337 protein-coding genes, 1 tRNA gene, 3 rRNA genes, 16 pseudogenes and 2 riboswitches (2 of these 359 only partly in view) are annotated in these 461,373 nt (G+C 71.1%); of the genes and pseudogenes, 229 read left to right on the top strand and 128 right to left on the bottom strand.

The window, feature by feature from the left end:
• From OHT61_RS23860 to eccE, 7 genes are all read right to left on the bottom strand, one after another.
• Positions 1-66 carry the beginning of an ABC transporter ATP-binding protein gene (locus OHT61_RS23860; RefSeq protein ID WP_329041020.1) on the bottom strand. Its footprint begins 996 nt before the window's first position, so 66 of the gene's 1,062 nt are visible here — the first part of the coding sequence; its start codon is at positions 64-66; its stop codon lies beyond the left edge, outside the window.
• Entirely contained in the window at positions 63-983 is a 921-nt protein-coding gene (locus OHT61_RS23865; protein ID WP_329041022.1) for an ABC transporter permease, read from the bottom strand. The genes OHT61_RS23860 and OHT61_RS23865 overlap by 4 nt, the downstream gene beginning before the upstream one ends.
• Positions 980-2,071 (bottom strand): ABC transporter permease, encoded by a 1,092-nt coding sequence (locus tag OHT61_RS23870; RefSeq protein WP_329041023.1) that lies wholly within the window; start codon positions 2,069-2,071, stop codon positions 980-982. The genes OHT61_RS23865 and OHT61_RS23870 overlap by 4 nt, the downstream gene beginning before the upstream one ends.
• Positions 2,072-2,074: 3 nt before the next feature.
• Positions 2,075-3,949 (bottom strand): ABC transporter substrate-binding protein, encoded by a 1,875-nt coding sequence (locus OHT61_RS23875; RefSeq protein ID WP_329041026.1) that lies wholly within the window; start codon positions 3,947-3,949, stop codon positions 2,075-2,077.
• 198 nt (positions 3,950-4,147) lie between these two features.
• Positions 4,148-7,315: an SCO5717 family growth-regulating ATPase gene (locus tag OHT61_RS23880; RefSeq protein WP_329041028.1), complete on the bottom strand. Its 3,168-nt coding sequence runs from the start codon at positions 7,313-7,315 to the stop codon at positions 4,148-4,150.
• A 342-nt stretch (positions 7,316-7,657) separates the two neighbouring features.
• Positions 7,658-8,380: a hypothetical protein gene (locus tag OHT61_RS23885; protein ID WP_329041030.1), complete on the bottom strand. Its 723-nt coding sequence runs from the start codon at positions 8,378-8,380 to the stop codon at positions 7,658-7,660.
• Positions 8,380-9,729, bottom strand: a complete 1,350-nt coding sequence (gene eccE, locus OHT61_RS23890; protein WP_443049627.1) for a type VII secretion protein EccE — start codon at positions 9,727-9,729, stop codon at positions 8,380-8,382. Before eccE ends, OHT61_RS23885 begins: the two co-directional genes overlap by 1 nt.
• 226 nt (positions 9,730-9,955) lie before the next feature.
• On the opposite strand from eccE, the gene eccB (OHT61_RS23895) reads away from it, so the two are divergent.
• The 4 genes from eccB (OHT61_RS23895) to OHT61_RS23910 all read left to right on the top strand — a co-directional run bounded on the left by eccB (OHT61_RS23895) (position 9,956) and on the right by OHT61_RS23910 (position 13,702).
• Positions 9,956-11,500, top strand: a complete 1,545-nt coding sequence (gene eccB / locus OHT61_RS23895; RefSeq protein WP_329041033.1) for a type VII secretion protein EccB — start codon at positions 9,956-9,958, stop codon at positions 11,498-11,500.
• A gap of 41 nt (positions 11,501-11,541) precedes the next feature.
• A complete protein-coding gene (gene mycP / locus OHT61_RS23900; RefSeq protein ID WP_329041034.1) occupies positions 11,542-12,777 on the top strand; it encodes a type VII secretion-associated serine protease mycosin in 1,236 nt (411 codons plus the stop codon).
• 211 nt (positions 12,778-12,988) lie between these two features.
• On the top strand, positions 12,989-13,342 hold the full coding sequence (locus tag OHT61_RS23905; protein WP_327113892.1) for a hypothetical protein: 354 nt from the start codon (positions 12,989-12,991) through the stop codon (positions 13,340-13,342).
• A 54-nt stretch (positions 13,343-13,396) separates the two neighbouring features.
• Positions 13,397-13,702, top strand: a complete 306-nt coding sequence (locus tag OHT61_RS23910; protein ID WP_329041035.1) for a WXG100 family type VII secretion target — start codon at positions 13,397-13,399, stop codon at positions 13,700-13,702.
• A gap of 78 nt (positions 13,703-13,780) precedes the next feature.
• Here OHT61_RS23910 and OHT61_RS23915 read toward each other — a convergent pair whose 3' ends face one another.
• A complete protein-coding gene (locus tag OHT61_RS23915) occupies positions 13,781-14,014 on the bottom strand; it encodes a DUF397 domain-containing protein (RefSeq protein ID WP_329041037.1) in 234 nt (77 codons plus the stop codon).
• Positions 14,015-14,229: 215 nt separating this feature from the next.
• On the bottom strand, positions 14,230-18,186 hold the full coding sequence (gene eccCa / locus OHT61_RS23920) for a type VII secretion protein EccCa (protein WP_329041039.1): 3,957 nt from the start codon (positions 18,184-18,186) through the stop codon (positions 14,230-14,232).
• 184 nt (positions 18,187-18,370) lie between these two features.
• Between eccCa (OHT61_RS23920) and eccD (OHT61_RS23925) the strand changes: the two genes are divergently transcribed.
• The 6 genes from eccD (OHT61_RS23925) to OHT61_RS23950 all read left to right on the top strand — a co-directional run bounded on the left by eccD (OHT61_RS23925) (position 18,371) and on the right by OHT61_RS23950 (position 25,423).
• Positions 18,371-19,852 carry a type VII secretion integral membrane protein EccD gene (eccD, locus tag OHT61_RS23925; RefSeq protein ID WP_329041041.1) on the top strand — a complete coding sequence of 494 codons (1,482 nt, stop codon included), beginning with the start codon at positions 18,371-18,373 and terminating at the stop codon, positions 19,850-19,852.
• Between the two features lie 176 nt (positions 19,853-20,028).
• Positions 20,029-20,319, top strand: coding sequence for a 30S ribosomal protein S15 (rpsO, locus tag OHT61_RS23930; protein WP_003965855.1), 291 nt, complete (start codon positions 20,029-20,031; stop codon positions 20,317-20,319).
• A gap of 272 nt (positions 20,320-20,591) precedes the next feature.
• The gene (locus OHT61_RS23935; protein WP_329043378.1) at positions 20,592-22,805 is read left to right on the top strand and encodes a polyribonucleotide nucleotidyltransferase; all 2,214 of its coding nucleotides are present in this window, start codon (positions 20,592-20,594) and stop codon (positions 22,803-22,805) included.
• Positions 22,802-24,181 carry a M16 family metallopeptidase gene (locus OHT61_RS23940; RefSeq protein WP_329041043.1) on the top strand — a complete coding sequence of 460 codons (1,380 nt, stop codon included), beginning with the start codon at positions 22,802-22,804 and terminating at the stop codon, positions 24,179-24,181. The genes OHT61_RS23935 and OHT61_RS23940 overlap by 4 nt, the downstream gene beginning before the upstream one ends.
• A 22-nt stretch (positions 24,182-24,203) precedes the next feature.
• The gene (gene dapB, locus OHT61_RS23945) at positions 24,204-24,956 is read left to right on the top strand and encodes a 4-hydroxy-tetrahydrodipicolinate reductase (RefSeq protein ID WP_329041044.1); all 753 of its coding nucleotides are present in this window, start codon (positions 24,204-24,206) and stop codon (positions 24,954-24,956) included.
• Between the two features lie 14 nt (positions 24,957-24,970).
• A complete protein-coding gene (locus OHT61_RS23950; RefSeq protein WP_329041046.1) occupies positions 24,971-25,423 on the top strand; it encodes a hypothetical protein in 453 nt (150 codons plus the stop codon).
• A 42-nt stretch (positions 25,424-25,465) separates the two neighbouring features.
• On the opposite strand, the gene OHT61_RS23955 is transcribed toward OHT61_RS23950, so the two are convergent.
• Together OHT61_RS23955 and OHT61_RS23960 are read right to left on the bottom strand one after the other, a co-directional pair.
• Positions 25,466-26,017, bottom strand: coding sequence for a hypothetical protein (locus tag OHT61_RS23955; protein WP_329041048.1), 552 nt, complete (start codon positions 26,015-26,017; stop codon positions 25,466-25,468).
• A 93-nt stretch (positions 26,018-26,110) separates the two neighbouring features.
• The gene (locus OHT61_RS23960; protein WP_329041050.1) at positions 26,111-26,350 is read right to left on the bottom strand and encodes a hypothetical protein; all 240 of its coding nucleotides are present in this window, start codon (positions 26,348-26,350) and stop codon (positions 26,111-26,113) included.
• A gap of 175 nt (positions 26,351-26,525) precedes the next feature.
• Here OHT61_RS23960 and thyX point away from each other — a divergent pair, with 175 nt between their 5' ends.
• The 7 genes from thyX (at position 26,526) to OHT61_RS23995 (ending at position 36,283) form a co-directional block, all read left to right on the top strand.
• A complete protein-coding gene (thyX, locus tag OHT61_RS23965; protein WP_329041052.1) occupies positions 26,526-27,263 on the top strand; it encodes an FAD-dependent thymidylate synthase in 738 nt (245 codons plus the stop codon).
• Positions 27,264-27,415: 152 nt separating this feature from the next.
• The gene (gene dapA, locus OHT61_RS23970; RefSeq protein ID WP_329041054.1) at positions 27,416-28,315 is read left to right on the top strand and encodes a 4-hydroxy-tetrahydrodipicolinate synthase; all 900 of its coding nucleotides are present in this window, start codon (positions 27,416-27,418) and stop codon (positions 28,313-28,315) included.
• A 130-nt stretch (positions 28,316-28,445) separates the two neighbouring features.
• On the top strand, positions 28,446-30,131 hold the full coding sequence (locus OHT61_RS23975; RefSeq protein WP_329041056.1) for a ribonuclease J: 1,686 nt from the start codon (positions 28,446-28,448) through the stop codon (positions 30,129-30,131).
• A 636-nt stretch (positions 30,132-30,767) separates the two neighbouring features.
• Positions 30,768-32,293: ribosomal RNA gene (locus OHT61_RS23980) — 16S ribosomal RNA — on the top strand.
• Between the two features lie 299 nt (positions 32,294-32,592).
• Positions 32,593-35,718 (top strand): 23S ribosomal RNA (locus OHT61_RS23985).
• 79 nt (positions 35,719-35,797) lie between these two features.
• Positions 35,798-35,914, top strand: a 5S ribosomal RNA gene (gene rrf / locus OHT61_RS23990).
• The 16S, 23S and 5S rRNA genes sit together here with 1 tRNA gene alongside, the layout of an rRNA operon.
• Before the next feature lie 296 nt (positions 35,915-36,210).
• Positions 36,211-36,283 (top strand) — tRNA-Thr (locus tag OHT61_RS23995).
• 66 nt (positions 36,284-36,349) lie between these two features.
• Here the strand turns inward: OHT61_RS23995 and OHT61_RS24000 are convergent.
• Complete coding sequence (locus OHT61_RS24000; protein WP_329041058.1) at positions 36,350-36,835, bottom strand: hypothetical protein; 486 nt, start codon at positions 36,833-36,835, stop codon at positions 36,350-36,352.
• A gap of 71 nt (positions 36,836-36,906) precedes the next feature.
• Between OHT61_RS24000 and OHT61_RS24005 the strand changes: the two genes are divergently transcribed.
• Entirely contained in the window at positions 36,907-37,440 is a 534-nt protein-coding gene (locus OHT61_RS24005; RefSeq protein WP_329041059.1) for a DinB family protein, read from the top strand.
• 94 nt (positions 37,441-37,534) lie between these two features.
• On the opposite strand, the gene OHT61_RS24010 is transcribed toward OHT61_RS24005, so the two are convergent.
• Positions 37,535-40,162, bottom strand: coding sequence for a SpoIIE family protein phosphatase (locus OHT61_RS24010; RefSeq protein WP_329041060.1), 2,628 nt, complete (start codon positions 40,160-40,162; stop codon positions 37,535-37,537).
• A 402-nt stretch (positions 40,163-40,564) separates the two neighbouring features.
• On the opposite strand from OHT61_RS24010, the gene OHT61_RS24015 reads away from it, so the two are divergent.
• The 11 genes from OHT61_RS24015 (at position 40,565) to OHT61_RS24065 (ending at position 55,758) form a co-directional block, all read left to right on the top strand.
• Positions 40,565-45,997, top strand: a complete 5,433-nt coding sequence (locus tag OHT61_RS24015; RefSeq protein ID WP_329041062.1) for a HAMP domain-containing protein — start codon at positions 40,565-40,567, stop codon at positions 45,995-45,997.
• 240 nt (positions 45,998-46,237) lie between these two features.
• Positions 46,238-46,918 (top strand): response regulator, encoded by a 681-nt coding sequence (locus tag OHT61_RS24020; RefSeq protein WP_329041064.1) that lies wholly within the window; start codon positions 46,238-46,240, stop codon positions 46,916-46,918.
• Positions 46,919-47,027: 109 nt separating this feature from the next.
• Complete coding sequence (locus tag OHT61_RS24025; protein ID WP_329041066.1) at positions 47,028-49,799, top strand: DNA translocase FtsK; 2,772 nt, start codon at positions 47,028-47,030, stop codon at positions 49,797-49,799.
• Between the two features lie 213 nt (positions 49,800-50,012).
• Positions 50,013-50,813, top strand: coding sequence for a helix-turn-helix domain-containing protein (locus tag OHT61_RS24030; protein WP_329041067.1), 801 nt, complete (start codon positions 50,013-50,015; stop codon positions 50,811-50,813).
• Between the two features lie 185 nt (positions 50,814-50,998).
• Positions 50,999-52,477, top strand: coding sequence for a 30S ribosomal protein S12 methylthiotransferase RimO (rimO, locus tag OHT61_RS24035; RefSeq protein WP_329041068.1), 1,479 nt, complete (start codon positions 50,999-51,001; stop codon positions 52,475-52,477).
• A complete protein-coding gene (pgsA, locus tag OHT61_RS24040) occupies positions 52,474-53,274 on the top strand; it encodes a CDP-diacylglycerol--glycerol-3-phosphate 3-phosphatidyltransferase (protein WP_329041070.1) in 801 nt (266 codons plus the stop codon). Before rimO ends, pgsA begins: the two co-directional genes overlap by 4 nt.
• Complete coding sequence (locus tag OHT61_RS24045) at positions 53,271-53,783, top strand: CinA family protein (protein WP_329041071.1); 513 nt, start codon at positions 53,271-53,273, stop codon at positions 53,781-53,783. The genes pgsA and OHT61_RS24045 overlap by 4 nt, the downstream gene beginning before the upstream one ends.
• Positions 53,784-53,892: 109 nt before the next feature.
• On the top strand, positions 53,893-54,267 hold the full coding sequence (locus OHT61_RS24050) for a helix-turn-helix domain-containing protein (RefSeq protein ID WP_327113845.1): 375 nt from the start codon (positions 53,893-53,895) through the stop codon (positions 54,265-54,267).
• A 216-nt stretch (positions 54,268-54,483) separates the two neighbouring features.
• Positions 54,484-54,954 (top strand): Dps family protein, encoded by a 471-nt coding sequence (locus OHT61_RS24055; RefSeq protein ID WP_329041072.1) that lies wholly within the window; start codon positions 54,484-54,486, stop codon positions 54,952-54,954.
• A 43-nt stretch (positions 54,955-54,997) separates the two neighbouring features.
• Positions 54,998-55,168, top strand: a complete 171-nt coding sequence (locus tag OHT61_RS24060) for a CsbD family protein (RefSeq protein WP_399835879.1) — start codon at positions 54,998-55,000, stop codon at positions 55,166-55,168.
• 296 nt (positions 55,169-55,464) lie between these two features.
• Complete coding sequence (locus tag OHT61_RS24065; RefSeq protein WP_329041075.1) at positions 55,465-55,758, top strand: hypothetical protein; 294 nt, start codon at positions 55,465-55,467, stop codon at positions 55,756-55,758.
• Here OHT61_RS24065 and OHT61_RS24070 read toward each other — a convergent pair.
• Together OHT61_RS24070 and OHT61_RS24075 are read right to left on the bottom strand one after the other, a co-directional pair.
• Positions 55,755-56,561 (bottom strand): Fpg/Nei family DNA glycosylase, encoded by an 807-nt coding sequence (locus OHT61_RS24070; RefSeq protein WP_329041076.1) that lies wholly within the window; start codon positions 56,559-56,561, stop codon positions 55,755-55,757. The genes OHT61_RS24065 and OHT61_RS24070 overlap by 4 nt on opposite strands.
• 66 nt (positions 56,562-56,627) lie before the next feature.
• Entirely contained in the window at positions 56,628-61,328 is a 4,701-nt protein-coding gene (locus tag OHT61_RS24075; protein WP_329041077.1) for an Lhr family ATP-dependent helicase, read from the bottom strand.
• A 101-nt stretch (positions 61,329-61,429) separates the two neighbouring features.
• Here OHT61_RS24075 and OHT61_RS24080 point away from each other — a divergent pair, with 101 nt between their 5' ends.
• From OHT61_RS24080 to OHT61_RS24090, 3 genes are read left to right on the top strand one after another with little or no spacing between them, the layout of a single operon-like run.
• Entirely contained in the window at positions 61,430-62,293 is an 864-nt protein-coding gene (locus OHT61_RS24080; protein WP_329041079.1) for an AraC family transcriptional regulator, read from the top strand.
• Between the two features lie 10 nt (positions 62,294-62,303).
• Positions 62,304-63,086: an AzlC family ABC transporter permease gene (locus OHT61_RS24085; RefSeq protein ID WP_329041080.1), complete on the top strand. Its 783-nt coding sequence runs from the start codon at positions 62,304-62,306 to the stop codon at positions 63,084-63,086.
• The gene (locus OHT61_RS24090; RefSeq protein WP_329041083.1) at positions 63,083-63,388 is read left to right on the top strand and encodes an AzlD domain-containing protein; all 306 of its coding nucleotides are present in this window, start codon (positions 63,083-63,085) and stop codon (positions 63,386-63,388) included. The genes OHT61_RS24085 and OHT61_RS24090 overlap by 4 nt, the downstream gene beginning before the upstream one ends.
• A 10-nt stretch (positions 63,389-63,398) precedes the next feature.
• Here the strand turns inward: OHT61_RS24090 and OHT61_RS24095 are convergent, their stop codons facing one another.
• Entirely contained in the window at positions 63,399-64,313 is a 915-nt protein-coding gene (locus tag OHT61_RS24095) for a hypothetical protein (protein WP_329041085.1), read from the bottom strand.
• An 80-nt stretch (positions 64,314-64,393) separates the two neighbouring features.
• On the opposite strand from OHT61_RS24095, the gene OHT61_RS24100 reads away from it, so the two are divergent.
• The 4 genes from OHT61_RS24100 (at position 64,394) to recX (ending at position 68,171) form a co-directional block, all read left to right on the top strand.
• Complete coding sequence (locus tag OHT61_RS24100) at positions 64,394-64,588, top strand: DUF3046 domain-containing protein (protein ID WP_327113828.1); 195 nt, start codon at positions 64,394-64,396, stop codon at positions 64,586-64,588.
• Positions 64,589-64,903: 315 nt separating this feature from the next.
• Positions 64,904-66,025 (top strand): AI-2E family transporter, encoded by a 1,122-nt coding sequence (locus tag OHT61_RS24105; RefSeq protein WP_329043379.1) that lies wholly within the window; start codon positions 64,904-64,906, stop codon positions 66,023-66,025.
• A 325-nt stretch (positions 66,026-66,350) separates the two neighbouring features.
• Positions 66,351-67,481 carry a recombinase RecA gene (gene recA, locus OHT61_RS24110; protein ID WP_329041087.1) on the top strand — a complete coding sequence of 377 codons (1,131 nt, stop codon included), beginning with the start codon at positions 66,351-66,353 and terminating at the stop codon, positions 67,479-67,481.
• A gap of 3 nt (positions 67,482-67,484) precedes the next feature.
• Complete coding sequence (gene recX, locus OHT61_RS24115; protein ID WP_329041089.1) at positions 67,485-68,171, top strand: recombination regulator RecX; 687 nt, start codon at positions 67,485-67,487, stop codon at positions 68,169-68,171.
• Positions 68,172-68,706: 535 nt separating this feature from the next.
• Here the strand turns inward: recX and OHT61_RS24120 are convergent.
• The 9 genes from OHT61_RS24120 to OHT61_RS24155 all read right to left on the bottom strand — a co-directional run bounded on the left by OHT61_RS24120 (position 68,707) and on the right by OHT61_RS24155 (position 76,346).
• Complete coding sequence (locus OHT61_RS24120) at positions 68,707-69,612, bottom strand: DUF6197 family protein (protein ID WP_329041090.1); 906 nt, start codon at positions 69,610-69,612, stop codon at positions 68,707-68,709.
• 184 nt (positions 69,613-69,796) lie between these two features.
• Complete coding sequence (locus OHT61_RS24125) at positions 69,797-70,243, bottom strand: rhodanese-like domain-containing protein (protein ID WP_329041091.1); 447 nt, start codon at positions 70,241-70,243, stop codon at positions 69,797-69,799.
• Positions 70,240-70,944, bottom strand: coding sequence for a cysteine dioxygenase (locus OHT61_RS24130; protein ID WP_443049628.1), 705 nt, complete (start codon positions 70,942-70,944; stop codon positions 70,240-70,242). Before OHT61_RS24130 ends, OHT61_RS24125 begins: the two co-directional genes overlap by 4 nt.
• A gap of 100 nt (positions 70,945-71,044) precedes the next feature.
• Positions 71,045-71,131 carry a putative leader peptide gene (locus OHT61_RS32545; protein ID WP_311605579.1) on the bottom strand — a complete coding sequence of 29 codons (87 nt, stop codon included), beginning with the start codon at positions 71,129-71,131 and terminating at the stop codon, positions 71,045-71,047.
• Between the two features lie 32 nt (positions 71,132-71,163).
• Positions 71,164-72,798 carry an FAD-dependent monooxygenase gene (locus OHT61_RS24135; protein ID WP_329041094.1) on the bottom strand — a complete coding sequence of 545 codons (1,635 nt, stop codon included), beginning with the start codon at positions 72,796-72,798 and terminating at the stop codon, positions 71,164-71,166.
• Between the two features lie 185 nt (positions 72,799-72,983).
• Positions 72,984-73,898: an amino acid ABC transporter permease gene (locus tag OHT61_RS24140; protein WP_329041095.1), complete on the bottom strand. Its 915-nt coding sequence runs from the start codon at positions 73,896-73,898 to the stop codon at positions 72,984-72,986.
• Entirely contained in the window at positions 73,895-74,563 is a 669-nt protein-coding gene (locus OHT61_RS24145; RefSeq protein WP_329041096.1) for an amino acid ABC transporter permease, read from the bottom strand. Before OHT61_RS24145 ends, OHT61_RS24140 begins: the two co-directional genes overlap by 4 nt.
• A 98-nt stretch (positions 74,564-74,661) precedes the next feature.
• The gene (locus OHT61_RS24150) at positions 74,662-75,498 is read right to left on the bottom strand and encodes a glutamate ABC transporter substrate-binding protein (protein WP_329041098.1); all 837 of its coding nucleotides are present in this window, start codon (positions 75,496-75,498) and stop codon (positions 74,662-74,664) included.
• Positions 75,499-75,560: 62 nt separating this feature from the next.
• Positions 75,561-76,346: an amino acid ABC transporter ATP-binding protein gene (locus tag OHT61_RS24155; RefSeq protein ID WP_327113807.1), complete on the bottom strand. Its 786-nt coding sequence runs from the start codon at positions 76,344-76,346 to the stop codon at positions 75,561-75,563.
• Positions 76,347-76,700: 354 nt separating this feature from the next.
• Between OHT61_RS24155 and OHT61_RS24160 the strand changes: the two genes are divergently transcribed.
• Entirely contained in the window at positions 76,701-77,393 is a 693-nt protein-coding gene (locus OHT61_RS24160) for a response regulator transcription factor (RefSeq protein ID WP_329041100.1), read from the top strand.
• A gap of 14 nt (positions 77,394-77,407) precedes the next feature.
• Positions 77,408-78,814 (top strand): sensor histidine kinase, encoded by a 1,407-nt coding sequence (locus OHT61_RS24165; protein WP_329041101.1) that lies wholly within the window; start codon positions 77,408-77,410, stop codon positions 78,812-78,814.
• Positions 78,815-79,078: 264 nt separating this feature from the next.
• Here the strand turns inward: OHT61_RS24165 and OHT61_RS24170 are convergent, their stop codons facing one another.
• Complete coding sequence (locus OHT61_RS24170; protein WP_329041102.1) at positions 79,079-80,077, bottom strand: TAXI family TRAP transporter solute-binding subunit; 999 nt, start codon at positions 80,075-80,077, stop codon at positions 79,079-79,081.
• A 97-nt stretch (positions 80,078-80,174) separates the two neighbouring features.
• Between OHT61_RS24170 and miaB the strand changes: the two genes are divergently transcribed.
• Both miaB and OHT61_RS24180 read left to right on the top strand, forming a co-directional pair.
• Positions 80,175-81,689, top strand: coding sequence for a tRNA (N6-isopentenyl adenosine(37)-C2)-methylthiotransferase MiaB (miaB, locus tag OHT61_RS24175; RefSeq protein WP_329041104.1), 1,515 nt, complete (start codon positions 80,175-80,177; stop codon positions 81,687-81,689).
• 14 nt (positions 81,690-81,703) lie between these two features.
• The gene (locus tag OHT61_RS24180; protein WP_329041105.1) at positions 81,704-82,423 is read left to right on the top strand and encodes a class III extradiol dioxygenase subunit B-like domain-containing protein; all 720 of its coding nucleotides are present in this window, start codon (positions 81,704-81,706) and stop codon (positions 82,421-82,423) included.
• 69 nt (positions 82,424-82,492) lie between these two features.
• Here OHT61_RS24180 and OHT61_RS24185 read toward each other — a convergent pair whose 3' ends face one another.
• Positions 82,493-82,750 (bottom strand): antitoxin, encoded by a 258-nt coding sequence (locus OHT61_RS24185; protein ID WP_327113795.1) that lies wholly within the window; start codon positions 82,748-82,750, stop codon positions 82,493-82,495.
• A 174-nt stretch (positions 82,751-82,924) separates the two neighbouring features.
• On the opposite strand from OHT61_RS24185, the gene miaA reads away from it, so the two are divergent.
• The 10 genes from miaA to hflX all read left to right on the top strand — a co-directional run bounded on the left by miaA (position 82,925) and on the right by hflX (position 95,849).
• A complete protein-coding gene (gene miaA / locus OHT61_RS24190) occupies positions 82,925-83,863 on the top strand; it encodes a tRNA (adenosine(37)-N6)-dimethylallyltransferase MiaA (RefSeq protein WP_329041108.1) in 939 nt (312 codons plus the stop codon).
• Between the two features lie 718 nt (positions 83,864-84,581).
• Positions 84,582-86,216 carry an AMP-binding protein gene (locus tag OHT61_RS24195; RefSeq protein WP_329041109.1) on the top strand — a complete coding sequence of 545 codons (1,635 nt, stop codon included), beginning with the start codon at positions 84,582-84,584 and terminating at the stop codon, positions 86,214-86,216.
• 228 nt (positions 86,217-86,444) lie between these two features.
• A complete protein-coding gene (locus OHT61_RS24200) occupies positions 86,445-86,702 on the top strand; it encodes an acyl carrier protein (protein ID WP_329041110.1) in 258 nt (85 codons plus the stop codon).
• A gap of 76 nt (positions 86,703-86,778) precedes the next feature.
• Positions 86,779-87,654 carry an acyl-ACP desaturase gene (locus OHT61_RS24205; protein ID WP_329041111.1) on the top strand — a complete coding sequence of 292 codons (876 nt, stop codon included), beginning with the start codon at positions 86,779-86,781 and terminating at the stop codon, positions 87,652-87,654.
• 247 nt (positions 87,655-87,901) lie between these two features.
• Positions 87,902-88,699 carry a thioesterase II family protein gene (locus OHT61_RS24210; RefSeq protein ID WP_329041113.1) on the top strand — a complete coding sequence of 266 codons (798 nt, stop codon included), beginning with the start codon at positions 87,902-87,904 and terminating at the stop codon, positions 88,697-88,699.
• Positions 88,700-88,944: 245 nt separating this feature from the next.
• Positions 88,945-89,382 carry a hypothetical protein gene (locus OHT61_RS24215; RefSeq protein WP_329043380.1) on the top strand — a complete coding sequence of 146 codons (438 nt, stop codon included), beginning with the start codon at positions 88,945-88,947 and terminating at the stop codon, positions 89,380-89,382.
• A 64-nt stretch (positions 89,383-89,446) separates the two neighbouring features.
• Positions 89,447-90,319 (top strand): diaminopimelate epimerase, encoded by an 873-nt coding sequence (gene dapF / locus OHT61_RS24220; protein WP_329041114.1) that lies wholly within the window; start codon positions 89,447-89,449, stop codon positions 90,317-90,319.
• Between the two features lie 141 nt (positions 90,320-90,460).
• On the top strand, positions 90,461-92,605 hold the full coding sequence (locus tag OHT61_RS24225; protein WP_329041116.1) for a RelA/SpoT family protein: 2,145 nt from the start codon (positions 90,461-90,463) through the stop codon (positions 92,603-92,605).
• Between the two features lie 99 nt (positions 92,606-92,704).
• The gene (locus OHT61_RS24230) at positions 92,705-94,195 is read left to right on the top strand and encodes a M1 family metallopeptidase (RefSeq protein WP_329041117.1); all 1,491 of its coding nucleotides are present in this window, start codon (positions 92,705-92,707) and stop codon (positions 94,193-94,195) included.
• Positions 94,196-94,328: 133 nt separating this feature from the next.
• On the top strand, positions 94,329-95,849 hold the full coding sequence (gene hflX, locus OHT61_RS24235) for a GTPase HflX (protein WP_329041118.1): 1,521 nt from the start codon (positions 94,329-94,331) through the stop codon (positions 95,847-95,849).
• A 167-nt stretch (positions 95,850-96,016) separates the two neighbouring features.
• Here hflX and OHT61_RS24240 read toward each other — a convergent pair whose 3' ends face one another.
• Entirely contained in the window at positions 96,017-97,228 is a 1,212-nt protein-coding gene (locus OHT61_RS24240; protein ID WP_329043382.1) for a trypsin-like serine peptidase, read from the bottom strand.
• A 352-nt stretch (positions 97,229-97,580) separates the two neighbouring features.
• Here OHT61_RS24240 and OHT61_RS24245 point away from each other — a divergent pair, with 352 nt between their 5' ends.
• The 5 genes from OHT61_RS24245 to OHT61_RS24265 are packed head-to-tail and all read left to right on the top strand — an operon-like array spanning position 97,581 to position 105,586.
• Entirely contained in the window at positions 97,581-98,972 is a 1,392-nt protein-coding gene (locus OHT61_RS24245; RefSeq protein WP_329041120.1) for a diaminobutyrate--2-oxoglutarate transaminase family protein, read from the top strand.
• Between the two features lie 28 nt (positions 98,973-99,000).
• The gene (locus OHT61_RS24250) at positions 99,001-100,926 is read left to right on the top strand and encodes an IucA/IucC family protein (protein WP_329041121.1); all 1,926 of its coding nucleotides are present in this window, start codon (positions 99,001-99,003) and stop codon (positions 100,924-100,926) included.
• 41 nt (positions 100,927-100,967) lie between these two features.
• Positions 100,968-101,663 (top strand): GNAT family N-acetyltransferase, encoded by a 696-nt coding sequence (locus OHT61_RS24255; protein WP_329041122.1) that lies wholly within the window; start codon positions 100,968-100,970, stop codon positions 101,661-101,663.
• A 60-nt stretch (positions 101,664-101,723) separates the two neighbouring features.
• Positions 101,724-103,568 carry an IucA/IucC family protein gene (locus OHT61_RS24260; RefSeq protein WP_329041123.1) on the top strand — a complete coding sequence of 615 codons (1,845 nt, stop codon included), beginning with the start codon at positions 101,724-101,726 and terminating at the stop codon, positions 103,566-103,568.
• Between the two features lie 50 nt (positions 103,569-103,618).
• Positions 103,619-105,586, top strand: a complete 1,968-nt coding sequence (locus OHT61_RS24265; RefSeq protein WP_329041124.1) for an ATP-dependent DNA helicase — start codon at positions 103,619-103,621, stop codon at positions 105,584-105,586.
• A 344-nt stretch (positions 105,587-105,930) separates the two neighbouring features.
• On the opposite strand, the gene lexA is transcribed toward OHT61_RS24265, so the two are convergent.
• Positions 105,931-106,728 carry a transcriptional repressor LexA gene (gene lexA, locus OHT61_RS24270; RefSeq protein WP_329041125.1) on the bottom strand — a complete coding sequence of 266 codons (798 nt, stop codon included), beginning with the start codon at positions 106,726-106,728 and terminating at the stop codon, positions 105,931-105,933.
• 554 nt (positions 106,729-107,282) lie between these two features.
• Between lexA and nrdR the strand changes: the two genes are divergently transcribed.
• Together nrdR and OHT61_RS24280 are read left to right on the top strand one after the other, a co-directional pair.
• Positions 107,283-107,798 (top strand): transcriptional regulator NrdR, encoded by a 516-nt coding sequence (gene nrdR, locus OHT61_RS24275; RefSeq protein WP_329041126.1) that lies wholly within the window; start codon positions 107,283-107,285, stop codon positions 107,796-107,798.
• A 147-nt stretch (positions 107,799-107,945) separates the two neighbouring features.
• Positions 107,946-110,855: a vitamin B12-dependent ribonucleotide reductase gene (locus OHT61_RS24280; RefSeq protein ID WP_329041129.1), complete on the top strand. Its 2,910-nt coding sequence runs from the start codon at positions 107,946-107,948 to the stop codon at positions 110,853-110,855.
• Between the two features lie 219 nt (positions 110,856-111,074).
• Here OHT61_RS24280 and OHT61_RS24285 read toward each other — a convergent pair whose 3' ends face one another.
• Complete coding sequence (locus OHT61_RS24285; RefSeq protein ID WP_329041130.1) at positions 111,075-111,608, bottom strand: TerD family protein; 534 nt, start codon at positions 111,606-111,608, stop codon at positions 111,075-111,077.
• A gap of 203 nt (positions 111,609-111,811) precedes the next feature.
• On the opposite strand from OHT61_RS24285, the gene OHT61_RS24290 reads away from it, so the two are divergent.
• From OHT61_RS24290 to OHT61_RS24315, 6 genes are all read left to right on the top strand, one after another.
• Complete coding sequence (locus OHT61_RS24290; protein ID WP_329041131.1) at positions 111,812-112,417, top strand: YdbC family protein; 606 nt, start codon at positions 111,812-111,814, stop codon at positions 112,415-112,417.
• A 221-nt stretch (positions 112,418-112,638) separates the two neighbouring features.
• Complete coding sequence (locus tag OHT61_RS24295) at positions 112,639-113,298, top strand: histidine phosphatase family protein (RefSeq protein ID WP_329041132.1); 660 nt, start codon at positions 112,639-112,641, stop codon at positions 113,296-113,298.
• Positions 113,299-113,310: 12 nt separating this feature from the next.
• Positions 113,311-114,225: an ADP-ribosylglycohydrolase family protein gene (locus OHT61_RS24300; RefSeq protein WP_329041134.1), complete on the top strand. Its 915-nt coding sequence runs from the start codon at positions 113,311-113,313 to the stop codon at positions 114,223-114,225.
• A gap of 220 nt (positions 114,226-114,445) precedes the next feature.
• Positions 114,446-116,374, top strand: coding sequence for a DUF4153 domain-containing protein (locus OHT61_RS24305; RefSeq protein ID WP_443049524.1), 1,929 nt, complete (start codon positions 114,446-114,448; stop codon positions 116,372-116,374).
• A gap of 680 nt (positions 116,375-117,054) precedes the next feature.
• Positions 117,055-117,765 (top strand): ribonuclease HII, encoded by a 711-nt coding sequence (locus OHT61_RS24310; RefSeq protein WP_329041137.1) that lies wholly within the window; start codon positions 117,055-117,057, stop codon positions 117,763-117,765.
• Between the two features lie 55 nt (positions 117,766-117,820).
• Positions 117,821-118,456: a hypothetical protein gene (locus OHT61_RS24315; protein WP_329043383.1), complete on the top strand. Its 636-nt coding sequence runs from the start codon at positions 117,821-117,823 to the stop codon at positions 118,454-118,456.
• A gap of 58 nt (positions 118,457-118,514) precedes the next feature.
• On the opposite strand, the gene OHT61_RS24320 is transcribed toward OHT61_RS24315, so the two are convergent.
• Entirely contained in the window at positions 118,515-119,147 is a 633-nt protein-coding gene (locus tag OHT61_RS24320) for a hypothetical protein (protein WP_329041138.1), read from the bottom strand.
• A 286-nt stretch (positions 119,148-119,433) separates the two neighbouring features.
• A complete protein-coding gene (locus tag OHT61_RS24325) occupies positions 119,434-121,605 on the bottom strand; it encodes a RecQ family ATP-dependent DNA helicase (protein WP_329041140.1) in 2,172 nt (723 codons plus the stop codon).
• A gap of 111 nt (positions 121,606-121,716) precedes the next feature.
• Here OHT61_RS24325 and OHT61_RS24330 point away from each other — a divergent pair, with 111 nt between their 5' ends.
• From OHT61_RS24330 to OHT61_RS24355, 6 genes are all read left to right on the top strand, one after another.
• Positions 121,717-123,171 carry a DUF4192 domain-containing protein gene (locus OHT61_RS24330; protein WP_329041141.1) on the top strand — a complete coding sequence of 485 codons (1,455 nt, stop codon included), beginning with the start codon at positions 121,717-121,719 and terminating at the stop codon, positions 123,169-123,171.
• A 144-nt stretch (positions 123,172-123,315) separates the two neighbouring features.
• Entirely contained in the window at positions 123,316-124,080 is a 765-nt protein-coding gene (locus tag OHT61_RS24335) for an NUDIX hydrolase (RefSeq protein WP_329041142.1), read from the top strand.
• 146 nt (positions 124,081-124,226) lie between these two features.
• Positions 124,227-125,987, top strand: coding sequence for an ABC transporter ATP-binding protein (locus OHT61_RS24340; protein WP_329041143.1), 1,761 nt, complete (start codon positions 124,227-124,229; stop codon positions 125,985-125,987).
• Between the two features lie 159 nt (positions 125,988-126,146).
• Entirely contained in the window at positions 126,147-127,028 is an 882-nt protein-coding gene (locus OHT61_RS24345; RefSeq protein WP_329041144.1) for a FadR/GntR family transcriptional regulator, read from the top strand.
• Between the two features lie 323 nt (positions 127,029-127,351).
• Positions 127,352-128,899, top strand: a complete 1,548-nt coding sequence (locus tag OHT61_RS24350; protein WP_329041146.1) for an RNA polymerase sigma factor — start codon at positions 127,352-127,354, stop codon at positions 128,897-128,899.
• 158 nt (positions 128,900-129,057) lie between these two features.
• Positions 129,058-129,888, top strand: a complete 831-nt coding sequence (locus tag OHT61_RS24355; protein WP_329041147.1) for a S1 family peptidase — start codon at positions 129,058-129,060, stop codon at positions 129,886-129,888.
• Between the two features lie 124 nt (positions 129,889-130,012).
• On the opposite strand, the gene OHT61_RS24360 is transcribed toward OHT61_RS24355, so the two are convergent.
• Entirely contained in the window at positions 130,013-130,246 is a 234-nt protein-coding gene (locus OHT61_RS24360; RefSeq protein WP_327113740.1) for a DUF7455 domain-containing protein, read from the bottom strand.
• A 432-nt stretch (positions 130,247-130,678) separates the two neighbouring features.
• Here OHT61_RS24360 and OHT61_RS24365 point away from each other — a divergent pair, with 432 nt between their 5' ends.
• The 6 genes from OHT61_RS24365 (at position 130,679) to OHT61_RS24390 (ending at position 137,463) form a co-directional block, all read left to right on the top strand.
• A complete protein-coding gene (locus OHT61_RS24365; RefSeq protein WP_329041149.1) occupies positions 130,679-132,805 on the top strand; it encodes a DNA gyrase/topoisomerase IV subunit B in 2,127 nt (708 codons plus the stop codon).
• Between the two features lie 122 nt (positions 132,806-132,927).
• The gene (locus OHT61_RS24370) at positions 132,928-133,467 is read left to right on the top strand and encodes a DUF1453 domain-containing protein (protein WP_329041151.1); all 540 of its coding nucleotides are present in this window, start codon (positions 132,928-132,930) and stop codon (positions 133,465-133,467) included.
• Positions 133,464-134,627 carry a sensor histidine kinase gene (locus tag OHT61_RS24375; RefSeq protein ID WP_329041152.1) on the top strand — a complete coding sequence of 388 codons (1,164 nt, stop codon included), beginning with the start codon at positions 133,464-133,466 and terminating at the stop codon, positions 134,625-134,627. Before OHT61_RS24370 ends, OHT61_RS24375 begins: the two co-directional genes overlap by 4 nt.
• On the top strand, positions 134,624-135,301 hold the full coding sequence (locus OHT61_RS24380; protein ID WP_329041154.1) for a response regulator transcription factor: 678 nt from the start codon (positions 134,624-134,626) through the stop codon (positions 135,299-135,301). Before OHT61_RS24375 ends, OHT61_RS24380 begins: the two co-directional genes overlap by 4 nt.
• Positions 135,302-135,397: 96 nt before the next feature.
• On the top strand, positions 135,398-135,874 hold the full coding sequence (locus OHT61_RS24385; protein ID WP_329041155.1) for a DUF485 domain-containing protein: 477 nt from the start codon (positions 135,398-135,400) through the stop codon (positions 135,872-135,874).
• The gene (locus tag OHT61_RS24390) at positions 135,871-137,463 is read left to right on the top strand and encodes a solute symporter family protein (protein WP_329041156.1); all 1,593 of its coding nucleotides are present in this window, start codon (positions 135,871-135,873) and stop codon (positions 137,461-137,463) included. The genes OHT61_RS24385 and OHT61_RS24390 overlap by 4 nt, the downstream gene beginning before the upstream one ends.
• A gap of 461 nt (positions 137,464-137,924) precedes the next feature.
• Here the strand turns inward: OHT61_RS24390 and OHT61_RS24395 are convergent, their stop codons facing one another.
• Positions 137,925-138,602: a response regulator gene (locus tag OHT61_RS24395; protein ID WP_329041158.1), complete on the bottom strand. Its 678-nt coding sequence runs from the start codon at positions 138,600-138,602 to the stop codon at positions 137,925-137,927.
• Positions 138,599-140,335 carry a sensor histidine kinase gene (locus OHT61_RS24400; protein ID WP_329041159.1) on the bottom strand — a complete coding sequence of 579 codons (1,737 nt, stop codon included), beginning with the start codon at positions 140,333-140,335 and terminating at the stop codon, positions 138,599-138,601. Before OHT61_RS24400 ends, OHT61_RS24395 begins: the two co-directional genes overlap by 4 nt.
• Before the next feature lie 381 nt (positions 140,336-140,716).
• On the opposite strand from OHT61_RS24400, the gene OHT61_RS24405 reads away from it, so the two are divergent.
• Positions 140,717-141,724, top strand: a complete 1,008-nt coding sequence (locus OHT61_RS24405; protein ID WP_329041161.1) for a LacI family DNA-binding transcriptional regulator — start codon at positions 140,717-140,719, stop codon at positions 141,722-141,724.
• Between the two features lie 262 nt (positions 141,725-141,986).
• On the opposite strand, the gene OHT61_RS24410 is transcribed toward OHT61_RS24405, so the two are convergent.
• Positions 141,987-143,516: a citrate/2-methylcitrate synthase gene (locus OHT61_RS24410; protein ID WP_329041162.1), complete on the bottom strand. Its 1,530-nt coding sequence runs from the start codon at positions 143,514-143,516 to the stop codon at positions 141,987-141,989.
• A gap of 146 nt (positions 143,517-143,662) precedes the next feature.
• Between OHT61_RS24410 and OHT61_RS24415 the strand changes: the two genes are divergently transcribed.
• A complete protein-coding gene (locus tag OHT61_RS24415) occupies positions 143,663-144,850 on the top strand; it encodes a citrate/2-methylcitrate synthase (protein WP_329041164.1) in 1,188 nt (395 codons plus the stop codon).
• Positions 144,847-146,130: a CobW family GTP-binding protein gene (locus tag OHT61_RS24420; protein WP_329041166.1), complete on the top strand. Its 1,284-nt coding sequence runs from the start codon at positions 144,847-144,849 to the stop codon at positions 146,128-146,130. The genes OHT61_RS24415 and OHT61_RS24420 overlap by 4 nt, the downstream gene beginning before the upstream one ends.
• 28 nt (positions 146,131-146,158) lie before the next feature.
• On the opposite strand, the gene OHT61_RS24425 is transcribed toward OHT61_RS24420, so the two are convergent.
• Positions 146,159-148,609 (bottom strand): DNA gyrase/topoisomerase IV subunit A, encoded by a 2,451-nt coding sequence (locus OHT61_RS24425; RefSeq protein WP_329041169.1) that lies wholly within the window; start codon positions 148,607-148,609, stop codon positions 146,159-146,161.
• A gap of 247 nt (positions 148,610-148,856) precedes the next feature.
• On the opposite strand from OHT61_RS24425, the gene OHT61_RS24430 reads away from it, so the two are divergent.
• The 4 genes from OHT61_RS24430 to OHT61_RS24445 all read left to right on the top strand — a co-directional run bounded on the left by OHT61_RS24430 (position 148,857) and on the right by OHT61_RS24445 (position 153,673).
• On the top strand, positions 148,857-150,218 hold the full coding sequence (locus OHT61_RS24430; protein ID WP_329041170.1) for a M16 family metallopeptidase: 1,362 nt from the start codon (positions 148,857-148,859) through the stop codon (positions 150,216-150,218).
• Positions 150,219-150,244: 26 nt separating this feature from the next.
• Positions 150,245-151,627 carry a M16 family metallopeptidase gene (locus OHT61_RS24435; protein WP_329043384.1) on the top strand — a complete coding sequence of 461 codons (1,383 nt, stop codon included), beginning with the start codon at positions 150,245-150,247 and terminating at the stop codon, positions 151,625-151,627.
• Positions 151,628-151,817: 190 nt separating this feature from the next.
• Positions 151,818-151,986, top strand: a riboswitch (cyclic di-AMP (ydaO/yuaA leader).
• A 14-nt stretch (positions 151,987-152,000) separates the two neighbouring features.
• The gene (locus tag OHT61_RS24440; protein WP_329041171.1) at positions 152,001-152,759 is read left to right on the top strand and encodes a M23 family metallopeptidase; all 759 of its coding nucleotides are present in this window, start codon (positions 152,001-152,003) and stop codon (positions 152,757-152,759) included.
• Positions 152,760-152,971: 212 nt separating this feature from the next.
• Positions 152,972-153,673 carry a GntR family transcriptional regulator gene (locus OHT61_RS24445; protein WP_329041172.1) on the top strand — a complete coding sequence of 234 codons (702 nt, stop codon included), beginning with the start codon at positions 152,972-152,974 and terminating at the stop codon, positions 153,671-153,673.
• Positions 153,674-153,862: 189 nt separating this feature from the next.
• Here OHT61_RS24445 and OHT61_RS24450 read toward each other — a convergent pair whose 3' ends face one another.
• Positions 153,863-154,144 carry an HPr family phosphocarrier protein gene (locus OHT61_RS24450; RefSeq protein ID WP_018520603.1) on the bottom strand — a complete coding sequence of 94 codons (282 nt, stop codon included), beginning with the start codon at positions 154,142-154,144 and terminating at the stop codon, positions 153,863-153,865.
• A 163-nt stretch (positions 154,145-154,307) separates the two neighbouring features.
• On the opposite strand from OHT61_RS24450, the gene OHT61_RS24455 reads away from it, so the two are divergent.
• The 5 genes from OHT61_RS24455 (at position 154,308) to OHT61_RS24475 (ending at position 160,267) form a co-directional block, all read left to right on the top strand.
• Positions 154,308-157,169 carry a bifunctional acetate--CoA ligase family protein/GNAT family N-acetyltransferase gene (locus tag OHT61_RS24455; protein WP_329041173.1) on the top strand — a complete coding sequence of 954 codons (2,862 nt, stop codon included), beginning with the start codon at positions 154,308-154,310 and terminating at the stop codon, positions 157,167-157,169.
• Positions 157,170-157,227: 58 nt separating this feature from the next.
• A complete protein-coding gene (locus OHT61_RS24460; protein WP_327113707.1) occupies positions 157,228-157,824 on the top strand; it encodes a DUF5998 family protein in 597 nt (198 codons plus the stop codon).
• Entirely contained in the window at positions 157,824-159,011 is a 1,188-nt protein-coding gene (locus tag OHT61_RS24465) for an alkaline phosphatase family protein (RefSeq protein WP_329041176.1), read from the top strand. Before OHT61_RS24460 ends, OHT61_RS24465 begins: the two co-directional genes overlap by 1 nt.
• A gap of 48 nt (positions 159,012-159,059) precedes the next feature.
• On the top strand, positions 159,060-159,710 hold the full coding sequence (locus tag OHT61_RS24470; RefSeq protein WP_327113703.1) for a thymidine kinase: 651 nt from the start codon (positions 159,060-159,062) through the stop codon (positions 159,708-159,710).
• A gap of 113 nt (positions 159,711-159,823) precedes the next feature.
• Positions 159,824-160,267 (top strand): SRPBCC family protein, encoded by a 444-nt coding sequence (locus OHT61_RS24475; RefSeq protein WP_329041179.1) that lies wholly within the window; start codon positions 159,824-159,826, stop codon positions 160,265-160,267.
• Between the two features lie 81 nt (positions 160,268-160,348).
• Here OHT61_RS24475 and OHT61_RS24480 read toward each other — a convergent pair whose 3' ends face one another.
• Complete coding sequence (locus tag OHT61_RS24480; RefSeq protein WP_329041180.1) at positions 160,349-160,702, bottom strand: hypothetical protein; 354 nt, start codon at positions 160,700-160,702, stop codon at positions 160,349-160,351.
• A 166-nt stretch (positions 160,703-160,868) separates the two neighbouring features.
• On the opposite strand from OHT61_RS24480, the pseudogene OHT61_RS24485 reads away from it, so the two are divergent.
• The 3 genes and pseudogenes from OHT61_RS24485 to OHT61_RS24495 all read left to right on the top strand — a co-directional run.
• Positions 160,869-161,686, top strand: a pseudogene (locus OHT61_RS24485) (ABC transporter ATP-binding protein); the annotation flags it as partial.
• A 385-nt stretch (positions 161,687-162,071) separates the two neighbouring features.
• On the top strand, positions 162,072-163,304 hold the full coding sequence (locus OHT61_RS24490) for an esterase/lipase family protein (protein ID WP_329041181.1): 1,233 nt from the start codon (positions 162,072-162,074) through the stop codon (positions 163,302-163,304).
• Between the two features lie 273 nt (positions 163,305-163,577).
• Positions 163,578-164,091 (top strand): annotated as a pseudogene (locus tag OHT61_RS24495) (ATP-binding cassette domain-containing protein); the annotation flags it as partial.
• A gap of 135 nt (positions 164,092-164,226) precedes the next feature.
• On the opposite strand, the gene OHT61_RS24500 reads toward OHT61_RS24495, so the two are convergent.
• Positions 164,227-165,003: a VOC family protein gene (locus tag OHT61_RS24500; RefSeq protein ID WP_329041183.1), complete on the bottom strand. Its 777-nt coding sequence runs from the start codon at positions 165,001-165,003 to the stop codon at positions 164,227-164,229.
• Positions 165,004-165,242: 239 nt separating this feature from the next.
• Between OHT61_RS24500 and OHT61_RS24505 the strand changes: the two genes are divergently transcribed.
• On the top strand, positions 165,243-166,070 hold the full coding sequence (locus OHT61_RS24505; protein WP_329041184.1) for a sulfurtransferase: 828 nt from the start codon (positions 165,243-165,245) through the stop codon (positions 166,068-166,070).
• Positions 166,071-166,153: 83 nt separating this feature from the next.
• Here OHT61_RS24505 and sepH read toward each other — a convergent pair whose 3' ends face one another.
• Positions 166,154-167,215, bottom strand: a complete 1,062-nt coding sequence (sepH, locus tag OHT61_RS24510) for a septation protein SepH (RefSeq protein ID WP_329041185.1) — start codon at positions 167,213-167,215, stop codon at positions 166,154-166,156.
• A gap of 496 nt (positions 167,216-167,711) precedes the next feature.
• On the opposite strand from sepH, the gene OHT61_RS24515 reads away from it, so the two are divergent.
• Positions 167,712-168,680 carry a hypothetical protein gene (locus tag OHT61_RS24515; RefSeq protein ID WP_329041187.1) on the top strand — a complete coding sequence of 323 codons (969 nt, stop codon included), beginning with the start codon at positions 167,712-167,714 and terminating at the stop codon, positions 168,678-168,680.
• A 24-nt stretch (positions 168,681-168,704) separates the two neighbouring features.
• Here the strand turns inward: OHT61_RS24515 and OHT61_RS24520 are convergent, their stop codons facing one another.
• Together OHT61_RS24520 and OHT61_RS24525 are read right to left on the bottom strand one after the other, a co-directional pair.
• Entirely contained in the window at positions 168,705-170,024 is a 1,320-nt protein-coding gene (locus OHT61_RS24520) for a D-arabinono-1,4-lactone oxidase (protein WP_329041188.1), read from the bottom strand.
• Positions 169,984-171,228 carry an MFS transporter gene (locus OHT61_RS24525; RefSeq protein ID WP_329041190.1) on the bottom strand — a complete coding sequence of 415 codons (1,245 nt, stop codon included), beginning with the start codon at positions 171,226-171,228 and terminating at the stop codon, positions 169,984-169,986. The genes OHT61_RS24520 and OHT61_RS24525 overlap by 41 nt, the downstream gene beginning before the upstream one ends.
• A 126-nt stretch (positions 171,229-171,354) precedes the next feature.
• On the opposite strand from OHT61_RS24525, the gene OHT61_RS24530 reads away from it, so the two are divergent.
• A complete protein-coding gene (locus tag OHT61_RS24530) occupies positions 171,355-172,479 on the top strand; it encodes a ferrochelatase (protein ID WP_329041191.1) in 1,125 nt (374 codons plus the stop codon).
• Positions 172,480-172,542: 63 nt separating this feature from the next.
• The gene (locus OHT61_RS24535) at positions 172,543-173,343 is read left to right on the top strand and encodes an inositol monophosphatase family protein (RefSeq protein WP_329041193.1); all 801 of its coding nucleotides are present in this window, start codon (positions 172,543-172,545) and stop codon (positions 173,341-173,343) included.
• Between the two features lie 101 nt (positions 173,344-173,444).
• Here OHT61_RS24535 and OHT61_RS24540 read toward each other — a convergent pair whose 3' ends face one another.
• The gene (locus OHT61_RS24540) at positions 173,445-173,618 is read right to left on the bottom strand and encodes a hypothetical protein (protein WP_327113681.1); all 174 of its coding nucleotides are present in this window, start codon (positions 173,616-173,618) and stop codon (positions 173,445-173,447) included.
• Between the two features lie 362 nt (positions 173,619-173,980).
• On the opposite strand from OHT61_RS24540, the gene OHT61_RS24545 reads away from it, so the two are divergent.
• The 4 genes from OHT61_RS24545 (at position 173,981) to OHT61_RS24560 (ending at position 177,555) form a co-directional block, all read left to right on the top strand.
• On the top strand, positions 173,981-174,634 hold the full coding sequence (locus OHT61_RS24545; protein WP_327113679.1) for a response regulator transcription factor: 654 nt from the start codon (positions 173,981-173,983) through the stop codon (positions 174,632-174,634).
• A 7-nt stretch (positions 174,635-174,641) separates the two neighbouring features.
• Entirely contained in the window at positions 174,642-175,886 is a 1,245-nt protein-coding gene (locus tag OHT61_RS24550) for a sensor histidine kinase (protein WP_329041196.1), read from the top strand.
• 404 nt (positions 175,887-176,290) lie between these two features.
• Complete coding sequence (locus OHT61_RS24555) at positions 176,291-176,587, top strand: DUF4193 domain-containing protein (protein WP_003965732.1); 297 nt, start codon at positions 176,291-176,293, stop codon at positions 176,585-176,587.
• A gap of 11 nt (positions 176,588-176,598) precedes the next feature.
• Entirely contained in the window at positions 176,599-177,555 is a 957-nt protein-coding gene (locus tag OHT61_RS24560) for a hypothetical protein (RefSeq protein WP_329041198.1), read from the top strand.
• A 10-nt stretch (positions 177,556-177,565) separates the two neighbouring features.
• Here OHT61_RS24560 and OHT61_RS24565 read toward each other — a convergent pair whose 3' ends face one another.
• Complete coding sequence (locus tag OHT61_RS24565) at positions 177,566-178,021, bottom strand: DUF3093 domain-containing protein (protein ID WP_329041200.1); 456 nt, start codon at positions 178,019-178,021, stop codon at positions 177,566-177,568.
• Positions 178,022-178,121: 100 nt separating this feature from the next.
• Here OHT61_RS24565 and OHT61_RS24570 point away from each other — a divergent pair, with 100 nt between their 5' ends.
• The 8 genes from OHT61_RS24570 to OHT61_RS24605 all read left to right on the top strand — a co-directional run bounded on the left by OHT61_RS24570 (position 178,122) and on the right by OHT61_RS24605 (position 185,698).
• Positions 178,122-178,664 carry a PaaI family thioesterase gene (locus OHT61_RS24570; RefSeq protein WP_443049629.1) on the top strand — a complete coding sequence of 181 codons (543 nt, stop codon included), beginning with the start codon at positions 178,122-178,124 and terminating at the stop codon, positions 178,662-178,664.
• Positions 178,664-179,191 (top strand): dUTP diphosphatase, encoded by a 528-nt coding sequence (dut, locus tag OHT61_RS24575; RefSeq protein WP_329041204.1) that lies wholly within the window; start codon positions 178,664-178,666, stop codon positions 179,189-179,191. The genes OHT61_RS24570 and dut overlap by 1 nt, the downstream gene beginning before the upstream one ends.
• 1 nt (position 179,192) lies before the next feature.
• A complete protein-coding gene (locus OHT61_RS24580) occupies positions 179,193-179,957 on the top strand; it encodes a DUF3710 domain-containing protein (RefSeq protein ID WP_329041205.1) in 765 nt (254 codons plus the stop codon).
• Positions 179,958-180,105: 148 nt separating this feature from the next.
• A complete protein-coding gene (locus OHT61_RS24585; RefSeq protein WP_329041206.1) occupies positions 180,106-180,840 on the top strand; it encodes an ABC transporter ATP-binding protein in 735 nt (244 codons plus the stop codon).
• Between the two features lie 168 nt (positions 180,841-181,008).
• Positions 181,009-183,552, top strand: a complete 2,544-nt coding sequence (locus tag OHT61_RS24590; RefSeq protein WP_329041208.1) for a DUF4118 domain-containing protein — start codon at positions 181,009-181,011, stop codon at positions 183,550-183,552.
• 73 nt (positions 183,553-183,625) lie between these two features.
• Positions 183,626-184,333 (top strand): response regulator, encoded by a 708-nt coding sequence (locus OHT61_RS24595; RefSeq protein WP_329041209.1) that lies wholly within the window; start codon positions 183,626-183,628, stop codon positions 184,331-184,333.
• 168 nt (positions 184,334-184,501) lie between these two features.
• Positions 184,502-184,918 (top strand): OB-fold nucleic acid binding domain-containing protein, encoded by a 417-nt coding sequence (locus tag OHT61_RS24600; RefSeq protein WP_329041210.1) that lies wholly within the window; start codon positions 184,502-184,504, stop codon positions 184,916-184,918.
• Positions 184,919-184,921: 3 nt separating this feature from the next.
• Complete coding sequence (locus tag OHT61_RS24605) at positions 184,922-185,698, top strand: DUF3159 domain-containing protein (RefSeq protein WP_329041211.1); 777 nt, start codon at positions 184,922-184,924, stop codon at positions 185,696-185,698.
• 84 nt (positions 185,699-185,782) lie between these two features.
• Here the strand turns inward: OHT61_RS24605 and OHT61_RS24610 are convergent, their stop codons facing one another.
• Complete coding sequence (locus OHT61_RS24610) at positions 185,783-186,460, bottom strand: potassium channel family protein (RefSeq protein ID WP_329041213.1); 678 nt, start codon at positions 186,458-186,460, stop codon at positions 185,783-185,785.
• On the bottom strand, positions 186,460-187,128 hold the full coding sequence (locus tag OHT61_RS24615) for a potassium channel family protein (RefSeq protein ID WP_329041214.1): 669 nt from the start codon (positions 187,126-187,128) through the stop codon (positions 186,460-186,462). Before OHT61_RS24615 ends, OHT61_RS24610 begins: the two co-directional genes overlap by 1 nt.
• A 346-nt stretch (positions 187,129-187,474) precedes the next feature.
• On the opposite strand from OHT61_RS24615, the gene OHT61_RS24620 reads away from it, so the two are divergent.
• A complete protein-coding gene (locus OHT61_RS24620; protein ID WP_329041215.1) occupies positions 187,475-189,523 on the top strand; it encodes an APC family permease in 2,049 nt (682 codons plus the stop codon).
• Between the two features lie 294 nt (positions 189,524-189,817).
• The gene (locus OHT61_RS24625; protein WP_329041217.1) at positions 189,818-191,176 is read left to right on the top strand and encodes a class I SAM-dependent RNA methyltransferase; all 1,359 of its coding nucleotides are present in this window, start codon (positions 189,818-189,820) and stop codon (positions 191,174-191,176) included.
• A 486-nt stretch (positions 191,177-191,662) separates the two neighbouring features.
• On the opposite strand, the pseudogene OHT61_RS24630 reads toward OHT61_RS24625, so the two are convergent.
• Positions 191,663-192,546 (bottom strand): annotated as a pseudogene (locus OHT61_RS24630) (IS256 family transposase); the annotation flags it as partial.
• On the opposite strand from OHT61_RS24630, the gene OHT61_RS24635 reads away from it, so the two are divergent.
• From OHT61_RS24635 to OHT61_RS24645, 3 genes are read left to right on the top strand one after another with little or no spacing between them, the layout of a single operon-like run.
• The gene (locus OHT61_RS24635; RefSeq protein ID WP_329043461.1) at positions 192,533-192,760 is read left to right on the top strand and encodes a hypothetical protein; all 228 of its coding nucleotides are present in this window, start codon (positions 192,533-192,535) and stop codon (positions 192,758-192,760) included. The pseudogene OHT61_RS24630 and the gene OHT61_RS24635 sit on opposite strands and share 14 nt — an antisense overlap.
• Before the next feature lie 13 nt (positions 192,761-192,773).
• On the top strand, positions 192,774-193,523 hold the full coding sequence (locus OHT61_RS24640; RefSeq protein ID WP_329041219.1) for a hypothetical protein: 750 nt from the start codon (positions 192,774-192,776) through the stop codon (positions 193,521-193,523).
• Between the two features lie 43 nt (positions 193,524-193,566).
• Positions 193,567-193,920: a hypothetical protein gene (locus OHT61_RS24645; protein WP_329041220.1), complete on the top strand. Its 354-nt coding sequence runs from the start codon at positions 193,567-193,569 to the stop codon at positions 193,918-193,920.
• A gap of 879 nt (positions 193,921-194,799) precedes the next feature.
• Here the strand turns inward: OHT61_RS24645 and OHT61_RS24650 are convergent.
• From OHT61_RS24650 to OHT61_RS32550, 3 genes and pseudogenes are all read right to left on the bottom strand, one after another.
• Positions 194,800-195,240: a hypothetical protein gene (locus OHT61_RS24650; RefSeq protein WP_329041222.1), complete on the bottom strand. Its 441-nt coding sequence runs from the start codon at positions 195,238-195,240 to the stop codon at positions 194,800-194,802.
• A gap of 199 nt (positions 195,241-195,439) precedes the next feature.
• Positions 195,440-196,009: a hypothetical protein gene (locus OHT61_RS24655; protein WP_329041223.1), complete on the bottom strand. Its 570-nt coding sequence runs from the start codon at positions 196,007-196,009 to the stop codon at positions 195,440-195,442.
• 205 nt (positions 196,010-196,214) lie between these two features.
• Positions 196,215-196,397, bottom strand: a pseudogene (locus OHT61_RS32550) (RNase A-like domain-containing protein); the annotation flags it as partial.
• Positions 196,398-196,802: 405 nt separating this feature from the next.
• Between OHT61_RS32550 and OHT61_RS24660 the strand changes: the two are divergent.
• Entirely contained in the window at positions 196,803-198,977 is a 2,175-nt protein-coding gene (locus OHT61_RS24660) for a hypothetical protein (protein ID WP_329041224.1), read from the top strand.
• Between the two features lie 279 nt (positions 198,978-199,256).
• On the opposite strand, the gene OHT61_RS24665 is transcribed toward OHT61_RS24660, so the two are convergent.
• Entirely contained in the window at positions 199,257-200,291 is a 1,035-nt protein-coding gene (locus OHT61_RS24665) for a zinc-dependent alcohol dehydrogenase family protein (protein WP_329041225.1), read from the bottom strand.
• 534 nt (positions 200,292-200,825) lie between these two features.
• Here OHT61_RS24665 and OHT61_RS24670 point away from each other — a divergent pair.
• Positions 200,826-201,437 carry a dihydrofolate reductase family protein gene (locus OHT61_RS24670; RefSeq protein ID WP_329041227.1) on the top strand — a complete coding sequence of 204 codons (612 nt, stop codon included), beginning with the start codon at positions 200,826-200,828 and terminating at the stop codon, positions 201,435-201,437.
• Between the two features lie 98 nt (positions 201,438-201,535).
• On the opposite strand, the gene OHT61_RS24675 is transcribed toward OHT61_RS24670, so the two are convergent.
• Together OHT61_RS24675 and OHT61_RS24680 are read right to left on the bottom strand one after the other, a co-directional pair.
• Positions 201,536-203,470, bottom strand: coding sequence for a beta-N-acetylglucosaminidase domain-containing protein (locus tag OHT61_RS24675; protein WP_329041230.1), 1,935 nt, complete (start codon positions 203,468-203,470; stop codon positions 201,536-201,538).
• A 377-nt stretch (positions 203,471-203,847) separates the two neighbouring features.
• A complete protein-coding gene (locus OHT61_RS24680) occupies positions 203,848-204,861 on the bottom strand; it encodes a methyltransferase (protein WP_329041232.1) in 1,014 nt (337 codons plus the stop codon).
• 197 nt (positions 204,862-205,058) lie between these two features.
• Here OHT61_RS24680 and OHT61_RS24685 point away from each other — a divergent pair, with 197 nt between their 5' ends.
• Both OHT61_RS24685 and OHT61_RS24690 read left to right on the top strand, forming a co-directional pair.
• Positions 205,059-206,075: a hypothetical protein gene (locus OHT61_RS24685; RefSeq protein WP_329041234.1), complete on the top strand. Its 1,017-nt coding sequence runs from the start codon at positions 205,059-205,061 to the stop codon at positions 206,073-206,075.
• A 135-nt stretch (positions 206,076-206,210) separates the two neighbouring features.
• Positions 206,211-207,653, top strand: coding sequence for an FAD-binding oxidoreductase (locus tag OHT61_RS24690; RefSeq protein WP_329041235.1), 1,443 nt, complete (start codon positions 206,211-206,213; stop codon positions 207,651-207,653).
• Positions 207,654-207,810: 157 nt separating this feature from the next.
• Here the strand turns inward: OHT61_RS24690 and OHT61_RS24695 are convergent, their stop codons facing one another.
• The gene (locus OHT61_RS24695) at positions 207,811-208,920 is read right to left on the bottom strand and encodes a mannose-binding protein (protein ID WP_329041236.1); all 1,110 of its coding nucleotides are present in this window, start codon (positions 208,918-208,920) and stop codon (positions 207,811-207,813) included.
• 557 nt (positions 208,921-209,477) lie between these two features.
• Here OHT61_RS24695 and OHT61_RS32555 point away from each other — a divergent pair.
• The 4 genes from OHT61_RS32555 (at position 209,478) to OHT61_RS24715 (ending at position 216,370) form a co-directional block, all read left to right on the top strand.
• Positions 209,478-210,314 carry a type VII secretion system-associated protein gene (locus tag OHT61_RS32555; RefSeq protein WP_443049525.1) on the top strand — a complete coding sequence of 279 codons (837 nt, stop codon included), beginning with the start codon at positions 209,478-209,480 and terminating at the stop codon, positions 210,312-210,314.
• Complete coding sequence (locus OHT61_RS24705) at positions 210,311-211,684, top strand: ricin-type beta-trefoil lectin domain protein (RefSeq protein ID WP_329041239.1); 1,374 nt, start codon at positions 210,311-210,313, stop codon at positions 211,682-211,684. Before OHT61_RS32555 ends, OHT61_RS24705 begins: the two co-directional genes overlap by 4 nt.
• A 145-nt stretch (positions 211,685-211,829) precedes the next feature.
• Positions 211,830-215,141 (top strand): right-handed parallel beta-helix repeat-containing protein, encoded by a 3,312-nt coding sequence (locus OHT61_RS24710; RefSeq protein ID WP_329041240.1) that lies wholly within the window; start codon positions 211,830-211,832, stop codon positions 215,139-215,141.
• Positions 215,138-216,370 (top strand): S8 family serine peptidase, encoded by a 1,233-nt coding sequence (locus OHT61_RS24715; RefSeq protein ID WP_329041241.1) that lies wholly within the window; start codon positions 215,138-215,140, stop codon positions 216,368-216,370. The genes OHT61_RS24710 and OHT61_RS24715 overlap by 4 nt, the downstream gene beginning before the upstream one ends.
• An 85-nt stretch (positions 216,371-216,455) precedes the next feature.
• Here OHT61_RS24715 and eccCa (OHT61_RS24720) read toward each other — a convergent pair whose 3' ends face one another.
• The gene (gene eccCa / locus OHT61_RS24720) at positions 216,456-220,475 is read right to left on the bottom strand and encodes a type VII secretion protein EccCa (protein WP_329041243.1); all 4,020 of its coding nucleotides are present in this window, start codon (positions 220,473-220,475) and stop codon (positions 216,456-216,458) included.
• Between the two features lie 450 nt (positions 220,476-220,925).
• Between eccCa (OHT61_RS24720) and eccD (OHT61_RS24725) the strand changes: the two genes are divergently transcribed.
• From eccD (OHT61_RS24725) to OHT61_RS24770, 10 genes are all read left to right on the top strand, one after another.
• Positions 220,926-222,332: a type VII secretion integral membrane protein EccD gene (gene eccD / locus OHT61_RS24725; protein WP_329041245.1), complete on the top strand. Its 1,407-nt coding sequence runs from the start codon at positions 220,926-220,928 to the stop codon at positions 222,330-222,332.
• A 46-nt stretch (positions 222,333-222,378) separates the two neighbouring features.
• Positions 222,379-223,983 (top strand): type VII secretion protein EccB, encoded by a 1,605-nt coding sequence (gene eccB, locus OHT61_RS24730; RefSeq protein WP_329041247.1) that lies wholly within the window; start codon positions 222,379-222,381, stop codon positions 223,981-223,983.
• Positions 223,984-224,455: 472 nt separating this feature from the next.
• Positions 224,456-224,791: a hypothetical protein gene (locus OHT61_RS24735; protein ID WP_327113586.1), complete on the top strand. Its 336-nt coding sequence runs from the start codon at positions 224,456-224,458 to the stop codon at positions 224,789-224,791.
• 89 nt (positions 224,792-224,880) lie between these two features.
• A complete protein-coding gene (locus OHT61_RS24740) occupies positions 224,881-225,189 on the top strand; it encodes a WXG100 family type VII secretion target (protein ID WP_329041248.1) in 309 nt (102 codons plus the stop codon).
• Between the two features lie 155 nt (positions 225,190-225,344).
• Entirely contained in the window at positions 225,345-225,809 is a 465-nt protein-coding gene (locus OHT61_RS24745; RefSeq protein WP_329041249.1) for a type VII secretion system-associated protein, read from the top strand.
• Between the two features lie 149 nt (positions 225,810-225,958).
• On the top strand, positions 225,959-229,327 hold the full coding sequence (locus tag OHT61_RS24750) for an AAWKG family protein (RefSeq protein ID WP_329041250.1): 3,369 nt from the start codon (positions 225,959-225,961) through the stop codon (positions 229,325-229,327).
• A gap of 181 nt (positions 229,328-229,508) precedes the next feature.
• A complete protein-coding gene (locus OHT61_RS24755; RefSeq protein WP_329041251.1) occupies positions 229,509-229,964 on the top strand; it encodes a YbaB/EbfC family nucleoid-associated protein in 456 nt (151 codons plus the stop codon).
• Between the two features lie 3 nt (positions 229,965-229,967).
• Complete coding sequence (locus tag OHT61_RS24760) at positions 229,968-230,339, top strand: hypothetical protein (RefSeq protein ID WP_329041252.1); 372 nt, start codon at positions 229,968-229,970, stop codon at positions 230,337-230,339.
• A gap of 84 nt (positions 230,340-230,423) precedes the next feature.
• On the top strand, positions 230,424-256,124 hold the full coding sequence (locus tag OHT61_RS24765) for a lonely Cys domain-containing protein (protein ID WP_329041254.1): 25,701 nt from the start codon (positions 230,424-230,426) through the stop codon (positions 256,122-256,124).
• Entirely contained in the window at positions 256,117-256,815 is a 699-nt protein-coding gene (locus OHT61_RS24770; protein ID WP_329041256.1) for a type VII secretion system-associated protein, read from the top strand. Before OHT61_RS24765 ends, OHT61_RS24770 begins: the two co-directional genes overlap by 8 nt.
• Before the next feature lie 173 nt (positions 256,816-256,988).
• Here OHT61_RS24770 and OHT61_RS24775 read toward each other — a convergent pair whose 3' ends face one another.
• The 10 genes from OHT61_RS24775 to epsC form a co-directional block, all read right to left on the bottom strand.
• Positions 256,989-257,567, bottom strand: coding sequence for a flavin reductase family protein (locus OHT61_RS24775; RefSeq protein ID WP_329041257.1), 579 nt, complete (start codon positions 257,565-257,567; stop codon positions 256,989-256,991).
• Positions 257,564-259,039, bottom strand: coding sequence for a dihydroorotase (locus OHT61_RS24780; protein WP_329041258.1), 1,476 nt, complete (start codon positions 259,037-259,039; stop codon positions 257,564-257,566). Before OHT61_RS24780 ends, OHT61_RS24775 begins: the two co-directional genes overlap by 4 nt.
• Positions 259,027-260,274: an acyl-CoA dehydrogenase family protein gene (locus tag OHT61_RS24785; protein ID WP_329041259.1), complete on the bottom strand. Its 1,248-nt coding sequence runs from the start codon at positions 260,272-260,274 to the stop codon at positions 259,027-259,029. Before OHT61_RS24785 ends, OHT61_RS24780 begins: the two co-directional genes overlap by 13 nt.
• On the bottom strand, positions 260,253-261,356 hold the full coding sequence (locus tag OHT61_RS24790) for a PrpF domain-containing protein (RefSeq protein ID WP_329041261.1): 1,104 nt from the start codon (positions 261,354-261,356) through the stop codon (positions 260,253-260,255). The genes OHT61_RS24785 and OHT61_RS24790 overlap by 22 nt, the downstream gene beginning before the upstream one ends.
• Complete coding sequence (gene asnB / locus OHT61_RS24795; RefSeq protein WP_329041263.1) at positions 261,353-263,209, bottom strand: asparagine synthase (glutamine-hydrolyzing); 1,857 nt, start codon at positions 263,207-263,209, stop codon at positions 261,353-261,355. The genes OHT61_RS24790 and asnB overlap by 4 nt, the downstream gene beginning before the upstream one ends.
• 8 nt (positions 263,210-263,217) lie before the next feature.
• Positions 263,218-264,105 carry a cupin domain-containing protein gene (locus OHT61_RS24800; RefSeq protein ID WP_329041266.1) on the bottom strand — a complete coding sequence of 296 codons (888 nt, stop codon included), beginning with the start codon at positions 264,103-264,105 and terminating at the stop codon, positions 263,218-263,220.
• A gap of 274 nt (positions 264,106-264,379) precedes the next feature.
• On the bottom strand, positions 264,380-265,330 hold the full coding sequence (locus OHT61_RS24805) for a DMT family transporter (protein WP_329041268.1): 951 nt from the start codon (positions 265,328-265,330) through the stop codon (positions 264,380-264,382).
• A 62-nt stretch (positions 265,331-265,392) separates the two neighbouring features.
• Complete coding sequence (locus OHT61_RS24810) at positions 265,393-265,941, bottom strand: cupin domain-containing protein (protein WP_329041269.1); 549 nt, start codon at positions 265,939-265,941, stop codon at positions 265,393-265,395.
• Positions 265,942-265,943: 2 nt separating this feature from the next.
• Complete coding sequence (locus OHT61_RS24815; RefSeq protein ID WP_329041270.1) at positions 265,944-266,927, bottom strand: PLP-dependent cysteine synthase family protein; 984 nt, start codon at positions 266,925-266,927, stop codon at positions 265,944-265,946.
• A gap of 73 nt (positions 266,928-267,000) precedes the next feature.
• Positions 267,001-267,711 carry a serine O-acetyltransferase EpsC gene (gene epsC / locus OHT61_RS24820; protein ID WP_329041271.1) on the bottom strand — a complete coding sequence of 237 codons (711 nt, stop codon included), beginning with the start codon at positions 267,709-267,711 and terminating at the stop codon, positions 267,001-267,003.
• A gap of 272 nt (positions 267,712-267,983) precedes the next feature.
• Here epsC and OHT61_RS24825 point away from each other — a divergent pair, with 272 nt between their 5' ends.
• The 3 genes from OHT61_RS24825 to OHT61_RS24835 all read left to right on the top strand — a co-directional run bounded on the left by OHT61_RS24825 (position 267,984) and on the right by OHT61_RS24835 (position 269,953).
• Positions 267,984-268,223, top strand: a complete 240-nt coding sequence (locus tag OHT61_RS24825; protein WP_329041272.1) for a tautomerase family protein — start codon at positions 267,984-267,986, stop codon at positions 268,221-268,223.
• Positions 268,220-269,179: a hypothetical protein gene (locus OHT61_RS24830; RefSeq protein ID WP_329041274.1), complete on the top strand. Its 960-nt coding sequence runs from the start codon at positions 268,220-268,222 to the stop codon at positions 269,177-269,179. The genes OHT61_RS24825 and OHT61_RS24830 overlap by 4 nt, the downstream gene beginning before the upstream one ends.
• Positions 269,180-269,446: 267 nt before the next feature.
• Entirely contained in the window at positions 269,447-269,953 is a 507-nt protein-coding gene (locus OHT61_RS24835) for a hypothetical protein (protein ID WP_329041275.1), read from the top strand.
• 184 nt (positions 269,954-270,137) lie between these two features.
• On the opposite strand, the gene OHT61_RS24840 is transcribed toward OHT61_RS24835, so the two are convergent.
• Positions 270,138-273,179, bottom strand: a complete 3,042-nt coding sequence (locus OHT61_RS24840; protein WP_329041276.1) for an AfsR/SARP family transcriptional regulator — start codon at positions 273,177-273,179, stop codon at positions 270,138-270,140.
• Positions 273,180-273,698: 519 nt separating this feature from the next.
• On the opposite strand from OHT61_RS24840, the gene OHT61_RS24845 reads away from it, so the two are divergent.
• On the top strand, positions 273,699-274,646 hold the full coding sequence (locus OHT61_RS24845) for a sugar kinase (RefSeq protein WP_329041277.1): 948 nt from the start codon (positions 273,699-273,701) through the stop codon (positions 274,644-274,646).
• Positions 274,643-275,269 (top strand): bifunctional 4-hydroxy-2-oxoglutarate aldolase/2-dehydro-3-deoxy-phosphogluconate aldolase, encoded by a 627-nt coding sequence (locus OHT61_RS24850; RefSeq protein WP_329041279.1) that lies wholly within the window; start codon positions 274,643-274,645, stop codon positions 275,267-275,269. Before OHT61_RS24845 ends, OHT61_RS24850 begins: the two co-directional genes overlap by 4 nt.
• A 166-nt stretch (positions 275,270-275,435) precedes the next feature.
• Here OHT61_RS24850 and OHT61_RS24855 read toward each other — a convergent pair whose 3' ends face one another.
• Positions 275,436-276,836, bottom strand: a complete 1,401-nt coding sequence (locus tag OHT61_RS24855) for a lipase family protein (protein ID WP_329041281.1) — start codon at positions 276,834-276,836, stop codon at positions 275,436-275,438.
• A gap of 359 nt (positions 276,837-277,195) precedes the next feature.
• Here OHT61_RS24855 and OHT61_RS24860 point away from each other — a divergent pair, with 359 nt between their 5' ends.
• Both OHT61_RS24860 and OHT61_RS24865 read left to right on the top strand, forming a co-directional pair.
• Positions 277,196-277,810, top strand: coding sequence for a TetR/AcrR family transcriptional regulator (locus OHT61_RS24860; protein ID WP_329041282.1), 615 nt, complete (start codon positions 277,196-277,198; stop codon positions 277,808-277,810).
• Positions 277,811-278,385: 575 nt separating this feature from the next.
• A complete protein-coding gene (locus tag OHT61_RS24865) occupies positions 278,386-279,939 on the top strand; it encodes a pectate lyase family protein (protein ID WP_329041283.1) in 1,554 nt (517 codons plus the stop codon).
• A 75-nt stretch (positions 279,940-280,014) separates the two neighbouring features.
• Here OHT61_RS24865 and OHT61_RS24870 read toward each other — a convergent pair whose 3' ends face one another.
• Positions 280,015-280,620, bottom strand: coding sequence for a hypothetical protein (locus OHT61_RS24870; RefSeq protein WP_329041284.1), 606 nt, complete (start codon positions 280,618-280,620; stop codon positions 280,015-280,017).
• A gap of 152 nt (positions 280,621-280,772) precedes the next feature.
• Between OHT61_RS24870 and OHT61_RS24875 the strand changes: the two genes are divergently transcribed.
• Positions 280,773-281,996 (top strand): cysteine desulfurase-like protein, encoded by a 1,224-nt coding sequence (locus OHT61_RS24875; protein ID WP_329041285.1) that lies wholly within the window; start codon positions 280,773-280,775, stop codon positions 281,994-281,996.
• 84 nt (positions 281,997-282,080) lie between these two features.
• On the opposite strand, the gene OHT61_RS24880 is transcribed toward OHT61_RS24875, so the two are convergent.
• A complete protein-coding gene (locus tag OHT61_RS24880) occupies positions 282,081-282,869 on the bottom strand; it encodes an IclR family transcriptional regulator (RefSeq protein ID WP_329041286.1) in 789 nt (262 codons plus the stop codon).
• A gap of 122 nt (positions 282,870-282,991) precedes the next feature.
• Between OHT61_RS24880 and OHT61_RS24885 the strand changes: the two genes are divergently transcribed.
• The 3 genes from OHT61_RS24885 to OHT61_RS24895 all read left to right on the top strand — a co-directional run bounded on the left by OHT61_RS24885 (position 282,992) and on the right by OHT61_RS24895 (position 286,794).
• Positions 282,992-283,969, top strand: a complete 978-nt coding sequence (locus OHT61_RS24885; protein ID WP_329041287.1) for a 5-dehydro-4-deoxyglucarate dehydratase — start codon at positions 282,992-282,994, stop codon at positions 283,967-283,969.
• A 114-nt stretch (positions 283,970-284,083) separates the two neighbouring features.
• Positions 284,084-285,421, top strand: a complete 1,338-nt coding sequence (locus OHT61_RS24890) for a gluconate:H+ symporter (RefSeq protein ID WP_329041288.1) — start codon at positions 284,084-284,086, stop codon at positions 285,419-285,421.
• Positions 285,422-285,465: 44 nt separating this feature from the next.
• A complete protein-coding gene (locus OHT61_RS24895; protein WP_329041290.1) occupies positions 285,466-286,794 on the top strand; it encodes an enolase C-terminal domain-like protein in 1,329 nt (442 codons plus the stop codon).
• A 185-nt stretch (positions 286,795-286,979) separates the two neighbouring features.
• On the opposite strand, the gene OHT61_RS24900 is transcribed toward OHT61_RS24895, so the two are convergent.
• Complete coding sequence (locus tag OHT61_RS24900; protein ID WP_329041291.1) at positions 286,980-287,930, bottom strand: hypothetical protein; 951 nt, start codon at positions 287,928-287,930, stop codon at positions 286,980-286,982.
• Between the two features lie 193 nt (positions 287,931-288,123).
• Between OHT61_RS24900 and OHT61_RS24905 the strand changes: the two genes are divergently transcribed.
• From OHT61_RS24905 to OHT61_RS24915, 3 genes are all read left to right on the top strand, one after another.
• Positions 288,124-290,394: a heavy metal translocating P-type ATPase gene (locus OHT61_RS24905; RefSeq protein ID WP_329041292.1), complete on the top strand. Its 2,271-nt coding sequence runs from the start codon at positions 288,124-288,126 to the stop codon at positions 290,392-290,394.
• 84 nt (positions 290,395-290,478) lie between these two features.
• The gene (locus OHT61_RS24910; RefSeq protein WP_329041293.1) at positions 290,479-290,931 is read left to right on the top strand and encodes a flavodoxin family protein; all 453 of its coding nucleotides are present in this window, start codon (positions 290,479-290,481) and stop codon (positions 290,929-290,931) included.
• Between the two features lie 177 nt (positions 290,932-291,108).
• A complete protein-coding gene (locus OHT61_RS24915; protein ID WP_329041294.1) occupies positions 291,109-291,747 on the top strand; it encodes a TetR/AcrR family transcriptional regulator in 639 nt (212 codons plus the stop codon).
• A 185-nt stretch (positions 291,748-291,932) separates the two neighbouring features.
• Here OHT61_RS24915 and OHT61_RS24920 read toward each other — a convergent pair whose 3' ends face one another.
• A complete protein-coding gene (locus OHT61_RS24920) occupies positions 291,933-292,163 on the bottom strand; it encodes a hypothetical protein (RefSeq protein ID WP_329041295.1) in 231 nt (76 codons plus the stop codon).
• 356 nt (positions 292,164-292,519) lie between these two features.
• A riboswitch (cyclic di-AMP (ydaO/yuaA leader) is annotated at positions 292,520-292,707 on the top strand.
• A gap of 2 nt (positions 292,708-292,709) precedes the next feature.
• Between OHT61_RS24920 and OHT61_RS24925 the strand changes: the two genes are divergently transcribed.
• Both OHT61_RS24925 and OHT61_RS24930 read left to right on the top strand, forming a co-directional pair.
• A complete protein-coding gene (locus OHT61_RS24925) occupies positions 292,710-293,561 on the top strand; it encodes a LysM peptidoglycan-binding domain-containing protein (protein ID WP_329041296.1) in 852 nt (283 codons plus the stop codon).
• Between the two features lie 224 nt (positions 293,562-293,785).
• Positions 293,786-294,391 carry a hypothetical protein gene (locus OHT61_RS24930; RefSeq protein ID WP_329041298.1) on the top strand — a complete coding sequence of 202 codons (606 nt, stop codon included), beginning with the start codon at positions 293,786-293,788 and terminating at the stop codon, positions 294,389-294,391.
• 72 nt (positions 294,392-294,463) lie between these two features.
• On the opposite strand, the gene OHT61_RS24935 is transcribed toward OHT61_RS24930, so the two are convergent.
• Complete coding sequence (locus tag OHT61_RS24935) at positions 294,464-295,357, bottom strand: SIS domain-containing protein (protein WP_329041299.1); 894 nt, start codon at positions 295,355-295,357, stop codon at positions 294,464-294,466.
• Positions 295,358-295,762: 405 nt separating this feature from the next.
• Here OHT61_RS24935 and OHT61_RS24940 point away from each other — a divergent pair, with 405 nt between their 5' ends.
• The 12 genes from OHT61_RS24940 (at position 295,763) to mmuM (ending at position 305,745) form a co-directional block, all read left to right on the top strand.
• On the top strand, positions 295,763-296,755 hold the full coding sequence (locus OHT61_RS24940; RefSeq protein ID WP_329041300.1) for an MBL fold metallo-hydrolase: 993 nt from the start codon (positions 295,763-295,765) through the stop codon (positions 296,753-296,755).
• Positions 296,756-296,791: 36 nt separating this feature from the next.
• A complete protein-coding gene (locus OHT61_RS24945; RefSeq protein ID WP_329041301.1) occupies positions 296,792-298,288 on the top strand; it encodes an ATP-binding protein in 1,497 nt (498 codons plus the stop codon).
• Positions 298,285-298,707, top strand: a complete 423-nt coding sequence (locus OHT61_RS24950; RefSeq protein ID WP_329041302.1) for a roadblock/LC7 domain-containing protein — start codon at positions 298,285-298,287, stop codon at positions 298,705-298,707. Before OHT61_RS24945 ends, OHT61_RS24950 begins: the two co-directional genes overlap by 4 nt.
• Complete coding sequence (locus OHT61_RS24955; RefSeq protein WP_329041303.1) at positions 298,704-299,057, top strand: DUF742 domain-containing protein; 354 nt, start codon at positions 298,704-298,706, stop codon at positions 299,055-299,057. The genes OHT61_RS24950 and OHT61_RS24955 overlap by 4 nt, the downstream gene beginning before the upstream one ends.
• Positions 299,035-299,649, top strand: coding sequence for a GTP-binding protein (locus OHT61_RS24960; RefSeq protein ID WP_329041304.1), 615 nt, complete (start codon positions 299,035-299,037; stop codon positions 299,647-299,649). The genes OHT61_RS24955 and OHT61_RS24960 overlap by 23 nt, the downstream gene beginning before the upstream one ends.
• Positions 299,646-300,953 carry a cytochrome P450 gene (locus OHT61_RS24965; RefSeq protein ID WP_329041305.1) on the top strand — a complete coding sequence of 436 codons (1,308 nt, stop codon included), beginning with the start codon at positions 299,646-299,648 and terminating at the stop codon, positions 300,951-300,953. The genes OHT61_RS24960 and OHT61_RS24965 overlap by 4 nt, the downstream gene beginning before the upstream one ends.
• A 75-nt stretch (positions 300,954-301,028) precedes the next feature.
• Positions 301,029-301,445, top strand: a complete 417-nt coding sequence (locus tag OHT61_RS24970) for a cell division protein SepF (RefSeq protein WP_329041306.1) — start codon at positions 301,029-301,031, stop codon at positions 301,443-301,445.
• Positions 301,446-301,500: 55 nt separating this feature from the next.
• Entirely contained in the window at positions 301,501-302,673 is a 1,173-nt protein-coding gene (locus tag OHT61_RS24975; protein WP_329041307.1) for an ATP-binding protein, read from the top strand.
• Positions 302,670-303,029, top strand: coding sequence for a nucleotide pyrophosphohydrolase (locus OHT61_RS24980; RefSeq protein ID WP_329041308.1), 360 nt, complete (start codon positions 302,670-302,672; stop codon positions 303,027-303,029). The genes OHT61_RS24975 and OHT61_RS24980 overlap by 4 nt, the downstream gene beginning before the upstream one ends.
• Before the next feature lie 174 nt (positions 303,030-303,203).
• Entirely contained in the window at positions 303,204-303,728 is a 525-nt protein-coding gene (locus OHT61_RS24985) for a DUF6099 family protein (protein WP_329041309.1), read from the top strand.
• Positions 303,729-303,814: 86 nt separating this feature from the next.
• Entirely contained in the window at positions 303,815-304,738 is a 924-nt protein-coding gene (locus tag OHT61_RS24990) for an LLM class F420-dependent oxidoreductase (RefSeq protein WP_329041310.1), read from the top strand.
• 74 nt (positions 304,739-304,812) lie between these two features.
• Positions 304,813-305,745: a homocysteine S-methyltransferase gene (gene mmuM, locus OHT61_RS24995; RefSeq protein WP_329041311.1), complete on the top strand. Its 933-nt coding sequence runs from the start codon at positions 304,813-304,815 to the stop codon at positions 305,743-305,745.
• A gap of 239 nt (positions 305,746-305,984) precedes the next feature.
• Here the strand turns inward: mmuM and OHT61_RS25000 are convergent, their stop codons facing one another.
• A complete protein-coding gene (locus OHT61_RS25000) occupies positions 305,985-306,173 on the bottom strand; it encodes a hypothetical protein (RefSeq protein ID WP_329041312.1) in 189 nt (62 codons plus the stop codon).
• Between the two features lie 143 nt (positions 306,174-306,316).
• On the opposite strand from OHT61_RS25000, the gene OHT61_RS25005 reads away from it, so the two are divergent.
• The 3 genes from OHT61_RS25005 (at position 306,317) to OHT61_RS25015 (ending at position 311,615) form a co-directional block, all read left to right on the top strand.
• A complete protein-coding gene (locus OHT61_RS25005; protein WP_329041314.1) occupies positions 306,317-306,841 on the top strand; it encodes a DUF5959 family protein in 525 nt (174 codons plus the stop codon).
• Positions 306,842-307,440: 599 nt separating this feature from the next.
• Positions 307,441-309,036, top strand: coding sequence for a 3' terminal RNA ribose 2'-O-methyltransferase Hen1 (locus OHT61_RS25010; protein ID WP_329041315.1), 1,596 nt, complete (start codon positions 307,441-307,443; stop codon positions 309,034-309,036).
• Positions 309,033-311,615, top strand: coding sequence for a polynucleotide kinase-phosphatase (locus OHT61_RS25015; RefSeq protein WP_329041316.1), 2,583 nt, complete (start codon positions 309,033-309,035; stop codon positions 311,613-311,615). The genes OHT61_RS25010 and OHT61_RS25015 overlap by 4 nt, the downstream gene beginning before the upstream one ends.
• Before the next feature lie 60 nt (positions 311,616-311,675).
• On the opposite strand, the gene OHT61_RS25020 is transcribed toward OHT61_RS25015, so the two are convergent.
• The gene (locus OHT61_RS25020) at positions 311,676-312,011 is read right to left on the bottom strand and encodes a nuclear transport factor 2 family protein (protein WP_329041317.1); all 336 of its coding nucleotides are present in this window, start codon (positions 312,009-312,011) and stop codon (positions 311,676-311,678) included.
• 387 nt (positions 312,012-312,398) lie between these two features.
• On the opposite strand from OHT61_RS25020, the gene OHT61_RS25025 reads away from it, so the two are divergent.
• From OHT61_RS25025 to OHT61_RS25035, 3 genes are all read left to right on the top strand, one after another.
• Positions 312,399-313,631, top strand: a complete 1,233-nt coding sequence (locus OHT61_RS25025) for an arginine deiminase (protein WP_329041318.1) — start codon at positions 312,399-312,401, stop codon at positions 313,629-313,631.
• Positions 313,632-313,767: 136 nt separating this feature from the next.
• Positions 313,768-314,784: an ornithine carbamoyltransferase gene (gene argF, locus OHT61_RS25030; protein WP_329041320.1), complete on the top strand. Its 1,017-nt coding sequence runs from the start codon at positions 313,768-313,770 to the stop codon at positions 314,782-314,784.
• A gap of 175 nt (positions 314,785-314,959) precedes the next feature.
• Positions 314,960-316,438, top strand: a complete 1,479-nt coding sequence (locus tag OHT61_RS25035; protein WP_329041321.1) for an amino acid permease — start codon at positions 314,960-314,962, stop codon at positions 316,436-316,438.
• Here the strand turns inward: OHT61_RS25035 and OHT61_RS25040 are convergent.
• Positions 316,386-316,844 (bottom strand): ATP-binding protein, encoded by a 459-nt coding sequence (locus OHT61_RS25040; protein ID WP_329041322.1) that lies wholly within the window; start codon positions 316,842-316,844, stop codon positions 316,386-316,388. The genes OHT61_RS25035 and OHT61_RS25040 overlap by 53 nt on opposite strands.
• 310 nt (positions 316,845-317,154) lie before the next feature.
• Between OHT61_RS25040 and OHT61_RS25045 the strand changes: the two genes are divergently transcribed.
• Together OHT61_RS25045 and OHT61_RS25050 are read left to right on the top strand one after the other, a co-directional pair.
• Positions 317,155-317,982 carry an enoyl-CoA hydratase family protein gene (locus OHT61_RS25045; protein ID WP_329041324.1) on the top strand — a complete coding sequence of 276 codons (828 nt, stop codon included), beginning with the start codon at positions 317,155-317,157 and terminating at the stop codon, positions 317,980-317,982.
• A gap of 4 nt (positions 317,983-317,986) precedes the next feature.
• On the top strand, positions 317,987-320,314 hold the full coding sequence (locus OHT61_RS25050) for a bifunctional salicylyl-CoA 5-hydroxylase/oxidoreductase (protein ID WP_329041326.1): 2,328 nt from the start codon (positions 317,987-317,989) through the stop codon (positions 320,312-320,314).
• A 24-nt stretch (positions 320,315-320,338) separates the two neighbouring features.
• Here the strand turns inward: OHT61_RS25050 and OHT61_RS25055 are convergent, their stop codons facing one another.
• From OHT61_RS25055 to OHT61_RS25065, 3 genes are read right to left on the bottom strand one after another with little or no spacing between them, the layout of a single operon-like run.
• Positions 320,339-321,160, bottom strand: coding sequence for a GNAT family N-acetyltransferase (locus OHT61_RS25055; protein WP_329041328.1), 822 nt, complete (start codon positions 321,158-321,160; stop codon positions 320,339-320,341).
• A 54-nt stretch (positions 321,161-321,214) separates the two neighbouring features.
• Positions 321,215-322,033, bottom strand: a complete 819-nt coding sequence (locus tag OHT61_RS25060; protein ID WP_329041329.1) for a PaaX family transcriptional regulator — start codon at positions 322,031-322,033, stop codon at positions 321,215-321,217.
• A 4-nt stretch (positions 322,034-322,037) separates the two neighbouring features.
• Positions 322,038-323,657: an AMP-binding protein gene (locus OHT61_RS25065; protein WP_329041330.1), complete on the bottom strand. Its 1,620-nt coding sequence runs from the start codon at positions 323,655-323,657 to the stop codon at positions 322,038-322,040.
• A 93-nt stretch (positions 323,658-323,750) separates the two neighbouring features.
• Between OHT61_RS25065 and OHT61_RS25070 the strand changes: the two genes are divergently transcribed.
• The 10 genes from OHT61_RS25070 (at position 323,751) to OHT61_RS25115 (ending at position 333,532) form a co-directional block, all read left to right on the top strand.
• Positions 323,751-324,884, top strand: a complete 1,134-nt coding sequence (locus tag OHT61_RS25070; RefSeq protein ID WP_329041331.1) for an acyl-CoA dehydrogenase family protein — start codon at positions 323,751-323,753, stop codon at positions 324,882-324,884.
• Positions 324,881-325,282: a RidA family protein gene (locus tag OHT61_RS25075; protein WP_329041332.1), complete on the top strand. Its 402-nt coding sequence runs from the start codon at positions 324,881-324,883 to the stop codon at positions 325,280-325,282. Before OHT61_RS25070 ends, OHT61_RS25075 begins: the two co-directional genes overlap by 4 nt.
• A 154-nt stretch (positions 325,283-325,436) precedes the next feature.
• Complete coding sequence (locus OHT61_RS25080; RefSeq protein ID WP_329041333.1) at positions 325,437-325,880, top strand: (4Fe-4S)-binding protein; 444 nt, start codon at positions 325,437-325,439, stop codon at positions 325,878-325,880.
• Between the two features lie 113 nt (positions 325,881-325,993).
• Positions 325,994-328,891 (top strand): Na+/H+ antiporter subunit A, encoded by a 2,898-nt coding sequence (locus tag OHT61_RS25085; RefSeq protein ID WP_329041334.1) that lies wholly within the window; start codon positions 325,994-325,996, stop codon positions 328,889-328,891.
• Positions 328,888-329,661: a Na(+)/H(+) antiporter subunit C gene (locus tag OHT61_RS25090; protein ID WP_329041335.1), complete on the top strand. Its 774-nt coding sequence runs from the start codon at positions 328,888-328,890 to the stop codon at positions 329,659-329,661. The genes OHT61_RS25085 and OHT61_RS25090 overlap by 4 nt, the downstream gene beginning before the upstream one ends.
• On the top strand, positions 329,658-331,313 hold the full coding sequence (locus OHT61_RS25095) for a Na+/H+ antiporter subunit D (protein WP_329041336.1): 1,656 nt from the start codon (positions 329,658-329,660) through the stop codon (positions 331,311-331,313). Before OHT61_RS25090 ends, OHT61_RS25095 begins: the two co-directional genes overlap by 4 nt.
• Positions 331,310-331,954 (top strand): Na+/H+ antiporter subunit E, encoded by a 645-nt coding sequence (locus tag OHT61_RS25100; protein ID WP_329041337.1) that lies wholly within the window; start codon positions 331,310-331,312, stop codon positions 331,952-331,954. The genes OHT61_RS25095 and OHT61_RS25100 overlap by 4 nt, the downstream gene beginning before the upstream one ends.
• The gene (locus OHT61_RS25105; RefSeq protein ID WP_329041338.1) at positions 331,951-332,283 is read left to right on the top strand and encodes a monovalent cation/H+ antiporter complex subunit F; all 333 of its coding nucleotides are present in this window, start codon (positions 331,951-331,953) and stop codon (positions 332,281-332,283) included. Before OHT61_RS25100 ends, OHT61_RS25105 begins: the two co-directional genes overlap by 4 nt.
• Positions 332,280-332,675: a monovalent cation/H(+) antiporter subunit G gene (gene mnhG / locus OHT61_RS25110; RefSeq protein ID WP_329041339.1), complete on the top strand. Its 396-nt coding sequence runs from the start codon at positions 332,280-332,282 to the stop codon at positions 332,673-332,675. Before OHT61_RS25105 ends, mnhG begins: the two co-directional genes overlap by 4 nt.
• 125 nt (positions 332,676-332,800) lie before the next feature.
• Entirely contained in the window at positions 332,801-333,532 is a 732-nt protein-coding gene (locus tag OHT61_RS25115) for a CDP-alcohol phosphatidyltransferase family protein (protein ID WP_329041340.1), read from the top strand.
• Here OHT61_RS25115 and OHT61_RS25120 read toward each other — a convergent pair.
• Positions 333,501-333,950, bottom strand: coding sequence for an adenylyltransferase/cytidyltransferase family protein (locus tag OHT61_RS25120; RefSeq protein WP_329041341.1), 450 nt, complete (start codon positions 333,948-333,950; stop codon positions 333,501-333,503). The genes OHT61_RS25115 and OHT61_RS25120 overlap by 32 nt on opposite strands.
• A gap of 118 nt (positions 333,951-334,068) precedes the next feature.
• Between OHT61_RS25120 and OHT61_RS25125 the strand changes: the two genes are divergently transcribed.
• The 3 genes from OHT61_RS25125 to OHT61_RS25135 are packed head-to-tail and all read left to right on the top strand — an operon-like array spanning position 334,069 to position 338,311.
• A complete protein-coding gene (locus tag OHT61_RS25125) occupies positions 334,069-335,391 on the top strand; it encodes a glycosyltransferase (protein ID WP_329041343.1) in 1,323 nt (440 codons plus the stop codon).
• The gene (locus OHT61_RS25130) at positions 335,388-337,070 is read left to right on the top strand and encodes a lipopolysaccharide biosynthesis protein (RefSeq protein ID WP_329041344.1); all 1,683 of its coding nucleotides are present in this window, start codon (positions 335,388-335,390) and stop codon (positions 337,068-337,070) included. The genes OHT61_RS25125 and OHT61_RS25130 overlap by 4 nt, the downstream gene beginning before the upstream one ends.
• Positions 337,067-338,311, top strand: a complete 1,245-nt coding sequence (locus OHT61_RS25135; protein ID WP_329041346.1) for a hypothetical protein — start codon at positions 337,067-337,069, stop codon at positions 338,309-338,311. The genes OHT61_RS25130 and OHT61_RS25135 overlap by 4 nt, the downstream gene beginning before the upstream one ends.
• Here the strand turns inward: OHT61_RS25135 and OHT61_RS25140 are convergent.
• Positions 338,280-339,815 carry a hypothetical protein gene (locus tag OHT61_RS25140; protein WP_329041347.1) on the bottom strand — a complete coding sequence of 512 codons (1,536 nt, stop codon included), beginning with the start codon at positions 339,813-339,815 and terminating at the stop codon, positions 338,280-338,282. The two genes, OHT61_RS25135 and OHT61_RS25140, sit on opposite strands and share 32 nt — an antisense overlap.
• A gap of 107 nt (positions 339,816-339,922) precedes the next feature.
• Between OHT61_RS25140 and OHT61_RS25145 the strand changes: the two genes are divergently transcribed.
• Positions 339,923-341,083, top strand: a complete 1,161-nt coding sequence (locus tag OHT61_RS25145) for a glycosyltransferase (protein ID WP_329041348.1) — start codon at positions 339,923-339,925, stop codon at positions 341,081-341,083.
• A 4-nt stretch (positions 341,084-341,087) separates the two neighbouring features.
• Here OHT61_RS25145 and OHT61_RS25150 read toward each other — a convergent pair whose 3' ends face one another.
• Genes OHT61_RS25150 through gmd form a run of 5 tightly spaced genes read right to left on the bottom strand, consistent with a single transcriptional unit; the run spans position 341,088 to position 348,652 of the window.
• Positions 341,088-341,915: a glycosyltransferase family 2 protein gene (locus OHT61_RS25150; RefSeq protein WP_329041349.1), complete on the bottom strand. Its 828-nt coding sequence runs from the start codon at positions 341,913-341,915 to the stop codon at positions 341,088-341,090.
• Positions 341,912-342,613, bottom strand: coding sequence for a hypothetical protein (locus OHT61_RS25155; RefSeq protein WP_329041350.1), 702 nt, complete (start codon positions 342,611-342,613; stop codon positions 341,912-341,914). The genes OHT61_RS25150 and OHT61_RS25155 overlap by 4 nt, the downstream gene beginning before the upstream one ends.
• Positions 342,610-344,865 (bottom strand): LamG domain-containing protein, encoded by a 2,256-nt coding sequence (locus tag OHT61_RS25160; RefSeq protein WP_329041351.1) that lies wholly within the window; start codon positions 344,863-344,865, stop codon positions 342,610-342,612. Before OHT61_RS25160 ends, OHT61_RS25155 begins: the two co-directional genes overlap by 4 nt.
• Positions 344,862-347,642: a DNRLRE domain-containing protein gene (locus OHT61_RS25165; RefSeq protein ID WP_329041353.1), complete on the bottom strand. Its 2,781-nt coding sequence runs from the start codon at positions 347,640-347,642 to the stop codon at positions 344,862-344,864. The genes OHT61_RS25160 and OHT61_RS25165 overlap by 4 nt, the downstream gene beginning before the upstream one ends.
• The gene (gene gmd, locus OHT61_RS25170; RefSeq protein ID WP_329041354.1) at positions 347,639-348,652 is read right to left on the bottom strand and encodes a GDP-mannose 4,6-dehydratase; all 1,014 of its coding nucleotides are present in this window, start codon (positions 348,650-348,652) and stop codon (positions 347,639-347,641) included. Before gmd ends, OHT61_RS25165 begins: the two co-directional genes overlap by 4 nt.
• Positions 348,653-348,767: 115 nt before the next feature.
• Here gmd and OHT61_RS25175 point away from each other — a divergent pair, with 115 nt between their 5' ends.
• A complete protein-coding gene (locus tag OHT61_RS25175) occupies positions 348,768-349,751 on the top strand; it encodes a GDP-L-fucose synthase family protein (RefSeq protein WP_329041356.1) in 984 nt (327 codons plus the stop codon).
• Between the two features lie 72 nt (positions 349,752-349,823).
• Here OHT61_RS25175 and OHT61_RS25180 read toward each other — a convergent pair whose 3' ends face one another.
• The gene (locus OHT61_RS25180; protein WP_329041357.1) at positions 349,824-351,368 is read right to left on the bottom strand and encodes a sugar transferase; all 1,545 of its coding nucleotides are present in this window, start codon (positions 351,366-351,368) and stop codon (positions 349,824-349,826) included.
• 233 nt (positions 351,369-351,601) lie between these two features.
• On the opposite strand from OHT61_RS25180, the gene OHT61_RS25185 reads away from it, so the two are divergent.
• A complete protein-coding gene (locus OHT61_RS25185) occupies positions 351,602-351,979 on the top strand; it encodes an ankyrin repeat domain-containing protein (protein ID WP_329041358.1) in 378 nt (125 codons plus the stop codon).
• Between the two features lie 81 nt (positions 351,980-352,060).
• On the opposite strand, the gene OHT61_RS25190 is transcribed toward OHT61_RS25185, so the two are convergent.
• Together OHT61_RS25190 and OHT61_RS25195 are read right to left on the bottom strand one after the other, a co-directional pair.
• Positions 352,061-353,533, bottom strand: coding sequence for a catalase (locus OHT61_RS25190; protein WP_329043385.1), 1,473 nt, complete (start codon positions 353,531-353,533; stop codon positions 352,061-352,063).
• Positions 353,526-354,005 (bottom strand): Fur family transcriptional regulator, encoded by a 480-nt coding sequence (locus tag OHT61_RS25195; protein WP_329041360.1) that lies wholly within the window; start codon positions 354,003-354,005, stop codon positions 353,526-353,528. Before OHT61_RS25195 ends, OHT61_RS25190 begins: the two co-directional genes overlap by 8 nt.
• Before the next feature lie 307 nt (positions 354,006-354,312).
• Between OHT61_RS25195 and OHT61_RS25200 the strand changes: the two genes are divergently transcribed.
• From OHT61_RS25200 to OHT61_RS25250, 11 genes and pseudogenes are all read left to right on the top strand, one after another.
• Positions 354,313-354,822: a methylated-DNA--[protein]-cysteine S-methyltransferase gene (locus tag OHT61_RS25200; protein WP_329043386.1), complete on the top strand. Its 510-nt coding sequence runs from the start codon at positions 354,313-354,315 to the stop codon at positions 354,820-354,822.
• A 92-nt stretch (positions 354,823-354,914) separates the two neighbouring features.
• A complete protein-coding gene (locus OHT61_RS25205; RefSeq protein WP_329041361.1) occupies positions 354,915-355,469 on the top strand; it encodes a hypothetical protein in 555 nt (184 codons plus the stop codon).
• Entirely contained in the window at positions 355,466-356,140 is a 675-nt protein-coding gene (locus tag OHT61_RS25210) for an alpha-ketoglutarate-dependent dioxygenase AlkB family protein (RefSeq protein WP_329041362.1), read from the top strand. The genes OHT61_RS25205 and OHT61_RS25210 overlap by 4 nt, the downstream gene beginning before the upstream one ends.
• A 112-nt stretch (positions 356,141-356,252) precedes the next feature.
• A complete protein-coding gene (locus OHT61_RS25215; RefSeq protein WP_329041363.1) occupies positions 356,253-356,756 on the top strand; it encodes a hypothetical protein in 504 nt (167 codons plus the stop codon).
• Positions 356,756-358,147, top strand: coding sequence for a hypothetical protein (locus tag OHT61_RS25220; RefSeq protein ID WP_329041365.1), 1,392 nt, complete (start codon positions 356,756-356,758; stop codon positions 358,145-358,147). Before OHT61_RS25215 ends, OHT61_RS25220 begins: the two co-directional genes overlap by 1 nt.
• The gene (locus OHT61_RS25225) at positions 358,144-359,574 is read left to right on the top strand and encodes a vWA domain-containing protein (RefSeq protein WP_329041366.1); all 1,431 of its coding nucleotides are present in this window, start codon (positions 358,144-358,146) and stop codon (positions 359,572-359,574) included. Before OHT61_RS25220 ends, OHT61_RS25225 begins: the two co-directional genes overlap by 4 nt.
• A gap of 95 nt (positions 359,575-359,669) precedes the next feature.
• Positions 359,670-360,782, top strand: coding sequence for an ATP-binding protein (locus OHT61_RS25230; RefSeq protein WP_329041367.1), 1,113 nt, complete (start codon positions 359,670-359,672; stop codon positions 360,780-360,782).
• Between the two features lie 77 nt (positions 360,783-360,859).
• The gene (locus tag OHT61_RS25235) at positions 360,860-363,673 is read left to right on the top strand and encodes a hypothetical protein (protein ID WP_443049528.1); all 2,814 of its coding nucleotides are present in this window, start codon (positions 360,860-360,862) and stop codon (positions 363,671-363,673) included.
• A 185-nt stretch (positions 363,674-363,858) separates the two neighbouring features.
• Positions 363,859-366,528 carry a LuxR C-terminal-related transcriptional regulator gene (locus OHT61_RS25240; protein ID WP_329041368.1) on the top strand — a complete coding sequence of 890 codons (2,670 nt, stop codon included), beginning with the start codon at positions 363,859-363,861 and terminating at the stop codon, positions 366,526-366,528.
• A gap of 274 nt (positions 366,529-366,802) precedes the next feature.
• On the top strand, positions 366,803-368,545 hold the full coding sequence (locus OHT61_RS25245) for a S8 family serine peptidase (protein ID WP_329041370.1): 1,743 nt from the start codon (positions 366,803-366,805) through the stop codon (positions 368,543-368,545).
• 139 nt (positions 368,546-368,684) lie between these two features.
• Positions 368,685-369,161 (top strand): annotated as a pseudogene (locus tag OHT61_RS25250) (ATP-binding protein); the annotation flags it as partial.
• Between the two features lie 157 nt (positions 369,162-369,318).
• Here the strand turns inward: OHT61_RS25250 and OHT61_RS25255 are convergent.
• The 6 genes from OHT61_RS25255 to OHT61_RS25280 all read right to left on the bottom strand — a co-directional run bounded on the left by OHT61_RS25255 (position 369,319) and on the right by OHT61_RS25280 (position 375,958).
• Entirely contained in the window at positions 369,319-370,962 is a 1,644-nt protein-coding gene (locus tag OHT61_RS25255; protein WP_329041371.1) for an HAL/PAL/TAL family ammonia-lyase, read from the bottom strand.
• A 105-nt stretch (positions 370,963-371,067) separates the two neighbouring features.
• Positions 371,068-372,270, bottom strand: a complete 1,203-nt coding sequence (locus tag OHT61_RS25260; RefSeq protein WP_329041373.1) for an FAD-dependent oxidoreductase — start codon at positions 372,268-372,270, stop codon at positions 371,068-371,070.
• Positions 372,258-373,838 (bottom strand): beta-ketoacyl-[acyl-carrier-protein] synthase family protein, encoded by a 1,581-nt coding sequence (locus tag OHT61_RS25265; RefSeq protein WP_329041374.1) that lies wholly within the window; start codon positions 373,836-373,838, stop codon positions 372,258-372,260. Before OHT61_RS25265 ends, OHT61_RS25260 begins: the two co-directional genes overlap by 13 nt.
• Positions 373,835-374,890 (bottom strand): class I adenylate-forming enzyme family protein, encoded by a 1,056-nt coding sequence (locus OHT61_RS25270; protein WP_329041375.1) that lies wholly within the window; start codon positions 374,888-374,890, stop codon positions 373,835-373,837. Before OHT61_RS25270 ends, OHT61_RS25265 begins: the two co-directional genes overlap by 4 nt.
• Positions 374,887-375,159: a hypothetical protein gene (locus OHT61_RS25275; protein WP_329041376.1), complete on the bottom strand. Its 273-nt coding sequence runs from the start codon at positions 375,157-375,159 to the stop codon at positions 374,887-374,889. The genes OHT61_RS25270 and OHT61_RS25275 overlap by 4 nt, the downstream gene beginning before the upstream one ends.
• A gap of 22 nt (positions 375,160-375,181) precedes the next feature.
• The gene (locus tag OHT61_RS25280) at positions 375,182-375,958 is read right to left on the bottom strand and encodes an SDR family NAD(P)-dependent oxidoreductase (protein ID WP_329041377.1); all 777 of its coding nucleotides are present in this window, start codon (positions 375,956-375,958) and stop codon (positions 375,182-375,184) included.
• 334 nt (positions 375,959-376,292) lie between these two features.
• Here OHT61_RS25280 and OHT61_RS25285 point away from each other — a divergent pair, with 334 nt between their 5' ends.
• The 8 genes and pseudogenes from OHT61_RS25285 to OHT61_RS25320 all read left to right on the top strand — a co-directional run bounded on the left by OHT61_RS25285 (position 376,293) and on the right by OHT61_RS25320 (position 384,372).
• Complete coding sequence (locus tag OHT61_RS25285; RefSeq protein ID WP_329041378.1) at positions 376,293-377,453, top strand: cytochrome P450; 1,161 nt, start codon at positions 376,293-376,295, stop codon at positions 377,451-377,453.
• A gap of 122 nt (positions 377,454-377,575) precedes the next feature.
• Positions 377,576-378,727, top strand: a complete 1,152-nt coding sequence (locus OHT61_RS25290; RefSeq protein ID WP_329041380.1) for a macrolide family glycosyltransferase — start codon at positions 377,576-377,578, stop codon at positions 378,725-378,727.
• 823 nt (positions 378,728-379,550) lie between these two features.
• Positions 379,551-380,291 (top strand): annotated as a pseudogene (locus OHT61_RS25295) (arginine deiminase family protein); the annotation flags it as partial.
• A 561-nt stretch (positions 380,292-380,852) separates the two neighbouring features.
• A pseudogene (locus OHT61_RS25300) lies at positions 380,853-381,122 on the top strand (site-specific integrase); the annotation flags it as partial.
• 331 nt (positions 381,123-381,453) lie between these two features.
• Positions 381,454-382,581, top strand: a complete 1,128-nt coding sequence (locus OHT61_RS25305; protein WP_329041381.1) for an ABC transporter permease — start codon at positions 381,454-381,456, stop codon at positions 382,579-382,581.
• On the top strand, positions 382,578-383,294 hold the full coding sequence (locus OHT61_RS25310; RefSeq protein ID WP_329041383.1) for an ABC transporter ATP-binding protein: 717 nt from the start codon (positions 382,578-382,580) through the stop codon (positions 383,292-383,294). The genes OHT61_RS25305 and OHT61_RS25310 overlap by 4 nt, the downstream gene beginning before the upstream one ends.
• A 62-nt stretch (positions 383,295-383,356) precedes the next feature.
• Positions 383,357-383,968 (top strand): TetR/AcrR family transcriptional regulator, encoded by a 612-nt coding sequence (locus OHT61_RS25315; protein ID WP_329041384.1) that lies wholly within the window; start codon positions 383,357-383,359, stop codon positions 383,966-383,968.
• A 50-nt stretch (positions 383,969-384,018) separates the two neighbouring features.
• On the top strand, positions 384,019-384,372 hold the full coding sequence (locus tag OHT61_RS25320) for a transposase (protein WP_443049529.1): 354 nt from the start codon (positions 384,019-384,021) through the stop codon (positions 384,370-384,372).
• 246 nt (positions 384,373-384,618) lie between these two features.
• Here the strand turns inward: OHT61_RS25320 and OHT61_RS32560 are convergent.
• The 5 genes and pseudogenes from OHT61_RS32560 to OHT61_RS25335 all read right to left on the bottom strand — a co-directional run.
• Positions 384,619-384,768 (bottom strand): annotated as a pseudogene (locus tag OHT61_RS32560) (universal stress protein); the annotation flags it as partial.
• Positions 384,769-384,784: 16 nt separating this feature from the next.
• A pseudogene (locus tag OHT61_RS32565) lies at positions 384,785-385,024 on the bottom strand (universal stress protein); the annotation flags it as partial.
• Positions 385,025-385,112: 88 nt separating this feature from the next.
• A complete protein-coding gene (locus OHT61_RS25325) occupies positions 385,113-387,086 on the bottom strand; it encodes an APC family permease (protein WP_329043388.1) in 1,974 nt (657 codons plus the stop codon).
• A gap of 114 nt (positions 387,087-387,200) precedes the next feature.
• Positions 387,201-387,605 carry a transposase family protein gene (locus OHT61_RS25330; protein WP_329041386.1) on the bottom strand — a complete coding sequence of 135 codons (405 nt, stop codon included), beginning with the start codon at positions 387,603-387,605 and terminating at the stop codon, positions 387,201-387,203.
• A gap of 44 nt (positions 387,606-387,649) precedes the next feature.
• Positions 387,650-389,356 carry an IS1182 family transposase gene (locus OHT61_RS25335; RefSeq protein ID WP_329041387.1) on the bottom strand — a complete coding sequence of 569 codons (1,707 nt, stop codon included), beginning with the start codon at positions 389,354-389,356 and terminating at the stop codon, positions 387,650-387,652.
• 484 nt (positions 389,357-389,840) lie between these two features.
• Between OHT61_RS25335 and OHT61_RS25340 the strand changes: the two genes are divergently transcribed.
• A complete protein-coding gene (locus tag OHT61_RS25340; protein ID WP_329041388.1) occupies positions 389,841-391,025 on the top strand; it encodes a PP2C family protein-serine/threonine phosphatase in 1,185 nt (394 codons plus the stop codon).
• A gap of 55 nt (positions 391,026-391,080) precedes the next feature.
• On the opposite strand, the pseudogene OHT61_RS25345 reads toward OHT61_RS25340, so the two are convergent.
• Together OHT61_RS25345 and OHT61_RS25350 are read right to left on the bottom strand one after the other, a co-directional pair.
• Positions 391,081-391,256 (bottom strand): annotated as a pseudogene (locus OHT61_RS25345) (metal-sensitive transcriptional regulator); the annotation flags it as partial.
• 24 nt (positions 391,257-391,280) lie between these two features.
• Positions 391,281-391,743 (bottom strand): annotated as a pseudogene (locus tag OHT61_RS25350) (transposase); the annotation flags it as partial.
• Between the two features lie 11 nt (positions 391,744-391,754).
• On the opposite strand from OHT61_RS25350, the gene OHT61_RS25355 reads away from it, so the two are divergent.
• The 3 genes and pseudogenes from OHT61_RS25355 (at position 391,755) to OHT61_RS25365 (ending at position 394,270) form a co-directional block, all read left to right on the top strand.
• Positions 391,755-392,120 (top strand): rhodanese-like domain-containing protein, encoded by a 366-nt coding sequence (locus tag OHT61_RS25355; RefSeq protein WP_329041389.1) that lies wholly within the window; start codon positions 391,755-391,757, stop codon positions 392,118-392,120.
• On the top strand, positions 392,117-392,857 hold the full coding sequence (locus tag OHT61_RS25360) for a sulfite exporter TauE/SafE family protein (protein ID WP_329041391.1): 741 nt from the start codon (positions 392,117-392,119) through the stop codon (positions 392,855-392,857). Before OHT61_RS25355 ends, OHT61_RS25360 begins: the two co-directional genes overlap by 4 nt.
• A gap of 533 nt (positions 392,858-393,390) precedes the next feature.
• Positions 393,391-394,270: pseudogene (locus OHT61_RS25365) on the top strand (IS5 family transposase).
• 52 nt (positions 394,271-394,322) lie between these two features.
• Here the strand turns inward: OHT61_RS25365 and OHT61_RS25370 are convergent.
• On the bottom strand, positions 394,323-394,829 hold the full coding sequence (locus OHT61_RS25370) for a DinB family protein (RefSeq protein WP_329041392.1): 507 nt from the start codon (positions 394,827-394,829) through the stop codon (positions 394,323-394,325).
• A gap of 129 nt (positions 394,830-394,958) precedes the next feature.
• On the opposite strand from OHT61_RS25370, the pseudogene OHT61_RS25375 reads away from it, so the two are divergent.
• Positions 394,959-395,538: pseudogene (locus OHT61_RS25375) on the top strand (helix-turn-helix domain-containing protein); the annotation flags it as partial.
• An 865-nt stretch (positions 395,539-396,403) separates the two neighbouring features.
• Here OHT61_RS25375 and OHT61_RS32570 read toward each other — a convergent pair.
• A pseudogene (locus OHT61_RS32570) lies at positions 396,404-396,787 on the bottom strand (IS5 family transposase); the annotation flags it as partial.
• A 40-nt stretch (positions 396,788-396,827) separates the two neighbouring features.
• Between OHT61_RS32570 and OHT61_RS25385 the strand changes: the two are divergent.
• Positions 396,828-398,387: pseudogene (locus OHT61_RS25385) on the top strand (polymorphic toxin-type HINT domain-containing protein); the annotation flags it as partial.
• Complete coding sequence (locus OHT61_RS25390; protein WP_329041395.1) at positions 398,387-398,833, top strand: Imm1 family immunity protein; 447 nt, start codon at positions 398,387-398,389, stop codon at positions 398,831-398,833. The pseudogene OHT61_RS25385 and the gene OHT61_RS25390, both read left to right, overlap by 1 nt.
• A gap of 448 nt (positions 398,834-399,281) precedes the next feature.
• On the opposite strand, the gene OHT61_RS25395 is transcribed toward OHT61_RS25390, so the two are convergent.
• The 4 genes from OHT61_RS25395 to OHT61_RS25410 form a co-directional block, all read right to left on the bottom strand.
• Complete coding sequence (locus tag OHT61_RS25395; RefSeq protein ID WP_329033879.1) at positions 399,282-400,034, bottom strand: transposase family protein; 753 nt, start codon at positions 400,032-400,034, stop codon at positions 399,282-399,284.
• A 686-nt stretch (positions 400,035-400,720) separates the two neighbouring features.
• Complete coding sequence (locus OHT61_RS25400; RefSeq protein WP_329041396.1) at positions 400,721-402,250, bottom strand: helix-turn-helix domain-containing protein; 1,530 nt, start codon at positions 402,248-402,250, stop codon at positions 400,721-400,723.
• 151 nt (positions 402,251-402,401) lie between these two features.
• Positions 402,402-402,602: a DUF4236 domain-containing protein gene (locus tag OHT61_RS25405; RefSeq protein ID WP_327113347.1), complete on the bottom strand. Its 201-nt coding sequence runs from the start codon at positions 402,600-402,602 to the stop codon at positions 402,402-402,404.
• Positions 402,603-402,794: 192 nt separating this feature from the next.
• Positions 402,795-403,460, bottom strand: a complete 666-nt coding sequence (locus OHT61_RS25410; protein ID WP_329041397.1) for a GNAT family N-acetyltransferase — start codon at positions 403,458-403,460, stop codon at positions 402,795-402,797.
• A gap of 398 nt (positions 403,461-403,858) precedes the next feature.
• Between OHT61_RS25410 and acnA the strand changes: the two genes are divergently transcribed.
• Positions 403,859-406,573 (top strand): aconitate hydratase AcnA, encoded by a 2,715-nt coding sequence (acnA, locus tag OHT61_RS25415; RefSeq protein WP_329041398.1) that lies wholly within the window; start codon positions 403,859-403,861, stop codon positions 406,571-406,573.
• Between the two features lie 69 nt (positions 406,574-406,642).
• On the top strand, positions 406,643-407,872 hold the full coding sequence (locus OHT61_RS25420) for an ROK family protein (RefSeq protein WP_329041399.1): 1,230 nt from the start codon (positions 406,643-406,645) through the stop codon (positions 407,870-407,872).
• A 43-nt stretch (positions 407,873-407,915) separates the two neighbouring features.
• Here OHT61_RS25420 and OHT61_RS25425 read toward each other — a convergent pair whose 3' ends face one another.
• From OHT61_RS25425 to xylA, 8 genes are all read right to left on the bottom strand, one after another.
• Complete coding sequence (locus OHT61_RS25425) at positions 407,916-408,530, bottom strand: hypothetical protein (protein ID WP_329041400.1); 615 nt, start codon at positions 408,528-408,530, stop codon at positions 407,916-407,918.
• A gap of 72 nt (positions 408,531-408,602) precedes the next feature.
• Complete coding sequence (locus tag OHT61_RS25430; protein WP_329041401.1) at positions 408,603-409,460, bottom strand: haloalkane dehalogenase; 858 nt, start codon at positions 409,458-409,460, stop codon at positions 408,603-408,605.
• A 14-nt stretch (positions 409,461-409,474) separates the two neighbouring features.
• Positions 409,475-409,936 carry a MarR family winged helix-turn-helix transcriptional regulator gene (locus OHT61_RS25435; RefSeq protein ID WP_329041402.1) on the bottom strand — a complete coding sequence of 154 codons (462 nt, stop codon included), beginning with the start codon at positions 409,934-409,936 and terminating at the stop codon, positions 409,475-409,477.
• Positions 409,937-410,060: 124 nt separating this feature from the next.
• Entirely contained in the window at positions 410,061-411,440 is a 1,380-nt protein-coding gene (locus OHT61_RS25440) for a GH1 family beta-glucosidase (RefSeq protein ID WP_329041404.1), read from the bottom strand.
• 8 nt (positions 411,441-411,448) lie between these two features.
• Positions 411,449-412,306, bottom strand: a complete 858-nt coding sequence (locus tag OHT61_RS25445; protein WP_329041405.1) for a carbohydrate ABC transporter permease — start codon at positions 412,304-412,306, stop codon at positions 411,449-411,451.
• A 5-nt stretch (positions 412,307-412,311) separates the two neighbouring features.
• A complete protein-coding gene (locus OHT61_RS25450; protein WP_329041407.1) occupies positions 412,312-413,283 on the bottom strand; it encodes a carbohydrate ABC transporter permease in 972 nt (323 codons plus the stop codon).
• A gap of 11 nt (positions 413,284-413,294) precedes the next feature.
• A complete protein-coding gene (locus tag OHT61_RS25455; RefSeq protein ID WP_329041408.1) occupies positions 413,295-414,557 on the bottom strand; it encodes an ABC transporter substrate-binding protein in 1,263 nt (420 codons plus the stop codon).
• A gap of 142 nt (positions 414,558-414,699) precedes the next feature.
• Entirely contained in the window at positions 414,700-415,869 is a 1,170-nt protein-coding gene (gene xylA, locus OHT61_RS25460; protein WP_329041409.1) for a xylose isomerase, read from the bottom strand.
• Between the two features lie 331 nt (positions 415,870-416,200).
• Between xylA and yicI the strand changes: the two genes are divergently transcribed.
• Positions 416,201-418,429 (top strand): alpha-xylosidase, encoded by a 2,229-nt coding sequence (gene yicI / locus OHT61_RS25465; RefSeq protein ID WP_329041410.1) that lies wholly within the window; start codon positions 416,201-416,203, stop codon positions 418,427-418,429.
• An 84-nt stretch (positions 418,430-418,513) separates the two neighbouring features.
• On the opposite strand, the pseudogene OHT61_RS25470 reads toward yicI, so the two are convergent.
• Positions 418,514-419,179: pseudogene (locus OHT61_RS25470) on the bottom strand (Scr1 family TA system antitoxin-like transcriptional regulator); the annotation flags it as partial.
• Here OHT61_RS25470 and OHT61_RS25475 point away from each other — a divergent pair.
• Positions 419,178-419,804 carry a histidine phosphatase family protein gene (locus OHT61_RS25475; protein ID WP_329041412.1) on the top strand — a complete coding sequence of 209 codons (627 nt, stop codon included), beginning with the start codon at positions 419,178-419,180 and terminating at the stop codon, positions 419,802-419,804. The pseudogene OHT61_RS25470 and the gene OHT61_RS25475 overlap by 2 nt on opposite strands.
• A gap of 68 nt (positions 419,805-419,872) precedes the next feature.
• Here the strand turns inward: OHT61_RS25475 and OHT61_RS25480 are convergent, their stop codons facing one another.
• The 4 genes from OHT61_RS25480 to OHT61_RS25495 form a co-directional block, all read right to left on the bottom strand.
• Positions 419,873-420,586 carry a VOC family protein gene (locus OHT61_RS25480; protein WP_329041414.1) on the bottom strand — a complete coding sequence of 238 codons (714 nt, stop codon included), beginning with the start codon at positions 420,584-420,586 and terminating at the stop codon, positions 419,873-419,875.
• A 242-nt stretch (positions 420,587-420,828) separates the two neighbouring features.
• The gene (locus OHT61_RS25485; protein ID WP_329041415.1) at positions 420,829-421,479 is read right to left on the bottom strand and encodes a class F sortase; all 651 of its coding nucleotides are present in this window, start codon (positions 421,477-421,479) and stop codon (positions 420,829-420,831) included.
• A 52-nt stretch (positions 421,480-421,531) separates the two neighbouring features.
• Positions 421,532-422,287 (bottom strand): hypothetical protein, encoded by a 756-nt coding sequence (locus OHT61_RS25490; protein ID WP_329041416.1) that lies wholly within the window; start codon positions 422,285-422,287, stop codon positions 421,532-421,534.
• 342 nt (positions 422,288-422,629) lie between these two features.
• A complete protein-coding gene (locus OHT61_RS25495) occupies positions 422,630-426,478 on the bottom strand; it encodes a GH92 family glycosyl hydrolase (protein WP_329041417.1) in 3,849 nt (1,282 codons plus the stop codon).
• 495 nt (positions 426,479-426,973) lie between these two features.
• Between OHT61_RS25495 and ngcE the strand changes: the two genes are divergently transcribed.
• The 12 genes from ngcE (at position 426,974) to OHT61_RS25555 (ending at position 443,427) form a co-directional block, all read left to right on the top strand.
• Positions 426,974-428,422 (top strand): N-acetylglucosamine/diacetylchitobiose ABC transporter substrate-binding protein, encoded by a 1,449-nt coding sequence (gene ngcE / locus OHT61_RS25500; protein ID WP_329041418.1) that lies wholly within the window; start codon positions 426,974-426,976, stop codon positions 428,420-428,422.
• 50 nt (positions 428,423-428,472) lie between these two features.
• The gene (locus tag OHT61_RS25505; RefSeq protein ID WP_329041419.1) at positions 428,473-429,396 is read left to right on the top strand and encodes a carbohydrate ABC transporter permease; all 924 of its coding nucleotides are present in this window, start codon (positions 428,473-428,475) and stop codon (positions 429,394-429,396) included.
• Between the two features lie 97 nt (positions 429,397-429,493).
• Positions 429,494-430,411, top strand: a complete 918-nt coding sequence (locus tag OHT61_RS25510; RefSeq protein ID WP_329041421.1) for a carbohydrate ABC transporter permease — start codon at positions 429,494-429,496, stop codon at positions 430,409-430,411.
• A gap of 501 nt (positions 430,412-430,912) precedes the next feature.
• Positions 430,913-433,171 carry a glycoside hydrolase domain-containing protein gene (locus tag OHT61_RS25515; RefSeq protein ID WP_329041422.1) on the top strand — a complete coding sequence of 753 codons (2,259 nt, stop codon included), beginning with the start codon at positions 430,913-430,915 and terminating at the stop codon, positions 433,169-433,171.
• 6 nt (positions 433,172-433,177) lie between these two features.
• Positions 433,178-433,669 (top strand): hypothetical protein, encoded by a 492-nt coding sequence (locus tag OHT61_RS25520; RefSeq protein WP_329041423.1) that lies wholly within the window; start codon positions 433,178-433,180, stop codon positions 433,667-433,669.
• Positions 433,666-434,427 carry a hypothetical protein gene (locus tag OHT61_RS25525; RefSeq protein ID WP_329041424.1) on the top strand — a complete coding sequence of 254 codons (762 nt, stop codon included), beginning with the start codon at positions 433,666-433,668 and terminating at the stop codon, positions 434,425-434,427. The genes OHT61_RS25520 and OHT61_RS25525 overlap by 4 nt, the downstream gene beginning before the upstream one ends.
• A 578-nt stretch (positions 434,428-435,005) precedes the next feature.
• A complete protein-coding gene (locus tag OHT61_RS25530) occupies positions 435,006-436,205 on the top strand; it encodes an ROK family transcriptional regulator (protein WP_329041425.1) in 1,200 nt (399 codons plus the stop codon).
• A 119-nt stretch (positions 436,206-436,324) separates the two neighbouring features.
• Positions 436,325-437,434: a sugar ABC transporter substrate-binding protein gene (locus tag OHT61_RS25535; RefSeq protein ID WP_329041426.1), complete on the top strand. Its 1,110-nt coding sequence runs from the start codon at positions 436,325-436,327 to the stop codon at positions 437,432-437,434.
• Positions 437,435-437,629: 195 nt separating this feature from the next.
• Complete coding sequence (locus OHT61_RS25540) at positions 437,630-438,418, top strand: ATP-binding cassette domain-containing protein (RefSeq protein ID WP_124275349.1); 789 nt, start codon at positions 437,630-437,632, stop codon at positions 438,416-438,418.
• Positions 438,415-439,692 (top strand): sugar ABC transporter permease, encoded by a 1,278-nt coding sequence (locus OHT61_RS25545; RefSeq protein WP_329041428.1) that lies wholly within the window; start codon positions 438,415-438,417, stop codon positions 439,690-439,692. Before OHT61_RS25540 ends, OHT61_RS25545 begins: the two co-directional genes overlap by 4 nt.
• Positions 439,693-439,865: 173 nt before the next feature.
• On the top strand, positions 439,866-441,779 hold the full coding sequence (dxs, locus tag OHT61_RS25550) for a 1-deoxy-D-xylulose-5-phosphate synthase (protein WP_329041429.1): 1,914 nt from the start codon (positions 439,866-439,868) through the stop codon (positions 441,777-441,779).
• A 145-nt stretch (positions 441,780-441,924) separates the two neighbouring features.
• Positions 441,925-443,427 carry an amino acid permease gene (locus OHT61_RS25555; RefSeq protein ID WP_329041430.1) on the top strand — a complete coding sequence of 501 codons (1,503 nt, stop codon included), beginning with the start codon at positions 441,925-441,927 and terminating at the stop codon, positions 443,425-443,427.
• A 4-nt stretch (positions 443,428-443,431) separates the two neighbouring features.
• On the opposite strand, the gene OHT61_RS25560 is transcribed toward OHT61_RS25555, so the two are convergent.
• Both OHT61_RS25560 and OHT61_RS25565 read right to left on the bottom strand, forming a co-directional pair.
• Positions 443,432-443,845, bottom strand: a complete 414-nt coding sequence (locus tag OHT61_RS25560) for an NTP pyrophosphohydrolase (RefSeq protein WP_329041431.1) — start codon at positions 443,843-443,845, stop codon at positions 443,432-443,434.
• A 20-nt stretch (positions 443,846-443,865) separates the two neighbouring features.
• Entirely contained in the window at positions 443,866-444,972 is a 1,107-nt protein-coding gene (locus OHT61_RS25565) for an LCP family protein (RefSeq protein WP_329041432.1), read from the bottom strand.
• A gap of 338 nt (positions 444,973-445,310) precedes the next feature.
• Between OHT61_RS25565 and OHT61_RS25570 the strand changes: the two genes are divergently transcribed.
• The 5 genes from OHT61_RS25570 (at position 445,311) to OHT61_RS25590 (ending at position 454,549) form a co-directional block, all read left to right on the top strand.
• Positions 445,311-446,423, top strand: a complete 1,113-nt coding sequence (locus OHT61_RS25570) for a hypothetical protein (protein WP_329041434.1) — start codon at positions 445,311-445,313, stop codon at positions 446,421-446,423.
• A gap of 604 nt (positions 446,424-447,027) precedes the next feature.
• Entirely contained in the window at positions 447,028-448,779 is a 1,752-nt protein-coding gene (locus OHT61_RS25575; protein ID WP_329041436.1) for a stealth family protein, read from the top strand.
• Positions 448,780-448,829: 50 nt separating this feature from the next.
• Positions 448,830-450,500, top strand: a complete 1,671-nt coding sequence (locus tag OHT61_RS25580) for a stealth family protein (RefSeq protein WP_329041437.1) — start codon at positions 448,830-448,832, stop codon at positions 450,498-450,500.
• Positions 450,501-450,503: 3 nt separating this feature from the next.
• Positions 450,504-452,507, top strand: coding sequence for a glycosyltransferase (locus tag OHT61_RS25585; RefSeq protein ID WP_329041438.1), 2,004 nt, complete (start codon positions 450,504-450,506; stop codon positions 452,505-452,507).
• A 41-nt stretch (positions 452,508-452,548) separates the two neighbouring features.
• On the top strand, positions 452,549-454,549 hold the full coding sequence (locus tag OHT61_RS25590; RefSeq protein ID WP_329041439.1) for a glycosyltransferase: 2,001 nt from the start codon (positions 452,549-452,551) through the stop codon (positions 454,547-454,549).
• An 89-nt stretch (positions 454,550-454,638) separates the two neighbouring features.
• On the opposite strand, the gene OHT61_RS25595 is transcribed toward OHT61_RS25590, so the two are convergent.
• From OHT61_RS25595 to OHT61_RS25615, 5 genes are all read right to left on the bottom strand, one after another.
• Positions 454,639-456,768 (bottom strand): 3-hydroxyacyl-CoA dehydrogenase NAD-binding domain-containing protein, encoded by a 2,130-nt coding sequence (locus OHT61_RS25595; protein WP_329041442.1) that lies wholly within the window; start codon positions 456,766-456,768, stop codon positions 454,639-454,641.
• Positions 456,765-457,994 (bottom strand): thiolase family protein, encoded by a 1,230-nt coding sequence (locus OHT61_RS25600; protein ID WP_329041443.1) that lies wholly within the window; start codon positions 457,992-457,994, stop codon positions 456,765-456,767. Before OHT61_RS25600 ends, OHT61_RS25595 begins: the two co-directional genes overlap by 4 nt.
• A gap of 264 nt (positions 457,995-458,258) precedes the next feature.
• Positions 458,259-459,536: a ribonuclease D gene (locus OHT61_RS25605; protein ID WP_329041444.1), complete on the bottom strand. Its 1,278-nt coding sequence runs from the start codon at positions 459,534-459,536 to the stop codon at positions 458,259-458,261.
• A 117-nt stretch (positions 459,537-459,653) separates the two neighbouring features.
• Positions 459,654-460,316 (bottom strand): helix-turn-helix transcriptional regulator, encoded by a 663-nt coding sequence (locus OHT61_RS25610; RefSeq protein ID WP_033300087.1) that lies wholly within the window; start codon positions 460,314-460,316, stop codon positions 459,654-459,656.
• Positions 460,317-460,535: 219 nt separating this feature from the next.
• Entirely contained in the window at positions 460,536-461,195 is a 660-nt protein-coding gene (locus tag OHT61_RS25615; protein WP_329041445.1) for a DUF3000 domain-containing protein, read from the bottom strand.
• Positions 461,196-461,287: 92 nt separating this feature from the next.
• On the opposite strand from OHT61_RS25615, the gene hemE reads away from it, so the two are divergent.
• Positions 461,288-461,373 carry the beginning of a uroporphyrinogen decarboxylase gene (gene hemE / locus OHT61_RS25620; protein WP_443049531.1) on the top strand. It continues 1,024 nt past the right edge of the window, so only the first 86 of its 1,110 coding nucleotides appear in the window; it begins with the start codon at positions 461,288-461,290; its stop codon lies beyond the right edge, outside the window.

The raw sequence follows: 461,373 nt of genomic DNA on the forward strand, positions 1-461,373 counted from the left end.
GCGGACGTCGAGCAACGGCTGCCCGGTCTCCGGCCTCTCGACGCTCTCTGTCTTCACAGCGGTCAACGGGACACCCCCAGCTTGGGGTTGAGCACGGACTCGATGGTGCGGCCGCACAGCGTGAACGCGAGGGCGACGACCGCGATGGCGAGTCCGGGCGGAGCGAGGTACCACCAGTTCCCGGAGCTGACCGCTCCGGCCTCACGGGCGTCCTGGAGCAGCCCGCCCCAGGAGACGATCGTCGGATCGCCGAGCCCGAGGAAGGCGAGGGTCGCCTCCGTGAGGATGGCGGTGGAGATCACGAGCGTGGTCTGCGCGAGCACGAGGGGCATCACGTTCGGCAGTACGTGCCGGGACATGATGTGGCCGTGCCCGCCGCCGAGCGCCTTGGACCGCTCGATGTACGGACGGGACTCCACGGACAGGGTCTGCGCCCGCACGAGCCGTGCCGTCGTCGGCCAGGTCGTGACGCCGATCGCGAGGATCGTCGTCCAGAGCGACCGCGAGAGGACGGTGGCCAGTGCGATGGCGAGCACCAGCGTCGGCATCACGAGGAACCAGTCGGTGATCCGCATGACGACGTTGCCGTACCACCCCTTGAAGTGGCCCGCGGTGATGCCCACCAGGGTCCCGATGGCGACCGAGAGGAAGGCGGCGAGCAGACCCACCGTCAGGGAGACCCGCGTTCCCCATACGAGCAGGGCGAGCAGGCTGCGGCCGAACTGGTCCGTGCCGAGGGGGAACTCGGCGCTCGGTGACTCCAGGGGGCCGCCGGGGGCGTCGGTGACGCTCTGCGAGTCCGCGCCGACCAGCAGCGGGGCCGCCAGGGCGATCAGGGCGATCAGGGCGAGCACGGTGAGGCCGGCCAGCCCCGCCCGGTGCGTGCGGTACTGCTGCCAGAAGCGGGCCGCCGCCTGCCGCCTGCGGGCCCACGTCAGGGCGCGGGGGCCGATGGCCGGAGCGGCGTCGGTCGTGGTCGTCATCGGCCCACCCGGGGATCGAGGAGCGGATAGAGCACATCGGCGAGCGTGTTCATCAGGATCACCGAGGCGGCGAAGACGAAGAACAGCGCCTGCACGAGTGGCAGGTCGGGCACGCTGAGCGCCTGGTAGAAGAGGCCTCCCAGGCCCGGCCAGGAGAACACCGTCTCCACCAGGATGGCGCCCGCCACCGTGTTGCCCAGGTTGACGAAGAGCAGCGTCACCGTCGGCAGCATGGCGTTCGGCACGGCGTGGCGGCGGCGTACGAGGTCGTCGCGCAGCCCCTTCGCCCTCGCCGTCGTCAGGTAGTCGCTGCCCATCTCGTCGAGCAGCGAGGAGCGCATCACCAGGAGGGTGCGCGCGTACTCGACGGCCACGAGGGTGAGGACCGGCAGCACCAGGTGGTGGGCGACGTCGACGACGTACGCGAAGCCGGTCTCGCTGCCGGACTCCATGCCACCGGTCGGGAACATGCCGGGGATCGGCCCGATGCCCACCGACAGGGTGATGATCAGGAGCAGACCGAGCCAGAACGAGGGCACCGAGTACAGCGTCAGGGCGAAGGCGGTGTGGAAGCGGTCGCCCGCCGAGCCGTTGCGCCAGGCGGACCTGGCACCCAGCCAGATGCCGATCGCGGTGTAGATCACGAAGGCGGTGCCGGTGAGCAGCAGCGTCGCGGGCAGTGCCTCGCTGATCTTGTCCATGACCGGGGCGTGGAACTGGTACGAGGTACCGAAGTCCCCGGTCAGGGCCTTGCCGCAGTACTCGGTGAACTGCTGCCAGAGCGGCAGGTCCAGGCCGAATTCCTTGCGCATCGCGGCGATCTGCTCGGTCGACACCTGCCGGCCGCCGGTCATCTGCTTGACCGGGTCGCCGGGGATCAGACGGAACAGGAAGAAGCTGGTGACGAGCACGGCGAACAGCGAGACGGCCGCACCGGCCAGCTTGCCCGCCGCGTAGCGGAGATAAGCGGTCGTGCTGCGGGCGCGGGGACTGCGGGCCGACGGCCCGGCCGGAGCCGGACCGTCGGTCTGTGCAGCATCCAAGCCCGCCGCGCCCTTCAGGAGCGCGGGAGTGCTTTCTGTGCTCATGGACTATTCACGGTCTTCCGCGGTGGAACGACGACGCATGGCGAACAGGAGCCCGCCACCGGCGAGGACGACTGCGGCGACACCGACACCGATGAGGACTCCGGTGGAGCTGCCGCTGCCGCCGGACGAGTCGCCCGAGGCACCGGTGGCCGGGACCGCCGACCACCAGCTCCAGTAGCCGTCCTGACCGAAGATGTTGCCCGCGTCCGACGGCATCGTCGTGATGGACTTGATCTGGTCGGTCCGGTAGGCCTCGACGGCATTCGGGTACGCCATGACGTTCATGTACCCCGTGTCGTACAGCCGCGACTCCATCTGCTTGACGAGGTCGGCCCGTTTGGCGGGGTCGTATTCGGCCAGCTGCTTCGCGTAGAGGTCGTCGTACTGCTTGTCGCAGATGAAGTTGTCGGTCGCGGCGGATTCCTTCGCCTTGGCCGGCAGCGCCGCGCAGGTGTGGATCGACATGACGAAGTCGGGGTCCGGGTTGACGGACCAGCCGTCGAAGGCGAGGTCGTACTCACCCGCGTACCAGGGGTCCGAGACGTTGTCGCGGCAGTCGACCTTCAGTCCGACGCCGAGGTCGCCCCACCACTCCTGGAGGTACTTGCCGATCGCCTTGTCGTTCGGGTCCGTGGCGTGGCACAGGATGCGGAAGTCGAGCGGCTTGCCGTCCTTGCCGGCCCGCTTGCCGTCGCTGTTCTTCTTGTAGCCCGCCTCGTCGAGGAGCGCCGCCGCCTTGGCGGGGTCGAAGGCGTGCTTCTGACCGGCCGCCGGCTTCCAGAAGTACGAGCCGTAGCGGGGCGGGATGTAGCCCTCGCCCTCTATGGCGTGGCCCTGGAAGACCTTGTCGATGATGGTGGTGCGGTCCACGGCCATGAAGAGCGCCTGCCGGACCTTCTGGTCCAGCAGGGCCGCGTGCCCGTCGCCGAACTTCTTGCCGTCCTTGGTGCGTGCGCCCGGGTTGGTGGCCAGGGCGTAGAAGCGCCGGCCGGGGGCGTCGTTCACCTTGATGTTCTCGGCCGACTTCAGGGACGCGGCCTGGGCCGGCGTCAGGCTCGGGCTGCCGGCGACGAAGGAGACTTCACCCTTTCGGAGGGCGGCGACGGCGGCGTCCTGGTCCTTGTAGTAGCGGAAGACCAGCTCGTCGAACTTCGGCGCACCGCGCCAGAAGTCCTTGTTGGCCTTCAGCTTCACATAGCTGTCGACCTTGTAGTCCGTCAGGATGAACGGACCGTTCCCCACGATCGGGAACTTCGTGTCGTTGTTGAACTTGGAGAAGTCGCCGACCTTCTCCCACACGTGCTTGGGCACGATCGGCACGTCGAGCGCCGTCATCGTCGCCTGAGGCTGCTTCAGCTCGATGACCAGCTTGTCCGGGCTGGGAGCCGTGACCTTCCTGAAGTTGGAGACGAAGCTGCCGTTCGAGGTCGCCGCGCCCTCGTCGGTCATCATCGTGTTGAAGGTCCACGCCGCGTCCTCGGCGGTGGCCTTCTCGCCGTCCGACCACTTCGAGTCGGACCGGATCGTGTACGTCCACGTCAGCTTGTCGGCCGAAGGCTCCCACGCGGTGGCCAGCCCGGGGATCGTGTGGTTGTCCTTGGCGTCGTAGTTCGTCAGGAAGTCGTACATCAGCCGGTGGATGCTCGTGGAGAGCAGCCGCTGCGCGAGGAACGGGCTCAGGGAGTCCACGCTCTGCGCGACCGCGACCGTGAGCGTCGACGTGCCGTCGGCGGCGTGCGCCTCCTGCGGGGCGGGGGCGAGCGGGTTGCCGGGCACGACCGAGCCGGCGGCCAGGGCCAGGGCGGCCGCGCCGGAGGCGAGAAGGACGCGCAGGCGGCCGCGTGGGCGGGACGGGTGTGGAGGGACTCTTGTGACCATAGGACGTGGACCTCGCGTCATGACTCGCATGGTGAAGGCGGGCAGATCTCTGGTTCGCCAGCTGGTGAAGCGAAGGTTTATCAGCGGCGGTCGAGTCGCGTCAACGGTCGTCCAAACAGCGTGTGGGCTGCGGGAATGCGATGAGGGCCCGCACCGGGTGAACGGTGCGAGCCCTCATTGGTTTAGACCTCTACTGCCTTACTGCTGAGGCGCCGAAGGCGGCTGCGGAGGGTACTGCTGACGCCCCGTCGGCGGAACCGGGCCTTGCAGTTCGGGCTGGCCCGGCTGATGTGCCTGGCCATCGTGGTGTGCGGGGGCCGCAGGTGCGCCGGCGGGCGCCGCTCCCGGCTGCCCCTGGGGCGGGGGCGGTTGCTGCTGCCACACGCCGGGGTGGCCGCCCGGAGCGGGGTGCGGCGGGTAGGGCTGCGGGGGCACGGCGGCCTGCGGCGGCTGCTGCCCGTGCTGCGGCTGTCCCCCGTACGGCTGCTGCGCCGGATACGGCTGACCGGGGTACGGCTGAGGCGGGTACGGCTGCCCCGGATGCTGCGGACCGGGGTAGGGGCCGCCCGGCTGCTGCTGCGGCGCGTACGGCTGCTGACCGGGGTCCTGCTGACCGGGTGTCTGCTGCCCCGGCATCGGAGGCGCGTACTGCGGCGGCGGGCTGCTGCCGTCGGACGTCCACAGGCCCTGCTGCCGCTGGGCGCGCTGGAAGTCCTCCGCCACGAGCGCGGACAGGTTGAAGTACGCCTCGCGGGTCTTCGGGCGCATCATGTCGAGGTCGACCTCGGCGCCCGCCGACAGGTGCTCGTCGAACGGCACGACCACCACACCGCGGCAGCGCGTCTCGAAGTGCTGCACGATGTCGTCGACCTTGATCATCTTGCCGGTCTCCCGCACACCGGAGATGACGGTCAGGGAGCGCTGCACCAGGTCCGCGTATCCGTGCGCCGACAGCCAGTCCAGCGTGGTGGACGCGCTCGACGCGCCGTCGACGGACGGCGTCGAGATGATGATGAGCTGGTCGGCGAGGTCGAGCACTCCGCGCATGGCGCTGTAGAGCAGGCCCGTGCCCGAGTCGGTGAGGATGATCGGGTACTGCTTGCCCAGGACGTCGATCGCCCGGCGGTAGTCCTCGTCGTTGAAAGCCGTGGAGACCGCGGGGTCCACGTCGTTGGCGATGATCTCCAGACCGGAGGGCGCCTGCGAGGTGAAACGGCGGATGTCCATGTACGAGTTCAGGTACGGGATCGCCTGCACCAGATCGCGGATCGTCGCCCCGGTCTCGCGGCGCACCCGGCGGCCCAGCGTGCCGGCGTCCGGGTTGGCGTCGATGGCGAGGATCTTGTCCTGCCGCTCGGTGGCCAGCGTCGAGCCGAGCGCGGTGGTCGTCGTGGTCTTGCCGACGCCCCCCTTGAGGCTGATGACGGCGATCCGGTAGCAGGAGAGGACCGGCGTGCGGATCAGGTCCAGCTTGCGCTGCCGCTCGATCTCCTCCTTCTTGCCGCCCAGCTTGAAGCGCGAGGCACCGGAGGGCGTACGGCTGCTCTTCGCCTTCTGCTTGCCCCGGACGAGCCGGTCCGACGAGAGTTCCACCGCGGCCGTGTAACCGAGCGGGGCGCCGGGGACGGAACGCTCACGCTGGTCGTGGGTGACCGCGGTCGGCCACGCGGAGCCGGTACGGGGGTCGACGGGCGCCGGGGGCTGGTAGGCCTCGGGCTGCTGCTGCTGCTGCTGCTGTGCGGCCGGGGCGGGGAGGTTCGGGGTGCCCTGGGCCGGCTGGTGCGGGATCTGCGCGGGAAGCGGCTGCTGTCCCGGTGCGGGGAGCCGGGGCGGCTGCGGTGCCTGCGGCGCGGGGAAGCCGTAACCGCCCTGCGGGGGCGCGGCGGGCTGCTGGGCGCCCTGGGGGAAGCCGTAACCGCCGTGCTGCGGCGCGGCCGGGGGCAGTTGCGGTGCGCCCTGGGCCGGGGCGGGCGGCGGCGGTGCCTGGTGAGCCGGGAAACCGTAACCGGCCTGCGGCGCGGCCGGGGGGAGCTGGGGTGCGCCCTGGGCAGGGGGCGGCGGCGGGGGTGCCTGCGGGAAGCCGTAACCACTGTGCGGGGCGGGCGCGGCCGGCGGCCGGGCATCCTGCGGGAAGCCGTAACCGCCCTGCGGCGCGGGCGCCCCGGGGTGGGCCGGAGGCTGCGGCGGTGCCGTGGGCGTGGGCTGGGCAGGCGGGGCGGCCGCTGCCGGTGTCTGCGGGAACCCGTACCCTCCCGGCGTCTCGCCGGGCCGCGCGGCGGGCGGCTGCTGGGCGGGCCACTGCCCCGCGGGCTGCGGCGCGTTCGGCTGCGGCGCGGCGGGCTGGAAGGCGGGCGGCAGGGGTGGCAGCGCACCCTGCGCGGGCGCCCCCGGGGACCACGGGGCCGGTACGTCCGACGGCACGGCGTCCTGAGGTGCGTCGGCGGACCCGGCCGCACTCACGGGTGCCGAGGGGGCCACGCCGGGCGCCGGCGCCGGTGGTGTGTCCTGCGGCGCGGTGTCCGACACCGCGTCCGCGGGCTCGTCGTCCGGCTGCGTGTCCTGCGCTCGCGCGCCGTCCGGCTGGGCGTCGTCCGGCTTCGCGCCGTCCGCGGACGCGTCGGTCGCCCCGGTGGGCTCGTCGGCCCCGGCGTCCTTCTCCGTGTCCGGTGCGGCGCTGTCGCGGGCCTCGCCCGTCGGCGGTGCCACAGCGACGGCGTCGTCCGGGGACGGTTCGGCATCGGAAGGCCCGGCGGACGAGGACGGACCCTCAGGTACGTCCGCGACGGCCGGGGCGGCCGCCTCCGGCGTCGCCGGCGAGGGCGCGAGAGGTGCGTCGGCCGTACCGGCGGGCTCGGCGGCGTCGTCCCCCGCACCGGGACGGGACACGGCCGACTCGGCCTCCGCGGCGGCCTCACGCTCCGCGATCTCCCGCTTCAGCGCGGCGGGGGAGAAGCGCATGGTGGCGCCGCTCTCCACGTCGCCGCCCCCGAACGCGCCGGACGGCCCGCTCCCCGCGGGCGGCTCCGCCGAGGCGGAGACCGGAGCCGTCGGCCCGGCGGGTGCCTGCGCGGGCCGCGCCTGAGGCGCCGGCTGGGCCGGAATCCCGGGCTGCACCGGGGGCCAGCCCGGTTCGAATCCCCCGGAGGCCGGCAGGCCCGGCACGGAGACCGGCGCGCCGTTCGGCGGAGGCGGCGCGAGGTGCGACCCCGCCCCGCCCGACGTGTCCCCCGACGCGTTCTGCGTGTACCAGGCGGGCGGGGTGTAGTCGATGGTGAACTCACCCGTCATCTCTGCGGGCTCCGCGTCGGACGACTCGTCGACGGGCGTGTTCCATCCCCCGCGGATCTCGTCCCGATCGCCGTTCACTTTGCCTCCTGGTGTGGTCGAGCACCCTTGTGCCGTGGTGGGTGGGGGCGACCGTTCCCGTGGTGCGATCCGCCCGGCTCTCCCCCTTGCGACGCGCAGTGCCTGCCCGCAGGTTCCTCTGCCGCGTTCCCACCACCCTAATCGCCACAGGGCGCACTACGGCAGGCCGTACCGCAAGGGATGAACCGTCCAGCAGGTCACGTCACGCCACAAGTGAACCAAGTGTGAAGGAGCAGCCGCGGGCAAGTGGTCGAAAACGCACATCTGCCCGCGAAATGGGGGCTGTTCCGCGCACACGCCGCAGGGGCGTCCGTCGGGGGGGACGGCGGATCCGGCCGCCGCTCAGTCCATCCGCCGGGCGCCGCCCAGCAGTCCGGACTCGGCGTCGGTGGCCTGGGTCATCACGAACTGCCGGTCCCGGTCCGAACACCACAGGGTGACGCCGTCGGCGAGGGTGGACAGCGCCTGGGTCTCGGCGGCGGACAGGTTCAGGATCCGTCCGATCTGCGCGGCCTCGTCCGGGGACACGCGCTGCACACCCACGAGCGCGGACTTGTCCATCAGCCGCGGGGCCACCGGGCTCAGATAGGGCAGCAGGGTCACCACGGACTGCCAGGGCCCGGCCACCACACGCCCGCGCGGCGGACGCATCCCGCAGTCCCGCACCACGACCACCGGGGAGCCGGCCGACGCGCCCTGCGGCGGCACCCGTCCCACGTCGTGCAGCGAGATGCACGGCTGCCCGCCGCCCGCCGCCTGCGCGAGGCCCGTCCACGCCTGCGCACGTCCGGTCTCCACGGCGATCCGCGCGCCCGTCGCCGCCGACCGCAGGGCGAGCACCTGCGCGGTCCACAGCCCGCCGATGAGCGTGACCTCGTACGGTGTGGGCCGGTTGACGCCCAGCACGGCAGGGCGGCCCTCAGCGTCCACACCGATGACCGTGCCGTCGTCCCCGACGGGCACGGCGAGCGCGGCCAGTTCGTCGTACGACACCGTGTGCCGGCCCCGCCGGGGGCCGATGAGACCGAAACCCAGCCGGGACCTGGAGCGCGTGCCTGCGGACATCAGCGGGTACCCCCGAGCGGCAGAGTGGCGAGCACGCCGGGCAGCTGCTCGCGGTCCAGCCTGACCAGCGACGCCTTGACACCGCGTGCGGTGCGCTCCAGTTCGTGCCGGGCGGCGAGGAGTTCCTCGTCGCTGCGCCCGGTGATGCGCAGGTGCCCCGTGACCGAGACCGCCGAGCGGTCGCCGTGTCCCAGGGTCAGGCTGAACGTCGTCGCGAGCGCGGGGATGGAGGTGAGCAGGGCGACCAGCTGCGGCATCGACGCTCCGCCGCCGCCGAGGTTCGGCCAGCGGCTCACCCAGTAGCTGGTGTGCCACCGGTCGTCGCAGCGCCAGGTGCGCGAGGTCTCCTCCGTGCGGCGGCCCGGTGTCTCCGAGCGGCCGGCCTGCGCCATGGCCAGCGGACTCACGCACGCCGACGTCGCGATCGCCGACGTCAGCTCCTGCTCCGTCAGGACCGTGGCCCGGAAACCCGCGCCCGTCAGCCGGCTGGCCAGTTGGTCGGCCGCGCGCACCGCGCACTTCTGCGCGCCCGTGAGGCCGCCGCCCCGTGCCTCCACGGCCTCCGGGCAGAGCTCGGGGTCGAGCTTCAGCGCGATCCAGGTGATCCGCACCGCGGGCGATCCCGTCCGGGCCTGCAACGGCGCGTAGTTGCGCGCGGCGACCGACTGCGACGGCAGGTGCGGAGCCGGAGCGGGCTGGGTGTGCTGCACGATCTGCGCCGACTCCAGCCGGATGCCGTCGACCTCCAGTACCTCCCGCACGAGGGTCAGGGGCAGCGGGCGCGCCGAGCGGTCGGGTCGCAGCGCGGTGCCGTCCGACTCCACCTGGACCACGGCGGAGAGGTAGGTGCCGTCGCCGATCATGCCGACCGGGCGCCGGTCGCGGTCGCTGAACGAGTAGGTGCGCAGAGCCGGTTCGGCCTCCACGGCGGGGGCCAGTCCGGGTTCCGTGCCCGCCGGGAGCGTGATCGAGGCCGCACGCCGGGTGCGGGCGCGCAGCGCGAGGACGGTGCCCAGCCACTCCGGCAGCGAACGCCGGTGGCGGCGGACCACGGCGAGCAGCACGAGGACCGTCGCGAGGACACCGGCGGGCATGAGCAGCAGGGCATCGGTCACCCAGGCCGCCACGAGCAGCGCCGCCGCGATTTCGATCAGTACGAGTTGTTGCAATCGGAACGAACCGATCTGTCCGGCACGTCCGTTCAGCCGCGGGACCACTCCACCGCCGGGCGTCCGGGGGCCGACGGGGGAGGTGCCTGGACCGTCGCCGGAGGCTCCCCGGCGGCCCGCTCCTGGCCCTCCGGACGGCCGGGTGTCCCCGGCCGGACGTGTCCGCGTCGTGGAAGCCATCATTCCGGCATTCCCCCGTTCATAAGGCCCCAACTCCACCCGGTCGCCCCGCTCCCGCCGGGGCTTCGGCGGCTGGATCACCCTACCCGCCCCCTCGGAGCGCGCGGTCAGCAGGCATAGTAGGGGCCGGTCCGGCACCGGGGCCCGGTATCCGGGTCCGGCACAGGAGGCGGGAACACCCGCGCCCCCGGGCCGCGCGGGGAGACACGGGGAGACGCACACACTCATGGCATCACGGCGGGACGAGCTCAACGCGTACACCTTTGCGAAGAAGCGCACGGTGGCCGCATTCCTGCAACCCTCGCCCACTGGTTCCGAGGAGGGCGCCCCCCGGCCCCTGCGAGCGGTCGTCCCGAGCCTGATCGTGGGTGCGCTGGTGATGGCCGGCTTCGGGGCCTGGGGGATGTTCAAGCCCACCGCGCCCAAGGGCTGGGACAAGCCGTACGCCAAGGTGATCGTCGGCAAGAAGTCCACCACCCGTTACGTCGTCCTGGAGACGGGGGAGGGCAAGCAGAGGAAGACCCTGCTGCACCCCGTGCTGAACCTCGCCTCCGCCCGGCTCCTCCTCAGGCCCCAGCAGTTCGACGTCGTCCAGGTCAGCGACGACATCCTCGACGCGGGCAAGCCCCCGCGCGGCCCGATCCTCGGCATCCCGTACGCCCCCGACCGGCTGCCGGACGAGAAGGACGCGGGCACGGCCAAGCGGTGGGCGGTCTGCGAACAGCCGGGCGGCAAGGGCAACACCGTGCAGAAGGCGGCCTTCGTCTTCGCGCAGCGGGACGACGGGCTGACCGACGGCGCGGACCGGCTCGACGGCGGCCAGGTGCTGTACGTCCAGGGCCAGGACGGGACCCGCTACGTCGTCGACGCGAGCGGCATCCGGTACCGCATCGACGAGACCGCGGCCGAGCGCGGCCTCCTGACCAGGGCCCTCGTCGGCAGCAGGCAGCCGCAGGCGGTGACCGACGACTGGCTGGCCACGCTCCACGAGGGCAGTCCGGTCGTCTTCCCGCAGATCCCCGGCACGGTCGGCGAGCCCGCGCACATCCAGGGCCAGCTGTCCCCGGAGGAGGACAGGATCGGCATGGTGCTGCGGACCACGACGGGCGAGGGCACGGCCCACTACGTCGTCCTCGACGGCAAGGTCCAGCCGGTCTCCGAGTTCACCGCCTGGCTGCTGGCCAACTCACCCCTGACCGCGTCGCTCGACATGAACGGCAAGGCGCGGGAGGTCGGCCTGCAGGACTTCGTCCCCGACGCGCGGCCCTTCGCGGGCCAGGCGGCCCACTGGCCCGCCCAGCGCGCGCACCGGGTCAACTCGGCGACGGGAGAGGGCGGTCGGGACACCGTGTGCAGCGTGCTGCGCAAGGTCGACGACAAGGGCCGCACGACACTGAGCACCTGGGCGGGAACCGCCTACCCGGCCGCCATCAACGCCGGAGGCACCAGTACCTACGTCACCCCCGGCAGCGGCCTGCTCTACACACAGGTCCGCGGGGAGCAGACCAAGCCCGACGGATCGCTCTTCCTGGTGACCGACACCGGACTGCGCTACGCCGTCCAGGCGAACGGCGACAGCGACGCCGAGCGCTCCGACATCGGCACCGGCGGCCAGAAGACCCAGGACGGCAGGCCCGAGGCCAGCCAGGCACAGGTCAGGCTCGGCTACGAGAAGGTGACCCCCTCACTCGTGCCGATCGCCTGGTCGGAGTTCCTGTCCAAGGGGCCCAGGCTCGACACCAACAGCGCACGCCAGCCCCAGGGCTCCTAGCCGCGAACCGTACGAACGCGGGATCCGGGGGAGAGGAACAGATGTTGTACCGGAAGACGGCAGTGCTGACGGCGGCCATCGCCGCGCTGGCGGCGCCCCATGCCGCGTACGCCACCGGAGGTCCGGCGGACCGCACCGGGCCGGTCCTGGACGGCAGCGGCGAATGCACCTTCCCGATGAAGGAGCAGTTCGCCGGCCGGCCCTGGTCGTTGCAGCGCGTCCTGCTCGACGAACTGTGGCAGGACACCAAGGGCGAAGGCGTGCGGGTCGCCGTCATCGACACCGGGGTCGACGACTCCAACCCGCAGCTCAAGGACGCGGTGGACGCCTCGGCGGGCCGCAACCTCCTCAAGGGCGGCAGCAGCGACGGCACCACGGACGAGGTCGGCCACGGCACCAAGGTCGCCGGCATCATCGCCGCCCGCCCGCGCAGGGGCACGGGGTTCGTCGGACTGGCCCCCGGAGCCACCATCATCCCGATCCGCCAGAACGACGAGAAGAACAGCGGCAAGGACACCACGATGGCCACCGCGATCGACCACGCGATCGCCAAGGGCGCCGAGGTCATCAACATCTCCCAGGACACCACCAAGCCCCTCACCGAGGACTCCGCGCTGGGCAGGGCCGTGGCCAGGGCGCTCGCCCGGAACATCGTCGTCGTCGCCTCGGCGGGCAACGACGGCATGGACGGCAGGATGAAGGAGACCTACCCGGCCGCCTTCCCCGGCGTCCTCGCCGTCGCCTCCTCCGACCGCAACAACGAACGCGCCGCGTTCTCGCAGGCGGGCGAGTTCGTCGGCGTGGCCGCGCCGGGCGTCGACATCGTCTCCACGGTCCCCGGCAACGGCCAGTGCACGGACAACGGAACCAGTTTCTCCGCGCCGTACGTGGCCGGCGTCGCGGCCCTCCTCGTCGCCAAGTACCCCGACTGGTCGCCGGCCGAGATCGTCGCCCGCATCGAGCAGACCGCCGAACGCTCCGTGACCGGTCACGACCCTTACGTCGGATGGGGTGTGGTGGATCCGGTGCAGGCGCTCGCCGGTGACGAGGACGACGTCCCGTCGGCCTCGGCCCACCCCGATCCCGCGCCGCCCGAGGCCCCCGCCCCCCGGGCCGCGCACCTGTCGATGACCGAGACCTCCCAGGAACGCAGCGAGCGTTACGCCACCTACGCCCTGGCCGTGGCGGCCGTCCTGGTGTGCGTCGTGGCCGGTACGGCCACGGTCGTCCGGGATGTCCGGCGCCGGCGCGGTCCGCGGCGAGAGGGCCGTCCGTGAAGTAGATCTCCAACCGGAAAGCGCAGTTGGGGAGAGATGGCCGAGTGGCTAGGGTGGTAGCGGACTTCACGTGTGTGACGGGGGAACGAGAAGTGGCTGAGTCCGATTCCGGCGTGCGCCTGCGCCGCCGGCAGCTTCCGGGACCCCGTGCAGCGACAAGCCCGGCCGCGACCTGCGGACGGGCCCGGGAACTGAGAGAGAGGACCTCCGGATGAGCAGCCCCACCGGTTCTGGGTTCGGACTTGCCGACGATCCGATCGTCCAGGCCAAGAACAAGATCATCGAGACCGCGCAGGCGGTGTCCAAGCAGTCCCGTGAACTGGCCGACATCCTCGCCACGGTCAGCGCCGGGTGGACCGGCGTCGGCGCAGGCGGATTCACATCCGCACAGATCGTCATCAACGAGGACCACGACGACATCCGCCGGCTCCTCAACGTGCTCCTCGACGGTGTGGGCCAGACGAAGAACCTCTCCAACGCGAACGACGACGAGGTCCGCGCGGCCTTCAACGCCGTGAAGGAGCCCGCCTCCTCGTCGAACACCTCCGGACTCAACAACCTCTGAGCCGGGCCGCCGCAGCACCACCTTCGTACACGTCGACATCCGAGGAGCAGACAGATGGCCGGAGATCCGAACACCAAGGTCAGGTACGAGAGCGTCCAGGAGATGGCGAACCGCCTGCGCGTCGTCTCGCGCAACATCATCAAGGACCTCGAGGAGATGGACGCCGCCCTCAAGGTCGTCACCGACACCTGGGACGGTGACGCCCACGCCGGCTACGTCGGCCTGCAGAAGCAGTACAAGGGCAAGGCCGACCACATGAAGGACCGGCTGGAGCACGTCGCCAAGATCATCGAGAACGGCAAGGACAGCTACCGCTCCACGGACGTCAAGGCCTCGCGCCTGTTCACCGAGGCGTACTGACCCGGGCCGGTCCGGATCACCGGAAGAGGGGCACGCCCGACGGGCCGTGCCCCTCTTCCGTTCGCCCCGTCACCCCGTCTACTTCAGGTCGAACTCGCCGTCCCGCGCGCCCAGCACGAAGGCGCGCCACTCGGCCTCCGTGTAGCGCAGGACCGTCCCCGGGTCGAGCGAGGACCGCATCGCCACGCCTCCGCCCGGCAGATGCGCGATCTCGACCCGCTCCTCCGCCTCCTCCGTCCCGGGGGCGCTCAGCCACTCGACCCCCGAGATGTCGAGTGCGTACAGCTCGTCCTTCTCCTGCTGGGTGCCCATCACACGCCTTTCCCTGTTCCGCGACGGAGCGCGTTCCCGCGGGCCGTTCCCTTGCGTGACCCGCGCACCGATTATCCCCGGACGGCGGATCGCCAGGGCAAGGTGGCGAATTCGTCTGTGCGGCGGCCCGCCGTCGGCTATGGGCCTTCCCGCACGTGACAAAGGACCCCCGCGTCCGCGCGGGGGTCCTCCTTCACCGTGTCCGGCCGTCCTGCTCAGTGCTGCTCGGGCAGCCGGCCCGTCTGCACGAGCGGTGTCCCGCGCCGGCGCGACGCGAAGTAGCCGCGTCCGGGCGGCATCGCGTGACCGCGCACCGAACCGATCAGGTCGCCCTCCGAGGGGTCGCCCGACAGCACCACGCCCTGCGCGCCCAGCTCCTTGATGCGCTGCATGAAGCCCTCGTACATCGCGCGCGAGGCCCCGGCGGAGCTCCGCGCGATGATGAACCTGACCCCCGTGTCACGGGCGAACGGCAGGTACTCCGCGAGCGGCGCGAGCGGATTGCCCGCGTTGGTGGCGACCAGGTCGTAGTCGTCGACGATGATGAAGATCTGCGGCCCGGACCACCAGCTGCGGTCCCGCAACTGCTGCGGCGTCACGTCGGTCGGCGGCTGACGGCGGGCGAACACCCCTGCCAGGGCCTCCATGTGCATCTGCATGGCACTCGCCATCGGCGCGTACTCCAGCAGATGGGCCTCCGGCAGCGCGCCGAGCAGCGCCCGGCGGTAGTCGCCGACCACGATCTTCGCCTCGTCGGGGGAGTAGCGCTCCCCGATCTGCTTGGCGATCAGCCGCAGCAGGTTGGTCTTGCCGGACTCGCTCTCCCCGAAGACCAGGAAGAACGGATCCGTCTCGAAGTCGAGGAAGACCGGCTCCAGTGAGGTCTCGTCGATCCCGATGGCGATACCCCGCTCGGGGAACTCGAAGCCCTTGGGCAGCTGGTCGGCCGGGAGCTTGCGCGGCAGGAGGCGTACGGACGGGGCCACCGGGCCCGCCCAGTTCGACGCCACCGCCGTGACGAAGGCCGCCGTGCCCTCGGACAGGTCCTCCGCGCCGCTGACGGAGTCGATGCGCGGCAGCGCGCCCATGAAGTGCAGCTTCTGCGGGACCTGGCCGCGCCCTGGCACCCCGGCCGGGACGTTCGCCGCGACCTTGCGGTCGAACTCGGAGTCCATGACGTCGCCGAGCCGCAGTTCGAGCCGCCCCAGGATCTGGTCCTTCAGCGCCGCCCGCACCTCCATGTAGCGGGCCGCGGTGAGGACCACGTGGATCCCGTAGCCGAGGCCGCGCGCCGCGATCTCGGTGACGACCTGCTCCAGGCCCTCGTACTCGTTGCGGAAACCGCCCCACCCGTCGATCACCAGGAACACGTCGCCCCAGGCCTCGCCGGGGAGCTCGCCCTGGGCACGCTTGCGCCGGTAGGTGGCGATCGAGTCGATGGAGTGGGCGCGGAAGAACTCCTCACGCCGGTTGAGCACACCGCCGACCTCCGCGACCGTCCGGCGCACCCGCTCCGGGTCCAGCCGCGAGGCCATCCCGCCGACATGCGGCAGGCCGGCCAGCGAGACGAGACCGCCACCGCCGAAGTCCAGTCCGTAGAACTGCACTTCATGGGGCGTGTGGGTGAGGGCGAACGAGGAGATCAGGGTCCGCACCATCGTGGACTTGCCGGACTGCGGACCGCCCACGACCAGCATGTGCCCGGCCGCGCCGGAGAAGTCCCGGTACAGCACCTCGCGGCGCTGCTCGAACGGCTTGTCGATCAGGCCGAGCGGCACGGTCAGCCCGCCGGGCCGGGTGTACTCGGTCGCGGTGAACCCGCGCTCCTCCGTCGGCGCCAGGCCCGGCAGCAGCTGGTCCAGCGTCGGCGCCCGGTCCAGCGGGGGCAGCCACACCTGGTGGGCCGGCACGCCCTGCCCCTCCAGCCGGCGCACGACCACGTCCAGCACCGTGTCGGCGAGCGCGTCGTCGTCCGCGCGGGCGCGGGCGGCGAGGTGGGCCGGGTCGGGCGCCGCGTACACGACCGGCACCGGAGCGGCGCTGAAAACCGTGGGCCTGCGCTCGACCGGCAGCTGCCCCACCGGCAGGTCGGGACCGCCCGTGCGGTAGGTCCCCGAGACGTAGGCCGCCTTGAAGCGGGTCATCTCGTCCGTACCGAACTTGAGGTAGCCCGACCCCGGCACCGACGGCAGGTGGTACGCGTCCGGCACACCCAGCGCCGTGCGCGACTCCGCCGCCGAGAAGGTCCGCAGACCGATCCGGTACGAGAGATACGTGTCCAGCCCGCGCAGCTTGCCCTCCTCCAGGCGTTGGGAAGCCAGCAGCAGATGCACCCCGAGCGAACGGCCGATACGGCCGATCTGGATGAACATCTCGATGAAGTCCGGCTTGGCCGTCAGGAGTTCGGAGAACTCGTCGATCACCAGCACCAGGGAGGCCAGCGGTTCCAGCGCCGCACCCGCCGCCCGCGCCTTCTCGTAGTCGTGGATGTTCGCGTAGTTGCCCGCCGACCGCAGCAGCTCCTGCCGGCGCTGCAGCTCACCGCGGATCGCGTCACCCATGCGGTCGACGAGGGTCAGGTCGTCGGCCAGGTTGGTGATGACCGCGGCGACGTGCGGCATCTGCGACATCCCGGCGAACGTGGCACCGCCCTTGAAGTCCGCGAGCACGAAGTTCAGCGTCTCCGACGAATGCGTGACCGCGAGACCCAGCACCAGCGTCCGCAGCAGCTCCGACTTGCCGGAACCCGTCGCGCCCACACACAGCCCGTGCGGGCCCATGCCCTCCTGTGCGGCCTCCTTCAGGTCCAGCATCACCGGCTGCCCGTCCTCACCGACACCGATCGGCACCCGCAGCCGCTCCGACACCGAGCGCGGCCGCCAGGTGCGCGCCACGTCGACCGAGGCCGCGTCACCGAGGTTCAGCAGATCGGTGAAGTCCAGGTCGGCGAGCAGCGGTTCGTCGTCGTCGCCCCCGCCCATGCGCAGCGGCGCGAGCTGCCTGGCCAGCGCCTCGGCGGCCTGCGGCGACATGCTGTCCGGCACGCCCTCGTACGCCAGTCCGGCACCCGACTCCAGTCGCAGCAGCCCCGGACGCACCACCACGGACAGCCCGCCGCGCGGCTCGTCGAGCTCGCCGGGCACCACCTCGACGATGGTCACTCCCTGCAGGCCCTCGGCGGCCGCGAACAGCGAGTCCGGCGGCACCATCCCCCCGTCGAGCACCACCACGACGTGAGGCTGGTCCAGCACCGGCCGGTTCTCCCGGCCGAAACGCGGACGGCCGTCCAGCCTGTTCGCGAGGAGGCTCTCCAGCTCGCCCAGATCGTCGCCGAACAGCCGCTTCGTCCCGGCCCCGTCGACCTGTCCGGGAACCTGCGTGTGCGGCAGCCACTTGGTCCAGTCCCAGCGCCCCACCGCACCCGGCGCCGCCACCACGGCGACCACCAGGTCCTCGGGGGAGTGCAGCGTCACCAGCTGCGCCACGAGGGAACGCGCCGTCGACTGCGCCGACTCCGGGTGCCCCGACACCGTCACGTGGTAGAAGGCCCGCATCGAGACCGCCATCGGCAGCCCGTCCAACGACCCGTGCACCGCCAGGAACCGCTGCATCGCGCCGGCGCACATCGGCTCCAGCTCGTCCACCGGAGCGGTGTCCGGGGCGATCAGCGGGGTCGACAGCTGCTGAGCCCCGAGGCCGACCCGGACCTGGGCGAAGTCCTTGTCCCCGACGCGTCGTTCCCACACCCGGCTGCCCTCGGCCACCACCGACCACAACTGCTCCGGCGCCGGGTGCAGATAGAGCTGCACGTCCCGCTGGACGCGAGCGGTGCGGCGTACCGTCCGCCGCGTCTGGGCGAGGTACTTCAGGTAGTCACGACGGACATCGCCCATTTGCCCTTGCGTACCGCGACGGTGCCGGACGATCTGGGCGGCGACCATGCCGACCGTCGAGACCAGCATCAGGACACCCATGATCCGCATGAACGGAGGTGCCTGCGGTGAGAAGAAGAAGACCACCGACGAGCCCATGCCGAGCACCGGCAGGACCTGCATCAGCATGCCCTCCTGCTGCCCGCGGGGCAGTTCGGGAGGAGCCTCCAACGTCAACTCGTCGGCGGGTACTTCCGGCGGCAGAGACCGCGGAGGTCGTTTCACGACGATCTGGCTCACCGGAACATCAATCCCTCAATACGGACGGGCGGAAGGCCGGCCGGTCCGCACCGACGCCCCCGTGGCTGCGACTGCCGCGGACTCGGATCCGCGCGACGGTGATCCTACGTGCAGCCCGTCTCCACCCCTCCCGGTAGGGTGGCGCGCGCACTGTGCGCAACCGCGAATCAGGGGGACCAGACACGTGAGTACGACAGCAGCGACGGGTTTCTGCCGCGTCACCGTCGTGGCACCCGACAGCCGGATCGACGTCGCGCTCCCCGAGGACATCGCCGTCGCCGACGTCTACCCCGAGATACTGCGTCTCACGGGCCAGACCCAGGCGGCCGGCACACCCACCGGCTACCACCTCGTACGCCGTGACGGCAGCGTCCTCGACGGTGCCCGCACCCTCGCCGCGCAGCAGGTCCTCGACGGTGAACTCCTCAGCCTGCGGCCCTTCGCACAGTCGCTCCCGCCCGCCGTCTTCGACGACGTCTCCGACGCGGTCGCCTCCGCCGTCACCCGTGACCGCCACCTGTGGAGCGACGAACTCCTGCGCGGCGCGGGCCTGGTGGGCGGTGTCCTGCTGCTCGTCCTGATGGGCTTCGTGCTCTGGTTCGCCGACCCCGTACGCCACGACATGCACAGCCTGCCGGGCATCATCGCCGGATCCGCCGGCCTGCTGCTGACCGCCTTCGCGGGCGTACGCGCGCGGGTCTACGCGGACCGGGCCACGGCGGTCGCCCTGGGGCTCGGCGCCCTGCCCCTCGTCCTCATCGCGGGCTCCGGCGTCATCGGCGCCGACGCGGGCCAGGGCCCCGGCCGGCTGCAGTTCCTGCTCGGCTGCGTCGCCGTCCTGATCGCCTCCGTCGTCCTGGTCGCCCTCACCCCCAGCGGCGACGCCCCGTTCGTGGCGGCGACCTTCCTCGCCACCGTCGGCACCCTCGCCACCTTCGGCGCGATCCTCACCGAGGCCACCGCCACCGGGACCGCCGCGGTCTGCGCCCCCGTGGCACTCGGCCTGGTCGCCTTCCTGCCCGGCCTCTCCGCACGCTTCGCCCGGCTGCCCATCGGCTACGCCTCACCGCGGACCGCCCCCGCCGGCTACGACGAGCCCTTCGCCGAGCCGGGCGGCGCTCCCGACAGCCAGGGCGGACCCGTCGACGCCGACCGCATCGCCGCCCAGGCGCGCCGCGGCCACGAGATGCTCCTCGGCCTGGTCGGCGGCTGCTCCGCGGTCGTGGTCGGGTCCGCAGCGGTCCTCGGCTTCTCGGACAGCGTCTGGGGCCAGGTGCTCGCCCTCGCCGCGGGGCTCGCCATGCTGCTGCGCGCCCGTCTCTTCCGCTACACCTCACAGGTCGCCTGCGTCCTGGTGGCCGGCATCGGCGCCGTTGCCCTGCTGGTCCTCGGCCTCTCGCTCAACCCGCCGGCCGGCCTGCTGTACGACCTGGTGCGCTACGGCGACCGGGGCTCCCTGGACATCCGTACGATCTGGCTGTCCGCCGCCGTCGCCGCGGGCGCGGCCCTGCTCACCGCGATCGGCCTGATCATCCCGCGCAAGGGCCTCTCGCCCTTCTGGGGCCGGCTCCTCGACCTCACGGAGAGCGCCCTGCTGCTCTCCCTGGTCCCGCTCTGCCTCGCGGTGCTCGACGTCTTCGCCCGCGCCAGGGCCATGACCAGCTGAGGCCCGTCCGAGGCACTCGCCGCGACTGGTACTCTGACTGGTGGCCGTTTGTGTACGCGCCTCCGGGTCACCCTGGGGGCTGCGCTCATCGGACCTTCGCCTCCGAGTCACGGAAGCTCCCCTGAGATCAAGACCAGGGGCACTCGTGGGCGCATCGAACACCAAGAGGAGTACGCGTGCCGCTCGACGCCGCTACGAAGAAGCAGATCATGTCCGAGTTCGCCCAGAAGGAGGGTGACACCGGATCCCCCGAGGTCCAGGTCGCCATGCTCTCCCGCCGGATCTCGGACCTGACGGAGCACCTCAAGACGCACAAGCACGACCACCACTCCCGTCGTGGTCTGCTGATCCTGGTCGGCCAGCGTCGCCGCCTCCTGCAGTACCTCGCCAAGAAGGACATCCAGCGCTTCCGTGCGCTCGTCGACCGCCTCGGCATCCGCCGCGGTGCGGCCGGCGGCGCCAAGTAAGGACGCTGTGAGAGGGAGCGGTTCCCCCATTCCAGGGGGCCGCTCCCTTTGCTGTACGTGCGGGACCGGGGTCAGGCTCAGTAACCTGGACGCACGACAAGAGAACGAGGGGAAGCGCCCCGCAGCCGCCGCCGGTCCTCGGTAGTGGCCCCCGGGACAACGCCCGGGAGCTTCGATCGAAGACCGGCCCGCACACAGGGGAGCGCTTCTCCGCACCGTCCTCCGCCACACGGGCGGCAGGACGAAAGACGACGAGTATGGAGAAATCACTAGTGGAGAACGAGACCCACTACGCCGAAGCCGTGATCGACAACGGCACCTTCGGCACCCGCACCATCCGCTTCGAGACGGGCCGCCTGGCCAAGCAGGCCGCAGGCTCCGCCGTCGCGTACCTGGACGACGACACCATGGTGCTGTCGGCCACCACCGCTTCCAAGCGGCCCAAGGACCAGCTCGACTTCTTCCCCCTCACGGTGGACGTCGAGGAGCGGCAGTACGCGGCCGGCAAGATCCCCGGCTCCTTCTTCCGCCGTGAGGGCCGGCCCTCCGAGGACGCGATCCTCACGTGCCGCCTGATCGACCGCCCGCTGCGCCCCTCCTTCAAGAAGGGCCTGCGCAACGAGATCCAGATCGTCGAGACGATCATGGCGCTCAACCCCGACCACCTGTACGACGTGGTCGCGATCAACGCCGCCTCCGCCTCCACGATCCTGGCGGGCCTGCCCTTCTCCGGCCCGATCGGTGCCACCCGTGTCGCCCTGATCAAGGGCCAGTGGGTCGCGTTCCCGACGCACACCGAGCTCGAGGACGCCGTCTTCGACATGGTCGTCGCCGGTCGCGTCCTCGAGGACGGCGACGTCGCGATCATGATGGTCGAGGCCGAGGCCACCGAGAAGACCATCGAGCTCGTCAAGGACGGCGCCGAGGCGCCGACCGAGGAGGTCGTCGCCGCCGGTCTGGAAGCCGCGAAGCCCTTCATCAAGACGCTCTGCAAGGCCCAGTCCGACCTCGCCGCCAAGGCCGCCAAGCCCACCGGCGAGTTCCCGGTCTTCCTCGACTACCAGGACGACGTCCTGGAGGCGCTCACCAAGGCCGTGCGCACCGAGCTCGCCAAGGCGCTCACCATCGCCGGCAAGCAGGACCGCGAGGCCGAGCTGGACCGCATCAAGGAGATCGCGGGCGAGAAGCTCCTCCCGGCCTTCGAGGGTCGCGAGAAGGAGATCTCGGGTGCCTACCGCGCGCTGACCAAGAAGCTGGTCCGCGAGCGCGTCATCAAGGACAAGGTCCGCATCGACGGCCGCGGCGTCACGGACATCCGTACGCTCGCCGCCGAGGTCGAGGCCATCCCGCGCGTGCACGGCTCGGCGCTGTTCGAGCGTGGCGAGACCCAGATCCTGGGCGTCACCACCCTCAACATGCTCCGCATGGAGCAGCAGCTGGACACCCTCTCCCCGGTGACCCGCAAGCGCTACATGCACAACTACAACTTCCCGCCGTACTCCGTCGGCGAGACCGGCCGCGTGGGCTCGCCCAAGCGCCGCGAGATCGGCCACGGCGCGCTCGCCGAGCGCGCCATCGTGCCGGTGCTGCCGTCGCGCGAGGACTTCCCCTACGCGATCCGCCAGGTCTCCGAGGCGCTGGGCTCCAACGGCTCGACGTCCATGGGCTCGGTCTGCGCCTCCACCATGTCCCTGCTGAACGCCGGTGTGCCCCTCAAGGCCGCCGTCGCCGGTATCGCCATGGGCCTGATCTCCGAGGAGATCGACGGCAAGACCCACTACGTCGCCCTCACCGACATCCTCGGTGCGGAGGACGCCTTCGGCGACATGGACTTCAAGGTCGCCGGCACCAAGCAGTTCGTGACCGCGCTCCAGCTCGACACCAAGCTCGACGGCATCCCCGCCTCGGTCCTGGCCGCCGCGCTGAAGCAGGCCCGTGACGCGCGTCTGCACATCCTGGACGTCATGAACGAGGCCATCGACGTCCCGGACGAGATGTCCCCGAACGCCCCGCGGATCATCACCGTCAAGATCCCGGTGGACAAGATCGGTGAGGTCATCGGCCCCAAGGGCAAGATGATCAACCAGATCCAGGAGGACACCGGCGCCGACATCACGATCGAGGACGACGGCACCATCTACATCGGTGCCCAGCAGGGCTCGCAGGCCGAGGCCGCCCGCGCCACGATCAACGCGATCGCCAACCCGACCATGCCGGAGGTCGGCGAGCGTTACCTGGGTACGGTCGTCAAGACCACCACCTTCGGTGCGTTCGTCTCCCTGATGCCCGGCAAGGACGGCCTGCTGCACATCTCGCAGATCCGCAAGCTCGCCGGTGGCAAGCGCGTGGAGAACGTCGAGGACGTGCTCGGCGTCGGCGCCAAGGTCCAGGTCGAGATCGCGGAGATCGACTCCCGCGGCAAGCTCTCCCTGATCCCGGTCGTCGAGGGTGAAGAGGACGAGACGAAGGACGACACCGACAAGTGACGTCCCGTAGTTCCGTGACGACGGCCCGCCCCTCCTCGGAGGGGCGGGCCGTCGCCCGTACCCAAACGCTTCTCAAGGGCAGCAACGGCATCGGCACGGTCCGCCGCACGGTCCTCCCGGGCGGCCTCCGGGTCGTCACCGAGACCCTGCCCTCCGTCCGCTCCGCCACCTTCGGGATCTGGGCCAACGTCGGTTCGCGCGACGAGACGCCCACCCTGAACGGCGCGACGCACTACCTCGAACACCTCCTCTTCAAGGGCACGGCCAAGCGCAGCGCCCTGGACATCTCCTCCGCGATCGACGCGGTCGGCGGCGAGATGAACGCCTTCACGGCGAAGGAGTACACCTGCTACTACGCGCGGGTCCTGGACACCGACCTGCCGCTGGCCATCGACGTGGTCTGCGACATGCTGACCGGCTCGCTGATCACCCCCGAGGACGTCGACGCCGAGCGCGGTGTCGTCCTCGAGGAGATCGCGATGACCGAGGACGACCCGGGTGACTGCGTGCACGATCTGTTCGCGCACACCATGCTCGGCGACACCCCGCTGGGACGTCCGGTCCTCGGCACCGTCGACACGATCAACGCGCTGAACCGCGGCCAGATCGCCCGCTTCTACAAGAAGCACTACGACCCCACGCACCTGGTGGTCGCCGCGGCGGGCAACGTGGACCACGCCACCGTCGTACGCCAGGTCCGGAAGGCCTTCGAGCGCGCCGGCGCCCTGACCCGCACCGACGCAGTGCCCACGGCACCGCGCGAGGGCTCCCGCACGCTGCGCGCGGCCGGCAAGGTCGAGCTGCTCAACCGCAAGACCGAGCAGGCCCACGTCGTCCTCGGCATGCCCGGCCTGGCCAGGACCGACGAGCGCCGCTGGGCGCTCGGGGTCCTGAACACCGCGCTCGGCGGCGGCATGAGCTCGCGCCTCTTCCAGGAGGTGCGCGAGAAGCGCGGCCTGGCCTACAGCGTGTACTCGTACACCTCGGGTTTCGCCGACTGCGGCCTCTTCGGCGTGTACGCGGGCTGCCGGCCCAGCCAGGTCCACGACGTACTGAAGATCTGCCGCGACGAGCTCGACCGCGCGGCGACGGAAGGTCTCGGCGACGACGAGATCGCCCGTGCCATCGGCCAGCTCGCGGGTTCCACCGTCCTGGGGCTGGAGGACACCGGTGCGCTCATGAACCGCATCGGCAAGAGCGAGCTCTGCTGGGGCGAACAGATGTCCGTCGATGACATGCTGGCAAAGATCGCGGCGGTCACCCCCGACGAGGTCAGGGCCGTCGCGGCCGACGTCCTCGGACAGCAGCCGTCGCTCTCGGTGATCGGCCCGCTGAAGGACAAGCAGGCAGACCGCCTCCAGGAAGCGGTCTCCTAACCACCCGTAAGGAAATGAACAGATGAGCAAGCTGCGCGTGGCCGTTCTCGGCGCCAAGGGACGCATCGGGTCCGAGGCCGTGCGAGCCGTCGAAGCCGCCGACGACATGGAACTGGTGGCCGCCCTGGGCCGTGGTGACAAGCTGGAGAGCCTCACCGAGAGCGGTGCCCAGGCCGTCGTCGAGCTCACCACACCCGCGTCGGTGATGGAGAACCTCGACTTCTGCGTCCGGCACGGCATCCACGCGGTGGTCGGCACCACCGGCTGGACCGACGAACGGCTCGCGCAGCTGAACACCTGGCTCTCCGGGTCCCCGGAGACCGGTGTGCTCATCGCGCCGAACTTCTCCATCGGCGCCGTCCTCACGATGAGGTTCGCGGAGCAGGCCGCCCGCTACTTCGAGTCCGTCGAGGTCATCGAGCTGCACCACCCGAACAAGGCGGACGCCCCTTCCGGCACCGCCACCCGCACCGCCCAGCTCATCGCCGCGGCCCGCGAGAAGGCCGGCGTGGCACCGCAGCCCGACGCGACGGCCACCGCGCTGGACGGTGCGCGCGGCGCCGACGTCGACGGGGTGCCGGTCCACTCCGTCCGCCTCCGCGGCCTCCTCGCCCACCAGGAGGTCCTGCTGGGCGGCGAGGGCGAGACCCTCACCCTGCGGCACGACTCGCTCCACCACAGCAGCTTCATGCCGGGCATCCTGCTCGGCACCCGCCGCGTGGTGACCACTCCCGGCCTCACCTTCGGCCTGGAACACTTCCTCGACCTGAACTGACTGGGCCCACCCCCATGCGCGCAAAGCTCACCTACGCCGTCACCGCCGCCGTCATGGTCTTCTACTTCGTCCTGGCCGGCAGCCGCGGCGTCCTGCTCATCCGGCACGGCACGCTGCTCACGGTCACCTTCGGCGTCGCCGTGCTGATCCTGCCGGTGATCGGTGTCTGGTTCCTCTGGAAGAACACCCAGTTCGTCCGCAGGGCCAACGCCCTGGCCGCCGAGCTGGACGCCGAGGGGGGTCTGCCCGTCGACGAGCTGGTGCGCACCCCCTCGGGGCGCATCGACCGCGACTCGGCCGACGCCGTGTTCGCCCGGCGCCGCGAGGAGACCGAGGACAGCCCCGGCGACTGGCGCTGCTGGTTCCGTCTCGCCGTGGCGTACCAGGACGCCAGGGACACCCCTCGCGCGCGCAAGGCGATGCAGCGCGCGATCGCCCTGCACGCGAACAAGCCGGTACGCGCCTGATCGGCGCCGTACCGGCTTGTCGTGGGTGCGAACCGACCGGTGTCAGCCGGTGCGGTACTCGTCGCTCCAGGCCTCGACCGTGTCGGTGGCCCGCTCGAAGGCCTCGGCACGCGCCAGGAAGTCCGCGTTGTGGTCCGTCAGCAGGGGCATCGGCGTCTCGCTGCCCCGGCGCACCACGATCAGGGCCTGGCCCTGGACGGTGCGCGGGAAGCCGAGCCACCGCACCGGCTGCTGGACCGTACGGACGACCGAGGCGTCGCTCCACGCGATCGTGGTCGTACGGAGGAAAGCCACCCGCCGTACGCCGTGGCGGCTCACCCACGCGCCCACGCGCAGCAGCCGCAGCGCGCTCACGATGGCCGCGCCGGCGAGCACGAAGCACACGCTCGCGCCGGACAGCGATCCGGTCACCGTGATGATCACGCCGGCGAGCAGCACGAAGGACGCGAGAAGCAGCAGGGTGGCCGCCGCCGCGACCCGCCACGGGCCGGGACGGTAGGGCCGCCGCCAGCTGTCATGGTCGTCGAACGGCAGTGCGATGTCCTCTGCGTCCGCGTCGAATGCGCGGTCGGCCGTCAGGAAGGGCAGGGGCACGACTGATCCTCACTCACAAGCACGCTCGATTGCTGTGCCCGGTGAGGCTACCGAGAGGCCCCCCGGCCGACCACCCCAGGGGGCCCGTACGGGTCAGCGGTGCTGCGACGCCTCGGACGTCCGGCTGTGCGGAGGGGTGCCGTCGGTGTCCAGCGCGGGCAGTCCGAAGAGCAGCGACCCGGCGAACCCGGCGATCAGGGTCAGCCCGACGAGTGAACGACTCGCCAGCTGCGAGGCGCTCGGACGCCGGCGGGGAGGAGGTGTGACGTTACTGCGGAACCGGTCGGCCTCGGCTACGAACGAGAACGGGACGGATTCACGCCGGCGGAACATGAGGAAACTCTCCTTGAACTCTGTGACGGGTGCTGCTGATGAGTCAGACGTACGGGAGGCCTGATCGGTGCCACGAATCGCCGAACGCGTGCGGGAATTCCCGCCGACGGCGGCCCGCCCGGCGCCCCGTAGAGTGGTTGCCGCCCGAGCGACGCGATGAAAAGGACCCCCGCCGGTGACCGACACCCCCGAGCCCACCAAGGCCCACTTCCGCAGCGACGTCACCGTTGACCTGGTGAAATCCGCCGCAAGCGACTCCGACGTGCTGTTCGCGGCCCGTGTGTCGACGGCCGGTGAGCAGTCCCTGGAAGAGGTCACGAAAGACCCCGAGCGCTCCAAGGGTCTCATCAACTACCTCATGCGGGACCGGCACGGCAGCCCGTTCGAGCACAACTCGATGACCTTCTTCATCAGCGCCCCGATCTTCGTGTTCCGTGAGTTCATGCGGCACCGCGTGGGCTGGTCCTACAACGAGGAATCGGGCCGCTACAGGGAGCTCGAGCCGGTCTTCTACGTCCCGGGCGAGTCCCGCAAGCTCATCCAGCAGGGCCGTCCCGGCAAGTACGAGTTCGTCGAGGGGACGCCGGAGCAGCACGCGCTCACCAGCCGGGCCATGGAGGACTCCTACCGCCAGGCGTACGACGCCTACCAGGAGATGCTCGCCGCCGGTGTCGCCCGCGAGGTCGCCCGCGCGGTGCTGCCCGTCGGCCTGTTCTCGACGATGTACGCCACCTGCAACGCCCGCTCGCTGATGCACTTCCTCGGACTGCGGACCCAGCACGAACTGGCCAAGGTCCCGTCCTTCCCGCAGCGCGAGATCGAGATGGTCGGCGAACAGATGGAGCAGCACTGGCAGACCCTCATGCCGCTCACTCATGCCGCGTTCAACAAAAACGGACGTGTAGCTCCGTAAGCGGTGTCCGTATTGCGACGTTTCGTGAAGTTCATCTAGGCTGATCAAACGGACCCGGCACTGCTTGAACCCCCGAGCAGGCAGTGCCGGGCTCCTCTTCCCCGTCCCCCCGAGGGGGCGCGGCGCTCCGACCAACGAGTAGCGTGTTACCCATGGCTCCGATCTCCACTCCGCAGACCCCCTTCGGGCGGGTCCTCACCGCTATGGTCACGCCCTTCACGGCGGACGGCGCACTCGACATCGACGGCGCCCAGCGGCTCGCCGCCCACCTGGTGGACGCAGGCAACGACGGCCTGATCATCAACGGCACCACGGGCGAGTCCCCGACCACCAGCGACGCGGAGAAAGACCAGCTCGTGAGGGCTGTCCTCGAAGCCGTCGGGGACCGGGCCCACGTCGTCGCGGGGGTCGGCACCAACGACACCCGGCACAGCATCGAGCTGGCCCTGGCAGCCGAGCGGGCAGGCGCCCACGGTCTCCTCGCGGTCACCCCGTACTACAACAAGCCGCCGCAGGAGGGCCTCCTCCGGCACTTCAACGTCATCGCCGACTCCACCGGACTCCCGGTGATGCTGTACGACATTCCCGGCCGCAGCGGTGTGCCGATCGACACAGAGACACTCGTCCGGCTCGCCGAGCACCCCCGGATCGTCGCGAACAAGGACGCCAAGGGCGACCTCGGCCGCTCCAGCTGGGCCATCGCCCAGTCCGGACTCGCCTGGTACTCCGGCGACGACATGCTCAACCTGCCGCTCCTCTCGGTCGGCGCCTGCGGATTCGTGTCCGTCGTCGGCCACGTCGTCACCCCCGAGCTGCGCGCGCTCATCGAGGCCCACCTCGGCGGCGACGTGCAGAAGGCCACCGAGATCCACCAGAAGCTGCTCCCCGTCTTCACCGGCATGTTCCGCACCCAGGGCGTGATCACCACGAAGGCGGCGCTCACCCTGCAGGGCCTGCCCGCAGGGCCGCTGCGCCTCCCGCTCGTGGAACTCTCCGAGCAGGAGACGGCCCAGCTCAAGATCGATCTGGCAGCCGGCGGGGTACAGCTCTGACCACGGACTTCACAACTGAATAAGCGGGGAGACCCGCGACGGAAACACCACCTGACAACAGCAAGTGCACGAATGACATGCGCGCCACGTGCCCTCAGCGGTACGTGGCGCGCGTGGTAAGGAGAGTCTTTTGAGTCATCCGCATCCCGAACTCGGTACCCCGCCGAAGCTCCCGAAGGGCGGCCTCCGCGTCACCCCGCTCGGTGGCCTGGGCGAAATCGGCCGCAACATGACGGTCTTCGAATACGGCGGCCGCCTGCTCATCGTCGACTGCGGCGTGCTCTTCCCGGAGGAGGAGCAGCCCGGCATCGACCTGATCCTTCCGGACTTCACCACGATCCGGGACCGCCTGGACGACATCGAGGGCATCGTCCTCACGCACGGCCACGAGGACCACATCGGTGGCGTGCCCTACCTGCTCCGCCTGAAGCCGGACATCCCGCTGATCGGCTCGAAGCTGACCCTCGCCCTCATCGAGGCCAAGCTCCAGGAGCACCGGATCCGTCCGTACACCCTGGAGGTGGCGGAGGGACAGCGCGAGCGCCTCGGCGTGTTCGACTGCGAGTTCATCGCCGTCAACCACTCCATCCCGGACGCTCTGGCCGTCGCCATCCGGACCCCCGCCGGCCTGGCCGTCGCGACCGGTGACTTCAAGATGGACCAGCTCCCGCTGGACGGCCGGCTCACCGACCTGCACGCCTTCGCGAGGCTGAGCGAGGAGGGCATCGATCTGCTGCTCTCCGACTCGACCAACGCCGAGGTCCCCGGATTCGTGCCGCCCGAGCGGGACATCTCCAACGTGCTGCGGACGGTGTTCGCCAACGCCCAGAAGCGCATCATCGTGGCCAGCTTCGCCAGCCACGTGCACCGCATCCAGCAGATCCTGGACGCCGCCCACGAGTACGGCCGCAGGGTCGCCTTCGTCGGCCGTTCCATGGTCCGCAACATGGGCATCGCCCGTGACCTGGGCTACCTGAAGGTTCCCGCGGGCCTCGTCGTCGACGTGAAGACGCTCGACGACCTGCCGGACGACGAGGTCGTGCTCGTCTGCACCGGTTCCCAGGGTGAGCCCATGGCCGCGCTCTCGCGCATGGCCAACCGGGACCACCAGATCCGGATCGTCCCGGGCGACACCGTGATCCTGGCGTCGTCCCTGATCCCGGGCAACGAGAACGCGGTGTACCGCGTGATCAACGGCCTGACCCGCTGGGGCGCGAACGTCGTCCACAAGGGCAACGCCAAGGTCCACGTCTCGGGCCACGCCTCGGCCGGCGAGCTGCTGTACTTCTACAACATCTGCAAGCCGAAGAACCTGATGCCGGTGCACGGCGAATGGCGCCACCTGAGGGCCAACGCCGAACTCGGTGCGCTGACCGGCGTGCCGAAGGACCACATCGTCATCGCCGAGGACGGTGTCGTCGTCGACCTCGTCGACGGCAAGGCGAAGATCGTCGGCAAGGTCCAGGCCGGCTACGTGTACGTCGACGGTCTCTCCGTCGGCGACGTCACGGAGACGTCCCTCAAGGACCGCCGCATCCTCGGCGACGAGGGGATCATCTCGGTCTTCATCGTGGTGGACAGCTCGTCCGGCAAGATCGTGGGCGGCCCGCACATCCAGGCCCGCGGTTCCGGCATCGACGACTCCGCCTTCAGCGCGGTGGTGCCGAAGGTCGCGGAGGCCCTCAACAAGTCGGCCCAGGACGGGGTGATGGAGCCGCACCAGCTCCAGCAGCTGGTCCGCCGCACCGTCGGCAAGTGGGTGTCGGACACCTATCGCCGGCGCCCGATGATCCTTCCGGTCGTCGTCGAGGTCTGACCGTAGGAGGCCGCCACCTGCGGCCGACCTGGAGCGGGCCGCCCCGATTTGCATCGGGGCGGCCCGCTCCAGTACGTTTGCCATTCCGCCCGAACGGGAAGCACCCCGCGCACGTCTGTGCGAGGGAGCCCTTCGAGGAGGCGGGGAATTCCGACTCAGAACTTCTGATAAAGTCGGGATCGCCGAAAGGCAAAGACCACTCCACAGGTCGCCGGAATCAAATTCGGACCGGAAACGGAACGAAAAAGAGTCTGGTAAAGTTGGAACCGCCGGAAAGGGAATCGCGAAAGCGAGGAACTGGAAAGCGAAAAGCAGTATCCCGCTTCGACCGGGAAATCGGACACGAAAGAGTCTGATAGAGTCGGAAACGCAAGAACGAAGGGAAGCGCCCGGAGGGCCCCGGTGAAACGGGACCGAAGGAAGCGTCCGTTCCTTGAGAACTCAACAGCGTGCCAAAAGTCAACGCCAGATATGTTGATACCCCGGCCTGCATCACGCAGGTTGGTGGTTCCTTTGAAAAGTCCTGCCGGGTCTTCGGATCGGGTAGGCAACAACAGCGAGGACGCTGTGAACAGCCGGTCATATTCCGACCTGGTTGTTCCGCTCTCGTGTTGTGATCCCGATTACGGGAAAACATTCACGGAGAGTTTGATCCTGGCTCAGGACGAACGCTGGCGGCGTGCTTAACACATGCAAGTCGAACGATGAAGCCTTTCGGGGTGGATTAGTGGCGAACGGGTGAGTAACACGTGGGCAATCTGCCCTTCACTCTGGGACAAGCCCTGGAAACGGGGTCTAATACCGGATAACACTCTGTCCCTCATGGGACGGGGTTAAAAGCTCCGGCGGTGAAGGATGAGCCCGCGGCCTATCAGCTTGTTGGTGGGGTAATGGCCTACCAAGGCGACGACGGGTAGCCGGCCTGAGAGGGCGACCGGCCACACTGGGACTGAGACACGGCCCAGACTCCTACGGGAGGCAGCAGTGGGGAATATTGCACAATGGGCGAAAGCCTGATGCAGCGACGCCGCGTGAGGGATGACGGCCTTCGGGTTGTAAACCTCTTTCAGCAGGGAAGAAGCGAAAGTGACGGTACCTGCAGAAGAAGCGCCGGCTAACTACGTGCCAGCAGCCGCGGTAATACGTAGGGCGCAAGCGTTGTCCGGAATTATTGGGCGTAAAGAGCTCGTAGGCGGCTTGTCACGTCGGATGTGAAAGCTCGGGGCTTAACCCCGAGTCTGCATTCGATACGGGCTAGCTAGAGTGTGGTAGGGGAGATCGGAATTCCTGGTGTAGCGGTGAAATGCGCAGATATCAGGAGGAACACCGGTGGCGAAGGCGGATCTCTGGGCCATTACTGACGCTGAGGAGCGAAAGCGTGGGGAGCGAACAGGATTAGATACCCTGGTAGTCCACGCCGTAAACGTTGGGAACTAGGTGTTGGCGACATTCCACGTCGTCGGTGCCGCAGCTAACGCATTAAGTTCCCCGCCTGGGGAGTACGGCCGCAAGGCTAAAACTCAAAGGAATTGACGGGGGCCCGCACAAGCAGCGGAGCATGTGGCTTAATTCGACGCAACGCGAAGAACCTTACCAAGGCTTGACATATACCGGAAAGCATCAGAGATGGTGCCCCCCTTGTGGTCGGTATACAGGTGGTGCATGGCTGTCGTCAGCTCGTGTCGTGAGATGTTGGGTTAAGTCCCGCAACGAGCGCAACCCTTGTTCTGTGTTGCCAGCATGCCCTTCGGGGTGATGGGGACTCACAGGAGACTGCCGGGGTCAACTCGGAGGAAGGTGGGGACGACGTCAAGTCATCATGCCCCTTATGTCTTGGGCTGCACACGTGCTACAATGGCCGGTACAATGAGCTGCGATGCCGCGAGGCGGAGCGAATCTCAAAAAGCCGGTCTCAGTTCGGATTGGGGTCTGCAACTCGACCCCATGAAGTCGGAGTTGCTAGTAATCGCAGATCAGCATTGCTGCGGTGAATACGTTCCCGGGCCTTGTACACACCGCCCGTCACGTCACGAAAGTCGGTAACACCCGAAGCCGGTGGCCCAACCCCTTGTGGGAGGGAGCTGTCGAAGGTGGGACTGGCGATTGGGACGAAGTCGTAACAAGGTAGCCGTACCGGAAGGTGCGGCTGGATCACCTCCTTTCTAAGGAGCACTTCTTGTCGGCTTCGGCTGACCAGAGGCCAGTACATCGGCGAATGTTCGATGCTGGTTGCTCATGGGTGGAACGTTGACTATTCGGCACGATCGGCAAGTTTTTGTGAGTACTGCTTCGGCGTGGAAAACAGGAACGGGTTGGTCGGGTCGGGCACGCTGTTGGGTATCTGAAGGTACGGCCGTCATGGTCGCCTTCGGTTGCCGGCCCCAGTGCACTCACCTGTAAGGGTGGGGTGATGGGTGGCTGGTCGTTGTTTGAGAACTGCACAGTGGACGCGAGCATCTGTGGCCAAGTTTTTAAGGGCGCACGGTGGATGCCTTGGCACCAGGAACCGATGAAGGACGTGGGAGGCCACGATAGTCCCCGGGGAGCTGTCAACCAAGCTTTGATCCGGGGGTTTCCGAATGGGGAAACCCGGCAGTCGTCATGGGCTGTCACCCGCTGCTGAACACATAGGCAGTGTGGAGGGAACGCGGGGAAGTGAAACATCTCAGTACCCGCAGGAAGAGAAAACAACCGTGATTCCGGGAGTAGTGGCGAGCGAAACTGGATGAGGCCAAACCGTATGCGTGTGATACCCGGCAGGGGTTGCGCATGCGGGGTTGTGGGAGTTCTCTTGATCAATCTGCCGGTTGGTCGACGAGTCAGAAACCGTTGGTGTAGGCGAAGGACATGCGAAAGGTCCGGCGTAGAGGGTAAGACCCCCGTAGCTGAAACATCAACGGCTCGTTTGAGAACCACCCAAGTAGCACGGGGCCCGAGAAATCCCGTGTGAATCTGGCGGGACCACCCGCTAAGCCTAAATATTCCCTGGTGACCGATAGCGGATAGTACCGTGAGGGAATGGTGAAAAGTACCGCGGGAGCGGAGTGAAATAGTACCTGAAACCGTGTGCCTACAAGCCGTGGGAGCGTCGCGCATCGAGCTTGCTCGGTGCGTCGTGACTGCGTGCCTTTTGAAGAATGAGCCTGCGAGTTAGCGGTGTGTAGCGAGGTTAACCCGTGTGGGGAAGCCGTAGCGAAAGCGAGTCCGAATAGGGCGATTGAGTTGCACGCTCTAGACCCGAAGCGGAGTGATCTAGCCATGGGCAGGTTGAAGCGGAGGTAAGACTTCGTGGAGGACCGAACCCACCAGGGTTGAAAACCTGGGGGATGACCTGTGGTTAGGGGTGAAAGGCCAATCAAACTCCGTGATAGCTGGTTCTCCCCGAAATGCATTTAGGTGCAGCGTCGTGTGTTTCTTGCCGGAGGTAGAGCACTGGATAGGCGATGGGCCCTACCGGGTTACTGACCTTAGCCAAACTCCGAATGCCGGTAAGTGAGAGCACGGCAGTGAGACTGTGGGGGATAAGCTCCATGGTCGAGAGGGAAACAGCCCAGAGCATCGACTAAGGCCCCTAAGCGTACGCTAAGTGGGAAAGGATGTGGAGTCGCAGAGACAACCAGGAGGTTGGCTTAGAAGCAGCCACCCTTGAAAGAGTGCGTAATAGCTCACTGGTCAAGTGATTCCGCGCCGACAATGTAGCGGGGCTCAAGCGTACCGCCGAAGTCGTGTCATTCACACATATAGGGCCAACGCCTGTGTGGATGGGTAGGGGAGCGTCGTGTGCCGGGTGAAGCAGCCGCGGAAGCGAGTTGTGGACGGTTCACGAGTGAGAATGCAGGCATGAGTAGCGATACACACGTGAGAAACGTGTGCGCCGATTGACTAAGGGTTCCTGGGTCAAGCTGATCTGCCCAGGGTAAGTCGGGACCTAAGGCGAGGCCGACAGGCGTAGTCGATGGACAACCGGTTGATATTCCGGTACCCGCTTTGAAACGCCCAATACTGAATCAGGCGATGCTAAGTCCGTGAAGCCGGCCCGATCTCTTCGGAGTTGAGGGTAGTGGTGGAGCCGACGAACCAGACTTGTACTAGGTAAGCGATGGGGTGACGCAGGAAGGTAGTCCAACCCGGGCGATGGTTGTTCCCGGGGTAAGGGTGTAGGCCGTGTGGTAGGTAAATCCGTCACACATTAAGGCTGAGACCTGATGCCGAGCCGATTGTGGTGAAGTGGATGATCCTATGCTGTCGAGAAAAGCCTCTAGCGAGTTTCATGGCGGCCCGTACCCTAAACCGACTCAGGTAGTCAGGTAGAGAATACCGAGGCGTTCGGGTGAACTATGGTTAAGGAACTCGGCAAAATGCCCCCGTAACTTCGGGAGAAGGGGGGCCATCACTGGTGATCCGATTTACTCGGTGAGCTGGGGGTGGCCGCAGAGACCAGCGAGAAGCGACTGTTTACTAAAAACACAGGTCCGTGCGAAGCCGTAAGGCGATGTATACGGACTGACGCCTGCCCGGTGCTGGAACGTTAAGGGGACCGGTTAGTGCACTTTCGGGTGTGCGAAGCTGAGAACTTAAGCGCCAGTAAACGGCGGTGGTAACTATAACCATCCTAAGGTAGCGAAATTCCTTGTCGGGTAAGTTCCGACCTGCACGAATGGCGTAACGACTTCTCGACTGTCTCAACCATAGGCCCGGTGAAATTGCACTACGAGTAAAGATGCTCGTTTCGCGCAGCAGGACGGAAAGACCCCGGGACCTTTACTATAGTTTGATATTGGTGTTCGGTTCGGCTTGTGTAGGATAGGTGGGAGACTTTGAAGCAGCCACGCCAGTGGTTGTGGAGTCGCCGTTGAAATACCACTCTGGTCGTGCTGGATGTCTAACCTGGGTCCGTGATCCGGATCAGGGACAGTGTCTGATGGGTAGTTTAACTGGGGCGGTTGCCTCCTAAAGAGTAACGGAGGCGCCCAAAGGTTCCCTCAGCCTGGTTGGCAATCAGGTGTTGAGTGTAAGTGCACAAGGGAGCTTGACTGTGAGACCGACGGGTCGAGCAGGGACGAAAGTCGGGACTAGTGATCCGGCAGTGGCTTGTGGAAGCGCTGTCGCTCAACGGATAAAAGGTACCCCGGGGATAACAGGCTGATCTTCCCCAAGAGTCCATATCGACGGGATGGTTTGGCACCTCGATGTCGGCTCGTCGCATCCTGGGGCTGGAGTCGGTCCCAAGGGTTGGGCTGTTCGCCCATTAAAGCGGTACGCGAGCTGGGTTTAGAACGTCGTGAGACAGTTCGGTCCCTATCCGCTGTGCGCGTAGGAATATTGAGAAGGGCTGTCCCTAGTACGAGAGGACCGGGACGGACGAACCTCTGGTGTGCCAGTTGTCCTGCCAAGGGCATGGCTGGTTGGCTACGTTCGGAAAGGATAACCGCTGAAAGCATCTAAGCGGGAAGCCTGCTTCAAGATGAGTATTCCCACCACCTTGAGTGGTTAAGGCTCCCAGTAGACGACTGGGTTGATAGGCCAGATGTGGAAGCCCGGTAACGGGTGGAGCTGACTGGTACTAATAGGCCGAGGGCTTGTCCTCAGTTGCTCGCGTCCACTGTGTTAGTTCTGAAATAACGAACGGCCGTGTTGTGTTCCGGTGTTGGTTAATTTCATAGTGTTTCGGTGGTCATTGCGTTAGGGAAACGCCCGGTTACATTCCGAACCCGGAAGCTAAGCCTTTCAGCGCCGATGGTACTGCAGGGGGGACCCTGTGGGAGAGTAGGACGCCGCCGAACAATTATTCCGGGAAAGCCCCGTGCCCTTGTGGCACGGGGCTTTTCTGCGTTCCCGGCCGGTTTCATCGCTGGAGCCGGCCCGTGGGCCCAGCGATCCCCTGTGTCCCTGTCTCCGGTGTCGCCTACTGGGTGAGGAGTCCTGGCCCGCCCCTGAACCGAGCGGTCCGCCGCAGCTTCGGAGGCACCGCCCCCGTGGTCAACGCCCAGCGATCCGCCGCCGACAGACGCCACGTCAGGACGGTTATGAGCACCCCCTCGTTCGGGGTATGCTTTACCTCGTTGCCGCAAGGCAGCAGGCCCCAATAGCTCAGTCGGTAGAGCGTCTCCATGGTAAGGAGAAGGTCTGCGGTTCGATTCCGCATTGGGGCTCAGCAAGGAAAAGGCCCCCGCCGTCGGCGGGGGCCTTTTTGTGTATCCAGGAGCAGAGAGGTGCCGCTATGTGGCCGCCCCAGGCTTTTCGGCGGGCATGAGTGACAGCACGTCGTGCTCAGTGGTCCCATCAGGTCTCCGCCCGAAGGAGGCCGCAAGGACCGCTGGGAGGTCCGTTTCGGCGACCCGGCCGCGTACCTCCCGCAGAACCTCGACGAACTCGTGGTCGCTGATGCCGCCCTGGAACTCCTGACGCAGAGCATGCACGACCTCGACGAGTTCAGGTCGCAGCCGCATCCAGGCGCGGGAAGTCCGTATCTCCGTCTCGACGTGGTCCATGAACCAGCGGATGACCGAGTAGGGGATGTCCAGGTGCTCTCCCGCAGTGTCGAAGCACACCGTGGGTTCCCGCGCCGGATCCTCGTCCGGGACGATCGCGATGACCAGGGTCCGGCCGGTGGCAGCGAGGTCCAGCTCCAGGTACCAGGAGTCGTCGGGCACGGAGTACATCGTGGTGAGCGAGAAGGCGCCGCAGGGCGAGGGTATGGCCATCCTGGCAGCCTGCCAGGCCCCAGCCGGCCACCCGGCTTGAACCCGCCCGCCACGAAGGGCAGTGTGGGCTCATGGCATGGACCGCACCGCCCGTTGTCCGGACCGTGGAGCTCGGAACCCTGGGCACCCTCCCCGAACGCCGGATGCTGGAGGGCTGGCTGCAGTGGCACCGGGAGACGCTCCTGGCCAAGTGCGCGGGGCTCGCGTCCGGGGAACTGTCCAGGACGACCGTGAAGCCGTCCGCGCTCACCCTCCTCGGCCTCGTCCGTCATATGGCGGAGATCGAGCGCTGGTGGTTCCGGAGGAGTGTCGCGGGCGAGGCTCTCGGCGACGTCTTCACGGATCCGGAGGACGGCGACGAGGGGTTCGACGGAGTCGAAGTGGCGGATGCCGCCCAGGCGTTCGCACGCTTCCGGACCGAACTGCGCCTGTGCGACCGGGCGGCCGCCGGGCGCGACCTCGACGAGACGTTCGTGTCGCCCCGGGGAGTCCCTCTCAGCCTGCGCTGGGTCTACGTGCTGATGATCCAGGAGTACGCCCGGCACAACGGCCACGCGGACTTCCTCAGGGAGCGGACGGACGGGACCACGGGGGACGCCGGCTGAGCGCAGCGGACCGGCGGGCCGCTCGACGGCGTGCGGGCGTCGGCTCGGGCCCGCGACGCGTCGCGGATGCCGCCGAGCCCCCCACACGCCGGCACTAGAAGTTCTGCGGCTCCGGGACACGCATGGCCAGGATGGCCATGTCGTCGGAGGCCGGTTCCGCGGCGAAGCGTTCGACCGCCCGCAGGATGCGTCCGGCCACCGCCCCCGCCGTCAGGCCCGTACACGTGGCGAGGACCTCGGCCAAGCCGTCGTCGCCGAGCATGCGCGTCCCCTCACGGCGTTCGGTGACCCCGTCCGTCACGCACAGGAGCACGTCGCCGGGAGCGAGTGTGACCTCCTCCTCGTAGAGGTCGAGGTCCTCGATGACCCCCAGCAGCGGCTGCGGTTCGGCCGCCGCCTCCACGGAGCCGTCCTGCCGCAGGCGCAGGGGGAGCGGATGGCCTGCACAAACGACCTTCAGGAGGGCGCTGCCGTCCTCCTGGGGCCACAGCTCGCCGTACAGCAGCGTGAGGAAGCGGCTGCGGGCGCCCTCGTCCAGGATGGCCGCGTTCAGCCGCTGCAGGACCGCCGGCCCTCCGAAGCCCTCGCGGGCGAGCAGGCGCAGGGCGTGCCGGGCGAGCCCCGTGACGGCCGCGGCCTCCGGACCCGTGCCGCAGACGTCGCCGATGGCGAACCCGTAGGCGCCGTCGCGGATGGGGAAGACGTCGTAGAAGTCGCCGCCGACCTCGTTGCCCTCACCGGCGGCCCGGTAGATGACCTCGATCTCGACATTGGGCACGTCGGGCAGGCCGGGCGGCAGGAGGCTGCGCTGGAGGGACTGGCTGATGGCCATGCGCTCCGAGTACAGGCGGGCGTTGTCGAGGGCCAGAGCGGCCCGTCTGGACAGGTCCTCGGCCAGTTCGAGGATCTCCTGGCGGAAGTGCTCGTCGGACGGTTTGCCGAGTGTCAGCATGCCGATGACGCGGTTGCGCGCCACCAGCGGCAGTACCACGGTCTCGCCTCCGACGGCCGCGGCCGTCGCCAGGGTGGTGCGGGCTGCCGCGCCCATGCTCAGCGGGGCGTCCCGGCCGAGCGTGCGCTTGGACGTACGCAGCGCGGCCGCGTGACCGGCCTCCGTGGGCGCCGGCCAGATGCGGGCCCCGGGGGCGGGGACGGGATCCGGCGGGCTGATCGAGGACAACAGCGCCTTCAGGCCGTCGATGAGCTCCTCGTCCTCGTGCAGGACGTACGAGAGGTAGGGCTCCGACGACTGGTCCGCGATGGTGTAGACCGCGCACCAGGTGGCCAGGGTGGGGACCGTCATCTGGGCCATCAGCGCCAGCGTCTGGTCCCTGTCGAGGGTGCCGGCGAGGAGGTCGGAGGCCTCGACGAGGAAGGACAGCGAACCGCGGCGCAGGCGTTCGAGCTCACCGAGCCGTGCCGACTCGACGGCGAGAGCGATGCGGTCGGCGGCGAACTGCAGTCGCAGTGCCTCCTCGTTCGAATACCGCCCCGGTGCCTCCGCCGAGACGCCCAGGGAGCCGGTGAGGCGGCCCTCGACCTTGAGAGGCACCGTGACCACCGAACGCATCCCGGTGTCGCTCAGCAGGGGGACGGCGCCCGGCACGACCGTGAGGTCCTCGTGGACGGCGGGCATGCGCGCGGAGCCGTAACGCCCCGTGCCCGCCTCCACGGGGACCCGTGCGAAGCGCTGGCGGGCGGAGGGCAGGCCCGTGGTCGCGCGGACCTCCAGCTCCGTCTCGTCGTCGGTGGCGAGCAGCAGGAACGCGGCGTCGGCGTCCAGCATGTCGCGGGCCCGCTCGACGGTGCGCTGCAGCAGGCCGTCGAGGTCGTCGGGGGCGGGGGAGCCGATGAAGATCTCGAAGGGGTCCGTGCTGCGGTTCTCGGCAGAGGTGTCGGAGACGGGCGCGCGCACCGGGGTCTGGAGCACGGCCCGCTCGTAGTCGCGTACCAGGAGGCAGACGGTCGACGGCTCACCCTGCGCGTCACGCACTCTGAGGTGCGAGGCGTACACCGGGATGACCCGGCCGTCCGCGCCGCGGATGCCGTAGCTGCCCTCCCACCGGGAGAGGCGCAGCGCGTCGGCGATGCCCGTGCTCGTGCCCGGGGTGTGCGGCCACGCCACGAAGTCGGTGAGCTGCTTGCCCTCGACCTGCTCCGCCGCGTGCCCGAAGAGGAAGGAGGCGTCCTCGTTCCACGAGGCGATGGCACCCGCGCCGTCGGTCTGGACGACGGCCACCCGCACCCGCTGTTCCGCGACGGGAAGGAGCGCGGTCGGCAGGACCGGGCTGGCCGAGCGGATGCCCACGGGACGTTCGGGAAGGTCGAGCTGGAACCAGACGTGCTTGTGCGTCGGGGTGTACTCGACGCCCCAGCGGGTGGCGAGAGCGGCGCAGAGCAGCAGGCCGCGGCCGCCCTCCCGGTCCGGGCTGCCGAAGTCCAGGCCGAGGCTCTGGAGCGGTACCTCGCGTTCCGGGTAGTGGTCGGAGACCTCGACGCGTACGCCGTCCTCGGTACGCAGGCAGAGCACGTCGGCCGCGGTCCCCGCGTGCACGACGGCATTGGTCACGAGTTCGCTCGTGAGCACGACGGCGTCGTCGACGACGTCCGTGTATCCCCACCCCTGGAGGGTGTCGCGTACGAACGCGCGGGCGGTCGCGACCGAGCGACCGACCGGATCGAAGGTGGCAGCCGCCCGCGCGGTGATCACAGCACTCCCCATTTGGTGTCTCGTCGCTTCCCCGAGTCCTGTGCCCGTTTCTCGCCGCTTCGATTCGCCTGCCAGGCTAGACGCTCGCCCGGTGTCCCGTGTACACGAGGGCGGACTTCGGTGCGCGGACCGCCCGCCGGGTGTGCGCCGGGCGCACGATTCCGGCTCTCCCCGTGAGGGAAGTGGGACGACCGTGGAACTTTCTCCGCACTCGGGTTTCGGCCTGGTACGTTTCAACGATTTGACGGCCCCATGGTCACCCGTCGACGGTGTGCTGTGGCGGTGAGCCAAAGTGGAACTGGGCAAGCTTCCGAAAACGGCCCTAGCGATACGGTCAACCCCTGCGGGAGGGACACGGTGGAGTCTGGCGTGGCGGCGCGGGGTTCAGGAACGCGCACAAAAGGCGGGCAGCCCGTGAAAAAGCAGCGCAATGGAACCGTCGACGTGGACGCGGCAGCTCTGAACAGACTGCTCGCCGCCCTCGTGGCGATGCGTGACGGCAACTTCCGCAGGCGGCTCACCGTCTCCGGTGACGGTGTGCTCACGGAGATCGCGGCGGTCTTCAACGAGGTGGCCGACCGCAATCTGCACCTGACGGGCGAGCTCGCCAGGGTGCGGCGTGTGGTCGGACGGGAGGGCAAGCTCACCGAGCGCCTGGAGACCGGGGCCTGCGAGGGCTCGTGGGCGGCGGCCATCGACGCGTCCAACGAGCTCGTCGACGATCTGGCGCGACCCGTGTCCGAGGTCGGGCGGGTGCTCTCCGCGGTCGCGGACGGTGATCTCGACCAGCGGATGGAGCTGCGCACCCATGCGGCCGACGAGACGGTGCGCCCGCTGCGCGGTGAGTTCCTGAAGGTCGCCCGTACGGTCAACAACCTCGTCGACCAGCTCTCCGCGTTCACCGAGCAGGTGACCCGGGTCGCCGTCGAGGTCGGGACCGAGGGCAAGCTCGGCGGTCAGGCCCAGGTGCGCGGCATGTCCGGGTCGTGGAAAGACCTCACCGACTCCGTGAACACCATGGCGTACCGCCTGACGGCCCAGGTGCGTGACATCGCCCTGGTGACGACGGCGGTCGCCAAGGGCGATCTCTCGCGCAAGGTCACCGTCCACGTGGCCGGTGAGATGCTCCAGCTCAAGAACACCGTCAACACGATGGTCGACCAGCTGTCGTCGTTCTCCTCGGAGGTGACCCGGGTCGCCCGCGAGGTGGGTACCGAGGGCGAGCTGGGCGGGCAGGCGACCGTGCCGGGGGTTGCGGGGGTCTGGAAGGACCTGACCGACTCCGTCAACACGATGGCCGGCAACCTGACGTCCCAGGTGCGCGGTATCGCCGAGGTGACGACGGCCGTCGCCAACGGAGACCTGACGCAGAAGGTCACGGTCAGCGCCCGTGGCGAGGTCGCGCAGCTCGCCGAGACGATCAACCAGATGACCGAGACGCTGCGCACCTTCGCCGACGAGGTGACGCGCGTCGCGAGCGAGGTCGGCGGCGAGGGCCTGCTCGGCGGGCAGGCGCAGGTGCCCGGTGCCGCCGGGACGTGGAAGGACCTCACCGACTCGGTCAACACCGTCTTCCGGAACCTGACGACCCAGGTGCGCGACATCGCGCAGGTGACCACCGCGGTGGCCAGCGGAGACATGACGCAGAAGGTCACGGTCGACGTGGCCGGCGAGATGCTGGAGCTGAAGAACACCGTCAACACGATGGTGGACCAGCTCCAGGCCTTCGGTTCGGAGGTCACCCGGGTGGCTCGGGAGGTCGGCGTCGAGGGCCGGCTCGGCGGGCAGGCCGAGGTCCCCGGGGCCGCCGGGACGTGGAAGGACCTCACCGACTCGGTGAACACCGCCTTCCGCAACCTCACCGGCCAGGTGCGCGACATCGCGCAGGTGACGACGGCGGTCGCCAACGGCGACCTGTCGCAGAAGGTCACGGTCGACGTGGCCGGCGAGATGCTGGAGCTGAAGAACACCGTCAACACGATGGTGGCGCAGCTGTCCAACTTCGCCGACCAGGTGACCCGGATGGCGCGCGACGTGGGCACGGAGGGCCGGCTGGGGGGCCAGGCGCGTGTCGACGGTGTGTCCGGGACGTGGAAGGAGCTCACCGACTCCGTCAACTTCATGGCCGGCAACCTCACCTCCCAGGTGCGTCAGATCGCCCAGGTGACGACGGCCGTGGCGCGGGGCGACCTGTCGCAGAAGATCGACGTGGACGCCCGGGGCGAGATCCTGGAGCTGAAGAACACCATCAACACGATGGTCGACCAGCTGTCGGCGTTCGCCGACCAGGTGACCCGGGTGGCCCGCGAGGTGGGCACGGACGGCCGTCTCGGCGGCCAGGCGCAGGTGCCCGGGGTGGCCGGTGTGTGGCGCGACCTGACGGACTCGGTGAACGGCATGGCCGGGAACCTCACCGCCCAGGTGCGCAACATCGCCCAGGTCGCCACGGCCGTGGCGCGGGGCGACCTGTCGCAGAAGATCGACGTGGACGCCCGGGGCGAGATCCTGGAGCTGAAGAACACCCTCAACACGATGGTCGACCAGCTCTCGAACTTCGCGGAGCAGGTGACCCGGGTGGCCCGCGAGGTGGGTACGGAGGGCATCCTCGGCGGGCAGGCGGAGGTCCAGGGGGTCTCCGGCACGTGGAAGGACCTCACGCAGTCCGTCAACGGCATGGCGAACAACCTGACCCTCCAGGTGCGCAACATCGCCGAAGTGACGACGGCGGTCGCGAAGGGGGATCTCTCCAAGAAGATCACCGTCGACGCCAAGGGCGAGATCCTCGAACTGGTGACGACGGTCAACACGATGGTCGACCAGCTGCTCAACTTCGCCGACGAGGTGACGAGGGTCGCCCGCGAGGTGGGCACCGAGGGCATCCTCGGCGGGCAGGCGCGGGTGCGGGGTGCGACGGGCATCTGGAAGGACCTCAGCGACAACGTCAACCTGATGGCCAACAACCTCACCAGCCAGGTGCGGAACATCTCCCGGGTCTCGTCGGCCGTGGCCAACGGCGACCTGACGAAGAAGGTGACGGTCGAAGCGAGGGGCGAGGTCGCGGAGCTCGCCGACACCGTCAACACGATGGTGACGACCCTGTCGTCGTTCGCCGACGAGGTCACCCGGGTGGCGCGCGAGGTGGGCACCGAGGGCGAACTCGGCGGCCAGGCACGTGTCCCGGGAGTCTCGGGTACGTGGAAGGACCTCACCGAATCGGTGAACTCCATGGCCTCCAACCTGACCGGTCAGGTGCGCCAGATCGCCACGGTCACCACGGCCATCGCCAAGGGCGATCTCACCAAGAAGATCGACATCGACGCGCGCGGTGAGATCCAGGAGCTGAAGAACACCATCAACACGATGGTCGACCAGCTCTCCTCCTTCGCCGAGCAGGTCACCCGGGTCGCCCGGGAAGTGGGTACCGAGGGGCAGCTGGGCGGGCAGGCCCGCGTCCGCGACGTCGACGGGACCTGGCGCGACCTCACCGAGTCGGTGAACGAGATGGCCGGGAACCTGACCCGTCAGGTGCGTGCCATCGCGGCCGTCGCCACCGCGGTGACCCGCGGCGATCTGAACCTCAAGATCGACGTGGACGCCGCAGGTGAGATCCAGGTGCTGCAGGACAACATCAACACGATGATCGCCAACCTGCGGGACACGACCCTGGCCAACAAGGAGCAGGACTGGCTCAAGGGCAACCTGGCGCGCATCTCCGGCCTGATGCAGGGCCGCCGTGACCTGGACGACGTCGCCTCCCTCATCATGAGCGAGCTGACCCCGGTCGTCTCGGCCCAGCACGGTGCCTTCTTCCTCGCCATGACCACCGGCGAGGCGGACGAGGTCGGATCCGACAGCGGCAGGGAGAACTCGTACGAGCTCCGCATGCGCGGCAGTTACGGCTACTCGGCGGGCTCCATGCCCACCTCCTTCCGGCCGGGCGAGACGCTGATCGGTACGGCGGCCGAGGAGAAGCGGACGATCCAGGTCGACAACGTGCCCCCTGGGTACCTGAAGATCTCCTCCGGCCTGGGCGAGGCACCGCCCGCGCACGTGATCGTGCTGCCGGTGCTCTTCGAGGGCCAGGTGCTCGGCGTCATCGAGCTGGCCTCCTTCCAGCCGTTCACGCACATCCAGCGGGACTTCCTCAACCAGCTCGCCGAGATGATCGCCACGAGCGTCAACACCATCAGCGTCAACACGAAGACGGAGAAGCTCCTCGAACAGTCCCAGGAGCTCACCGAACAGCTCCGGGACCGGTCCCAGGAGCTGGAGAACCGGCAGAAGGCACTCCAGGCGTCCAACGCCGAACTGGAGGAGAAGGCCGAGCTGCTGGCCCAGCAGAACCGCGACATCGAGGTGAAGAACACCGAGATCGAGGAGGCGCGGCAGGTCCTGGAGGAGCGCGCCGAACAGCTCGCCGTGTCCATGCGCTACAAGTCCGAGTTCCTCGCGAACATGTCGCACGAGCTGCGCACACCGCTCAACTCGCTGCTCATCCTGGCCAAGCTGCTCGCGGACAACGCCGAGGGCAACCTCTCGCCGAAGCAGGTGGAGTTCGCCGAGACGATCCACGGGGCGGGTTCCGACCTGCTCCAGCTGATCAACGACATCCTCGACCTGTCCAAGGTCGAGGCGGGCAAGATGGACGTCAGCCCGACCCGGATCGCACTGGTCCAGCTGGTCGACTACGTCGAGGCGACGTTCCGGCCGCTCACCGCGGAGAAGGGACTCGACTTCTCCGTACGGGTCTCGCCGGAGCTGCCCGCCACGCTGCACACGGACGAGCAGCGGCTGCTGCAGGTCCTGCGCAACCTCCTGTCGAACGCGGTCAAGTTCACCGACAGCGGGGCCGTCGAGCTGGTGATCAGGCCGGCCGGCACCGACGTGCCGGACATCATCCGGGAACACCTGCTGGAGGCCGGCTCCCTGCGGGACGCCGACGGCGACCTGATCGCCTTCTCCGTGACGGACACCGGGATCGGTATCGCGTCGAGCAAGATGCTGGTGATCTTCGAGGCGTTCAAGCAGGCGGACGGCACGACCAGCCGGAAGTACGGGGGCACGGGGCTCGGCCTCTCCATCAGCCGTGAGATCGCCCGTCTGCTGGGCGGTGAGATCCACGCGGCGAGCGAACCCGGCCGGGGATCGACCTTCACGCTCTACCTTCCGCTGCACGCCGCCGAGTTGCCCCCCCAGGGCTACCCGCAGACGGTGCCCGGGACCGTCGAGGCGCGCGAGGGATCCACCGGCGGAGTCCTGCGGCTCGAGGCGTCGCAGCCCGGGCGAACCGAGCAGCCTCTCGGCGATCCCGCCAACTCCGCCGGGATGTTCCGGCGCAGGCGCAAGGCCCTCGGAGGCGCGTCGCAGCGCCCCGCCCTGGCGAACGGCAGGACCGGCGAGGAGGGCACGACGCCGGAGGAGTGGGTCCAGGGCCCGCAGGAGAACCAGGAGCCGCGCAGGACGTTCCGGTTCCAGGGGGAGAAGGTGCTGATCGTCGACGACGACATCCGCAACGTCTTCGCCCTGACCAGCGTGCTGGAGCAGCACGGACTCTCGGTGCTGTACGCGGAGAACGGACGCGAGGGGATCGAGGTCCTGGAGCAGCACGACGACGTGACGATCGTGCTGATGGACATCATGATGCCCGAGATGGACGGTTACGCGACCACGACGGCGATCCGCCGCATGCCCCAGTTCGCCGGCCTGCCGATCGTCGCGCTGACCGCCAAGGCGATGAAGGGCGACCGGGAGAAGGCGATCGACTGCGGGGCGTCGGACTACGTGACCAAGCCGGTGGATTCCGACCACCTGCTGTCGGTGATGGAGACGTGGATGCGCGGCGAGTGACGTGACCGGGGGCTCCCCGGTATCCGCGACCGGCACCTTCCCGGGGGGTGTGAGTGTGCGGATTCCGGGGAACCTTCTGGTCTTCGACCGCGTTTTCGCTGTGTGCACAGTGACATCGTGGTGACAGGGTGTGGTGATGGGTGGGGTGCAGCTACCATGACCGGCACAAGGACGGGCGGCGTAAGAGAGTCGTCCTCTGGGGCGGAACCCGGTGCGATGCCGGGGCGAGGAGGGCGGGCCATGGTGCAGAAGGCCAAGATCCTCCTGGTCGATGACCGGCCGGAGAATCTGCTGGCGCTGGAGGCCATCCTCTCTGCGCTCGATCAGACACTGGTGAGGGCATCGTCAGGGGAGGAAGCGCTCAAGGCGCTGCTCACGGACGATTTCGCGGTCATTCTGCTGGACGTGCAGATGCCCGGGATGGACGGGTTCGAGACGGCCGCGCACATCAAGCGCAGGGAGCGGACCCGGGACATCCCGATCATCTTCCTGACGGCGATCAACCACGGTCCGCACCACACCTTCCGGGGTTACGCGGCGGGTGCGGTGGACTACATCTCGAAGCCGTTCGACCCCTGGGTGCTCCGCGCCAAGGTCTCGGTCTTCGTCGAGCTCTACATGAAGAACTGCCAGCTGCGCGAGCAGGCTGCGCTGCTGCGGCTCCAGCTCGAGGGCGGCGCGCACCAGGGCGCCGACGAGAAGGAGCCCGCCGGTCTCCTCGCCGAGCTCTCCGCGCGGCTCGCCGCCGTCGAGGAGCAGGCCGAGGCGCTCTCCAAGCAGTTGGACGACGAGTCGGCGGACGCCGCCGCCGTGGCGACCGCGGCCCACCTGGAGCGCAAGCTCACGGGGCTGCGCCGGGCGCTGGACGCCCTCGAACCGGGCACGGGCGGGTCCACCGCCGCGCTGCCCACCCAGAGCTGACCTGCGACTGTTGACGGCACGTCAGCAGAGCGCCTGCGCAGGGCGACACGGACGGGTGAAGCGGTAGGCACACGTGTCCACAGGCGTCGACACCGGTAACCTCAGTCACATGGCCTCACGTACGTCCGGCAAGGGTTCCCTGGGCACGGCGGGCACCGCGAAGCGCGCCGGCCGTACCCAGGGACCGGCGAAGAAAGCCGCGCCAGCCAAGAAGGCGGCGGCGAAGAAGACGGTGCCCGCGAAGAAGGCCCCCGCCCGCAAGGCGGCGGTGAAGAGGCCCGCGCCCAAGCCCGCACCGTCGCCCACCGGTGGGCTGTACCGGCTCGTCCGCGCGCTCTGGCTCGGCACGGCCCACGGCGTGGGAGCGGTCTTCCGTTCCATAGGGCGCGGTGCGAAGGGACTTGACCCCGCCCACCGCAAGGACGGCCTCGCCCTCCTGCTCCTCGGTCTCGCCCTCGTCGTGGCCGCGGGTACCTGGTCCCACCTCAAGGGCCCCGTCGGCGACCTGGTCGAGATGCTCGTCACCGGGGCGTTCGGGCGCCTGGACCTGCTGGTGCCGATACTGCTGGGCGCCGTCGCGGTGCGCCTCATCCTCTATCCCGAGAAGCCCGAGGCCAACGGCCGCATCGTGATCGGGCTCTCGGCCCTCGTCGTGGGCGTGCTCGGCCAGGTCCACATCGCCTGCGGTTCGCCGGGCCGCGAGGACGGCACGGCCGCGATGCAGGATGCGGGCGGGCTGATCGGCTGGGGCGCCTCGCAGCCGCTCGTCTTCACCATGGGCGAGGTCCTCGCGGTCCCGCTGCTGCTCCTCCTGACGGTCTTCGGCCTCCTCGTCGTCACCGCCACCCCCGTCAACGCCATCCCGCGGCGGCTGCGGCAGCTCGGCGAGCGGCTCGGCATCCTCGACCCTGTGTACGTGCCCGGCGATGAGGACGCGAGCGACGACGAGCGGTACGACGAGCAGTGGCGCGACGGCCTGCCCGAGCGCACGCGGAAAGCGGCGCGCGGCCCGGAGGGCGACGGCGCGTACGACCCGGACGACGCCGAGGGGCAGGCCCTGGCCAAGCGGCGCCGTCCGCGCCGGCACTCGGCCCAGCCCGCCATGAACCGCGACATGGACGCCGTCGACGTGGCGGCCGCAGCCGCGGCGGCCCTGGACGGGGCCGTGCTCAACGGCATGCCGCCCTCCCCGGTCGTGGCCGACCTGACGCAGGGCGTCTTCGCCGACCGCGAGCGGACCGGGACGCCCGTTCCCGGAGCCCGGTCCGCCGAGAAGACGGCCGCCGACGGCGAGGGCGCGCGGAAGCCGGGCCAGGCCGGCGGAGCCGTCCCCGACCTGACCAAGCCCGCTCCCGAACGCACCGAGGCGCTGCCCGCGCGTGCCGAGCAGCTCCAGCTCTCCGGCGACATCACCTACTCCCTGCCCTCGCTCGACCTCCTGGAGCGCGGCGGTCCCGGCAAGACGCGGAGCGCCGCCAACGACGCCGTCGTCGCCTCGCTGACCAACGTCTTCACGGAGTTCAAGGTCGACGCGGCCGTCACCGGCTTCACGCGCGGCCCGACGGTGACCCGCTACGAGGTGGAACTCGGCCCCGCCGTCAAGGTCGAGCGGATCACCGCCCTCACCAAGAACATCGCCTACGCGGTCGCCAGCCCGGACGTACGGATCATCTCGCCGATCCCCGGCAAGTCCGCCGTGGGCATCGAGATCCCCAACTCCGACCGGGAGATGGTCAATCTCGGCGACGTCCTGCGCCTCGCGGACGCCGCCGAGGACGACCACCCCATGCTCGTCGCGCTCGGCAAGAACGTCGAGGGCGGCTACGAGATGGCCAATCTGGCGAAGATGCCGCACGTCCTGGTGGCCGGTGCGACGGGTTCCGGAAAGTCCTCGTGCATCAACTGCCTGATCACCTCGGTCATGGTCCGGGCGACGCCGGAGGACGTCCGGATGGTGCTCGTGGACCCCAAGCGGGTCGAGCTCACCGCCTACGAGGGCATTCCGCACCTCATCACGCCCATCATCACGAACCCGAAGAAGGCAGCCGAGGCGCTGCAGTGGGTCGTGCGGGAGATGGACCTGCGCTACGACGACCTCGCGGCGTACGGCTACCGGCACATCGACGACTTCAACCACGCCGTGCGCACCGGCAAGGCCAAGGCGCCGGAGGGGAGCGAGCGCGAGCTGTCGCCCTATCCGTACCTGCTGGTCATCGTCGACGAGCTCGCCGACCTCATGATGGTCGCCCCGCGCGACGTCGAGGACTCCATCGTCCGCATCACCCAGCTGGCCCGCGCCGCCGGCATCCATCTGGTGCTCGCCACGCAGCGTCCCTCCGTCGACGTCGTCACCGGTCTGATCAAGGCGAACGTGCCCTCGCGGCTCGCCTTCGCCACCTCGTCGCTCGCCGACAGCCGGGTCATCCTCGACCAGCCCGGCGCGGAGAAGCTCATCGGAAAGGGTGACGGGCTGTTCCTGCCCATGGGGGCGAACAAGCCGACCCGGATGCAGGGCGCCTTCGTCACCGAGGACGAGGTCGCGGCGGTCGTGCAGCACTGCAAGGATCAGATGGCGCCGGTCTTCCGTGACGACGTCACGGTCGGCACGAAGCAGAAGAAGGAGATCGACGAGGACATCGGCGACGACCTCGACCTGCTCTGCCAGGCGGCCGAACTGGTCGTCTCCACGCAGTTCGGCTCGACCTCGATGCTCCAGCGCAAGCTCCGGGTCGGCTTCGCCAAGGCCGGCCGGCTGATGGACCTCATGGAGTCACGCAACATCGTGGGTCCCAGCGAGGGTTCCAAGGCCCGCGATGTCATGGTGAAGCCGGACGAACTCGACGGGGTGTTGGCCGTCATTCGTGGGGAAACCGCTTCGTAAGAGTTTTGCGGGCAACCGTTTCGCCCCGTCGTACGTCAAGTTGAAGAAGGGAGCAGAGGGATGATCCATCCCGCGCTCCACCCCCTGCCCTGCCCAAGGGGCTGCCCGGCGAACCCGATGGCGTACAAAGCCGTCCCTCCCGGTTGCCCCACCCTTTCGTACCACCCCTAGACTGGACATCCAGCAGGTGGCTCACGCTCGAAAGGCGCCCCCGTGTCCATCGGCAACTCTCCCGAAGACGACCGGCCTTCGATCGGTCGCGCGCTTCATCAGGCTCGTATCGCCGCAGGTCTGACGGTCGAGGAAGTCAGCAGCTCCACCCGGGTGCGCATCCCCATCGTGCACGCGATCGAGGAGGACGACTTCTCGCGCAGCGGCGGCGACGTCTACGCACGCGGCCACATCCGTATGCTCGCCCGCGCCGTCGGGCTGGACCCCGATCCGATGATCGAGCAGTTCGACGCCGAACACGGTGGCCGCCCCGCGCCCACCCCCGCGGCGCCCCTGTTCGAGGCGGAGCGGATCCGGTCCGAACCCCGTCGGCCCAACTGGACCGCGGCCATGGTGGCCGCGATCGTCGCCGTGATCGGATTCGTCGGCTTCACCCTCTTCAGCGGTGACGACGAGGGGCCGGGCGCGGCACAGGTCGCCGAGGGCTCGACCCCCGACAAGACCACTCCCAAGCCCACCCCGTCCAAGCCCGCCGATCCCAAGCCCGCCCCCTCCGAAAGCGCCATCGCCGCCGCTCCGCGCGACAAGGTGACGGTCAAGCTGAGCGCCACCGAGGGCAAGAGCTGGATCTCGGCCAAGGACCACAACGGACGCCTGCTGTTCGACGGGCTGCTGCTCGAGGGCGACTCCAAGACCTTCCAGGACAAGGAGCGGGTCGACCTCGTCCTCGGTGACGCCGGCGCGATCGAGCTCTTCGTCAACGGCAAGAAGGTCGAGGACCAGTTCGAACAGGGGCAGGTCGAACGGCTTTCCTACACCAAGGGTGACCCCGAGGTCGGCTGATCTCCCCACCCCGCTTCAACACATCGGTGGGTGTCCGGCAACCGTGCCGGACACCCACCGATGTGCGTTCGCCCCATGAGCGACTGCGCGTCACACACGGTTCGGGCCGTCCCCGCAACCGTCACTGGGCGTAGCGGGAACCCTGCACGGCAGGGCGAGTGCCGGGACAAAGTAGTCTTGAGCCCATGCCCGAACGCCGTACCGTCGCCCTTGTCACTCTCGGCTGCGCCCGTAACGAGGTGGACTCGGAGGAGCTTGCAGGCCGCTTGGCAGCGGACGGCTGGGAGCTCGTCGAGAACGCCACGGACGCCGATGTCGCCGTCGTCAACACCTGTGGATTCGTCGAAGCCGCCAAGAAGGACTCCGTCGACGCCCTCCTCGAAGCCAATGATCTGAAGGATCACGGCAGAACCCAGGCCGTCGTGGCCGTCGGCTGCATGGCCGAGCGCTACGGCAAGGACCTCGCCGAGGCGCTGCCGGAGGCCGACGGGGTGCTCGGCTTCGACGACTACGCCGACATCTCCGACCGCCTCCAGACCATCCTCAACGGCGGGATCCACGCCTCCCACACCCCGCGCGACCGGCGCAAGCTGCTGCCGATCAGCCCGGCGGAACGGCAGGACAGCGCCGTCGCGCTGCCCGGACACGCCCAGGAGGTCGCGCCGGCCCCCGCCGACCTGCCGGAGGGGGTGGCCCCCGTCTCCGGGCCGCGCGCCCCGCTGCGCCGCAGGCTGGGCACCAGCCCCGTCGCCTCCGTGAAGCTCGCGTCGGGCTGCGACCGGCGCTGCACGTTCTGCGCGATCCCCTCCTTCCGCGGTTCCTTCATCTCCCGTCGCCCCTCGGACGTCCTGGGGGAGACGCGCTGGCTCGCCGAGCAGGGCGTCAAGGAGGTCATGCTCGTCTCCGAGAACAACACCTCGTACGGCAAGGACCTCGGTGACATCAGGCTCCTGGAGAGCCTCCTGCCCGAGCTCGCCGACGTCGACGGGATCGAGCGGATCCGCGTCAGCTACCTGCAGCCCGCGGAGATGCGGCCGGGACTGATCGACGTACTCACCTCCACGCCCAAGGTCGCTCCCTACTTCGACCTCTCCTTCCAGCACTCCGCCCCCGGGGTGCTGCGCGCGATGCGGCGGTTCGGCGACACGGACCGGTTCCTCGAACTGCTGGACACCATCCGGAGCAAGGCACCCCAGGCGGGAGCCCGGTCCAACTTCATCGTCGGCTTCCCGGGCGAGACCGAGGCCGATCTCGCCGAGCTGGAACGCTTCCTCACCGGCGCACGCCTGGATGCCATCGGCGTCTTCGGTTACTCCGACGAGGAGGGCACCGAGGCCGTCGGTTACGAGAACAAGCTGCACGCGGACGTCATCGCGGAGCGCCTGGCGCACATCTCGCAGCTGGCCGAGGAACTGACCTCGCAGCGGGCCGAGGAGCGGGTCGGCGAGACCCTCCAGGTGCTCGTCGAGTCGGTCGAGTCGGAGGAGGACGGGCCGGTCGCCGTGGGCCGCGCGGCCCATCAGGCACCTGAAACGGACGGCCAGGTCGTCTTCACCGCACGCGAAGGGCTCGTGCCGGGCCGTATGGTCGAAGCGAAGGCAGTCGGCAGCGAGGGAGTGGACCTCGTGGCCGAACACCACGAGCTCGTGGAGGCAGCCAGATGACCCAAGCCCCGGCATCCGCGGCAGGCGGCTCCGGCGCGACGCCGGCGCACCGCGGCGGCAAGCTGGGCGCGGCGGCCGTCAACCAGGCCGGCCTGTGGAACATCGCGAACATCCTCACCATGGTGCGGCTGCTGCTCGTGCCGGGGTTCGTCGTGCTCCTCCTGCACGACGGCGGATTCGACCCGGCCTGGCGCTCGTTCGCCTGGGCCGCATTCGCCATCGCGATGATCACCGACGTCTTCGACGGCCATCTGGCCCGCACGTACAACCTGGTCACCGACTTCGGGAAGATCGCCGACCCGATCGCGGACAAGGCGATCATGGGTGCGGCGCTGATCAGCCTGTCGTGGCTGGGCGACCTGCCGTGGTGGATCACGGCCGTGATCCTCTTCCGCGAGCTGGGGATCACCCTCATGCGCTTCTGGGTCATCCGGCACTCGGTGATCCCTGCCAGCCGGGGCGGGAAGATGAAGACCCTCGCCCAGGGCATCGCCGTGGGGATGTACGTCCTGGCGCTCACCGGTCCCCTCGCCACCCTGCGCTTCTGGGTGATGATGGCCGCCGTGGTGCTGACGGTCGTCACCGGTCTCGACTACGTGCGCCAGGCATTCGTGCTGCGCAGGCTGGGCCTGGCGGCGGAACACGCGGCAGCCGCGGAGGCCGTAGCGGCGGCCGCGGACGGCGCCGGCCGGGGCGTCTGCGCCACGGACGAACCGGCTGCCGGAGCCACCGCCGTCGTGGAGCCGCTCGGTGAGCCCGTCGTGGGCGGCCGAGGCGCCGCCGAGGCCGACCGGTGACCTCAGACGCGGCACGGGTGCTGCGGCGGCTCGGGGAGCGCGGTGAGACGCTCGGCGTCGCCGAGTCCCTCACCGGAGGTCTGGTGGCCGCGGAGCTCACCTCGGTGCCCGGGGCCTCGCGGAGCTTCCGCGGGTCCGTGACGGCGTACGCCACGCCCCTGAAGCGTGACGTGCTGGGCGTGGACGGGGCGCTCCTCGACGAGCGGGGTGCGGTGGACCCGGACGTCGCGCGGGCCATGGCCGTCGGTGTGCGCCGGATCCTGGGTGCGGACTGGGGCATCGCGACCACGGGCGTCGCCGGCCCCGAGCCCCAGGACGGCAAGCCGGTGGGGACCGTCTTCCTGGCCGTCGCCGGGCCGGAGGGCGTGCCGAAAGTGGCCGCACTGAGGTTGAACGGCGGCCGGGCGGACATCCGTAGAGAGAGTGTGCGGACCCTGCTCGAGCTGCTCTCCGGCGAACTCGGCGAAAATGCGAGGGCACAGGATACGGAACAGATCGGGGGGAATTGATGTTTGCAGCCCTGAGTGAACACGACATCGCTCCCCGCACGGCCGCAGCGCGAGGCGGTACGGTGGGGCGTGAAGGATGCGGCTACGCGGTCCGAGGAGGGAGCCACCGATGATTCTGCTCCGTCGCCTGCTTGGTGACGTGCTGCGTCGGCAGCGCCAGCGCCAAGGCCGTACTCTGCGCGAAGTCTCCTCGTCCGCCCGAGTCTCGCTCGGCTATCTCTCCGAGGTGGAGCGGGGGCAGAAGGAGGCATCCTCCGAACTGCTCTCCGCCATTTGCGACGCGCTGGACGTACGGATGTCCGAGCTCATGCGTGAAGTGAGCGATGAACTGTCGTTGGCCGAGCTCGCCGAATCGGCGGCGGCCACCGATGCGATGGCTGTGCCGGTACGCCCGATGCTGAACGCCGTCTCCGTCGCCGGAGTACCGGCGGGACGGGTGACGATCAAGGCACCGGCGGAAGCGGTGGACGTCGTCGCCGCCTGACCGGCGCGATTCACGTAAGCGAAAGGCCCCGGCCGACCCCTCGCGGGTCGGCCGGGGCCTTTCGTGTGCCGGGGGTGTGTGGTGCCTTTCGCGGGGCAGGTGCTCGATGAGCCCGGAAGGCGGCTTTCGGGACCGACTACCAAAATGACCGTTTCGTGCCATATGTGACATCGTGGACGGGTGGTATGTCGAACAGCTATCTGAACGGAGAAGTGGATGTCTGTCGTGAAGAGCGCCCTGTCCGAAGGTGACCGCAAGGTCGTCGGCGACGCACTGCAGGGTGCGCTGGTGGACCTCGTCGACCTCTCCCTCGTGGCCAAGCAGGTCCACTGGAACGTGGTCGGCCCGCGATTCCGTTCCGTGCACCTCCAGCTCGACGAGGTCGTGGACACGGCCCGGCAGCACTCGGACACGGTGGCGGAGCGCGCCTCCGCGGTCGGCGTCAACCCCGACGGCCGCTCCCGGACCCTCGCCAAGACCACCGCCATCGACGCCGTCCCGGAAGGGTGGATCAAGGACGGGGACGCGGTTCGCGTGCTCGTCGACGCCCTGCGGGTCGTCATCGACCGCATGCGGGAGCGCATCGAGGCGACCGACGGGCCCGACCCCGTCAGCCAGGACATCCTGATCACGCTCACAGCGGATCTCGAGAAGCACGCGTGGATGTTCCAGGCCGAGAGCGCCTGACCCCGAACCCGAGGAAGGAATCGCCGTGACGGACAAGAAGGCAATGGACAAGCTCAAGGGCAAGGCCAAGGAGACCACCGGGAAGCTCACCGGTGACCGCCGCAAGGAGGCCGAGGGCAAGTCCGACCAGGCCAAGGCCAAGGCGGAAGGCGCCCTGGGCGGGGTGGGGGAGCGCGCCAAGGGCGTGAAGGACTCCCTGGGCGACGACAAGTAGCGGAGAACGCCCGCGCGGTCGTGCCCCGCGGTGTGCCCCCGAGGAACGCAGGTTCCCGGGGGCACCGGCACGTCCGGGACCCGGGGGCACCGGCACGTCCGGGGGTGCGTCCGGGCGGGGCGGGCCGCGGGATGCAGGCGGCGCCGAGGCGGGAGAGACTTCGGGAGAGGGCCGGGTTCGCCGCTCCCCACGACGTGGGACAGCGCGCGAACGGGCTGTCCGCACGCCCCGCATGTCTGCGACGCGCCCTCCCGAAGCGGATCGAGCCGTACTAGCGTCGGCCGGAGGAGGCAGCCATGGTGCGGCGATGGGTGCCCGTGCTCGCCCTCGGCGGCATGTGGTGGTGGGCGGTCCTGCGCCTTCTCCTCGAACCGGAGCACGCCGGACTGGTGGAGGGCGCCGTCGCGGCCGGTGGATGGGGGCTCAGCCTCCTGCCCGTGCACGTGACCGCCACGGCACGGACGCACAGGACTTCCGACGGGCCGGGGACCTCGCGGCCGGACCGGTACCCCGACGAGCTGCGGACCTGTATATCCGCCCCGCCTCCGACCGCCGGGCGTCCCGGCGGACCGGACGGCGGGCCTTCCTAAGCCGTGGGCCCCGGCTGGCACCGCGGGCACCAGTAGACCGGCCGGTCGTCGCGCTCCGCCCTCCTGATGGGCGTCCGGCAGCGCAGACAGGGGCGGTCGCCCCGCCCGTAGACGAAGAGGCGTTCACGCACCCTGCCGCGCGACACGGCGGCGACGGCGCCCGTCGTGGTCCGTGTGGGCCGGTCGCGATTGGCTTCCAGGAGTTGCTTGGCCGTGCTGACGAGGCGCGTGGCCAGTGGCGGCGGGATCTCACCCATCGGGAGCCACGGCGTCACACGGGCCATGAAGCAGAGCTCACACATGTAGACGTTGCCGATGCCCGCGAGATTGCGCTGGTCCAGCAGAGCCTCGCCCACGGGACGTGCCGGGTCCGCGAGCAGATTGCGCAGGGCGGCGTCCGGGTCCCAGCCGGGCCCCAGCAGATCAGGACCCAGATGGCCGACGACCTGCTCCTCGTCCTCGGTCCGCAGCAGTTCCAGCACGGGCAGCCGGTAGCCGACGGCCGTGTGGTCCGCCGTCGCCAGCACGGCGCGGATCTGGAAGGCCGGGCCACCGCGCCAGCGCTCGCCGGGACCGTAGACGCGCCAGGAGCCGTCCATGCGCAGATGGCTGTGGAGCGTGAAGCCCTCCTCGATCCGGGTGAGCAGGTGCTTGCCCCGCGATACGACGCCCAGGACCCTGCGGCCCGTCAGGTCGGACGTGGCGAAACGGGGGACCCGCAGATCGAACCGGGTCAGCACATCACCCGCCAGCGCGGTGTCGAGACGCCGCGCGGCCTGCAGGACCGTGTCACCTTCGGGCATGACTCCATCATGCGGCTTCGCCGGCGCGCACGGCCCGGTCTGCGCCGCCCGGCCGCCGTCAGGCCGTCACGCCCGCAGGCGCAGCCCTCGCGGCGTGGCCAGGAAGCCGGCGGCCTCCAGGGTGCGGCCCAGCGGTGACGTGAGGGAGGACGCTCCGTTGGTCCGCTCCACCGTCACCGTGCCGAGCGTCCCCGCGCGGGCCGCCGAGGCGAGTGCCTCGGCAGCCGCGCGGAGCGCGGGGTCTGCCGGATCGACGGGCCAGGCGAGGAGGGACTTGCCGCCGCGTTCCATGTACAGCGTCAGCTCTCCGTCGACGAGGACGACCAGCGCTCCGGCCTTGCGGCCCGGCTTGTGACCGGCACCGTCCGGCGATTCGGGCCAGGGCAGGGCTGCGCCGTACGCGTTCGCCGGATCGGCCGCGGCCAGGACCAGGGCGCGTGGGGCCGTACCCGGATCGGCACGCTCGCGCGCCGTCGACGCGGCCCTGAGCCGGTCCACGGCGCCGTCCATCGCGAACTGGGCGGCGCCCAGCCCCTCGACGACGTACCCGCGGCGGGCCTGCCCGCTGTCCTCGAACGCGGCGAGGATGCGGTAGACCGCCGAGAACCCGCCCTCGACGCCTTCAGCCTGGACGGCACCCCGGGTCACCACGCCATGGCGGTCCAGGAGCGTCCGGGCCAGGGCGTGCGCGCGATGCGTCGGTTCGGGTTCGGACGGGGGCAGGAGCGACCATCGCCCCGACACGGTCGGCGGCCCGGTACGGGAAGCGGGGCGGGCCGCGGCGGTCAGCGACCCGTAACGCCCGCGCGGCACATTGCGCTTCGCCCGGTGTGCGGTGGAACCCGCCGTGCGGCCGGAACCCAGGAGCGACCGCAGGGGGGCCAGGGTGTCGTTGGTGAGGCGCCCCGACCAGACCAGGTCCCAGAGGGCGTCGGCCAGTTGCGGATCGGTGCACTCCGGATGGGTGGTGGCACGGATCTGGTCGGCGATCTGCCGGAAGAAGAGCCCGTATCCGCCGGAGAGGACGGTGAGCACGGACTCGTGAAGCGCGGTCTGCTCCAACGGGTGGGGAGGCGGCAGGAGCAGGGGCGCACTGTCGGCGAGGTAGAGCGACAGCCAGCCGTCCTTGCCGGGGAGGGCGCCCGCTCCCGCCCACACGACCTCGCCGGTGGTGGTGAGTTCGTCGAGCAGGGCCGGGTGATAGCCCGGGACCCGGCTCGGCAGGACCAGCTTCTCCAGGGCGGATGCGGGGACAGGGGCACCCTGCAACTGTTCGATGGCGCGGGCCAGTCCGTCGATTCCGCGCAGGCTGTTGTCGCCGATGTGCTGCCACTGCGGAAGGAAACCGGCCAGCGCCGCGGGGGGAACCGGCTCCAACTCCTGGCGGAGCGCGGCCAGCGAGCGCCGGCGCAGCCTCCGCAGGACCGTCGCGTCGCACCACTCCTGGCCGATGCCCGCGGGATGGAACTCCCCCTGGACGACCCTGCCGGACGCGGCGAGCCGTTGAAGTGCCCCGTCCGTGACCGCGGTGCCCAGGCCGAAGCGCTGCGCCGCCTGCGTGGCGGTGAACGGGCCGTGCGTGCGGGCGTACCGGGCGAGGAGGTCGCCGAGCGGGTCCTTGACCGGCTCCGTGAACGCCTCCGGTACGCCCACGGGCAGCGCGGTGCCGAGCGCGTCGCGCAGCCGCCCCGCGTCCTCGACGGCCGCCCAGTGGGGAGCACCGCCGATACGGACCCGGATGGCCCGCCTGGCCGTCTCCAGCGCCGGTGCCCACGTCGGTTCCGCACCGCGCTCGGCGAGTTCGGCCTCCGTGAGCGGACCGAGGACGCGCAGGAGATCGGCGACACCCTCGGCATCCTTGATCTTCCTGTCGTCCGTCAGCCACTGCAGCTCACGCTCCAGCTCGCCGAGGACGTCGGCGTCGAGCAGCTCGCGCAGTTCTGCCTGGCCGAGGAGTTCGGCCAGCAGGTGGGAGTCCAGGGAGAGGGCCGCCGCGCGGCGCTCGGCGAGGGGCGAGTCGCCCTCGTACAGGAACTGCGCGACGTAGCCGAAGAGGAGGGAGCGGGCGAACGGGGACGGCTCGGGGGTGGTCACTTCGACCAGGCGGACGCGCCTGGCCTCCAGGTCACCCATCAGCTCCGTCAGTCCCGGGACGTCGAAGACGTCCTGAAGGCACTCGCGGACCGCTTCGAGGACGATCGGGAACGAGCCGAACTCCGAGGCCACCTGGAGCAGCTGCGACGCGCGCTGGCGCTGCTGCCACAGCGGAGTGCGTTTGCCGGGACTGCGCCGGGGGAGCAGCAGCGCACGCGCGGCGCACTCCCGGAACCGTGAGGCGAACAGGGCCGACCCACCGACCTGGTCCGTCACGAGCCGGCTGATCTCGCCCTTGTCGAAGACCACGTCGGCCGCGGCGACGGGGGGCTGGTCGCTGTCGTACCCCCCGCCGGGGAAGGCCGGGCCCTGATCACGGGCGCCGCTCCCCTCACTCCCGCCGGACTGGGCGGGGTCGAAGTCGAGGAGGTCGAGGCCCATCAGATCCGCGTCGGGCAGCCGCAGGACGATGCCGTCGTCCGCGTGCATCACCTGCGCGTCCATGCCGTAGCGCTCGGAGAGCCGGGCGGACAGGGCGAGCGCCCAGGGGGCGTGCACCTGGGCGCCGAACGGCGAGTGCACGACGATCCGCCAGTCGCCCAGCTCGTCCCGGAACCTCTCGACGAGGACGGTCCTGTCATCCGGGACATGACCGCAGGCACGGCGCTGCTCGTCCAGGTACGCCAGGATGTTGTCCGCCGCCCACGCGTCGAGCCCCGCGGCGAGCAGCCGGAGCCTCGCGTCCTCAGCCGGCAGCGCGCCGATCTCCCGGAGGAACGCGCCCAGCGCGCGGCCCAGTTCGAGCGGACGGCCCAGCTGGTCGCCCTTCCAGAACGGCAGCCGCCCGGGGACTCCGGGGGCCGGCGACACCAGCACCCGGTCCCGGGTGATGTCCTCGATCCGCCAGGACGTGGTGCCCAGCGTGAAGACGTCGCCGACCCGGGACTCGTAGACCATCTCCTCGTCGAGCTCGCCGACGCGTCCACCGCCCTTCTTCGGGTCGGCGCCCGCGAGGAAGACGCCGAAGAGGCCCCGGTCGGGGATCGTGCCGCCCGAGGTGACGGCCAGCCGCTGTGCACCGGGCCGGCCCGTGACCGTCCCCGCGACGCGGTCCCAGACGACCCGGGGACGCAGCTCGGCGAAGGCGTCGGAGGGGTAACGCCCGGCGAGCATGTCGAGCACCGCGGTGAACGCGGACTCGGGGAGTGAGGCGAAAGGGGCGGCCCGGCGGGCGAGGGCCAGCAGGTCGTCGGCCTGCCAGCTGTCGAGCGCCACCATGGCGACGATCTGCTGAGCGAGCACGTCCAGTGGGTTGGACGGGATCCGGAGGGCCTCGATGGCCCCTTCGCGCATGCGCTCCGTGACCACCGCGGCCTGCACGAGATCACCGCGGTACTTCGGGAAGACCACGCCGGTGGACACCGCTCCGACCTGGTGACCGGCCCGCCCCACGCGCTGCAGGCCGGAGGCCACGGACGGCGGCGACTCGACCTGGATCACCAGATCGACCGCGCCCATGTCGATGCCCAGCTCCAGGCTCGAGGTGGCGACCACCGCGGGCAGTCTGCCCGCCTTCAGGTCCTCCTCCACCTGGGAACGCTGCTCCTTCGACACCGAGCCGTGGTGCGCGCGGGCGAGCAGGGCGGGGGCACCTCTGGCCGCACCCGACTGGGCCATGATCTCGGCGGGGGAGTGGGCCTCGGGCAACGCCCCGACGCTGTCCGGCTCCTCGAAGGCGGTGCCCGTCGCGCGCTCGTAGGCGATCTCGTTGAGCCGGTTGCACAGGCGCTCGGCCAGCCGCCGGGAGTTGGCGAAGACGATCGTGGAGCGGTGCGCCTGGACGAGGTCGGCGATCCGCTCCTCGACGTGCGGCCAGATGGACGGCTTCTCGGCCTGCCCGCCCTCGTCCCCCGTGGCGGGAGAGCCGCCCAGCTCGCCGAGATCCTCCACCGGGACCACGACGGACAGGTCGAACTCCTTGGCGGACGGCGGCTGGACGATCTCCACCTTCCGCTGCGGCGACAGGAACCGCGCGACCTCGTCGACCGGCCGGACCGTCGCCGACAGCCCGATCCGCCGCGCGGGTCTCGGCAGCAGCTCGTCCAGTCGCTCCAGGGACACGGCCATGTGCGCCCCGCGCTTGGTCCCCGCCACGGCGTGGACCTCGTCGACGATCACCGTCTCGATTCCGGCGAGCGCCTCGCGGGCCGAGGAGGTGAGCATCAGGAACAGCGATTCCGGCGTGGTGATCAGGATGTCCGGAGGCCTCGTGGCCATCGAGCGCCGCTCGGCGGGAGGAGTGTCGCCGGAGCGGATCCCCACCCGCACCTCCGGCTCGGGCAGGCCCAGGCGCACGGACTCCTGCCGGATCCCCGTCAGCGGGGAGCGCAGATTGCGCTCCACGTCCACCGCGAGGGCCTTCATCGGCGACACGTAGAGCACCCGGCAGCGCTTCTTGGCGTCCGCGGGCGGCGGGACGGCCGCCAGCCGGTCCAGGGAGGCGAGGAAGGCGGCGAGCGTCTTGCCCGAACCGGTCGGGGCGACCACCAGCACGTCCGAGCCCTCGCCGATCGCCCGCCAGGCACCCTCCTGCGCGGCGGTGGGCGCGTCGAAAGCACCCGCGAACCAGCCACGGGTCGCGGGCGAGAACGAATCGAGTGCGGAACCGGCCATGCCCCCCATCGTGCACCCCGGCACCGACAACGGCCGGTGGACGTGCCCGCCGTCTCCGTCCGGGACCGCCTCCCACCGCCGGGACCTGCGAGAATACGGACATGACGGAGGCCGGCACGACGCGGGAGTGGGCGAGGCACTGGCAGTGCGCGGAACTGCCGGACCTCGATCTGCTGCGTGCCAGATACGTCCGCCACACCTTTCCGCGCCACAGCCACGAGGGCTTCGTCCTCGCAGCCGTCACCAGCGGTGTCGAGGACGTCGGGCTCCCCGGCGGCAGTCTGCGCGCGGGACCCGGCACCGTGATCATGATCAATCCGGAGGTGCCGCACACCGCGCGCGCCGGAGTGGCCGAGGGGTGGGTGTACGCCACGCTCTACCCCTCCGCGCAGGTCGTCGACGACATCGCCGCCGACGCGACCGGCCGGCGCGGGACGGTCCGCTTCGCGGAGGCCGGCGTGCGCGACCCGCAGGCCGCCCGGCTCATCGCCGACGTGCACCGGGCCGCCGAGGAGGGCAACGCGCTGGCCGCCGACAGTGTCCTGCGCGTGCTCGTCGCCGGACTGCTCGACCGGCACGGCAGAGCGCCGCAGACCGGAGTGCCGCACTCCGCCGGTTCCCGGGACGCCGCCCGCGCCCGCGCCGTGCTGGAGGAGCGGATGGAGCGGCCGCCGACCCTCGAGGCACTCGCCGCGGAACTGGGCACCAGCCCCTTCGCACTCCTGCGGGCCTTCAAGAAGCGGTACGGAATGCCCCCGCACACCTGGCTCACCGACGCGAGGGTGCGCCGAGCCCGGCGCATGCTCGACGCCGGGACCCCGCCGGCGGACGCCGCGGTCGCGGTCGGCTTCACCGATCAGCCGCACCTCAACCGGCACTTCACCCGGATCGTCGGCGTACCCCCAGGGGCCTACCGGCGCGAGCGCGCAAGAACGTACAAGACCGGCGGGGACCCCGGCCCGTAGCGTCCCGGGCGTGGCAGAACAGACAGCACCCCCGCAGAACACCGGCGCCGGCGAACCACCCGGCGAGGCCGGGACCAAGCCCGACGCCGCGGTCGTCCGGGACGCACTCGGCGTGGGCATAGCCGTGGGTCTCTCCGGATTCGCCTTCGGCGTGACCTCGGCGGGCTCCGGACTGACCCTCCTCCAGACCTGCGCCCTGAGCCTCCTGGTCTTCACCGGCGCCTCGCAGTTCGCCCTCGTGGGCGCCCTCGCGGCGGGCGGGAACCCGTACACCGCAGCGGCCGGGGCGTTCTTCCTGGGCATCCGCAACGCCTTCTACGGGCTGCGGCTGTCCCAGCTCCTCGCCGTCCCGAGGATGCTGCGCCCGTTCGCCGCCCAGTGGGTCATCGACGAGACGACCGCGGTCACCCTGGGGCAGCCGACCCGGAGGGCCGCGCGCATCGGGTTCACCGTCACCGGGCTCAGCCTCTATGTCCTGTGGAACCTGACCACGCTCGTCGGCGCGCTCGGTGCCGAGGCGCTGGGCGACACCGACGCCTGGGGCCTGGACGCGGCGAGTCCCGCCGTGTTCCTCGCCCTGCTCGCCCCGATGCTCAGGAGCACCACGGAGCGCGTGACGGCGGGCCTCGCGGTCCTGCTGGTCCTCGGCCTCCTGCCGGTGCTCCCGGCGGGCGTGCCCGTCCTCATGGCCGCCCTCGCGGCCCCCGCGGTCCTCTTCCTGAAGGGCCGCGGGCACGACACCCGGGGCGGCCTCGCCGCCGATGACACGACGACGCCCCGGGAGGGCCGATGAACATCTGGATCGCCGTCGGGCTCACCGCTGCCGGCTGCTACCTCGCGAAGCTCCTGGGCCTGCTCGTCCCCGCCGGAGTGCTGGAACGCCCACTGGTGCAGCGACTGGCGGCACTCCTGCCGGTGGCACTGCTCGCGGCCCTCACCGCCCAGCAGACCTTCGGCGACGGCCAGGCTCTCGTCCTGGACGCCCGGGCGGCGGGCCTCGCCGCAGCCGCTCTGGCCCTCGTCCTGCGGGCGCCCTTCCTGGTCGTCGTCGGCGCCGCCGTCGTGGTCACCGCGGCCGGTCGCGCCCTCCTCTGAGGCGTGACCGTCAACTCAGGGCGCGCCCGTACGCCCGCAGCGTCCGCAGCGCCCTGAGCGTCACGAGGGGGCGGCCCTCCAGGGCGGTACCGGGGGCCCACTGCCGCCAGTGGACCGGCCAGCCCCCGTCCTCCTGCTGCTCCGCCGCCAGGTGGTCCAGCGCGCTCTCCACCTCGTCGGCGGTGAACCAGCGCCGGGCGAGGGACCCCGGGGTGCGGGCGTAGTCGTACGGGAAGTGGTGCTCTCCCGGGGCGTAGCCGGGGGAGACCGGGTACTCGGACCTCCGGCCCGGATCGAGCACCACCAGCCGCTGCTCGCGCACCAGCCGGCCCAGGCGCTCGGCGGCGGCCTCGGCGCGCGCCCGGTCCGGCACGCCGTCCAGGAAGGCGACGGCCGCCTCGATCTCGTACGGGTGGGACCGCTCCAGCGACTCCACGGCGGCCCAGCAGAAGTCCGTGGCCCGGAAGAGCCAGGCGTGCCAGACCTGATTGCGGTGCAGCAGTCCGACCACGGGGCCCGTCGCGAGCAGTTCGGCGGGCGGATCGTCGACCACGGGGATGAAGGGTGCGGCGGGATAGCCCCGCTGCGCGGGAAGCAGCGCGGGCAGCGCACCCTCCTTGGTCGACACATCGGTCAGATACCGGCAGATCCGCTCCACGCGCAGACCGCCGCAGCGGTCGATGGAATCGAGGACGCTCAGCGCGTGAGCCGTGTGCAGCGGCTGGCTCACCGGCCCCCTGAGGTCGGGTTCGAGCGCGTGGGCGTAGCCACCGTCCTCGTTCCTGTAGGCGGCGAGTGCCGTCTCGACCGCGTCCGCGCTCCCTTCGAGGAAAAGGTGCGCGAACCGCCGCTGCTCCAGGACGCGCGCGGTGAGCCAGATGAACTGCTCGGCTTGGGCGAGGGGGCTTGCTCCGGTTCCAGCCATGGACCCGACCGTAGGGGCGAACCGCCGACGGCAGGGCCCGCCCGGCCCGTCTGCACTCTCAGGAGCGGGATACTGAGGGCATGCGGTTGACGATTTTCTGGGAACGGATGGCGGACCACTTCGGCGAGGCCTACGCCGAGTCCTTCGCGCGCGACCATGTCATGGCCGAGCTCGGGGGCCGCACGGTGCACGAGGCCCTGGCCGCCGGCTGGGAGACGAAGGACGTCTGGCGAGGGGTCTGCTCCGCGGTGGGCATCCCCGCCGACAAGCGCTGACGCGCCGGCCGGTCTCGCACCGGCGTTCCCGTCGGCGCCCCGCCGGGCAGGCATCTTCACTCCGGGCGGGCGTATCCCGGACAGGCGCAGAAGGCACGGACGGGCTCCCGCCGGCGGGCCCCGTACCCGGCCCGCGGGGGCGGGCGCGTCACCGGCGCCGGCAGGCGGCCCGAGCGACCTGTTGTCAGCGCGGTGCGCGAGACTTGTCCCGTGGCACCGACAGACGAGACCGCCCAGACCCAGACCGCCCGGACCCAGCCGCCCCCCTCGCAGGACCCGCCGCCCGGTGCGCCGACAGGGGCCGGCCCCGTCCGCATGCCCGGATGGCTCCCACGTGCCATGGTCATGGCACTGGCTCTCTACGGGTGCTTCCGGCTGGGCAGCTGGGCGTTCGACCAGCTCATCGGGCTGCTCATCAACATCGTCATCGCCTTCTTCCTGGCGCTGGCGATCGAGCCCGCCATCAGCCGCATGGCGGGGCGCGGGATGCGCCGGGGGCTCGCGACCCTCCTGGTCTTCCTGGGCGTCCTGACAGCGGGCATCGGATTCGTGGTCCTGCTGGGCTCCATGCTCGCGGGCCAGATCGTCGACATGGTCGACGAGTTCCCGAAGTACCTCGACTCGGTGATCAACTGGGTGAACCAGACCTTCCGCACCGAGCTCTCGCGGGTCGAGGTGCAGGACAGCCTGCTGCATTCCGACTGGCTGCAGAAGTACGTGCAGAACAGTGCGACCGGAGTGCTCGACGTCTCCACCACCGTGCTCGGCGGACTGTTCCGGCTGCTGACGATCTTCCTGTTCTCCTTCTACTTCGCCGCGGACGGGCCCCGCCTCAGGCGTGCGCTGTGCTCCGTGCTCCCGCCCTCGCGGCAGGCGGAGGTGCTGCGCGCCTGGGAGATCGCGGTCGACAAGACCGGCGGCTACATATACTCGCGCGGACTGATGGCGTTGATCTCCGGGGCTGCGCACTACGTCCTGCTGGTCGTCCTCGGAGTGCCCTACGCTCCCGCGCTCGCCGTCTGGGTCGGCCTCGTCTCGCAGTTCATCCCCACGATCGGCACGTATCTCGCGGGTGCGCTGCCCATGCTGATCGCCTTCACCGTGGATCCCTGGTACGCGCTGTGGGTCCTCGGCTTCGTCGTCGTCTACCAGCAGTTCGAGAACTACGTCCTGCAGCCCAAGCTCACCTCCAGGACCGTCGACATCCACCCGGCCGTCGCCTTCGGATCGGTGATCGCGGGAACGGCGCTGATGGGCGCGGTCGGTGCGCTGATCGCCATTCCGGCCGTCGCGACGCTGCAGGCGTTCCTCGGCGCGTATGTGAAGCGCTACGACCTGACCGACGACCCGAGGATGCACGGCGGCCACCGCCTGCGCCGTGGCGTGCCGCTCCTGGAGAGGCTGCGGAGCGCGGTGAGGGGCCCGGACGCGGGGTGAGGCGCTCTGTGCCCTGCGGGCGGTGATCCAGCCCGTCCGCAGGGTGGATCTCCCCGATGCGCCACCGCGTCCCGTCCGCTCATGTCTTGGACAATGGACGTGTCCGCCGTGGACCGTTCCGGGCGTCTCCGCTCGGTCGTGGCGGTCGGCGCGGTGCGCTTGACACCGAAATCGAACATCCATTCTTATGGAATTCCGGCCGGGTTTTCCCGGGCCCGACCGTGGAGTTGTCCACAGGCCGGGAGGACGTCGAGGCCCATTGTCAGTGGCAGGGGTTAGCGTCTGTGACGTGAAGCGATCGACTCAAGCAAATCGGGTGGAACCCATGGCAGGAACCGACCGCGAGAAGGCGCTGGACGCCGCACTCGCACAGATTGAACGGCAATTCGGCAAGGGCGCGGTGATGCGCCTCGGCGAGCGGCCGAACGAGCCGATCGAGGTGATCCCCACCGGGTCCACCGCGCTCGACGTCGCGCTCGGCGTCGGCGGGCTGCCCCGCGGCCGCGTGGTGGAGGTGTACGGACCGGAGTCCTCCGGAAAGACGACGCTGACGCTGCACGCCGTGGCGAACGCGCAGCGGCTCGGCGGCTCGGTGGCGTTCATCGACGCGGAGCACGCCCTCGACCCGGAATACGCGAAGAAGCTCGGCGTCGACATCGACAGCCTCATCCTCTCGCAGCCGGACAACGGCGAGCAGGCGCTGGAGATCGTGGACATGCTGGTCCGCTCCGGTGCGCTGGACCTGATCGTCATCGACTCCGTCGCGGCCCTGGTGCCCCGTGCCGAGATCGAGGGCGAGATGGGCGACTCGCACGTGGGCCTGCAGGCCCGTCTGATGAGCCAGGCACTCCGCAAGATCACCAGTGCGCTCAACCAGTCCAAGACCACAGCGATCTTCATCAACCAGCTCCGCGAGAAGATCGGGGTCATGTTCGGCTCCCCGGAGACCACGACCGGTGGCCGGGCTCTGAAGTTCTACGCCTCGGTGCGTCTGGACATCCGCCGCATCGAGACCCTGAAGGACGGCACCGACGCAGTGGGTAACCGCACCCGCGTCAAGGTCGTCAAGAACAAGGTCGCGCCGCCGTTCAAGCAGGCCGAGTTCGACATCCTCTACGGCCAGGGCATCAGCCGTGAGGGCGGCCTGATCGACATGGGCGTGGAACACGGCTTCGTCCGCAAGGCCGGCGCCTGGTACACGTACGAGGGCGACCAGCTCGGCCAGGGCAAGGAGAACGCCCGCAACTTCCTCAAGGACAACCCTGATCTCGCCAACGAGATCGAGAAGAAGATCCTCGAGAAGCTGGGCGTCGGCGTCCGTCCGGACGAGTCGTCCGCGGAGCCCGCGGCCGATGCCGCGGCCGCCACGGGTTCCCCTGCCGACGCGGCTGCCAAGTCGGTCCCGGCTCCCGCGACCAAGGCCAAGCCCGTGAAGGCCACGGCGGCCAAGAGCTAGGCGATGACGCGTCGCACGGAATGGCCGGGTGCCGAAGCAGACGCGGGTCCCGGCCCCGAGTACGCCGCTGACGTCTCCGGGGTCCCCGCGGAGCCCGGTCGGGGGGCCGGGTTCGGCGAGGGGGCGGGACGGCGTTCCCGTTCCAGAGACGGCGGTTCCCCCTCCTCGTCGAGGGCCGAGAAGGGGGAACCGCGCGACCCGGTCGAGCAGGCACGCAACATCTGTCTGAGGTTGCTGACCGGGACTCCGCGCACGCGTAAGCAGCTCGCCGACGCCCTGCGCAAGCGGGAGATCCCCGACGAGGCGGCGGAGGAAGTGCTGTCGCGGTTCGAGGACGTGGGGCTGATCAACGACGCGGCGTTCGCGGACGCCTGGGTCGAGTCCCGGCATCACGGCAGAGGGCTCGGCCGCCGTGCCCTCGTGAGGGAGCTGCGTACCAAGGGGGTGGACGCAGCGCTGATCGAGGAGGCGGTCGGGCAACTCGACTCCGATCAGGAGGAGGAGACCGCCAGGGCCCTAGTTGCGCGGAAACTGCGCTCCACCAGGGGGCTGGAGCGGGACAAGCGGATTCGTAGGCTTGCGGGCATGCTCGCGCGCAAGGGATACGGCGAGGGGATGGCCCTGCGCGTGGTGCGCCAGGCGTTGGAGGCCGAGGGGGAGGACACCGAAGGGCTGGACGAGCCCTTCTGAGCGGGGCGGGGCGGGCGACCGTCGGGCCGGTCGGCTGGCGTACGGACTGAACGCTGAAGGTTGAACGGGCCCGGGGGAACAGGTGCGAACCGGGGCGGCACGGGCCGTCGGCCGCAGCGGGGGTGTGGCCGGGGCGGGCGCCCGAAACCCCGTACGTACGGGGTTCGGACGCGGGGCCTGGCCGGGGATGGGCGTACGGACCGGGACGTACGGACCGGTCGTACGGGCCAGTCGTACGGTCCGGATGCGGGGCATGACGCTGGGGCCCTACGCGGCGCGAGATCGTCACCGCGTGCGGGGCAGGCGGGCACGGCCCGATGACTCGTGCCTGCGGCGGTGACGGAGGGGGTCACCGCCGCAGGACTGAGTGTTCGGTTCCGAGGCGTCGGCTTCGAGGCGTCGGCTTCGAGGTGCCGGCTTCCAGGCACCGGCTTTAGGCACCGGCTTACAGGCGCCGATACCGGGTGGCCCGGCTCGGACGCGGTGCTCACCCGAGATCCGGGTCGTTGCAGGAGGAGGTGAGGGCCCGGAGGCGTCATTCTCCTGCCAGTGAGGCCCGCCGGATGGTCGCGTCGATCAGCGCGAGGGCATCGTCGACGGTGCGGCCGGGGTGCCGGTTCCAGGGGCCGATCAGATCGGTCCAGCCCTGTGAGCGCAGCTCGGTGATCATCCAGGCGCCGGCACGGTCGACGGTACGGAGGGAGCCGTAGCCGAGCCGGTGTGCTGTCAGCATGGCCCCGCAGACGCAGCGCGCACCACGTGCGTTGCGCAGGCGGTACGGGGTGTTCTGCCAGCCCCATTCCGTCAGGATCTGGCGTGCGTGGCCGAGGTGGGACGAGGGGCGTACGTCGGGCTGCCCGATCCGGCGCCAGGCGTGCAGGCGGTCGGGCAGCACCGCACCGACGCGCCCGGGAAGCCTGCGCTCGCCGGCGGACGGTGTGACCGGTGCGGGCAGCGTCCGCAGGGACTCCTCGATCAACTGCTCGACGGGTACGGACAGAAGATTCCGCCACTCGACAGGACGGGCGGGCCGCGCCCCGTCGTGGGGTGCGCCGTGCGGTACGGGCGCCGGGCGAGTGTGTACGGGGGCAACGCGAACCGCCCCGGACACCGTGTGAGCGGCCTCCGCTTCCAGGACCGCATGTGCGCCCACCGGGACCGCGCAAGCGGCCTTCGGGTGTACACGCGTGGTCGTCGGGGCCCCGGGCGCTGCCACCGGGACCTCACGCGCGGCCTCTGCTTCGCTCAGCGCGCACGCGGCGTCGGCTCCGGGCAGCCCGTGCCCGGAAGTCCGTGGCTGACCCGTGAGCTCGGAGGCCGGGCTCACGGCCTCGGGAGTCGTGACCTCCCAGCCCATGACGATGCGCTGCCACGCATCCGTGTCATGGAGCCGGGAGGCCTGTGCGTCGAGCTGATCCGGGGTGAGTTGAGCGGTATCCATCAACGCGACATCTCCGTACATTCCGGTCCTCAGTGATGAGGTGAATGTCGGTCGCGCGCGTTGTCAGCTCCACCGGAAAAGCAGCGTTCGGGTGTGTCGGGGAGGCATTCGGGCCTTTTCGGCAGCCGGGGGGCCGGGGCGCAACGCCCCTGGCCCCCCGGTGCGCGAGCCCCTAGGAGCCGGATCAGGGGGCGGCGGGATGTCCCGGGGTGAGCGCGGCATCTGCCGTGACGGGGAGCCCTGACGCGCGCCATGCCTGGAAGCCGCCGATGAGGTCCGTGGCCCGGTGCAGTCCCAGTTGGCGCAGGGAGGCGACGGCGAGGCTCGACGCGTACCCCTCGTTGCAGATGATCACGATGCGGAGGTCGTGGCCGACCGCCTCCGGGGTGCGGTGGCTGCCCCGGGGATCGAGCCGCCACTCGAGTTCGTTCCGCTCGATGACCAGGGCGCCGGGGATCAGGCCGTCCTGCTCGCGCAGGGCCGCGTAGCGGATGTCGACCAGCAGCGCGCCCTCCTCGGCCGCGGCCGAGGCTTCTTCGGGGCTGATCCGGGTGTAGCCCGCCCGGACCCGGTCCACCAGTTCGTCGATGCCGAGCGGCTCCGGCGGACGTACCTGCTCGTCGGCGCTCACTGCCAGTCCTCCGGGCGCTCGGTCTGCTCGAGTCGGAGCACGGCGCCCGTACGGCTGAACCGCCGGATCCGTGGCAGGGGCGGGTAGTACGCGTGCACGGAAACGGCGTGCTCGTGTTCGGACTCGTTCAGCACCTCGTGCACGTGGTGCCTGCCGAAGGCCCTGCCCTGGCCGGTGGCCAGCCGGCGTGTCCGGTCGATGTCCTCACTGAGTTCGAGGGTCTTCCAGCCCTCGGTGGGGAGACGAGCGGCGAGCGAGTGCTCCCTGAGCGCCCCCGCTGCCACGGTGAAGGCTCCGGTGGACTCGGCGTGGTCGTGCCAGCCGGTGCCGGTGCCGGGTGGCCAGCCGATCAGCCATGCCTCGCTGCCACCGGGCCCCTCCAGGCGCAGCCAGGTGCGTCCCTCGGGGTCGAGGGGGAGCGAGGAGACGAGCGCGGTGTCCTCCGCGGTCCGGCGGACGAAGGCGAGCAGTTCCGCGACAGTCGGTGTCGGGGGCCGCACGTCGGCGGCGGGGGGCACGGAACCGCTCGCGCCGGGAGGGTTTCCTGCGGGGGCCGGGGCGTCGCCGCCGTACGGCGCCGGCGTTACGGCCGGGCCGCGCGACCCGACGGGTGACGCGGGCGGACGAGGGCTGTCGGTGACGACGGCGGGCGTGGGCGGGCGAGCGCCATCGGGGTCGACGGCGGGCGTGGGCGTGGGCAGGGAGGAAGAAGAGGATGCAGACACGAGGGACCGTCCTGAGAAGTTCGCGAGGAGGCACGGCCACGCGCCGAAGACGGCGCGGGGTGCCGGGGCAGGCGATTCAGCAGGAGGGGCGACACACGCAGCCCGCGTAGCGGACCAGGTCCATATGGACCCTCCGCCACAGGCGCACATCGGTGTCGGTCATGATCTGGAGTACACCATGTGGGCCTGCGACGGTCAATCGACGTCCGCGGTCCGGTCGGAGCTCGCCGTGGTGCGCGCCCTGTCGCCGTGCGCCGTGCCCGCGCCACCCCCGCGCGCCGTGTCGGCGGCCGCGTACAGCTCTGCCGCGCGTACACCGTTGAAGGCGGCCACGAGATGTCCGTCCGGCCTGACCAGCAGCACCGTGTGGGCCGTCGCCCCCGGGTAGCTCTCGGTCACCAGCAACTCCGCCTTGGCCGGGAGGGCGTTCACCGCGTCGACGAGCCGGGGCATGACCCCGGCCGTGAGCCAGTGCCGCCGGTCCCACACCCCAGTGCCCGGTGCGACGAGGATAACCAGCAGATGCCCCTGCCCCAGCCGCTCGCGCAGCCGCACCGCCGTCCCGTCGGGCGCGGTCACCCGCACGTCGGCGACCGGCGCTCCTGGAGCCGTGCCCACCGGGGCGTGCGCTTCGGCGGGTTGGGGCGCAAGGGGGGAGTGCGTGTACGAGGGCGGCGCGCCCAGCGGCCCGCACCCCAGGTGGCCGTCGGCGAGCAGTGTGTCGTGCCCGCGTGCGCCGCCTTGCACGAGCGTACGGAGGCCGGCACCGCCGCGCAGTATCGGCAGCGACTGGTCGGCGGCCCGCAACCGCGCGGCGACCGCCGCCCTGCGCTCGGCCTGGTAACTGTCGAGCAGCACCTCGGATGCACCCTGGTGCCATGCCTGCGCCAGTTTCCAGGCCAGGTTCTCGGCGTCCCGCAGCCCCTCGTCCAGCCCCTGGGTGCCGAGGGCGCCCAGCAGATGTGCGGCGTCCCCGGCGAGGAAGGCGCGCCCGGACCGCCAGCGCCTGGCCAGCCGGTGGTGCAGCGTGTAGACGCCGGTGTCCAGCAGGTCGTAGGCCGGTGTCTCGCCGCACCAGCCTTCGAGCGTGTCGCGGATCCGGAGGATCAGGGCGTCGGGGGTGACCAGCTCGCCGCGCGGGGGGAGGAGCCAGTCCAGCCGCCACACCCCGCCGGGCAGCGGCCGGGCGGTGACCTCGGTACCGCCCGAGCGCCAGGGTGGCGACCGGTGCAGCACGGCCTCGCCCGGCCAGGGCAGTTCGGCGCGCAGCGCGGCGACCGCGTGCCGCTCGACCGCCGTACGGCCGGGGAACCGGATGTCGAGGAGCTTGCGCACCGTGGACCTGGCGCCGTCGCAGCCGACCAGGTAACTCCCGCGCCACCAGGTCGAACCGGGCTCCCTGGTGTGCACGGTGACGCCGTCCGCGTCCTGCTCCAGAGTGTCGATCCGGCTGAACGGCACCATCTCCACCAGGTCGTGCGCGGCGGCCGCCGCGCGCAGTCCTGCGGTGAGGGCGTGCTGGGGCAGATGGACGGGGGAGGGCAGCGGCACGGTGCCCTGCTCGTCACCCAGGGGCACGGCCCGTACCAGTTGCTTGCGCCGTACCGAGCGCCAGCCCGCCCAGCGGAGCCCCTCGTCACGGAGCGCGGAGCAGCCGAGCCGTTCCACCAGGTCCGCGGTGTCCTCGCGCAGCACCACGGTGCGGGCGGGGCGGGGTTCGTCCTTGCCGGGGCCCTCGTCGAGCAGGACGGACGGGACGCCCTGGGCCGCGAGGGCGAGCGACAGCGCCAGGCCGACCGGCCCGGCGCCGACGACGATCACCGGGTCCACGGTGTGATCCCTCCGGCGCCGGTCGTCGGGGTCGAGGGGGAGGAGGGTGCGGCGGGGGCTGTTCGGGGCGGGATCACAGAACGTATGCAACCTACTGCCGGTGCTTGCGTCAAGTGACCAGGGGACGTGGCGGGGGGCGCGGCGTGTGCGCCGGCGCCCCCCGTGGTTCCGTCGTCGACGGGCCGTCAGTTCCCGCGCCCGTCCTCGAGGACGAGCGGCGCTTCGCCGATGGTCCTCAGGTCCCCGTCGGGGCCGGCGGCGACCACCGGGCCCGTGCTCTTCTTCCCGCGCCGGAGCCTGCGCTCCAGCCAGCTCGCGAACGAGGTGAGGGCGAAGTTCAGCGCGATGTAGATCAGCGCGATGATCGTGAAACACGCGATGGTGTTCGCACCGTAGTTCGCGCTCATGGGGCGGACCGAGGCCAGCAGCTCGGGGAAGGTGAGCACAGCCCCGCCGAGTGCGGTGTCCTTCACGATGACGACGATCTGGCTGACGATCGCGGGCAGCATCGCGGTGACCGACTGCGGGAGCAGCACGTACCGCATCGTCTGGCCCTTGCGCATGCCGATCGCCTTCGCGGCGTCCGTCTGCCCGTGCGGGAGGGAGAGGATCCCGGCCCGTACGATCTCGGCGAGCACCGAGGCGTTGTAGAGCACCAGACCCGTGACGACCGCGTACAGCAGGCGCTGGTCGGTGGCGAAGTCGGCGAACTCCGCGTAGGCGGCGTTCGCGGTGATCATCAGGATCAGTACGGGGATGGCGCGGAAGAACTCCACGACGATGCCGGAGGGCATGCGCACCCAGCGGTGGTCGGAGAGCCGGCCGATGCCGAACAGCGCGCCGAGCGGCAGAGCGATCAGGAGGGCGAAGAACGCGGCCTTGATCGTGTTCTGGAAGCCCGGCCAGATGTACGTCTCCCACGGCTGGGGGCTCGTGAAGAACGGCTCCCACTTGATCCAGTCGAGCTGGTGCTTCTCGTCGAGGCTGGTGTACACCCACCAGGCCACCGCGGCGAGGACCGCCAGGAAGACGACGGTGTAGAGGACGTTGCGCCGCTTGGCGCGCGGTCCCTGCGCGTCGAAGAGGACGGAGGTCGTCATCGCTTCACCGCCACCTTCTTGCTCACCCAGCCGAGCAGCAGCCCGGTCGGGAGGGTGAGGCAGACGAATCCGAACGCGAAGACGGCGGATATGAGGATCAGTTGGGCTTCTGCTTCGATCATCGACTTCATCAGCGTCGCCGCTTCGAGGACGCCGATCGCCGCCGCGACCGTGGTGTTCTTGGTCAGCGCGATCAGCACGTTGGCCAGCGGGTTCACGACCGAGCGGAAGGCCTGCGGGAGGATGATCAGCCGCAGCACCTGGACGAAGCTCAGACCCAGCGCACGCGCGGCCTCGGCCTGTCCGGCCGGCACGGTGTTGATGCCCGACCGCAGCGCCTCGCACACGAAGGCGGCGGTGTAGAGGGCCAGCGCGAGCACGGCGAGCCGGAAGTTGATGACCTCGAAGTTGCCGCCGCCTCCGAGCTCGACCTGCAGGGTCTGGAAGAGACCGAGCGAGGCGAAGACGATGATGACGGTCAGCGGAATGTTGCGGACGATGTTCACATAGGCGGTACCGAAACCGCGCATCAGGGGGACCGGGCCGACCCGCATACCGGCCAGCAGCGTTCCCCATATGAGGGAACCGAGGGCGGAGTAGACGGTGAGTTTCACCGTCACCCAGAAGGCCCCCAGTAGGTCGTAACCTTCAAGAAAGTCGAACACGATCTCCCGTGCTTCCACGTGTGGGGAGGGCTCGGTGCGCCGCCTCGCCGGCGGCGCACCTCGTCAGCCCGGCTTCGGACCGTCCGGAGAGTGGAGCCCTACTTGACGACGTCGCCGATCTTCGGCGCGGGGTCGTTCTTGTAGTTGGCGGGGCCGAAGTTGGCCTCGACCGCCTTGTCCCAGGCGCCGTCCGAGACCATCTTGGTGAGCGCGGCGTCGATCTTCTTCTTGAGGTCGGCGTCGCCCTTCTTCAGGCCGATGCCGTAGTTCTCGTTGGTCATCTTGAAGCCGGCGAGCTTGAACTTGCCCTTGTGGACGTCCTGCGCGGCGTATCCGGCGAGGATGGAGTCGTCCGTGGTCAGCGCGTCGACGGCCTTGTTCTCCAGGCCGGTGAGGCACTCGGAGTAGCCGCCGTAGTTCTGCAGCTGCGCCTTCGGGGCCAGCTTCTCCTTGACGTTCTTCGCGGAGGTCGAACCGGTGACCGAGCAGAGCTTCTTGTTGTTGAGGTCCGCGGGCGACTTGATGGAGTCGTCGTCGGCGCGGACGAGGACGTCCTGGTGCGCGAGGAGGTACGGGCCCGCGAAGTCGACCTTCTGCAGGCGCTCGTCGTTGATCGAGTACGTGGCGGCGATGAACTTCACGTCGCCGCGCTCGATCGCGGTCTCGCGGTCGGCGCTCTTCGTCTCGACGAACTCGATGTTCTTGGCGTCGTAGCCGAGCTCCTTGGCGACGTACGTGGCGACGTCGACGTCGAAGCCGGCGAACTTGCCGTCCGGCGTCTTCAGACCGAGACCGGGCTGGTCGATCTTGATGCCGATCGTGATCTTGCCGCCGCCGCCCGCGGCGTCGTCCTTGTCGTCGGAACCGCAGGCGGTGGCGGTGACTGCGAGAGCGAGCACGGCGGCGGAGGCGGCGGTGACCTTGCGAAGCTGCATGATGGGATTCCTCGTGTTGACGCGATGTGGGTGTTCAGCCGGCACTGGACCAGCCGTGCGGATCAGTGGTGAAGGATCTTCGAAAGGAAGTCCTTGGCCCGGTCGCTGCGCGGGTTGCTGAAGAACTGGTCCGGCGTGGCCTCTTCGACGATCTTTCCGTCGGCCATGAAGACGACCCGGTTGGCGGCGGAACGGGCGAAGCCCATCTCGTGGGTGACGACGACCATCGTCATGCCCTCCCGGGCCAGCTGCTGCATGACCTCCAGGACCTCGTTGATCATCTCCGGGTCGAGCGCCGACGTGGGCTCGTCGAAGAGCATGACCTTGGGGTCCATGGCCAGCGCGCGGGCGATCGCGACGCGCTGCTGCTGGCCTCCGGAGAGCTGCGCCGGGTACTTGTCGGCCTGTACGCCTACACCGACGCGGTCGAGCAGCGCCCGGGCCTTCTCCTCGGCGAGCTTCTTCTCCGTCCTGCGGACCTTGGTCTGGCCCAGCATCACGTTCTCGAGCACCGTCTTGTGCGCGAAGAGATTGAACGACTGGAAGACCATGCCGACATCGGCACGCAGCCTGGCGAGCTCCTTGCCCTCCTGGGGCAGCGGCTTGCCGTCGATCGAGATCGCGCCCGAGTCGATCGTCTCCAAGCGGTTGATCGTGCGGCACAGCGTGGACTTCCCGGACCCGGAGGGCCCGATGACTACGACGACCTCGCCGCTGGCGATGGTCAGGTCGATGTCCTGGAGCACATGCAGCGCGCCGAAGTGCTTGTTGACGTTGCTCAGTACGACAAGGTCGTCCCCCGCAGGTGCGGCATCCTCGGCGGCCTTGGTCACTGACACTCCGCTCATCGGCTTCTTGCTCCGTCCTCCTCGGTTAGGGAAGGACCCTAGTGACGCAGTGCGACGAACGTCATTACATCTGAGCGGAAATTGAGCATAACGATCCGGCCTCAGCTGGACACTCCGCGTGAACGGGACACCACGGCGCGCTCGTCGTCGTACCGGGTGGGTAACGGAAACCCGCTGGTAACCGGGAGGGTCTTGACTGGCACACCCGTCATCGGAGTGGATGCCCTGATGCGGGATGGCGTGAATCGTCGCCGTACGCGAAGGTTCACCGGGCGGAACGTCCGCCGGTCATCACGGAAAGTTTCTGCCGTCCCGGAAACGGGGACCCGGAAACGTGAACGGAGGGGAGGGGTCTTGAGGCTTTTGCTCGTCGAGGACGACGACCACGTCGCGGCGGCCCTGTCGGCCGTTCTCGCACGCCACGGCTTCCGGGTCGTGCACGCCCGCAGCGGCGAGGAGGCGCTGCAGGCACTGCTGCCCGCAGAGAAGGAGCCCTTCGGGGTCGTGCTCCTCGACCTCGGGCTGCCCGACCAGGACGGCTACGAGGTCTGCGGGAAGATCCGCAAGCGGTCCGCGATCCCGGTGATCATGGTGACCGCGCGTTCCGACATCCGTTCGCGCATCCACGGCCTCAACCTCGGCGCGGACGACTACGTCGTGAAGCCGTACGACACCGGCGAACTCCTCGCCCGTATCCATGCCGTCGCCCGGCGCAGGACGGCCGGCGAGGACACCGGCCCCACCCCGCTCGCCGCCCTGGTGCTCGGCCCCGTCCGCATCGAGCTGCCCACCCGCAGGGTCGGCGTCGACGACCGTGAAGTCCAGCTCACCCGCAAGGAGTTCGACCTGCTCGCGCTGCTCGCGCAGCGGCCGGGTGTCGTCTTCCGCCGGGAGCAGATCATCAGCGAGGTGTGGCGGACCAGCTGGGAGGGGACCGGGCGCACGCTGGAGGTCCACGTGGCGTCGCTGCGCTCCAAGCTGGGGCTCCCCGCCCTGATCGAGACCGTGCGGGGCGTCGGCTACCGGCTCGTGCCGCCGTCGGTCTGAGGACGTCCCGCCCGGTGCGCACCCGCCTGCTCCCCCTGCTCATCGTCCTCATGGCCGCCGTCCTGCTCGCCCTGGGATTCCCGCTCGCCGTGCGGGTGGCCGCCGCCGAGCAGCAGCGCGTCGTCATCGACCGCATCGACGACACCGCGCGCTTCGCCGCCCTCGCCCAGTTCGTCAGCGAGCCCGTCGAGGGCTCCGACGAGCGGCGGCGGATCCTGCGGACCGAACTCAGGGCCTACGACTCGGTGTACGGGATCAGGGCCGGCGTCTTCTACCGCGACGACAGGGCTCTGGCCAAGGCGCCGTCCCGCTGGACCCTGCCCGCCGAGGGTGAGGGCCGCGACGCCTTCCAGGAGGCCCTGCTCGGCCGGCGTTCCCACGACCCCGCACAGGTCTGGCCGTGGCAGCGGGGCAGGCTCGCCGTCGCCTCTCCGGTGGTCAGGGACGGGGACGTGGTCGCCGTCGTCGTCACCGATTCCCCCACCGGCGACATGCGTTCACGGACTCTGCGCGGCTGGCTGCTCATCGCCCTCGGCGAGGCCGTGGCCATGCTGGTGGCCGTGGGGGCGGCCTTCCGGCTCACCGGATGGGTGCTGCTGCCGGTACGGACCCTGGACGCCGCCACCCATGACATCGCCAGCGGCAGGATGCGGTCCCGCGTCGTCGCGTCCGGCGGCCCCCCGGAACTCAGGCGCCTGGCACGGTCGTTCAACGAGATGGCCGACAACGTCGAGGACGTGCTCGAACAACAGCGCGCCTTCGTCGCCGACGCCTCCCACCAACTGCGCAACCCGCTGGCCGCACTGCTCCTGCGCATCGAACTCCTCGCACTCGAACTCCCCGAGGGCAACGAGGAGATCGCCTCGGTGCGCACGGAGGGCAAGCGCCTGGCCAACGTCCTGGACGACCTGCTGGACCTGGCGCTCGCCGAGCACGCGGAGGCGGACCTCCGGCTCACGGACATCGGTGCGCTCACCGGCGAACGCGTCGCCGCCTGGCGCCCCCTCGCCGAGGAACAGGGAGTCACGCTGACCCTGGACGGCGCCCCCGCGGTCACCGGCTGGGCCGACCCCATCGCCCTGTCGAGCGCCCTCGACGCCGTCATCGACAACGCGCTGAAGTTCACACCCGAGGGCGAGGAGGTCCGGGTCACGGCGGGCACCGACGGGACCGGCGCGACCGTCACCGTCGCCGACCGGGGGCCCGGGCTGACCGAGCAGGAGATGGAGCGCGTCGGCGACCGCTTCTGGCGCAGCGGACGGCATCAGAACATCAAGGGGTCCGGTCTCGGCCTCTCCATCTCCCGCGCCCTGCTCGCGGCGGGCGGCGGCACGATCGGCTACGCCCCGCACGAGCCGCACGGCCTGCTGGTGACGCTCACCGTGCCACGCGACGCCCCGCACGACGCCCAGCGGGTCTGAGCCCGCACGACGTCCAGCGGGTCTGAGCCCGCACGACGCCCAGCGGGTCTGAGCCCGCACGACGTCCCGGCACACCTGACCCCGGACGACGTCCCTCGCGGGCGCCGGCGACCGATCCCGCACGCCGACCGGAGCCCGTGCGTCCGTGCCGCGCGCTGAGGCGCCCCGGCCCTGAGGTGTCCGCGCGCTGGGGCGTCCGCGCCCCGAGGCGCCCCGGCCCTGGGGCGTCCGCGCCCTGAGGCGCCTCCGCCCCGCGTGCAGACGTCAGGGCTTGGCGGAGCGGTAGTACCGCCTGGCCCCTTCGTGCAGGGCCAGCGGATCGGTGTAGATCGCCGTCCGCAGGTCCACCAGCTGCGCCGCGTGCACCTCGCGTCCGATCCGGTCCCGGCTGTCGATCACGGTCCGGGTGAACGCCTCGGTCATGAGCGGGTCCGTGCGGTCCGTGGTGATCAGCAGGTTGGCCACCGCCACCGTCTGGACGGCCTGCCCCTGCTGAGCGTGGTCGTAGGCGTCGGCCGGCATGACCGCGGACCTGTAGTGGCGGGTGGATCCGCCCGCCGCCTGGAGCTTGCTGATCAGGGGCGCCTCCAGCGGTACCAGCCTGATGTCGAACTCCTGCGACAGCTCCTCCACCGCACCGGTCGGCAGCCCGCCCGACCAGAAGAAGGCGTCGAGCTCCCCGTCGGTCAGCCGCTTCGGCATCGTGTCGATTCCGGCCTCGACCGGGGTGATGTCCTCGGACGGGTCGACGCCCGCCGCGGTCATGAGCCGGTCGGCGACGAGGAGCACGCCCGAGCCCTTCTGCCCGACGCCGACCCGCTTGCCCCGCAGGTCCGAGACCTTCTCGATGTCCGAGCCCCGGGGCACGACCAGCTGCACGTAGTCGTCGTACAACCGGACACACCCGCGCAGCCGTTCGCCGCCGGGCCTGCCGCTCTGCAGGTAGGTGGCCACCGCGTCGACGGTGGCGATCGTGAAGTCGGCCTTGCCCGTGGCGACCCGCTCGATGTTCTGCTGCGAGCCCTCGCTGTTCTGCAGCCGTATCGACACCTTGGGCATGTCCTTGGCCAGCGCGCCCTCGAGCCGCTGCCCGTAGCGCTGGTAGACCCCGCTCCGTACGCCGGTGGAGAAGGTGAGCGAGCCGCTGGGCTCCCCGTCGCCGAGCGGGAGGACCCACCACAGCAGCAGCCCGAGCGCGACGGTCGCGGCGGCGCCCCCCTGGAGGGTGCGGCGCCGGGCGGCCCGGGACAGTGCGTGGAACATGGCGCGATCCTGCCAGGAGGTCCCCCGTCCTGGCCAGGCCGGACGGAGCGGGACCTCCGGCGGAGGGGGAGGTCCGGCCAGCGCCTACCCTTGTTCCATGACCAGCGGCAACCGGAGCGAAGCAGTGGACGTCCAGAAGAGCTACGAGGTACGCACCTACGGGTGCCAGATGAACGTCCACGACTCCGAGCGCCTGTCGGGGCTCCTGGAGGGCGCCGGCTACGTGCGCGCGCCCGAGGGCTCCGACGGCGACGCCGACGTCGTCGTCTTCAACACCTGCGCCGTGCGGGAGAACGCCGACAACAAGCTCTACGGCAACCTCGGCCGCCTCGCCCCGATGAAGACGAAGCGCCCCGGGATGCAGATCGCCGTCGGCGGCTGCCTGGCGCAGAAGGACCGCGACACCATCGTGGAGCGGGCCCCCTGGGTCGACGTGGTCTTCGGCACGCATAACATCGGCAAGCTGCCGGTGCTCCTGGAGCGTGCCCGGATCCAGGAGGAGGCGCAGGTCGAGATCGCCGAGTCCCTGGAGGCGTTCCCCTCGACGCTGCCCACCCGGCGCGAGTCCGCCTACGCGGCCTGGGTGTCGATCTCCGTCGGCTGCAACAACACCTGCACCTTCTGTATCGTCCCGGCGCTGCGCGGCAAGGAGAAGGACCGCCGGACCGGCGACATCCTGGCGGAGATCGAGGCGCTCGTCGCCGAGGGCGTCAGCGAGATCACCCTGCTCGGCCAGAACGTCAACGCCTACGGCTCCGACATCGGCGACCGTGAGGCCTTCTCCAAGCTGCTGAGGGCCTGCGGCAGGATCGAGGGGCTGGAGCGCGTCCGCTTCACCTCGCCCCACCCGCGCGACTTCACCGACGACGTGATCGCCGCCATGGCCGAGACCCCGAACGTCATGCCCCAGCTGCACATGCCGATGCAGTCCGGGTCGGACACGATCCTGAAGGCGATGCGCCGCTCGTACCGCCAGGAACGCTTCCTCGGGATCATCGAGAAGGTGCGCGCCGCGATGCCGGACGCCGCCATCTCCACCGACATCATCGTGGGCTTCCCGGGCGAGACCGAGGAGGACTTCGAGCAGACGATGCACGCCGTGCGCGAGGCCCGCTTCGCCAACGCCTTCACCTTCCAGTACTCCAAGCGCCCCGGGACCCCCGCCGCCGACATGGAGGGGCAGATCCCCAAGGAGGTCGTCCAGGAGCGTTACATGCGCCTGTCGGCCCTCCAGGAGGAGATCTCCTGGAACGAGAACAAGAAGCAGGTCGGCCGCACCCTGGACGTCATGGTCGCGGAGGGCGAGGGCCGCAAGGACGGTGCCACGCAGCGTCTCTCCGGCCGCGCCCCCGACAACCGCCTGGTCCACTTCACCAAGCCGTCGCAGGACGTGCGCCCCGGCGACGTGGTGACCGTCGAGATCACCTACGCCGCGCCGCACCACCTGCTCGCCGAGGGCGCCCCCCTGGCCGTCCGGCGCACCCGGTCGGGCGACGCCTGGGAGAGGCGCACCGCCGCTCCCGCCGCCCAGCCCGCCGGAGTGATGCTCGGCCTGCCCGGCGTCGGCGTGCCCGCCCCGCTGCCCGCGGCCCAGGGATGCGCCGTCGACTGAGTACGCTGACCGGCATGCTTGTCGCCGCTGCCGTCTGTCCCTGCCCGCCGCTGCTCGTTCCCGAGGTGGCCGCGGGTGCCGGGCCCGAGCTCGACGCCGCGCGGGACGCGTGCGTCGACGCACTGGGCGTGCTCGCCGCGGCGAGGCCGGACCTGCTGATCGTGACCGGGCCCGCCGAAGCGGACGGCCTGGGCCCCTTTCCGTCCGGTTCGGCCGGTACCTTCGCGGGCTTCGGGGTGGACCTGACCGTGCGGCTGGGTGAGGCGCCCGCGGCCTCCGCCGCCCCGGCGCAGCGGCTGCCGGCGCCCCTCGCGGTCGGGGCGTGGCTCCTGGAGCGCGCGGGGTGGGCCGGCGCACCGGTCGAGGGGCTGGGGGTCGGCGAGCAGTTGTCGGCCGACCGCTGCCTGCGAGCCGGGGCGGAGCTCGCGGACCGCGCGGAGCGGGTGGCCCTGCTGGTCATGGGCGACGGCAGCGCCTGCCGGACGGTCAAGGCGCCGGGTTACCTGGACGAGCGGGCCGAGGCCTTCGACGCGAGGGCCGGGAAGGCCCTGGGGTCGGCGGACGTCGCCGCGCTCGGTGCGCTGGACGCGACGCTGGCACACGAGCTGAAGGTGTCCGGCCGGGCCCCCTGGCAGGTGCTCGCGGGCGCGGCCGACGGGGCGGGACTGTCCGGCCACCTGCTGTACGAGGACGCGCCGTACGGCGTGGGATATGTCGTAGCCGCCTGGTCGTGACGCCGGGCACGACGCGCCGAGGGCCGCGGGGCCACAAGGCCCCGCGGCCCTCGGTCCGCCGTCGGTGCGTCAGGCCGCCGGCGGTGCGGGCGGTGTCGTCGGCGGGGTGCCGCCACCGTCCTTCTGCCCGAGCCGGTCGACCGCGTCCTTCGCCTTCTGCGTGCCGGACACGATCTTGTCGCTGTACTTGCCCTTGGTCTTCTGATCGACCGTGCGGGCGGCCCTGTCGAGGCCCTGGTCGATCTTGCCCCCGTGCTGCTGCGCGAGGTCGCCGACCTTCTCCTTGGCCGGGGCCAGCTTGGCCTTCAGGTTGTCCAGGAAACCCATGGGTCACCTTCCGTGCTGGAGGACTGTGGTCACATTTTACTCGTCAGCGGGCAAACACGCGTGACTCGCCGTGACCGGACGCACCGCGGACCACCCGGGTACCGGCTCGTGCCCGGTACCCGGACCCATCCCCGGGCGGTCCGGGGAGGCCGTGGAGTTTGGGAGGATGTCCCGGTGAGAAGACCAGCTCCCGCTCCCCGCGTCATCACCGTCGTCGGCCCCACGGCGGCCGGCAAATCCGATCTGGGTGTCTTCCTCGCCCAGCAGCTCGGTGGCGAGGTGGTCAACGCCGACTCCATGCAGCTCTACCGGGGCATGGACATCGGCACGGCGAAGCTGACCGTCCAGGAGCGCGACGGCGTCCCCCACCACCTGCTGGACGTCTGGGACGTCACCGAGGCCGCGAGCGTGGCCGAATACCAGCGTCTCGCCCGAGCCGAGATCGACCGGCTCCTCGCGGCCGGCCGCACCCCGGTCCTGGTCGGCGGTTCCGGTCTCTACGTGAAGGGCGCGATCGACGCCTTGGAGTTCCCCGGCACGGACCCCGAGGTGCGGGCCGGACTCGAGCAGGAGCTGACGGAACACGGCTCCGGCGCCCTGCACGCCCGGCTGGCCGCGGCCGACCCGGCGGCGGCCCACGCCATCCTCCCCGGCAACGGGCGGCGGATCGTCCGCGCGCTCGAGGTCATCGAGATCACGGGCAAACCCTTCACCGCCAACCTCCCGGGCGACGAGGCGGTGTACGACGCGATCCAGATCGGTGTGGACGTCGGGCGCCCCGAACTCGACGGACGTATCACCTCCCGGGTGGACCGGATGTGGGAGGCCGGGCTGGTCGACGAGGTGCGCGCGCTGGAAGCCCTCGGGCTGCGCGGGGGACGCACGGCATCCCGTGCGCTCGGCTACCAGCAGGTGCTCGCGGCGCTCGCGGGGGAGTGCGACGAGGAGGAGGCGCGCAACGAGACCGTGCGCGCCACCAAGCGATTCGCCCGCCGTCAGGACTCGTGGTTCCGGCGCGACCCGCGCGTCACGTGGTTGAACGGCGCCGAAGAACACCGGGAAGAGCTTCCGCGACGAGCGATGTCATTGGTCGAACGGATGATCGAAGCCTGATGGCGCGACGAGGAATCACCGGCCTGGCCTGATCTTCGGCCCGACGGGTGCGGGTGGGGGGTGCCGGCCGCCGCGACTGCCCCGGTCCGCGCTCGGCAGGGGCCGGCGGACCTGGCGCTTCGGCGGGCCGGGGCGCGTCCCGGGAGCGGCCGGGGGTGACAGGCGCCGACGAACGGTCCGGAGTGACCGGCACGGCGACTCGGTACCCATGACGTCCAATGCCCGCAGCCCGAAGCGGTTGTGACTGGATGTCAGATCCACGCCGACATCCTCGATACAAGACGATTGCACCCGCTATTGATCGTCCGAATCTCAATCGATCGCTCGCTGGGCCTGGTTGTGTCGCGCGCTTCCCGTGTGGGGGGCGACGTCGACCGGTCGGTCAAGTGGCTACATACGGTGTCCGGCGTCCGACGACGGCGGGCAAGTCAAGCTGTGTCAGGCTGATCTGACGATTCGTCTCTTCCCTCGCCGCATCGCATACGCAACCGTGGTTACTTGAGACGGCAATCAATAGTATGGTCCGGACGTGGCAGGCGGCTGAGTGGACGACGTCCCGACGTCCGGGGCGCACGTCCTCGGCGCATGCCGAAGTCGCCCTCGGGCATTTCGGATGGCGGAACTTCGGGGGGCGTTGCCCTGCCCGCCCCGACCCGAGCTGAACCGTGCCGAATCAGGCCGCGTCGTACGAGCTGCCCGGCACCCGTAAGGAACAATCGTGACATTCACTGCGGCCACACTGGCCGAAGCTCTGCGTGACTGCGTGGAGAAGTGGCCCGAGAGACAGCTGGCCTTTCCCGAACTGGAACGGCAGCTGACGGTCCGACAACTCGCCTGGAACGCCCAGCGGTTCGCCGCCGAGCTCCTGCGGGCCGGTGTGGGCACAGGCGACGTGGTGGGCTTGCTGTCCGCAACCGGACCCCAGGTCCTCACAGGTGTCCTCGCAGTCACCTGCGCCGGGGCGGCGGTCAGTCTGCTGCCGATCCCGCCGATGATGCGAGACCTCGAATCCGCCGCTCGGCACGTGACCGGGTTCGTGGACTCCGCCGGGATGAGATACCTGCTGGTGGACGCGTCCCAGGAGGAGCTGGGCGACCTCGTGCGAGCCGCCCGCCCTGGCGTCACCGTGCTGCGTCTCCCGACGGACGAGGTGGCTGCCGAAGGTCCGGCGTCCGGACTCCCCGACGTGTCGCCGGACGACATCGCCATCATCCAGTACACCTCGGGCAGTACCGCCCAGCCCAAGGGTGTGGTGCTGCGGCACCGCACCGTGGCGGCGGGACTGCGTTCCATAGGTGTCGCCGCGGACATCACGCCGGACGACGTGTTCATCCAGTGGGTCCCGCACTTCCATGACATGGGGCTGTTCGGCTGGCTGGCCTATCTGACACACGGAGCGGCCACCCATACCTTCAGTCCCGGGGGCTTCATCCGGCGCCCCGCGAGGTTCCTGGAGTACTTCGCGGCGCATCGAGGCACGGTGACCTGCGGGCCCGATTTCGGCTACAACCTGATGATCCAGGCCATGGACGACAAGGCTGTAGCCGAGCTGGACCTGAGCAGCTGGCGATTCGCGTTCAACGGCTCCGAGCCCGTCTCGGCGGCGACGGTCGCGGCCTTCATCGAACGTCTGAAGCCGGCGGGAGTCCGCCCCGAGACGATGTTCCCGGTGTACGGGATGGCCGAGGCCACCTTGGCGGTCACCTTCCCCGAACCGGGTGAGGCCCCCCGGATCCTGCACGTCGACCGCACCCTCCTGGCCGGTGAGGAAGAGGTGCGCCTGGTGGACCCGGCCGACCCCGAGGCCAAGCCGGTGGTGGCGGTGGGCAGCCCTGTCGAGGGCCTGGAACTGCGCCTGCGCACACGGTCCGGTGAGCCCGCCGCCGACGGACAGCTCGCGGAGATCCAGATCCGAGGACAAGGGGTCACCGAGGGCTACTACCGCTCCCCGAGCGCGACCGAGGCGCTCTTCGACGGCGGGTGGCTGAAGACCGGCGACCTCGGGTTCCGTCACCTCGACCGGCTCTACGTGGCCGGCCGGATCAAAGACATGATCATCGTCAAGGGCAAGAACTTCTTCGCCCAGGACGTTGAGGCCGTCGTGTGCGACCTCCCCGGGATCTACCGGGGCCGCTGCGTAGCCGTGCCCGACGACGCGGAGCACCTGACCGTGGTGGCGGAGACGAAGCAAGCGCACGAGGAACTGGCGGAGGAGATCCGGCTGCGGGTGGCCGCGGAACTCGGCCTGTCCGCGATCCGCGTGCATCTTGTGCGGCCCGGCAGGCTTCCCCGCACCACGAGTGGCAAGTGGCGGCGCAACGAGGTGCGACAGCTGGTCGCTTCCGCGACCTGACCGGGCGGCAGGGGTGCTCACCCGTAGGTGCCCGGAACCACGGGACCCGACGGGGCGCCGAGGCGGCACACGACGGATAAGGCGTCGCTGCGCACACGCCCCGCTCCGGTGGCCCTCCGGCGAGGTGTACCGGAGAGCAAGCCTGGCCCGAATCGCGTTCCTTCGACAGGAGAAACGTTTCGTCTGGCCGACCGCAACCACGTATCGATCACAAACGAAAGGGTTGGAATGATGAGGAACCGGGACGAGATCCTGGCGCTGGTGGCGGCACAGCTCGCCACCGTGCTGCCGCTCACCGGGCGCGTGCTGCAGGAGTCGGACGTGCTGCGCGAGCTGCCCGAGATCGACTCGCTGAACCTGGTACGCGTCGCCGCCGGCCTGGAGAAGGAATGCGGCGTGCAGTTCGACGACGCGACGGTCTTCGGCGCGAAGACCGTCGGCGACCTCGTGGACGGCATCTCGGCCGCGCTCACGGCCAAGTCGTAGCAATCGCTGCCGCGGGCCGCCGCCCGGGCGGCCCGCGCTATGCCAGGGCACTTCACCGAATGAGGACATCAAGCACATGTTGACGGACAACGCGACGGCTGAACGCGGCGCCGTGGAAGCCGAGATCACCGAGTCGGAGATCGAGGTCATTCGCCGGTCTGCGGTGACCACCGTACGGCGGACAGCCGAGCACCCCTGGTCGCTGTCGGACGTGAACTGGTCCGAGGTCAGACCGGAGGAACTCACTGATGACGACCACTCGATCGTGCGGTTCATCACGTATGTAGAGGACCACATCCCCGCGTTCCTGAGCTTCAACCTGACGGCATTCCCCACGACGGGTGATATGAGCACGGCGACGTATCACCGGAACCGGGAGTACGCGCGCTTCCTGTTCGCCTGGGCGAACGACGAGGAAAAGCACGCGTCGGCCCTGAGCGAGTACCAGCTGGTGTCGGAGATGGCGGACGAGAAGAGTCTGGCCGCCGACCTCGCCGAGGTCGGGCGGCAGCCCTTCTCCATGGACTACGAGGACCCGCTGGAGGCATTCCTCTACCTCTTCATGCAGGAGAAGGCCACCCAGCTCTTCTACCAGCACTACCGGGCCGCGCTGAGCGAGCCGGTACTGCAGCAGTTGCTGCGCCTCATGGCCAGGGACGAGGCCCGGCACTTCGCGTTCTACTCGCGGGTGATCGAGGAGTCCCTGGGAAGAGCGGGGTCCAAGACCCTTTCACGGGCCAAGGACGTCCTGTCGACCTTCCAGATGCCGCTCGACGGCGTCTACGACGGCTACTGGCGGCTCGCGTTGAAGGTCGTCGACAGGGTGGGCCACGACCACACCGAGGCCTACGAGGCACTGGACAAGCTCGTGCGCCGATTCGTCAACACGATCGGCACTCCCGAGGTCGACGACTTCGGACGCTTCGTCAAGACGGTTCAGAAGATGCCGTAGCCACCGCGAGCCGTGTCACCGGACGGCAGGGCCGGCCGGTGACGGGGCCACCCGGCCGGTGAGACCTCGTCACCGGGACGACCACCGCAGCGGCCCCGTTGACATCACCGTGCTCACCGGCGCCAGGCGACGCGCGGCCGGGCCACACCGATGGACCGGCTGCAGCGCGCCCTCCCATACGGCGACGCCGGCTCACCTCTCATGCACACCGACCCCGGAACGGGGCCATCGAGCGGGGAACACCGCCTTGAACGGCAGCAAGACGCACGACGACACCGAGGTCCGGCTGTTCGCCTTCCACCACGCCGGGGGATCGAGCAGCCTCTACCGGGCATGGCCCCGCTTCCTCCCGCCCGGCTGGGACCTGCGGGCGCTCGACGCGCCCGGACACGGCTCACTCATGGGACAGCCGCCCCTCGACGACCTGGGACACCTCGTAGGGCACTTCCTCGAGGCCGTCCGGCCCGGACTGGACGTCCCCTACGCCTTCTTCGGACACAGCATGGGCGCCATCGTCGCCTTCGAGCTGACACGCCGGCTGATCGAGGAGGGACTCGAACCGCCGGTCTGGCTCGGTGTCTCCTCCTGCCGAGCGCCGAGCGAACCGAGCGGCGTGCAGCGTCACGCCGCCGGCGACGAGGAACTACGCAGCCACATAGCCGAGTTGGGTGGGAGCTCGGAGCACCTGCTCGGCGACCCGGTGCTGTGGCGGATCTTCGGCCCGCTCATCAGGACCGACCTGCGACTGGTGGAGACCTGGCGGTCGGACGCCACCGGCCCGCTGGACGTACCGTTGTCGGTGTTCGGCGGACGCCACGACGAGTTCGCGCCGCCGGATCGGCTGACCCCCTGGGCGGACCGGACGACCGCGTATCTGGGGACGCGACTGTTCGACGGGGGGCATTTCCACTTCAGCGCCGGCCCGGAGCCTCTGCTGGCGGACGTCGTACGCGATGTGCGCACCGCCCTGGGCCCCGCCGCGTCGGCACCGGCGGGGCCTGGAGAAGCCGCCCGAACCCCGCGCACGCCTGTTCGACGTGATTGAGGCGGTTCCTCCACCGGGCTGGTCGCGGCCGGTCAATCCGGCGCTGACCTGGGGCTATTGCTGACCCCTCGTTGACTCGCCGACCAGCGGCAGGCTTTTGACCTGCGTAAACCCTGGAGCAGGGCTATAACAGCCTGATCACGTGATGGCATCGGGACGCCCCGCCCGTCATTTCGGCGCCCTGGAGCGTGCCATCATCGAGCATCGATCGACCAGTGGAGTCCGAGTTGGGAGGGCGCGTGGCGATGGAAGCCGGCCCCCGCGACACAGACCAGGATGTACCGGGTACGCAGCACGGCACAGGGAGCCTGAGCCCTGACGGGCCCGACGAACACGACGTGGCCCCCGAGGTCGAGGTCGAGCTCCGCCCGGCCCGCAGGCTGCGGATCTGGCAGCTCGCGCCGATCGTGGCACTCGCGGCGGTCGGATCCCTCATGTTCGCCTTCCCCCTCGCCTTCGAGTTCGGCGGCGGTGGTGCCGTGGTGGCGATGCTGGGGCTGCTGATCAGCTGCTGCGCCGCGGGCTGGGGCATGATGGCGGCACGCCGCGTCGGGCACACCTGGCCAGGCCTGACTCCTCGGGGCCCGGCAGCGCGCCCCGACTGGCGGGCGATCACGCTGTACGTCGCTCTCTGCGCGGCGCTGGTCGCCCTGGCGGTCTGGCGCGTGGCCCGCCTCCGCTGAAGTCACCCCGTGGCCGGTCGACCCGGACCGGCGGCCGGCCGCCGCGGCCTCGTACAGTTGATGCGTGAGCACATCGCAGATCGCCTTCCTCAAGGGCCACGGCACCGAGAACGACTTCGTGATCGTTCCCGATCCCGACAACGCCCTGGACCTGCCGGTTTCCCTCGTCGCCCGGCTGTGCGACCGCCGGGCGGGCATCGGCGGCGACGGGCTGCTGCACGTCGTGCGCTCCGCCGCGCACCCCGACGCCGAGGGCATGGCGGAGCAGGCGGAGTGGTTCATGGACTACCGCAACGCCGACGGATCGGTCGCCGAGATGTGCGGCAACGGCGTCCGCGTCTTCGCCCGCTACCTCCAGCGCGCGGGTCTCGCCTCCGAAGGGGATCTCGCCGTCGCGACGCGGGGCGGGGTCAAGCGGGTGCACATCGCCAAGGACGGTGACGTCACGGTTTCCATGGGAAGCGCGCTGCTCCCCGGTGAGGGCGTCACGGTCACGGTGGACGGCCGCAGCTGGGAGGCCCGCAACGTGAACATGGGCAATCCGCACGCCGTCGCGTTCGTCGAGGACCTGGACCACGCCGGGAACCTGTACTCCGTACCGCCGTTCAGCCCGCAGTCCGTCTACCCGGACGGGGTCAACATCGAGTTCGTCGCGGACCGCGGACCGCGGCACGTCGCGATGCGCGTCCACGAGCGCGGCTCCGGCGAGACACGCTCCTGCGGTACGGGCGCCTGCGCCGTCGCGGTCGCCGCCGCGCGCAGGGACGGCGTGGACCCGTCGCTGACGGGGGCCCCTGCCACGTACACCGTGGACCTCCCCGGCGGGACCCTGGTGATCACCGAACATCCCGACGGCGGGATCGACATGACGGGCCCCGCGGTCATCGTCGCCGAGGGCGTGATCGACACCGCGTGGCTCGAAACGATGATCGGTTAGAGCTTCGCTCGAATGGGTGATCCGTTTCACGCTGGGCGAGAGCTGGACTGCGCCACGTGGTGGGGTCGATAGCATCAAGCACCGGCCCGGGGGTGCATCCGCACCCCTTGCCCGCCGGTCGACGTTCGCCGGAGGTGCCCCATGAGCGCAGAGGCCGCCAATCCAGGTGCTCCCCTTCGCAAGCGCGGTCGTGCGCGGATCGACCTGCGCCGGCTGGGGCGGGTCGCCCTGCTCGGGCCCGTCTCCCGCGACCGTCTTCCCGACGCCATCGGGCACGTGGCGGAGGCGCACCGCGCGCACCATCCGGACGCCGACCTGGCCATCCTGCGCAAGGCCTACGTGCTCGCCGAGTCCTCGCACCGCGGCCAGATGCGCAAGAGCGGTGAGCCCTACATCACCCACCCGCTCGCGGTCACCCTGATCCTGGCCGAACTCGGCGCCGAGACCACGACCCTGACGGCGTCCCTGCTGCACGACACGGTCGAGGACACCGAGGTGACGCTCGATCAGGTGCGGCAGGAGTTCGGCGACGAGGTCTGCTACCTGGTCGACGGCGTCACCAAGCTCGAGAAGGTCGACTACGGCGCCGCGGCCGAGCCCGAGACCTTCCGCAAGATGCTCGTGGCCACCGGCAACGACGTCCGCGTCATGTCGATCAAACTCGCCGACCGGCTGCACAACATGCGCACCCTCGGTGTCATGCGCCCCGAGAAGCAGGTCAGGATCGCCAAGGTCACCCACGAGGTGCTCATCCCGCTCGCGGAACGCCTGGGCGTGCAGGCGCTCAAGACGGAGCTGGAGGACCTCGTCTTCGCGATCCTCCATCCCGCCGAGTACGAGAGCACCCGTGCCCTCATCACGGCGTGGGAGGGGGCGCAGGACCCGCTGACGGAGATCGCCGACGGCGTCCGCTCGACCCTGCGGGACGCGGGGGTCAGCGCCGAAGTACTCATCAGACCCCGGCACTTCGTGTCGGTGCACCGGGTGAGGGAGAAACGCGGGGAGATGCGCGGCACCGACTTCGGCCGGCTGCTGGTGCTGGTCGGCGAGGACGCCGACTGCTACGCGGTCCTCGGTGAACTGCACACCTGCTTCACGCCGGTGATCTCCGAGTTCAAGGACTTCATCGCGGCCCCCAAGTTCAACCTCTACCAGTCGTTGCACACCGCGGTCGTCGGCGCCGAGGGAGCCGTCGCCGAGGTCCTCATCCGCACCCACCGGATGCACAAGGTCGCCGAGGCGGGGGTCGTCGCCCTCGGCAACCCGTACACCCAGGACGGCGCCGGCGGCGCGCACCAGGCGGAGCCCGCCGACGGGGAGCGCGCCGACCCGACGCGCCCGGGCTGGCTCTCCCGACTCCTGGACTGGCAGGAGTCGGCGACCGACTCCGACCAGTTCTGGACCACGCTCCGCGCCGACCTGGCCCAGGACAAGGAGATCACGGTCTTCCGCAGCGACGGAGGCACCCTGGGGCTGCCCGCGGGCGCCAGCTGTGTGGACGCCGCATACGCGCAGTACGGCGAGGAGGCGCACGGCTGTATCGGCGCCCGGGTCAACGGGCGTCTGGCCACGCTCAGCACCGTGCTGAACGACGGCGACACCGTGCAGCTGCTGATCGCCCAGGACGGCTCCTCCGGTCCGTCGCCCGAGTGGCTCGACCACGTGCGCACCCCGGGCGCCCGAATCGCGATCACGGCGTGGCTGGACACCCATCCGGACGGTGCCCAGGGCCCCCACAAGAGCCCCGACGCGCCGAGACCGCAGGCGCAGCCCGCCGACGACGCGGGCAACAGCAGGGGCAAGGCGCCCGGAGGCGACCCGAGCGTGCTCGTCGACAGGCCGGGCGCACCGGTCCGGCTCGCGGGCTGCTGCACACCCGTGCCGCCCGACGCCATCGTCGGATTCACCGTGCGGGGCGGCGCCGTCACCGTGCACCGGGACGAGTGTCCGGCGGTCGGCCGTATGCGCGCGCTCGGCAGGCCGGCCGTCGGGGCCCGCTGGAACGACCCGGGGGAGTGGAGCCGCGGCGCGGACTACCGGGTCACCCTCGTCGCCGAGTCGTTCGGACGGCCCCGGCTGCTCGCCGACCTCACCGAGGCGATCGCGGCGGCGGACGCGGCCATCGTCGCGGCCACCGTCGAGCCGCCCAGCGAACAGCGCGTCCGGCACACCTACACCCTGCAGCTGCCCGACGCGGCGGGCCTGCCGGGCCTCATGCGCGCGATGCGCGACGTGCCCGGTGTGTACGACGTGAGCCGCGCGCAGCAGCCCGCCGCAGCCGGCTGACCGCGCGGCGGCCGCCACCCTGCCGGGTGCCGCGACCCGTTCGGGTGGTGCGGCGCGCGGCACCCCCGCCCGCACGGTACGCGCTGATAGCCGTAGTCCATGCCGCTCCCCTCGCGCCGACTGCGCGCCGCTCTGCTGGCCACCGCCTCGCTCACCCTCGTCGCCGCCACCCTGCCCGCACCCGAACCGCTGGGCATCGGCGACCGGCTGTTCCCGTATCTGGGCAACCCCGGTTACGACGTCCTCTCGTACGACATCTCGCTCACCTACAAGGGCGCCAACACCAAGCCCCTCGAAGCGGTCACGACCATCGACGCCCGCACCACCGCGCCGCTGGAGCGCCTCAACCTCGACTTCGCGCGGGGCACCGTCCGCTCCGTCGAGGTCGACGGGCTGAACGCCGGCTTCGCCACCGCGCGGGAGGACCTGATCGTACGGGCGCCCGTACGGCTGCCCTCCGGAGCGCACGTGCGGATCACCGTCCGGCACACGAGCGATCCCGCGGGCGAGAAGGCGAACGGCGGCTGGGTCCCGACCGCGGACGGCCTCGCCATGGCGAACCAGGCCGATGCCGCACACCGGGTCTTCCCGGGCAACGACCACCCCGCCGACAAGGCGTACTTCACCTTCCGGGTGACCGCACCCGACGACCTCACCGTCGTGGCGGGCGGCCTGCCCGCCGGCAAGCGGCACCACGGGGGCGCCACGACCTGGACGTACCGCACCCGGCACCCCATGGCGACCGAACTCGCCCAGGTGTCCATCGGCCGCTCCGCCGTCCTGCGGCGCACCGGGCCGAACGGGCTCCCCGTGCGTGACGTGGTGCCCGCGGCCGACCGCGCGAAGCTGGAGCCGTGGCTGAAGAAGACGCCCGGGCAGCTGGCCTGGATGGAGAAGCAGGTCGGCCCGTATCCGTTCGAGACCTACGGGCTCCTCGTCGCCGACACCGAGATGGGGTTCGAGCTGGAGACGCAGACCCTCTCGCTCTTCGAACGCTCCCTGTTCACCGGCACCGGCTACCCGGAGTGGTACGTCGACTCCGTCATGGTCCACGAACTCGCCCACCAGTGGTTCGGCAACAGCGTCTCTCCCCGTTCCTGGTCGGACCTGTGGCTCAACGAGGGACACGCCACCTGGTACGAGGCGCGGTACGCCGAGGAGCACGCGGGCAAGACGCTGGAGCGGCGGATGAAGGACGCCTACGCGCGCTCCGACGCCTGGCGCGCCGCGGGCGGCCCCCCGGCCCACCCCGACGTCCCGACCCCGGACCACAAGATCAGCCTGTTCAGGCCCGTCGTCTACGACGGCAGCGCCCTCATCCTGTACGCCCTGCGGGAGGAGATCGGCAGGACCGCGTTCGACCGTCTGGAGCGGACCTGGGTCCGGGAGCACCGGGACGGATCGGCGACCACCCGCCAGTTCACCGACCTGGCGTCGGCGACCGCCGGCCGGGACCTCACGGCGTTCTTCGACGGCTGGCTGTACGGGAGGAAGACCCCGCCGATGCCGGGCCACCCGGACTGGCGCAGCCGGACGCCCCGGAGCGCGGCGGACGGGCAGAGCCCGGCGAGGGCACCGAAACCCGAGTGACGGGCCGAGCGCGGACATGCCAGTATCGACGGGTCGGCACGGCGGCCGGCCGGCGGGTACCCCGGGCGGGAATCTTCCGGCGGCGTCACGCGTTGTGACTGGCGTAACGGACTTCCATCGACGTAAGGATCCAATGACCTCCTCTTCTTCCCTTCCCCAGGACGCGCAGGACGCGCAGAGCGCCACGGAATCCGTATCCGAGAGCCTCAACGAGGGCCTTCGGGCCGACGCCCTGATGGAAGAGGACGTCGCCTGGAGCCACGAGATCGACGGAGAGCGGGACGGCGAGCAGCTCGACCGTTCCGAGCGTGCGGCGCTGCGCCGTGTGGCCGGCCTCTCCACCGAGCTCGAGGACGTCACCGAGGTCGAGTACCGGCAGCTCCGCCTGGAGCGTGTCGTGCTCGTCGGTGTCTGGACCTCGGGCACGGTCCATGACGCGGAGATCTCCCTCGCGGAGCTCGCCGCGCTCGCGGAGACGGCGGGAGCGCAGGTGCTCGACGCCGTCTTCCAGCGCCGGGACAAGCCGGACCCGGCCACCTACATCGGATCGGGCAAGGCGCTGGAACTGCGCGACATCGTGCTCGAGTCCGGCGCCGACACCGTCGTGTGCGACGGTGAGCTCAGCCCGGGCCAGCTGATCCACCTCGAGGACGTCGTCAAGGTGAAGGTGGTCGACCGGACCGCTCTGATCCTCGACATCTTCGCCCAGCACGCCAAGTCCCGTGAGGGCAAGGCGCAGGTCTCCCTGGCGCAGATGCAGTACATGCTGCCGCGCCTGCGCGGCTGGGGTCAGTCGCTGTCCCGTCAGATGGGCGGCGGCGGTTCCAGCGGCGGTGGCGGCATGGCCACGCGTGGTCCCGGTGAGACCAAGATCGAGACGGACCGGCGCCGTATCCGCGAGAAGATGGCGAAGATGCGCCGGGAGATCGCGGAGATGAAGACCGGCCGCGAGATCAAGCGCCAGGAGCGCAAGCGCAACAAGGTGCCCTCCGTCGCGATCGCCGGTTACACCAACGCGGGCAAGTCCTCGCTGCTCAACCGGCTCACCGGTGCCGGGGTCCTGGTGGAGAACGCCCTGTTCGCCACCCTGGACCCGACGGTGCGCCGGGCCGAGACGCCGAGCGGCCGGATCTACACCCTGGCCGACACCGTCGGGTTCGTGCGCCACCTTCCCCACCACCTCGTGGAGGCGTTCCGGTCCACGATGGAGGAGGTCGGTGAGTCCGACCTGATCCTCCACGTGGTGGACGGCGCCCACCCGGTGCCCGAGGAGCAGCTCGCCGCCGTGCGCGAGGTGATCCGGGAGGTCGGCGCGGTCGACGTGCCCGAGATCGTCGTGATCAACAAGGCGGACGCGGCGGACCCGCTGGTCCTGCAGCGCCTCATGCGTGCCGAGAAGCACGCGATCGCCGTGTCGGCACGCACCGGTGCCGGCATCGACGAACTCCTCGCGCTCATCGACGCCGAGCTGCCGAGGCCGTCCGTCGAGATCGAGGCGCTCGTCCCCTACATCCAGGGTGCGCTCGTCTCCCGGGTGCACGCCGAGGGCGAGGTGATCTCCGAGGAGCACACCCCGGAGGGCACGCTGCTCAAGGCGCGGGTCCACGAGGAACTCGCCGCCGACCTGGGCATGTTCGCGCCGGTCGCCCACTGACACATCCGCGATGACGTACGAGGGCCGGGCTCCCGGAGAGGAGCCCGGCCCTCGTACGTCCGGCGGGGGCACCCCGCACATCGCACCCGCCGGGGCGTCGTCGCGCGGCCGTGCCACCCACCTGGCCCCGGACGGCGAGCGCCGTCCGGGGCCAGGTGACGCGGTGACTACCGCCCCGCGTACTTCTTGCTGACGGAGTCGTAGACGCCCTTGGCCTCCTGGCCGAGGCGGGGTCCGGCCAGCCAGCCCGCCGTCACGGGGCCGATCGAGGTGTTGGAGACCAGGGCCGGCTTGCCGTCCTGGCCCTTCGCGATCCAGCCGCCGCCGGACGAACCGCCCGTCATCGTGCAGCCGATGCGGTACATCGTCGGCTGGTCCTGGAAGACCGCGAGGCGGCCGGGCCGGTCGGTGCACCGCAGCGCGCTCTGGCCGTCGAACGGCGGGGCCGCCGGATAGCCGGTGGCCGTCATGCTGTCGATCTCCGGGACCGCCGGGGCGTCGAAGTCGACCGGCAGGGCCGAACCGACGGTCTCCTCCAGGGACTTGCCCGTGGAACCCTTCTCCGGTGCGACCTGCAGGACCGCGAAGTCGTAGGGAGCGCCCTGGCCGCCGGTCGAGGCGCCCTGGTCGATCCACTGCTCGGAGGTCTGCGCCCACTGGCCCCACCACACGCCGTACGGAGCCACCTGCTCCCTGGACGCGTTCTCCAGGCCGGCTCCCGTGAGACCGCTGTCGTTGTACGACGGGACGAAGGCGATGTTGCGGTACCAGCCGCCGTTCTTGCCCGCGTGGACGCAGTGGCCCGCGGTCCACACCATGTTGGACCTGCCGGGGCGGGCGGGGTCCTGCACCACGGTCGCCGAGCACACCATCGAGCCCTCGGGCCCGTCGAAGAGGAGCTTGCCCGACGCCGGGGCGTTGTCGTGGTACGGCGTCGCCAGGTGTGCGGCCCGCACCGGGACGGGGGTCGGGTCCGTCACGCCCGCGTCGCCGGAGATGTCGTTGGCGACGGGATTCTCCGGGGGCTTGTCCGCCTCCCGCATCCGGTCCGGGTTCCAGAGGTCCTCGATGACCGGGTTGACGTAGTCCTTGGCCTCACGCAGCCAGGTGTCCTTGTCCCAGTTCCTCCACTCGCCGCCCCGCCACTTGTCGAGGTCGATCCCGTGTTCCTTGAGACGGTCCTTCAGGTCGTCCGGGATGGTGATCTTCCCGTCGGCGGTCCGTGCGGCGGACGCGCTCGGTTCGCCGGAGGCGCCGTCGTCCTCGGGACCGCAGGCGGCCGCGGTGAAGGTCAGGGCAGCGGCGAGGGCGGCTGCGGCGAACACCCGGGGGGCGCGACGTGCGCTCCCCCCGCGGCGTGCGGTGTCGATCGGGCGCATGGGTCGCATCTGGTGATCCCCCTGGGACTTCGTCACTGACTTCGTTACCGCACCGCGGACTTTCGGGCGGGGCGGGTCACGGTGTCCCGCGTAATCGCGCCGGCCCACCGAGGACGCCGGAGCAGGGCCCCGTCCGGAGTGCGGCACCCACTATGCCGGTGCCGTCGGGGACGGCACCGGGCAGGTCCACGGTTCCCCGCGCGCAAGGATCTTCCGATTTACCCGTGATCTCCCGCGTCCGGCGTCGTTGGTACGTACGGGGGACACAGGGACGGCGTTCATCGGCGCGGTCCGCTCCCGGGGGACCGCACCGAGGTGCAACGCAACTGTTACCGCAGGAGGACCGACAGCCGTGGCCGTGACCCAACCAGCTCCGGTGGTACCTCCCGTCACGTACGACGGGATCCTGAGGCGGCAGGCGCAGCGCGAGTCGGCGGCACGCACCTACGCACGGTCCCTGCCGATCGTGCCGGTCCGGGCCAGGGGAATGACCATCGAGGGGGCGGACGGGCGGCGTTATCTCGACTGCCTCTCCGGAGCGGGCACGCTGGCACTCGGCCACAACCACCCCGTGGTCCTCGAGGCGATCAGAAAGGTCATCGACTCCGGCGCACCTCTGCACGTGCTCGATCTCGCCACCCCGGTGAAGGACGCGTTCACGACCGAGCTGTTCGCCACGCTGCCCCGGGAACTGGCCGATGACGCGCGGATCCAGTTCTGCGGTCCAGCGGGGACGGACGCGGTCGAGGCGGCGTTCAAGCTGGTGCGGGCGGCGAGCGGGCGCAGCGGACTCCTCGCCTTCACCGGCGCCTACCACGGCATGACGGCAGGAGCGCTGGGCGCGTCGGGCGGCGCCCCCGACGTGCGGGTGACCCGACTGCCCTTCCCGCACACCTACCGCTGCCCGTTCGGTGTCGGCGGGGAACGGGGCGCGGACATCGCCGCGCGCTGGACCGAGTACCTCCTGGACGATCCCAAGGGAGGGGTGCCCGCTCCGGCGGCCATGATCCTGGAGCCCGTCCAGGGCGAGGGCGGAGTCAATCCGGCGCCGGACGGCTGGCTGCGGCGGATGCGGGAGATCACCCGGGACCGCTCCATCGCCCTGATCGCCGACGAGGTGCAGACGGGGGTCGGCAGGACCGGCGCCTTCTGGGCCGTCGAGCACAGCGGGGTCGTGCCCGACGTGATGGTCATGTCGAAGGCCATCGGCGGCTCGCTGCCGCTCGCGGTGATCGTCTACCGCTCGGGCCTCGACCTCTGGCAGCCCGGCGCGCACGCCGGCACCTTCCGGGGCAACCAGCTGGCCATGGCGGCGGGCACCGCCACCCTCGCGTACGTACGCGAGAACGGGCTCGCCGAGCGGGCCGGGACCCTCGGCGCGCGCATGCTGGCCCGCCTCCAGGCCCTGGGGGCGGACCATCCGAGCATCGGTGACGTACGGGGCCGCGGGCTGATGATCGGGATCGAACTGGTCGACCCCGAGGCCGAGCCGCTCACCGTCACCGCGGAGAGCGGCTCCGCCCCGCCGCCCGACCCCGCTCTCGCGGCGGCCGTCCAGCAGGAGTGCCTGCGCCGCGGACTCATCGTCGAACTCGGCGGGCGCCACGGCGCGGTGGTGCGGCTGCTCCCCCCGCTCACCCTCACCGACGAGCAGGCGGCCGCGGTCGTCGACCGCCTCGCCGACGCGCTGAGCGCCGCTGAGCGCTCCCCGAACCGCCGGGCCGCTGCCGGGCCGACCCGCTGACCCCGGACCCCTCACAAGAAAGACCGCCGTGAACCCCACCCCTGCGCCCGAGGCCGACGGCCCCTTCACCCGCGAGCAGCGAGGACACGAACTGCCGGAGGGCCCGCTCGCCGTCGAGTCGACGACCGTGCCGCGACAGAAGGCGGGTCCGCACGGGATCCCGCGCGCGGGAGCGGACACCCCGGCGGGTGCCCTCCCGGCGGACCGCTCCTGCCAGGGCGGTACGCCCGAGCACCCGGACCCGCTGGACCACCCGGACCCGCTCCGGGCCGCCGACTCGGCGGGCACGGAGAACCTGCTGCGCTGCTGGACCAGGGAGAACGACCTTCCCCGGCCGCTGGGGGCCACCCTGCGCGTCCCCCTCCCCGCGAGCGGTACGGCCCTGCTCGTCCCGGTCCTCCACTGGTCCCGCACCGGCTGGCACCGCTTCGGCACACCCGTCCTGGAGAACGCGCCCGCCGGCACCCCGGGGGTGGACGCCGTCACTGTGGCCGCACTCCTCGGGCGCGAGAGCGAGCGCAGCGCCGGGGTCGACCTGGTGGCCAGGGTCGCCGACTCCGTGCGGCACACGGCCACCTTCATCGCGGAGCGACGGCGTACACCCGCCGCGTCGTCCGAGGCCGGCCCTTTCCTCGCCGGCGAGCAGTCACTCGTCCTCGGCCACCCCCTGCACCCCACACCGAAGAGCCGCGAAGGCCTCTCCGAGTCCGAAGCGGTCCTCTACTCACCCGAGCTGCGCGGCTCCTTCCCGCTCCACTGGATGGCCGCCGACGACTCCGTACTGGCCACGGACTCGTCCTGGACGAAGGCCGGACGGCCGGTGACCGCCCCGTCGCTCCTCGCCCCCCACGCCGAGGGCCTGCGCCTCCCCGAAGGCACCACCGCCCTGCCGCTCCACCCGTGGCAGGCCGCGGAACTCATGCGGCGCCCCGAGGTCACCGCCCTCTGCGAGAAGGGGCTCCTGCACGACCTCGGTCCGCACGGCGCCCGCTGGCACCCCACGTCCTCGGTGCGCACCGTGTACCGCCCGGGATCCGACCTCATGCTGAAGCTCTCCCTCGGCGTACGCATCACCAACTCCCGCCGGGAGAACCTCCGCAAGGAGCTCCACCGGGGAGCCGAGGTCCACCGGCTGCTGCGCACCGGGCTGGCCGACCTGTGGCACGCCGCCCACCCCGGCTTCGACATCGTCAGGGACCCCGCCTGGCTCGCCGTGGACGGCCCGGACGGCACCCCCGTCCCCGGTCTCGACGTGATGCTGCGCCACAACCCCTTCGGTCCGTCCGACGACGCGGTGTGCATCGCGGGACTCACCTCACCCCGGCCCGGCCCCGGGCGTCCGGGCACGCACTCACGCCTCGCCGACACGGTCTCCTCACTGGCCGTGCGTACCGGCCGGACCACCGGGGCGGTCTGCGCCGAGTGGTTCCTGCGCTACCTCGACCGGGTGGTCCTCCCCGTCCTCTGGCTGGACGGCCACGCAGGGGTCGCCCTGGAGGCCCATCAGCAGAACACGATCGTGCTTCTCGACGAGGACGGCTGGCCGGTCGGCGGCAGGTACCGGGACAACCAGGGCTACTACTTCCGTGAGTCCCACCGCGACGCGCTGGAAGCCAGGCTGCCCGGCATCGGGGCCGTCAGCGACACCTTCGTCTCCGACGCCGTCACGGACGAACGCCTCGCCTACTACCTGGGCATCAACAACGTGTTCGGGCTGATCGGAGCCTTCGGCGCGCAGCGGCTCGCCGACGAGCGGCTGCTCCTCGCCGCGTTCCGGCGGTTCCTCGAGAGCACCACGACGCTCGGCTCACCCCTGCCGGCCTACCTGCTCGGCACCCGGCAACTGCGCTGCAAGGCCAACCTGCTCACGAGGATGCACGGCCTCGACGAACTGGTCGGGCCCGTCGACACCCAGTCCGTCTACGTCACCATCGCCAACCCCCTCCAAAACTGAGAGACATGACCTGCTGAAACGCACGAGAGGAGAGCGTCACCGTGCACCACGCCGAAGCGCACACCGGAGACGGCACCGAGGACACCCTCGAACTGCGGCTCACCGAAGAGCTGCTCGGACTGATCGGTGACGTCTCCCCGCAGACGGACGGACGGGCCGACGCCGCCTCCCTCGTGGGCAGCCCGGACGCGTGGAGCCCGGCCGCCACGGCCGCCGGACGGTTCCGGCTCGTCACCGTGGAGCCGCGGCGCGACCTTTCCGTCATCAGCCGCTGGATGAACGATCCGGCGGTCGCCGCCTTCTGGGAACTGGCGGGCCCGGAATCCGTCACCGACGCCCATCTCCGGCGCCAGCTCGAAGGCGACGGCCGCAGCATCCCCTGTCTGGGAGTGCTGGACGGCACCCCCATGAGCTACTGGGAGATCTACCGGGCGGACCTGGACCCGCTGGCCCGCCACTATCCCTCCCGCCCCCATGACACGGGCGTCCACCTCCTCATCGGCGGTGTGGGCAACCGCGGACGGGGCATCGGCTCCGTACTGCTCAGGGCCGTCTCCGACCTCGTGCTCGACAACCGCCCGCTCTGCGCCCGCGTGGTCGCGGAGCCGGACCTGCGCAACACCCCGTCCGTCGCCGCCTTCCTGAGTGCCGGTTTCCGCTTCTGCGCGGAAGTGGATCTCCCCGACAAGCCGGCCGCACTCATGATCCGCGACCGGACCCACCGTGATCAGCTGTGAACCACTCGCCGCACCGCACAGCCCGCTCGAACCCCATCGGTCCCACCCGGAGGAGTCCCCGTGCCGACATATCCCGCGAGCCCGCACCCGGCGGCGCCCCACACACCGCTCGACACCCCAGAACTCGACCGGACGCGCTGGGAGCGGGTGGCGGCGGCGCTCCTGGCCAAGATGCTCGGTGAGTTCGCCTACGAGGAGGTCGTCCGGCCCACACCGCAGGAGCACGCGGGCCGGCAGAGCAGCGGCACCTACACCCTGACTCTCGACGACGGCGGAACCCTGTCCTTCCACGCCCGGCGGGGCGCCTACGGCAGCTGGCGGGTCGACCCCGCGACGATCCGCGAGGTGAAGGCCGGCGGAGCCGCGGGCACGCCCTTCCGGGACCCGCTGGGCTTTCTCGCGCGAGGCCGGCACCTCCTCGGTCTCGACGGTGCCACCCTCGCCCACCTCATCCGTGAGCTGACGGCCACGCTCGTCGCCGACGCCCGCATCGACCGGACCGCGCTCCGTGCGGCCCAGCTGGCCGAACTTCCGTACGCCGAGCTGGAAGGACACCAGACCGGGCACCCCTGGCTCGTCGCGAACAAGGGCCGCCTCGGCTTCTCCGCCGCGGACGCCGCGCGCTTCACGCCCGAGGCGCGCTCGGCCACCACGCTGCCCTGGATCGCCGTCAGCTCGCACATAGCGCAATACCGGGGCGTCGGACGCCTCGCGGCCCCGGACGTCCTCTACGGCCAGGAACTGGACCCTGAGGTCAGGGACTCCTTCGCCACGATTCTGCGCGGCCGCGGCCTGGACCCCGGGGACTACCTGTTCCTGCCCGTGCATCCGTGGCAGTGGGACGAATGGATCGTCCCGCTCTTCGCGCCGGCCATCGCGGAGGGTGCCGTGGTGCCGCTGCACGCCGACGACGACCTCCGCCTGCCGCAGCAGTCCATCCGCACCTTCACCAACGTCGGCCGGCCCGACCGCCACACGGTCAAGCTGCCGCTCTCGATCCTCAACACCCTCGTCTGGCGGGGCCTGCCCACGGAACGCACCCTCGCCGCCCCGGCCGTCACCGCCTGGGTCCAGGGGTTGTGCGAGGGCGACCCTTTCCTCCGCGACACCTGCCGGGTCGTCCTGCTCGGAGAGGTGGCCTCCGTGACCGTGGAGCATCCGCTCTACGACCGCCTCCCCGAGTCGCCGTACCAGTTCAAGGAGATCCTCGGCGCGATCTGGCGCGAGCCCCTGCAGCCACGGCTGGCGGCCGGGGAGCGCGGCCGCACGCTGGCCTCGCTGCTGCTCACCGACCCGGACGGCCGCGCGTTCACCGCCGAACTCGTCGCCCGCTCGGGGCTGACCCCGGTGGCCTGGCTCACCCGGCTGTTCGCCGCGCTGCTGCCTCCGCTGCTGCACTTCCTCTACCGCTACGGCACGGTGTTCTCCCCGCACGGCGAGAACGCCATCGTGGTCTTCGACGAGAACGACGTACCCGTACGCCTGGCCATCAAGGACTTCGTCGACGACGTGAACGTCAGCGCGCGGCGGCTGCCCGAACTCGACACGATGCCGCCGCACGTCCGGGAGATCCTGCTCACCGAGGAACCCGCCTTCCTCACCCAGTTCATCCACTCGGGTCTCCTCGTGGGCGTCTTCCGCTTCCTGTCCCCGCTCTGCGAGGAACAACTCGACGTTCCGGAGGACGAATTCTGGTCACTCGTCCGGGCCGAGATCCTGCGGCACCATGCCCGCTTCCCCGAGCTCAAGGAGCGCTTCGAGATCTTCGACATGCTGACGCCGACGATCGAGCGGCTGTGCCTCAACCGCAACCGTCTGCATCTGGACGGCTACCGGGACCGGCCGCAGCGCCCGCACGCCGCGGTGCACGGGATCGTCGACAACCCGCTCCACCCGTCCGCGTGAGTCCGGGAGTGAGCGCCGTTGTCGGTGGCGCGCCGTAGGGTGGACGCGCTATGACGAAGCCATCTCTCCCCGAGCTCCTCCACGCCGCCGTCGCCGCCGTCGGCGGTACGGAACGGCCCGGCCAGGTCTCCATGGCCGAGGCCGTGGCCGAGGCGGTCGACGACAACGCCCACCTGCTCGTCCAGGCCGGTACCGGCACGGGCAAGTCCCTCGGCTACCTCGTGCCGGCGCTGGCCCACGGCGAGCGTGTCGTGGTGGCCACGGCGACGCTGGCCCTCCAGCGCCAGCTGGTGGAGCGGGACCTTCCGCGTACGGTCGACGCACTGCATCCGCTGCTGCGCCGCCGCCCCCAGTTCGCGATGCTCAAGGGCCGGTCGAACTACCTCTGCCTGCACCGGCTCCACGAGGGCGTGCCCCAGGACGAGGAGGAGGGCCTCTTCGACCAGTTCGAGGCGGCAGCGCCGTCGAGCAAGCTCGGTCAGGACCTGCTGCGGCTGCGCGACTGGGCGGACGAGACGGAGAGCGGGGACCGGGACGACCTGACGCCAGGTGTCTCGGACCGGGCCTGGGCGCAGATCTCGGTCTCCTCACGGGAGTGCCTGGGTGCGACGAAGTGTGCGTACGGTGCCGAGTGCTTCGCGGAGAGCGCCCGTGAGCGGGCCAAGCTCGCCGACGTCGTCGTCACCAACCACGCCCTCCTCGCCATCGACGCCATCGAGGGTGCCCCCGTACTCCCGAAGCACGAGGTGCTGATCGTCGACGAGGCCCACGAGCTCGTCTCGCGGGTCACGGGCGTGGCCACCGGTGAACTCACCCCGGGGCAGGTCAACCGTGCGGTGCGCCGCGCGGCCAAGCTGGTCAACGAGAAGGCGGCCGACGCCCTGCTGACCGCCTCCGAGGGATTCGAGCGCGTCATGGAACTGGCGCTCCCGGGACGTCTGGAAGAGGTGCCGGAGGATCTCGGCTACGCCCTGATGGCCCTGCGTGACGCCGCGCGTACGGTGATCTCCGCCCTCGGCGGCACCCGGGACAAGTCCGTCCAGGACGAGGACGCGGTGCGCAAGCAGGCCATGGCGTCGGTCGAGTCGATCCACGGCGTCGCGGAGCGCATCACCCAGGGCTCCGAGTGGGACGTCGTCTGGTACGAGCGCCACGACCGATTCGGTGCATCCGTGCGTGTCGCGCCGCTGTCGGTGTCCGGGCTGCTGCGCGAGAAGCTCTTCGCGGACCGCTCGGTGATCCTGACGTCGGCCACGCTCAAGCTCGGCGGCGACTTCAACGGGGTCGGGGCATCGCTGGGACTCGCGCCCGAGGGGACCGCGGGCGAGGACATCCCCCAGTGGAAGGGACTCGACGTCGGTTCGCCGTTCGACTACCCGAAGCAGGGCATCCTGTACGTCGCGCGCCATCTGGCCACGCCCGGGCGGGAGGGCTCCCGCACCGACATGCTCGACGAACTGGCCGAGCTGGTGGAGGCCGCGGGTGGCCGGACGCTGGGCCTGTTCTCGTCGATGCGGGCCGCGCAGGCCGCGGCCGAGGAACTGCGTGGCCGGCAGGACAAGCCGATCCTGCTCCAGGGCGAGGAGACGCTCGGAGAGCTGATCAAGAACTTCGCCGCGGATCCCGAGACCTGTCTCTTCGGGACGCTCTCGCTCTGGCAGGGAGTCGATGTGCCCGGTCCGAGCTGCCAGCTCGTGATCATGGACCGGATTCCGTTCCCGCGTCCGGACGATCCGCTGATGAGCGCGCGGCAGAAGGCGGTGGAAGAAGCCGGCGGCAACGGCTTCATGGCGGTGGCGGCGACCCATGCCGCCCTGCTGATGGCCCAGGGTGCGGGGCGTCTGGTGCGCGCCATGGGGGACAAGGGCGTGGTCGCGGTGCTCGACCCCCGTCTGGCCAACGCCCGGTACGGGAGCTACCTCCGGGCCTCGCTGCCTGACTTCTGGTACACGACGGACCGTAATCAGGCCCGGCGCTCGCTGGCCGCGATCGACGCCGCTGCGAGGACGGCGGAGTGAGAGCTGGGTGAGGACCGGGCCAGGACTGCACGGGCGAGGACTGCGGGAGCGAGGGCTGGGGGTGAGCGGGTCGACCGCCCTCACCTGACCAGCGACGCGCGTCGGTGCTCAGCCCCTTCGGATCGGCAACCATGACCGGGTGCGGGCAGCTCGACCTGCGTAGGGAGACATCACCCGGGTGTGCGCCACCTCTTCTCGCACGGTGGCGAAGAGGTCCGCGCGCATGGGCGCACACCCCCTGCTGGGCGCTTCTCCTGCCGTACACGGTCATGCGCTGCGTCCGGACGTGCCAGGGCCCCGGGATCGGCGCAGGGATCCCGGGGCCCGATCCGGACCAGCGGGCCTCACACCCGCCGCAGTACCGCCACGACCTTGCCCAGGATCGTCGCCTCGTCGCCGGGGATGGGCTGGTAGGCCGAGTTGTGCGGGAGCAGCCACACATGGCCGTCCTCGCGCTTGAAGCGCTTGACGGTGGCCTCGCCGTCGAGCATGGCCGCCACGATGTCGCCGTTCTCCGCCACGGGCTGACGTCGGACCGTTACCCAGTCACCGTCCATGATCGCCGCTTCGATCATCGAGTCGCCGACGACCTTCAGCACGAAGAGCTCACCGTCACCGACGAGCTGGCGGGGGAGCGGGAAGACGTCCTCGACGGACTCCTCGGCCAGGATCGGCCCACCCGCCGCGATCCGGCCGACCAGCGGCACGTAGGACGCGGCCGGCTTGCCGGTGGTGTCGGTGGGCTGGTTGCTGGGCTGGTCCGAGCCCCGGACCTCGTAGGCGCGCGGCCTGTGGGGGTCGCGGCGCAGGAAGCCCTTGCGCTCCAGTGCCATCAGCTGGTGGGCGACCGACGACGTGCTGGACAGGCCCACCGCCTGGCCGATCTCCCGCATCGACGGGGGATAGCCCCGCCGCTGCACGGAATCCCGGATCACCTCGATCACACGCCGCTGCCGGTCCGTGAGCCCGGAACTGTCCGCCCGGATCCCGGGTGGGCGGCCGGGCAAGGAGCGTGCGGGCCGCGAGGGCTCGGGCCCCTCCGTGTTCATGACTGCGTCATTCATGGCATGCACCGGCTCAAGTCGGCTCTGGGAGCGGTGGTCCTGGGCAGTGATGGCGGCACTGTCTGCGGTGGTGGTCACGTCGGCCCCTCTCGAATGGTCTCCCTAGTTAGGCAACGGTAGTAGCTTTCGAAAGGTTGCGCCAAACACACGTTCGAGTGAAAAACAAATAAAGGGCTGCCCTGTGCCTACCGAGAGGTGTATGAGCTGACTCGACGAGCCGGGGCCGAGTCGCGGCTCAGGGGGTCCACGCTAGCGGTCCAGCGGGCCGGCAGGGCGTCCGGGGGTGCGGCCGGGGGTGTCCGCGGGGCGTGGCGGTGCGGGTCCCGTACCGGGCTCCAGGTGCTTTCCGCCGCCCTCCGTGGCACGCCCCGCAGCCCCGGCCGCCGGGCGGTTCCCGTACCCTCGTGCCGGGTCGTAGGCTGCCTGCCGACCACTGGGGGCGCGCGACACGCGCTCGGCGTGGGAGTGAAGCCAAACCCAAGATGTAGTGGTTGGATTGTCATCGCCGCCCACAAGTAGTGGTCCCCGGTCCGACCGGGTCGAGTTCATCGCCTATGCTTGGGGCTGTCATCGAGGGCCCGTGACGGGCCCCCGAGGCCATTCAGTCGTGCCGTGAGGGAGGGTTGGGAGACATGCACTGCCCCTTCTGCAGGCACCCCGACAGCCGGGTCGTCGACAGCCGTACGACGGACGACGGGACGTCGATCCGACGGCGCCGCCAGTGCCCCGACTGCTCCCGTCGCTTCACGACGGTGGAGACCTGTTCGCTGATGGTGGTGAAGCGCAGCGGGGTGACCGAGCCCTTCAGCCGCACCAAGGTCATTTCGGGCGTCCGCAAGGCGTGCCAGGGCCGCCCCGTCACCGAGGACGCGCTGGCGAAGCTCGGCCAGCGGGTCGAGGAGGCGGTACGGGCCACGGGCAGCGCCGAGCTGACGACGCACGACGTGGGTCTGGCCATACTCGGCCCGCTGCAGGAGCTCGACCTCGTCGCGTATCTGCGTTTCGCGTCCGTGTACCGGGCGTTCGACTCCCTCGAGGACTTCGAGGCCGCCATCGCGGAACTCCGCGAGGAGCGGCCCCCCGCGGCGCAGTGCGGGAGCGGTGGGACCCCCGGGGTCCCCGTGCCCGCAGCTGTCGCCGCCGACTGATCACCGAGCCGGGCCGGGCAACCGGCGACCGGCGGCACCAGACCTGTTCCGGGGCGCTGTGCGTGGCGTCCGGAGCATCAGACACAGACTGTGCCCTGGGAAGAACTGGGCACTTCAGGGCGTTTTTGCCCACATATGGGAGGCGGCATGACAGAGACGGCGAGCGGCCCGGCACGAGGTTCCCGCACCAAGGGAGCCAAGTCGACTGCGACCAAGCAGGGCCTGCGCATCGAGCGCATCCACACGACCCCCGGCGTGCACCCGTACGACGAGGTCGCGTGGGAGCGCCGTGACGTCGTCATGACCAACTGGCGCGACGGTTCGATCAACTTCGAGCAGCGTGGCGTCGAGTTCCCCGACTTCTGGTCGGTGAACGCGGTCAACATCGTCACCAGCAAGTACTTCCGGGGGGCTGTCGGCACGCCGCAGCGCGAGACCGGTCTGCGCCAGCTGATCGACCGGATCGTGAAGACGTACCGGAAGGCCGGCGAGGACTACAACTACTTCACCTCCCCCGCCGACGCCGAGATCTTCGAGCACGAGCTGGCCTACGCCCTCCTGCACCAGATCTTCAGCTTCAACTCCCCGGTCTGGTTCAACGTCGGGACGCCGCAGCCCCAGCAGGTGTCCGCCTGCTTCATCCTGGCCGTCGACGACTCCATGGAGTCCATCCTCGACTGGTACAAGGAAGAGGGGATGATCTTCAAGGGCGGCTCCGGTGCCGGCCTGAACCTCTCCCGTATCCGTTCCTCCAAGGAACTCCTCTCCTCGGGCGGCAACGCCTCGGGCCCGGTCTCCTTCATGCGGGGCGCCGACGCGTCCGCGGGCACCATCAAGTCCGGTGGCGCCACGCGCCGCGCGGCCAAGATGGTCATCCTCGACGTCGACCACCCCGACATCGAGAACTTCATCGAGACCAAGGTGAAGGAGGAGGAGAAGATCCGCGCCCTGCGTGACGCGGGTTTCGACATGGATCTGGGCGGGGACGACATCACGTCCGTCCAGTACCAGAACGCCAACAACTCGGTCCGCGTGAACGACGAGTTCATGAAGGCCGTCGAGTCGGGCGGCAAGTTCGGCCTGCGCGCCCGCATGACCGGCGACGTCATCGAAGAGGTCGAGGCCAAGTCCCTCTTCCGCAAGATGGCGGAGGCCGCCTGGGCCTGCGCAGACCCCGGCATCCAGTACGACGACACCATCAACAAGTGGCACACCTGCCCGGAGTCCGGCCGCATCAACGGCTCGAACCCCTGCAGCGAGTACATGCACCTGGACAACACCTCGTGCAACCTGGCCTCGCTGAACCTGATGAAGTTCCTGAAGGACGACGGCAACGGCCGCCAGTCCTTCGAGGTCGAGCGCTTCGCCAAGGTCGTCGAGCTGGTCATCACCGCGATGGACATCTCGATCTGCTTCGCGGACTTCCCGACGCAGAAGATCGGCGAGAACACCCGGGCCTTCCGCCAGCTGGGCATCGGCTACGCCAACCTGGGCGCCCTCCTGATGGCGACCGGCCACGCGTACGACAGCGACGGCGGCCGCGCGCTCGCCGGCGCCATCACCTCGCTGATGACGGGCACGTCTTACCGCCGTTCCGCCGAGCTCGCCGCCGTCGTCGGCGCGTACGACGGTTACGCCCGCAACGCCGAGCCGCACCAGCGCGTCATGAAGCAGCACGCCGACGCCAACGCCGTGGCCGTCCACGTGGACGACCTCGACTCGCCGGTCTGGGCCGCCGCGACGGAGGCCTGGCAGGACGTGATCCGCCTGGGCGCCAAGAACGGCTTCCGCAACGCGCAGGCCTCGGTCATCGCCCCGACCGGCACCATCGGCCTCGCGATGTCCTGCGACACCACCGGCCTCGAGCCCGACCTCGCGCTGGTCAAGTTCAAGAAGCTGGTCGGCGGCGGTTCGATGCAGATCGTCAACGGCACCGTCCCGCAGGCCCTGCGCCGTCTCGGCTACCAGCCGGAGCAGATCGAGGCGATCGTCGCCCACATCGGCGAGCACGGCAACGTGATCGACGCCCCCGGTCTCAAGACCGAGCACTACGAGGTCTTCGACTGCGCCATGGGCGAGCGTTCCATCTCGGCCATGGGCCACGTGCGGATGATGGCGGCGATCCAGCCGTGGATCTCCGGTGCGCTGTCCAAGACGGTCAACCTGCCGGAGACGGCCACCGTCGAGGACGTCGAGGAGGTCTACTTCGAGGCGTGGAAGATGGGCGTCAAGGCGCTCGCGATCTACCGCGACAACTGCAAGGTCGGCCAGCCCCTCTCCGCGAAGACCAAGGAGAAGGAGAAGGCCGAGGTCACGGCGAAGACCGAGGACACGATCCGTGCCGCGGTCGAGAAGGTCGTCGAGTACCGCCCGGTCCGCAAGCGTCTGCCCAAGGGCCGTCCCGGGATCACCACCAGCTTCACGGTGGGTGGCGCCGAGGGTTACATGACCGCCAACTCCTACCCGGACGACGGTCTCGGCGAGGTCTTCCTGAAGATGTCCAAGCAGGGTTCGACCCTCGCGGGCATGATGGACGCCTTCTCGATCGCCGTCTCGGTCGGTCTGCAGTACGGCGTGCCGCTGGAGACCTACGTCTCCAAGTTCACGAACATGCGCTTCGAGCCGGCCGGCATGACGGACGACCCGGACGTGCGGATGGCGCAGTCGATCGTCGACTACATCTTCCGCCGCCTGGCGCTCGACTTCCTGCCGTTCGAGACGCGCTCCGCGCTGGGGATCCACTCGGCCGAGGAGCGTCAGCGTCATCTCGACACCGGTTCGTACGAGCCCGAGTTCGGGGACGACGAACTCGATGTCGAGGGTCTCGCCCAGTCAGCTCCCGTGCACGTCGAGCCGCTGAAGGTGGTGGCGTCCTCCCAGGAGAACGTCGCGGAGAAGCCCGCCCCCAGGGCGGCCCACACCTCGGCCGAACTGGTCGAGATGCAGCTCGGTATCAGCGCGGACGCCCCGCTCTGCTTCTCGTGCGGTACGAAGATGCAGCGCGCCGGGTCCTGCTACATCTGCGAGGGCTGCGGCTCGACCAGCGGTTGCAGCTGACGTCGCTCACCCTGTGACGCCGCTCATCCCGTGACGGGGTGAGCCAAGGATGGGGGCGGTGGAGCCGGATTCCCGGCGCCACCGCCCCCATCTCGCTCTCGCTGCTCCACGCCGACGAGATCGCGGAGACCGGGCGTGCGCGCGTCGTGGGCACGGGCCACCACAGGGCTCCAGTGGTGTCGCGAGAGAGCGCGACGGGTGTCCGGCCCGCACGCGGGATCACCGTTCCGAGCGGTTGCCCATCACCGCGGCGAACGAACCGGGATCGCCGTCGAACCCGCGCACAGCCGGTATGAACCCCCAGGATCCCGACGCGTCACGGACGAACTCCGCGACGACGGCCGCGGTGGCGGAGGCCACCGCGGAGAAGTCGTCCTCGGCCAGACTGGTGTATCCCTCACGGATCTGTACGGCCGTGTTCCCTATGTGGCCGAAGGTCTTGTGGCCGTCGCGCTGCTGGATGGCCACGCCGACGACGACCCGGGCGTAGGCGGCCGACAGCCGGTCCAGTTCGAGCGTCATGACTTCGTCGAAGCCGTAGCCCTGGCCCGTGCGGCTGTCCCGGTTCAGGGTGATGGTGCCGTCGGGCGACCGGCTGTCGAAGTGCACGAGGTACACGGGGCTGCCGTACGGCGCTTCCGTTCCGTACGTGGCCGCGATGATGTCGAGGTCGTTGGCGGGCTCGCCGGTCTCGCTCGGGTCCCACTTGACCCGCACCTCGACCTTTTCGATGTCCTTGTTGGGGGTGCTCATCGGACGTGTCTCCTCGCGTCTGGGCCGACGGGCCGCTTGCACCCTCAGATCATGTCCGTAACTGTCCGTGAATCCAACCGCGTTGGAATCGGGCGTCGCATTCGCGCCAGGGCGTGGCCGGGTATGCGCGTCGTGGGCCGTGCCCGGCCCCCGGTCGGTCGGGAGCGTGACCCGCGCCACGCCCGGCGCCGTAGGATGGTGCGGTGCTGGTCAAGTGGATTCGCTGCACCGTGGTCGATCGCCAGGGTTTCGAGCGCGGGCAGCGGAAGTGGGCGGGGCTGCTCGGCGAGCCGGGATTCCGCGCACAGAGCGGCGGCTGGAGCCGCGGCCGGCCCGATGTCGCGCACGTGTTCGCGTTCTGGGAGAACCGTGTCTTCTACGACGCCTTCATGGCCCGGGAACACGACCGGCTCGCCGCCTCCCAGTCCGGCACGTACAAGGACATACAGGTGAAGCTCTTCGAGTACCGCTTCGACGTGAAGACCGGATTCGAGCCCCACTTCACCGACGCGGACGTCGTCAGGGTGGCGCACAGCCAGGTGCACGAGGACCGGGCCGAACACTTCGCCCTCATGCAGCAGAAGGTCTGGAACCCGGCCGTCGCGGGTTCTCCCGGAATGCTGCGCGGCGTGTTCGGGGAGGCGCCGGGATCCGAGTTCCTGGTGCTGTCGATGTGGCAGTCGGGCTCCGAACGCGGCAAGTACCGGCCGGAGGGAGCCGCCCGCCTCGCGGCGCGCGCCGACACGGAGGGGGACGTGCGGGCGCTCACCGGGGACGTGGTGCAGCTCGAACCCTCGTGGACGGTCTGATCACGCCGATCACGCGGTGATGACGGTCCGGGGCGTGCGGTGACCGGCGGTCGCGCGGCGACGCCCCGCATCACACGGCGACGGGCCGCATCACACGGCGACGGTCCGCACCACACGGCGACGGGCTGATCACGCTCCCACCCTGCGTCTCGTTGGTCACATATGCCCTATGGATCCCTCGTCGCCGCCCGATCGCGCCGACGGGGATCTAGGGTCGTCACATGGCACGACCGCAACGCATCGTTCTCGTCCGGCACGGGGAGTCGGAGGGCAACGCCGACGACACGGTCTACGAACGCGAACCCGACCACGCGCTGAAACTCACGGCCAAAGGGCAGAAGCAGGCGCGCGAGACAGGTGTGCAGCTCAGGGAGATGTTCGGTGACGAGCGCGTCAGCGTGTACGTCTCCCCCTACCGGCGCACCCACGAGACGTTCAGATCCTTCGGCCTCGACCCGGAGCACATCCGGGTCAGGGAGGAGCCACGGCTACGCGAGCAGGACTGGGGCAACTGGCAGGACCGCGACGACGTCAGGCTGCAGAAGGCCTACCGGGACGCCTACGGGCACTTCTTCTACCGCTTCGCGCAGGGCGAGTCCGGAGCCGACGTCTACGACCGGGTCGACGCCTTCCTGGAGAGCCTCCACCGCAGCTTCGAGGAAGCCGACCATCCCCCGAACGTCCTGCTGGTCACCCACGGCCTGACCATGAGGCTGTTCTGCATGCGCTGGTTCCACTGGTCGGTCGCCGAGTTCGAGTCGCTGTCCAATCCGGGCAACGGCGAGTCCCGGACCCTGCTCCTCGGCCCCGACGGCCGCTACGCGCTCGACCGGCCCTTCGAGCAGTGGCGCACCCCCGAGCCGTACGGCATCACCGGATAAGGTGACCTCGCGATGACCGCTGACTCCGCTTCCGACGGGCGTTTCGAACGCGCCCTGGCCAGCCTGCGTGGACTGGCCGTGGGCGACGCCCTCGGCTCCCAGTTCTTCGTCCCGGCCAACTACCCCCTGCTCAAGAACCGGACCCTGCCGCCCGGCGCCTGGCAGTGGACCGACGACACCGAGATGGCCTGTTCCGTGCTCGCGGTGCTGTCCGCGCACGGGCGGATCGACCAGGACACCCTCGCCGGGTCCTTCGCCGCGCACCACGACTTCGACCGGGGCTACGGGCCCGCGGTCAACCGGCTGCTCAGGCTCGTGAGGGAGGGGGGCGACTGGCGCGAACTCGCCTCGGCGCTCTTCAACGGCCAGGGCTCCTGGGGCAACGGTTCGGCCATGCGGATCGCGCCGCTCGGCGCCTGGTACGCGGACGACCCGGAGCAGGCCACCCATCAGGCCGAGATCTCGTCGTACACCACCCACCAGCACCGCGAAGCGGTCGTGGGCGCGATGGCCGTCGCGGCCGCAGCCGCCCTCGTGGCCGCACCCGGGGGCCCGCCGACCCCCGAGGCGCTGCTCGACGGCGTCGTCGCCCTGATTCCGCGCAGCGCGGTGGGGGCGGGGCTCCGCCGGGCGCGCGACATGCTCGACTACCGGGACGCGGGGACGGTCGCGGCGGTGCTGGGCAACGGCCGCCGCACCAGCGCCCACGACACCGTGCCGTTCGCCCTCTGGTCCGCGGCACGCAGTCTCGGTGACTTCGAGGAAGCCTTCTGGGTGACGGCGCAGGCGGGCGGGGATGTCGACACCACCTGTGCCATCGCGGGCGGGATCGTCGCCTCGAACCCGGCGGGCGCCCCGCCGTCCGACTGGCTGGCCCGCACGGAGGAACTGCCCGGCTGGGTGCCCCTCGCACCCGTACGCGGCTGACGTTCCGCCCTTCCGTCGCCTTCCGGGCCCCTCGTGGGGCAGGCGGGCGTGTCACGGTCCTGCCACAGCGGTGTCCCGGCACGGCCGAACGGCTCGGGTGGCCCTTAACCTTTCGGCCACGCCGTCTCCCGTCGATCTTGGGGAACGTGCGCCAGGAGACGCCGGGGCCGACGCGCCGCAACATGGTCGTGCGAGCGGACCCCGGTGGGGGAGGGGTCCCATGTCAGATCAGCCGTCCGATCAGCCACCCGAGGCGTCCCGCCGAGCCGGTGCGTCACAGGAGTCCGACGACGCGCGCGCAGAAGCGTCCGCGTCCGCCGTCGGAACACCCGCATCGGGCTCCGGCCCGGAGCCGGGGGGTGAGGACACTTCCGCGGACGCCCGTGCCGGTGGGGGTGCCCGTCACGATGAAGTCCGTGTGAGTCCGGGCGCGGCGAAGTCAGCCACGGGGCCGTCCGCGGGAGCGACCCCCGCATCCGTGCCGCCCCAGAGCACCGGCCCCGCCCCACGACGGTCCGCGGACGCGGTGTCTGCGCCCGCGCCACCCCGGAGCACCGGCCCGGACGTACCGGAGGTGCCCGCATACCTCCGGGCGCCGGCCGGCCCGGACGTCTGGCAGCGGCCCGGAGGGCGGCCCGCGCCCGGTCCGCTGTCCCGCCTCCGGCCGGGACCTCCGCAGCCGATCCAGCCCGCGGCACTGTGGTCGGTTCTCGCCACGGGTCTGCTGAGCGCCCTGCTGCTCGGCGACGGCCTCGGGCTGAACCTGCTGCTGGTGTCGGTGCCCGCGGCTCTGGCCGCGTTCTTCGCGGCACGGACCGCGGGACGGAGGCTGCGGCCCTGGACGGCCGTCTGGGCGGTCGGCGGCCTCGCGCTCCTGGCGATACCGGCCCTCCGTGACGCCGGCTGGCCGGTGTTCCTCGCCGTCGTGTCGGCCCTCGCCCTCGGTTCCCTCGCGCTGCACGGCAGCCGCAGCTGGCCGGGCGTACTCCTCGGCTCGCTCGGGTTGTTCCCCGCCGTCGCGGGCGGCCTGCGGTGGGGCTGGCGAGGGGTACGCGACCGCGCGGACGACTCCCGCGGCCGCGTGCGCACGGTCGTCCGCAGCACCGTGGTGGCCGTCGTCCTGCTGCTCGTGTTCGGCGCGCTCTTCGCCTCCGCGGACGCCGCCTTCGCCGATCTGCTGGGCGCGCTGACCCCGGACATCTCCGTCGGGGACAGCCCGTGGCGCGTCTTCCTGTTCGCGCTGGGCCTCGTAGGAGCTCTCGCCGCCGCGTACAGCGCGGCCGCACCGGTGCGCTGGGACGGCATGACCGTCCGGCCGGGCAAGGCCAGGAACAGGGTGGAGTGGGCGCTTCCGCTGATCCTGCTCGACCTGCTGTTCGCGGCTTTCATCACGCTCCAGCTGGTCGTGCTTCTCGGCGGGTACGACAAGGTCGCGGAGAAGACGGGTCTCCTGCCGGCCGAATACGCCCGCCAGGGGTTCTGGCAGCTTCTCTGGGCCACCGTCCTGACGCTGATCGTCATCGCCCTGGCCCTGCGCTGGGCGCCGCGAGGCGGCCCCCGGGACCGCACGCTGGTCCGCAGCGTCCTCGGAGTGCTGTGCGCGCTCACCCTCGTCGTCGTGGCTTCCGCGCTGCGCCGCATGGACCTGTACGTGGATGCCTTCGGGCTCACCCGGCTGCGCATCTCCGTCGCCGCCGTGGAGCTCTGGCTCGGAGTGGTGCTGATCCTCATCATCGCCGCGGGGGTCTTCGGAGCCCGGCTCCTGCCGCGTGCCGTCGCGGCGAGTGCCGCCGTCGGTGTACTCGCCTTCGGCCTGCTTTCGCCCGACGGGCTGATCGCCGAGCAGAACGTCGCGCGGTACGGCAGCCACGGGTCGATCGACATCCAGTACCTCAAGGGGCTTTCGGCCGATGCCGTACCTGCCCTCGACACCCTCCCCGAGCCTTTGCGGTCCTGTGCGCTGGAATCCTTCCGCCGCGACTTCGCCGTGTCGAGGGCGTCGTGGTACGCCACCAGTTGGGGCGAGGCGAGGGCGCGGGACATCCTTGAGGACCACCCGGTGAAGGACGTCGGCCTCCAGTGCTACGACGTCGGCAGGGAAGCCGACGAGCGTGACGGCCGCGAGGAGGACTCCTACGATCCGTACTGAGCGATCTCGCGGGTGCTGCACCACGGGTGCTGCACCACTTCCCGAACCCGGCCCGGCGGTCGAGCGCCCGGTCCACCGGTGGAGGGCGGGCCGGGCCCGGGCCGCTCTTCGGGCGCTCGTCCGCGGGGCGTAACGTCGCGCCGCGGATGCCACGGGCGGCCCGCATGGACGGCACGCATGGACGGCACGCACGGATGGCACGCAAGGATGGCGCGGACGGTATGCATGGGCGGCATGTGCGGGCCGCCCGCGAGGCCACGCGTCGGGCCGGTGCGCGGGGCGCAGCCGCAGGCCGCCCGGCCGACGGCCGTCCAGGGCCTGAGTAGGGTTCCCCCTGCTCAAGGCTGCAGCCGCTGTTCTGGATCACCGGCACCCGGTGCTCGCCGGGTGGGGGACTGCGGTGCCGGGGTCCCGCGCCGACGACGCACGGGAGGGCTTCACAGACGACCGGCGGGCAGCCTCACAAGCCCGGCCCCACGTCCGGGCCGGTCTTTCCAACACCGTTCCTGCGCAGTTCCGTCGGCCTCCGGGAGCGGGCGCCGCGCACCGGTCCGTGGCACGCACGCACCGTGCGGTGCGGCGACCGGCCGGTCCTCGACGGCGAACGGGCGCGGGCGGTCCCGCCCGACGACGCCCCGGGGTGTTCTTGCTCCGCGTATCGGCGTACGCTTGCAGGCGCCATGCCGTACGAACCACCCACGCACACCGTCGAGCGCTCACTGCGCGCTACCTCCGGTGCCAGGATTGTCGCCGGAGTCGACGAGGTCGGACGCGGAGCGTGGGCCGGCCCCGTCACCGTGTGCGCGGCCGTCACCGGCCTCCGCAGGCCCCCCGAAGGCCTCACCGACTCCAAACTGCTCACGCCCAAGCGCCGGGCGGAACTCGCCCCGCTGCTCGAGAGCTGGGTCACGGCCCACGGGGTGGGGCACGCCTCACCCCTGGAGATCGACGACCTCGGCATGACCGCCGCGCTCCGTCTGGCCGCTGTGAGGGCACTGGACGCACTGCCGGTGCGGCCGGATGCCGTGATCCTCGACGGGAAACACGACTACCTCGGGCACCCCTGGAAGGTCCGGACGGTGATCAAGGGCGACCAGTCCTGCATCGCCGTCGCCGCCGCCTCGGTGATAGCGAAGGTCAGGCGGGACACGATGATGGCCCAACTGGGGGCGGACGCGGGGCTGTACACCGACTTCGCCTTCGGGGCGAACGCGGGTTACCCGTCGCCCGTGCACCGGGCCGCGCTCGAGGAGCTGGGGCCCACGCCCCACCACCGTCTGAGCTGGTCCTACCTCGACGCCCTTCCCAGGTGGCAGCACCTGAAGAAGGTCCGGTTCTCCGCCGAGGCGGCCGCACTCGAAAGCGGGGGCCAGCTCGGCTTCGACTTCTGACCGCGTCAGCGCGTTTACCCGCCGACGCCCGCCGCGTCGGCTGTCACAGACAACCATTCATTTTCCCGAGGAGCCTCAGATTCCCGAGAGCGCCCAGAGTCCCCGCGTCGCATCGGCCGCAGGCCGCGTCGCGCCGACCCCCCGACCCGTACCCGGTCCGCGTTCCGCGGCCACGCCCCGTCCCGGAAGCCCGGGGCGTGGCCCCGCGCGCCCCGCGCCCCCGGCGCCGCGCCCGCATCCCGCACCAGCTCCGGCGTCCGCCGCCGCTCCTGCCGCGCAGGAGGGGCCACAGGACCGTGCCGCAGCTCAGTTCCAGCTGATCCCCGCCCCGGTGGGCGGCGCGGTCGACGCCGCCGACGAGGCCGTCGACCTGCTGCTCGACTCCGGTCGCGCGCCCGGCGACATCCTGGTCCTGACGACCGGGGAGCAGCACCCCTGGGCCGCGCACGAACTCTCCTTCGGAGAGGCCGCGTACTGGGCCCAGCACGACGCCGGCGACGACGTGTTCTTCGCCGGTACCGCGCACGCGGGCCGCTACGCGCCCCGTCCGGTGATCGTCGTCGCCGTCAACGGTGACCTCGACGACGCCTCGGTCTCGGCCCTGTCCGACGCGCGGGAGCGCGCCGGCGTGCTGTTGATCGTGTGCGGAGAACCGCAGAGCATCAACGCCGCGCTGGGCGCAGGCGTCTGACCCGCCGGAACGTGGGTCCCGTCCGTCCGCCCCGGACGCTCGGGGCCCACGTCCCGTTTTACCGGGCGGCGCTGCGGCGCAGTGCCTCCGCCGCCCCGCCGCCCGTGCGCAGGGGCACGGGATCCATGTCGGCCGAGGCGTCCGCGAGTGCGGACGGCCCGGACAGTGAAGACGGTCTGCGGCCGCCGCGGCCCTCACCCAGCACCTGCCAGCCCCCGTGGGTCAGGGTGATGTAGGCGCCGCAGCGCAGACCGTGCAGGGTGCAGGCGTCGCGCAGCCCCCACATCCATGCCCCGTCCTCCTCCGTCCACCGCTCGTCGCCCTCACGGCAGTAGAGCAGGACAGCGGTGCGCACAGGGGTACGGCGGCGCAGGTCGTGCGGGATCACCCGCCGCAGGTGGGACAGCAAGGCGTTGCGGAACTCCCAGCCGTCCGCGGCCGTGGTGGTACGCCGCACGAACGACGCGCTGGCCGTGAGCCGTTCCTCGTGGTCGAGTACCGCGACGACCGCGGTCGCCGGAGTCGGGCTGTGCCGTGCGTGGAGGCCGCTGACGACCTCGCGCGGGCTGCGCAGCAGCGGTATGCCGGCCGAAGCCCACTCGGCCGGTTCGAGCATTCTGGCGACGTGGTTGACGGAGCCGGCGGACGCCGACAGTGAAGTGGCTGCGGACGGAGCGAATCCGAAGGTCACGGTCCTCCCTTCGCTACGCGCCCACGATGCGGGCAGGGTCGAGTGGGGGCGCGCCGCGGCACAGCCCTTTCGGGCCCGCGAAAAGACCGTGCGGGGAGCGACTCCAATTCTTCCTGTCGTATCGGCAGGCGGCAACGAGCAATTGACTCGGCTGACGGGTATAGGTCGGAATGACACAGATATCCCTGCCCGCTCCGCGGTGGATCAAGCCAGCGGCCGGGCATGGACCGCGGGTCAGGCCGGAACACCACACCGGCTGTCGGGCCGGTGGGGACGACGGCGGACGTCAGCCCTGAACGGCGAGGACCAGCGGGAACACCCCCTCAGCTCCGGCCCGGCGGAGCAGCCGCCCGGCCACGGCCAGGGTCCATCCGGTGTCGGAGACATCGTCGACGAGCAGGACGGGGCCTCTTGCGGACGCGAGGGCTTCCGCCAGCGCGGGCTCCACCACGAGGGCCTCGTGCAGCGCCTTCACCCGCTGCGCGCTGTTGGTCTGGGAGATCCGCAGGTCCTCGCTGCCCGGTGCGTAGGTGACGGTGCCCAGCAACGGCATGCGGCCTACCTCGGCGATGCGACTGCCGAGGGACTGGACGAGCTGTGGCCTCCGGCGGGAGGCGACCGTCACGACGCCGACCGGCCGCGGGGCGGCGTCCGGCGCCCCGGAAGCCCAGCCGCCGGGCCCCTTCGCCCAGTCGGTGATGACCGTGACGACCGCGGCCGACACGTCGTCGGGGACCGGGACGTCCTGCGCTTGCGCCGCGAGCATCGGGCGGAGCCTGTTGCCCCAGCCGATGTCGGAGAGCCGGCCGAGTGCCCGCCCCGGCAGGACCGTCTCGCCCGCCGGAATGCGGCCCTTGAGATCGACGCCCACCGCCGAGAGGCCCGTCGGCCACATCTTGCGCGGCTCCACCTCCACACCGGGCCTGCCGAGTTCGCCGCGCGCGCCGTCCAGAGCCGCGGTGGACACCTTGTCGTCGAACCTGGCCCCCGCGCAGTTGTCGCAACGGCCGCAGGCGGTGGCCTCCTCGTCGTCCAGCTGGCGTCGCAGGAACTCCATGCGGCACCCGGTCCCCGAGGCGTAGTCACGCATGGCCTGTTGTTCGGCGGCCCGCTGCCGCGCGACCCAGGCGTACCGCTCGGAGTCGTAGATCCACGGCTCGCCGGTGGAGATCCAGCCCCCCTTGACCCGCTTCACGGCGCCGTCGACGTCCAGGACCTTGAGCATCGTCTCCAGGCGGGTGCGCCGCAGGTCGACGAGCGGTTCCATGGCGGGCAGCGAGAGCGGCCGGCCGGCCTGCGCCAGGACGTCGAGGGTCCGGCGAACCTGCTCCTCGGGAGGGAACGCGACGGAGGCGAAGTACTGCCAGATCGCTTCGTCCTCCTTGCCCGGGAGCAGCAGCACCTCGGCGTGCTCGACACCACGTCCCGCACGTCCCACCTGCTGGTAGTAGGCGATGGGGGAGGAAGGCGACCCGACGTGCACGACGAAGCCGAGGTCGGGTTTGTCGAAACCCATTCCGAGCGCAGAGGTGGCGACCAACGCCTTGACCCGGTTGGCCAGCAGATCGTCCTCGGCCTGCTGCCGGTCGGCGTTCTCGGTCCTCCCGGTGTACGAGGTCACCGGGTGTCCGCACTGGCGGAGATAAGCGGTGATCTCCTCGGCGGCGGCGACCGTCAGGGTGTAGATGATGCCCGACCCGGGCAGTTCCCCGAGGTGGTCCCCCAGCCAGGCCAGACGGTGCGCGGCGTTGGGCAGTTCGAGCACACCGAGGCTGAGGCTCTCCCTGTCCAGGGGGCCGCGAAGCACCAGCGCGTCCGTGCCCGCGCCGGTCCCGAGCTGCTCGGCGACGTCCGCGGTCACGCGCGCGTTGGCGGTGGCCGTCGTGGCGAGCACGGGAACCCCCGCCGGCAGATCGGCGAGCATGGTCCGCAGCCGGCGGTAGTCCGGCCGGAAGTCGTGGCCCCAGTCGGAGATGCAGTGCGCCTCGTCGACGACCAGCAGGCCGGTCGCGGCGGCGAGCCGCGGCAGCACCTGGTCCCGGAAGTCGGGGTTGTTCAGCCGCTCGGGGCTGACCAGCAGCACGTCCACCTGGCCCGCGGCCACCTCGGCCTGGACCGTGTCCCACTCCTCGGTGTTCGACGAGTTGATCGTGCGGGCGCTGATGCCCGCCCTGGCGGCCGCCGCCACCTGGTTGCGCATGAGGGCGAGCAGAGGGGAGACGATCACGGTCGGTCCGCTGCCCTGCGCGCGCAGCAGGGAGGTCGCGACGAAGTAGACCGCGGACTTGCCCCATCCCGTCCGCTGCACGACCAGGGCTCTGCGCTTGTCGGCGACGAGGGCCTCGATCGCCCGCCACTGGTCCTCACGCAGCCGCGCCGTGCCGGTGGCGTCCCCGACCAGGCGGGCGAGTACGGAATCGGCCGAGGCCCTGAGATCTGCGCGGTCTGCGTTGGTCATGCCCCCATGCAACCCGATGCCTACGACAATGCGCGAACGCTGGTGCGATGCCTGTGGACAAAGTTATCCACAGGGGTCGCGGAAATCGGCGGCCCGCGGGACGGTCGTGGCATGAACGACAACCACGAATCCAGCGGTCCGTCCGACGTGCAGGAGATCACCCTGCGCAGTCCCGCGGAACTCGCCGACGCCCTTCCGTACCTGATGGGATTCCATCCGAACGACAGCGTGGTCATGGTCGCCCTGCACGGCGGGCGGGGCCGTTTCGGGGGCCGGTTGCGGCTGGGCATCCCGCACGATCCGCAGGAGTGGGCGCCGGTGGCCGCCCAGCTCGCGCAGAGCCTCATCGCGGGAAGCGAGAAGCGGGACTCCCGTCCGGACGCCATCGTCGTCTTCCTCTGCCAGGACCCGGCCGGGGGAGAGGCCGCTCCCGAGGTCATGGAGCGGCTCAGGCCGCTGGCGCAGAGCCTGCGCACCGCCTGCGGCGCGCTCGATGTCCCCGTGCTCGAGGCGCTGTGCATCTCGGACGGCCGCTACTGGTCCTACTGCTGCCCCGACCGCCGCTGCTGCCCGGCCGAGGGCAATCCGCTGGCACTTCCGGGGACCACGGTCATGGCCGCGGCAGCCGCGTACGCCGGCATCCAGGTCCGAGGGTCGCTGCGCGACATGGAGTCCGGGCTCACGCCCTGGCGGACTACGGCCGCGGCGGAGCAGGAGCGCGCGCTGGACTCGGCCGGTGCCGTGATGGTGGCCCGGATCCTCGACGCCGACGGGCGGGGTGAGGTGGCACGGGAGACCCTGTCGCTCGCGCGCCGGCTCATGGACCGCCTGTGCGGTGTGCCGGCCGGGAATCCCGCGAACGCGGACGACAGGGACGACCGCCTGATCGGCCCGGACGAAGCGGCGGCCCTCATCCTCGGTCTGCAGGACCGTGAGACGAGGGACCGGGCCGCCGAGTGGATGGAGGGCGGCGATGCGCAGAGCGCGCTGAGGCTGTGGAGGGCGCTCGCCCGTCGCTGCGTGGGCCCGTACGTCGAGCATTCCGCCGCTCCGCTCTCTCTGGCGGGCTGGGTCTCGTGGTCCACGGGTGACGAGGCGTCCGCCAGGGTGGCCCTCGGGCTCGCGCTGCGGGCGGACCCCGACTACACCTTCGCGCAGCTGCTGCATCAGGCGTGCAACCAGGGTCTGGATCCGGAGACGCTTCGCCGTTGTCTGCGCGGTGAGCGGGAGCTGCGGGACGGTGACGTCGCGAAGAGCACCCCGGACCCGGACGCCACACGGCCTCCTGGATCCCGCCCGGAACGCGAGCGCAGGTGTGCCGCGGTTCCGAAGCAGGGGCCAAAGCCCTCGTGCGCTCCCGCTCCGTCCGAGAAGCGCGATCCCGCGTGCCCCCCTGCCCCGCAGCAGGGACGGGTCCGGGACGGCAGGCGCCCATCGGGCTCCGGCCCTCGGCCGAACGCGTCGGGCAGGGGACCCCGGCCCGACGGGTCGGGAGGCCGACGCGCGGTCCGCGACGCCCGGAGGGGCGGCAGGTACGGCACCGAGAGCGCCGCGGACGGGGGCTGAGACGGCGTTGCCGGGAGTGACGGTGACCGGCCCCGGCGCGCGGATGCCACCCCGGGCGGGGGACGCGCACGGCACCCGCATCCGGGAACGAACCAACATCGCGAAGGGAGTGTTTATCGTCAGGGAGACGACTATGATTTCGGTATGCCGCCCTACGACCCGTCGACGTTCCCGCCCTTCGCCGTCACCGTCGATCTGGTTGTCCTCACGGTGCGCCGGCACGCTTTGTGCGCCTTGGTGGTCCGCCGTGGCGAATCGCCCTTCCAGGGCAGGTGGGCACTGCCGGGCGGGTTCGTCCGTACCGACGAGGATCTCGGAGCGGCGGCCGCGCGTGAGCTCGTCGAGGAGACGGGACTCTGCGCACACGACCCGGCCGCACCCGCCGTCGGTAACGGCGCCCACCTCGAACAGCTCGCGACCTACGGCGATCCCGGGCGTGACCCCCGGATGCGGGTCGTCAGCGTCGCCCATCTCGCGCTCGCGCCGGATCTGCCCGCACCACGTGCGGGGGGCGATGCGAACAGTGCGCGCTGGGCCCCTGTGGCCGACCTCCTCGGCGCCGGGAGCGTGTTCGGCGCCGACGACGAGCAGTCCGCGACACTGGCCTTCGACCATGCGCGGATCCTCGACGACGGTGTGGAGCGAGCCCGCTCGAAGATCGAGTATTCGTCGCTCGCCACCGCGTTCTGCCCGCCCGAGTTCACGGTGGGCGAGCTGCGGCGGGTGTACGAGGCCGTGTGGGGTGTGGTTCTGGACCCTCGCAACTTTCACCGCAAGGTCACCGGTACACCCGGCTTCCTGGTTCCGTCCGGAGGGACGACGACGCGTCAGGGCGGGCGCCCTGCACAACTGTTCAGGTCGGGTGCGGCCACGGTGCTCAACCCTCCGATGCTGAGGCCGGAGGTCTGACCGCGCCACGGGTCCACGCGTCCGCCGAGCGGGCCGCGCGGAACGCCCACCAAAACATTGATGCACCAAAAGTCTGAAATGTCGCGTTATCTTGCTGGGGTACCCCACCCTGCCGCCGAGCGGTCTCACCCTCAGCGAGAGAAGCGATGCTCCAGGCCATCGGACTCACCAGTGCCCCCCGCCGCGACAACCCTCCCGTCGTGGACGACCTGACCTTCGAAGCCCCACCCGGCCGTGTCACCGCCCTGCTCGGTGCTCCCGGGTCCGGGAAGTCCACCGCTCTCCGTCTGATGCTCGAACTCCAAGCGGGGCGTGGCGTCACCTACTTCAGGGGCCGGCCGCTGCATCGCATCGGCCATCCCGCCCGCGAGGTCGGGGTACTCCTCGGAGACGTACCGGGGCACCCGGTACGCACGGCACGCGGGCAGCTCCGCATGCTCTGTGCCGCAGCCGGAGTTCCGGCCTCCCGTGCCGACGAACTGCTCGAGGTGGTCGGGCTCGCGGGACTGGGCGACCAGCGCATCGGCACTCTCTCGGCCGGGATGGACCGTCGCCTCGGCCTCGCCTCGGCCCTGCTCGGCGACCCGCACACCCTTGTACTGGACGAGCCGTCCAAAGGTCTCTCGCCACGTGAAAGGAGCTGGCTCCACGGGCTGCTGCGCGCGCACGCGGCCGAAGGGGGCACGGTGCTGCACACGACGAGTGATCCCAAGGAGGCCGCCCGGGCCGCCGACCGGGTCGTCACCATCGACGACGGCCGGCTCGTCGCGGATCAGGACGTCGCGGATTTCTCCCGCACCCGTCTCCGTCCACGTGTCGCCGTACGGACCCCCCACGCGGCGAGGCTGGCGGCGGCGATGAGCAGGGAGGCGCGGGCCTCCCGGCGTTCGGTCGAGGTCGTGGCCGAGGGAGGCAGCCGGCTGTCGGTGTACGGCAGCAGTTGCGCGGAGGTCGGGGACGCGGCGTACCGGCACGGCGTCCCCGTGCACCAACTCGCCGACGAGACCGGTGACGCGGGCCCCGTCGCGGTCCCCGGACAGGGGCGGCCCGGGGGAGCGCCGAGGATCGTTCCCCCCGGGCCCGCCTCGGCGGTGGCGATCTCGGAACTGCCCCCTCCGATCCCGGTGCGGCCGGCGCGCGGTCCGCTGCGGCCCCTGCGCTACGAACTGCGGCGCCTCTTCGGAGTCAGGACCACCGTCATGATCATGGCTGCCGCGCTCGTGGTCTCGGCGGGTCTCTCCGTGGTGCTGGCCCGGTCCGGAAAGGCGCCTCTCTCCGATCTGCTCGTCGCGTGGCCGCCTCTGCTCCCCCTTCCCCCGGCGGCCTTCGCTGCAGGGCTGCTCGGCGCGCTGTCCTTCGGTGACGAGTTCCGTTACCCGGCGCTCGCCGCGGGGCGCGGCACGGTGCCGCGCCGTCTCGGCCTCCTGACGGCCAAGCTGGCGGTCTCCGCGGGGACGGCGCTCCTGCTCGCCCTGCTCGCCGTACTGGGCAACGCGGAGGTCCTGAGGCTCGCCTACGGGGGAGACTTGGTGTCCGTCCCCGTCAATGCGCCTCGCATGGCGGCTAGTTGGGCGGGGCTCTCGATCGGCTGCGCCTGGGCCGGACTGCTGGCCGCGGGCGTCTTCAGGCTCACCGGGGCAGGCGTCGCCGCGGTTCTCGCGGTACCGGTCCTGGTCGTGCCGCTGGTGCAGAAGCTCCTCGCAGGCCCGTCCGCACGTTCGATCGCGGGACTTCCGGGGCGTCTGCGCGAACTGGCCTGGCTGCAGTGGCCGTACGAAGCCGACCGTTGGGTCATGGCGGCTGTGAGGGTTGTGGCGCAACCCGTGGGCTTGGCGCTCACACTCTCGTTGTCGGCTCTGATCTGCGCATATGTGTTCACCGGCCTGCGTGGGAAGGCTCGTTGGTGATCGCTGCGCGGCCATCGGAGACCTCTCAGCTGCAACTCCGCTGAAAATGCTCGATTTCTACCGATAACGCGTCAATTGAGAGGTGGGTGCCGATCACCCTTTCGTGTGCTTTTCAGCAAAGACCTCAAGGGGTGGCTGAGCGGCGCCGACAAAGGATGCGTGAGTACCCTTGCGCATACCATGATGACCGCCGCCCGCTCCGCCGACTCCGGCCTGGCCGGCTCGGGCGAAATCGACCGCTACCCGTACACGGAGGCGCCGCCCGGCGAACGTGCCGCCTTGCGTTCCTGGGGCGGTACCGATTCCGAACTGGGGCGGGTGGGCCGCCGCGGCGCCGCCAGCCGCGGCCGCGGGCTGCACGGTCAACTGGTCCAGCAGCTCGGCCAGATGATCGTTTCGGGTGATCTCGGCGCCGACAGGCCTCTTGTCCCCGAGGAGATCGGGCAGCGTTTCGAGGTCTCCCGCACCGTCGTCAGGGAATCCCTGCGCGTGCTCGAGGCCAAGGGGCTGGTGAGCGCCCGGCCCAACGTGGGCACGCGGGTCCGGCCGGTGAGTGACTGGAATCTGCTGGATCCGGACATCATCGAATGGCGTGCGTTCGGGCCGCAGCGCGAAGACCAGCGCCGTGAACTGGACGACCTCCGGTGGACCATCGAGCCACTCGCCGCCCGGCTGGCGGCCGGACATGGCCGCGAGGACATCCAGCAGCGCCTGAGCGACATGATCGAGATCATGGGGCACGCGATGGGTCAGGGTGACGCCATCACCTTCTCCCGGGCCGATGCGGAGTTCCACTCCCTTCTCATCCAGGCGGCGGGCAACCGCATGCTCGAACACCTCTCCGGCATCGTGTCGGCGGCGCTGCATGTGTCCGGCGGGCCGGTCACGGGTTGTGACAGGCCCGCCGAGTCGTCGATCGGTCATCACGCGCGCATCGCCGAGGCTCTGGCGTCGGGTGACGGCGCCGGGGCGGAGACCGCGATGCGTCAGCTGCTGGTCGGGCACCAGGAGCGGGTGGTTCCCGCGCCCCGCGAGCACTGAATCGCCTGGGCCGGGGTATGGGGTCCGTGTGCCGCCGCGTCGCTGCGGCTCGGCGGCACAGTTATACGGAGATATGACCTCTGGCTCGGTTTGTCGCGAATGAGGTGTGACTGGGGCCACGCGAATTGGGCGTAACACTCCTCGAAACAGTGCGATGACCTAAGAGGTGACCGCCGCGGAAGGAATACAGCAGCCACGTAGTGCGCTGTGCAGTTCTGAGGCCAAGCCCGCGCCGTCGGCGACATCCCCAGCCGCCGGTCGTCGGTTCCAGCCCTCTTCGGGGCCGGACCGGAAGCCGTTTCCATCGTTCCGAGAGGTTGTTCGTGTCGGCCAGCACATCCCGTACGCTCCCGCCGGAGATCGCCGAGTCCGAGTCTGTGATGGCGCTCATCGAGCGGGGAAAGGCTGATGGGCAGATCGCCGGCGACGACGTGCGTCGGGCCTTCGAGGCTGACCAGATTCCGCCAACCCAGTGGAAGAACGTTCTGCGCAGCCTCAACCAGATCCTCGAGGAAGAGGGTGTGACGCTGATGGTCAGTGCCGCGGAGTCGCCTAAGCGCGCCCGCAAGAGCGTCGCAGCGAAGAGCCCGGTCAAGCGCACCGCCGCCAAGACAGTCGCCGCCAAGACGACCGTGACACGGACCGTCGCGGCGTCCGCCGCCCCGGCGGCCGAGAGCGCGGACGTCGCAGCGGATGACGCTGCCGTTGCCGCTCCTGCGAAGAAGACGGCAGCCAAGAAGACGGTTGCCAAGAAGACCGCCACCAAGAAGACCGCGGCGAAGAAGACCGCCGCGAAGAAGTCCGGCAAGCAGGACGACGAACTGCTCGACGGCGATGAGGCGGCCGAGGAAGTCAAGGCCGGCAAGGGTGAGGAAGAGGAGGGCGAGGGCGAGAACAAGGGCTTCGTCCTCTCCGACGACGACGAGGACGACGCGCCTGCGCAGCAGGTCGCCGTCGCCGGCGCCACGGCCGACCCGGTCAAGGACTACCTGAAGCAGATCGGGAAGGTCCCCCTCCTCAACGCCGAGCAGGAGGTCGAGCTCGCCAAGCGCATCGAGGCCGGCCTGTTCGCCGAGGACAAGCTCGCCAACTCCGACAAGCTCGCACCGAAGCTGAAGCGTGAGCTGGAGATCATCGCCGAGGACGGCCGCCGGGCCAAGAACCACCTGCTGGAGGCCAACCTCCGTCTCGTGGTCTCGCTGGCCAAGCGCTACACGGGCCGCGGCATGCTCTTCCTGGACCTCATCCAGGAGGGCAACCTCGGCCTGATCCGCGCGGTGGAGAAGTTCGACTACACCAAGGGCTACAAGTTCTCCACGTACGCCACCTGGTGGATCCGTCAGGCGATCACCCGGGCCATGGCCGACCAGGCCCGCACCATCCGTATCCCGGTGCACATGGTCGAGGTCATCAACAAGCTCGCACGCGTGCAGCGCCAGATGCTCCAGGACCTGGGCCGCGAGCCCACGCCGGAGGAGCTGGCCAAGGAACTCGACATGACCCCTGAGAAGGTCATCGAGGTCCAGAAGTACGGTCGTGAGCCGATTTCCCTCCACACCCCGCTGGGTGAGGACGGGGACAGCGAGTTCGGTGACCTGATCGAGGACTCCGAGGCCGTCGTGCCGGCCGACGCGGTGAGCTTCACGCTGCTCCAGGAGCAGCTGCACTCCGTGCTCGACACGCTCTCCGAGCGTGAGGCCGGTGTCGTGTCGATGCGCTTCGGTCTCACCGACGGCCAGCCGAAGACCCTGGACGAGATCGGAAAGGTCTACGGGGTGACGCGCGAGCGCATCCGGCAGATCGAGTCGAAGACGATGTCGAAGCTTCGCCACCCGTCGCGCTCGCAGGTGCTGCGGGACTACCTCGACTAGGCCGCGTCGAGTACGGACGAGGGCCGGGGCCCGGAACCAGGACTGGTTCCGGGCCCCGGCCCTCGTCCGTGTGCGGCCTGTGTGGGTGTCCGCGTGCGGCTCGCGGGGATGGGCATCACGCTGAGTGGACACTGATCACCTCGGCGTAAGGAGTCTTCATGCCCCGCGTCCTCGCCCGTGTCCTGCCCGCGGCCTGCACCCTGGCGATAGCCACCGCCGTCATACCGCTCGGCCCCCCGCCCGAAGCGGTGGCCGACAGCATCATCATCGGTGGCAAGCCGGCCGCGGTCGCGGACAGCCCGTGGGTGGTGGCCCTGTCGAGCCGTGCCCGATTCGGGGGAACCCGTGCGGGCCAGTTCTGCGGGGGTGTGGTGATCGCACCCACGCAGGTCATGACCGCGGCCCACTGCCTGCGGCAGGACGTCCTCGGGGCGGATGTCTCCGACGTCGGCGATCTGCGGATCATCGCCGGACGGGACGAACTGGGCGGATCGGGTGGTCAGGAGATCCCGGTGCGGTCCGCATGGGCCAATCCGGCGTACGACCCCCGTACGAACGCCGGCGACCTCGCGGTGGTCACTCTGGCCCGGGCGCTCCCGGCGAGCAGCGTCATCCCGATGGCGCGAGCGGGGAGTGCGGCATACGAGCCCGGTACGGCCGCGCAGGTGTACGGCTGGGGCGACACGACGGGATACGGCACCTACGCGGCCAGGCTGCGCGTCGCTTCGGTGCGGGTGCTGCCGGACGGCGACTGTGCCCGGGCCTACCCCGGCGGCACAAGGGGCACGTACGACGCCTCATCGATGCTCTGCGCCGGTGAAACCACCGGGGGGCGGGACGCGTGCCAGGGGGACAGTGGAGGGCCGCTGGTGGCCCGTGGGCGCCTTGTCGGGCTCGTCTCCTGGGGGAGTGGCTGCGGGAGCCCTGGAAGCCCCGGTGTGTACACCCGTGTCTCGTCGGCGATCCGGTGGATGGCCGGCCGGAGCTGACCGGTCCGACGGCCGGAGCCGGCCGATGGCGTCGCGGCACATGAGAACGGGCGGCCTCCCTGCTGGGAGGCCGCCCGTCGGCCGGTCCTGGACCGAACCCATGGCTCGTCGTGGATGCGAGGTGTCAGTGTTGTTCCTCGTCGGCGGAACTGGCCTGCACGGCAGTGAGCCGGTCCGTCTCATCCTGTATTTCCGCGGCGATCTTCTTGAGTTCCGGCTCGAACTTGCGACCGTGGTGGGCGCAGAAGAGCAGTTCACCGCCGCTGATCAGGACGACGCGCAGATATGCCTGGGCGCCGCAACGGTCACAGCGGTCTGCTGCGGTCAGCGGGCTCGCGGGGGTCAGAACAGTAGTCACGTCGCCTCTTCTCTAGCTCGACGAGCTGTCGTACCAGGGTCAACATCCAACCAGGCCGAAAACGTTCCCGCTCGTGGCATTTCTTCGAAACTTCTTCTCGGGATGGCTGTCTGTCGCCGGTTGGCGGCGAATGTGCCGTATTGCGTAGCGCTACGGTTTCGCGTTGCTTGTGTGGGCCGGTCCGCCGGCTGGCGTGCCGGTTGTTCATGAGGACGTGCCCGGAGCCTAAATGGTTCATGCCTCGAAGGGAACGTGATGTGCGCGTCACTCCGACGAGTGATCGAACGTCTATGCGAGGCTGGACTAGCATAAGGATTCCCCGTGGGTGGCGTTACAACCGCTCTACCAGGCCTCGGTAGGCTCTCAGCGGCTACCGAGGCCGAGCCCGACCCCACCGGGCCCCCGAATGAAATTCAGCGAGGAGCGAACCGCGTGACCGCCGATTCCGTGCCGTCCACTGCGCTGCTGACCGGAGCAGGCGGCGCAGACAGGGACAGCTCCAACTACACCGCGCGGCACCTTCTCGTCCTCGAAGGGCTCGAAGCTGTTCGCAAGCGCCCCGGAATGTACATCGGGTCCACGGACAGCCGCGGACTCATGCACTGCCTCTGGGAGATCATCGACAACTCGGTGGACGAGGCCCTGGGCGGCTACTGCGACTCCATCGAGGTCATTCTCCACGACGACGCCTCCGTCGAGGTGCGCGACAACGGCCGCGGGATTCCCGTGGACGTCGAGCCGAAGACGGGCCTCTCCGGCATCGAGGTCGTCATGACCAAGCTGCACGCCGGTGGCAAGTTCGGCGGCGGCTCCTACGCGGCCTCGGGCGGCCTGCACGGCGTGGGCGCATCCGTCGTGAACGCGCTCTCCGCCCGGCTCGACGTCGAGGTCGACCGCAACAGCGCGACCCACTCCATCAGTTTCCGGCGCGGGGTCCCGGGCATGTTCACCGAGCAGGGCCCCGACAGCCCCTTCGACCCCTCCAACGGCCTCCGCAAGGGCAAGCGGGTGCCCAAGGCGCGTACCGGCACCCGTGTGCGGTACTGGGCCGACCGCCAGATCTTCCTCAAGGACGCCAAGCTCAACCTCGAGACGCTGTACCAGCGGGCACGCCAGACCGCCTTCCTCGTCCCCGGCCTCACCATCGTCGTACGCGACGAGCGGGGCATCGACGGTGAGGGCAAGACGGAGGAGACCTTCCGCTTCGACGGCGGGATCAGCGAGTTCTGCGAGTACCTGGCCCAGGACAAGGCCGTCTGCGACGTGCAGCGGCTGAGCGGGACGGGCACGTTCAAGGAGACCGTGCCCGTGCTCGACGACCGGGGGCACATGACCGCGACGGAGGTCACCCGCGAACTGGGTGTGGACATCGCCCTCCGCTGGGGAACCGGCTACGAAACCAACGTGAAGTCGTTCGTCAACATCATCGCCACCCCCAAGGGCGGCACCCATGTGTCCGGCTTCGAACGCTCACTGACACGGACGGTCAACGAGGCGCTGCGCTCCGCCAAGCTGCTCCGCGTCGCCGAGGACGACGTCGTCAAGGACGACGCCCTCGAAGGCCTCACGGCGGTCGTGACCGTGCGTCTCGCGGAACCGCAGTTCGAGGGCCAGACCAAGGAGGTACTGGGCACCTCCGCGGCCAACCGCATCGTCGCCAACGTCGTCGCCAAGGAGCTCAAGGCCTTCCTGACGTCCACGAAGCGGGACGCCAAGGCCCAGGCCAGGGCGGTCCTGGACAAGGCCGTGGCCGCGGCACGCACACGCATCGCCGCCCGCCAGCACAAGGACGCGCAGCGCCGCAAGACGGCGCTCGAGTCGTCGTCGCTGCCGGCGAAGCTCGCCGACTGCCGCAGCGACGACGTGGAGCGCAGCGAGCTCTTCATCGTCGAGGGCGACTCGGCGCTCGGCACCGCGAAGCTGGCCCGCAACAGCGAGTTCCAGGCCCTGCTGCCCATCCGAGGAAAGATCCTCAACGTCCAGAAGTCGTCCGTCTCGGACATGCTCAAGAACGCCGAGTGCGGTGCCATCATCCAGGTCATAGGAGCTGGATCCGGCCGTACGTTCGACATCGACGCCGCGCGCTACGGCAAGGTGATCATGATGACGGACGCCGACGTCGACGGATCGCACATCCGCACCCTGCTGCTCACGCTCTTCCAGCGCTACATGCGGCCCATGGTCGAGGCGGGGCGGGTCTTCGCGGCGGTGCCGCCGCTGCACCGGATCGAGCTGGTCCAGCCCAAGAAGGGCCAGGACAAGTACATCTACACGTACTCCGACAACGAACTCCGCCAGACGCTGCTGGAACTGCAGCGGAAGAACGTCCGGATCAAGGAATCGATCCAGCGGTACAAGGGTCTCGGCGAGATGGACGCGGACCAGCTCGCGGAGACCACGATGGACCCGCGCCACCGCACTCTGCGGCGCATCAACATCGGGGATCTGGAATCGTCCGAGCAGGTCTTCGACCTGCTGATGGGCAACGAGGTCGCGCCGCGCAAGGAGTTCATCACGAGCTCGGCGGCCACGCTGGACCGCTCGCGCATCGACGTCTGACCTTCTCCACCCGTGGGTGGAGATTACTTCTCCACCCACGGTCAACCCCTGGGCCGATCCCATGATCACCGAGCCTCCGTAGCGTCGAAGACAACACTTCTTCACATCTCCCGGAGGCAGCCGTGTCAGGGCTCTTCGACATTCTGGTGATCTGCGCGGTCGTCGCGCTTCTCGTCGTGCGCCAGTTCTCCGCGCAGCGAGTCGGTGACGAGAGGCGCTGGTGGCTGCTGCCGGCCGTTCTGACGCTCGTCGCCCTGAAGAACGACGGTGTTCTCGACCCTCGTCACGAAGCCATGTCCGGTGCCATGCTCGGTGCGGGTCTGCTGGTGGGGCTGGTCACGGGCGCGGGATGGGGCTGGACCGCCCGGCTGTGGCAGGAGCCCGACGCGTCGGTCTGGAGCCAGGGGACCAAGGCCACCTTCTTCGTATGGGCCGCGGGAATGGGCCTGCGCGTCTCTCTGGCTGCCGTCACCCTCGCCCTCGGCATACATCAGGGCACGGCGGCCCTTCTCGTGTCGCTGGCGGCGATGCTGCTCGCCCGTAGTGGCGTGCTGGTCCTGCGGGCCCGGGAACTGCGCGAGCAGTACGGTGTCGCAGTCGGTGTCGCTGCGGGCGTCATGCCGCCGACGCCCGCGCAGAGCATGGGGAAGGGCCGCGCGTGATGCGGAGTACGTGGACGAGCTGGCCGTCGAGAGAAGCTCTCACCCGTGCGCCTCAGGCTCGCAGCCGGGTAGCGATCGCGCGGTTCGTGTGGAGCGCGGTGCTGATCGGTCTGCTCTGGTCCGCCTTCTCGGACGGCCGGTTCGCGCTCTGGCAGATCGCGATCGGTCTGGTGCTGACAGCCGGCTGTGCCATGGCCGCCAGAGCGTATTTCCGTACCACCAGGGAGCATCGGCTGTGGCCGTCTCTCGGCCTGCTGGTGTTGCTGGTGGCGGTGGCGTTCGGTGCTCTGGAGGCCGGTGCGGGCGCGCTCGCGGTGGCGCTGTGGTGCGGCTGCGCCGTGATCGCACTGGAACGCCTCCCGCTGTCGGCCGGGGTACCCCTGACAGCGGTGGCGCTCGTCGCCTATGCCGTCGTGAAACAGGACGGCTGGATGACCACCGCCATCACCACGGGCAGCCTCTGCCTGGGCGGGTACGTGCTGCGACTCGACGCCGAGGCCCGTGGCAGTTCCCAGCGGCTCCTCGCCCAGGAGCGGGCCGCCCGCGAAGCTGAGGCAGGGACGGCGGCGCTGGCGGAGAGATCCAGGATCGCCCGCGAGATCCACGACGTACTCGCCCACAGCCTCTCCGCGCAACTGGTGCATCTGGAGGCGGCCAGGCTGCTGATCGAGCGGGAGCCTGCCGGGCCGTTCCGTGATCAGGTGCTGGAGAGGGTGGTGGCCGCGCGGGCCATGGCGCGTGAGGGCCTTGCCGAGACGCGTCAGGCGCTTTCCGCGCTGCGCGGGGAGATGACTCCGGTGGAGGAGTTCCTGAGACAACTGGTAGCCGGCGAGCCGGCCGAGCTATCCGTGGCGGGGGAGCGCAGGGAACTGTCCGCAGAGGCGTCGCAGACGGTTCGCAGGGTCGCCCAGGAGGCGGTGACGAACACCCGGAAGCACGCCCCAGGGGCCGCCGTGTTCGTTCGCCTTGAGTACGGGCCGGAGTCCGTGGCACTGGAGGTTCGGGACGCCGGGGGCAACCGTCCCGGCGCGGAGCTCGCTGACAGTGGGTCCGGCTACGGTCTTCTCGGGATGAGAGAGCGCGCCGAACTGCTCGGCGGCACCCTGGAGGCAAGACCGGACGAGGAGGGATTCGTGGTGAGTCTGCGGGTGCCCGCGTGACCGCGCGGGTGGTGGTCGCCGACGACCAGTCGGTGGTCCGCGAGGGCATTGTCATGCTGCTGGGACTGCTGCCGGGTATCGAGGTCGTGGGAGCGGCCAAGGACGGGGAGGAAGCACTCGCCCTCGTCGAGGAGAAGGCGCCCGACGTGGTCCTGATGGATCTCCGCATGCCGAGATGCGATGGGGTCGAGGCGACTCGTCGGATCCGGCGTGAGCATCCGCGTACCCAGGTGGTCGTCCTCACGACCTTCGCCGACGACGACTCGCTGTTCACGGCTCTGCAGGCGGGTGCTCGCGGCTATCTGACCAAGGACGCCCGTGGCGAGGAGATCGCGCAGGCCATCTCGGCGGTGCTGTCGGGTGAGGCGGGGCTGTCACCGAAGGTGCAGCGCAGGCTGCTCGAGCGGGTCACCGCGCAGGCAGTCCTGTCGGGTTCCCCCGCCCCGGCCGAACTGCCCGACGGGATCACGCCCCGCGAGGCCGAGGTGCTGATCCTCATCGCGGACGGACTCTCCAACGCGGAGATCGCCCGCACGCTCCACATCTCGCGCGCCACGGTGAAGACGCACATCAACAACCTCTTCGCCAAGACGGGAGCGCGCGACAGGACAGGAGCCGTGCGCTATGCCTACGGAAGGGGGATCGCACACCCGCCCGGGACTTCCGTCACCTGAAATGGTGAAGCACCACGAATGAAGTGCCCGGGATCTTCCCGATCTGCCCATTCTTGGCTACGCGGCCGAAAAGGCACGTGGACAAGGGAGTTGTCGGTGGAGAAGGAAGCTGGGCCGGACGCCGCAGGACTGCGGCTCGACGACCCGTGGTACGAGGCGCCGGCTGCCGGGTGGGGCGAGCCGGACGGCGCGGGAGGCAGCGCGGCCGGGGACGGCTGGTCCCATGCGGGGGCACGACAGGAGTACAGCGCGGCCGACATCTATCTGGAAGTGCAGAACAGTCCGGCCTTTCGCGAAGTGCGTCGCCGTTACAGGCGGTTCGTCGTTCCGGCGGCTGCCGCGTTCCTGCTCTGGTACCTCGCGTACGTCATCGCGGCCACCACGGCTCATGGCCTGATGGCGCGCCCTGTGGCCGGGGTGCTCAACGTGGCGATGCTGGCAGGTCTGGGGCAGTTCCTGACGACCTTCCTCCTCACCTGGGCGTATGCGCGTCACGCGCGGTTGCACCGTGACCGGGCGGCGTTGGAACTGCGTTGGGAGACCCAGGAGATGACAAGAGGGATCAGCCGGTGAGCGGGAACCACCAGACGCTGGCACTGCTGCTGTTCAGCGTGTTCATCGCCGTCACGCTCGGCATCACGACCTGGGTGAGCCGGAACCGGCAGGGCTCCGCGGAGGAGTTCTACGCCGGGGGCCGACTGTTCTCACCCATGGAGAACGGGTTCGCCATCGCAGGGGACTACATGTCCGCCGCGTCCTTCCTCGGCATCTCCGGACTGATCGCGCTCTTCGGCTACGACGGCATGCTCTATTCGGTGGGCTTCCTCGTGGCCTGGCTGGTCGTGCTGCTCCTGGTCGCGGAACTCGTGCGCAACTGCGGGCGTTTCACGCTCGCGGACGTGGTCGCCGCCCGCATGGCGGAGCGCCCCGTGCGTACGGCGGTGGGGACGTCGTCCGTCACCGTCTCGGTGCTGTACCTCGTGGCGCAGATGGTGGGCGCGGGAAGCCTCGTCGCGCTGCTTCTGGGGGGCACGAGCGACACCGCCCGGTCCTGGACGGTGGTCGGCGTCGGAGCACTCATGGTGATCTACGTGTCCCTCGGCGGTATGCGTGCGACGACCTGGATCCAGATCGTCAAGGCCGTCCTGCTCATGGCCGGGGCCGTCGCTCTCACGGTCCTCGTCCTCCTGCACTTCCGAGGGGACTTCAACGCCCTCCTCACCACCGCCGCCGACCGCAGTGGTCACGGCAAGGACTTCCTCGCGCCGGGGCTCAGGTACGGAGGCAGTTGGACCGCGCGCTTCGACTTCATCAGCCTCGGCCTGGCACTCGTCCTCGGAACGGCCGGTCTGCCGCACATCCTGTCGCGCTTCTACACGGTGCCGACGGCGCGCGCGGCCCGTCGATCCGTCGTCTGGTCCATCGGACTGATCGGCAGCTTCTACCTGATGACGATCGTCCTGGGCTTCGGAGCTGCCGCGCTCGTGGGTTCGGCCGATGTGCGTGCGTCGAACGCCTCCGGCAACACGGCGGTTCCGCTGCTGGCGCTCGTCCTGGGAGGCGGGGAGGGCTCGACGGGAGGCACGGTGCTCTTCGCCGTGGTGGCCGCGATCGCCTTCGCCACGATTCTGGCCGTCGTCGCGGGTATCACCCTCGCTTCCTCCGCCTCCGTCGCCCATGATCTCTACGCCTCCTTCCGGCGGCCGGGCGCCAAGCAGCGCAGTGAGGTCGCCGTGGCAAGGGTGGCGGCGGCCGGCGTCGGGGTGGTGGCCATCGCACTCGGTCTCCTCGCGCAGAACCTGAACGTCGCCTTCCTCGTGGGGCTTGCCTTCGCGGTCGCCGCTTCGGCCAACCTCCCGGCGTTGCTCTACTCGCTGTTCTGGCGGAACTTCACCACCCGGGGAGCGGTCTGGGCGGTGTACGGAGGTCTGGTCCCCGCGATCCTGCTCGTGCTGCTCTCGCCGGTCGTCAGCGGAGGGCCCACGTCGCTCTTCCCCGGTATGGACTTCGCGGTGTTCCCGTTGGAGAACCCTGGACTGGTGTCCATCCCGGCCGGATTCCTGGCGGGCTGGATCGGCACCATCACCTCCCCCGAACCTCCGGACACGGCGAAGCACGCGGAGACGGAGGTCCGGGCGCTCACCGGGGCGGGGGCGGCGTAGACCTCGCCTGGTGCGACGTGGTGCTCAGGTCCGGCCGGCCTATGCCCGGCCTGCTCTGACCGCGTCCTACGTGTTCACCGACCGCGGCCGCTCGCATCGGCCGCTCGCATCGGCCGGTGGGAGCGGGGCCGCTTCTTCGTCCCGTGACGCGGACGCTGCGCCGGGGCGCTGTCGGTACGAGGGGCCCCGAGCCGCAGCAGCCGCCCACGTGACCGGCCTGTGGGCGGACAGGGCGCCGGTAATGTCCCTGTTTCACCGTGCACCGTTGACCGGGGCCCTCCTCCTCACCCGGTGTGCGCAGCCCGGCCGGGCTGCGCACACCGGCTGTGCCGTCCGTTGGGCCACGCGCTCGGCCGGACTGCCGGGAGCGGCCGCGCAGACCTCGGGCGTCCGTCGTGCCGACGCGTCCGTCGTGCCGACGTGGCCTGCGCGGCCGACGCGTCCGGCGGGCGAGGCGGGGCTCAGTCGTCCGCGGCCCACGTGTACCGGTGCTCGGGGCGGCCTGTCTCGCCGTACCGCAGGGACAGCCTGACCCGCCCGGTGCGTTCCAGCAGTTTGAGGTAGCGCTGGGCTGTCTGCCTGCTCAGGCCTGCGCTGTCCGCGATCTCCTGAGCGGAGAGAGGTCCGTCGGCCGAGCGGAGGGACTGGCGGACGAGCTCGGCGGTCGTCGGTGAATGTCCCTTCGGCAGGCCTGGTTCGCCCGGGGCCCACAGAGCGCCGAACAAGCGGTCCACCTCGGTCTGCCCGGCCTCGCCGCCGCTCTCGAAGGTGTGGCGCAGCGCGGCGTACGCCTCCAGTTTGGTGCGGAGCCCGGCGTACGCGAACGGTTTCACCAGATATTGGAGGGCACCGTGGCGCATGGCCGCCTGGACGGTGGCGACGTCGCGGGCCGCCGTCACCATGATGACGTCGGACTGGTGGCCCCGCTCGCGCAACTCCCGCACCACGGCGAGGCCGTTGCGGTCCGGAAGGTAGTGGTCGAGCAGGATGAGGTCGGGGGGCGTTTCCCCGACGCGTGCGAGGGCCTCGGCCGCGGAATGCGCCACGGCGGCCACGTGGAAGCCGGGCACCTTGGCGGTATAGGCCGCGTTGACGCGGGCCACCCGTTTGTCGTCGTCCACGACGAGGACCTCGATCACAGGGCTTCCCCGCTGTTCGCGGACGGCGCGTGGGCCGACGGGCCGTCCGGGCGGACACCCGGCCGTTCCCGTCCGGCCGTTGCTTCCTCCGGACCGGGTTCCGATCCTGTCGGCGTTTCGCGGAGTGCCTCGGGGAGGACGACGGTGAACACCGCGCCTCCGCCTTCGTCCGACCTCGCCACGGAGACGCTGCCGCCCTGTCGCTCAGCGAAGCGGCGTACGAGGGGCAGTCCGAGTCCGCGCTTGCCGTGGGCCGGAACCTCCTTGGTCGACCAGCCCTCGGTGAAGATGGAGTCCCGGTCCTCCGCGGCCACACCCGGCCCGCTGTCGTGCACCCGCAGTACCGCCGTACGCCCCTCGGCATGCAGGCCGACATCGATCCGGGCGTCGGCGGACCCCGCGGCCGCGTCCAAGGCGTTGTCCACGAGATTGCCGAGGGCGGTGACCAGACCGCGCGGATCCACCAGCCGGTCCGGCAGCAGTGACCCCGGCACCATCCGCAGGGCCACACCCCGCTCCGCGGCGACGGCGGCCTTGCCGACCAGGAGCGAGGCCAGCAGAGAGTCGTGCACCTTCTCGGTGACCTGTTCGGCCGTGGCCCTGTGGACGCCGACGACCTCCGTGACGAAATCCATCGCGTCCTCGTGCATCTCCAGCTCCAGGAGCCCCAGGAGGGTGTGCAGACGGTTCGCGTGCTCGTGGTCCTGAGCGCGGAGCGCGTCGATCAGGCCGTGGGTGGAGTCGAGTTCACGGCCGAGGTGCTCCAGCTCGGTACGGTCGCGCAGGGTGGCGACGGCGCCGCCGTCGTCGGTCGGCATCCGGTTGGCGAGGAGCACACGGCTGCCGCGTACGGTCACCAGATCGTCGCCGACGACCTTCCCCGCCAGCACGTCGGCCGTCCGGCCCGGACCGAGGGCTTCTTCGGGCGTCCTGCCGGTGGCGTCCGGGCCGAGGCCGAGCAGACGTTCGGCCTCGTCGTTGAGGAGCCTGATGTGCCCGGTTCGGTCCAGCGCGACGACGCCCTCACGGATGCTGTGCAGCATGGCTTCGCGTTCCGTCAGCAGCGCGGAGATGTCGGAGAACGCCAGATCGTGGGTCTGCCGTTGGAGGCGGCGGGAGATCAGATACGCCGCCAGGGCGCCCACGGCCAGTGCCCCGCCCGCGTAGGCCAGGAGCACGGGGATCACGGAGAGCAGCCGGGCGCGGACGCTGTCGTACGCGATGCCGACCGAGACGGCCCCGATGACTCGGTCCGATCCGTCGCGCAGCGGCACCTTGCCGCGGGCGGACCGGCCGAGCGTGCCGTTGTCGATCTCCATCACGGACCTGCCGGCGAGCGCGGTGCTGGGGTCGGTCGAGACGACGCCACCGATGCGGGAGGTGTCGGTGTGGGACCAGCGCACTCCGTGTACGTCCATGATCACGACGTACTCGGCGCCGGTCGATCGCCGGATCCTTTCGGCCGCGACCTGGACGGGACCATGCGGACTCGCCCCGGTGGTGAGCAGGGACTCGGCGATCTGCGGCTGCGCCGCCGTGCTCTGCGCGATGGCCAGGGCGCGTCGCATGGCCTGATCGTCGAGTTGCGCACTGAGCGGCGCCAGAAAGAGCCCGGTGGCGAGAACGGCGACGCCGGTGATGACAGCCAGCTGCATCAGGAGGACCTGTGAGAAGACCCGCCTCGGCCGGCCGAACCGGCGCGGTCCCCGCGAGGTGGTCGGTGGGGCGCTCATCGTACGAACGGTAGAGGCCCGATGCGGTCTTCCCGAAATCTGCGCGGTCCGGTCTTGTTACGACTACGACCGATCGACGACGAGGATCAATCCGACGGCAGGGGTTCATGCCCGACGCCGGTCGGCCCGCGTCCGGCCGAGGCCGACCGCCCCGGGCCGAGGCCCACCGCCCCCCGGCCGAGGCCGACCGCCCCCCGGCGCGATCCCGGGCGGGGCGTCCGCGGCCCCCGTGCCCGTGGACCGTGGCGACGGCACATCGGGCCGGTTCGTCCGAACACCGGCGTATCTGAGCCCTTGCCTTCGGGAGTCGCGTCTGTGAGCGTTCTATGGGCATCCGACTCCACGCAATCTGTTTGCGCTTCTTGCGCTAATCTTGCGTTCATGACGCGACGACTTGCTCAGGTTGCCAAGAAAGTAGGGGTCAGCGAGGCCACGGTCAGCCGGGTGCTGAACGGCAAACCGGGCGTCTCCGACGCCACACGGCAAGCCGTCCTCTCCGCCCTCGACGTCCTCGGATACGAACGCCCCACGCAGCTCCGCGGCGAGCGGGCTCGACTGGTCGGACTGGTACTGCCGGAACTGCAGAACCCGATCTTCCCGGCCTTCGCCGAAGTGGTCGGGGGTGCGCTCGCCCAGCAAGGGCTGACGCCCGTCCTCTGCACACAGACCAAGGGGGGCGTCTCCGAGGCCGACTACGTCGAGCTGCTGCTCCAGCAGCAGGTGTCGGGAGTCGTGTTCGCCGGTGGGCTCTACGCCCAGGCCGACGCTCCCCACGATCACTACAAGGTGCTCGCGGACCGCAAGATCCCCGTCGTACTGATCAATGCGGCCATAGCTCGCCTCGGATTCCCCGCGGTCTCGTGCGACGATTCCGTGGCCATCGAACAGGCGTGGCGCCACCTCGTCTCCCTGGGACACGAGAAGATCGGGTTCGTCCTCGGTCCGGCCGACCACGTGCCCTCCCAGCGCAAACTGGCCGCCGCCAGAGCGCTGGCCGAGCAGTCCGGGGTCACGGTGCCGGACGAGTGGGTGGCGCGGGCCATGTTCTCGCTCGAAGGCGGCCAGGCCGCGGCGATGCGGCTGCTCGACCACGGCGTCACCGGCATCATCTGTGCCAGCGACCCGCTCGCTCTCGGAGCGGTGCGGGCGGCGCGTCGCCGCGGGCTCTCCGTTCCCGGGGACGTCTCCGTCGTGGGGTACGACGATTCGGCGTTCATGAACTGCACCGAGCCGCCCCTGACCACGGTGCGGCAGCCGATCGAGGCCATGGGGCGGGCGGCCGTCGAGTTGCTCTCGGTGCAGATCGCGGGGCGTACGGTGCCGTCGGACGAGCTGCTGTTCGAGCCGGAACTGGTGGTGCGGGGTTCCACCACCCGCCCGCCCCGGTAGCTCGGTCGCACGCGGGGAGAATTGCCTTCGGCTGTAGCTAATTTGCAGCGTCGGCATGCTCTCCGGCTCGGTACGCCTCCGCCTCGGCACCCGCGCCTCAGTTCGGCACCCACGCCCGGCGTCGGCACCCGCGCCTTGAGTTCGGCACGCACGCACGAGCCTCGGCGGCGGCGCGCCCAGCGACCGCAGGTGCGCGCCCCGGCGTGTGCGGCGCAGCGCCGGCAAGCAGCCGTGCTTGCCGCGAGGGTCTCGCGAGCTGCGCCTACGCGCCGCCGCCCGGTGCGGTCGGAAGTGGCCGGGGCGGGCGGGGCCCGCAGTACTGCCCGCTGGGCCTCAGGCGCAGGGGCCGCTCCGCGTACTCCTCCATGGCGTGGGCGATCCAGCCGACCGTGCGGGACACCGCGAACACCGTCTCGCCCGCTTCCCCGGCCATGCCGGAGGAGACCGAGAGCACGGCGAGTGCCAGGTCGATGTTGGCGTGCAGGGGGGTGTGGCGTGCGGTGGTGGTGACCACGTCGCGGGCGGCCACGAGTGCGGACTCCGCCTGAGGCACGTCCTCCAGCAGCGAGAGGAGCAGCCGCGCCCGCGGGTCCTCTCCTGCGTAGAGCTTGTGGCCCAGTCCCGGGACCGGGCGCCCCGCCCGAAGGTGGTCGGCGACCACCGGCGTCGCGCTGCCCCGGTCCACGACCTCGGCCAGCATGCGGTGTGCCAGCCCGCTCGCCGCGCCGTGCAGGGGGCCTTCGAGGACGCCGAGGCCGGCGGAGACCACGGCGTACGGGTGCGCGTGCGTCGACGCCGCGACCCGTGCGGCCAGGGTCGAAGCCGCCAGATCGTGGTCGGCCAGCAGCCCGAGCGCGGTATCCAGTACGCGCAGCGAGGCCGCGTCCACGGGCCGGGCCGAGAGCTTCGGCCACAGTCGGCGGGCCAGCGATTCACGCGTACCACCGGCCTCGTCGGCGGCCCCTTCCCGCTCCGCCTCCGGAGCACCGGCCACGTCCTCGAATCCGGGACCGGCTGCGGACGCACGTGCGGCGGGGGCGCCGGGCAGGGCCCCGACCAGGGTGGGGACCAGGTTGCGCGCGCAGTCGAGGACCCCCTGGGCGGTGAGGTCGAAACGCAAGGGGTCGGCAGCTGCCGCAGCGGCGACGGCAGCCCGCAGCCTGTCCGTGGAACTGCTGTGCCGAGGCAACGCGGCAGCCGTGCGGCGGGCGGCGGCGAGTGGGTCGGGGGCCGCGTCGAAGCGGATACCCGGGCGCAGCTCACCGGTCCAGATCCACTCGGCGACCTCCTCGAAGCCGTAGTGGCGGGCGAGTTCCGTCGCGTCGACGCCGCGGAAGAAGTAGCGGTCGGGCTCGATGAGGGTGAGGCCGGTACGGAAGACCAGGTCCCCGGGGGCTGTTGCGTCGGCGGGATCTCTCCGCCCCGTCCGGCGGGCCAGTGCCTCCACCTGTTCGGCGTCGAGCGTGCTGCCGCGTCCGCCGGGAGTGCGCCTGCTGGTGAGCTGCCCCCGGCTCACGTAGGCGTAGACCGTCTCGGGCTTCACCCCCAGCAGGTCCGCCGCCTCCCGGGTGGTGAGCCTGCGGCTCGGGCCCGACGCTCCGGTGTCCGGACCATCGGCCGGGCTCCCGGTTTCTGAGCCGTCGGTCGACAACGCAACCTCCCGGTCCCGGTCGGTCTCCTGGTCCCGGTCGGTCTTCGGGTCGCTGTCGGCCCTCCGGTCCCGGTAGGCCCTCCGGTTCCCGCCGGCCTCCCGACCGTCCGGCGCGGCTCTCTGGACTGGCTCATGCGTCATGTCCTCACCGTACCCATATCCATGCCTCGTCCACATCGCGTCGGACGTAGTCACACACATGCATTGATTCAATCAATATTGACGACCGTCCATCAAGGTTGGACAGTGGAATCAACGTCCGGCTCCCCAGAGGAATGAGTTCTGCCATGCCTGCCACCCGCACGGAAACAACCCCGCTCGACGTGCCCCGGGGGCTCGCCGGTGTGATCGTCACCGACACCGCGCTGGGCGACGTACGAGGGCGCGAGGGCTTCTACCACTACCGTCACTACTCGGCGATCGAGCTTGCGCGGACCCGCAGCTTCGAGGACGTCTGGTACCTGATGTTCCACGGCGAGCTCCCCGGCCCGGCCGCCCGCGAGGAGTTCGCCGCACGCGCGGCGGGCCTGCGCCGCCTGCCCGCAGAGGTACGGGAGGCGCTGCCGTCCATCGCCCGTGCCGGAGCGGTCTCCGGCCCGCTCGCCGGGCTTCGTACCGCGCTGTCGCTCCTCGGCGCCACCGCCGGTTTCCGTCCGGTGTACGACATCGACGCGGACCGTCGACTGGACGACGCGCTCGCCGTGTGTGCCGTGGTCCCCACCGTGCTGACCGCTCTGTACCGTCTCGGCCTCGGCCTCGAACCCGTCGACCCCCGGGACGACCTCCCCTTCTCGGCGAACTACCTGTACATGCTCACCGGTGAGGAGCCGGACGCCGCTCGGGCCTCGGCGATCGAGCGCTATCTCATCTCCACGGTCGACCACGGTTTCAACGCCTCCACGTTCACCGCGAGGGTGATCGCCTCCACGGGCGCCGACGTCGCCGCCTGTCTCGTCGGAGCGGTGGGCGCGCTCTCCGGGCCGCTGCACGGCGGCGCGCCCAGCCGGGCACTGGACACTCTGGACGCCATCGGCAGCCCCGACCGCATCGACGGGTGGATCAGGGAACGGGTTCTCGCGGGGGAGCGGATCATGGGCTTCGGGCACCCCGTCTACCGCACCGAGGACCCGCGTTCACGCATGCTGCGCTCGATCGCCCAGGAGTTCGGAGGTCCGCTGGCCGACTTCGCCGTCGAGGTCGAGCAGCGGGTCGAGGCGATTCTCGCCGAGCTCAAGCCCGGGCGGGAGCTGCACACCAACGTGGAGTTCTACGCCGGTGTCGTCATGGAGCTCTGCGGGCTTCCCCGCGCGATGTTCACCCCCACCTTCTGTGCCGCGCGCATGGTCGGCTGGAGCGCCAATATCCTGGAGCAGGCGCAGGACCCGAAGATCATCCGACCGGCGGCCCGCTACGTCGGAACCCCGCCGCCGCGCCCCGTGCCCGCGATCCGGCCGACCCAGGAAGGCACCAGTTGACCCCGCCCCACGCCTCGCAGATCCCGGTCCTCGTCCTGGCGGGATTTCTCGGTTCCGGCAAGACGACGCTGCTCAACCATCTGCTCCGCAACAGGTCGGGCAACCGGATCGGCGTGATCGTCAACGACTTCGGTTCGATCGAGATCGACGCCATGACCGTCGCCGGCCAGGTGGGGTCGACGGTCTCCCTGGGCAACGGATGCCTGTGCTGCGCCGTCGACGCGAGCGAGCTCGACACCTACCTGGAGACGCTCACCCGGCCGAGTGCCCGGCTCGACGTGATCGTCATCGAGGCGAGCGGCCTCGCCGAGCCCCAGGAACTCGTGCGGATGCTGCTGGCGAGCGACAACCCCCGCATCAGGTACGGGGGACTGGTCGAGGTCGTCGACGCCGCCGAATTCCGGGCGACCAGGGAGCGCCACCCCGAGATCGACCGCCATCTCGCCGTCGCCGATCTGATCGTGCTGAACAAGACGGACCGGGTGACGGAAGCGGACCTGAGCGAGGTACGGGGTGCCGTCGGCGAGGCCGGCGGCGCGGCGGCGGTGATCAGCGCCGCATACGGGAGAATCGACCCCGAACTCCTCTTCGACCCCGCCCTCGCGCCGGACGGGGACGACCTCGCGCGGCAGCTGAGCTTCGAGGATCTGCTTCCCGAGACGGACCGTACGCACGAGGCCCATCTGCACGCGGCGTACGAGAGCGTCTCCTTCACCACCGACATGCCGCTCAGCCCGCGCAGGTTCATGGAGTTCCTCGACTCCCGGCCCGCCGGGCTCTACCGCATCAAGGGCTTCGCCGACTTCGGCGCCGGCGACCGGGACAACCGGTACGCCCTGCATGCGGTGGGCCGGTTCCTGCGCTTCGTCCCGCAGGGGTGGGCCCGGCAGGAGCCCCGGCGGACCCAACTGGTGCTGATCGGTTCCGGCATCGACGCCGAGGCGCTCCGCAAGCAGCTCGAAGAGTGCCGCGCGGAGCAGCGGGACATCCCCGACGGGCAGGGACAGGACATCCCCGACGGGCAGGGACGGGACATCCCCGACGGGCAGGGACGGGACATCCCCGACGGGCAGGGACGGGACATCCCCGACGGGCAGGGAAGGAACGCCGGGACGGCGACCCGCGAGCAGCTGGACGCCGATGCCGAGGCCGACGGCGCGTGGCAGGAGATCGACCCCACCGGCCGGCGGCAGAGCGCCGGGACCGGCGCCGACGAACTCGAACGCAGCATGTGGGGCGTCCTGCGATACGTGGGGCAGCCGGACGACGGGGCTCGATGACGCGGCGGCCCCGCCGTCCTGCCGGGTCCTACAGCGGTCCGGCGATCACCGCGACGGGGCTGGTGGACGGTGTTCCGGAACCGTCACGGCGCGGGTCCGGGGCGGGCAGCTCGGCCGGTGTGCCGTTCTTCTGCGCCGCCCGTGCCGGTGTCCCCCCGGCCCAGGCGAAGACCAGGACGTCCTCCCCCTTCAGGAAGCGCTGGCAGCGCACCCCGCCGGTGGCCCTGCCCTTGCGCGGATACTGGTCGAACGGGGTGAGCTTCCAGGTCAGCTCCGAGTCGTCCAGCGTGCCGTGCGAACCGGCGACCGTGAACACCACGGCGTCCGCGGCGGGATCGACGGCGGCGAACGACAGGACCGAGGAGCCCGCGGCGAGCTTGATGCCGGCCATGCCACCCGCCGCCCGGCCCTGCGGCCGGACCTGAGCGGCCGGATAGCGCAGCAACTGCGCGTCGGACGTGATGAAGACCAGGTCCTCCTCGCCCGTACGCAGCTGGGAGGCACCGACGATACGGTCACCGTCCCGCAGCGAGATGACCTCCAACTCGTCCTTGTTGGCCGGGTAGTCGGGCACCACTCGCTTCACCACCCCCTGCAGGGTGCCGATGGCGAGACCCGGCGCCTCCTCGTCCAGGGTGGTGAGGCAGATCAGGCTCTCGTCCGCCTCCAGGGTCAGGAACTCCGAGATCTGCGCGCCGCCCGACAGGTTGGGCGCCGCATGCGTGTCCGGCAGCTGGGGCAGGTCGATCACCGACAGGCGGAGCAGCCGTCCGCCGGACGTCACCGCGCCCACGTCGCCGCGTGCCGTCGCGCGGACGGCGGAGACGATCACGTCGTGCTTCGCCCTCCTCGCGTCCTCGGCCTGGACGATCGGCTCGGCGTTCGCCGTACGGGCCAGCAGGCCGGTCGAGGACAGGAGCACCTGGCAGGGGTCGTCGGCGACCTCCAGCGGCACCGAGGCGACCTGCGAGCCCGACGACTCCAGTAGCACGGTGCGCCGGTCGGTGCCGAACTTCTTGGCCACCGCCGCCAGTTCGGCGGACACGAGCTTGCGCAGCTCGGCGTCCGACTCCAGGATCGCCGTCAGTTCGGCGATCTCCTGGTTCAGACGGTCGCGCTCGGTCTCCAGCTCGATCCGGTCGAATCGGGTCAGCCGGCGCAGCGGGGTGTCCAGGATGTACTGCGTCTGGATCTCGCTCAGCGAGAAGCGCTCCATCAGGCGCTCCTTCGCCTGCCCCGAGTTGTCGCTGTCCCGGATGAGGCGGATGACCTCGTCGATGTCGAGCAGGGCGACGAGGAGGCCCTCGACCAGGTGGAGCCTGTTGCGCCGCTTGGTCCGGCGGAACTCGCTGCGCCGGCGCACCACGTCGAACCGGTGGTCGAGGTAGACCTCCAGGAGCTCCTTGAGCCCCAGGGTCAGCGGCTGCCCGTCGACGAGTGCGACGTTGTTGATGCCGAAGGACTCCTCCATCGGCGTCAGCTTGTAGAGCTGCTCCAGTACGGCCTCGGGCACGAAGCCGTTCTTGACCTCGATCACCAGACGGAGCCCGTGCGCACGGTCCGTGAGGTCCTTGACGTCGGCGATGCCCTGGAGCTTCTTCGAACCGACCAGGTCCTTGATCTTGGCGATCACCTTCTCCGGGCCGACGGTGAAGGGAAGTTCGGTGACCACGAGGCCCTTGCGGCGCGCCGTGACGTTCTCTATGGCGACCGTGGCGCGGATCTTGAACGTGCCGCGCCCGGAGGCGTACGCGTCCTTGATGCCGCCGAGGCCCACGATCCGGCCGCCGGTCGGCAGGTCGGGTCCGGGGACGAAACGCATCAGCGTCTCGAGGTCCGCGCCCGGGTGCCGGATCAGGTGGCGCGCGGCGGCCACGACCTCGCCCAGGTTGTGCGGGGGCATGTTGGTGGCCATGCCGACCGCGATCCCGGAAGCACCGTTGACCAGGAGGTTCGGGTACGCCGCCGGGAGGACGACCGGCTCCTGCTCCTGGCCGTCGTAGTTCGACTGGAAGTCGACGGTGTCCTCGTCGATCGACTCCGTCATCAGGGACGTGGCGTCGGCCATCCGGCACTCGGTGTACCGCATGGCGGCCGGCGGGTCGTCGTTGCCCAGGGAGCCGAAGTTGCCGTGCCCGTCGACGAGGGGCAGGCGCATCGAGAACGGCTGTGCCATGCGCACCAGTGCGTCATAGATCGACGCGTCGCCGTGCGGGTGCAGTTTGCCCATCACCTCGCCCACGACCCGTGCGCACTTCACGTACCCACGGTCGGGGCGCAGTCCCATCTCGTTCATCTGGGACACGATGCGGCGGTGCACGGGCTTCATGCCGTCCCGGGCATCCGGCAGAGCCCTGGAGTAGATCACCGAGTACGCGTACTCGAGGAAGGAGCCCTGCATTTCGTCGACGACGTCGATGTCGAGGATCTTCTCCTCGAAGTCGTCCGGCGGCGGGGTTTTGGTGCTGCGGCGGGCCATCGCGGCTGCGACTCCTTCACAGATTCTGTCGGGCAACCTCAGGTTCTGACGCCGACCATTGTGGACCGCCGCACCGACAACGCCGACCTCGACCCGTCCGAAGCGCTCTCCGGGGGCCCCGCGAAGCCCCTCTTCACGGCAGGATCTACGACAACATTCACCCGGCGGGAACTTCGCCAGGTGCCCGTGCGCTTGCTTACAGTGGCAGGTCCGGCAGGAAAATCCTGTACCGATCGAAGGGACGTACATGCCCATGGGTCACACGGCCACAGCCCAGGCCGGTTCCGGCGGCTTGACGGCGACCGAGCACCGGCTGGCCAACGGCCTGCGCGTGGTGCTCTCCGAAGACCATCTGACCCCGGTAGCCGCGGTCTGCCTCTGGTACGACGTCGGTTCCCGCCACGAGGTGGCGGGCCGCACCGGCCTCGCCCACCTCTTCGAGCACCTGATGTTCCAGGGCTCGGGCCAGGTCAAGGGGAACGGACACTTCGAGCTGGTGCAGGGAGCCGGCGGTTCCCTCAACGGCACCACCAGCTTCGAGCGCACCAACTACTTCGAGACGATGCCCACGCACCAGCTGGAGCTGGCCCTGTGGCTCGAGGCCGACCGGATGGGCTCGCTGCTCGCCGCGCTCGACGAGGAGTCCATGGAGAACCAGCGGGACGTGGTGAAGAACGAGCGCCGCCAGCGCTACGACAACGTCCCGTACGGCACCGCGTTCGAGAAGCTCACCGCGCTCGCGTACCCGGAGGGCCACCCGTACCACCACACGCCGATCGGTTCCATGGCCGACCTGGACGCGGCGACGCTGGAGGACGCGCAGGCGTTCTTCCGCACCTACTACGCGCCGAACAACGCCGTGCTCTCCGTCGTCGGGGACATCGACCCCGAGCAGACGCTCGCCTGGATCGAGAAGTACTTCGGATCCATCCCGTCCCACGACGGCAAGCAGCCCCCGCGCGACGGCACGCTGCCGGACATCATCGGCGGACAACTGCGGGAGGTGGTCCACGAGGAGGTGCCGGCACGCGCGCTGATGGCGGCCTACCGGCTGCCCCACGACGGCACCCGTGCGTGCGACGCCGCGGACCTGGCGCTGACCGTGCTCGGCGGCGGCGAGTCGTCCCGCCTGCACAACCGCCTGGTCCGCCGCGACCGTACGGCCGTGGCCGCGGGATTCGGGCTGCTCCGGCTCTCCGGCGCGCCGTCGCTGGGGTGGCTGGACGTGAAGACGTCCGGAGGCGTCGAGGTCCCGCGGATCGAGGAGGCGGTCGACGAGGAGCTGGCCCGCTTCGCCGAGGAGGGCCCCACCCCCGAGGAAATGGAACGCGCGCAGGCACAGTTGGAGCGCGAGTGGCTCGACCGGCTCGGCACGGTCTCCGGACGGGCCGACGAACTGTGCCGGTTCGCCGTCCTGTTCGGCGACCCGCAGCTCGCCCTGACCGCGGTCGGCCGCGTGCTCGACGTGACCGCCGACGAGGTCAAGGCCGCCGCCCGGGCCCATCTGCGGCCCGACAACCGTGCCGTCCTGGTCTACGAGCCGGTCGAACCGGCCGAGGACACCGAGGGTACCGACGGCACCGACGCGCACGAGGGGGCCGACAAGTGACCGACGCCGCCGTGACTGGAGTAGCGATGGAGTACCACCCGCAGCCGACCGCCGGCGAGGCCAGGCCCTGGGCCTTCCCCGCGCCCGAACGGGGCGCCCTGCCCAACGGCCTGACCGTGCTGCGCTGCCACCGGCCGGGCCAGCAGGTGGTGGCCGTGGAGATCTTCCTCGACGCGCCGCTGGACGCGGAGCCCGAGGGCCTCGACGGTGTGGCCACGATCATGGCCCGCGCGCTGTCCGAGGGCACGGACAAGCGTTCCGCCGAGGAGTTCGCGGCCGAGCTGGAGCGCTGCGGCGCCACGCTCGACGCACACGCCGACCACCCCGGCCTCAGGGTGTCCCTGGAGGTCCCGGCCTCCCGGCTCGTCAAGGCGCTCGGACTGGTCGCCGAGGCGCTGAGGGCCCCGGCCTTCGCGGAGAGCGAGATCGAGCGTCTGGTGGGCAACCGGCTCGACGAGATCCCGCACGAGCAGGCCAACCCCGCCCGGCGGGCGGCGAAGCAGCTCTCCAAGGAGCTCTTCCCGGCGACGGCCCGTATGTCGCGTCCACGCCAGGGGACCGAGGAGACGGTGCGGCGCATCGACGCGGCGGCCGTCCGCGCCTTCTACGACGCCCACGTCCGTCCGTCCACCGCGACGGCGGTCGTCGTCGGCGACCTCACCGGCATCGACCTGGACGCGCTGCTCGCCGACACCGTCGGCGACTGGTCGGGCGACTCGGTCCCCGCGCGCCCGGTTCCCCCGATCACCGCGGACGACACCGGCCGCGTCGTCATCGTGGACCGCCCCGGGGCCGTGCAGACCCAGCTCCTCATCGGGCGGATCGGCGCCGACCGGCACGACAGCGTCTGGCCCGCCCAGGTCCTCGGCACGTACTGCCTGGGGGGCACCCTGACCTCCCGGCTGGACCGCGTGCTGCGCGAGGAGAAGGGCTACACCTACGGCGTCCGGGCGTTCGGCCAGGTGCTGCGTTCGACGGCACCCGGTTCGTCGTCCGGCCCCACCGGCGCGGCGATGCTGGCCATCAGCGGCTCCGTGGACACGGAGTCGACCGGGCCGGCGCTCGACGACCTGTGGAAGGTCCTGCGCACCCTGGCGGCCGAGGGGCTCACCGACGCCGAGCGCGAGACCGCCGTGCAGAACCTCGTGGGCGTGGCCCCGTTGAAGTACGAGACGGCTGCCTCCGTCGCGGGAACCCTGGCCGACCAGCTGGAGCAGCACCTCCCGGACGACTACCAGGCCACGCTGTACGCGCGCCTGGCCGAGACGGGCACGGTCGAGGCGACGGCCGCGGTGGTCAACGCCTTCCCCGTCGACCGTCTGGTCACCGTGCTGGTCGGGGACGCCGCGCAGATCGCGGACCCCGTCAGGGCGCTGGGCATCGGCGAGGTGTCGATCGTCAGCGGCTGACGATCCGGCACATTCAGGACCCCGGCGGGCATCCCCGCCGGGGTCCTGTCTTTTGTCTGATTTATCAAGGGACGTGCGCGTTCATCCTGTGGGATGTCCGACAAAAGACCCTTTCGGTTTGGAGCGGGTGAGGCGCCCGTCCTAGCGTCGGCTCGGCTGTCCGCCGGACCCGAGCCGCGACCGCGGCACCGGACAGCCATCGCCGAGTCCCCGTCAGGCGCGAGCCTGGGGAGCCGGGGACCCACCAAGTCCCTGGGGTGAATCGGATCCCCGCGTCTCACGCGAGACGGGAGGGGTCCGTAGGAGACCTTCCTGCTCCGAACCCGTCAGCTAACCCGGTAGGCGAGAAGGAAGGAAAGGAACCAGCCACTTCATGGCGTTCATCCGTGCCACCGGGAAGCACCGTGCCCCGAGCCGCCTGACGCGTTCGAGCGCCCGGGCCGCCGGTATCGCGGCCCTGGCCACCACCGGTGTCATAGGCGCGACGGCCTCCCCGGCACTCGCCGCGGACTCCGAGGTCACCGCCGGCAGCACCGGTCTGGTCCAGACGGTCGCCCTCGACACGAGTCTCGCCGCGCAGATCGAGGCCCAGGCGGAGGCCCAGCAGCACCAGGCCGCCGTTGCGAAGGCGAAGGCCGAGGCCGAGCGCAAGGCGGAGGCCCGCGCCAAGGAGGTCCGCGAGGAGAAGGCGCGCGCCGCACGCGCCGCCGAGCGCGCCCGCCTCAACGCCTTCCACCTGCCGGTCGCCGGTTCGCACGTCACCACCGGCTACAAGACCGGCGGCGCGCTCTGGTCCTCCGGCACCCACTCCGGCGTGGACTTCCAGGCCGCGTCCGGCACCCCCGTCGTCGCCGTCGGCGCCGGCACGGTCGTCGAGGCCGGCTGGGGCGGCGCCTACGGCAACAACATCGTGCTGCGGATGAAGGACGGCACCTACACCCAGTACGGCCACCTCTCCTCCATCGGCGTCAAGGTCGGCCAGAGCGTCGCCTCGGGCGAGCGGATCGCCTTCTCCGGTTCGACCGGCAACTCCACCGGACCGCATCTGCACTTCGAGGCCCGCACCACCCCCGAGTACGGCTCGGACATGGACCCCGTCGCCTACCTCCGCGCCCACGGCGTCCAGGTCTGACCCAGGCCCGCCCGCACGCACCGCTCCGACGAAGGCCCCGGCATCGCGCCGGGGCCTTCGCCGTCCCCCGGGGAGCCGTGCGGAACTTCCTTCCGGCCAAAAGATATCCATGGATTCCACCCCGCCATCGGAAATTCCGGCCGGTTGCAATAGAGTCACAGAACAGGCGTCGATCGGCCGCGTTTCGCGGGGATTAAGGCGGAGGTTCGGACATGCGCATTCCCGCGCATTCGGTATGCACGGCGATCCGCGACGACATCGTCTCCGGTGTCTTCGAGCGTGGAAGCCGCCTCACCGAGGAGGTGCTCGCGCGTCGCTACGGCGTCTCCCGTGTCCCCGTGCGCGAGGCGCTGCGCACCCTGGAGTCCGAGGGGTTCGTCGTCACCCGCCGGCACGCCGGCGCCTGTGTCGCCGAACCCACGGAGCAGGAGGCGGCCGACCTGCTGGAGATCCGGATGCTGCTGGAGCCGCTGGGTGCCGCGCGCGCGGCACAGCGCCGTACCGACGCGCACCTGAAGGTGCTCCGGGGCCTGGTCAGGCTGGGGCAGGAGAGGGCGCGGCGGGGCGAGGGGGAGGATCTGCGCTCGCTCGGGGGCTGGTTCCACGAGACGCTCGCCCAGGCGTCGGGCAGCCCCGCCCTGATCGCGCTGCTCACCCAGCTGAGGCACAAGATCGCCTGGATGTACGCCGTCGAGCAGCCCGCCAGGCCCGCGGAGTCCTGGGCCGAGCACGGCGCCCTCGTCGACGCGGTGGCGCGCGGGGACGCGGAACGGGCCAGGGCGCTCGCCGTCCAGCACGCCGAGCGGGTCACGGCGGCCCACCGGCTGCGCCGCACCGCCACATCCGGCCGTGCGGCCGGAACCAGGGTGAGGACTTCGCAACACCGCGTAAACACCGCGGGAGCCCGTCATTAACAATGACGCCGTATACAAAGAGAGCGACGGCCGGAGGGCTTTATTTCCGCTGCCCTGATCTCCTTTCCGATGACGTTCCCGGCGGTTGCGGTAATGGAAAAGCGAAGGTTCGGGAAACAGAAAAGCCGCGGCCCCCGTGGGGGTGCCGCGGCTTTTCGCAGAGCGAATTCCGGACGGGAGCGGCCGGGGTCAGACGGTCTCCGGGAGCTCCTCGAGCCCTTCGGCGACCAGCTTCGCCAGGCGGTCCAGGGCGGCCTCGGCGTTGTCCGCCTCGGACGCGAGCACGATCTCCTCGCCGCCCTGCGCGCCCAGACCGAGCACCGCGAGCATGGAGGCGGCGTTGACGGGGTTGCCGTCAGCCTTGGCGATCGTCACGGGGACGCCGGAGGCCGTGGCGGCACGGACGAAGATGGAAGCGGGGCGGGCGTGCAGGCCCTCGGCCCAACCGACGTTGACGCGGCGCTCAGCCATGGTTCTGCCCTTCAGGTGTAATGAGTTGTCTAGACCAGTCTCTCATGTGGTGCGCCCTGCTGTGCCCGGTCCCGGAGCGGGCCGGACGGCCGCCCGCGGGCTCACTCAGCGTGCCCCCGCCGTGAACCCGCCGCGACCGCTGCGGCGGTCGTACGCTTTGCCCATGGAGCCCACCCCGGAGCAGAGTCCGCATCACGCGTACCCCGACCACTGGGAGGCGGACGTGGTGCTCCGCGACGGTGGCACCGCCTGCATCCGGCCCATCACCACCGACGATGCCGAGCGGCTGGTCAGCTTCTACGAGCAGGTCTCCGACGAGTCGAAGTACTACCGCTTCTTCGCCCCGTACCCCCGGCTCTCGGCGAGCGACGTGCACCGCTTCACCCATCACGATTACGTCGACCGGGTGGGACTGGCCGTCACCGTCGGCGGCGACTTCATCGCCACCGTCCGCTTCGACCGCATCGACGAGCGGGGCCTGCCCGCCTCCGCCCCCGCGGACGAGGCCGAGGTCGCCTTCCTCGTCCAGGACGCCCACCAGGGCCGCGGAGTGGCGTCGGCGCTCCTGGAGCACATCGCCGCGGTGGCCCGGGAACGGGGGATCCGCCGCTTCGCCGCCGAGGTGCTGCCCGCCAACAACAAGATGATCAAGGTGTTCCGCGATGCCGGGTTCACCCAGCAGCGCAGCTTCGAGGACGGCTCGGTGCACCTCACCCTCGACCTGGAGCCCACGGCCGAGTCCCTCGCCGTCCAGCGCGCACGGGAACAGCGGGCCGAGGCGCGCTCCGTGCAGCGCCTGCTCGCCCCCGGCTCCGTCGCGGTGGTCGGCGTCGGCCGCGCGGAGGGCGGGGTCGGCCGCACCGTCCTGCGCAACCTCCTGGGCTCGGACTTCACCGGACGCACCTACGCGGTGAACACCTCCTTCGCCGCCGGCCTGGCCACGGTCGACGGCGTGCCCGCGCACCGCTCCGTGGGCGAGATCGGCGAGCCCGTCGACCTCGCGGTCGTGGCGGTCCCCGCCGACCGGGTGCCGGAAGCCGTCGCCGACTGCGGTGAGCACGGGGTCCAGGGCGTCGTCGTCCTCTCCGCAGGCTACGGCGAGCGCGGCGCCGACGGGCGGGAACGGCAGCGCGAACTGGTCCGCCAGGCACGGTCGTACGGCATGCGGATCATCGGGCCGAACGCCTTCGGCATCATCAACACCTCCGACGCCGTCCGCCTCAACGCCTCCCTCGCCCCCGAATCGCCCCAGTCCGGGCGCATCGGCCTCTTCACCCAGTCCGGCGCCATCGGCATCGCGCTCCTGTCCGGTCTCCACCGCCGCGGCGCGGGACTGTCGTCCTTCATCTCCGCGGGCAACCGGGCCGACGTCTCCGGCAACGACTTCCTGCAGTACTGGTTCGAGGACCAGGACACCGATGTCGCCCTGCTGTACCTCGAATCACTCGGCAACCCGCGCAAGTTCACCCGGCTCGCCCGCCGGACCGCCGCGGTCAAGCCCGTGGTCGTGGTCAAGGGCGCCCGGCACAGCGGTACCAACCCGCCGGGCCACGCCGTGCCCGTCAGCCGTATCCCCGACGCGACCGTCTCCGCACTGATGCGCCAGGCCGGTGTGATCCGGGTCGACACCGTGACCGAGATGGTCGACGTGGGTCTGCTCCTCGCCGGGCAGCCCCTGCCGGACGGCCCCAGGGTGGCGATCCTGGGCAACTCCGAATCCCTCGGGCTCCTCACGTACGACGCGTGCCTGGCGGAAGGGCTGCGTCCGCGCCCGCCCCGCGACCTCACCACAGCCGCGAGCCCCCAGGACTTCCGGGACGCCCTCGCGGAGGCCCTGGCCGACCCGGGCTGCGACGGGGTGATCGTGACCGCCATCCCCTGGGTGGGGGAGAACGGCGAGGCGCAGACCGGTGAGGGGGAGGTGCTGGGTGCCGCGCTGCGCGACGCGGCGGCCGACGGCCCGGCCAAGCCGGTCGCCGTCGTGCACGTGGAGATGGGCGGCCTGGCCCAGGCGCTCGCCGACGCGGCCGGTACGGCCGCACCGCCCCCGCCCCGGCGGCCCGCCGCCCCGGCCGGAGCCGAACCACGCGGCCCCGCACCGGCGGCGCCCGCACCTGCGCCCGACGAGGCCCGGCACACCCCCCGCGCCGGACGGATCCCCGCCTACCCGGCGGCCGAGCGGGCCGTGCGCGCCCTCGCCGAAGCGGTGAAGTACGCGCAGTGGCGCCGCCAGGCAGCGTCCCCCGGCAAGGTGCCGGAATTCCTCGACGACACCATCGACGCACCGGGCACCGCCGCGCTCATCGACGCGCTGCTCGGGACGGACCCCGACCCGCGCGGGCGTCCCCTCACCCACGACGAGTCCCAGGAGCTCCTGGCCGGCTACGGCGTCCCCGTGCGTCCCACGCTTCCGGCCCCCGACGCCGGCGCCGCCGTCGCCGCGGCCGGGCGGCTGGGCTACCCGGTCGCCCTCAAGACCACGGCACCCCATCTGCGCCACCGCGCCGACCTGGGCGGCGTCCGGCTCGACCTCGTCGACGAGGAGGCCCTGCGCCGCGCCTACGACGAACTGACGTCCCTGCTCGGCAGTCCCGCCGAACTCCGCCCCGTCGTCCAGGCCATGGCACCCCGGGGCGTCGACACCGTCGTACGGGCCTCGATCGACGCTGCCGCCGGGGCCGTCCTCTCCTTCGGCCTGGCCGGCGCGCCCTCCGAGCTGCTGGGCGACACCGCCCACCGCCTGGTGCCCGTGACCGACCGCGACGCGGCCGAACTCATCCGGTCCATCAAGGCGGCGCCGGTGCTGTTCGGCTGGCGGGGCTCCGCACCGGCGGACACCGCGGCGCTCGAGGAGCTCCTGCTGCGGGTGTCGCGGCTGGTGGACGACCACCCCGAGGTGGTCTCGGTCGCCCTGGAACCGGTCGTCGTCGCCACGAGCGGCCTGAGCGTGCTCGGCGCGAGCGTCCGTCTCGCGCCGCCGCCCGCGCGCAGCGACATCGGTCCCCGGCGCCTCCCCAGCTACTGACCCGGGCGGCCCGCTCACGCGTCCCCGGCAGCCACCTGCCCCCCGTAGGATGGTCGGCATGGCAAAGACCGGTACGACGACCCAGGGGCTGCGCACGGCGATCGAGCGCAGCGGCTACTACCCGGCCCTCGTGGCCGAGGCGGTGGAGGCCGCCGTCGGCGGGGAGCCGGTCGCGTCGTACCTGGTGCACCAGGAGACCACGTTCGACTCCAACGAGGTCCGCCGGCACGTCACGGTCCTCGTCCTGACGGACACCCGTTTCATCGTCAGCCACACCGACGAGCAGGCGGCCGACAACAGCTCCCCGACGCCGTACGCCACGACGTCGACCGAGTCCGTCAAGCTCGACAGGATCTCGTCCGTCGTGGTCAGCCGCGTCGTCGCCGACCCCGAGAAGTACGTGCCCGGCACGCTGCCGCGCGAGGTCGTGCTCACCATCGGCTGGGGCGCCGTCTCCCGGATCGACCTGGAGCCGGCCGCCTGCGGCGACCCCAACTGCGAGGCGGACCACGGCTACACGGGCAGTTCCACCGCCGACGACCTGAGCCTGCGGGTCAGCGAGGCCGGCGACGGCCCGGACACCGTGCGCCAGACCCTCGCCTTCGCCCAGGCGCTCTCCGAGGCCACGGCCGTGACCGCGGCGACCGGCCGCTGATGGCCCAGCCGGCCTGGCAGGACCCCGTCCTGCTCGCTCCCGAGTCAGCACCGGCGCCGGAGTACGGCAGCGGTTCGCTCGCCGACCTGCTGCCGACCCTCGCCGCCGGACAGGGCGTACCCGGCTTCGAGGCGTCGATCCCCGAGCTCACCCCGGCCGACCGGAACTGCGTCTTCCTGATCGACGGCCTCGGCTGGGAGCAGATCACGGCGCACCCCGACGAAGCGCCCTTCCTGCACTCCCTCCTCCCCACCTCCCGGGGCGGTACCGGCCGGCCGATCACCGCGGGCTTCCCGTCCACCACGGCGACCTCGCTCGCCTCCGTCGGCACGGGCCTGCCCCCTGGGGAGCACGGCCTTCCCGGCTACACCGTGCGGAACCCCGAGACCGGCGCGCTGATGAACCAGCTCCGCTGGAGGCCCTGGACCGAGCCCAAGGTCTGGCAGCCCCACCCCACCGTCTTCCAGCGGGCCGACGCCGCGGGGGTGCGCACGGCGCAGGTCTCCGCGCCGAACTTCGAGCAGACCCCGCTGACCAAGGTCGCGCTCAGCGGCGGTTCCTTCCTCGGCCGGCTCACCGGCGAGGACCGCATGGACCTCGCCGCCGAGCGGCTCGCCGCGGGCGACAGGTCGCTCGTCTACACGTACTACAGCGAGGTCGACGGCCAGGGCCACCGCTTCGGCGTCGACTCCGACGCCTGGCGCGGCCAGCTGATGTACGTCGACGGGCTCGCCCGGCGCCTCGCCGAGCAGCTCCCGCCCCGCTCGGCGCTCTACGTCACGGCCGACCACGGCATGATCGACATCCCGTTCGACGAACAGTCCCGGATCGACTTCGACGAGGACTGGGAACTCGGCGCGGGCGTCGCCCTGCTGGGCGGTGAGGGCCGTGCACGCCATGTGTACGCCGTGCCCGGGGCCGAGGCCGATGTGCTGACCGTGTGGCGCGAGGTGCTCGGCGAGCAGTTCTGGGTGGCGAGCCGCGACGAGGCCGTCGCCGCCGGCTGGTTCGGCCCTCGGATCGACGAGCGTGTGTACGGCAGGATCGGCGACGTCGTGGCCGCCGCCCACGACGACGTGGTGATCACCGCCTCCGTCAACGAACCCCACGAGTCGGTGATGGTGGGGATGCACGGCTCGCTGACCCCCGTGGAACAGCTGGTCCCGCTCCTCGAAGTACGCTCGTAACCCTGTTTCCCGTACCGCACACGCACCCCGAAAGGCGCGCACCCCCTCATGCCCGAGCTCGTGTTCTTCTCCGGAACGATGGACTGCGGAAAGAGCACCCTGGCCCTCCAGATCAGTCACAACCGGTCGGCCCGCGGTCTGCAAGGGGTGATCTTCACCCGCGACGACCGGGCGGGGGAGGGGAAGCTCTCCTCGCGGCTGGGCCTCGTGACGGACGCGGTCGAGGCGGCCCCGGGCATGGACCTGTACGGCTACCTCGTGGGGCGCATGTCGAGGGGCGACAAGGTCGACCACGTGATCGTGGACGAGGCGCAGTTCATGGCGCCCGAGCAGATCGACCAACTGGCCCGGGTCGTGGACGACCTGGGCCTGGACGTCTTCGCGTTCGGCATCACCACGGACTTCCGCACCAAGCTCTTCCCCGGCTCGCAGCGCCTGATCGAACTGGCCGACCGCATAGAGACACTCCAGGTCGAGGCCATGTGCTGGTGCGGCGCGCGCGCCACGCACAACGCCAGGACCGTGGACGGTGCGATGGTCGTCGAGGGGGAGCAGGTCGTCGTCGGCGACGTCGACCGGCCGGCCGGAGAGGTCGGCTACGAGGTCCTCTGCCGTCGCCACCACCGCCGCCACATGACGAGCGCCGCCGCCTACGCGGGAGCGCTCTCGCCGGACGTCCTGCCGGTCAACCACGGCTGAGCCCGGCCCGGTCCGACGCACCCGCAGCGGGAGCGCCGGGGATCATGCGTGGGGCGACGACGAGCGGGTACCCGGGTGCGGAAGCCGCAATCGAGTCCGAAAAGGGTGATGACATGTCCTCCTCCCTCGTCGAAACCGTCGACATCAAGGCCCCGGTCGCCGTTACCTGGGCTCTGTGGAGCGATGTGACGCAGTGGCCGAAGTTCCTGAGCCACGTCCAGCGCGTCGACCCGATGGACGAGCGCCGTTTCTCCTGGCAGCTGTCGCTGCCGGGCGCCGACAAGGGCTTCGTCGCGGAGCTCACCGAGGTCGTCCCGCAGGACCGCATCGCCTGGAAGACGATCGAGGGCGTGCACCACGCGGGAGTGGTCACGTTCCACCGGATCGACGAGCGCACCAGCCGGGTGGCCCTGCAGATCGAGTACGACCCCAAGGGGTTCGTGGAGCACCTGGGCGCGCTGACGAACCTGGACTCGGCTCTCGCCAACTACGACCTGGGCGAGTTCCAGAAGCTCGCCGAGGCGACGGCGGCGGGAGACGGCCCCCGGGGCCTGTGACCCGAAGCTCACCGCAACGTGAACCGCCCGTGCGCACCCAGGAGGTGCGCACGGGCGGTTCACGTCGTCGGTGACGGGGCGTCAGTGCCGGGCCGGTGCCGGGGAGTCGTGCGAGCGGCCGGCGGACCCGGGACCGGCATCGGTGCCACCGCCCGTGTCCGCGTCCTTGTCCGTGTCCCCGTCGGCGGGCACGGTCTCCCCGTACGCGACGGCGGCCTCCCGGCGGCGCGCCTCCGCGGCCTCGCGCGCGGTGCGCAGCGGCGACTGCGTCCACTCCGCGAACCACCACACGGCCGCGACCAGGGAAGCCCACAGCAGCCCGCCCAGGGCCGCGCTCGGCCAGGGGGCGTCCTCGGCCACCCGCTCGACCCCGGTCAGTGCCACCCAGCCGCTGAGCAGCACGGTCAGAATTCGTACGCGCCTGTGCCTGAACATTCCTCGCGGCTACCCGGGCCGGGGACGATCACGCCGCACGTTCCCGGAAACCACCCTTTCGCGGGGAGTGCGGCCCACCGAGGCGGCTGCGCGCACCGGTCTCCCGGCCGTCCTCGTGGGTGGAACGGGGCTTGCCGGCGACCCGGGGAGCGGGTGGGATGCTCGCATGAAGGAGGCGCTCGCGACGCTCTCCGCCGAACCCCTGGCACCCTTCGACCACCGCTACCGCGGCGAGAACCCGGTCCGCACCCTCGGCCACCTCTTCCGCCCCGACCGCGGCCGGGGCGTCCTGGCCGCTGCTGTCCTCGTCGTGAAGCGCAGCCCCATCCGGCTGCTGCCGCTGATCACCGCCAGCGTGCTCGACGTCGTCGTCCAGCACGGTCCCGAGCCGGGCATCCGGCAGTCCACCGGCGCCCTGCTGTTCATCCTCGTCAGCAACTACCCCCTGCACCAGTGGTACGTGCGCCTCCTCGGCGGCAGCATCCGGCGCATGGGCACGACGCTCCGCTAGGCGCTCTGCCGGCGTATGCAGCAACTCTCCTCCCGGGTGGGCGAGATGACCACCCTCATCCCCATCACCCGGGCGCACGGCCCGGAACGGACCGCCCTCGGCCGGGTCGACGGCTCCCTGCGCAGGTCTTCGCGGCCGGTCTGCGCCTGGACATGATCAACGGCCGCTTCGACTCGCTCGCCTGGGTCGTCCTCAACACACCGGGCGGGCTCTGCCTGTCCGGCTCGGCACTGGTGGCGTACCACGGCTGGATGCCGGTCACGGCAGGGGACGTGGTCATGCTCAGCGCCTTCTTCACCGTCCTGACGGTCTCGGTGGCGACCCTGCTCGGCCTGGCGCCCGTCCACACCAACGGGCTGGAGTCGGTGCGTTCGGCGGGGGAGGTGCTCCACGCGCCCGATCTGGAGGGCAACGCGGGCAAGCGGCGGGTCGAGGACGTCGTCGGACGCGTCGACTTCGAGGACGTGGGATTCCGAGCTGCCTGACGTGCGTTGGGCGCAACCTCCGGGGAGCGCGGGGCTGGCCGCCCGGGGTGCAATCGATCGCGTGATCCGGACAGTTACGGCACACGACTCGAAACGCTACTAAGTAGCTGAATGATCAGATTTCACACTGTCTTAAATTTTTTGGCCCGATATGCAGCGGTTCTGTGTAGTGGACGCTTCGATCTCGTCCGGTCCGCGGCCGCGCGCCCCCACGCCTGGAGATCGTGACTGGCTGTTTTTGAGGTTGTACGGAGAGTGACAAACGTGTTGTCGTTGCCGTGCCGGGAACGGAGCGACGCCACAAGGCCCGGCCCCGGCCTGCAATCCGTAAGGAGGGGCTCCGCCCCCCACGCGGTCTTACGAAGGGAATGTCATGAGTACCACCGAGGAGCAGGCCGCCGAGGCCTTCCAGTCGTGTTCCCCGATCGTCCTGGCGCCCGGCCCACGCACGACCGACCGCATCCCGCCGCCGCCCACCGACGTCTGGGACCTCCCTCACGGCACCGCCTGGGTCTACCACGGCGAGGGCAACAGCGGGCTCACCCGCCCGGTCCTGATGGCGGACGGGTTCAGCACGGGCCCCAGCGACCTCAGCTTCACCTGGGAGCAGCTGGAGTACGGGCCGTTTCCGCTCCTGAGTGAGCTCCGCCGCCGGGGCCGCGACGTGGTTCTCGTCGGCTACCACGAGCGCAGCGCGTCGATCCTGGAGAACGCGGAGGCGGTGATGGCGGCCGTCACCGAGGCTATCGACCGCCGTGTCGGCGACCATCCGCTGGCCGTCGGCGGCTTCAGCATGGGCGGCCTCGTCACTCGTTATGCCCTGGCCAAGATGGAGACGGAAGGCATCGAGCACGAGGCCCAGCTCTATTACTCCTGGGACAGCCCGCACACCGGCGCCTGGATCCCCATCGCCCTCCAGGCGTTCGCGCACTACACCAAGAAGCTCGACCCCCGCTTCTCGGACCAGATCAACAGCCCGGCCGCCCAGGAACTGCTCTGGCAGCACATCGCGGACTGGCAGGACAAGCCCGCGACCAGTGAGCGGCGCCTGGCGTTCCTGCGCGCCCTGGAGGAAGTCGGCAACTGGCCCCGGTCCAGGCAGACCCGGCTGATCGCCCTCGCCAACGGTCCCGGCGACGGCGCCAGCAACGGCGTAGCCCCCGGCGCCGAAGCCCTCACCGGCAAGGGACTGGCCGTCACCGGCACCGAGCTGCACACCCAGTCCCCGGGCGACGACCAACTGGTCGCCAAACTCCGGGTGGTCACCCTCCCCACCCGCGAGATCCGAACCAGCGGTCTGCCCGACATCGACGGCGCGCCCGGCGGCACCCTCCACGGCTTCGGTATCCTCGCCGACACGCTGAACGACCTCCCGCCCGCGCTGGGCTTCGGTGTCGTCAACCCGATCCGCGAGCACTGCTTCGTTCCGGCCGTCAGCGCCGTCTCCCTGAGGGAGCCGGCCACGCACGACGACCTCTACACCCCGATCAGCGAGGAGGACCTGGAGGAGACGCCCTTCCATGGGGTCAAACTCGCCTCGCAGAGCGACACGCACACCCTGATCACCGAGGAACTCTCCACCTGGCTCCTGGACCAGCTGCCGTAACGGCTCGCGAGCTTCGACTCAGCCGCCCACCGGTGCCTTGGCACCGGTGGGGCGTTCGATTTCTGCAGGTACTCAGGTGCCTCCGAAGTGGTGAACATCTGCTGTCCGTTCTCGGCTCTGGCCCAACTTCTGTGATGGGGCGCCGTCGCCACTCGTACGCACGTCGGTTCGACCCTCTTATCTGCTGGTTTCCTGCGCTTGCCGAGCCGACGCAGTGATCAGAGGTTGGCCACCACGGAATGTGTGCCAGAGGCCGTTCAGGTGAACAGAGCCAACCTGCGGAGCTACCGGCGCTTCGTGTCGGTGGTGCCGCAGGAGTCGATCCTCTTCGAGGGCAGCATCCGCGACAACGTCACCCACGGCATGGGCGACACGGACGAGAAGTCCCTGACGCGCGCTCTCCGGGACGCCAGCGCCCTGGAGTTCGTCAACGGCCTTCCGAACGGCCTGGACTCGGTCGTCGGGGAGCGCGGCGCCCGGCTGTCGGGCGGTCAGAAGCGGCGGCTCGCCATCGCCAGGGCGCTGATCAGGGATCCCAGGGTGCTGGTCCCGGACGAGGGCGACCCCCGCGCTCGACAACCGTTCCGAGGCCGTCGTCCAGGAGGCACTCACCCGCCTCGTGCGCGGCCGGACCGTCTTCGTCGTCGCCCACCGGCTGTCCACGATCCAGGGGGCCGACCGCATCGTGGTCATGCGGGGCGGCCGGATCGCCGAGGTGGGAACGCACGAGCACCTGCTGGGCCGGGACGGCGTGTACGCCGGACTCCAGCCCGCGCGCCCGAGCTGAGACGCCCGCCCCGCGCCCGCGCGGGCTGCGCGGAACGGCGTTGCCCGGGCTCGTCGCCTCCTGCCCGTCGGGCGAGAGGCGGCGGGCCCCGCGTCGCCCGCCCTGCGCGCCGGGGACGGCCGCCGGCCCGTCCGCTCAGTCCTCCGGCGGCCTGACGACGGTGAACACCGCTCCCTCGGGGTCGGCCACCGTGGCCAGCCGCCCGCTCGGCGTGTCCCTCGGCGCGTGCAGGACCCGTCCGCCGAGTCCGGTCACGCGGGCCGCGGCCTCGTCGGTGTCGGCGACCTGGAAGTACGTCATCCAGTGGGGCCCCCGGTCGCGGGGCAGCCCGTGGCCGACGCCGTGCAGCGCCGCGACCGGGCGTCCCCGCAGATGGAGCGTCTGGTAGTCGAAGTCGGCCGAGACGACGGCCTCGGTCTCGAAGCCGAACACAGCCTGGTAGAACTTGGCGACCGACGCGGTCTCGCGGGTCACCAGCTCGTTCCACACGGGGGTTCCGGGGGTGCCCGCGAGCGCCGTCCCGAGGTGCTCGGCGGCCTGCCAGACGCCGAACACCGCTCCGCCCGGATCCGATGCGAGCGCCATGCGGCCCGCACTGCCCGCGACGATGGGTCCGACCGCCACCGTGCCACCGCACGAACGGATGGCCTCGGCCGTCACGTCCGCGTCCTTCGTGGCGAAGTAGGTGGTCCAGGCGATCGGGAGATGACGGTCCGGGGGCAGCTGCCCGATTCCCGCGACCTCCTTGCCGTGCAGGAGCGCCCGGACGTAAGGCCCCAGTTGCTCCGGACCCGGCCGGAACTCCCAGCCGAACAGCTGGCTGTAGAAGTCCTGGGTCGCGGACAGGCCGTGCACGATCAGACTCACCCAGCACGGTGCTCCGGGAACGCGCCGGGTGGCAGCCTCGGTCATCTTCGTCTCTCTCCTCGTACCATCGGGGTCGCCGTACGGGAGGACGGGCTCTGCACGGCGTCCAGCGGTACGGATACGGGTGCGTACGCTCCGTGCAGATGCTCGCACCACTGGGCCTCCGAGGCACTCCGGCCGCGCCGCGATTCGCGGCTTCCGCTCGCCGTGTTGACCGTTTTGACGGGATACATCCGCATAGGTGTGGCGGCGTCGAGGGCGGCCACTGCGCGAGGATGGCAGGCATGAAGCCCCTCATCACCGCATCCGAATACCTGAGCGAGTCGGCCGGGTCGCGCCCGCCCGTCCTCCTCGACGTCCGCTGGCAGCTCGGCGGACCGCACGGCCTCGCCGCCTACGAGGCGGGGCACATCCCAGGCGCGGTGTTCGTCGACCTCGACGCCGAGCTGGCCGGCCCGGCGGGCAGCGGCGGCCGCCATCCCCTGCCCGACCCGGAGGAGTTCGGGGCCGTCATGCGGCGCGCGGGCGTGGGGAGCGAGACCCCCGTGGTGGTGTACGACGGCGGCCAGGGCTGGGCGGCCGCCCGTGCCTGGTGGCTGCTGCGCTGGACCGGCCACCCCGACGTCCGCGTCCTGGACGGAGGGCTCGCCGCGTGGACGGGCGAGCTCACCACGGCGCTCCCCAAGCCCGCCGAGGGCGACTTCCGGCCCGCGCCGGGTGCGCTCGGCCTGCTGGACGCCGACGGCGCCGCCGGTCTCGCCCGCTCCGGGCTGCTGCTCGATGCCCGGGCGGCGGAGCGCTACCGCGGCGACGTCGAGCCCATCGACCGTGTCGGCGGGCACATCCCGGGCGCGGTCTCCGCCCCGACCACCCAGAACGTCGACGAGGACGGACGGTTCCTGCCGGCCCGGTCGCTGGCCTCCCGGTTCGCGGACCTGGGCGCGGACGGCGCCACCGAGATCGGCGTCTACTGCGGCTCCGGTGTCTCGGGCGCGCACCAGGTGCTGGCCCTGGAGATCGCCGGGCACCGCGCCGCCCTCTACGCCGGCTCCTGGTCGGAATGGTCCGCCAACGAGACCCGGCCGGTCGCCACGGGACCGGACCCCCTCTGACGCCGCCGACCGCCCCGAGAAGTGGGGGCTCGTGCGTCGCCGCGCACGGGCCGCCACCACACCACGGGCGTCCGGACCGGTTCTCAGTCCTGCTTCTTCCGGCGTGTGCCGAAGACGATCTCGTCCCAGCTCGGTACCGCCGCCCGGCGTCCGGGGCGTACCCCGTCGGCCTCGGCCTGGCGGTCGGTGGTGCCGGTCAGCCGGTCCCGGTGCCCGGCCACCGCACGCGGCATCAGCACATCGGCGTACGCGGAACCGGCGCCCGCCGCTGCCGCCGCCGGAGGCTCGTCCGCCTCGGGCTCCTGCTGCGGCGCGGGTTCGAGTGCGGGCGGCTCGGGCTGCGACGGACGCTCCGGCACGACCATGTCCCCGCGGAAGCTCGGCACCGCCTCCAGGAGGCTGGTCAGCGAGTCGCGCTCGCCCGCGGTGACGCTGCCGAGCCGCTCGTCCGGGTCCGGCACCGAGGGCGCGGGGCGCTCGATCTGCCGGTCCAGGGCGCGGTCCAGCGGCCGGTCGCGCGGCAGGCGGGCGATCCGGGGCACGAACGGGAAGCTGGGCTCGGGGGCCGCCGCGTCGTCGGTCTCGCCGATCAGCGAGCGGGCCTCCTCGTCCACGGCCTGGACCAGCCGCCGGGGCGGGTCGTAGGTCCAGCTCGCGGAATGCGGTTCGCCGGCGACGCGGTACACCAGGAGGACCTCCCAGGTGCCGTCGTCGCGGCGCCAGGAGTCCCACTGCACGGTCTCCCGGTCGGCGCCGCGCAGCAGCAGCCGCTCCTGCACCGCGTCACCGAGCTGGGGTCCGGTGTTCTCGCCGGGGCGCCGCACGGCCGTCTTGCGGGCCCGCTCGGCCATGAAGGCGCGCTCCGCGAGCACGGGGCCCTCGAAGCGGCGCACCCGGTCGACCGGGATGCCGGCGAACTGGGCGACCTCCTCGGCGGAGGCACCGGCGCGTATCCGCGCCTGGATGTCGCGGGGGCGGAGATGGCTCTCCACCTCGATCTCGATCTGGCCCAGGCGTGCGCGGTCGTTGCGCACGGCGGCACGCAGCCGCTCATCGATCGGAAGCGTGTACTCCGTGCTGTCCGCAGCCTTGAGCACCAGTCGTGTGCCGTCGTTCGAGACGGCCACGACACGCAGTTCGGGCATGGGAACCTCCCGGGTGGTGCCTGCCGACGTCACGTGCGTCGCTGCTTCCGCTAGTCGAGTGTGACCTGCCCGGGTTCAGCCTGCCACAACCTTGCCAAGTTACCCGGCGTGTCGGGCCTTGGCCCTGGAACGCCGCGATGGCACGGTTACCTGTTTGCGACACGGAGCGACCGGTTCGTCGCTCTGTGTTGCAGGCGCCCGTGCGATGCCGCGGCGCCGCCGGTTCGAGTGCCGATTTCGGCTCCCTCCCGAAGGTCCGGCCACCCATGCGGGAGTCCGGCCCCAGGGCTCGTCACAGTACTCCATTCGGGCCACGTGGGTGGACCGGCGCGCCGCCGAAGTTCTCGTCGGACACAGGAGTCGGGTTACCCCGTTCTCGGCCGTATGCCCGCGATGCGTGGGCTGCTTCACAGAAACTCCAGAATCGGAACTATCCGGTTCGCTCATATGTCCCTTCCTGGTGCAAGGTGGGGTAGTTGTCGAGCAGGGGCTGATCATGGTTCAGAAGCCGCAGAGTGATGCGGAACGTAAGGAAAGGCGCATAGATCTGAGCCTGCCGCAGGTCGCCGGCAGCGCGGTCGCGGCGGTCGCCGCGGCGGTCATGGCCTCGCAGCTGGGCGTCTACGGAACCATCGCGGGCGCCGGAGTGATGAGCGTGGTGGCCACCTGCGGAGGGTCGGTCTTCCAGCACTTCTTCCGCCGCACCGGCGAACAGATCCGCGAAGTCACGGTCCAGGTGAAGCATCCGGCGGGCCGTCAGGTGACGGTGCGCACCAAGGAGACGTCCCCCGCGTCGCAGTGGCCGCAGGACGAGGCGACCACGGTCCTGCGCTCCGTGACGGAGGCGGAGTCCGAGGCCGAGCGCACCCGGCTGCTCCGCCGGGTGCCCGGCGACGGCGTCCCGGTGACCGGCGTGGTCCGCCCGGGGACGCCTCCCGGCGGCAGGGACGCGGACGACGCGTACTCCGACGCCCGTACCCACGGGACCCGCGTCCGGGGCTGGAAGCGTTCGGCCCTCGCGGCGACCGGTGTGTTCGTGCTCTCGATGGCCGGCATCACGGTGTACGAGGCGGCGTCCGGGCACGGTCTCGGCGGCAACGGGGGGACGACCGTCGGCTCGGTCGTCCGGGGTGGGCACGGCGGCGGGGCGAAGTCGCCCGAACCGTCCGGCACCGGGCAGGACGACGGCGGGGACGACGTCCGCCACCCGGACAGGGGCGACGCGACGACGCACGGCACGGACCCCCGCGACGGGCAGAGCGCGTCGCCCGGTACATCCGGCGGCGACGGCAGGACCGAGGAACCGTCCCCCACGCCTTCGGCGTCCTCGGACCCCGCCACTCCGGAGAGCACGCCGTCCGCCCCCACCGACGGAGGCACCCCCTCCGCACCCACCACGACCGGTGCCGGCGATGCCGCGGGTCCGCAGGACGAGGCGGCGTCCGGGACGGACACCGGCCGGTGAGCCCGCGCCGCCGCGCCCGGCACGTCAGTCGCCGAGCACCCGGCGCAGGTAGTCGTTCGCGAACAGCCGCCCCGGGTCGAGCCGGTCGCGCAGCGCGGTGAACTCACCGAAGCGCGGATAGGCGCCCGCCAGGTACGCCGCGTCCCGGGTGTGGATCTTGCCCCAGTGCGGGCGGCCGTCGTAGCCGGTCATGATCCTCTCGACGGCGGTGAAGTAGGAGTGGTAGGGCGTGCCCCGGTACAGGTGCACCGCGATGTACGCGCTGTCCCGGCCCGAGGCCGTGGACAGCGCGATGTCGTCCGCGGGCGCCGTGCGGACCTCCACCGGGAAGCTGATGCGCAGCGGCGAGCGGTCGACCATGGCCTTGAGCTCCCGCAGCGCCTCGACGGCCGCCTCGCGCGGCAGGGCGTACTCCATCTCGACGAAGCGCACCCGGCGGGGACTGGTGAACACCTTGTACGGGATGTCGGTGTAGGTGCGGGCCGACAGCGCGCGGCTGGAGATCTTCGCGAGGGCGGGGATGATCCGGGGGACCGCCCGGCCCACCGTGCACGCGACCTGGAAGATCCCGTTGGAGAGCAGCTCGTCCTCGACCCAGCCCCTGACCCGTCCGGGCGGAGCGGCGGGACCGGCGCTGCGGTTGTTGCGCTTGGTGTTGCAGTTGCCGGTGTGCGGGAACCAGTAGAACTCGAAGTGCTCGTTCTCGGTGACGAGCTGATCGAAGTCGGCCGTGACCCGGTCGAAGGTCATCGGTTCCTCGCGGGCGGTCAGCAGGAAGACCGGCTCGACCGCGAAGGTGAGCGCCGTGACCACGCCGAGTGCGCCCAGGCCGACCCTGGCCGCCGCGAAGACGTCGGGGTGTTCGGCGGCCGAGCAGCGGAGCAGCGTGCCGTCCGCCGTCAGCAGTTCGAGCGCGCGGATCTGCGCCGAGACCGACGCCGAGTCGCGACCGGTGCCGTGGGTCCCCGTCGCGGTGGCCCCGGCGACCGTCTGCTCCATGATGTCGCCCATGTTCGTGAGGGAGAGCCCCTCACGGGCGAGCGCGGCGTTGAGGCGCTTCAGCGGGGTGCCGGCCTCGACCGTCACCGTCATCGCCTCGCGGTCGATGTCCCGGATACCCGTGAGCAGGTCCGGGCGTATCAGGACCCCGTCCGTGGCCGCTGCCGCGGTGAACGAGTGGCCGGTGCCCGCCGGCTTCACGGTCAGACCGTCCTCGGACGCCCTGCGGAGGACGTCGGCCAGCTCGTCGACGGAGGCGGGGGACTCCACGCGCGCCGGCCGGGCGGTGACAGTGCCCGCCCAGTTACGCCACGTGCTCGCCGTCCGTGCGTAGGTGTCGGTCATCTTCCCCGCGCCCTCCCGTAGGAACCGGCTCCGCGAGCCGGCGATACCCCAGGAACGCCACCGCGGCCGCGAGCGCCCCCGACACGACGGGCACCACATACCCCGCCTCGGCCCCCGAGGCGTCGACCACCCAGCCTGCGGCGGAGGAGCCGAGAGCCACCCCGACCGCGAGTCCCGTGCTGGTCCAGGTCATGCCCTCGGTCAGCTGTGTGCGCGGTACGTGCTGCTCGACGAGGGCCATCGTCGTGACCATCGTCGGAGCGATGGCGAGGCCCGCGGCGAAGAGCGCCACGGCCAGGAACGGCAGGCTCCCGGCCAGTTGGAGGGGGATCATACTCACGGCCATCGCGCACACCCCCACCAGCCACCGGGTCGCCGGCCTCCCCTTGACGTGGACCAGGCCGAAGACCGCCCCGGCGAGGCAGGAACCCAGGGCGTAGACCGCGAGGACGAGACTGGCCGCCGCCTTGTGGCCGCTCTCGTCCGCGAAGGCCACGGTCACCACGTCCACCGCCCCGAAGATCGCGCCGGTGGCGACGAACGTGAGCACGAGCACCTGGAGCCCCGGTGAGCGGAGCGCCGAGCCGCCGGTGTGGTGCTCCTTCGGATGCGGTACGGGCTCGGTGCCGCGCTGCGCCGTCAACCAGAACACGCCCACCACCAGGAACCCGGCGGCCAGCAGCGGGCCCGCCTCCGGGAACCAGGCCGTCGACAGGCCGATGGAGATGATCGGGCCGAAGATGAAGCACACCTCGTCGACGATCGACTCCCACGAGTACGCCGCGTGCAGTTGCCGCTCGGACCCCCGGTAGATCTCGGCCCAGCGGGACCGGACCATCGATCCCACGCTCGGGACGCAGCCCGCACCGGCGGCGAAGACGAAGAGCGTCCAGTCCGGGAGCCGCTGCTGCGCGCAGATCAGCAGCCCCGCGACGGAGGCGACGGCCAGCAGGGTGGCGGGGCGCAGGACACGGCGCTGCCCGTAGCGGTCGACCAGCCTGGACACCTGCGGCCCCATGGCCGCCGCCGCCAGGGCCAGCGTCGCGGAGAGCGCGCCCGCCAGGCCATAGCGCCCGGTGAGCTGGGACACCATGGTGACGACGCCGATCCCCATCATCGCCAGGGGCATCCGGCCGAGGAATCCGGCGGCCGAGAAGGCCGGGCTCCCCGGGGCGGAGAAGATGGCGCGGTAGGGGCTGGGCAAGGGGTGCTCCGATGAAGCCTGTCAGGTGTGCAGATGCCTGACACAGCTTACGGGCGGCCACCCGGCACCCGGTACCGGCCGATGTCGGGTGCCACCGCGCCGGTGCCGGGTGGCAGGATCGGGTCCATGTCCGATCTGCGTGATCCAGCCCCGTACGACGCCCTGCTGCTGCTCTCCTTCGGCGGTCCCGAAGGCCCCGACGACGTGGTCCCGTTCCTCGCGAACGTGACGCGCGGCCGGGGCATCCCCGAGGAGCGCCTCAGGGAAGTCGGCAAGCACTACTTCCTCTTCGGCGGCGTGAGCCCGATCAACGCGCAGAACAGGGCGCTGCTCGACGGCCTGCGCAAGGACTTCGCGGACCACGGCGTGGAGATCCCCGTGTACTGGGGCAACCGCAACTGGGCGCCGTACCTCACCGACACCCTCCGGGAGATGGTCACCGACGGGCACCGGCGCATCGCCGTGCTCGCCACCAGCGCGTACGCCTCGTACTCCGGCTGCCGCCAGTACCGCGAGAACCTGGCCGAGTCGCTGGCCGCCCTGGAGGCCGAGGGGCTCACGGTGCCCCGGGTCGACAAGCTGCGGCACTACTTCAACCACCCCGGCTTCGTGCGGCCCATGGTGGACGGCGTGCTCGCCTCGCTGGCCGACCTCCCCGAGGACGTCCGGGCGGGGGCGCACCTGGCCTTCACCACGCACTCCATCCCGACCTCCGCGGCCGACGCCTCGGGGCCCGCGGAGACCCACGGCGACGGCGGCTCCTACGTCGCGGAGCACCTGGACGTCGCCCGGCTGATCGTCGACGCCGTGCGCGAGGAGACGGGCGTCGATCACCCGTGGCAGCTCGTCTACCAGTCCCGCAGCGGCGCCCCGCACATCCCGTGGCTGGAGCCCGACATCTGCGACCACCTGGAGGCCCTCCACGGCGACGGGGTCCCGGCGGTCGTCATGGCACCGATCGGTTTCGTCTCGGACCACATGGAGGTGCTGTACGACCTCGACACCGAGGCGGCGGCGAAGGCCGCCGAACTCGGGCTGCCGGTCCGCAGGTCGGCGACGGTCGGCGCCGACCCCCGGTTCGCCGCGGCCGTGCGCGAACTCCTCCTGGAGCGGGCCGCCACCGAGCAGGGCCGCCCGGCCGAGCGGTGCGCCCTGGGCGCGCTCGGCCCCTCGCACGACCTCTGCCCCGTCGGGTGCTGTCCGGCCAGGGCCCCCAAGCCGGCCGCTGCCGGCGCCGACAGCCCGTACTGACCGCCTGCCCGCACCGGGGGCCGCCGACGGCGCCCCCGCCCGCGCCACCACGTCTGGAGCGTTGTGAACGACCCCCTCCTGTCCGAACTGCTCGACCTCGCCCTCGAAGCGGGACGCCGGGCCGGGGCCCTGCTCCGTGACGGCCGTCCCGCCGACCTGGGGGTGGCCGCGACCAAGTCCAGCCCCATCGACGTCGTCACCGAGATGGACATCCGGGCGGAGAAGCTGATCACCGGCTACCTCTCCGAGCACCGCCCCGCCGACGGCTTCCTCGGCGAGGAGGGCGCCAGCGCCGAGGGCACCAGCGGCATCCGCTGGGTCATCGACCCCCTCGACGGCACGGTGAACTACCTCTACGGCCTGCCGACGTGGTCCGTGTCCATCGCCGCCGAGCGCGACGGCGAGCGGGTCGTCGGCGTCGTGGAGGCCCCGATGCGCCGCGAGACGTTCCACGCGGTCCTCGGCCGGGGCGCGTACGGCAACGGCGAGGCGCTGCGCTGCCGCCCCACGGCCCCCCTCGACCAGTCCCTGGTGTCCACCGGCTTCAACTACGTCACCGAGGTCCGCACCCACCAGGCCGCCGTCGCCCAGCGGCTGATCCCCAGGCTGCGGGACATCCGGCGCGGCGGATCGGCGGCCATCGAGCTCTGCGACGTCGCCGCCGGCCGCCTCGACGGCTACTACGAGCGAGGGCTGCACCCATGGGACGTTGCGGCCGGCGACCTCATCGCCCGGGAGGCCGGCGCGCTCACCGGAGGCCGGCCCGGCCGGCCCGCGGACGGGGACCTGACCGTCGCGGCGACACCCGGGGTCTTCGGGCCGCTGCAGGACCTCCTCGAGGAACTCGGCGCCTGGCACGACTGACACACGGTCCCCGGACGCCCCTGGAGGCGCACCGGAGACCGCCCGGAACGACGGGAGGGCCCGGGCGGCCGTGACGGCTGCCCGGGCCCTCCCGTAGCGGCTCAGACGCTTGTGGCGCCGATTTCCACGCCGTGCTCGGCGGCCAGGCGGTGCAGGTCGTCGAGCTCTCCCTGCTCGACGTCCGCGAGGAAGTCGTCGCCCGTCTCGCGAGCCATCGTGAGGTCGGACTCGGTGGTCTTGATTCGTTGCAGCAGACCTGCGGTGAAAGCGTCCATGGAGCGCCCCCTCATCGTGGGTCGGTGGCACGGGGGTGTGCCCGGTGGTCCCCCGGCGCCGAGGCCGGGGTGCGGGTGATCACGCAGTCCCTCTGGAAGCAGGACGGGCTGTGGTACGCCACATACATGGCGTGATCGCGGGTGTGAGGTCGTCCTCCCCCCGCCCGCCGTTCGAGAAACCTCAACTGCCCGGGAAATCCGATCCATTCCCCGCGGGGGCGGCCCCGGCGCGTCGTCTTACCGCCGGTTTATGGGTGTTGAAGGCAGGATGGACACGCACAGTCGGTGCCGCTGACGTGCAGCGAGCGGCCGTATCGAAGGCCGCTCGCCGTATTTCCGGAGATCTAGGGAAGGACTGCGCCGTGCGCGTACTCGTCGTCGAGGACGAGCAGCTGCTCGCCGATGCGGTGGCCACCGGACTGCGCCGGGAGGCCATGGCCGTCGACGTCGTCTACGACGGAGCGGCCGCCCTCGAGCGGGTCGGGGTCAACGACTACGACGTCGTCGTGCTGGACCGGGACCTCCCGCTCGTGCACGGCGACGACGTCTGCCGCAAGATCGTCGAGCTCGGCATGCCCACCCGCGTGCTCATGCTCACCGCGTCCGGCGACGTCAGCGACCGGGTCGAGGGCCTGGAGCTCGGCGCGGACGACTACCTCCCCAAGCCGTTCGCCTTCAGCGAGCTGACCGCCCGCGTGCGCGCCCTGGGGCGCCGTACGACGGTCGCCCTGCCGCCCGTCCTGGAGCGGGCGGGCATCAAGCTCGACCCCAACCGCCGCGAGGTCTTCCGGGACGACCAGGAGATCCAGCTCGCGCCGAAGGAGTTCGCCGTCCTCGAGGTCCTGATGCGCAGCGAGGGCGCGGTCGTGTCGGCCGAACAGCTGCTCGAGAAGGCCTGGGACGAGAACACCGACCCGTTCACGAACGTGGTGCGCGTGACCGTCATGACCCTGCGCCGCAAGCTCGGTGAGCCCGCGGTCATCGTGACCGTCCCCGGCTCCGGCTACCGGATCTGAGGGCGTGATGGCAGCGTCCCCGGGCCCTGTCGCGGCGCCCCCGAAACCGACCTGGGAGCCGAAGCAGCAGGAGACCACCTACCCGTGGCTCCGCCCGACCATCCGGATACGGCTCACGCTCCTGTACGGCGGCATGTTCCTGATCGCGGGCATCCTGCTGCTCTCGATCATCTACATGCTGGCCGCGCAGGCCCTGCACGACGCGGGCGGCGGGCTCGTCTTCCAGGTCTCCGGCACGAACGTCCGGATCTCCAGCGACACCTGTCCGCAGCTCGGCTCCGCGCTGAACAACAGCCAGCTCAACGAGGCGATCAAGGACTGCACCGCGTCGCAGCGGCAGCACGCCCTGGACAGCCTCCTGAACAGGGCGCTCCTCGCCCTCGTCGGCCTCAGCATCATCGCCTTCGCGTTCGGTTACGCCATGGCGGGGCGGGTCCTGTCCCCGCTGGGCCGGATCACCCGTACCGCCCGGAGGGTCGCCGGCACGGACCTGACCCGCCGGATCGAGCTGGACGGCCCGGACGACGAGCTGAAGGAGCTCGCGGACACCTTCGACGAGATGCTCGACCGCCTGGAGCGGGCCTTCACGGCGCAGCAGCGGTTCGTCGGGAACGCCTCGCACGAGCTGCGCACGCCCCTCGCCATCAACCGCACCCTCCTGGAGGTCCACCTCTCGGACCCCGGGGCGCCCATGGAGCTCCAGCAGCTCGGCAAGACGCTCCTGGCCACCAACGAGCGCAGCGAGCAGCTGGTGGAGGGCCTGCTCCTGCTCGCGCGCAGCGACAACCAGATCGTGGAGCGCAAGCCGGTGGACCTGGCCGAGGTGGCCGACCGGGCCATCGACCAGGCCAGGGCGGAGGCGGCTGACAAGGGCGTGGAGATCCGGGGCGAGCGCGTGCCGGCGGTCGTCCAGGGCAACGGCGTACTCCTGGAGCGCATCGCCCTGAACCTGGTGCAGAACGCCGTGCGCTACAACATCGCGGAGGGCGGCTGGGTGGAGGTCACCACCGAACTCCAGCACGGTCAGGCGGTCCTCCTCGTCACGAACACCGGGCCCGTCGTGCCGGCGTACGAGATCGACAACCTCTTCGAACCGTTCAGGCGGCTGCGCACGGAGCGGACCGGCAGCGACAAGGGCGTCGGTCTCGGCCTGTCGATCGCGCGATCCGTCGCGCGGGCGCACGGAGGCCGTATCATCGCGGAGCCCCGCGAGGGCGGTGGTCTCGTGATGCGCGTCACCCTGCCGGTCTGAGAAGCTTCACGGCGTGAGGCCGGATTGGATCGCTCTGTTCGCTTTGGGCGGAATTTTCGAACTCTCCTACCGTTCTGTCCCTGTGTGATCGATCACAGGGGCATGTTCGGGCACTTCTACTCTCCGTGATCACAACTCTCCCCGAAAGCTTGGAAACGTCCGGGTTTCCGGGGGGTGATATCACGGGAAGTACACGGGGTGGCGCCCGTGAACTGCAGGAATCGGACCGTGTACGGTCCCCATCGCCACCCAAGCTGATCGCTCACGGGAGATCCGGTTGGGTGTCGATTGAGTAACAGACCTTGATGTGAGGCAAAATCTCCGCCTCAGGTCGGGCACAAGTCCGGCCTCTCACGCGTTACGTGCGCTGAGACACCGCAGACACCCATGAGGGGGAGAGCGACATGGCAACGGATTACGACACCCCACGGAAGACCGACGACGACGTCGATCAGGACAGCCTCGAGGAGCTCAAGGCTCGTCGGAGCGACAAGACGGCATCCGCCGTCGACGTGGACGAGTTCGACGCGGCAGAGGGACTGGAGCTGCCCGGCGCAGACCTGTCCAACGAAGAGCTGGCCGTGCGGGTTCTGCCCAAGCAGGCCGATGAGTTCACCTGCATGAGCTGCTTCCTCGTGCACCACAGGAGCCAGCTGGCGCGCGAGAAGAACGGTCAGCCCATCTGCCGCGACTGCGACTGAGGGTTCCGGCCGTGGCAGGCGACACACCGTTCCGGAAGCGGCGCTTGCGGCGCACGAAGTCGTCGGAGGCGCAACAGGGCGGCACAGGCCCGGCGGAGGGCGTCAGCCCCGCCGCCGAGCACCAGGCCGCCCTGCCGCCCTCCCCTGGCACACCCGAGGGCGAGCGGGGCCGTCCGGCCTCGCTCGAAGCAGCGCGGCAGGCGGGTCCGGACCACGGACCCGGGCAGGACGGACACGAGCCGTCGCCGGAGGAGTCCGGCCGCCTGAGATCAGTGAAACGGGGCGTTCTGAGGAGCCGGGCGAGCGCCCGGGCCGCGGTCGGCATGGTCGCCGACCGGATCATCGACACGGCCCCCCGCATCCCCGTGCGGGACCTCGCCACCCTGCGCAGACACTTCCCGGGACTCGGTCCCGAAGAGCTCGCCGACAAGCTCGTCGCGGGTGCGTGCAACGCCACCGCGACCGTCGGCGCGGGTATCGGGGCGGCGGCGATGATGCCCGTCCCGCCCGCCATGCTGGCCGAACTGGCCGCGGAGATCACCGGCGTCGCCGCCGTCGAGATGAAGCTCGTCGCCGAACTCCACGAGGTCTACGGCAGGCGCCCCCCGGGCAACCTCGGGCAGCGCAGCACCGCCTACCTCACGGCCTGGACCGAGGAGCGCGGCATCGACGTCTCGCGCCCCACCACACTCAACGCCGCCCTCGGCGGCCAGATGAAGCGCGAACTGCGCCAGCAGATCATGAAGCGCACGGTGCGCGACCTGCCCAACCTCATCCCGTTCATGATCGGAGCCGTCGTCGGCGCGATGATGAACCGGAGGGACACCAGGAAGCTCGCCGACCGCGTCAGGGACGACCTGAGGCGCCACCAGGTGCCCTGGGACCGCCTCCCCGAGCTCCCGCCGCTGGAACAGCCCGCGCGGCCCGCAGAGGAGCTGCCCGAGGGTCTGGACGGCCCCGGACGCTGACCGGCCGGTGTCAGGCGGGCACCGGCGCGAGGGCCGCCACCAGGGCCTGCGGCTCCCGGGTCGACAGGTAGACGTACGGAGTCGGGTCGGCCGGGTCCGTGACCTTCACCCGGACCGCCGTGGGGATGTAGCTGCGCAGCAGCATGAACGCGCGCGTGTCCGCCTTGTACGAGCGCCAGGCGCGCGCCTCCTCGCCGTCCAGGACCTCGGCGTCACCGAGTGCCCCGAGCGGGATCCGGGCGTCGCCCGCGACGAGTGCGCCCGCCACGACCCGGATGCGTGCCGAGCCGTACGAACTCACGCCGGCGCACGCCGCCGCCGTCCCTCCCACCAGGCCGCCGAGCATCGGCAGGGCGCCCAGGGGCAGGAGCATCAGGGCACAGGCGACGCCGATCCCGAAGGCGATGAGCCACCACGAACGGGGCGCGGTGAGACGTTCGTCGAAGGGGGGTGCGGAAGGCTGCATGAAACCTAGCTTGGCACGGCGCGACCCCCGGTCGGCCGCGCGGGTAAGGTCTGCGCCTGTGAGTGGAACATCTGCACGTCTGACACCCCCGGCCGCGGCGGTGAAGCCGGTCCGTCATCCCGACGCCCCCGCGCCCGGTGAGCTCCTCGGCTCGCACTACGAACACTGTTTCGGCTGCGGAACCGGGCAGCCGCACGGTCTGCACCTCCAGGCGCGGGCCGGGGAGGGCGTGAGCGTCACCGCCGAGTTCACCGTGAGGCCGGCCCACCAGGGCGCCCCGGGACTCGCGCACGGCGGAGTGCTGGCCACGGCGATGGACGAGACCCTCGGCGCGCTGAGCTGGCTGCTCCGGGTGATCGCGGTGACCGGACGGCTGGAGACCGACTACCTCCTGCCGGTGCCGGTGGGCACGGAGCTCTTCCTCGAGGCCGAGGTGACCGCCGTGCACAGCCGCAAGAACTACTGCCGTGCGACCGCGCGGATCGGCGGCCCCGAGGGGCCCGTCGCCGTCCGCGCCGAGGCGCTCTTCGTCGAGGTCAAGGTCGAGCACTTCACCGAGAACGGACGGCCCGAGGAGATCCGGGCGGCGATGGCCGACCCGGACCAGATCAGGCGCGCGCGTGCCTTCGAGGTGAACCCCTGATGCGTACCCCCGTCGACGTACTGATCCGCCGGGTCGACCCCGACGTCCCGATTCCCGCGTACGGACACCCGGGCGACGCCGGAGCCGATCTGGTGACCACCGAGGCCGCCGAGCTGGCCCCGGGCGAGCGGACCGTGCTCCCCACCGGGGTGTCGATCGCGCTGCCCGACGGCTACGCCGCCTTCGTGCACCCCCGCTCCGGCCTCGCGGCCCGCTGCGGACTGGCCCTCGTGAACGCCCCGGGGACGGTCGATGCCGGGTACCGTGGGGAGATCAAGGTCATCGTGGTCAATCTCGATCCGCGCGAGACCGTGAGGTTCGAACGGTTCGACCGGATTGCCCAACTGGTCGTCCAGCAGGTCGAGAAGGTGCGCTTCCACGAGGTGACGGAGCTCCCCGGCTCGGCGCGGGCCGAGGGGGGCTTCGGATCCACCGGCGGTCACGCCGCGGTGGACGGCGTCACGGGCGGTAACACCCAGGGTGGGAACAGCTACGCTTCGGTCGTATCCGACCGGGAAGGACGTTGACGTGTTCGGACGTCGCAAGAACAGTGGTTCCGCCGAGGACACGGCGGACGAAGCGCGCGAGGCCGAGCAGGTCGCCGACGAGCTCGACGGCTCCGCGAGCGGCGCGCGCCGCACGAACCTTCCGCCCGCACCCCGGCCGGACGGGCCGTGGGACATCTCCGAGGTCTCCCAGCCCGGCGAGGGCCGGGTCGACCTGGGCGGCGTCTTCGTGCCCGGCGTCGAGGGCATGGAGCTGCGCGTGGAGGTCGCCGGTGACGCCATCGTCGCGGCCACCGTCGTGCTGCGCGACAGCGCGATCCAGCTGCAGGCCTTCGCCGCTCCGAAAAAGGAGGGCATCTGGGGCGAGGTGCGCGACGAGATCGCGTCCGGCATCACCCAGCAGGGCGGGATCATCGACGAGGTCGAGGGCCCGCTGGGCTGGGAACTGCGTGCCCAGGTGCCCGTGCAGCTCCCGGACGGGAAGAACGGCGTGCAGCTGGTGCGCTTCGTCGGGATCGACGGACCGCGCTGGTTCCTGCGCGGCGTGATCTCCGGCCAGGGCGCCGTGCAGCCGGAGGCCGCGGGACTGCTGGAGACGATCTTCCGCGACACCGTCGTCGTCCGCGGCGACGGCCCGATGGCCCCCCGCGACCCGATCGTCCTCAAGCTCCCCAACGACGCCCAGATGGTGCCCGAGGGTGTGCAGCAGGAGGAGCAGGAGAGCTCCAAGTTCTCCGGCGGGATGGGCAACCTCCAGCGCGGACCCGAGATCACCGAGGTGCGCTGACCACGCCGCACGGCACGTCGAGGCCGGTGGGCCGCACCCGGGACCGGGTGCGGCCCACCGGCCTCTTCGTTGCCTCTCCGGGGCCCGCACGGACATACTGGCGCTGCCGGAGAGCGGCACACACGGCGGCACACGCACGGGGAGAGCGATGACACGGAGCACCGGCGCACAGGGCGGAACGACCCTGGCCGACAGCGCCACGGACGGCCCGATGGTGCGGATCGAGGACCTGCACCGCTCGTACGGGACCGGCGCCGCCGCCGTGCACGCCCTGCGAGGGGTCTCGTTCGAGATACCCCGCGGTGAGCTCGTCGCCCTCAAGGGCCGCTCCGGCTCCGGCAAGACCACCCTGCTCAACCTCGTCGGCGGTCTCGACACCCCCGACGCAGGCCGGATCACCGTCGCCGGCACCGACCTCTCGGAGCTCGGCGAGGACGGACTGCTGGAACTGCGCAGGGACCGGATCGGCTTCATCTTCCAGTCCTTCGGCCTGATCCCCATCCTGACCGCCGCCGAGAACGTCGGCGTACCCATGCGGCTGCGGAAGACGGACCCCGCCGAACGCGAGGAACGCGTCGCCCTGCTGCTCTCGCTGGTGGGCCTCGGCGACCACGCCCAGCAGCGCCCCGGGGAGCTCTCCGGCGGCCAGCAGCAGCGCGTCGCCATCGCGCGCGCCCTCGCCAACCGGCCCGCGCTGCTGATCGCGGACGAACCCACCGGGCAGCTCGACGCGGAGACCGGCCTCGCCGTCATGCAGCTCCTGAGGGCCGTGGTCCGCAGCGAGGGCGTCACCGTGCTCGTGGCCACCCACGACCCCCAGCTGCTCGGATTCGCCGACCGGGTCCTGGAGCTCAGCGACGGGCACATCGTCGAGCACGCGTGACCCCGGGCGAGACCGCGCCGTCCGCCGCAGGTCACGGGCCCCGCATCAGAATCCCGTCAATACGGACCCCGCCCACGGGGTCCCGCCCCGTATGCCGGGATTTCTCGGGGTAGCTTCGACAGCGGCTCCCGCATCGGCGGAAGCCGCTGCAGAGAAGACAATGGGGCCATGGCACGCGGCAAGCTTCGGATCTACCTGGGTGCGGCACCCGGTGTGGGCAAGACCTACGCGATGCTGTCCGAGGCCCACCGGAGGGTGGAGCGGGGAACGGACTGCGTCGTGGCGTTCGTGGAGCACCACGACCGGCCGCGCACCGAGGTGCTGCTCCACGGACTGGAGCAGATCCGGCGCCGTGACATCGAGCACCGCTCGGCCGTCTTCTCCGAGATGGACGTGGACGCCGTCCTGGAGCGGGCCCCGGCCGTCGCGCTCGTGGACGAACTCGCCCACACCAACGTGCCCGGCTCCCGCAACGCCAAGCGCTGGCAGGACGTCGAGGAACTGCTCAAGGCCGGCATCGACGTCGTCTCCACCGTCAACATCCAGCACCTGGAGTCCCTCGGCGACGTCGTCGAGTCGATAACCGGTGTGCGCCAGCAGGAGACCATCCCAGACGAGGTCGCCCGCAGGGCCGACCAGATCGAACTCGTCGACATGTCGCCCCAGGCGCTGCGCCGGAGGATGGCCCACGGCAACATCTACCAGTCCGACAAGGTCGACGCGGCCCTGTCCAACTACTTCCGGCCCGGCAACCTCACCGCCCTGCGCGAACTGGCGCTCCTGTGGGTCGCCGACCGGGTCGACGAATACCTCCAGCAGTACCGCGGCGAGCACGACATCAGCGCCCCCTGGCAGGCCCGCGAACGCATCGTCGTCGGACTCACCGGCGGCCCCGAGGGGCGCACGCTCATCCGCCGCGCCTCCCGCATGGCCGCCAAGGGCTCGGGCAGCGAGATCCTGGCGGTCTACATCGCGCGCAGCGACGGACTCACCTCCGCCTCGCCCAAGGAGCTGGCCGTCCAGCGCACCCTCGTGGAGGACCTGGGCGGCACCTTCCACCACGTCATCGGCGACGACATACCCACGGCGCTCCTCGCCTTCGCCCGGGGCGTCAACGCCACCCAGATCGTCCTCGGCTCCAGCCGACGCAAGACCTGGCAGTACGTCTACGGCCCCGGAGTGGGCGCGACCGTCGCCCGCGAGTCCGGCCCCGACCTGGACGTCCACATCGTCACGCACGAGGAGGTCGCCAAGGGCCGCGGACTGCCCATCGCACGCGGCGCCCGCCTCAGCCGCGCCCGGATCGTCTCGGGCTGGATCGCGGGCGTCGGTGGACCGGCCCTCCTGACCCTGCTGCTGCACGGACTGGAGAACGGACCGGGGCTCGCCAACGACGTCCTGCTCTTCCTGTTCCTGACGGTCGCCGCCGCACTGCTCGGCGGACTGGCCCCGGCGCTCGCCTCGGCCGCCGCCGGCTCCCTGCTGCTGAACTACTGGTTCACGCCGCCCACGCACACCCTGACCGTCCAGGACCCCGAGAACTTCGTCGCCATCGTGATCTTCTTCGCGGTGGCGGTCGCGGTGGCCTCCGTCGTGGACCTGGCCGCACGCCGCACCCACCAGGCCGCCAGACTGCGCGCCGAGTCGGAGATCCTGTCCGCCCTGGCCGGGAGCGTCCTGCGGGGCGAGACCGCCCTCGACGCCCTGCTCGAACGCGTCCGCGAGACCTTCGCCATGGAATCCGTCGCCCTCCTGGAACGCAGCAGCGACGTCGACCCCTGGACCACCGCCGGATCCGTCGGCCCCGCGCCCGTCACCCGGCCCGACGACGCCGACGTCGACATGCCCGTCGGCGACGACATGGCCCTCGCCCTCTCCGGCCGCGTGCTGCCGGCGGAGGACCGCCGCGTCCTCGGCGCCTTCGCGGCGCAGGCCGCCGTCGTCCTGGACCGGCAGCGGCTGGTCGGCGAGGCGGAGGCCGCCAGGAGGCTGGCCGAGGGCAACCGCATCAGGACCGCCCTGCTCGCCGCCGTCAGCCACGACCTGCGCACCCCCCTGGCGGCCATCAAGGCCGCCGTGAGCTCCCTGCGCTCCGACGACGTGGCCTGGTCCGACGCCGACGAGGCGGAGTTCCTGGCGGCCATCGAGGACGGCGCGGACCGCCTGGACCACCTGGTCGGCAACCTGCTCGACATGTCCCGTCTCCAGACCGGCACCGTCACCCCGCTCATCCGCGAGATCGACCTCGACGAGGTGGTCCCCATGGCGCTCGGCGGCGTACCCGAGGGGAGCGTCGACCTGGACATCCCGGAGACGCTGCCCATGGTCGCCGTCGATCCGGGACTGCTGGAGCGGGCCGTCGCCAACATCGTCGAGAACGCCGTGAAGTACAGCACCGGCCGCGAACGCGTCGCCGTCGCCGCCAGTTCCCACGGCGAGCGCGTCGAGCTGCGGGTCGCCGACCGCGGCCGCGGAGTTCCGGACGAGGCCAAGGAACGCATCTTCGAACCCTTCCAGCGGTACGGTGACGCTCCCCGCGGCGCCGGGGTGGGTCTCGGTCTCGCGGTCGCCCGCGGCTTCGTGGAGTCCATGGGCGGCACGCTGGACGCCGAGGACACCCCCGGCGGAGGGCTCACCATGGTCCTCACCCTCACCGCCGCACCGGGCCAGGTGGGCGCCGGCCCCGCGCCGCCCGCGCGGGTGGTCTCATGAGCCCCGGCACCCCGAACTCCACGGGGCGCGCCGCCCCCACCCCGTACACGTACTCCGGAAAGGCAGGTCAGCGATGACAAGGGTGCTCGTGGTCGACGACGAGCCGCAGATCGTGCGCGCCCTCGTGATCAACCTCAAGGCACGCAAGTACGAGGTCGACGCGGCGCCGGACGGAGCCACCGCCCTGCAGCTCGCCGCGGCCCGTCACCCCGACGTGGTCGTGCTCGACCTCGGGCTGCCGGACATGGACGGCGTAGAGGTCATCAGGGGACTCCGCGGCTGGACCAGGGTCCCGATCCTCGTGCTCTCCGCCCGCCACACCTCCGACGAGAAGGTCGAGGCCCTGGACGCGGGGGCCGACGACTACGTCACCAAGCCGTTCGGCATGGACGAGCTCCTGGCCCGGCTGCGCGCCGCCGTACGCAGGGCGGAACCGGTCGGTCCGGAGGGCGGCGACGACCTGGTGGTCGTCGAGACCGAGGGATTCACCGTCGACCTGGCGGCGAAGAAGGTCCACCGCGAGGGCCGGGACGTGCGGCTCACCCCCACGGAATGGCACCTGCTGGAGGTCCTCGTGCGCAACGCGGGGCGCCTCGTCAGCCAGAAGCAGCTGCTCCAGGAGGTCTGGGGGCCGTCGTACGGCACCGAGACCAACTACCTCCGCGTCTACATGGCGCAGCTGCGCCGCAAGCTGGAGGCGGACCCCTCGCACCCCAGACATTTCGTGACGGAACCGGGCATGGGCTACCGCTTCGAGCGCGGCCGGTCCGTACCGGAGTAGCGGTTCCCGGACGTACGGGTAGGCGAGGCTCCGCACGGCCGGCCTGCCCCCGGGGAGAGCGGGCGATGCCACTCACGGGTGTCGTTCTCCGTCGCGCACGCGTTCACTCGTACGGGTGAGGCCACCGCGGCCCGGCCGCCACCACGGCAGACCGGTACCCTTCGGGGTATGAGCGCTGTTCCCCGATTCGAGAAGCACGGCAGGACGGAAAAGCCGTCCGGCCGCTTCCGACGCATGCTCGACCGGCTGTCCAGCTCCCAGGAGGACCTCGAGTGCGAGGAACTCCGGGAGGACTCGCACGCCTCGGGCTGCACGCGCATCTCCGACTGCTCGGACCGCCAGATCGTCAAGGTGACTGGTACCTTGCGGACGGTCACCCTGCGTCCGCGGGCCGGAGTGCCCGCCCTGGAGGCGGAGCTCTTCGACGGGACCGCACCGCTCGACGTGGTCTGGCTCGGCCGGCGTTCCATCGTCGGCATCGAGCCGGGCCGCAGGCTCATCGCGTCGGGTCGCGTGGCCATGAGCCACGGACGCCGGGTGCTGTTCAACCCCAAATACGAACTCCGACCGCTCGGCAAGGAGTAGCCGGTGACGTCTCTCGACAAGCCGACGTCCGACACGGACCAGCCCCACCGCACCGACCAGCAGGACGCCGACGCGAAGGCGGTCACGGAAGCCGCGCTCTTCGAGGCGTTCGGCGGCGTCCGCGGCATGGTGGAGACAGTCCTGCCCGGGCTGCTCTTCGTCACGATCTTCACCATCAACAAGGACCTCAAGGCGTCCGCGATCGCCGCACTGGCGGTCTCCCTGGTCCTCGTCGTCGTACGCCTGGTCCGTCGGGACACCGTCAAGCACGCCTTCAGCGGCGTCTTCGGTGTCGCCTTCGGTGTCGTGTTCGCGATGATGACGGGCAACGCCAAGGACTTCTACCTCCCCGGCATGATCTACACGCTCGGGCTGGCCCTCGCCTACCTCGTCACGTCCGTCGCGGGGGTGCCGCTGATCGGACTGATCCTGGGCCCGGTCTTCAAGGAGAACCTCTCCTGGCGCACCCGGAACCCGGGCCGCAAGAAGGCGTACACCAAGGCCAGTTACGCCTGGGGGCTCATCCTCCTCGCCAAGTGCGCGATCCTCTTCCCGCTCTACTGGTGGGCCGACACCACCGAGCTCGGCTGGGTGCTCGTCGCGCTGAAGATCCCGCCGTTCCTGCTCGCCGTCTATCTGACGTGGGTGTTCCTCGCCAAGGCGCCGCCGCCCATCGACGTGTTCGCCGAGATGGAGGCGGAGGAGCAGGCCGAGAAGGACCGCAAGGCCGCCGCCGCACAGACCTCCCAGGCCTCGGAGGCCCGCAACTCCGAGTACTGACGGGCGCGCCCGCTCACATGCGTGGGGCCCCGGACCGCGTCACGGTCCGGGGCCCCACGCATGTGCCGCCGCTGTCCTCGTGCCTCAGTCCTCGTCGGGATCGCGGCGGACCGACAGCAGGTCCTCCAGCTGCTCCTCGCGCGCCTGCGCCGCCACGAACAGGAGCTCGTCGCCGGCCTCCAGGGTCTCCTCGGGGCTCGGCGTCAGCACGCGGGTACCCCGGATGATCGTGACAAGCGAGGTGTCCTGGGGCCAGTCGACGTCCCCGACCCTGGTGCCGGCCAGGGCCGACTCCGGGGGCAGGGTCAGCTCGACCAGGTTGGCGTCGCCGTGGCTGAAGCGCAGCAGCCGCACCAGATCACCGACGCTCACCGCCTCCTCGACCAGCGCCGACATCAGACGCGGCGTGGAGACCGCGACGTCGACGCCCCAGGACTCGTTGAACAGCCACTCGTTCTTCGGGTTGTTCACCCGGGCGACGACCCTCGGGACGCCGTACTCGGTCTTCGCGAGCAGGGACACGACCAGGTTGACCTTGTCGTCGCCCGTCGCCGCGATCACGACGTTGCACCGCTGGAGCGCCGCCTCGTCGAGGGACGTGATCTCACAGGCGTCCGCGAGCAGCCACTCGGCCATCGGGACCCGCTCGACCGAGATGGCGGTGGGCGCCTTGTCGATCAGCAGTACCTCGTGGCCGTTCTCCAGGAGCTCCGCCGCGATGGAACGTCCCACCGCGCCGGCCCCGGCAATCGACACGCGCATCAGTGACCGCCCTCCTCGGGACCCTCGGCGAAGGCCTCCTCGACCTTCGCGATCTCGTCCGTACGCATCATCACGTGGACGAGGTCGCCCTCCTGCAGAACGGTCTGCGACGACGGCAGTATGGCCTCGCCCAGCCGGGTGAGGAACGCGACGCGGACGCCCGTCTCCTCCTGCAGCGTGCTGATCTTGTGACCGATCCACGACTGCGTCGTGTGCACCTCCGCGAGCTGCACACCACCGCTCGGGTCGCGCCACAGCGGCTCCGCTCCCGACGGCAGAAGCCGCCGCAGCATCTGGTCGGCCGTCCAGCGGACCGTCGCGACCGTGGGGATGCCCAGCCGCTGGTAGACCTCGGCGCGCTTCGGGTCGTAGATGCGCGCGGCGACGTTCTCGATGCCGAACATCTCGCGCGCCACACGGGCCGCGATGATGTTGGAGTTGTCGCCGCTGCTGACCGCGGCGAACGCCCCGGCCTCCTCGATACCCGCCTCGCGAAGGGTGTCCTGGTCGAAGCCGACGCCGCTGACCCGCCGGCCGCCGAACCCCGCACCGAGACGGCGGAACGCCGTGGGGTCCTGGTCGATCACCGCGACCGTGTGCCCCTGCTGCTCCAGGGTCTGCGCGAGAGCGGCTCCGACACGCCCGCAGCCCATGATGACGATGTGCACCTTGCGCCTACCTCGCCGTCCTGGTCATCCGGATGACCTGCGAAAACACCCTGCTCACACTTCTCTCTCAGCTTGCGGGGGCAAACAACGGGGCAACCACCTTCGGCGTCGCCCGTGCACGAGCTTATGCGGCGCGGTCCCCACCGCCTCATCCGAGTGTGCGTATCCCGGAGTCCGATCGGCGAAGGGAGGCCGTGACGGGGGCGCACCACCGGTCTCCGGCGCAAGGATTCCGTTAAGGATTCCATGGACTTTTCCGGTGAGGGCGGCTAATCATGAAGGTTTTCGGGGCATCGAGGGGGTGGTGCTTCGGCGGCGTGTCTCGCCAGCGCTTACGATCCTCAGCGTGTCCAAACTGACCGACGTGCCCAAACGGATCCTGATCGGCCGGGCGCTGCGCAGCGACAAGCTGGGGGAGACCCTCCTCCCCAAGCGCATCGCGCTCCCCGTCTTCGCGTCCGACCCGCTGTCCTCCGTCGCGTACGCACCCGGAGAAGTCCTCCTGGTGCTGTCCATCGCGGGCGTGTCGGCGTACCACTTCAGCCCGTGGATCGCGGTCGCCGTCGTGGTCCTGATGTTCACGGTCGTCGCCTCGTACCGGCAGAACGTCCGCGCCTACCCGAGCGGCGGCGGCGACTACGAGGTCGCCAACACCAACCTCGGGCCCAAGGCCGGACTGACCGTCGCGAGCGCGCTGCTCGTCGACTACGTCCTCACGGTCGCCGTGTCGATCTCCTCGGGCGTCGAGAACCTCGGTTCCGCGATCCCCTTCGTGATCGAGCACAAGACGTTCTGCGCCATCGGGGCCATCGTCCTGCTCACCCTGATGAACCTGCGCGGGGTCAGGGAGTCCGGCAAGCTCTTCGCCATCCCGACGTACCTGTTCGTGGCGGGCGTCTTCATCATGATCATCTGGGGTGCGTTCCGGGGGCTGGCCCTCGGCGACACCATGCACGCGCCCACCTCGGACTACACGATCAAGCCCGAGCACCAGGGGCTCGCCGGCTTCGCACTCGTCTTCCTGCTGCTGCGCGCCTTCTCCTCGGGCTGCGCGGCCCTCACCGGCGTCGAGGCGATCAGCAACGGCGTCCCGGCCTTCCGCAAGCCCAAGAGCAAGAACGCCGCGACGACCCTCGCGGCGATGGGCCTCCTGGCCGTCACCATGTTCTGCGGCATCATCGGCCTCGCCATGGCCACCGATGTGAAGCTCGCCGAGAACCCGGCGAAGGACCTGATCCACAACGGCTCACCGGTCGGCGCGGGCTTCACCCAGGACCCCGTCATCTCCCAGGTCGCGGCGGCGGTCTTCGGCGAGGGCACCTTCTTCTTCGTCTTCCTCGCGGCGGCCACCGCCCTCGTGCTCTTCCTCGCAGCCAACACCGCCTACAACGGCTTCCCGCTGCTCGGCTCGATCCTCGCCCAGGACCGCTACCTGCCGCGCCAGCTCCACACCCGCGGCGACCGCCTGGCCTTCTCCAACGGCATCGTGCTGCTGGCCGGAGCCGCGATCCTGCTGGTCTGGATCTACGGGGCGGACTCGACCCGGCTCATCCAGCTCTACATCGTCGGCGTCTTCGTCTCCTTCACCCTCAGCCAGACCGGCATGGTCCGGCACTGGAACCGCCACCTGCGCACCGAGACGGACGCGGCGACGCGCCGCCACATGATCCGCTCCCGGGCGATCAACACCTTCGGCGCGTTCTTCACCGGCCTGGTCCTAGTCGTCGTGCTGGCCACCAAGTTCACCCACGGAGCGTGGGTCGCGCTGCTCGGCATGGTCATCTTCTTCGGCACGATGACGGCGATCCGCAAGCACTACGACCGCGTCGCCGAGGAGATCTCCGCCGACGAGGCTCCCTCCGACGACACCATCAGGCCCTCGCGGGTCCACTCCATCGTCCTGGTCTCCAAGCTCCACCGGCCCACGCTGCGCGCCCTGGCCTACGCCAAGCTGGTGCGCTCCGACCAGTTGGAGGCGCTGTCCATCAGCGTCGACCACGACGAGACGAAGGCGCTGAAGGCGGACTGGGAACGCCGGGGCATCGACATCCCGCTCAAGATCCTCGACTCGCCGTACCGCGAGGTGACCCGGCCGGTCATCGACTACGTCAAGAGCCTGCGCAAGGACCGGCCGCGCGACGTGATCAGCGTCTACATCCCCGAATACGTGGTCGGCCACTGGTACGAGCACCTGCTCCACAACCAGAGCGCGCTGCGGCTGAAGGGCCGGCTGCTGTTCACACCGGGCGTGATGGTGACCTCGGTGCCGTACCAGCTGGAGTCCTCCGAGGCCGCGAAGCTGCGTGCCAGGAAGCGCGCGGACTGGACGGCACCCGGCTCGGTCCGGCGCGGACCGGTGGAACGGCGGCACAAGGAGCACAGCAGCAAGGGGTGAGCCGGGCGGCGGGGCGGTGCCGTGCCGGACCGCGCGTTCCGAGCTGGCCGGTGTCCGGGGGAGCACCCGGGGGATGTCCGGGGATGTCCGGGGGACGGTGTGTCCTGAGCGCCCGGCTCCCAGGGGGAGGCGGTGTGCGGTGAACGGCCGGCTCCGGGCGGACCGTGTGTGGTGAACGGCCGGCTCCGGCCCACGTAGACTGGTGGGCTGTTGTCCGGCCGTCGCCGTTTCCCGCATCCGGACCCCGGACCTTCACCTCGTACCACTCTTCCCGATCTCTGGAGCCACCCCCTCATGCAGAACGAATCCACGTCCTCGCAGCCCGGGGAGCAGCAGGCCGGAGAGTCCCTGATCGGCCGGGAGTACGAGGTCGAGGTCGGCCCCGTCGCCCACGGCGGTCACTGCATCGCCCGCACCGACGAGGGCCAGGTCCTCTTCGTGCGCCACACCCTGCCCGGCGAGAAGGTCATCGCCCGGATCACCGAGGGCGACAGCGACTCCCGCTTCCTGCGCGCCGACGCGGTCACGGTCGTCGAGGCGTCCAAGGACCGGGTCGAGGCCCCCTGCCCCTACGCCGGCCCCGGCAAGTGCGGCGGCTGCGACTGGCAGCACGCCAAGCCCGGCGCACAGCGCCGTCTCAAGGGCGAGGTCATCGCCGAGCAGCTCCAGCGCCTCGCGGGCCTCACACCCGAGGAGGCCGGCTGGGACGGCACGGTCATGCCGGCCGAGGGCGACAAGCTCCCGCCGGGCCAGGTCCCGGCCTGGCGCACGCGGGTGCAGTACGCCGTCGACGCCGACGGCCTCGTCGGACTCCGCAAGCACCGCTCGCACGAGGTCCAGCCGGTCGACCACTGCATGATCGCCGCCCCCGGCGTCTCCGAGCTCGGCATCGAGAAGCAGGACTGGCCGCAGATGGCGACGGTCGAGGCCATCTCCGCCACCGGCTCCCACGACCGCCAGGTCATCCTGACCCCGCGCGAGGGCGGCCGGCTCCCGCTGGTCGAGCTGGACAAGCCCGTGTCCGTGATGCGGGTGGACGAGAAGGACGGCGGCGTCCACCGCGTCCACGGCCGCGCCTTCGTGCGCGAGCGGGCCGACGACCGTACGTACCGCGTCGGCTCCGGCGGATTCTGGCAGGTGCACCCGCAGGCGGCCGACACCCTGGTGCGCGCGGTCATGCAGGGCCTGCTGCCCCGCAAGAACGACACGGCCCTGGACCTCTACTGCGGCGTCGGCCTGTTCGCCGGCGCCATCGGGCAGCGGATCGGCGAGAAGGGCGCGGTGCTCGGCATCGAGTCCGGCAAGCGCGCGGTCGAGGACGCCCGCCACAACCTCAAGGACCTGGACCGGGTCCGCATCGAGCACGGCAAGGTCGACCAGGTCCTGCCGCGCACGGGCATCACGGAGTGCGACCTGATCGTCCTGGACCCGCCGCGCGCCGGCGCCGGCAAGGCCACGGTCAAGCAACTGGTCGCCCTCGGCGCCCGCCGCATCGCGTACGTGGCGTGCGACCCGGCGGCGCTGGCGCGTGACATCGCGTACTTCCGGGAGGGCGGGTACAAGGTGCGGACGCTGCGGGCGTTCGACCTGTTCCCGATGACGCATCATGTGGAATGCGTGGCGATTCTGGAGCCTGCGGACAAGGGCGCCTGACCTGCGGTTTTATGCTTCGGGTGGTTCGCTCGACCTGTTTCTTCCGTGCAGCGGGTCGAGCGAACAGATCGCTCCTTGAAGGGTGCCTGACCTGCGAATTCATCAGGAAGTCGCTCGCAGCTGCGACGCTCTCGGGAGCGTGTTCGGAGATTCTTGACGCCGTATGACGCTCGAATCGGGAGTATTACCCTCATGGACCTCTCCGGCTGGGTGGGCAGGACCACCTCGATGTACAGGTCATGTCCAAGCGTCTTTCGGCCCGGTTCCCCGTTTCCTGACGTTCGACGAGGTGAGGCTCGGGCACGCGCGCGCCCGGGCCTCACTCCTGCTCAGGTCAGGCCGGAACCGGGTGGTAGCCGCGGACCAGGCCCCGTGCTGCGGCAACTCCACGAAGTGCGGGTGGCCCTGCGACTCGTGCAGCGATTCCCTCGTAGGTGTATAGGCGAAGCCGCAGGTGTTGGTGAGGGCGCCGACCGAGTCGTAGACGAAGTCTTCGGCGGCTGCATAGCGAAAGGAGTTCCGCAGCAGGTGGACCACGCAGGTCTGCACAATGGTGCGGGGCCAGACGGTCTCGACGGCGTCGGGAAGGCCCTTGAGCTCGTCGCAGGCGAGCATGAGGACGTCGTTCACGCCGCGGTTCTTGATCGCGGTGAGGATATGCATCCAGTGCTTGGCGCCCTCGCTGCCGTCACCGGCCCACCAGCCCGAGGACGTCCCGCCGGCCCTCGGCCGTGACCGCCAGTGCCACATAGATGGGCCGGTTGACGACCGCACCGTCGCGGATCTTCACCAGGATCGCGTCGATGAGCACCACCGGATAGACCGCGTCCAGGGGCCGGTTCTGCCATTCGGCCATGCCCTCGATGACCTTGTCCGTGATCGTGGAGATCGTCTGACCGGATACGACGGCGCCATAGACCTCGGCCAGGTGGGCCTGGACCCCGCCGGTCGTCAGACCCTACGCCTCAAGGGAGACGACCATCTCGTCCACGCCGGACAGACGCTTTTGCCGCTTCTTGACGATCTTCGGTTCAAAACTGCCCTCCCGGTCCAGGGGCACGGTTATCTCCACCGGGCCGACATCGGTCAGCAGGGTCTTGGACCGGGTGCCGTTACGTGAGTTGCCGCCGTTCTTCCCCGCCGGATCGTGCTTGTCATAGCCGAGGTGGTCGGCGATCTCGCCCTCGAGTGCGGACTGCAGGAGCCGCTTCGTCAGCTGCTGGAGCAGCCGACCTCTCGCCGGTCAGCTGCATGCCCTCGGCCTGAGCCCGGCCCACCAGCTCGTCAATCAGCCGGTCGTCCACAGACTTCGCCGGCACCGCCTCGGACGGCTCTACGGACTCGGCCTCTGTCACGTTGCTGCTGGTCATCGATGCATCTTCCATGATCAGGAGTTACACCGAACGTTTTACAGTCCCGGCAATCACGGCGTACGGAGAGTCGGGTATCAAGGGCGACTCCGGCGCGCAGGCGCTCGGTGGCAAACCGATGGATCCCGGCGGGCCGGTTACCCATGAGGACATCGTGGAGGGCAGGATTCCAACCGATGGCAGCTACTTGGCCCCAGCACAGCAAATCACATGAGGCAGGAATGGCCATGAAATTGTCGTTCGACGGGGGCTGGTGTGCGACGGTGACGGACGATCCGCTGCACATCACCCCTCGCTTCACGGGCGACTCCCTGGATGTGGCTCAGTACGTGGACGTGAAGGAGCGTGAGCGGTTTCTCTCGCACACCTTCGGTAGTCAGGACTGGCTGTGGGACGCCCCCGACGTCCTCCGGTTCGATCCGGACAGCCGGGAACTGGCCGTGACCGAATTCCGGATGCCGTATGTGTCCGCGAACGCCGAGACCGTGCCTCACGTTCCCGTCATGCCCGAGGTTCGCCCGGGCGGGCTCCGTGCGGACGAGGTCCGGGACTTCCGCCACGAGATGTGTACGGTGCTGTGTCGGGCTCCCGGCGATGCCGTGCTGGCCTGCTTTCGTGACCTCGATGTCCTCGATAGACCCCTGGATGCCTGTGTCGGCATCGCACCCGACGTGGCGCTTCTCGTCCAGGACGGTACCGTCGTCGGCTGGAGCATTACCGACCCCGCGCGGTACCTCACCGCTGCGCACACCGCTCCCGACTCGGGTTCGCCTTCTGCGGCCACGCGTCGTCTGCTCACTGAATGCCTGGACCTGGTCACCTCGCCGTTGGTCGACGACGTGGTGGACGGTGAACCGGCCGCGCTGACCCGCCTCCGAGCCGCCGACGAGACCCTCCGAGCCCAGCACGAAGACCGGCACCGGGCTGACGCCCTGCTCGCCTTGATCGCCACTTACGTGGACGATTACGCAATGTGAAGGTGAACCGGCCAGCGGTGGATGGTTCGTACGGTGACGAGCGATGAGACTCGCCCTCCACGGCGACGGGAGTGCGACGGTGAAGGGCAATCCCCTATTCATCTGTCCGCGCTTCGACTTCCGGGACTTTCTCGTACGCGTAGCGAAGTATTCGAACGTGGAGGAACGCGTCGCGGTCCTTTTGGACACCTTCGGCAGTGTGCCGTGGCTCTGGGACACGCCTGACGAGCTCCGGTTCGATTGCAAGGACCGGGAGTTGGTCGGCGCCGAGTTCCAGGTCGCCGGTGAGGCCGCCGACCCCGAGGACTCCGCCCACCTGTCTGCGGCGCCCGCCGTCCACCCGGGCGGACTTCGCGCCGAAAGGACCGGAACCGGGCTGACGCGCTCCTCGCTTTGATCGGCGAACTGGTCGAGGAGTACGGGAGCCGGTGACGGTCGACTGCCAGGCATGCGGGGCGTTGTCCGAGCTTGCCGTGCCGTGTTGCGTGCGGGTGGCCCTGTCCGGTCGCTGGTGGGCGAGCGCAGCTGCGGACGGGGGCTCCACGACACGGCGGCCATGAGGCTCATTTGACGCTCCATGCCCTGAAAGCCCATCTGGAGAGCCGGGGAAACCTATCTGACCTGCCGTACCTCTCACATCGGCTATCGTTGACGTCTTCCCGATGACGCACCCTGTGGAGCGCGTAGCGATTCTGGAGCCCGCCGAAAGGGTGCCTGACCTGCAGTTCCCCGGGGTTCTCAGGCATGGCCCAATGCGCTCGACATGTTTCCCCCTGGACACGACGTGAAGTGCGCGGCATTCCAGGAAGACTGCTCTGACCTGCGGTTTCGATCAAGAGTGCAGGCGGCAAGAAGTCTGCGGCGGCCTTCGTCGGGAATGGTGCGCGACGGGCTTGACGCTCATCTGACGTTCGTTCTTATGGTGCGTCAGGTGAGCCTCGAACCGACGGCGTAACACCGGGCGTCGCCTCATCAGGGAGGGCTGCGGGCACCGGTCGGTCCGGACCTTCAGGCGGGGTCTCGCGAGGGCTCGGTCCTTCGATGCTCGCGCCTTCCTGCGGCTGTGGCGCGCCCATCCCTCGACCGTCCAGCCGGATCAGACGCCGGACAGCGTCACCGCCAGTGACCGGAACCAGGCGCCGTGGGAGAACGGCTCCGGCGGGCCCACCTCCATGCCGGGTTCGGCGGAGGCAGGAAAGGAAGCGGAAGGGTTCAGGACCAGGGCATCCTCTCAAACGCCTGGTCGGAGCCTGGGCTCGTAGGGGTGATGAGCGGTTCAGTAGTCGGAGAAGTTCCAGAACATGCCGACCTCGGTGTCCGAGACGACGATCAGACCGTAGTCCTCCGAGTTCACGCTCAGCGGGCTGTACGCCCAGCTCGTCGATGTGAAGTCGAGCGTCCCGCGCACGTGGCCAGGCTTGTTGATGTTGGTGTGATAGCTGGCGTCGTCCCCGTAACGCGCGAGGATCGTCTTCGTCATTGCCCGGAGTTCCTCCTCGCCCTCTGCGAAGCGCCTCAGGTTGGACAGGGTGCAGCGGTCGTCCGTGAGGGCAAGGAGCAAGTTCTCGGCGCTGGCCCGGTTGATCTCCTGGAGGCGCCTCGCGATGTACTCCGGCGGATGAGCGACGAAGGGGTAGGTGGGAGATGCCTCACGCTCCGGGTTCTGAGCCTCGTCGTCGAGACCGGCCCAGCCACGAGGATCCGGAACCCGCGCCATCAGCGCGATGACATCCAGGACCCAGTCCTCGTGGCGGCGTACGGGTATGCGTCCTCGTACAGGTGGCGTATAGCGGCTTCCCAGGACTTCTGGTCGACGGGCATGCGGCGCCGGCCTTTCTCACAGGCGACAGGGCGGCCTTCGGGCCGGGCTGCGTCGCGTATAGCGCCGTTATGGTCAACGGCCCGTGTACGTTTTGTCAGTTCGCATTGAACGACCAGAAGACCCCGACTTCGTCCGCGCTCACAGCGATCAGTCCGAGATCCATCACGTAATCGGTGAAGGCCCTCCCGCCGGCGAGATCGCCGGCGAGGAAGTCCGGCGCGGTGGAGGTCCGGGCCAGGTCGGAGGACGTACGGAAAGCTGCGTCGGCACCAAACCGGCTGAGCACCATCCGGGCGTCAGCCAGCACATGGTCGTGGTCGGCGCGCGTCCGGACCGGGCAGCCCTCGAAGAACCACTCCTGAGTCAGAGAGGCGAGCAGCTCGGCGGCGGCGGAGGCCGTGACGGGATGCGTCCACTCGTGCACCTGCTCGGCCGTCAGCGGAAGAAAGGGGAAGGAGGGACGCACGTTCTCGCGTCCCTCCTTGTCGATCTGCCACTCCAGTGTCTGCCATCCTCGCGGGTCGGTGACCGACCGGTCCATGACGGCCAGGATGTCCCGCCCCCAGTCGTTGTCCCTTCGGGGCCCGGTCATCGCGAAGGTGTACACGTCGTCGAGGAGCCGTTCCAGCGTGGCTTCCCAGACAGCGCTGTCGATGGGGGTCATCCAGCTTCCGGTCAGTCGGTCACGGGGCGGGCATGGACGTAAGGATGATATTGGGCGGATCGAGTCTGGGATCGTACTTCGGGATCGTATTCACATTCTTCACGTCGATCGCCTGCGCGTTGAGCCCATGGCCCTTGTACCCGGTCCCCGGGATGGAATGGCCCGACCAGTCCGGAACGGGCGTGGATTGCTGGTCACATATCGGCTACTGACCTCTCCGTTGGGGGCCGGGCTCGTTGAAAGCCTGGGTCTTCCCCTCCGCAGGATTGGTGGCCAGCCAGGCGTCGATCTGGGACCGCTTCGTCCGCAGGTTGTGTTCCGTCAGCCGCTGCGCGGCGGCCATGGTGCCGAAGGACGACGAACTGCCGATCGTTGCTTTGCGTTGCCCGGCTAGCTGTTGTTGTCGTCGGCTTGGTCGCGCAGGCGTTCAGCGAGTTGCTCGTCGGTCTTGACGACATGCTCTTTCCACGGCGTGGTCCCCCCGGGAACTCGTCGCTCGCAAGGTCGAAGGCGCGATCGCTGTTGGAGCCCGCTTCGGTCCACCGCCGCTCATGTGTGAACTCGTCCAGGACCCGAGTGCCGAAACCGTGCGCACAGGGCGATCCGGTCTTCCGTTTCCTGACGTTCGACGAGGTGCGGGGAGGGGCCGGGCACGCGCGTGCCCGCTTCCTCGCGTCGTCCCGCACAAGGGCCCGCGTGGCGCGCACCGCCGGTATGGGGCGCCTGCAGGTCGCCGTCCGAGTCGGGCGGAACTCAAGTGCGTACGCCTGTTCCCCTCTGTCATCATTCCCGCATGATCCACCCCCTCGAGCATCTGGTCGTCCGGCACACCCACCGCCTCCCCGTTCCCGACGGGCCTGCCGGCGAAGCCGCCGTCGCTGCGCGGCAGTTCGACGCCGCACTGATGTCCGTGGGGTTCAAACTGTCGGCGCCGCTCCTCGACCGGCTGGCGGCGCTGCCCGAGGGGGCGGTGGTCGATGCCGCCGTGCGGACGCTGGCGTGTGTGCGTGCGATGGTCGGCGACCACGTGCAGCACAACCCGTACTTCGTCGACTTCCCGGCGAACGTGCCGGACACCCTGGACTTCTGGATGCAGTGCATCCGCGAGGCGCTTGCCGACGACAAGTCCCGCGAGGCCGTGCTCGAACAGCTGAGCACCGGCACGGTGGATCTCCTCACGTTGCCCTCGTACGGCCGTTACCAGCACACCTATGCCGAAATGCTCAGCCGTCACGATGAGTTGATCGCGGTGGCCGGTGACCGGATGACGGTGCTGCACCTCGGCCGGGACGCACAGGACGAGGTCGGGGAGCTGTACCTGAGGCTCGCGGGCAGCCGGACCCCGCTGGGTGACGACCATCTCCGTGATCTCGGTGCCCTCGCCGAGCACTGCGTGGACGAGGCCCAGCCCGTGGAGATTCCGGTCCGGGAGAACCGTGCGGTAATCAACAAGGCACGTTTGAGGGCAGGTTCGGGCCTGCTCGTCGATACCGTCACCGACGTGCTGCGTCTTGTCTGCGCGCTGTCGGACGGTGACGTGTCCCTGCGGGAGCCCACCAGGTTCGCGAAGCTGTCGCGGCCCACGCGTCGGGCGCTGCTCGCGGGTCTGGACGGGATCGTCGCCGCGGCACCCGCGAAGCTCGCCGATGTGGCCGCGCACCGGGAGGCGTGGAAGCGGCTCGGTGAGCGGCTGCACCCGCACGAATACCCGCAGTGGCCGAACGCCGGCGAGGTGTTCGCGGTCGCCCGGGGCGAGCGGCGGGTGCGGTCGTTCGCGAGCCGCACCGAGGAACTGCTCGGCAAGGGCGACGTGGTGGGTGCGGTCGAGCTCCTGAAGTCCGCACCCGGTGTGCTGCTGCGCTCCGTGGACCGGCTGGCACGCATGGCGGACGCGGGCGAAGAGCGCGCGGCCGTCCTCGCCGCCGTCGAGAAGGCCGTCCCGCAGGCGGCCGGACGGGTCCTGCTCTCGGTGCGTCAGCATCTGGCGAACCGGGGCGACCGGCTTGAACAGAGCGGTATACGGCGGGTGTTCATCAACGGGTCCGGCCGCGCCTGGGTCACCGCGGACACCCGCCCCGCGCTGCCGACCGCCGCCAAGGAGCGTCTGAACGCGCTGCTCGACGCGGAGATCACGCGGCGGGTGTCGCTGGACGGGCCGGTGCTCGTCGATCCGGACGTGCTCGATGTCGCGCTCCCGCTCAGCGGCAAGGCGGTCTCGTCCGGGCTCGGCGTGCTGCCGCGCGGTTCGGTGTCGCCGGTCGACGGTGAGCTGCTGCGGTTCTTCGTGTACTGGAAGCAGACCAGCCTCACCACCGACTACGACCTGTCCGCCGTGATCCTGGACGAACAGTACGAACAGGTCACCTGGCTCTCGTACACCCAGCTGACGGATGTCGAGGGCAGGCATTCCGGGGACATCACCGAAGCACCCGACGGGGCCTCGGAGTTCATCGAGCTGCGACTCGGCGCCGTGCGCGGCAGCTTCATCGTGCCGCAGGTACTGCTGTTCTCCGGGGAGGGCTTCATGGACGTCGAGGAGTCGTTCTTCGGGTTCATGCTGCGTGAAGGTGAGCAGCGGGGGCGGCCCTTCGAGCCGCGGACCGTGCGCATGAAGTCGGATCTGCGGGGGCCCAGCCGGGTGGCTCTGCCGCTGGTGTTCCGGCGCGGCGAGGACGGCCGGTGGCGGGCCCACTGGCTGCACCTCTACCTGAAAGGCTTCCCGAAGGCCAACCGCGTCGAGGAGACCGCACCGACGGTGGAGGCACTGCTGCGCGGCATCGTCGAGCGGCAGCAGCTGACCGTGCGCTGGCTGCTCGGGATGACGGACGGCGCCGACGTCACGGTCTGGGACGGCGGAGACGTGCCGCGGGGCCCGGTCACGTACATCGGGATGCAGCGCCCTGAGGGGCTGCACCCCGATTCGCGGATCCTCACCCCGGAGAATCTGCGCGACGTGATCCCTGAGTGACTGGTAGCGTTCACCGCGGTGAGGCCATGAAGGGGCTTCCTTCTCATACCTTTCCTGTAGAAATAGCCTCTTCGCTTTCCTCACCGCCGACTTCGGGCCCCCGGCATTCCGTGCCGGGGGCTTCGTCGTACGCCGTCCTTCGGCCTCGCTGCCCGCGATCCCGGAGCGGCGCCGGACGGAGTATCCAGCCGGCGGCGACGACCAGCGCCGGCCGTCAGGGCGGCCGGTGTGCCGCCGACCGGTCCCGCAGGGATCGCGTCCGTTCGCACGGCAGGTCCGTCACGGCCGGATGAGTACCTTCAGGGCCTCGCGGTCGTTCATCGCCCGGTAGCCGTCCGCGATGTCCTCCAGGCCGATCGTGCGGTCGAAGACCCGGCCGGGCCGGATCGAGCCGTTGAGGATGTGCGGCATCAGCTCCTCGATGTAGGCGCGGGCCGGGGCCACGCCGCCGGTCAGGGTGATGTTGCGCAGGAAGTCGGGGAAGCCGAAGGGGACGTCGGTGAACTGCGGGGCGCCGACCCGGCTGATCGTGCCGCCGGCGCGGACGACCCCGAAGCTCTGGACGATCGCGTCCTTCAGCCCGACGCATTCGAGGACCTTGTGCGTGCCCTCGCCGTCGGTCAGGTCACGCACGCGGGCCACACCCTCCTTGCCGCGCTCCGCGACCACATCCGTGGCGCCGAAGTCCCGTCCGAGGTCGGTGCGCACGGTGTGGCGGCCCATCAGGACGATCCGCTCGGCGCCCAGCAGCCCGGCCGAGATCACGGCGGACAGCCCGACCGCGCCGTCCCCGATGACGGTGACCGTGTCGCCGGGCCCGACACCGGCGGTGCGGGCCGCGTGGTAGCCGGTGCTCAGCACGTCGGACAGGGTCAGGAGGTCCGGAAGCAGCTCGGAGTCCTCACCGACCGGCAGCTTGACCAGGGTGCCGTCGGCGTACGGGACCCTGGCGGCCTGGCCCTGACCGCCGTCCACGCCGTTCACACCCCAGGTCCCGCCGTGCACGCACGAGGTCTGCAGGCCCTCGCGACAGTAGGCGCAGGTGTTGTCCGAGTAGACGAACGGAGCCACCACCACGTCGCCGGGCTCGACGGTGCGCACCTCGGATCCGGTCGCCTCGACGACGCCGAGGAACTCGTGGCCCATGTGCCGGGGATTGTTCGTGTGCGGAGCCGACTTGTACGGCCACAGGTCGCTGCCGCAGACGCAGGACAGCACGATCCGTACGACCGCGTCCGTGGGGTTCTTGATCTCCGGGTCGGTGACGTCCTCGACGCGTACGTCCTCGGCCGCGTACAGCAGGGTGGCGCGCATGGGCGGAACTCCTCGTGTGGGGGGTGACCGGTGGCGGGGCGGCCGATGGCGGTTCGGCCGGCCGTCTCGTCCTTCCTCGGCCGCCCGGCTTCGCGGCGAGGACTCGTACACCGCTACCCGCCGGGGGAGGGCGGCTCCCGGCTGTTACGCCGTGCGGGTGTGCAGGGCTGGTGGGAGCGCTACGAGGTGACCGGGCCTGGAGGCCGTCACCGCAGCCCCTCAGCATCCCCGGGGCGGGAGGATCACGCTTGCCCTCCGGGGCATGTCGCGCGAAGGAACCCCCGGTCAGCGGGGCGGGCGTGTGCTCCGGTGAGCCCGGGACCCGGCGAGGACGCCATGCTTCTGCTCGACCCGACCGTGCGCCTGATGCCGGGCCGAGCGTCTCGACACGCGGGGGAGCCGGTGATCCTCCGGCCCTCACGCGACGGCGTGACCGATCATTCCCCGCACGAGGCACGCTAAGTAGGGGCAGTCTGCGAGATTCGGGCAGGCGCGGGACGGACGCCGCCCCGCCCGAGAAAGAAGTGGTGAGCGATGAAGCTGGTACTGCAGGAGTTCCTGTCACTGGACGGTGTCTCCCAGGGGCCCGGATCCCCCGACGAGGACACCAGCGACGGGTTCACCCGGGGCGGCTGGTTCGTGCCGCACCTGGACGAGGCCTTCGAACGCCTGGCCACCAGGTGGCTCGGCCGGGCGGACGCCTTCCTGTTCGGCCGCCGTACGTACGAGAACTTCGCCCGGGACTGGCCGGAGATGACCGACCATCCGAGCGCCGGCATCCTCAACGGTTCGCCGAAGTACGTGGCCTCACGAACCCTCACGAAGGCCGGGTGGGACCCGACCACGATCCTGGCCGGGGACGTCCCCTCCCAGGTTGCCGAGCTGAAGCGGCGGCCGGGCCGGGAGATCCAGATCCACGGCAGCGCCCGGCTCGGCCAGGCCCTCCTGGCAGCCGGTCTGGTGGACGAGCTTCGGCTCACGGTCGCCCCGGTGGTCGTGGGCAGCGGACGACGCCTCTTCCCGGACGGCGGCACCCCGGCCGGCCTGCGGCTGCTGGACCACGAGACGACACCGGGTGGAATCGCGGTGTACGTGTACGAGCCGACGGGCCTGCCGGAGTACGGGACGTACGGGGCCGGGGCGTAGGCGCCGGCGCACCGCGCCGCCCGGCCCCTCGAATCGCCCGGGCGAGGGCAACCCCGCCGCCGGCCCCGGGCGCCGGTTCCCGGCACCCGGGGCCCGTGTCACATCGTCGGCGCCTGCTCGATGAACGTGTCCAGCACCCCGTCGGCCACCTTGATCTTTCCCTGGGGCCGGGTCGTGCCCGGGATGGTGGTGACCGCGGCCGCCCGCTTCGCCAGGTCGGCCGCCTCGGCGAAGGCGGCCTGCCCGCTGCCCGAGTCCGACCGTGCCCGCAGGCCGTCCAGGGTGGCGTTCAGCGAGCCGCCCCACAGGTCGAGGGCGTCCAGCCAGGGCTTCGTCTGCGCCAGGAAGGCCGGGTCCCGCACGCCGGCCCGGATCTGCTCGGCGGCCCCGGACAGCACGTCGGCGTACGCACCCAGCTCCCGCAGCGCGGCGTGGCGGCGGATACGGGATCCGCTCTTCCATGCCGCCGTGAAGTCGGCCAGCCGCGCCGCCAGTCCGGGCGCCTGCGGCTGCCAGTCCGTGTCACCGAAGGTCGGCGCGAGGTGCTCGGTGTCGAAGAAGGCCAGCAGGGCCCGGGTGGTGGCGGCGTCCCCGTCCGCGAGGTAGGCCGCGGCGGCCCGCCAGGTGCGTACGGGGTCGTAGTCCTCGTCGTTCCAGGCGAACGACGCGCCGCCGAAGAGAGCGACCTTGCTCGGCGCGGCCTGGTTCATCGGGTTGAGCACGATGCCGCTCAACGCCTTGTGCAGTCCGGCCTCCCGCTTGTCGTACGGGGCCATCAGCAGGCGTCCCGCCGTCTGCCCGTAGTCGTTGACCGGGTAGTTGTCCCAGAGGAACACCTTGCGTCCCCAGACCGTCGAGGCTGCCTCGGCGTCCGCCACGCTGATCGAAGGCGGAACGACGTCCGTGCCCGTCCACTGCACGACGACCTTCGGGTCCAGTCGCTCGCGCAGCACGGACTTGTAGGCGGAGTCGGCCGTGTCGGAGTACTCCGTGGGCACGAACTGGAGCGGGGCGGCGTCCGGGTGGCCGTCGATGAAGTCGTGCTGCACGGCGTTGAGCAGGTCGGCCTGAGCCTGCCCCGCGCTGCCCCTGCCCGGAGCGCCGTACTTCTCCTGGTCGGCCGGGCAGTTCCACTTGGTGTAGCTGATGTCGTCCAGCGCCACGTAGAAGGCACGGGCGCCCTGCTCGTAGAGGCTGCCCAGCTTCTCCTTCAGCGCTTCCACGTCACCGGGATCGCTGTAGCAGACGGACAGGCCGGGGGAGAGGGCGTAGGTGAAGTCCACGTGGTGGGCGGTGGCCTGTTCGATCAGTTCACGCAGGTCGGCGAGCTTGTCGGCAGGGTAGGGCTCGCGCCACTCCTCCCTCAGGTAGGCGTCGTCCTTCGGTGTGTAGATGTAGGTGTTCGCCTTGATGTCGCCGTAGAAGGCGAGTTGGTCGAGCCGGTCGGTGTGTGACCAGGGTGCGCCGTAGAAGCCTTCGATGCTGCCGCGCAGGGGCATGGCCGGGTGGTCGGTGATCGACACGGCAGCCACGGAGTGCTTCCCGGTCACCAGCTGCCGCAGCGTCTGCGCGGCGTAGTAGACGCCGTCCCCGTCGTTGCCGGCGAGCACGATCGTGTCGCCGCGGGAGGCGAGGGAGTAGCCCTCCGCGACCAGGGTGCCGGGTATGGTCCCGCCCGCGCCGTGCAGGGCGTCGGCCACGGCCGGGTCCTTCACGGAACCGGCTACTACGGTCAGCTTCGCTCCACGGGGGTGCGGCGCGGGGGCGGCCCTCCCCGTGGCGCCCGTGTCGATGTGGCGGGCCCCCGCCGCGGTCAGTGCCTGCCTGATGACATCGATGCTGGAGGCGTCGACGTCGTCACCGAGGGCGAGGCGTACGTTCGCCGGGACGCGGATGTCCCGGCCCGCGGGCTTCATGCTGCGGGGGGTGGGGGTGACGACGGGTGGTGCCGTCGACGCGGCGGCGCCGGCCGCGGAAGGCGCCGTGGCGTCCCGCGCCTCGGCCGCCTGGGCGGGAGCGGAGAGAGTGCCCATGGCCAGAAGTGCGGCGGAGCTGAGAAGCGAGAGCCGGGGAACGCGAGGAAGACGGTACGGATGACTTTCGGGCGTACGGGTCACTGCACCTCCACGGAAGCGGACTATCACATTCAGGTGGTGGAGTGGTCTAAACCACCACTCCTCGACTCCGGTGTCAAGGTCGAGGCCCCAGAAAGTGACACCGGCGTCCTGGCGAGGTGACCGGCATTCCCCTGCCGATCACCCGGAACCGCCGGAACGAGGCCGCGATGACATGTGACCCGTTGTGGGGAGTTCGCGCGGAGGGTACCGGCGGGGCCGGGAGGGGAAGTGGCCTCCGCGCGCGGGTGTCTGCACTTGGCGACATCCCCGACGGCGCGCCGCGCAGGGTGATTTCAGCCGGGCTTGTGCGCCACCAGGGCCGCGTTCGCGCCCGCCGCGTGCAGGGGGAGGACCTGCATCGGGCCGAAGCCGGCCTCCGACAGCCGGTCCGCGTACTCCGTGTACGTCCAGTTGTTCCCCGACCGCGTTTCCACGAGCATGTTCAGGCCCATCAGTGCCGCCGATGCGGGCCCCGACTCGTCGTCGTCCAGGACCAGTTCGCAGATCACCACGGCTCCGCCCGGGGGAAGCGCCGAGTAGCACTTCTCCAGCAGGCGCTGCCCGGTCTCCGCGTCCCAGTCGTGGAGGATCATGCTGAGCAGGATCACGTCGTGCCCGCCCGGGAGTTCGGCGTCACGCAGGAAGTCGCCGCCCCGCGCCTCGATCACGTCCGTCATCCCGAGCTCCACGGCCTTCGCCCCCGCCATCGCCGCCACCTGTGGCAGGTCGAGCACCGTGGCCCGTAGGTGCGGATAGCGACGGCACAGGCCCACCGGAAACGCTCCGGCGCCACCGCCCACGTCCAGCAGCCGCTCGTGCCTGGTGAAGTCGTATGCCTCGGCCAGGGCTGCGGCGGTGAACGAGGACAGGGTGAACATCGCCCCCCAGAAGCCCTCCAGGATCGCCGGATCGGCGGTGACGAACGCCGACTCCTGCGCGTCGGGGTCCCAGGTGGTGGGGCGGTCGGTGCGCAGGGCCTCCGTCAGGCGGTCCCAGCCCGGATAGCCGTAGCGGTCCGAGTAGCGCACGAATCCGCCGAAGTAGTGCGGACGGCCTTCCACCAAAAACTCCGTCGCCGTCCGCGAGTTGCGGTAGAGCGCCTCGCCCGCTCCGAGGTGCTCGCGTTCCAGCAGTTCCAGGGCGGTGCAGCACGCCAGGAGCATGCGGGCCGGGCGGGGGCGCAGGCCCAGTTCCGATCCGATGCGCTCGGCGCCGGCCTCGCCGAGCCGTTCGAGCAGCGTGAAGAGGCCGAGCTCCACCCCGGCCGCCAGCACCTTGAACCGCCAGAAGCCCGTGGTCAGTTCCATCAGGCCCACCGGCGTGGGCCCGCCCGGCCGTGGTCCCCGCAACCCGGTGAAGCCTGGCGGAATTGCCTCATCCGTTGTGACTGTCCGTGTCATCGCGCCGTTCCTCTTGTTCTGCGTTCTGAACCTACCCATGCCAACACATATAGTAGTTGCTTGATTGCTATACGTTATTTCCTCAGGTCAAGGAGCTTCTTTTGATGTCTTTCGTGGGCGTCGGCGATCCCGTCGTCCTGGTGATGCCCCTCCCCGTCGAACTCCCCGACACCCTCCTCCCCCTGGTCGAGCGGCTCACGGAGATGACGGAGGGTTGTCGCGCGGACTACACCGCTGCCATGGGGGTCGAGCCGGAGGCGGCCGACGTCCGTGCCGGGCTTGCCGCGCGCTTGGCCGCGCAGGCCGGAGAGGTCGGCACGGCGACGGCCGAGCGGCCCGCCGGGAGTTGCGTGCACGATGCCTTCTTCTCGGTACGCCGTGGCACGGGTGACAGCACCGCCGTGCTCGCCGGTGCGATCCTGCTCAGCGATCTGCTCGTGCAGGAAGATCTCGCCGTGAGCGGCAGCACCCTGGACGCCGATCCCGACAGCCTGCTCCTGGGGGTCACCAGCTATCTCACCGGTACGGCGGCCCCGGTGGCGAAGCCCGGCTCCTGGCGGACCGCGCATCCGGTCGATGCGGCGAACCAGCGCTGGCTCGTGGGCCACCAGCGGTTCTTCGTGATGCTGCAACTGCTCACCCTGGCCCTGCGCGGCCTGGACACCGAGGGGGCGACCCCCGAGCAGGAGCAGGAGGCCGTCCGCAGCTTCGGCCGGCTGTGCCGCAGCGCCGCGGTTTCCATGCGCTACGCCGCCGACTTCCCGCCCGAGCTCTACGAGGAGGTCCGGGAGACCATGTCGCCGCCCGCGGTCAATGCCGGCTTCAGCGGTCTGCAGACGCGCGACCACCACGAACTGGTCGCATCCATGCGCCGTCTCAAGCGGGACGGCGGACTCGACCGGCTCACCCCCGCCTCCCGCACGGCTGTCCACGCCGCGGTCCAGCACCTGTACGAGGCCCACGTATGGGTGTGCGACCGGTTCGGAGGGGCCGTCGAGCCCAGCCTGCTGATGGCGCAAGCAGCTCATGCCGCGGGGGAGAGGGCCGAGAGCGGAGTCGTCGCGGCGCAGCGCCTGGCCAGGCAGCGGCTCGGCCACCTCACTCCGTCCGGCAGCGCCTGACTCTCCTCGACTCCCTTGAGGAAACGCTCCGCCACCCGGTCCGCCCGCAAGGGACCGGACTGCTCGCAGACTCCGGGGAAGCACTCCGTCACCCCTTAGCCGTCCCTCGGACCCGTACCGCCAGGAGGCACCGCAATGATCTCGCCGTCCGACGTCTCCCCGCACGGCCGGTCGCGTACCGCGGGGGTCGTCACCCCCGCGTACGGGAGTTCCGAAGCCGGGCCGGCGGGTCTGCCGGACTCCGGGCGGTTCCGGCCCCGGCGCGTCGCCGGGGCCGTGCGTCCGGGCGCGGCGGACGAGGTGGCGTGTCTGGTACGGGCGGCAGCTGCCGCCCGTACACCGCTGCACCCGGTTTCCACCGGCCGCAACTGGGGTCTGGGGTCGGCGCTCCCGGTCGACGACGACGCGCTGCTCCTCGATCTGTCAGGGCTCGACCGGATCAGGGACGTCGACATCCGCCGCGGCTTCGCCGTCGTCGAACCTGGCGTCACCCAGGGGGCCCTGACCGGACGCCTGGCGGGTACGGACCGGATGCTCAACCTCACGGGTGCGTCCCGGCACACCAGTGTCATCGGGAACATCCTGGAACGCGGGGTCGGCCTGCACCGGCCGCGTGCCGAGGACCTGGCCGGGCTGGAGCTCGTCCTGGCGGACGGCGAACTCGCGCGCACGGGCTGGTGGCCGTCCCCGGGCGGTCCCGCCGTGGTCCAGCCGCACGGCCGCGGCCCCTCCCTCAACCACCTCTTCACGCAGGCCTCGTGGGCTGTCGTCACCGCCGCCGTGGTGCGTCTGCTGCCACGGCCTCGCACCGTCAGGATCCTGCCCGCCGTCTTCCCGCCGGGTCGCCTCGCCGAGGCCGTCGACACCCTGCGCGCGTGGACGGCGGGCGGGCTGGTCCCCGCGACCACCAAGATCTACGACCCGGTCGCCGCCCGCACCTACGGCATCCGTGAGGCCACCGGACCGGACGGCGCCTGCCTGGCCCACCTGGCCCTCACCGGTGACGCCGACGTCACGGCCGCGCTGGCCGGCGTGCTCACCGCCCGCCTGCGGCAGGACTCCTGCCCGCTGTCGGAAGGCCCGGAGCGGGCCGCCGACGCCGAGGTCCACGCGGCGTACGCGGGGGAGCACGACCCGGGGGACGCGCTCTTCCGCCGCAAGACGGGCGGCTGCTGTGCCCGTTGCGTCGACCGCTCGCGCGGTCTGCTGATGTTCCTGCCGGTGGTGCCCTTCGAGGGTGGTGCCGTGGAAACGGCCGCCACTCTGATCGACGCGGCGCGTGAGGAGGGAACGGCCAGGCCCGGCATCATGATGAACGTGCTGGACGCCGACACGATCGACCACGTGGTCACCCTTCGCTTCGATCCCGCCGACCCCCTCTCCACCGCCGCGGCACACCGCACCCTGGACCGGATGCACGTCTCCTTCGCGGCACACGGCTGGCCGCCGTACCGCCCGGACATCGACCATCCCCCGGCCGCCGCCACCGACCCCGTGCTCCACCGGCGCCTCGTCGGCGCGCTCGACCCGCACGGGGTCTTCGCCCGGGGGAGGTTCGCGCCGCCGCCGGACCGGTAGGCCGGCCCCATCCGGCGCACAACTGGTCGCCAGGTCCGCGCAAGGGGCCGGACCGTGTCCGGCCGGGGTGAACGGGCTGCCGGACCCGGCCTGCGCCGCGACCGTAAGGCCCCGGCCCAGGTGTGGGTCAGGTCGGCCAGAGGCCGGCCCGGGCGTGTCAGGTCGACCAGAGAACGGTGCCGTTGGCCACGACGACCACTCTGGCGTCCGGGCGGAGCACCAGCTGGGCGCCCGGGTGGTCGTGGGTCTTGGAGGCCCAGATCGGGCGGTCGTCGCCGTTGTGGATGACGAGGTTGCCGTCGGGCTGGAAGATCGCCCGGTGGTTCGGTCCGAAGGTCATGGACGCCCAGATCGGTTTGCCCTCCTCGTTGAGGACCACGAGATTGCCGTCGGTCTGCATCACCATCTTGATGCGGTTGGTCGTCCAGGCCTGGTTGACCCCGATGACGCTCGGAGCCGAGATGGTCGCCGTGGTCCAGTCCGGCTTCGGCGGCGCCGGCTTCGGCTTGGGCTTCTTGGCGGGCGTGCTGCTCGCCTTCGGCTTCGGTGCGGACGTCACCGGTTTGGGGGCGACCGGTACGGGGGCTTCGGCCTTCTTCGGCTTCTCCTTGGCCGGGGACGGGCTGGGCTTCCCGGCCACGTAGTCCTCGAGTGCCGCCGGCGCGGAGTTCGGGTTGAGGACCGTGTCCGCGCTGCCCGCCGTCGGAACCTTGGCGTCGTCGCGGTCGTCGTCGTTCGCGGTCCCGACCAGCAGGAGGGGTATGGCGATCAGCGCGGCGCCGAGGAAGGCCGCTCCCGCGAGGACCGGCGTGCGGGGCCGGCTGCGGTCCGCGGCGGTGGCCGTCATGGTGCCCGGGGCCGTCGCCGCCGCCAGCGCCACGCCCTCCTCGGGTGCTTCGCCCGTTGCGGATGCGGATGCGGATGAGGAGGCCGGCGTGGTCGCGGGGGTGGCGGGCTCCGCCTCCGGAGAGCCGGCCGCCGAGGCGTTGGCCGGCTCCGGTGGGGTGGTCCCCGAAGGAGTGGCGGGCTCCGGCTCCGAGGCGGGGGCAGAGCCGGACGTCTCCGCCCGGGGAGCGGCTGCCGGGTCGGATGCCTTCGCCTCGGGCGGGGCGGCCGGGCCGGGCTTCTCCGCCTCGGACACCGTGGTTCCGCCGGGCGTCCGCGCACCGGGTTCCGAGGTCCGCGGCGGTGGCGAGCCCGCCTCCTGCGCGTCCGGGTCCGCGGCTGCCGCCGTTTTCGCGCCGGGGGTGGGGTGCTGGGGGGACATGCGGTGACTCCTCATCGGGGCGGGGCTGGCGGTGGGCAGCGGTCGGGCCGGATGAACGTCGGGGGCCTCGCGGGCACGCACGTCCCCCGAGCCGCAGCGGGCCGGTCCGCACGCGTTGTCGGACGCGCCCGCGCCGGTCCGGTCGCCGTCGGTCCGGTGCCCTGCCGGGCCGCGAGGTGTTCCCGTACGCCCCGGCCCGGACGTCCCCGCCGTGAGGCCGTGCGTGTCGGAGGGGCCGATGGCGTACCCAACGTAGCCCGTCGTGGGACCGTGCCCGTCTCCTCGGGCAGATCGCGTCCGTCGCTTTGTCCTCCGGTGCCTCACTGGTCCCGGAAAGTTCTCGCTTCGGTCAGCAATCGGGCGCACATGCAGGTCATACGGTCAGTACTCAACCCGCAACGGTCGAGACCGGTGTGACATCCTGTTGGCTCCACGGCCCGAGCAAGGGCGGCGCGTCCGAGGGCCGTTGGCAGCCGATGATGCGTACATCCCTATGAGTTCAGGTGGAGATGCGGCCCGGAGAACGCCAAGACAGCGGTATTGGCGGCCCGTTCGTCATGCCGGAGGCTGTCGGCTCGGCCACGGAACCCGAAGCATCCGTACCCGGCGCTCCGGCGGCCGATGACGGAGACCTCAGCCGGATACCCGAAGCGGTGATGGCCGCTGCCCGCCGGGCGCCGGGCCACTGGATCGGCGTGGTGGATCCGGAGTGGGCCGGGGAACGAACGCCGCCGGAGTGGGCGGTGCTGGGGGAGTGGCAGTCGGACGAGTCCGGGGGCGTGGGCGAGTACCGCGCCAACCCGGCCTACCGGCCCTCGGCCCGGGTCCTCGGCTGGCCGGAGCCCACCGATCCGGTCGACGCGGCGGCGCAACGTGCCGCCACCGGCTACGGCCCGGTGGAGGACGCCCTCGCGGCGCTCGCGGAGGCGGAGGTGAGTGTGCTGCGAGGGACGGACGGTGAGCCGCTCGCGGCAGCCGGGCGCGACGGGCACCCGGTGATCCTCCTGTTCACCTCGCCCGCACACGAGTTCATGTCCGCGGAACTGCGCCATGACAGGCTGCCGGTAAGGGAATTGACCCGCTCACCGAGAGGTCCCGGCGCCATGCTGATGGTCAACGCGGGGGCCGCCGCGCCCCTTCTCGTCCCGATGGAGAGTCTCATCGGACACCCGGACGCCCCGGACGCCCCGGACGCCTCGGACTTCCTGGACGCCTCGGACTTCCCGGACGCCGGACGCGGGCCCGCCGGTGACCCGGCCGGGGCTGCCGCCGAGGCGTCTCCCGCCTCCGAAGACGCCGTGGACCGCACCGGTGTTCCGGACGCGGCTCCTGCCGCGGGCCGGGCCGACAGCTCATCCGAACCCTGGCCCCACACCACAGGGAGGACCCCGTGACACGTACGACCCCGCAGGTCCCCGCCTCCTCCGGTTCCCGCCCGGAGTCCGTATCCGAGGCGGCGGGGGAGCCGGCCGTCCCCGCGGCCTCCGAACCGGCGAGCCCCGGGACGGCCGGCACCGACACTCCGGAAGCCGGCCCGCGGACGCCCGCGGCCCTGGGCACCGAGCCCGCGCCGGAGGAGGCCGGCGGCTCCGCGAGTACGTCGGGCGCGGCCGGGGACTCCGCCGCCACGACTCCGAAGACGCCCGCGGAGGGGCAGGCCGCTGCGCCGCAGGCGGGTACCGCGGGCGCCGGCGTGCGGGCCGGTACCGCGGAGACGTCGTCGCAGGCCGGGTCCGCCGACCCGGACCTGCCGCGGTCCGAACCCGAGCCCGAGTCCGAGTCCGGATCCAGGGCTGAACCCGAACCCGAGCCCGAGTCCGAGTCCGAGTCCGGATCCAGGGCCGAACCCGAACCCGATGCCGCTGCCGCCGCGCAGAGCCGGCTGCCGGGCCTGGTGCGGACCATGACCACCACCGCGATCGGGCAGCCGCAGCAGCAGTCCGGGCCGGTGGGCAGGCCGGGCAAGGCGGTGCTGGCCGGGGCCGCCGTCGCCGGGGCACTCCTGGTTTCCGTGCCGTTCCTGGTCCTTGCCGGGAACGACGACGACGGCCCCGGGAAGCAGTCGGTCGCAGCGGCGGGGACGGTGCTCGACGGGAGCGGGCAGGAAGCCCCGGGCGACTTCGCCGTGACGCCGCCCGAGAGCGGTGCGCCGGACGAGGACAAGCAGAAGGCCGGCAAGGCGGACGCCCCGGACAAGCCGGTGCACCACGCCCCGCCTTCCGCCGAGGACACGGACGACGACCCGCCGAAGAAGGCGGCCGGATCCGGGAGCCGGCCCAAGAGCGAGCCGAAGAAGCCGAGTGGTGAGAAGCAGTCCGGCGAGACGAAGCAGTCCGGTGGTGCGAAGAGCGGGCCCGCGAAGGCTCCCGCCGTCACCTTCAGCGGCCCCGTCTCCTTTCGCAGCCACCTCTCGGGCCGCTGCATCGACGTACCCAACCACGACTTCAGTGACGGCAAGGCGCTGCACGTGTGGGACTGCAACAACGCCCCGGCGCAGAAGTGGCGGTTCGCCTCCGACGGCACCATCCGCATCCAGGACAAGTGCCTGGACGTGGCCAACGCGAACTTCAGCGACGGCACGCCCATCCAGATCGCCTGGTGCAACGGCAACGCCGCCCAGCAGTTCGCCCTGAACGGCAGCCACGACCTGGTCAACACCGTCGTCGGCATGTGCGTCGACATCGCGGGCGCCAACCGCAACAGCGGGGCGGCCCTGCAACTGCTGAAATGCTCGGGCAACGACGCCCAGAAGTGGAGCACCTGACCCCGCCCCGCCCGGTCCCGGGGGCACCGCTCCCGGACCCGCATGCCGCGCAACGAGGCATGATGACCACGTCGGCTCGCCGACACGCGCCCCCGGCCCACGGGGGCGCCCGCTGAAGACGCCGCCGTAGCAAGGAGGTTGGTGCGTGTCGCGCCAGGTACTGTCGGTCGGCCCCGGGGACCGCTACACGACGATCGGTGAGGCACTCGCCGCTGCCCGCACGGGGGCGCTCATCAGTGTCCGGCCCGGGACGTACGCGGAGAACCTCGTGATCCACACCCGGGTCACCCTCACGGCCGCCGAAGGCCGGGGCACCGTGGAGATACGCCCGCGAACGGGCAGCGTGGTCGCGCTGCGCGCCGACGCCGTGATGCTCTCGGAGCTGACGCTGCGCGGTGGTGACGCCGAACTGCCCGCCGTGGACGTGCGGCGCGGCCAGGCCGCGTTCGACGGCTGCGAGATAGTCGGCGCCGCGTGGACCGCGATGCTGGCCGGTGGGACGGGTTCGCTCGCCCTGCGCAACTGCCGGGTGAGCAACCCGCAGGGCGCCGGCATCGTGGTGACGTCCACCACCCCCACCACCGTCGAGTCCTGCACGCTCGAACACCTGGGTACGAGCGGACTGGTGCTCGCCGAACAGGGTGAGGCACGCGTCCGCGACTGCACCGTGCGCGATGCCCGGGGCAACGGCCTGCTCGCCAACGGCGAGACCCGCGGGAGCGTCGAGGACTGCGACATCTCCTCCACGGACAAGCCCTCCATCGCCCTGGAGGAGAACTCCGCCGTCTCCGTGGTCCGCACGGTCGTCCACGACACCAGCACCGGCGTCCATTTGAGCAGCAAGGGACGTACGACGCTGGAGGACGTCCGCGTCACCGGCGCGTCCGGGAACGGCTTCGCCCTCGCCGGGGGCACCGATCCGGTGCTGCGCCGCTGCCGCGTCTCGCGTGTCCGCGGCCACGGGGTGCTCGTCACCGACCGGGCACGCGGAACGTTCGAGGACTGCTGGGTGGACGGCGCACAGGGTGCCGCGCTGCGCGTCGCCGGGGCCGCGTCGCCGGCGCTGACGGGCCTGACGGTCCGCGACTGCGACGGGCCCGGTCTGCTCCTGGAGGAGGACTCCGCGCCCGAGCTGGACCGCCTGGAGGTCATCGGCGGTTCGCCCGCGGTCGCGCTCCTCGGCGGGGCCAACCCGCTGCTGCGCCGCGCCCGGCTCGTGGAGCCCTCCGGTGACGGCATCCACGCCGCCAAGGAGGCCCGGGGCCGCGCCGAGGACTGCGAGATCGTCCGTCCGAAGGGCGCGGGTGTCCGGGTGGCCTCGGGCAGCACCCTCTACCTGGCAGGTGGCGGGGCGTCCGACGCCGCGACCAGCGGCCTGGTCGTGGAGGACGGGGGCAACGTCACCGTCCGCGACTTTCGCATCGAGGTGTCCGGTGAGGAGGGCGTCGTCGTGGCCGGCGGTGGCGAACTGACCGCCAACCGCACCACGGTCCACGCCCCGAAGGGCCACGGCTACCTCCTCCGCGAGGGCGCGCTCGCCTCGCTCAGCGGCTGCGAGGTCACCGGTGGTGCCCAGGACGGCTTCCGGGTGGAGTCGACGGCGCCGGTCTCGCTCGTCAACTGCTTCGCCCGCGAGAACGAGGGCGGCGGGCTGGTGCAGACGGCGCCCGGCGAACGGCTCGCCGTGGAGAACCTGAGCAGCACCGGCAACGGCAAGCGGGACGCCTGGGGCACCGGAAGCGCGGAGAACACCGATCCGGCCGGTTCCGGGGCCGCGGACGGACCGCGGCCGGACCGCGCCGACGGCCCGCTCGGCGCCCTGAACGCGCTGATCGGACTGGAGAACGTCAAGCAGCAGGTGGGCACTCTGGTCAACCTCACCCAGCTGGCCCAGCGCCGTGAGCAACTCGGCATGCCCGCACCGCCGATGAGCAGACACCTGGTCTTCGCCGGTCCGCCCGGCACCGGCAAGACCACCGTCGCCCGCCTCTACGGGGCGATCCTGGCCGAGCTGGGTTCGCTGCGCAGCGGGCACCTGGTGGAGGTCTCGCGGGCCGATCTCGTCGCTCAGGTCGTCGGAGGCACCGCCATCAAGACCACCGAGACCTTCCGACGCGCGCTGGGTGGGGTGCTGTTCGTCGACGAGGCGTACACGCTCACCGCGGACAGCGGGAACGGCGGCGCGGACTTCGGCCGCGAGGCGGTGGACACCCTGCTGAAGCTGATGGAGGACCACCGCGACGAGGTGGTCGTCGTCGCCGCCGGATACTCCCGCGAGATGGAGTCCTTCCTCGGGTCCAACCCCGGCCTCGCCAGTCGCTTCTCACGGACCGTCGAGTTCGAGAACTACTCCGTGCCCGACCTCGTGGCGATCATGGAGAGCATGTGCGCCCAGCACCAGTACGAGCTGGGAGAGGGTACGGCGGCGGCGCTGGCCGCGCACTTCGGGGCGATGCCGCGGGACGCCGGTTTCGGCAACGGCCGTGCAGCACGGGGGGTGTTCGAGGAGATGGTGGACCGGCAGGCGATGCGGCTGGCCGCCCAGGCACAGGTCGGTGAGCGTGACCTGCGCCTGCTGCTGCCGGAGGACGTGTCCGCCACGGCCGCCGCGGCGGCAGCCGACACCGCCGTACCGGACGACGACCCGCTGACCCGCCTCGGCGACATGATCGGGCTCGCCGGGGTGAAGCGGGAGGTGGCCGATCTGGTCAACCTCATCACCACCGCCCGGCACCGGGCCGCGGCGGGGCTGCCGGTGCCCACGCTCAGCAACCACCTGGTCTTCACCGGTCCCCCCGGCACCGGCAAGACCACCGTCGCCCGCCTCTACGGCGAGGTCCTGACCCAGCTCGGCGTCCTCCAGCGAGGGCAGCTGGTCGAGGCCGCGCGCGCCGACCTCGTGGGCCGTTACATCGGCCACACGGCCCAGCTCACCCGTGAGGTCTTCGAACGCGCCCGCGGTGGCGTGCTGTTCATCGACGAGGCCTACACCCTCACCCCGCGCGGAGGCGGCGCGGACTTCGGCCAGGAGGCGGTGGACACCCTGCTGAAGCTGATGGAGGACCACCGCGACGAGGTGGTCGTCATCGTCGCCGGATACACCGACGAGATGGAACGCTTCCTCGACTCCAACCCGGGCCTCTCCTCACGCTTCCCGCGCCGCATCGCCTTCGCCGACTACTCCTCCGAGGAACTGGTCACGATCGTGCGCGCCCAGGCCGCGGCCATGGGCTACGACTGCGGGCCGGGCACCGGCCCGCTCCTCAAGGAGTACTTCGACTCGCTGCCCCGGGACCGTTCCTTCGGCAACGCCCGCGCGGCCCGCCAGATCGTGGAGTCGATGGTCACACGGCAGGCCGGGCGGCTCAGTTCGGTGGCCGTCCCCACCCTGGAGGACCTGCGCGTCCTCCTGCCCGAGGACGTCACCGCCGCGGCACCGAAGGTGGCGCCCCGATGAGTCCGAGCCCTCGCGGTGTCGCCCGCCTGCTGTCCGGCGCCGGTCTCGCCGCGGCCCTGGTGCTGCCGGTGGCCTGCCCGGCCGTGGCGCAGCCCCTCCAGCGGGTCCCGGCGGCCGACGGGAAGAAGGGGCAGGAGCTGCCCGGGATGCCGTCGGTACTCGACGCCGACGGGCAGGCGGCCTGCACCCCGGCCTCGCGCGCGGAGGCGAAGAAGCAGGACTGGTCGCGCCAGCGCCTGGACCTGGACCGCCTGCACGGACAGAGCACGGGCGCGGGGACGACCGTCGCCCTGATCGACACCGGGGTGGCCACGGCCGCCGCCGGCCTGAGCGGCCGGGTCACCGCGCAGGGAGCGGCCGGTGACGACTGCGTCGGGCACGGCACCTTCCTGGCCGGGCTGATAGCCGGGACCGGCGGGGACAGCCCCCGCCTGGCCGGGGTCGCGCCGGCCGCGAAGATCCTCGCCCTGCGAGGCACGGACCCGCGCGGCCGGGCGAGCGCGAGCCTCGTCACGGAGGCGGTACGCGAGGCGACGGCCGCCCGGGCCGACGTCATCGCCGTCGCGGTGGCGCTGCCGCGCCGGGACGCAGGACTGACCCGGGCGGTCGCCGACGCGCGCCGCGCGGGCGCGGTCGTGGTGGCCGCGGCCACTCCGGACCCGCCGTCCAGGGGTTCCGCCGACGAGATCCCCGTGCGTACGTACTGGCCGGCCGGTGAACCCGGGGTGCTCTCGGTCGCCGACATGCTTCCCGGCGGTCTCCGCCCGGACGGCTCCCTGCGCACGTCCGGCATCGACCTGGCCGCCCCCGGTGCGGGCGTGGTCTCCGGCGGTCCGCGCGGCGACGGCCACTACCTCGGTGACGGCGCCTCGGTGGCCGCCGCGTACGCGGCCGGGGCCGTCGCCGCGGTCCGCGCGGCCTACCCGGGCGAGGCGCCCGACGACGTCGTCCGCCGCCTGACGGCGACCGCGTACCCCGCGGACATCCCGCAGTTGGACCCGTACGCCGCCGTCACCACGATCCTCGGCGAGCCCGGTGCGCGCGGCGCCGGGCGCCCCGCGGAGCCGGTGGCGCTGCGTGACACCTCCTCGGCCGATCGTGCGACGAGCCGCGCGACCCTGTTCGTCCTCCTCGGCTCGGCCGGGGTCCTCGCCGCCCTCTGGGCGGGCTTCGCCTTCTCCCGCGCCCGTGCGCGCGGCTGGCGCCCGGCAGGCGCGGGCGGACCCTGAACGCGCTGAGCCGACCGTACGACGGCGGGCTCCGTCCCCGAGGTGCTGCCTCGGGGACGGAGCCCGCCCTCGTACCGTCCCGGTCCTACTGCGCCCGGCTCTCCTCCACCAGCGCGGTCTGCATCAGGCGCGGCTTGCGGCGCGCGATGTGCAGGGCCCGGCCGGGCGGAAGGTTGAGGGGCTTCGCGTTGCCGAAGAGGCGGCCTTCCGTGGGCGGGCAGGACAGAAGCACGGCAGGGTTGTTGGCCTCGTCCAGACGGCGGATCAGACCGTCGCTGAGTCCGCGGCCCGCGCCCATGGCGCTGCGGGCCACGACCAGGTGGAGGCCCATCTCGAAGCCGAGGGTGACGTTCTCGAAGAGCGGCTCGAAGGGGCTCTGGAAGGAGTTGCCGGAGACCATGTCGTAGTCGTCGACCAGGATGAACAGCCGCGGACCGGTCCACCAGTCGCACGCGCGCATGCGGGAGGGGGCGATGTCCGCGCCCGGCACGCGGGTCTTCAGCGCGCGGGACGCGCCGTCGATCGTCTCCTTGAGGCTGTCCAGCGAGATCACGTGCCCCAGCCGGTACTCCTCGGGCACGGCGTCCACCAGGGTGCGGCGGTAGTCCACCGCGATGATCTTCGCCTCCTCGGGCGTGTACCGGTCCGTGATGCCCTTGCTGATGGCGCGCAGCAGATTGGTCTTGCCGCTCTCGGTGTCGCCGACCACGATCAGGTGCGGGGTACGGCTGAAGTCGTGCCACACCGGTTCCAGGGCGTCCTGGTCGATGCCGAGCGCCAGGCGCATGCCGCCGCCCTCGGTGGGCTCGGGCGCCGGGAGGTCCGCCAGCGGCATCCGGTGCGGCAGCATCCGCACCTGCGGGGCCGGTGCGCCCTGCCAGTGCCGGGAGATCTCGGCGACCAGATGGGCGACACCCTCGCCGAGGTCGTCCAGGGAACCGCTGCCGTCCAGCCGGGGCAGACCGGCGAGGAAGTGCATCTTGCTGTCGGCGGTGATGCCCCGGCCGCCGCTGCGCGGCACCGAACGGGCCTTGCGGGTGTCGATCTCGGAGTCCATCGGGTCACCCATCCGCAGTTCGAGGCGGGTGGCGGCCTGGTCCCGGACCTGGGCGGAGAGCTCCACCCACCGGGTGGTCGTGATGATGAGGTGGATGCCGTAGTTGAGGCCCCGCGCGGCGAGTTCGTTGAACTTCGGGATGAGGTCGTCGTAGTCCTGGCGGACCGTGGACCAGCCGTCGACGACCATGAACACGTCCCCGAACGGTTCGTCGGGGAACTCCCCGGCGGCCCGGCGGCGGCGGTAGGACTGCATGGAGTCGAGGGTGTGGTCCACGAAGAACTGCTCGCGCCGGGCGAGCAGCGTCATCACCTCGGCGACGGCCCGGTGCACCCGCTCCGGGTTGAGCCGCGCCGCGACCCCGCCGACGTGCGGGAGGGCGGCGAGCTGCGAGAGCCCGCCACCGCCGAAGTCGAGGCAGTAGAACTGGACTTCGCCGGGTGTGTGGGTGAGGGCGAGAGCGGCGATCAGGGTCCGGGCCAGGGTGGACTTGCCGCTCTGGGAGCCGCCCGCGACGGCGACGTGGCCGCCGGCTCCCGAGAGGTCCACGACCAGCGGGTCACGGCGCTGCTCGAACGGCTTGTCCACGAGGCCGACGGGAACCCGCAGTCTGCCCGTGCCGTGCCATCCGGCGGCCGTGAGCCCGCGCTCGGGGTCGGCGGCGATGCCGGGAAGCAGAGCGTCCAGCGGGGAGGGCTCGTCGAGGGGCGGCAGCCACACCTGGTGCGCGGCGGGGCCGGAGTCCCGCAGCCGGTCGAGGGCCACGTCGAGCAGGGCCTCCTCCTCGCCCGCCTCCTCGGTCTCGGGCTCGGGCTCGGGCGCCGGGTCCAGTGTCCGCGGCACCACCCAGCCGCTGGTCCACGGCACCACCTGACTGGCGACCCTGGCCCGGACCACCGCGCCGGTCCTGCGGCGGTAGGTACCGGACGAGTACGCGGCACGGAACCGGGTCAGCGCCTCCACGCCGGACTTCAGGTAGCCGCTGCCGGGCTGGGCCGGCAACTCGTAGGCGTCCGGTACGCCGAGGACGCCCCGGCTCTCCATGGCGGAGAAGGTGCGCAGGCCGATGCGGTACGAGAGGTGGCTCTCCAGTTGGTGCATGCGGCCCTCGTCCAGGCGCTGCGAGGCGAGCAGCAGGTGCACTCCGAGTGAGCGGCCGAGCCGGCCGATCATCACGAACAGGTCCATGAACTCACGGTGCGCGGAGAGGAGTTCACTGAACTCGTCGACCACCACGAAGAGGCTTGGCAGCGGGGTGAGGTCCGCACCGGCGGCGCGGGCGCGCTCGTACTCCAGGGCTGAGGTGTAGTTACCGGCGGAGCGCAACAGCTCCTGGCGGCGTATGAGTTCACCGTGGAGCGCGTCCTGCATGCGTTCGACGAGGGCGACCTCGTCGGCGAGGTTGGTGATGACGGCCGAGGTGTGCGGAAGTTCCTCCAGGCCGAGGAAGGTGGCGCCACCCTTGAAGTCGACCAGGATGAAGTTGAGCGTTTCGGAGGAGTTGGTGAGGGCGAGGCCGAGCACGAGGGTCCGCAGGAGCTCGCTCTTGCCCGAGCCGGTGGCCCCGATCAGCATGCCGTGCGGCCCCATGCCGCCCTGCGCGGACTCCTTGATGTCGAGGTCGACGGGCCGGCCGTCCGCGCCGACCGCGATCGGCACCCGCAGCCGGGTGGAGCCCGTGTGCCGGTTGAAGAGGGTGTGCGGGTCGTGCCGGTGCAGGTCGGGGATGCCGAGGAGCGTCGTCAGCTCGACGTCGGCGTCCAGGGGCTGCGCGATGTCGGTGCCCAGGCTCATCCGGCGGGGGGTGAGCAGCCGGGCGAGCGACTCGGCGCCCACCGGGCCGAGCCGGTCCGGCCTGCCGAGCGGCACGGAACGCTCCTTGCGGCTGCGGTCGGTGCGCACCAGGCTCACCCGGTCGGGCCCGGCCGTCAGCCGCAGCGTGTTGCGGCCCGGCCGCCAGCGCAGCGCCCCGGACACGTCCAGGGCCAGCGCGTTGCGGTAGCCGTGACCCTCCCAGCGGTGCCCCTCGGGCACGGTGACGCCGTCCAGGACGACGATCGTGTACGGCTCGTCCCGGCCGGGGCGGGCATCCGGGTCGAAGGCCGGACGTTCGGCGAACTCCACGCCGAGCAGGTCGTCCAGCTCGGTCAGGTCGGCGGTGATCCGGCGGGCCTGGCCCGCACCGTCCTCCTCGTGCGGATCCAGCACGTGCGGCAGCCACTTCGCCCACTCCCAGTCGGGCCGCCGCTCGTCGCTCACGCACAGGGCGATCCACAACTCCTCGGGTGCGTGGAACACCGCGAGCTGACCGATGACGGCGCGTACCAGGGCGCGTACCGCCTCGGCCCCGGCCTCCGGGACCGCCGCGCCGCCCTCCCCGGTCGCCGGGACGGCCGAAGGGGCGGCAGCGCCGTCGCCGTCGCCGGGCGTCTCCTCGGGGCGCAGGAGGATGCGGGCCGAGGACCTCAGGTAGAGGCCGAGGGGCTGCTCGGGAATGGTGGAGTAGGCGCGGATGAAGCGGCGCAGGGCATGGGCGCAGAGCGGTTCGAGATCCTCCACCGGGCGGGTGGAGACCGGGTCCAGCGTGAGCGCGAGCTGCTGCTCGCCCACCGCGAGCCGGACCTCGCCGAAGTCCTCGTCGGCCGGGCGGCGTTCCCAGAGCCGCGAAGTGCGTGCCAGCGAGCGCAGGGAGTGCGGCTCCGGGTGGCGCCAGGCCAGCGCCCGCTGCTGCTCGGCGATCGTGGTGCGGACCCGCTTACGGGTCTGCGCCAGGTAACGGAGGTAGTCGCGGCGCTCACCCCTGAGACGCTGCTTGCGCTCGCTGGAGCGGCGCATCAGCTGCCCCAGCAGCATGGCGCCGGCCGACAGTGCCATGACGCCCATCGCCAGATACATGAAGACGCCGTTGCCACCCCCGGGCCGCAGGAACATCAGCATCATCGACACCGACATCAGGGCCATCGGCAGATATGTCCATATCGCCGAAGTGTCGGGCACCGTCTCGGCGAGGACGGGTGGTTCCTGGAGGGTCAATTGCCCCTCGGGCATCTCCGGTCCGCGCCTGCGGGCCGGCCGGCGAAACAGCACCACACTCAAGGAACAGAACCTCCGGTTTCACAGCCTTCCGGTCCGTACCGAATGCAGGAGGACCCGGTAGCGGAAAAGGCCGCAGCGCGCTGATTCCCGGGTCCACGCGTGACGCGGTGAACGCCGGGTGAATGATTCGAGCCGACGGCGGCGGACGGCCAACTCCCTTGACGGGCAATTGCATACGGGATAGGACGCCGGTCCGCAGTACGACACGGTGGTCGTAGGCAGTAGTCTGCATTCACCGAACGCGACCTGTCCACGCGGGAGTGCTGGACGCCGGACATCGGACCCGATTCCGTTGCCCGTCAGCCCTGTTCCCGCCGTGCGGACCTTCCGTACTGTTCGCACGTCCCCCGGTCCGGGGGAGTCCTCCTGTCAAAGCCTCCACGGAAGACGAGAGTTCAGCCGATGACCGACAGTGCGGTGGCCGAATCGTGCCGCCTGACCGTGCGTGCGCCGAGCGTCACCATTGATCTGGCCGTGCCCGCCGACGTCCCGGTCGCCGACCTGCTGCCCACGCTCCTGCGTTACGTCGGCGAGGAGGCCGAAGAGGCCGGACTCGACCACGCGGGCTGGGTGCTCCAGCGGCTCGGTGACGCCCCGCTCGACGAGGAGAGCACCCTGGCCCGCGCCGGGCTCGCCGACGGCGCCGTGCTCTACCTCCGCCCGCACACCGAGGCGCTGCCCGAGGCGCGGCTCGACGACCTGGTCGACGGGATAGCCGACACCGCCGCCCGGCGGCTCCACACCTGGCACCCCGGGGCCGCCCGCGGGCTGCTCGTGGGCACCGTGGTCGCGACCGTGGCCGCCGCTCTCCTCCTCGTCTTCCGGCCCGGGGTGGCCGGCTCGGGCTCCACCCGGGCGGCCTGCGCCGCGGTGGCCGGGCTGCTGCTGCTCGCGGGCGCGGGCTCCGCCAGCCGCGCGGTGGGCGACCGGTTGTCCGCGACCGCCCTCGGCCTGATGGTCGCCCCCTGCCTGGCCCTGGCCGGCTGGGTGCTCCCCGGCGGCGACATCACCGGACCGGACGCGGCGCAGGTCGTGGGAGCCCGGCTGCTCGCGGCGGGCGCCGCCGGCGCGGGCGGTGCGGTCATCGCGCTCGCCGCGACGGCTGTGGGCGCCCCGGCCCTGCTGGCCACCGCGGTGGTCTCGGTGGCCTCCGCGATCGCCGGAGCCCTGATGGGATACACCGGCCTGGGTGTGCCCGCCGCAGTGGCGATCGTGGCCACGGTGGTCGCGCTCGCCGCCGGGACGGTCGCCCCCTTCGCCTTCAAGCTGGCCGGGATGCGGCTTCCGTCGCTGCCCTCGTCCGCCGGGCAGCTCCAGGAGGGCATCGACCCGTACTCGGGTGACGAGGTGGCCGAGCGCACCGAACTGGCCGGGCGCTGGGTCACCGCGCTCTTCGCGGCCACCGGGGTCATCGCCGCCGCCGCACTGGTCGTGCTCGCCCAGCACCCGAACCTGCCCGAGGTGCTGACCGCACTGGTCCTGAGCCTCCTGCTGCTCCTGCACTGCCGGGGCCTGGTGCACATCGGCCAGCGGCTGACGCTCGCCGTCCCGGGCATCTGGGGCCTGCTGCTGCTCGCCCGCGCCTGGGCCGTCGACAGCGACGGCACCGGACGCATGGTCGTCTTCGCGGTGCTGCTCGCCGCCGCCGCCGGACTCGTGACCGCCTCGTGGACGGTGCCCGGCCGACGGGTGCTGCCGTACTGGGGCCGGGCGGCGGAACTCGCGCACACCGGCTTCGCCGTCGCGCTGCTCCCGCTCAGCCTCTGGGTGACGGGCCTGTTCGGCTGGCTGCGCGGCCTGTTCGGCTGAGAGCAGCCGTACGACCCGTACATCGGACACGAGTTGAGGAGAGGCCGTGCAGTCCAAGCGCGACCAGGTTCAGGCGCACAGCTTCATGATGGGCAGGCTGAGTTCAGGTCTGCTGACGGCCGACCCGGACGCCCCCGAGAGCCCGCTCGGGCGCACCACCCGGGGTGTGGTGTTCGGCGTCCTGGTGACCGTCCTGATCGGCGCCGGTGCCACCGTGTTCGGTCTGCTGCGCCCGGGCGGCAACGACGGCTGGCGGGACGGCGAGCACCTGGTGGTCAACCGTGACACGGGCGCCCGCTACCTCTGGACCGGCACCGACGGCGTGCTCCATCCCGTACGCAACTACGCCTCCGCTCGGCTTATCGGCGGCTCCGACCTGGCGACCGTCGACGTGGCAACCGCCTCGCTGCGGGACGTGCCCGTGGGCCCGCCGGCGGGCATACCCGGCGCACCCGACGCGGTGCCCGGACCGGGTGAACTCGACGACGGCGCCTGGCACATGTGCGTGACCGGGCCCGGCGGTCCGCTCCCCAGCACGTCCGGTGGGGTGACCGGAAGCGGTGTGGAGGAGCCCGGTGCCACCACGGTGGTCGCGGGGGCTCCGCTCGGCGCCCAGGGCATCGGCGGCGGCCGGGGCGTGCTGGTCGTCGGACCCGAGGACACCGAGTACCTGGTCTGGCGGGGCAGCAGGCTGCCGCTCGACCGCGATTCCGACGCCCGCAACGCCCTGGGCTACGGCTCGGAGCAGCCGATGCCCGTCTCGGCGGCCTTCCTCGACGCGCTGGCCCCCGGCCCCGCTCTGAAGCCACCCTCCGTGCCCGGGCGAGGTACGCGAGGGCCCGACCTGGGTGGCGAAGCCACCCGGATCGGCCAGCTTTTCGAGGTGAGCGTGCCCGGCGGCGGCAGCACGTACCACCTGCTGCAGAAGGACGGGCTCGTGCCGCTGACGCGTCTCGGCGCCGCTCTGGTGCTGGGTGACCCCGCCACGCAGAAGGACGCCTACGAGGGGCGCTCGCCCGAGGTACGGGCGGTCGGAGCGGACGCGCTGCGCACCCACCGGGCGAAGGACTCCGCGCCCGCCGCTTCCGCGGAGCTCCCGGACAGCCCGCCCGCCCCGCAGTCCGCCCCGCGCGGTACGGCGCTCTGCGCGCAGGTGGACGGCGGCGACGGCGGCACCCGGATCAAGTCCGTGCTGGTGCCGCTGAGCCGCCTCGCGCCGGTCGTGGTGTCGGAGGGCACCGCCCAGCCGCTCGCACCGGCGTGCGTCCGGACGGACGCCACGGTCGTACGGCCGGGACGAGGCGCCCTCGTACGCGCCCTGAACGCCAGCGGCGCGGCGCACGCCGGCACCACCTATCTGGTCGCGGAGAACGGCGTCAAGTACCGCGTTCCGGCCAAAGATGCTCTGGCCGCCCTCGGCTACGGCGCAGGGGACATCGGCTCGGTACCCGCACCGATGCTGGCCGCGCTCCCGACCGGCGCCGACCTGGACCCGGGCGCCGCGTCGGGCGCCTCCGATCCCCGGGTGACGGCTCCGCGCTGCGGCACCGGCGAGGCGCAGGCGGAGCGCGCGCCGGAGGGCGCGGCGGAAGCCGCGGCCGCAGCGGCGGGCGAGCCGGGGACCGCCGCGGTGTCCGGCTCCTCGTCCTGACCGTGGCCCTTACCCGGCACATACCGCATAGGCCGCCGAAGAAAGAGAGCCGACGAAAGAGATAGGGCCGGGGAGAAATTTTCCCACGCGTGCGGCGGCCCGTCCGATCCGTCATGTGCCGATCGCGAAGAGAAACCTCAGAGAAAGCTCAGATTTCCACCGGGGCGCACCCGCGGAAATGCCGGGAATGCGCGCGCGCCGCCGGAAACGGGCTGCTTCGATGCCCGTTTGCCTTCTCCTGCCGCCCGTTCGCCGACCGTTTTGCGCCCGGGGGTGCGATGGCTCGCCCGGCCACGGGACCGGTGTGTTCATCCCGTCGCAACATTGCGACAACTCCCGCGCCGTACAAGGATTCTGACGAACCGCCCTATGCTCAAATCTTGCCCAACACACGTTGCGCGGAACGCGGGGTTCTCTTTAGCCTCAGCGGGCAACGCCGCAACGAGACCGGCCTCGACGAAGGGAGCGCGACATGGCGGACAGCGCCGCAAGGAAAGCGGACTATGCCAAGGGCTTGGGAGGTGTCTCCTCCCTGGAGTCGGCCCGCAGCGCGGTGGAGAAGATCCAGAACAACGTGGGTGAGATCGCCGCGCGTTCGGGTGTCGGCGGGGACGAGGGACAGGCCCTGCTGAAGCTCTTCCGCAGCTGGAACGCGGAGGCGCAGAAGGTCGTCATCCAGATCAGCAAGATGGTCGACGCGCTCCAGGAGAACGTGACCTCGGCCGACCGTCTGGCCAAGGAGAACCAGGACCTCACCGAGGTGCTCAACAGCAAGACCAGCCAGGGTGTCTTCGAAGCACTGCGCTGACCCGCCCCTGCGGCACCGGCCTCCTCAGGGACGGCCGGCATCCGTGACCTCGCCGGGCCCCGCGGCCCGGCCACCCGAGAGGAGATGTCATGGCTGACGGCATCATCGATGTGCAGTACGCCACGGTCCGGCACGCGATCGAGGAGCTGAAGGACCAGACCCAGCAGATCATCACGACCCTCAACAACCTCGAGGACGAGCTGAGGCCGCTCGTGACCTCGTGGGAGGGTGACGACCAGCAGATGTACCGCGGGGTCCAGGCGGAGTGGGACCAGGCCACCAAGAACATGGCCCTCCTCCTCGGCGACAGCGGCGAGCTGGTGCAGAGCATCCACGACAACCACTCCCGTGACGAGCGCAAGAGCGCCGACAACTGGGGGAACGTGCGGGCCCGTTAGGTCCCGGCCGGGGCCCGTCTCCACACATCCGGAGGGCGGGCCCCGGCTTCGTGCGCGCCCTGGCGCGCATCCGCCGGCCGCACCGGCGTCCGTACGGGGCGCAGGGCCGGCCGCTTCGCTCCCCCGCCCGGCACCGAACCGCAGGAGGACGTCCCATGGCCGGTGAGAAGGCCGACGTCAAGCACTTCGACCTCAAGCAGATGGAGTACTTCCGGGACAACGAGGTGCAGCCGGTGTACTCCGCCGCGAAGAAGCACAAGGAGGACGGCGACGGCGCCCACATCCGTCCGCTCGGCCACCTCGTCGACGGTCACACCACCCCGGACAACCTGGCCCAGGACAAGCAGCTCCTGCGCATCGGCAGGATGGTCACCGAACCCCTCGTCTCGGGGCCGAAGCTGATCGAGGGCATACGCACGGCGGCCGTGGCCGTCGACAAGCTGCTGGGCGACCAGATGGACCTCTTCAAGGAGCTGAAGGAAGCGCTCACCGAGACCATCGAAGAGGCCAACAAGACCAAGAACAAGAACCTCGACGCCATCGACGCGCAGACGCTGCTGCAGACCTTCGACGAGGTCGACACCCTCACCAGCGGCTCCACGGGCGAAGAGACCACCTGACCGCCGCCTCCGCCTCCCGATCCCGTGTCATGCCCGGGCCCCCGCGCCTCGTCGGCCCGGCGGGGCGGGCGTGAGGTCCGCACGGCCGCGCGCCAGCCCGCGGGGCCCGTGCGCCGACCCGGACGACATCCGACCAGAAAGGGCCTCCGGTGGCCGATCGGTACGATCCCAACTCCGGCGCCAACCTCGACAAGTTCGACAGCGCCGGCGACCCCTCGACCGATACCTGGGCCACCCTGGTCACCCACATCACGGGATATCCGGTGCCGGACCGCAGCACCGTCTTCGACACGCTCCGGTCCGACCACGGCGGCAAGCTGTTCCGGATGGACATCAAGGAGCGCAGCCTCAGCCTGCTCGTCAAGGACTCCGGGTTCCTGACGAACAAGGGCGAGGACTACGACATCTGGTTCTTCGACAGCGGCAAGAAGCGTTCCATCATGCAGGCCCGGATCGTCTTCGAGGGCCGTGTGAAGGCCGGTGAGGAGATCATCTTCGCCGGGCCCGGCTCCGACAACGTCCACGACGCTCAGGTCCGCGAGGGCAACGAGTTCACGGACTACAACAAGGACAAGATGAGCACCATCCCGCTGGCCCGGTACATGAACGGGCCGCGGGCGGCACTGCTCGGACTGCTGGGCGGCAGCACGCAGGACGCCCGGTTCAGCAGCCTGGGCGTCCCCGGAGCCGACGTGGTGGACCTGAACTCCTTCAACACCACGGGGGACTCCTTCGACTTCGCCGCCAAGTTCTTCAAGGACCACGCTGTGGTGCTGAAGGACTGGGAGGACCGCTTCGGCCGGGACGACGCCAGCTGGAAGGGCGAGGCGGCGGAGGTCTTCCGCAGCCTTGTCAAGAAGATCCGCGAGAACTACGACAGCTACGTCGAGACCTTCAACTCCAGTGTCGGCACCGGGGACGAGACCGGCACCGGCAATACGGTGTACTCGCGAGCCCTGTCCCTGGGCCGCACCTACCTGGAGGACTCGGCGACCAAACTGCTGGACGCCTGGCTGGCATGGGCCAAGTCCGCGTACTACGACCCGCACCAGGTGCTGCGCTACGTCCTGGACGAACTCGCGCAGTGGGTGGACGCCAACAACGTGGCCAAGACGGACATCAAGTCGTACACGAACCGCTACACCACGACCGTCAGCCACAGTCCGCAGGGCGGCTTCTCCCAGGTGCACCCGGAGTACGGCGACCTCAGCGACATCGCGAACTGGGCGAAGGTCGGCGACAAGGCGGTCAAGATCTGGTCCCAGGGCGTGGACGAGTACCTGGGCAAGCCCGCCGCCCAGGTGCAGTCGGCCCTGAACAACCACTTCCTCGATCTGGGCGAGGACTTCTCCGACAACGTCCCGAAGCCGAAGTCGACGAGCACGGCCTCGGAGGAGTACGAGAAGAAGAAGCTCAAGGAGGAGCAGGACGAGATCAACCGGCAGAACGAGGAGAACCGGAAGTACCAGGATGAGCTTCGCGCTGAGCAGGAGCGGCAGCGCGAGGAGGACAGGAAGTACCAGGACGAACTCCGTGAGGAGCAGAACCGGCAGCGGGAGGAGGACAAGAAGTACCAGGACGAACTCCGTGAGGAGCAGAACCGGCAGCGCGACGAGGACAAGAAGTACCAGGACGAGCTCCGCGAGGAGCAGCGCAAGGAGCAGGACGAGGCCAAGCGCCTCCAGGACGACCTGCGCAACGAGCAGAACCAGCAGCGCGACGAGGACAAGAAGTACCAGGACGAGCTCCGCGAGGAGCAGCGCAAGGAGCAGGAAGAGGCCAAGCGCGAGGCCGAGGAACAGCAGAAGGCAGTGCAGGAGAGCCTCGGCGGGCTGAACGACCCGAACGGGCCCGGAGCGCAGGACATCGACTCACTGCTGAACGGCAACATCCCGGTCACGGAGAGCACGGGCAACCTGGGAGACCTGAACGGGGACCAGCAGGGCGGTCCTGCCCCGGTCGCGCAGAACCTCGGCAGCCTCGGCGGGATCAACGGTGGCCCGGGCGGGACGAACAAGGCCGCCGACGACGCCAACGCGGCCATCAGCCAGAACCTGGGCAACCTCGGGGACCTGAACAGCGGCGCGGGCGGCTCCCTCGACACCCCGACCGGGGGCAGCACCCAGCTCACCGACGCCGGGCTCACCACGGACTTCCCCGACGGCTCCTCCAGCACCTTCGACCCGGACAGCGGGCTGGTGACCACCACGCACCCCGACGGCAGCGTCACCACGCAGGACCTCGGAGACGGCGCGCGGCTGACCAATCCGGACGGCTCCGTCACCTCCCTCGGTGACGACGGCCGGCTGACCACGACCTTCCCCGACGGGACGACCCAGGTCGTCGACCCGGCCACCGGTCAGGTCACCTCCACGGCGCCCGACGGCACCACCACCACGCAGAACCTCGGCAGTCTCGGGAACCTCAACGGCCAGAACGGCCCCGGCGACCTGGGGGACCTCGGCGACATCAACTCGGACGTGACGACGGAGTCGCTCGGCGATCTGGGGAATCTGAACGCCGACCGGTCCGCCCTGGAGACGCCCACCGGCGGTGAGACCGCACTCGACGACGGCGACTTCACCACCACCTTCCCGAACGGCGGCGAGGGTGTCTTCGACCCGGACACCGGGATGTTCACCTCGACGAGCCCGGACGGGTCCACGGTGACGACCGACCTCACCCACGGGGCGACGGTGACCAATCCGGACGGCTCCGTCACCTCACTGGACGACGGCCGGCTGTCCACGACGTTCCCCGACGGCAGCAAGCAGGTCATCGACCCCGACACCGGCATCGCCACCGTCACCGACCCGCAGGGAAGGACCGAGACGGTGGACCTGCACGACCTCAACACGCGGGGTGGAAACAGCACGTCGGACTTCCTCGACGATCTCCGCGACCTGGGTGGCTCCGGCGGCCCGAACGGATCCGCCGGACTCGGCGCTCTCGACGGCGTGGGCGGCGGCGGACCCGCCTCCCGGGATGTGCCGTTCTCCGAACTGGGGGTCGGTGGAGGCCAGGTGGGCGCAGGCGCGTCCGTCCACGGTTCTTTCGGGGCGGACTCGGCCTCCCTGGGGGGAGGCGGCTCGGTGGCCCCGCTCTCGGACGGCGTCACGGGCGGCGCGGGCACCTCGCAGATTCCCGCTGCCGCCGGGCCGGGCGCCCCGGGAGCCCCGGGCACGCCCGGCAGCCCGGGTATGCCCATGGGTGGCGGAATGGGCGGTATGGGAGGCGGCGGCGACAAGGGCAACGGCGAGCGCGTACGCGCCGTGCTGGTCGACGCGGCCGAGGAGAGCGAACGCCGCAACCGGCGCAGGCGCAGCCCGTGGAACCGCCAGGAGGACAGCGACACCTTCCTGACGCCGGCGTCCCGGGTGGCGACGACCGGCGGCGACTCCCGCGAGGAGGAGGCGGAGCCGGGCCGCAGGGCCACCACGTCCGCCGACTACCTGGAGGAGGACGCCGACGTGTGGGGCACCGAGGAGGGCGGCACGCCGGCCGTGATCGGTCGATGACGGGCCGTCAGGTGGTGCTTGTGCGGGGTGGGGAGACGCACACCACCCGGCCCCGGCTTCCACTCCGCGCCCCGCACCAGGCAAGATCGGTACGGCAGTTGCCCGGATCGCGAGCAGTGCCGGGCGCGCCGGCCGGGCGCCCGGGTGCACGGAGTGGACGACGGAGAAGGGCGGGGCGGGCGTGACGGAGCCGCTGGAGAAGCGACTGGAGAAGGCCATGGCCGAACTCCAGGCAGCGCAGGAGGCCGTGGCGCGCACCGAACGCGAGCTGCGGACGGCGTCGTTCGCCGCGCTCTCCTCCGACCGTGCGGTCCGTGCCACCGCGGGTCCGCAGGGCGAGCTGACCGGGATCGACTTCCTGGAGAACAAGTACCGCGACATGTCCCCGCAGGAACTGGCCGCCAGCGTCCTGGAGGCCGCGAGCGCGGCACGCCTGAAGATGAACAGGCACGTCATGAAGGCGATGGCGCCCTTCACCGAGCCCAGCAGCGACGTGCCGGAGCTCAAGGGCTTCGAGCTGGACTGGGAGCGCATCTTCGGGCCCGAGGTGCTGCGCGGGGACGACGACGATCCCGCACGCGGTGGCCGTGCGGCCCCGGCCTGGCGGGACGCACTCGGCGAAGAGGGAGGGGACTGACCCATGGGACAGCGCTACTACGTCGACCCGCAGCGCATCGAGGCTCTGGCGAGGCAGCTGGAGGAGATCGGCACCCTGACCAGGAGCATGACCGAGGAGTTCCTGGACGAGCTGGCCCCCACGGTCAACTGGCCGGGAACAGAAGGCGAGTTCGCCGAGAAGGCCAAGCCCCAGGAGCAGAAGGAGCGGCAGACCACCAAGGAGACCATGATGGCCATCCGCGAGGCGCTGGTGGGCATCACGGACGCCACGGTCAGCCAGGTGCGGATGATGAAGGACACCCGCGACCACAACATCGAGGAAGTCGAGAAGGGCACCAACCGCATCGACACCCACGGACTCGACGGCGGCCCGGGCGGGCATGGCCGCCGCTGATCCCCGCACCGCCGGCCGCTCCCGCACCACCACGCCGGGAGCGGCCGTACCGTCCTGCCTCCACGGCCTCCAGGACGGCCCCCGATGAGCATCCAGGTCTCGCCCGAGGTCAATGCGATGATCTTCATCCTCACCGGGGAGAGGCTCATGGACGCCGACGAGGACCTCGCCTACGAGAGTCGTCGGCCGTACGCCGGGCTGGGCCGCAAGCTGGACAGACTGTCCTCGCTGATCGACAAGTCGATCCACGACATCGGCGAGTCCATGCCCGACGACCTCGCCAAGTCGTACGGCAAGGCGATGGGCATGCTCATCGACGACGGCGGCAAGAACTACCTGCGCGACTTCTCCGACCAGCTCGACAAGATCGCGGAAGGCCGCCGCAAGACCTCCATGGACATCATGGAGTCCAAGTGGCAGGTCATCGCCGAGATCATCCGGCTGCTCATCGAGATCGCCATCTACCTCGCGATGTCCTTCTTCACCGGCGGTGCGTCGGCCAGCCAGATCATGATGGCCAAGCTGCGCAGCCGGTTCTTCATCCTCACCACCCTCAGCCACCTCCTCCAGCGGCTGCACCTCGCGCCGTCGCTGACCGAGGCGTTCGCCGAGGCGTTCACGACGTTCGCCGTGCGGCTGGCGATGATGAACTTCGCGCCGGACGGCCGGCGACCCGACGGCTTCGACTGGAACGACATCCTCAAGTCCGCCGCCTTCGGCGCCGCGGCCGGCTTCTTCACGAGCATCTTCGACAGCTTCGCGAAGAACATCGTCAAGAGCTTCGACAACAACTTCCTGAAGAACGGCCCCGATCTCGGCTTCAAGAACAACCCGAACCTGAAGAACCCCCCGAACATCGATCTCAAGAACACCGGTCCCGGGCCCAGGCCGAATCCCGGCCCCACCCCGAACCCCGACCGTGACCGCCCCGGTCCGAACGCGAACGGCCCCGGCCCCGGTCCCTCGGCCAATCCGCCGGTGACCTTCCGGAACGATCCGCTCTCCTTCCGGAACAACCTCAACCTCTGGCGGAACAACCAGATCCTGCGCAACAACGCCGACCGGCCCGGCGCGGTGGCGGGCCACTACGGCATCAAGGGGACGGCCGACTTCCTCGCCGCCGGCTCGGGCGAGGCGCTCGCGGAGATCCTGATCAAGGGCGCCTTCGACGGCGACTGGTCCACCAGCTGGTCCACCTTCGTCGGCGCGGGCGTCAGCAGCCAGGTCGAGAGCACGCTCACCGACACCGCCTTGAACAGCGGTGCCGAACTGCGCCACGTCATCGACAAGTTGCGCAACCAGCCCCCCACCGTCTCCGGCGGTGGCTCCGGCACGCGCGATTCCGAGGGGGCCCCGCAGCCGGGTGGCGCCGACCGGGCGGGCGGCTCCTCGGACACGGACACCACCGGTGGCGCGGGTTCCGTGCTCACGTCCGCCCCGCCTGCCACGGCTACCGGCGGGCCGCAGGGCGCCACGGGTGACCGGCCGCCGCCGTACGCCCCGCAGGACCCGCCGCCGTACACCAGCGTGGACCCGCCCGCGTACACACCCGGCCCCCTTCCCGCGACCGCCACGGAGAACGCACTGTGGCAGCAGGTTCACCACGGTCCGGCCGACGTCCGCGAGCAGGCGCTGCGCGACCTCGCCACGCTGCGTGGGGCGACACCGCCCAGCGGCACCGAGATCGGTGTCCGCGACGGCCTGCACTCCGGCCTGGCGCAGCTGCCGGAGGTCCGTGTCGTGCCTTCCGGGAGCGGTCCGGCCGCCCAGGTCGACGCCGACGAGGTCCGCCGCGCCCTCGACGGCTTCGGCACCCCGGTCACGGTCGAGACGCCGATCGCGGTGGGGGGCCACGGCGGCGGTTCCGTCGCACCCGGGGCGGAAACCGGAGGAACGGCCGGGCAGGGCCTGACCCCTGCCCCTGCCCCTGCGCCGGTGCAGGGGTCAGGTGCTCCCGTCGGCACGGGCGGATCCGCGAACCCTTCCGCGACCAACACCGGGACCAACACCGGGGGCGCGACCAACACCGGTACCGGCACCGGCACCGGCACCGGCACCGGCACCGGCACAGGGACAGGCACCGGTACCGGGACCGGCGGCGCGCGGCCGGGTGGTGTGGCCCAGACCGGCGGGGCACCGTCTTCGTCCGCCACCCCGCCCCAGGACGCGCGCACGCCTGACGGGACGGCTCAGCCCGGCGGGGAGCGGACGAACGCCGACGAATCCGCCCGGTCCACAGAGTCACCCGACACCGCCCATGCGCAGGAGTCCGCAGATCTGACCGGGGCGGACCCGGCATCGGACAGCGGCGGGCTGCCCGGCCCGGCCGACGGCGCCGCTCCCGCCCAGGAGACGGACGCCGACGGCGTACCCGCGCCTGAGACGGGCGAGGTTCCGGCCTCAGGCGCTGTTGCGGCCCCTGCCCCGGCTTCCCACGCGACCAGCACAACGGACACCGACGTCGTCGCGGCCGCTCCGCCGAAGGTGGGCACCGTCGGTTCGTTCTCCGGCACCGGCGATGCGAAGACCGCCGGCGGCGCGCCGGACGCCGGTGGCACAGCCGGCCCGAAGGCCGTCCCCCCGGGAGCCGCCGGCCCCGGCGCCACCCAGGAAGTTCCGCTGACGATCGTCGTCTCCTCCGTGCCACCGCCCGGGCAGGGCGGGCCGGAGGCGGCCGGGCTGCTCGACGGCGCCGGTACCGACCGGGCGGTCGTGCTCGGACCCGCCGTCGCGCCGGACGGGGGAGGCCGCCCGGCACGCGCGGCTGTCGAGCTCACCCGCGAGGGGCCCGGAGCGCCGGTCCACGTCCGCCCGCTCGCGGTCCCGCCCCCCGCTGTGACGGCGGACGGTGCCACGGGCGCCGATTTCCCCGGCGCGGACGTGCTGTTGCCGCTGGCCGACGCCCTCGGTCCGGTGCCGCGCCCCGCCACCCAGAGCATCGGGACGACCGGAAACGGCCAGGCCGACCACTCCCCGGCAGGTCCCCCGACCGCACTCCAGGAGAAGACGGCCCGGCCGCTGAGGAGCGGCGAAACCGGCCCCGCCTCAGGCGTGTTCGCCCCGGACAAGATCGCCACCCTGTCCCGCCCCGGCGCCGACACGGTCACCGAGCTGTACCTGGAGTCGGGCGAGGACGGCCATGAGGAGACCGCGACCGTCACCGCCGGCCGCGCCTCCGGTACGGGCACGGGGCGCGGCGCCGGACCGGGCGGAACCCCGCCCCCGCCGGCGGAGAGCCTCTCAGCGACGGCGACGGCGACGGCGACGGCGACGGCCGCGACCCCGACCCCGGCCGTCCTGCCGCGTGCCCGGATCGTCGTACGTCCCACGACGAGCGGTCCGGACGGTGGCGGCACGACGGGAACCCCGGAGATCACGGGTGAACCGGCCGTGGTCACCCTGGACGGGCACACCGTGCCGCTCGCCCAGGTGCGACGGCTGGTTCCGGACGGGGCCGCGCGGCCCGCACCGGGACGGGCCGTCCGGACGCTGACCATCTCCCAGAGCCCGGCCGAGGACGGCACCGCACGGGACACCGGGCGAAGGGCGCTGCTGGGACAGGACACGTTCCGCGGTGTACGCACCGTCTCCGCGCCCGTGTCCGCACCCGCCGCCTCCCCGGCCCGGCCGGAGACGGAGCCCTTCGGAGGGACCGAGGCGCAACCGCCCCTCCGCCGCACCGTGTTCACCGGCCCGCCGGCCCCGCTCCCCGGCGCGGGCACCGAAGAGGGCGCCGACTTCCTCGTGGTCCACGGCACGTCCCGCACCGTCACGCTCGGCACCGACGACGCGGCGCGGCCCGGTGTGAAGGTCAGCGGTGTCCAGCTCGGTGTGGCGCTCACGGCATGGGCGCAGGACGGCGACCAGGACCGCCCGCTGGTCCTGTTCTCCTGCGAGACCGGACGGCAGCCGGAGATCGCGGGCCTGCCGGTGGCGCAGCACGTGGCGAACCGGACGGGACGGCGGGTGTACGCGCCGACCACCGAGGTGGGCACCGCCCGTGACCGCGACGGTGACGTCCGGGCCGTCCTCACCGAGGGTCCGGACGGCCCGGGGCGCTGGCGGCTGTTCACCCCCGAGCCGAGCGGCGCCGTCCTCGACGGGCTGGCGCGCGACGCGGGTCTGCACGTAGGTCCGGGCCCCGCAGACGTCTTCGCCCGCGCCCGCACCCTCCAGCAGATACGTACGCTGCGTGACGCGCTCGGCCCGGACGCCGAACAGCGGCCGGAGAACCGGGAGCTGCTCGCAGGACTGGCCTACGTGGACGGCCTGCGCTGGCAGACCGCCGACGGCGCGGCACGGTACGGCGACGGCCGCATGACGCCGGACCTGCTGCGCAGGATGGTCGCCGACTGGCACGCGGCCGGCGGCGCCGCACCGGACGCCCCAGCGGCCCCGGCCGGCACCGAACAGGCGGGCGAGCCCAGCGCCGAGCAGTACACCGCGTTCCTGCGCGCCGCCGCCGGACTGCGCGAGGGCGTGGGGCCCGGCACCACGCTCGACGAACTGCTGCCCGCGCCGGCGCCCGCGCTGCCTCCGGACACCCAGGTCTCCGAGGAGCACGCGCGCGGCCTCGCCGTCGCGCCCTCGGCACGGATCGCCTGGTCGCTGTCGAGCACCCCGCTGCCGCTGTCGGAGCTGGGCCTCGGCCCCGAGGACACCGCGGAACTGACGCGCCGCCTCCAGAACCCCTCGTCCGCGGCCGGCGCCCCCGCACCTCGGACGACGCCCGTTCCCGGCCAGGCGGAGAGCATCGCCGAGGACATGACGCTCCTCAGCAGGACCACGCCCGGTACCGCGGATCCCCTGCACGCCGACGGGCTGTCCTTCCGGCGTCTGAACACTCCGGGCGGTGGCGACTGCCTCTTCCGGTCGCTGCTCGACAGCGCGCGCAGCCGTGACGTGCCGCCCGCGTGGGCCGCGCGGAACATCGCCGGCCTGCGCCGTGCGCTGCGGGACAGGATCACCGGCTCCGAACTCGGCGACTTCGTGGGCGTGGCGATCCCCGACCCGGTGTTCGCCGTGGTGGACGACCTGCGCATGCGCGCGCTCGCCGGGGTGCGGGACTCCGCCGAGCGGACCCGGATCACCCGGCTCTGGAACCGGATCGCCGACGATGTCGTGACCGCAGGCGATACCGCCGAGTGGCAGCGGATCCTGAAGGAGAGCGACTACCCGCACCTCGCACGGGTGGCGCCCACACCGGCCGACGCCCGGCGGCTCGGCGCCAGAGGGCTGGTCGCCTCCGCGGCCGAACTCTCCGCGCTGTGGGCCTCTCCCTTCGCCGACCTGCTGCCGGAGGCGCTGGCACACACCCTCGACCTGGACCTGCGGCTCGTCCAGCCCGACCAGCAGTCCGTGGGGAACACCTTCGTCCACACCCTCAACCCCGGCGGGCGGAGCGGCACCCTCCACCTGGGCTACAACGGCACGGACCACTTCGACGCCCTCGTTCCCGCCTCGGTCCCGCCGCCACCCCCGCGGGACGCGGACACCACCGCGGACCCGGTCACCTCTCCGGAGCGGGACGACGCGCCCGCCTTCGGGGAGTGGCTGCGCAGCATGGGCGGCATCACCGACCTCGACGGCACGGACGACAGCACGGACGACGGTACCGACGACGGGGATGACGACGCCCCCGACCGGGGCGACCGGGTACCTCTGGAGACCCAGCTCGAACGGCACCGCCCGGCGCGGCTCGTGACCGGCCACGACGCCCGGCCGCCTGGCCCCGCCCCGCGTACCGTCACGTTCGACGACGGCAGCCGGATACCCCGGACGCTCATCGACCCGGACGCCGACCCGGGCGACGGCGTCCCCGAGAGCCGGACGGACGGTGCGAGGCCGAGCCGCACGACGGGGCTGTTCACCGGAGTGGGCAGGACCACCCTGCGCTCACCCGAGCAGGTGGCCGAGGAGATCCTGGGCGGCCTCCCGCCCAAGCTGCGCGCCCAGTTCGACGAGGCGGACCTGCTGAGGCTGCTGACCGAGCAGCCCGGCGCCTTCACCGCCCCGCGCGGCGCGCGCTTCGTCGGCCGGGAGAAGTCGGGGGTCGGCCACGAGATGACGGTCGAGGCCGTCCCGTACCACCGCTGGGAGCGGTTCTCCGACGTGGACGGCGGCACCGTACGCCTGGACACCATGCGGCGGGGGCAGGCGGGCACGGGCGGCGGCCGCAGCGTCGGCTTCGGGCGGCGCATCGCGGGCGGTCTGAGCATGGGGCCGCCCCTCAACTGGCTGCTCAAGCTCGGCTTCTCGCTCGGCTGGACCCGCAGGACCGACTACGCGCAGGGCACCCAGGCGTACAACCAGTCCGAGTGGCGCGCCCACGAGGGTTCCCACCTGCACCTGGACGACGTGTACTACCGGGTGCGGGTCGAGCGTGTCACCGAGGCGCCCGCGCCCGCCGCCCCGCCGGTGCCCACCGCGGACGGAGGCACCGGCACGACCCGTCCGGCACGCGGCTGGCAGCGCTCGCGGGTGCACACCGCGGACTTCGCCATGCGCGACGGGCTGAGCTGGCGGCTGCCGGACGACCTGACCGTGCCCTACCAGGGGCCCCGCCGGGCACCGAGGACGCTCACCTTCCCGGACGGCGCCGAGTCGCGGATGACCGACACCACCGGACTGCACCTCACGGATCCGCCCGAGGACATCGCCCTCGCCATGTCCGGCGCACGGCCCGGGAGTTCTGCGCACCGCACCCTGGTCTCGTACGTCCGTCCCGGAAGGCTCCTCGCCCTGTTCGGCCGGTTCGCGGGGCCGGTCACCGGGCCGGAGCTGACCCGGGGAAGCGGGCAGCATCCGCTGGGGCACCTGATCGTGGAGCGGTCCGTACCGCACCGGGCCACACTGGTCGCGGAGTCCGTCAAGGCGGAGGTGCGCGACCTCACGCAGACCACGTACCAGAACGAGCGCGGGCACGTCCGCGACACCCGGCTGGGGTTCCAGGTCACCTCCGGGCCGAACTACACCCTCGCCGGAGCGGAGACGGACGTACGCCTCCAGGGCGGTCCGCTGGTCAGGGCGGACATCGCCACCGGGCGGGGTCACTACCTCGGCGCCGACGCCGCACGGAAGACCACCGGCCGCGTCCGCAACCACCCGATGGCCCTCTACCGGGTGGAGCGCACGCTGATGGTGCGCAAACCCGGTGAACCACCGTCGTCCGCCCGACCGGTCAGGGTGGTCACACTGGACTGGATCTCCACCCAGGACGCGCGCCGCCTCGCGGGCTGGGACAGCCGTACGCCCGGCCGGACGGGACCCCACCCCGACGCCGAGCCGCCCGTGCCGTGGTACCTCACCCGCGAGGACCCGGTCCACCTGAGCGGGCAGGTCCGCGCCGAGGGCTTCCGTCCCGGCCGCCCGCAGCCCGGGGTGCAGCAGGCGCAGACCCGGCCGGGGCAGACCCAGCCGCCGACGCCCGCCCCGCAGGACCCCATGAGGGCCTTCGGGGACGCCGTCGTGGACACGCTGCACCGCTCGTACCCCTCGCTGTTCGTCCCGCCGTTCATGCTGCGGCACCCCCGGCTGGCCACGTTCTGGTACGGCGACGGGCGGATGCGGACCGCGCTGCACAACGACCGCCAGATCCGGGAGGCCCTGAACCGGCCCAGCCTGGCGCAGAGCCTGGACGACCTGACCACCACCGGAGTGCCGGTCACACTCACCGAGGACGGCAAGGTGCGCCGCGGCCACCACACCCTGATCCTCAGGGCGCGCCTCACCGACCGGCGCTTCGAGTCCACGATGAGTGAGCGCTCACTGCGCAACGCGGTCATCGGCACCGAGGTCTCGGGCCAGGGGCAGCAGGCATCCATCACCCTCTCCGGCGGGGTCGAACTGGGCATCTCGCCGCGCGACCACGACAAGGCACCCGACGCCGGACTGCCCCGACAGGCCGGCAGTGTCGCCGTCGGCGCCCGGCACGCCAGGACCGATCAGAAGGCCACGAGGAACACGGTCGCGGTCACCCACGACCACCTGATGTTCCAGACCGGTGCCGACCTGTACAGCTACCAGGTGGAGCTGGGGGCCACCTTCGAGGGACACCGCCGCCCGCGCGGCTGGGCACGGCTCGTGTCCGTCGGCCTGCTGGGTGCCGGTGTCTTCGTCAGCAAGGTGGAGGAACGCCCCCTGTTCACCCGGGGCACCGAGACCGTCGGCCGGGTCGAGCTGGCCGTGCCGGCGGCACACGGCTCCGAACGCCACGCCCCCGTCGACCCGCCGGCCACCGGCCCGGCGCCCGCACCGGTGGCGGCGGCCGCACCACGGCAGCTGTCCTCCACCGAGGCCGACCAACTGCTGGACGGCACCCGCCCGCTGCCGAAGTCCGAGTCCGCCGACCGGCGGCTCACCGCCCAGCTGCTCAGCGCCCCGCACGTGGTCCTGAGCACCGAGGGCGGCCCGCAGCGCCAACGGCTCATGCAGGACACCGCCGAACGGGCCTCGGGCACCTCCTGGCACGTCAGCGCGCCCGGCGCCCCGGTGCGCACCGCCCTGCGCAGGGCGGTGGCGAACCTCGGCATCACCGGCCAACTCGGCCAGTACCTGGGCCCGTTCGGTTCCCGGATCACCGGACTCAACGGGGCAGGACCGTTCCGTACGCACTACCTCAAGGCGGCCGTCCGCGGTGAGCTGAGCAACTTCCGGGTCAGGAGCGACCCGAAGCCGGCGAGCCTGGAGGCCACCGTCGGCAACGAGCACCGGATCAACGGCAGCGCGAGCACGGTCTCCCGCACCACCCTGGGCCTCCAGGGTGCCGACACACCGCTCCAGCAGGCACCGGGCGGTCCCGCGGTGGTCGGCTCCTACTCGACCGCCCTGCAGTACGCGTGGGGCAAGGGCCGCGGCGTCTCGCAGACCCTCACCCGGGGGCGCAACACCACCCTCGCCTTCGCCGGGCGCATGTACCTCGTGGTCGCCGACACCGTCGAGACCGTTGCCGTGCGCGACCGCTGGACCGCCGCCATGGGAGTGGTGGGCACCGGCGCCGGGGCCCGCATCGGTTCCGCGGCCGGCCGGCTCTCCGAGCGCCTCGGCAACAGCCTCGCCCCCCGCCGGGCCGCCGCCGCGCTCCAGCGCATCCGTGACGCGGTGATGTTCCACCTGCCGATGCAGGACGTCATCGAGGCCGGGCTCGCCCCGGACGGCCTGGGCACCACCACCCCGCGCAACCTCGGCGGGGGCTACCGGGTGCCCCCCTTCCTGCGCCGGCGCCGCTTCCCCACCCACCCCGGCGGCGGACTCGACGCCGCCCGCGCGGCGCAGCGGCTGATGGGGCAACTGGAGAGGATCGGGGTGTCCTCGCACGACCGGGAACAGGTCCTGCAGCGACTCTCCCCGGACTTCCTCGCCGCCCACCACCACGAGCTGACCACCGACGGCATGGCCCTGCCGGTCCGCTACCGCACCTGGTCCAGCCCCTTCCACCTGCCCGTCGGCGGCAGCCCGGGACAGGTCGGGTTCAAGCTGACCGCCGTCACCACCACCGTCGACAGGCTGCGCACCGGTTACGAGCTGGAGGACTACCGCACCACCGCCCGCGACGACGCCGCGGGAACCTCCCAGGACCGCGGCGCCGACGTGACGCTCAGCGGGGGCCAGCGCGCGGCGGACAGCGGCATCCTGGTGGCGAACCCCTCGCTCCAGGGAACCGCCGCCAAGCAGCGGGCGAGCACCCGGACGGAGACCGCCGGCACCACCGCCATGCCGAACATCGCCACCACCCAGGCGCACGCCGAGATCGTCACCGGCTACACGCTGACCATCACCATGACGGACGTGGCCGGTGACGCGCTCGCCCCCGGCGTCGTGGACGTACCCGTCGGCAGCCTGCACGAATTCCTCCCGGCGAGCCTGCTCACCCCGGAGGGCGCCGGAGCCGACGGCGCGCTCACCGAGCAGGACGTGCCGGAACCACCGCGTGCGGCGCGGATACTGACCGCCGATCAGGCACGTCCGGAGGGCATAGCCGCGTGGAGGTCCGCCGCCGGGAGCGCCGATCCCGACGTGCTGCCCTTCGACGACCGCATCGGATCCGGCATCCTCGCCGTCGACATCCGGGGCGCGGCCAACGTGAAGGACGCCCTGACCCTCGCCACCGCCCGCGCCCACGGCCTCGGCGACGGCGACCTCGGTGAACGGCACACCGGCGGTGTCCTCGACGCACGCGTGCGCCTGGCCCACCTCACCCCGCTCACCGGGCTGGGCACCGCACCGGCCCAGGCGCAGCAGGAGGCCACCACGCAGGGCGGTCTCACGGCCGGTTTCCGCGAGGCGCTCGGCGCGAACGGAGCGCCGCTGCCCACCCAGTCGTCCGCCCACCTCTTCGGCCAGTTCCACACGGCCGACTCCCGTCTGTACGCGAGGATGCACCGCCGCGGTGCCCGGCTCCTCGCCGTCGAGAACAAGCCGCGCATGGAGGCCATGCAGCGGTCGAAGACCTCCGACGCGGTGGAAGCCGGAATCACCGACAACGTCGAGGGAGCGGTGGGCACCGCCCCGCTTGCGGGCAACAGCAACGCGGGCGTCACCAACCCGGGTGTCACGGTCCCGATCGGCGGCACGAACGACGGGACGGTGCTCAAGGGCACCGCGGACACCACCCTCGGCACCCACCTCAAGGTCGTCACCGACCGGAGCATGCTCTTCGCGCTCCCGGTGAGCTGGCTGTCGGTCGCCGAGGTCGACCACCGGATCACGGACAGCCGCCCGTTCCTCGCGCTCGGCAAGGCCAAGCGCGGGCCGCGCGCCGTGGAGGCCGAGACCACCGCGCTGGTCTGGCTCCGCGAGGACATCGCCCGCGACTACGGCCTCCTGGACGACACCACGTTCACCGACGAGGTCCTCGCCGCCTGGGACGGCCAGGCCAAGGCGGCCGCCGACCTCGCGACCGCCGAGAAGGGCTACTACGACGCCAGGGCCCGGGCCCGGGAGACGTGGCTGGACCTGAGCGCGGCGGAACAGGCGGCGCTGGGGGCGGACGACCCCCACCGGCCGGCCGAACTGCCCCAGGACCTCGCGCAGTCCCCTGCCGTCGCCGCCTGGCGGAGCGCCCGCGACGAGGTGCGCGCCTGGGAGCAGCGCACCGACGCGGCCGCCGTGGACCACCACCGGCTGCACCTCGCCGCCTCCCGCCTCACGGCCCACCACCAGGGCTCGGCCGCCGTCCCGGTGAAGGACGGACCGCAGGACTACACCGCACCGGCCTGGCGCTCCGAGGCACCCGAGCCGTACCGGATCGCCGACGGCACCGGAAGCGCCCCGCGCACCCTCTCCACCCCGGACGGCGCCGCCGTGCGCGAGGTGTACGACATGCCGCACGACGGTGCGTCGTTCTTCCACTCGCTGCTCGCCGCCGCCCGGCACCGGGGGCGGCTCGCGCACCTGCTCGGGACCGGCCTCGCCGAGCGTTTCGCGGCCGCCCCCGGCGATCCGGCGGTCACGGCCGAGGCCGTCGGCGCGGCCCGCGACCGTCTCGCCTGGGCGCTGGGCGAGGACGGCAACGAGGACCTGCTCGACGCCCTGGCACTGGACGCCCTCGACACCTTCACTCAGGCCGAACTCGATACCGCCGGGATACGGCTGACCGCCGCCCAGCAGGCCGAGTTCGACGCGTTCGGCCGCCTCCCGCAGACCCTGTGGCTGACCCCCGCACAGCGGGTCGCGCTGGCCACCGCCGCCCTCTCCCGCCCGTTCGCGAACGAGCCTCCCCGGGACGGCGCGGACGACGAAACCGCGTCGCCCGGGCGCCGGGCCGGCGACCACGGGGGCGCCGACCTGCTGCCCGCCCTGGCCGCCCGCGTCATGGGCACCCCGCTGACCGTCGTCACCGGCGAGGGCCGCGCCCAGCTGTTCCTGCCGCACGGCACCGACCCCGCCGCCGTCGACCGGGCCACCGACCCCGTCCTGTTCGCGGCGGGCGGCTTCTTCCACGCCGCCCTGCCCCAGGGCAGCCCCGCACCGGTCACGGCGCCGCTGCCGGCCGCCTCCGCCTCCGGCACGGACGGCACCCGGCCCGCCGGGCAGCCGGCCGCGCACCGCAGCCACGCCACCCCGCCCTGGATGCCGCCCCCGGACAGCACCGCCCCGCGCCACCGTCTCGACCGGGACGGCGTCCTGACCGCGCCCGACGGCGCCACCTACACCCAGGGCACCCCCTCCGGCCGCGGCAACGGCTTCTTCGGCGCGCTGTCCACGGCCCTGCGCGGTGCGGCCGAACTGCCCGGCACGGAGCGGCGGGAAGCGGCCAGGCTGCGCAGCCGGGCCGATCGGACGCCCGCCCAGCTGATGCGGCTGAACGGCCTGCCGGGCACCGCCGCCGACCGCGACCCGCTCTTCGCGCCGCCGCCGATGAACATCCGGCCGGGGGCGCCGCAGCCGAGCGCCGACGCCCGCGCCGGCCACCTGCGCCGCTACCTCGCCACCGCCCCCTGGGGGCCGGGAGCCGACCGCGCCGTCGCCGAGTGGGCGGCCGCCGCGACGGGGACGACCGTCACCCTCATCGAGGAGAACGGCGTCACCCACACCTACCCGGGCCCGGCCGGCGAGCAGTCCCCGCACATCCGGCTCCGCCGCCGCGGCGGCGACTTCGTCCCGGTGACCCCGCGCACACCGGCACCCGGTCCGGGGGAGCACGGAACGCCGAAGACAGCGGTCACGCCCGAGGTGAGGGAGGAGCCGAAGACCGGGCAGAAGGCGCCGGGGGACAAGGCCGCACTCCCCGGTGGGACCACGACGGGTCCGGACACGTCCGGGGTGCCCGCCGGCACCGGCCTGCCTGGCATGCCGGGTGAGGAGGAGGCGTACGAACTGAGCACGCTCTCCGGCGCGGACGCGCTCGCACAGTTCCGGTTCACCGACGACACCAGCGGATCCGACAGCGAGGACGACGACGCCGGCGGATCCGACAGCGAGGACGGCGACTCCGAGGAGACCGCGCACGAGCGGTGGCTCGACCTCCTCTTCGGCATGGCCGCCCGGGCCGGCCACCCGCCCGAGATGCTGGTCGGCACGGCCCTGTCCTTGCGGGAACTCGCCCAGCGGCACCCGCAGCCGCCCGGCACCGGGGACCCCCTGCACGCACTCGCCCGGCGGGTGCTGAACCTGGGTCCGGACGCCGAGGTGGGCGAGCGGCACCTGCTGGTCCTCGGGTCACTGGCGCTCAGCGCGTCCCCGGCCCGACTCGCCGACGAGGGCGCCCTGGCCGCGTATCTGAGAAGCCATGACGCGGCTCTGCGCCGCGGCACCCGGCTGGTATCCGGGCAGGGCACCGGGCGGAACTGGACCGGTACCGGCGACGCGCCGGCGCTGGACTCGTACGCCGTGGAGGGCGAGGACGGGCTGCTGAGCACCTGGTCCGCGCCCTGGTCCGACCCGTATGTCGTCCTCGCCCAGGCGGACGGGGACTCCGTACGCCTGAACACGCCCCGAGGCGTCCTCACCCTGGACGATCCCGGTGAGTTCGCCCGGCTCCTGGCGCGGGACCCGGCGAGGCCGCCGGGAGCGGACGTCGTCCTGGCCTTCCCCCACGACGACATCGAGTCCCTGGCGCAGCACGTCGCGGACCTGACCGGCGTGAGGGTCTGGTACTCGGAACACGCTCCCCGTCCGTCCACCGACTGGCGCACCGGAACCGACCACCTCATGCTCGGCCCGGTGCCCGACGGCGTCGGCAGGACGTGGGAATCCGTCCGTCCGGGCGGACACGCCGACAGCGACAGCGACGGCGAGGACGTCGCGGACATCGTCGGCATGTACCGGGACGGCGCCGACGCGCGCCGGGCCGAGCCCCTCACGACGAGGGACTACGGGGTCGTCGACACACGGGGCACGGGCGTGCTCTTCCGCAGGCCGGGCACGCTCCGGGGCAACTGGCAGACACCGAGGGCGCTCCAGGGCACGGAGGACGCCCCCGAACTCGCCATGTCCGTACAGGACCACCACGAGACGCTCGTCTCCCAGCGGCCCGCCCTGCGGATCTCCTCGGACCGCACCCTCGCGGTCGAGGACGGCGCCTACGGGCAGCAGATCTTCGCGACGGCCGAGGCCGTCGCCCGCGCGTCGGCCAAGCTGTCGCGCGCCGGCGCGGCGGTGCGGCTGCGCGCCGACCAGGACCTGAGCGTCATCCTGCCCACCGCCGACGGGGGCAGCAGACGGCTGTTCCTCGTGACGCCCGTGTTCCTCACCGGTTCGGGCCGCTCGACGGAGGAGATCTGCAGGGACTTCGCCGACATGCTGGCCGACTCGTCCCGTACGTCGCACATGGTCTTCCGCACGCCCGGGACCGGCCCGGTGGTCACCGCCCCGGTCAACGCCTCCGACGGCGCGGAGGTCACCGGGACCCACCACCTCGCACAGGCCCTGGGCGGTGTCGCGGACGGCGACGACGACCCGGCCACGGCGGACCCGCAGTGGGCGGCGTCCCTCGTACGGCAGGACGACCGGCCCACCGGCGGCGACGGAGGGCCCCTGCCCGGCCGCTCGTACGGCAGCGCGCTCAGCCTCGCCCAGCAGAGCGACCCGCGGCGTGACGCCCTGTCGGACGCCGCGAGCCGCATCGGGGTCAACGAGCACGCCTGGGCCGACATCGGGGAGGGATACGTCGTCCAGTCCGTCGCCGCGCCCGGCGAACACGGCCAGCCCAGCCTGGAGACCAACTACGCGAAACCGCAGACCGAGTCAGCCGGGGCGCACTTCGGCTACCACTTCCTCACCGTGGTCCTGGCCAGCGAGGACGGCAGTCACCAGATCTCCCTGGAGAACCACGCCCGGGCCTCCCAGCGCAACCACCGGCACCGCCGGGCCGTCCAGGCGAACCTGCGCAACCACGACGTGGACGAGCTGCGGGACATGGCGTCACGGCTGCGGCAGGAGATCGGGCGTCTGGAGGAGGAGGGCGGCGAACACCTCGCGGAACTGCGCGGCCACCTGGACCTGACCCTCGCTCTCGTCAGGGCCAAGCAGGCGCAGACGGAGGCCCAGGCCGCCGTCGCGGGATCACCGGAGCGGGCCGCCGCCGAGCGGACACTGGAGGGCGCCACCCGCGCCGCCGCACTCCGCATCGGCCAGCTGGAAGCGGTCGTCCCGGGCAAGCACCAGTGGTACATGCGGATGTACTCGCAGCGGCCGGGCGAGTCCGCGCACGACACCAACGCCCAACTGCTGGCCGACGGCCCCTCCGCCGAGGCCAACCCGCTGACCGCCGTCGTGCTCCGCGGCCAGCAGGCACTGCCGGTGTCCGTCGCCTTCGGCAAGGGCGTCCAGCAGACCCCCGAGGGTGCGAAGCACTCCATCCGGCACCTGGCCAAGGTGGTGGCGAGGGCGGCGCTGTGGAACGCGGCCAACGGACTGCCGCTGCCCGACATCCGGGTCGTCGGCCGGCGTGCCGGGCGCTTCACCGGAAGGGACCTCGCGAAGGTGCGGGCCGAAGCGGTCGCGGCCTCGTTCCGGCAGGAACTGGCCGACGCGCTCGCGGCGCTGCAGGACGGCACCCCGCACCCCCACGTCGGCGCCGAACGGTTCACCGTCGAGCCCGTCGCGGTGTCCGGGCGCGGAGCGTCCACCGGCGACCCGGGCGACGGCACCGTCGACATCACGGTCGAGGACCACCGTGGTGGTCAGCGGCAGATCGCCACGCGCGGTCCCCGCGTCGGATCGCAGCCGGGCGGTCTGCCGGGCGGCTCGCGCGAGGACGGCCTCGACCCGGTGGCGGAGCAGTGGCCGATCGGGCACTCGATCACCGTCATGCGGCCCCGTCGCGGTGGTGTCGACATGGCGTCCGTGGTGCCCGTCACCGCTGTGCCCGGGACCGTCGAGCCGGAGGCTGGAATCCCGGCGGACACCGCCGCGGCCGGGACCGGCGGCAAGGGCAAGGCGCCCGCTTCCACGGCCCCGCACGACGGGCCAGCGGCCCCGGGTCCCGGGCCGGACCGGTGGTTCGGCTACGCGCGGTCCGCCGAGTCCCGCTCGGAGCCGTTCCGTTACGACGTCGCCGACACCGGGCACATCAGGCTCCCCGACGGCGAGGTGATCCCGCCGACGGGCTGGACGCGCTTCGGGCACGACTTCGTCCACGGGGCGACGGGCACGATCCTGCGGGGCGACAGCGGCTGGATCGGCCGTGTGGCCAACATGGACACCCTCGCTCCCCTGATGGCCGATCTGGACCAGGACTCCGCGCCCCACCGGATCGTGGCCGACTCCTCGGCTCTCTACCTGGTCCCGGATGGCGAGGGCGACTTCGCCCTCCGCATCCCGCTGCGGGAGCCCACCGGCCCCGCCGCCCCGGTGGACGCCTCCTCCACCTCGCCCGGCGGCCAGGCGTCCACCGTCCCCGGCGGCCAGGCGTCCCCCGTCCCCGGCGGCCCGTTGTCCACCGTCCCCGGCGACCCGTCGTCCGCCACCCCGCAGCCCGAGCCGCATCCCACCGCCGGGAGGGCGCCCGCGCCCCGCGCCCGCCTGGACGACCGGCCGCGGTTCGTCGTGCGGTCGGCCTTCGACGTGCGGCGCTTCACCCACGGCGGCGGGATGGTCACCGACCTCACCGTCCGGCTCGCCTTCGCCGACGGTGACGCCGGGCACGACACCGACGCCGTCATGGCACGGGTGCTCCAGGGCGTGCGGGAGTTCTTCAACGAGCCGGGTCACGAACTGCCCAACGGCGACCGGCTGCACGTCACCGTCGAGCGGGTCGCCTCCGACGGCAGTCCCCATCTGACGGTCGACCTCGTCGGCCGCGACCGGCCGATGAACCAGCGCGCGTGGTGGGCCGACGCCGACCCGGTGGAGTTCGCGCACGAACTCGCGCACCAGCTCTTCCTGCGGGACGAGGCCCGCGACGCCGGCAACCCGCACCGGCTCGACGCGCCGGGCAGCCTGCTCGGCGCGTTCCGCGAGCCGGCCCCCGACGGATACGCGCAGAGCGGGCTGCGCTCGCGTCACCTCCAGTTGTGGGCCGCGGTGGCCGGCGACATCGAGCCGCACATCCCGCCCGAGGGGGCGAGCTGGGCCGACGCGCGGAGGAACGCGACGCCGGAGCGCCGCGAACCCGTGTGGGTCGACCCGGTGTCGCTCCCCGCCGCCTCCCCGCAGACCGGCCCCGACGGCTCGGTGCCGCCGCCGCTGCCTCCCGGCGAGGCGCTGCCCCCACTCGCGGAGGTGTCCGACGAGTCGGAGTCCGACGAGGATTCCGACGACGAGGCCGAGACCCCGGGCTGGGCCGAACCGGGCTGGCTGGACCTGCTGTTCGGCTCCCTGCGCGGCAGCGTCCCGCGCGACCGGCTCAGGGAGACCTCGGAGGCGGTGTACGCCCTCGTCCTGGCCGAGGCGGGAGCCCGGCCGACGCAGCAGGCGCTGCGCGACGGCCTGATCCGCGTCACCCGTCAGGTCCTCCACATGGGAAGCCGGGCCAGGCCGGGCGCCGCGGACGTCCAGCTGCTCGGCTCGTTGGCGCTCGACGCCTCCTCGGACGACCTGGACACCACCGACGACCTCGCCCTGTACTTCATCGAGCGGCAGATCGAGACCGGGCGGGGCGCCCTCGACGAGCCGACCCTGCTGCGCGACGGCACGGGGAACCCCGTCGGGCGCGACTTCACCGGACCGGGGCGGCCCGCCCCCGAGACCGCGTCGTACGCCGTCCGGGGGCGGGGCCGGGTCGTCCCCAGGCCCGCTCCCTGGCACAACCCGTACGTGGTCGTCGCGAAGGCGGCCGGCCACGCCGTCGAGATCGCCATGCAGGGGCGGACCTTCCGGGTGGACAGCGCCTACGAGCTGGCGATGCTCATCTCGTACGACCCCAGGCGCCCCCGCGGCGCCGACATCGTCCTGGCGCTCCCCGCGGAGTACGCCGCGACGGTCGCTTCCCTCGTCGCCGGTACCACCGGCCGCCGGGTGTGGCACCCCGAGGCGCCGGTCGTCCTCGACACCCATCCGGTCACGGGGACCCGCCACCTGATCCTCGAACTCGGGGACGACACAGGCGCGGGCTGGGCCTCGACCGACCCGGCCGCCGACGACGGACTCCCCGGCGCCCGCGACCTCAGCAGCGGGAGCGACACCGACAGCGTGGCCGGGGAGGACGACCGGGACGGCGGCGACGGGTCCGGCAGCGACGGGTCCAGCAGCGACGGGGACGCGGAGTTCGACCGGCTCGCCGACCAGGCCGTCCTGGAACGGCAGATCGAGGCGCGCCGCCCCCGGCAGCTGACGACCCGCGACTACGGAGTCATCGACCGGCGCGGCACCGGCGTCCTGTTCACCCCGCCGCTCCCGCGGTCCGTCGGTGAGGTCCGGGCCGGTGAGGGCAGCGGCCCCGACACGCTCCCGCTGGTCCTGCCGCGCCAGGACCAGGCACGCGTGCTCATGGCCGACCGGCCGCCGCTGCACATCTCCGAGGACCGGACGCTGGCGACGCTCGCCGCCGGAGACGGCGCGACCGGGCGCAGCCGGCAGGCGTACGCCACGCGCGCGGCGATCGAACGCTCGTCGGCACGGCTGGCCGCGGCCGGAGCAGGGATACGCCTGAAGGCCGACGAATCGGTGGGAGTGCTGCTGCCGAAGGAGGACGGTTCGTACGGCGAGCCGCTCTTCCGGGTGGAGCCCGAGTTCCTGACGCCGTCCGGCGGTCCGGAGCACGCCTTCACCCGCGACTTCGCCCGCATGGTGGCCGGTTCGGCGACCGCACCCCTGTCGCACATCGCCTTCCGCGGCCCCGGCGGCGCCGTCACCACGGCACCGGTGAACGGGATGCACGGCCGCGAGGTCACCGGAACCCACCACCTGGCCCGCGCCCTCGTGGACGTGTCCCGGGGCACGGGAGCCCCCTCCGCCGTCACCCCCGCCTGGGCGGCCCGCAGGACGGGGCTGGACGGCCGCTTCACCGGTGGTGTGGTGGGCGCCCCCACCCCGGGCGAGGAGTACGGCCGCGCCCTGAGCCACGAGCCGCCGGACAACCCGCTGCGGCCCCGGCTGGCCGCCGCCGCACGGCGTATCGGGGTCAACGAGTACGCGTGGGCGGGAGTCGGAGAGGGCTACCTCATCCAGTCGATCAGCACCACGAACGACGGCGGCGCCCAGCTGTTCACGCACAACCACGCCAAACCCGGCGACCCGGTGGGCCCGCACGCCCCCTACCACTTCGCGCAGGTCGTGCTGGCGGGCGAGGACGGCACCCACCAGATCACGCTGGAGAACGAGACCCACTCGCGGAGCGAGATCACGGCCGAGGCTCTGGACGACGTCATCGACGAGAACCTCGACCGCTACGGCGAGGACGAGCTCACCGCGCTGGCCGCCGGAGCCGAGGAACGTCTCGGCGCGGCGCGGCGCGACGGTGCGGACGAGGCGGAGACCGCCCGCCTGGAGGGCTTCGCGAAGGCCGCGAGGTCCCTGGCCGACGTCCACCAGGCACAGCAGCTGCCCTGGTACTTCGACGAGGACCGCCCCGAACACGCCCTGGCGCTGCGTGAGGTGGCGAACGCGCGCTCCAGGGCCAGGGAGCTGATCAGGGCCGCCGCCCCGGTGATGGAGAACAAGGACCTGTGGTTCTTCCGGGCGTACAGCAAGCGGCCGGGTGAGTCGGCGCACGAGACGAACGCGGCCCTGCTCTCGGATGATTCACCGGCCGTCGCCAACCCGCTGACGACGGTGGTGCTGCACGGCCACACGCCACGCGGCCACCAGCGGACCGTCCGCTTCGCGGAGAAGGAGCACGGTCTGCCCGCCGACGCTGACGACGCGATCGACGGCCTGGCCCGGGCGCTGGCACGCGCGGGGCTGTGGAACCGCGCCCACGGGCTGCCGATGCCCTCGATCACCGTCACCGGGCACGGCAACCGCTCGCAGGCGAGCGGCCGGGCGCGGGCCGACGCGGTCGCCAAGGCGCTCGGGGCGCGGCTCGGCCAGGTCCTGACCGCGTTCCAGAGCGGTACGCCCGGTCCGCACGTCGGCGTGCGGGACTTCGGCCTCACCAAGTCCGCGAAGCGGGTGCGCAGCGCCACCGACCCGGACCGTGGACGCGTCGTGACGATCGACGTCGACGACCACCGGCTGGTCCCGCCGTCACCCTCCGGCAGCAGCACGCCCGACGCCGGACACCAGCCGCCCGGAGAGCCCGCCACACGGCCGGCGACGGGCGGACCGGCGACCACCGAGCCGGTGACGTCCGGATCCGGGACGTCCCGGCACGGGACGACCACCGAGCCGTCGGAGGTCCGGCCCGACAGCCCCGCGACCGCTTCCGGGCGCAGGGGTTCCCGTCCGCCGGGGCGGTCCGCGCAGCCGAGCCCGGAGCGCAGGAACAGCGACGCACCGCCGTGGGTCCTGGCCCGCATCCGCTACGCCGAGGAGTCGGTCGCCTTCGACCGGCGGCTGGGCGAGTACCTGGCCGGGAACGAGGCGGTGACCGCCGAGTTCCGCAAGATGGCGGCCGCCGCGTGGGCGGCCACCCGCCAGCGGTACCCCCGTGCGCTGGCGACGTTCGGCGACACCAGCAAGTTCAAGGCGGGGGTCGTCGGCACGTCACGCGAGGCGCTCCAGCGGGTGGTGCGGAGCGGGAACCTGCGGGAACTCGTGGCGTTCCTCTACGAGGGCATCTCCAACGACCTCGTGCCGGAGATGCTCGGTGGCGCCGAGGAGCAGCACCCGGAGATCGCCGCGGAACGCCCGAGCAGGCGCCAGCAGCAGGCCTACGCCGACTTCATGCGGCGCGCCACGGAGATCCAGGCGTCGGACGGCCTGACCGCGGCGGAGAAGGAGGCCGCGGTGCGGGAACTGCAGGCCTCGGTGGTGACCCGGACGCGTCCGGACGCCGCGCGTCCGCCGCTGAGCGAGGCGGAGCGCAGGTTCGCGGTCGACGACGCGGGCCTGACCTGGATGCCGGCGACGTCGGTGTACGACATCGCCATGAGCGAGGCCTTCCAGGGGAGTTCCGAGGACTCGGGCGGTCTCGTGGCCACGGGCACCGCCGGATCGACGTACCGCTTCATGCTCCACGCCGCCCGGATGCGCGACCAGTGGGGTCTCGACCTGGATCTCGGTCTGATCCGGGCGGGGATGATGGCCATCTCGCTGACCGTGGGCCACCACACCGTCCACGAGGTCATGCGGGGCGCGCAGCTGGCGCTGGACGACGTCCCCGGGCACGACCCGTCCCTGGACTACACGGACAACTGGGGCCGCTACTGGGACATCTACCCGCTCGACGAGCAGGAGTTGCGGGACAACGTCGCCCGGGACGGGCTCTTCCCGGACGAGCACGCCCAGGCCCTGCTGGACGGGCTCCGGGGCCGGCCCGGCACGGGCACCGGTGCGACGGGGGCCGGTACGACCGGGACTGCTACGGCGGGGGCCGGTGCGGGCGCACGCGCACTCCCGCACCGCCCGCTGCCGCAGGCACCTGCCGCTCCCCGCTCTCCCGCCACCGCCACCGGCTCGGGCACAGCCGCCGCGGACCTCGCCGCCGCGTGGGAGGTGCACACGCGGGCGCTGGCCGGCCTCGGCGACGCCACCGCCGCAGCCGGCGCGCGGGAGCGGGCCGACGGGGACGGGAAGCGGGCCGCCCGGGGGCGTGCCGACGAGGCGCGCCGACGGCTGGAGGACGCCGAGGCCCGGCTCCTGGTCCTGGGCGTCCCGCCCCGCGCGCTCGGCGACGCCCGCGGGACCGGGCCCCAGGACGCGGCTCCGGTCGTGCCGGGGGACGCGGCCCATCGCCGGTGGATCGCGGGGCAGGTGACCGAGGACGACCTGCCGCCCTCGCCCGAGGCGCCCGGCCCGGGGGAGACCGTCGGCACGGCGGACCTGGATGCCGCGGGTGTCACCCTCACCCACGGGCAGCGGACCGAGATGGTGCTGCGCGGCGACGGCAGGCTGCCCGCCGGTGCACTGACCCCGCTGGACCTGGCCAGGGTGCGCATGTCGGGTGCCGGTCCGACGACCGGCACCCTGGACACGGTCGCCTCGCGCGCGGCGCGCAGGCTGTGGTCGCAGGCGTACACCGCGTTCGCCGGCACGGCACCCCAGGGCGTGGACGAGACCGCCCTCACCCGGGCCTGGGCGGATGCCGTCCTGCTGGTGCTTCCGGCCGAGCCGCACCCGGTGCTCGCCGACTCCCGGTACGCCGGCGAGGGGTTCCGCAGCGCGGTGCGCCGGGTCGCCGGCCACCTGCTGGACGCGGGCACCGGCAGCGGGCCCGCGGCGGAGTCCGCCGCCGAGCTGGCCGACACCCTCCGGTCCGGCCTCGGTCTGCGGCGCCGCTGGACCGGAGCCGCCGTCGACACCACCGCGGGGGATGCGCCCGTCGCGCAGTCCGGCACGGAGGCGGACATGCCGGACGTCGGCATGTCGTACCTGGACGGCCTCGACCTGGACGCCACCGGCTGGGACGACTTCGACTTCGATTTCGACATGACCGGTGCCGATGCGGCCGACGTCGACATGACCGGCCTTGACCTCGCCGACTCCGGCATGACCGGCCTGGACCCGGCCGACTTCGACATGACCGGCCTGGACATGACGGCCCTGGACACCGGCGACGGGCAGCCGGTGTTCGTCGCACCGGTGGCCGCCTCGTCGGCCGGGCCGCTCGCCGTACTGCCCCGGCTGAGCCTCGTGGAGTTCGGCCGGGGGGAGACCGGTGCCTCGGACGAAGCGCGGGAGAGCGTGGAAAGGCTGGCCCTCCGTGTGGCGCAGGCAGGTCTGCGCAACCGCCGTGCGCGGGTGCCGCTGCCCAGGATCGGCATCGCGGGCTACGGCGCCGACGCACGCGGGACCGGGACCGCGCAGGACCGGGAGCGGGATGCCCGCGAGAGGGGCGACGCACGGGCGCGGACCGCCCACGAGCTGTTCGTCCGCCTGCTGGACCAGGCACTCGGCACGCTCCAGCAGAACCTGCCGGCCGGACAGCGTCCCCTGACCGCACGGGACTTCGCGATCGCCTCGCGCGGCCGGGCACGGGTACCCGGCCGCAGTGTCACCGTGGGCCCGTCCGGGCAGGTGGACCGGGCGGACCTGGGCCGCCAGGCCACGATCGCCGTCACCATGCCCGGGCACGCGGCGGCGGTGGAGACCCTGGACGCGCTGCGCGGCCAGGACCGGGCACTGCGCGCCGGGGCGTTCGACGTGGACGCGGTCATCCGGCGGGTCCTCCACCTCGGACCGCACGTGCTCGTCGACCCTGAGATGCGCCGCGACTTCCTCACGATGACCGGACGGGCCCTCGCGGCCGGGAGGGCGGGCGGCCTCGCCGCGCTCACCGCGTTCTCCCTGGAGGAACAGGGCCTGATCGCGGCGGACCGCACCCGGTACGTCTCCGTGGGCGGACACCGGGTACCGGGCCTGAACTGGACCGGAACCGACACCGCCGAACTGGACACCCTGTTCGTCGACAACGTGGTGCCCGACCAGGCCGGCGGGTTCAGTTCCACGCACGACCCGGACGTCTCGCCCTGGCCGTGGGACGCGACCCCGTACGCCGTCCTCGCCGACGGGCGGCACGACAGGGTGACGGCCCGGCTGCCCGACGGGACGACGCAGGACCTCGACGCCGACGAGTTCACCGAACTCGTCGCGGCCGACCTGGCCGGGCAGAACCTGCCCGCCGGTGCGCCGATCGTGCTGGGCGTCCCGTACGCCGGCGACCGGTACCTGGAACTGCCGAGGAAGCTCGCCGAGCGCACCGGCCGCACCGTCTGGGTGCACAGCGGTCTCGCGCGGCGCCACCCGGACCCCGCCGCGAGCAGCACCCTCGCCGTGGTCCGTCAGGACGGGCTGCCGCACGGTTCCTGGGTGCCCGTCCGCCCCGGTCTGGCGCCCGACGCGGACGACGGCGCACCGGACTGGCACCGCGAGGTGCTGACCCAGCCCATCGTCAGCGCGCTGACCGGACGGCAGATCGGCCGCAGCCTCCACGAGCCCGGCGAACTCGCCGAGGCACGGGAGGACAACTTCGGCCGCCTCGACCAGACGACGCTGTTCGTCCACTACAACCCCGCCACGGGCACGTACTCCGCCAAACTGCCCCTGGCGGACCCCGGGCCGAAGGACAAGGCCTACCACCTGGCGGGCCACGGGCTCCCCGGCAGCCTGATGATGCCGCTGGCCGACGGCGGTTCGAGGACGGCCGGCCGTCGCGAGGCGGGGGAGTGGCTGCGGCGGCGCAAGAGCCTGTCGAGCCTGCCCGCCGACCACTGGATCGACATGGTCGTCTGCTACTCCTCGGCCCCCCGGGACGGCATCACGCAGGACCTCTCGCAGGCGGGCCACTCCTTCCCCGTGCCGTTCACCGCCGATCCCCTCGGCGACGACGCGATCTCCCTCGGACAGCACCTCGCGAACGTGACCGGGCGCAGGGTGCGCCTGTCCTACGCCCTCCAGGGGGCGTTCCGGTACCAGGACGACCCCGTGCGGGTGCTGTTCACCGACGCGCGCGGACGCCGCTGGTGGTGGGAGACCAGCCGTCCCGAACCCGGCGAGGCCGAACTGGACCGGCTCGCGCGGACCGCCGGCTTCGAGGGCGAGCCGTCGCCCCACAGCCGAGCCGAGATGCTGCGCCTGGTGCGTGCCCTGCGTCTGCTGTTCGGGCCCGACGTCGAGGACGCCGACGACTTCGCGACCCTGATCCGCGGGGCGGGCGCGATCGACAACATGTGGCACGCCGATCCGGCCCTCGGCGCGACCGGTCCGTTCTCGCCCGACCTGCTGCGCCGGGTCGTCGCAGCGCACCCGGAGGCCGCCGCCGGGGTCGACCGGCAGGTCACCCGCCGGGTGCTGGCCGCCGCCGCGCGGGAGTGGCAGTCCGGATCCGCCCTGCCCGTCAGCGGGTTCGCGGACCTGCCGGTGCTGCTGTCGGCGGCCCGGTGGCTCCAGGACACCGCGGCGGTGGACGCGGCCGCGCCTCCCGGGCCGGAGCTCTCCGGGCCGAGGCGGGCGCGGATGTTCTGGGCGCGGGTCAAGGCGGAGGAGACGCTGCCCGCGGCCGGCCCGGACGCGGACGCGCGTACCAGGAGGGTGCTGCACCTCGATCCCGCCGTCGAGGTCGACGACTCGCTGCGGGGCGAGGCGCTGACGTTGCTCACCCGCGGGTTCGCGGCGGGCCGGGACATGGCGGACCCGGACGTGGCGGCCGCTTACCACTTGGAGGTGCGCGGTGCGTTCGACGCGCCCGTGCCGCCCACGAGCATGGGCACCACCATGGGCGGCGGCCGTGACTGGAAGGACGGCTCGGCCTTCCTGCCGGAGCTGGGCAGGTTCCGGGCGCCGGAGGGAGTCGCCGACGCGCCGTGGGCAGGGCAGGACGCCTCCGGCAAGGACAGGCCCGTCCCCCATCTGGTGAGGGCGTCCGTCGACCTCCAGGACAGCGACCACCTCGACGTGACCTTCGGCGGGGCGTCCTACCGGGTCCCGGCCGCAGAGTTCGCCGAACTGCTGGCAGCGGACATCGAGTTGCGGCGCAAGGACCTCTCCACCCCGGTGCTCCTCGTGCTCGACGGCCTCGGCGGCCCCGCGTCCGAGGTCGCGGACCTCGTCGCCCAGCGGCTCGGCCGCAGCGTGTGGTGGAGCCCGTTCCCGGTGGAACTCTCCGGGACGGACGACGCGGGGGCCCCGGTACCCACACTGGTCGACTCCCTGGCGACCCTGACCAGCCCGACGGCCGCCGACTGGCGTGAGGCACGGCCCGTCGACCCGGCCGGGTCCCAGGAGGGCCCGCGCCCCGTCGAGCCGCCGCTGCCCGCGCCCGGCACCGGCTTCGGTACACCCACCAAGCGAGGACACGATGACTGACCCCGGCGCCGACGGACCCGTCCCGCCCGCACCGCCCGCGGAATTCGTCCGGGCCGCCCGGCTCGCCCCAGGCCACTGGCTCTACCTCGGTGATCCCGCGTGGCAGGGGGAGGGGACACCGCCGGACTGGGCCGTGGTGGGGCAGTGGCGCTCCGACTCCGCGGGGGACATCGTCGAGTGGCAGGACAACGAGGGCTACCGGCCGTCGCCCGGAGCGAGGGGATGGCCCGAGCCCGCCGACGAGGTGGACCGCGCCGTCCAGCTCGCCGCCACCGGTTACGGACCCGCGGAGGGGGTCACCGCAGCGCTGGCCGGCGCCGAGGTCGCGGTCCTGGTCACCGCGGACGGCGAGCCGGTGAGCGCGTCCGCCCCCGACGGCACCGCGGTCGTCCCGGTCTACACCTCCCCGCGCCATCTCGGGGCCACCGGGCTGGGATACGTGATGCTGCCGGTGGCCGGGCTGCTCGCACGCCTGCCCGCCGGCCACAGCCTGTTCCTCAACAGCTCCGCCCCCGCCGGCATGGTGCTGGCCGCGGACGGGCTCGCGGAGGCCCTGCGGAAGGCGGCGGCAGTAGGCCAGGAGGAGCCCGGAGGCTTTGAGGAGCCGGGAGACCGTCAGGGGCCGGGAGAGGCGGCGGGGTCCGGGGAACCGGCGAGGTCCGGGGACCCGGCGGTGGCGCCGCCGTCCTGACCCCCGCGCGTCCCCCGGTCCCGCGCGTCCCCCGGTCCCGCGTCCACCCCGACGGGCCGGCGGCCCGGCCGGGGGTCCGGCCGGGCCGCCGCCCGTCCTGCGCCTTCCTCGCGTCCGTGCACACACCTCGCGGCGGCGCCGCCGCGAGCGCGGACGTCACCGCGCCCGCCCGCTCAGCGTGCCTCCGCCGGCCGTGCGTGGGCGAAGCCCCTGTGGTGCCAGACCAGGCCGCCGGCCGGGCGGCCCTGGCAGTCGGCGACCGCGACCCGGCCGACCAGGATCGTGTGGTCGCCGGCCTCGATCAGGTCGTGCCGCGCGCAGGTCAGCCGCAGCGCACTGTCGGCGAGTTGCGGTGCGTGGCGGGAGGCAGGTCCGGCGGCGAGCGGCACGCCGTCGAAGCGCTCCCCGGTGGGGCCCGCGAACTTCTTCGCCAGGGCCTGGTCCTCGGGCCCGAGCAGATGGACGGTGAAGGCGCCCGCGCCGGTCAGCACGTCGTGGGTGCGCGAGCCCCGGTCCAGGCAGACCAGCAGCAGGGGCGGGTCCAGGGACAGCGAGGACACCGCACTGGCCGTCAGTCCCCGCGGGCTGCCCGTGTCGTCGTAGCACGTCACGACGGTGACGGGGGCGGCGAGCGAGGCCATGGCCGCACGGAACTCGTCGGCGGGTACGTCGCGGGACAGGACCGAAGCGGCCGCCTCGTGCTCCCATCCGGACGGTGCCCCGGATTCCGTGCGCAGGGTCGTGACACTCATCGGGACGCCCCTTCCAGCTCACGCTCGGCCACCGTCGTGGGCGCGGATTCGGGCCGGGGCCGCTCCGGTCCCGGCAGCCAGCGGCCGAGCGGTTCGCCCACCGTCCCCCTCTCCAGGTCCCAGGCGACGCGTCCGCCGGTCACCACCGTCGTGAACCGCCCGGTGAACATCCAGCCCTCGTAGGCCGACCAGCCGCACAGGGACTGCACGTGTTTCGCGGACAACTGCCAGCGCGCGTCCGGGTCGAGGAGCGCGAGGTCGGCGTCCGCGCCGACCGCCAGGCGGCCCTTTCCGGCCAGCCCGAACAGGTCGGCCGGCCCCGTGCCCATCAGCCGGGCCAGGTGCGCGGCCGCCGCGTCGGCCCCGATGCCCCGGGCGAGCATGCCCGTCCACACGGACACGGCGAGCTCCTGGACGCCGGGCAGACCGGGCGGTGCCTCGGCCGGCGGACGGTTCTTCTCCTCGACGGTGTGCGGTGCGTGGTCGCTGCCGACGGTGGCCGCCTCTCCGCTGAGCACCGCCTGCCACAGGCGTTCCCGGTCGCGCGGGGCGCGGATCGCGGGGGACAGCCGGGTGCGCGGACCGCGCCGGGCCGTGTCGTGGTCGGTGAACGACAGGTGGTGGCCGGTGACTTCGAAGGAGATCGGCAGGCCCTCGCCCGCCGCGGCCGCCAGCATGTCGGTCTCCTCCGCCGACGACACGTGCAGCACGTGCACCTTCGTGCCGTACGTGCGGGCCAGGTGCACGACCTTGGCGACGGCCACGATCGCCCCGGAGCGCGGGCGGTGCGGCTCGTAGGCGTCGTACGAGTGGGGGTCCCCGCCGCGGGAGTCCAGCAGGTCGAAGACGTGCTGGTCCTCGGCGTGCAGCACGAGGCGTACGCCACCGCGGGCCGCCGCCGCGAAGGCCGCCTCCAGCTGGTGTGCCTCGCGGAAGACCACGGGCGCGGTGTGGTGCCCGGCCATGAACGCCTTCGCCGAGGTCGCCACCGCCGGGTCCAGGGAGGCGAGGACCTCCGGGTGGTCCGGGTCGGCCCCCATGTGGAAGCGGTGGTCCACGAAGGAGCGACCCGCTATCAGGGCGGCCTTGGCGCGCAGGGCGGCCGTGTCGAGGGACGGCGGGCGGGTGTTGGGCATGTCCATCACCGTGGTGACCCCGCCCGCGAGCGCCGCCCGGCTGCCGTTCTCCCATGTCTCCTTGTGCTCGAGGCCGGGAGTGCGGAAGTGCACGTGCGAGTCGATGAGGCCCGGCAGGACGTACCGGCCGGCGGCGTCCAGGCGCGGTCCCGGGGGCAGCGGTTCGCCGGGGGCGAGGAGGGCGGCGACGCGGCCGTCGCGGACGACGACGGTACCCTCGCGGACCCCCTCGGGGGTGACGAGCCGGCCTCCTTCCACCACCAGGCCGGCGTCCGTGGCGGAGGCGGGACGGGAGGTCGGGGACGTGCGGGACGAGGTTGTGTTCAACGGTTCCACGGCAGACTCACCAGTTCCTTGCAGAGGTCGTTGGTCGGTCCCATCAGGGCGACGGCACGGGCGTCGCGCCCGAACCGGTTGATCGGATGCGTCTCGACGTAACCCGCCGAGCCGAGGAACTGCGCCACGTCCGCCACGACCCGCTCGGCCGTCGCGGAGGCCGCCAGCTTCGAGTGCAGGGTGGTCAGGCCGGGGTCGGCCGAGGTGCGGCGGCCGGCGCGTTCCACCACCGCGCGGGCGGTCTCGACCTGCGTCGTCAGGTCCACCAGCCGGTGGCGCACCGCCTGGTGGGCGTAGAGCCCCCGTCGTGCCGCGTGTTCGTGTGCCGTGTCGAGAGCCGCCTGGGCGATCCCCACGGCGACCGCGCCGAGCGTGGCCCCGCTGTCCCGGACCCGGGCGATGATGGACGCGGCGACGCCCGTCGCACCCAGCCGGGCGGTGTCGGGGACGCGGCACTCCCGCACCGACACGAACCCGGTGGCGGAGCCGCGCATCCCGGCCAGCCGCATGGAGGTGTCGGGCAGCAGGCCGGGGTGGTCGCCCGGGATCAGGAAGAACGTCTGCCCCGCGGCTCCGTACCCGGTGTCCTGGGCGCCGGAGGCCGGTGCGGGTTCCGACTCCTGCGACTGCGCCAGGACCAGATAGACGTCGGCCAGCCCCGCGCTCGTGGTGAAGGACTTGGCGCCGTCGAGGAGCCAGTCGCCGCCGGTGGTGCGGTGGGCCCGGGTCGAGAGGTTCTTCTTGGCGGCCCCGGCCCCGCTCTCCGACCAGGCGGACGCCGCCAGCCACCGGCCGTCGGCCAGCCGGGGCAGGACCTCGCGGTGCTGGGCTGGGGTGCCGTTCTCGACGATCCGGCTGGTCACGGCGCAGTGCTGGAAGAGCATGATCGCGGCGGAGGCGTTCACCGAGGCGACCTGCTCGACACAGGAGTTGAGCGCCACCGCGTCCGCGCCGGCACCACCGTGGGACGCGGGGACGACGAGGGCGAGCAGGCCGCTCTCGCGCAGCACGGCCACGGCCTCCCGGTCGGGCTGCCCGCTGCGGTCGGCCGCCTCGGCGCACCGCGAGAGACGGCTCAGCACCTCGGGCGACGGGACGAGCGGGGCGGTGCGGAAGGCATCGGCCCGGCGGGCCCGTCCGGTGCCGGCCTCCACGAACGGGTCGGCATAGGTGCCGGGGAGCACGGGCGGCGCGGTGCTCCCGCGCACGGCGGTCAGGCTGTCAGCGGAACCCACGGTGTCTCCTCGGATGAGTGGTCGGACGTGGCGAGTACAGGGGTACGGACGCCGGCCGCGGAGCCGGCCCGCGGGGTCACGGACCGGGAACGCGGCAGCAGCCCCCGGTAGTCGACCTGCTTCTCGGCGACCGACACCCAGGCGAGCTTGCGTTCGCCGTCGGGGCCGAGCGTCGAGTGGGCGGCGACCCGCACGCACCCGCCGGGGGTGCGCACCGGCAGGAGGGCATCGGGGTCCTGCGCCGCCGTCCCGGCCAGCGACCAGGGCACCGAGCCCACGATCCCGGCCGCCGCGCCCAGGCAGATCGCCCCGGTCAGGGCGACCGTGGGGTGCCACGAGGGGACGGACACGGCCCGCACGAACAGTCCGCCGCCGTCCTGCGGCAACAGTGCGGCGATCTTCGGGAAGGCCCCGAAGGTGTCCCAGCCCTGCGACTCGCACACCGCGACGCGGAGTCTCGTCATGGCGCCGAACAGCCTCGGGTCGTCCGCGAAGAGCGCGTCAGGGCCGCCCACCCCGAGGTGGGAGGCGTCGACGAAGGCGTACGGGTTGCCCATCGACACCAGCGAGACGGGCACGGAACGGCCCTCGAAGGGGACGTGGGTGACCGGTTCGCCCGTCATCAGCAGTTCGGGCAGCCTCAGGGGCGGGGAGCACAGGAAGTGGGCGGTGAACCGGGTGCCGCCGTCGGAGGTCTCCTCCGTCTCGCACACGACGTTGTCGCCGTTGTTCAGGACGTTGACCCGGACCCGGCAGCCGGGCACCAGCGGCTGGATCATGCCGGTACGGGCGGCCGCCTCGACGGCGGCCAGGATCGAGTGACCGCACGAGCCCCGGAGGTCGAAACTGTCGTGGCTCTGGGGCAGCGACTGCACGAACCGGTAGTCGAGGTCGAACAGCGGGTGCCGGGACGGCCGTACGATCGCGTTCTTCAGCACGTCGCCCGCGCCCTGACCGCTCAGGTCCGCCCGCAGGCCGGCCAGTGCGTCCAGGAGCTCCGGCTCCGACTCGGGGAACACCCGGCCGTCCAGGACGACGGTGGGGCAGGGTGCGCCGTGCGCCTTGGCGAGGGAGACGTTCATACGGCCGCCCCCGCGGGCTCGGGAGTGCGCAGCGAGGCCCCGGCGGCCGCGCCGAAGAACTCGGTACGCCACATCTGGTGCGACATCAGCGCCCACAGGGCCAGCGACACCTGGTCGGACGGCTTGACCGCCTGCTCGGCGAACAGGGCGTCCACCGCCTCGTACCGCAGCCGCCCGTCGGCACGCAGCGCCTGCGGGGAGAGGACGTCGCGGGCCATCGCCCACAGCCGCTGCCCGGGGGCGAGCATCGCCGTGATGGGCAGGGTGAACGGCTGCTTGGGGCGGTTCAGGACGCTGTCGGGCAGCAGGCCGTCCGCGGCCCGGTAGAGGGCGCGCTTGACGCCGGTGCCGGGGATGGTGCGGTGGTGGTCGGGCAGCGTCGCCGCGTAGCGCACGATGCTCGGCTGGCAGAACGGCAGCCTGGCCTCCACGGAGCTGGCCATCGACAGGTGGTCGACGCGGCGCAGGTGGTAGGCGGGCAGCCGGTAGCGCTGCTCGATGCGGGAGATGCGCTGGAGACGGCTGCCCGCGCCGTGCGCGAGCGTCTCGGTGAGACCGGGCGGCATGGCCGTCCCGTGGGAGCGGACCCGGGCGGCGTAGTCCCCGGTGTACAGGTGATCGCGCAGGGAACGCGGCACGGCGGCGAGATGGTCGAGATAGGCGCCGGCCCAGTCCGAGCCCTCGGGCGCGGCGACGGCCTGCGTCATGCGCGCGTAGCCGCCGAAGAGTTCGTCGGCCGCGTCGCCGGTGAGGGCGACCTTGAACCCGGCGTCGCGGACCGCCCGGAAGAGGGAGAAGGTGCTCAGCGTGATCGGGTCGGCGTTGGGCTGGCCCAGGTGGCGTACGACGTCCGCCATCAGGTCGGGGAAGGTCGCCGGGTCGATCTCCACCTGGTGGTGGACGGTGCCGGTGTGCCGTGACACCTCGTCGGCGAAGACACGCTCGTCGCCCGGCCAGTCGCCCGTGTAGGCGATGTTGAAGGTGTGCAGGGCGCCGGACGCGCCGCGGTCCCGCAGGGTCCGGGCGGCGAGTGCCGTGACCAGGCTGGAGTCGAGGCCACCGGAGGTGATGGCCGCGACCGGGGCGTCCGCGATCAGCAGCCTGGACACCTCGCGGGCCAGCAGGTCCCGCAGCTCCCCGCCCGCCTGGGCGAGGCTGCGCTCCTCGCGGACGGGCGGCGCGCTCTCGTACCCCATCCGCCGGGTGGTGAGGTGCAGTCCCTCCTCGCGGGTGACGACCGCGGTGGCGGCCGGCGGCAGCACGTCGATGCCCTGGAACATGGTGCGCTGGCCGAAGGGCGTCTTCGCCGACAGGTAGGTGTGCAGGCCCAGTTCGTCCTCGTAGGGGCGTACGTCGGTGAAGCCGAGCAGCGCGGGGAGCTCCGAGGCGAAGTGGAACCGGCCGCTGCGCTCCTCCCAGTGGTAGTACAGGGGCTTCATGCCGGAGGCGTCGGTGGCGATCACCAGACGCGGCGCGGAGCGCAGGTCCATGACGGCCACGGAGAACATGCCGTCCAGCTGCTCGGCGAACCGCTCGCCGTAGGTGAGGTACAGCGCCGGCAGGATCGAGCCGTCGCAGCGGTCCTCGAAGTGGAAGCCCTGCCGGATGAGTTCGGTGCGCAGCCGGTCGTGGTTGTAGAGCTCGCCGTTGAAGACGACGGTGATGTCACCGAGGCGGTACGGCTGGGCGCCGCCCTCGGGGTCCATGATCGACAGCCGGTTGTTGCCGAGCGCCCAGCCGGAGTGCTGGGCGAAGGACTGGGCGTCGGGCCCGCCGTGGTGCTGGAGGGCGGCGACGTCGCGCATTTCCTGGGCGGTGGTGCGGGCGTGGAAGGATCCGTGGATGCGGCACATGGCTCAGATCACCTGACGTCGGAGGAGAGGCCGGCGGCGGAGTAGAGCGCCGGGTCGTACGGGCTGGGGCCGCCGCAGGTCACGAAGCGCCGGGCCTCGGGGCCGGTGTGCGGGTTGCGGGTGCCGTGCAGGACGCCGGGTGCGGCGTACAGGACGTCTCCGGGGGACACGTCGACCCAGCGGTCGGCGAGATACATCTGGCCGACGCCCTCGAAGTCGATCATCGACTCGTCGCTGTCGGGATGCAGGTGGACGCTGAAGGTCTCACCCGGCTGCTGGATGCCGCAGTGCAGGCAGAGCTGACTGCTTCCGTTGCCGGGCCAGAAGACGAAGTTCATGGTGGCGCGCTTGGCGTCGGGGGCTATCTGGCCGGTGCCGCCGAAGCCGCGCAGCTGGGTGGTCTCGTCCCAGAGGGTGGAGAAGGGCTCGGGATCCGTGCCGGGGCGGCGGCCGGCCGCCAGGGGCGTGCGCCAGATGTAGGCGGTCAGGCCTCCTTCGCCGGCCGACAGGCCGGGCGCGGCGGCGTCGAGGCCTTCCTCACCGGTGGCCGGCCCCTCCCCGTCCGCGGTCAGGGTCAGGGACTGCCCGGTGGGGGCGTACACCGCGTGGCCCCGGGCCACCGGGTGGGTGCGCGAGCCGACCGTCGCGGTGCCCAGACCGGAGAACACGACCGCCGTGTTCTCCTCCTCCGTGCTCCTGGCGGGGCTGAAGGACTCGCCCGCCGCGATGCGCACGACGTGCAGGGTGATGTGGGTGGAGCCGGCGGCGGGACTCACCGGGGTCGCGAGCGTGGACCGTCCGCCGGGCAGGGGCGTGAAGTCGAATTCGGCGGAGGTGATGATGCGGCCGTCCCCGAGGGGGGTCGCCGCGAGGGTTGCCGAGGTGGATGCGTGCATGTGCCGTGTGCTCCTTGAGGGTGGGGGAGGGAGCGAAGAGGGTTCCGGTGCTTCTCCTCGTCCTGTGACCTCAGGCTCGCGCTCCGTGATCCCGGTGCCATCCCGCTCCGCTACCGGCGGGAGGGACATGACCGGGAAGCGCCCCGGATCATCAGGTGACGCCAACTAACCTTGTTTGTAAGGGAGTTGCGCAACGAGCCGGGGCCGGCGCAGGCACCCGTGAGGGTGTCCGCGCCGGCCCCGGCTCGGTGTGGTGCGCTGTGCGCGCCGCTGGCTACGAGGCGGCCTTCTCCGGTACGGGGACGGGCGCCGCCGCCGCGGGAGGGGCGGCCTCCGTCCGCCTGGACAGGGCGGAGATGCGGCCCTCCGCCAGGGCGAGCGCCGCGATGACGACGATGCCGCCCACCGGCACGTTCCACGTCAGCGGCTCACCGAGGGCCAGCACGCCGACGACCACGGAGAACACCGGCACGAGGTAGTTCACACCGGACGCCGTCGTCGGACCGGCGTCCGCGATCAGCCGGTTGAGCAGCGCGAACGCGAGACCCGTGGAGGCCGCCCCGAGGACCAGCAGGGCGAGCAGCGGCTTGGCGGTGAGGTCGCCGTGCAGCGTCCAGCCGGTCATGAAGGTGGTGACCACGACGGTGATGACGGCGGCGGAGCCGAGCTGGGCGGCGGTCACCGAGAGGGCCGGCAGCTTGTGGGGGCCGATGAAGCGGCGTACGTACACGAAGCTGACGGCGTAGCTGGCCGCCGCGCCGACACAGGCCAGCTGTCCGCCGATGGTGCCGAACCCGTCGGTGTTCCACGGTCCGACGACCACGACCAGCCCGATGAACCCGCCGATCAGGCCGGCCACCTTGCGGGTCGTCGGCCGCTCCTCGGAGAGCGCGAGCGCGGCGACGCCCATCGTGATGAGCGGGGTCGCGCCCTGGATGACCCCGGCGGTGGTCGCGGTGGTGTGCTGCTCACCGATGGCGAAGAGGGTGAAGGGGATGACGTTGCCGAAGACGGAGGCGACGGCGATGTGCCCCCAGAGCGTGCGGGAGGGCAGGCTCAGCCGCTTCAGGGCCAGGATCGCGAGGACGACGAGCGTGCCGACGATCAGACGGCCCGATGCGAGCTGGAGCGGGGCGAACGCCTCCAGCGACATCTTGATGAAGGCGAAGCTGCAGCCCCACAGGGCGGCCAGGAGACCGAAGCGGCCCCAGTTGGTCAGGTTCATGGTGAGTACTCCTCGTCGAGGGTTGGGGCGGGGTCCGGGAACGGGGTGTGCGGCCGGCCCGGTCAGGCGTGGACGTGCGCGGGGGTGCCGCCGGGACCGTGGTGGTGGCCGGCCCCGTCCGCATGGGGGTGCGGGTGGTCGTGGTCCGTGTCGGGGGCCTCGACCTCGTACTGGTCGTACTTCTCCATCAGGGCGACCATCGCCTCGCGGGACGGGCGCTTCCCGTCGGCGAGCAGATCCGCCAGCCCCTGGAAGTAGCCCTCCCGGTGCTCCGCCGGCGTGAAGATGATCAGCATCTCGGCCAGGGAGTCGCTCTCGTTGCGGAAGCCGTGCACCGCGTTCTCCGGTACATGCAGGAAGTCGCCCGCCCTGGCCGTGCGCCACCCGGTCCCGTCGTGCAGGCGCACTTCGCCCGACAGCACGTAGAAGGACTCGGAGATCTGGGAGTGGTAGTGCGGGTCGGCCCCGCCGGCACCCGGGAGCATCGAGTGGTGGAAGAGTCCGAAGCGGCCGTCGGTGGTCTCGGCCAGGGCGATGAAACGCGTGGTCGTGGCCACCCCGATCTCGGCCTTCACCGCGTCGGCGTACGCCCGGAACATCGCGTGACTCATGCTCAGGCCTCCCACATGCTCAGGTAGCGCTCCCCGGTGTCCGGCAGCAGTGTCACCACCAGGCTGTCGGCGAACTCGGGCCTGCGCGCGATGAGTTCCGCGGCGAACGTGGCCGCGCCGGACGACACCCCGGCGAACAGGCCCTGGCCGCGCGCGAGTCGGCGTGCGGTGAGGAGCGCGTCCTCGTCCGAGACGGCGAGCACCTCGTCGATGAGGGAGACGTCGGTGGTGTCGGCGACGAAACCGCCGTTGAGACCCGGGATGCGGTGCTGGCCCGCGTAACCCCGGGAGAGGATCGGCGACTTCTCCGGCTCGACGGCTATCACCCGCACGTCCGGGTCCTGCTCCTTGAGGTGCCGGGCGACGCCGGTCAGCGTGCCCCCGGTGCCCACCGCGCACACGAAGGCGGCGATGCGGCGGCCGGTCGAGGCGACCGCGGAGTGGATCTCGGGCCCCGTGGTCTCGTAGTGCGCGCGGACGTTGTCCTGGTTCTCGTGCTGGCACGGGAACCACGAACCGAGGGTGGCTGCGTGCAGCCGCTCGGCCTCGGCGATCGCCCCCGGGTAGCCGAGCGCGCTCGGCGTCTGGACGATCTCCGCCCCGAACGCCTTCAGCAGCTTGACCCGTTCGGTGGTGGCGTTGTCCGGCAGCACGATCACACAGCGGTAACCACGCGAGGCGGCGAAGGCGGCCAGCGAGATGCCGGTGTTGCCGGAGGTGGCCTCGATGACGGTCCCGCCGGGCGGGAGGTCGCCGCGGTCCTCGGCAGCCCGCAGCATGTAGAGGGCAGCGCGGTCCTTGCTGGACGACATCGGGTTGGCGGACTCCAGCTTCGCCAGCACACGGGCGCCGGGAGCCAGGTCCCGCAGGCGCAGTTCGAGCAGCGGGGTGGACCCGACGAGGTCCTCGACGCGGGAGGCGATCGCGGGGCGGACGGGGGCGATGGGGGCCAGGGGGGCCTGGGCGGTGGTCGTCACGGTTCTCATCTCTCGCAATCGGGAGGAGTCGGGGGAGCGGGGGGAGCGGTGAGGGCGCAAGGGGGTACGGAGACCGGGAGCGTCACCAGGAGCCCGCGGAGGCGATGACGGTGAACACGTCCTCCATCAGCTCCGGCTCGCGGCCCGGCTCCTTGATGACGGCGGTGGGTGCGAGCACCCGTGCACCGCCGGGGACGTCCTTGTTGACGAGGGCCTGCGCACCGATGACCGCGCGGTCCCCGACGGTCACCGGCCCGAGGACCGTGCAGTTGGCACCGAGCACGACACCGCTGCCGACGACGGGGTGGCGGCGGTCGCCCTCGGGGCGCTTGTTGTCGCTCCACCAGCCGACCGCGCCCAGGGTGACCTGGTGGTACATCGTCACGTCGTCGCCGACCACGGCGGTCTCGCCGATCACCACGCCGGCACCGTGGTCGATGAACACCCGGCGGCCCAGCACCGCGCCCGGGTGGATCTCGACTGCCGTCACGCGCCTCGCCCACCGGGCGAGCAGCCGGGCCGGCATCCGCAGGCCCGCGCCGTGCATGCGGTGGGCGACCCGGTGCGCCCACAGCGCGGTGAGGGCGGGGTGCAGCACGGCCTCCTTCGAGCCCCGCACGGACGGGTCCCGTGCGACGACGACGTGGAGGTCCTCGCGAAGGGTGCGCAGAAGGCGCGGGACGGGGGAGGCGGGGGTCGCGCCCGTCGTCGCGGGGCCGCCCGTGGGGGCGGTGCCGGACGTGGGGCCGGGGACCGGATTCGGTTCCGGTTTCGTCGGACTGAGCAGGCTCATCGTGGCTCCAGTGGCGGGGCGGGCCTCTTGACTGGACCAGAGCCTGCCCGTGCGCCTTCCCGCCGCGGTCCCGGCCCGTTCCCTCCTCCGCGGCCCTCGGCGGCCGGGCCGGAACGAGGAGGGAACGTGGCGGGAAACGGACGGGAACGGGCACATCCACACTCGCCGGAGACCACCCCCCGCCGGGGCAACGGCTTCCCGCGGCCCCGGCGCCGGTGGTCCGACCGTCGCATCGCACCCGCATCGCCGGACTTCGAGCTGAGGAGCTTCCCGTGCCCGTGATTTCCGTGGACTGGTGGAAAGGCAACGACCGTGCCCAACGTGAGGAGCTGGTCAGCGAGCTGACCGCCAGCGTGTCCCGCATAGCGGGGTGCCCCAAGGAGGCCGTCACCGTCATCGTGCGGGACGTGGAACCCGGCCACTGGGGGAAGGGCGGCGTCCTCGCCGACGTCCTCCTGGCGGACGCCCCCACCGACATCCCCACCCCACAGGACACGGGCGGACGGCCATGACGTCACCAGCCGGATCCGGTCAGCGCGATCCGCGGCGGATCCTCCTCGTGGCCCCGCCGCCCCGGCTGGTGGCGGAGGCGACGGAGGCCGGCTTCGACGTCCTGACCCTCGCCGACCCGGACGGCTTCCGGGACGACGACGCCCTCCGCCGGCACCTCGTCGAGCTCGCCCGCACCCACCGGGTGAGCAAGCTGATCGCCTGCGGAGAGGCGAGCGCCCTGCCCGCCGTACTGGAGACGGCCGAACGTCTCGGCCTGTCCCCGAACCGCGCCGCCGTCGCCCGGCTGCTCGCCGACCCCGCCGGGATCCGGGGCCTGCTGACCCGCAGCGGCCCGCAGTGGGAGGCGGTGGCGCTGCCCGCGGAGCCCGGGGAGCAGCCACCCGCGTACGACGTCGAATACGGCGTGGAGACGCTGACGGCTGAGGGGATGCACCGGGTCACCGGCATCGTCGAGCTGCGGCGCGGGGACACGAGCGGCGCCGAGGAAGCGCCGGCGGCCCCCGGTGGCCGGGGCTCTGCCCTCCACACCTTTCCGGCCCCGCTCACGGGCCAGGAGGAGGCGGAGATCAGGGCCCTGGCCACCGGACTGCTCGACCTCGCCGGATACGAGTTCGGATACGCCTTCACCCGGATCGCGCACACCGCTGAGGGGCCCCGCATCGTCAACGCGTACACGCGGCAGGCGAGCGGGCCCGTCTCCCGGCTCATCGAGCTCACCACGGGCCTGGCGTCCGAGCGGGAACTGGTGCGCGCCCTGTCGGGGAAGCCGATGGAGGCGCCGGTGCTCGTCGGCTGCGCCGCGGCCGTACCGCTGCCCTGTCCGGACGACGTGCCGCAGGACGTCACGCTGCTGGCCGGCGTACGGGAGCTGCGGGACGGGTACGTGCTGGTCACGGCCCTCACTCCCGCCGAACTCACCGCCCGGACCGCGGCCGTACGCGACCGGCTGGCCTGAACCCCGTACCTCCCGTGTCGCGAAGGGCCTGCCGGCCGAGCCGGTAGGCCCTTCGCGCACGTGTGGTCCACGGGCGCCGGACCGCGTGTGGGGCGAGACGCCCTCCACCAGCGCTCTTCCCGTGTGTGCGAGGGGGTTTCCCGCCGCGTTCCCGTCGGGCCGCCGCGACCGGTAGCGGATGTGGAACGGGCCGGGAGCAGGCCCGGCGAATGTCGTTCCCGTCAGCAGGAAAGCCCAGGCAGGACACACCAGAAGGCGGGACATCAGATGCGGAACTCGGCGCTCACGTTCGCGGGAATCGTCACAGCGGCCGTCCTCACCCTGGGGGCCGGCGGCGGCGCGGTCGCCGCAGAGGTCACGACGGACCGCACGGCGCACGCCTCCGTGAGCACCCTCGCGCATCTGCTCATGGACAGCGGTGAGGGTCCGAACGTCGTGGCCGACTCGGGTGAGGGTCCGAACGTCGTGGCTGACTCGGGTGAGGGTCCGAACGTCGTGGCTGACTCGGGTGAGGGTCCGAACGTCGTGGCCGACTCGGGTGAGGGTCCGAACATCGTGCCGACGTCGGGTGAGGGTCCCAACGTCGTGGCCGACTCGGGTGAGGGCCCGAACATCGTGCCCGACTCGGGTGAGGGTCCGAACATCGTGCCCGACTCGGGTGAGGGTCCGAACATCGTGGCCGACTCGGGTGAGGGCCCCAACGTCGTGCCCGACTCGGGTGAAGGGCCCGACATCGCGCCCACGTCCGTCGAGGGGCCCGGCTTCGCGGCCTGATCCTGATCCGCGCCCTACCCGAACGCCCCTTGCACCTCGGTGCCCGTGCGGCGGATGCCCCGCTCCCGATCACGGGAGCGGGGCATTCACATTCGTACCCACGACCGCTGATGCCCCCTTTCCGCCGAGGGCGCCGCGGGCCCGGCGTACGCGACCGTGCGGAAGTACCGGGCGGGCCGTAGGGTCACCCTTGCTTCGGGATGCCCATCGCGGCGAACGCCCGCTCGGCGGAGGTGCGATGGGCCTCGGCCGCCTCGTGCTCGCCGAGGTGCGCGAGAGCCTGCCCCATGCCGGCCAGCGCGCGCGCCTCCTCCACCCGGTAGCCGACTCCGGAGGCGGCACGGTGCGCCTGCTGGTGGAGTTCGAGGGCCAGGACGTATCCGCCCCTGCGGCTGTGTATGCGCCCGACGATGTTGCCGACGGCCGCCTCCCGCATCGGCGCACCGCTCAGATCGCCCAGCTGGAGCGCCGACTCCGCCCACTCCGTGGCCTGCGCCGACTCGCCGAGCCGGTCGGCGGTCTCCGCGGACAGTGCGAGCAGCAGCGACATGTCGGCGGGCGACATCACGTCCAGGGCCAGCTTGCGGGCCCGTCGCAGCAGGTCCGCGGCCTCGTCGACCGCGCCCAGGCCGAGCCGGGCGACCGCGAGATCGGTCAGGCCCTCGACCTCCTTGTCGACCGCCCCGATGCTGCGCGACAGGCTGACGGCGCGGGTGGCCGCCTCCACCGCCTCGGGGAAGCGGCCCCACTCGGCGTACAGATTGCTGAGGCTGGTGAGGGACTCGGCCTCCGCACGCTCGGCGCCGAGCTCCCGCTTGATCGCGATGGACCGCTCCAGACGCGGCAGCGCCTCGGCGTACCGCCCCAGGGCGCTCAGCAGGAGTCCCAGGACGCCCGTGTCCTTCGCCTCGCCACGCCGGTCGGCAAGGCTGACGGCCAGGGCGAACGCCTCCTCGGACATCTCTATGCCCTCCTCGAACCGGCCGAGCTTCCAGCAGGCGACGGCGAGGTTGGACAGGCTCAGCCGCAGCAGCGCGGGGTCGCCGAGCCTCCGGGAGGCCGCGACCGCGGTGCGGCTGAGCTCCCGGAACTCCTCCAGCCGCCCCCGCAGGTCCAGCGGGAAGACAACGTTGGCGGTGAGCAGCCCGACATGACGGTCGAGTTCCCAGCGGTACGCGAGGGACACGGCGGCCAGCAGCGAGTTCTGCTCACGCTCCAGCCAGAGCCTCGCCTGCTCGGGGGTGCTCAGGGGAGGCAGTTCGCCCTCCCAGCGCTGCTCGCCGCCCCGTATCCGCACCCGCCCGGGGAAAAGGAGGTCGCAGGCCGCGTCGGTGGCGCCCAGCGCGAAGTCGAGGAGACGGCGCACGGCGCGGGCGGCCTCCTCGTCGCCCGGACTGCCGCCGCCCGCCTCCCGTGCGGGCGCGGTGCCGCGCGAGAGGTTCTGGGCGAAACTGCGGACCAGGTCGTGGAAGGCGTAGCGGCCCGTCTCGTGCTGCTGCAACAGGTGCATGTCGAGGAGGTACTCCAGCACGTCCTCCGCGTCCCGGGCCCGCTTGTCGAGCAGGGCCCCCGCCGCGTACACCTCGATCTCCGCCCCGGGGTGCTGGCCCAGCAGGCGGAACGCCTCCCGCGTCTCGGCCGACAGGCCCTCGTACGAGAGCCGCAGGGTCACCTCGACACTGCGTTCCCCCGAGTTGAGCTCGGCCAGCCGGTGCGCGTCGTCGCGGAGCCGGTCGACGAGGTAGCGCACGGTCCAGCGGGGACGCTTGCGCAACCGGGCCGCGGCGATGCGCAGGGCGAGCGGCAGATGGCCGCAGAGCTCGGCGAGCTGCGCGACGGCCTCGGGCTCCGCACGGGCACGGGAGCTGCCGAGGACGCCCTCGACGAGAGCGACGCTGTCGTGCGGCGGCATGACGCCCAGGGACACGGTGTGAGCGGCGTCCAGGTCCACGAGCAGGGCGCGGCTGGTGACCAGGACGAGCGTCTGGGTGGGGGAGGCGAGGAGCGGCCTGACCTGGGACTCGTCGACCGCGTTGTCGAGCAGCAGGATCATCCGGCGGGAACTCATCGTGCGCCGCCACAGGGCGATGCGGCCCTCCGCGTCGTCCGGGATGCGTTCGCCGGGGGCGCCCAGCATGCGCAACAGGGCCTCGGCGGCGGCCCCCGCGGTCAGCGGCTGCTCGCTGGGGGTGAACCCGCGCAGATCGAGGTGGAGTTGCGCGTCGGGGTAACGGTCGGCGAGCTGGTGGGCGGCCCGCACGGCCAGGGAGGTCTTCCCGCTGCCGCCCATGCCGTCGATGGCGACGATGAGCGGCCCGGTGCCCGGTGCCTCGTCCACGAACCCGAGCAGCTGACGGACCTCCTCCTCACGTCCGGTGAAGTCGCGCAGGTCGTAGGGGAGGGTGGAGGGCGAGCCCTCCGGGGTGAACGGCGCGGGGCCCGCCGACTGGGGCGGCGCGGCGAGCTCGGGGCTGTTCTGCAGGATGGCGTGGTGCAGGTCGGTGAGGGCGTCACCCGGACCGATGCCGAGTTCGTCGACCAGGAACTCGCGGACCTTGGCGAACTCCTCCAGGGCCTCGGCCTGCCGCCCGGACCGGAAGAGGGCGAGCATGAGCTGGCCGCGCAGAGTCTCCCTCAGGGGATTCGCCTCGATGAACTCACGTAACTCACCGATGAGTTCACCGTTCTCACCTGCGGCGAGCCGCAGATCGAAAAGCTGCTCGACCGCGGTCAGCCGGCGCTCCTCCAGGGCTGCGGATGCGGCGCACAGCACGGAGCCGCCGCTGCCCGACAGCAGAGGGCCCCGCCACAGGTCGAGTGCCTCGCGCAGCGCCGTGGCCGCGTAGGCGCTCTGCCCCGCCGCGGTCGCCTCCCTGGCCTGTTTCAGCCCGACGGTGAACCTGCTGAGGTCCACCTGTTCGGGTGTCGTCAGCGCCCGGTAGCCGGGCCCCTCGGTGACGATGAGGTTCCGCCCGTCGGGGATCCGCTGGCGAAGCTCGGCGACCGCCTTGCGCACCTGGTGGGCGGCGGTGGCGGGCGCGTTCTCGTCCCAGACCGCTTCGACCAGCCGGAAGACGGGAAGGACGCGTTGCGGCTCCAGGAGCAGGGTGACCAGCACCCTTTCGTGCACCGGGCCGCCCACCCGGACGCGCTCCTGTCCGTCCCAGCATTCGAACGAGCCCAGAATCCGGAACCGGACCCCCTGCGCCCCTATGTCCTCGGCCATGAAAAGCGTCCCTCCTGAGGGCCCCTGTACAGCTGCTGCTGCCACCCCGCGTACACCGGCGCAACCTCAGTCGTGCCGGTCCCGAATCGTCATCACATCAGGGCCCTTCGGCGGGCGGCAAGACGGCCCTGGGTCCCGTTGCTCCGAATTCTCGCCATTGCAAAGAATCACCATGCCTTCCACTCATATCCGCCGTGCCGATCACCCGGCCGGAAGGTGTCCCCGTGACCGGCGGTGCGCCCGGTCGCGCCAAGCCCGAATGCCACCCCGGGGCACGCCCGCGTCGACTGCCTCACGTGGACGGGTCCAGCGGCGTATTCGCCTCGGTCACGGGCGCGATTCCGTCCGGGGCGGCCCGCATTCCCGTAGGCCGCCCCCGCCTGCCGGTCGGGGAGGCCGGGCGGCGTAGTCTCCCCGACCGGAGGCCGGCGGAAGCCCTGCGCGGTGTGCCACGGCATCGCGGGGTGAAGCGGGCCGGCCGAGTGGAGTGCGACGCGAACTTCTGGAAAGGCGTCACGCGTGACTGATATTCCGGCCGATGCCGTCTGCATCGGCGAAAGCATGGCCATGCTCGTACCCGAGGACGCGAGACCCATCGCCGCCGACTCGCGCTTCGTGCTGCGGGTCGGAGGCGCCGAGTCGAACGTGGCGGTCTCCCTCGCACGGCTGGGCCATCGCTCACGCTGGGTGAGCGCGCTGGGCGCCGACCCGTTCGGCCGCATCGTCCTGGACGAGCTCGACGCGGCCGGAGTCGACACCTCGTTCGTCGTCACGGACCAGGACGCGCCGACGGGCCTCTATGCCAAGGACCCGCAGGGGCGGTCCACCCGGGTCCACTACTACCGCCGGGGCTCGGCCGCCTCGCGCCTGGACGTGACGAGCATCGCCCCGTCGGCGGCGGACGGCGCACGGGTGGTGCACCTCAGCGGGACGACACCCGCGCTCAGCGAGTCGTGCCTGCGGCTCACGCACGCGGTGGTCGGCGACCGGGTCCTGGGGCCCGCGGCCGTCAGCTTCGACGTGAACTACCGTCCCGGGCTCTGGTCGGTGGCCGAGGCGGCGGGAGAGCTGGCCGCGATCGCCCGGCGGGCCGACATCGTCTTCGTCGGCCGCGACGAGGCGGCCACGCTGTGGGGGACCGACAGGGCGGAGGAGGTCAGGGAACTGCTGCCGGAGCCCACGGTCCTGGTCGTGAAGGACGGCGCGACCGGTGCCAGCGTCCACGGGCAGGGCGGAAGGGCATGGGCGGACGCGCTGAGCGTCCCGGTCGTCGAGACCGTCGGCGCCGGTGACGCCTTCGCCGCGGGGTGGCTGAGCGGCTGGCTGCGCGGGCTGGGTCCCGAGCGCTCGCTGCGGCTCGGCCACCTCGTGGCCTCCCGGGCCGTGCAGATCGTCGGCGACTGCCCCGTCGTCCCGGAACGCGGCGACATCGACAGGTATCTGCGGCACGAGGAGGAGCGGGCATGAGCGGGGCGGAACTCTTCGAAGGGCTCTTCGCCGACGTCCGGGTGATGGGCATCTTCCGCGGGGCGTCGCCGCGCGAGACGGTCCGGCTGTGCCACGCGGCGTGGGACGCGGGCGTCACGGCCGTCGAGGTGCCGGTGCAGACGGAGGAGGCGTTCGCGTCCCTCGCCGCCGCGGTCGCCGCGGGCCGGGAGCGCGGCCGCACGGTGGGCGCCGGCACGGTGCGTTTCCCGGAGCAGTTGCGCCGGGCCGTGGACACGGGGGCGCGGTTCACGGTCGCCCCGGGCCTCGACCTCGGTATCGTCCGGCTCTCCGGGGAGATCGGCGTCCCGCACCTGCCGGGCGTGGCGACGTCGACCGACATCGACACCGCGCTGAAGGCGGGGCTCACCTGGCTCAAGGCGTTCCCGGCCTCGGTGCTCGGCGCGGAATGGGTACGCGCCCAGCTCGCCCCGTTCCCCGAGGCGCGCTTCGTCGCGACCGGCGGCATGGGTGCGTCGAACGCGCGGGACTTCCTCGGCGCGGGCTGCCGCGCCGTCGCGATCGGCTCGGCGTTCGGGGACCCGGAACAGCTCGCGAGGCTGGTGGACGAGGGGCTGCTGCCCGCCGTCGGCAGCCGGACCTGAGCCGGGGCACGCGGTGCGGCGGGCCCCGGAGTCCCCGGGCCCCTGCCGGGGCGCACACGCGGGAACGCCGCGCCCGGCGGGGTACGTTCCCCGGCGGGCGCGGCGAGGTCCGGCGGCAGGGCGGGCTCGCTGCCGGAGCCGGCCCGGTGTCAGGGCCGGCCCGGTGTCAGGGCTGGACCGGCATCGTCCAGCAGTTGGAGGACACCGGCTTGCCCGCGAGGCGGTCCGTCAGCCAGGAGATCGCGTCACCCTGGTCGGTGATCAGAGGCACCAGGTGGTTGGTGAGTATCTTGTTGCCCAGGTTCGGCAGCGCGATGGCGTCGTAGGTGACGTTTCCGCCCTTGCGGCACCAGTCCACGGCCAGTTGCCGGGCCTGTGCGTGCGGGACGATGTCGTCCTGGATGCCGGTCGCCACCCGGACCGGGCCGACCGGCTTGAGCGTGCCGATGCGCTGCCTGTCGAGGGCCGCCTGGGCGCGGGGCTCGGCGGCGATGACGTCTCCGATGGAACGGCCGTCGTTGGTCCACTTGTTGCTCTTGGTGAAGCCGTAGCCGAAGATCGCGTCGCCGACGCACATGGTCGACGCGTCGTTCAGCGCCGCCTTGCCGGTGGCGCTGATGTTCGCCTCGACGACCGCCCGCAGGTCGGGATCGGACTGCGCGAAACCGTTGATCGACCAGGCGAGCGCGCCGGCGAGCGCGCTGCCGTCGATCCCCTTCATGACCGCGGTCAGGTTCGCCGGGGGTGCGCCCGCGTAGGTCCCGGCCACCGGGACGTCGGGGGCGTAGGAGGGCTGGAGTTCGGCGGCGGCAGCGCTGGCACCGCCGCCCTGGCTGTAGCCGTACAGGCCGGTGCGTGAGGTGGCCGTGACCGAAGCCCCGGGGACGGAGCGGGCGGCCCGGGCGGCGTCCAGCAGGGCGTGGCCCTCGTCGACGCGGTTGACGTAGGTGTGGAGCCGGTCGGTGGTCCCGAGGCCCGCGTAGTCGGTGACGACGACCGCCGCCCCGGTGGCCAGGATCCGGTAGACGGCCAGGGCCTCGTAGCCCACCGACACCGTGTCACCGCTGAGGGTCAGGGGGTGCTGGAGCGCGAACGACGGCGCGCACTGGTCGCCCTGGCCCATGGTGCCCGAGGCCACCGCCACGAGGGGGCGCGGTCCGGTGCCCTTCCACGCCGCCGAGGGTTCGATGTAGGCGCCGGTCACGGCGACGGGCTGCCCGGCCGAGTCCGTGGACCTGTACATCAGGCGGGTCGCGGTGCCGGGCATGGGCCGGCCGTCCAGCCCGGGGATGCTCAGCCCGAGGGGCAGGGCCTCGGTGCGGATCAGCGCGCCGTTCGCGGAGGGCAGTTCGGCCGGCGGGTCGTAGAACGCCGGGATGGTCACGCCGCGGGACACCACGGGCTCCGTACCGGCGGCCGAGGCCGGGACCGAGCACAGGCCGGCGCAGACGGCACCGGTCAGGGCGACGGCCGGCAGGCGCAGGCGCGCGGTGCGGCCGGCCGGTGCGGCGCTCCGGCCGGATGAGGTGCTGAGGGGGGAGATCGAACGGGTTCTCTTGCGGCTCACGGAATGCTCCTCGCTCGTCGTCCGGGATGGTGCCGATGCCGCCGGAGGCAGCGGTTTCCCGCCGCGTCGTCCGGGCGGCGGGCATCGGTGGTCGGCGAGTCCGGCTCGCCTCGGTGGCGCGGGGGATGCGGTGACACGCAGGTGGTGGAGGGCGCGCGGAGGTACGGGGGGTCGCCGAACTCCGCCTGACCGACACTTGGTTACTCACGGGTCAGTTACTGCACAGTAAGACCGCCTGTCACTCAGTGACAAGACGTCTGCGTCTGTCAGTTCGGAGCGGCTCGCTATGCTGCGGTGGCCGGAAGGCGGAGGGTGGTGGAGTGAGGGTGCGCGACGCACCGTCCCCGGACGGGGGACCCGTGGCGGAAACCGCCGGCCGGCCGTCGCTCGCCCAGCGGCGCAAGGCGGCACTCCGCTTCGAGATCGCCCGCGAGGCCGTCCGTCTCTTCACCTCCCAGGGGGTCACCCCCACGACGGGCGAGCACATAGCCCAAGCGGTCGGGGTCTCCCCGCGCACCCTGTGGCGCCACTTCCCCACGAAGGAGAGCTGCGTCCTTCCCCTGCTCACCGCGGGTCTCGACGCGGCGGTGAGCCAACTGCGCCTGTGGCCCGCGGGCATGAGCCTTCTCGACTTCTTCACGGATGTCCGCGGGCGCGGTGGGCCGCCTCCGGCCGACCCCGCCGTCCTCGACCTCATCCGCATGACCTCCACCGACCCCGCCCTGCGCGCGGTCTGGCTCCAGGCCCACGACGACGCCCTTCCCGTGCTCGCCGAACTCCTCGCCCGGCGTTCGGGCGGCAGCCCCGACGACCTGAGGGTGAAGGTGCACGCCGCAACCCTCAACGGCGCACTGCGCGCGGCCGCCGAGGACTTCGCGCGGCGTTACGCGGACGATCCCGCGACCCCGGACCGCACGATCGCCCACTGCCTGCTCGACGCCGTACGCGCGGCGTCGGAGGGCCTGCCCTACTGACGTCGCGGCCCGGCTCGGCGTCCGGGGCCGGGTCGTGCCCCTGGGGGCTTCGCGGTCACATGCCCGGTGTCCCGCCCGGCGCGTCGAAGCGGGCGCGGTGGTGTGACGGGCGGAACTCCCATACTTCGACTGCACTGTTGCGCAGGGGAGTTGAGGCAGTCGGTTGCTTCGCGCGGGTGGCTCGTCCGCCGCGGCGACTCTCGCGCTCCCGGATGTCATGAACCTTGTCAGCCCGGCGCGGTCGCTCTATTGTCGCGGACAGAAAGCGCTTTCCCTCCAGGGTTCCCACCGGGTGGAAGCGCCCGTCGCGACGGCCATCGTGACGGTCGCGCACGGCCGCCACAGGTCCCGCGCAGGCGATCGCCCGGATCAGCGACCCACCTCGTCACGCGTGTGCACCGCGTCCGCGGCGGATCCGGGGACCTTGTGTGCGGCCTGTCCGCCGGCAGCCCGGGCGGACCCGCGCCATCAGGCCGACGCGGTCCGACCGCCCCCGGTCCGGCGACGCGGCGACGGGAAGGGCGCTGCGGTATCCAGGAGCACCATCCGGCTACGAAGACGAATGGGACACCGACATGAGACGACCAGTCGCGCTGCGACTCCGTGCGGCGCTGGCCACGACTGCTCTGGCGACAGCGACCGGTGCGATGGTGGCGATGCCCTCGGCATCGGCGGCGGTGACCGGAAGCGCCACCGGTTACGCGACCCAGAACGGCGGGACGACCGGCGGCGCGGGCGGACAGACCGTACGCGCCACCACGGGTACCGCCATCCACCGGGCCCTGTGCGGCAGGGCCGACAGCAGCACCCCGATCACCATCGAGGTCGAGGGCACGATCAACCACGCCAACACCGCCAAGGTGTCGGGCGACAGTTGCAACACGGCGGCCGGTGTGATCGAACTCAAGCAGATCAGCAACGTCACGCTCGTCGGCGTCGGCAGCGGCGCCGTCTTCGACCAACTCGGCATCCACATACGACAGTCCAGCAACATCATCATCCAGAACGTGACCGTCAGGAACGTCAAGAAGTCCGGTTCGCCCACGTCCAACGGCGGCGACGCCATCGGCATGGAGAGCGACGTCCGCAACGTCTGGGTCGACCACACCACGCTGGAGGCTTCGGGCGGCGAGTCGGAGGGCTACGACGGCCTCTTCGACATGAAGGACAACACCCAGTACGTCACCCTGTCCTACAGCACCCTGCGCAACTCCGGCCGTGGCGGTCTCGTCGGATCCAGCGAGACCGAGCTCTCCAACGGCTTCATCACGTACCACCACAACCTGTACGAGAACATCGACTCGCGGGCTCCGCTGCTGCGCGGCGGCATCGCGCACATCTACAACAACTACTACGTGAAGCTCAACGAGTCCGGCATCAACTCCCGTGCCGGTGCGCGCGCCAAGGTGGACAACAACTACTTCAAGGACTCCAAGGACGTCCTGGGCACCTTCTACACCGACGCTGCCGGATACTGGCAGGTCAGCGGCAACGTCTTCGACAACGTGACCTGGTCCGCGCCAGGTTCGGAGAACAACCCCGCAGGACCGGACCCGAAGTCGAACACCACGGTCGCCATTCCCTACGCCTACAGCCTCGACGGTGCGAACTGCGTGCCGGACGTCGTCACCCGTACGGCCGGCGCCGGCAAGGGACTCAAGGTCTCGGACGGCAACTGCGCCGTACAGACGCCGAGCCCGACCACCCCGACGCCCGATCCCACCACCCCGGACCCCACCACGCCGACGCCCGACCCGACCCGGCCGACCGGGACGAACCTGAGCATCGGCGCGGGCTCCGACGGCTCCAGCAAGGCCGACGGCACCAGCTACGGCAACGTGCGGGACGGCGACCTGAACACCTACTGGTCACCGTCCGGTCCGACCGGCTCGGTGTCGGTCAAGTGGGGGACCGCCACCTCGGTCTCCAAGGCCGACATCCGCCAGGCCTCGGGCTCGGTCATCGGTTCCTGGAGGCTCGTCAACGGTGACACGGGCGCTGTCCTGGCCTCCGGCACAGGAACGGGCGTCATCAGCTTCCCGAAGACGGCGCTGAAGAAGATCACGTTCGAGATCACCGCTTCCACGGGTACGCCGAGGATCGCAGAGTTCGCGACGTACGCCGGATAGCCCGCACGGCCTTCGGCAGGCTGGGGCGGGACCTCCGGACGCGGCGGCCCCGCCCTTTCGTGCTGTCCTGTCGTGTCACGCGTCCGGTCCGCACTCCCGATCGATGACGCAGGCGGTGCCGCCGGCCGGTGGCCCTCCCGGCGAAGCGGCCCATGCGCTGAGGGCGGCGAAGTCGGCCGGCACGAGGCCCCGCCGGGGGTCGACCCGATGGAGCAGGGCGGGGCCGCTGTGATGCTCCCCGACCCAGTGGCGATCGGCTTCCGTGATCTCGTCGTCGATCCAGGCGAAGGGCCGCCCCTGTGCCCAGGCCACGATCTGGGGGGTCTTCCAGAACACGCCGTCGGCGGCGCGAGGGCGCGGTGACGCCCAGGCGATATGGGGGAGTTCAGGCAGCCCCAGGACCGGTGCGACGAAGGCGTCGGCTTCCTCCTCCCACGTCGTCGCCCACACCAGGTCGAAGGGAAGCGCGCGCAGCGCCGGGCCGTGGCCGGGATTCAGCCAGACCCTCAGCGGCTTCACGGGTCTGTCCGGCGTACCCCACTGGATCAGCCGATGCCGCTCGGCGGCTTCCCACCGCGGAGTCGTGAACCGGTGGGTCTCATAGCCCGCGGGCCTGCGCTGGGGCTTTGCGGCGTACGGGTTCAACGGGCCGTCGACATCCACCAACAGTGCTGGACGCACCGGTTCGCACCCCCGATCCTCCTGTGAAGAATACCGGTGGGTCCCGCAGGACGGCTCCCGGTGCCGGGCGGGCCGCCCCCGGCTGCGGGAGTGGGTGGGTCCACCCCGTACCGTTCCCGCCGCAGCAGCTTCCGCCTTCCTCTGGAGACCCCTTGACCAGCTACATCACCACCGGCGACGCCCTCGACGTACAGGCGATCCGTTCCTGCTTCCCCGCGCTGAAGGCGGGAACCGCGCGTTTCGACGCCCCGGGTGGCACCCAGACGCCCCAGCAGGTGATCGACGCGATCTCCGGGGCCCTGTCCCGTCCGCTGGCCAACCGGGGAGGTCTGACCGAGGGGGGCCGCAACGCCGAGGAGATCGTCGTCGGTGCCCGGACGGCGCTCGCCGATCTCCTCGGCGCGGAGGCCGGTGCGGTGGTGTTCGGGCGCAGTGCCACGCAACTCGTCTACGACCTGTCGCGCACGCTGGCCAGGAGCTGGGGGCCGGGCGACGAGATCGTCGTGTCCCGGCTGGACCACGACTCGAACGTGCGGCCCTGGGTGCAGGCCGCGGAGTCCGCCGGGGCGACGGTCCGGTGGGCCGACTTCGACCCCGCCACGGGTGAGCTGGAAGCCGGACACGTCGAAGCGGTGCTCTCGGAGCGCACCCGGCTCGTCGCCCTGACCGCCGCCTCCAACCTCATCGGCACCTGCCCCGACATCCCGGCCGTGGCGGAGCTGGTGCACCGGACGGGTGCGCTGTTCCACGTCGACGCGGTGCACTACGCCTCGCACATGTCGGTCGACCTGGAATCGCTCGGGGCGGACACCCTGGTCTGCTCGCCGTACAAGTTCCTCGGACCGCACCTCGGCGTGCTGACGGGGCGGCCCGAGCTGCTGGAGAGCCTCCGCCCGGACAAGCTGCTGCCTTCCAGCGACGCCGTGCCCGAGCGTTTCGAGCTGGGCACGCTGCCCTACGAACTGCTGGCGGGCGCCACCGCGGCCGTGGACTTCCTCGCCGGCCTGGCCTCCGGCGGGGCCGGCCGCCGGGAGGATCTGCGGCGCACCTTCACGGCACTCGCCGGGCACGAGGACCGGCTGCGCGAGCGCATCGAGGGCGGCCTGGCGGAGCTGGCAGGTGTCACGGTGTACTCGCGCGCCGCACGGCGCACCCCGACCACGCTGTTCACGGTCGAGGGGCGGACCCCGGCGGACGTGTCCCGGCAGCTGGCCGAGCGTGAAGTCGACGCGCCCGCAGGCTCGTTCTACGCCGTGGAGACGTCCCGCCGGCTCGGTCTGGGCGTGGAAGGCGGGGTACGGGTCGGTCTCGCGCCGTACACCAGCGACGACGACGTCGACCGGCTGCTGAACGCCCTCGACGTGCCGCGCTCCTGATCCTCCGCGAGACGCGGGGAGCGGCGAGGGGCGACGGCCTCGCAGGGGGAGGGGCGGGTCTCACGGTCTGTCCCCGGGACCCGGTCAGCGCCAGTCGGGCGCTCCCGGGCCCGGGGACAGGCTGCGTTCGATCTTCGTCCTGATCTCCCGCATGACCGCTACGACTCGGGCCTCGTGCTCCGCGCCGAGCCGCGCCACCGGAACCGAGCAGCTGATGGCGTCGGTGGCCGGCGAGTCGTACCGCAGGGCGAAGCCGAAGCCCGCGATGCCGTTCACGGTCTCCTCGCGGTCGACGGAATAGCCGCGCTCGCGCACCCGGGCGAGGTCGGCGAACAGTGCGGCACGCCCGGTGAGCGTGTTCTCCGTGCACGCCGTCAAAGGCCCCTCCGGCAGCGGGAGCAGGGCGTCGGGCCGCTCGGCGAGCAGGGCCTTGCCGAGTGCGCCGGCATGGGCCGGGACCCTGCGGCCGACGCGGCTGAGGGTGCGTACGTACGCATGGGACTCCCGTGTCGCGAGGTAGACGACGTTCGGGCCGTCGAGCCGGGCCAGGTGGATCGTCTCGCCCAGTGCCTCCGAAGCCTCGTCGAGGTAGGGGCGGGCCGCTCGTACGTGCGGATCGCCGTCCAGGTAGCTCGTGCCGGTGTGCAGGGCGCGGATCCCGATGCCGTAGAGGGAGCCCGTCGTGTCGGTGCGCACCCAGCCGCAGTCGATGAGGGTCCGCAGCAGTTGGTACATGCTGCTGCGTGGTACGCCCAGTTCCCCGGCGAGTTCGTCCAGGCGGGCCGGGCGGTCGCCCCGGGCGGCGAGGAGTTCGAGCAGGGCGACCGTTCGGGACGCCGACTTCACACCACGGACACCGCTGTTCTCCGGCATGACCACATCGTAGATCCGCGGCCTCGGCCGCATCGTGAATCCGCGCTGCCGCACCCATTGACCTCCGCTCGTTCACAGGCCTAGCCTCCGTTCTCATACATGTACGCCATCTGCATATGGGGATGAGAGCTGTGGAGCGGTCCAGCGCGGAAGCGGAACACCGAGGAGTCGTGCAACGGCTGCGCGAGGGCATGGCGGGTGGAGTGCTCTCCTTCCCCCTCACCAGCTTCGGCGAGGACGGCGGTCTCGACCTGGAGTCGTACCGGGCTTACCTGACGGCTCAGGTGGCCACCGGGCCCGGCGCGGTCTTCCCGGCCTGCGGGACGGGCGAGTTCAGCGCGCTGGACGAGGACGAGTACCGCGCGGTCGTCCGGACGGCCGTGGAGGTCGCCGGAGGCAGGCTGCCCGTCGTGGCGGGAACCGGCTACGGCTGGGCGCAGGCGGTCCGCTTCGCCCGCATCGCCGAGGAGGCGGGCGCGGACGCCCTGCTCGTGATGCCCCACTACCTCGTCGAAGCACCACAGGACGGCCTCGTCGAGCAGCTCCGCCGCATCGCGGGCGGCACGCGTCTCCCGCTGATCGCCTACCAGCGCGGCCACGTCGCGTTCACCGCCGCGAGTGTGCGCCGGATCGCCGGCATCCCCGGGGTCATCGGCCTCAAGGACGGGCACAGCGACCTCGACCGGCTGCAGCGCCTCACGCTTGCCGCGCCCGACGGCTTCCTCTTCTTCAACGGCGCGGCCACCGCCGAGATCCAGGCCCGCGCCTACGCCACGGTCGGTGTCCCGGCCTACTCGTCCGCCGTCCACGCCTTCGCGCCCGAGATCGCGGACGCCTGCTTCGCCGCCCTGCGCGACGGCGACGGCACCGCCGTGGACGCCCTGCTGCGCGACTTCTACATCCCGCTCGTCGAACTGCGCGACCGGTCACCCGGTTACGCGGTGTCGCTGGTCAAGGCCGCCGCCCGGATGCGCGGGCTGCCCGTAGGCCCCGTACGCGCCCCGCTCGTCGACCCCGGTCCCGACGACCTCGCCGACCTGGAGCAGGTCCTCGACGCCGGGCTGGGCATCGTCGGCGCCGCACGGCGGCGCGGCGCCTGACGGGCCGGGACCGACGCTTCGGCGCCTCGGGAGCGCAACCGGCCGGTGCCGCAGCCGATCAGCGCCGCAACAGACCGACAGCTCGACAGCTCGACCTTTCGAAGGGGAACCGACATGCCGCTCCTGGTAGTCGGGATCAGCGTCCTGGTCCTGCTCCTCCTGATGACCCGGCTGAAGCTCAACGGCTTCGCCGCCCTCCTCTTCGTGGCGGTCGGAGTGGCCCTGGTCCAGGGCATCCCGGTCACCGACATCCCCGACGTCCTCTCCGAGGGCATCGGGGACCAGATCGGCGACACCATGCTGATCATCGGGCTCGGCGCCATGGTCGGCCGGATCATGGGCGACTCCGGGGCCGCCCAGCGCATCGCGGGCAAGCTGCTCGACGCCTTCGGGCCGCGCCGGGTGCAGGTGGCCATGGTGGTCACGTCCATGCTCATCGGCGTGACCATGTTCTACGAGGTCGCCTTCATCATCATCGTGCCGATCGCGTTCACTCTGGTCAGGGTCACCGGGGTCGGACTGCTGTGGGTGGGACTGCCGATGTCCATCGCCCTGTCGACGATGCACAGCTTCCTGCCCCCGCACCCCGGCCCCACCGCCGTCGCCGCGGCCTTCCACGCCTCCGTCGGGCACACCCTCCTCTACGGCCTCTTCATCGCCGTACCGGCCGGCGCGCTGATCGCACTCCTGTGGCCGCGCCTGCCGTTCGTCCGGGCGATGGACCCCTCCATACCCGAGGGCCTCGTCAGCGAGCGGGAGTTCACCGACGAGGAGATGCCGGGAATGGGCTGGTCGCTGTGCGTGGCCCTGTTCCCCGTGGTGCTCATCGCCGGCGCGGCCGTCACCGACATGCTCGCGACGAGCGAGGGCGCCTTCCCGCACGTCGTCGGCTTCCTCGGCTCGGCGCCGATCGCGCTCCTGCTGACCCTCCTCCTCGCGGCCTGGGCCTTCGGTCCCCGGATCGGCCGCAGCCTGGCGGACGTCAGCGACTCCTGCGCCTCCGCCGCCCGGGCGATGGCGATGATCCTGCTGGTCATCGGGGCGGGCGGCGCCTTCAAGAACGTCCTCGTCGAGGGAGGCACATCCGACTACATCAAGGACGTCACGGAGCACTGGGCCGTCTCCCCGATCATCCTGGCGTGGCTCGTCGCCGCCATCCTCCGCATCGCGCTCGGTTCGGCGACGGTCGCCGTCGTCACCGCCTCCGGTGTCGTGCTCCCGCTCCTGACGGGCAGTGGAACCCACGCCGAGATGATGGTTCTCGCCGTCTCGTGCGGGTCGATCGCCTTCTCCCACGTCAACGACCCGGGATTCTGGCTCTTCAAGGAGTACTTCAACCTCTCGGTCGTCCAGGCGATCAAGGTCCGCACGAGCTACACGACCGTGCTCGCGGTCATCGGCCTCGGCGGTGTCCTGGCCGGCGAACAGATCCTCGACTCCCTCGGACTCTGAAGCCCCGACCACGCCCGCCCACGCACCCAAGGAACCCGACAGCCATGAGCCAGCCGACCGTCACCCGCTTCGCCGTCTACCCCGTCGCGGGCCGCGACAGCATGGAACTGAACCTCTCGGGCGCCCACGGGCCCTACTTCACCCGCAACATCGTCGTCCTGACCGACTCCGACGGGCGGACGGGACTGGGGGAGGTGCCCGGCGGGGAGAAGATCACCCGGACCCTGCGGGACGCCGAACCGCTTGTCATCGGCGCGAAGGTGGGCGACTACGCACGCGTACTCCGCGAGATCGGGACCCGGTTCGCCGACCGTGACGGGGGAGGGCGGGGCGCCCAGACCTACGACCTGCGGACCACCGTGCACGCCGTCACCGCCGTCGAGTCCGCACTGCTCGACCTGCTCGGACAACACCTCGACGTACCGGTCGCCGCACTGCTCGGCGACGGCAAGCAGCGCGACTCGGTACGGGTGCTGGGCTACCTCTTCTACGTCGGCGACCCGGACCGCACCGGCCTGGACTACATCAGGGAGCCCGGATCGGACACCGAGTGGTACCGCATCCGGCACGAGGAGGCACTCACCCCGCAGGCGATCGTCCGCCAGGCCGAGGCGGCCCACGACCTCTACGGTTTCCAGGACTTCAAGCTCAAGGGCGGCGTCCTGGCGGGAACCGAGGAGGTCGAGGCCGTACGCGCCCTCAAGGAGCGCTTCCCGGAGGCAAGGATCACCCTGGACCCGAACGGCGCGTGGTCCCTGCGGGAAGCCGTCGAGCTGTGCTCCCCGCTCGTCGGCACCCTCGCGTACGCCGAAGACCCCTGCGGAGCCGAGGACGGCTACTCGGGGCGCGAGGTCCTCGCCGAGTTCCGGCGCGCCACGGGCCTCCCCACGGCGACCAACATGATCGCCACCGACTGGCGCCAGCTGACCCACGCCCTGGCGCTGCAGTCGGTGTCCATCCCGCTCGCCGACCCGCACTTCTGGACCATGCGGGGTTCGGTGCGGGTGGCCCAGCTGTGCAACGCGATGGGGCTGACCTGGGGCTGCCACTCCAACAACCACTTCGACATCTCGCTCGCCATGATCACGCACTGCGGTGCGGCGGCCCCGGGGGAGTACAACGCCCTGGACACGCACTGGATCTGGCAGGAGGGCCTGGAACGGCTCACCGTCACGCCGCCCCGCATCGCCGAAGGCGAGATCGCCGTGCCGGACGCTCCGGGTCTGGGGATCGAGCTCGACATGGACCGCCTCCTCGCGGCCCACGAGCTCTACCGCAAGGAGGCGCTGGGCGCCCGGGACGACACGAGGGCCATGCGCCACCTCGTGCCGGGCTGGACGTTCGACCCCAAGCGGCCCTGCCTGGTGCGCTGAGGGACGCGGTTGGGGCGTCCGGCGCGGGTGAGGAAATCGCTCGGCGCGCCGGCGATGGAGCACGAAAGTGTGCGGCGACGCGTGCTCCGGCGGATCGGCCGGGAGACGTCGCGAGCCTCCTCGGCTCCGGCGCCTGCGCTCTCGCACCCACCGGCCCCACCCCTGGACCCCGCGTCACCCCTCCCTCAGTGCCCATGCCCCTCGTCCCCGGGGCCCAGGGGGACCGGGTCCGAGGGGGCGGCGGGCCGGGGGATGCCCTCGGCCGGCTCGGAGGTGACGGTGAAGGCGGCCGTCCGGACGACGCCGTCGTGCTTGAAGTCGAGGAACAGGCGGTACGTCGCGGCACCGGGCGCCGTCGTCGTGAAGGAGACGTCCGGGCCCGGTCCCGCGCCCTCGGCATGCACGTGCAGGTAGGCGAGGTCACCCGCGCGCAGGGCGACGAGGTGGCCGTAAGCGCCCAGATACGGCTGGAGCGCCGTGACCGGACGGCCGTCCCTGCGCACGGTGAAGGTCACGCGCTCGGCCCGCCCGGGCCTGAGCGTGCCCCCCAGGGACACCGTGTAGCCGTCGACCGTGGCGGATCGGGCGGGCCCGGGGAGCGTGGCCGGCCGGTACGGGCCGGCCACGGCGAGGTCCGCTCCCGGCGTGACGTTGCGGGTCCGCTTCCCGGCGGGTGTGAAGTCGGCGAAGACCCGGTAGTCACCGGCCTCCGGCAGTTCGACGGGCGTGCTCCACGTGCCGTCGGAGTCCCGCGTGGGATGCAGATGACGGTAGGTCGACAGGTCCCGTGAGGCGAGGATCAGGTGCATCTCCCTGCCGTGCTCGCGCCGGAAGCCGGTGACCCGGCGGCCGGACCCGTCGTGCACGGCGAAGCGGAGAGTTCCGGGCCGGTCCGCGGTCATTCGCGAGGTGCGCAGGGCGAGGGTGTAACCGTCCTCGGTGAGCCCGAGCCCGCCGGTCCGTGAGGCCGTCGGCCCGACTCCCGGACGGTGCGTTCCGCTCGCCGGACCGCCGGGGTGCGCAGGGGATCCGACGACTCCGGCCTGGGGTCCGGCGAGCAGCCCGACCCCGTAGGCGGCGCCGAAGGAGGCTGCGAGTGCGGCTGCGAACGCGGTGATCTTCACCAGGGTGTCCATGGGATCTCTCCTGTTCTCTGCCACTCCATGACGGGAGGCCCCGCCGTGGCTCAAGAGGGGGAGTCTATACCCCTGGGGGGTATAGACCGAAGGGTCGGGGGCGGGCGGCTTGCGTATACCTCCAGGGGGTATACCCTGGAGATCGCCACATACCCCTAAGGGGTATCTGCGTCTTTCGGAGGAGGAGCAGCGGATGACACCCACGATTCCGGATACCGCGCGGGTCGAGCTCGCCATCGGTGGCATGACCTGCGCCTCGTGCGCGGCGCGGATCGAGAAGAAGCTGAACCGCATGGAAGGGGTTGAGGCCACCGTCAACTACGCCACGGAGAAGGCCACCGTCACGTTCGCCGACGACGTCTCGGTCGGCGACCTGATCGCCACGGTCGAAGCGACCGGCTATTCGGCCCGGCCTCCGGCTCCACCCCGTGCCGCTCCCGAAAGCGGTTCCGCGGCGGGCGCCCGGCCCGACGGGGAACCCGTGGACGCCGGGCTCACGTCGCTGCGGCAGCGGCTGATCACCGCCGCGGTGCTCGCCGTGCCGGTCATCGCCATGGCGATGATCCCGGCGCTCCAGTTCACCTACTGGCAGTGGCTGTCCCTCACGCTCGCCGCCCCCGTCGTGACCTACGCAGCCTGGCCCTTCCACCGGGCCGCCTGGGTCAACGCCCGGCACGGCGCGGCCACCATGGACACCCTGATCTCGGTCGGCACGACCGCCGCGTTCCTGTGGTCCCTCTGGGCGCTCTTCTTCGGCACGGCCGGAATGCCCGGCATGACCCACCCCTTCGAATTCAGCGTCGCGCGCGGGGACGGGGCCGGAAACATCTACCTGGAAGCCGCAGCGGGGGTCACGGCCTTCATCCTGGCCGGCCGCTACTTCGAGGCACGTTCGAAGCGCAGGGCGGGCGCCGCGCTCAGGGCGCTCATGGAGCTGGGGGCCAAGGAGGTCACGGTGCTGCGGGACGGCCGGGAGACGAGGCTGCCCACGTCGGGCCTGCGCATCGGTGACCGCTTCCTGGTCCGCCCCGGCGAGACGATCGCCACCGACGGGACGGTGACCGAGGGCTCGTCCGCGGTGGACGTGTCGATGCTCACCGGCGAATCGGTGCCCGTCGAGGTCTCGGCGGGGGACCCGGTCACCGGGGCGACGCTCAACGCGGGCGGACGCCTGGTCGTCGAAGCCACCAGGATCGGAGCCGACACGCAACTGGCCCGTACGGCCCGGCTCGTGGAGGAAGCCCAGAGCGGCAAGGCGGCGGCCCAGCGGCTGGCGGACAGGATCTCCGCCGTGTTCGTACCCGTGGTCATGGGCCTGGCACTCGCCACCCTCGGATTCTGGCTCGGCTCGGGGGCCGGGCTCACGGCGGCCTTCACCGCGGCCGTCGCCGTGCTGATCATCGCCTGTCCCTGCGCCCTCGGGCTCGCCACGCCCACCGCGCTGATGGCCGGTACCGGGCGCGGTGCCCAGCTCGGCATCCTCATCAAGGGGCCCGAGGTGCTGGAGACGACCCGCCGCGTCGACACGGTCGTCCTCGACAAGACAGGCACCATCACCACGGGCCGCATGACACTGCTGAAGGTCCATGTGGCCGAAGGTGCCGACGAATCCGAAGTCCTGCGGCTCGCAGGTGCGTTGGAGCACGCGTCCGAGCACCCGATCGCCCGGGCCGTCGCGGAGGGCGCCGTCCGCCGCGTGGGGGCTCTGCCCGTCCCCGAGGAATTCCACGGCCTCGCCGGTCTCGGCGTCCAGGGGGTCGTCGAGGGGCGCGCGGTTCTCGTGGGACGCCAGAGGCTGCTGGTGGAACGCGCGGTCGAGCTGCCCGGCCCGCTCCAGGACGTCAAGGACCGGGCGGAGGGGAAGGGCAGGACGGCGATCGTGGTGGCCTGGGACGGCGAGGCGCGCGCGGTCCTGGAGGTCGCCGACGCGGTCAAGGAGACCAGCGCCGAGGCCGTCCGGCGGTTGCGGGCGCTGGGGCTGACCCCGATCCTGCTGACCGGCGACAACAAGACGGTCGCGTCCTCGGTCGCAGCCGAGGTCGGCATCGACGAGGTCGTCGCCGATGTGATGCCGCAGGAGAAGGCGGACGTCGTCCGGAAGCTTCAGGAGCAGGGGCGGAGCGTCGCCATGGTCGGCGACGGCGTCAACGACGCCGCGGCGCTCGCCCGGGCCGACCTGGGCCTCGCCATGGGCACGGGCACCGACGCGGCGATCGAGGCCGGGGACCTGACCCTCGTGCGGGGGGACCTCCGGGCCGCCGTCGACGCCATACGGCTCGCGCGCCGCACTCTGGGCACGATCCGCTCGAACCTCTTCTGGGCCTTCGCCTACAACGTGGCGGCGCTCCCGCTCGCAGCCGCCGGCCTGCTCAACCCGATGATCGCCGGAGCGGCCATGGCCCTCTCCTCCGTGTTCGTCGTGGGCAACAGCCTTCGCCTGCGCGGTTTCCGCGCCGAGGCCTGAGACGGCGGGGTGGACCGGGGTCCCCGGCGGGAGTCGCGGACCCCGGTTTGCGTACGTCCGCCGGGGGCGGCAGGGTTCGGGGGTGTGGCCACTCTGCTGATCGTGCATCACACGCCGTCGCCCAACTGCCAGGCGCTGTTCGAAGCCGTGGTCGCGGGGGCGACCGCCGACGGTATCGAGGACGTACGGGTCGTGCGGCGGGCGGCGCTCTCCGCCACGGCCTCGGACGTACTCGCCGCCGACGGCTACCTGCTCGGCACGCCGGCGAACCTCGGGTACATGTCCGGAGCACTCAAGCACTTCTTCGACCAGGTCTACTACCCGTGCCTGGACGAGACGAAGGGCCGCCCCTTCGGCTTCTGGGTGCACGGGGGCAACGACGTCACCGGCGCCGTCCGGGGCATCGAGGCGATCACCACCGGCCTCGGCTGGCGGCGTGCGGCCGAGGCGGTGACCCTCACGGGAGAGCCGGGCAAGGCCGACGAGGAGGCGTGCTGGGAGCTGGGCGCGACGGTGGCCGCCGGACTCATGACCTGAGGCCCCGCCGCCTTTGCGCCGACGGACGGGAGATCCGGGGCGCGGGACCGGCGTGCCGCCGGGCCCCCCGAGGCCGCCTCCGGCCGTCCTTCCGCGACACGCACCGCCGACCCCACGGCCGGATGCCGCACCGCCGCACTAGAGTGGACTGGACAGTCCAGTACTGGAGGTGCCGGGATGCCGTCCGTGAAGCCCGGTGAGTTGCGGCTCACCGCCAAGGGGGAAGCCACCCGCAGGCGCATCGTCGAGGGTGCGGCGGTGCAGATCCGGACCGGAGGCGCCGCGGCGACCACGCTCGACGACATCCGCGCGCGCACCTCGACGAGCAAGAGCCAGATCTTCCACTACTTCCCCGGCGGCAAGGAGGAACTGCTGCTCGCCGTCGCCGCGCGTGAGGCCGAGCTCGTCCTGGAGGACCAGGAGCCGCACCTCGGTGATCTGGGCAGCTGGGAGGCGTGGCAGGACTGGCGGGACGCGGTCGTCCGCCGGTACGAGCAGCAGGGCGTGACCTGCCCGCTGGGCGTGCTGATGACCGAACTGGGCCGGGCCACCCCCGCCGCCCAGGTGCTCACCGCCCGGCTGATCGACCAGTGGCAGTCCGCTCTCCGCCGCGGCGTGCGGCGCATGCAGGACAGCGGACAGATGGACGCGGGACTGGACGCCGACCGGACGGCGGCGGCGCTCCTCGCCGCCGTGCAGGGGGGAGTGACCATCCTGATGTCCACCGGCCGGGTCACGCACTTGGAAGCCGCACTCGACGCCACGCTCGGCCTGCTGCGGGCCACGGCTCCGGGGGCGTCCCTCCACGAGGGGTGACGGACACGCTCCGGCCCTGAGGCGCGGCCGTCGCCGCAGCGGGATGCCGGTGCACCCGCCCCGGGTCTGCACGGCTTTGAAGGGCGGTCGGGTCCGTGCGGTACCCGGGGCGGTCCGCGGGCCGCGTCCGCGGCGGTGCCGGGCGCACGCGCCGCGCCCCGTCGTGGTGGCGTGCCGCGCCGCGTTCAGTGCAGCCGCCAGCTGAGCTTGCCGCCGCCCACCCACCGGACGGAAGCCGGGTCGTCCAGGTCGTGCACGGGGATTCCGGCCGCGGCCGCGGCGAGGAGCACGTCGGTCACCTCGGTCGCCGTTCCGATCACCTCTCCGTCGATCTCCACGATGCGGAACGGCGGGTCGCCGGCCTGGACGGGCAGCACGGTGATCCGCGGGTTCGGGAACTGAGGGCTGTAGGTCATGCGGGATCGGTTCCACGGGACCGCACCCACTATGCCTGCATCGGGTACGAGTGAGCCTTATGCCCGATTTACTCCCTTATTTGTAATTGATCCCGTAATCCATAAAAGGCCATTTCGTGTGACCTGGGGACCTTCGATAGGGAACAAAACGCCCTTATCGGACTCAGTGACCAGCGTCACCCCGCACCCCCCTGACGTCGGAACGGGCTCGCCGGTTCCCTTGCGCGCCAAGAGGAATGGAAGGGGCCGTGTGCGATGGATTACATGAATTCACGAAATTCGATCTTGCGCTTGAATTTGGATCATTACTTCGGGCTTGTTCCTTTCGCTATTTCTCGCCTACGGTCACCCTCACTCCGGATGGAACGCCGAATCCTGCCGCCGTCCGGTTACCCGACCACTTCTCGTACGGCAGGAGCGGGGGACCCAAGTAAGTGCCGACCCGGTATCCGGGACGGCTCGGGGTGAAGTCGCATGCTCATGCGGCCGGGCATCTCCAGCTCGAACCCGACAGCTCACTTCGCAGGCGACGGAGAGGAATTCAGCATGCCCGGTTTTTCCAAGCACCCTCGTTCCAGGACCAGTTCGCTGAAGCGCGGCGTCATCGCCGTGACCACGGGTGGAGTCGCTCTCGCGCTGCCCGTGATCGGCGCGACCGGTGCCTTCGCCGCCCCGGCCCAGCCGGCCGCCGCTGAAAAGACGGTGACGTCGACTGCCCTGTCCGCACAGGGAATTGCCGCAAAGCACGCCACGCCCAAGAGCTATTCCGTCGTCGTCGGCGACACCCTCGCCAAGATCGCTCGCGAGCATTCGGTCCACGGCGGCTGGAAGGCCCTCTACGAGGAGAACAAGAAGGTTGTCGGATCGAACCCCGACCTCATTCACCCCGGCCTCGAGCTGACCCTCGGCGGCAAGCACGCCAAGAAGTCCGCGGACAAGCCGGCGAAGTCCCACAAGGCCGACAGGACCGAAAACAGGGCTTCCGGCCGTGCCGACCGTTCGGAGCGCGCCAACACCGAGCTCGCCGCGCAGGGCGCACCGGCTGCCGCGGCCCCCGTCGCCGAGCGGACCGCGTACACGAACAACCTCGACGGCTGGATCAAGGAGTCGCTGGCCGTCATGGCCGAGCACGGCATCCCCGGCACCTACGAGGGCATCCACCGCAACATCATGCGCGAGTCGTCCGGTAACCCGATGGCCATCAACAACTGGGACTCGAACGCCGCTGCGGGCATCCCGTCCAAGGGTCTGCTGCAGGTCATCGACCCGACCTTCCAGGCCTACCACGTGCCCGGCACGTCGCTGGACAGCTACGACCCGGTCGCCAACATCACGGCCGCGTGCAACTACGCCGCCGACCGTTACGGCTCGATCGACAACGTCTTCGGGGCCTACTGAGCCTCAGGTGACGCGTAACCCTCCCGCACCCGGCGTGTGAGGCAGGGCGGGAACGAAGGGTGGTACGGGTCCGGCGGGACCCGTACCACCCTTCTCCCGCATACGGCGCCGGGCCGGGCGCGCAGGTGCCGGACCACCCCACGCGGGTGGTCCGGCACCTGCGTCATGTCTTCCGGGCCCCGGTCGACTGGTTTCGTACAGGTTCGTCGTCCATACTGCCCGCCGTGGAGCAGCGCATAGATTCCAACACCAAGCCCGAGTTCGCCGCGGGGACAGACCCGGCGTACATCCCAGGCCTGACGGCCCCTGCCCCCGCGCGGACGGAGGCGGATGCGGAGGCTGCCGACGCGGTACCGGAGGATGCCCGCAAGGCCGACGGGACGGATGTCCCGGACACGGCCGACGTCCAGGACGCGGTGCCCGGGCAGCCGGCCGACGACCGGGCCGACGCCCCCGGGGCTCCCGGTGACGCGGTGCGGGACGGCGGGGCGGTCATCGCCGACGACGAGGGGACTGCCGCGGGCGCGGACGAGCCGCGTGCCGCCGGCGAAGGACCCGTCTTCGAGGTCAGTGACCGGCGCGGATCCATCCGGGTGGACGCCGAGGGAGTCCGCTTCCAGCTGGACGACCAGGAGGCGGAGTTCGACTGGCCGGAGATCGGCGCGGTCGAGGTCAAGACGGGCCGCTTCGGGCGCCGGTTCACCGTGACGGTCCACCTGTCGAGCCGCCGCTGGTTCAACGCCGAGGTCGAGGCCGACTCCCGGAGCCGCCTCAAGGAGTGGACGGCCGAACTGGACGCCGCGCTGGACGCCCACTTCGAAGAGGGCTGACCGGCAGGCCGTCCAGGCCGCGCACCGGGGCTCCGTGCGAGCCCCGGTGCACGGCCGTGCCGTGACGCGGGGTCAGGCCGCGTCCGTCCCGTCGAGCACCACCGACCGGGTCAGATGGCGCGGCAGATCCGGGTCGAGACCACGAGCGGTCGCGCGGGCGATCGCGAGGCGCTGCACCCGGACCAGGTCGGCCAGCGGGTCCAGATCGCTCTCCACCCAGCGCGCACCCGTCGCGCGTACCTGCTCGGCCAGGCCCTCCGGCGCGGGGCCGAACATCCACGTGGCGGTCCCGGCCGTGGCGATGCTGATGGGCCCGTGGCGGTATTCCATCGCCGGATACGACTCGGTCCAGGACAGCGACGCCTCCTTCATCTTGAGCGCCGCCTCGTTGGCCAGTCCGACCGTCCAGCCGCGCCCCAGGAAGCTGAACTGGGTCGCCTCCAGGAGGCCTTCGGGCAGGGGTCCGGCCAGCGCGGTCTCCGCATCCCGTACGGCCTGCTCGGTGTGCAGGCCGAGGTGTGCGCGGAACAGTGTCAGTGCGGTGGTGGCGAAGCGGGTCTGGACCACCGAGCGTTCGTCGGCGTAGTCGAGGACGACCACCTCGTCGGCGGCGCCCATCACCGGCGTCAGCGGGTCCGCGGTCACCGCGACGGTCCGGGTGGAGCCCCGCAGCCGGGTCAGCAGGTCCAGCACCTCCGTCGTGGTGCCCGAACGCGTCAGAGCCACCACCCGGTCGTACGTGCGGCCGAAGGGGAACTCCGAGGCGGCGTACGCGTCCGACTCGCCCTGACCCGATTCCTCGCGCAACGCGGCGCAGGCCTGCGCCATGTAGTAGGACGTGCCGCAGCCGACGACGGCGATGCGCTCACCCCTCGCGGGCAGGGCCGCCCGCCGGTCCGCGGCGGTCTCCTCGGCACGGCGCCAGCACTCCGGCTGGCCGGCTGTCTCGGTCTCGACATGGGACATGTCCGCACTCCGCTTCCGCTGCTGCTCGCGTCCGGTCGGATGACATGGAGGAAATCGTCGCCCGTTTGATCGATTCTGCATGTTACATGGGTCAAATGAGCAAGAACAAGCATTCGCTTCGCTCGCGCGTCCTGGCCGAGTGGTCTGTTTTCGGCCATGCTCGGTGGGTAGTCGGCCGAATGAGGTTCCGTCGCCACCTTCTGGGTATTCACCGTGCCGCGGGTGCGCATCGGGTGGCATACCGGATATCGGGCGGAAGATGGCCCGTCGGTGCGATGTGTGGTGACCCCGGACCGTCACCGGAGAGTGGCTGTCGGCCGATGACAGGGGCGATTTCGCGTCACGGGCCCCACCGGACCGCCGAGTTCGAACGCGCGGCCGGATCGGGGTCGGCATAATCACCCCATGTCGATCACGGGCGGAAACGTCGTTGGCCTCGGCAGCGGCCTGTACGCCTGGCTGCCGCCGAAGCGGGGGTGGGGGCTGGCCAACTGCGGCCTCCTGGTATCGGACCGCGACGCCCTGTGGATCGACACCCCCTACGACACGGTGCTCGCGGGGCAGTTCCTGGCGGAGAGCCGGAAACTGCTGCCGGGCGGGGTGGACATCGCCCGGGTGATCGTCACCCACGCCAACGGTGACCACTTCTGGGGCGCCGGCGTGCTGCCCGGCGCCGAGATCATCGCCACCCGGGAAGCCCGGGAGCACATCCACTACGACCCCACCCCGCAGCAGCAGCACGCCCTGGTGGCCGGGAGCGACCCGGCGACGCCGCTCGGCGCCTACCTCGCGCGCCACTTCGGGGCCTTCGACTGGTCGGCGACCGAACAGGTCATGCCGACGACCTACTTCACCGGCGAACTCGAACTGACCCTGGGGGACTACCCGGTCCAGGTGACGTCCCTGCCGCCCGCGCACACCGGTGGCGACCTCATCGTCCATCTCCCGGTTCAGCGCACGGTGTTCAGCGGTGACGTGATCTTCTCCTCCACCCCAGGGCAGCCCGGTGACCATCCGGTGCACTGGGCCGGCCCGCTCGACAACGTGATCGACGCCTGCGAACGGGTCCTGGCCACCGGCGCCGAGGTGATCGTGCCCGGCCACGGACCCGTGCTCGACCCGGCAGGGGTGCGGGAGCACATCGGCTATCTCGCGTACGTCCGGGAGCGTGCCCACGCCCTGCACGCGGGGGGCGTTCCCGCACCCGAGGCGGCCCGCCGCGTGATCGCCGAGGGCCGCTACCCGGCACTCGGGCTTCCGGAGCGCCTGGTGGTGACGATCGGGAGCGAGTACCGGCACCTGGACGGGTCCGTCATGCCGGGAGTCCTCCAGGTGATGGCCGAAGTGGCCGAGGTCGCCAGGGAGACCGAGGCCGCGTACACCGGCGGGCCGGCGTGAGCGCCTGCCGGATCGGCCCCCGCGACCGTGCGGGCCGTGAGCCGTCCCCGACAACAGGAACGCGGTGACGCCGTGGTGGCATGGATCGTGGCCCTCATCGCCGTCCTGGCGGCGATATGGTCCGCCGTACAGACGCAGCAGGCCAGACGGGACGCCTACGGCGCCTCGGCACGAGCCGAACTGACCGAACGTCAGGCCAAGGCGGCCGAGGCCAGGACCCTCGCGCTCACCGAGGAGATACGCCAGCTGGCCCGGAAGCGGATCCCCGCGGCGGCCACCGCCCTGTCCCACCGGACCGCGGTCGTCCCCGGCCTGCGCGAGGCCGCCGGCATCGAAGGCGATGCCGCGCGCCTGCTGACCGAGGCGGTGGCGGCGGCGCGCACGGCGATCCTGGAGGAACGCCGCCGCGTCGACGCGGCGGCACGCTCCGCCATGCGGGGCACCTCCGCCAAGATCCAGTCGCTGCTCAACCAGTCGCAGCACCTGCTGCAGGAGCTTCAGCACGAGTACGACGACCCGCGCATCCTGCAACTCGACTTCCGCAACGAACTGGCACTGCGCCGCACCCAGGCCACGGCCGTGCTGTGCGACGCGTGGCCCGGGCTCGCCCGCCAGAACTCCCCGCTCGTCGAGGTCGTGCTCGGTGCCCAGTCCAGGGTGGCCGGATACGAACGCGTCAAGGTCGCCAACCACCTCCGCCAGGAGCGGCTCGCCCTGGTCGCCCGGGCGGCCGAGCCCCTCGCCATCGCGCTCGCCGAGCTGCTGGCCAACGCCACGGCGTACTCGCACCCGGACACCGAAGTGCCGGTCACGGTCCAGCAGACCGCCGGCCGCGGCGCCCTCATCCTGGTCGACGACGCGGGCATCGGCATGGACGACGACGCGCTGAAGAGGGCCCGCGCACTGCTCACCGGACCCGCCGAGGTCCTGCTCACCGAACTCGGCGACCCGCCGCGGACCGGCTTCGCCGTGGTGGGGCGACTCATCGCGCGCTACGGCTTCAGCTGCCACATCGAGCCGTCACCGTACGGAGGGATGCGCGCCATGCTCCGGATCCCGGCGCACCTGCTCACGGTGATGGACGACGACCGCACCCTGTCCGTGCTCGCGCCGAAGCCCGTTGACGCGCGTGCGGCAGAGGCGGACACCGCTCCCGCCGCCGCAGAGGCAGGCCCCGCTCCCGCCGCCGTGGAGGCAGGCCCCGCTCCCGCTGCCGCCGCCGCGGACGAACCGGCAGGGGCCGGGGCGGCCGGCGACCCCGGCGCGCGAACCACCCCCGACACGCCGGACGGCGGCGGCCCTGCCACCGGGCTGCCCACCCGTCGCCGCCGCTCCCGCAGGACGGACGCGCCCGGCACGCCCGCCGCCTCCGCACGGGCGGTGGACGACGAGCCGGTGCTCCGGACCCCGGAACAGGCCGGAGCCGCCTGGACCGCCCTCCAGGAGGGCACCCTCAGCGGCAGGCAGGCTCCCGCGCCGGCGCCCGCACCCTCAGCATCCTCATCGGACGACCAAGGAGACGACGAGACGTGAGCACCACTCCCACCACCGGTGATCTCGCCTGGGTGCTGACCCCGTTGCTGGAACTGCCCGGAGTACAGCACGCCGTGGTCGCGACCGGCGACGGGCTCGTCGAGGGCGCGTCGCCCGGCCTGGACCGTGCGTCCGCCGAGCGCGTCGCCGCCATGACGGCCACCCTGCACGCGGCCGCCCGCGCCTTCACCACCGCGTTCACGGAGGCGCAGTCGCCGCGCCTGGCGCAGACGGTCGTGGAGTCCGACCTGGGCTTCGCCGTCGTCGTACCCGCGGGCAGGAACACGACGCTGGCGCTGTTCGCCGCGCCCGACGCGCACCTGGGCAACATCGCCTACCAGATGCAGGTGCAGGTCACCGCGCTGACCAGGGCCATGCACGCCCCCACCCGCCAACCGGACGCTGCCGACCGGCCATGACCCCTGGCCCAGGGCGTCGCCTGATCCCCGCCTATCTGGTCACCGGTGGCCGTCCCGTGCCCACCGGCCCCGCACTCGACCGCCTTGCCGTGCTCGTCCGCACGGACGCGCACGTGCCGCCGGACGTCGGCTCGGAACAGCGGAGGCTGTGCGAGCTCCTGGAACCCGGGGCCCTGACCGTCGTCGAGTGCGCCGCACATCTGGACCTGCCGGTCAGCGCCACGGTCTTCCTGGCCACGGACCTCGTGGCCGCGGGACATCTGCACGCTCGACCACCGATACCCCGTGCCGGTGAGATCGACCGGTCGCTCGTCGAGAGGCTGCTCGTTGGACTCCGTTCACTCCACTGACCGGGGCGGCGTCGGCTACCTGCCGAGTGCTGCCGAGACCCTGATGAAGCTCGTCGTCACGGGTCCCTTCGGCGTGGGCAAGACGACCCTGATCCGCACCCTGTCGGAGATCCCGACCCTGCACACCGAGGAGGCCATGACACGGTCCAGCGAAGGGCTCGACGACACCGCGGGGCTGCCGGACAAGACCACGACCACGGTCGCCGTCGACTTCGGCCGGCTGACCGTGCAGGACGACCTGGTGCTCTACATGTTCGGCACGCCCGGCCAGGAGCGTTTCCTGCCGCTCTGGGAGGACATCGCGCGCGGCGCTCTCGGCGCGCTGGTCATCGTCGACACCCGCCGGCTCGAGGACTCCTTCGCGGTCATGGACATGGTGGAGGAGCAGGGTCTGCCGTACGCCGTCGCCGTCAACCACTTCCCCGACGCCCCCTCCCACCCGGACGAGGTCCTGCGCAAGCACCTCGACCTCGGCCCCCGCACCCCGCTGATCCAGTGCGACGCCCGCGAGCGCCGGGGCAGCATCGACGCCCTGATCGCCCTCGCCGAACACGCGCTCACCCGGCTGCCCGCGCCCCAGGAACCCTCATGACACCGCCCGTACCCGCCACTTCACCCGCCCCCGCCGCGTACGGGCACGAGCCGCTCGCCCTGTACGGCCCCGGCTTCGCCGCCGACCCGCACGGCCACTACCGCCGGCTGCGCGACCAGGGTCCGCTCGCCCGGGTCCGTATCGCCCCCGACGTCGACGCGTTGCTGGTCGTGGACTACCAGGCCGCCGTCGACCTGCTGCGCGACACCGAAACCTTCACCAAGGACCCGCGTGCCTGGCAGGCGGGGATACCGGCCGACTCCCCAGTCCTGCCCGTGCTCGGCCACCGTCCCACCGCGCTCTTCACCGACGGCGAGGTGCACGCGCGCTACCGGGACGCCATCAACGACACCCTCGCGCTGATCGAACCCCACCTGCTGCGCTCCGAGGTCACCGCGGTGGCCCGGCGGCTCATCGCGGGATTCGCGGCCACCGGCAGCTGCGACCTCATCGCCGAGTACGCGCGCCGCCTGCCCCTCCACGTCTTCACCGCCGCCTTCGGCGTGGACTCGGGAGCGACCGGGCGCGTGGTCCGGGGCATCGCCGGGATGATGGACTCGACCGGGAACGCGGCCGCCGCCTACGACGACCTCGTCGGAGTGGTCGCCGCGCTCGTCGCCGAACGGCGGTCCAGGCCGCGCCGAGACCTCACCACCTACCTGCTCCAGCACCCCGCCGGCCTCGACGACGACGAAGCCGTGCGCCAGATCACCCTCATCATGAGCACGGGCCACGACCCGACGACGAACCTGATCGGCAACGCCCTCCTGCGCATGCTCGGCGACCCCGGCTACGGTGGAGTGCTGCACGGCGGCGCCACGACCGCGCGGGAGGCGATCGACGACGTGCTCTGGCGCGATCCGCCGCTGGCCAACATGGGGGCGCACTACCCGCGTCACGACACCGAGTTCCACGGGGTCGCCCTGCGCGCCGGGCAGTTGGTCCTGGTCTCCTTCGCCGCCGCCAACACCCAGTCGCCGCCGTCCGCTTCGGACCGGGCGGTGCGTTCGGGTGACGGTGCTCACCTGGCCTGGTCGACCGGGCCCCACCGGTGCCCGGCCAGACAGCCGGCCCTGCTGATGGCCATGACCGCGATCGAGGAGCTCACCAGCCAGCTCTGCGACCTCGAACTCGCCGTGGAACCGGGCGAACTGGTCTGGCGTCCGGGCCCCTTCCACCGCGCGCCGGCCCACCTCCCGGTCCGCTTCACCCCGCTCGACACGCTCCCCGAAGCGGGGCATCCAGGTACACATGAAGCTGTCGATCACGTTCCGGACCGTGTCGGTGGTACGCCGAACGGGTGAGGGACGAGAGAATTGCCCGATGAACAGCGAGCGCAGCCGGCGCACAGCCAACCGGCTTACGGACGGGGTGGTTCTGTGAGCAGGTACGACAGGTACGACAGGTACGACAGGTACGACGCCACCGACGAACAGTGGGACGGGCTCGCCCAGGTCGTACCCCTGAGGGGGCGCAACGAGTGGCCGTCCCGGGTCGATCACCGCACGGTCCCCGAACAGCGCGACGCCGCCGATCAGCGGCGCCTCGTCGTCCTGCGGGTGCAGGTGTTCGCGGACGCGCGTGAGGTGGCCGAGTACCTGGTGGCGCAGATTCCGGTCCTGCTGGACCTCACCGGTGCCGAGAGCGACGTGGCCAAGCGCATCCTGGACTTCAGCAGCGGGGTGGTGTTCGGGCTGGGCAGCGGCATGCACCGGGTCGACCGCAACGTCTTCCTGCTCGCGCCGGTCGGCATGGAGGTCGAAGGGGTCACCGCGGCGGGCGTACCCCAATCGTAGGAAGGTCGCGCGGGCGGAACGGTTCACCGCGCGGGGGCGTGCGTACGGTCCGCTCATGACTGTGATCCCCCAGGGGAAGACGGCCCCGCCGCCGTCCCGCGCGGCCCGCCCCGCCCGACCCCGCGTCGGCGAGGCGCGGCTGGACGCCTTCGCCTCGCACCGCCGCACCGTCATCCCGCTCGGTCCGCTCACCCTGCTCACCGGAGGCAGCGGATCGGGCAAGTCGACTGCGTTACGGGGATACGAGGCGCTGGCACGGCTCGCCGCCGGTGACCAGCTGGAAGAGGTGTTCCCCGACCCGGCCGCCTGGGTACCGGAGTGGGCGGGCGCGGACGCGCAGGGCCGACGCGGATTCAGGCTCGGCTGCACGGTGGACGGTCCGGCCGGCCGAGTGAGGCTGGATCTGGCCGTCCAGGCGGAACCCGCGCTGCGCATCGTCGGCGAGCGGCTGGCGGACCATGAGGGGACGTTGCTGAGCACGGCGCTGAGGGACCCCCGGCGCGCCACGGTCCAGGCCGCCTGGCACACGGCCGGGACCGTCCCGGTGACGCGCGCGCCCTTTCCGGGCGACCGGCTGGGCACGGCGCTCCTACCCCTGCGGGTGGCGGGCACGACGGACGGCGAACTGCGGGTGCTGGCCGCCGCGGAACAGGTCGTGGTGGCTCTGCGGTCCGTCTTCGTCTGCGATCCGCTGCCGGAGCGGATGCGCGCCGCCGTGCAGGCAGGGGACGGGCGGCTGACCTCGGACTGCGGAAACCTCGCGGAGGTGCTCGACCGCACCCGCACGCTGTGCGCGCGACGGCACGCCCGTCTGGTCGCCGGTGCGGACACCGGGTGCGTGGGGCCGGTGACGGGCCTGAGCGCCGAGCGGCTGGCCGACGGCACGGTGCGGGCCCGGATGGACCGCGGACCGGGCCGCGGCACCCCCCTCGGCCGGCTCGGCGACGGCGAGCTGCGGTATCTGGGCCTGACGCTGGCGCTGTTGACCGGTTCCCAGGCCATGGCGTCCGACCCGCACACCGAGGTTCCGTCGGCCATGCAGGCGGTCACGGTCCTCGCCGACGGGCTCGACCGGAACCTGGACACGCGTCAGATCCGGGAGTTGCTGACCCTGGCCGCCGCAGTCTGTGCGGGCGGCCACACACGGCTCCTGGGCACGGTCGGCGAGGCGGCCGCGGACGCGGCCCGCGAGGCGGCCGGTGTGACAGTGGTAGACCTGGCACCGTGACGGAATTCGACGCAGCACAACTCCAGCGGAGGCTGGCCGACTTCGCGGTCTCGCGTGGCTGGCAGCCCTACCACACGCCCAAGAACCTGGTCGCCGCCCTCGGCGTCGAGGCCGCCGAACTGCAGGAGATCTTCCAGTGGCTGACCCCGGAGCAGTCGGCGCGGGTGATGGACGACCCCGGCACGGCGTTCCGCGTCGAGGACGAGGTCGCCGACGTCCTGGCCTATCTGCTGCAGTTCTGCGAGGTCCTGGGCATCGACGTGCTGGCGGCCCTCGCGGCCAAGATCGACCGGAACGAGGTGCGTTTCCCGGCCGCTCAAGGCACTGAAGGGCTGCATCGTCACTCTTCGGAGTGATCGACTTATCCACATTCGATATCCTGTCCACAGATTTCCGATTTCCTCTGGCTTTCGTGTGCCACGCACCTCACTGTGGGTAATGAAGAGGGTGAGTGGGCTTTTCGTACCGGCGGTACGGCGACCGGCATCGGTGGCAACAGCGGCGACGGAAGCGGCGACGGGGGAGATCGCATGGAAGCGGAGCGGTTGATCGAGGCGGGCCGTAGGGCCCTGGCGGACAGCGCGGACGTGCCCGCCGTCATGGCGGAGGCGTGGCAGGCGCAGGTGCTCGCCCGGGCGATGGGGGGCCACCTGGCCCGCTGCGGGCCCGCGGAGGTGCGGACCGAGGCGGGCGAGCTCAGTGACACGGGCGCCCCGGGCGGTCCCGTGTCCGAGCACCCCGTCGTCATCGCCGGGGGCGTGCGGGCGTCGCAGCTCACCGCGGTGACGGATGTCGCCGGGGCACTGGCCGCCCTCGCGCACTACCTCGGCGAGGTGGGCATCGCGCTCGTGGGCGTCGCCTGCGGGACGGACGAGGAAGGGCTCTACTGGCAGTGCATCGAGGCCATAGACGCAGCCGACGAGTCGGTCGACCGCGTGCACGGGATGCTGCGACGGCTCGCCGAGCACGAGCGGGAGAGGGACCCGGGCGGTGAGCGGGACGGACCGTACGGGGTGATCCGGGGGCCGGCGGACCCGGTGGGAGGCCGGCCGTGAGGGGTGACCGGTCGCGTCACCGGAGCCCCGGCCGGGGCGGGGTACGGGAGGCGGACGCGCAGGTCCCGAAGGTGCAGGATGGAGGCATGGATCTTCGAATCTTCACCGAGCCCCAGCAAGGGGCGAGCTACGACACCCTGCTCACCGTCGCCAAGGCCGCCGAGGACCTCGGCTTCGACGCCTTCTACCGGTCCGACCACTACCTGCGCATGGGTTCCGGGGACGGCCTGCCCGGGCCGACGGACGCGTGGATCACCCTGGCCGGACTGGCGCGCGAGACCAAGCGGATCCGCCTGGGCACCCTCATGACGGCCGGAACCTTCCGCCTGCCCGGAGTGCTGGCCATCCAGGTCGCCCAGGTCGACCAGATGTCCGGCGGCCGCGTCGAGCTGGGCCTCGGCGCGGGCTGGTTCGAGGAGGAGCACAAGGCCTACGGCATCCCGTTCCCCAAGGAGAAGTTCGGCCGGCTGGAGGAGCAGCTGGCCATCGTCACCGGCCTCTGGGAGACGGAGACCGGCAAGACCTTCAGTTACGACGGCACGTACTACCAGCTGACCGACTCACCCGCGCTGCCGAAGCCCGCCCAGGCGAGGATCCCGGTGCTGATCGGCGGCCACGGCGCCGTCCGTACGCCTCGCCTCGCCGCACGGTACGCCGACGAGTTCAACATCCCGTTCGCCTCCCTCGAGGACAGTGAGAAGCAGTTCGGCAGGGTCAGGGACGCGGCCGTCGCCGCGGGCCGCGCGCCCGACGACCTGGTGTACTCCAACGCCCTGGTCGTCTGCGTCGGCAAGGACGACGCGGAGGTGGCACGGCGGGCTTCCGCGATCGGGCGGGACGTCGACGAGATCAAGGCGAACGGACTGGCCGGCTCGCCCGGAGAGGTCGTCGACAAGATCGGCCGCTTCGCCGCGATCGGCGCCTCCCGCATCTACCTCCAGGTGCTGGACCTCGACGACCTGGACCACCTGGAGCTGATCTCGTCGCAGGTGCAGTCGCAGCTGCGCTGACGCCCCAGGGCGCGGCGAGACCGGTGGGGGACGGCGGAGGCCCGCCGACGGAATCACACGAGCGAGGAGCGGCCGTGAACACCGCACGGACATCTGGGGTTCCGTCCCGTCGTCCCCTCGGCGAGGCACTCGCCGAGGGGACGGTCCTCCTGGACGGCGGACTCTCCAACCAGTTGGAGGCGCAGGGCTGCGACCTGTCCGACGCGCTGTGGTCGGCCCGGCTGCTCGCCGACGCACCCCAGCAGATCGAGGCGGCCCACACGGCCTACGCGCGGGCCGGGGCGCAGGTGCTGATCACCGCCAGCTACCAGGCCACGTTCGAGGGATTCGGCCGACGGGGGATCGGCCGGGCGCGGGCCGCCGAGCTGATGGCCGGGAGCGTGGAGTGGGCGCGCCGCGCGGGAGAGGTGACCGGACGGGACCAGTGGGTCGCCGCCTCGATCGGGCCGTACGGGGCGATGCTCGCGGACGGCAGCGAGTACCGGGGCGGGTACGGGCTGTCCGTCCGCGAGCTGGAGCGCTTCCACCGCCCCCGGGCGGAGGCGCTGGCCGAGGCGGGTCCCGACGTGCTGGCCCTGGAGACGGTGCCCGACATCGACGAGGCCGAGGCGCTGCTGCGGGTGGTCGAGGGTCTCGGAGTGCCGGTGTGGCTGTCGTACAGCGTCGCGGACGGCCGGACCCGGGCCGGACAACCCCTGGAGGAGGCCTTCGGGCTCGTCGCGGGCATGCACCAGGTGGTCGCGGTCGGCGTCAACTGCTGCGACCCCGCCGACGCGGACCCTGCGGTGGAGGCGGCGGCCGCGACGGGCAAGCCCGTGGTGGTCTATCCGAACAGCGGGGAGCGGTGGGACACCAGCGCCCGGAGGTGGACGGGGAGCAGCACCTTCGCGGCGGGCCGGGTGCGGGACTGGCAGCGCGCGGGCGCGCGCCTGATCGGCGGCTGCTGCCGGGTGGGCCCGCGCGAGATCGAGGAACTGGCCGGGCGGGTGGTGCGGCCGGGAGCCTGAACGGCCCGGCTTCATCATGCGGGGGCGCCGTGCCGCACCATCAGGCAGTGCAGTGCAGTGCAGTGCGGTGCCGGGCCTCGCCCCGCCATCAGGCAGTGCACTGCCGGGCCATCGGCGTCGTGCCTCCACCACCGGCGAAGTGGTCGACCGGCCGAGCGGTCCTGCCGGGCGGACAGCTCCACCCGAACTCTCCTCCGTGTACGGTCCCGACGCGTGAGGGAGCCCTCAGGGAAGCCGCCTCATGCCTGGGCGAGAGGTCTGACGGACGCGGTGGCGTCGGACCCGGCCGTCTGCGGCACGGTGACGCGCTCGATGACGATCCCCAGGAGCACCGCCGCCGCGATCATGAGCGCCTCCGCCACGACGAGGAGGCCCATCGGCGCCGGAACGACCGGTGCCGCGAGCGTGAGCAGCACCCCGTGCGCCATCCAGGCGCGGGCACACGGTGGCCGCCGCAGGCGGACCTGGCCACGTGTCCGTGGAACTGCTCGCGCGATGCCGGGTACCGGACAGTCCTCGGCTGCGCGGCGCCTGCATGATGTCGGCACCCGGTGAGAGTGGAGGAGTGGGAATGGCCGAAGGCGGCAGGGTGGATCTCGTCCACCTGACCGATGGGGAAAACAGTCTCAGGATTGGTGTCCTGGGCCGCCGCATGCCCGGGGTATTGCCCTGGCACGACTTTCTCGATGTGGAGGTCGTCGTGACGAGCGCGTTTGCTCATGGACGCCTGGAAGTGTGTCTGGCGCCGACCGATCTGGACGACTGGGCCCAGGTCTTGGGCGAGCTCGCCGCAGGGCGGAGCGCCACATGGATGGACGACGGACGCAATCCCGGGATCCGCTTCGCATCCTCCGGACAGGACGGGGTCGCGGTGGTCGTGGTGGAGGACGTGGCCGGATCGGGAACATCGGTCCGCGTTCCGGTGCGCGTGGCCGGTGGATGGACCGATGAGCTGGAGGAACGGCTCGGGCACGTCCGGGCGGCCTGGCCTCAGGAGGCCGTGGAGACCGCCCCGGGCGCCTACGAGTGGCGGCGTGCTCGCGCGTACCGACCGCGCACGGACGGTACGCCGGAAGCGGTGGGACGAGTGGTGTGACGCCGTCGCGGTGGCCACCGGCAGGGTGTGAACGGGCGCGGGACACCGGTGGTTTCGGTTGGCGTACAGCCGTTCCAGAAGCGGAATGAGTAACTCTTGTTTGTCAGTGGTGGGTGAGATGATGAAAGGACATCGAGGAGAGGAGGAAACGACATCGACACACCACTACGCAAGCAGGCGAAGAAGTTGAAGGCGGGTGACCATCTGAGACTGTGGAACGGCAGGACCGCCGAAATTCCCGCAATTGAGGAAGGGGTGAACCAGGACGGCAGGAAGGCGCTCGTCCTGCGTCTGCACAAGGAGAAGGCTGTGATTGTTAAGCGAGAGACATTCGTGACCATGCACTACCCGTCACGGGGCAGGTAACTCTGTCACTCACCCGTGCCGGCGCCGTCGAACGGGACGGCGCCGGCACGTCCGGTCGGCCCGGCGACCCGCCTGCCCCCGCTGTGGGTCCTGGCGCGTGCCGCGCGGCGGGATGCGCGGGGCTTCGCCGAGGCTTCGCCGGGGCTTCGCCGGGGCTCACACCGTCGGTGGAAGCCCGCATGTCCTGGTAATCCGCTGTCGCAACAGGCCCGCCGACACACATACTCGGTCATGTGTTCCTGACGATCTCAACCACTGGCGACGAGCAGCACCCGGCTACTGACCTGGGGTTCCTCCTCCACAAACATCCCGACAAGTCCCAGACGTTCTCGACCTCCCACGGCACGGCCCACGTCTTCTATCCCGAGGCGTCGCCCGAGCGGTGCACGGCAGCCCTGCTGCTGGAGGTGGACCCGGTGGCGCTGGTGCGGCGGGGCAAGGGGAAGGGCCGCGGCGGAGCGCCCGACGCGGCGCTCGCGCAGTACGTCAACGACCGGCCGTACGCCGCGTCGTCGCTGCTCTCCGTCGCGATGTCGACCGTGTTCAAGTCCGCGCTGAACGGGGCGTGCCGGGCGATGCCCGAACGTGCCGCGGAGCCCCTGCCCCTGCGGATCGAGGTACCCGCCCTCCCCGCACGTGGTGGCGCGGAACTGGTGCACAAGCTCTTCGCGCCGCTCGGCTGGACACGCGTCGAGGCCCTCACCGTGCCGCTCGACGAGCAGTTCCCGGAGTGGGGCGACTCGCGCTATGTGAGCCTGGTACTGGAGGGGGAGCTCCGCCTCCAGGACGCGCTGCGTCAGCTGTACGTCCTGCTGCCGGTCCTCGACGACGCCAAGCACTACTGGGTGGCCCCCGACGAGGTCGACAAACTGCTGAGGGCCGGAGAGGGCTGGCTGGCCGGACATCCTGAGCAGAAGCTGATCACCAGCCGCTACCTCTCCCGCCGCTGGAGTCTCACCCGGCAGGCGACGGAGCGCCTGGAGCTGGTGCGGCTCGCCGAGTCCGACGACCTGGAGGTGGAGAGCGTCGACAACGCGGTGGACGAGACCACCGACACGGAGGAGCGTCCCGTGCCGCTCGCCGGCCGGCGCCGCGAGGCGATCGTCGAGGCGCTGAGGGCCGCCGACGCGCGCCGGGTGCTCGACCTGGGATGCGGACAGGGGCAGCTGGTGCAGGAACTGCTCAAGGACGTGCACTTCACGGAGATCGTGGGGGTCGACGTGTCGATGCGCGCCCTGACGGTCGCCGCACGCCGGCTGAAACTCGACCGCATGGGCGAGCGTCAGGCGGGCCGCGTGGCCCTGCGGCAGGGCGCCCTGACCTACACGGACAAGCAGTTGAAGGGCTACGACGCCGCCGTGCTCAGCGAAGTCGTCGAGCACCTCGACCTGCCGCGGCTCCCGGCCCTGGAATACGCGGTGTTCGGCTCGGCCCGCCCGCGCACCGTGCTCGTCACCACGCCCAACGTGGAGTACAACGTCCGCTGGGAGACGCTCCCGGCCGGGCACGTACGCCACGGCGACCACCGCTTCGAGTGGACCAGGGAGGAATTCCGCGACTGGTCGGGGCAGGTGGCGGCACGCCACGGCTACACGGTGGAGTTCGTACCCGTGGGACCCGACGACCCCGAAGTGGGCCCGCCCACACAGATGGCCGTGTTCACGATGGCCGGTGCGGACGGCCGCGCACCGCACGGGACCGGCACGGACGCCCGGAGCACCCGGACCCCCCGGTCCACCGAGGACGCCGGGCCCACGGAGAGCCCGCTGCCCGCCGACACCCCGCAGCTCCCCGCCACTACCACCACGAAGGAGGAGAAGGCCGCATGACCAGCACCAGTACCCCTCGCACGCTGCCGGTGACCGACCTGTCCCTCGTCGTACTCATCGGGGCCAGCGGTTCGGGCAAGTCGAGTTTCGCCCGCAAGCACTTCAAGCCGACCGAGGTCGTCTCCTCGGACTTCTGCCGCGGACTCGTCGCCGACGACGAGAACGACCAGAGCGCCAGCGGGGACGCCTTCGACGTCCTGCACTACATCGTGGGCAAGCGCCTGGCCGCGGGACGCCTCACCGTCGTCGACGCCACCAACGTCCAGTCCGAGAGCCGTAAGCAGCTCGTCCAGCTGGCTCGTCAGCACGACGTGCTGCCCATCGCCGTCGTCCTGGACATGCCCGAGGAGCTGTGCCTGGCGCGCAACGCGGGCCGGCCCGACCGAGCCGGCATGCCCCGCCACGTGGTCCAGCGCCATCGCCGCGAACTGCGCCGCTCGCTTCGGGGCCTGGAGCGTGAGGGCTTCCGCAAGGTGCACGTCCTGCGCACCGAGGAGGAGGCCGGCTCGGCCGAAGTGGTGCTGGAGCGGCGCTACAACGACCTCCGCCACCTCACCGGCCCCTTCGACATCATCGGGGACATCCACGGCTGCAGCTCCGAGTTGGCGTCCCTGCTCGGCAAGCTCGGCTACGCCGAGGACGGGGTGCACCCCGAGGGCCGTACCGCCGTCTTCGTGGGTGACCTCGTGGACCGCGGTCCCGACAGCCCCGGCGTCCTGCGCCGGGTCATGGCGATGGTCGCGGCGGGTCAGGCGCTGTGCGTGCCGGGCAACCACGAGAACAAGCTCGGCCGTTACCTCAAGGGGCGCAAGGTCCAGCACAGCCACGGCCTCGCCGAGACCGTCGAGCAGCTGGAGCGGGAGGACGAGAGGGACCCCGATTTCCGCCGGCGCGTCGCGGAGTTCATCGACGGACTGGTGAGCCACTACGTCCTGGACGGCGGAAAGCTGGTCGTCTGCCACGCCGGACTGCCCGAGAAGTACCACGGGCGCACCTCCGGACGGGTCCGGTCGCACGCCCTGTACGGCGACACGACGGGTGAGACGGACGAGTTCGGCCTGCCGGTGCGCTACCCGTGGGCGGAGGACTACCGGGGCCGGGCCGCCGTGGTCTACGGCCACACCCCCGTCCCCACCACCTCCTGGGTCAACAACACGCTGTGCCTGGACACCGGAGCGGTGTTCGGCGGAAAGATGACCGCGCTGCGCTGGCCCGAGCGCGAGATCGTCGACGTACCGGCCGAGCGGGTCTGGTACGAGCCGGTCAAGCCGCTGACCACCGAGGCGCCCGGCGGGCGGGAGGGCCGTCCGCTGGACCTCGCCGACGTGCAGGGGCGGCGTGCCGTCGAGACCCGTCACATGGGGCGCATCGCGGTGCGGGAGGAGAACGCCGCGGCGGCGCTGGAGGTCATGAGCCGGTTCGCCGTCGACCCGAGACTGCTGACCTATCTCCCGCCGACGATGGCGCCGACGGCCACCTCCCACGAGGAGGGCTACCTGGAGCATCCCGCGGAGGCGTTCGCGCAGTACCGCGCGGACGGCGTCGCCAGGGTCGTCTGCGAGGAGAAGCACATGGGCTCGCGCGCCGTCGCGCTGGTGTGCCGTGACGCCGACGCCGCGCGTGAGCGTTTCGGCACCGGGGGCACCTCCGACGCCGCGGGTGCCGGGGGGAGCCCCACCGGCGCGCTGCACACCCGCACCGGGCGGCCCTTCCTGGACGACGAGGCGCTGACCGAGGTCGTGCTCGGCAGGCTGCGCACCGCGATCACGGCCGCCGGACTGTGGGACGAGTGGGACACCGACTGGGTGGTGCTCGACGCCGAGCTGATGCCGTGGTCCCTCAAGGCGGCCGGGCTCCTCCGTTCGCAGTACGCGGCGGTGGGCGCGGCGGCCGGCGCGGCCCTGCCCGTCGCGGAGAAGGCCCTGGCCGCAGCGGCCGCCCGTGGTGTGGACGTCGGCTCTCTCGCCGGTCGTCAGCGGGGTCGCGCCGAGGACGCCGCGGCGTTCACCGAGGCGTACCGCCGCTACTGCTGGAGCACGGAGGGGCTCGACGGGGTCCGCCTCGCACCGTTCCAGATCCTCGCCGTGCAGGGCCGTTCGCTCACCTCGGTGCCCCACGACGAGCAGCTGGCCTGGCTGGACCGCCTGGTCGAGCACGACCCGACGGGTCTGCTCCAGGTCACCCGGCGGCTCGTTGTCGACACGGCGGACGAGGACTCCGTGCGTTCCGGTGTCGACTGGTGGCTGGAGATGACCGGCCGCGGCGGCGAGGGCATGGTCGTCAAGCCGCTCGACGCCCTCGTGAGGGACGGCAAGGGGAGGCTGGTCCAGCCGGGCATCAAGGTGCGCGGCCGGGAGTACCTGCGGATCATCTACGGTCCGGAGTACACGCGGCCGGACAACCTGGAGCGGCTGCGCTCGCGGTTCCTCGGCCACAAGCGCTCGCTCGCCCTGCGCGAGTACGCGCTCGGCCTGGAGGCGTTGGACCGGCTGGCCGAGGGCGAGCCGCTGTGGCGGGTCCACGAGGCCGTCTTCGCGGTGCTCGCCCTGGAGTCGGAGCCGGTCGACCCCCGGCTGTAGTCGGTCACGTCCCCGCGGGCACCTGCCGCCCGCGGGGACGTCCTGGTCCTTCCGCCGCGATCAGGCGGTGATGCGCATCAGGGCGATGAGGCCGTCGCGGACGGTGAAGGCGAAGTGCGAGGAACCGTTGTAGCCGTCGCCGCCGACCTGCGCCAGGACGGTGACGTCCTCGTCCCCGGGACCGGCCGACACCTCGGTGACGTCGAGGGTGACGTGGGCGCCGATGAACTCCGCCTCGCTCCAGGCGCGTACCGCCTCGTACCCGGTGAAGACCCGCCCCCAGTCGTCGACGGCCCCGTCCGGAGCGAAGGTCCGCAGCCAGGCGGCGGTGTCCTGGGCGTTGGCGGCGTCCAGGAACGCGGCGACGACGGGGGGCAGTGGTGTGCTGGTCGGCATGGGGGAGTTCTCCTTCGGCGTGGGGGGGCGCGAGGCCTGGGGCCCACGGGGGTGCGGGGGTCGTGAGGCGTCGGGGCAGGGGGTGCGGCGGGTCGTGAGGCGTCGGGGGCACGGGGTGAAGCGATCCGGCGAGCAGACGTCCGGGCCCTCGGCCGCCTCGCCGGGGCCGCGGACCGGGACGCCGCCGCACGAGGAGGCGTGAACGGGGCGCCTCCGGGAGTTCCCGGACGGCGCGGGTGTGCTGACGCAGCCCAGTCTCGGTCGCCGGCGCGTCCGGCGGCGGCGTCGGCGCGCCGGGGAGCCGGCTCCGTCCGTGCCGTGGCGCAATCGCGAATCGGCTGGCGGTTCGCGGGGGTGAACGGCGCTCCGCGTGGTGAGGATGAGGACATGGGATTCCATGTCGACTCCGAGGCCGGGCGGCTGCGCCGCGTCATCCTGCACCGCCCCGATCTGGAACTGAAGCGGCTCACACCCAGCAACAAGGACGCGCTGCTGTTCGACGACGTGCTGTGGGTGCGGCGTGCCCGCGAGGAGCACGACGGGTTCGCCGACGTCCTGCGCGACCGGGGGGTGGACGTCCACCTCTTCGGCGATCTGCTCCGCCAGTCCCTCGACATCCCGGTGGCGCGCAGGCTCGTGCTCGACCGGGTCTTCGCGGAGAAGGAGTACGGCCCGCTCGCCACCGAACACCTGCGTGCCGCCTTCGAGGAGCTGCCCGCCGCCGAGCTCGCCGAGGCCCTGATCGGCGGGATGACGAAGCGGGAGTTCCTGGAGCGGCACGCCGAGCCGACCTCGGTCCGTTTCCACGTCATGCGACTGGACGACTTCCTGCTGAGCCCCCTGCCGAACCACATCTTCACCAGGGACACCTCGGCCTGGATCTACGACGGGGTGTCGATCAACGCGATGCGGTGGCCCGCCCGGCAGCGCGAGACCGTCCACTTCGAGGCGATCTACCGGCACCATCCGCTGTTCACCGGACCCGAGGCGGGCGCCTTCCACCACTGGTCCGAGGGACAGGACGACTATCCGTCGACCATCGAGGGCGGCGACGTGCTCGTCATCGGGAAGGGAGCCGTCCTGATCGGGATGAGCGAGCGCACCACCCCGCAGGCCGTGGAGATGCTGGCCAGAGGGCTCTTCGACGCGGGGTCGGCCAGGACGATCGTGGCGCTGGACATGCCCAAGCGCCGGGCGTTCATGCACCTCGACACGGTGATGACGATGGTCGACGGGGACACGTTCACCAAGTACGCCGGTCTGGGCATGCTCCGCTCGTACACGATCGAGCCGGGCAGCGGCCCCCGTGAGCTGAAGGTCACCGACCATCCGCCCGAGCACATGCACCGCGCCATCGCCGCGGCCCTCGGCCTGGACCGGATCCGGGTGCTCACCGCCACCCAGGACGTGCACGCCGCCGAGCGGGAGCAGTGGGACGACGGCTGCAACGTCCTGGCCGTGGAGCCCGGTGTCGTCGTCGCCTATGAGCGGAACGCGACCACGAACACGTACCTGCGCAGGGAGGGCATCGAGGTCATCGAGATCCGCGGGAGCGAGCTGGGGCGAGGCCGGGGCGGCCCGCGGTGCATGAGCTGTCCGGTGGTCCGCGATCCCGTGTGAGGCGGAGGCGGTGCCGGGGCGCGGAGACCGTGGGGCGTACGGGCTCGCCCGGGCCCTGTATAGCAATACGGTGTCTCGTATAGACTTCCAGGACAGTCGACCGTACGCCCCGCAGCCCGACCCAGGAGCAGTCACCATGGCCATAGACCTCACAGGCCGCCATTTCCTCAAGGAGCTGGACTTCACGGCCGAGGAGTTCCGCGGCCTGGTCTCCCTGGCGGCGGAACTCAAGGCCGCCAAGAAGGCGGGCGAGGAGGTGCAGCGGCTCCGTGGCAGGAACATCGCGCTGATCTTCGAGAAGACGTCGACGCGCACCCGCTGCGCCTTCGAGGTGGCCGCGGCGGACCAGGGCGCCTCCACCACGTACCTCGATCCCTCCGGCTCGCAGATGGGGCACAAGGAGTCGGTGAAGGACACGGCCCGGGTGCTGGGGCGGATGTTCGATGGCATCGAGTACCGGGGGGACAGCCAGCAGTCGGTCGAGGAGCTCGCCGCGTACGGCGGTGTCCCCGTCTTCAACGGCCTCACGGACGACTGGCACCCCACGCAGATGCTCGCCGACGTCCTCACGATGACCGAGCACAGCGACCTGCCCCTGGAGCGGATCTCCTTCGCCTACCTCGGGGACGCCCGCTTCAACATGGGCAACTCCTATCTGATCACCGGCGCCCTGCTCGGTATGGACGTGCGGATCGTCGCCCCCGCCGCCTACTGGCCCTCCCAGGAGATCGTGGACCGGGCGTACGCGATCGCGGAGTCCAGCGGCGCCCGCATCACCCTCACCGAGGACGTCGCCAAGGGGGTGCGGGGTGCCGGGTTCGTCGTCACCGACGTCTGGGTGTCCATGGGGGAGCCCAAGGAGGTCTGGGACGAGCGCATCGCGGCCCTCGCGCCCTACGCCGTGACGATGGACGTCCTGCGCGCCACCGGCGTCGACGACGTCAAGTTCATGCACTGCCTTCCGGCCTACCACGACCTCGGCACCAAGGTGGGCCGGGAGATCCACGCCCGCCACGGGCTGAGCGAGCTGGAGGTCACCGAGGAGGTCTTCGAGTCCGCGCACTCGATCGTCTTCGACGAGGCCGAGAACCGGATGCACACGATCAAGGCGGTCCTCGTCGCGACGATGGCGGGCTACGCGGGGACCGCATGAAAATGCACCCGATTGGGTGAACATGCAGACAAGTGGCTACGATGGTGTCACTTGGTGGGGTTCGGGCTCGCACGCTCGAACCCCCTTTTCGTGCGCCCGGCCGGAAGCGCCGCGCACGTCCGAGCCCCCCACAGGCTCAGTTCCACGCTCCACCAGAGAAGAGATCCGTCCCCCCATGAGTCCCCACACCCATGCCCCACGACGCCCCCCGTCCGGCTCGCGGGCGCGCATCAAGAGTCCTGCCCTGCTGCTCGCCGAGTCCGGAACCGACCTGGAGGGGCACGGCCTGCGGCGCACCATGGGCCTCTTCCAGCTCGTGTGCTTCGGGGTCGGCGCCATCGTCGGCACGGGGATCTTCGTCGGCCTGTCCGACAGCGTCGCCGAAGCGGGTCCGGCCGTCGTCGTCTCGTTCGTCCTCGCGGCGGTCACCTGCGTCTTCACCGCGTTCTCCTTCGCGGAGCTCGGCGGCGCCATCCCCGTATCCGGAAGCTCGTACTCCTTCGCCTACGCCACGCTGGGGGAGCGCGTCGCGTTCCTCGTGGGCTGGTGCCTGCTCCTGGAGTACGGCGTCTCGGTCTCCGCGGTCGCGGTCGGGTGGAGCCAGTACGTCAACGAACTCCTGGACAGCCTCGTCGGCTGGAGCCTGCCGGCCGCGCTCTCCTCGGGGCCGGCCGACGGCGGTGTGGTGAACCTGCCGGCGGTCGTCGTGATCATGATGGCGGCCACCCTGCTCGTGCGTGGCATCCGTGAGAGCGCGGGCGCCACGGCGGCGATGGCGGTGCTGAAGATCGGCATCCTCGTCGCCTTCTGCGCCATCGCCTTCACCGCCTTCGAGGACGGGAACCTCTCGCCCTTCGCCTCGCACGGCACGGCCGGGGTCACCGCGGGGGCGTCGGTGGCGTTCTTCTCGTACATCGGCTTCGACGCCATCACCACGGCGGGAGAAGAGGTCAAGGACCCGCGCAGGAACATCCCGATCGCGATCCTGATCTGCATCGGCGTGGTCACGCTGCTCTACTGCGCCGTCGCACTCGGGGCCATCGGCGCCCTGGGCGCGGACGCCGTCGGGGACAAGCCCGCTGCGCTCTCGCTGGTCGTCGACAAGGTCACCGGGTCGGACGTCGGCGGCGGGATCATCGCCTTCGGCGCGGTCGTCGCCATCGCGTCCGTCGTCCTCGCGGTGATGTACGGGCAGACGCGGATCCTGATGTCCATGTCCCGCGACGGCCTCGTCCCCAGGGTCTTCGAGCGGGTGTCGCCCAGGACCCGCACGCCGGTCGCCAACACCTGGATCGTGGCGGCCGTCTTCGCGGTCCCGGCGGCCTTCTCGTCCCTGGACGTCGTCGTGAACCTGACGACCATCGGCACGCTCGCCACCATGGCGGTCGTCAACGTCGCGGTCATCGCGCTGCGCCGCCGCAACCCCGAGCTGAAGCGGTCCTTCCGGGTGCCGCTCTACCCGGTAAGTCCCGTCCTGGGCGTCGGCTTCTGCGTGTACCTGATGTACGGGACCGGCTGGGGGACCTGGGTGCAGTTCGCGGTCTTCGTGGCGGCCGGCGCGCTGGTGTACGCGGTGTACGGCCGCAGCCGCTCCCGGCTGGTCAGTCCCGGGGCGCCGTCGGACCGGCCGGAGTCCGGCCCGACGGCAGGGTGAACCAGACCGCCTTGCCGTGCTCCGTCGGGCGGTGACCGCAGGCGGAGCTGAGGGCGCGTATCAGCAGGAGGCCGCGGCCGTGCTCCTGCCACGGGTCCTGGACGCTGCCCGGCAGCAGGCCGGAGAGGTCACCGGGCGGCCCGGGGTCGCGGTCGTGGACCTCCACCTGGCAGCCCGACGCCAGGAGCTCGACCACCAGCTCGATCGGCCCCGAGCCGTCGGTGTGCTCCACGGCGTTGGCGACCAGCTCGGCGGTCAGCAGTTCGGCCGTGTCGCTGTCCGCGGGCGTGTCGAGGTCCGCCAGCGCCGTGCGCACGAGGGCGCGGGCTATCGGCACGGCGGCCGTGGAGTGCGGCAGGGCGATACGCCAGGAGGCGGGCTGGGGCGCGGGGGCGTCGGACGGCAAGGGCGGGGGATCCGTTCGGGAGCGAGACTTCCGGCGGGGACTCGTGTTCCGGGACTGCGGTGACCGGAGGACCACGTCACCCGGCACCGAGGGGTACGGAGGTCCGTACCAGGACGTGCTGCGCTCAACCATACGAAGTGCGACGGCCCAGACATAGAGGCTGCCGACCGGCACAAAGGGGACTTTCGCCACACTCGTCCCATCGAGTGCCCCCTTGCCGAGGAGTATCGCGTACTCATGACGGAAGTCACGGAAGAGTGATAGCTTCGAAGCGGATCAGCAGCAGCCCGACGGCTGGAGGGGGCCTTCCATGAGTCCGTTCACCGGCTCCGCCCCGCGTACCGAGCGCTGGCGGCATCTGCGCGTCACGACGCACGACGGGGTGGCGACCGTCACGCTCGCCCGCCCCGAGAAGCTCAACGCGCTCACCTTCGGGGCCTACGCCGACCTCCGCGACCTGCTCGCCGAGCTCTCCAGGGAACGCTCCGTGCGCGCCCTGGTGCTCGCCGGCGAAGGACGCGGATTCTGCTCCGGCGGTGACGTCGACGAGATCATCGGCGCCACACTCGCCATGGACACCGCGCAGCTCCTGGACTTCAACCGGATGACCGGGCAGGTCGTGCGGGCGGTGCGCGAATGCCCCTTCCCCGTGATCGCCGCCGTGCACGGGGTGGCCGCCGGCGCCGGCGCCGTGCTCGCCCTCGCGGCGGACTTCCGGATCGCCGACCCGTCCGCCCGCTTCGCCTTCCTGTTCACCGCCGTGGGACTGTCCGGCGGCGACATGGGCGCCGCCTACCTCCTGCCGCGCGTCGTCGGTCTCGGCCACGCCACCCGGATCCTCATGCTCGGCGAGCCCGTCCGCGCACCCGAGGCGGAGCGCATCGGCCTGATCAGCGAGCTGACGGCGGACGGGGAGTCCGGCGCCCGCGCCGACGCGCTGGCCCGGCGCCTCGCGGACGGTCCCGCCCTCGCGCTCGCCCAGACGAAGGCCCTGCTCACGGCGGAGCTCGACATGCCGCTCGCCGCGGCGGTGGAGATGGACGCCGCCACCCAGGCCCTCCTGATGCACGGCGAGGACTACGCCGAGTTCCATGCCGCCTTCACCGAGAAGCGGCCGCCGAAGTGGCAGGGCAGGTAGTCCCATGGCCACCTCGGACACGAGGCGGATCGCGGTCATCGGCGGGGGGCCCGGCGGGCTCTACGCCGCCGCGCTCCTCAAACGGCTCGGTCCCGGCCGCGAGGTCACCGTCTGGGAGCGCAACGCCCCCGACGACACCTTCGGCTTCGGCGTCGTCCTGTCCGACGAGACGCTCGGCGGCATCGAGCACGCCGACCCCGTCGTGTACCGGGCGCTGAGTGACGCGTTCGTCCGCTGGGACACCATCGACGTCGTGCACCGCGGCGCCGTCCAGACGTCCGGAGGGCACGGCTTCGCCGCCCTCGGCCGCCGTACGCTGCTGCGGATCCTGCACGAGCGGTGCGCGTCGCTCGGGGTGCGGATCCGCTTCAGGTCGCCGGCCCCGCCCGCGGCCGACCTCGCCGCCCACCACGACCTGGTCATCGCCGCCGACGGGGTGCACAGCGCGACGCGTGCCGCCCACGCCCTCCACTTCCGCCCCACCGTCACCACACACCGCAACCGCTACATCTGGCTGGCCGCGGACTTCGCGTTCGACGCGTTCCGCTTCGAGATCGCCGAGACCGAGTACGGCGTGATGCAGATGCACGCCTACCCCTTCTCCGGCCCGCGGCCCGGCCTCTCCCCGGGAGCACCGGGGGAATCCGGGGCCTCCACCGTCATCGTCGAGATGCGCGAGGAGGTCTGGCGCGCGGCGGGCCTCGACACCTGCGACACCGCCGAATCCGCCGCCCGCTGCGCCAAGGTCTTCGCCGACGCCCTGAGCGGCCGGCCGCTGCGCGCCAACCGCTCCTCCTGGCTCACCTTCGCCACGGTGAGCAACGCGCGCTGGTCGCACGGGAACACGGTCCTCCTCGGCGACGCCGCCCACACCGCCCACTTCTCCATCGGCTCCGGCACCAAGCTGGCCGTCGAGGACGCTCTGGCCCTCGCCGCCTGCGTCGACGAGCACCCCGCCCTGCCCGACGCCCTCGCCGCGTACGAGGAGGAGCGCCGTCCCGTCGTACGGTCCACCCAGCGCGCCGCCGCCGCCAGCCTTCGCTGGTTCGAGGAACTGCCGCAGTACGTGGACCAGCCGCCCCGGCGGTTCGCCTTCAACCTCCTCACCCGCAGCCGCCGCGTCACCCACGACAACCTGCGTCTGCGCGACCCCGGCTTCACCGGGGCCGTCGAGGAGGAGTTCGGCTGCGCCCCGGGCGTCCCGCCGATGTTCACCCCGCTGCGCCTGCGCGGCCTCGAACTCCGCAACCGCGTCGTCGTCTCACCCATGGACATGTACTCCGCCGTTGACGGCGTCCCGGGCGACTTCCACCTCGTCCACCTGGGCGCCCGCGCGCTCGGCGGCGCCGGACTGGTCATGACCGAGATGACCTGCACGAGCCCGGAGGGCCGCATCACCCCCGGCTGCGCCGGCCTGTGGACCGACGAACAGGCGGACGCCTGGGCCCGGATCACGCGCTTCGTCCACGAATCCGCCCCCGGCGCCGCGATCGGCGTCCAGCTGGGCCACTCCGGCCGCAAGGGGTCCACCCGGCTGATGTGGGACGGCATCGACCAGCCGCTCGACGAGGGCAACTGGCCCCTCAGCGCCGCCTCACCCCTCCCGTACGCCCTCGGTGTCAGCCAGGTTCCGCGGGCACTCGACCACGCCGGACTCGCCGCGATCCGGGCGCAGTTCACCGAAGCCGCCGCACGGGCCGCCCGCAGCGGCTTCGACCTGCTCGAACTGCACTGCGCCCACGGATACCTGCTCTCCGGCTTCCTGTCCCCGCTCACCAACCGGCGCACCGACGCCTACGGCGGCTCCCTGGACAACCGCCTGCGCTTCCCCTTGGAGGTCTTCGACGCCGTCCGTGCCGTATGGCCCGCCGACCGGCCCATGACCGTACGCATCTCCGCCACAGACTGGGCGGACGGCGGTACGAGCGACGACGACGCCGTGGCCGTCGCCCGCGCCTTCGCCGACCACGGCGCCGACGCCATCGACGTCTCCACCGGCCAGGTCGTCCCCGGCGAACGCCCCGAGTACGGCCGCTCCTACCAGACCCCGTACGCCGACCGGATCCGCAACGCCCTGGACGTGCCCGTCATCGCCGTCGGTGCCATCTCGTCCTGGGACGACGTCAACTCGCTGCTCCTGGCCGGGCGCGCCGACCTCTGCGCCCTGGCGCGCCCCCACCTGTACGACCCGCACTGGACCCTGCACGCCGCCGCCGAGCAGGGGTACACGGGGCCCGGCGCCACCTGGCCCCTCCCGTACCGCGCGGGCAGCCGCACCCCGCCGACCGGCCGCACCGACGCCCCCAAGCCCCGGCTCACCCTGGGCCGGTGAACGCCTCCGGTGCGCGCCGGGGCGTCATTCCGGGTCCGCCGTGATCAGCAGACGGTCGGAGACCGCCTCGTAACCGATGCGCCGGTACACGCCGTTGCTCGTCGGATTCGCGAGATCCGTGAAGAGCAGCACCTCGTGGACGCCCGCCTCCCGTGCCGCGCGGCCGACCTCCGCCGTGACGGCCGCCGCGTAGCCGCGCCCCCGGTGCTCGGGCGGCGTGTAGACGTTCGACACCCGCACCGTGCCCGCCACGCGAGGCGAGACACCCGCCAGTGACACCGGGACCCCTCCGGCCTCCCAGAGCGTCATCGCGCCGCGCGCGACGCCCGCGTCCACGATGCGCGCCGCATGGCCGCCCGGCTGCCCGGTCGCCTCGGCGAAGGCCCGGACCCACCCGGCCAGCAGCGCACGGTCGGCGGTCGTGGCCGTCCTCGGCGCGCCCGCCGGAGCGGGGGAGGGCTGGACCGGCGTGCCCAGCCGGAACAACCGGTGCTCCTTGTCCACGCGATGCCGGGGCCAGCGCGCGGCCAGCAGCCGGGCCGCGTCCCGGTCGGCGTTGATGCCGGGGAGCGGCAGCGCACCGGGGAGTTCCGCGACCGCCTCGGGGGCCGCGGTGCCGAGGACGGGGAGGAACGGCGGGGTCCGCACCAGGGTCCCGTCCACGCGGCCGTCCCGTCCGCGCCACCAGCCGAGCGACGGCGTCCCCGGGCCGTAGGCCTGCGGCCCCTGGTCACGGAGGGTGGAAGTGATGGTGAGCACGAGGGTGTTGGCGGCGGGCCGGGCGGCCAGCGACGCTCCGGCGGCTTCCAGGAAGACGCCGACGTCGTCGGTGAAGGTCCAGGTCATGCCCCATCGTGTCGCGCCGAGCCACCCGGGGGCACCCGCTTTTTCGCCGTACGGTCAGGTCGCCCGCCGCACGAACTCCGCCCCGGCGTCCCTCAGCCGCGCGTGCAGTTCGCCGAACACCTCCGCCGAACGGCCGCCCGGCCAGTCCTTGGGCAGCAGTTCGGCGGGCAGCCCCGGATCGGCGTACGGCAGCCGGCGCCACGAGTCCAGCGCGCGGAGATAGTCCCGGTAGGCGTCCTCGGCGCCGGGCGCCGGGCCGTCCCCCGCCTCCCACGCGCGCAGCACCGGCTCCTGCTGCTCCAGGAAGTCCAGGTGCAGACGGGCGATCGCCTCCAGGTCCCACCAGCGCGCCACCGCCTCGGCCGTCGCGGCGAATCCGAGGTGCTCACCGCGGAACAGCTCCACGTACGGGGCGAGTTCGAGGCGCTCCAGGGTGTGCCGGGTCTCCTCGTACAGTCCGGCGGGGGCGATCCACACCCCGGGTGCCGCCGTGCCGAAGCCGAGGTGGCCGAGGCGGGAGCGCAACAGGTGCCTCTTGTGGCGCTCGGCCTCCGGCACGGAGAAGACGGCGAGCACCCAGCCGTCCCCGGTGACCGGGACGGGGCGCCGGTAGATCCGCCGGTCGCCGTCGTCCAGCAGCTGCCGCGCGTCCGCCGACAGGGCGTAGCCCGCCGCGCCTTCCGCCGTGCGGGCGGGGACCAGCAGTCCGCGGCGCTTGAGCCGCGAGACGGAGGAGCGCACCGCCGGGGCGTCGACGCCGACGGCGTGCAGGAGCCGGATCAGCTCGGACACCGGCAGCGGGGCGTCACCCGGCAGTCGGCCGTAGGCGCCGTACAGGGTGACGATCAGGGAACGGGGGGTGTGCTCGGCCACCCGCTCACTCTAGAACGGCGTCGCCGCGCAGCCGGAACCGCTGCAGCTTTCCGGTGGGGGTCCTCGGCAGGGCGGGCAGGAACTCGATGGCGCGGGGGCACTTGTGCGGGGCCAGTTCGGCCTTCATGTGCGCGCGCAGGGCGTCGGCGTCCAGCAGGGCCCCGTCGCGCAGCACGACGTACGCCGCGACGATCTGGCCGCGCAACTCGTCCGCACGGCCCACGACCGCGGCCTCGGCCACGTCGGGGTGGCGCAGGAGAGCCTCCTCGACCTCCGGGCCCGCGATGTTGTACCCGGCCGAGATGATCATGTCGTCCGCCCTGGCGACGTACCTGAAGTAGCCGTCCGGTTCGCGGACGTAGGTGTCGCCGGTGATGTTCCAGCCGTGGCGGACGTACACCCGCTGGCGTTCGTCCGCGAGGTACCGGCAGCCGACCGGACCGCGCACGGCGAGCAGTCCGGGTTCGCCGTCGGGCAGTTCCTCGCCGTCCTCGCCGACCACGCGCGCCTGCCAGCCGGGCACGGGGACGCCCGTGGTGCCCGGCCGGATCGCCCCGTCGGCCGCCGAGATGAAGATGTGCAGCAGCTCGGTGGCACCGATGCCGTTGATGATGCGCAGTCCCGTGCGCTCGTACCAGGCGCTCCAGGTCGCGGCGGGGAGGTTCTCCCCGGCCGAGACGCAGCGCCGCAGCGCGGACAGGTCGTGGCCGTCGAGCGCGTCCAGCATCACGCGGTACGCGGTCGGGGCCGTGAAGAGGATGGACACCCGGTGGGCGGCGAGCGCGGGCAGCAGCTGTTTGGGGCCCGCCTGTTCGAGCAGCAGCGCCGACGCGCCGGCCCGCAGCGGGAAGATCACCAGTCCGCCGAGCCCGAAGGTGAAGCCGAGCGGCGGGCTGCCGGTGAACACGTCGTCGGGGCCGGGCCGCAGGACGTGGCGGGCGAAGGTGTCGGCGACGGCCAGCACGTCGCGGTGCACGTGCATGCAGCCCTTGGGCCGCCCGGTGGTGCCGGAGGTGAAGGCGATGAGGGCGACGTCGTCGGCGGCGGTGTCCACCGCCCGGTAGGGACCCGGCCGGGCGTCCATGAGCCGGGCGAGGTCGTCGGCGGAGCCGCCGCCGTACGTCGTGACGCGCAGACCGGGCACCCCGGCGCCCGCCAGGTCCTCCACCGACCTGACGTCGCACAGCGCGTGCCCGACGCGGGCGATCGAACAGATCGTGGCGAGCTCCGACGCCCGCTGCTGGGCCAGCACCGTGACGGCGACCGCTCCGGCCTTCATCACGGCGAGCCAGCAGGCCGCCAGCCAAGGGGTGGTGGGGCCGCGCAGCAGTACGCGGTTGCCGGGGACGACACCCAGGTCGTGGGTCAGCACCTGGGCGATCCGGTCCACCCGGTCCAGCAGCTCTCCGTAACTCCACGAGGCGCCGTCCGCGGTCCGGAAGGCCGGGCGGTCGGGGCCGAGGCGCCGCACGGTGCGGTCGAGCAGCTCGTGACCGCAGTTCAGGCGGTCCGGATAGTCCAGCCCGGGAAGGTCGAAGACCAGCTCGGGCCATTGCCCGGCGGGTGGGAGATGGTCGCGCGCGAAGGTGTCGGTGTGCGCGCTCGCGGTACCTGACGGCTTCATGAAGCATCGCCCCCTTGTCGCCCTTGGAGCGTATCGTTTGGGTGACGGTAGTCAACGGTCCGCGATAAGTCGTGACAAGAGAGGCGCCGAAATATGACGGCATTCTCCCTCGATCCCGGTCGAGCCGCCTGGTGCGACGAGCTGTACACCCTTGCCCGGGAACAGCTGAGACCCCTCGCCGAAAAGGGCGAGCCGGGTCATGTGAACCGTCCGCTCGTCGCGGCACTCGGCGGCCTCGGGCTCCTGGACCGGCTCCTCGGCTCCGGCGCCCTCGACCTCTGCCTCATGCGCGAGTCCCTCGCCCGCGGCTGCACCGAGGCCGAGACCGCCCTGGCCCTCCAGGGGCTCGGCTCCGGCCCGGTCCGGCGGGCGGGCACCCCCGCCCAGCGGGCGCGCTGGCTCCCCGAGGTGAGCGCCGGCCGCGCCGTGGCCGCGTTCGCGCTGAGCGAGCCGGGCGCCGGCTCGGACGCGGCGGCACTCGCCCTGGAGGCCCGGCCCGCACCCGGCGGGGAGGGATGGCGGCTCACCGGGGAGAAGTGCTGGATCTCCAACGCCCCCGAGGCCGACTTCTACACCGTCTTCGCCCGGACCGGTGAGGCCGCCGGAGCCCGCGGGGTCACCGCTTTCCTCGTCCCCGCCGATCGCCCCGGACTCACCGGCCAGGCCCTCGACATGCTCTCCCCGCACCCGATCGGTTCGCTGGACTTCGACGGCGTACCCGTGGGCGACGACGACGTGCTCGGAGAACCCGGCCGCGGATTCCGGGTCGCCATGGACACCCTGAACCTCTTCAGGCCGAGCGTCGGGGCGTTCGCCGTCGGCATGGCCCGCGCCGCCCTCGACGCCACCCTGGAACACACGGCGGACCGCGAGGCCTTCGGCGCACCGCTCAAGGACCTGCAAGCCGTCTCGCACCAGGTGGCCGAGATGGCCACGCGCACCGAGGCGGCCCGGCTCCTGGTGTACGCGGCAGCAGCCGCGCACGACGCCGGGGAGTCCGGCGTCCCCATGCGCGCGGCCATGGCCAAGCTGTTCGCCACCGAGACCGCGCAGTACGTCGTCGACACGGCGGTCCAGCTGCACGGGGCGAAGGCGCTGCGACGGGGCCACCTGCTCGAACACCTCTACCGCGAGGTCCGCGCGCCCCGGATCTACGAAGGCGCCACCGAGGTACAGCGCACCATCATCGCCAAGGAGCTGTACGCGACCCAGGAGGCGCCCGCATGAATCCCCTCAGCCGGATCAACCCGGCCGAACTCTCCCCGCCCACCGGCTTCTCGCACGCCGTCACCGCCACCGGAGGGCGGCTCGTCTTCCTGGCGGGCCAGACCGCCCTGGACGGCGACGGGAAGGTCGTCGGCACCACCCTGCCCGCGCAGTTCGAGACGGCACTGGGCAACCTCCTCACCGCCCTGCGTGCCGCCGGCGGCTCCCCGGCAGCCCTGGCCCGCGTCACCGTGTACGCCACCGACGTCGGCGACTACCGCGCCCACGCCCCCGAACTCGGCCGGATCTGGCGGAAGCTGGCGGGGCGCGACTACCCGGCCATGGCGGTCATCGGGGTGGCCAGGCTGTGGGACGAGCAGGCCATGGTCGAGCTGGACGGCATCGCCGTGCTGGACTGACCGGGTGAGGCGGGTCCGGCGGCGGCGAGCCGGCCGGGCGCGCGCCCGGGGCGGAGGACGTCCGGCGGTTGCCGCGGGCCGTCCGGGTAGCGGCGCCACGCCTCCGGGGCGAGCCTGGAGGCGTACGGATACCCGCCACCCCCGGAGGTCCGGTGTGACCGGCGAACAGCCCCCGCCCCCCGCCGCCAGGTCGTACGACGGCGACGGCATCGTCGTGAGCTACGACGCGCACCGGTGCCTGCACGCGGCCGAATGCGTCCAGGGCCTCCCGTCCGTCTTCGACGTCGCCCGCAGGCCCTGGATCATGCCAGGGGCGGCACCGGCCGACGAGGTCGCGGACGTCGTCCGGCGCTGCCCGAGCGGGGCGCTGCGCTATCACCGCACCGACGGCATGCCCGACGAGGTACCCGACGCTCCCACCCGGGTCGCGCTGCACGCCGACGGGGTGATCCACGTGCGCGGCGACCTGGAGGTCGCGACACCCGGCGGGCCCCTCCGGGAGACCCGCGTGATGCTGTGCGGCTGCGGCAGGACGGGGCGCACACCGTTCTGCGACCACAGCGGGACGTGCGCGGACCACGGCCGCGCCGCCGCATAACGGCGGTCCGCACCCCGCGCGGCGCGCCGGACGGGTGAACGGAGCCGGGGGATATATCTGTATTCGGTGTCCTTTGTTCAGCGTGTGCCCCTTGAAGCTCCGGTTCCTCACCCGTGATCGCGCTCATCGTCTGCCACTTCGCGCTCGCCGCCCTCGCGAGCCCGCTCGTGCGCCGGACGGGCAGACGCGCCTTCCTCGTGCTCGCACTGCCGCCCGCCGCCACCACCGTGTGGGCGGCGACCGAATGGAGTGACGCCGCCGGCGGGGGAGCGGTGACCTGGAGCTGGGAGTGGATCCCGGCCTACGACGTCTCCCTGGCGCTGCGCCTCGACGCCCTCGCCGAACTGATGGTGCTGCTGGCCGCCGGCATCGGCACACTCGTCCTGCTCTACTGCGCGGCCTACTTCACCGACGACTCACCCCGGCTCGCCTCCTTCGCCGGGAACCTGCTCGCGTTCACCGGAGCGATGCTCGCCCTCGTGCTCGCCGACGACCTGATCACCCTCTACGTGTTCTGGGAACTGACCACGGTCTTCTCCTACCTGCTGATCGGCCACGGCAGCGAACGCAAGCAGAACCGCAGGTCCGCCCTCCAGGCGCTCACCGTCACCACACTCGGCGGACTGGCCATGCTGGTCGGCTTCCTGATCATCGGCCAGGAGGCCGGCACCTACCGCGTCTCCGCGATCGTCGCCGACCCGCCCGACACCACCCTCGCCGTGTCCGTCGCGATCGCCCTCGTGCTGTGCGGCGCCCTCTCGAAGTCCGCCGTCTGGCCGTTCAGCCTCTGGCTGCCGAACGCCATGGCCGCGCCCACCCCGGTCAGCGCCTACCTGCACGCCGCGGCCATGGTGAAGGCCGGCATCTACCTCGTGGCACGTCTCGCCCCCGGCTTCGCCGACGTCCCGCTCTGGCGGCCCGTGGTCCTCGTGCTGGGCGGGGCGACCATGCTGCTCGGCGGATGGCGGGCGCTGCGCCTGCACGACCTGAAGATCGTGCTCGCCTACGGCACGGTCAGCCAGCTCGGCTTCCTCGTCCTGCTCGCCGGGGCGGGCAACCGCGACGCCGCGCTCGCGGCCGGCGCCATGATCCTGGCCCACGCCCTCTTCAAGGCCGCGCTGTTCCTCGTCACCGGCATCGTCGACCACGCCGCCGGCACCCGGGACCTGCGCAGGCTCTCCGGCCTCGGGCGCTCGATGCCGCTGGTGTGCGCGACGGCCGTCCTCGCCGCCGCGTCCATGGCCGCCCTCCCGCCGTTCCTCGGATTCGCCGCCAAGGAGGCCGCCTTCGACGCCCTGCTGCGCGGCGACACCCTCGACCGCTGGATGCTGGCGGTCACCGTCGCCGGCTCCGCGCTGACCGTCGCCTACACACTGCGCTTCGTCTGGGGCGCCTTCGCCCGCAAGCCCGGCGTCGCCGACACACCCGTACACCGGGCCGGAGCCGCCTTCCTCGCCCCGCCCGCCCTGCTCGCCGTCGCCTGCCTGGTGCTCGGCCCCGGCGCCGGCTGGACCGACCCGCTGCTCAGCGCGTACGCCGACGCCTTCCCGGCCCCCGCCCACCCCTACCACCTGGCGCTCTGGCACGGCTTCGGGACCGTCCTGCTCCTGTCGGCGGTGGCCTGGGCGGCGGGCGCCGTCCTCTTCGCGGGACGCACCACCGTCAACCGGATCTCCCGGCGCGTCGCCTGGCCCACCGCCGACAGCGTCTTCGGCCACCTCCTGCTCGGCCTCGAACGCCTCGCCCTCCAGGTCACCGGGTTCGTCCAGCGCGGCTCGCTCTCCGTCTACCTCGCCACCACCCTGCTCGTGATGCTGGCCGGGCAGCTGGCGGTCCTCTTCACCGACCGGCCCTGGGACGACGCGGTCGCGCCCCGGGCCTGGGACAGTCCGCTCCAGGCCGCCATGGCCGCGCTGACCTGTGCGGCCGCCCTGTGCTGTCTCACCGTCAGCCGCCGTATGAAAGCCGTGGTGCTGGCCGGGCTCACCGGTTACGGGGCGGCGCTGCTCTTCGTCGTGCAGGGGGCGCCCGACCTGGCACTTACCCAGTTCTGCGTCGAGACCGTGTCGATGATCGTGTTCGTGCTCGTCCTGCGCCGGATGCCCGTGCACTTCCAGGAGTCCGTCAGCCCCTGGCGACGGGCGGTGCGCGTCCCCGTGGCCCTGGGGGCCGCGGCGACGCTGGGTGTCTCCCTGTGGGTGGTGGCCTCCGCCCGCGTCGCGCCCCCGGCGGGCGCGGCGATGGTCGAGGAGACCGCCCACCACGGCCTCAAGGACGTCGTGGCCACGATCCTGGTCGACCTGCGGGCCTGGGACACGATGGGGGAGTCCGCAGTGCTGGCCGCCGCCGCCATCGGCGTGACCAGCCTGATCTATCTGCACCGGCGCGGTGAGACCTCCATGAGCCGGGAGGAACTGCGCGGGGACACAGCCTGGTCGCTCCACACCACCCCGCTCGCCGGCCTTCCCCAGGGGGACGACACGGCCCCCGAACGCGGCTGGCTGGCCGCCGGGGACACGCTCGCGCCCGAACACCGCTCCGTCGTCTTCGAGGTGGTGGCCCGGCTGCTCTTCCATCCGATCCTGGTGCTCTCGCTGTACCTGCTGTTCTGCGCCGAGAACATGCCGGGCGGCGGATTCGTCGGCGGGCTCGTCGCGGGGCTCGCCCTGATCACCCGCTACCTGGCCGGGGGCCGCTTCGAACTCGCGGAGGCGGCGCCGCTCCAGCCGGGACTGTTCACCGGACTCGGCCTGTTCCTCTCGACCGGGGTCGCCCTGTGCGGTCTCGTCGACGGCACGGTGTTCCACGCCTTCGTGTATCACGGCCACCTGCCGGTCCTCGGCGACTACCACATCGGCACGCAGGTCGTCTTCGACTGCGGTGTCTACCTCCTGGTCCTCGGCGTGGTCCTGGACATCGTGCGCGCCCTGGGTGCCAAGGTCGACCGCCAGATCGAGCGGGCCGCGGGCGCGCTCGCGCCGGACACCGGGACGGGGGGCACGGGCCGATGACCGTCAGCGTCTCGCTGCTCCTCACCGCCGTCGTCCTGTGCGCGGTCGGCGGCGTCCTCATGCTCACCCGCCCGCTGACCCGCATCCTGCTCGGCGCGGTGATCGCGGGCAACGGCATCAACCTGCTGGTGCTCTCCGCGACCGGATCGGCGGGCGAGGCACCGCTGTTGTACGGGGTCGCGCTGCGCCGGGTCACCGACCCGCTGCCGCAGGCCATCGCCCTGACCGCCATCGTCATCACCCTCGCGACCACCGCGTTCCTGCTGGCCATGGCGTACCGCAGCCACCAGCTGACGGGCACCGACGAGGTCCACGACGACCTGGAGGACCGGCGGATCGTGCTGCGCGCCGAGGTACGCGGCGAGTGGGCCGAGCTGCGCGACGAGTACCGGTCGGGGTCCGACCGCACACCGGAGGACCGCGCGCGCTACCGCGAGGAGCGCGGCCGGCTCCGGGCCAGGCTCCGGGCCGACCGCGCCCTGCAGGCCAGGGGCCGCGACGCCACGGGTGATCTGTGGCACGACGTCGTGGGGGCCGACCCGGAGGACTACCACGACGCGGTGGCCCGGCCGGCGCGGCCCGCCGACACCGACCCGGGCGGCACCGCCCACGACACGGGGGCCGACCCGGGCTCCGAAGGCCCCGGTGCCTCCGGCCCGGGTCCCGAAGGCCCGGGTCCCGAAGGCCCCGGCCCCGAAGGCCCCGGCCCCGAAGGCCCGGGTCCCGACGGTCCCCATCCATCCGACCCCGACCGAGGAGCCGCCGGATGAACGCACTCGTCCCGCTGCCGGTGCTGCTGCCGCTCTGCGCCACGGGGCTCAGCCTCGCGTTCGGTACCCGGCTCGCCCGGTTCCAGCGGTTCATCAGCGTCGCGGTGCTCACGGCCGTACTCGCCCTCTCGGTCGTGCTGATGATCGCGGCGAACCGCCAGGGCCCCCTCCACGTCGACCTCGGCGACTTCGGACCGCCGCTCGGCATCACCCTGGTCGCCGACCGGCTGTCCGGGCTCATGCTCACGGTGTCGTCGGCCGTCACCCTCGCCGTCCTGGTCTACTCGCTCGGCCAGGGCATGTCGGACCGCGACAAGGAGACCCCGGTGGCCGTCTTCCACCCCGCCTACCTGATCCTGGTGGCCGGGGTGTCCTGCACGTTCCTCGCCGGTGACCTCGTCAACCTCTACGTCGCGTTCGAGATCATGCTTGTCGCCAGCTTCGTCCTGCTGACGCTCGGCGGCACCGGTCCGCGCATCCGGGCGGGATCCACCTACGTCATCATCTCGCTGTTCTCGTCGATGCTGTTCCTGACGGCCATCGCCATGACCTACGCCGCCTGCGGCACCGCCAACTTCGCCCAGCTGGCCACCCGCCTGCCCGAACTCCCGCTCGGCGTGCAGACCCTGATCCAGGCGATGCTGCTGACCGTCTTCGGCGTCAAGGCCGCGGTGTTCCCGGTCGCGGCCTGGCTCCCCGACTCCTATCCCACGGCTCCCGCGCCCGTCACCGCCGTCTTCGCGGGCCTGCTGACCAAGGTGGGGGTCTACTGCATGCTGCGCACGGAGACCCTGCTCTTCCCGGGCAACCGGCTCGGCGACCTGCTGCTGGCCGTCGCGCTCGTCTCGATGATCGTGGGCATCCTGGGAGCGGTCGCGCAGACGGACCTGAAGCGGCTGCTGTCCTTCACCCTCATCAGCCACATCGGGTACATGGTCTTCGGTATCGGCCTCGCCACCCGGGCGGGGTACAGCGGGGCGATCTTCTACGTCGTGCACCACATCACCGTGCAGACCACGCTCTTCCTCGTCGCCGGGCTCATCGAACGCCGCGGCGGTACCAACGAACTGACCCGCATCGGCGGACTCGCCAAGGCGGCGCCCCTGCTCGCGGTCCTCTTCTTCGTCCCCGCGATGAACCTCGCCGGCATCCCGCCGCTGTCCGGTTTCATCGGCAAACTCGGCCTGATGCAGGCCGGTGTGGCCGACGGCGGCGCATGGGCCTGGGTCCTCGTGGCCGGGGCGAGCGTGACGAGCCTGCTCACGCTGTACGTGATGGCCAAGGTCTGGAACCTGGCCTTCTGGCGCGCCGAGCCCCCCGACCAGGCCGCCTACGGCACGGTGCTCGAGGACGCCGACGACACCGGGGACGACGACACCGACGCGGGGCCCGACCGGATGCCGGGCACCGGGGACGAGGGGGTCGCGGGCCTCCCCCTGCCGGCCGGGCAGACCATCACGGCGAGCCTCCACGGGCGCGCGGTGACCACGACGACGAAGCCGCCGCGTGCCATGACGGCCGCCACCGCCGGCGCCGTCGCACTCGGCCTCGCGTTCACCGTGCTGGCCGGCCCGCTGACCACGTTCACCGACCGTGCGGCTGCCGAACTCCTCGCGCGCACGCCCTACACGCAGGAGGTGCTCGGCCCGTGAGACGACTGATCACCCTGTCCCGGGGCAACCCCGAACTGCCCCCCTTCAGCGTCGAGTTCGCCGGGCGCAGGCGTCGGGTGCTGGACCTCCCGCTGATCGCGTGGCTCACCCTCATCTGGGTGCTCCTGTGGTCGACGCTGACCTGGGCCAACGTCATCATCGGAGCCGTCGTGGCGGTCGCCGTCTGCCTGGCCTTCCCGCTGCCGCAGGTCGATCTCGGACTGCGGCTGCACCCCTGGGGCATCCTGGTGCTCGCCGGATACCTGCTCTACGACATGTACACCTCCGGCGTGAAGGTCACCCGGCAGATCTTCTCCGGGCGCCCGCACCGGCCCGCCGTGATCGCGGTGCCGCTGCGCTGCCGCAGCGACCTGATGCTCGCCGCGACCGCCGTCACGGTGTCCAACGTGCCGGGCGGCGCCGTCATCGAGGTGCGGCGGGCCACCGCCACGCTCTTCCTGCACGTCCTCGACGCGGACCGGCCGGAGGAACTGGCCGCCGCGCGGCGCTCGGTCTGGCGGCTGGAACGCCTGACGGTACGGGCGTTCGGCACGCGGGACGAGATCTCGAGGGTGGCCGGACCGCCGCCGGGCCACGAGTCGTCCGACGGCGTGGAGGACGACATGGAGGAGGGGACATGAGCGCGCCCGACACCGTCGACCGGGTCCTGCTGACCGCCGCCGTGGTGGTGCTGGTCGTGGCGGGAGCGCTGATGTTCTACCGGGTCTGGCGCGGCCCCTCGATGCTGGACCGGGCCATCGCGCTCGACGTGATCGCAGCCCTGATCATCGCCGGCCTCGGCGCCAAGTCGGCGCTGGCCAGGGACCCGTTCTACTTCCCGGTCATGCTGGTGCTCGCCTTCCTCGGCTTCACCGGATCGGTGGGCATCGCCCGCTTCATCGCCGTGCGCGACCGGCCGCCCTCCCGGCCGACGCCCGGCCGGCACGCCGACGAGGAGGACTCCCGATGAGCGCCTGGGTACAGGTCAGCGACACCGCGGGGGCCGCCCTCGTGTTCGTCGGCGCGGCGATCTGCCTGCTCGGTGTCGTCGGGATGCTGAAGCTCCCCGACGTGCTCTCGCGCAGTCACGCCGCGACCAAGCCGCAGACCCTCGGGCTGCTCCTCGTCCTGGCCGGAGTGGCGCTGCGGCTGCGCAGCGGCATGGACCTGGCGACGCTGGCCCTCATCGGCTTCTTCCAGCTGATGACCGGGCCGGTCGCGGCCCACCTGGTCGCACGGTCCGCCTACCGCACCGGCCAGATCGAGCACGCCGAACTGCTGCGCGACGACCTGGACCGGCAGCTCACGGAGCGTGCTCCGGACCGGGCTCCAGGACCGGAGCACGGCGCGGGGGAGCGCTGAGCCGGCGGGCTGCCCGCGCCGCAGGGGTCTCGCACGTCAGGAGTCCTGAACTGGGCGTAACCGCGCCTCCGGGGCCGTCCGTCTGCCATGATGCAGCGACTGCTGTGGCCGGCGCTGGGGGGCGTATGGAAAGCACGGGTACGGTGCTGCGCGAGTTGCGCGGCGCACAGAAGACGTCCAAGGGCGTCTCGCTCTACTCGCGGTACGTGAACCGCCCGGCCGGACGGGTGTTCGCCGCCGGTGCGTACAGGATGGGACTGACGCCCAACCAGGTCACGCTGGTCAGCGCGGGGTTCACCTTCGCGGCCGTCGCCGCGGTGGCGCTGGCGGAACCGTCCTGGCGGCTCGGGTTCCTCGTCTGGGCGGGCCTGGCGGTTGGTTTCGCCTTCGACTCGGCGGACGGTCAGCTCGCCCGGCTGACCGGGCGCGGCGGCCCGGACGGGGAATGGCTGGACCATGTCGTGGACTGCGCCAAGATGGTCCTGGTCCACAGCGCCGTGCTGATCTCCTTCCACCGCTTCGCCCCGCCGCCGGGGGACGGGTGGCTGCTGCTTCCGCTCGGCTTCCTGTTCGTCGCCGTGCTGACGTTCTGCGCCGGGCTGCTGCGCGAGCAGCTCGGGAAGGCGGCGGCCCGCACCGCACCGGTGGCCGCCGGTCCCGCGGCGCCGGTGTCCCCGGTGCGGGCCGTGGCGCTGCTGCCCGCCGACTACGGCGTGTTCTGCCTGGTCTTCCTGCTGCTTGGCGCACCCTCGGTCTTCCGTGCCGGGTACGCCCTGCTCGCGGCCGTGCACGCCGTGTTCCTGGTGGCGTTCCTGGCCAAGTGGTTCAGGGAGCTGAGAGCGCTCCGGGCCGGCTGACGAGTACGTCCAGCGCCCGGCGCAGCTGGGTGCTGGACGTGTGCACCGTGTACGGGAAGTAGACGACCTCCACCCCGACCTCGGCGAAGTCCCGCTCCAGGCGTTCACCCTTCTCCGTGCCACGCCAGTCGTCGCCCTTGAAGATGACGTCGAAGCGGACCTGCTGCCAGGTCTCGACCTTGTCCGGAACCGTCTCCACGAAAGCCGCGTCGACATGGCGCACGCTGCGCACGATCTCCAGGCGCTCGGGCAGCGGGATCACCGGTCTGTGCCCCTTGGCGAGCGCGGCCATCTCGTCGGAGACGACCCCGGCCACCAGGTAGTCGCACTGGCTGCGGGCATGCCGCAGGATGTTCAGGTGGCCGACGTGGAACAGGTCGTACACCCCCGGTGCGTAACCGACTCTGTGCTGCACCATCCGTTCTCTCCCCCCACGGTGGAACTGGTTCAACGACCTTACTGTGAAGAACACTTGCGCAACCCGTGAACGGATAAGCTCGAAGGAGAGGCTGTTCCGGGGGGAAGGCGATCATCCGTTGTCCGCTGCTGAGCATCAGAGACCGTTCGAAAACCGCCACCTTCTCGTGGTCTCCACCAACTACGCACCCGAGCTGACGGGCATAGGCCCGTACGCCACGCAGCTCGCCGAGCACTGGGCGGCGTCGGGGGCCAGGACCGAGGTCCTGACCGGTATGCCGCACTACCCCGCCTGGCGCGTGGACGAGGAGTACCGGGGGGCGTGGCGCCGGGAGGAGGAACGGCACGGTGTACGCGTCCACCGGCGCCGCCACTATGTGCCGTCCCGTCAGACCGCGCTGCGCAGAGGATTGTTCGAGGCTTCCGTACTCCTCCACGGCGTCCTCGCTCCGCCTCCGGGCCGGCCCGACGCCGTGGTCTCGCAGATGCCGAGCCTCGCGGGCGGGGTCATAGGCGCGCGGCTGGCACGCCGCCACCGCGTCCCCCACATACCCGTGGTCCAGGACCTGATGGGAGCCGCCGCCGCGCAGAGCGGGATCCGGGGCGGCGGCAGAGCGGCGGTCGTCGCCGCGCGGGCCGAACGCCACGCGCTGGCCGGAGCCGCACTCGTCGGCGTCATCCACGAGAGCTTCGTCGAGGGGGTCACCGCCCTCGGCGTCGACCCCGGCCGTATCCGGGTCGTCCCCAACTGGACGCATGTGGAACGCCCTTCGGGTGACCGGACCGCCACCCGGGCCCGGCTCGGCTGGCGCGAGGGCATCCCGGTCGTGCTGCACTCCGGGAACATGGGCCTCAAACAGGGACTCGACGTGCTGGTCGCCCTGGCGCGGCTGGCACCGGACGTCCGGGTCGTGCTCATGGGCGACGGCAACCAGCGTGAGGCGCTGCGCGCGCTGGCCGCGGGGCTGCCCAACATCGACTTCCTCCCGCCCGCCGACGCGGACGACTTCACCGACGTGCTCGCCGCCGCCGACGTGCTCGCGGTCACCCAGCGGGCATCGGTGCTCGACATGAGCGTGCCGTCGAAACTCACCTCGTACTTCGTCTCGGGACGGCCGGTCGTCGCCTCCGTGGCCGGCGAGGGCGGCACCGCCGACGAAGTGCGCCGCTCGGGCGCGGGCGTGCTCGTCGCCCCCGAGGACCCGGCCGCCCTCCTCGGCGCCGTGCGGGAACTGACCGCCGATCCCGCAGCGGCGGACGCGCTGGGCGCGCACGGCCCCGGCTACGTCGCACGGCACCTGGGCAGGGAGGCGGGCCTCGCCCGCTTCGACGCACTGCTCACCGAAGCGCTCGCGGACGCGTCGTCCGGGGGCTCACGACCGGGTGACGGGCCGGTCGGAGACGTACGCGCAGGGGAAGCACAAGGGAGACCACGCCGATGAGCCATCCGATCCGCCCGCTGGACGACCAGGACGAACCGGCGCTGCTGCGCGATCAGTTCCGTCAGCTCCTGCGCTACCGCACCCTGCTCGCCGGCGGTGTCCTCGTCGGCCTGCTCGGCGGCGGCTTCCTCGCCCTGAGCGGCGAGGACACGTACACCGCCACGGGCGAGGTGCAGGTGCGCTCCGCGACCGCCGATCCGTTCGCCACCGGCGCCTCCGCCGACAAGGGCATCAACATCGGCTCCGAACGGCAGACCGCGGTGAGCGACACCGTGGGCGTGCTGGCGGCGGCGACCCTGCTCAAGCAGGGCGACGACGTGACCGCCCGCAAGCTGCTCTCGGGCCTCCAGGTCACCAACCCGCCCAATACCCTCACCCTCCGCTTCTCCTACACCGGGGCGACCCCCGAGCAGGCGCGCACCCGCGCGGAGGCCCTCGCCAACGGCTACCTGGCGCACCGCAAGGCGCGGACCCAGGAGAGCATCGAGAACATGGCGAACGGCTACCGCGCCCAGCTCGAACCGCTTGAGGACAAGCGCGACCTGCTGGAGGAGGGGGCCGGAGCCACGGACGACGTCAGCAGCGCCCGGGCCAACATCATCGTCTCCATCTCCGAACTGACCCGGAAGATCTCCGAACTCAAGGCCCTCGACACCACGCCCGGCTACCTCAACAAGAAGCCGGTGGCACCCACCGCGCCCACCGGCGCCGGAATGCCGCTGCTCCTCGGTCTCGGCGCGGTCGTCGGCCTGGCCCTGGGGCTGCTGCTGTCCTGGGTGCGCCTCGTCTTCGACCCCGCCGTCCGCTCGCCCCGGGAGCTCGTCCGCTCCCTCGGCGCCCCGCTGCTCGGCACCCTGCCCCGCGAACGCGCCGCCGCCGGCACGCTGCTGGCCATCGGCCGCAGCGGCTCCCGGCTGGCCGAGGAGTACCGCGCGGTCGCCTTCCGGCTGGCCTACGACCCGTCGTTCGCCGAGCGGCGCCGCCTCCTGGTCACCGCCCCGCGCGGCGACAACGCCGCAGCCGCGGCGGCCGCCGTCAACCTGGCCGCGGCCTTCGCCGAGATGGGCCGCGACGTGCTGATCGTCGAGGCCGACCTGCGCACCCCGTCACTGGCCCGCGACCTGGGGTCGTCGGCCCACGAGGTGCGGCCGCCGCGCTGGGCGGCCGAGGAGGGCGACGGCAGCTGGCCGACGGGCGGCCGCTTCAACGTGGACGTGCCCGGCTCCGGGGCGTTCGCCCTCATCGCCGGGGTCACCGCGGACAACGTCCCGCGCGCACTCACCTCGGCACCCGTGGGCCGCATCGTCGCCGAGGCCGACCGCCCGGGCACCGTCGTCATCGTGCTCGCGCCGCCGGTGCTGTCGTACGCCGACGCGGTCGCCCTCGTCGACCGCGTCGAGGGAGTCATGATCGTCTGCGACCCCCGGGAGGTGCACCGCAGCGACCTGGAACGCATCCGGGAGATCATCAGCGCCTCGGGCGGCTCGGTGCTCGGCGCCCTGCTCCACCCCGGCAGAGGACGGCTGCGCCGGACCGAGCCGCGGGGGAGGTCCGCCGGACGGCGCACCGGCGGCGGGCCCGGCGGGCCGGAGGTGGAGGCGGACGCGCCCGAACTCAAGGGGGACCCCGCCGAGACGATGGGTCTGCGCTCCTTCACGCTCCCGGCCGCGCGGCAGTGAGAGCCCGTACCGCGATCCTCTGCTCGGTCGCGGACCAGGGCGTGGCGGCGCTCACCAACATCCTGGTGCTGGTGGCCGCCGCCCGGCTCTCGACCGTGGCCGACTTCGCGCGCTTCTCCGCGGTCTATCTCGTCTTCACGGTGCTGCTGGGCGTCTCGGGCGCGTACACCGGGCAGCCCCTCGTCCTCCGGCGCGGCGGGGGCGGGGCCGCCCGGGGCGCCTGCCGCTCGGCCGTCGTGTTCACCGTCTGCGCGTCCGCCGCGGCCGGTGCGCTGCTGGCCGGGGTCTGTCTGGCGCTGCCGGGGGACACCGCCCGCGCGCTCGTGATGCTCGGACTCGTCCTGCCCGTCGTGCTGGGGCAGGACGCCCTGCGGTACGCCTTCTCGATCCTCCAGCAGCCCCATCTCGCCCTGCTCGGTGACGTGGTGAGGCTGGCGTGCGTGCTCGGCGCGCTTTCCCTCCAGCAGTACGGCGCCGGCCCCGGCCGCCTGATCCTGGTCTGGGGGCTGTCCGCGCTGCCCGCCCTGCTGCTGTCGGCCGCGCTGCTGCACCGCACGACCGCCGGAACTCCGCTGCTGCTGCGCCCGATGCTGCGAAGGGGCCACCTCGGGCAGCGCTTCGTCGTCGAGTTCGGCGTGGGCAACGCGACCGGCCAGCTGTCCGTCCTCGGCCTCGGCGCCGTCGCCGACCCGCTCCTCGTCGGTGCGCTGCGCGGAGCCACCACGCTGTTCGGTCCGCTCAACGTCCTGTTCACCTCGGCCACGTCGTTCGGACCGCCGTTGCTCCGCCGCGTGGGCGACGAGCGCCGCCGTGTCCGGGCGACAGCGGCCCTCGGCGGCGTACTCGCGGGAACCGCCGTGCTCTGGGCCACGGTGCTGGCCGTGCTGCCCGACCGGGCGGGGCGCCAGATCCTGGGCGACACCTGGCCCACGGCCGCCGCTCTCCTCCCGGCGACCGGCAGCCAGTACGCGGCGATGGCCGTCGGCACCTGCGGGCTGCTCGCCCTGCGCATGCTCGACCCGCGCACCACCCTCAGCATCCAGGTGGTCTTCTCGCTCACCGCCGTCGCCCTCATGGGCACGGGCTACGCCGTCGGCGGTCTCCAGGGGGCCGCCTGGGGACTGTGCCTGGGATCCGTGTGCAAGGCCGCCGCCACCTGGATCCGGGTGGTCAGGCTCCGACGCGGGAAGCCGGCGCCCGACGCGGCCGTCACCGCCGGCGCCCTGCCCTCCGCTCCTTGAACGTGCTGATCAGCAGCAGGCACAGCGCGGCGATGGCCAGCTTCCCGGCCGCCTGCAGGAGCGGGCCGCGCAGCAGGATGAAGGTGTATCCGGCGATCAGCGGCGCGGCGATGGCCAGCACACTCCCGGGGCCGGGTCCCGCCCGGGTGACGGCCCGCGCGTACCGGCGGTCGGTGCGCGCCACCGCGTAACCGATCAGTGCGAACCCGCCGATCACCCCGGACGCGCCGAAGTCGACCCAGAACTCGGTCCACAGCGGGGCCGAGAGGTTGGTCATCCTCAGCCCCATCCACTGCCCGACCCGGACCCCGGTGTCCTCCGGCTTCCCGCTCCACGCGGCGCGCGGCACGAAGAAGAGGGCGGAGCCCGTCAGCTGGCGTCCGTAGGTGTGGCCCCGGGTGTCGACCCAGGAGATGCTGTTGGCGAACATCACCATCTGGTCGTAGTCCTTGGTCACCAGCGGCTCGAAGACCGAAGCCGACTGTGCGGGCCGCTGTGCCTCGTCGTCGTACCGGAACCTGTCGGCGTACGGGAACACCACCAGGGCCCCCACCACCCCCGTCGTCAGCACGATGCGGTAGATCGCCGCACTGCTCGGGAAGGCGGTGAACACGAAGGCCATCAGCACCGTCAGGAACCAGTAACGGGCGTTGGAGACCGGGTTGTTCACCACGAGGTTCAGTGCCACCAGCGCCACCCACACCAGCACCGTCGACGGGGCGCGCCGGGCCCGGTAGGAGGTCGCCAGACGGCGCGTGTAGAAGAGCAGCGCCAGCAGCGCGGGGACCTGGCCGAAGCCCTTGACGAACGCCGAGCCGACGTTGGACCCCTCCGAGACCACCCCGCTCGCCGCGACGGTCTCGTTGATCTCCTGCCGGCTGGAGAAGAAGACCGAGGGCCCGCCCAGCTTCAGCACGTAGAACGCGCTCGCCGCGAACGCCAGCAGCACCAGCAGTCGCAGCCGCACAGGGTGCGCCACGGCCGGCCCTCCGCCCGGGCTCCGCGTGGAGGGCGTACGGCGCCGCAGCGGCCGCCGCGAGGCCAGCAGCGCCCCCAGGTCGAAGGCGGCGCACCCCACCAGGACCATCGCGATGGCCGTGACCAGGTCCTGGCGCGGCCCCACCATCGGCGTGGGCGTCTGCCCGATCACCACCTGGGCGAACGGTGCCACGCCCATCGCGATGTACACGAACATCCAGAAGACGCCCTGGAGCAGCCGCCGCCGGGTGGAGAGGATCATCGTCGCCAGCCGGGCCCCCGCATAGCAGGTCAGCACCAACTGGAGCCAGTAGGCGGTGTCCCGGACCTCGCCGCCCGGCTGGGCGGCTATCACCGCGGGCAGGAAGCACACCAGGCCGAGAATGAGCGGCACGGACAGGGCCCGCGACAGCATCGACCAGGCGATCGGCTGCTCGGGCGGCTCAGGGGCGCCCCGGAGCGGCCACTTCGGAGGCGCGACCGTGCGGGCGGCCTGCTCGGTCGCCGATGTGTGCACCGACGTCATGCTCCCCCCGGGATCAGTGAACCGCTGAACACTCTAGCGAATCAGCCCACTTGAGGGGGTGCGATGACTAGTCTGTGAAGTATTGGCCGCAGTTGAGGGGAACTCTGGTGAAAATCCTGCATGTTGTCACGCTCCACACGCCGGACCATGCCTTCGGCGGGCCGACCCGGGTGGCGTTCAACCTCTCCAAGGTCCAGCGGGCGAACGGCGACGACGCGCGCGTCATGGCCCTCGGCGACGGCTTCCCCGACGGTGAACTGCCCAGCCACGTGGAGGGCGTTCCCGTCCACCTGTTCCAGGCGCGGCACGTGCTCCCCATGTTCGAGGTCAGCGGCATCACCTCCGCCGCGCTGCTGCGCACGGCACGCCGCATGATGCGGGGCGCCGACCTCGTGCACGTCCATCTCATGCGGGACCTGGTGACCCTGCCGGCGGCGCTCCTCGCCCTCGCGACCCGTACCCCCCTGGTCGTCCAGACCCACGGCATGATCGACCCCACCGAGAAGAAGGCCGCCCAGCTCACCGACGTCCTCGGGGTGCGCAAGGTACTGCGCGAGGCCGACGCCGTCCTGCACCTCACCGAGATGGAGCGGGTCGACGTGAACGCCGTCGCCGCGCCCGTCCCGCTCACCCGTACCGTACGGCTGGTCAACGGTGTCCGCCCGCAGGAGCGCAAGCCCGCCCGCGAACCCGGCCGCCCCCCGACCGTGCTGTACCTCGCCCGCATCCAGGAGCGCAAGCGGCCGGAGGACTTCATCGCCGCGATGCCGCACGTCCTCGCCCGCCACCCGGACGCCCGCTTCGTGCTGGCCGGCCCGGACACCGGCGCGCTGGCCGGCACCCTGGCCCTCGCCCGGAAGCTGGGGGTCACGGGCTCCCTCGACCACGTGGGCCCGCTGGAGCACGACGAGGTCCTCGCCGCCGGACGCGAGGCCGATGTGTACGTGCTGCCGGCGATCGAGGAGCCCTTCCCGGTCTCGGTCCTGGAGGCGATGTCGGTCGGCACCCCCGTCGTCATCACCCGCACCTGCGGACAGGGCCCCGACGTGTCGGGGGCCGGAGCGGGCCGGGTCATCGACAGCCGGGTCGGCGAGGACGCGGCCAACGCCCGCAAGGTCGCCGACGCGATCCTTGAGCTGCTGGAGCCGGAGGCCGCCGAGCAGGCGGGCAAGGCCGCCTGGCAGCTGGTCAACGACCAGTTCACCATCGAGGCCGTCACCGCCACCCTCCGGCGGACCTACGAGGACGTGGTCCGCCGGAGGGCATGAGTGCTCAACCTGTCTTTCCCTCACGTGACTTGAGCGCGATCTGCCAGCGGTAGAAGCTCATCGCCAGGGCGAAGTCCAGCCCCGCGCGTCCGTCCAGGAAGCCACGCCGGTAGACGTACATGTAGGCGAAGGACACCAGCGGCTTGAACGGCGCCTTGTGGAAGAGCTGCCCCTGACGGGACTTCACCTTCCGCACCTGCTCCTTGACGTCGGGGTGGTGCTCCAGCCACGCCTCCCAGTCCGAGTAGCGGTTGTGCCGCTCGAACCACGCGGTGACCGGGTCGAGGTCCTGGTGCTCGATGGGACTGCTCAGGGCCTCGGCGGTCGCCGCGACCGGCTGGTAGTGCCCCTCCACCTCGCCGATCCCGGGCGCGGCGAGGTCTCCCACCTCCGGGTAGTGGCACCGGGTCCGGTCGGTCAGGGACCGCTTGCGGATGGTGTACCCGTGCCGCAGCCGCTTCCCCGAGAACCAGTACCCCAGCGGGATGTCGTACGCCGCCGGCTTCGGCGCGGCCGGATCCGCGAAGATCCGCCGCAGCTCCGCGAGCAGCCCCGGGCTGAGGCGCTCGTCGCCGTCGAGCAGCAGGATCCAGTCGAGATCCGTGCGGACGTTCTCCAGGCACCACTGCTTCTTGCGGGGGTGGCCGCCGTCCCAGGTGTACGTGACCACCTCGGCCCCGCACTCCTCGGCGATCTTCGCGGTGTCGTCGGTGCTGTGGGAGTCCACCACGACGACCGCCTCGAAGTGGCCCAGGACCGATTTCACCGCCTCGGCGATGTTCAGACCCTCGTTCTTCGTGGGGATCGCGACGGCTATGGGCAGCTTGCTCATCCGTTGTCTCCTCGGGGCAGCCAGGCGTAGCAGCCTGTGGAGGTGAAGGTGCGTGCGGACTCCGGGACGGTGACCTCCACCGGCTTGCCGGTGTCGGAGGACCCGGAGGCCAGGGCCTTGCCGCCCGGCCCCGTCACCTGCCAGCCGCACGTCTTCGTGGGTGACGCGGCGCGGTAGCGGCCGGGCCGCAGGGCCGCGCCCTTGTGCGTACCGTCGGCGTAACCGCGTGCGGCGTCGTCGACGAGGTCCTGGTGCTGCGGGCACAGATGGGTGACCGCCGGCCCGGCGTCGGTGATCTCGCCGGAGACGATCGCGCCGACGGCGATGTCCCGGTCGGCCTTGTCCAGGTAGCGGAGCCTGTCGCAGGTCTCCTGCCCCGTCTGGAGGACCGCCGCCGGGTCCATGCCCTTGGGTACCCGGTCGGTCAGGTACTCCTTCTGCTTCTTGGTGAAGGAACCCGTGGCCGGGGTGAGTTCCCCGGCGGGCGCCTTCGGAGCGTCACTGGACTTCTGGGGCCTGGGGGCCGTCGTCCCGGCCGCCGGGCCGGCCACGGAGGGCGTGGCGGAGGCCGCCGCGGGCGGCTTGCTGCCCGCGGCGGCCTCCTTTCCCCCGTCGCCGGTCCCGCCGGACGAGCCGCAGGCGGCCAGCACCGCCGTCGCGAGGGCGACGGCGGTGCCGGCCAGGAACGGGTATCTCACTCACTCGTCCTCAGGGCGTAGTGCGCGCTGACCTGGGAAGCGCTCAGCGCGGTCGGGTACACGGCCGTCTCGTCGATCTGCCCGGCGAAGAAGTTGCTGGTCGGGCGGTTCGGCCAGTTGGCCAGGTTGTCCCCGCCGACCCTCCAGTAGCCGGGGTAGTTCTCGTTGCCGGTGTAGAGGAAGTTGGACGCGCGCAGCTGCCCGTCCACGTACAGCGCCATGCCGCCGGTGCCCTGGGTGGCGACGACGTGGTGCCAGTTGCCGTCGTTGTAGGCCCCCGTCGTGGTGACGGTGCGGTAGCCGCCGCTGTAGATGCCGAAGACCAGGCGCCCGTTGTTGGCCATGTAGACCTGCTTGTCGTAACGGCTGCTGTTCTGCATGGTCAGGTTCCCGAACCCGATGACCTTGCCGCCACGGGTGGTGGTGGTCTTGATCCAGGTCTCCACGGAGAAGCGGGTCGGCTGGGCGTGCAGCTTGTTGCTGTACGCGTATTCGGTGGAGCCGTCGAAGCCGATCGCCGTCGAACTGCCCGCGATCGCGGCCGGTGTCTGCTGGTAGGCGGGGCCGTTGCGCAGGAAGCCGTTGTTCAGCCCGGCGGTCGTGTCCGCGGCGAAGGTGGACGTGCCCTCGTCGTATCGCCAGTAGAGCGTGGCCCCGTCGGAGAGGACCCGCGCCGGATACGCCTGTGTGGCCGCCGCCACGGTCGCGGACTGGGCGGGGGACTTGGCGCTGGTGTTGGTGCCGTCGCTCGCCGTGATGCGGTACGAGTGGGTCTCGCCCACCGCCACGTCGGTGTCGGTCCACTTCAGCTGCGGGCGGTCCCAGAAGAGGGAGTAGCCCGTGACGGTGTGCACGGGTGTGCTCGCGCCGTCCTTGTAGATCCGGTAGGTCAGCTCACCGTCGTCGGTGTCGAAGCTGGTCTGCCAGTTGACGTCGATCCGCCCCGGGGCGACCGTCGAGAGGCTGACGTTGGGCACCCACGGCGCCCCGGTGTCCGGGCCGTCGGCGAACCGGGTCAGCCCTTGCTGGCCGCCGCCGTTGACGGTGGTGAACTCACCGCCGACCCACAGGTAGTGGCGGCCGCCCTTGTCGGTCTGCGTCATGACACGCGGACCGACGGGCTCACCGATGCCGTCGTTCGTGTCCGGGAACCAGGGCAGGAGCGTCGGGTCGTCGACGGACTGGGCGAGCAGGTGCCTGCGCGGCTGGTCCGGGAACCCGCCCATGCTGGCGCAGTCGTGGGCGTGGCTCCCGCTGTAGAGCACGCCCGAGTGGACCAGCACGGTCTGGGTGGCGCCCAGGCAGGTGTCCCGCCAGCGCTGCTGGTAGTCGTCGAGGTCGATCGCGATGCGGCCGTCGAACACCCCGCCGCCGGTACCCTCGTTGGCGGTGTACAGGCCCGTCGCGTCCGTCGTGAGGTCCTGCACCGTCGAGGTGTTCGGGATGAAGCCCGGGTAGCTCTTGGTGAGGGCGCCCGTGGTGGCGTCGACCACCGCGAGGGCGTGCGAGGTGGTGCCGTTCACGGTGAAGAAGTCACCGCCGAGCGCCACGTGCTGACCGTCCGGGGTCACCTGGACCGCCCTGGCAACCTCGTCCGCGTCGGCGGTCCACGGCAGCAGGCTCGCGCCCGTGCTGACCGCGGCGAACTTGCTCCGGGTCTGGCCGCCCACGCTGTTGAAGTCACCGGCCAGATAGACGGTGTCCGCGGTGACGTCCAGGGCCCGGACCGTCGCCGAGACCGCGATCTTGAAGTTCTGGCGCGGCGTGCAGGTCGCGGTGTCGATCGCCGCGATGTTGCTGACGCCCACCCCGTTCACCGCGCCGAACTGGCCTCCCGCGTACAGGGTCCCGCCGTCCGGTGAGAGCGCGAGCGCCCGGACGGTGGCCGTTCCCGAGGAGAGGGTGAACGACAGGCCGCAGCCCGTCGGCGCGCCGGTGGCGGCGTCGAACGCCGCGAAGTTGACCGCGGGCTGTTCGGAGGTGCCCGCGGCCGCGTCGGGGGGCCGGATGGTGGAGAAGGTGCCTCCGGCGTACACGACGCCGTTCGTCGCGGCCATCGACCAGACGATGCCGTTGGTCTGCCAGGTGGTGAGGTCGTCCGCCGTGATGGACACCGGCGGTGTCAGGGCCGTGGCGGGCGAGGCCCCCACCGCGGTCGCGGTCAGTGCGCCCGCGAACAGGCAGAGCGCGGTGGAGGCGGCCCGCACGCGGCCACGTCCCCCTGGTCTCCGCCCCGTACTTCCGTTCATCATTCATCTCCGAAGGTGAGAACGAGCTGCGGCCGGTAGGCCGCGGTTGCCTCGCTCGACCAGATGCGGAGACTGTCCGTCCCGCTGCTGGTCAGGGCGAGTGAGGAGGCGGAGCCCAGGGCCCCGCCCAGTGCCGTCGCGTCGAGGTCCGCCGAGTAGCCGGTGGAGACCGCTGACGCGCCGGTTATGGTCCCCAGCACGGACGTGGAGAGCGTCGGCCGGGTGTTGTAGGTGACCGCCGATTCGGTCCATGTGCCGGTGACCGGCACGACGCTGTGGCTCTCGGCCGATCCCGCCGTCGAGTCCGACGAGGTACGGAAGGCGAGCCGCGCGCTCTTGAGCACCTGGCCGGCCGGAGCCGACGGCAGGGTGAAGCGCAGGTAACCCAGATAGGCCGTGCTGCCCCGGGAGGCGAGCTGGCTGTCGTTGTAGTTCGTGTTCGCGGCGGCGGCGTTGACGTACGCGTCCTCGTCCGGGGTGACCGTGACGGTGGAGTCGCCCGGCCCGGGCGGTGTGCCCGCAAGGGTGTGGTGGGCGGCCACCTGGGCGGGGGTGAGCGCCGTCGGGTAGACCGCCGTCTCGTCGACCTGGCCGGCGAAGTAGTCGCTCGTGGGACGGTTCGGCCAGGCGTTGTTCATGGCGTCACCGCCCACCCGCCAGAACCCGTTGTACGAGCGGTTGCCCGTCGCCGCGTTCGTGCCGACGGGGGCCCCGTCCACGTACAGCACCATGCCCGACGGCCCCTGGGTGGCGACGGCGTGGTGCCAGGCGCCGTCGTTGTACGAGGCCGGGGACGTGATGGTGGGCCGGGCAGCGCCGCTCTGCACACCGAACGCCAGACGTCCGTCGTTCGTCAGGTAGACCAGCTTGTCGGAGATGCTGCTCGTGTGGCCGCGCGCGGTGCCGATGTTGTTGCCGTAGCCCACGATCCGCCCGCCGGTCGTCGACGTGGTGCGGAACCAGGTCTCGACCGAGTACGGCGTGGGCGAGGTGTAGTGGTGCAGCCGGTCGCTGTACACGTACTCGTCGGTGCCGTTGAGGGACAGCGCCGCCGAACCGGCCACCGCGGACGGCGTGGCCCGGTAGCCCGGCGCGTTCACGTACACCCCGCCGTCGCCGCTCGCCGACGTGTCCGCGGCGAAGGCGCCACCGGCTTCGTCGTAGCGCCAGTACAGGTCGGCGCCGTCCGCGAGCACCTTCTCCTGGTACGGGGACGCCGACGACGCGGCGGTCACGGTGGCGGCGGGGGAGAGCCCGCCGGTGTTCGTGCCGTCGCTCGCCGAGATCCGGTAGCTGTACGTCCGCCCGGCCACCACGTTCCGGTCGGTGAACGTCAGCTGCGGCCTGCTGAAGAACAGCGAGGACCCCGTCGTCGTGTACACCGGCGTCGAACCGCCGTCCCGGTAGACCCGGTAGGTCAGCAGGCTGTCGTCCAGGTCCAGGCTGCTGCGCCAGCTGACCTCGACCTCGCCCGCACGCGGAGCGGACACGCTCACCGCGGGAGCGGCCGGCGCCCCCGTGTCGGGGGTGTTCGCGAACCGGGTCAGGGACTGCTGGCCGACGCCGTTGACCGTGGTGAACTCGCCGCCGACCCAGAGGAAGTCCCGTCCGCCCCGCGAGGACACCGTCAGGGCCCGGGGGCCCACCGGCTCGCCGATGCCGTCGTTGGTGTCCGGGAGCCACCCCAGCAGGTCCGGGTCGTCCACGGACTGCGCGGTCAGATGCTTGCGGGCCTGGTTGGGGAATCCGCCCATGCTGGAGCAGTCGTGGACGTGGCTGCCCGCGTACAGGACGCCCTGGTACACCCGCAGTGCCTGCGTGGCGCCCTGGCAGGTGTCCCGCCAGCGCTGGTCGAAGCCGGCCAGACCCATGGCCAGCCGTCCGTCGAACGAGTTGCCCCCCGCGCCCTCGCCCGCGGCGTACCACCCGCCGGACGCCGAGTCCGTGACGATGTCCTTGATGACGGCGGACGCCGGGATGAACGAGGCGCCGTAGGCGCGGGTGAGCGATCCGGTGGCGGCACTCGTCACCGCGAGCGCGTGGGACGCGGCGCCGCCGACGGTGAAGAAGTCACCGCCGATCAGCACGCTGTCCCCGTCCGGGGTCACCCGCAGGGCGCGGCCGGGCTCGTCGGCGTCCGGATTCCATCCGGTGAGCACCCCGGTCGCGGTGACCGCGCCGAAGAAGCGGCGGGCCGTCCCGTTGACCGTCTGGAAGTCGCCGCCCGCGTACACGGTGCCGTCCCGGGCGACGTCGAGCGCGCGCACCGTCGCCCCGAACTGCGGCGCGAAGCCCGTGCGCGGCCGGCAGGTGGCCGTGTCGACGGCGGCCAGGCCGTTGACGGCCGTCCCGTTGACCGCGTTGAAGTAACCACCCACGTACAGCGTGGACTTGTCGGGTGACACGGCGAGCGCCCGGACCGTGGCCGTGCCGCTGCTCCTGGTGAAGGAGAGCGAGCACCCGGTGGGCGCACCCGTCGCCGCGTCGAACGCGGCGAAGTTCACGGCGGAGGTCGTGTTGCTCCCGGCGGGCGAACCCGCCGGCCGGATGCCCGTGAAGGTGCCGCCCGCGTAGACCACCCCGTTCGCCTCGGCGAGCGTCCAGACGATGCCGTTGGTCTGGTACGTCGACAGGGCGTCGGCGGTGAAGCCGACCGGCGGGGTCACCGCGGCGGCCGGGGGAGCGGTGGCCGCGCCGACGCCGAGCGCGCCCGCGGCCAGGGCCAGGACGGCCGTGAACACGCCGGCCCGGTCGCGTCCGAGACGTCCTGGCCCTCTCACCGGTCCACCCGGACCGCTGACCCCGTGAGCTGGTCGCTGAGGAGCCGGATGTCCGCGTCCACCATGATCTGCGCAAGCTCCCGCGACTTCACCTCCGGCTTCCAGCCCAGGAGTTCCTCCGCCTTGGAGGCGTCACCGATCAGCGCGTCGACCTCGCTGGGGCGCTCGTACTTCGGGTCGTAGCGCACGTGCTCCGCCCAGTCGAGGCCCGCGTGCTCGAAGGCGTACTCGAGGAACTGCCGGACGCTGACACCCTCGCCGGTGGCCACCACGTAGTCGTCGGGTGTGTCGCACTGGAGCATCCGCCACATGGCCTCCACGTACTCGGGGGCGTAACCCCAGTCGCGTACGGCGTCGAGGTTGCCCAGGTGCAGCCGGTCCTGCAGCCCCGCCTTGATCCTCGCCACCCCTCGGGTGATCTTGCGGGTCACGAAGGTCTCGCCCCGGCGGGGGGACTCGTGGTTGAAGAGGATGCCGTTGGTGGCGAACATCCCATACGCCTCACGGTAGTTGACCGTCGCCCAGTACGCGTACACCTTGGCCACGCTGTACGGGCTGCGGGGGTGGAACGGCGTCTTCTCGTTCTGCGGGGGCGGGCTCGCGCCGAACATCTCGGACGACGACGCCTGGTACACCCGGGTCTCGATCCCGCTGGCCCGGACCGCCTCCAGCAGCCGCACGGTGCCGAGCCCCGTGACGTCACCGGTGTACAGCGGCGCGTCGAAGGACACCCGGACGTGGGACTGGGCGCCCAGGTTGTACACCTCGTCCGGCTGTATGTCGCGCAGCAGGTTCACCAGCGCCACCCCGTCGGACAGATCGGCGTGATGCAGCACGAAGGAACGGTTCGCCTCTTCGGGCCCCTGGTAGATGTGGTCGATCCGCTCCGTGTTGAAGCTCGACGAGCGCCGGATCAGGCCGTGGACGGTGTACCCCTTCTCGAGCAGCAGCTCCGACAGGTACGAACCGTCCTGACCCGTCACGCCCGTGATGAGTGCGGTCTTTGCCATGACTCCCCCCTTCTGTGGTCGCCCGTGGGGCGGTTTGTGTCACCGAAATTTCTGGATCTGAGCCGAATGCGGCAAAGGGTCACCCGGGTACCGGGCGGCTGGCAGAATCCGAGCCATGACGACTGACACCCCCGGCCCGGCCCGGGAATCCGCCCTGCCCCTGCTGCGCCCGGGCGCCCGCATATTCGTCGCGGGCCACCGCGGTCTCGTCGGATCGGCGCTGGTGCGCCGCCTCACCGCCGACGGCCACGAGGTGATCACCCGCGGCCGGGACGCGCTCGACCTGCGGGAGGCCGCGCCGACCGAGGCGTTCCTGCGCGAGACCCGCCCGGACGCCGTCGTTCTGGCCGCCGCCAAGGTGGGCGGGATCATGGCCAACAGCACCAGTCCGGTGCAGTTCCTGGAGGACAACCTCCGCATCCAGCTCGCCGTGATCGCCGGCGCGCACGCCGCCGGGATCGAGCGCCTGCTGTTCCTCGGCTCGTCGTGCATCTATCCCAAGCACGCCCCGCAGCCGATCCGTGAGGACGCGCTGCTCACGGGCCCGCTGGAGCCGACCAACGAGGCCTACGCGCTGGCCAAGATCGCCGGCATCGTCCAGGTCCAGTCCTACCGCCGGCAGTACGGCGCCTCGTACATCAGCGCCATGCCCACCAATCTCTACGGACCCGGCGACAACTTCGACCTGGAGACCTCGCACGTCCTGCCCGCCCTGATCCGCCGCTTCCACGAGGCGAAGCGGGACGGGGCCGGTGAGGTCACGCTGTGGGGCTCCGGAAGCCCTCGCCGCGAATTCCTCCACGTCGACGACCTCGCCGCCGCCTGCGTGCGGCTGCTGGAGTCCTACGACGGGGCCGAACCCGTCAACGTCGGCTGCGGCGAGGACCTGACGATCCGTGAACTCGCCGAGACCGTAAGGGATGTGACGGAGTTCGAGGGCCGCATCGTCTGGGACACCTCCAAGCCCGACGGCACCCCGCGCAAGCTTCTCGACGTGTCCCGGCTCTCCTCCCTCGGCTTCAAGCCGCAGATCCCCCTGCGGGACGGCATCGCCCGTACCTACGCCTGGTGGCTCGACGGCGGCGCCCCCCGCGACTGACCGCCCGGCCCGGCGGCCGCACCGTGTCCTGCTCCCGCGCACGCGTTTCCTCCCGCGTCCCCCCACCGTGCCTCAGTACGCGCCGCGGCCGTCGGTGACCGCGCGCACCGTACGGGCCAGCAGCCCCATGTCGCCGGCCACCGACCAGTTGTCGACGTACCAGAGGTCCAGCGACACCGTCTCCTGCCAGGACAGGTCCGACCTGCCGCTGACCTGCCACAGCCCGGTCAGGCCGGGCCTGACGGCCAGCCGCCGCAGCTCCCGCTCGTCGTAGCGCGAGACCTCCTCCGGCAACGGCGGACGGGGTCCTACCAGGGACATGTCACCCCGTAGCACGTTGAGGAGCTGCGGGAGCTCGTCCACGGACGTCCGGCGCAGGGCGTGCCCTATACGGGTCACACGAGGGTCGCGACGCATCTTGAACATCGGTCCCTCGCTCTCGTTCGCGGTCGCCAGCTGCTCCCTGCGCGCCTCGGCGTCCGCCACCATCGTCCGGAACTTCCACATGGTGAAGGGCCTGTTGTGCCGGCCGTGCCGGGTCTGGCGGTGGAAGACGGGACCGGGCGACGAGAGCCGCACGGCCAGGGCCACCCCGAAGAACAGGGGCGCGAGCGCCAGCAGCCCGAGCGCCGCACCGGCCCGGTCCACCACGGTCTTGAGCAGCGCCTGCGGGCCGTGCCGCAGCGGCGGCGCGACGTGCAGCAGGGTCAGCCCGGCCGCGGAGGCGGGGCGCACCCGGGCCGCCGCGACGCCGGACAGCTCCGAGAGCACGCAGAGGGCGAGCCCGCTGTCGTGCATGCCCCACGCCAGCCGGCGCAGCCGGTCGTCGTCGAGCTGCGGGCCGGGCGCCACGAGCACCAGGTCCGCGTCGTGTGCGAAGGCGCTGCCGAGCACCGTGGACACGTCGTCGTCGGCCCGCTCCGGCGCCAGCCGGCCGGGGACGGGACTTCCGCAGCTCGGCGCCTCCGGCCCCACCGGGACGACCGCGACGGCCCTGTAGAAGTGGTCCGTACGGGAGTTGAGCAGATTCACCGCCCGGTCCAGCCCCGCGGCCTCGCCGACCACGAGGACCCGGCGGCCACGCCGGCTCGCTGCCCGCCACCGCCCCGCCGCGGCGGCGAGGACGGCCACCCCGAGTCCGGGGACGAGGGCGGCGACGGCCGTGGCCGGGTCGAGGCCGCTTCCCGTCGTCGCCAGCAGTATCGCCAGTACGCCGACCAGCGCGAGCCAGTCGCCGACGGTGCCGTGCACCGCCCCGGCCGGTTCCCCCGGCAGCCGTCGGGCGTACCGTCCGCGCGACGCGCGCACACCGGCCCAGACGAGAGCCGCCGATGCCGCCGACGTCAGGGCCCCCGCCTGGTCGCCGGCGCGCAGCACGAGCAGTGCGGGAACTCCCAGTCCCAGCAGGTCGGTCAGGACGAGAGCGGGCACACGCGGATCGGGCAGCTTCCTCGCCCGTGGTCGTTCCGCGCGGTCGCGCCCCACGGTCGCCGGCGCTCTCCACACGCGCTCCGGAGCCACCGTGCGGTTCCGGGACGTGGCGGTACGCGGCCGTGGTGCCCCCGCCAGCCCGACAGGCCCGGATATATCCGTTTCAGGTATTTCGACATGCCCCATGAACCCCCCAGCCACAGTTGCATCCCCACAAACGGGGCGCATCCGCCGATCCCATGGACTGACGGATGCGCCCTCGCTCGGTGCACGATATCCACACACGTGCCATTTCGCTGGAGTTCTCGTGAAGTTCAGACACCTCGGGCGCTGTGATCCTCGTCCCGTTCCGGGCCCGCGTCGCGGGGCCTGCGGGGGCGCGTTCGCGGAGCGCCCGGGCCCCTGCCTAGGGTTGGAGCATGGAACCGCTCTCGGAGGAACAGACCCGCAGGCTCATCGTGATCGTGTCGGACCTGGCGAGGCAAGGGCGCACGGAAGAACTTCTGGAGTTCTTCGGCCACGGACTGCCGGTCGACGTCCAGGACCCCGAGGGGAACACCCCGCTCATGCTGGCCGCGTACCACGGACGCGAGGAGACGGTCCGGGCGCTGATCGGGCTCGGCGCCGACGTCGACCTGCGCAACGGCCGGGACCAGTCCCCCGTCGCGGGCGCCCTGTTCAAGGGCGAGGACGCGATCGTGGCCGCGCTGATCGCGGCCGGTGCCGACCTGGACGCGGGTACGCCCAGCGCCCGGGCCGCGGCGGAGCTGTTCGGCCGGACGGCGCTGCTCGGATAGCCGTCGCCCGGGCGGCGCGGGCGTGCTAAAAGGCCCCGGACGGGCGTGCGCCGTCCGGGGCCTTCACGTACTACGGCCTGATCAGGCCTGCTTGCTCGCCTGCAGGGCGTCGATGGCCTTGCGGACACCCTCGCCGTACGCGGCGTCGGCCTGCGTGCAGTGGTTGATGTGGCGCTCGACGGTCGCCTTCGAGGCGCCGTCGATCGCCCGGGCGGTGTTGCCGAACAGGGCGTCCTGCTCGTCCGGGGTCATCGCCCGGAACAGGTTGCCCGGCTGCTCGAAGTAGTTGTCGTCGTCCTCGCGGTAGTCGAACCGGTCGGCGGCGGCACCGTCGAGCGCCAGACCCGGCTCGGCGAACTGCGGCTGCTCGGCCCAGCGGCCGTAGCTGTTCGGGGTGTAGCCCGGTACGGCGCCCTGGTTGCCGTCCACGCGCAACTGGCCGTCACGGTGGTAGGTGTTGACGTTCTTCGCGCCACGGGGCTGGTTGACCGGAATCTGGTGGTGGTTGACCCCGACGCGGTAGCGGGCGGCGTCACCGTAGGAGAACAGCCGGCCCTGCAGCATGCGGTCGGGCGAAGCGCCCACGCCGGGCACGAGGTTGGCCGGGGTGAAGGCGGCCTGCTCCACGTCGGCGAAGTAGTTCTCCGGGTTGCGGTTGAGCTCGAACTCGCCTACCTCGATGAGCGGGTAGTCCTTCTTCGACCACACCTTGGTGAGGTCGAACGGGTGGTAGCGGTAGGTCGCCGCGTCCGCCTCCGGCATGACCTGGATGAAGAAGGTCCACTTCGGGTGGTCGCCGCGCTCGATGGCGTCGAACAGGTCCGCCTGCGAGGACTCGCGGTCGTCGGCGACGACCGCGGCGGCCTCCGCGTCGGTCAGGTTCTTGATGCCCTGCCGCGTGCGGAAGTGGAACTTCACCCAGAAGCGCTCGTTGCTCTCGTTGATGAACGAGTACGTGTGCGAGCCGAAGCCGTGCATGTGGCGGTAGCCGTCGGGGATCCCGCGGTCCGACATCACGATGGTGATCTGGTGCAGGGCCTCGGGGAGGCTCGTCCAGAAGTCCCAGTTGTTCTCCGCCGACCGCAGGTTGGTGCGCGGGTCGCGCTTGACCGCGCGGTTCAGGTCGGGGAAGTGGTGGGGGTCGCGGTGGAAGAAGACGGGCGTGTTGTTGCCGACGACGTCCCAGTTCCCCTCCTCCGTGTAGAAGCGGAGGGCGAATCCGCGGATGTCGCGCTCCGCGTCCGCCGCGCCGCGCTCACCGGCGACGGTGGAGAACCGGGCGAACAGCTCGGTCTGCTTGCCGACCTCGGAGAAGAGGGCCGCACGGGAGTAGCGCGTGATGTCCTGCGTCACCGTGAAGGTGCCGAAGGCGCCGGAACCCTTGGCGTGCATCCGGCGCTCGGGGATGACCTCACGGCTGAAGTGGGCCAGCTTCTCCAGGAACCAGACGTCCTGGAGCAGCATCGGCCCGCGCGGACCCGCGGTGACGGCGTTCTCGTTGTTCGCGACCGGTGCGCCGGCGGCAGTGGTCAGCGGCTTCGTGTTGTCAGAAATTGTCCTGCTCCTCCGTGTGAGAACTTCTGTTCACCGACTCCGGGTCCCCCCGGCCGCGCTCGGGCCGGCATACCGGGCACAGGCCCCAGTACGTGACCTCCACGTGGTCGATGGTGAACCCGTGGTTCCGGGGCGCGTCCAGGCGCGGAGCGTTCTGGGGACCTTCGACGTCGGCGATGGTGCCGCACGAGCGGCACACGACGTGCTGATGGTCGTCCCAGGTCTGTCCCTCGTACCGTGCCGGAGAGTTCGGCAGGTCGATCCGCCGCGCCAGTCCGGCGTCGACGAGCGTCTTGAGCACGTCGTAGACGGCTTGGGTGGAGACCGCGCCGATACGCTCGCGCACCAGCGCGAGGAGGGTGCTGACATCGGCGTGCGGGGTTTCGTGGACCGCCGAGAGCACGGCGACCCTGGGTCGGGTCACCCGCAGTGACACTCCGCGCAGGAGGGCCGTGGCCTCGGTTTCGATCACACGCGCAGTCAACCACTCTTCTGGAATGATTCCAATAAGAGTCCCGAATATGCCCGGATCCCGGCCCGGGGGTGCCCGCCGTCCCGTACTCCCGTCCACCCGGTCCCGGCAGCGTGATGTCCGATTTCCGCCAGCCCTGCGGCGCGGGATGCCGCACTCTTGAGGTGTGACGACGCACGACAGCGAATACCGGGCGGCGAGCGGCCGGGCTACCGGGCCCGACGGCGCCGGCCCGGTGGCCATGACCGGTCCGGCCCGGCAGAAGACCATGACCGACGCGTCCGGAAGGACCGGGAGGACCCCGAAGATGACCCTCTACACGACAGTCGACAGCCCGCTCGGCGAGCTGCTCCTCGTGGGACGGCGGTCGGCCACCGCCCCCGGCGGTACGGCCCTCGCCTCGCTCTCCGTCCCCGGCCAGAAGGGCGGAGCGACGGTCCAGGACGGCTGGGAGGAGGACGCGGACGCGTTCACCGCGATCACCGCGGAGCTGCGCGCCTACTTCGAGGGCCGGCGGACCGGCTTCGGCATCGAGTACACCACCGGCCGCGGCACGGACTTCCAGCGGCGCGTCTGGGCCGCACTGGAGGACATCCCGTACGGCACCACGCTCAGTTACGGCGAGATCGCCGCGCGCATCGGGGCCTCACGTGCCGCCGTGCGCTCGGTCGGGACCGCGATCGGCGCCAATCCGCTCCTGGTCGTGCGTCCGTGCCACCGCGTGATCGGCGCGAGCGGAGCCCTGACCGGCTACTCGGGCGGTCTCGACCGCAAGAGGCGGCTCCTGGACCTGGAGCTGCGGCACAAGGACGCCTGACCGCCGCCGCACCGCCGGGACCGGGGGCGCGGAACGGGTCACCCGGGACGGGCGCGGCCAGGGCATCGGAACGGACACAGGAGGCCCCACACGTGAGCACCATCCACCCATCCCCTCCGCCCGGTGTGGCCGGCCCGGCGGCCGGCACCGATGTCCCGGAGATTCCCGGACCGCACACCGAGGCCGAACTCGCGGCTCTGATCGGCATGGTGTGGAGCAGAACGGAGGCCCGCTCCGGGGCCGTCGCCGTGGGCCGCAGCCGGGACACCGCCTCCCGTGCCGCCGCCGACGCGTTCACCGAGGCCTGGCGTGCGCGGGGCGGCACGGTCCTCGCCGTCGTGGACTGGCCGGAGACGGCGGCCTCCTGGCTGCGGCCCGCAACGAGACTGACCGCCGGTCCGCCCGACGCGTGGGTGGTCGCCGCCGCGCTGCCCGGATTCGCCAGGCTGGCCGTGAGGCTGCGCCGGTCCACCGCCTGGGACCCGGCCCGCACCTTCGCCTTCGCCTCCCTCCAGGACTCCCGCCTCCCGGTCCTCGCGGGCCCCGACACCGTGCACGGCCTGCGCGGCGCCACGGCGGCGGGGGGCACCTGGGACGTCCGCCACCGCTGGGTGACCTCGTACGAGGCGCCGACGCCGGTTTCATGAGCGCGCTGATCCCCCGCCCGCCCATGGAGGTCGCACCGGGCGCGGTGCACGTCCCCGGCTGGCTCACCGACGCCGAGCAGCGCGACCTCGTGACGGCCTGCCGTGCCTGGGCCACCGGGCCCGTGCCCATCCGCCGCACGCGACTCCCGCGCGGCGGCGTCATGTCCGTGCAGACCGTGTGCGTGGGCTGGCACTGGCGCCCGTACGCCTACTCCCGTACCGCGGACGACGTGAACGGCCGGCGGGTCGCGGACTTCCCCGACTGGATGGTCCGGCTGGGCCGGCGCGCCCTCCTGGAGGCGTACGGCGACCGGGCGCAGGCGGACGGATACACCCCGGACACCGCACTGATCAACTTCTACGACGGCCAGGCCAGGATGGGCATGCACCAGGACAAGGACGAGCGCGTCCCGGCCCCGGTCGTCTCCCTGTCCATCGGCGACTCCTGCGTCTTCCGCGTCGGCAACACCGAGACCCGCACCAGGCCGTACACCGACATCGAACTCGCCTCGGGCGACCTGTTCGTCCTCGGCGGCCCGTCACGCTTCGCCTACCACGGGGTCCCCAAGGTCATCGAGGGCACAGGCGACCCCGCGACCGGGCTGAGGTCGGGGCGGCTGAACATCACCATGCGCGTCACGGGGCTCACCGCAGCGGACGGCGGTGGCTGAGGAGCGGTCCATCGGCCGTGGCCACGGCGTTGTCAGTGCGCGCCGGTAGGTTCATTCGTGTTCCGCCGGTCCGGCGTGGACAACCCCTCAGCTGTGCATTGGAGATGGCGCGTTGTCGGATTGGGAGAGGTCGAGCACGGCGCGGGTCATACCGCCCGCGCGGCCCCGTAAGCTCGCCAAGGTTCCGTTCGCCGAACTGGCCGACGGACGACTGCAGGGCGTCGTGTCCAGCGGCTCGGACATCGGACGGGTCTACGTGTCCTCGGTCGCGGCCGGGACCTACGCCTTCGCCTGCAGCACCAACAACAACCGGCCGTGCGGCGGCGCGCGCGGCTCGTTCTGCAACCACATCGTGGCCTTGGTCAACGAGGCCGTCCTGCAGTACGGCGCCGCGCGCGTGGTGCGGTACCTCAAGGCAGAGGTCCCCGACGGGGACGTCGACGGGCCCGTGCTCGTCTCGGCCATGAGGAGCGCCCGCCCGCCGATGGACGCCACCAAGGCCGCCGCCTCGGTCTTCAGCCGCTTCCTCCGCCACCTCACCTACCTGGAACACGCCCCGGCCACCGTGCCGTTGCCCGAGATGCAGTTCTTCCCGCCGACCCGGGCGGCGGCGTGATGCGCGCCGATCTGCTCACCGAGCCCGTGGAGGGACTGGACGAGGCGATGGCCGCCGTCGACGCCTTCGACCGCGCGCTCGTCGCCGGACTGATCCGGCCGCAGCCCGCCGAGACCGCCGGAGCCACCCGGCTCGCCCACGCCGTCTCGGGGACGCCGCTGGCCGGCCGGGTCGCCGAGGCGGCGGAGAAGGCCGCGGCCGGAGCCGCCGGTGAGGACCACTTCGTCGCGCTGGCCGCTGCCCGCACCGCGCTGCTCGGCTCGGTCCACGACGCCCTGCTGGCCCGCGCCGAGGAGGCCGTGGGACGGGCCCGCGAGGACGCCCCCGGCCCCGCGGCCGGTGCGCAGCCGGCGGCGAACCTGCTGACCGCCGCCCGCGCCTGGCTGGCCGACCTGGCGCGCTGCGGATGGCAGGGCCTCGACCACGAGGTCGTCTCCGGCGTCGCGGAGGTCGTCTCCGCGATGCTCCCGGACCCGGCGATGCGCCGGCTCGCCACCCTCCTCGACGGATTCGCCGCCGAACTCGCCGCCTCCTGCCCCGGCGCGTCGATGGAGACCTACCCCGAGCGCCGCTGGGCCGACCTGTGGTCGCGCGGGATGCTCCTGACCGTGCCCGGCGCCGGCGCCGCGCCCGTCGTCGGGACCGCCGACGGACGCCTCCTGCCGCTCGGCATCGACGTGCACGAGCACGCGACCGCCGCCCAGGCGCAGGTGCACGCCGTGTTCGAGCCGGCCGACGGCTCCACGCCCCGCCTGGTCCGCGCCAGTGTCTCGGTGCCCAAGCCCGACACGGTCGTCGGGGCGGGCATCTGGCAACTGCTGCGTCCGCACATGTCCCTGCTGACCGCCGCCGGTGAGGGCCGTTCCATGATCCTCACCGGAATGCCGGTCACCGCCGAGGGCGACCTCGTCTGGAGCGACGAGCACGCCCGGCCGGGTGAGCCCGCCGAGGCGTTCGCCACCGCCAGGGTCTCGCTGCCCACGGCGGCCGCCCAAGCGACCGCGCCCCTGGACCGGCACCCGGCGCGCATCGCCGTACCCGTCTTCCTGGAGGGCTACACCGCGCGGACGGACGACGACGGCGCGGTGACCTTCACCGTCGCCGGGCTCGAACTCGCCGTCGACACCGACCGGGTGCCTGCCGCCGGCCCGCTCACCCCGGAGGCCGTGGCCAAGTCGGGTGCGTGCATCGGACTGATCCGCTGGGACGCGGGGGAGTTCGGTGTGCAGCCGCTCGCCGTCGAGACCACCGTGCGCAAGAAGGTGACCGCGGTCCACGCGGGGGCCTGGGCGGGCGGCACGGCCGACAAGGCAGGGGTCAGGGCGGAGAAGGCCGCGACCGACGCCGCGAAGGTGCTGACCGAGCGAGCGGGAAGGCTGCTGCGGAAATGACGGAGCAGGAGATCCCCGGGGCACCCGCCACGACCTCGTACGACAACCGGCGCCAGGTCATGTACTGGCGCCTCCTCGCCCGGCTCTTCGACCACGAGGAGCAGGCGTCCCTGGAAGCGGCGAGCCTCGCCGTCGTCGAGGACATCGGACTGCCCGGCGCGCTACTGGACCCGCAGGCCTCCGTCGACTCGGTCGTGCAGCGCCATCCGGAGCTGGCAGCCGAGTTCGACGGCCTGATGGTCCCGGAGGCCGCGGAGGACGGACCCCGCGCGCAGGACGCCGACGACGGCCGCGACCGGGCCGCCGAGGTGCGGCGCGCGGCACTCGTGTCCAAGGTGCTGCTCAACGTCTTCCACTCCCCGCCCGGCACCGTCACCGCCGGTCAGCTGTCGCGCTGGCAGTCCGACGCGGACTGGCTGGAGCGCGCCCTCGGCTGCGAGCCCGGGCAACTGCGCGGCGGCCGTCGCGGGGGCAGGGGCGCCGGCCCGACCGGCACGGGAGGCGGCGGCAGGACACCCGACCTCAGCCGGCTCATCCCGGAGATCGGACCCGAGCTCGGCTCCATCGAGGCCGGCCTCGTCAAGCGGATGCGGCTGCGCGAGGTCCTCGCCGACCCCGGGCTCGCCGCGCAGCTGACGCCGAGCATGTCGCTGATCGAGCAGCTGCTGCGCGACAAGGACAACCTCTCCGGCGTCGCGCTGGCCAACGCCAAGGCCCTCATCCGCCGGTTCGTCGACGAGGTCGCCGAAGTGCTCCGCACCCAGGTGGAGAAGTCCACGGTCGGCGCCCTGGACCGGTCGGTCCCGCCCAAGCGGGTGTTCCGCAACCTGGACCTCGACCGGACGATCTGGAAGAACCTCACCAACTGGAGCCCCGAGGAGGAGCGGCTCTACGTGGACCGCCTCTTCTACCGGCACACCGCGCGGAAGACGACGCCCCAGCGGCTGATCGTGGTGGTCGACCAGTCGGGCTCGATGGTGGACTCGATGGTCAACTGCACCATCCTGGCCTCGATCTTCGCCGGGCTGCCCAAGGTGGACGTGCACCTCATCGCGTACGACACGCAGGCGCTCGATCTCACCCCATGGGTGCACGACCCGTTCGAGACGCTGCTGCGCACCAACCTCGGCGGCGGAACCGACGGCACCGTCGCCATGGCCCTCGCCCAGCCGAAGATCGCCGAGCCCCGCAACACCGTCGTGGTCTGGATATCGGACTTCTACGAATGGCGGAGCGAGCCCCTGTTCGAGAGCATGGCCGCGATCCACCGCTCCGGGGCCAAGTTCATCCCCGTCGGTTCGGTGACGAGCTCCGGGCGCGCCAGCGTGAACCCCTGGTTCCGGGAGCGCTTCAAGGACCAGGGCACTCCGGTGCTGTCCGGCCACATCCGCAAGCTCGTCCACGAGCTCAAGACCTTCCTCACCTAGCCCGCTCCGGTCCGCGGCCGTCGTCCCGGACCGAAGAGCGGCCGGCTCCGTGCGAGCCGCACACACCCCACCCGCATCCTTCGAAAGGCACACCCATGTCCGACCTGTTGCGCGCCCCCGCCGAGATCAAGTACGCCGAGGAGCTCGACTGGCTGGAGTCGGTCGACGACGCGCCCAAGCCCTTCTCGTGGCGCCTGTCACCCAAGATGGTCCGCCTCTTCATCCTGGGCTCCGAGCGCGCGGACGGCCTCGACCGCGAGATCCCCCAGAAGTGGTACGGCGACCGCAGCTTCGTCGAGCGGTCCATCGTCACGCTGGCCTCCGACCGCGGACTGCTCCTGATCGGCGACCCGGGGACGGGCAAGAGCTGGCTGGCCGAGCTGCTGTCGGCGGCCATCTCCCGCAACTCGACACGCGTGGTGCAGGGGACGGCCGGCACCACCGAGGACCACATCAAGTACTCCTGGAACGTCTCGATGGTCATCTCCAAGGGCCAGTCGCGTGAGTCGATGATCCCCTCGCCGATCATGACCGCGATGGAGACCGGCACGATCGGCCGCTTCGAGGAGCTCACCCGCTCCACCAGCGACGTACAGGACGCCCTGATCTCCATCCTGTCCGAGAAGTACATCTCGGTGCCGGAGATGGACAGCGACAACATCGTCTTCGCCAAGCCGGGCTTCTCCGTCATCGCCACCGCCAACAGCCGCGACCGCGGGGTCAACGACCTGTCCTCCGCCCTCAAGCGCCGCTTCAACTTCGTCCGCATCCCGGTGGTGACCAACAAGAAGAGCGAGGCGGAGATCGTCCGCTTCCGCACCGAGGAACTGCTGCGCCGCCACCAGATCGACCTCGACGTGCCGCCCACCCTCCTCGACGTACTCCTGCAGAGCTTCGCCGACCTGCGGGCCTCCTCGGCGGCCGCGGGCAGCGACGACGAGAAGCTGGAGTCGGCCCTGTCCAGCGCCGAGCAGATCGGTGTGCTGGAGGACGCGATCCTGCACAGCAACTTCTTCGGGGAGCGGGCCCTGACGGCCCGCACCCTCGCGTCCTCGCTCGTCGGATCGCTGGCGCGCCGCGAACCCGAGGACCTGGCCATCCTCAACAAGTACCTGCACGGCGTCGTCGAGCCGCGCAGCAAGGAGGAGGGGGGCTCCTGGCCGGAGTTCCTCGAGGGCGGCCGCGACGCGATCGCCACCCTGTCGTGAGCCCGGCCGGCCCCGGGAGCCCCGACGGTCCCGCCAACCCTGAGAGTCCCGTGAGCCCTGCGACCCCCGGCGGCCCTGTGAAACCAGTCCTGAGCGCGGACGTCCCCGACGGCCGGCAGACGCCCTTCGAGGCCCTGCGCGGGCAGCTCCAGCACGCGGCGACGGAGTTCGCCGACGGGCCGGACGCGCTGCAGGGCATCCTCCTCGGCATCGTCGACGACGTCGAGCGGGCCGTCCACGAGCCGCTGGAGATCTTCCCCGTCTGCCACCACTCGCCCGCCTCGGCCGTCGCCATGGCGCGCCGGCTGCGGGAGAAGCAGCCGAAGGTGGTCTACCTGGAGCTGTGCGAGGACATGGCGCCGCTCCTGTCCGAGCTGCGCAACTGCCGCCTCCCCGTGGCCGTCCAGGCCTTCGCGAGCGACGTCCGGGGATTCCCCGCGGAGTGGGCGCCGCTCTCGGTCGTCGCCCCGATCACGGAGGCGTCGGCCGAGTACCAGGCCATCGCCTACGCGCTGGACACCCCGGGCGTCGAGCTGGTCCTCGTCGACCGGTCCTCCGACCACGTGTTCCAGTGGCAGGCCGGCGTGCAGGAGCCCGCAGGACCCGGCGACCGGCCCACCGAGGAGGAGGCGGCGCTCCATGGCGACGCCGTCGGCGTGGAGATCGGCGACCTCCGCCCGCGCTTCGCCGAACTGGAGGAACACCTGCTGCACCACGGCAGGGTGCGGCACTGGTCGGAGTGGTGGCACCAGTACGTCGAGCTGCCGCTCGGCGACAGCGACCACGACACCTACCGGCAGGTGATGCTCCTGATCGGCAGCCTGTTCCGGCGTCTGGCCCCGGGCGACCCGGGGCGGGTCCGCGTCGACGAGGACCGCGAGCGGTACATGTGGACCCGGATGCGCGAACACCTCGCCGCGACCGGCACCGACCCCGAGGACTGCCTCTACGTCTGCGGCGCGTTCCACGCGTCCAGCCGGGTGGCGGAGTTCGGCGTGCACGGCAGCGACACCTTCGAGATCACCCCTCCGGGCGGGAGCACCTGGAGGCACGGCCTGATCCCGTCCAGCCACGCCGCCATCGAGGCGCAGTTCGGCCTCGCGGCGGGCTCGGTCTCGATCGCCGCCACCCAGTGGGCGAAGAACCTCAAGCGGACCCGGGTGCAGCCGTTCCGGCTCGCCGGGCAGGCCGGCGGGAAGCCGAGGAAGGCGGCGGCACCGGCCGTCCCCGCGGCCCCGGAGCAGCCCTCCGACAAGCTGTCCGGCTTCCTGCAGAGCCCGCCCGCCCTCGACCGGCTGGACGAGGCCGAACTCCTCGGCTGGTCCGTGGAGATCGTGCGCTCGGCCCGCCGCAACGGCTATCTCGCGTCCACCGCCGACGCCATCTCGGTGTTCGAGACGTCGATCCTGCTGGCCGGCATGCGGGACCGGGCGAGGCCCACCCCGTACGACTTCCAGGACGCCGCGGTCACCTGCATCGAGAAGGACACCGTGCCCGGCCGGCGAGACGTGCGCCGCCTCGTCGAGATCCTGATGGGCGGCGACCGCGTCGGCCAGGTCGGTTACGAGGCGCTGCCGCCGCTGGCGCGGGACGTGCACGACAGACTCGCCCCGCTGGACATGAAGCTCCAGCAGCGCGGCGTGCAGCGGGCGTTGCTCGACATGACGTCCCGGCCGGAGCTGCGGCCGTGCTCCGACGTGCTGTGGATGCTGCGCCGCCTCATGCCGCACGGCGCCGCACGGCCGATCATGGGGGAGCGGGAGCTCGGCAAACGGTCGGTGCAGGAGTCCTGGGACCTCGCCCTCGGCACCCACCAGCGGGCCCTGATCGAGCTCGGCTACGAGGGCGTGAGCATCGAGCAGGTCCTCGAACAGCGCCTGCGCCGCGTGGCGTACGCCCCGGACGTCACCACCGCGGCGGTCCTGGAGGCCGTCGAGGACGCGGTGCTGTACCTCGGCGGCGACCGCCTGGCCGACGAGCTGGGCACCCGGGCGCTGGAGGTGCTGGCCACCGAGCGCAGCGTCGACGGGGCGCCGGAGGTGCTGCGCCGGGTGCGCAGGCTGCTGGCGTACTACCGGATCAGCCGCCCCGTGCTGCCGTCCTGGATCGAGTCCTTCGCGAAGACGGGCTACGCCCACTACTGCACGCTCCTGCCGACGGCGTTCACCGACGAGGACGCGACCGTGCGCCAGGTCGCGGCGATGCTGGGCTTCCTGTTCAGCATGGAGAGCCTCGCCCTGTCGCTCGGCTGCGACCGCACGCAGCTCGACCTGGCCTTCGCGCAGTCCCACCCGCGGGAACCGTCGAGGACGGCTCTGCTGTGGGCGGCCCAGGTGCAGCTCGGGCAGCTCTCCCGCACCGATCTGCGGGAGCGGTGCGACGCGCTGCTGGACGACCCTCTGGTGGTGCCCGCCTACCCGCGCTACCTCAGCGGTCTCCTCCATGCCCTGGAACCGGTCCCGCAGCTGGCCGACTTCGTCGTGGAAGCGGTGTCGAACGCCTTCGCGCGGCTGCCTGACCCGGTGCTGCTGCCCTGGCTGCCGATGCTGATCACCACGCTGCGGTCCGAGGGCGCCGACCTGGCTCCGCTGCTGATCCGCGAGGCGGGACGCGTCTTCCCGGGCCGGCTGCCGGTTCTGGACAGCTGGGTCCCGCCGTGGAAGGCCGCCGTGGAGTCACCGGCCGTCCCCGCCACGGACGGCGGCGGCACCGCACGCCGCGCGGTGCTGCTGTCCGTGTACCCCGAGACCTGCGACGGCCTGGCGCTGCTGCTGGGCTGCGAGGGCACCTGGGAGGCGGGGGCGGAGGCCGAGGCTCCGGGCGGAGCGGCGATCGTCGGCCGCCACCCGGAGGCCGCGGCCGCGCTGGAGGCGCTGCTGGCCGGAGTCTGAGACCGGGCGGCGGGCGAAGTGCCGCTGGACGCCCGGCACGGCCGGAGGTACTTTCGCCCTCCACCTTCAGCTCCGGTACACCTGGGAGTCACGATGGTCCTGGTCGGGCGGACCGGAGAGCTGCACGCCCTGCTCGACGCGGTCGCCCACCCTCCCTCGGTCGCCCTCGTCGAGGGCGAGGCGGGGTGGGCAAGTCCCGCCTGATCCGCGAAGCCGTCGGCCACCCCGTGCTCGGCCCCGGGCGGGGAGCGGGGGTGACACTTCTCGCCGGAGCATGCCCACCGCTGCGCGAACCCTTCCCGTACGGCCCCGTCTTCGACGTGCTCAGGACCCTCGAAGGCGCGGTGCCGGCCGGACTGAACCCGGTGTGCGGGGCGCTGCGCCCCTACATGCCGGAACTCGCCGGCCGGCTGCCGCCCGCGCCCGACCCACTGGCCGATCCGGCGGCCGCGGCCCACCGGCTCTTCCGCGCGGTGCGCGCCCTGCTGGCCGCGACAGCCCCGGTCGTCCTCGTCGTCGAGGATCTCCACTGGGCCGACGACGGGACGAGGGACCTGCTGCGCTTCCTCGTCGACGACCCGCCACCGGGGCTGTCCACCGTGCTCAGTTACCGGCGCGAGGACCTTCCGGGCGGGTCGCTGCCGCTCGGCCGCGCCTACCGGCACCCGCCCGGCGTCACATCGGTGCTGATCCCGCTCGTCCCGCTTGACGTCACCGGGGTGCGCACCCTGGCCGCAGCGCTGACGGGCGGCGACGTGCCGACGGCCGTGGCGGAGCGGCTCCACGGCCGGACCGCCGGAATACCGTTCGTGCTGGAGTTCGTCCTGGAGGACCCCGCCGAGCTGGACGGATCCGGCGGCGCGGTTCCCGCCCTCCTCCAGGAGGCGATGACCGAACGGCTGGCCGGCCTGTCGGCGCCCGCGGCGGCGTCGGTGCACGCCGCCGCCGTGCTGCGCGTGCCCGCGACCGAGGAGCTGATCGGAGCGGTGGCCGGCCAGAAGGGCGACGCGGCGGCGGACGCGCTCCGGGAGGCACTGCTCGCCGGCGTGCTGCACGACATCGGGGACGACCGGTACGGATTCCGCCATGGACTGGCCCAACAGGCGGTGTACGAGGGGCTCCTGCGCCTCGACCGGCGCCGGCTGCACCGCCGGGTGGTCACCGTCCTCGCCGCGCAGGACAACCCGCCTCTCGTTCAACTCTCCTATCACGCGAAGGAGTCGGGTGACCTCGACATCTGGCGCGGGTATGCCGAGCAGGCCGCCCAGTCCGCCCGCGAGCTCGGTGACACCGCACTCGCCGTCGAACTCTACGAGCAGTTGCTCGACGATCCCGGGCTGCCGGAGGCCGACCGTGCGCGGATGGCCGTGCGGCTCAGCCGCGCCGCACTGGTGGGCCTCGCGTACCGGCGCTCCAGCCGGCTGCTGCGCCGTATCGTCTCGTCCGCCCCGTCCGTGGACCTGCCCGACGCCGTACGCGGGGAGATCCGGCTCAACCTGGGGCTGCTGCTCAACAACCAGGCCGGCCGGCACGAACAGGGCCGGCTCGACACCGAGGCCGCCGTCGACGAGCTCCACGACCAGCCCGAACTCGCGGCCCGCGGCATGGCGGGGCTCGCCATGCCCGTATGGGGCGAGCACCACGAGTCGGTGTACGTGCGCTGGGCCGAGCGCGCGGAGGAACTGGCCGCCCGGCACGGTGACCGCGCCCTGCGCATCGCCGTACGCGGCAACCACCTGGCGCTGCGGGTCGGTCTCGGCCGCGGCGACGAGGCGTGCGCCGAGGCGCTGGCCCTGCTCGGGGAGCCGGCGGAGCGCGCCGAGCAGGTGCAGCTGGCCCGGATGTGCGCCAACCTGACCGACGTCTGCGCGTGGGTGGGGCGCGACGCCGACGCCGGACGGTTCTCGGCCGAGGGGATGCGGCTGGCGGAGGCCGCGGGCGCGCCGTTCATGCGCGGCATCATCGAGGGAACCGCGCTGCGCATGGCGTGGACGCGGGGCCGCTGGCAGGGGCTCGCCGAGGCCGCCCGCGGCGTGCTCGCCGACGCCCCCGGCCTCTCCGGCATCGAGTCCGACGCCCACCTCGTGGTCGGGCTGCTCGCCGAGACGCGAGGGGAGTGGGGGCAGGCACTGGGGCACCTCGAAGCCGCCGCGCTCGGCGATCCGTCCAACGCCCCCGCCCCCGCGCTCGCCGTCGCGTCGGCGGCGGCCGTCCGCGTCCTGCTGGAGCGCGGCGAGGTGCCGGAGGCCTGCGCCGAGGCGGACCGGGCGCTCGGCCGGGTGCGGCGCAAGGGCGTCTGGGGCTGGGCGGCCGAACTCGTCCCGGCCGCGGTGGCGGCGTACGCCAGGGCGGGGCGCGCCGTGGCGGCCGGGGAGCTGGTGGCGGAGTTCGAGGCGGGACTCGGTGACCGGGACGCGCCCGCCGCCCGGGCGGCGCTCGCGGCCTGCCGGGGAGCGCACGCCGAGGCCGCCGTGCTGTTCGCGGCGCTTCCGGCCCCCTATCCGGCGGCCCTGTGCGCGGAGGCGGCGGCGTCCGACGTGGAACAACTCGCTGCGGTGGCCGCCCGGTTCGAGGCGCTGGGGGCGACCCGCGACGCCGCCCGCTGCCGTAGCGCGCTGAGGGGGAGCGGAGTCGCGCGGACCGGCGGGTCGCCCCGAGGGCGCAGGGGCTACGGCAACGAGCTCTCCCCACGCGAACGCGACGTCGCCCGCCTGGTCGCCACCGGGCACACCAACCGGCAGATCGCCGAGCTGCTGTTCCTGTCGCCCCGGACGGTGGAACAGCACGTCGCGAAGGTGCTGCGGAAGCTGGACGTCGCCACCCGCGCCGAGGTCGAGCGGGCGGGACCGGTCTGAACCCCCGCATGATTCCGGCGGCGCGGGCCGCATTTCTTACGTAGCCCTACGGACCGCGGTACGGATTGTTCCGCATCCCCGCGCCCGGCGAGAGTGGCACCGCCGCCGCACCGGACTCCACCACCCCGAAGCGGGAATCCGGCCGCGGCGGCGGGGCCCCACCCCGTGACGGCGGCGCGCCCACCCGGCGCGCCGCCGGCCACGATCCCCTCACCGGAGTCAAGGGAGAGACGACACCATGCTCACAGGCAGCAGACCGCGCCGCGCAGGCGCGTTGTGTACCGGCGCCGCCGTCGCGGCGGTGCTCGGTCTCGCCGGGAACGTCCCCGCGCAGGCCGCCACCGCGCCCTCGCCCTCGGCCCATGGCCGGGTCCTGGGCGCGGACAGCGCCGACGCCATACCCGGCAGGTACGTCGTGGCCCTGGACGGCGCCCCCGGGATCGCCGCCGCCACCACCGCGCGGCAACTCGTGGCCGAGCACGGCGGCACGCTGCGCACGGTCTACTCGACCGCCTTCCGGGGCTTCGCCCTGGAGGCCACGGCGACGCAGGCCCGGGAACTCGCGGCGTCGGCGGGGGTGCGATACGTCCAGGCCGACGCGGTGGTCCGGGCCACGGGCACCCAGCCCGCCCCGCCGTCCTGGGGCCTGGACCGCGTCGACGGTGCCAAGGACTCCTCGTACGCCTACCCGAACGCGGGTGAGGGCGTCACGGCGTACATCGTGGACACCGGGCTGTACGGCCAGCACGCCGATTTCGAGGGCCGGGCCTCGTCCGGTTACGACTTCATCGACAACGACAGCGATGCCAGCGACTGTCATGGGCATGGCACGCATGTGGCGGGCACGGTGGGCAGCAAGGACTACGGCGTGGCCAAGAAGGTGAAGCTCGTCGGCGTGCGCGTCCTCAACTGCCAGGGCTCGGGCTCCACCTCGCAGATCGTCGCCGGCATGGACTGGGTGGCCAGGAACGCCAAGAAGCCGGCGATCGCCAACATGTCGCTCGGCGGCGGCAGCGACCAGGCGATGGACGACGCGGTCCAGGGCGCCATCAACGCCGGGGTGCCGGTCGCGGTGGCAGCCGGCAACGACAGCAAGGACGCCTGCGGCACCAGTCCCGCCCGCCTGCCGGCCGCCATCACGCTCGGTTCCACCGACAGCAACGACGCCCGCTCCAGCTTCTCCAACTACGGCCGCTGCCTGGACCTGTTCGCACCCGGAGGCTCGATCGTCTCCACCAGGATGGGCGGCGGCACGCAGACCATGAGCGGCACGTCCATGGCCACCCCGCACGCTGCGGGCGCGGCCGCGATCTACCTGTCGGCGCACACCGGAGCCACCCCGCAGCAGGTGCGGGACGCTCTGGTGAACAACTCCCTCTCCGGGGTCGTCACCAACCCGGGCACGTCGTCCCCCAACAAGCTCCTCGACGTGAGCGACCTGGGCGGAACCCCCACCGAGCCGGGCGAACCCGTGGCCGCCTTCACGGCCCAGTGCTCCGCCACCGGCCCCGCCTGCGCCTTCGACGGCTCGGGCTCCTTCGATCCGGACGGCTCCATCAGCTCCTACGCATGGGACTTCGGCGACGGAACCACGGGGGAGGGCGCCAAGCCCTCACACACGTACGCGAAGGCCGGCACCTACGGCGTCCGTCTCACCGTCACCGACGACAGCGGTGAGACGGGCACCCTGACCAAGCAGGTCACGGCGGGGACCACCGAACCCCCGTCAGGCCAGGTGCCCACCGCCTCGTTCACCCTGTCCTGCTGGTACGCGGACTGCACCTTCGACGCCTCCGCCTCCACCGACCCGGACGACGACATCGCCTCCTACGCCTGGAAGTTCGGCGACAACACCACCGCGAACGGACGCACCGCGACCCACCGGTACCCCGCGGCCCAGCGGACCTACACCGCCCAGCTGACCGTCACCGACAAGGGCGGCAGGACGGGGACGGCCTCCCGCCAGGTCACCTGCTTCGCGGTCGGATCGGGCCAGCCGCTCTGCTTCGCGGGCTGACATCCGTCGACCGGGACCGGCGCTGGACGGCCCGGGCCGACACCGGTGACCCGGCTGACCCGGGCGACTGGAGGACCGCACCGACGGGGGTGCCCCGGTCCCGGCCCGTGATGCCGGGACCGGGGGAACGGTCTGCCGGCTGGCTCGGGGCACGGCCGACTCCGGGCACGGTCGGCTCAGGGCACGGCCGTCTCGGACGCCCAGCGATGCGCGAACCTTCGCCCAGCGTTTCAGCTCCACCCCGCGAGGCGCCAGGCTCGCCCGGCGTCTGGCCGTGCTCCAGCTCGAACGGTGGGGCGTCGCGCTCGGCAGCGAGCTGTCCGACGCGGCAGCCCAGGTCGTCGCTGAACTGGCGGCCAACGCCGTGACCCACGGGCGGGCGCCGGGGCGGGACTTCGAGCTGGTGCTGACCCGCGCACCCGGGGCGGTCCTGCGGATCGAGGTGTCCGACGTGTGTGGCGAACGGCGACCGCCCGAACCGGGCAGCCCAGGCCGGTGCCCGTCCGCCGATGACACGGGCCGGGGGCTGTTGCTCGTTGAGGCGCTGGCTGACCGGTGGTCGGTGCACGGCCGGGTGCCCGTGGGAAAGACCGTACGGTCGGAGCTCGGCCTGCCGTGCCGCCGGTGGAACGCCGCGCGGGCCGCTGCGGAATTCTCGCCCGAGGCGGCCCCACTCATGCCGCCGCCCCCTTCCTGTAGCGCGGTCGTGGGACCGGTCGAGGCGGGGCCGGCGGCATGGGGGCGGGGTGACCCGGCTGCGACGATGCGGGGGATCAGGCCACCACGTGAGGGCGGAGGGCCTCCGTGAGCGCACCCGACCGGATGAGTCCGGCGATGGTGGCCACGTCCGTGTCCATCCTGCGATCGCGGTCGACGAAAGGGACGTGCTCACGGATGAGTTCGTAGCCGGCCCGTGTGCCCTCGGCGAGGCCGGCCGAGTCCCGCAGGTCGACCGCTTGGCAGGCGGCCAGGAGATGGATCGCGGCCACCTCGGAGACCAGCTCCACCACCGTTCGCGCGTCCCGGGCCGCTATGGTGCCCATGCTGACCTTGTCCTGGTTGTGCGCCTCGGTCGAGCGTGAGTGCGCCGTCGCGGGACCGGTGAGCTTGAGAGCCTCAGCCGTGAGGGCGGAAGCCGCGATCTGCATGCCCTTGAACCCGTGGTTGAGGCCGGCCGACGTCGTGTCCTCGTCCCACCGGGGTGCCAGATTGGGCGTCAGGCCGTGATTGAACCGGGTGTCCACGAGCAGCGCGAGCTGACGGTCCAGCAGATCACCGACACTGGCCACCGCCAGCTTCAAGGAGTCCATCGCGAGACCCACGTGACCGCCGTAGAAATTACCGCCGTTGTGGACGCTTCCGGTCTCGGGGTCGAACACCGGGTTGTCGTTCGTCGAGTTGATCTCGGTGTCGAGCCACTGGTGCACCCAGCTCAGCGTGTCGAGAAGGACGCCGGTCACATGCGGCGCGCACCGGACCGAATAGGGGTCCTGCACGGCGCGGCCCAGCGCGATGACTCCCTCGGCGTGTGTCGCGGGATCGGGTCGCGAAGCCGCTGTCTCGTCCCCGGACAGCCCGGAGCCGGCCAGCAGCGTGTGTATCCGTGCTGCGGAGCGCAGCTGGCCGGGATGCGGCTTCTGGCTGTGGATCGCCGGGTGGAAATGGCCCCGGTTGCCGAGCAGCGCCTCCGTGGTCAGAGCCGTGCCGAGGTCTGCGGCCATCGCCAGGTGGGCGGAATCCTCGGTGGCGAGAACGGCGAAGCCCGACATGAACGAGGTGCCGTTGATCAGTGCGAGGCCTTCCTTGGCCTCGAGGACGACCGGCTTGAGCCCGGCCGAGGACAAGGCCTCGCCCGCGCTCGTCCTCCGTCCCCGTACGAGAACGTCCCCTGATCCCGTAAGCATGTCCGCGAGGTAGCACAGGGGTACGAGGTCTCCGCTCGCACCCACCGAGCCGCGCTCCGGGATCAGGGGGGTGATGTCGTGCAGCAGGCAGTCGATCAGCAGTTGCACCACGGACCGGCGGATGCCGGAATAGCCGCGCGCGAGGCAGTTGGCGCGTACCAGCATGGTGGCGCGCGCGACCTCGGGCGAGGCCGCGGGGCCTGTGCCGTTCAGGTGGTAGGTGATGAGGTTGCGCTGGAGCTGCACTGCCTTCTCGGCACTGAGGTGGAACCGCGCGCTGTCACCGAAGCCCGTCGTGACTCCGTAGATCGGCTGGTGGGTGGCGATGAGCGTGTCGCGCAGCTTCACCGACGCGTCCATACGGGCTGCGGCCTCGGTGTCGATGGACACGTCGAGGTTCTCGATGTTTCTGGCCGCGGTCGCGGCGGCATCCGTGGTCAGCGTGTCGCTTCCCAGAACGACGGCCGAGGCCGGTCGGCCGCCGGACGCGTGAGGTGAATCGGTCGTACTCATGTGCAGATCGCAGCTTTCATACAGATCGAAGAGGGGGTGCCCGCCCAGGGCGAGGCTGCGCGCATCGTGGAGTGGCGCCGCCCCGCCGGGGACGGGTCCGGATCCTCAGATGGAGGTGGGGCGCAGTCCCGCTTCGCGCGTGGCCGGCAGGGGCGGTGGCGGCGGAAGCCTCAGCTGGGGGTAGGTCCTGGCACGCATCCGGGTTTCGTAGGCCTCCACGGCGTCGAGCAGTTCACCTCGGCCGTGAGCCACGTCCGTCAGGGTGTCCGCCAGTTCCGCGGCGTCGCGCAGCGCGCTGTTCGCCCCGTCGCCGAACATGGGCGGCATCGCGTGGATGGAGTCGCCGAGAACGGTGACACGGCTCGTGGGCCAGGGGGACGTGGGTCGCACCATGCGTATGGTCTTCGGGACGATCGAATCGGGATCCACTCCGTCCACGAGACCACGCAGACCGGGGCTCCAGTCGGTGACGGCACTGCGCATGACCGTGTGGAGAGCGGCACCGCGCGCCGCGAAGAACGTCTCGTCGTCGAGGCCGATGCCGGCCGGATCCGGCTCCAGGCTCACGGTGACGTAGTCGTCGACAGGATCGATCACAGCATGGGGGGCCAGCTCCGCACCGGTGGCGGTGATGTCCCGGCGTGGACGGAACACTCCCGCCGCCATGAGGGTGCCGCGTGGATCCACGCTGATCGTGAAGCTGTCGGCGAAGGCCTCGGGCAGAGCCTTCGCGATCTCGTCCGTGAGGGGCGCCCGCGACAGCAGGACGTGCTGTCTGACCACCGCAGTCTCGACCTGCGGCAGCAACTGCCTGCGGATGGTGGAGTTGATCCCGTCGGCCGCGACCAGGACGTCGCCGTGCGCCACGCTGCCGTCCGCGAGTTCGAGGCTCACGCCCTCGGCGGACTCCCGGTAGGCGACGGCGCGCCGGCCGAAGTGAACGCTGTCCTCGACGCCGGCCAGCATGATCTGGCACAGCAGCCTGCGGTGCACCGTGGTGTGCGGCGTGACCGGGTCGTTCGGGGGTCCGGCGTGCGGCTTCGTCGTCAGCTCGTGGCCCAGGTGGTTCTGCAGGACGAGAACATCACGGCGCGGCGTCCCTCGTGAGGTGCGTACGTAGAGTTCGTAGAGGTTCTCGGGGAGGCAGCGGCGCAGGGCGTCCCCGCCGTCCGCGTTCATGTGGAGCAGGTAGCCGGACCAGTTGATGCCAGGTGCGCGCTCGTAGACTGCGCAGCTGATGCCGGCCCGGCGCAGACCCTGCGCCAGGCAGAGGCCACCGATCCCGGCTCCCGCGATCAGGACGTGCATGACGATCCTCCGACCAGTACGCGGGCGCTGGCGCCGGTAGCGTCCTCGTCGGCCGCGATGACGACCATTCCGTCGGCGCGTCCCTGCCGGATGAGACCCGTTGCGTACTCGACGGCGTCCCGCTCGGTAGCGGAGGGCCCCGATGTGATCGCGCTCAGGGGTCCCTTCAGGCCGAGTGCCTGGCTGAAGTAGCCGGCCGTCACCGAGCTCACCACGTTCGGCGCCGTCACCGGGCTGACCAAGTGCAGTTCGTTCCGCTCGCGTGCCGTGTGGAGCTCCTCCATAGTGGCGACCGGACCGCCGGCGGTGACCAGCACCACCCCGACGCGGGCCGGGTCGGGCGCGGTGTCTCCGGCATCGCGCCAGGCCGCCTGCCCCGCTGCCATGGTCAGCAGCCCGAGTTCGTCGAGCCGGCCACGGTAGGCCGGGGGTGTCAGCAGCCAGGCCTCGTCGAGATCGGTCACGGTGGCCGTGCCGCGGGATTCCACCTGCCGGTCACCGCTCCCTGCGACGGACGTGCCCGGCGCCCGCCCGAGCACGACGACGCCGTTGGCTCCACCGAAGGCGAGCGAGTTGCTCATGGCGAGGTCGATCCTGGCCTCACGGGACCGGTTCGGCACGATGTCCCAGTCGAGAGCGGCCGCGTCGACGGCGCCGACGTTGCCGGTCGGGGGCAGGACCTGGTCGCGGATGGCCAGCGCGGTGAGGGCGACCTCCACCACACCGGCTGCGCCCAGGGTGTGTCCGACTTGCGGCTTCGAACTGCTGACGGGGGGTGCCTCCGTGCCGAACAGAGAGCGCAGGGCGGCGAGCTCCGCCGTGTCGTTCGCCGGGGTGCCCGTACCGTGTCCGTTGACGTAGTCGACGGCGTCCGGGGTGACGCCGGCGTCCTCGAGCGCGATCCGCATGGCTCGCAGGAGGCCGTCGCCGTCGGGGGGCGGTGATGTCACGTGAAACGCGTCAGCGGTCAGACCGTAGCCGCGCACATAGGCGATCACGTCCTCCTCACGCGGCTGTGTCTCCAGCAGCACCATCGCGGCGCCTTCGCCCAGATTGACACCGCCGCTGTGCGCGTAAGGGCGGGTCGGGGCGGGGTCGAGGGCACGCCAACTGCTGAACGTCGCCATGGTCGTCAGCGTCAGCAGGTCGACGCCGACGACGACCATCGCGTCGGCCTGTCCGGAGCGAAGCACGTCGACGGCGTAGCAGAAGGCGTTGGTCCCCGCGATGCAGCCGGTGCCGAAGACCATGCGAGGCCCCCGAATCCCGAGCATGCCGGCGACGGCATCCGGGGCGGCGTAGGGCTTGCCTGTCAGCCAGGCTTCCTCGGCGGCGCCGTTGGTACCGATCACCACGCCGGTGTTCCCGGGCAGGTCACGCCCGGCGATGCGTCCCGCCAGCCTCCGGAGTACGTCGTCCCCGTCGAGTTGCGACACCTGTGCACCGGAGAACCTGTCGGTGGCGCGCACGGCGCTCTCCCCGTCCAGGACGCGCCGCCACGTCTCTTCGGTGTCGTCTCCGAATCCTGTGGCCAGGGCGATTCTCGTGATGGCTATCGGATTGTTCATCCGCGGATCTTTCCTGTCTCGGTACGGTCTATCCGGGGTACGCACAGCACCTCGTGGGGAGCCAGACCCCAGTTCTTCGCCTCGGCGCGGACGACTGCTTCGAGGTCTCGCTCGGCGAAGTCGTCCGCGACGACGAGAACGGAGAAGCTCTCGCCCCGCAGCGGATCGTCGACCGGCAGGCAGGCGAGGTCGGTACAGGTCGTGGCAGCGAACAGATGACGCTGGACCTCGTCCAGGTCCACACGCACACCGTTGATCTTGCGCAGGCGTGCGCGCCTGCCACGGAAGAGCAGCCGGCGGTCGTCGAGGATTTCCACGAAGTCGCCGGTGTCCCACTGAGTCAGTGATTCGGCAAGGCGGGGACCGGACACCACCAGCGGTACCTCACCCCGCCCTGAACCGTTCACCAGGCTCACGTCGTCGAAGAGGGTCCACGCGCTTTCGGGGTGCCTGCGGTGTGCGACACCGCCTGTTTCCGTCGAGCCGAAGATCTCGGTGACGCTGACGCGGTCGGCACCGATCCGGTGCGTGAATTCGGCCGCGGTCGCGGGGAGCTTCGCGGTGCTGTGCAGGATCGAGACCGTGGACACGTCCGTGAGAGCGGCACGATGACGTTCCAGAATCGGGAAGGTCCACGGGATCGCCGCGACCCCGAGGTGCAATCCGGCCAGCGGTGGCAGGGGAACGTCGTAGCTCGGCACGAAGAAGACGGGGACACCCAGGGTGGCGGGCAGGACGACCGTGGTCAGCAGCCCGTAGAGATGAACGGGCGGAGCGAACGCCAGGACGGCGTCGATGTCGCGATCGCTCCACAGCGCGGCGAGTTGGCCTGCTTCCGCGAGCAGCTGCGTACGGGTCCGGCTCCAGGACCGGGGCGAGCCGGTGGAGCCGGATGTGCGTACGGTAACGGTCTCCGGCACCGCGGTCCGCAGCAGAGAGGCACGATCCGCCTCGTCGAGGATGTCCCAGCGGACCTGCCAGGGCCGGTCCGCCGGCAACACGTCCTGGGCGCCGGCGAGGGCCGCCTCCGGAAGTACCTCCGGATAACTCACCGGGCTTCCTCGGCCTTCGTGTGCACCCAGGTGGATATCCCGGCTATGGTGTCGAGTTTGGTGTCCGGCCCATCGGGAATCAGAGGTTTGATCCGAAGGGCCCGTTCGATCTGTGTGAAGACCTCCAGCGAGGCGAGACTGTCGAATATGCCGTCCGGAATCTCGTGCAGGGAACGGTCTTTCGGCCATGTCGCGACGGCTTTCGTCCGCATGGCCTTTTCCACCGCGCTGACGACCACTGACTCGATTTCTTCGTACGGGAGCTTCACTGATTCTCTCCTGTCAACAGGTTCAACCGCCCATCGCTGAGACTCCACCGTCGATGACGATATTCGCCCCGTTGATGTACGGCGCCTCGTCCGAAGCCAGGAAAAGGGCGAGGTTCGCCACTTCCTCCGGCTCGCAGATCCGGCGGGAAGGGGTCATCCGGAGTACTTCGTCGAATTCCCCGGAGTCGATGTGGGTCTGTGTGGCCTCGCTGCGCACCATGGCCGGACTGATGGCGACCGAACGGATGTTGTGCCCCGCACCGGCAGCGGCGAGATGCTGAGTGAATGCGAGCATGCCGCCCTTCGTGACGCCGTGGGCGAGCATGGGGTGGAATGCCACGCCCCGCATCCCCGCAACCGAGGCCATGTTGATGACGACGCCCCCACCACGCTGCTTCAGGTGCGGCCAGGCGGCACGAGTGCACAGGTAGGGCAGGTGCATCTCATTCTTGACCGTGAAGTACCAGTCGTCGAGTGGCTGTTTGTCGAACTCGCCGGTGCGTAGGGCCCCCGCGTTGTTCACCAGGATGTCGATACCGCCGAACGCCTCGATTCCGGCGTCTATCCACTGTTGCGCACCCTCCGGCTCGGACAGATCCACAGGGGCGAGTGCCTCCATCACTCCTCCGGACGCGCGCACGCTTCGGACCGTTTCCGCGGATGTTTCCTCGTGTCTGGCGCAACCGAATACCTTCGCCCCCTCCCTGGCGAACAACTCTGCGGCGATTCTGCCGATCCCGAATCGACCGGTGCCGCTGATGAAGGCAACCTTTCCTTCAAGTCTCCCTGGCACAGCCATCCTTCCCGGCTCCTATGATCTGACGTGCCGACAACACTAATGGTGCAGTCGCCTGTTGCCAGGAGCGATCGATGGGATCTATGTCACATAATTGCCATGTCAAGTTCCTGTAGTGTGCTGGCCGGTGGCGGTCCGTAGCCGAGAGGCCATTCATCGCCCGACGAGCTGCGCGTCAACACGCCTGTATGCACCGGGAGATACCGTCGTGCGTCATGGGGTGCGGCGGCTCACCGGCACCTGATATCGCATGGGAGTAACACGAATGAGTCATCCGGATTCCCCTGGCTGCCCCTTTGCGGAGACTCCGGTCCCGGAACCATTCAGCGATGCCTTCATGGCGGACCGGCACGCCACGTACGCCTGGCTGCGGGACAACCGGCCCGTCGCGCCGATCGCCCTGCCCGGCGGTGACCGCGCGTGGCTGATCACTCGGTACGACGACGTCCGCGCCGGACTGAGTGATCCTCAGTTGTCCAACGACCAGAACAGACTGGCGTTGCCGACACCGTTCGACGTGCTGCCGGCCCACATCCGCTCCGCTGTGATCACCGACGTGCAGAACGTCGACCCACCGCAGCACAGCAGACTCCGCGGCCTTCTCGCGCCCCTCTTCTCACCGTCCCAGGCCGCGGCGCGCCGCCCTCGGCTCCAGAGTCTCGCCGATGAACTCATCGACTCCCTGGCGGACCGGAACACCGTAGATCTGGTCGCGGACTTCGCGATGCCCTTCGCGGCCGGATCGCTCGCGGAGATCCTCGGCATCCCGCTGGCGGAGAGCGCCCACTTCCAGCGCATCGCGAACGCGGTGGTGTCGGCCATTCACGGTGGTGCGCCCGATGATCTCGCCGCCGCCGCCCTCGAACAGCACGCCTATGTGGCCGATTTGATCGCACGTACGGCCTCCGCCCCCGAGTCCGGACTCGTGTCGGATCTGGTGCGCGCCCATCAGGACGGTGAGTTGAGCGCCGAGGAGATGAGCTCGACCATCTTCGGCCTGCTCATCGCCGGCCAGGAGGGGACCGCGAATCTCATCGCCAGTGGGATGCACCTCCTGCTGACGCACCCCGAGCAGCTCGCGAAACTGCGGAAGGACGCCGGTCTGATCACATCAGCGGTCGACGAGTTCGCGCGGTATTCGACCCCGTTGGACCTTCCGATCTTCCGGTCGTGCCCCCGCGACGTCGAGTTCTCCGGCGGCACGGTCCCCGCCAACGAACCGATCATGTTCTCCCTCGCCTCGTCCGGGAGAGACGGAGCCCGCTTCGACCGGCCCGACGATGTCGACATCACTCGTGTGGACACCCAGCACCTGGCCTTCGGGAGAGGGGTCCACTTCTGTCCCGGAGCACGCTTCGGGCGCGTCCAGGCGGAGGTCGCCATCGGCACCCTGGTCGCACGATGCGCCGAGGGCATGGCTCTCGAGCCCGATGGCGTGGAGTGGCAACGCAGCACGGTGACACGGGCGTTGCGCAGCCTCTCCGTCCACCTGAGCTGACCGCCTCCGGTCCGAGACGCGGTCCGCCCGGTATCCCGTCCGTCGGGCCAGGGCTGCGCTGTTCCACCCCATTGCTTTGCGCACCAGTTCCTGGCAGCAGAGACGACTCGAGAAGGACAACCATGCACGTTGCGTTCATGTCCGTCCCCGCGGCGGGACACGTACATCCCGGCCTCGGGCTGGTCCAGGAGCTCCGGGGACGCGGGCACCGTGTCAGCTACGCCACCACCGGCGAGTTCGCCGACCGCGTGCGAGCCGCCGGTGCCGACCCTCTCGTGTACAGGGCATCGTCCGGGTACGGCGGCCGTGTGGTGCGCCTGCTGTCGGTGATGGAGATGTTCCTCGACGAGACGGTCCACGCGCTGCCCCAGGTGGCCGACGCGTACGCCGCTGAGCGGCCGGATGTGATCGTGTACGACTCCGCGGCGCATCACGCGCCGATCCTGGCCGAACGCTGGCAGATTCCGGCTGTCGCCATCAATCCGACGATCATCCCTCTGAGCAGCAGTGATCTGTTCGGATCGACACCGGATCCCGATGCCGTGGCGTTTCTCGAGCGGTACAGCCGGTTTCTCGCCGCGCAGGGGGTGGAGCGGGATCTCGAGAGTCTCCTCTTCCGCCCTCACCGGTCCATCGTGACCGTGCCGCGGAGCTTCATGCCGGATCCGGACCTCTACGGGGACGAGTTCACCTTCGTCGGCTCGCTCAGCACCGAGTCGGACACGGACGTCGAGTGGTCTGCCGAGGAGGACCGTCCTGTTCTGCTGATCACTCTCGGCTCCGTCTACAACGACGACCTGGAGTTCTACAGGCAGTGTCTGGCCGCATTCGGCCACACGGACTGGCGGGTGATCATGGCAGTGGGGGATCAGCTGGACCCCGCGACCCTGGGAGAGGTCCCTCCGAACTTCGAGGTGCGTCACTGGGTGCCTCAGGCGTCGGTTCTCGACCGTGCCAGTGCCTTCGTCACCCATGCCGGGATGGGCGGCACGATGGAAGGGCTGGTTCGAGGCGTGCCGCTGATCGCCGTGCCCCAGGCAGTGGACCAGTTGGTGACGGGGCCGAAGATCGCCGAACTCGGTGTCGGATGCCACATCCCCCGGGAGGCCGTCACCGTCGGCTCGCTGCGGGCGGCTCTGGCCGAGGTGACCGCACCGGCCTTCGTCGCGCGGGTGAAGGAAATGCAACGCGACATTCTCGCCCTGGGCGGGGCTTCGAGCGCCGCGGACGTGGTCGAGGAGGAGTTCCGCCGAGCGCACGGGGCGAGGACATGACGGTGAGGCCCCGCCGAGGCACCCGCTCGACCAGGCTTCCGCGCAGTCCCTGACGAGCCGGTACTGGGATGGATGCCGGACACCCGTGGAGCCCGATCTGCGACGGTGTCGTGCCTCTTGCCACCAAGGGGCACGACACCCCACCCGTCAGATGTCCCGGAGGAGACCAGCGAGCGCCGTGACCTGCTGTGATAGGCGTGCGATGGCCGCTGACCTGCGCGAATGACCTTTCGGCTATCTCACGTTCGTGCCGCTTGATGGGGCCGGAAGTCCCAGAAAAGTCCCAGGGGACTCCCAGGGCTGACGGGCGCCTTTCGGCTTTGTACGGCAGTACGGGTTCGTCGAACGGCCTCGTTTCCAGCGCGGGCGGTGGAGCCCAGCTGTCGAGTAGTTGGCGCTCGGCCGACACCTTGCGGGTTGGTGGGCTCCTGATGATCGACGACGACTCTGCGATCGCTGTGGCAGTGAGCCGGCAGCGCCCGCCAACCCTCGGGCGCCGTACGGTGAGAGGCCCGTCGCGCGAGCCCGGCGGGAGAAGCCACATGAGCTGATCGAGCGGCTCGTCGCCGAGGGCCGCCTTTGGATCACCGACCCTTCGTCGTCCAGCACGCTGTACGGGCACCGCACAGGTGCATGGCGGTGGTGACGATCCGCCGGAGCACATTGCTCAGCTCCAGCTCGCCGGAGATGGCGAGTATCGCGTTGAGCAGCCGTCGATCCTGTCTTGGTGGCGGCGAGAGCCCGCAACTGCCGGGCGATCTGCTCCCATCCTGGTATCCAGGCGCCTGCGCAGTTCGGTGAAGGGCACCGCGGCGCCGTGTGACTCTACGGCGGCCTCACCCTCAACCCCCTCTACTGGCCCGCCCGCCACGACGAGACCCTGCTGATGAAGTCCATCTACACCTTCCACCCCGACTTCAAGGACTCCACCGTGTGGTGGGGCGACCCCGAACAGGACTGGGGACAGGCCACCTTCGAGGGTGGGGACATCATGCCGGTGGGCAACGGCGTCGTCCTCATGGGCATGAGCGAACGCACCTCCCGCCAGGCCATCACCCAGGTCGCCGCCGCACTGTTCCGGCAGGGTGCCGCCGAACACGTCATCGTCGCGGGCATGCCAAAACTCCGTGCTGCCATGCACCTGGACACCGTGTTCACCTTCGCCGACCGCGACATCGTCACCCTCTACCCGCGCATCATGGACGCCGTTCACACCTTCTCCCTGCGCCCCGGCAACAGCACTTCCCCCCTCGACATCACCGACGAGGGCTCCACCGCCTTCACCGACGTCGTGGCCGCGGCGCTCGGGCTGCCTCAACTGCAGGTGATCGAAACGGGCGGAGACGTGTACGCCTCCGAGCGCCAGCAGTGGGACAGCGGCAACAATGCCGTCGCCCTCGAACCCGGCGTCGTCTTCACCTACGACCGCAACACCCAGACCAACACCTTGCTCCGCAAGGCAGGGGTCGAAGTGATCGAGATCGTCGGCGCCGAACTCGGCCGCGGCCGCGGCGGCGGCCACTGCATGACCTGCCCGCTCATCCGCGAACCCGTCACATTCTGACCACTCCGTGCGGACCACATCGCACGCACTGCTCAGCACAAGGTTCTCAGCGGATCCTGCTCCCGGTGCGGCCGTCGCCATGACGGTCAGGACGGACCGTGCCGCGAGCGCCGACGAGACGGGGTTCATCGCGCAGTGGCCCTCCGAGGGGTTCTTCAGCCGTCAACTGTCCTCGGCGAAACCCTGGCACCGAGGGCGTCCACGCCGCCTGCCGGGCTGGTGCCCTCTCGGCTGGATCGGGGCCCTGGCCCGACATCACGTGACTGTCAGAAGCGAGCCTTCCCGGAGCAAGATCGAAAACAGTGGCGCGGAGCGGTCCGGGCGAGGATTCACTGTCAGAAACCGTTCTCACCCAGAAGCGGAACGGGCACGTTCCCGGAATGGCTTCTGACATGATCCGCGGTCATGACGGGCCCTCAACCCGCTTACGTGAGCGACGCGGGCGACGTCGAACGCCACCCCTGCCCACGCTGCAGCGCAGCGCCAGGCACCGGTCGACCGGACAGAGTCACGGGGCCCGAGGAGCATCGGCGTCAGATCGTATCTGCGGGAACTTGCCGCCGCCGCCCGGGGCCGGGCAAGGTCGTCAGCCCACGTGACGTCTGCCCGGACCCCGGGTTCGCCAGGCTGTCGTACGGGCAGGCCCGGGCGCTGCTGGACGAGCACACCGCCGTGCGCGGGCTGGGCACTGGTTGGGACCTGCGCGAGTACCGCCACTCCTCCCTGACCCACCTCGGCGAACAGGGCGCGTCGTTGCTGATGCTGATGGCGAAGTCTCGGCACAAGAAGCCGGAGAACCTCCGCCGCTACTTCAAGCCGTCCCTGGAGGCGGACCTCTGTGCGGTGGTGGTCCGCCGCTCCCCGGACCGCGACGGCCGATTTCGCGGCCGCTCCGAAGCCATGATCGACAGCTCGGTGACCAGCCCTCGTGAGCGGTCCGACCGGCCGCGGACCCGGTACAAACCTCAGGCGAAGCCAGGCTGCACCCGCGGAGGTGGCAGTCCGGTCGGGAGGGTCCGGCCGGCGTACGCGGCGCATCATCCCGACGGACGTGTCGGTAACATGCGATAGGATGCCAACGCTCGCGTCGTCAAGTTTAGGCAAAGAGACGGCGTGGCCGGCCTGTCGTACCCCTCATCCCCTTCATCGCTCGGAGAGCTCTGTGTTCCTTGCCCTACGCGATCTGCGCTTCGCCCGCGGTCGCTTCGCCCTGATGGGCGCGGTGGTCGCGCTCATCGCCGTACTCGGTGTCCTGCTGTCCGGGCTTGCCTCAGGTCTGGCGGATGCCGGTATATCCGGTCTGCGCGCGCTGCCCGTGACCCACATGGCCTTCGATGAGAAGGCGACCAGTGAGCAGTTCTCCCGCTCGACCGTCGAGCAGGAGGACTGGCAGGCATGGTCAAAGACCCCAGGGGTGGAGCGGGCGGAGCCGTTCGGAAACACCCTGACCAATGCCCGGGTGACCCAGGGCGGGAAGAAGGGCGAGCAGGTCAACCTCGCCGTCTTCGGCATGGCACCGGACTCCTCCCTGGCCCCCAGCCCCAGCAAAGGTGAGGGCCTGGAAGAGGGCAGTGCCGGCATCGTGATCACCCAGGAGATCGCTGACCTGGGCGTGGAGGTCGGCGATGTCCTGACCGTGGACAAGAGCGAGGTGCGGCTGAAGGTCGTGGGCCTGGTCGACGAGGCCGTCTCCTACGGTCACATCGGCATCGCCTACGCCGACCTCGACACCTGGCGGCACCTGCACTACGGCCTGCCGGGCGACCTGCCCGAGGCCGCGCGCCAGCAGGCCACGGCCGTCGCCCTGACACTGGAGCCGGGGGCCGACGTCTCCACCGTGGAGAAGGCGACCGGCACCCGAGCCGATACCAAGGAGACCACCTTCGGCGCGTCTCCCGGCTATGCGGCCGAGTCGAGCACCATGGCCCTGATCAAGGGCTTCCTCTACGCCATCTCCGCCCTGGTCGTCGGCGCGTTCTTCACCGTCTGGACCGTGCAGCGCAAGGCCGAGATCGCCCTGCTGAAGGCGCTCGGCGCCCCCACCGGATATGTCCTGCGCGACGCGCTCACCCAGGTCGTCGCCGTGCTCGTCGGCGCTACGGCCGCCGGCACCGCTGTCGGCATGGCCCTGGGAAGCATGATGATCGGCAAGGCCCCCTTCGCCCTCTCCGCCCCGGCCATCGCCACCTCCTCCGGCCTCCTCATCGTCCTCGGAACCCTCGGCGCCGTGGTCGCCATCCGCCGCATCACCGCCGTCGACCCCCTGACCGCTCTGGGAGCCACCCGATGACCACCCCCGCCACCGACCACCAGGCCGCCGCCCCCACTGCGAGCTCCGGCGGACTCCGCCTGGACGACGTCACCCTCACCCTGGGGGACGGCGACACCGCAGTCACAGCCCTCGACCACGTCGGCCTGAGCGTCGCCCCCGGCGAGTTCGTCGCCGTCGTCGGCCCCTCGGGATCCGGGAAGTCCAGCCTCCTCGCCGTCGCCGGCGGCCTGCAACGGCCCACCTCGGGCACCGTGCACATCGCCGGAAACGAGCTGACCGCCCTCTCGGACAAGGAACGCACCGCCACCCGCCGTCGCCACATCGGCTTCGTCTTCCAGCAGTCGAATCTGCTGGCTTCCCTCACCGTCAGGGAACAGCTCCTGCTGCCCCTGCACATCGACGGCCGCCTCGACGCCGCGGCCCGAGCCCGGGCCGACGAACTCATCGAAGCGGTCGGGCTCACACACCGTGCCGGCGCCCGCCCGCACCAGCTGTCGGGTGGCGAGCGCCAGCGCGCGGGCCTTGCCCGCGCCCTGATGACCTCCCCAGCCGTCCTGCTGGTGGACGAACCCACCTCAGCACTGGACCGGGTACGGTCCGCCGAGGCGGTACGGTTGATCGCCGAGCAGACCCACGAGCGCGGAACGGCCACGGTCATGGTCACTCACGACATGGCGATAATGGACGCAGCCGACCGGGTCCACGAGATGGTCGACGGCCGCCTGTCCTGACCGCCGGCCGGAGACCGGAACCTCGCTCCCGGCCCGTCCACCCCTCCAGGAGCCCGCCCCACATGCCGAAGATCAACGCCTCCACCGTCGCCGAGCACCGCGCCCAGCAACGAGAGGCGCTGATCGAGGCAGCGGTCGACATCCTGGTCAACGAGGGCGCCACCGCCGTCACACCGGCGGCGGTCGGCGCCCGCGCTGGCCTGGCCCGCTCCAGCGTCTACCAGTACTTCGACTCCTCGGCGGCCCTCATGGCCACCATCACGGAGGAAGCCTTCCGGCGCTCCAACGAGGCACTCACCCGCGCCATGGCCACTGTGAACGGCCCGCTGGAACGCATCGAGGCGTTCTTCAGGGAAAGCCTCCGCCTCGGTGCCGAAGGCGCGCACCGGCCCGCCGCCGCCCTCATGGACGCCGGCCTCCATCCCGCCTGCCAACAACGGCTGATGGAACTCCACGTGGAACAAGTCGAACCGTTCCGCGCCGCCGTCCGGCAACTCGGCGTTCCCGAGCCCGCGCTCACGGCGGACCTGATCGCCGGAATGCTGCACACCGCCCTGGCCGCCGTCGAGAACGGCGCCACCCTCGACACAGTCACCAAGCGCACCCTCACACTCGTGCGCCGCTGCCTCACCCCGGCCGGCGGTACGGCCCGCGCACCGGAGGAAAGGGGCTGAAGTCCTCGTCACCGCCGAAGCACCTCCGCCAACCGCAGCCTGGCACGCCCTTGCCGGCGCCTACTCGCCGTTGTCCGCGTTCTTGTCGCGCAGGGGCTCAGTTCCTGGAGGTCTGCCACGCGGACAGGCCACTGTCGAGGACCACATCCGGTGCGGCAAGACCGCTGGCTTCGGCCGCTTCCCGAGACTTCGGCGTCAACGCCGTCTGGCTCGAACTCAGCCTCACCGCGATCGACCTGCTCGCCTGGACCCGCGTCCTCCTTCTGGACGGGGAGCTGGCCACCGCCGAGCCGAAGAAACTCCGACACCGGCTACTGCACGTCGCCGCACGCCTCACCCGCGGCGGTCGACGTCTCCACCTGCGAATATCGGCGAACGGAGTGGCCTTGGGGCATCTGGCGTGATCACGGCTTCGGATTCAGCGTGGATAGCCCCGCTCACGAAAAGGGCAGGGCCCAGACGGCCGCACGTTCCCGCGTTTCCCGCCGGCTGAGGGCGTGAACCGCGACCAGGTCGCCACCGCGGGCCTGTGCCTCGTGGAGGGCGAAGACGGCATGGGCGGCGTCGGTGTCGGTTCCTTCCCCGACACCGACGACGATCTGCCGGTGTTCTGATGGGCGTCCTGGAGCGGAGTCGCCAACGACCACGATGGGGCACCACGCGCGTCCTGCGACACCGGGCCCGACGGAACCGGTGGACAGGCGGCGCACGAGGGCATGGTGCCCGCGATGGCCGACGACCAGCACGAAGGCGTCTTCTCCCGCGTGGACCAGGACGTCGGTGGGTTCCCCGGGCAGCACTTCCGTGGACTTTCACCTCGGGGCGGCGCTGGCGGGCCCGGGCTTCGGCGTCGGTGATGATCTCTTCCAGTGCGGCGGCTTCAGCTCGGTTTTCGCGGAGATCCTCCGCAGGGGTGGTGCCTTCGAAGCGCTCCCATACGGAGGCGTGGACGATACGCAGGGGCAGGTTGTGCAGAGCCGCCTCGTCGGCGGCCCAGTCGAGCGCCCTCATGCTTGAGGGGGAGTCGTCCACGCCCACAGCCACCGGCCCGTCCACCGGTCACGCTCCCATTGGTCACCAGTGAAACGACGGTCTGCGGTGTCCGCAAGCTGCGCGGCTCCCAGGGTGTCCAGACGGCTCCCGGTCAGCGCGGCGGTTCGCCGCGGCGGACGGAGCCCGGGGCGCGCGCACCGTGGTGGTCGGCTCGCGCGGAAGAGATGAGCTGCCAGGGCACGCTGATCACCATGACGCCGGGGGTGAAGCGCAGGCGTGCCTTGATCCGGAGTGCGGACTGGTTGTGCAGCAGGTTCTCCCACCAGCGGCCGACGACGTACTCGGGGATGTAGATGCCGACCATGTCGCGGGGGCCCTCGCGGCTGAGGGAGCGCACGTAGTCGACGACGGGCCTGGTGACCTCGCGGTAGGGGGAGTCCAGCACCTTGAGGGGGGGCACGTCGATGCCGAATCGCTGCCACTGCTCTTCCAGCGCGCGAGCCTCGTCGCGGTCGACGGCGACGGTGAGCGCCTCCAGCCGGTCGGGCTTGGAAGCACGCGCATAGGCCAGTGCCCGGAGCGTCGGTTTGTGGACGTTGGAGACCAGCACGATCGCCAGGACACGGGAGGGGGAGCTGAGGTCGGCGTGCGGGTCGGTGCTTTCCAGCTCGGCCGTGGTGCGGTCGTAGTGCCCGCGGATGGCGCGCATCAGCAGCCACAGCGCCCCGGCTGCGAGCACGGCCAGCCATGCGCCGTCGAGGAACTTCGTGAACAGGACCACCACCAGGACCAGGCCGGTGAACACCGCGCCGACCGCGTTGATGACCCTGGCGATGTGCTGGCGGCGCCGCAGCGCGGGGTCGCTCCCTGCGGACATGAGCTGGTTCCAGTGCCGGACCATGCCGGTCTGCGAGAGCGTGAAGGACGTGAAGACGCCCAGGATGTACAGGTGGATCAGGGCAGTGACGCTGGCCTTGAACCCCCACAGCAGCAGGCCAGCGGTGACGGCCAGCGCCACAATGCCGTTGGAGAAGGCGAGCCTGTCGCCCCGGCTGTGCAGCTGTCGGGGCAGGTAGCGGCGCTGCGCGAGAACCGACGACAGCAGCGGGAAACCGTTGAACGCGGTGTTCGCGGCGAGGACCAGAACCAGCGCGGTGGCGGCCTGGATGTAGTAGAAGCCGACACTCCTCTCCCCGCCGAAGACCGCGGCGGCGACCTGAGCCATGACCGTGCGCTGCTGGTAGGTGGAGCAGTCCTCGCCCAGCCCGGTGAGCCGGCAGGCGTCATCGGCGATGTGGACCTTGGAGACGATCGCGAGAGTGGTGACACCGACAAACATGGTGACGGCAATGAGGCCCATCGCGGCCAGGGTGATCGCCGCGTTACGCGACTTCGGCTTACGGAAGGCGGGAACACCGTTGGAGATCGCTTCCACGCCGGTCAACGCGGTGCAGCCGTTGGAGAACGCCCGCAGGACCAGCAGCACCAGCGCCACACCGGCGAGCTGTGCGTCGCCCTCCTGGGGCCGGATGCCGTACGAGGCGCTCTCGGCAACCGGCGCGTCCCCGGCCAGGTACCGGAAGAGCCCTGTGGCGATCATGATGAGCACGCCGCTGACGAACAGGTACGTCGGCGCGGCGAAGGTCCGCCCGGACTCGCGTACCCCCCGCAGGTTCACCAGCGCGAGCAGCGCCACGAAGCCCAGCGCCATCGGCACTCGCTGGGCGTGCAGCTGGGGGACGGCGGAGATGATGTTGTCCACGCCGGAGGCCACCGACACCGCCACGGTCATCACGTAGTCGACCAGCAGGGCAGCCCCCACCACCAGACCGGCCCTCTCGCCGAGGTTCGCGGACACGACCTCGTACGAGCCCCCACCGCTCGGATAGGCGCGCACGACCTGCTGGTACGACAGCACCACCACCGTCATCAGCGCGACGACCGCCGCCGCGATCCACGGTGTGAAATGCACATACGCCAGCCCGCCCAGCGTGAGCACCAACAGGATCTCCTGCGTCGCGTAAGCAACCGACGACAAGGGGTCCGAGGCGAAGATCGGCAGGGCCACACGCTTGGGAAGCAACGCCTCCCCCAGCTCACTGCTGCGTAGAGCACGGCCGACCATGAGCCGCTTCGCTACCTCGGAGATCCTGATCACAGTAGCGAAGGTAGAGCGGCGACCTGCTGATCAGAAGGACCATCGCTCCGACGCACGTCAGCACGTTGTGTGCGGTCTCCGTCAGCGGTTGACTTCGAGGTTCGTCAGGACAAGCAGGGCGCGCAGGAGTCGGGTGGCGCGGGCGGGGTCGGTGCGAAGCTTGGCGAGGATGCGCCAGTTCTTGAGGTGGGCGAAGCCGTGCTCGACTGGCGCGCGTCCGATGGCGAGGACTCGGTTGGCGTTCTTCTGACCGGGGGTGAGCTTGTGGGTGCGGCTGGCATGGAAGCCCGTGACGATCACGGGGTCGCGTACGTCGTTGTCCAGGCCGCGGAAGCCGAGGTCTGCGAGAGCGCCGAGACCGGCGGCGCGTAGGTGGGCCAGGATGTGGTCGTGGCGGGCAGCGGTGTTGTCGTGGGTGCGGCCGGGCCGGGCGGCGGATATCCAGATCAGGCGTCCTCTCTTGTCGGTCAGGGCGAGGAAGTGCAAGTGCAGACCGTGGTTGACTCTGTCGGGGATCTTGAAGGTGCCGGTCAGGTTCCCAGGGTTCGCCAGGACTTCGGTCGGGGTATCTCGCGCTGGTCGAGGTAGTGCTGGAAGGCAGTCGGTCGGCGGGACGTCGGTGTTTCTCCGGCCGGTGGCAGTCCGCTGAGGCGCTCGATGTTGACGGCGATGGCCGTCAGAACGTGCTGGATGTGGGCCTTTTCCTGTCCTCGGTAGCGGCAGCGCCGTATTCCGTGTCCGTGGGCGAATTCGTTGACCGTGCCCTCCACTCCCGAGCGGACCGCATAGCGGGTCTTCCACTCGGGCGTCTGTTGCTCCGCGCGGACGCGAAGTTGCAGGTCATGGAGTTCTTTCGGGGGAAAGCCCACAGTTCGGGCACTGTCCGCGGTGGAGGTGCACTGAGTGCGGGCTGGGCAGGCCCGGCACTGACGCTTGGTGAACCGGGCCACGATCAGCGGAGCCGCGGTGGGTGACGAGGTCAGGTAAGGGCCGTGCCAGCCCGCACTGACCTGGCCCTGGGGACACGTGACCTGTTGACGGTCGTAGTCGATGTGGAAGTCGTCCCGGGCGAAGCCCTCGTTCTGCCGGTGTTGGCGGGTGGGGTTGCTCCGCAGCGGTCCGGAAACGGTGACCTGGTGTTCACGGGTGGCTTGTGCCAGGTGGGGCAGGGACGTGTGGCCGGCGTCGACCAGGTGCTCGGCGGGCAGCAGCCCACGACGCGCCAGACGAGTGTGGACGCCGGGCAGGACCTGACTGTCGTGGGTGGTGGCCGCGGTGGTGGCCACATCCGTGATCACATTCGGGCCGCCGGGAGCGCACGTCTCCGTCAGATGAGCGGCAAACCCCTTCCAGCTGATGATGTGCCCGTGCCTCGCATAGCGGGCCGAGGTGTCGTACGGCGAGACGACTGCCCGGGACGAGGGCGGCAGCCCGGGTCCGCCTTCCTTCTCGGCGGTGCGCCAGCGCAGTCGGCCTGCCTGGTCACGGTGGTAGTTCTGCACCATGATCTGGCGCAGGGCCTGGACGCGAGGGCCGGACGTGCGGCCTGTTTCGCGCCGGTAGAGGTGTTCCAGGAGCCGGACAGCATCGTTCCCGGCGGTCAGGATCCTGGTCGTGGGCTTGGTGGGGTTCCTGCCCAGACGGACCGGCCGATCGTAGCGGCGGCCCCACTCCTCATCGACCAGCTCGTCCAGCAGGTGAGGGGACACACCGGCGACTTCTTCGAGCGCGGCGCGGACCGCCTCGGTGACCAGCTCCAAACGGGTCAGGTTACGCACCGCTGCCAGGACATGGGTGGAGTCGGTGCGCTGCGTGGTGCGCTCGCGCACCAGGCCGGCCTCCTTGAGACGGGCCAGCACGAGGTCGAGGAGGCGGTCAGCGCGGTCGCCTTCGGCGAGACGGTCGCGGAAGTCGGCCAGCACGCTGTGATGGAACCCGGGATCCTCCAGTTCCATCGCCATGGCGTACTTGAAGTCGATGCGACAGCGGACTGCCCCGGCGGCCTGCCGGTCCGACAGGCCGAGCAGGAACTGCAGCACACAGACGGTGGCCAGTTGAGCGGGCGAGAGCCCCGGCCGCCCGTCCCGTGGGTACCAGTCGGCGAAGTCCTCGTCGCTCCACAGCCCATCGAGGCGGTCGCGTACCCATATCGCCGTCGTACCGCCCGGATTGCTCGCCCGCGCGATCCGCGCGGTCAGAGAAGGGACTTGCTCACCGGAACGGGGGCGAAGGGACAACGGGCACCTCGACAGCTGCATCGGTCGGCGGAACTACCCGAGCATGCCCGTTAATCATGCTGCTGCACCGAGGAATTCCAAGATCCCCGACAGAGTCAAGTTAGGTAAATTCCGCCGGCATTGACGTCGTCGTTCTCTGGCAGAGCATCCTCGACGCCGAGGACCTCCTCACCCTGGGCCAGATCGACGGCGACTTCGGCCCGGCGACCAAGGCCGCCACCAAGGGCTGCCGGCATATCTCACGATGCGTGGTGCATGTTTTAGATTGTGAAACCGAAACCGTACCCGAATCCGACGACACGGGATCGCGCCTAGCAGTCAGCTACCTTTCCCCAAAGTAATATCACGATCACGCGACCCATTCGGTCAATCCGATCGCGACCCTGATTGTCGAACTGGGCGGCGATCCCCTCAATGCTGAAGCTATGGCTCGCCGACAACGGCGGTGTCCTCGTCAGGACAGGCACGTGCGGAGAATGGAGCCATGATTCCGGACATTGGCCGTGGCTGCTTCACCGGCATGCGAAGGGCTTCGCTGCGCCAAAGCCTGCGGCGAGGAGATGAACGTGAGCCCCTGCTTGTGCGGTACGGCGCGGCAGCGTGGGTGCTGCCCGCAGGCTTTCTGGTCATCGTCGCCCTGGTCGGTCAATTCACCGGTCCGTCTATTCAGGTGGGAAACTGGCTTCTGATGGTTCCCCTGCTGGCAGCAGGGGTGTCCTCGCCCAAGGTCACAGCAGCATTCGGTCTCCTTGTGCTCGTCCTCAACCGGTGGGCCAACGCCAGCATGGCGACGACGGAACTGCGGACCGAGGACTTCCTGCTCGGGGTCTTTGCAGTCCTACTCGCCATTTTCATCTCGGTGGTGCGCGCGCGAGCCCGCGATTACGTACTCCATCTGCAGAGTGCGGCGGAAACGACTCGCCAGGTGCTGCTGCGGCCGATCCCGCCTCGGTGGGGCGGGGTGGAGGTGGCCGCCCGGTACCTCGCAGCCGATGTCGAAGCACGAGTGGGCGGGGACTTCTACGAGGTGCTGTCAACGCCTCATGGCACCCGAGCAATTTTGGGGGATGTTCAGGGAAAGGGTCTTCCTGCCGTGTCAACCGCAGGGGCGGTCGTGGGCGCCTTCCGCGAAGCCGGGTATCACGAGCCCGACCTCGATGTAGTTGCCAGTCGTATGGAATCAGGACTGAGCAGGCACAACTTCCTGAAGTCAGCACTGGGTGATCACGAGGAACGCTTCGCCACCGCAGTGGTCATTTCCTTCGCCACCGACTTCGGCAGCGTCGAAGTCGTCAACTTCGGCCACGAAGGCCCCTTCGTGATCGGCCCCCATGGGGTGCGGCAACTGCCCCAGGAACAGGGGTCACCAGTCGGCATGGCTGAACTCACCGGCAGCCCCCCAGTCGTCAGCCGCATCTCCTACGCCAGGCAGGAGACCTGCCTACTCGTCACCGATGGCGTGACGGAAGCCAGGAATCGAGCTGACGATTTCTTTCCCCTGCGCAGGTGTCTCGAGCGAATCCACGCCGACCACTCCGACGGAATTTCCCCTTCGCGTCTTCTCCGCTTGGTTATCGACGCCCTCCTCGACCACACTGGCGGGCGCCTCACCGACGACGCCGCCCTGCTCGCCCTTCGCCCGCTCCCCGTTGAGTCGCGTGAGGCGTAGAAGTCCCGCACGGAGTCCGTGAACTCGGCCAACTGAACGAACACCCCGCTGACGGTTACGCCAAGGCGAGGTAGAGTTTCTCCAACTCCTCCTGTGACATGGGTGGAGTGTCAGAGTCTCCCGCGAGGCACTGTCGCATTCCGCTGGCGACGATCTTGAATCCGGCGCCCGGTCCAAGGCGCGGGAGACGGCGGCCAGTTGGGTCACGACATCCTTGCAGTCGCGGCCCGCCTATCCGGCGAGGGCGAGGTTGTGCATGCGGGCGAAGACGTGCTCGACGCGGGCTCGGACTTGCTTGTGGGATTTGTTGTGTTCCTCTTTCCAGTCCGGGAGTTCGGTCTGGCCGCGCTCGCGGCGGTGCGGGATGACCAGTCCGGTGCCCGGGTAGCCGCCGCTGGCGATCGTGGTGGTCTTGCCGACCGCGGCCTTGGCACCGGACTCCTCCCACGCCGTGCAGTCGTTGCGGTTCCCGGCGAGCGGCCGGCCGACCACGACGACCAGGCGGGTGTCGGTCGGCATCGATGACGACCTGGTGGTTGGTGGAGTACCGGTAGTTCTTCGACCGCTCGGCAATGGCGTGGTCGCGGGTGGGAACCAGGGTGCCGTCCACGATGAGCACGGCGTCCTTGGCGAACCGCTTGCGTGGCTGGAGGGCGAGCATCGGCCCGAGGTGGTCGATGATCCGGTCCGCCGCCGACTTCGACACCCCGAACGGCGGGAGGTCCTGCGATGTCCTTGTTCTCCCGAGGCAAGAAACGCGTCACCGTTGAGGAAGCCCATCGGCGCACCCAGGGCGCCCACGCCCCGGACATCCTGCTGGACGTCCGTGAGCGGGGCGAGTGGGACGCCGGGCGGGCGCTCGGCGCGGTGCACGCACCCCTGTCCGCCCTGGTCGCGGGGGCTGCACTGCCGCAGGCTGCCCAGAGGCGGCCGCTGGTGGTGATATGTCGCAGCGGAAACCGCTCGCAACAGGCCGTCGAGCTGCTCCGTGAGCGCGGCGCGGACGCGTGGGACGTCAAGGGCGGCATGCAGCAGTGGGCTGCCGCCGGGCACCCGGTCGTCTGCGCAAGCGGCAACAAGGGCTCGGTGGCATGACCGCCCTGATACTCGCACTCGTCGCCGGAGCCGTCGTCGGCCTGGCGCTCGGCGGACTCGGCGGTGGCGGCAGCGTCCTGGCCGTCCCCGCCCTGACCTACCTGATCGGCATGCCGCCGGCGGACGCGATCACCGCCAGTCTGATCATCGTCACCCTGACGTCCATCACCGCGCTCACCGGCCACGCCCGGGACGGCAACGTGGTCTGGCGGACCGGACTGCTGTTCGCCGCCGCGGGCATCGTCCCCGTCATGCTCGCCGGCACGGCCGCCGGCCATCTGCCCCAGGCAGGTCTGACCATCGCCTTCGCCGTCGTCGCGGGAGTCGCCGCACTGCGCATGCTGCGCCCCGCGCCCGCCCCGGCCGCAGGCAAGGTGCCCGCCAAGGCCGCCGCCGCCGGTGCCGGCCTCGGCGCCGTGACCGGGCTGCTGGGTGTGGGCGGCGGTTTCCTCGCCGTGCCGGCCCTGGCACGGGTGCTGAACCTCCCCTTGCGCCGGGCCATCGGCACCAGCCTGCTGGTCATCACCATCAACTCGATCGCCGCGCTCGGCGCCCGGGCCGGCACCGGAGTACATCTGGACTGGGCCGTCATCGCGCCCTTCACCGCCGCCGCGATCCTCGGCGCCTGGGACGGCAAACGCTACGCACAACGACTCAGCGGCAACACGCTGCAGCGCGTCTTCGCCTACACACTGCTCGCGGTCGCGGCCTTCATGCTCGCCGACGCGTTCATCTGACCCGGCCGCCCCTTCCTTCCGGCTCGCCCCGTGCCGGCTCCCGGTCAGGCCCGCCACCCGCAGACCGCAAGGACGCCCACGGATGACGACAACCTCCCCGACGCAGCGGCCCGCCGGACCCGCCGTGCGCCTCGGGCTGTGGGAGAACCGGCTCCAGTTCACCTCCTCGTCGTCGTCAACATCGCCGTCGGCGGCCTCGTGGGCCTGGAACGCACCACCGTGCCGCTCATCGGCACCGACATCTTCGGCCTGACCAGCGACCTGGCGGTCTTCTCGTTCATCATCGCCTTCGGTCTCACCAAGGCCCTGACCAACCTCGCCGCCGGAGCCCTGACCGCGCTTCCGCCGCAAGGTCCTCCTCACCGCATGGCTGCTCGGAGTCCCCGTCCCCTTCATGCTCGCCTGGGCACCGTCCTGGAACTGGATCATCGCCGCGAACGTCCCGGACCTGGTGATCGTCGACTTGAACCAGGCGTACCTGGTGGCCAGGCCGTGTATCGAAAGTGGATCTCGGCGATGGATGATTGTGGTTCATGGCGCGGGGAGATCTCACGGATGAACAGTGGTCGGTGCTGGAGCCGTTGTTGCCGAGGGGCACGAAGGCGGGACGGCCGCACGTCTGGCCCCGGCGGCAGCTGGTCGACGGCATACGGTTCCGGGTCCGGACAGGGGTTCCGTGGCGGGACGTCCCCGTTGAGTACGGGCCGTGGGGCCGGATCCACGACCTGTTCCGCCGATGGCAGCGGGCCGGCACCTGGCACCGGGGCCTTACCCAGCTCCAGTCCCTGGCTGATGCGAAGAGTGCGATCACGTGGGAGCTGAGCGTCGACCCCACGGTGTGCCGTGCCCATCAGCATGCAGCCGGGGCTCGGAAGCGGGGTGACCTGCAGAAGGAACCGCCGGGCGGTGTATTCACCGAGCTCCGTGATCACGGACTGGGATGCTCGCGCGGCGGGTTCACCACCAAGCTGTACTTGACCGTCGAGCAGGGTCAGAAGCCCATGTCGATCGTGATCACCGCTGGGCAGCGCGGTGACTCCCCACAGTTCGAGGTCGGTCGTCTTGGGCCGCGTTCGGGTGCCCCAGCTCGGGGCCGGAAGGCCCCGCACCCGGCCACGGCAAGTGCGGGCCGACAAAGCGTACGCCTCCCGCAAGAACCGGGCCTACCTGCGGCGCCGCGGCATTCCCTGCACCATCCCGGACAAGGCTGACCAAGTCCGCAACCGCAAGAAGCGGGGGTCCTCCGGTGGTCGACCGCCGAAGTTCGACCGGGAGGACTATAGAGCGCGGCAGGAGGTCGAGTGCGGCATCAGCCGCCTCAAGAGGCACCGTGCCGTGGCGACGAGATACGACAAACTCGCGGTCCGCTATGAGGCAAATGTCCTCATCGCGGCCATCAACGAGTGGCTGTAGTCCGCATGCGCCTGCCGTTCGTGGAGCACCTGGGATCGAGCGCAGTAGTGCGCTACCTACCGATTGAACCGTCAGCCTGCTCACGAAGTATGTCGGCGTGGCCTGCATGGCGAGCTGTCTCTTCGATCATGTGCACCAGCACCCACCGCATCGGTCGCACAGCACCCGCTTTGCCTGCCGCCCGAGCACACGGATGGTTCAAGTTGTCACAACGCTTGATGATCTCGTTGGATCGTTCAATGGCACCGAGGTAGGCAGCGAGAAGACTGTCCACGGTCTCACCCTCGGCGAGATCCATGCTGAAATCCGGATGCTCGACATCGGCACCCTCGAAGGCCCAGGCGAACCAGTAGAGCTCCGCCGCCGTCAGGTGCTTGACCAGGCCGAAAACGCTGGTGCCAGAGGGCACCCCGGGCGTTCGCCCCTGCCTGTCATCAAGGCCCTGCGCCTTCGCAACCACTGCTTCACGGACGTAGTTCAAGAACGTGAGCAATGTCGACTTCTCGTCGGAGTCGCTGCCAGGTGGGCCCACGTCGCGGCGTCGTTGCGTCTCTGTCATCGGGGCACACTAGCTTGATCCACTTTCGAAGCGCACCCTATTGTAGTGCTGTGACCGCATAGGTTCGCCGGGTTGGTCGTCGTGGCGGTTGGATGTGCGGTGACGTCCGATCCGACCGCTGGAGGCGCGATGGCCGAGCCTGTCCGTGTGCGCAGACTACCGACCAGGAGGGGCAGCGGCTGCAGCAGATCGTGCGCCGGGGCAGCACCAACTCGGTGCGCTATCGGCGCGTGATGATGCTGCTGGCCTCGGCCGGCGGGAATCGGGTGTTTGGTGATCGCCCAGCTGGTGGCGCCCGACGAGGACACCGTGCGCGATGTGATCCACCGGTTCAACGAGGTCGGCCTGGCTGCCTGGACCCTCGGTGGGCGGGAGGCCGTCCCCGCCTGCTCAGCGATGACGAAGAGGACTTCGTCGTCCAGACGGCCACCACCCGCCCCACCAAGCTCGGCCAGCCTTTCACTCGCTGGTCGCTACGCAAACTCGTCGCCTACCTGCGCACAGTCCACGGCCGAGTGATTCGTATCGGCCGCGAGGCGTTACGCGGCCTGCTCGCCCGCTGCGGAGTCACCTTCCAGCGCACCATGAACTGGAAGGAATCCACCGACCCCGACCGCGAGGCGAAGCTGGACCGGATCGAGCACGTCCTGGACCGTTTCCCGACCGGGTCTTCGCGTTCGACGAGTTCGGCCCACTCGGGATCCGGCCGAAGCCGAGCATCGACCTGGTGCACGCCCATCGCCTTTGAGGCGACAGTCCCGGAGGATCGTTCAGCTTTTCAGCAGAACCGAGGCACGGAACGCGAACTGCCGCCGAAGCCTCCCCTCCGTCACCTCGCCCATCGCATGATTGCCTCACTCGCATCACACGATCCTGGGGGAATTATGAGGACCCGCACCGCCGTCGCCTCGATCGCCTTGCTCACGGCCGCACTTACCGCATGTGGCACGTCCGAAACCGATAGGCAGGCCGACTGTCAGAAGGCCATCAACGCCACACGCACATACACCGTCCCCGACCGGCCCGAGGCATGCCAGGTTCTCAGTGAAGAGGACTATGAGATGTTGCGGACGGCCTGGGTGAGCAAGAACAGGGGCATCAACCCAGGGAGCGGCGTCGTCGACACGGGAAAGTGAACCGGAGGCCAGCAGAACTCTGAACCCGTTGAGCACGGCAAGCTGCCCGACATGGCGGGCTCGGTCGGGCGTTCCAGGGCGAGCGAAGACACCGAGCTGACCGCACCTCCGATATCTGGGCCTGGCGGTGGTACTTGCGCTGCCTGCTCGGGTGGCCAGCCCGCCGGGTGCCTTTCGTGACGAAGCGCACCGGGAACTGGCGCGCGCACGAGCCAGCCGTTTCCCACCGGGGTGGTTCACGCCCGGCCCCGTGCTGTTCGACGGCCACGTCTGCCGGCGCCGTGGCGAAGGACTCACTCGAAGCGGTCGAGGAGCGTGGTCTTGCCGGTGGAGTGGGTACCGGGCGTTCCTGGCCGGATACGCCCAGGAACGCCCGCTGCCAACAGATTTTGCCGCGCCCCTGGAGCCGTACCTGCTGCTGAGCGACGCGTTCGTGTTCGTCCTTACGCCGCCCGGCGGTTCCTTCTGCAGGTCACCCCGCTTCCGAGCCCCGGCTGCATGCTGATGGGCACGGCACACCGTGGAGTCGACGCTCAGCTCCCACGTGATCGCACTCTTCGCATCAGCCAGGGACTGGAGCTGGGTAAGGCCCCGGTGCCAGGTGCCGGCCCGCTGCCATCGGCGGAACAGGTCGTGGATCCGGCCCCACGGCCCGTACTCAACGGGGACGTCCCGCCACGGAACCCCTGTCCGGACCCGGAACCGTATGCCGTCGACCAGCTGCCGCCGGGGCCAGACGTGCGGCCGTCCCGCCTTCGTGCCCCTCGGCAACAACGGCTCCAGCACCGACCACTGTTCATCCGTGAGATCTCCCCGCGCCATGAACCACAATCATCCATCGCCAAGATCCACTTTCGATACACGGCCTACGATCGGCGACCATCACGGCACCGGCCAACTCGCAGTCGATGCCGCAAGCCTCGCCCTCACCCAGCGCCGCACCGACCCCTTCGGCAGTGCCCGCGGCGATGTCCCGACGAGCTGGCCCAGCACCAAGGGCTTCGTCGGCGGCACCACCGACACCAGCACGGGACTGACCCACCTCGGTGCCCGCGAGTACGACCCGGGCATCGGCCGATTCATCAGCGTCGACCCGATCATGGACCTCGCCGACCCGCAACAGATCAACGGCTATAACTACGCCAACAACGCTCCGGCCACCCTTTCCGACCCCACCGGCCTGCGTCCGGACGGAATCTGTGGCGGTAACAGCAGCACGTGCGTGCCAAGCAACTCGGTATCAAAAACTACTGTCACCTACAACGAATCCTGGACCAAGAAAAAGAGCGGCTGGTACTGGAAGAAGTACGACGAAAACAAGGCCGCAAAGCGCTACTACACCCGTGGGTGTCTCGGCTGCAAGAACTGGATCGACAGGACCCGGGTCATTCCGTGGACCGAAGTCGTCGAGGCTGTGGGAATCTTCGTCCCCGTTCTTGGGCCGGCCGCTGATGCCGTCCTAGGAATCAACGACCTCATTCAGGGGAACTACCAAGCAGCAAGCGAGAGAGCAGCAAGCGCCGTTCCTCTGGTAGGTGAGGCGCGGCTAGCTAAAAACCTGCTCAAGAAGACGAGATGTGAGCCCAACAGCTTCGTGCCCGGCACGAAGGTATTGATGGCTGACGGCAGCACCAAGCCGATCGAGGAAGTCAAGATCGGCGACAAGGTTCTGGCAACCGACCCCAAGTCCGGCAAAAGCAAAATCGAGACCGTCACTGCCGAGATAAAGGGCGAAGGCACCAAGCGCCTGGTCGAGGTCACCATCGACATCGATGGCGACCGGGGCTCCAGCACGGCAAGCATTACCGCCACCTACAACCACCCGTTCTGGGTCCCGGATATCGGCGAGTGGATCGACGCCACCGATCTTGAATCCGGCCAGTGGCTCAAGACCAGCGCCGGTACCCGGGTTCAGGTTTCCGCCATCAGGCGCTGGACAGCCCAGCAATCTACCGTCCACAACCTGACCGTCAGCGACCTGCACACCTACTATGTGCTGGCAGGGAGCGCGCCAGTCCTTGTCCACAACTGCAATCATGCGGAAGAGTTGGCCAAACTTCCTACATGGGGCGGCGGGCATACGACAGGCTCCGGAGTGGGGCCTGATGGCGTAAGGCATGATTTGACGAGTGGACGCCACGGAGGGCAAGACACCGACTTGATCTCCTGGGTAAATGACACCCTCAAGAAAAGGGGAATTACTTCGTCAAACTCTGGGCGTGCCGTGGATGTAGAGCAGAAGTTTGCAGCCATCATGGACAGGGACGGTCTTGCTCATGCAGACTTGTATATCAATTTCCCGACGGGGCCATGTACGGTGAAATTGGGGTGTAATCAGGTTCTCCCCGCCCTGCTTGGGCCAAATCGGTCGCTCACGGTACACTGGCCAAACGGCCGGCATACATGCCATGGGGTGGGCTAATGAAGGCGCGAGCTGAAGCGCAGTACCGCTATGAGCACGGGGAGACGCCGAGGATCCTTTACTCGATCGACGACATCGATTCCGTGATTGACGATCTGCTTGAGTCGACGCAGGGGTTGATGAAGGAAAACCTGGCATCGATCTACTCGCTCGACCGGGTCCTTTTGCCGGCTGGAACTCCTGATCATGAGCTCATGGTGGGTGTCGATAGAGGGCTGGGTGTCGGACTGGTTGCCTTTAGCGATGCGGGTGGAAATTTCGTCTCTAAGGGATCTTCTGATACCAGAATCGACCCGGTATATTTCCAACACGGGCATCTGACCGAATTCTCGGAACATTCAGAGGTCCCAATTCCTCTAGTGCGTCAGGCGGCCAAAGAGTTTCTAACCTCCGGCGGGCTGCGCCCCACGTGTGTTCGATGGCAGGATTTGGACGCCTGGGGATAGGCGATCAATTTTTTGGTTGTGAGGGCCCGTCAGCATACCGATGGGCCCTCACACCTTTTACGAGGTGTCCCAGATTATCGGCCGAGGGTAGTTGATCATGCGTGATTCCGTTCCCGGACGCGACAAGAGCCCCGACCCACTCCCGAAACCGATGAACCTGGCGGAGCATCGGCTGCGCCCGTGGTGAGAGTGGCAATCCTTGCCCGCGATGTTGTGGAGGCGGATCGCTCCAGCTATCCGCCTTAAAGGTCGGATGCGACGGAGCAGCAGGGCTTGATCAATTTCTAGTGCGCTGTGACTTTGCGGACCATGATCGGCTGGATGCTGGTTACTGTCGTTGGTGACGTCCTCCACCGGGCGGTCGGCGCCTATGCCTCGCGGGTTGGCGCGAGGCTACCGGGGACAGGGCGGGATGCGCCGAGCGATCACTGAGCCTTTTCCATCTTGATCAGGTGGCGAGTTCGAGGGCGATGACGGCGCGGACGACGGTGGTGATCCGGGTGGTGCTGCAACGGAGCTTCCGCAGGAGCCGCCAGCATTTGAGGGTGGCCATGGCTCGTTCGCCGAGGCTTCGGATCTTGGCGTGATCGCGGTTGTGACGCCGGCGCCAACCGCGCAGACCTTTGCCACGGAACGGGACGCGGACAGCAGGACCTGCGCCCTGATACGCCTTGTCCGCCCAGCACTTGATGCCATCGGCGGCGAGAGCGGCGGGAATGCCGTGGGTCCGGGCCGCGGTCAGATCGTGTACTGCCCCGGGCAGCGCGTCCGAAGCCCAGATCAGACGGCCGGCTGGATCCGCGAGTACCTGCACGTTCATCCCGTGGTGCTTCTTCTTCCCCGAGTAATACGGCTGGTCGGCAGCGATGCGGTCGATCGGCAGCACGGTGCCGTCGAGGATCACGTACGCCTTCCTCCGCACGGTCCGCATCGCCTGCTCCAGCGTTGGTGCCTGAGCGGCCAGGAGGTCGACGGCCTCGCGTATGTATCGGTAGACCGTCGCTATCCCGACGCGGAAACCTGCTGCAAGGCGGGCGTAGGTGTCGCCGCAGCGAAGGTGCGCCAAGACGAGCAGGGCTTGCCGGCCGCAGGTCAGGCGACGCCATCGGGAGCCGATTCGACGGCGGTGACCTGCGAGGAGACCGGAGAGGTGCTGCAGGGTGCGGCTGGACAGATCGATGCCGGACGGGTAGACAAGCACGCGAAGGCTCCTGGCGGACTGGTGATCTTGGTCGTGAACCCGTCTACCAGGGGCTTTCTTCATGTCCGCTGCCGGGGCCGCCCGTCTAACCTCCCGTCAGGTTGGAAACAGCTCACTGTTGACGGCAAGGTGCTGAAGGGATCGGCCCATCTGGCCGCTACCCACAGGCGCCTGCTCTCCGCGGTTACCTACTATCACGCCGCAACTCTCGCCCAGGCGGAGGCCGGGCCGGTGACGGGGTTTTCCCGGTACGGCGCGAAGCCGTTGGCGCCCATGCCCGAGGAGTTCCTCCGCACGGGTGTGGGGTGTTGTCGGTTGGCGGGCATGGCCCACGATGTTGGTCGTACAGATGGTGCGGAGCATGACAGGTGGGCTGGCGTCCGGCGCCGACGGGTGTGGACCCGGGTGACGTGGCTTCGATGGCCGTTTTGCCAGCTGTCTGCAATGACGCTCTGGGCAGCCACACGGAGGGCGGCGAGCTGAGAATTGGTCTCTGACCTGGGTATTTTCATCACGTCTTCAGGTCGACATCTTTCCGATGACTCATCATGTGAAAAGCGCGGTGCACGGAAGCCGTCGCTCCTGGTTCAAAGTCCCAGAAAAGTCCCAGGGACTCCGTCACGCCCCTGCTCGCCTTCCATTTGTGCAGGTCAGCAGGGGTGTGACGGCGCTTCTTCTGAAGGCTTTCAGATGTCCCGGAAGATCTCGATCTGCGCCCCCACCGAGTTCAGCCGCTCCGCCAGCTCCTCGTACCCCCGGTTGATCACGTACACGTTGCGCAGGACCGACGTCCCCTCTGCCGCCATCATCGCCAGCAGCACCACCACCGCCGGTCGCAGTGCGGGCGGGCACATCATCTCGGCGGCGCGCCAGCGGGTCGGGCCCTCGACGAGGACGCGGTGCGGGTCCAGCAACTGGAGTCGGCCACCGAGGCGGTTGAGGTCGGTGAGGTAGATCGCGCGGTTGTCGTAGACCCAGTCGTGGATCAGGGTCTTGCCGTGTGCGGAGGCCGCGATCGCCGCGAAGAACGGCACGTTGTCGATGTTCAGGCCCGGGAAGGGCATCGGGTGGATCTTGTCGATGGGGGCCTCCAGCTTGGAGGGCCGCACGGTCAGGTCCACCAGGCGGGTGCGGCCGTTGTCGGCCGCGTACTCGGGCGTCCGGTCGCAGTCGACGCCCATCTCCTCCAGTACCGCGAGCTCGATCTCCAGGAACTCGATCGGGACGCGACGGATCGTCAGCTCGGACTCCGTCACCACGGCGGCGGCCAGCAGGCTCATCGCCTCGACCGGGTCCTCGGAGGGGGAGTAGTCGACGTCCACGTCGATCTCCGGCACGCCGTGCACGGTGAGCGTGGTCGTGCCGACGCCCTCGACCCGCACCCCGAGGGCCTCCAGGAAGAAGCAGAGGTCCTGGACCATGTAGTTGGAGGAGGCGTTGCGGATGACGGTCGTGCCGTCGTGGCGCGCGGCGGCCAGCAGGGCGTTCTCGGTCACCGTGTCGCCGCGCTCGGTCAGCACGATGGGGCGGCCCGGCCGGACCTCGCGGTCGACCTGTGCGTGGTAGAGCCCGTCGGTCGCGGCAATTTCCAGGCCGAAGCGGCGCAGCGCGATCATGTGCGGCTCGATGGTGCGCGTGCCGAGGTCGCAGCCGCCGGCGTACGGCAGGGTGAAGCGGTCCATCCGGTGCAGGAGCGGGCCGAGGAACATGATGATGGAGCGCGTCCGGCGGGCGGCGTCCGCGTCGATGGCCTCCAGCTCCAGCTGGGCGGGCGGCAGGATCTCGAGGTCGACGCCGTCGTTGATCCAGCGGGTGCGCACTCCGATGGAGTTGAGGACCTCCAGCAGCCGGAAGACCTCCTCGATGCGGGCCACCCGGCGCAGCACGGTGCGGCCCTTGTTGAGCAGGGAGCCGCAGAGCAGCGCGACGCAGGCGTTCTTGCTCGTCTTGACGTCGATGGAGCCGGAGAGGTGGCGTCCGCCGACCACGCGCAGATGCATCGGTCCGGAGTAGCCGAGGGACACGATCTCGCTGTCGAGGGCCTCGCCGATGCGGGCGATCATCTCAAGGCTGATGTTCTGGTTGCCGCGCTCGATACGGTTGACGGCGCTCTGACTCGTGGCGAGCGCCTCGGCGAGCTGGGTCTGTGTCCAGCCGCGATGCTGACGGGCGTCACGGATGAGCTTGCCGATACGTGCGAGGTAGTCGTCTTCCATGCCCGGAACGCTATCTCACATATGAGATGAAGATCGTGCCGGGGGTGTCCGAGTCGCGTAACAACACCGTGCCGGGCCGCGAATGGGCGCCTGATACAAGGATCAGGCGCCCGCCGCGACCCGGCGTGTGGTGTTCCGCCGATCGGGTGAGTCAGCTGCGGCGGCTGCGCTTGGTCGTCTTGCGCCAGCCGAAGGGCCCGGGCAGGTCCATCGACGTGGTGCGCCGGCCGGTGCTGCTGTGGGTGCGCTTGGGGCCGTGCCGTCCACCGGTCGTGACGGACCACGAGCGACGGTTGATGTTCAGCCGGACGCCCGGAAGGATCTGAAAGCTCTTGCGGAATGTGAGCGGCATCTGCGCCTCCTCTGTCGGGAGTACGGGTATCCCGAAGCGGCCGGGTCATGCGCGCGAAATCAAACGGACCGGTCCGTGCCCACACCGTACGTCGCCGCGTCACGCCAGGGGACCCGGTGGCAGGCCGGCCGCCGGCGCGGGCAGGGGTCACCGCCTGACCTGACGTCGCGTCAGCCGACCGGGTCCGGGTATTCAGCTGACCGGGTCCGGCCCCCGCAGTGCGTTGGCCAGGGGTGCCACCACGTGCCATCCCGTCGCCTCGTACAGGGCCCGGCCCTCCGCCGTCGACGCCAGCAGACCCACCGTGGCTCCGCGCTCGGTGGCCGCGTCGACGAGCGTGTGGATGATCACCCGGCCGAGCCCGCGGCGCCGGTGGGCGGGATGGGTCTCGATCTTGTCGACGACCGCCGTGGTGCCGTCGACGGAGGTCTGGCCGCGCGCGGCGACCGTGCCGTCGGGCGCGTGCACCCGGGCGTGGACGACGCCGGACCGTGTCCAGCTGCGGAGCCGGTAGCCGCCGGGGAGCGGGGGCGGGGTGCGGACGGTGTTCGCGTCCAGGTCGATGGACATCAGGCATCCGGGGGCGCTGGGCACGGACCAGCCCGGCCCGATCCAGGAGGCGAGCGACTCCGCCGGCACGAAGGCCTTGAGCCAGACGCCGGGGCCGGTGGCGCCTCCGGTGAGCTCGCGCACCGTCGCCTCGTCCGCGGTGGGCAGGACGTGGCTCATGACGTGCCCGGGCAGTCCGAGGGACACGGTGAACCCCCAAGGCAGGGCCGCCGGTTCGACGGCGCCGCGCGAGAGGGCCCAGCCGCGGACCCATGCCCGCACTGCCTCGGTGGTGTTGGTGAAGTGCACGGCGCCTTCCCGGGCGTGGTCGTCATCTGTCTGTGCCTGCCCCACCGGGCGCGTGGAGCGGAGCGCTCGGTGACCGCTCGTCACGCTGAGGTGCGCGCGTCCGGCGTCCCCGCGAGGGCGCGGCCCCCGCCAGGGTGCGGCGGGCTCCTTACGGCCCGGGTGCGGCCGTGCGTCATCGCGGAGTGGCGCCGGACACGGGCGCCCGGGCATGACCGCGCGGCGGCGATGTACTAGAGTTATCTCGACATCGAGATATCTGCCGAAGCGCACCGCAGCCGCCGCTCGGTAAGGGTTACCTAACTAATCCTTACCTTAGCGGATGGTGGGGGCCGCAGGCGGCGCCGGCCGCACATGAGGCGCGGCGCGGTTGAACGCGCACATTGAAGAAGGAGACTGTCGTGTCGGCGAACAGCTTCGACGCCCGCAGCACGCTGCGCGTGGGCGACGAGTCGTACGAGATCTTCAAGCTGGACAAGGTCGAGGGCTCCGCGCGCCTCCCTTACAGCCTGAAGGTGCTGCTGGAGAACCTGCTCCGCACCGAGGACGGCGCGAACATCACCGCCGACCACATCCGGGCGCTGGGTGGATGGGACTCGCAGGCCCAGCCCAGCCAGGAGATCCAGTTCACGCCGGCCCGCGTGATCATGCAGGACTTCACGGGCGTCCCCTGTGTCGTGGACCTCGCCACCATGCGTGAGGCCGTCAAGGAGCTCGGCGGCGACCCGGCGAAGATCAACCCGCTGGCCCCGGCCGAGCTGGTCATCGACCACTCCGTCATCGCCGACAAGTTCGGCACCAACGACGCGTTCGCCCAGAACGTCGAGCTGGAGTACGGCCGCAACAAGGAGCGCTACCAGTTCCTGCGCTGGGGCCAGACCGCCTTCGACGAGTTCAAGGTCGTCCCCCCGGGCACCGGCATCGTCCACCAGGTCAACATCGAGCACCTGGCCCGCACGGTCATGGTCCGGGGCGGCCAGGCGTACCCGGACACCCTCGTCGGCACCGACTCGCACACCACCATGGTCAACGGCCTCGGTGTGCTGGGCTGGGGCGTCGGCGGCATCGAGGCCGAGGCCGCGATGCTCGGTCAGCCGGTCTCCATGCTCATCCCGCGCGTCGTCGGCTTCAAGCTGACCGGTGAGCTCCCGGCCGGCACCACCGCCACCGACCTCGTGCTGACCATCACCGAGATGCTCCGCAAGCACGGTGTCGTCGGCAAGTTCGTCGAGTTCTACGGTGAGGGCGTCGCCGCCACCTCCCTCGCGAACCGCGCCACCATCGGCAACATGTCCCCGGAGTTCGGCTCGACCGCCGCGATCTTCCCGATCGACGACGAGACGCTGAAGTACCTGCGCCTGACCGGCCGCGACGCGCAGCAGGTCGCGCTCGTCGAGGCGTACGCCAAGGAGCAGGGCCTCTGGCTCGACCCGGCCGCCGAGCCCGACTTCTCCGAGAAGCTCGAGCTCGACCTGTCCACGGTCGTCCCCTCCATCGCCGGCCCGAAGCGCCCGCAGGACCGCATCGTCCTCGCGAACGCCAAGGCGCAGTTCGCCCAGGACGTCCGCAACTACGTCGCCGACGACGAGGAGGCGGGCAAGGAGTCCTTCCCGGCTTCCGACTCCCCGGCCGCCACGAACGGCGTCCCGTCGAACCCGGTCACGGTCACCGCCGCCGACGGCACGTCGTACGAGCTCGACCACGGCGCCGTCACCGTCGCCGCGATCACCTCCTGCACCAACACCTCGAACCCGTACGTCATGGTCGCCGCGGCGCTCGTGGCGAAGAAGGCGGTCGAGAAGGGCCTGACCCGCAAGCCGTGGGTCAAGACCACCCTCGCCCCGGGCTCGAAGGTCGTCACCGACTACTTCGACAAGGCGGGCCTGACCCCGTACCTCGACAAGGTCGGCTTCAACCTCGTCGGCTACGGCTGCACCACCTGCATCGGCAACTCCGGCCCCCTGCCGGAAGAGGTCTCCAAGGCCGTCAACGACCACGACCTGGCCGTCACCTCGGTGCTCTCCGGCAACCGCAACTTCGAGGGCCGGATCAACCCCGACGTCAAGATGAACTACCTGGCGTCCCCGCCGCTGGTCGTCGCGTACGCCATCGCCGGCTCGATGAAGGTCGACATCACCAAGGACGCCCTCGGCGTCGACCAGGACGGCAAGCCCGTCTTCCTCGAGGACATCTGGCCCTCCGAGGCCGAGGTCAACGACGTCGTCGCCAACTCCATCGGCGAGGACATGTTCAACAAGTCCTACCAGGACGTCTTCGCGGGCGACGCCCAGTGGCAGGCGCTGCCGATCCCGACCGGCAACACCTTCGAGTGGGACTCCGAGTCCACCTACGTGCGCAAGCCCCCGTACTTCGAGGGCATGACGATGGAGACGACCCCGGTCGAGGACATCGCCGGCGCCCGGGTGCTCGCCAAGCTCGGGGACTCGGTCACCACCGACCACATCTCCCCGGCCGGTGCGATCAAGGCCGACACCCCGGCCGGCAAGTACCTCACGGAGCACGGCATCGAGCGCCGGGACTTCAACTCCTACGGCTCGCGCCGTGGTAACCACGAGGTCATGATCCGCGGCACGTTCGCCAACATCCGCCTGCGCAACCAGATCGCGCCGGGCACCGAGGGCGGCTTCACCCGCGACTTCACGAAGGACGACGCCCCGGTGTCGTTCATCTACGACGCCTCCCAGAACTACCAGGCCGCGGGCACCCCGCTCGTCATCCTGGCGGGCAAGGAGTACGGCTCCGGCTCGTCCCGCGACTGGGCGGCCAAGGGCACCGCGCTCCTGGGCGTCAAGGCCGTCATCGCCGAGTCCTACGAGCGCATCCACCGCTCGAACCTCATCGGCATGGGCGTCCTCCCGCTGCAGTTCCCGGAGGGTCACACCGCCGAGTCCCTCGGCCTCACCGGCGAGGAGACCTTCTCCTTCACCGGCGTGACCGAGCTGAACGACGGCACCACCCCGCGCACGGTCAAGGTCACCACCGACACCGGTGTGGAGTTCGACGGCGTCGTCCGCATCGACACCCCCGGTGAGGCGGACTACTACCGCAACGGCGGCATCCTGCAGTACGTGCTCCGCAGCCTGATCCGCAAGTAGAGGCACCGCGAAGTGAGCGAGGGCCGCACCCCCGGGGTGCGGCCCTTCGCCGTTAGGGTCGAAGGTCTGATGAAGAACAACCTCGCCTCTCCCGCCGCCAAGGCCGGGCACGAGTCCGTGCGGCGCCACAACCTGAGCCTCGTCCTGCGGACCGTGCGCGACGAGGGCGAGGTCACCCGGGCCAGGGTGGCGAGCCTCGTGGGGCTCACCAGGGCCGCCGTCTCCTCCCTCGTCGAGGAACTCCTCGCCCTGGACTGCCTCAGCGAGTCCGGCAAGACCTCCAGCGGCTCGGCCGGGCGCCCCGGCACCGTGCTGAAGCTCTCCAGGACCGGCCCGGCGGGTCTCGGGGTGGAGATCAACATCGACTACGTGTCGGTGTGTGCGGTCGACCTCACCGGTACCGACCGGGTCCGCGTCACGGAACACACCGACCACCGCAACGTCCCGCCCGCCGAGGCCCTGGCCCACGCCGCCCGGCTCACCAGCCGCGTCATCGCCTCCACCCAGGAGCAGGAACTGCGCGTGGTCGGCGTCGAGTTGGCGCTTCCCGGCCTCGTGTCCGGCGGCGTCGTCCGGCAGGCACCCAACCTGGGATGGAGCAGGGTCGCGGCCGAGGGCATCTTCGGGCAGGCGCTTAGCACGCTGCGCCCGGCCGGCCGGGCGCTCGCGGTCGGCTCCGACAACGAGGCGAACCTGGCGGCGCTGGCCGAGCTCTGGTTCGGCGGGCTCGACGGCGTACGCACCTTCCTCTACCTCACGGGTGAGATCGGCGTGGGCGGCGCACTCGTGGTGAACGGCGAGATGCTGCGGGGCGCGCACGGCTTCGCGGGAGAGATCGGGCACGTCGTCGTCGACCCCGACGGCCCGCTGTGCCGCTGCGGGGCGCACGGCTGCCTGGAGCAGTACGCGGGCAGAGCGGCCCTGCTGCGGGCGGCGGGCATCGACCCCGCCACGGGTGTACGCGGGATCGCCGAGCTGGAACAGCGGGCCACGGCGGGCGAGGCGCGCGCCGTCACCGCGCTGAGCGAGGCGGGGGACCGGCTGGGCGTGGTCCTGGCGGGCGCGGTCAACCTCTTCGACCCGGAGGCGGTCGTGCTGGGCGGGATCTACCGGAACCTGATGCCGTGGCTGGAGGGGCCGGCCGACGCCCAGCTCACCCGTCGGGTGGTCTCGGGCCGCTGGCACGAGAACGGCAGCCGCCTGAGGGCGTCGTCCGTCTCCGGCGACGCGGCGCGGGGTGCGGCGGCCCGGGTGGTGCAGGACGTGCTGGGCAATCCGGCGGCGTACGCGACGCGGTGAGGGGGCGGGCGACGGCGGGCACTTCGGGAAACCCGTCCGTCGCTCAGAGGTCCAGGGCTCGTGGAAGGGTGGCAGTGACCGCTGCCACATGAGAGGGAAGGTTCTCCGAGACCCATGATGTGGCCAGGTCCAGGAAACTCTCCAGATCGCGCTCCGCGCCTTCGACGAGCCGGCGGAGCTCGATGACGGAAAGCTCGATCACCGGGCTGTCGCCCTGCTCGCAGTCGACGATCAGCCGCACGTCCCCGCCCACACGCTCGGCCACCGGGTCGGGATCATGGCCGAAGGAGACCCGGCCACAGCCCTCGATGACGTCGTGCCACGCACGCCGCTCCTCCAGCCCGTGGCAGCAGCCCGGCGCGAAAGTGATGCCCGCGAGCGTGTCGGTCACCCGCAGGCCTCCGGCCACGAAGAGGTCTTCGAAAGTCAGCAGCCCGTGGAGAAACGATCCGAGGGGGTCACCCGGCCTTGGGGGCCGGCCGTCGTGCTCGGGGTCCAGGTCGTTGCTTGCGGCGATACGCATCACCCCGGCCGCGACCTCGTCCGGGGTGAGACCGCCGTCGAGGACCAAGTGGTCCGTGCGACCGGCTTCGGCCACGGGCCAGAGGGTGAAGTCACGGGTGGAGAAGGTTTCCAGGACGGGCTGCATCACGAGCATGGAGCCAGTCCTCCGTGATGCCCGCCGTCGCCGCCGCTGAATTGTCGGCGGGCGACCGCGCCGCGTGGAGGCCTACCGCAGCCCCCGGCGGTCCGCCCAGGCGGAGATCGCGGCGGCGATCTCCGTGGGGCGGTCCTCCGGGGCGTGGTGGCCCGCGGTCCCGCAGTGGACCGTTTCGAGCGCGGCCATGTGCGTGGCGCACCACGTGGCCGTCTCGGGGCCGATCAGCAGCGTCGGCGATCCCTCGAAGGTCATGAGCAGCTTCGGGACGTCTTCGCTCTTCGCGAGCCACGCGTCGTACGCCTCGATGCGGGTGACGAGCTCCGCGGGCTCGCCGTCGAGGGGGATCTGGCGGGCCCACGCGAGCAGAGGCAGGCGGCTCCGGGCATCCGGGAAGGGCGCGAGGTAGGGAGCCAGCGCGGCTTCGTCCAACGGATTCAGCACGCCTCCGGTGAAGGCCTGGCGGATGAACAGGTCGTCGTCCAGGACCAGTTCCTCGCCCCTGCCCGGGGTCCGGATCGTCTCCGAGCGCCTGCGGGCCTGAGGGGAGAGGTCGTCCCCTGTCATGGGCTTGACGATGCTCTCCAGGAAGGCGACGCCGAGCACCCGGCCGGGATTGCGGGCCGCCCAGTCGAAGGCGAGCGCTCCGCCCCAGTCGTGGCCGACCAGGACCACCCGGTCGAGCCGGAGTGCGTCGAACCAGGCGTCGAGGTAGCGGGCGTGGTCGTCGAAGCGGTAGGCGATGTCCGGCTTGCCGGATCTCCCCATCCCGATGAGGTCCGGGGCGAGCAGGCGCCTGGCGCCCAGCCCGGGAATGACGTTCCTCCACACGTGCGAGGAGCCCGGGTTGCCGTGGAGGAGGACGAAGGCCGTCCCGCTCCCGGTGTCCTCGTAGTACAGGGTCGAGTCGAGTACGCGTAACGCGGGCACGGGCTCTCCTTATGTCAGGCCGGCGGGCCGAGAGGTGTGTCGAGGAGCGTCGAGAGGTCGCGCACCAGCGCCGCCGTTCGCAGGTCGTCCATGCCGCCCAGCGGGGCGAGGAGTCGGTCGTGCAGCGCGCGGACCGTGCGCATCGCCGGGCCGATGGTGCGGTGGCCGTCGGCCGTCAGCCCGAGCCGCACGACACGGGTGTCCGCAGTGTCGCGTTCCCGCCGGACGAGGCCCGAACTCTCCAGGGACCGAGCCAGCTTCGAGACGTACAGCGCCTCCAGACCGGTGTGGTCGGCGAGTTGTCGCTGACTCGGCAGCGGACCGGCTCGCTCCATGCCGAACAGGGACGACAGGACGACGTACTGAGCATGCGTCAGGTGGAGCGGCGCCAGGGCCTGATCCACGGCTACCCGCCACTTGATCGACAGCCGCCAGACCAGATACCCGGGCGTCATCCCCCGCGTTCCCTCGCTCATGAGAAATAATGTACATGGCTACCATGTTCATGGCTACTAAATGTCGGGCCTGCGAACCCCGGCGAAACGCCGACGGGGGCGTACGCGCGTCACCGCGCGTACGCCCCCGGCAGGGAGTGGAGTGTCAGGCCCGGTGGGCCGCGATCAGCTGCTGGTAGTAGCGGTAGCTGTCCTTCGGCGTGCGCTCCAGCGTGTCGTAGTCGACCCGGATGATCCCGAACCGCTTCGCGTAGCCCAGCGCCCACTCGAAGTTGTCCAGCAGCGACCAGACGTAGTAGCCGCGTACGTCGACCCCGGCGTCCATCGCCGCCCGCAGCGCGGTCAGGTGGGTGCGCAGGTACTCCACCCGGTCCGCGTCGCGGACCGACCCGTCCGCCTCGACCTCGTCGAACTCCGCCGAGCCGTTCTCCGTGATGTGCACGGGCGGCAGCGCGTCGCCGTACGTCTGCTTCAGCGCGGTCAGCAGGTCGGTGAAGGACTCCGGGACGACCGGCCAGCCCATGGCCGTCCTGCGGACGTCCGGGTACTGGCCCTCCGTGTAGCGGTTGTCCGTGGCCACCCGCAGCGCCGGGTCCGCCTCGCGGTGCGGGGCCGCGGCGACGACGATCGGCCGGTAGTAGTTGATGCCCAGGAAGTCCATCGGCTGGGAGATCAGCTCCAGGTCGCCCTCACGGCGGAAGTCCTGGCCCGTGATCAGCTCGCCCCAGGTCTCCTCCTCGGTGGCCGGGTAGCGGCCCGCGAGGAGCGGTTCGGTCCACACCAGGTTGTGCTGGGTGTCCGCCCGCACGACCGCGGCGAGGTCGGCGTCCGACTCGGTGGCCGGGACGTTGCGGTCCAGGTTCAGCGTGATGCCGGCCTCCCGGACACCCGCCGCGCGCAGCGCGTTCATCGCGTGTCCGTGCCCGACCAGCAGGTGGTGCGCGGCCGCGAGTGCCCCGCGGCCCTCCTGGGCGCCCGGTGCGTGCCGGCCCACCGAGTAGCCCAGGAACGCGCTGCACCACGGCTCGTTGAGCGTGATCCAGCGCGGCACCCGGTCGCCGAGGTGCTCGGCGACGATCGCCGTGTACTCGCCGAAGCGCTCCGCCGTCTCCCGCACACGCCAGCCGCCCTTGTCCTCCAGGGCCTGCGGCAGGTCCCAGTGGTAGAGCGTGGCGGCCGGCTCGATGCCCGCCTCCAGGAGCGAGTCGACGAGCCGGGAGTAGAAGTCGAGCCCCTTGGGGTTCACGGCGCCGCTGCCCGTGGCCTGGATGCGCGACCAGGCGATCGAGAAGCGGTACGACTCGACACCCAGGTCGCGCAGCAGTGCCACGTCCTCGGGGTAGCGGTGGTAGTGGTCGCAGGCGACGTCGCCCGTGTCACCGCCGTCCGTCCGGCCGGGCGTGTGGCTGTAGGTGTCCCAGATGGACGGGCCGCGGCCGTCTTCCTCCACGGCGCCCTCGATCTGGTACGAGGCCGTGGCCGCGCCGAAGACGAAACCGGGCGGGAAGACCGGGAAGTCAGTCATGGAAACCCTCACTTGACCGAGCCGCCGGTGATCCCGGCGGCGATGTACTTCTGGGACAGGACGAGGAGCACCGCCGCCGGGACCGCGGAGAGCACGGACGCGGCCATGACCGAACCCCAGTCGCCGACGTGCGCCCCGATGTACTGGTAGATGCCCAGCGTGATCGGCTTGACGTCGTCCGTCGTGTTCAGCGTCAGCGCGAACATGAAGTCGCTCCACGCGTAGAGGAACGAGAACAGCCCGGCGGTGATCAGGGAGTTGCGGCTCATCGGCAGGACGACCTGGACGAACGTGCGGATGCGGCCCGCGCCGTCGACCTCGGCCGCCTCGATGACCTCGCGCGGGATCGACACCATGAACGAGCGCATCAGCACGATCGCGAAGGGGATGCCCAGCGAGGCGTCCGCGAGCATCAGGCCGAAGTAGGAGTTGACCAGGCCGAGGTCCACGTAGGCGCTGTACAGGGCGTTGGCGATGACGATGCCCGGGACCATCTGCGTGATGAGCGTCCCGAAGACGATCGTCCGGCTGCCGGGCAGCTTGAACTGCGCCAGCCCGTACGCCGCCGGCGCGGAGATCACCAGGCAGATGGCCACCGCTCCGAGCGCCACCGCCAGCGAGGTCAGCAGGTTGGTGCCCTGGTCCGTGATCGCCGAGGTGAAGCCCGAGAAGTCGACGCCCGTCGGGACCGGACCCACGTCGACCAGGCTCGCGTCCGGCTGGAGCGCCGTGTTGATCATCCAGTACAGCGGGAACAGCATGACCGCGAGGACGGCCACGCCGAAGACGGTCGCACCCAAGCGGCGCTTCGGCCGGTGGACGGCCGCGGGAGCCGGGGCGGCGGGGATCTGGGTGGTGGTCGCCATGCCGGTCACTTCCCCTCGTTGCGGTTGACCCGCAGGTAGAACACCGCGAAGACGGCGGAGATCAGGATCAGGATGTTGCCGACCACGGCACCGGCCCCGAAGTCCATCTGGACGAAGGAGTTCTGGTAGGTCAGCGTGCCGAGCGTCTGCGTGGAGTCGGCGGGGCCGCCGTCGGTGAGGGCGAGCACCAGGTCGAGGATCTTGACCGTCGACATGAAGCCGAGCACCAGCACCACGGTGATGACGGGCTTGAGCATGGGCAGGGTGACCGAGCGGAACGTGCGCCAGGCCGAGGCGCCGTCGAGCGCGGCGGCCTCGCTCAGCTCCTTGGGGACCTCCTGGAGGCCGCCGTAGAGGATCACCATGTTGAACGGGATGCCGATCCAGATGTTGACGAGGATCACCGAGATCAGCGCCATGCTCGTGCTCGTCAGCCAGGGCGTGTCACCCGGCAGGCCGACGGTGCCGAGGAACGAGTTCAGGACACCGGTGTCCTGGTCGAAGATGCGCCGCCAGACGATGCCCGAGACGACCATGGGGACCAGCCACGGCAACAGGATCAGCGAACGGAGGATGCCGTTCAGCGGGAAGCGCCGGGTGAAGAAGACGGCGAGCGCGAGACCGATGGAGAACTGGCCGAGGAGCGATCCGACGGTGAAGAGGATCGTCTGCCACAGGGCCTTGCCGAACAGTCCGTCGCTGAAGACGTTGTTCCAGTTGTCCAGGCCGTTGAACGGCGCCTCACCCGTGAAGAAGGTGGACGGCGAGTAGTCCTGGAAGCTCATCACGATGTTGCGGACGAGCGGGTAGCCGAAGAACAGGGCCATGAAGATCACGGCGGGGGCGATGAAACCCCACTGTGCGAGCGTCCTGCGCCGCTTGGCGCTCCGCGGGTTCGCGGGCGTCCTGACCGCGGGGGCCGCGGGGGCCTTCGCGTCGGTCGGCAGCGGGGCGGCCGAGGCTGTGGTGGATGACATGGTTCGTTACCTCAGTTCCCGCTCGTGACCTGCTGCTGGGCACGCTTCAGAGCGGCCTCGCTGGACTCGCCGGTGAGGGCGGACTGGAAGGCGCTCTGCAGGGCGAGCGAGACGGACGACCACTGCGCACCGACCTTCGCCGTGCGGGACCGTGCCGTGGAGACCTGTCCGGCCAGGGCGGCCAGCTCGGGGGCCTTCGTGCGCCAGACCGCCGCCGCCTTGGTGTTGGCCGGGACCATCCAGCTGTTCAGGGCGTAGGTGATCTGCTCCTGTTCGCCCGCCATGCAGCCGATGATCTTGGCGGCGGTCTTCTCGCGCGTGCTGTCGCCGGTGTTCGGCACGGTCAGCACGCCACCGCCGAGCGGGCCCACGGAGTCGTCGCCCGCTTCGGGGACGGGGATTCCGGCGATGCCCCAGTTGAGCCCCTTCTTGGCGTTCAGGGTCTCGACCTGCCAGGGGCCGTTGATCATCATGGCCGCGTTGCCGGCCATGAACTGGTCGTTCACGTCCGCCTGGGTCCAGTTGACCGTCGACTTGGAGAGCGAGCCGTCCTTCAGCAGGCCCTTCCAGTAGTCGAGCGCGCCGGCGACCTCGGGGCTGTCGAGCTTCGTCTCGTCGCCGCCGTTGGACCACATGAACGGGGTGAACTGGAAGACGCCGTCCTCCGCACCGCCGGCGCTGAGCGCCACGCCGTAGCGCTTGCCCTGCGTCAGCTTCTTGGCGGTCGACTGCATCTCGGCCCAGGTCGTGGGCACCGGCAGGCCCGCCTTGGCGAGGGTGTCCTTGTTGTAGAACAGCGCCAGGGTGTTCACGGTGCGCGCGGCCCCGTAGTACGTCCCGCCGTACGAACCGAAGTTGACGATTCCCTCGGGTATGTCGGTCGTGGTCAGCCCGACGTCCTTGAGCGGGATCAGCCCGCCGGCCTCGGCGAACGTCGGCATCTCGGAGGCGTCCAGCTGCAGCACGTCCGGCAGCGACTTCGAGGACGCCATGCGAAGCGCCTTCGTCATCAACTGGGCGGCGGGCACGCTCTGCTGCTCGATGGTGATACCGAGCTGCTTGCCGCAGCGTTCGAGGGTGTCGCCGTCCCAGCGGTGGTACGACTCGTCGGTCGACGAGTTCATGACGGTGTAGACGTCCTCGTCCCGCTGCTGGCCGCATCCCGACAGGACGGGGCCGGCGACGATGGCGGAGACGACGGTGAGGGGGACGACGATCCGCCTGGTGCGGCGGCTGCGGCGTCCGGACCGCCCGTCCGGGGAAGGTTCTGTCACGGTGGTGCCCTTGCGGTGAGAGGGGGGCCGGGACCCATGGGAACGCTCCCACGGGATGCTCGTCAAGCCCCCGCGCGGATCCGGCGGTGTCGCGGCGGGGGAGTGGGAGGTGTCCGGCGGCGCGGCCGCCGGACACCGGATGTCAGCGGAGGCCGAGGAGGTGTTCCATGGCGAGTTGGTCGAGGGCTTCGAAGGCCATGGTGCGTTCGGCGACGGTGGTGGCGTCGAAGTCCTCGTAGGCGGTGCGGTCGGCGAGGAGGGCTTTGAGGCCGTCGTCGGCGGTGGGGCGGGCGAGTTCGGTGAGGCGGGAGGCGGTGAGGGCTTCCTGGACGGCGGGGTCGGCGCGGAAGCCTGCGGCGCGTTCCTTGAGGATGAGGTAGTTGCGCATGCAGTTCTTCGCGGATTCCCAGACGCCGTCGATGCCGTCGGTGCGTACGGGCTTGAAGTCGAAGTGCCGGGGCCCTTCGTAGCCTGCGGTTTCCAGGAGGTCGACGAGCCAGAAGGCCTGGCGCAGGTCGCCGGCGCCGAAGCGGAAGTCCTGGTCGTACTTGATGCCGGACTGTCCGTTGAGGTCGATGTGGAAGAGTTTGCCGGCCCACAGGGCCTGGGCGATGCCGTGGGGGAAGTTGAGTCCGGCCATCTGCTCGTGGCCGGTCTCGGGGTTCACGCCGACCAGTTCGGGGCGCTCCAGGCGCTCGATGAAGGCGAGGGCGTGGCCGATGGTGGGCAGGAGGATGTCGCCGCGGGGCTCGTTGGGCTTGGGCTCGATGGCGAAGCGCAGGTCGTAGCCCTGCTCGGTGACGTACTCGCCCAGGAGGTCGAAGGCTTCCTTCATCCGGTCCAGGGCGATACGGATGTCCTTGGCGGCGCCGGACTCGGCGCCTTCGCGGCCGCCCCAGGCGACGTAGGTGGTGGCGCCGAGCTCGACGGCGAGGTCGATGTTGCGGATGACCTTGCGCAGCGCGAAGCGGCGGACCTCGCGGTCGTTGGAGGTGAACCCGCCGTCCTTGAACACGGGGTGGGTGAACAGGTTCGTCGTGGCCATGGGGACCTTGAGGCCGGTGCGGTCCAGGGCGTCCTTGAACCGGCCGATCAGCCGGGCCCGCTCACTCTCGTCCGACCCGAACGGGATCAGGTCGTCGTCGTGGAAGGTGACCCCGTGCGCGCCGAGCTCGGCCAGCCGCTCCACCGACTCGACCGGGTCCAGCGCGGGACGGGTCGGCTCACCGAACGGGTCGTTGCCCCGCCAGCCCACGGTCCAGAGCCCGAAGGTGAACCTGTCCGCAGGAGTGGGAGTGAAGCGGTCCGACATTGCACAGCCTCTTGTCGACGTCATGCCGGAGCGACGGCAGGCGCCGCCCCGATCAATTTGTTTGCTTGCAGTACTAATACGTCATCCTGTCGACGGTTTCTAGACCATTTCCGTGACGTATCGGTCACGTGGCGCCAACATGGCAGATCCGGGGCTGACCTGCCGCCGGGCGGCCACTCGGGCATTCCGGCCGATTCCCATGCCCATCGCCCCTGGCGGGTGCATTTGTTTTGTGTACGATCAAAATCGAGAGGCCCGCAGCCGCGCTTGCCGCAGGCACCCCCGCCTCCCCCGCAGTCCCGCACCTTCCGACCGGCTAAGGACCACCCCCATGAAGTTCACCGACGGCTTCTGGCAGTTGCGCAGCGGTGTGCACGCCTCGTACGCCACCGAAGTCCGCGACGTCCGTCTCGACGCCGACCGCCTCGCCGCCTACGCCGCGGTGAAGCGGGTCGAGCGGAGGGGCGACACCCTGAACGCCCCGCTGATCACCGTGGAGGCCCACGCCCCGGCCGAGGGTGTCATCGCCGTACGCCTGACCCACCACGCGGGCAAGCGCCGCAAGGGCCCGGACTTCGAGATGCCCGGAGCCGCCGCCGGGTCGGCCGCCACCACCCGCACGGACGGCGCCACCGCCGAGCTGACCAGCGGCCCGCTGACCCTGCGCCTGCCCACCGAGGGCACCTTCGGCATGGAGTTCCTCGACGAGGCCGGCCGTGTCCTGACCTCGGCCGGGCGCAAGGGCAGCGCCTTCGCCACGGTCGACGGCGGCGGGCACCACATGGTCGCCCAACTCGCCCTGGGTGTCGGTGAGACGGTCCACGGCCTCGGCGAGCGCTTCACGCCGTACGTGAAGAACGGCCAGGTCGTCGACATGTGGCAGGCCGACGGCGGCACCAGCAGTGAACAGGCCTACAAGAACATCCCGTTCTACCTCTCCTCCCGCGGTTACGGCGTCTTCGTCAACCACCCCGGCAAGGTCTCCTTCGAGGTCGGCTCCGAGGCCGTGGGCCAGGTGCAGTTCAGCGTCGAGGACCAGACGCTGGAGTACTTCGTCATCGCCGGCCCCACCCCCAAGGACGTCCTGGCGCGCTACACCGCGCTCTCCGGGCGCCCCGCACTGCCCCCGGCGTGGTCGTTCGGCCTCTGGCTGACCACCTCCTTCACCACCTCCTACGACGAGGCGACGGTCACCTCCTTCGTCGACGGGATGGCCGAACGGGGCATCCCGCTCAGCGTGTTCCACTTCGACTGCTTCTGGATGCGCGAGTACCAGTGGTGCGACTTCGAGTGGGACCCGGCCGTCTTCCCGGACCCCGAGGGCATGCTCGCGCGCCTCAAGGACAAGGGCCTGAAGATCTGCGTCTGGATCAACCCGTACATCGGGCAGAAGAGCGCCCTGTACGAGGAGGGCGTCCGTGAGGGGTACTTCGTGCTCACCCCCGAGGGCGACGTCTGGCAGTGGGACAAGTGGCAGGCCGGCATGGCCCTGGTCGACTTCACCAACCCCGCGGCCACCGCCTGGTTCCAGGCCAAGCTCAGGACGCTCCTGGACCAGGGCGTGGACGGCTTCAAGACCGACTTCGGCGAGCGCATCCCCACCGACGTGGTGTGGCACGACGGCTCCGACCAGGAGCGCATGCACAACTACTACACGCACCTCTACAACAAGGCGGTCTTCGAGCTCCTGGAGGAGGAGCGGGGCCAGGGCGAGGCCGTGCTCTTCGCCCGTTCCGCCGCCGCGGGCGGCCAGCAGTTCCCGGTCCACTGGGGCGGCGACTGCTGGTCCTCCTTCGAGGCGATGGCCGAGTCCCTGCGCGGCGGCCTCTCGCTGTCCCTGTCCGGCTTCGGCTTCTGGAGCCACGACATCGGAGGCTTCGAAGGCACCCCCGACCCGGCCGTCTTCAAGCGCTGGCTCGCCTTCGGCCTGCTCTCCTCGCACAGCCGGCTGCACGGTTCGTCGTCGTACCGCGTGCCGTGGGAGTTCGGTGACGAAGCGGTCGACGTGGCGCGGCAGTTCACCCGGCTGAAGCACCGTCTGATGCCGTACCTCTACGGCGCGGCGGTCGAGACCCACCGCACGGGCGTCCCGACCATGCGGCCCCTGCTGCTGGAGTTCCCCGACGACCCGACCGCGCGTGTGGCCGACCGGCAGTACCTGCTCGGCCCCGACCTGCTGGTCGCGCCGGTCTTCTCGCAGGACGGGACGGTCGAGTACTACGTCCCCGAGGGCACCTGGACCCGCTTCCTCACCGGTGAGACCGTCACGGGACCCGCCTGGCGGCAGGAGACCCACGGCTTCGACAGCCTCCCCCTGCTCGTCCGGCAGGGCGCCGTGCTCGCCCTCGGCGCCGACGAGTCCCGCCCGGACGGGGACTGGCTCGACGGCCTCGAACTCCGTGTCCACGCACCCGAGGGCACCGGTGACTTCACGCGCACGGTGACGGTCCCCGACCTCACGGGCGCGGTGGCCGCGACGTACGAGGTCGTCCTCAAGGACGGCGAGGTCAGCGTCACCACGGACACGGACCGGCCGTACAAGGTCACCCTCGTCGGCTGACCACGGGAGCCGGCCCCGACCGGGGCCGGCATCTCCGGCCTGCCCGCTGGGGAGCCGGAGCGCGCCGCCGGCCACGGCGCGCACGAACGGCGTCCAGCCCTCCGGGGCGAACGCGAGCACGGGTCCGCCCGGGTCCTCGGTGTCCCGCACGGGCACGAGCCCGGGGACGCCGACGGCGGCGACGGGCTGTGACGCACGGGTCAGGGCGCGGGCACGAGCCTCGGTCTGCCAGGGGCCCGGCACCAGCATCGGCGCGTATGCGCAGAGGGACGTCGCCCGCTTCTCCAGCTCCGCCGCGTCCGCGACATATCCGGCGACCTGTGACGTCCGGGTGAGTCCGCACAGCCGCTGCAGGTGCTCGCCACTGCCCAGCAGCTCGTCGAACACCCTGGACACGTCCAGCTGCGGCCGGCGCTCCGCCGCCTCGAACATCCCGATGTACGAGCCCGAGCAGAACACCCGCTCGCCGAGCTGCCCCTGCGACATCGAGGCAGCCTCGCGCAGTCGTCGCAGCTCGGAGCCGTAGAAAACCCGAGCGTCGGTGCAGGGGTCGAGTTCCCTGGCGTGCGGGACGACCCGGAACGCAGTGGGCGGGCGCCCGGCCAGGGGCGGGATACGAATGCGTGCCACCCTCTCGGGGCGAGTCGCCCCGGGCGGGGCCGGGAGGAATGCGATCGTGTCCCGGCGGGTTGGCACCAGCGGCACCACACGAACCACGAGCACGGCGTACAGAGCGGAAGAAGTAGTCATGGGCGAGCTGATCCTGATCCGGCACGGCGAGACCGAGTGGTCCCGGTCCGGGCAGCACACGAGCTACACCGACCTGCCCCTGACGGAGCTCGGCGAGCGCCAGGCCCGGGCACTCGTTCCCCTGCTGGAGGAGCGGCAGATCGGGCTCACCCTGGTCAGCCCGTACCTTCGGGCCCGCCGCACCGCCGAGCTGGCGGGGCTCACGTCCCTCAGGGAGATGCCCGACCTGCACGAGTGGGAGTACGGCGCCTACGAGGGCGTCACCACGGTCGAGATCCGGCGCACCCGCCCGGACTGGGACCTCTGGACGGACGGAGTCGCGCTCGGCTCCGTCGAGGGCCACCCGGGCGAGTCGCCGGACGAGGTCGGGGCCCGCGCGGACCGGGTCCTCGCGGAAGTCCGCGCGGCACGGTCCCGGATCGGGGACGACGACATCGTGCTCGTCGCCCACTCCCACTTCCTCCGCGTCCTCACGGCCCGCTATCTGAACCTGCCCGTCACCGGCGGCGAGCTCTTCCAGCTCGCCACGGGAGCCGTCTCCCGCCTGGGCACGGAGCACAACAAGCCGGTCATCAAGTCCCTGAACATGTCGCTGCCCGAGCGGCTGTTCAAGGCGATCGACTGACGCGGAGCCACGGCTGACCCGCAGCGTGCGCGGGCGCCGGCGGCCCGCGCGTCACCCTGCCCGGTGGCTCACGGCACCAGGTCGGCCCGCAGTGTCTCCAGACGGGCCAGCGCGTCGCTCACGGAGGCGCGTTCCGCGTCGGTGAGCGGAACCGCGCCCGCGCGGCGGAGCAGGGGCACGGCGCCCTCCTCGTCACCCAGGCGGACGGCGACGTCGGCGCGCAGCGTCAGGAGCTGGAGCAGCTGTGCGGGGGCCGGTGTCCCCGCGGCCGGGTCCAGCACGCGATCGATGATCTTCGCCGCGGTGGCGGGGTCCTCCTTGGAGTCGGCCATCAGCGACGCGTGGTGCAGGGCCCGGGCGAACGTCTCCCGGGGCGCGCGACTGTGATGCAGGTCCTCGGCGATCCGCTGTCCCACGCGCACGCAGTTGCCGCCCGGGTCGGTCATGAGGAACTGCCGTACGCCGTACGTCGTGTCCTTGAGTGCCCCGATGCGGGGGATCCCGCTCGACGGCACCCTTCCGTACGCCTCCTTGAGTCCTGCCCTGAACGACGCGTACAGCCCGTCGACGTCGTCCGTCAGGACGTAGCAGGTGCTGTACGAGCCCGCCGGGTCGAATCGCTTCATCCCGAAGAACTGGAGCCGGATACCGCCGCGTTCGACCGCCGCGAACGGGTTCGGGCTCTTCTGCCGGAACGTCACCTCGAAGCCGAGGGCGGTGTAGAAGTCGAGCACGGGCTGGATGGCCGGACACGGCAGGATCGGCACGCACGTTTCACTCATGGATCCATCTAATCAAACTTGATTAGTGTGGCGACAGGGTGAGCGGACAGGAACTTTCCGTTCGACCCGCAGACGACCCGCCGGCCGGCAGGCGACCCGTCGGCCCGCAGACGATCCGCCGGCCCGCAGACGATCCGCCCGACCCCGAAACGACTCGCAGACCCGCACGGGACGCCCTGACGCGCGGACGGCCGGCACCTCGCCCCCGAGGTGCCGGCCGGTTCCGTGCGGTGCGCCGTCGTTCAGGCCGCCTTCTTCGTGAGTGAGGTGAGATGGGCGAAGACGACGACGTTGGCCGAGTAGCCGCTCTTCTTGTCGAAGCGTCCGCCGCAGGTCAGAAGTCTGAGCTCCGGACGGCCGGTCGGCCCGTACACCTGCTCGTCCGGGAACTTGTCCTTCGTGTACGTCTTCACCTTGTCGACGGTGAAGACCGCGGTCCGCCGGTCCGCCCGGGTGACCTTCACCGTGTCGCCGCGGCGCAGGACGTTGAGGTTGAGGAAGATGGCGGGCCCCGTCGCCGTGTCGCGGTGGCCGACGAGCAGTGCCGTCCCCGACTCCCCGGGTGACGGTCCCTTCCGGAACCACCCCACCAGTTTGGGTCTGCTCAGGGGCGGTGCGCCGAGCCGGCCCTTCGCGTCCAGCGCCAGGCCGGTGACCGGCGCCTCGATGAAGATGGCGGGGATGGCGACCTTCAGTGGACGCGAGTGCACCAGTGGGGCGTGCGAGGCGGGCACCTTCTCCTGAGGTTTGTGCGGTGCCCTCCGGAAAGGCGGCGCCCCGCCGCCCGCGGCGTCGCTGCCGCGGGCGGCGGTGACCGACGAGGCGTCCTCGGGCGAGTCGGAACACGCCCACACGACGCCGGTCACCAGCGAGAAGGTCACACTCAGGGTCATCGTGAGCCGGCATGCGCGACTCGGACCCCGTCGTCGCCGTCGGCCCCGCGTGTTATGCCTCGTTGCGGGCACGACGCCGGGCGGATCGACGGACCATGATCAGCCCCGCGACACCGGCGGCTCCGGCCACGAGCGCCGCCGAGGTCCCGATGCCCGAGTCGCTCTCGGAGCTGACGCTCGTCATGTCCGGGACGCCGCCGCCGCCCGCGGGAACCGCGCCGGACGGCTTGTCGTAGATCTCCGCGGCGCTCTTGTCGCTGCTCTTGTCGGCCTGGGCGCCGGCCTCGGACGAACCCCGGCCCTCGCCGCCCTCCGTGCGGCTTCCGCCCTGACCACCCTGAGCGCCCTGACCACCCTGAGCGCCCTGACCGTTCTCCCGCTCAGGCCGGGAGCAGTCGACCTCGAAGCTCTTCTGCTTCAGCGGCGCGCCGGCCACCAGCCACGTCAGCTTGTACGTGCCCTCGGGCAGGAGGTATTCCTGGCTGCGGGCCTTGCCGTCGATGAGCGGCAGCGACGCGGTGAGCGTGTCGCCCGGGGGGACGGTGGGGGGCTGCTCGGTGATCGTCCAGGTGACGAACGGCAGTGCGTCGAAGTTGTTGGCCACGAGCGCGAACTTGCAGACCTCGACGCCGTCGCGGTCACCACGGGAGTGCCAGCTGACCGAGCGGATGTCGATGTCGCCGCTCTCGCCGACGGCGAACGCGGCGGGAGCACCGGCCAGGGTGGCGACACCCGCCACCGCTACGGCGGCAGCGACCTTGATGCCCGTGCGGGCGGTGCGGGAGCGGGCGGAAGCGGAAATACGCATGCTGGACCCCTTCGAGCCGAGATGATTGTCGTACTGATCACCTGATCGCCTAAGGGATGACACGGATCTTCGGCAGAGGGTGTCGGGACACCGTGAAAGCGATGAAAAATACCCTGACTAGCCCAAAGGGTGCGGGGTGCGGCGGCCGGATCCGGGCGTGGAACCGGGCATCCGGGCCGGACCGGCGGGGAACCGCGCGCCCGGCGGGCGGCAGAGCACGCCGTGCCGTGCCGCCGAACGTGTCCGCGGTGACGTGCGGAGCACGCGTACGACCGGGGGCGGCCACCCTGCGTGCGGGTGGCCGCCCCCGGCCGCGTGCATGTGGTCGAGCGGTTCAGACGGTCAGGAGATCAGCTCGATCTCCGCCAGCGTCGCGGCACTGTCGGCGACCAGCCGGTACTGCGTGTACGTCCCCGGCGCGTGCACCGAGAACACCCGGGTCTGCTTGTCCCAGGCGAACGTCTGGCCGGACCGCTTGTCGAGGTCCTTCCAGGACTTCCCGTCCGTCGAGCCCTGCAGCACCCAGCCCGTGGGGGCCTTCGCCGCGGTGGCCGAGGTCAGGGTGTACTGGACGGCGTTCGTGCCCGTGGCGACCGGCAGGTCCGCCGTCTCGACCGTGGCCGAGGTGCCGGAGGAGTTGTCGTACAGAGCGCCGTCGCCCTTGAGCACGTCACCCCTGGGCGCGGGCACCTTGTCGTCCTTGGTGATGGAGACCGGGGCCGCGTCCTTGCCCGTGCCCCACGCCGACGGCTTGGAGCCCATGTCGAAGTCCAGCACACCGCCCTTGGCGAGCAGGTCGTGCGGCAGCGAGGTGGAGGTCCACTTCTTGCCGTTGACCTTCAGGCCCTGGACGTAGATGTTCGTCGAGCTGTTCTTCGGCGCCTTGACGACGAGGTCGCGGCCGTTCTCCAGGTGCACGGTCGTCTTCGTGAAGAGCGGAGAGCCGATCGCGTACTCGCCACTGCCCATGACCAGCGGGTAGAAGCCGAGCGAGGAGAAGAGGAACCAGGCCGACTGCTCGCCGTTGTCCTCGTCGCCGTGGTAGCCCTGGCCGATCTCGCTGCCGGTGTACAGCCGGCCGAGGACCTCGCGGACCTTCTCCTGGGTCTTCCAGGGCTGCGAGGCGGCGTCGTACATGTACGTGGCGTGGTGCGCGACCTGGTTGCTGTGGCCGTACTGGCCCATGCGGACGTCGCGTGCCTCGGTCATCTCGTGGATGACACCGCCGTAGGAGCCGACGAACTCGGGTCCGGCGGTCTCCGGGGTGGAGAAGTACGTGTCCAGCTTCTTGGCGAGACCGTCACGGCCGCCGTAGAGGTTGGCCAGGCCCTTGCTGTCCTGCGGAGCGGTGAAGGCGTAGCCCCAGCCGTTGGTCTCCGTGTAGTCGTAGCCCCAGACACGGGGGTCGTACTGGTCGGAGGGCAGGCGCCAGTCGCCGTTCGCCTTCCTGCCCTGGAAGAAGCCGGCCTTGTCGTCGAAGAGCTTGACGTAGTTCCGGGCGCGGTTGAGGAAGTACTCGGACTCCTCCTTGTAGCGCTCCTTCTTCGTCTTCTTGTAGAGCGCCTGGCCCATCTGCGCGATGCCGTAGTCGTTGAGGTAGCCCTCCAGCGACCAGGAGAGGCCCTCGTGCGTCGAGGTGTTGGCGTATCCGGTGAAGACCGACGTCTCCATGCCCTTGCGGCCGACGCCCGAGGAGGGCGGGGTCACCGTGGCGTTCTTGACCGCCGCGTCGTACGCCGCCTCGGCGTCGAAGTCGACACCCTTGACGTAGGCGTCGGCGAAGGCCACGTCCGAGCTGGTCCCGGTCATCAGGTCGGAGTAACCCGGGGAGGACCAGCGGGAGATCCAGCCGCCGTCCTTGTACTGCTGGACGAAGCCGTCGACCATCTTGCCGGCCTGCTTCGGCGACAGGAAGGAGTACGCCGGCCACGTCGTCCGGTAGGTGTCCCAGAAGCCGTTGTTGACGTACACCTCACCCTTGACGATCTTCGCGCCGGTGTGGGTGGGGGTGTCGGACCCGGTCTGCGGCGAGAACGGGCTCGCGTAGGTGGAGACCCCGTCGACCTGCTCGAAGCCCGAGTTCGGGTAGAGGAAGAGCCGGTACAGGCTGGAGTAGAGGGTGGTCAGCTGGTCGGCGTTCGCACCCTCGACCTCGACCTTGCCGAGGATCTTGTCCCAGGCCTTCTGCGCGTTCTTGCGCACCTTGTCGAAGGAGGTCTTCTCCGGAAGCTCCATGGCGAGGTTCTTCTTCGCCTGGTCGACGCTGATCAGCGAGGTGGCCAGGCGCAGACCGACCTTGTGGTCCTTGCCCGCGTCGAAGCGGAAGAAGCCGGTGACGTCGTCACCGCCGCCGCCCTTCAGCTTGCCGCTGTCGGTGACCGGCGCGTCGAAGGAACCGTATACGAACAGCCGGGTCGCCCCGGTGGAGCCGCCGCTCTTCACGTCGGAGTAGCCGGTGAAGGAACCGGTCTCCGGGTCGAGGGTGAGGCCGCCGTCGTTGGAGATGTTGTCGAAGACGAGGCTCGCGTCGTCACCGGGATAGGTGAACTGCATGCGCGCCGCGTGGTCGGTGGGCGTCATCTCGGCCTTGAGGCCGTTCTCGAACGTCACGCCGTAGTAGTGCGGCGTCGCGGTCTCGTTCTCGTGGCGGAACGGCAGCGCGCGGGCCGTGCGGGAGGCGTCGGGGGTACCGGCGGCCACCGCCGGCATCAGCTGGAAGGTCTGGCGGTCGCCCATCCAGGGGCTCGGCTCGTGGCTGGCGCTGAAGGCCTGCAGGGTGGGCAGGTTGTCCGCGTTGTTGCCGCGCGAGTAGTCGTAGAGCCAGCTCGTGGTGCCCGCGTTGGTGACCGGCGTCCAGAAGTTGAAGCCGTGCGGGACCGCGGTCGCGGGGAAGTTGTTGCCGCGCGAGAAGCCACCGCTGGAGTTGGTGCCGCGCACCGTCGAGGCGTAGTCCGAGAGGTGCGCCTTGCGCTTCTCCGGGGCCTTCGGGGCGAGCGAGATGTCGTCGATCCAGCCCTGGAACTTCGACGGGCCCTTGGGGGAGTCGTACGCCACCAGGATCCGGTCGACCGTCTTGCCGGCGGCCACCGTGCCGATGCGCGAGGCGACCTTGTTCCACTGGTTGACGTACAGCCGCTTGGCGTCGGCCTGGCCCTGCGGGGTGAGCAGCCCGCCGTGGGAGTCGGTGGCCTTCAGGTCGCTGAGGTACGTGCCGTCGGTGAACGCGAGGTCCACGGCCACGTGCGTGGCGGGGTAGTCGAGGTCCGTCTCGGTCATCTGCGGATAGACCAGGTAGGACAGCTGCGTGTCCTTGGTGACCGCCGTGTCGACGTCGAACACCTTGTTGTACGAGTACGCCCGGCCGTCCGGCTTGTGCGTACCCGCGTAGCGCAGCGCCTTCTTCCCTGTGAAGCCGGCGCCCTGCTTGGCGGTGGGGGAGCCCGACGGACCGCGGTCGGCCTGGCTGCGCATCTCGGCGGGGGCGGGCGTCGTCGTGTCCCCGTCGGAGAACTGGACGTCGGAGAGCTGGATCGCGTCCGAGGCGCCGTTGTTCTTGGTGAACTCCAGACGGAAGTGCTGGTAGGCGGTGTCCGTCTCGAAGTCGTACGACTTGGTCTGGTGGCGCTCGGAGAACGCCTCACCGGTGCGCGAGTCCAGGTCCGTCCAGGCCTTGCCGTCGGCGGAGCCCTTCAGCGTCCAGTCCTTCGGGTCCCGCTCGGCGTGGTCGTTGGCCGAGGTCAGGGCGTAGGTGACGACCTTGGTGGGCTCGGAGAGGTCGAACTCGACCCAGCCGGTCGACGCGAAGGCCAGCCATTTGCTGCCCGGTTCCACGTCGACCAGGTTCTCCTTGACCTCACCGGAACCGGCGTTCTCGCCGCTCGCCCGCAGATCCGTGACCCGGTCGGTGACATTGCCCGGTATTCCGGCGGTGAATCCACCGTCGACACCCGATGCCCGCTTTTTTCCGTCCCGGCCTTCTTCGACCGTGTTGCGCCAGTCCGGCTGCTTCTCGTCGGATTCGAAGGAGGAACTGAACGTCGTTTCGCGGGACGGTTTATGGGCGGCGGCGGACGACTGCGCGAAGGCCGTCGTGGGCGCTGCGAGAGCCAGCACGAGAGAGGCCGCGAGGACCGCGGCCGAGGTGCTTTGTCTGTGGCGCGAGCCTTGCTGGGGACCACGTAGGGGCTGCATACGGAGCCATTCCTCCCGGGGACATGCTTGGACAACGTTGTCATCATGCAATACGTGTTCCAGTAGGGAGCCAAGTGACCGCATGTGTCAAGGGTGTTGCACGGGGTCGCCCTGGTGATTCGACCGTATTGCGAGAAACGGTGCATCCGTGCGAGGGCGCGCGGTGCCGAGGCGTCCGCGAGGTCTCAACTCGGGAAAGACTGCCGCTCAACCATGCATTCGATCTTGCTCAGTTGGCGGCAAGTGGACTATACCTGTCGGCGTCTGCACAGCCGCTTCACAACGGCGCGCGGACGCGGGGGAGGGCGCACGTCCGCGGGGTCGCGAGAAGCGGCCTGCTATACGGTTCCCGGAACTCCTCCACTGCATCCGGTATGACGAAATGTGCACGACCCCAGCGCAACCGACCGCGGTGGCGGGACCCTTCGCCTGAGGCGAATTCACCATGGGTGACCGGTACACCGCCTGAGTCCTGTAGAAGGCGAGGACTTGAGCATGGGATCCACCTCAGGCCGCACGAATGAGGGCCTTGGCCGTCGCGATCTGATCAAGCGTTCTGCCGCACTCGGCCTGATCGCTGTTCCGACGATGAGCTTCCTGTCGGCCTGCGCGAGCAGCGACGGCGGAAGTGACGAGAAGGCCGAAAAGGGCACCAAGAGCGCGAAGAACCCGCTCGGTGTCAACGAGACCGCCGCTCTCGAGGTCGTCATCTTCAACGGCGGGTTCGGTGAGCAGTACGCCATCGACGCCGAGAAGAAGTACAACGAGGCCTTCCCCAAGGCGCCGAAGGTCAAGCACGCCGCGACCGAGAAGATCCAGTCGACGCTGCAGCCGCGCTTCAACGGCGGCACCCCGCCGGACCTCATCGACAACTCGGGTGCCGAGCAGATGGACATGGGCGTCCTGGTCGGCAAGAAGCAGCTGCTCGACCTCACGCCGCTCATGGACGCCCCGTCCTACGACGACCCGGCCAAGAAGGTCCGCGACACGCTGCGCCCCGGTGTCCTGGAGATGGGCCAGTTCGACGGCGACCCCGTCTGGATCATGTACTACGCGTACACGGTCTACGGCGTCTGGTACTCCCAGACCAACCTCGAGAAGCTCGACGCGACGTACCCGGAGAACTGGGACGACATGCTCGCGCTCTGCGAGAAGGCGAAGAAGAAGGGCATCGCCGGCTGGACCTACCCCGGCAAGTACCCGTACTACCTGCCCTTCTCGCTGTACCCCTTCATCGGCAAGATCGGCGGCCGCGAGGTCCTCGACAAGATCGACAACCTCGAGCCGAACGCCTGGAAGGACCCGGCCGTCAAGGCCGCGTTCGAGGCGTACTACGAGCTCTACAAGAAGGGCTACATCCTCAAGGGCACGCCCGGCCTGACCCACATCCAGTCGCAGACCGAGTGGACCAAGGGCAAGGCGCTCTTCATCCCGAACGGCTCGTGGGTGGAGAACGAGGCCGCCCCGACCACGCCGGACGACTTCAAGATGATGGTCGGCGCGCCGTCCAGCCTCGACTCGTCCGACAAGCTGCCCTTCGGCACCATCTGGGCGTCCGGCGGCGAGCCCTTCGTCGTCCCGGCCAAGGCGAAGAACCCCGAGGGCGCGATGGAGCAGCTGCGCATCATGCTCAGCGAGGACTCCTCGAAGAACTTCACCAAGTCGGTGAAGTCCCTCAGCGCCTTCAACGGCGGCACCGACGGGCTGACGCTCTCCACCGCCATGCAGTCCGGCGTCGACGTCCTCAAGACGGCCGGCGACAACGTGGTGAACCCGCGTCTGCAGGACTGGTACGTGAAGCTCCAGAAGGAGCAGATCGGCATCGCCGGCATCGGCGAGATGATGGCCGGCCGCGCGACCCCGGCGGAGACCATCAAGAAGATCCAGGCCTTCGCGGACGCGGCGGCCAAGGACCAGTCCATCAAGCACTACAAGCACCAGTGAGCAACCGTCACCAGCGGCGGCACCCGCTCAGAGATCGGGGTCGGTAAACGATGCAGCACGGCAAGTACCGGTTCATCGCGGGATTCCTCGTGGTCCCGCTGGCGTTGTACGCCATCTTCGTCATCTGGCCCTTCGCCCAGTCCATCTACTACTCGTTCACGGACTGGACCGGACTCAGCCCGGACTTCCGGATGGTCGGCTTCGACAACTACAGTCGGATGCTCGACGACGACATCTTCTGGAAGTCCCTGCAGCACAGTGTGCTGCTCGCCCTGCTGCTGCCGCTGGTGACGCTGGGCCTCGCGCTCTTCTTCGCCTTCATGCTCAATGTCGGCGGCCGTCGGCGCAAAAGCGCCGCGGTCGCCGGGGTGCGCGGCTCCTCCTTCTACAAGATCGCGTACTTCTTCCCCCAGGTCCTGTCGATCGTGATCGTGGCCCTGCTGTTCCAGTTCGCGTTCAACCCGTCGTCCGGAATGCTGAACGAGGCACTCAAGGCCGTCGGTCTCAAGAGCCTCCAGCCGGACTGGCTCGGCGACCCCGACCTCGCGCTCTACTGCGTGATGGTCGTCCTCATCTGGTCGACGGTCGGATTCTTCGTCGTCCTCTTCTCCGCCGGCATGGCGTCCATCCCGAAGGACTTCTACGAGGCGGCGCTGCTCGACGGCGCCAGCCGCATCACGACGTTCTTCAAGATCACGCTCCCGCTGCTCTGGGACACCGTGCAGTCGGGCTGGGTCTACATGGGCATCCTGGCGCTCGGCGTCGAGGCCTTCACCGCCGTCCAGGTCATGACGGTCGGCCCGGGAGGCCCGGACTACTCCACCACCGTCCTGCCGCTGTACGTCTACCAGACGGCCTTCCGGGACGCCCAGGCCGGTTACGCGACCACGATCGGCGTCGGTCTGCTCATCGTCACCATGCTCTTCGCGGGCATCGTGATGCGACTGGGCCGGCGCGAGCGGCTGGAGTTCTGATGCCGGGCCCCTCACGGCACGGCGACCGGACGACCGGCGGCAGGCAGAACAGTTCGGTCCCGGTGGCCGGCTCGACAGTTGTACGAGGTGAGCACGCATGAAGGTCACTGAGACCCCTCCCGCCGTCCCGGCCCAGCGCTCGCCGGTGACGAAGACCGGCGCTCCCGCAGGTGAGACGGCGAAGAGCAGCGAGGGCAAGGTCCTCAACGTCTTCTCGCACGGAGTGCTCATCATCTGGGCGGTGCTCGTCGTCATGCCGCTGCTCTGGGCGGTGATGGCGTCCTTCAAGACGGACGACTCGATCCTGTCGACGCCCTGGTCGCTGCCGGACAAGCTCCACTTCGAGAACTGGTCGCGCGCCTGGAACCAGGCGCACATGAGCGACTACTTCCTCAACACCATCATGGTGGTGGGCGGTTCGCTCATCGGCACGCTGCTGCTCGGCTCGATGGCGGCGTACGTGCTGGCGCGGTTCGACTTCCCGGGGAACCGGTTCATCTACTTCCTCTTCATCGGAGGGATGAGCTTCCCGATCATCCTGGCGCTGGTCCCGCTGTTCTTCGTCATGAACAACATGGGGCTGCTGAACTCGGTGCACGGACTGATCCTGGTCTACATCGCCTACTCGCTCCCGTTCACGGTCTTCTTCCTCACCTCGTTCTTCCGGACCCTGCCGACGTCGATCGCGGAAGCGGCCATGCTCGACGGGGCCTCGCACAGCCGCACCTTCTTCCAGGTGATGCTGCCGATGGCCAAGCCCGGCCTGATCAGCGTCGGCATCTTCAACTTCCTCGGCCAGTGGAACCAGTACATGCTGCCGACGGTGCTGAACACCGACCCGGACGGCAAGGTCCTCTCCCAGGGCCTGGTCGAGCTGGCCACCAGTCAGGGGTACAAGGGCGACTGGTCCGGTCTCTTCGCCGGTCTGGTGATGGCGATGCTGCCCGTGCTCCTGGCCTACATCGTCTTCCAGCGGCAGGTCGTCGCCGGTCTGACGGCGGGGGCGCTCAAGTAGGACCACGACGGGACGATCTCCCGCCGCTCACGCACACAGGAAGGCCGCGCCCCGTGAGGGGCGGGGCCTTCCTGCGTGTTCGTGGGCAGGGGGACGGGTGCCGAGGCGCCGCCCGTTCCGGATTCCGGGGAGACGGAGGGCTCCAGTCCCGCATTCCGGAACTTCAAACATGGTTCGCGTACTGGTTCGGCACCGGTCCGGGTGCGGGAGCGTCACAAGATCTGGTCCGTACCAGGCATACGTACCGCACCCGCTCGAAGGGGACTTGATCCGCCGTCGGGTGTGGATGAAGGTGGACGCCGGGTCACTTCGGTGACTTCAACAAGCGCTTACTGAGCGGCTGTTGGTACGGGGGCCAAGGGGGGCACCGCGTGGGCGGCGGGCGGCGGATCCATCATCCGTCGCGTGGCCGACGCGCGTAGACCGGCATGCGCCGAAACAAGAACTCTCTCCTTGCAGCGCTCCCGGACGTCTTCCTCCGGTCCCGTGAAAGGGGAGTTCATGGCTGACGAGATGGTGCTTCGCGCCCAGAGATTCATCAACACCACGTACGGCAACGGCGCGACCCTCGGCATGTCGAAGCTCGACGAGAACGGCCGGACCAGCTGGACTGTGATGTACGCCCTGACCCGGGCCCTGCAGTACGAGATGGGCATCGGGTCGCTCTCCAACAACTTCGGCGACGGCACCCTCGCCGCGATCGCGTCGAAGTACGGCAAGCTGGACGCGAGCACGGTCCCCTCCGCGAACTTCTGCCGGATCCTCCAGTCCGCCCTGTACTGCAAGGGGTACGACGGCGGTGACATCGACGGCACGTACAACTCCCGTGTCCAGGCCGCCGTGGCGAAGCTGCACCAGAACATGGGCGTGGACGTCACCTACCCGGGCGGCGCCCTCTGGCCCAAGACCGTCAAGGGCCTGTTCAACATGGACGCCTACGTCACGGTCAACTCCGGGTCCGACACCATCCGCTCCATCCAGCAGTGGCTGAACGGGCGTTACGTCCTGCGCAAGGACTTCTACATCATCCCGTGCGACGGCCACCACTCCCGTGACGTCGCGAAGTCGATGCTGTACGCCATCCAGTACGAGCTCGGCATGGCCGACGGCACGGCGAACGGGGTCTTCGGCCCGGGCACGCAGACGGGTCTCAAGAGCCACACGCTGTCCACCGGCAGCTCCGGCGTGTGGGTCCAGCTCTTCACCGCCGGCATGGTGCTCAACAAGCGCCCCGTGGCCTTCTCGTCCTCGTTCACCTCCTCGCTGGCCTCCGCCGTCAGCACCTTCCAGTCGTTCATGCACCTCGCCGACAACGGCACGGCCGACTTCCGCACCTGGTCCTCACTCCTGGTCTCCTACGGCGACCAGACGCGGCAGGGCGAGGCCTGCGACGGCGTCACGAAGATCACCCCGGCCCGTGCGCAGGCGTTGAAGAGCGCCGGCTACAAGTACATCGGCCGCTACCTCTACAACCCGTCCACGACCGACCTGCCCGAGAAGGAGATCCAGCCCGGCGAACTCGCCACGATCAAGGAGTACGGGCTGCGCTGCTACCCCATCTACCAGACGTGGGCCCGGTCGGTGGACTACTACAGCCCGCAGCAGGGCGTCACGGACTGCGCGAACGCCGCGTACAAGGCCGAGGAACACGGGTTCAAGCCCGGCAGCCGGATCTACTTCGCGGTCGACTACGACGCGGTCGACGACGAGGTCACCTCGCACATCCTCCCGTACTTCAAGAGCGTGGCGGACCAGATGAGCCGGATGGGCAACCCGTACAAGATCGGTGTCTACGGCCCGCGCAACGCGTGTTCCCGCATCTCCGACGCCGGCTACGCGGGAACCAGCTTCGTCTCCAACATGTCCTCCGGCTTCTCCGGCAACCTCGGCTACGCGATGCCGGAGAACTGGGCGTTCGACCAGATCGTCACGAAGTCGATCGGGTCCGGCGACGGTCACATAGAGATCGACAACAACATCGCCTCCGGGCGGGACACGGGACAGGGCGACTTCGACGCGCCCCCGGCCCAGAAGCTCGACATCGGCTTCGACCTCTCCTACTGGGAGGCACTCGCCGACGAGGCCACCGAATACATGAAGTCCATCGGCAGAGGCGAGCAGTCGAACAACATCTACACCCGCAGGCAGTGCCTGGAGACGATCATGTCGCTCGACGACGTCATCACCTCCACCGCCCGCCGCTACCGGATGCGCAAGGCCCTCATCCAGACCACCGCCTTCTGGGAGTTCTGCCACTACGGGCAGGAGGACCTCATCAAGGACGGCGGCGTCGGGTTCTACTACACCGGCACCGTCCCCGACTGGGCCCAGAACCTCCCCGGTGTCTCCAAGGTTCAGGACAGCAGCACCGGCGTCGGCCAGATCCAGGGCCGCATCGGGATCCTCGCGTGGAACAACTCCATCAACGCGGGCCTCGCGGACGGAACGATCCTCGACCCCGCGGACGTCCGCCCGAGCCCGGACTCGGACCGGTACAAGATGTGGATCAAGCTCCTGGAGGACAACGCCTACAACGTCCGGACCGTCGCCCACATCCACATCTGGGGCGCCGACGGCAAGCAGGGTGACGCGGAGGAGATACCGCAGCGCCGCCCCGCCCTCGACTACACGCAGACCGAGATCTACGAGGTGCTCCGCCGCTACCAGGGCCCGGTGGAGCCCGCGTTCAGCGACGCGACCCTGCGGATGCCCCTCTACGCGATCTTCGAGAAGTACAACAGCGCTGTCCGGGGAGCCTGACGTTCCGTGTTCGCAGCATCAGACCCCTACCAGGGGCACAGCTTCACGGCGCTTCTGGCGATCCTGATCGCGGGAGCGGCGGCCTTGTGCGCCATCGCCGTACACCTGTGCTCGCGGCTCGCGCGGCGGAGCCGTCAGGCCCGTACCCCGGCGTCGACGTGGCGTGACGTCACGCTGCTGGCGTCGGCCGGCGCCCTCGCCCTGTACCTGTGGGGCTGCCTCCACCTGCTCCTGCTCGACCGGCAGGAACGCGGCACACGCTGCGCGTACGTCGACGGCGAGCTCCAGAGGCCGGGTGCCGAGGCGGCCACCGGAGACTTCATCCCGCTGCGGCTCGTGTGCCGCATGCCCGACGGCACCAGCCACACCGCCGTCGTCCCCGACTACATCAACCCGACCATCGCCGTACTGCTGCTGCTCGCCCTGGGAGCGGGGACCGTCTCCCTGCTGCTCCACCGCAAGCGGCAGGCGACCCAACGGAAGGCAGGCCGATCGTGATCCGTACCGAGATGTCCCGCAGACACGCACTCACCGTGGCGGCCGGAGTCACCGCCGCGAGCCTCGCCTCGGGCGGGGTTCTCGCCGCCCCGGCCGCCGCAGCCCCAGCCGTGACCGGCGCGCCGCCCCACCGGAACGACCGGCTGAAGAAGGCGCTCAGTGATCTGGCGGACCGCCGCCGGAGGCTCCTGACCGGCCGCCCGTCCGGGAACGGCTGGGAGATGCAGAAGGCCGTCGACGCGGAGGGCGAGATCGTCACGCACTCCGTGGCGGGCACGGGGCTGAGGGTCTCCCTGCGCGAGGGTGACGCCGCCACGCTGCTGCTGCACGTCGTCCGCCGCTTCCACTACGAGATCGACGCCCTGGGGCTGCCGGGTGAGCCGACGCCGATCCAGGGCTGGGTGGCCCCCGGGAAGGTGCGGGACACCGCCCGGCCGCGCTCCAACCAGGCGTCGGGGACGGCGGTGGTGATCAGGCCCGGCACCTACCCGCCCGGCGTGCGGGGCGGCCTGACCGCCGCGCAACAGCTCGTGCTCCGGGACGTCATCGCCGATACGGAGGGGCTCGTCCGCTGGGGCGGCGACGACCGGCCGGCGGACGAGGGCCTCTTCTACCTCGCGGTGGGGCCGGACGACACGAATCTGCCGGGCGTCGCCGCGAAGCTGCGGGCATGGCGGGAGACCCCCGGCAGGGGAGCCGGAGTCATCGTGGACGTGGCGGAGCCCACGCGGCGCCGCAGGGCCGAACGCTTCCGGTAGGCCGGAGGCGCCCACGGCCCGGGCCGGGTCACCAGCAGTGCCCGTGCGGGGCGGACGTCCATGCGTCCGCCCCGCACGGTCGTGAGCGGACGCGGAGACGTGCGCGGGGCAGCAGATGTGAGCGCGGGCGCGCCAGTCGGATCACGCGGACCAGCAAGTGCCGTGCGGGCCCTGCCGGTTGGGGTGGACGGCCCGGTCGGCCGCGCCCGCCCCGCCGTTCACGGCGTGAACTGCCGCCGCCGACCGACGGCCTGTGCGGCCGGCCGCCGCGAGCCCCCGACGGCGTTGTGCGGCAGGGTATTTCGGCGGCGGCGGCCGGAAGCCGGTGGAACCACCGGCCGGGCGGCGGGGTTCGGCGACCCCGCAGAACACGCCTGCGGACGGCGAATCACCGTCTCCTGCGCGTGCTCCCCGCAAGGCCCTGCGGGTTCGTGCGGACAGCGGTCGAAGGCGTCGGCGGGCCGCGGGAGTGAGGTGCTCGTCGGAGGCCCCCACTGCTCAGGTCTTGACGGGGGGCACCCCAAAACGCTCAGCTTAGGGTTCACATGTTAGAGAAAACGGCAGGAGTGAGTGAGTCGATGGAGACTCCGGGGTCGCAGACATCTCTGCATCGGGCCAATCTTGAGCGGGTCGTGCGTGCCGTAAGAATGGCGGGGTCCCTGACCCAGGCCGAGATCGCCAGAAGCACCGGCCTCTCCGCGGCCACTGTCTCCAACATCGTGCGCGAACTCAAGGACGGCGGCACGGTCGAGGTGACGCCCACCTCGGCCGGCGGGCGCCGTGCCCGCAGTGTCTCCCTCAGTGGGGACGCAGGAATCGTCATAGGGGTCGATTTCGGGCACACCCACCTCCGGGTGGCGATCGGCAACCTCGCCCACCAGGTGCTGGCCGAGGAATCCGAGCCGCTGGACGTCGACGCCTCGTCCGCGCAGGGCTTCGGCCGGGCGGAACAGCTGGTCAACCGTCTCGTCGAGACCACGGGGATCAACCCCGAGAAGGTGATCGGCGTGGGGCTCGGCGTGCCGGGACCCATCGACGTCGAATCCGGAACCCTGGGCTCCACCTCGATCCTGCCGGGCTGGACGGGCATCAACCCGAGCCAGGAGCTCGCCGGCCGCCTCGGGGTCCCGGTGTACGTCGACAACGACGCCAACCTCGGGGCGCTGGGCGAGCTCGTCTGGGGCAGCGGCCGCGGGGTCAGGGACCTGGCGTACATCAAGGTCGCGAGCGGTGTGGGCGCCGGTCTGGTGATCGACGGGCACATCTACCGGGGCCCGGGCGGCACGGCCGGCGAGATCGGCCACATCACGCTCGACGAGTCGGGCCCTGTCTGCCGCTGCGGCAACCGGGGCTGCCTGGAGACCTTCACGGCCGCCCGGTACGTCCTGCCCCTGCTGATGCCGAGCCACGGCCCCGATCTCACGATGGACCGGGTGGTGCAGCTGGCCCGCGAGGGCGACCCGGGCTGCCGCAGGGTCATCGGGGACGTGGGCCGGCACATCGGCAGCGGGGTGGCCAACCTGTGCAACCTGCTCAACCCGAGCCGCGTCGTGCTCGGCGGATCCCTCGCGGAGGCGGGTGAGTTGGTCCTGGGGCCCATCCGGGACTCGGTCTCGCGCTACGCCATTCCCAGCGCCGCGCGGCAGCTCTCGGTGCTCCCCGGAGCGCTCGGCGGGCGGGCCGAGGTGCTGGGCGCGCTCGCCCTCGTACTCAGCGAGATGGGCGATTCGACCCTTTTGGAGAGCACTCTCCCCGCTGCGACCCCCGCCTTCACTTAGATAACGAATGGCACCGTTGTCATCTCGTTAAGTATTTACTCCTTGACGCTGGCGGCGCGGCCGAGTTGACTTCCAGCCACCTCGGCCGCAACGTCGCGGCCTCGTCAGGGAGGTTCGAAATGAACACGCGTATGCGTCGTGCCGCCGTTGCCGTTGCCGCCACCACCATGGCCGTCTCGCTCGCTGCTTGCGGGAGTGCCAAGGAGTCGGGCGACAAGGCCTCCACGGACTCGGGCAAGAAGGGCGACGACCTCAAGATCGGTCTGCTCCTGCCCGAGAACGTCACCGCTCGTTACGAGAAGTTCGACAAGCCGATCATCGAGAAGAAGGTCAGCGAGCTGACCGGCGGCAAGGCGGAGGTCGTCTACGCCAACGCCAAGCAGGACGCCACGCTGCAGGCGCAGCAGGTCGACACCATGATCACGAACAAGGTCGACGCGCTGATCATCGACGCCGTGGACTCCAAGGCCATCGAGAACAGCGTGAAGAAGGCCAAGGACGAGGGCATCCCCGTCGTCGCCTTCGACCGCCTCGCCGAGGGCCCGATCGACGCCTACACCTCCTTCGACAACGAAGAGGTCGGCCGCGCGCAGGGCAAGGCACTGCTGGAGGCCCTGGGCGGAGCCGCCAAGCCCACCATCGTCATGATGAACGGCGCCATCACCGACCCGAACGCCGCGCTCTTCAAGAAGGGTGCCAAGTCGGTCCTCGACGGCAAGGTGACCTACGGCAAGGAGTACGACACCAAGGAGTGGAAGCCGGAGAACGCCAACGCCAACATGGAGGGTGCGATCACCGCCCTCGGCAAGGACAAGATCGCCGGCGTCTACTCCGCCAACGACGGCATGGCGGGCGGCATCATCCAGGCCCTCAAGTCGGCCGGTCTCTCCAAGCTCCCGCCGGTCACCGGCCAGGACGCCGAACTCGCCGGTGTGCAGCGCATCGTCACCGGTGAGCAGTTCATGAGCGTCTACAAGTCCTACCCGCAGGAGGGCATCGTCGCCGCCGAGATGGCCGTCGCGCTCGCCAAGGGTGAGAAGCTCGACTCCATCGCCACGTCGAAGGTCGACAACGGCGGCACCAAGGGCATCCCGACGGTTCTCGTCCCGGTCATCTCGCTGACCAAGGCGAACATCAAGGACACCGTCATCAAGGACGGCATCTGGACGCTGGACGAGATCTGCTCGGCCAAGTACAAGGACGCCTGCGCGGCCGCGGGCCTGAAGTAGGCCCCATCCGCCCGGCACGGCCCTCCGGAGCCGCGTCGGGCGGACCCGAAGCCTGTCCGGCGCCCGGCCCACCAACTGTCCCGCTACCGGGCCGGGCGCCGGACGGAATGCTTCAGATTTCTCTCACTCTTCTGCTCAACCACCGCGCCTCCCCCCAGAGGCGCGGTATCCCCGCCGGGTCAGGCGGCGAAGGAGATGGTTCACGTGTCCGCTACGCCCGTGTTGGCGTTGCGAGGGGTCTCCAAGCGATTCGGTGCCGTCCAGGCGCTCACCGACGTAGAGCTTGAGGTCCACGCCGGTGAGGTGGTCGCCCTGGTGGGTGACAACGGTGCCGGTAAATCAACGCTGGTCAAGACGATCGCAGGTGTGCACCCCATCGATGACGGAGTCATCGAGTGGGACGGCCGCCCGGTCCAGATATCCAAGCCGCACGATGCCCAGAACCTGGGGATCGCGACCGTCTACCAGGACCTCGCGCTCTGCGACAACATCGACGTCGTCGGCAACCTCTACCTCGGCAGGGAGCTCCGCAAGTTCGGGATCCTCGACGAGGTCGAGATGGAGCGCCGCTCGCGCGAGCTCCTCAGCACGCTGTCGATCCGCATCCCCAGCGTCCGCATCCCGATCGCGTCCCTGTCCGGCGGTCAGCGCCAGACGGTCGCCATCGCGCGTTCGATGCTGGGCGAGCCCAAGCTCGTCATCCTCGACGAGCCCACCGCCGCACTCGGCGTCGAGCAGACCGCACAGGTCCTCGACCTCGTCGAGCGGCTGCGCGAGCGCGGTCACGCGGTCATCCTCATCAGCCACAACATGGCCGATGTGAAGGCCGTCGCCGACAAGGTCGCCGTCCTCCGGCTCGGCCGGAACAACGGGGTCTTCGACGTGAAGACCACCTCGCAGGAAGAGATCATCTCCGCCATCACGGGTGCCACGGAGAACGCCGTGACCCGACGTGCGGCGCGCAACGCGGAGGCCCAGAAGTGACAACCGACAAGACGTCCACGGCAGTGGTCAACCCGGAGGCGGCCAAGGGCGCCGACACCGTGGTCGACCCCCGGCTGCTCGTCCGCGAGCAGGGCCTCGCCGGATACCTCACCGAGTTCAAGCGCAAGATGCGCGGCGGTGACCTCGGCTCGATCCCGGTGATCATCGGCCTGATCATCATCTGCGTCGTCTTCCAGAGCCTGAACTCCGAGTTCCTCTCCGCGAAGAACGTCAGCGACATCGCGGTGACGATGGTGGCCACCGGCATGATGGCCGTCGGCATCATCTTCGTGCTGCTGCTCGGTGAGATCGACCTCTCCGTCGGCTCCGTCAGCGGTGTCGCCGGCGCGGTCGTGGCCGTGCTCAGCGTCACCCACGGGGTGAACGAGTGGCTCGCCGTCCTCATCGCGATCGCCAGCGGCGCGGTCATCGGCGCGATCCACGGCTTCTTCTTCGCCCGGATCGGCGCACCCGCCTTCGCCGTCACCCTCGCCGGCCTCCTCTTCTGGCTGGGCTTCATGCTCCAGCTGCTCGGCGACACCGGCACCATCAACCTGGACAGCGACGGCGTCATCGGCAAGCTGACCACGTACTACTTCGCGGACGTCGCGGCCGCCTACGGCCTCGCGGCCATCGCGGTGATCGGCTACTTCCTCTCCGCCTTCCTGGACACCCGCCGCCGTGAGGCCGCCGGCGTCCCGTCGCGGCCGGTCGTCGACATCGTGGTGCGCACCGTCATCCTGGCGCTGTTCGCCTTCGGCGCCGCGTTCATGTTCAACCAGTACCGCGGCCTCCCGCTGGCCCTGGTCCTCTTCCTCGTCGTCCTGGTCGGCACGGACTTCGTCCTGCGCCGCACCTCCTACGGCCGGAAGATCTTCGCGCTCGGCGGCAGCGTCGAGGCGTCCCGCCGCGCGGGCATCAACGTCACCGCGGTCCGGATCTCCGTCTTCGCCATCGCCGGCACCTTCGCGGCGATCGGCGGACTCTTCTGGGCCTCCAAGATCGCGGCGGCCAACCAGGGCTCCGGCGGCGGCGACCTCCTGATGAACGTCATCGCGGCGGCCGTCATCGGCGGCACCAGCCTCTTCGGTGGCCGGGGCCGCACCTGGAACGCCCTGCTCGGCGTCATGGTGATCGTCTCGATCCAGTACGGCCTCGCCCTCGAGGGCATCGCCACGCCGATCAACTACATGATCACCGGTGCTGTTCTTCTCATCACGGTCGTCATCGACTCCATCACCCGCAAGACGCAGAAGACCGCAGGCCGCGCCTGACCTTCGCACCTGCGGACATGTGCCCGGCATCCACAGCGATGCCGGGCACACGCGTGTCCGGCGCGACCCGGCGCGGCAGGGCTGAATGCGCCGCCCGATGACCGGGCCGCGCGGCGGAACATTAGACTCATCGGATCGACACGCTCGACCAGCTCTTACGCAAGGAGGCACGGGTGGACCTGCTGACCCGCATCGGGGGACCGCGCGACCTGGACCGGCTCGGCCTCGAGCAGCTCGACCAGCTCGCCGGGGAGATCCGCACCTTCCTCGTCGAGGAGGTGTCCAAGACCGGGGGCCACCTCGGCCCGAACCTGGGTGTCGTCGAACTGACCATCGCCCTGCACCGGGTCTTCGAGTCCCCGCAGGACAAGGTCCTCTTCGACACCGGCCACCAGAGCTACGTGCACAAGCTGCTCACCGGCCGGCAGGACTTCTCGAAGCTCAAGAGCAAGGGCGGCCTCTCCGGCTACCCGTCCCGCGCCGAGTCCGAGCACGACGTCATCGAGAACTCGCACGCCTCGACGGTGCTCGGCTGGGCCGACGGACTCGCCAAGGCCAACGAGGTCCTCGGCAAGGACGACCACGTCGTCGCCGTCATCGGTGACGGCGCGCTCACGGGAGGCATGGCCTGGGAGGCGCTGAACAACATCGCCGCCGCCAAGGACCGCCCGCTCGTGATCGTCGTCAACGACAACGAGCGTTCGTACGCGCCGACCATCGGCGGCCTCGCGAACCACCTCGCCACCCTGCGCACCACCGACGGCTACGAGCGCTTCCTGGCCCGTGGCAAGGACCTCCTGGAGCGCACGCCCGTCGTCGGCAGGCCCCTCTACGAGACCCTGCACGGCGCCAAGAAGGGCCTCAAGGACTTCATCGCCCCGCAGGGCATGTTCGAGGACCTCGGACTGAAGTACGTCGGCCCGATCGACGGCCACGACATCGAGGCCCTGGAGTCCGCGCTCCAGCGGGCCAAGCGCTTCGGCGGCCCCGTCATCGTGCACTGCCTCACCGAGAAGGGCCGTGGGTACACCCCCGCCCTCGAGGACGAGGCGGACCGCTTCCACGCCGTCGGCAAGATCCACCCGGACACCGGCCTGCCGATCTCGACCTCCGGTCTCGACTGGACGTCGGTCTTCGGCGAGGAGATGGTCAAGCTCGGACACGAGCGCGAGGACATCGTCGCCATCACCGCGGCCATGCTCCAGCCCGTCGGCCTCGGCAAGTTCGAGGAGGCCTTCCCGGACCGGATCTACGACGTCGGGATCGCCGAGCAGCACGGCGCGGTGTCCGCGGCCGGCCTCGCCACGGGCGGACTGCACCCCGTCTTCGCGGTCTACGCGACCTTCCTCAACCGCGCCTTCGACCAGGTCCTCATGGACGTCGCCCTGCACAGGTGCGGCGTCACCTTCGTCCTGGACCGGGCCGGTGTCACGGGCACGGACGGAGCCTCCCACAACGGCATGTGGGACATGTCGATCCTGCAGTGCGTGCCCTCCCTGCGCATCGCCGCCCCGCGCGACGCCGACCAGGTCCGCGCCCAGCTGCGCGAGGCCGTCGCCGTCGACGACGCCCCGACCGTCGTCCGCTTCTCCAAGGGCGCCGTCGGCCCCGCGGTGAAGGCGGTCGGCACGGTGGGCGGCATGGACGTCCTGCGCTCGGCGGGCACGGACGAGCCCGACGTCCTGCTGGTCTCCGTCGGCGCGCTCGCCCCGATGTGCCTGGAGATCGCCGCGCTGCTGGACGCCCAGGGCATCTCGACGACGGTGGTCGACCCACGCTGGGTCAAGCCCGTCGACGAGGCCCTCGCACCGCTGGCGGCGCAGCACCGGGTCGTCGTCACCGTGGAGGACAACAGCAGGGCCGGCGGTGTCGGCTCGGCCGTCGCCCAGTCCCTGCGCGACGCGGACGTGGACGTGCCGCTGCGTGACTTCGGCATCCCGCCGGTCTTCCTCGACCACGCCTCGCGGGCCGAGGTCATGTCCGAGATCGGCCTGACCGCCCCGGACATCGCCCGTCAGGTCACCGGTCTGGTGGCCAAACTCGACGGACGGTACGAGAGCCGGGCCGCCGAGCCCGTCCGCGACTGACCCACCGCACGGCCCGATGGGCCGGTCGGCCACTCCGCACGGGTGGTCCGACCGGCCCATTCGCGTGACACGGGGCCGCGCGGAGCGTGCCGGGGCGGCCGGTTCCGAATCATGGCGTGCACGACGAGTGCGTGGAGGTACGCCCGTGAGCACGCAGCATGACACGCCCCCCAGCGGGGGAGGGCTGTTCCGGACCAAGACGGTCGAACAGTCCATCCGCGATACCGAGGAGCCGGAGCACGCGCTCAAGAAGTCCCTCTCCGCTCTGGACCTCACGGTCTTCGGCGTGGGAGTCATCATCGGTACCGGGATCTTCGTCCTCACGGGCAAGGTCGCCAAGGAGACGGCGGGCCCCGCCACCGCCCTCGCCTTCGTCGCGGCGGGCATCGTCTGCGCGCTCGCCGCCCTCTGCTACGCCGAGTTCGCCTCCACCGTGCCGGTGGCCGGATCCGCGTACACGTTCGCCTACGCCTCGCTCGGTGAGCTGGTGGCGTGGATCATCGGCTGGGACCTGGTGCTGGAGTTCGCGCTGGGCACGGCGGTGGTCGCGGTCGGCTGGTCCGGCTACATCAGGTCGCTGCTGGACAACGCCGACTGGACCCTGCCCGACGCACTGTCCGGCCCGGACGTGGCAAGCGGCTTCGGCTTCGACATCCTGGCCTTCGCGCTGGTGCTGGTGCTGACCGTCATCCTGGTCCTCGGGATGAAGCTGTCGGCGCGGGTGACCACGGCGGTCGTCGCCATCAAGCTCGCCGTCGTCTTCATCGTGATCATCGCCGGCCTCTTCTTCATCAAGTCGGCCAACTACACCCCCTTCATCCCCGAGGCCCAGAAGCAGGAGGGCGGATCGGGCCTGGACGCCCCGCTGGTCCAGCTGATCTTCGGCTACGAGCCGACGAACTTCGGCGTCATGGGCATCTTCACGGCCGCGTCCGTCGTCTTCTTCGCCTTCATCGGCTTCGACGTCGTGGCCACGGCGGCCGAGGAGACGAAGCTCCCGCAGCGTGACATGCCGCGCGGCATCCTGGCCTCGCTCGTCATCTGCACCCTGCTCTACGTCGCCGTGTCCATCGTCGTCACCGGCATGCAGAACTACTCCGAACTCTCCGTCAGCGCACCGCTCGCCGACGCCTTCAAGGCCGTCGGACACCCCTTCTACGCGGGGGTCATCAGCTTCGGCGCGGCGGTGGGCCTGACCACGGTCTGCATGATCCTGCTGCTGGGCCAGACCCGCGTGTTCTTCGCGATGAGCCGCGACGGACTGCTCCCGCGGTTCTTCTCGGTCACGCACCCGCGCTTCGGCACGCCGTACCGCCCGACGATCCTGCTCGGCGTCATCATCGCGATCGTCGCGGGCTTCACCAGCATCAACGAGCTGGCGACCCTGGTGAACATCGGCACGCTCTTCGCGTTCGTCGTGGTCGCCCTCGGGGTGATCGTGCTGCGCCGCACCCGCCCCGAGCTCCACCGCGCGTTCCGCACGCCGTGGGTGCCCGTCCTGCCGATCGTCTCGGTGGCCGCCTCGGTCTGGCTGATGCTGAACCTGCCGGCGGAGACCTGGCTCCGGTTCGCGATCTGGATGGCGATCGGCGTGATCATCTACTTCGCGTACGGGCGCCGCAACAGCCGTATGGCCAAGAAGCGCTGACCCGTCAGTCGGGGCGCGAAGGCGGCAGCGGACGTACCGTGCGCGGTCCCGTGCACCTGGCTCCGTACGCCTCGACCCGCTGCCGCAGTCCCCGGTCGGCCGTGACCACGACGCAGTCGTGCGGGCCGGCCGGGTCGTCCGCCCACGCCGCCACCAGGCCGGCGATCAGGTCGTCGCCGCTGCCCCCGGCCGCCTCCACCCGGACCCCCGGCACGGACGCCACCCCGCGGGCCGCGCCCTCCACGACCAGCACCAGTTCGGCGGGACCCGGGACGCCCGGCAGGCCGTCGAGGGCGTACGGGACCAGAGAGTCCCGCAGCCGCTCGGCGGCCCCGCGCCGGTCCCGCCACCACTGGTCCGGGACGGACCCCACCACGTTGGCGGCGTCGACGACCACCAGAACCCGTTCGTTCGTCACCCCGTCAGGGTGACACGTGCTCAGCCGCCGGTCGCGGGGGACTTCTTCGCGGACTCCGGGATCGTGCCGTCCGAACGGATCGCCTTCCAGAGGTCACCGGCCTGCGGCTGCGCCGCCACGACGCGGTTCGGGTCCCGCTTGTCGTAGGCGACCGGCAGCATGATCGTCTCCATGGACGAGGGGTCGACACCGTTCATCGAGCGGGCGAACTCCGTGAGGGACGTCAGCGAGGCCAGCCCCTCGTCGGTGGTGAGCGACTTGGTGGCCGAGTTGGCGATCTTGTACGCCGTCGTCGGACTGCCCAGCAGGTCCTGCGACTTGATCTCGGTCAGCAGCGCGAACAGGAACTGCTGCTGCAGGCCGATCCGGCCCAGGTCGCTGCCGTCCCCGATGCCGTGCCGGGTCCGGACGAACGAGAGCGACTCTGTGCCGTCGAGCTTGTGCGTGCCGGCGGTCAGGTCGAGCCCCGACGCCTTGTCGCGGATCGGCTCCTTCACGTCGACGGTGACGCCTCCGATGGCGTCGACCAGGTCCTTGAACCCGGCGAAGTTGATCTCCATGTAGTGGTCGATGCGGACGCCGGACATCTTCTCGACCGTCTTCACCACACAGGCCGGACCGACCTGCGAGTACACGGAGTTGAACATGACGCGCTCGGCGGAGTCCATCGTGGAACCGTCGGCCTTGGTGCACTCGGGCCGCGTCACCAGGGTGTCGCGCGGGATGGACACGGCGACGGCCTGGGTCCGGCCCTCGGGTATGTGCACCACCATGGCGGTGTCGGAGCGGGCTCCGCCGACGGCGCCGCCCCCGCCCAGTTCCTGGTTCTCCGCCCCGGCGCGCGAGTCGGAGCCGAGGACGAGGAGGTTCTGGCCGGTGGTGGGCAGCTTCTCGGGCCGGTCCTCGCCGAGCGCCTTGTCGATGTCGACGCCCTTGATGTTGTTGTCGAGGTCCTGGTACATCCAGTACGCCGTGCCGCCGCCCGCGAGGATGAGCAGGGCGAGCACCCCGAGCGTGATCTTGAGGCCGCGCCGGCGCTTGCGCGGGCTTGCTCTGCGCTTCCGTCCGCCGCCATGGGACGCCGGACGGCCTTCCTGTGTGCCCTGGGACGTGGCGTCGTGACTCATCGTGGTCGAGTCCTCAATCTCGTGGCCCTTGGCCGGGCTGGGGAGTGCGTGGGACTCGGGTGGGGGGTGTGGCCGGTCCGTGTGTGCATGGCTGAGCGTGCACTATAGAACAGACGATCGTGCGCTCGGGCGTTTTGGCCCCGGATTCACAACCTGCGCGGCCCCGGCCGCCGTTCGGTCACGACCTGGTCGCCGGAGCACGGGCGGGGCTGCCGGATACCGCGTGCGGGGCGCCGCGCGGAGGGCCGGATCGGACGAATCGGTGCTGAGCATATGATGTTGCCGGTCGTGCGCGGGCAGGATGAGGAACCGGTGAAGCGGAGAGGGTGTTGCGGGTCATGCGGAGAAGGCGACCGGACTCCGCGGGCAACGCTCCCGCCCTCGCCCCCTCGTCCACGCGCCACGAGGTCCGCGGTACACCGCGCGGCCGGTGGATGCCCCTCGGCAAGGACGGAAGGCTCACCCTCTACGCCCGCACCGACGGCGGTCTGCTGCGCTGGACGCAGCGGAGCCCGGGCGGCGATCGCTGGGACGGCCCGGACTTCGTGCCGGTCGCGGACCTGACCGACCTCACCGTCGTCCAGGGCTCCGACGCGTACGTGCACTTCCTCGGGCGGCGTGAGCGTCAGGCTGCGGACGGGCCGGGTGTGGACTACGTGCACGCCGTCCAGTTCCAGACCGGTCGCCCGGTCACCGCGTGGCGTTCCCTCGGAAACTTCCACCGGGACCGTGAGACGGGCCGGCAGGCCGGAGTGCCCGCCGGGGCCGTCGACGGGCAGGGCACGGTCTACGTCTTCGCCCGCAACGCCGGCCGCGGTCTGCAGATGCGCCGGGAGGCGAAGGGCGGCAAGTGGGGCGCCTGGCAGGACCTCAAGGGAGCCGGGCTCGGCGCCGGGATCGTGCCGACGGTGACCTCGGACGGCCTCGTCGAGGTCTTCGTGCCCGGCGACCAGGGCGCGCAGCAATGGCGACAGGACGATCCGGACGGTCCGCTGCACAGCGTCCGGACGCCGTTGCAGTTCTACGCCCGGGAGGGCTCGGTGGCGGCGCTGGAGACGGCACCGGGGCGCCTCACCTACTACTGGACCGATGCGAACACGGCAGGGGTCGTGTCCTATCGGGCAGGGGGCTGGCCCGTGCCGGTGGGCGGCTACCCGGGGGACGGCGCCCTCGTGGCCCTGCGCACCCCGCTCGACGGATACGACTGCACGGTTCTCGCGCAGCGCGGGGCGGGCGGCACCCTGCTGCTCGGGGTCTGCACCACCGAGGGCGAGCAGGGCGGCGTCTGGTGGTCGGACACCACACAGGAGTGCGTCGGTGATCCCGCGCTCGCCCTCGACGGGCACGGCCGCGTGGTCGTGGCGGTGTCCGGCAAGGGTGGCGTCGTGTCCGTGGCCCGGCAGGAACCGGGCCCGGGGCTCACCCTCGCGCCGCACTGGCACCAGCTTTGACCTGACGGCACGCCGTGAGCCGGCCGCATGCTCCGGTCCGGCCGGCACGCCGTCAGGCCCGCCGGCCTCGAGGCGTCCTCCGGTCCGACCGCACTCCGACAGCCTCCTCCGGTCCGGGCCCACCCTGAGGCGCCCTCCGGTCCGGCCGCACTCCCAAAACCTCCTCAGGCCCGGGCGCACCCTGAGGCGTCCTCCGGTCCGGCCGCACGCCGTGGCCGGAAAACATCCTCGCGCGCACCGGCGGCGCTGTCCGTTCACCTCGATTCCATGTGTCGTTCCCGTGAAGTCGTAAAAGGTTGTATGAGTCTCCCGGTGGGATTCCTCACGGCTACATGTCGTACATCTGCACTTTTTTGGCTGGACACTGATCGGCTCTTTATGTGAAGGTTCTGTGACTTGCCCGCGACCGGGCAGGTGTGATCGCCGTGCGCGGCGGTCTTCATGGGGGATGACAGGTTTCGGTCTCGTACCGTCCGCCGTCCGGGCACGAGGTGGTGCCTGGCAGCGGCAGACGCTGGACCGCAGCGGCGTGGGTGGTGGATGCCTCGTGGTCGGTTCCGGTAATCCGGAGGCGGGATCGCTTGTTTCGGCGTACCGGTCCGTCGTGCCGGTGGGCGCGCGCAGGGGCATCGTCCGCAAGGTGCCCGCACCGCTGCGCTCCGCCGTCAAGTCCTCGTTCACCTCCGTCGACGCCATCCGGTCGGCGACCGTCGTCTGGGCGATGGGCGGCCGCCGCAACGGGCCCCGGCACAGCGCGGCCTCGATGCGCCGGGTGGTGCGCGTCAAGGGCCGGCACGTACACGCCCTGATGGTGGAGGGCGCCACCGCCTGGGCGGCCCAGGCCCGCAACCTGCACATCCTCGTCGCCACGCTGGAAGCCGGCGGCATCGAGTACTTCTGCATCCGCGGAGCCGCGAAGGACGTCCCGACGGTCGCGGTGCCCGCCGGACTGCGCGAGTCGGCGGAGCAGATGCTCCAGATCGCCTTCGCCCAGACCCCGGGTTACGTGGGCACCGCGTCCGCGTCCGAATCGGACATGCGACCCGGCGAGGACGACAAGTCCTGGCGCCAACTGCGCAGGCACGACGCACTCCGCGTCGCCTGGTACGTCACCGACCCCACGCAGGAGCTCGTGTTCGGCGCGGATCAGGGCTGCGACCTGGAGTTCTGGACCGAGGACGAGGGCCGGCTGGTCGCCCCCCGGCCCAACCGCGTGGTCGAGGAGGTGCCGGCGGACGCACCACGCCACACCGTGCCGCAGGCCCTGTTCGCCCTGGTCCCCGGCTCCTACAGCACCGGCACCGCACAGACCGTCGCCGAGTTCACCCAGCCCCTGGCGGAGGACCACCTCTTCCCCATCGACGTCGTGTACACCTGGGTCGACGACTCCGACCCCCGGTGGAGCGCCGAACGCGACGCCGCCCGCGCGGGCCGGCCGGGCGCCCCGCCCCAGGCCCTGCACGACCAGGCCGCGAACGACGCGCGCTTCACCAGCCGCGACGAACTGCGCTACTCCCTGCGCTCCCTGCACCAGTACGCGCCCTGGGTCCGCACCGTCTACCTGGTCACCGCAGGGCAGGTGCCCGCCTGGCTGGACACCGACGCCCCCGGCATCCGGGTCGTCGACCACCGCGAGATCTTCTCGGAAGCCGGCGCTCTGCCCACCTTCAACTCGCACGCCATCGAGAGCCAGCTGCACCACATCGAAGGCCTGTCCGAGCACTTCCTCTATCTCAACGACGACGTGTTCTTCGGCCGCCCGCTCGGCGCGGAACGCTTCTTCCACACCAACGGCCTGACCAAGTTCTTCCAGTCCAAGGCGCTCATACCGAGCGGCCCCGCGGACACGGAAGACCTCCCGGTGAACGCGGCCGGCAAGAACAGCCGGGCACTGATCGAGCGGTCCTTCGGGACCCGGATCGCACAGAAGATGAAGCACACCCCGCATCCCCTGCGCCGCAGCATCCTCGCCGACATCGAGCTGGTCTACGCCGACGAGCACCGGCGCACCCAGCACTCCCGCTTCCGGTCACCCGAGGACGTCCCGATCGCCTCGTCCCTGCACCACTACTACGGCTTCCACACCGGCCGTACGACCGTGGGGAACATCCGCTACCAGTACATCGACCTCGCCGCCGACCAGGCCCGGCGGCGCCTCGACAACCTCCTCGCGCACCGCAACTTCGACACCTTCTGCCTGAACGACACCGTCGAGCACCCCGACCCGGACGCGCAGGAGCGCATGGTGAGGAACTTCCTCGACGCGTACTTCCCCGTCCCCAGCCGCTTCGAGCGCGTGGACCAGGACGAGTACTGCGCCGTGGGCGGGGCGGGCAAGGCCGAGATCCGACGGTGAGCGCCCCGCCCCCCGACGCAGCACCCTCCCCCGTGACGAAAGTGAACCGCGTGTTTGACACCACCAGCCGCGAAGCGGCCGGCGAGACCTTCCCGGGTACCGGCTCCCGCCCGGAGCCCAGGCCCGCGCAGCTGCGCAGGAGCCGCACGGAGCGGCAGGTCGTCGTGGACATGCACGAGCGGGTGGCGCTCGTGCACGACCGGCTCACCCCGCTGGCCGCGCGTGAGCTGAACAACCTGGAGGTCCGCCGCGCCCTGGAGGCCGAGCGGATCGAGTGGTTCGCGGTGCCCGGCCTCGACGACACCGCCTCCGCGGTCGGCGTCGACGCACGACGGCGCCCCCAGGTCCTGGCCGCGCTGCGCGCCCGGCTGTCCGGCAGCAAGGGCTACCTCGCACGCCCGAAGTCCGGGACGGCCCCCGGCGACGGCGCGTGGGAGGCCTCCTCCGACAAGACCTGGGAACGGGCGGACGGCCTGCCCGTCGTGCGTGCCTTCTGGTTCCGCACCACGGAGGAAGGCCACCTGACGCACGGTGCCGACACGGGCTGCGACGTCGAGTTCTGGGAGCCCGCGGAGAGCGTGCCCGGCCAGGGCGTCGACCGCCTCGTCGCCCCCCGGCGCAACCGTGCCAGCGAGCAGGTCTCCCTCGGGAGTGAGCAGCTCGTCGTCCCCGGAGAGCAGATGACCAGGCTCGTGGGCCGGGCCCACGGGGCCGAGGCACCGCCGCTGCGCCCCACGCTGACCCGCCCCGAACTGGCCATCGCCTTCCCCGACGAGCACCCCTTCCCCATCGACGTCGTGTACACCTGGGTGGACGGCGACGACCCCGCCTGGCAGAGGCGCCGCGCGGAGAGCCGCGGTGAGGTCTTCCACGCGGAGGCGGCGAGCCTGGCCCGCTACGTCTCGCGCGACGAGCTGAAGTACAGCCTCCGCTCGGTGCGGATGTTCATGCCGTGGGTGCGGAACATCTACGTCGTCACCGACCGGCAGACCCCGCACTGGTGGACCGACGGGGACGGCAGGGCCCGTGTGGTGGACCACCGGGAGATCTTCGACGACCCCTCCCACCTGCCCACCTTCAACAGCCATGCGATCGAGTCCCGGCTGCACCACATCCCCGGACTGTCGCGCCACTTCGTCTACTTCAACGACGACATGTTCATCGGGCGGACCCTCACGCCCTCCGCGTTCTTCCACCCGAACGGCATCGCCAAGTTCTTCCCGTCGCCCGCCCAGGTCCCCTACGGGCCCCCGGAGCCCGACGAGGTGCCCACCTCGGTGGCCGCGAAGAACAACCGCCGGCTCATCCAGGAGCGGTTCGGCCGCACCCTCGTGCAGAAGATGAAGCACGTGCCGTACGCCCTCAACCGGGACGTCCTCGCCGCCATCGAACAGGACTTCCCCGAGGAGCACAGGCGCACCTCCGCCAGTGCCGTGCGCAGTGTCTCCGACCTGTCCATAGCCTCCTCGCTGCACCACTACTACGGCTACTACTCCGGACGCAGCCTGCCCGGCGACCTCCGGTACGGCTACTTCGCACTGGACGACCCCGAGCTGGAGCACAAGCTGCAACTCCTGCTGCTGCGCCGGGACCGGGACACCTTCTGCCTCAACGACTCGGCGAGCGACCCCGCCGAGATCGAGCACCAGAGCCAGCTGCTCCACCGATTCCTCGAAGCCTTCTACCCGGTGCCGAGCCCGTACGAGAAGACGACCGCCTGAGCCATGAACATCGAGATCCTGGTCCACACCCTGGCCACCGATTCCATCGGCGCACGCGCGGCCGCCCGTCTCGCCCAGACGCTCGCCGCCCGGCACCGGGTCGCCGTCGTCACCGCGCGGGGCGCCGCCGCCGCGCACCCGGCGCTGCAACTGCCCGGAAGCGTCGGGGTCGTGGCTCTGGCACCCTCGGTCGCGGCCGGCGACCGCGACGACGAGAACACCTCGCAGCTCGTCATCGCGGGCGACCCCGAATTCCGGCGCTACAACCGCGCCGACGACGCGCGGCTCCAGAAGCACCTGGCCGCGAGCGGCGCCGACATCGTCATCGCCCTGAGTTCCGCGCTCGGCGCGGTCCTCGCCCAGTGCCGGGTGCCCCACGCCCGGCGCGTCGCCCGCCAGCCGGCGCCCGTCGAGCGGCTGCCGGAGTCGGTGCGCGACCGCTGGGCGGAGCTCTACGCCGAACTGGACGCGGTCGTCCCGCTCACCCGGACCGACGCCGCCGCTCCCGAGTACCGGACCCTCGCCGCCGCCGGCGTCGAGGTGCGCCACATCGCCGAACCGGTCCTGCTCGCCGAGAGCCCGGACAAGCCGATGACGGGGGTCGTGATCAGCGCGGGACGGCTGGTCTCCCACCGGCGCGTCGACCTGGCGCTGCACGCCTTCGCCCGGAGCCAGGCGGCCCAGCCGGGCTGGCAGCTACGGGTGTTCGGCACCGGCCCGCTGCGCCGTGAGGCACGTGAACTCGTGACCGCGCTCGGGCTCCACGACGACGTGCTGCTGTTCGACCGGGAGGCCGGCGAGGAGGACTTCTACGACGCCGACATCGCCCTGGTGACCTCGGAGCGCCTGGACAGCGCGCGCCCCGTGTGGGAGGCGCTCGCCCAGGCCACGCCCGTGGTAGCCACGGACGTGCCGTGCGGAGCTCCCGAGGTGCTGGCCGGGGGCCACGGCGGGCTGCTGGTCCCTGCCGGCGACGTGGACGCGACAGCCCACGCCCTGAAGCGCTACATGGCGGACGAGGGCCTGCGCACCGCGCACCGCGCGCAGGCCCTGGCCACCGCGCGGACCGCGGGGACGGAGCAGGTCGGCGACGCCTACGAGGACCTGTTCGCCGCGGTCGGGGCCGGGGCACGCGGCCGGTGGGGCCAGCGGCGGCGTACCTCCGGGGCCGCACCCGCCGAGACGCGCCCCCGCGCGACCGCCGACTGCCGCGTGCTGCCGAACGGAGCCTGGGAGGTGACCGTGCACGGCGTCTCCGGGGTCCGCGCCGTACGCGTCAAGGAGCAGGGGAAGGGCCGGACCGCAGTGGTCGACGTCGCCGTCGGGAGCGACGGCTCCCGGGCCCGCGTCGACGCCCGCGCCCTCGCCGTGCTGGGCGAGGGCCGCGCCGACCTCTACGCCGTGGACACCAAGGGCAAGGAGAGCCGCCTGCGCTACGGGCGGTGCACACTGGGCGGCGCACGCGACGTCGGACACCTCGGCGACCTGGACCACTTCCACTGGGCGCTGCCGTACGCGACCGAGGGCGGCTACCTGCGCCTGCGTGTCTGGTCCCGGCCGAGCCACGCCGAACTGGTCACCGTCGACTACGGCGACACCGGCCTCTGGCTGACCGGCTGGCTCCACGGGCGGTGGCAGGGCGGCGGCGAGCCGGCCCTGCTGCTGCGCCGCCGCCAGGAACCCTCGCGCACCCTGGCAGCCGGCCGGGCGCGGTTCGAGGACGGCTGGTTCGGAGCGGAGCTGCACATGGACGAGGCCATGCGAGCCCGGCTGCTCACGCGGGAGAACTGGGACGTGCTGCTCACCGACGGCAGCAGCGAACCGGTCCGGGTGGCGCGCATCGCCGACGACCAGGTGGTCCGGCGCGATGTGCAGCGCTTCCCCGAGCTGGTGCGGGAGGAACCCGCGGACCTGTTCGGACCGGACGTCGACCGTGCCGTGGTCGGCCTGCGGCCCTACTTCACCGCGGACAACGAACTCTCGCTCGTGGTGACCGAGCACCACTGACAGCCTCCCCTTCCGGACCCCGATAACCCCCGAGGACCATCGTGCGGATCTCCTTCCTGCTCCACAGCATCGACAACTTCGGCGGGGTGCCGCGGGCGTCCAGCAGCCTCGCGTCCGCGCTGGCGGTGCACCACGAGGTGGAGATCGTCTCCGTCTTCCGGACGGCGGACCTGCCGTCCTTCGCGCCGTCCGCCGACGTCACCGTGCGGTACCTGGCCGACCGGCGCGGGGGAGCGACGGGGGCCAAGGGCGGCAGACCGTCACGGATCATGCCGCGGGAGGACGGCTGGGCGGACCAGTACACCCAGGAGGTCGACGACCTGATCCTCGCCCACCTCGACCGCTGCGCCGCCGATGTCGTGATCGTCGCCCGGCCGGCGTTCGCCGCCTATCTCATCGCGCACGGACGGCACGGCTACGGGCGCGTGGTCATCGACCACGAGGGTTCGATGGTCCCCTCGCAGGAACTTCGCGAGCGCACTCTGGAGCTGTACCGCGAGATGGACGGCGTCGTCTGCCTCACCCGGGCCGACGCCGGCAACTACGGGCGGCAGCTCGGCGACCGGGCACCCGCGCTCGCAGCCATAGGCAACATCGTGCCGCCGCCGGCCCGCCACGCGCCCGTCCACGGCCTGCCGCTGATCGCCGCCGCGGGACAGCTCGTGCCGCGCAAGGGCTTCGACACGCTGATCAACGCGTTCGCCCTGGTCGCGCCCCACCACCCGCAGTGGCGGCTGCGCGTCTTCGGCCGCGGACCCGAGCACGCACGGCTGCAGGACCTCGTCCACGCGCACGGCCTCAGCGACGCGGTGCGTTTCATGGGGGCGCTGCCCGACCTCACGGCGGAGTGGGACAAGGCCGCGTTCGCGGTGAGCGCGGCCCGCCGCGAGTCCTTCGGCCTGACCATGGTCGAGGCCATGCACCACGGGCTTCCGGTGCTGGCCGCCGACGCCCCCTTCGGACCCGGTGAGATCGTCGTCCCGGGCAGCAACGGCATCCTGGTCCCGGTCGGTGACGAGGAGGCCATGGCCCAGGCGATGCGCTACCTCATCGAGCATCCGGCCGAGCGGGAGAAACTGTCCCAGGGCGCCTACGCCTCGGCCCCGCTCTACAGCGCGGAGCGCATCGCCTTCCGCTACGACGCGTTCCTGCGGGAGGTGGCGGCCTCGGTACCGAGGGAGGCCGCCCCCGGGGCCACGCCCGCCGTCCTGTCCGGTGTCCCGGCGGACGTGCTGGTGCTCGGCGACGGATCCATCGAGGTCAGGGCCCTCCTGCAGCCCGGCACGGAGCCCCCCGTGCTGTGCGTCACGCCCCGGAAGGGCGATGAGCCGCTGGCCAGGCTGGCCGCCCTCGGCACGACGGCCGACGAGGCGGCGGGCGCGGTGCGAGCGGTGTACGCGGTCCCCGCCGAACCCCCGGTCCTCGCCGAGGGCCGCTACGACCTGGACCTGGAACTGCCGGACGGCGGGCGCCGGCCGATCACCGTGGAGAGCGTCCACACCGGTGGTCTGCTGGTCCGCCGCGTCCCGGCGGAGGGCCCCGCCTACTGGCCGCTGCCCTATCGCACCGCGGACGGCCACCTGTCGGTCTTCGTACGGCACCGCGTGCAGCACGCCGAGGTGCACTCGGTGCTGGTGGGGCAGGACGGCTGGCTGGTGCGCGGCAGTCTGATCGCCCCGCCGGGCGCCGGCCTCGACGGGCTGCGCCTGGCCGCCGTACCCCGCAGAGGCGGCAGCGCGTCCACGGTGGCGGGCCAGGTCTCCACGGGCCCCGGCGGCACCTTCGAGGCGCACCTGCCCTTCACCGGAGTGGTCGCCGCCTCGTCCGGCGCACACGACGACTGGGACCTGTGGCTGGAGGGAGAGCCCGGCCGGCCACGTATCCGGCTGGCGCGCTTCTTCGACGACATCCTGGAACGCAAGCGGATCGACGTGTATCCCACACAGCGCTGGCACCACCCGACGCAGGGCCCGGCACGCGGACGGGTCTTCTTCACGCCCGGCAACGAACTGTCCTTCACCGTCAGCCCCGACAAGGGCTGACACACCTCGTCCCGCCGCGGGGGAGAGAAGCGACGAGGGCCGTACGGGGGTGATCCCGTACGGCCCTCGACGTGTGCTTCCTGCCGGTGCTACGCCGGAACGCTCGCCACGCCCGGCTCCAGGAACCGCTTCCCGTTGACGCGCTCCGAGACGCCCTCACGGTCCAGGTACGGCGTGATGCCGCCCAGGTGGAAGGGCCAGCCCGCGCCGGTGATCAGGCAGAGGTCGATGTCCTGGGGCTCGGCGACGACGCCCTCGGCGAGCATCAGGCCGATCTCCTGCGCGACCGCGTCCAGGACGCGGTCGCGTACCTGCTCCTCGGTCAGGACGGTGTCGCCCTGCTGGAGGAGGGCGGCCACCTCGGGGTCGAGGACCGGCGCGCCGGAGTCGTAGACGTAGAAGCCGCGCTTGCCCGCCTTCACGACCGCCGCGAGGTTCTCCGAGACCGTGAAGCGGTCCGGGAACGCGCGGTTCAGGGTCTCGGAGACGTGCAGGCCGATCGCCGGACCGACCAGCTCCAGCAGCACCAGCGGGGACATCGGCAGGCCGAGGGGCTCGATGGCCTTCTCCGCCGTCGCGACCGGGGTGCCCTCGTCGATGATGTTCTGGATCTCGCCCATGAAGCGGGTGAGGATGCGGTTGACGACGAACGCCGGGGCGTCCTTCACCAGCACCGCGGTCTTCTTCAGCTTGCGGGCGACGCCGAAGGCCGTGGCCAGCGAGGCCTCGTCGGTCCGCTCGCCGCGGACGATCTCCAGGAGGGGGAGGATCGCCACCGGGTTGAAGAAGTGGAAGCCGACGACCCGCTCGGGGTTCTTCAGCTTCGACGCCATCTCGGTGACCGAGAGGGACGAGGTGTTCGTGGCGAGGATCGCGTGCGCCGGAGCGACCGCCTCGACCTCGGCGAACACCTTCTGCTTGACGCCGATCTCCTCGAAGACGGCCTCGATGATGAAGTCGGCGTCGTGGAAGCCCTCCGCCTTGTCCAGCACACCGGACACCAGCGCCTTCAGGCGGTTGGCCTTGTCCTGGTTGACGCGGCCCTTGCCGAGCAGCTTCTCGATCTCGGCGTGGACGTAGCCCACACCCTTGTCGACGCGCTCCTGGTCGATGTCCGTGAGGACGACCGGCACCTCCAGGCGACGCAGGAAGAGCAGCGCGAGCTGGCTGGCCATCAGGCCCGCGCCCACCACGCCGACCTTGGTGACCGGACGTGCCAGGGCCTTGTCCGGAGCACCGGCCGGGCGCTTGGCGCGCTTCTGGACCAGGTTGAACGAGTAGATCCCGGAGCGCAGCTCGCCGCCCATGATCAGGTCCGCGAGGGCCTGGTCCTCGGCGTCGAAGCCGGCGCCCAGGTCACCGCTCCTGGCCGCGGAGATGATGTCCAGCGCCCGGTAGGCGGCCGGGGCCGCGCCGTGCACCTTGGAGTCGGCGATCGCCTTACCGCGGGCGACGGCCTGGTCCCAGGCGTCACCGCGGTCGGGCTCGGGGCGCTCGATCGCGATCTCGCCCTTGAGGACGGCCGCGGTCCAGATCAGCGACTGCTCCAGGAAGTCCGCGCCCTCGAAGATCGCGTCCGCGATCCCGAGCTCGAAGACCTGCTTGCCCTTGAGCTGGCGGTTCTGGTTGAGCGAGTTCTCGATGATCACCGACACGGCGCGGTCGGCGCCGATCAGGTTGGGGAGCAGCGCGCAGCCGCCCCAGCCGGGGACCAGGCCGAGGAAGACCTCGGGCAGGGAGAACGCCGGGATCGCGGTGGAGACGGTGCGGTAGGAGCAGTGCAGGCCGATCTCGACGCCACCGCCCATCGCCGCGCCGTTGTAGTACGCGAACGTCGGGACCGCGAGGCCGGAGAGGCGGCGGAAGACGTCGTGGCCGCCCTTGCCGATGGCCAGCGCGTCCTTGTGGTCCTTCAGGAGCTCGACGCCCTTGAGGTCCGCGCCGACCGCGAAGATGAACGGCTTGCCGGTCACACCGACGCCGACGATCGAACCCTCGGCCGCCTCCTTCTCGACCTGGTCGAGGGCGGCGTCCAGGTTGGCCAGCGACTGCGGGCCGATGGTGGTCGGCTTGGTGTGGTCGAAGCCGTTGTCCAGCGTGACGAGGGCGAAACGGCCCGCGCCGCCGGGCAGGTCGAGGTGGCGTACGTGCGCCTGCGTGACGACCTCACCGGGGAACAGCTCGGCCGCACCCTTCAGAAGCTCGGTGGTGGAGCTCACTTGCTGCCTCCGGCTGCGTTCTCGAAGTTCGGGTTCTCCCAGACGACCGTCGCGCCCATGCCGAAGCCGACGCACATGGTCGTCAGGCCGTAGCGGACCTCCGGCTGCTCCTCGAACTGGCGGGCCAGCTGAGTCATCAGGCGGACGCCGGAGGAGGCGAGCGGGTGGCCGTAGGCGATGGCGCCGCCGTACTGGTTGACGCGCTGGTCGTCGTCGGCGATGCCGTAGTGCTCCAGGAAGGCCAGCACCTGCACGGCGAAGGCCTCGTTGATCTCGAAGAGACCGATGTCCTCGATGGAGAGGCCGGCCTTGGCCAGGGCCTTCTCCGTCGCCGGGATCGGGCCGTAGCCCATGACCTCGGGCTCGACACCCGCGAAGGCGTACGACACGAGGCGCATCCTCACCGGGAGGCCCAGCTCGCGGGCGGTCTCCTCGGACGCGAGCAGCGAGGCGGTGGCGCCGTCGTTGAGGCCCGCGGCGTTACCGGCCGTCACGCGGCCGTGGGCGCGGAACGGGGTCTTCAGACCGGCCAGCGACTCCAGGGTGGTGCCCGGGCGCATCGGCTCGTCGGCGGTGACCAGGCCCCAGCCCGTCTCCCCGACGGCCGGGTCGGTGCGGCGCACGGAGACCGGCACCAGATCCTGCTGGATCTTGCCGTTGGCGTACGCCTTGGCGGCCTTCTCCTGCGAGCGGACCGCGTACTCGTCGGCGCGCTGCTTGGTGATCGAGGGGTACCTGTCGTGCAGGTTCTCCGCGGTCATGCCCATGAAGAGGGCGGACTCGTCGACCAGCTTCTCCGACACGAGGCGCGGGTTCGGGTCCACGCTCTCGCCCATGGGGTGGCGCCCCATGTGCTCGACACCGCCCGCGATGACGACGTCGTACGCGCCGAAGGCGATGGAACCGGCCGTCGAGGTGACGGCGGTCAGGGCGCCCGCGCACATGCGGTCGATGGAGTAGCCGGGCACCGACTGCGGCAGGCCCGCGAGGATGCCGGCGGTGCGCCCGAGGGTGAGGCCCTGGTCGCCGATCTGCGTGGTCGCGGCGATGGCGACCTCGTCGATCTTCGCGGGGTCCAGGTCCGGGTTGCGGCGCAGCAGCTCCCGGATGGCCTTCACGACGAGATCGTCGGCGCGGGTCTCGTGGTAGATGCCCTTCGGGCCCGCTTTGCCGAACGGGGTGCGGACGCCGTCGACGAAGACGACGTCCCGGATGGTACGAGGCACGATGGCTCTCCTCCAGGGTGCGGGATGGCACTGCTGCGGGCGCACGCATCGGCACGCCACGCCCCTCATGCTACTTGCGGGTAACCAGACTGCCCACCCCCCACCGCCGGAGCGGCGAACGTCACACGGGCGGGAGCCTCGCCGGCGGCCCGGCGAGGCCGGGTAACTGGCGTGAATTCGATCCTCGTCGATGAGACGTACCCCGGTACGGCCCCGACACGCGGACGCCCCCCTGCCGGACCGGCAGGGGGGCGTCCGCGGATGTCAGGCGGCGTCCGTGTCGAGGGCCCGCAGCAGCAGGGGGCCGACCTGCTCGATCTGCCAGCGGCGTGCGCCGTGCCCGGCGAGCGCGGCCTCGACGGCGTCCGGCGTCAGGGCCTTCGGCGGCTCCCAGCAGACACGGCGCACCGTGTCGGGGGTGATCAGGTTCTCCTGCGGCATGTGGAGCCGCTCCGCGAGCTCCGACACCGCGGCACGGGCCGCCGACAGGCGGGCGGCGGCGGCCGGGTCCTTGTCCGCCCACGAGCGGGGCGGCGGCGGCCCGGCAGGGTGCTGGCCCGGCTGGGGCAGCTCGGTCTCGGGCAGCGCCTTGGCCCGGTCGACCGCCGCCTGCCACTGCTCCAGCTGGCGCCGGCCCATGCGGTGCCCGAAGCCGGGCAGCGCGGTGAGCGCCTGGACATTCGCCGGGAGCGCGAGGGCCGCCTCGATGATCGCGGCGTCCCCGAGCACCTTGCCGGGCGAGATGTCCCGGCGCTGCGCCACCTGGTCACGGGCGGTCCACAGCTCGCGTACGACCGCGATCTGCCGGCGGCGGCGCACCTTGTGCATGCCGGACGTCCGGCGCCACGGGTCCTTGCGCGGGGGCGCGGGCGGCGCCGACGCGATGGCCGCGAACTCCTCCAGGGCCCAGCCGAGCTTGCCCTGCCGGTCCAGCTCCTTCTCCAGCGCGTCGCGCAGGTCGACCAGGAGTTCGACGTCGAGCGCGGCGTAACGCAGCCAGGGCTCCGGCAGCGGGCGGGTGGACCAGTCGACGGCCGAGTGCCCCTTCTCCAGGGCGTAGCCGAGAACGTTCTCCACTATCGCGCCCAGTCCGACGCGCGGGAATCCCGCCAGCCGTCCCGCGAGCTCGGTGTCGAAGAGCGAGGTCGGGGTCATGCCTATGTCGCGCAGGCAGGGCAGGTCCTGCGTGGCGGCGTGCAGGATCCACTCGGTCCCGGTCAGGGCCTCGCCGAGAGTGGACAGGTCCGGGCAGCCGACCGGGTCGATCAGCGCGCTCCCGGCGCCCTCACGGCGCAGCTGCACGAGGTAGGCGCGCTGGCCGTAGCGGTAGCCGGAGGCGCGCTCCGCGTCGACGGCGACGGGACCCGTGCCCGCGGCGAAGTCCGCGACGACCCGCGCCAGCGCGTCGTCGGTCGCCACCACCGGGGGAATGCCCTCGCGCGGTTCGAGCAAGGGGATCGGCGCCGGGGCGACGTCGTCCGGGGGGGCGCCCCCGGTGGTTCGCAGTGAGGTGTCTGCTGCGGTCTCTTGGGCGTCGGTCACATGCCAAGGGTATCTGTGTATGCGCGTCGCCCGTCGACGGAACGTTCCGTCGACGGGCGACCATGCGCGTAAACCGGCCGGATGTGCATCGGCGCAGGTACCGGCGGGACGAGGGGGTCAGTGGATGATGCCCGTCCGCAGGGCCACGGCGACCATTCCGGCGCGGTCTCCGGTGCCGAGCTTGCGGGCGATGCGGGCGAGGTGGCTCTTGACCGTGAGGGCGGAGAGGCCCATCGAGACGCCGATGGCCTTGTTGGACTGGCCCTCGGCGACCAGGCGGAGCACCTCCACCTCGCGGCCGGACAGTTCGCGGTAGCCGCCCGGGTGGCTCGGGGAACCGGGAGGCCTGCGGTGCATCCGGGCGGCGTTCGCGCCGATCGGGGCGACACCGGGACGGGTGGGGTGGCCGATGTTGGTACGGGTGCCGGTGACGACGTAGCCCTTCACGCCGCCCGCGAGGGCGTTGCGTACCGCGCCGATGTCGTCGGCGGCGGAGAGGGCGAGGCCGTTCGGCCAGCCGGCGGCTCGGGTCTCGGACAGCAGGGTCAGCCCGGAACCGTCGGGCAGGTGGACGTCGGCAACGCAGATATCGCGCGGGTTGCCGACGCGGGGGCGGGCCTCCGCGATGGACGACGCCTCGATGACGTCACGAACTCCGAGGGCCCACAGATGGCGGGTGACGGTGGAACGGACGCGCGGGTCGGCCACGACGACCATGGCCGTCGGCTTGTTCGGGCGGTAGGCGACCAGGCTTGCGGGCTGCTCGAGGAGAACGGACACCAGGCCTCCTGGGGAGTGGCGGGACGGGCCGGCTCGGGGATGAAGCCGGGGCGAACCGTGCTTGAAGGGTCATTGACCTCTTCGGCAGCAGGCGCGTCCTCCTTTAGGGGAAGATCACGATTTCATGCGTAACAATTCGGGCAAATAGGACGCGCGATCGATTGTACGAAAAGAGAGCCGGTCCCTGTGCGACCGGCTCTCTGGAAAAGTGACGCAGCGTCAGGAAACCTGGGGCCCCCGGCGCTGGGGGAGGGTGACCACCGCCGCGTCGGCCGTGCCCGACGGCGGCAGGCCCGCGAGCTGGCAGAGCAGATCGCCCCACGCCACCAGGTGGGCCGCCATGTCCGGCACCCCGCCGCGCGTCTCGCGCGGCGTCCACGAGGCGCGGATCTCGATCTGCGTCGCCGGGCGCCGCGCGGACAGGGCCCCGAAGTAGTGCGACCCGGCGCGGGTCACCGTCCCGCCGGCCTCGCCGTACGACAGCCCACGGGCGTCCAGGGCACCGGTCAGCCAGGTCCAGCACACCTCGGGCAGCAGCGGATCCGCGGCCATCTCCGGCTCCAGCTCCGCGCGCACCAGCGTCACCAACCGGAACGTGCCCTGCCAGGCGTCGTGTCCGGCCGGATCGTGCAGCAGGACGAGGCGGCCGTCGGCGAGATCCTCCTCGCCTTCCACGACCGCGGCCTCCAGGGCGTACGCGTGAGGGGCGAGCCGCTTCGGCGGCCGCGTGGGCTCCACCTCGAGCTCGGGGCGCAGGCGGGCCGAACGCAGAGCGTCGACCGCGGACCGGAACGCGACCGGGACTGATTCGCCCTCCGCACCCCCCTCGCCGCCGGTGCCATCGGAATGATCGGAGAATTGTCCCTGAGCCGGAGCCATGCGGGGAAGAGTAGGCGGAACCGGAGCCCCGTGCAGGGAGGGACACCCATGCGGCGTCCGGCTCCTTGCCGCTCCGTGCGAAGATTCTGTGTGTGAGTGTCAACGACCTTCCCTCAGAGCTCAGCTCCGTCCGATCAGGGGAGGGCCCGTCCGCGGGCCTGCAGACGACCCCCGCCAC

Origin of the sequence: Streptomyces sp. NBC_00178 (assembly GCF_036206005.1) — a bacterium.
GTDB lineage: Bacteria > Actinomycetota > Actinomycetes > Streptomycetales > Streptomycetaceae > Streptomyces.

Bases quoted from the DNA above. Each gene is read 5' to 3' on its own strand.
- OHT61_RS23865 (WP_329041022.1), bottom strand. From the start codon at position 983: ATGACGACCACGACCGACGCCGCTCCGGCCATCGGCCCCCGCGCCCTG.
- OHT61_RS23870 (WP_329041023.1), bottom strand. From the start codon at position 2,071: ATGAGCACAGAAAGCACTCCCGCGCTCCTGAAGGGCGCGGCGGGCTTG.
- OHT61_RS23875 (WP_329041026.1), bottom strand. From the start codon at position 3,949: ATGGTCACAAGAGTCCCTCCACACCCGTCCCGCCCACGCGGCCGCCTG.
- OHT61_RS23885 (WP_329041030.1), bottom strand. From the start codon at position 8,380: ATGTCCGCAGGCACGCGCTCCAGGTCCCGGCTGGGTTTCGGTCTCATC.
- eccE (WP_443049627.1), bottom strand. From the start codon at position 9,729: ATGGCTTCCACGACGCGGACACGTCCGGCCGGGGACACCCGGCCGTCC.
- eccB (WP_329041033.1), top strand. From the start codon at position 9,956: ATGGCATCACGGCGGGACGAGCTCAACGCGTACACCTTTGCGAAGAAG.
- mycP (WP_329041034.1), top strand. From the start codon at position 11,542: ATGTTGTACCGGAAGACGGCAGTGCTGACGGCGGCCATCGCCGCGCTG.
- OHT61_RS23905 (WP_327113892.1), top strand. From the start codon at position 12,989: ATGAGCAGCCCCACCGGTTCTGGGTTCGGACTTGCCGACGATCCGATC.
- OHT61_RS23910 (WP_329041035.1), top strand. From the start codon at position 13,397: ATGGCCGGAGATCCGAACACCAAGGTCAGGTACGAGAGCGTCCAGGAG.
- OHT61_RS23915 (WP_329041037.1), bottom strand. From the start codon at position 14,014: ATGGGCACCCAGCAGGAGAAGGACGAGCTGTACGCACTCGACATCTCG.
- dapB (WP_329041044.1), top strand. From the start codon at position 24,204: ATGAGCAAGCTGCGCGTGGCCGTTCTCGGCGCCAAGGGACGCATCGGG.
- OHT61_RS23950 (WP_329041046.1), top strand. From the start codon at position 24,971: ATGCGCGCAAAGCTCACCTACGCCGTCACCGCCGCCGTCATGGTCTTC.
- OHT61_RS23960 (WP_329041050.1), bottom strand. From the start codon at position 26,350: ATGTTCCGCCGGCGTGAATCCGTCCCGTTCTCGTTCGTAGCCGAGGCC.
- dapA (WP_329041054.1), top strand. From the start codon at position 27,416: ATGGCTCCGATCTCCACTCCGCAGACCCCCTTCGGGCGGGTCCTCACC.
- OHT61_RS24000 (WP_329041058.1), bottom strand. From the start codon at position 36,835: ATGGCCATACCCTCGCCCTGCGGCGCCTTCTCGCTCACCACGATGTAC.
- OHT61_RS24005 (WP_329041059.1), top strand. From the start codon at position 36,907: ATGGCATGGACCGCACCGCCCGTTGTCCGGACCGTGGAGCTCGGAACC.
- OHT61_RS24010 (WP_329041060.1), bottom strand. From the start codon at position 40,162: ATGGGGAGTGCTGTGATCACCGCGCGGGCGGCTGCCACCTTCGATCCG.
- OHT61_RS24020 (WP_329041064.1), top strand. From the start codon at position 46,238: ATGGTGCAGAAGGCCAAGATCCTCCTGGTCGATGACCGGCCGGAGAAT.
- OHT61_RS24025 (WP_329041066.1), top strand. From the start codon at position 47,028: ATGGCCTCACGTACGTCCGGCAAGGGTTCCCTGGGCACGGCGGGCACC.
- rimO (WP_329041068.1), top strand. From the start codon at position 50,999: ATGCCCGAACGCCGTACCGTCGCCCTTGTCACTCTCGGCTGCGCCCGT.
- pgsA (WP_329041070.1), top strand. From the start codon at position 52,474: ATGACCCAAGCCCCGGCATCCGCGGCAGGCGGCTCCGGCGCGACGCCG.
- OHT61_RS24050 (WP_327113845.1), top strand. From the start codon at position 53,893: ATGATTCTGCTCCGTCGCCTGCTTGGTGACGTGCTGCGTCGGCAGCGC.
- OHT61_RS24055 (WP_329041072.1), top strand. From the start codon at position 54,484: ATGTCTGTCGTGAAGAGCGCCCTGTCCGAAGGTGACCGCAAGGTCGTC.
- OHT61_RS24060 (WP_399835879.1), top strand. From the start codon at position 54,998: ATGGACAAGCTCAAGGGCAAGGCCAAGGAGACCACCGGGAAGCTCACC.
- OHT61_RS24065 (WP_329041075.1), top strand. From the start codon at position 55,465: ATGGTGCGGCGATGGGTGCCCGTGCTCGCCCTCGGCGGCATGTGGTGG.
- OHT61_RS24070 (WP_329041076.1), bottom strand. From the start codon at position 56,561: ATGCCCGAAGGTGACACGGTCCTGCAGGCCGCGCGGCGTCTCGACACC.
- OHT61_RS24075 (WP_329041077.1), bottom strand. From the start codon at position 61,328: ATGGCCGGTTCCGCACTCGATTCGTTCTCGCCCGCGACCCGTGGCTGG.
- OHT61_RS24080 (WP_329041079.1), top strand. From the start codon at position 61,430: ATGACGGAGGCCGGCACGACGCGGGAGTGGGCGAGGCACTGGCAGTGC.
- OHT61_RS24090 (WP_329041083.1), top strand. From the start codon at position 63,083: ATGAACATCTGGATCGCCGTCGGGCTCACCGCTGCCGGCTGCTACCTC.
- OHT61_RS24095 (WP_329041085.1), bottom strand. From the start codon at position 64,313: ATGGCTGGAACCGGAGCAAGCCCCCTCGCCCAAGCCGAGCAGTTCATC.
- OHT61_RS24100 (WP_327113828.1), top strand. From the start codon at position 64,394: ATGCGGTTGACGATTTTCTGGGAACGGATGGCGGACCACTTCGGCGAG.
- OHT61_RS24105 (WP_329043379.1), top strand. From the start codon at position 64,904: ATGCCCGGATGGCTCCCACGTGCCATGGTCATGGCACTGGCTCTCTAC.
- recA (WP_329041087.1), top strand. From the start codon at position 66,351: ATGGCAGGAACCGACCGCGAGAAGGCGCTGGACGCCGCACTCGCACAG.
- recX (WP_329041089.1), top strand. From the start codon at position 67,485: ATGACGCGTCGCACGGAATGGCCGGGTGCCGAAGCAGACGCGGGTCCC.
- OHT61_RS24120 (WP_329041090.1), bottom strand. From the start codon at position 69,612: ATGGATACCGCTCAACTCACCCCGGATCAGCTCGACGCACAGGCCTCC.
- OHT61_RS32545 (WP_311605579.1), bottom strand. From the start codon at position 71,131: ATGACCGACACCGATGTGCGCCTGTGGCGGAGGGTCCATATGGACCTG.
- OHT61_RS24140 (WP_329041095.1), bottom strand. From the start codon at position 73,898: ATGACGACCTCCGTCCTCTTCGACGCGCAGGGACCGCGCGCCAAGCGG.
- OHT61_RS24150 (WP_329041098.1), bottom strand. From the start codon at position 75,498: ATGCAGCTTCGCAAGGTCACCGCCGCCTCCGCCGCCGTGCTCGCTCTC.
- OHT61_RS24155 (WP_327113807.1), bottom strand. From the start codon at position 76,346: ATGAGCGGAGTGTCAGTGACCAAGGCCGCCGAGGATGCCGCACCTGCG.
- OHT61_RS24170 (WP_329041102.1), bottom strand. From the start codon at position 80,077: ATGTTCCACGCACTGTCCCGGGCCGCCCGGCGCCGCACCCTCCAGGGG.
- miaB (WP_329041104.1), top strand. From the start codon at position 80,175: ATGACCAGCGGCAACCGGAGCGAAGCAGTGGACGTCCAGAAGAGCTAC.
- OHT61_RS24180 (WP_329041105.1), top strand. From the start codon at position 81,704: ATGCTTGTCGCCGCTGCCGTCTGTCCCTGCCCGCCGCTGCTCGTTCCC.
- OHT61_RS24185 (WP_327113795.1), bottom strand. From the start codon at position 82,750: ATGGGTTTCCTGGACAACCTGAAGGCCAAGCTGGCCCCGGCCAAGGAG.
- OHT61_RS24200 (WP_329041110.1), top strand. From the start codon at position 86,445: ATGATGAGGAACCGGGACGAGATCCTGGCGCTGGTGGCGGCACAGCTC.
- OHT61_RS24205 (WP_329041111.1), top strand. From the start codon at position 86,779: ATGTTGACGGACAACGCGACGGCTGAACGCGGCGCCGTGGAAGCCGAG.
- OHT61_RS24215 (WP_329043380.1), top strand. From the start codon at position 88,945: ATGGAAGCCGGCCCCCGCGACACAGACCAGGATGTACCGGGTACGCAG.
- OHT61_RS24225 (WP_329041116.1), top strand. From the start codon at position 90,461: ATGAGCGCAGAGGCCGCCAATCCAGGTGCTCCCCTTCGCAAGCGCGGT.
- OHT61_RS24230 (WP_329041117.1), top strand. From the start codon at position 92,705: ATGCCGCTCCCCTCGCGCCGACTGCGCGCCGCTCTGCTGGCCACCGCC.
- hflX (WP_329041118.1), top strand. From the start codon at position 94,329: ATGACCTCCTCTTCTTCCCTTCCCCAGGACGCGCAGGACGCGCAGAGC.
- OHT61_RS24240 (WP_329043382.1), bottom strand. From the start codon at position 97,228: ATGCGCCCGATCGACACCGCACGCCGCGGGGGGAGCGCACGTCGCGCC.
- OHT61_RS24265 (WP_329041124.1), top strand. From the start codon at position 103,619: ATGACGAAGCCATCTCTCCCCGAGCTCCTCCACGCCGCCGTCGCCGCC.
- nrdR (WP_329041126.1), top strand. From the start codon at position 107,283: ATGCACTGCCCCTTCTGCAGGCACCCCGACAGCCGGGTCGTCGACAGC.
- OHT61_RS24280 (WP_329041129.1), top strand. From the start codon at position 107,946: ATGACAGAGACGGCGAGCGGCCCGGCACGAGGTTCCCGCACCAAGGGA.
- OHT61_RS24285 (WP_329041130.1), bottom strand. From the start codon at position 111,608: ATGAGCACCCCCAACAAGGACATCGAAAAGGTCGAGGTGCGGGTCAAG.
- OHT61_RS24295 (WP_329041132.1), top strand. From the start codon at position 112,639: ATGGCACGACCGCAACGCATCGTTCTCGTCCGGCACGGGGAGTCGGAG.
- OHT61_RS24300 (WP_329041134.1), top strand. From the start codon at position 113,311: ATGACCGCTGACTCCGCTTCCGACGGGCGTTTCGAACGCGCCCTGGCC.
- OHT61_RS24305 (WP_443049524.1), top strand. From the start codon at position 114,446: ATGTCAGATCAGCCGTCCGATCAGCCACCCGAGGCGTCCCGCCGAGCC.
- OHT61_RS24310 (WP_329041137.1), top strand. From the start codon at position 117,055: ATGCCGTACGAACCACCCACGCACACCGTCGAGCGCTCACTGCGCGCT.
- OHT61_RS24325 (WP_329041140.1), bottom strand. From the start codon at position 121,605: ATGACCAACGCAGACCGCGCAGATCTCAGGGCCTCGGCCGATTCCGTA.
- OHT61_RS24330 (WP_329041141.1), top strand. From the start codon at position 121,717: ATGAACGACAACCACGAATCCAGCGGTCCGTCCGACGTGCAGGAGATC.
- OHT61_RS24335 (WP_329041142.1), top strand. From the start codon at position 123,316: ATGCCGCCCTACGACCCGTCGACGTTCCCGCCCTTCGCCGTCACCGTC.
- OHT61_RS24340 (WP_329041143.1), top strand. From the start codon at position 124,227: ATGCTCCAGGCCATCGGACTCACCAGTGCCCCCCGCCGCGACAACCCT.
- OHT61_RS24355 (WP_329041147.1), top strand. From the start codon at position 129,058: ATGCCCCGCGTCCTCGCCCGTGTCCTGCCCGCGGCCTGCACCCTGGCG.
- OHT61_RS24400 (WP_329041159.1), bottom strand. From the start codon at position 140,335: ATGAGCGCCCCACCGACCACCTCGCGGGGACCGCGCCGGTTCGGCCGG.
- OHT61_RS24405 (WP_329041161.1), top strand. From the start codon at position 140,717: ATGACGCGACGACTTGCTCAGGTTGCCAAGAAAGTAGGGGTCAGCGAG.
- OHT61_RS24410 (WP_329041162.1), bottom strand. From the start codon at position 143,516: ATGACGCATGAGCCAGTCCAGAGAGCCGCGCCGGACGGTCGGGAGGCC.
- OHT61_RS24415 (WP_329041164.1), top strand. From the start codon at position 143,663: ATGCCTGCCACCCGCACGGAAACAACCCCGCTCGACGTGCCCCGGGGG.
- OHT61_RS24425 (WP_329041169.1), bottom strand. From the start codon at position 148,609: ATGGCCCGCCGCAGCACCAAAACCCCGCCGCCGGACGACTTCGAGGAG.
- OHT61_RS24430 (WP_329041170.1), top strand. From the start codon at position 148,857: ATGCCCATGGGTCACACGGCCACAGCCCAGGCCGGTTCCGGCGGCTTG.
- OHT61_RS24435 (WP_329043384.1), top strand. From the start codon at position 150,245: ATGGAGTACCACCCGCAGCCGACCGCCGGCGAGGCCAGGCCCTGGGCC.
- OHT61_RS24440 (WP_329041171.1), top strand. From the start codon at position 152,001: ATGGCGTTCATCCGTGCCACCGGGAAGCACCGTGCCCCGAGCCGCCTG.
- OHT61_RS24445 (WP_329041172.1), top strand. From the start codon at position 152,972: ATGCGCATTCCCGCGCATTCGGTATGCACGGCGATCCGCGACGACATC.
- OHT61_RS24450 (WP_018520603.1), bottom strand. From the start codon at position 154,144: ATGGCTGAGCGCCGCGTCAACGTCGGTTGGGCCGAGGGCCTGCACGCC.
- OHT61_RS24455 (WP_329041173.1), top strand. From the start codon at position 154,308: ATGGAGCCCACCCCGGAGCAGAGTCCGCATCACGCGTACCCCGACCAC.
- OHT61_RS24460 (WP_327113707.1), top strand. From the start codon at position 157,228: ATGGCAAAGACCGGTACGACGACCCAGGGGCTGCGCACGGCGATCGAG.
- OHT61_RS24465 (WP_329041176.1), top strand. From the start codon at position 157,824: ATGGCCCAGCCGGCCTGGCAGGACCCCGTCCTGCTCGCTCCCGAGTCA.
- OHT61_RS24470 (WP_327113703.1), top strand. From the start codon at position 159,060: ATGCCCGAGCTCGTGTTCTTCTCCGGAACGATGGACTGCGGAAAGAGC.
- OHT61_RS24475 (WP_329041179.1), top strand. From the start codon at position 159,824: ATGTCCTCCTCCCTCGTCGAAACCGTCGACATCAAGGCCCCGGTCGCC.
- OHT61_RS24480 (WP_329041180.1), bottom strand. From the start codon at position 160,702: ATGTTCAGGCACAGGCGCGTACGAATTCTGACCGTGCTGCTCAGCGGC.
- OHT61_RS24490 (WP_329041181.1), top strand. From the start codon at position 162,072: ATGAGTACCACCGAGGAGCAGGCCGCCGAGGCCTTCCAGTCGTGTTCC.
- OHT61_RS24500 (WP_329041183.1), bottom strand. From the start codon at position 165,003: ATGACCGAGGCTGCCACCCGGCGCGTTCCCGGAGCACCGTGCTGGGTG.
- OHT61_RS24505 (WP_329041184.1), top strand. From the start codon at position 165,243: ATGAAGCCCCTCATCACCGCATCCGAATACCTGAGCGAGTCGGCCGGG.
- sepH (WP_329041185.1), bottom strand. From the start codon at position 167,215: ATGCCCGAACTGCGTGTCGTGGCCGTCTCGAACGACGGCACACGACTG.
- OHT61_RS24515 (WP_329041187.1), top strand. From the start codon at position 167,712: ATGGTTCAGAAGCCGCAGAGTGATGCGGAACGTAAGGAAAGGCGCATA.
- OHT61_RS24520 (WP_329041188.1), bottom strand. From the start codon at position 170,024: ATGACCGACACCTACGCACGGACGGCGAGCACGTGGCGTAACTGGGCG.
- OHT61_RS24530 (WP_329041191.1), top strand. From the start codon at position 171,355: ATGTCCGATCTGCGTGATCCAGCCCCGTACGACGCCCTGCTGCTGCTC.
- OHT61_RS24540 (WP_327113681.1), bottom strand. From the start codon at position 173,618: ATGGACGCTTTCACCGCAGGTCTGCTGCAACGAATCAAGACCACCGAG.
- OHT61_RS24550 (WP_329041196.1), top strand. From the start codon at position 174,642: ATGGCAGCGTCCCCGGGCCCTGTCGCGGCGCCCCCGAAACCGACCTGG.
- OHT61_RS24555 (WP_003965732.1), top strand. From the start codon at position 176,291: ATGGCAACGGATTACGACACCCCACGGAAGACCGACGACGACGTCGAT.
- OHT61_RS24565 (WP_329041200.1), bottom strand. From the start codon at position 178,021: ATGCAGCCTTCCGCACCCCCCTTCGACGAACGTCTCACCGCGCCCCGT.
- dut (WP_329041204.1), top strand. From the start codon at position 178,664: ATGCGTACCCCCGTCGACGTACTGATCCGCCGGGTCGACCCCGACGTC.
- OHT61_RS24585 (WP_329041206.1), top strand. From the start codon at position 180,106: ATGACACGGAGCACCGGCGCACAGGGCGGAACGACCCTGGCCGACAGC.
- OHT61_RS24590 (WP_329041208.1), top strand. From the start codon at position 181,009: ATGGCACGCGGCAAGCTTCGGATCTACCTGGGTGCGGCACCCGGTGTG.
- OHT61_RS24595 (WP_329041209.1), top strand. From the start codon at position 183,626: ATGACAAGGGTGCTCGTGGTCGACGACGAGCCGCAGATCGTGCGCGCC.
- OHT61_RS24600 (WP_329041210.1), top strand. From the start codon at position 184,502: ATGAGCGCTGTTCCCCGATTCGAGAAGCACGGCAGGACGGAAAAGCCG.
- OHT61_RS24610 (WP_329041213.1), bottom strand. From the start codon at position 186,460: ATGCGCGTGTCGATTGCCGGGGCCGGCGCGGTGGGACGTTCCATCGCG.
- OHT61_RS24625 (WP_329041217.1), top strand. From the start codon at position 189,818: ATGCAGAACGAATCCACGTCCTCGCAGCCCGGGGAGCAGCAGGCCGGA.
- OHT61_RS24640 (WP_329041219.1), top strand. From the start codon at position 192,774: ATGAAATTGTCGTTCGACGGGGGCTGGTGTGCGACGGTGACGGACGAT.
- OHT61_RS24645 (WP_329041220.1), top strand. From the start codon at position 193,567: ATGAGACTCGCCCTCCACGGCGACGGGAGTGCGACGGTGAAGGGCAAT.
- OHT61_RS24650 (WP_329041222.1), bottom strand. From the start codon at position 195,240: ATGGCGCGGGTTCCGGATCCTCGTGGCTGGGCCGGTCTCGACGACGAG.
- OHT61_RS24655 (WP_329041223.1), bottom strand. From the start codon at position 196,009: ATGACCCCCATCGACAGCGCTGTCTGGGAAGCCACGCTGGAACGGCTC.
- OHT61_RS24660 (WP_329041224.1), top strand. From the start codon at position 196,803: ATGATCCACCCCCTCGAGCATCTGGTCGTCCGGCACACCCACCGCCTC.
- OHT61_RS24665 (WP_329041225.1), bottom strand. From the start codon at position 200,291: ATGCGCGCCACCCTGCTGTACGCGGCCGAGGACGTACGCGTCGAGGAC.
- OHT61_RS24670 (WP_329041227.1), top strand. From the start codon at position 200,826: ATGAAGCTGGTACTGCAGGAGTTCCTGTCACTGGACGGTGTCTCCCAG.
- OHT61_RS24675 (WP_329041230.1), bottom strand. From the start codon at position 203,470: ATGGGCACTCTCTCCGCTCCCGCCCAGGCGGCCGAGGCGCGGGACGCC.
- OHT61_RS24680 (WP_329041232.1), bottom strand. From the start codon at position 204,861: ATGGAACTGACCACGGGCTTCTGGCGGTTCAAGGTGCTGGCGGCCGGG.
- OHT61_RS24685 (WP_329041234.1), top strand. From the start codon at position 205,059: ATGTCTTTCGTGGGCGTCGGCGATCCCGTCGTCCTGGTGATGCCCCTC.
- OHT61_RS24690 (WP_329041235.1), top strand. From the start codon at position 206,211: ATGATCTCGCCGTCCGACGTCTCCCCGCACGGCCGGTCGCGTACCGCG.
- OHT61_RS24695 (WP_329041236.1), bottom strand. From the start codon at position 208,920: ATGTCCCCCCAGCACCCCACCCCCGGCGCGAAAACGGCGGCAGCCGCG.
- OHT61_RS32555 (WP_443049525.1), top strand. From the start codon at position 209,478: ATGCCGGAGGCTGTCGGCTCGGCCACGGAACCCGAAGCATCCGTACCC.
- OHT61_RS24715 (WP_329041241.1), top strand. From the start codon at position 215,138: ATGAGTCCGAGCCCTCGCGGTGTCGCCCGCCTGCTGTCCGGCGCCGGT.
- eccCa (WP_329041243.1), bottom strand. From the start codon at position 220,475: ATGCCCGAGGGGCAATTGACCCTCCAGGAACCACCCGTCCTCGCCGAG.
- eccD (WP_329041245.1), top strand. From the start codon at position 220,926: ATGACCGACAGTGCGGTGGCCGAATCGTGCCGCCTGACCGTGCGTGCG.
- OHT61_RS24735 (WP_327113586.1), top strand. From the start codon at position 224,456: ATGGCGGACAGCGCCGCAAGGAAAGCGGACTATGCCAAGGGCTTGGGA.
- OHT61_RS24740 (WP_329041248.1), top strand. From the start codon at position 224,881: ATGGCTGACGGCATCATCGATGTGCAGTACGCCACGGTCCGGCACGCG.
- OHT61_RS24745 (WP_329041249.1), top strand. From the start codon at position 225,345: ATGGCCGGTGAGAAGGCCGACGTCAAGCACTTCGACCTCAAGCAGATG.
- OHT61_RS24760 (WP_329041252.1), top strand. From the start codon at position 229,968: ATGGGACAGCGCTACTACGTCGACCCGCAGCGCATCGAGGCTCTGGCG.
- OHT61_RS24765 (WP_329041254.1), top strand. From the start codon at position 230,424: ATGAGCATCCAGGTCTCGCCCGAGGTCAATGCGATGATCTTCATCCTC.
- OHT61_RS24770 (WP_329041256.1), top strand. From the start codon at position 256,117: ATGACTGACCCCGGCGCCGACGGACCCGTCCCGCCCGCACCGCCCGCG.
- OHT61_RS24775 (WP_329041257.1), bottom strand. From the start codon at position 257,567: ATGAGTGTCACGACCCTGCGCACGGAATCCGGGGCACCGTCCGGATGG.
- OHT61_RS24790 (WP_329041261.1), bottom strand. From the start codon at position 261,356: ATGAACGTCTCCCTCGCCAAGGCGCACGGCGCACCCTGCCCCACCGTC.
- asnB (WP_329041263.1), bottom strand. From the start codon at position 263,209: ATGTGCCGCATCCACGGATCCTTCCACGCCCGCACCACCGCCCAGGAA.
- OHT61_RS24800 (WP_329041266.1), bottom strand. From the start codon at position 264,105: ATGCACGCATCCACCTCGGCAACCCTCGCGGCGACCCCCCTCGGGGAC.
- OHT61_RS24805 (WP_329041268.1), bottom strand. From the start codon at position 265,330: ATGAACCTGACCAACTGGGGCCGCTTCGGTCTCCTGGCCGCCCTGTGG.
- OHT61_RS24810 (WP_329041269.1), bottom strand. From the start codon at position 265,941: ATGAGTCACGCGATGTTCCGGGCGTACGCCGACGCGGTGAAGGCCGAG.
- OHT61_RS24815 (WP_329041270.1), bottom strand. From the start codon at position 266,927: ATGAGAACCGTGACGACCACCGCCCAGGCCCCCCTGGCCCCCATCGCC.
- epsC (WP_329041271.1), bottom strand. From the start codon at position 267,711: ATGAGCCTGCTCAGTCCGACGAAACCGGAACCGAATCCGGTCCCCGGC.
- OHT61_RS24830 (WP_329041274.1), top strand. From the start codon at position 268,220: ATGACGTCACCAGCCGGATCCGGTCAGCGCGATCCGCGGCGGATCCTC.
- OHT61_RS24835 (WP_329041275.1), top strand. From the start codon at position 269,447: ATGCGGAACTCGGCGCTCACGTTCGCGGGAATCGTCACAGCGGCCGTC.
- OHT61_RS24840 (WP_329041276.1), bottom strand. From the start codon at position 273,179: ATGGCCGAGGACATAGGGGCGCAGGGGGTCCGGTTCCGGATTCTGGGC.
- OHT61_RS24850 (WP_329041279.1), top strand. From the start codon at position 274,643: ATGAGCGGGGCGGAACTCTTCGAAGGGCTCTTCGCCGACGTCCGGGTG.
- OHT61_RS24865 (WP_329041283.1), top strand. From the start codon at position 278,386: ATGAGACGACCAGTCGCGCTGCGACTCCGTGCGGCGCTGGCCACGACT.
- OHT61_RS24880 (WP_329041286.1), bottom strand. From the start codon at position 282,869: ATGCCGGAGAACAGCGGTGTCCGTGGTGTGAAGTCGGCGTCCCGAACG.
- OHT61_RS24885 (WP_329041287.1), top strand. From the start codon at position 282,992: ATGAGAGCTGTGGAGCGGTCCAGCGCGGAAGCGGAACACCGAGGAGTC.
- OHT61_RS24890 (WP_329041288.1), top strand. From the start codon at position 284,084: ATGCCGCTCCTGGTAGTCGGGATCAGCGTCCTGGTCCTGCTCCTCCTG.
- OHT61_RS24895 (WP_329041290.1), top strand. From the start codon at position 285,466: ATGAGCCAGCCGACCGTCACCCGCTTCGCCGTCTACCCCGTCGCGGGC.
- OHT61_RS24900 (WP_329041291.1), bottom strand. From the start codon at position 287,930: ATGGACACCCTGGTGAAGATCACCGCGTTCGCAGCCGCACTCGCAGCC.
- OHT61_RS24905 (WP_329041292.1), top strand. From the start codon at position 288,124: ATGACACCCACGATTCCGGATACCGCGCGGGTCGAGCTCGCCATCGGT.
- OHT61_RS24915 (WP_329041294.1), top strand. From the start codon at position 291,109: ATGCCGTCCGTGAAGCCCGGTGAGTTGCGGCTCACCGCCAAGGGGGAA.
- OHT61_RS24920 (WP_329041295.1), bottom strand. From the start codon at position 292,163: ATGACCTACAGCCCTCAGTTCCCGAACCCGCGGATCACCGTGCTGCCC.
- OHT61_RS24925 (WP_329041296.1), top strand. From the start codon at position 292,710: ATGCCCGGTTTTTCCAAGCACCCTCGTTCCAGGACCAGTTCGCTGAAG.
- OHT61_RS24935 (WP_329041299.1), bottom strand. From the start codon at position 295,357: ATGTCCCATGTCGAGACCGAGACAGCCGGCCAGCCGGAGTGCTGGCGC.
- OHT61_RS24940 (WP_329041300.1), top strand. From the start codon at position 295,763: ATGTCGATCACGGGCGGAAACGTCGTTGGCCTCGGCAGCGGCCTGTAC.
- OHT61_RS24955 (WP_329041303.1), top strand. From the start codon at position 298,704: ATGACCCCTGGCCCAGGGCGTCGCCTGATCCCCGCCTATCTGGTCACC.
- OHT61_RS24965 (WP_329041305.1), top strand. From the start codon at position 299,646: ATGACACCGCCCGTACCCGCCACTTCACCCGCCCCCGCCGCGTACGGG.
- OHT61_RS24975 (WP_329041307.1), top strand. From the start codon at position 301,501: ATGACTGTGATCCCCCAGGGGAAGACGGCCCCGCCGCCGTCCCGCGCG.
- OHT61_RS24985 (WP_329041309.1), top strand. From the start codon at position 303,204: ATGGAAGCGGAGCGGTTGATCGAGGCGGGCCGTAGGGCCCTGGCGGAC.
- OHT61_RS24990 (WP_329041310.1), top strand. From the start codon at position 303,815: ATGGATCTTCGAATCTTCACCGAGCCCCAGCAAGGGGCGAGCTACGAC.
- OHT61_RS25000 (WP_329041312.1), bottom strand. From the start codon at position 306,173: ATGGCGCACGGGGTGCTGCTCACGCTCGCGGCACCGGTCGTTCCGGCG.
- OHT61_RS25005 (WP_329041314.1), top strand. From the start codon at position 306,317: ATGGCCGAAGGCGGCAGGGTGGATCTCGTCCACCTGACCGATGGGGAA.
- OHT61_RS25015 (WP_329041316.1), top strand. From the start codon at position 309,033: ATGACCAGCACCAGTACCCCTCGCACGCTGCCGGTGACCGACCTGTCC.
- OHT61_RS25020 (WP_329041317.1), bottom strand. From the start codon at position 312,011: ATGCCGACCAGCACACCACTGCCCCCCGTCGTCGCCGCGTTCCTGGAC.
- OHT61_RS25025 (WP_329041318.1), top strand. From the start codon at position 312,399: ATGGGATTCCATGTCGACTCCGAGGCCGGGCGGCTGCGCCGCGTCATC.
- argF (WP_329041320.1), top strand. From the start codon at position 313,768: ATGGCCATAGACCTCACAGGCCGCCATTTCCTCAAGGAGCTGGACTTC.
- OHT61_RS25035 (WP_329041321.1), top strand. From the start codon at position 314,960: ATGAGTCCCCACACCCATGCCCCACGACGCCCCCCGTCCGGCTCGCGG.
- OHT61_RS25045 (WP_329041324.1), top strand. From the start codon at position 317,155: ATGAGTCCGTTCACCGGCTCCGCCCCGCGTACCGAGCGCTGGCGGCAT.
- OHT61_RS25050 (WP_329041326.1), top strand. From the start codon at position 317,987: ATGGCCACCTCGGACACGAGGCGGATCGCGGTCATCGGCGGGGGGCCC.
- OHT61_RS25055 (WP_329041328.1), bottom strand. From the start codon at position 321,160: ATGACCTGGACCTTCACCGACGACGTCGGCGTCTTCCTGGAAGCCGCC.
- OHT61_RS25065 (WP_329041330.1), bottom strand. From the start codon at position 323,657: ATGAAGCCGTCAGGTACCGCGAGCGCGCACACCGACACCTTCGCGCGC.
- OHT61_RS25070 (WP_329041331.1), top strand. From the start codon at position 323,751: ATGACGGCATTCTCCCTCGATCCCGGTCGAGCCGCCTGGTGCGACGAG.
- OHT61_RS25075 (WP_329041332.1), top strand. From the start codon at position 324,881: ATGAATCCCCTCAGCCGGATCAACCCGGCCGAACTCTCCCCGCCCACC.
- OHT61_RS25090 (WP_329041335.1), top strand. From the start codon at position 328,888: ATGACCGTCAGCGTCTCGCTGCTCCTCACCGCCGTCGTCCTGTGCGCG.
- OHT61_RS25095 (WP_329041336.1), top strand. From the start codon at position 329,658: ATGAACGCACTCGTCCCGCTGCCGGTGCTGCTGCCGCTCTGCGCCACG.
- OHT61_RS25105 (WP_329041338.1), top strand. From the start codon at position 331,951: ATGAGCGCGCCCGACACCGTCGACCGGGTCCTGCTGACCGCCGCCGTG.
- mnhG (WP_329041339.1), top strand. From the start codon at position 332,280: ATGAGCGCCTGGGTACAGGTCAGCGACACCGCGGGGGCCGCCCTCGTG.
- OHT61_RS25115 (WP_329041340.1), top strand. From the start codon at position 332,801: ATGGAAAGCACGGGTACGGTGCTGCGCGAGTTGCGCGGCGCACAGAAG.
- OHT61_RS25120 (WP_329041341.1), bottom strand. From the start codon at position 333,950: ATGGTGCAGCACAGAGTCGGTTACGCACCGGGGGTGTACGACCTGTTC.
- OHT61_RS25130 (WP_329041344.1), top strand. From the start codon at position 335,388: ATGAGCCATCCGATCCGCCCGCTGGACGACCAGGACGAACCGGCGCTG.
- OHT61_RS25140 (WP_329041347.1), bottom strand. From the start codon at position 339,815: ATGACGTCGGTGCACACATCGGCGACCGAGCAGGCCGCCCGCACGGTC.
- OHT61_RS25150 (WP_329041349.1), bottom strand. From the start codon at position 341,915: ATGAGCAAGCTGCCCATAGCCGTCGCGATCCCCACGAAGAACGAGGGT.
- OHT61_RS25160 (WP_329041351.1), bottom strand. From the start codon at position 344,865: ATGATGAACGGAAGTACGGGGCGGAGACCAGGGGGACGTGGCCGCGTG.
- gmd (WP_329041354.1), bottom strand. From the start codon at position 348,652: ATGGCAAAGACCGCACTCATCACGGGCGTGACGGGTCAGGACGGTTCG.
- OHT61_RS25175 (WP_329041356.1), top strand. From the start codon at position 348,768: ATGACGACTGACACCCCCGGCCCGGCCCGGGAATCCGCCCTGCCCCTG.
- OHT61_RS25180 (WP_329041357.1), bottom strand. From the start codon at position 351,368: ATGGGGCATGTCGAAATACCTGAAACGGATATATCCGGGCCTGTCGGG.
- OHT61_RS25185 (WP_329041358.1), top strand. From the start codon at position 351,602: ATGGAACCGCTCTCGGAGGAACAGACCCGCAGGCTCATCGTGATCGTG.
- OHT61_RS25200 (WP_329043386.1), top strand. From the start codon at position 354,313: ATGACCCTCTACACGACAGTCGACAGCCCGCTCGGCGAGCTGCTCCTC.
- OHT61_RS25210 (WP_329041362.1), top strand. From the start codon at position 355,466: ATGAGCGCGCTGATCCCCCGCCCGCCCATGGAGGTCGCACCGGGCGCG.
- OHT61_RS25220 (WP_329041365.1), top strand. From the start codon at position 356,756: ATGCGCGCCGATCTGCTCACCGAGCCCGTGGAGGGACTGGACGAGGCG.
- OHT61_RS25225 (WP_329041366.1), top strand. From the start codon at position 358,144: ATGACGGAGCAGGAGATCCCCGGGGCACCCGCCACGACCTCGTACGAC.
- OHT61_RS25230 (WP_329041367.1), top strand. From the start codon at position 359,670: ATGTCCGACCTGTTGCGCGCCCCCGCCGAGATCAAGTACGCCGAGGAG.
- OHT61_RS25255 (WP_329041371.1), bottom strand. From the start codon at position 370,962: ATGAGTACGACCGATTCACCTCACGCGTCCGGCGGCCGACCGGCCTCG.
- OHT61_RS25260 (WP_329041373.1), bottom strand. From the start codon at position 372,270: ATGCACGTCCTGATCGCGGGAGCCGGGATCGGTGGCCTCTGCCTGGCG.
- OHT61_RS25265 (WP_329041374.1), bottom strand. From the start codon at position 373,838: ATGAACAATCCGATAGCCATCACGAGAATCGCCCTGGCCACAGGATTC.
- OHT61_RS25280 (WP_329041377.1), bottom strand. From the start codon at position 375,958: ATGGCTGTGCCAGGGAGACTTGAAGGAAAGGTTGCCTTCATCAGCGGC.
- OHT61_RS25285 (WP_329041378.1), top strand. From the start codon at position 376,293: ATGGCGGACCGGCACGCCACGTACGCCTGGCTGCGGGACAACCGGCCC.
- OHT61_RS25290 (WP_329041380.1), top strand. From the start codon at position 377,576: ATGCACGTTGCGTTCATGTCCGTCCCCGCGGCGGGACACGTACATCCC.
- OHT61_RS25310 (WP_329041383.1), top strand. From the start codon at position 382,578: ATGACCACCCCCGCCACCGACCACCAGGCCGCCGCCCCCACTGCGAGC.
- OHT61_RS25315 (WP_329041384.1), top strand. From the start codon at position 383,357: ATGCCGAAGATCAACGCCTCCACCGTCGCCGAGCACCGCGCCCAGCAA.
- OHT61_RS25325 (WP_329043388.1), bottom strand. From the start codon at position 387,086: ATGGTCGGCCGTGCTCTACGCAGCAGTGAGCTGGGGGAGGCGTTGCTT.
- OHT61_RS25340 (WP_329041388.1), top strand. From the start codon at position 389,841: ATGATTCCGGACATTGGCCGTGGCTGCTTCACCGGCATGCGAAGGGCT.
- OHT61_RS25355 (WP_329041389.1), top strand. From the start codon at position 391,755: ATGTCCTTGTTCTCCCGAGGCAAGAAACGCGTCACCGTTGAGGAAGCC.
- OHT61_RS25360 (WP_329041391.1), top strand. From the start codon at position 392,117: ATGACCGCCCTGATACTCGCACTCGTCGCCGGAGCCGTCGTCGGCCTG.
- OHT61_RS25370 (WP_329041392.1), bottom strand. From the start codon at position 394,829: ATGACAGAGACGCAACGACGCCGCGACGTGGGCCCACCTGGCAGCGAC.
- OHT61_RS25390 (WP_329041395.1), top strand. From the start codon at position 398,387: ATGAAGGCGCGAGCTGAAGCGCAGTACCGCTATGAGCACGGGGAGACG.
- OHT61_RS25400 (WP_329041396.1), bottom strand. From the start codon at position 402,250: ATGGAAGACGACTACCTCGCACGTATCGGCAAGCTCATCCGTGACGCC.
- OHT61_RS25405 (WP_327113347.1), bottom strand. From the start codon at position 402,602: ATGCCGCTCACATTCCGCAAGAGCTTTCAGATCCTTCCGGGCGTCCGG.
- OHT61_RS25420 (WP_329041399.1), top strand. From the start codon at position 406,643: ATGAAGAACAACCTCGCCTCTCCCGCCGCCAAGGCCGGGCACGAGTCC.
- OHT61_RS25425 (WP_329041400.1), bottom strand. From the start codon at position 408,530: ATGCTCGTGATGCAGCCCGTCCTGGAAACCTTCTCCACCCGTGACTTC.
- OHT61_RS25435 (WP_329041402.1), bottom strand. From the start codon at position 409,936: ATGAGCGAGGGAACGCGGGGGATGACGCCCGGGTATCTGGTCTGGCGG.
- OHT61_RS25440 (WP_329041404.1), bottom strand. From the start codon at position 411,440: ATGACTGACTTCCCGGTCTTCCCGCCCGGTTTCGTCTTCGGCGCGGCC.
- OHT61_RS25445 (WP_329041405.1), bottom strand. From the start codon at position 412,306: ATGGCGACCACCACCCAGATCCCCGCCGCCCCGGCTCCCGCGGCCGTC.
- OHT61_RS25450 (WP_329041407.1), bottom strand. From the start codon at position 413,283: ATGTCATCCACCACAGCCTCGGCCGCCCCGCTGCCGACCGACGCGAAG.
- xylA (WP_329041409.1), bottom strand. From the start codon at position 415,869: ATGTCGGACCGCTTCACTCCCACTCCTGCGGACAGGTTCACCTTCGGG.
- yicI (WP_329041410.1), top strand. From the start codon at position 416,201: ATGAAGTTCACCGACGGCTTCTGGCAGTTGCGCAGCGGTGTGCACGCC.
- OHT61_RS25475 (WP_329041412.1), top strand. From the start codon at position 419,178: ATGGGCGAGCTGATCCTGATCCGGCACGGCGAGACCGAGTGGTCCCGG.
- OHT61_RS25480 (WP_329041414.1), bottom strand. From the start codon at position 420,586: ATGAGTGAAACGTGCGTGCCGATCCTGCCGTGTCCGGCCATCCAGCCC.
- OHT61_RS25485 (WP_329041415.1), bottom strand. From the start codon at position 421,479: ATGACCCTGAGTGTGACCTTCTCGCTGGTGACCGGCGTCGTGTGGGCG.
- OHT61_RS25490 (WP_329041416.1), bottom strand. From the start codon at position 422,287: ATGCGTATTTCCGCTTCCGCCCGCTCCCGCACCGCCCGCACGGGCATC.
- OHT61_RS25495 (WP_329041417.1), bottom strand. From the start codon at position 426,478: ATGCAGCCCCTACGTGGTCCCCAGCAAGGCTCGCGCCACAGACAAAGC.
- ngcE (WP_329041418.1), top strand. From the start codon at position 426,974: ATGGGATCCACCTCAGGCCGCACGAATGAGGGCCTTGGCCGTCGCGAT.
- OHT61_RS25505 (WP_329041419.1), top strand. From the start codon at position 428,473: ATGCAGCACGGCAAGTACCGGTTCATCGCGGGATTCCTCGTGGTCCCG.
- OHT61_RS25510 (WP_329041421.1), top strand. From the start codon at position 429,494: ATGAAGGTCACTGAGACCCCTCCCGCCGTCCCGGCCCAGCGCTCGCCG.
- OHT61_RS25515 (WP_329041422.1), top strand. From the start codon at position 430,913: ATGGCTGACGAGATGGTGCTTCGCGCCCAGAGATTCATCAACACCACG.
- OHT61_RS25530 (WP_329041425.1), top strand. From the start codon at position 435,006: ATGGAGACTCCGGGGTCGCAGACATCTCTGCATCGGGCCAATCTTGAG.
- OHT61_RS25535 (WP_329041426.1), top strand. From the start codon at position 436,325: ATGAACACGCGTATGCGTCGTGCCGCCGTTGCCGTTGCCGCCACCACC.
- OHT61_RS25540 (WP_124275349.1), top strand. From the start codon at position 437,630: ATGGTTCACGTGTCCGCTACGCCCGTGTTGGCGTTGCGAGGGGTCTCC.
- OHT61_RS25565 (WP_329041432.1), bottom strand. From the start codon at position 444,972: ATGAGTCACGACGCCACGTCCCAGGGCACACAGGAAGGCCGTCCGGCG.
- OHT61_RS25570 (WP_329041434.1), top strand. From the start codon at position 445,311: ATGCGGAGAAGGCGACCGGACTCCGCGGGCAACGCTCCCGCCCTCGCC.
- OHT61_RS25585 (WP_329041438.1), top strand. From the start codon at position 450,504: ATGAACATCGAGATCCTGGTCCACACCCTGGCCACCGATTCCATCGGC.
- OHT61_RS25615 (WP_329041445.1), bottom strand. From the start codon at position 461,195: ATGGCTCCGGCTCAGGGACAATTCTCCGATCATTCCGATGGCACCGGC.